This is a genomic window from Paenibacillus sp. FA6 (assembly GCF_051550225.1).
Lineage (GTDB): Bacteria > Bacillota > Bacilli > Paenibacillales > Paenibacillaceae > Paenibacillus_AQ.
This window is the reverse complement of record NZ_CP188820.1, coordinates 4036996-4498368: the sequence shown is the minus strand read 5'-3', so window position 1 is coordinate 4498368 and position 461373 is coordinate 4036996. Positions and strand designations below refer to the sequence as shown.

The following is a 461373-nucleotide window of genomic DNA, read 5'->3' as shown; positions in this document are numbered from 1 at the left end:
CAGATCTCATTGTTACTAAACTAGCAACATGGACTTCTAGTAATGAGTCCGTTGCTTATGTTAACAAAGAAGGAGTAATCTATGCTGAAGGCGTTGGGTCAGCGACGATTACTGGGAAGTATGGGGATAAGAGTGTGACGGTTCAGGTTGATGTTGACGTTCCGCGCCACCTTGACCTTGAGGATAAAGTGGGAATGAGCGTTGGAGATACTAAGACGCTAGAGCTTCATGCTGCTTACGCTGATATAACGGGTAAAACGAATGTGGCGGACAAGGCTGCATGGAGTTCGAGTGATGCGGCTGTAGTATTTGTATCAAACGGTAAGCTTACAGCATATAAAAAGGGTGAAGCGACGGTTAGCGCCATTTATGGTGGAATAACGGTTACGACTAAGGTCAGCGTCGATATTCCTGTTTCAATATCGCTAGATGCTAAAACTATTGATATCAAGAAAGACATTCCTTATCCAGCTAGTCTTATAGCTGTGCATGATACGAAGGACCCTCTTAAAAATATTGTTCTAACAAGTGAAGCAGAATGGAGCACGAGTGATGAGAAAATTGCTGAAGTAGATAGCGATGGACTAATTACAGGTGTTGCAACAGGAACGGCTACGATTACAGCATTGTATGATAAGACGAAGTACACCATGAAGGTAAACGTGGGATTGGTCAAAGAACTCGAAGCAGATACTCAACTTATGGTACTGAGTGCTGGTGAGAGTAAGAATATCGAACTTACGGCAAAGGATTCATCCGGTAATGGTGAAGTACTTACGGGAGCAGATGTGACTTGGAAGTCAAGCAGTCCATCCGTAGCTGCTGTGAAAGAGGGCAAAGTAACAGGTTACACAAAGGGTAAAGCTACAATTACAGCTGAATATGGTGGTCAGAAAGTGACCGTTTCAGTAGAAGTAGATATGGTTCAAAGTATCGAAGCTTCACATCAATCCGTATCATTGAAAACAGTTAGTGCTAGTTCTAAAGAAGAACAAGTCAACATTATCGTGACATTCAGTGATGGTTCAACCAAGGATGTAACGGATTTGGCAGAATGGAAAACGGGTAGTTATAAAATTGCGACAGTGAACAAAGGAAAAGTAACTGCCGCAGCATATGGTAAAACAAAGGTTACAGCTAAATATGCAGGTAAATCCATAAGTATTCCAGTGGATGTCGACATGTTGAAGTATTTACAGACGGATAAAGTGAGTCTGAAAATGACAGTTGGACAGCAGGCTGATATCATCGCGACAGCGACCTTTACCGACGGAAGCGAAGATAATGTATCTAAGGCAGCGCTATGGACTTCATCGAAGATTTTAGCGGTAAGCGTTAAAGATGGCAAAATCAAAGCTAATGGTAAAGGGAAAGCTACGATCACGGTTAGTTATGGCGGTAAGAAAACAAAAGTGGTTATCGTTGTAGAATAATTTTAAATAAATAGCAAAAGAGTGGGTCTCTGTTTAATACAGAGGACCCACTCTTTTTTTTGAAATATAAGAAAGTATAAGTTCCACTTGATACTCTATCATTTACTCCATGCTCTCCACTTCGAATACCGGAATAGATATTAACTCATCCTGAACATAGATATATTCGTACCTACTGAATATACCCGTTACGGAAATGGAACCTTCATAAAAGTCATAGCTTCCTGTAAGTTTTACGTAGCTATCATCCATGATCGCAAAGGCTTCACTGTATCCAGGTTGGATGATCGTCGTACTGAATTTCACCTTGTCATGCATATATAGAATGAGGTCCTCCACGGAAATGTCAATGAAATCTTGCTGCACGCCAACGAATGAATAGCTATCCCCAGAGCGTTGGTATATAGCAACTTGGCTAGGACCCTCTATTGTATCTGGATTATCCACTAGGAGCTGTCCGTTGTCATCCACTTGATAACCATCCGCATGGATCTGGAACAATGTGACCATTTCGTCTGTCCGTACTTCAATGGCGGTAAATAGCGCATTTCTTGAGGTGGATTCTCCTTGAATAAGAATGACTGGGAATGCCTTCGTACTGAGCGAATCTTCGATGAAGATGTCTTGAATATTCCCATCATGCTGGAAGCTATTATTAGATAGTACTTGAACACTCTCATCCTTATTCATTCTTGCGAAGTAAATCGAATTCTGTTCATCCAACGCAAGTACATATACTGAAGCGCCGAAACGTTTGCTTCCGCTACTTATAGAGGTGAATATGCGTGTTGGGTCACTACTCTGTAGGATACGGATCGGATCATGGATGTTCCATGCTAGCTGTGCTTCTTTTACCTCAAGGGTAGTATCCTTGTAATCGGCAAGTCCTTCGTATATAGCAATGGCGTTCTCAAATTCGTTCTTTGATACGTTGCGCTTTGCCGCTTTCATCCATGTGCTTATTTGTTTCGTAATGTAAGGCTCCACGGAGGACTTAAAGTTGGCAACTTGGACGAAAGCATTGTAGCTCTTTGCATGAGTTGCAAATATAGCATAACTTTCATTCGTAGCATCATTCTCCAAGAAGGTTCTCGCCAGAAGATCGGATTGATCCGTAATCCAGTCTGCTTTAATTTGATGGGCATCATAGAGTTTCAACATAGCTAATGACTCATCTAAAAGAGTTTGGTACTCACCACTCGCGGCTATTTGGGCCATTTTGCGATGATCATATACTTTGAATTTGTCGTAAAGTTGAGTCTTCTTCAGATCTGCATCACCAAAGAATGCGTCAGGGATGGTCAAGAGATTCCATTTGAAGGACTCATTACTATACTTCTTGGTATCAAGATTGTGCTCCATTTGTTGATAGAAGACAGTCTTGAAATGTTGGAAATAGGCTGTGAAGTCATCGGAAACTTCATATTTAGCAGAAATCTGGCGATAATAGGGTGCATACGTGTTACCATCCTTCATATAGAGCCCACGAAATACTTCTAAGTCTCTATACACCGTCATGAGTATCTCGAAATCTCCATCATCGCTAGCACGCTTAGCATTTTTATCAATCTCGCTCAGTTTAGAATTAATCTCACTGATCGGTGCTAGCTCAGTCAGTCGCGAGGAAATATCCGGTTCCTTATACTGTATCGATTTGTTCTTGTGTGCTTTATGATACCATTCTTCAGCTCCAATGAGATCCTTGAGAGCGTACAGTCGATCAGCCTCGGTGACTGCAGATATCTTCTGCTGAATGTAATAAAATTTCACACCAATTAGAATCATCATGCCAACGCAACACAATATTAATAGTTTTCGCAGGGTTATCACCCTTATCTTCGTCATAGTCTTATAGCCTCTTTAACTGTATCATTGAAAGTCAGGGTCCCATTCATACAACTCGCTTCGGATACTTGCCACCTCATTAGCTAAATGACCCCATGAGTGGTCTGGATACTGGCGAATCAATCGGTATAACCGTAAGAAGCGGTCTTTCGAAAGTCCACGGGCATAACGTTGAACGAATTCAGGGTAAGTCTCAACATATTTCTTCAATCGAACGGATGCTCCAACGACATTCGTCAGAATTTCAATGCCATGCTCCATTTCAAGTATATATGGCTCATAGGCAAGAATATACCGGATAGAGCTATTCTGAATCAGATCTCTTTTTATTTTGGCGATTTCACCGATATAAGCTGCTAGATCGCTATCGAATTCATCTATCAGTAAAGGTTCAACCGCTAAATCCATATCCTTCCGAAGGATAAAAGATTGAAGTAATACAACTTGCTGCAGACGAATTTTATCGTTATGAACGAGAGTGCTGATTTCCCTTAACATTTCATAAGTTAGGAGTTCATCTTCTTTTAACGCAGCGACCGCTGTCTTACGATTATTTTTCAAATCTTCAAGAATATGAAGCTGCTCTCGTTCGAATAATTTGTCCAGCTCCAAAGGGATTTCACTAGGAAGCGCCTTCCTCTGTATCACCCAAAGCAGAGCGATCAATAGGATAACAGCTCCAGCGCATAGGATCATTTGCCCAAAGTTCTGACTGAAAAAGATGCCAGTCAAACCAATCAGGAGCGCAATCAGTTGTTCATTTCGCATCGTTCGTTTTACACTGGATGTAGCCTTTTGAGTAACCGGAATAAGTTTAGTTTTGCCACACACACGACATTGTTCTTCCCATAGTGCTGTGAAATGCTGGCAATGGCTACATATTCTCAACTTTTCATAGGCGTAACGCGTCTGTATATAGGGTCTAAAAGTAACAGCTCTCTTCTTAGTCATGCTGTTCCCCCTTATGATTGATTAGGGAAAGTAGCTTTTGATCTAATTCATCGTAAGAAGGCGTGTATTTACGGTGTTTAAAGTATATAACTGATTTAGTAGCAACATAAAGAATCAAAACACTTAAACAAACGTATACAATCATATTGGATTCCTTTCATATGTGGATCTGGGGCATTTCGCCTATATTGATTGAACTTTGATGGGTTTAATTATATCATAATGTCATGGTAATGATAGGAAGTAGTCTGTCAAGAAGCATGATATTATGATAACAGGGAATTTTTTTAGTGGAACTTAAGGGTTTCTTAACAACTACTTAAGATTTATCACCTAGAGTTAAAATAGATGAGAAGTCAGTTCTCACAATGATCTCATGATAAAGGGGTATAACTATGTTTCGAAAAAAACAACTCTCACTCCGTGTACTGATTGTCTTATCGTTATTACTGCTTCCGTACTCTTATAGTATACAGGAAGTGACAGCAGCTCAATCGTCCTCACAGATTGATGCCATGCTCGTTGTAGATGCAAGTAACTCGATGAAGAAGAGTGATCCGGATAAAATTGGTAATGAAGCTATGAAGATGTTTATTGATATGCTATCCGTTCAAGGAGACAAGGTTGGAATTATCTCGTATACGGATAAAATACAGCGAGAGAAGGCATTGCTTGAGATTAAGTCAGCCGCTGATAAGGAAGATTTGAAGCAGTTCATTGACGAGTTAGATCGGGGACCTTATACCGACGTCGCTGTAGGTATTAAGGAGGCCGTAAAAGTATTGCTACAGGGGGCAGACCCCACTCATGAACCGATGATTGTACTACTGGCTGATGGTAACAACGATTTCGATAAGGCTAAGGGTCGAACGGAGCAACAGTCTGCACAGGAATTAGAACAAGCGATTGCCGATGCTAATAAGAGTGGTATTCCGGTATATACGATTGGGCTTAACGCTGATGGGAAACTCAATAAGGATGCTCTAGCCGACATATCGAAGAAAACCGGAGGTAAGCCATTCTCCACCAATACGGCTGATGATCTGCCGCAAATATTAAGTGAAATCTTCGCGAGTCACTTGAAGCTTAAGATTGTACCCGTACAGTCTATGACGGGGAACGGAAGCTTTCAAGATGTCATTATCAATGTGCCCAATAACAATGTATTAGAAGCTAATATTTCTATCATGTCAGCCCAACCGGTTGAGGTCAAATTAACGGATCCTACAGGAGCAAGCAAGACGATTCCTGCGAATGATATTCTATATTCCAAATCAAAGAGCTACTCCTTATTGAAGTTACTAACCCCAATGAATGGCGATTGGAAGCTTCAGGTGAAAGGTGTGGCCAAGGATAAGATCGATATTAATCTCGTCTTCAACTACGATGTTGAGCTTGCTATGGATCCTTTTGCAAGCAATACGTATAAGAAGGGTGATAAGATCGATATCGTCTCTTATTTAACAAGTAATGGGCAAAAGTTACAAAATAGCACACTTTATCAGAATATGAATGCTAAGCTAGTTGTTAAGGACATAGATAGTGGAGATACGAAAGAGATACAGATGACCAACACAGGTGATCGTTTCGAGGGAACGTATCAGGTAGCGGATCAGCATGATTATGAAATCATGGTTATTGCAGAGGATAAGAGCCTTTATCGCGAAACGCCTGCCGTGAAGATTAGTGCCAAGCCTGGCGGAGCTACTCCAAGTAAACCAACAGCAACACCCACACCGGAAGCGGGCAAAGATGAGAAGCCTTTTCCGATCCTAGCGGTCGTAGGTGGTGTCATAGCACTTGCTGCAATCCTTGCGGCAGCTTACTTTATTCTAGCCGCTGTGAAGAAGGCCAACCGTGGATTTGTTGGACAGATGGTTATTGAAATTCGAGATGAGAATACTGGTGAGAAGACATATCCACAATATAAGAAATTGAATGGATTTAAAGGGAAAGTTAATCTGCATCAGTTGCTACAGCTTGCGCCCGAACTGAGAGAAACGGAGAAGATCATCTTCGAACCGAGTAAGAATGACTGGTTGTTGTTGAAGAATGGTTCAACCGTAAACATCGAGAAGTCAGGTCGCGTGATGGATGCCAGCAAAGGACTAGACATTAAAGGCGGCGATCGAATCAGCCTTTCCTTACAGAGCGTAGATAAAACGATCATGATCGAGTACCTGGTGTAACTAGCATAATGCTTACGAAGTAGCTTTACTTCGTAAAGCTTTCAGGAGGAAATTTAATGAAGCCAGTAGTTAGAGAGCATATTCAGCAATTGGATGTTTCGTTAGGTGGAGGGATTGTCAGCGATAAGATCCGAGTAGATACGATTGATAATCCAATCCTTATTATTGGGCTTGGCGGTACAGGTATTGACGCATTGCTGCGCTTGAAATACCAAATTAATCGCAGATTTAAGTTGCCGGAAGATCCATCCTCTAAGCGGAAGCGCGATAAGCCAGACAATGTAGAGTTTCTAGCTTTTGAGACGAATGAACAGGATCGTGGTAAGAAATATAAAGGGATTGGGCTCGATCCGATTAATGAGTTCGTGCTCCTCTCCAATGCGGAGATCGGTGGGTTGTTGCAGAATCGAAGTGTGCTTGAACCGTATATTACCGATTGGTTATCCCCTGAGATGAGTATTACGGACGGTATGAACGGCGCTGCTGGTGTTCGCCAAGCGGGTCGATTACTGTTATTCACTAAGATTAATCAAGTCGTGCAAGCGATCGATAAGAAGATTAAGACACTATCTGTAGGCACGAATAAGAAGCTTATGGTGTTCATGCTTACGGGACTATCAGGGGGTACGGGAAGTGGATGCTTCTTGGATATCGCCTATATCGTACGAGGTATTATTGAGCGCGACCATGGTTCGGCAGGAATTGACCGTGTGAATACACTCGGTTATTTGTTTACACCTGATATCAACTTATCCAACAAGAGCCTGAGCGAACATACCCGTGAATATATTAAAAAGAATGGTTATGCCGCACTCAAAGAACTTGATTATTGGATGAATGTGGATAGTCGTGGTGAACGATTCCAGCAACGTTATGGGAATATTCTGACGGTTAATTCGCCACTACCTCCCTTTAATCTATGTCATCTGATCTCAGCAACGAATACCGAAGGTAAGCTACTTGAGAATGCTTATGACTACTGTATGAACGTGACGGCTGAGAACATTACGAACTTTATGGCAAGTGAAGAGAAGGCATCGGGTGAGGAATTCGCCATTCATGACTATATTAGTAATATTCGTACGAACATTGCACAGATGAATAAGATGTACCCAGCGAACTATGAATACAATATTATTGGTGCATCATCCGCCGTGTTACCGATTGAAGAGATGACGACGTACTTGGCATTTCGATTATTCGGCAAGATGGAAAAAATGTTCGAGAAGGCACCAAGCCAGGACGATGTAGAGACATTTGCTCGCAAGCTGGGTATTGATCTTGAAACGATGATGAAGACCTTTGAATCTCGTGTACCTGAGCCGCTTCCAGGGTATGAGAACAGTGAGCGTCTGAGCTATAGCAATGTTGTGAAGAATCAGGTTGTTAATATGGATACAGAGCTGGAACAGAATTTCTTGGCTCGTGCTCGAGAAGAGTATATTAAAGCCAAGAAGCAGCTGCCAGGAGAGATCGTAGGACAGTTCACCGATCAGATTCGTCGTATATTCTTACATCCTGAACAAGGGCCATTCTATGTTTCACGGTTGATCTATACGGAAAAGGGCTTCAGTCTGCTCAAAATGTTACTCTCGTATATTGAGACACTACGTGAGAACCAACATCGTATTCCAAGAGATATTGAAGCAGCAAGCGAACAAGCCAACGAGAGACTTGGGGATGCCAAGAGTGCATTCGTCTCCAGAGATAAGAAGAAGAATATTTATATCGAAGCTAAGATTAATGAATACTGGCTTAAAGCGGATATAGAACGTACAGAGCAGATGATTGAGTTCTATGAAGATCTATATGAATTGTTGAATGGCGAGAATACCCGCATTTATAACGTATATACAGAAATATTGAACGCATTGAATGCTATTTTTGCTAAGAACGGAGAAATTCTGATTCATGGTGACGAGCAGGCCGATCATAAGGGCAACAAGACGTACTATTGGAACCTCGTGAGTGTGCCGGATATTTCGAAAGTTATTGGTAAAATGATGGAGAGTAAAGATGTCGACGATCTTATTCGCGACTTCACACTGGAACTTCTCAATCATTCAAATCAATGGATTAGAGAGCAAGAAGTGGATATCGTTAGCTCCATTTCGGATTTCCTAGGAGATAAATTCGGTGATTTAATTACACAATCAATGGAAGACTTCTTAATTATGAAATTCGGCAGTGATGAGTCTATTGAGAAGCTTGTTGAGCGTAATATCGCAAGTAAGCTGGATGAGGAAGCGGTACCTGTATTCCATTTGAGTAATAGTTCAGGTAACTTGTATTTCCCTTCTTGGGGGTTTGTGTCCGTCCCTGTTGGGGCTTCGAGCATTCTCAAAGGAATCCGTAATTATCAGAATAATTCCGTTGGGAGATCTCATTTCACGGTTAAAGAGAGCCAAGTGAAGAATCGTATTTTCTGGTTGAACACGAAGAACGGGGTACCCTTATTCGTATACACACCTCTTAAAGTGTATGAGGAAAGCTATGAACGAACCATTCTGGATAAAGAGGGCATTGGGCGCCACTTGGTGCAGACGGAAAGTGAGAACTGGACGTACCTTCCTTCACCAATTCCAGAGAAGTCCTGGGGCGATACTTATATGAATACGCGTGTTCAGTCCTATAACGCTCGTGTGCGGGCTGAATTTGCGAAGGCACTTACGCTGAAGGTTATCGTGGAGAAGGACATCAATCAGAACACAAGCAATCGATTTGCTGTTGTGATGACGAAGCCGTTCGATTTGTCTGAATACCTTCGCGGATACGATATGCAACTAGATTCAGCTAAACCGAATCTTGGGGAAGTGAAGCGTGTATTGAACGAGTTGAGACACCTCCTCTCACACGGACTTGAGAAAGTGTCTAGCAAAGATATCTTCGGTAGTATTTCCGAAGATTTGGCGAATGAAAACTTGATTCGTTCACCTGAACTGATTCAACGTGTTCGGGAGGAACTGGCTAAGTATGACATGATTAGCGCAAAGGCTGTTGAACTCGAACAATTGATGAGCCAACACCAGGACGATGAGAAGTGGCTTGATCAATTCATTGAAGCTCTATACACGGACACGATCACGAAGAAAGGTGCGCTCTATGTTTATGACCGCGACCCAGAGGAAGAAGCATGGGAACCTTTTGCTAATCTGATGAAGAGTCAGAATTATGTCGAGTCTGAGGTGTTCGAGCATTTCCGCAGACTGGATGAGAAGAGCAAGAGCACATTGCTACGTAAAGCAGCACGTCGTGGTACGGAGCTTACCGCATCTGAAGATATTTCATCATTGGTAACAAAATTAGATGAGTTGTATGAATTGTTTCTTAATGGTCGGGATCAGTTGGAATATGAGAAGATTGAACTGGCGAATGGAGAAGAAGTGTATCAATTCTACAAGCAGATGCTATCTAAATTAAACGATATTCGTAGAAAGTTGAAATAATGATGAAGGAAATGCTAGAAAAGTTCGCTACGGAGTATGCGATCGCCGAAGAGAAGATGAACGGAAAAGAAGATGATCAGAGCAGCATTCATTATCCGGCGGTGTTCGTGTTTATCGGAGATAAGGTGTCAGAGGCGATTGAACCGATCATGGAAATTCATGATAAGAAGTGGGATAACAGCGCGGGTGTCATGTACATTCATATTGCATCCCAATCTCAAGCTAGCTCTGACTCGCAATCGAGCACAGGAGCTAACGTGGAGGATAAGACTACTCATCCTCGACTTCTACGGTACGAACTACCCGGTCCTGCAGAACCAACATCAAGTGGTGCCAAAAGCTTGCGTAAAGATTTGTATGCAAGGTTCTATGAGAATGACCAGCATTTAATTGAGCTGAATCGGACTCTGAGAAAGGTAAGCCATAACATATCGGATTTCGGTCGAATATATTCCTCATTCGATCGGATCCATCTTTCTTTCATTACGCGGGTCGATGACCCGCTTAATGTGTTCTTACCGGAATTATCACTCTTATCTAAATCCATCTTCAGTCAGTCCTTTAAGTCTGTACAGATGGATTTATACGGGTTGATTAGTGAGAAAGAGGTTGAATCCTTTGGTTATAGTCATTCTGTAGGCGTAGCTTTTCTTCGTGAGCTGGAGCATATGCAGCAGAGTGATTATACTTTCTCGGCGAAACTACATGTCACAGAGGATGGTCTATCCATTCCTGTGACACATTCACCAGCCCCACTATTTGAGCTTGTGTATTTACTTTCGGACAAGAATGAACGAGGGATTTCATCATTCGATGATATGCAGGATAACTACGAGATTATTTGTCACGTCAATCTGTTGAAGAACCGTAAGCAGAAGGATGCGGAGCATCAATCGAGTAACCGTAACTATAACAATATGTCTTTTAAAAGTAATATTAAATCGGATTCAGGTCGGGAAGGGTTCGTATCTGCTGGCTTCTCGAAAGTGAAACGCCCCAATCAGTCGATTGCGCTAACGGTACTGTACCACTTCTATAATCAGATGGTTATTCGCATGAAGAATGGCGTACAGTTGAATAGCAAAGAGAAGCTAGCTTTCTTCGGTATCGATACACAAGCTATATCCAATCGGGTGAAATCAACGATGCCCGACGAGGGCAAGATTGATGAGATGACAGGCATTATGACGCATAAGATGAGTTATCATTCATTGAAACGGTTGTCACTTCGGGAAGCAGAGCATGCGCTTTATGGTGAGGGATGCGAGATTTATTTTCGAGATAATTATATTAGGGAAATTCAAGCACGCTTAGATCATATTCAGATAGGTGATGAGTTATCTCTAGCGGTTAAGAAGCAAATGCTTGATTATCCACAGATTGGATTCTATCAAGTAGCAGCGTGGAGCGATGAGTTAGGGCAATCAGGAAGTGTGCTAGAAGATATACGTGGTACCATTCGACAAACGGCGAAGGAATTAGAATCAGCCAAGTTCGAGCTTGAGCAATGTTACCAAAGTGTTGTGGATGAACAATCTTTCTCGCGTCTGCCTATGATGGATAAGCATAATTTGCGTAGCTTCATTCGATATTTGGTAGATACAGTGTATCGGAGAAAACTTCATATTCTGCAGCTTGAATCAGAACTTAAGCTTCATCAACGGGTTGAGGATGAACTGAGTCGAATGCATCAGCATTATAAGCGACAAGTGGAGCAGATGGAACGATTAGAGGGAACTCTACGTGTAGCGGCATTGGATAGTATCCGTACAGCAGACGATTATATCGGACAGAACATTCTAGAATATTATGAAGTAGTGACTGAGGGTATTGTGCGTGATATTGAGGCGAAGCGGGGTACGGCAGTCTTTTTCGAAGATCGGTATTTAGGTAGCGTGACACAGCTTTTAGAGGCTGGAATGGACCAATTGGTAGCGAAACTCATTCATATCTGTCGCAACAATATACTTACAGCAGAGCCATTTGCTCAGACGTTTGAAGAAGAAATACTACGTCGTGCGAATGTGACTATCGATTATAGTAATAAACAAGTATTATCTAAGGATGATTTATTCAAGAAGTTGTATCACACATTGGAAGATCACGCGGCAATTAATTTACGGTTGTTGGATTACACGCAGGAGCATCGTTACGAGGAGAAGTACTTCTTCGGGGATTCAGAGAGTGAATTTATTCGCTATTCCCTCGATGCTGATGAGACATCACGGATCTACAAATTGGGTTATGTTCATGAGAATCGGAGCAGCGGTGTGGAGAAGTTGAACTTAATGGGTGGTTTCCACATCGAAGATTTAATGTATTATCGCAATGGTAAAATGTACTATGAAACCTACCTGCAGAATGGGTACGAGTTCCATGGCCTAGATCCTAGCGTGCTTCCAGAACTTCAATAAGTGATGTGAATTCCCATTGTGGAAAGGGTGCTTGTAAAAATGCAACGAAAAGTAAGCATGCTCATGCTATTATTTAGCCTGATCGGTGGAGCAATTGGTTTTGTAGCCGGAGAAATTATATTGGGCAACTTAGAGGGAGAACTACCAAGGATTGTCGTTGTAGGTTTATATTGTGGGCTACTAGCCTTCTTTATCGGTCTGTTCTGTCTCATTGCGGAGATGATTAATCCTCGTTTGAGTGGACCCTCTTGGAGACAACGGTATGTAGGTTCTTCATGGAAGTTGCTTGTGCCTGCTACGTTAATTATGCTATTCACATTGGGCCTTTTACTTGAATTCGTATACGGACTGAATATAGGACGCGTGAAGCCAGTTAAAGATATCGTGCTCGTGATCGACAATTCGGGTAGTATGCTTGAGACGGATCCGAATGATGGACGTTATGAGGCTGCTAAGAGTCTTATTGACATCATGGATAATGATAAGCGCGTAGCCGTGATTGAATTCACTCATGAAGCTAGACTGATTCAACCTTTCGTCTCGGTGAAAGACGCTGCGGTGAAACAAGAGGTGTATGCTAAGATAGATAAACTTACTGCCACAGATGGTGGAACAGAAATTGCCTTGGCACTTCAGGAAGCGATGCAACATATTAAGGATCAGACACAAGCTAAACGAGGAACGATGGTTATTCTGCTATCCGACGGGTTCAGTGAGATGGATGTGAACACGGCGTTAGCTGACTATGTACAGCAAGAGATTGTTATTAATACGGTCGGTATGAGTGTTAGCAATTCAGAGGGTGCTGTATTGCTACAGGAAATTGCCAATCGAACGAATGGACAGTATACCGACGTAGATAATGTAGATGATCTGTCCTTCGTATTTCGACATATATATGACAGAATCGGTGATCGTACACTTCTGACAGAGCGAACAGGTCCGACGCAGGATAGCAGTTATTATATGGCTCTACGCATTATTTCATTTATTCTCATTGGAACAGCGATAGGATTATCACTTGGCCTCATATTCGATAACCGTCATCTTGCCAAGAGTTTCGGCATTGGAGGTAGTGTTGGAGGATTGATCGCGGGGTTCGTGCTGGAATTCGGATTGTCAGGACAATCGCCGGAAGATAGTATGATCCGTCTGTTGGCTTGTCTTATCCTGGCAGGCATTATGGCGATCTTTACATGGATCGTGCCGATCAAGGAGAATGGTCTATTGCAAGAAGGTAGACAAAGACCGGGGCATGCAGGTGTCATCGCAGATGGTTCCCATAATCGGAACAAGAACAGTAGTAAGGGATTCTAGTCTTATGGAGGTGAGTGAGAGTTGCAATATTTACATGCGGACTCATCTACTCCAGTCATTCGTGAGTTGGTGCATCAAGTGGATGAAGATCGCTGTATCCTACGCTGGTTGTGGCCAGATGGGATTCAAGCGGTCTACATACACCGAGTAGCATCAGATCAAGAGGTACTGGAGCAGCCAGCAATAGATAGCCTGAAGCTTTACACGCGAGATGAGTATAAAGCTAATAATGGGTATCATGAACGGGCTCAAGGTATTGGTGGATGGGTGTATACGGTGTTTGCTTGTTGGCTCGATAACGATGAGTCGGTTCTCATTCTCCAAGAGGATGGACAGAACCGTAAGGTAGTCAGTACGGGCAGAGCGCGGATTATATATTCCATTAAGCAGAAACAACGTTTATTTCAAAAATATAAAACGATCCAAATGAGGGTGACAACAGAAGTCCCCATTTCCAAAGACGTAATATGCTACGTTAAGAAACAAGGAAGCTACCCATCCAATAAATCAGATGGTACCGTCTATCCATTCGTGCAGCATTTCAACCCGGGTAGAAACGTCCTGCCGGAGATTGAGGTAGGAAAGAACGACTTCATCCGGCTATTCTTTACCGACGGCCCCAAATACGGCCAGCTGTACGAGTTAATGCCGGAGTAACCTGATCGCCCCGGTGGGATCTGATTTTTTAACTTTTAAGAACGTATATAATTCCGAAGGAGTAGTAGCGTATCTCTTCTCAAATGTGAGCCGTTCCACCGTCTGCTTTCGTAGTTGCAGAAATTGCAGTTAATTAGTGGGTAAAGGCGTGATAGAGTGAAATAGCTGCAGAAGCTACATCTAAAAATGGGGAAACGGCGAAAAGTAGAGGTTTGAGAGTAATTAGATGTATGTTCTGCATTTAAAATAGCCAGTGGATGGATAGGCCGGAATTTAGATGTACTTTTTACAACTAAACAAGGAATACCGCCTTGGATAGCAAGCATAGGGTCTCTTCCGCTTCCCCAGCCATTTACCGTAGGAACCTTTTTGTAAAAGGACGGCGTAGCCGTTTCTGTTTAGATATTGACGACGTAAGTTTTGAGAAAGAGTGTTTGCTGAGAATAATGGCTAGAGTAGGAAAGATAGCGAAGAGAACGGAATTGTACTGTAGAAGCGAAGTGATCGCCTACAAGTTTTCCGTAGGAAAACTACTTCGGAAGCATATGCTTTGACATCGGATTTCTACCGTTAAAGGGTTTATACAATCAGGAAATCCGAGGTCAACAGCGATCGTAAGTACAATCCGTTATCGTAGCGGCTACCCTACACCACTGTTCTTAAGCAGCTTTCAGTAAATCTTTAAGGAGGATACTATGGCCATTTTCGATATGTTCAAAAAGAAACCACAGGCAGCACCCAAGCCTTTATTCTATGATATTGTGTGTCCGTTTTGTTTCGAGAAATTCACGCCTGCTGAGGTCGTGTTTCGCGCGGCCCACCATCGTGAAGATGATGAGAACTACGCATTGGGTGAAGATGATGAGCTGAATAGATACCGTGAGCGCTTCGGACTAGATTCGGTTGATGATATAGAAGCCATTATCCATCCCAATGATATTCCAGAAGAACATCGGGTCTATTCAGATCATGTGCTCATTGGACTGAATGATCGCTATGGTGTACTTACCCGTAGAAGACTGTGCCCGAAGTGTCATAATGAGCTACCGGTTACTTCAGGTAAAGTGCCGAGCAATATTATCTCCATCGTTGGTGCATCTCAAGTAGGGAAGTCGGTGTATATGACATCTCTAATCCATACGCTACAAAATACGACAGCAGATAATTTCGATGCAGCTTGTATGCCACTGAATGCGGAGATTAGTCGAAAGTTCCGCACATTATACGAAGAACCGCTATTTGAACGGGGAGATCTGCTAGCTTCGACACAAAAGGAGAAAATGCAAGAACCGTTTATTTTTCAATTTGTATTTAAAGATGAATCGAAGCCGCCACTTACACTCGTGTTCTTTGATGTAGCGGGTGAAGGTATGGTTGATCAGGATTATCTAGGGCTTCATGGCCAGCATATTAAGAATTCATCAGGTATTCTATTCATGGTTGATCCACTGCAGATTCGCTCGATTCGTGAGAAGATTCGTATTAAATTTGGCGATTCCGAAGGCGGATGGGTGTCACAATATGATGAACCGCGCGATGTCGTCTTGACGATGTTCGGTGATTTTATTGCCTATGAAGAGAAGGGCAAAACAGATATTCCGACAGCGGTAGTTCTGACGAAGAGCGATATGCTCCATTCGTTGAAGGATGAAGATGGCGAGTATATTAAGTCGAATAGTAATGTTTTTAATAATATGGTGCATCGTGATTGGCTTAACTTGACGGAATTCGAGAACATCGACGGGGAAATTCGACGGTTTATTGAGAAGGTGGATCGACCGTTCAAGGGAACGATGGATGTGTATTTCTCCAATACAGCCTATTTCGCGGTGTCGGCACTGGGGAGCAATCCGGTTAATCAGAAACTTCAAGGTGTCGCTAGTCCCATTCGGGTGGATGAACCGTTCATTTGGCTACTCTATCAATTAATGTACATTGAGGGGAGAGAGGAATAGTGGAGAACACAACTCCCCAACTTATTCAGCAACAGCTATACACACGCGAGCGGCGCGGGATTTTTCGATCAACGGAAGGGTTTGATACGATCGCAAGATCGAAGGGGCTAGACCATTCTTTTATCAAAAAAATGCTCCATCCTTTCTGCTTCTACGATGCCCCAGCTGAATTGTCCGCACGTGGGGAGAAGGATACGGCTATGTATCCCGAAGCCTTGCATCTCTATCATACGGATAACGATCAGACGATTATTGGACGTAGTGTATATCAATCGGCAGATTTTACGGGGCTTCGAAGTGCCTTTTTTACACATAATTATGTCATTCCTAGCGAGCGTTCAGAAGAGGTTGTTGCGAACTATGCTTCATGGCTTCATGCTGATTTCGTCGATACCTATGATATTGAACAAGGCTTGGATCTACCAGAACTGAATTCGTTACCTATTGGAGTTGGTATCAATTCTAGTAGAACGAATACGGCTACTCTCCTAGCAAGCCTGAATATGGATGAGAAGATGTTCAAGCAACTGTTATTTGCCGTGATGACGGCAGTGACGAGCAAGAAAAAGGTGTATATTTCCCTAGATGTACCTGCGGAACAGATATCGATGGTTGCTAAGCAACTACTTGAAGTACTGTACGGTAGTTTGCCGTATGCTTTTCGCAAAGCGCTTGGATTCTTGACGTATTCGAAAGAGCCTCAGAGTAAAAAAGGGATTCATGTTATGTTCGTAGAGAGAGCTAGTCTGCGTCCAGGGGATCGGAATGTCGAGAAGGACTTTACCTTTGATCTGGTAGCCAAGCGTGTCACGAATGTAGATGTGGACCTCTCGAAACCGTCTTATTTCGATTTCGCATGGAGTAATCTTGATCGTCCAGAGCGTGCAGAGAGCTTCTACCAGTTCGCTGAAGTGATGTTAGCGGATATGGATCATATACGGAAGACGTCTATTTCAAGCTACCATGAGCTGGCGGTATTTTTTCAGATAGAGGAAGGCAACGATGTACTGTTTGAAGACAATAAAAGCACGCTGCTGCGTGGGTTGTTGGATTACTTATCACTTCCAGGTGCGATGTTGAGCAAAGTGCGGTTGAATGATATTTTTCTCGCTCGGTTTGACCAGGAATTTGATCTCATTAAGCAGGGACAGGTGCCAGATCTGGCTATCGTGGAAGCATTCAAGGACTACTATCGTATTTGTGGTAAGAATAATGAAGGCAAAATCGTTACATATCTTATGGTTGCTATTAGTCATGCCTCATCTACGAAACGTAAAGAGGTTGTTACTTCTTTCTATAAGGTGATCGAGAGTAATCCCGAACTTAGTAAAGCATTCTTCGATATGGTATTGAGTAGTGGCTTCTCTAAAGCATTGTTCGAACCTTATATTCTAGAAAAGTTCACTCAAGCGCCGAAAGCCAAGGACGTTATGCAACTGGTTGGGATATGGGGTAAACATCATCCTATCGTGACTCGAGATGTGTATTTCGTTGAACAGGCGAAGTCGCAGTTGTTCGCGAAGCTCCGTAAGGAGTCTGAACCGGTAACTGCTGTGAATGCACTATTGGAGCAACAGCGTAAGCTTGAGAAGGATTGGGAGCAACAACGGCAAGGACAAGGTGCGGTAATAGCTGACTTTACATTAATGGACCAGCTCGCTTATGCAGCGAATCTATTCTTGTTAACAGAACTAGACTTAGATAGATTAACGAAAGATCAACTTTTGAAAATAAAATTTCTGAAAGAACGAAGCGAAGTGAAGACGTGGGCAGCTAAGTTCGATACTCGAATTAGGTCACAGGCAGCGGTGATGTTGGCTGTGTATGCTTGGTTTAGTGACGATCAACCTGATCAGAGTCTATTCGATGGTCTGAGCCCGATGGAGCTGGATCGTGTACAGCAGTTGGGTTGTCAGTGGTTGCAGGATCAGATTATACCTGAGCAATTTGGTCGGTTGGCGTTGGCTTTTTATCAAAGTGGACAAGCTGGTGTCAATTATTCGGGGTTACTGAATTTCATACGAAGACATGGTAAGGATCAGGAAGTTGTCTATCAATTCATTCAATGGTCAGCATCTCAGCGAATGTTCGTGGGAGATCGGGGGCTTATTCCGGCGTATGCTTCAGCGATTATTTCTTATTTTAAAAATATGGATCGAGACGCCTTTAAGAAGAAAGATTTGGTGAAGAAATACTTCGCATCACCGAGTCCGAAGCTTAAACCTGTATATGCGAAAGTGGAGATAGAGTTATCTACGCCATTCGTCAAATTTCTGCGTCGTAATCGTAGACAATTGGCCATCCTTTCGATGTTTGTGGGAGTGATGCTCATTGTTCTGATTGGAGGATTCTATGGGCTCAAGGCAACGGGTATTTTTGATAAGAAACCAGAGGTTGTCCTGAATCCAACGCCACCAGCGGTTGTGGATCCTTCGCCCGAGGTTACTCCGGATGTAGTGGTATATGCGGAACAAGCGGAAGCCATAGATGGTAAAGTTGGGGAAGCACAGCTAGTCTTTCTATTTAAGGATGCTGGCACTTGTGTAGCCTTTGACGCGAGTAGTATGACGCTGGAATTAGCAGATGGAACGGATCCCAAGATCCTGTCTGAGTTGAAACCCGATGTGAAGTGTGAAGCTGTGGTTGAGCCAAATGCTAATGCTGATGCTGAGAATAAGGACAAGACGAATACTAGCGATGTACCTGCTGCAGGAACGGAAACACCTATTAAGGATGCTAGTGGAAGTAAGGATTCTGAGAATGTGAGTGGGGATTCCGGGGAAGCAATGAAGGATTCTGGCATTGTAGGTAAGGATTCTGAGAATGCGGGTAAGATACCTGAGGATGAGACACTTGACGGTAAGACGACACCTGAAGATAAGGGCCAAGAGCCTGGAACAGTAGGGAAAGGCGAGGGTGTGGCCGGAGCGGATACTGGAGCTGGAACGGGGAATGCAACTGGGAAGGAAACAGGGGCAGGAACTGGACCGGGAGATGTAGGGGAATCGGGAGCAGGATTAGGGACTGAGGAGCAGAAGCCTACTCCTCCTATAAACCTGGCGGATTACAAGAGCTCTGTTACTGTGAAACTACCTAAAGTTACTATGGAGATGTTGGTTGGTAGCAGCATTAAGGTCGGTACAGAAACTTTCGAATTGAGCGAGAAGCCTAAGTTGTAAAAAAACATTAGGTCAAGTGCAGAGATTGTAGAATTGTGCGCACAGGCTCCTCATCGTCACACCTCTAAATGCGAGTTCAAAAAGTCGGATTTTCAGCATCGAGAAGATTGGATGAAGGTAGGGAGTGAGGAGCGTAGCGTAGGCAGTATCTACGTGAGCACCGGAAGGACCGGCTGAATTCAATATTCGATGTCGAATGAGCTCCATGGTATACTTCATGATCAAAAGATGACTTTTTGAACAACCTCTCTAAGAAATAATGGCTCACATAGATTCGACAATAAAGGGGAGGATGGGAATATGGAGAAGGCAACATTCGCTGGAGGGTGCTTTTGGTGTATGGTGACACCTTTTGAGGAATTGCCGGGGATTCATGGCATTGTATCGGGTTATACCGGGGGAACAACGGAAAACCCTACCTATGAAGAGATCAAAACCGGAACGACAGGTCACTATGAAGCGGTGCAGATTACATTTGACCCGGATATTTTTCCATATGAAAAGTTGCTTGAGCTATATTGGCCACAAATTGACCCGACGGATGCTGATGGACAGTTTCAGGATAGAGGACCACAGTATCGGACGGCGATCTTCTATCATAATGAAGCGCAACAAGCTGCTGCACTGATCTCTAAGGAGCAAGTAGCTGGAAGTGGTAGATTTACTGGACCAATCGTGACGGAGATTATTCCTGCTGTAACGTTCTATGAAGCAGAGGAATATCACCAAGACTATCATCATAAGAATCCGAAGCATTATAAGGAAGATCGGGAGCAATCAGGGAGAGATCCCTTTATTGCGAAGCATTGGGGACAATAGGCTTGCTGATGCACATCGGATATGATATTTTGGAATACAAGATCTGACATAATAATCAGAAACGATATCGAGAAATGATATCTATGGACTTGCGGAAGTACCGGGAGACAGATTGCTCTAATGAGCGGTCTGTCTTTTTGTGTCTAAAGGTGTTGGTATGTATTCTATATTGTGGAGGAGAATGGAATGGTGGAAGCGAATATATACTTATCAAGTCAATTTATTATGCTAGATTGTGCAAAGAATGGCGATGTGATTGTAAAAATTCCTTATATCCAAGAGTGGATTAAGGCAATTAGAAGTGTTCCTGGTCGGAAATGGAATGAATCGGATAAATGCTGGGTGATTCCAGGGTCTAAATCAGCAATCCTATTACTATGCCACGCATTAAAGGGTATGCCTGTGGAGTTGGGAGATACCAAATTAGGTGAAAGGTTCCCTGATCTATTAGAGCTTCAAACGGGTGATGAGAAGTTAGCATTGCAAAGACTGAGAGATTGCTTGAAGTTGAAGGGGTATAGCATCAAGACTCAAAAGGCTTACATGGGACATGCTGAACGCTATTTACGAACGCTCTCGATTCCGTTAAGAGATGCTGAATTTGAGCATACGCGTGCGTATTTGTTGAAACTGTATGAAGAGTCATGGTCATCTTCTTATGTAAATCAAGCAGTAAGCGCTCTACGTTTCTGGCATGTTACAGTACTTGGTCGTAGTGATTTGAAACAATGGATTAGGCCAAAGCGACAAAAAAAACTTCCCGTAGTTCTTTCTACAGGTGAAGTAGCTAGGATACTAAAGTCCGTGCAACATGTTAAACACCGTACTATACTAGCATTGATCTATTCCTCTGGTATACGAATAGGTGAAGCTGTACGTTTAACCAAGCAGGATATCGACCCTGAGCGAAAAACCATTCATATACGTCAGGGAAAGGGAGGGAAGGATCGATTCACCGTCCTCTCTACTGCAGCTTATACCCTGCTACAGAATTATTTGGAGAAACAACCTATAGTCAAGTACTTGTTCCCAGGAGGAAAAGGTCTCGATCATCACCTCACGGAGCGGTCTGTGCAACATGTGTTTGAGAGGGCTATACGTAAAGCGGGAATATCTAAGCCAGCCACAGTACATACGCTTCGGCACTCTTTTGCGACACACTTATTGGAAAACGGCACGGATCTTCGCTACATTCAAGAACTACTGGGGCACGAAAGCTCTAAGACAACCGAGATCTACACCCATGTCAGCATCAAAGATATCCGTCGCATCCAGAGTCCACTGGATCGAATGACTGACCTTGAGCAATAGCTTCGTCTATCACCCTCGAGAGGAGTCTTAAACGAACTCGTCTATCCAGCCATATAGAGGGGATAAACGAGTTCGTAGATTAGCAGTTAACTGAAACTCCTTGAGAAAAATGTAAAAGGCATAAAAAAGTACTAATTAAGATACTAAAGATGAGTATGGCTTAAAACTAATATAAAAAGTTTCCATACGGAAACAGATTAAATAGTGAAAACCATGAAAATACGATCAACCCATAACCAATATGTGTGTAATCGAAGATGAAGAATAAGGGCTTTCGAAAATATTGTGAAGAAAGGGAAAGGAAAAATGATTTACAAATTTGATGAAGAAAAATATCGGTTTTTAAAGGAAAACCCCCACAAAATAGCTTGGGAAGTTTTTAAAAGAGGTATAAATGATTTTCCGGATTATGCACAATAAACAATCCATATCTTGTGAAATATAGTTCGGATTATTGGTTTTGGAGAAAATTCTTCAACGAATACTTTAAAACTGACATTTGTCATTTTAACTTTATACTTCGCCTTATCAATTCAGTTATGATTACGGGTGAAGAACTTATTGCAACAAATAAAAGCTAACATTTCCAAACTGATAGAACAGTATACAACATATTGAGATTTTGAATATCATTTTTGATGATGAGAAAAAAAGGGAGATTTATACTACTCAACAAGCGGTCAGATAACGAGACTATATAAAATAAACTGAAGGTAGATTGTCGCAACAGTTAGGATTTATTATTACTCAACTTCCGGTTCATTGAGCAAATCTTCCAGTTAGCAAGCGAGTAAACAGGCGAAAACATAACTTTATAGTGGGAGTATGAAATATGAAAAAAATATTATTGGTTTGTATTATGATAATGTTGATACTAGCATCGGCATGTGGAAATGTTGAAATGACATCAAATCCAAATACTTCTAGTGAGCCTAAACATGAAACGGAAGAGTCTATTATTCCAAAAAACACATCCGAATATTGTACTGTAGAACGTATAAATTTGGATAGTGAAACTGAAAAATATTTCTATGGAACTTGGAAAGTTGAGAAGCTTTTAGGATTTGCAAGTTCATATAATGATGCTTCTGAATATCCAACAGGGCAAAAATTTATTGGAGATGAAATTATAATCAAAAAAGACCTTTTTTCATCAAAAGGACTTAAAAACTATAGTGATTACCAATATGAACTAAAAAATCCATTGTATGAGATTACAGCGACATGCTATAACTCTGACTCTTTTTATAGATTATATAAAATAGATATCCCAGACTTAAATATAAATGATGTAGTAAAAGCAATAGATATAAGCGACCCTTCTACAAAACTTAGCATACCTGTAAGTGTAAGTTTTTTTGTTGTTAATAACGATAGGCTTATCTTGTTATCAGAGGCAACTATTTTTGAACTTGAAAAAATTACTGATTAAATGAATTAAGGTTATGTAATAAGTTCTGTGCTAATAGAATAGAAAATATCCAGGAAGGTAAGGATTGGAATGTTTCCCACACGGAAACGAAAATTGAAAAGGTAGAAATGAAGAGCCTATATTTCAAGGAATGTTTCCTATGCGGAAACAGGATTAGCTAGAATCATTAGAGAATTAAGAGAGTTAAAGAAGGAAACACGTAAAAACCGGAACAAGTAATTTCGAAGGGTAAATCGAAGAAGAAGGAGCATCAGTTAACATTGCATTACCACAGCGGTCGCTACGCTCCCTTGGTCACCAGGAAGAAGTTTCGTAGAAGTTAATTCTGGTGACACATCCAACCAGCTAAGTGGCAGAGCCACCCGGACCTACGGTCCTTAAGCCGCTTGGACGTCGGTAATGCCAAACGTTAGGTGAAATCCTGCTAAAGACATATTATTTAAGGAGAACTCAAAGATGGATAAAACAAATATAAAAGTCGAATTTAGTATATTCGGAGATGAGTTTGATCCAGGAATAATAACTGATACTCTATTAATTACTCCAACTAGAACTTGGTTCAAGGGCGATAATATTAGAGGAAATTTATTTCGTAAGGAAACGTGTTGGGAACTTGCCACAGAGTATGAAGAATCATTAGATATAAATGATCAAATAGATGAGATTAAGGAACTTATTAAGAATCAAGAAGACGAAATAGTAAAATTAATTAGACAGAATAAACTAGAATGTAAATTTGATGTTGTTATTAATATTGAGAATAATGTAAAACCAGCAATATATTTAAACAAAGAAATCATAAAATTTCTTCATGATCTTGGGGCAGAAATTGATATTGATCTATGCATTTATAGCTAAGAAATGACGTTAGAAAATTCGCAGAAGAGCAGGACATCACCTAACATCACATTCCAACTGAGGGGCATTCGCCCCTTGGTCGCCGGAGGCATTTCGAGGAAGAGAATTCAGGCGACACATTGATTTCCCTAAGATAAGAGCTATCTAAGGGAAATCAACGTCAGGAATGCACAAACGTTAGCAGAAATCCCTGAATATTGGAAATGGAAATTAAAGGAGGAAGTTTAGGATGATAGGAATTTGGATTATCATTTTAATAGTTATTGGTTATACCCCTATAATTTATAGAATCAACAAACGATTAAAACATATTGAAAGACAATTAGAAACAATAACAAAAAATACATATGGTAATGACTAAGTAGTCGCGAGTTTATATGAGGTTGGGGTAACCCCCGTTGGCACCGCGATACTTTTTTATAATAACGCATATAAAAATTGAGAAATAATTAAAGCCAATGTTAGTCGGAATGGATTAGAATTGTAATAAGATAAATAAAAAGATAATCAAGGGAAATTAACAAAGTAAAGTGCATCTTTAAGGGCAGATTTTAGGCATATCGAAGAAGTCAGGGACATCTGCTAACATTACATTCCTGCGTCGTCGCTGACGCTCCTCGGTCGCCAAGGGGGATATCGGAGAAGTGGAATCAGGCGACACATTCAACTAGCTAAGTCTGACGACCCGTTCCCTTTGGTCACTTAAGCGGCTTGAACGTCAGGAATGCCAAACGTTAGTACGCCAAGAAGTTTGGTTCATCTGACAAGGTGAAAGTCCTTGTGGGGCAAGGTCTAACCAACTCCCCCTATCGAGTGTTGCGCTGACACAGGTAACTGCTAAGTGAAGTGTACACAGAGAACCATGTAGGCCATAAGGAGATGTACCTCCTGAAGCAAATTCAGCCTCGTCAATGCAGTTTGGGAAATCAAACAAAGAACAGACGACAACGTGTTTAACGTCACGGAAGTCCAAGCAAAGGAACCGTAAAAAGAAGACTCGCAATGCGAATCTACTTAGAATGAAAGGTAAGGTTCTGGAGGGTCTGTCGGGGTCCAAGCACGTGGCATGCATGGAGAGATGAGCCAGGAACTTGGGAGGTCCCTAAGAGTTTCTACTCCAAGGAGTAGGTAGGCTGGACAATCGAAAAAGAGGAAAGCTGATGGCGATTAGGGAGTCGGATCTATTCATAGTACTCCGAGATCGGGAGAGCCGATTACATGGGGAAGGGATAGACAAGAATATGAAGCTTGTAAAGGAAACCTATGCCGGACATGTAGGACTGGAACACCGTAGGCAAACCTCACTGCAAGGAATAGCAAGGAAGGCAAGAAGAAATCAGACACACCGATATGGAAACGTTTATGGATTTCTAATGCTGACGTACAAAAGCGAATGTTCTTGAAGAGCCCGGTGCGGTAATTCCGCACGCCGGGATCTGTGCGGGGGACGTCAGGTAACTGGCGTTTCTACCGTGACGATGAAACCGTCCAAGTGCTAAAGTTCAATTTAAGTTGGAGGAGTGTATATTTGAAGAAATACCTGGATAAGCCTTCAATTAATATTGGAATTATTGGCCATCTATTAGTAGTGATTTTTGCTATAATAATTTTCTTTGAACCAACTAATAATTCATTAGTAAGTGAATCAATTTCATAATGCATCGCTCTAAATTTGTTTAGACTTCACCAATTCAAATTCAGCGTGTTTTTAAACTATGCGGCTTGAGATTTTAGTTGCTTGTTCATGCGATCAACTGCTAATTTCATACTTGTAAACCAAAGTTACGAGATTAAAGTGTACTCTCGCTTTGGCTCCCGTTCGATGTCTCACATTGTTTAACTGAAAGAACTCTTTAAGATAGGCATTCACACGCTCAACGGCGGATCTTCGTTTTGCAATGTGTTTCCACGAAGCGCTACCACGGGCTGGAGCAGTATATTTTCTTAAATCCTGCGTAATTTTCATCTTGAATACTTTCTGGCACAATGAATCGTTTGCCAAGGGACAATTTTCGCATTCTTTCGGTCGCACATATTTCAGTGTTTCGTACGTTGGATCGTAGCTATCATATCGGTACGAATGTTCACGCACGCAGGTTGGTGCGAAGTTCACATCGAAACCCTCTAACTCAGCTTCACGCCTTCGGTTATAGGCAATGACCGCATGTGTATTGCTCTTTCGAAGCTCTTGGTAAATAGGCTCGTAATCGTAGCCTGCATCCATCGTTGCATGGTTGAACGAATAGCCAGGAAATTGCGTTTGTAGACCTTTCAGTAATGGAATAGCTGCTTTGCCATCATTCATACTTCCTGATGAGAGCAGTGCTCCGAGAATATATTGACTCTGTGTACCGACTGCAAGATGACCTTTGTAGCCATACCAATTCAAGTTTTTACCTTCGCTATTGTGTTTAACGCCCCACTCGGGCGCAATGGGCATCTGTTGCCTAAGTGTTTCGTAAGACTCCGGCAACTGGTCAGCAATCTTTTTCTCGAAGATGGATTTTTTCTCCTCTAATTGCTGTTGCTGCAGTAACCAAGCTTCACGCTCATGTTTAGCTTTGCGACCACGTTTTTTAGGAGGCGCTGGAATGTCCTCTTTTTCTTCTTTTGTTGGAGCCTGATCTTGTGCTTCAATATGTGTGGCATCGATGGCAATCGTATCGTCCGTAATAAAAGATTCTTCCCGTGCATGCATCACGACTTGTTGGAACATCGCTTCCATAGCAGTGCTTTGGCTTAATTTTCGAATTAACCGCGAGTACGATGCCTCTGAAGGAATAGATTCTGACAATAGAAATCCACAATCTAGACGAAAGAGGATATCCTCACGAAGTCTTTTCACTAGATCCTTAATCGTCGGGATTCGTTCAATGATTCGTGCAAAAAGGGAGTAGATCATGGCTGAATAATTGATGTCGACAGGCGCACCTAAACGTGATCGCTTGATGATGACAGTCAGCGCTGGAGCAAGATCTATCGTTGCAAAAATAACATCAAATCGTTTTTCACGATCCATATGATATAAATCTTGCAGAGAAAACAGGCTCTCATGTCGAATATATGGCATGGGGAGTTCACCTCGTTCTTATCTCATTGGGTTGGTTTTGTCGCTTAACCTATTCGAGATTTGGGGAGGTACTCCTTTTTCTATGCCTAAAACACCTTGTTACTGCAAGGGATTAGATTTATGAAATTGATTCAACTAACCTTCATAATAGATATTGAAGCGCCGTGACCTTGACTTAAGGTCACATCTTCTGAAGCTCCATACAATTGAAGCGAGATTGTGCTTCCTGCATAAAGTTGCACTATCACCGTAGCCGAATAGCTTGATTGAGCATGACCTGAAGGAATGGTAGAAGTCTCTAGTGGTCTATCATCTATGAGCAGACGTGTTCCAATGCTTTTTTCCTCCGTTAAATTAACATGATAGGTAATGTAATAATAGCCAGTTTGTGTAACTGCTATACCGTCCGATAAAGATTTATAGTAAGTTGCATTAAATGAAAAGCCCGGCCAAGGTAGTTTTACTCCATCATAAGTGACAGAAACGACTGTATTTTGCGTAATAGCATTCGCCCAAGGAATAGAGTTACTTCCGGACTCACCTTGTGGGCCTTGCGGTCCTGCTGGTCCTATTGCTCCCGTGTCACCTTTATCTCCCTTAGCTCCTGCTGCACCTGGATCGCCTTTCTCTCCTTTAGCTCCTTGAGGCCCTGTTGCACCTGCTGGCCCTGTTGCACCTGCTGGTCCTATTGCTCCCTTGTCGCCTTTGTCCCCTTTAGCTGCTGCTGCTCCCGTTGCTCCTGTGTCGCCTTTGTCTCCTTTAGCCCCTGCTGCTCCTACTGCTCCCTTGTCGCCTTTGTCTCCTTTAGCTCCTGCAGGTCCAGTTGCCCCTGTAGAGCCTGAAGAACCAGTATCTCCTTTGTCACCTTTGTCTCCTTTGATACCTTGCTCGCCTTGCTCACCCTTTTCACTTGTTGGTTTTTCACCAACAGACTGAGTATTAATATTGACTTGACCCTTATTACTATCCCAAGCTATTTCCAGCCCAAGAGAATTAGCAATCGCACGAAGTGGCAAGTATATACTACCTTGAAAAGATAGAGGCGGTGTATCATTACCTTTGCTATCCTTTAACTGAACCTGTTTGCCATCTACAAAAATAGTAGCATTAGATACTTTTCCTGAAATTGTCGATCCTGCTTTAAGTCCCGTTTCATTATTCAAAGATGCAGCAACCGATGTGGAACTAGTCGTAATGTATACTGCTTGCTCTGCTTGACTCCAGTCCACTTTTAATTCGAGCAGTTGAGATGTAGTACGAAGTGGCAAATATAAAGAATTATTAATAGATATTGAAATGATATCCTGTTTCGCCTTTTTACCATCTACGTAAACTGGTGTATTTGTTACCTTCCCTTGCGTATTTTCTTTTGCTGCTTCAACGGGTAATGCAAACATACTAGAAGCAATCATAATAAACACAAGCAAAACGCTCATTTGCTTTTTAAGCTTTTTATACCCACCTATCCATTCATTTTTCATTTTCATTTCAATTCTCAAAACAATCTTACTCCCCTCGATATACATATTATCTTAAATAGAAGAAAACGATAATCGCTAACATTTCTTCAAAAATAGTTATAACATATTTTTCTATAGTAAAGTGTAACCCAGACTACAAAAACAAATAAAAGAGTAAACTGAATCAATTTCATAATGCATCGCTCTAAATTTGTTTAGACTTCACCAATTCAAATTCAGCGTGTTTTTTAAACTATGCGGCTTGAGATTTTAGTTGCTTGTTCATGCGATCAACTACTAATTTCATACTGTTGTAAACCAAAGTTACGAGATTAAAGTGCAATCTCGCTTTGGCTCCCGTTCGATGTCTCACATTGTTTAACTGAAAGAACTCTTTAAGATAGGCATTCACACGCTCAACGGTGGATCTTCGTTTTGCAATGTGTTTCCACGAAGCGCTACCACGGGCTGGAGCAGTATATTTTCTTAAATCCTGCGTAATTTTCATCTTGAATACTCTCTGGCACAATGAATCGTTTGCCAAGGGACAATTTTCGCATTCTTTCGGGCGCGCATATTTCAGTGTTTCGTACGTTGGATCGTAGCTATCATATCGGTACGAATGTTCACGCACGCAGGTTGATGCGAAGTTCACATCGAAACCCTCTAACTCAGCTTCACGCCTTCGGTTAGGCAATGACCGCATGTGCATTGCTCTTTCGAAGCTCTTGGTAAATAGGCTCGTAATCGTAGCCTGCATCCATCGTTGCATGGTTGAACGAATAGCCAGGAAATTGCGTTTGTAGACCTTTCAGTAATGGAATAGCTGCTTTGCCATCATTCATACTTCCTGATGAGAGCAGTGCTCCGAGAATATATTGACTCTGTGTACCGACTGCAAGATGACCTTTGTAGCCATACCAATTCAAGTTTTTACCTTCGCTATTGTGTTTAACGCCCCACTCGGGTGCAATGGGCATCTGTTGCCTAAGTGTTTCGTAAGACTCCGGCAACTGGTCAGCAATCTTTTTCTCGAAGATGGATTTCTTCACCTCTAATTGCTGTTGCTGCAGTAACCAAGCTTCACGCTCATGTTTAGCTTTGCGACCACGTTTTTTAGGAGGCGCTGGAATGTCCTCTTTTTCCTCTTTTTGTTGGAGCCTGATCTCGTGCTTCAATATGTGTGCATCGATGGCAATCGTATCGTCCGTAATAAAAGATTCTTCCCGTGCATGCATCACGACTTGTTGGAACATCGCTTCCATTGCAGTGCTTTAGCTTAATTTTCGAATTAACCGCGAGTACGATGCCTCTGAAGGAATAGATTCTGACAATAGAAATCTACAATCTAGACGAAAGAGGATATCCTCACGAAGTCTTTCCACTAGATCCTTAATCGTTGGGATTCGTTCAATGATTCGTGCAAAAAGGGAGTAGATCATGGCTGAATAATTGATGTCGACAGGCGCACCTAAACGTGATCGCTTGATGATGACAGACAGCGCTGGAGCAAGATCTATCGTTGCAAAAATAGCATCAAATCGTTTTTCACGATCCATGAGATATAAATCTTGCAGGGAAAACAGGCTCTCATGTCGAATATATGGCATAGGGAGTTCACCTCGTTCTTATCTCATTGGGTTGGTTTTGTCGCTTAACCTATTCGAGATTTGGGGAGGTACTCCTTTTTTTATGCCTAAAATACCTTGTTACTGCAAGGGATTAGATTTATGAAATTGATTCAAGTATATTTGGTTTTTCTATATTAGTTATTTTGTTATGGAGTATAGTCTCCTTTATAAGTATCTATAAATTGCGTATTAAAATAATCATTTTAGAAGAGAGGTATGAAGAAAAGGCCATTAATAAGGAACAATTCATTCATCATAAATTAATGAATAAATTAGGGATAAGAATAAATACTAGCTATCTAATAATTGTGATCATAGGATTCTCTATCTTCCTAATGCTCTTAATAGAAACAATCAGATCATTTTAGATAAAAGTAAAATTAATATTTGAATTAGAAGAATATGGTGAAAAGCAATTCGAGGATGTGACGCCATCATCTAACATAATATTCGCGCTGCGGGCCATTCGGCCCTTGACCTGCCAAAAGTATATTCGAGGAAGAGGATTCAAGCAGATACATCCATTCCCCTAAGATAAGAGCTATTTAAGGGGAATGGACGTCGCGAATACGACAACGTTAGACGACATACTTAATTCATGGAGGTTTTTAAGTGCCAAACCATATGACTTCAATAGGATTCGAAGTTCAATCTAGAGAAGACTTTGAGAGATTAGCAGAATATGCCCTTACTACCGGCAATAGAATTAAAACTAAAAAAGGAATTTATTCATATGCTCAAACGGGCAAGGGAATTGAATTATGGCTTCAAATGAATAAGAGTAATGAAGTTATTGGTTTAAATCCGCATTTTTCCGGTTCATCGAAAATCAAAGTAGGAATAACAAATGAAATCATTACGGATTCAAATTCTATACTTGATGGAACATTTCATGCTTGGGCCGATCCTAAAGATGAATCAGTAGAGTCAGGAAGTTATCCTTTCGTCTTTGATATGCCTAACCGAGCCAACTATGGTGAAGTTCAAGTTCCACAAATCCTTTATATTCAGTTGACCGCATTTGCACATGAACTGAGCGTATATGATGATGAAGACGAGTTTAATAAATCTCAAGATAGTGATCTAAAATTTGCTTCTGAATCATTCATACCTTCAGGTTTATTCGGAAATGAGGAAGCACCAAGTGCTAGAGCAATATTTACTGGCAGAGTAGTAGACACTTCTATTATTACTAATGAACATACTGGAGCTACATTTTATTGGTCACTAGTAAAGACATTAGGTGGGGAGATAGATGTGGTCGCAGATAAACAACTTTTGAGTAAAGAAATTATTCCAGGTGGAGTTATTTCAGGTTCTTTTTGGTTAAGTGCAAAGTTCCTCGATAACCCAGTGTTAAAGGAAAAATCCATGATTCAAAGATTATTTGGAAGATAAGTACGTCATCTAACACAATGTTCATGCTTCGGGGCATTCGCCCCTCGGTCCGGCAGAAGTTAGATGTGGAATCGGGGTGTAATTGGCAGCAGCAGGGAAGCATAATCAGCCGGACACATCCGCACCGACTAAGCGCATCGCGCCCGGCGACTTCGTCGCCTTAAGTCGGTGGGACGTCGTGAACACATCAACGTTAGACGAAATTATTGCTAGATTTTAAAAATAGAAAGAAGAGGTGATTTTGTGAGCAAATACGGAGAAGCGGCTGTGAAAACAGTTCAATACATAAAAGAAAATAAATTAGAAAGTCCAAGAATAGCTTGGGAGGTCATCACGAAAGAGATATTCGGGGAAGGGACTGCATCGCAAAAGAAGGGTTGCCCAAGAACAACATTTTTAGGATTATGTGAGACAGGAATTGTATCAGGCGTACCTATAGGAGCATATACAACATCACAAAAAAACAAAGAATATGGATTGAAAGCATTAGAACTAATTAAGAAGAACCGAGATTTAATACAGGATAAGAAAACCTTGTGGTTAAAAACGATAGGACATGAAAAAAAGGTGCATAATTCACAGATGGATGTAGTAATAGAACTTTGGAAGAATGAAATGGTTGAATAATTTGTAGGTATTTCGAAGATGGCAATAAATCGTCTAACATCACATTCCTACTGCGGGCATTCGCCCTTGATCGCCAGAAGTATTTTCAAGGAGTATACTCAAGCGATACATTCAACCAGCTAAGTCTGACGACCCGTTCCCTTCGGTCACTTAAGCTGCTTGAACGTCAGGAATGCGCAACGTTATCGGAAATTCATACAATATATAAATAATCAGAACTGTTAGAAATAATTGGAGGGAGAATATGAATATAGTTCTCATAGGTATGTCTGGAGCTGGTAAAAGCACTTTAGGTGTTTTGCTTGCAAAAGCTTTAGGAATGGATTACGTGGATTCAGATATTATTATACAACAACATGAAGGTAGGTTGTTACAAGATATCATTGATAATGATGGTATAGAGAAATTTTTGGAGTTAGAAGAAAAAATCGTGTCTGAATTGCAACTAAAAAATTGCATTATATCTACAGGTGGAAGTGTTATATATTCAGATAAAGCTATGAATGTCCTTAAACAGGGTGGACAGATTATTTATTTACATGTCCCATATGAAGAAATTAATAGGAGACTAATAAACATAACAACCAGAGGTATTGTAATAAAGAAAGGAAATAGCCTTAAGAACGTTTACGAGGAAAGAGTTCCTCTATACATTAAGTATAGTGATAAAACTCTTGATTGCTCAAATAAGGATATAGAACGTTGTGTAAGTGAGATTATAGAGAAAATACAAGAAAATCATTGCGATACTATATAATGCTCGCGAAGTATAGGTTTAAGTAACTCGAAGATGGCATGAACATCGTCTAACAAAACATTCCTACTGCGGGCATTCGCCCTTGATCGCCATGAGGGATTTTCAAGGAGATAAATCAGGCGATACATTCAACCAGCTAAGTCTGACGACCCGGACCTACGGTCCTTTAGCTGCTTGAACGTCAGGAATGCACAACGTTATGCGCCATTACCGGTAAATATTAAAGATAATATTTAAGGAGATAATTTATGAAAGGTAAGATACTCTTATTATTTTTTATAACGATAGTGTTTTCAGCTTGTCAAAATATTAGTCAGTCGACTACCTTGAACAGCGAAACTAAATCAATAATGAATTCTGAACTGCCTCCTGATGTAGTGAGTACAGGTAATGGAACAGAATCGAAAGAAATAACTGAAGGTCAATCAGATCCTTCTAATAAAGAAGTGTTATCCATGAGCATTGGGAACTATGATCTGACTGGAGAATTTTATGATGAAATGCTTCGAAATCCTATAGATCATGATTATGAAGTGGAATTTAATGAATTTCAAAATTCCAAAGAGATTATTACAACATTGGGATGGGGGGCGTTGGAAAGCAAATATACAGAGATTTGGGATAAAGAGTTGAATCAAATATATAAAAAGCTTCTTTCTAAGTTGGATAGAGAACCAAGAGAAGCACTAATTGAATCGCAGAAAGAATGGTTACAGTATCACTTAAGGGAAACAAAATTTGTAGAGAAGACATTTATTAATAATGGTTACCTTGGATCACAAGGATCGGTAAGCCTAGGCACGGTTATACGGGAGAGAATTAGGGAAAGAACAATGCAATTATTTGAATATCGATATTTGCTAGATGGTGAAGTTGAGTTTTTATACCAAAGTAATAAATAGAGTTGGAATCTTGAACAAAGGTTTTTAGGTGATGCTTCGAAGACAGTAACGGCGCATAACAAAATATTCTTGCGTCGTCGCTGATGCTCCTCGGTCGCAAAAGGGATTTTCGGAGAAGTGGATTCAGGCGACACATTCAACCGGCTAAGTCGGACGACCCGTTCCCTACGGCCACTTAAGCCGCTTGAACGTTAGGAATGCGCAACGTTATCGGAAATCAGCGCAAAAAATTAAATCATCTAAAAACTTACAGAACTAAGTGAGGATAATTCTATGGATAAGGAAATTAAATCTCTATTTAATCGTGAATCTTAAAGAAAAGAATTAAATGGCTTCAAGAACTTCGGTTTTCTAGGCCATAACGGCACCAAGCAGGTAATTATGGATGGTGTATAATCATATAATTTGGTTCGTTATTGTTTCAACGTGCGAACTTATGATTTTTTATATTAGTTCAATAATATTTTAGAAGACTTACAAAAGGGAGAATTACAATGAAGAAAATACTAACTAGAACAGGTTCATCTATAGCATGTGTCATCCTGTTTATCGTGATAATTACTACTGTTGTTTGCTGGAATGAACTTGGAACTTTGTTTAAGGCAGGGAATTATGATAATGAGGATAATATGGTGGAAACCATAATGGCCAAATCAGCGTCTCCAGGAGTGGCTATGGTATTATCAGAGCAGGGCGAGACAAAATATAAGTTTTACGGATATGCAGATGTTAATAATAATAAGATGGTTACTGAAGAATCGTTGTTTGAATTGGGATCGACTACTAAGGCGTTTACGGCTTTGGCCATAATTTTGTTAGCAGATGAGGGATACTTATCTTACTCAGATTCTATTTCAGATTATATTCCTTGGTTTGAGCCAACCTTTAAGGGTGGGAAGGTTAATATTAGTATTAATCAGTTGCTAGCACATACAAGTGGAATTCCGTCATGGACTATTCGGTTAATTCCAGAAGGTACTACAGGGGATATGCTTGAAAAAACCATACATAATATTTCAGACATTGCATTAGATACACATCCGGGGACAGAATATAATTATGCAACCGTTAATTATGATATTTTAGCGATGATTATTGAGAAAGTTACAGGTAAAAGCTATCAGGATTATGTTACTGAAAATATACTGGTTCCATTAAGAATGACAGACAGTTATTTTTCAACAGGTCAGGAAAAGGAATCTGATAAACTTACCAAAGGATATCGTGTATTCTTTGGAAGAAGCCTAGAATATGATGCCCCTAGATATTATGGTAATATTGCAGCAGGATATTTGGTAACAAATTCAAAGGATTTAGAACGTTGGATTAATGCCCAGATGGGGATAGGCGAGATACCGGATAATCTAATGAATGCTATTCAACAATCTCATGAAGTCGACATAAAAACAGCTGGATATGAAGATAAGAATCAATACTATTCATTCGGATGGAGTATTGATACGAAAAATAGAGTTGTTAGTCATAGTGGAATGAATCCTAATTATTCCTCGCAGGTTATTATTAATTTAGAAAAGCAGCAGGCCATATTTGTTCTGGCTAATTTGAATTCAACTGCATCATCGCTAATTGCTAATAATATATATGAGAATATGAATGGCAATCATATGAATAAATTTAATTATGATGACGAGTATGTATTAATTGATTTGGTATTTTCATTCTTAGTAATAATAGCAGTCGTTATCTTATGTCTTCAAGCAATTAAACTCGTTAGAGGAATAAAACTAAATATTAAAGATGAGAAGACAAGGTTCAGAAAAATAATAGGAAGTAGTATCGGACTTATCTTAAGAATTATGCTTTTGGTATTGGTAATTATCTGGCCTTATCTATTAAACAATAATTATTTAATGATAGGGGTGTGGATGTCGTATTCAGTATATATGTGGATAGGTATTACTGCTATCAATTGCATTTTATCGATTATAATTAATATTAAAAAAATAGGAATAATTAGAAGCAGTTTATAAAAACAATTAGAGGCGAAAAGTTTGGGTACAAGATGAATAGGATAAGCAGGCATTAAGTTTTTATATTAATAATATGAAGAATGATATTCCTTATACTGATCTTGATTTTTCAAATCTTTAAAGAAGAATAGGTATATTTCGAAGAAGGCGCTGACATCCTATAACAATGAATTTTTGCTTCGTCGCTGACGCTCCTTGGTCGCCAAGAGGTATTTCGGAGAAGTGGAATCAGGCGACACATCCAACCGGCTAAGTCTGACGACCCGGTGCTACGCACCTTAAGCCGCTTGAACGTCAGGAATGCGGGTACGTTATAATCGGGGCAAACCCAATATAAAAACTCGAAATCTCATAAAATTATTAAAAGACACTACCAATTTTTAGGGCAAGTGATATCTTTATTTTAAATAAAAATGTATTTCATTAAATTGAAAAAAGATAAAACCAAAAGAACTATTTTTTATGAATGAGGGGAGATGTCGAATGCAAGTAGAAACCCAAAGACTAATCATTCGTGACTTTAATATGGAAGACTGGGTAGATGTACATAAATACGCATCAAATCATGTAGTAACTGAATATACGATTTGGGGACCGAATAGCAAAGCTGAGACAAAAGCATATATAGAGCAGCAAATCACAAAGAAACAATCTATCGACCGAACCGATTATGAATTCGGAGTAATACTTAAAGAGACAAATATATTAATAGGTGGATGTGGAATTTATATCAAAGAAAATAATGCTGAAATAGGCTATTGTTTTAACCCCGAATTTTGGGGTAGTGGTTATGCTACAGAAGCATCAAAAGCAATGTTAATGCTCGGATTTGAAAACTTCAAAGTGCATAGAGTGTTTGCGACATGCCGTCCCGGAAATATAGCATCAGCCAATGTTTTGAGAAGAATCGGTATGAAACAAGAAGGTCATCTAAGGGAACATATGTGGCACAAAGGGAAATTCCATGATTCTTATTTATTTTCAATAATAGAAGATGAGTATTATTGAAAATATCAATAAATATTAAAAAGCTAGAAAATATGAAACATATCAAAAATATATAAGAGGATATCAATTATTTAGGGAAACTCGAAGAAGGTCCCGACAACATACCAACACAGCATTCCTACTGGGGGCATTCGCCCTTGATCGCTAAGAAGGATTTCCAAGGGGGTTATTCTGGCGATACATTCAACCAGCTAAGTCTGACGACCCGTTCCCTTTGGTCACTTAAGCGGCTTGAACGTCAGGAATGCCAAACGTTAGCTGAAAGTCTCGAAGAGAAAAAACATGAAAGGAGAAAGTGTATGACAATAGTTGGGATATTAGGGACGATTCATAATCAAGAACTAAGAGAGAAATATAATAGTACTCTTAACCTCTATAAAGATATTATTCAAGAGTTCGACCCAGATATTATCTGTGGTGAGGTTCATCCACAAAGTTGGATTAAGTACTTAAAAGATAAAAATGAAAAGGGATACTGGGGAGAACCAGCAAGTGAATATTGGGAACTTATTTTTCCATTATGCGAAGAAATGAAAATAGAGTTTGTACCTATTGATTGGTTTGAATTAGACGTTTGGAATAACTTTGATCCATTTGACGATTATCCTGAAGAGAAACGTAAAGAATTTGAAAAGTTTGATGATGATTGGTTTTTAAAGCAAATGAGCACTCATTCCTTTGGAAGGATTCCTTTTAACTCGGATGAATTTGATGAAGTAACTAAACAAAAATATGAATGGCTATATCAGGTCAACCCAAAAGATCAAAACTTGAGATGGGTAATCAGAAATCAAATAATGATACAAAGAGTTAAAAATACATATTTAAAAAATCATGAAAAAAGAATTCTTTGTATTATAGGAGCAGATCACAATTACATCTTCAAAGAAGAATTAATGCAAGAATCTATTAAATTGATATATCCCTTAAGATAATTCGAAGAAGTCGAGACCCCTCAGATAACACTTTTCATTTCTACGTCGTCGATGACGCTCCTTGGTCGCCAAGAGGGTTTTCAGAGAAGCAATTCAATTCAGGCGACACATCCAACCGGCTAGGTCTGACTACCCGGCACTTTGTGCCTTAAGCCGCTTGAACGTCAGAAATGCGGGTACGTTATCCGAAACCTCTGAAATTTTGAATTTAAGAAAACTTACAGAAGAAAATCAATAAAAACCAACAAATAATAAAGTGAAAGGAATGATTATTATAATGAACAAGAAAATAAGAATTATAGTAATCATAATGGCTATCCTAGTAATTACATTAGTAGTAACCCCAATTATTTACGTACAGGTGAACAAAATTATATATGCAGATAGAGTAATTGATTATCTGTTAGAAGAAGAAAATTATACTAGAGAAGAAATAGAATCAGTAGAAGGAGTATGGGGAATAAAATTACCGTCATTTTATGCGGTAGTAACTTTTAAAGATGAACCATATGTTGAATATGTATATTTTGCACATAACGAAGTATTGCAGTTTAGTTATAGATTTACAGCAGAAGGTAAGGAAAAAGGTATTACTAAATCGGATTTGAAACATAATGATCCATTAGAGTAGATAAAATGAAAGATTAAGATAAATAAACAGATCCCGCTGTTTCGATGAGGTCAAAGGCATCGGATAACACCGTGTCTACGCCGCGTCACATTCGCTCCTTGGTCTACCGGTGATATTTCAAGGAAGTGAAATCAGCAGATAACCCTGCACCACCTAACCGCGTCGCGGCCGGGACTGTAGTCCCTTAAGGTGGTGAGGGTTCGTAGATACAAGAACGTTAGGCGAAAGATCGGTAACAAGTAAAAAAACGACAATTGTGAGATTGCACACAGAAGGCGGATTTTAAATGAAAAACATACTAATTGGTAATGGAATTACGATACAATTTGGTGGAAGTGATTACTTGAATTCTAACATTCTGAAAAGAGTAGTGAACAATATTAAAGAAGAAAGTTTTCCGAAGGAAATATATCCAATGGAACTTGAGCAATGGATTCAGTATCTATTTAGTCAATTGAATAATATTCTTGATGGAGTATATGATCTTTATGTCGTGACTGAAAGTGATAACATGGCACTTTCAGATTTTAAACAAAGATACAAAAGTAGAAACTGGTACACAACATTTCATTCTCTTGGATTTGAAGATTATTTTTTTATACATAACTTAGTCTGTATTAAAAATGGTGTTGTAAATCCAGAGAAATATAATACTAGGGAAGCATTAAGAGTATCTCTATTAGATTCTATATACAACTCAGGTAAAATAAATATGATTCACAAAAAGTATCCTCTTGAATTAAGAGATTATTTTCAAGGATATAATAATATATTTACAACAAATTATGATAATAATATTGAAGTTTTTAGTGATAGGGAAGTTAATTATTTACATGGAGCATTTCATATTTTAGATGATGTTTATAACCCAGATAGTTTAAGAAATCAGCTTAGTGATAGACCGCTGGATAGTGGGTTAATTGTGTCGGGGTATGATCATTTGTATTCTAATGCATTGACAACTTACTCAGGGGAAACAAAAGATTCTATTATTAATATGCGAAAGTCAGCGAATATAGCGATTTCAAAATTTGTGGATGGTATGCAAACAAAACCCGAACTTATGTCTGAAATTGAAGAGTGGAAAGAATCAGATAATCAAATTGTTAGGAATATGTATGAATCAATTATGATAAAACTTGAGAATCCGGAAGTGTCTTTTTCAGAATATGATGCTCTTCAAAAGTTTTCTGATATTGAAGGTTCAATCACAATATTGGGTCTTTCGCCTAACAATGATAACCACATATTCAAAGAGATCCTGAACAACCAAAGAATTGATGAAATAATCTACTACTTTTATGATGAGTCTGAGGGAAATAGAGTAAGAAATCTGTTTGGAAATAAAAAAGTAACGAGAAAAGATGTGAAGAAATTTTGGGAGCAGTTCTAAGAAGCTGATCCTACGCCTAACAAGACATTCTTGCTTTGTCGCTATTGCTCCTCGGTCGCCAAGGGAATTTTCAGAGAAGTGTAATCAGGCGACACATTCAACCGGCTAAGTGGCATAGCCACCCGGACCTACGTTCCTTAAGACGTTTGGACGTCAGGAATACCAGGGATTATCTGAAAAATACGTAAAATATATAAAAAGAGGTAACCCAATAAATGACTAATAGGTAAACAAATAAGTAGCGAACAAAATTTATATTAGAGGAGGTCATCAGGATGAACAAGAATAGTGTTTATGAAACAAACGGCTTCTATTGGGATACAAAAGGAAATGATTTTTTAGGAACAATCGTGCTTCCCTTTTATGGAGCATTTGTCTCAGAAGAAAAATGCCAACTTTTTGGCGATGTCTCAGGAAAAAAGATGTTAGAGATAGGCTGTGGAAATGGTCAATCCCTGCAATATCAGGGGGATCGCAAAGCATCTGAACTATGGGGGATGGATATATCAGAAAAACAAATTGAAAAGGCAAAGCAACATTTGACGGCGTGCGGTCTTTCGGCAAAATTGATCTGTTCTCCCATGGAAGAAGAATGTGACATACCCGTAGATTATTTTGACTTTGTTTATTCGATTTACGCCATAGGCTGGACAACCGATCTTGATGGTACCTTTTACCGGATCGCTTCTTACCTAAAAAAAGACGGCGTATTTATTTTCAGTTGGTCTCATCCTATACACAAATGTGTTGTTGAAGAAAATAATAGCTTTGCATTTAACAAGTGCTATTTCGATGAATCTTGGTATTCGGTATCTCCTGATTTTTGTCAAGGCGCGCTAACCTTATCTGACCGTAAACTATCAACCTATATAAATGCGTTGGCTAAAGCAGGGTTTGTTATTGAACAAATGATTGAAGAATCCGACAATGAAATAATGCAATTGCGGGATGAAAACAGTGATTTTGTAAAAAGAGCGAAGATGTTTCCTGTAACCTTCGTTATCAAAGCAAGAAAACTTTAAAATGACTGAAGAGGAATCCCCAAAAATAAGTGAGTTAGTAGCCCGAGGGAGAGCTGACATCAGACAATATATTCACGCATCGGGCGCATACGCCCTCGGTCTGGCAGAAGGATTTAGGGGAAGTAGAGGCATCCGGCCACACCCAGCATTCGCTGGGCGTCGTGAATACGGGAACGTTATAAGAAATCCCCGCAAAACTATTAGAAAGAGGAAACAATCTATGAAGATACTTATCTCTCAGCCAAACCATGAAGGAGATCTTGAACAACTCCAAACTGAACTAGCTTTAGATTATGATTTTGATGCCGTGTTATTTCCTGAGGGTTACATCAAAGATAAAGATAATGTAGCTAGAGCATGTGCGTTAGCAAATAAATATAAGAAGATGATCATTACAGGCTATAGAGATAACAACAAAGATAGAGCATTAATAATTAATCAGTATGGCGAGATCATTTTAGAACGTGCAAAGTCACCCATGAATGTTCGTTTATATACTCCTTCTGCAGTTGAGGTTAATGGTTCTAAGATCGGCTATTTGTTATGTGTGGAATTATTGCAAGGATTACTTGGATTAGAAGAATATGATACAGGTTTAGCTTATATTGCACATCCGATAGGTGTAGGAATGTTCAGTGAGGAACAATTTGATGAGTGGATTTCTGAGGCCAAGAGAATCGCGGTTAAATATAATACGATGATACTGGGTACAAGTCATGCAGATGGTTCATATAGAAACTGTGGTATTTCAATACCAATATCTTATTGTATTGATAGAGTTGGAGAGCCTGTTTTCATTGCTAAGAATGATTTAAGAACAAGGATAATTAACCTGAAAACAAAAGAATATGAATTTATTGCAAGGGCTCTTGTATAGATTATCAAAGTAGGCGGGGACATCTTATAACACAGCATTCCTACTGCGGTCATTCGCCCTTGATCACCAAGAAGGATATCAGAGAAGTTAATTCAGGCGATACATTCAACCAGCTAAGTCTGACGACCCGGACCTGCGTTCCTTAAGCCATTTGGACGTCAGAAATACGCAACGTTAGGTGAAATTACTGTTAATAAAACAATAGAACGGATGAACAATGATGGAATGTTTAGGGTGCAGAATAGCAAACCAATTAGAACCAGAAGTGAATGTAGTGTATGAAGACAAATACTTAGTCTGTGTATTGGATATCGCCCCTTTTAATGATGGGCATCTATTAATATTACCAAAAGAACATTATGTAGATGTTGAAGAGATAGATGAAACGACATTAAGTGCAATTATGAAGGCATCAGCAAGGATGTCAAAGTTACTAAAGAAAGTATTTAAAGCTGAAGGAATAACATTTTGTCAGAATGGTGGTTTGTTCAATGATTTGAAGCATTACCATATGCACGTAATTCCAAGATACATGGGAGATGGATTTAGTTGGTCTGAGCCAAAAGATGAGTTCAAGACAGAGAGAACATTAAGAGAGATAAATTTACTATTACTTAAAGAATTAGAGAGTAACTCAGGAAGACAGTAACATCACCTAACATTGAATTACCACAGCGGTCGCTATGCTCCCTTGGCCGCCAAGAGGAATTTTCGGAGAAGTGAATTCAGGCGACACATCCAACCAGCTAAGTGGCAAAGCTACCCGGACCTACGGTCCTTAAGCCGATTGGACGTCGGTAATACGCCAACGATATAGGACAGGGTCGAATTACAGTAAAAGAAAAAGAGAGTCAGTAGACTCTCAATTTATTGAAGTATGTAATTCATTGAAGAGATAGAGTGCATCTTTAAATCCTTGTAAATAGATGCTTCTTTCAAGAATGGATTGAAGAGAAATTTGCGCATCTTCATAAAGGAAAATGCTATGTTGAAGATGATGTGGAAGGGATTCTTGAATTAGTTTGAAATACTGCTCGCAATCAGAAGATAGTTGTTTGTAGTCTGATTGTGTTTTTGATAGATTACAGTATAGCGACTCTAGGCGACTGCGAATTAAAGGTTCCGCCAAAACTTCTAAGGATTCAATCATGAATAACATACCCCCTCTGGTTAACTCTATAGAGTTATTATATAACCTCTAAGTATCAATTGTAAAGTGAAATAATAACTTCATAAGGTTAAATGGTGGTTTTCCATTGAAGAATATGATGTTCAGAGATAATATAGTGATTATAGGAGGGGAATAGATTTGATAAAATGCAATATAAGAACACTTATGGCCGAGCATCGAATTGATGACATAACAGAGTTAATGACCAGATCAGGATTGAGTCGAAATTCGATTAATAAATTATACAGAGAAGTAAATATAGAGACGACAAAATTAGAAACATTATTTAAACTGTGTGATACATTTGAGTGCAAGCTGTCAGACTTAATAGAATACAAACCTAATAATTAATGATCATAAACATTGAGGGAATAATCAAAGAAGAACCCCGTCGTATAACAATGCATCTACACTGCGGGGCTTTCGCGCCTTGGTTGTCAGCTGTGAAATCATAGAAGAATATTCAGACAACACACGACCCGGCCTAAGATAAAAGCTATCTAAGGCTGGGTCGCGTCGTAGATGCGCGAACGTTATCCGAAAACCTCGAGTCATTATAAAGATCAAAGAAGAAAAATATGAAAAAATGTTTGAATTGTAAGAAAGAGTTCAAGTACACACAAGTATTAAGATCTGTTTTACCTCGGTTTAAGTGGCAACTTGTCTCCTGTAATGACTGTGGAAAGGGTCATAAGATCACCTTTTCTTCTCGATCTGTAGTATCTATTTTGATAACAGCTTTTCCTATCCTATTGGTTCAATATGTTTTCCAAGAACCCTCATTTTTCAGAGATTTATTATGGTTTTCTGCTTGGGTAATAACGATATTAGCAATTTCTCCATACATAATTAAATATAAGGAATAATTATTAACCATATTAAAAGTCTCTATAAATACAAGGGCAGTAAAACAATTGTTTTGAAGATTCGAAGAAGTCGAGGTCATCGGATAACATTACATTTCAGCGTCGTCGCTGACGCTCCTTGGTCGCCAAGAGGGTTATCGAAGAGGTGAATTCAGGCGATATATTCAACCAGCTAGGTCTGAGGACTCGGACCTACGGTCCTTAAGCTGCTTGAACGTTAGGAATGCTAAACGTTAGCTGAAATTGATGTAAACTATTTTTAAAAAATCCAAGGAGCTGTCCATATGGATGTAGAAATTAAAAACACATTAATAGAAAGCTATAATGCAAATGCAGAATTAAGAGATAAGTTTGAGATTCAAAGTTGGAAGCTCAATGAATTAAACCGATTCATTTCCTATTTTAGTAACATAGTTGGTTTAAAACTCCTTGATATTGGTGCAGGTTCCGGTCAACATAGTCAGTATTTAAAGTCAAATGGTTTCGATGTGCTTAGTATTGATATGAGTCCAGAAATGATCAAATCATGTCTCAACAGAGGGTTAAAGGCTCAAGTGATGGATTTTTACTCGTTGAAGTTAGAAGAGACCTCGTTTGATGCAATTTGGTCAATGAACGCATTACTTCATGTTCCTAAGAGAAGGTTGGATATTGTTTTAAATAATATTAAGACTGTATTGAAGCCAGGTGGACTTTTTTACTTAGGTCTATATGGGGGTTATGATAGCGAAGGAGTTTGGGAAGAAGATCCATATAAACCTAACCGATTTTTCTCGTTTTATAAAAATGAAGATATAGAAGTTAAAGTTAAAGAATACTTTGATGTAATGAATTTTGAAGTGGTTCCAATGGTTGGTATGAACACAGACTTTCAATCATTCGTTTTGAGAAAGAGATAAATTCTAATAGTTAATTCAAAAAAGTCATCACATCAGCTAACATTGTATTATCACAGCGATCGCTACGCTCCCTTAGTCATCAGGAGGAAGTATCATAGAGGTTAATTCAGGTGACACATCCAACCAGTTAAGTGGCAGTGCCACCCGGACTTCCGGTCCTTAAGGCGCTTGAACGTCAGGAATGCGCAACGTTATCGGAAATCAGCGTAAAATTAGTAAAAACTAAAAACTATGTATTTATTAGTTTCTTAAAATAGCTTAAATAAATGAAAAAATTAAAAATAGATGGGAGGAGTATAATGGTTAAAAATTTTTATTGTGAACGAGATTTCGTACAACGATCACTTATCTTCGATATGGACGGCACACTTTTTCAAACAGATACGATTTTAGAAATATCACTAGGAGATACTTTTAATCATTTATCTTCTCTAAATCAATGGGATAAAGAAACTCCCATAGAGATATATCGCGAAATAATGGGTGTGCCTTTACCGAAGGTGTGGGAAACTTTGTTGCCAGATCATTCAAAAGAGATACGAGAACTAGCAAATTCTTATTTTATAAAGATTTTAGTAGAGAATATTAGAAATGGTAAAGGTGCTTTATATCCTCATGTAGAGGAAGTTTTTAATTATTTAAAACAGATTAATTGCCCATTATATATAGCAAGTAACGGTTTAACGGAATATTTAATGGCTATTGTGAAGTTCTATAATTTAGATAACTGGATTGTTGAAACATTTAGTATTGAACAAATACAATCATTAGATAAAGCAGATTTAGTTAAGGCTATTATAAAAAAATATAATATTCAAAAGGGAGCAGTTGTCGGAGATCGTCTATCTGATATAAATGCAGCAAAAGAAAATGGTTTAGTAGCTATAGGATGTAATTTTGATTTTGCACGTGATGAAGAACTTTCACAGGCTGACATTGTAATTGATGACTTGATTGAATTGAAATTAATTGTACATCAATTATAAATAGATGCTACTAGTAAGGTGATTAGATTAATATTTATGTATTCCGAGGAAGACGATGACATCCGATAACAACATTTTCTCGCTGCGGACATATGTCCTTGGTTGGAAGAGGAAAGCACATAGAAGAATATTCAGCAACACAGAACCCCACCTGATGAAAGCGAAAGCAAATAGAAGGCGGGGTTCCGTCGTGAACCTAAAGACGTTGTACGCAATTACTGCTATAGATTAAGACCAATGAAAGCGGTGAGTAATTATTGATAAGTTACATGAAGGATATGAGCGATCAATTGAAACGGATATGTTTAGATCTGAGACCCTTATCTTTAATTAATAGAGAAGAATTTGATGAATTTTATTCTTTGTTAAATAAGTATCAACATGAGATAAATAGATTAAATGTTCTGCCCAAAGATTTTGCTTGGGCATTAATTTACACTTCATATTCTATGATAAACCAATGTAATTATACAAAATATACAGATGACTTGATGAATGAGTGGGATAGATATAATAAAGCGATTTTAAGAGTTTTTAAATCAGAGGTTAAAGTTGATTTAGATATTTATTGGATTAATAACAACATATTTAGAAACGAAAATGAAGTTCTTATAATTGATCTCTCTATATTTCTACAACATCTATATAGCTTAATAAAAAATAATGAGATCGCCAAATATAATATAATAATTCAGGTAGCTCTGAATCGTTTTATGACATAAGATTGCGTTAGTAGTTCAGGAAGGCAGTAGTAACAGCGTAAAATATTACATTCCTACTTCGTCGCCGAGGCTCCTCGATCGCTTAGAGGGATATCTAAGAAGTAGATTGAGCGATACATCGAGTCGAATAAGTGGCAACGCCACCCAGACCTACGGTCTTAAGTCGATTAGACGTCAGGAATGCTAAACGTTAGGCGGAATTGCCATTAAGAATACCTTAAGCTGATCTTGAGATAAGTGTATTAAATGCCTAAAGAAAGCATCATTAAGAATGATGCATTTAATTATGGGCTGGATTGGCGACTACATAGGACATCCACCGGACCAATCTTATAACTTAAAGTATTCTGCATTCTTCATAAAAAAGGTGCTGGAAGTTAAGCAGAAATCCCTGCTAACCTCCAGCACTTTTCGCTCTCACTCATTAGTCATTCAAATGATCAGTGGTTTCAGGTTTCATACTAAAAAAGCGCAATGATTCGATCAAGTATGCCAGTAATATCAAGAAATACGATGATAATGACTAATGGAATAATGAACCTCATGATAAAAAACCAAATATTAAATGCAGTAGCCCCTAACCGAGAATGCTGTAATAGTTCCTCTCGCAAAGTACTTTTCTTAATCTTAAGGGGTACGAAAATAGAGATTGAGAAAACGCCTAGTGGCATTAAAATATTACTAACTAAATAATCGGCTGAATCAAATAAATTGTTCGAGAAGATTAAAATATCAGCAAAGACACTATAGGATAATGCAGAGGGAATGCCTACTACCAGAATTAAAATACCAACAATAAAGGCATATTTTTTTCTGCTCTTCTCTTTTCCTTTAACCATCGACGCTACAATGATTTCTAACATAGAAAAAGCCGAAGTTAATGTGGCAAATAAAAACAATGCTAGAAAACCTAATAAGAAAACTTCTCCAAAAATAATTTGATCAAACACAGCAGGCAATACAACAAACAACAAACCAGGTCCTTGAGCGGGTTCTAAACCTAGTGAGAATACAGCTGGGAAGATGGCTAATCCTGCTAATAAAGCAATCAATAAATTCATTGTAACGATTGAAATAGCCGGTTGAATTAAGCTTTCTTTTTTGGAAAGATATGAACTATAAGTAACCATGACGGACACTCCGACACTTAAGGAGAAAAAAGCTTGACCCATCGCGAATAGAACACTTTGAGATGTGATATGTGAGAAATCAGGTGCTAGAAAGAATTTCACACCTTCCATGGCGTTGTCGAGTGTAAGTGAGCGAATGATTAGAACAATGAATAGAACAAATAAAGCGGGCATCAAAATTTTACTTACTTTTTCAATGCCATTTTGAATCCCTTTTGCTACAACCAAGACTGTCATGGTCAAGAATACAAATTGAGCAACAATAACCAAGATAGGATTTCCAATCGTCACGTTAAAGACGGATCTATAATCGGCTCCTGGACTAATGATTCCCCCAAACAAACCTTTAACAAAATAGATAACGATCCAACCACCAATGACACTATAAAAAGACAATAGAAGAAAGCAGGCAAATACCCCTAACTTTCCAATCCAATGCCAATGACTATTCGGAGCTAAACTACGATAAGCACTAATGGCTTCCTTTTGCGTGCTTCTTCCAATAATAAACTCTGCTAATAACAATGGAAAACCCATAAATAAAGAAAACAAGATAAATAGAAGAAAGAATGCCCCTCCCCCACTGATACCCGTAACATAAGGAAGCTTCCATATTGCGCCTACTCCTATAGCTGAACCTGCTGCTGATAAAATAAAACCAATCTTCGATGACCATTGCTCTGTCTCTGTTGTTTGCATGCTAATCAATCCTATCTTTTGTATGATGTTCTCTATAAAAAAAGTGAAAGACAAAAACAGCCACGTCTCTATCTTTAACGATAGGGACGTGGCTGTTCACGCGGTACTACCCTAATTTGGAAACAAACCTTGTTTCCTGCTTGTTAAATAATGATTTAATCCGATTTGTAATCTTTTCTAAAAATGAAATTAACCGAAATCTTTGTAACGAAATTATAGTATGATAGCACTAAGAGGTCAAGCCTGATAAGTCACAGTTTAATATTATATACACCCAAAATCGGCTGATTGAACGTCAAGAACGATATTTTCCTAAAGGGGTGGCTTAAGTGGATATGAAGCTCGAAGAATGGATTGTAGAAGCAGATATGATAAGCATGCAAAAGGCTATGGAATCAGGCTCCATAAGCTCGGAGGATATCGTACGAGAATATTTAGACAGAATACATAAGTACGATTCAGACATTCATTCGATATTAGAAATCAATCCGGATGCGATTCAAATAGCGAGGGATTTAGATCAAGAACGTCAGGAAACAGGAAGTCGAGGGAAGTTACACGGTATTCCTATTCTATTAAAAGACAATTTGGACACAGGCGATAACATGCATACGAGTGCTGGATCAGTAGCTTTAGCTGGATCATTTGCAGCGAAGGATTCATTCGTAGCATCGAAACTTCGGTTAGCAGGTGCGGTTATCCTTGGAAAAGCGAATATGTCCGAATGGTCGAATTTCATGTCCAGTACGATGCCAGCGGGGTACAGCTCACGAGGAGGACTCGTGCTCAATCCATATGGACCAGGCGAGATATTCATTAGTGGTTCGAGTTCTGGATCTGCGGCAGCAGTAGCGTCGAACTTGGCAGCGGCGGCAATAGGAACGGAAACGGCGGGATCTATTGTGGGTCCTGCATGTCAAAGTTTCTTGGTGGGTATCAAACCGACGGTTGGACTCGTTAGCCGAACTGGCGTTATACCTATCTCCGTGAGCCAAGATACACCGGGGCCTATAGCTAGGACTGTTACGGATGCGGCTATTATTTTAGGTGCATTAACTGGAATTGACGACAAAGATCATGCGACACTTTTGAGTGAAGGGCGTTCTTTTGGAGATTATACGGCATTCTTGGATGCTGACTTTTTACGACAAGCAAGAATAGGCATTCCAAGACATTATTATAAGCACTTAGACGAAGAAAGACTGGCTATTATGGAAGCAGCGATTTCAACATTGAAAAATGCAGGTGCCACGATAGTAGATCACGTTAGTCTTCACGTAGAACACAATAATTGGAATAATGATGTTATCTGCTATGAATTTAAAAAAGGTCTCAATCAATATTTATCACAATGTTCTGACTCCGTACCGATTCATTCTTTGCAACAATTAATTGCATATCATGAGAACCATGCCGAAGTTGCTTTGAAATATGGGCAAGACACGCTTATAAGGTCAGAAGAAGTAACGTTGACTGAACAAGAATATCACCAGAAGAAACAAGAATATGATGCGTTAGCGCTTAGTCAGGGAATAGATTATGTGTTAGAACAGCATAGTTTAGACGCATTAATGTTACCTGGAGATGTGGATGGGATGTATATTGCAGCACGATTGGGATACCCCCTGATTACTGTTCCAGCAGGATATTCGTCAACAGGAGTCATTGATTCGGATGGTGATTCGACAAAGGGGCCTTTTGGCGTTGTTTTCTCAGGCAAAGCCTTTAGTGAACCTACTTTAATACGAATAGCATATGGCTTCGAACAAGCGACGAATCATCGTTTCCCACCCCAGCTTGATTAGATTTAATTAACTATGAAATGGGCGAATACAATGATATTGGAGGGAATCGTCGTGGAATTGAATCCAAATAATAAACAGGAAAGTGATTTTCCAAAAGGATTGGCTAAACCAGCGTTGCGCGCACTTGCTAATCATGGTCTCTGGAGATTGGAGCAGGTCGCAAAGCTTAGCGAGATGGAACTTAAGAAACTACATGGCATAGGTCCCAACGCAATGAAACAGCTTCGTCTTGCGTTGGAGGATAAAGGTCTAACGTTCTCTAATGAATAACGAGATAACTCGATACGAACTTGAGGATTAGCTCAAATCTAGCAGAATAAGGCCATCTACGATGAATATCGTCTTTTTTTATCTTTATATGTTGTTTATTGTTATATTTTTTGGAGGAATTTAGATTGTAGAGGTCGAATAAAGTTAGAGGTGATGATTAAATAAACATCAAACAGGGGGGGCCTATGAATAAGGAACTAGCTCCATCAGGAGAAGCCGTTTTTCGTTATGAGGAAAGAAAAGAAGACTTCACTCTCGCGTCTGGAGACGATGAGGCTATTAAGGTGATTTCAGATCATGTGGAGAAATACATAGGGGAAATTGATGGTGTCTATCATGAGATTATATCTGATCTCGTGCATCTAGATATCATTATAGTGAAACCAACGAAAGAAAAGAATTATTATACGTTAGTTACCTGTGGAATGAGTAATTTACCGATGACGGTTCCAGAGGGGGCTGACAACTTCAAATTTGCTGAACTGGTCATCTGTCTTCCTAGTGATTGGAAGATGTCTGATGAAGCATTGAAGCAAGACGAGAATTATTGGCCTATACTGTGGTTGAAGAAACTAGCGAGATTTCCACATGAGTATGGAACATGGCTATACCACGCACATACGATACCTAATGGTGATCCGGCAGAACCGTTCGCTACGAACACAGAGTTGTCCGGAATGATTCTTGGTATTCCTACAACAGTGGATAACGCCAATGATTTCTTCACTTTAGAGATATCTAACGACAAGAGGATACATTTCTTTAGTCTAATTCCGATTTATACGAAAGAGATGGATTTTAAATTGAAAAAGGGAGCTGACGCTCTCACTGAAAAGTTAGAAAAATCCGGAGTAAATGAGCTAGTGGATCTAAAAAGAAAGAGTGTTTGTAAGAGTTCTTTTTGGATTTTTTGAAGAATAGAACATAAGACAATATGAGAAGATAGATTACTTTTAAAAAGGTGATTTGTCTCCTTTTTATATGGGGGAGGATAATGATGGGAATCCAAATTGTTAATCTTGCAGATCAGATGGAATATTATGAAACGGTATGTCAGTGGCTTTGGAAGCAATGGGCTAGTGACAAGCCAATTGAATATGTGAGATACGCCGTATTACATAATTCTCAGACAGACCGTGTGCCAATGACATTCGTAGCGCTAGAAGGAGAGGAAGCTGTAGGGACAGTATCTTTCTGGATGAATGATCTATCTTGTAGACAAGATCTTTATCCTTGGTTGGCATGCTTGTATGTCGCTGAAGAACAGAGAGGTAAGGGCATAGCGAGAGAACTACAGAATCGTGTAATAGAAGAAGCGAAGAAACTAGGATATAACGAATTGTACTTAATTACGACGCATGACAATTACTATGAAAGATTTGGATGGAATTTTATAGAGAGAGCATCGAAGCCAAATGGTGAGTTTACCAAAATATATAGTAAAGATTTAAACTTATTGTGATGTTAGTTAGTCTAGTTCTAGAGGCATAAATTATATCAGAAATCCTAGCTTAGAATAACTTATAAATAGACTGAATTTTCGGTTTAATAAATATTTCGAGAAGGAATGATCATTTGGAAGTACCGATTGGTTATGCTGGTATTGTGTCAGTCACTCTTGGTAATGTAATATACCCAATGCTACTTTGTTTAGGTCTTATATTGTGTATCAAGAAGTCCTTTCGGAGTGGGGTGGTTTTCTTTCTTTTATTACTAGTTAAATGTGGTCTTCCAATAATATTTGGGATCTATATAAGACAGCGTATAGAAGATTTTGATCTTGCAGCCGAGTTAAGTCTTGGTGATTACATTGCGGCGTATACAAACATTACAAATTTAGTAATTAACATTATAGATGTCACAGCGATCCTGATATTACTCTATTGTCTATATGAAAAGGTATATTTAAAACCAATGAGTACGAATAAACAAGATAATTAACAACTCAAAGGCAATATGTATGTAGCTCAGTAATGGCTATGACATCTGATAACACGGAATTAATACCACGGGTATTTGCCCATGATCGCTAAGAACAATCTCGAAGAAGATCCAGACGACACGTTATCGGAAATTATCGGAAGGTTAGGAAAAACCACTGTAAAAAAGAGAGGAAGTGATATTGAATGAAATCGCCAGGAGGTTCAATGGAGCCTGGGGAAGAAATGAAGTAATGGTATAAAAAGGATTAAGTGAATCGAGGATGTCTTTGACATCAAGCTGTCTTAAGCTTCGTGGGTTCGTGAACACACAAACGTTAGGCGACACCCCTCGAAGAAAATCCATAAAAGACAAAGGAGATTTCAATGAATATATATACAATCAGACCTATAGTAGAACAAGACGTACCCTTTCTATGGGATATGTTGTATGAATCCTTATATGTTCCAGAAGGTCAAGAGCCTTTTAGCAGAGAGGTGATGAAAGAGCCCTTCATTTCTAAGTATGTAGATAATTGGGGTAAAGAAGGAGATATGGGTTATATTGCGGTAAATAGCGAGGGTCAGTCTATTGGATCTATAACCATTCGATATTTTAGTGAAGAGAACAAAGGATATGGATATATAAATCCTGATGTGCCCGAACTGGGAATGGCATTAATGCCAGAGTATAGAGGAAAGGGAATTGGAACAGCACTACTAAAAAGGTTGTTTGAAGGAATGAGAGAGATGGAAATTATGAGAATATCATTAAGTGTAGATCCTAATAATTTGGCAGCTGTAAAAGTATATCAACGATTTGGGTTCAAAGAGGTTGGAATGGTAGGTACATCGATAACAATGGTAGCAGACCTATACAGATGTGAGTAATTAACACCAGACGTGCTAATTGAATGACGGGTAGACTGTTTTAATATTTATTTTCATGGCAAACATCTGATTCCGATAAAGGGTTGTTCTTGAACTTCAAGAATCTCATGTGCTGTAAAGTACATATAAATTTCTCTCTCAGAATCCTCCAGATGATGTTTTTTATTGGCTTGCTAAGCCGACTTAGTTTCCTTAAGCCTTTTGACGCCATGAATACCAGAATATTATAAGAAATTCCCGCAAACTATTGAAAAGAGGGAACAATCTATGAAGATCCTTATCTCCCAGCCAAACCATGAAGGAAACCTTGAACAACTCCAAGCTGAACTAGCTTTAGATTATGATTTTAATACAGTGTTATTTCCTGAGGGTTACATCACAGATAACGATAATGTAGCTAGAGCATGTGCGTTAGCAAATAAATATAAGAAGATAATCATTACAGGTTATAGAGATAACAACAAGAAAGATAGAGCATTAATAATTAATCAATATGGAGAGATTATTCTAGAACGTGCAAAGTCACCTATGAATGATCATTTATATACTCCTTCTGCAGTTGAGGTTGATGGGTATAAGATCGGTTATTTGTTATGTGTAGAATTATTGCAAGGATTACTAGGATTAGAAAAATATAATACAAGTTTATCCTATATAGCTCATCCGATAGGTGTAGGGATGTTTAGTGAAGAACAATTTGATGAGTGGATTTCTGAGGCCAAGAGAATCGCAGTTAAATACGATACGATGATACTAGGTGCAAGTCATGCAGATGGTTCTTATAGAAACTGCGGTAGATCTATACCAATAGCATATTGTATTGATAGATCTGGGAAGCCCGTTTTCATTGCTAAAAATGATGTAAGAACAAGGGTAGTTAACCTAGAAACCAAGGGATATGAACTTGTCGCAAGTGGTCATTAAGTCAATCGGATATAGGTGTCGAGTAAAGATTGGAAATTTAATAAATAAAGGAGAATATATGATGCCATTACCTATGGTTCATTTACAGGTAGCCGTTAATTACATGAAACAGCGGGGAATAAAGGATCTGCTAGGGACCTTCTTACTGGGTAACATTGCTCCAGATTCTATACATATGAGGGAAGGTATAACGAAGGAAGATAAACCAAGAACGCATTTTTATCCTAATGAAGAAGGAGATTATTTATTAAAACTCAAGAAACATTACTATACCCTAATGAATGGAAATGAAGATCTTGATTGGAAATGGTTTGTTCGGGGCTATTTCATGCATGTAATTACAGACTATCTTTGGGTCGATGAATTATATTCAACATTTAAAGAACAGAATCAAGAGTTGGGACGCACCAATGATGAGATCAGAACGCTATACTACAAAGAAACGGATCAAGTTGATTTTAATATATATTATGAGAAGGCTTGGACAATAGAAGTATGGGAATTGTTGAAAGAGGCAAGGTCGTATGACTTTAGTGATTTGTTAACTTCAAAAGAAATACTTCTATGGAGAGATAGGACGGATGCATTCTTTAACGATCCATTAAAAGAACCGAAAATCATACCGCAGTTCATAACCAATGACTTAGTAAATGCATTTACAGATAAAGTTGCTAGACAAATAGGAGATGTTTTTGAAAAATGGGAAATAACATATATAAAATTCTAGGGACAATATTCCTGATAGTTAGCGCAGTGCTATATACTACCGAGAGAATTATTGAGCGTCTAGCTACTTCGATAGTTGCAGCAGGATATGCTGCGAACGGGACTGGAACGAGTAGGGTATCAGATTACACTGTTTTTTTGGTAATTTCTTTGTTTGGTTCTTCTTTTTCTTAGGATTTCTCTTATTGGCTTACGGATTCCCCAAGAAAAGTAAATAGAATATGATGAAGAATGGGTATGAGCATTGAATCACATATAAGGGGATAAAGAGATGGAACAAAGGATTAAGGATTTCTTAAATGATCACTATCCGGTTGCTATTCAAAACGTCAAGGCTGTTACTGATGAAATGTATCAATGTATTGGAGGACAGGAGGTGTATTTTGCTAGGGTAACCAATTACAAAACATTAGAAGTCCAACTAGAAGAGGTGAATTGGACCAACTATATGTATCAACATGGTGTTGGAGTGCCTGTCTCCATTTCTTCCATGGAAGGTAACTTTGTAGAGATGATATTGCCTGAGAACATCCTCATTGTACTTTACAAAGCTGCTGCAGGAAGACATCTATTGCGCTCTGAATGGGATGATACGATATTAAAAGAGGTAGGTAGACAAATTGGAAGAATGCATAAAGTAACGTTGGAATATGAAAGGAATCAGCCTTTTGTACATATAGTAGATTGGCATCAACAAGAGGAATATAACTTCGCTAAATACATCCCTCAGCAGGAAACGAAGATCCGTAGCATTGCACAAAAGGTATTATCAGATATAAGGGAAATACCAACAAGTGAATCAACTTATGGTATGGTTCATGGGGATATTTGGTTGGAAAATATAGTAGTTGATAAGGGTAACTTGATAACAATGATTGATTTTCAAGACTGCGAAAGGCATCATCTGGTATATGATATCGTCGTTCCATTGTATTCAGCGCTACATTATTCATATGTTGGAGATGGAAACATCGGGGATTATACACAGTTGATTTTGAAATCATTAATCAGTGGCTATCGAGAAGAAAATGATCTTTCCCCAGAAACTTTACGTGAAATTCCGTTGTTTCTAAAGTTGAAGGAAATATTCGAATATTGCTTAATGCATATGTATTGGGATGCGGAGAATCTAAGTGAGGAACAAGTTCATCTAATGAATCTATATCGCACTAAAATAGAATATGAGTATCCAGTTATAAATAACTTTAATACGATTCACATTTGACGCCGTGAGGCGTCTTTCTTGTTGCCTCAATTTCCATTCAGTGTGATGATTTAACGCTGTTCACATAGCAATATCATTACAAGGTTTTATCGGGAAGAGTTTGTCGAACGAGTTAGCAGCATTTACGATTTAGAAAGGTTATTCCATGCAAAAGTGAATATTTCTATGACTTGCTCGATCAGATTCAAGCGGCTGGTATTTGGTTGAAAAATGTAGTGTTTGATAAGGGTAACTTGATAACAATGATTGACTTTCGAGACTGGGAAAGGCAGCATCTGGTATATGATATCGTCGCTCCGTTGTATTCAGCGGGTGTAAGTGTGATATCCATGTCTAACAAAGGATTGTAGATATAAGGTCAATTACAGTGCCTCGCAAGATTGCGGGCTCTTTTTGCTATATATATTGACGTCTATCACCGAATATTTTGCATAAAAGAAACGATATTAATGCATTTTTATTGATGAACTTATGCCATAGAATAAGATTGAATAAAAATGCTTACTTGATTGGTGGCTGTTCAGTTTCACGATTAGCACGCCTCAACCTGCTTCAGATGCGACTGTAGTGACATATTCTGTTCCTTACTTCGCTATAAGTACGGCATACACACTGAAAGTAGATTCGACGATTGTCAAAGTTGCCAAAAATATTGATTATTCCTTCGCCCAGTTGTTTTATTCCGGTACGGTCACATTCAAAGTAACAGCCAAAGATACAATTACTTCCTACGACATCAGTCCTCATAGTTACGGCATTGAGGCAACGGTAAGCGGCAAGGATCTAACTTTCGAGGGTATCACTCTAAGGGATGGAACAACCTGGAACTTCAGGATTCAGGACGCTACTAACGTCAACATCAAAAATGTGAAGATTATTAATAACGTCAACTGGATCCATGGCGATGACGTCTGCGATGCGAACTCATCACCGGAAGAACCAATGACGGATGTCGTATTCAAGAATTCGGTTGCTTTTACCGAGTCTGCAGGTATCAAGGTAGGTATGCAAGGAAGTGCATCGGTCAGTGATATTTGGTTTAAGAATATTGACGTGATGGTGTGGGCGAAGACCGGATTATGTGTTCTTTGCCCACATACATAGAGAAAGACGGAGGTTATTTTTATGAGCTATTCACCCAAAAATGAACGATATTCCAATATGAAGTATACAAAGTGCGGAAACTCTGGCCTCAAACTACCTGCTATTTCCCTCGGTCTTTGGCAAAATTATGGAGGTGTGAATGCAGTTGAAACTCAACGTGAGATGCTGCGCCGCGCCTTCGATCTTGGGATTACCCACTTTGATCTGGCCAACAATTATGGGCCCCCAGAGGGAACGGCAGAAGAGAATTTAGGAAGAATACTGAAAATGGACTTTGCGGGGTACCGTGATGAATTAATTATATCCACCAAAGCCGGCAATCCAATGTGGGAAGGTCCCTATGGAGACGGAGGATCAAAGAAGCATATGATGGCCAGTCTTGATCAAAGCCTGAAGCGTATGGGACTTGAATACGTTGACATTTACTATTCGCACAGACCTGACCCAGAGACACCTGTGGAAGAAACGATGTATGCACTTGATAGGGCAGTAAGGCAAGGAAAAGCACTTTATGTAGGGCTGTCCAATTACAGTGCCGAGCAGACCCGAGTGGCAGCAGCTACTTTAAAAGATCTGGGTACCACATGTCTAATCCACCAACCCAAGTATAATATGTTCGATAGATGGATAGAAAACGGGCTGCAGGATGTATTGAAGGAGGAAGGAATAGGATCCATAGCATTCTCACCTTTGGCAAAGGGACTGCTAACCAGCCGTTACCTCAACGGAATTCCATCTGATTCTAGGGCTGCGAGTTCCAGTCGGTCGTTGAATGTCCAAGCTATCACAGAGGAGGTCATCTCGAAGATTACTCGCTTGAACGGCATTGCGTTAGAGCGCGATCAAAGCCTTTCTCAGATGGTCATTGCATGGGTGCTTAGAGAAGGACGCGTTACATCTGCGCTAATTGGAGCAAGTAAGGTAAGCCAGATTGAAGACAACGTTGCAGCCCTGAATAATTTGGGTTTCAGCCAGGAAGAACTACTGAGCATTGAGGAAATACTGAAATATACAGAAACATTAGACAAATAGGAGTGAAATCTATGAGTTCAAACAAACATACTGTAGTCATCGTTGGATATGGCGGCATGGGAAGATTTCATGGTCAATTGATCAGCGCAAACCAGCATCTGGAGGTAGCGGGTACGTTTGACCTGCTGGAAGCGCGGCGGGAAGCATCCAGTGAGGCCGGCTTTAAGGCTTATGAGAGCTATGAGGAAGTGCTTGCTGATCCCGCTGTCGAGGTCGTACTGATTGCCACACCTAACGACGTCCATAAAGAAATTGCCATCCGTGCGCTGAAAGCCGGCAAGCATGTCGTCTGTGAGAAGCCGATAGCCATGTCTTCGGCGGAGCTTAAGGAGATGATTGCTGCAGCCGATGAAGCCAGTCGTGTGCTGATGGTCCATCAGAACAGACGCTGGGATGAGGACTTCCGTGTAATCAAGCAAATGTATGAAACAGAAACGATTGGAGCACTGTTCCAGATCGAATCCCGCGTGCACGGAGCGAACGGCATTCCCGGCGACTGGCGGCATGCTGCTAGACTGGGGCGTGCATTTGCTCGACCAGCTGTTGTTCATGATAGACAGTAAAGTGATTAGCGTCTCTAGCACCTTGAGTTATATCCTCGGCAACGAAGTCGATGACGGTTTTGAAGCAGTTCTGCAATTTGAAAATGGCATCAAAGCCATCGTAGAAGTTGGCACGACCAACTTTATCACTTTGCCGAGATGGTATGTGAAGGGAATTGAAGGTTCAGCTGTAATTGAAGACTGGTCCCTGACCGGAAGAATCGTCACCCGCAACAGTGAAAGCGAGCACAGAGAGCCGACTCCGATCCGCGCCGATGTAGGTCTCACTAAGACGATGGCTCCGCCTTCGAAAGGCTCGACGACTACTGAAGTGTTGCCTCCAGCCGCCGAACTGCCGGATGAATTCTACAATAATTTTGTAGCCGTAATTAAAGGCACAGCTGAACCAATCGTAAAGAACGCGGAAGTGCTGCGTGTGCAGAACCTGATCGAAGCAATCTTTGTAGCGGCTGCCAGCAACGAAGTCATTAAAGACTTTGACACTTACGGAGCATAAGAACTAACGAATATTATCGATGGGAGTCGGCACATCAATGAAACTTGGAGTATTTATCGTGCTTTTCGGCGGCCGCAAGCTGGAAACGCGGGTTCACACCGCCTTAGCTGCGGATCAGCCATCGTCTCAAAAAAACTGACGGCGGATTTTTTAATAGCCTCTCAGCACGATTCTGCACCGCTTGCGGGGTTCTGTTAATTTTTTTGTAAGCATTGCAATTTCATGCCCCATTCTACCATAGAAGAAAAAATTCCATAAAAGAGACGATATTAGTACATTTTTCTTCATGTACTTCTGCCTTACAATTAAAACATCATATAATATTGAGTTGCACATTCAATCAAACGCTTACATCATTGAATTTATCGCTGCAGGAGGGAACAAATTGACAAATAGTGAGAAGCTACAGAGAAAAACAAGAATTAAAGAGAATATACCCTTATACACCATGTTGATATTACCACTGTTGTTCTTTCTTATCTTTTGTTATGTGCCGATGTTTGGCATGGTAATTGCCTTTAAAGATTACAGATTTATTGATGGCATTATGGGAAGCGACTGGGTGGGGCTTCTCAATTTCAAGATGATATTTCAACAGCCACAAACCTTAGCAATCATTCGAAATACTTTTGTAATAAGCTTGCTTACCCTGGTGGTATCTTTCCCTTTCCCGATTATTTTAGCCGTTCTTCTAAATGAAGTGAGAACAAAATGGTTTAAAAAAACAACACAAACGATTCTCTATTTGCCACACTTTTTCTCCTGGATTATCGTAGGTGGAATTGTTATTAACATCTTTTCCATTAATCATGGTCCAATCAATTTTATTATTGAAGCCCTTGGCGGGACGCCCTTCCAGTTTATGTTTAATCCTACGTCATGGATGTCAATCTATCTAGGAGCCGGGATATGGAAGGATACAGGATTCAATACCATTATCTACTTGGCTGCACTATCGAGTATAGATCCTACCTATTATGAGGCTGCGGTTGTAGATGGTGCTAACAAGTGGAAGCAGATTACCAAAATCACGATTCCATGTTTGATCCCAGTGATCGTTCTACAGTTTATATTAGCTACGGGTAAGATTATGGAAGTCGGATTTGATCGTATCTATGTGCTCCAAAATGCAATGGTCAGGAACATCTCGGAGGTCGTGTCCACATTTGTTTATGATGTTGGTATTCGTGCTGGGGATTTCAGTATAACTACGGCAATGGGATTATTTGATTCTGTCATCGGCTTGATACTTGTGCTTACGGTCAATCAAATAGCCAAGAAGTCAGATAATGCTTTATTCTAAACAACTAACAAACTAGACATATGAAAGAGAGGACAGGCCTTTGAAAATTTCCGCTGGAGAAAAAACATTTTATACTATTAATAACATCGTGATTTTTATCGTATCGCTTACGTGTCTGCTGCCACTCCTGTATATCGTTGCTACTTCTTTCAGTAGTGGTTCGGCTATTGAATCGGGAAAAGTATATTTATGGCCGGTTGACTTCACACCTGCTGCGTATAAAGTATTGATTGTATCCACGGATTTATTTAAATATTTTAAGAATAGTGTCGTTGTAACCGGGGTTGGGGTTGCACTTAGCATGGTTTTTACGATACTTTGTGCGTATCCCTTATCAAAAAGGAAATTGTTTGGCAGAAAGAAGATAACCTTTTTCGTCGTTTTCACCATGTTGTTTGGTGGTGGCATGATCCCAACGTACCTACTTGTAAAAGAGCTTGGATTGATGAACTCCTATTGGTCCATTTGGTTAACAACGCTGATTAGTCCCTACAATATGTTAATCATGAGGTCTTTCTTCGAGAACATTCCCGAAGAATTAGAAGAATCAGCTCGGATCGACGGTTGTTCCGAATGGCGAATTTTACTTCAGATGTATCTTCCGCTTTCCAAAGCGGTGATTGCTACTTTGTGTCTCTTTTACGGGGTAACGTATTGGAACATGTTCCTGAAAGTGCTGATGTATATCAATGATTCAAAGGATTATACATTACCCGTCCTCATTCAACAAATGGTTTTCCAACTAGAGCAAATAAAACTTGGTACTAATGTAGATTTGGGTGCAGTAGCGGGTTCAAGTCAGGTCATTTCGGAATCCGTTAAGTCCGCTGGTGTTGTTGTATTGATATTGCCCATGCTAATTGTATACCCGTTTCTACAGAAATATTTTGTAAAAGGTGTTATGCTGGGCTCGGTTAAAGGCTAGTGAGACAGGATTGTAAGGGATACGATAACCATTCGTATTCTTCACATACATATCGAAAGCGATTACATTTTCGATTTCGATACTATTTTTTTTTAAGAAAAGGGAGGCAACAAATGTATGAAGAGAAAAGTATTAGGTCTAGTTGCATTATCGCTTATGTTGACCGTTTCTGTTAGTCTCACGGCATGCAGCTCTACGAACAACACTAAGAACAGCGCTACGGACATCTCTACGAAGGGCACGGTAAAACTTACCCCTGACGGCCAAGAAAAAGTAGGTAAAGTTAGCGTTATGGTTTATGACCGGGGACTCATTCCAGCATCAGAAGGTACTTATGATAATAACCGCTGGACCCAATGGATTCAAGAAAATGCACCGTTTGAAGAAGTGAAATTTGTCGTGGTGCCTCGAACAGAAGCTGTGCAGAAAATGAACATGCTGTTTGCTGCCGGAGAAGGACCGGATGTCGTAGCTACCTATGAAGATGTGGGCCCCTTTATTGCCAAAGGGCAAGCATTAGAAATCACAGATGAATTGTTGGCCAAAATGCCCAATTATAAGAAAGTTTTAGATGAAAATCCAGCGCTTCAAAAGCTCACTACGATAGATGGGGTAGTTTACACCGTAGGAACAATATCCCCTATTTCACCTAACCATACTGCCGTCATCCGGGCAGATTGGCTGGAAAAGTTAAATCTTTCTGTGCCGAAGACACCGGAAGAATTACTTGCTGTAGCAAAGGCGTTCACAGAGCAAGATCCTGATGGAAATGGAAAGAATGATACCTATGGAACAACGATGAACTCGGATTCACGAAGAGTGCTTTCTCACATGTTTGGCTTTGGAAATCCAGATAGTTATGAGATTGTGGATGGTAATCTGGTAAATGTATGGGATAAAAGGCAAGATTGGCTTGAGTTTGCGAAACAAATTGTGGATGCAAAGGTTGTAGATGCGGACTTCTTACTTGATAAAGGGGATAAAGCACTTACGGATTTCACCAATGGTAAGGTTGGTATTTTCCTTACAGGAAAATTTGCTCAACTGAATTCACCGACATTTATGAATTTTAAACAGAATAATCCAACTGCTAAACTGGATACATTCGATTTGCCTGTGACAAAGTATGGCTCCTTTACAGGATATGTAAATGGCGGACCATCAATTGTAGGTTTTATTAATTCAGCAACTAAAGATCCTGATGCTGCCGCCAAGTATATTAACTGGCTGACCGATCCTAAAGTATCCGACTATTTGGTGAATGGTCCTGAAGGCGTATATAAAAAGAGGGATGCTGAAGGTACCGTCGTTGTAGTAGATCCGGAGAAGAATAAAATTGAATACGATTATGCAGCAGATTACAGTATCATTAGAACTTTTGATTTAACCGATGAATCGGTTACTCCTTTAGCGAATGAATATTATAACTCGTATCTCAAATCGAGTGATCCTAATTTACAAGAGTTTGGACGTTTGTACTATAAGATGGCGCAAATTGCCAATAATCCTAGCGCCAATGATCCAAGAAAATGGCAACAAACTTTGCCGGCACTTGCCTCTGAATTGCTTTTGCAGGAGACTAATGGATTAAAAGCCGTTGATGATATCCTCTTAAAAGCACTTGCAGAGACAGGCAAGACGGCAGAACAAGCTATTGCAGAAGCGAAAGACGCTTGGCAAAAAGCTGGTGGTGAAAAAGTAGACGCCTACTACAATGAGTATTATGCAGAACATAAAGATCAAATGTTATCACCAGAAGATTTTAAGGGTCTAAAACTCGAACCAGAATTGTTGCCTTCAGCAAAGGAAAACTTTGAAAAACAATAAGAGTGGTTATGTTATATTGTAAGTAGTCAATGAAAAGGGAAATCTTTGTCCAAAGGACAAAGACTTCCCTTTTCAGATACTAACGGCAGAAATGTGGTGAAACCTGTATGTATCGTGTAGTCATCGTGGACGATGAACCGTGGGCTTTGATTGGCATCCGAAAGTTAATCGAGCGCAACGGAAACAAATTTAAAATTATTTGCGAAACAACAGAGCCGCTCAAAGCTTTAGAGGTAATTTGTGAAGAATATCCCGATGTTGTCTTTGCAGATATTCGAATGCCTGACATGACAGGGATTGAGTTGATGCAAAGGACGAGAGCACTGGAAAGGGACGTTGATTTTGTTGTAATCAGCGGATTTGCAGATTTCTCTTATGTGCAGCAAGCACTGCAAGAAGGTGCGATGGACTATCAATTAAAGCCTTTGGATATGGAAAAGGCGCAGGAAATGCTGGATAAACTTTATAAAAAGCTAGAGAACAAACGAAGTACCAATGATTTAAGCCATTACATTTCCTTGCTTGAAGAATACACAGAAATTCAGCTAATTTTGAACTCTCGATTTCGTCATAAACCCTACAAGAGATATCAGGTTGTAACGGTATATTTTAAAAGCGCTGAATATGATGAGGTGGGTTTATTAGAATTAGAAAGTAAAGTACAACTCACAACCTTGAAATTAGGCCCTAAAAAATGTGTGTTTATTATTAATAGTGATGCAGATCAAAGCGGATTAATCTATCGCAGTCTCACTTCCAAAGAGAATATCGTGGACAGAGCAGGGATTAGTTTATCCAGTGATGGGACAAATCATATATCTATGCTTTTAAAAACGTCTGATATCGCGAGTAATGATTGTTTTGTTGATCGTTCAAGGCGAATTTCACAATATAGTAAGGGCAAGAAAAACCTTGTCAAACAATTTGCGGAAGGACTTATTGAAGCACTCGAAAGGGTTCAATACAAGAACTTGAAGGACTTCACATCTGGAATATCGGATTTCTTTACTGTAAACCAATTGGGCATTGAAGATGCCGTGTCTTTATGGAATGAAATTGTCATGCACACATCAAAAGATAATGAAAGCAGTAGTCGAATGATGGACTTTGAGTTTCTGGATTATAGTGAAATGAAGGAAAAATTCATGAATCTGGAAATGCTTTGTGAATATGTTTTTGAACAATTGTCCTACCTGGAACGAGATCAGCTTGGAGATGCAAATACAAAATTTAATGAGCTGCTCCAGTACATCGATAAGCATTTTCATGAAGAACTGTATTTGAAGGATTTGTCCACGAAGTATTTTATTAATGTGAGTTATTGCTGTGAGCTGTTTAAAAAGGTTACGAGTATGACATTTTCCCAGTATATTACTGATTTGCGGATGAAAAAGGCTGTTGAACTACTTCAGAATAGTAACCTGTCTATTGCAGAGGTATGTAAGTGTGTTGGTTATAGTGATTATTTCTATTTTAATAAGGTATTTAAAAGAAATATGGGGTCTACACCTTCCAAATATCGTAAAGCGAGTGGAGATATGAATGCGCTTAATTAGAAATCTGAAGCTGAAACACCAAATATCCCTATTAATCCTGATTGCACTAATTATGATGATCTTGATGCAGAGCATGTACAATGGTTTCTTCAATTCGCTTACGCGGGAACGTGCGGCTCAGTTTGCAGGTAATCATATGGAGCAGGTAGCGCTAAATATAGATACAATTGCAAAAAATGTGGAGAGAGATTCCATTACGGTTAGTTATAGTAAGTACGTACAGGAACTAATGGTCTCGAACAATATTATTCGGAAAATGGAATTAAATGACTATGTCAATGAAATTTTTACGCATACAAGGTCATCCAATCAAAATATTTATAGCATTGTTCTCTTGAGTAATAATGATAAGCAAACTTCAGACTCATTGCATTATAACAATGATATATTGAAAACATTAGAGAAAACATATAATTTTAAAAGTGATGAATTTATAAAACCTATATTTTCTTCGATAGTAAGAGACCGCAGTGATGCATTCTATTATTACTCCTATATTTCACCTATCTTTTCTTCTTTTGACAGTTCTAAAATCGGAAGCTGCATTTTTCTTTTAGATACAAGAGAACTTGAGAAATTAGTGAATACAGCGGAATTAACGAAGAATTCACTCTTGCTAATCCTTGATTCTGACAATCGGGTTATTGTTAGCAATAAAGGGATAAAGGCAGGTGATTTCTACGAAGATGTTTTTTGGCAAGAAGGAATAAGCAGTACCGCCAAAGATGAAATTATGTATGAAGGTGAAAAATCCCTTGTCCAATATAAGAAAATTGAAAGTACGGATTGGAAAATCATCAGTGTTCTTCCTATTGCAGAGCTTACGAGTGATATGAAGCCTATCGTCACCTCAGGTATCTGGTTAGGCGTCATCATGATTATCTTGCTGACGGTTATAGGAAGTGCTTTTATGTATAATACAACTCGTCCGGTCATGCTGATCGTGAGATTTCTATCCAGAGTTGGTGATCGGGACTTAAATTATAGATTAAAGATACCATCCACAAATGAAGTAGGTATTATTGCTACCCATATCAATCAAATGCTAGACAACGTTGAAGAAATGACTCGAAATATCGTTGAGCATCAAACATCTCTGTATGAAGCCGAATTATCCAAAAAGCAAGCGGAATTATCGGCGTTACAAAGCCAAATTAATCCTCACTTCCTTTATAATACGTTGAACTGCTTGAGTAGCATTGGATTAGCTTATGATGTGAGTGAAGTCGTCAGTATATCGTCTGCCATGTCGCGCATATTTCGATATAGCATTAAAGGTCAAGATTTAGTGAGTATTAAGGACGAAATGAGCAGCATTAAAGATTATCTGTTAATCATGGACATCCGGTACAAGGGTAAATTTGAGATCGTAATTGAAATGGAAGAGTCTTTTCTAGAAATGAAATCATTGAAAATGCTTCTTCAACCGATTGTGGAAAATGCGATGTACCATGGCCTGGAGATGAAAGCAGGAGGTGGACGTCTGTCCATTCAGGGTTTTATCTCTGAAGATGGCTATATGCAAATCGATATCGAGGATAATGGGGTAGGGATGACGGAGCATCAATTATTTGAATTACGTAGAGGGATTCGAGAGAACGAAAATATGGAGCTATTGGATACGGACAAACAAAGCATTGGGCTTAGCAATATTAATAAGCGAATCAGGTTACGATTTGGAGCACCGTATGGTTTGGATGTCGTTAGTGAAGCTGGTAAAGGAACGAAAGTAACCGTTAGGCTGCCTATTATCGACCCTACAGGCAAATTGCACCTATTGCTTTGAACTTTGTTAGAAAAGGGAGGACAATCGAACTCATGGATTTATATGTGACGAACAATGAAGAATGTAAAATTAGTATTGAGATATGTTACAACAGTGGCATCATTACGAACAATGCTGCGGGATTGTTACTAGAGGAATGGAGTAATGAGTATCAGATTAGCAACCTCCAGCTAAATTCGGATTCAGTTGAAGGGAATCGCATTCGCATACTCGAGCCAAAAGGTATAGAAGGTAAGGATGATCAGACCTTTGTTATTTCTACAGTCATGGTAGACGGACATTTTCATATGAATCTCTCAGGCACAAGTGAAAAGGCGATCCTCTATGGCATATGCGAAATCCTCGATCAGACCTATATCCTGGATCATGACGTGCGGTTACCCCAATTAAATATGACGAGTACACCGGATGTGAAAAAGAGAGGTGTCGAGCGACATTGGGGTCCGTCCATGACAACACCGGATAGTCTGGAAGAGAACCTTAATCTGATCAAACTTTTAGCAAGAAAAAGAGTTAATCATCTGATGTGGATCGATAGTTGGATTAGTCTGAGCTGGTATCAATTTCTTGATTTTAGGTATTTCCCCGCCCTCCAAAGAGCGGATCAGCAAGGAAAGATTAAGCTCGCGAAGGAGTGCCTTCGTACTATTATTAATGAAGCGAAAAATTGGGGGATGGATTTTTACCTATCCTGCACGGAGTTTAATATCCCCGAAGACCTTTTAGAGCGATGCCCAGATATGTTTTATCAAAACCCGCAAACGGGATTACGCGTGCTGCGGTTAGACAATGAAGATACTTGGCTATTTTATAAAGCTAAAATCAAAGAGGTCATGGAGGATTTCCCTTCACTTTCCGGTATTGAGCTCTGGACAGGAGAGGCCATGGAAATATGGCAATGCTACCGTCCCGACACGGATACAAGGTCTATTGGAGAACTGTTTCTCGAGATGTATGACAAAGCACTTGAAGCGATGGATGAAGCAGGGAGAAGCGATGGGCGGATCATTTGCTCTAGCTTTACCCATCATCCGGAGTGCGAAAAAATATATGAAGATATTCTTGGAAGATTGCCGGAGCGGTGTGATTCACGGAGCAAAATGCAGGTGGAGGATTATTACCGTTTTCACTCTCCGGCGACTCTTCCAGGCAGACTTTCTCCGGGTAGGGAATGGGTCGAATTTGATCTTGGAGGCGAATACCGGGGGGATTGGGCCGGATGGATTACCTGTGCGCTTGCGTTTATACCGGATCGCATGAGGTATTACTACGACAAGGGGATAAGCGGTTTCATGTGCAGGATACGTGGATATGCCATGGGTCCGAACACCACTTTTATTGGAGATTATGCAGTTTTAAAGGGATTACAGTCTATTAAATATGATATCTATTTCAAAACCCTTTGGGACATGAATATCTCACTGGACGATGTATGGCATATGTGTAAGAGAAGAGGCTTCCCCGATCAAATGCTAGAGTTCTTTCAATTATCGGAAAAAGTGGCGGAACAAGCGCACTATGCCAATGAATGCATCGTGAATAATTTCCATTCTTCTTTTATCGGCTCGATTGAAAGGTACGAGTGGCAGTTGGAGTATTGTGACCATCCCTACAATACGACCGGCATGGAAAGAAAGTGGATTTTAGAGCCTAGTGAGAAAAATTTATCACTCATCATAGATGAAAAGGAACAGGCCATTCAGAATGTTCTAAAAATGAGTGACATCTTGGAGCAGTGTAAACAAGAGCTCATTGAAGAGGACTATACTGTTTTAAGAAAATGTATGGACTATCAGATACAGGTCGTTAAAGTGTTTAAAGTGCATACCGAAATGTTCTTTAGGTATCGGTTATTAATGATGACGAAGCTGGAAAACAGGCATAAGCTTCTTGTGGAGTGCATGAGAAGATGTGAAGAAGAAGTAATGCGGCTTCGACTTCATGATGAAGTACAAGCCAAGCATGCGTATGCTTTGATATCCGACATCAAATGGCGTCTGAGTTGTGATATGCAGAAATATTATCATGAGCTATCCTACCATGGTGTTTGTAAGGTAGCTGAGTGAAGATCATTTATATAAAATGAAAGTCATTCCTTGAATGATCTAATTAATATCAAATACATCACTTTTTGGAGGGATAAAAGCAATGAGAAGAATGGGTATTGGTTTGCAGATGCACACTGTGCGCGGGGAATTGGCCAAAGACTTTACCGGAACACTTCGCCGTGTGGCTGAGCTCGGCTATGAAGGGGTAGAATTTGCAGGTTACGGCGGTTTGTCTGCGGAAGTGCTGAGGGATCTGCTGCAAGAATTGAACTTAAAAGCAATCGGCGCTCATGTAAGTCTTACCAAAATGAAAGCTGATTTAAATAAAGAAATTGAATATTTGTGTGCTATTGACGCTCCTTATCTCATTTGCCCGCATATTGCTGCTGAGGATCGCCAAACACCTGAAGCATGGCAAAGCTTGTTCGCTTATTTTGCGGAAGCAGGCCAGCAGGTGAAGGAGAAAGGGCTTCAATTCGCTTATCATAACCATGCGTTTGAATTTGAGATGAAAGTAAATAATCAATACGCATTCGACGCCATTTATGCATCGACTACTCCGGAGGCACTGCAGGTGGAGTTGGATGCAGGCTGGGTTCAATTCGCAGGTTTGGACACACTGCAATACATTGCGAATTATGCAGGCCGACTGCCGCTACTTCATCTGAAAGATTTCAAAGGTGCTGTGGACGGACAAATCAATACGGTTGAGTTAGGTGAAGGCGAGATCGATCTGCACTCTGTCATCCAAGCTGGCTCGGATGCTGGTGTGGAATGGATCATCGTTGAGCAGGATCGTTGCGCGAACCCGCCGCTTGAAAGTGTTGCTACCAGCTACAACTGGCTGAAGCGGAATTATTTATCCGGATTTTAATCAAATACCATAACAAAAGGAGTCTAATTAAACATGAACAAAATTAAGGTAGCGGTTGTGGGCTGTGGAACCATTTCTAAGAAAAGACATATACCGGAATACGCAGCGAATCCGAACGTTGAACTCGTAGGCTTTTGCGATCTGGTTCTTGAGAGAGCCGAAGGTTATGCACAACAGTACGGCGGTAGAGCCTATACAAGCTATGAAGAAATGCTGAAGGTGGAAAAGCCCGATGCAGTTAGCGTATGTACGCCGAACGTGCTGCACGCTCCATGTGCGATTGCAGCAGCGAACGCAGGCGCTCATGTACTTGTGGAAAAACCGATGGCAACGAACGAAGCAGACGCTTTGGCTATGATTGAAGCGGCGAGAAAGAACGGTGTGTTCTTGATGGCGGGTCATAACCAACGTCTGATGCCGCCTCACCAAAAGGCCAAAGAAATTTTGCAATCAGGCAAAATGGGTAAGGTCATTTCCTTCCGTACGTCCTTCGGTCATCCGGGACCTGAACGCTGGAGTGTTGATGGCCGCGACAGCTGGTTCTTCCGCAAGGAAGAAGCCATCATGGGCGCGATGGGCGACCTCGGCGTTCACAAAGCCGATTTGATCCGGTGGCTACTCGACGATGAAGTGGCTGAAGTCGCTGCTTTCGTGAATACGTTGCACAAAGAAGGAACCGATGTAGACGATAATGCGACATGCATATTGCGCATGAAGAGCGGAACGGTCGGCACGTTAGTCGCCAGCTGGACGTATTATAAAGGCGGCGACAACAGTACGGTATTGTGGTGCGAGAATGGCGTTATGCATATCGGTACGCATCCGGTTGATCAAGTTATTGTCGAGCTTCGTGACGGCTCCGTTGAGAAGTATCAGGTCGGTGCGATGGCGACAAACGAGAAGCAAGTGCCTAGCGGCATCATGGACGCATTCGTAGAAAGCATTGTAACGAATACACCACCGAGCATTTCCGGCGAAGAAGGGCTGAAATCGTTAGCGGTCATTCTGGCTGCTTTCGAATCGCAGGATTCGAAAAAGGTTGTTTCTTTGTCCTAATACTTACTTCAAATATTTAATTTCCAACCTTGAACAACCTGGACTTTAGCCAGGAAGAGCTGCTGAGAATTGAAGGAATATTGAAAAAGGGAGATGTATTGTAACTATGATTACTTACACGAAACCGACGTATACTACAACAAGCTCGGATTTTCAATTAAATGTAGACAACACCACTGTTTTTGTTGAAAAGTTTTTGGACTACCATTATGCTCATTTTTCCTACTCGGGTACATCAATACTAACGGTCACGGCAAGCCAGCCAATCACTAGCTATGATATAAGCCCGCATAGTTTGGGGATTACGGGGATAGTAAGTGGGAATCAACTGACGTTTTCTATTGATAGTAATTCGGAAAAGCCATGCTATTTGGTTATACAGATGAATAGCCTGGAGAAGCTAGTTGTTCTGGCAGACCCCTTGGAAAGTCATGCCCCGGCATCCTCCGGGGCAGGTATTTATAATATAATAAACTCACCTTATCGCGCAGACAACACTTGGACGAGCGATGTTACCAGTATAATACAGCAGGCAATTGATGATGCATCTGCCGCAGGCGGAGGAATCGTTTATGTACCTGTAGGTGTATATAAAGTGAAGGATATTCTTTATATCAAGAGCAATGTCACCCTGTACCTGCAGGGTGGGGCAGTCATAAAGTCAAATCCGGACAGAACCCTGTATAGTTCTACTACCAGTAGTGAGGGTAAAATATTTATTGATCCCATGATAAAGATTGACCATGCACCTAATGCTAATATATTGGGGCGCGGTGTACTGGACGCCAGTGGTATCGCGATTATGGATAAGGACAGTGCATCATCAACCTATCTGGGATACAGAAGAAACGTAATTGTAGGTAACTTTTCCAATAACGTAACTATAGAAGGCATCATCATAAAGGACTCAACAACGTGGACTATTAACGGTATTCAAGGTGGGGATGGATTTACGGTAAGAAATGTCAAGATTATCAATCACAAAAATGCAGACCAGTATAAAATTATGAATGATGGTATAGATCTATGTGGAACAAGGAATGCCATAGCAGAAAAGAACTTTGTCATGACCGTAGATGATGCCCTCTGTGCGAAATCAACGATAATTGACTTTGCCATGTATAATATATATTTCAAGAACAATATTGTATTTTCGTCTTGCGCTGGCCTCAAAGTAGGTTTGCAGTCATTGAGCCCTATGTATAATGTATGCTTTGAAGATAACGACGTAGTTCAGGCACGGCGCGGAATAGTAGTAGAAGCAACCTCGGGAAATCAGTTGATGAACGATATACATTTTGTGAATACCAGGGTGGAGAGCTTTGTATTTACTTCCATGGGTAAAAGTATTCCTGTAGAAATAGATGCACAAACAGCACCAATAACGAATGTATATATAGATAGTACTTTATTCGAAAAATTAGCTTTTAACCCAATAAACATCTACGGCTTAAGTAACACGAATGCTGTAACAAATGTTGCATTTACCGAGCTACGAATGTGTGGAGATACCATAACGAATATCTCGGACGGACAAATCATTGAGGGCAGTTATGCATCTGATATAACGGTGACTGCTACTTCAAGCACCTAAGAATCTCAAGTCGATGTGGAATTTCCAGTTCTTCTAATCTCCTTAATAATGATGAATATGATTAAGATTATGCTGCCTTTTAGGCGGCATTTTTCTTTTGAAATCGACGGAGTCCCGAAAAGGGGTGCCAATTATATTACATAAAGGAGACGAAGTTATTACATTTTTCTTACTGAACTTATGCAGTAAAATAACAAGATACAATAGAATTTGGAAGTAGATTCAATACTTCAATACACTTTGTAAGCGCAGTCATCATTCGTATACAAGCGCTTAATCGAAAGGAGTTGTTCGATTTAATCTATGGTGTATGAAACACATTTATAGAGTATTCGTTACAAGATCAATTGCAAGCGTTTACAATTGAACAGGAGGCGAAATAATAATGCAATCTAGTAAAATGAAATTTCGAATCGGAAATGTGCTGGCGAAGATAATTGTTGTTGCTACTCTAATGTTCAGTTTCTCTATTCATATGGCCCAGCCTGTATCCGCTGCGACCACAGTAACTTATCCAACTCCTTCCTACTTCGCTACAAGTACGGCTTACTCTCTGATGGTAGATTCGACAACGGTCAACGTTGCCAAGCATTTTGACTATTCCTTTGCCCAGTTGTCTTATTCCGGTACGGCCACATTCAAAGTGACAGCCAAAGATAACATCACCTCATACAACATCAGTCCCCACAGCTACGGCATCTCGGCAACCGTGAGCGGGAAAGAGCTAACCTTCTCCCTTCCTCAAGCCGGATCGAGATACTTAGTGATCACGGTCAATAACCTAGAGAACCTTGTCATTATGGCTGACCCTGTGGAGAAAGGGGCTCCAGTGCCCAATGGGGGCAGTGTGAAGAGCATTATGGATTATTCGGGCATGGACAATACGGGCGGCAATCTGATGACGTCAAGAATCCAACAAGCCATCAATGATGCGAACGCTCGTAGCGGCGGTGGCACGGTTTATTTTCCTGCAGGTATTTATAAGTTCTCTCAGATTGAGCTCAAGAGTAACGTCACATTATATTTAGCTGCTGGCGCAGTGCTTCGTGGTTCGTCTAATGTAAATGACTACGATTGGAGCGAAACTGTGTTCCGCAAGGCGAATATCCGTATAGTAGGGGCATCTAATGTAGCGATCAAAGGAAGAGGTATGATCGACTCCAATGGCACTACGCTTACAACGGGTGATAGCGGGCCGAACCGTGAGTATATCATCTCCTCTTTAAAGGATGCATCGGGGACCAAACCAAATAATTTAACATTCGAGGGTATTACGCTAAGGGACGGTACAACTTGGAATTTCAGGATTGAAGATTCGCTTAACGTCAAAATCAGTAATGTGAAAATCATAAATAACGTAAACTGGATCCATGGAGATGGCTTTGATATTGTCAATACGTCCCACGCCGTTGTGGATCAATGCTTCGCCTATACCGGCGATGATGTATACGATGCAAAATCATCGACAGAAGAACCGATGACGGATGTCGTATTCAAAAATTCAGTTGCTTATACCGAATCTGCAGGCACTAAGGTAGGTATGCAGGGGCAGGGACATGTCAGTGATATTTGGTTTATCAATATTGACGTGATCCTCGCCTATCGGGGTATCAGTGTCGATCATGACCAAGGGGACGGTGTATGGGAAGATATTCATTTCATCGATATCCGTACGGAAAGGATTCATAATAATGGCACCTCTGGCCAATTCAGGACAGCTCCGATCCTTATTTGGACGGCCAAATATGGCAGTTCGCAGGTAGGTCCTATCAGCAACGTGGAACTGATCGGCGTTACCTTTGAAGACACGCGTGGTTTCAAATCTTATATTCAAGGTCACGACAACTCGAGCAAGGTTTCTAATGTAACTATCCGCGATTTGAAGATGAACGGCGACTACATTACAAGCGCTTCCCAAGGTGCAATTGATATCAATTCGAACACATCCAATATTACGTTTGGCGTATCGCTGCAGACCAACGCACATTACAAAATTAGCGGCAAAAAAGGTGGTAAGCTTGCAGATGTTAATGATAGTTCCACGGCGGATGGCGCAAAGGTCATCCAATGGTCGGATAATGGCGGATTGAATCAACAGTGGCAGCTTGTCGATGCTGGCAACGGATACTATAAGCTGAAAAATAGCAAAAGCGGAAAAGTCATGGAGGTTGAAGGCGGTTCTACAGCCAATGGAGCCAAAGTCATTCAATGGACAGATAATGGCGGGCATAATCAACAATGGCAGGCCATTAACCTTGGTGAGGGATACTATAAACTCATGAACCGTAAAAGTGGTAAGTTATTAGATGTTTACAACGGGTCAACGTCAAACGGAGCTGAACTCATCCAGTATTCAGATAACGGTGGAGACAACCAGAAATGGAAGCTCATTAAGCAGTAGACAAGAAATACAAAAATACAACGAAAGGTTCAAAAAGTAATACCTTCGGGCGCATGTTTTGTTGTCAGCCTTGCGCCCGTCGGGGTTACATAGAAGTGGAAAGAAGGAGTGATTTGAAATGAGAACCTATCGTTTACAGCAGCTGATTAGGCCTTGTTTACAAAGACTTTCTAAAGTCCCTTGGAGAACAACCCTTTATTTTCTTGAATACTTTAGAAAACAGATACGGGTCAGAGTAACCTATACTTCGTGCAATATCTCCTATGGCCAACGCATTGTTGGCCATTAATTCACAAGATTTATTTATTCTGTATTTGACTAAGTACTCTTGAGGGGAGATACCTGAGACACTTTTGAAAACAGTTGAGAGATATTTCCGATCAAGTCCAACAAATTTTGCGATTTCACCAATACTTGTTTTGTTTGAATAATTTCTGTGTATGTAGTCTATTGCCTTTTTTACATATAAATCTTTTGTATATTCAGATTTAACTTCAAAGTTAGAATCTTCAATTAATATGGAGAGAAGCTGGAGTAATAATCCGGTAAACATAATATCACGGCTATGTATCATATTTTTAAGATTTATCATTTTATTTATTATTTCTGCAAATTGGTCATCATAATGATGCGTGAAGATAGGATTTGAATGGTTTAATTGGGCTCGATTTAAATAATTTAAGGCATCAATTCCGTTAAAGCCCCAAAAGGTATATACCCAAGGGTCATGATCGTCAGCTTTATAGTAGGCAATATCATTTGGACATATCAAAAAGCCTTGGCCTTCTGTCAGTGAGTAGGTTTCTTTATTTAATTGAAGGATTCCCTTACCTTTGATAATGTAATGGATAAAATAATGATCCCTCGTTGCTGGACCGTATTTATGACTAATTGGACATGTGTGATAGCCCCAATAATATGGAGTAAGACTTACATTTGAATCTATGTAACTTGAACTATTTACAATAATCATCTCGGGGAGTCTATCCATATTTCTTTTCCTTTCATTAATCTTAATAAAGACATTATACCATCTTTTAATGTTATCTCTCCATTTAAATAAAGTTCATCAAGAGTATAATAAGAGGGAGATGGATGAATTCCATTAATGATCAATTTATATCATATTATATTATATTTTGGATGGGAGTGTTTGATTAGATATGATGAACGACTGGGAAAATCACAGACTGCTGCAGCGAAACCGGCTACCGGCAAGAGCTACATTCATTCCGTTCGGGGATGATGAAAGCGCTCTATGCTATGAAAGGGAGTTATCTCCCTACTATATGTTGTTAAATGGAAATTGGAAGTTTAACTACGCCCCGACTCCTGCTCACGCCCCATCGAGCTTCCACGAGGAAGACTTCGACGCGAGCAATTGGGATGACCTTGCTGTGCCTTCCTGCTGGCAGATGCATGGCTATGGCCGTCCGCATTACTCGAACGTCATCTACCCGTTCCCGGTTGTACCACCGCTTGTTCCGACCGAGAATCCGACTGGCTCCTATCGCCGTGAATTTACGGTTCCGGCCGACTGGAGTGGACAGCGCATTACATTGCATTTTGAAGGCGTAGACAGTGCATTCTTCGTTTGGGTTAACGGACAGGAAGTGGGCTTCAGTAAGGGCAGCCGTATGCCTTCGCAGTTCGATATCACGGATCTTGTCCACGAGGGGACGAATGTCCTTGCGGTTCGCGTCATGCAGTGGTCGGACGGCTCGTATATCGAGGATCAGGACATGTGGTGGCTGAGCGGTATTTTCCGCGACGTGTATTTGACAGCTGCGCCACAAACTCACTTATACGATTATTCGGTTCGGACGCTGCTTGATAGCGACTACCGTGATGCAACTCTCGAGATCAGATTGAACTTGCGCAGCGTGAACGAAGCAGCCCAAGGCGTGCGGATCGAACTGCAGCTACTCGATGCGTGCGGGAGAGCAGTAGAAGGCAGCAATGCGGAGGAAATCATAACTGGCGGTGAACTGACTCAAGAGCACGAGACGATGTTTACGCTTCCGCTTGTCAATCCTAGGAAATGGTCTGCGGAAGACCCGTACTTATACAAGCTGTTGATTCGGGTCATTGGAGATACCACGCAAGTTACGGTAGCGCGTGTTGGTTTCTGCTACATAGAGCTGAAGGGAGGCGTGCTGCTCGTAAACGGGGTGCCGATTATGTTCAAGGGCGTCAACCGACACGATCATCATCCCGACCTTGGACGGACCGTACCGCTTGATTGGATGCGAAAGGACGTGTTGCTGATGAAGCAGCACAATATTAACGCTGTCCGTACATCACATTATCCGAACGATCCGCGCTTCTATGACCTGTGTGACGAATACGGTCTTTACGTTATCGATGAGGCCGATTTGGAGTGCCACGGCTTCCATCGGACAGACAACTCCAATCAATTGAGCGATGACCCAGATTGGGAGGCTGCCTATCTAGACCGGATCGAACGGATGATCGAACGCGACAAGAATCATCCCTCCATCATCCTCTGGTCGCTTGGCAATGAATCGTACTACGGCTGTAATCACGCGGCGATGTATCGCTGGGCCAAGGAGCATGACCCAACACGGCTGGTGCACTATGCGGAAGATAGGGAGGCCGTGACCGCCGACGTATTTAGCACGATGTACAACAGGATTTGGCAGTTGCACGAGCTTGGCCAGCGTGAGGATCTTGACAAGCCCCACATCGTATGCGAATATGCGCATGCAATGGGCAATGGTCCAGGGGGCTTGAAGGAATATTGGGACGTCTTCTATGCCTATAAGCGGTTGCAGGGCGGCTTCGTGTGGGAATGGGTCGATCAAGGCATCCGGCAGTGGACGGCTGACGGTCAGGAGTTCTTCGCCTACGGCGGTGATTTTGATGACCATCCGAACGATTCGAATTTCGTCATCGACGGTCTCGTTAACCCGGATCGTGTGCCATCGGCCGGACTACTGGAGCTTAAGAAGGTGATGGAGCCGGTTGTAATCGAAGGATTGGATTTGCAGACTGGGCAGTTGAAGCTTACGAATCGATACGATTTCCTGCCTCTGGATCATTTGCATCTTGTATGGCATGTAATGGCAGACGGAAAAGTCATATGCTCAGGCAAAAGTGAGCTGCCCGATATCGCACCGGGTTGTACGGGTACCGTGAACATTAACTATACGCTACCGGTTCGATTGCAGCCGGCAACCGATTACTGGTTGAACGTCAACCTCCTGCTTGCGGCTGATACGGCTTGGGCCGAATCAGGCTTCGAGGTTGCGTGGGCCCAGTTTGAACTACCAAATAAATCGGAGCAGAACCCTACCTTTGAACTGTCCGCTTTCGCGCCGTTGTCCGTGACGGAGAACGGCGTGATGCTGGAGGTGCGGGGCGGCGATTTCGAGCTTCAGTTTGACTGTGTTTACGGCGTTATCGCAGGGTGGAGACATGCCGGCGTCCGTCTGCTGGAGGAAGGACCAAGGCTCGATCTGTGGCGCACTCCGACGGACAACGATATGCGACCGATCGGCGACTGGAGGACATCCATCGAAGATGACAGACGAGCGACGGTCGTATGGAAAAAGTCTGGGTTGCACTGGCTGCAGCACCGCGTCATGAACGTGGACTGGAGCGCTAACGGCAGCGGAACGGTCGTGACGGTCACCTGTAGGGTACGTGTGGCACCGCCGATTCTGAAATGGTCGGTCGACACATTGTACACTTACACGATTTATGCCAATGGGGACGTGACGGTCGACGTGAACGGGTCGATCGAGGGAAGTGGCGCTCCGGAGACGCTCCCCCGCATTGGTCTGCAGCTGGCACTACCGAACGATTGTGATCGAGCGCAATGGTACGGCCGCGGCCCAGGCGAAGCATACGCCGACTCGAAGCAGGCCGCAAAGTTCGGATTCTACCAGAAAACCGTGCGCGAGCTGTTCACCGAATACATCGTACCGCAGGAAAACGGTAACCGTGCTGATACACGCTGGCTCGCGATGACGAATGAACAGGGATCGGGTCTGCTGGTGGCAGGTTCGCCGCAGTTCGAGTTTACGGCTCGACGCTATACGAGCGAGGATCTGGAGAAGGCGCGGCATACGTATGAGCTGAAAGAACGCGATCGCGTCTTCCTGCATCTCGACCTTGCGCAGAACGGCATCGGCAGTGCCAGCTGCGGTCCCGGCGTGCTCCCGCAGTATTTGCTGAAGGCGGAGGGCTTCCGCTTCCAGGTCCGCCTCACGCCGATGACCTCTGGGTCGGGTTCGCCTGCACAGCTTGCAAAGCGTGAGCCACAGACCCGCTAACACCCGCAATTTTACAATAGGTTTTTGTGGATTACTACTTTCTTGGGATCGGGAATTTGAATATAAGCAACCCGGTGCTACCGCCAGATCTTCTCACGATCCAAAGCAATGTGATGAAGGTGGTTTAAGATCTTTGGATCAAAGCCATCGTAAGCGGAAGCGACTCTTCTGGTGATACTCTTCCGGTCTGTCTTCGTGCAGACCGGAAGAATTATATCATAGATACAAACGCTTACTTGAGGGGAGGTTGTGCTATTTAATTGATCATGTATGAATCATGTATGAATCATGTTTGAAAGAATTGGTTTTGAGATGAATTGTGAGCGCTTACAATTAAACAGGAGGCGAAATAATAGTGAATTTTAGTAAAGTGAAATTGCGAATCAGAAATGTGCTGATGAAGGTGATCGTTGTTGTTGCTCTAATGTTCAGTTTTTCTATTCACATGGCCCAGCCTGTATCCGCTGCGACCACAGTGACTTATCCAACTCCTTCCTACTTCGCTACAAGTACGGCTTACTCTCTGAAGGTAGATTCGACAACGGTCAACGTTGCCAAGCATTTTGATTATTCCTTTGCCCAGTTGTCTTATTCTGGTATGGCCACATTCAAAGTAACAGCCAAGGATAACATCACCTCCTACAACATCAGTCCCCACAGCTACGGCATCTCGGCAACCGTAAGCGGCAAAGAGCTAACCTTCTCCCTTCCTCAATCCGGATCGAGATACTTAGTGATCACGGTCAATAACTTAGAGAACCTTGTTATTATGGCTGACCCTGTGGAAACTGGGGCTCCAGTGCCCAATGGCGGCAGTGTGAAGAACATTATGGATTATTCGGGCATGGATAATACGGGCGGCAATCTGATGACATCAAGAATCCAACAAGCCATCAATGACGCAAACGCTCGTTCCGGCGACGGCACAGTTTATTTCCCTGCGGGCATTTATAAGATCTCTCAGTTTGAGCTCAAGAGTAATGTCACGCTATATTTAGCTGCGGGCGCTATACTTCGCGGGTCAACGACGTTAAGTGATTATGATTCCTCCGACACCAATTTTAAGCAGTCCAACATCCGTATAGTAGGGGCATCTAATGTTGCTATTAAAGGAAGAGGGATGATCGACTCCAATGGGACTGCGCTTACAACGGGCGAAAGCGGGCCGAATCGTGAGAACATCATCCGTTCTTACAAAAATTAGGAGGGAACGAAGCCGAATGGTCTGACATTCGAAGGTATCACCCTAAGGGACGGAACAACTTGGAACTTTAATATTGAGGAATCTACTAACGTCAAAATCAGCAATGTGAAGATTATAAATAACGTCCATTGGATCCATGGAGATGGCTTCGATCTCGTCAATACGTCCCACGCTGTTGTGGATCAATGCTTCGCTTATACCGGCGATGACGTATTCAATGCGAAATCATCGACGGAAGAACCGATGACGGATGTCGTATACAAAAATTCGGTAGCCTATACCGAGTCTGCAGGTACCAAGGTAGGCGTTGCAGGAAATGCATCAGTCACCGATCTTTGGTTTATCAATATTGATGTGATTCTGGCCTATCGTGGCATTAGTGTGAGTCATGACGAAGGAAATGGTGTTTGGGACGATATTCATTTTATTGATATTCGGACGGAAAGGATTCACAATAACGGAACCTCTGGCCAATTTAGAACGGCTCCGCTCCTCATCTGGACGGCCAAATATGGTAGCTCGCAGGTTGGTCCCATCAGCAATGTGGAAATAATCGGCGCTACCTTTGAGGACACGCGCAATTTCCATTCCATAATTCAAGGTCACGACAGCTCGAGCAAGGTTTCTAATGTAACCATCCGCGATTTGAAGATGAACGGCGACTACATTACAAGCGCTTCCCAAGGTGCAATTGATATCAATTCGAACACATCCAATATTACGTTTGGCGTATCGCTGCAGACCAACGCACATTACAAAATTAGCGGCAAAAAAGGTGGTAAGCTTGCAGATGTTAATGATAGTTCCACGGTGGATGGCGCAAAGGTCATCCAATGGTCGGATAATGGCGGATTGAATCAACAGTGGCAGCTTGTCGATGCTGGCAACGGATACTATAAGCTGAAAAATAGCAAAAGCGGAAAAGTCATGGAGGTTGAAGGCGGTTCTACAGCCAATGGAGCCAAAGTCATTCAATGGACAGATAATGGCGGGCATAATCAACAATGGCAGGCCATTAACCTTGGTGAGGGATACTATAAACTCATGAACCGTAAAAGTGGTAAGTTATTAGATGTTTACAACGGGTCAACGTCAAACGGAGCTGAACTCATCCAGTATTCAGATAACGGTGGAGACAACCAGAAATGGAAGCTCATTAAGCAGTAGACAAGAAATACAAAAATACAACGAAATGTTCAAGAAGTAACACTTTCGGGCGCATGTTTTGTTGTCAGCCTTGCGCCCGTCTGGGTTACATAGAAGTGGAAAGAAGGAGTGATTTGAAATGAGGACTTATCGTTTACAGCAGCTGGCATCGCAAGGACATATTTTGAAAGACATTATACCGGGGGATTACATCAAAAGCTAGTATGAGAACGGGCAGCGGTCACAACACAGTTTTTCCCTCGTCTCTTTCCCCTATACAGAGCTTGGTCGGCTCTATTAATTAACTCTTCTATCGTTTTATCTGTTTGGATTGCTGCGACACCGAATGTCATTGAAGTTGTAAAGGGACGTCCTTTATATTCAAATGACTGTTCACAGATTGCTTGTCGTATCGACTCTCCTATTGCAGATGCTGTTTGCAGATCAGCATTTGGAAGCAGAATTAAGAATTCTTCACCGCCCCATCTTGCGATGCTTCCTTTCATGCCAACAGAATGTTTAATTTTAGCTGCGCATTGTATGAGAACCGAATCACCGCATTCATGTCCGTATTGATCATTGAACGATTTAAAGTTATCAATATCGCCAAGGATGATGCAAAAGGGTTGTCCGCTGAGCTCTTTTTCTCCCCAGGCCATACTCACTTTCTCAATCATGATTCCCCGATTGTATAGACCTGTCAATGAATCGATGCTCGATCTGTTTGCGAGTTCCTCATTAGTAACATGCAACTCCTTGATATAATCGTCAATCTTATTTCGATATATATTTGCTAACCAGGCAAGGATCAGGAAAATGCTACAGCTATTCATAATATTAAACACTTTCATCATCCAAGCTGAAATGATATGTTGATCTGGCTCCGTACAGACATTCAACAGGATATAAATGATAATGATGACAATAAATATAAAGAGTGAGGCTTTTCTATTTTTATTAGAAGAGATAAAAATGGTATACGGTACGGTGAGTAAGTAGTAATGAAATCCAGAGTCCCAACCTATACATATACTTGCCGCAACTGCATGTATAACCAGCTCTAGGACCATAAAAATTCCCCATGCAACAATTGCACCTCTGCGCAGCAGTAGATAGGCTATTAAATATATGATAACACTGCCTATATTGATAATTGCCATGGTTGGAATATCAAGAATAATAAACATCAGAATCCATATCGTATGAAAGAGTATACACGTATATGTTATTGATAGAAACGCAGGCATATCCAGTGCTTCATCGCCCTTACTCATAGTCTTCAATTTGAAAACCCTCATCTCTAATCGTGATGTACTTACATTCATTTATTGCTAGTTCGCTGTTCCCTGCATCAATACCTCCTTGAAACGGATCTAATGGATCTAATCTAATTCATTAAATAGAGTAGGAAGAATGGATCATCACGGCGGACCAATCAGATTACATAAAAGAAACGAAATTATTACATTTTTCCTGATGAACCTATGCAGTACAATAAAAGATGTATTTGATAAAACAGTCCAGATTAAAAATAAACTTTAGAATATTCTGTAAGCGCCATCAAACAAACACTTCAAGGAATTATTTGATGTCATGATTGTCGAATGTCGAAAGAGACATAAAGTGGTATATTCCGGTTTTTAAAATATTATAAAATTGAAAAGGGTGAATAACTTTGATAAATATATTTGACCAAAAGAGTGTTATTAATCTCTACTGTGACAGTTTTGAAGAGGGTTGTATAAAGAAAGCAGTGAATGATCTTACGAAGGATATGGAAAGGGTTGGTAATAAGTCACCTGAAGTTATGCAATATTTACCTACTGATTTCCAACAAGGTATCTATATAGGATCTCTCGAAAATGAGAGGTTTTCAAGGTTTCTCGATAATGTTAGCCTCGACTATAGCAGCATCAGCGGTAAAGGAGAACATTTTCTCATCAAGTCACTTGAAAGCGATCAGGGAATAGTGATTTGTGGTAATGATAAAAGGGGAACCATGTATGGGATATATACGTTCTGTGAAAAGTTCTTGGGAGTTGATCCCCTCTATTATTGGACCGATCATGCGCCTGAGAAAAAAGCCAAGTTGAATCTTGAAGGCATTGATATTATTGAGGGTCCTCAAACTTATAAGATTCGTGGGTGGTTCATGAATGATGAAGATCTTTTCACCGGATGGGAAGGAGGAAAAGTGAAACAGCATGAGAATTATCCGATGCTACGACATCATCCCATCCATTTTGATAAGGTTCTGGAGACGGCGTTAAGAATGAAACAAAATTTAATTATCCCAAGTACATACTTAAATATAGATAATCCAGATGAGGAAGATATTGTACGTCTGATCAGTGAACGGGGTCTTTTTGTATCACAGCACCATCAAGAGCCTATGGGGGTGAGTGCAGATATCTTCGAGAGCTTCTGGAATAAAAGAGGTGAAAGCCTCGTTGCCACTTACATGGTACATCCAGAGAAATATGAAGAAGTATGGACGTATTATGCAAAGAAATATGCAAAATACCCGGATGTTATATGGCAATTGGGACTTAGAGGGAAGGATGACCGTCCAGTCTGGCATGGAAACGACAAAGTCCCTCAAACGATGGAAGGCAGAGGACGATTAATTTCAGATGCCATTGCAAAGCAATATGAGATAATACAACAAGTACTTGGACATAACAACTTTCTTTCTACATCAACTCTATGGATGGAGGGAATGATGTTGCATAACAATGGTGTTCTTGAGTTTCCGAATGACACTATTATTATCAATGCAGATTTTGGACCAACCCAAATGTGGGGCGAAGGCTATGAATCTGTAAAAAGAAAACCAGGTACGTCGTATGGCGTATACTACCATGTAGCCTATTGGAGCTGCGGTCCGCATTTGGTTCAAGGTACTTCACCTGAAAAGATCTATTATAACTACTCCCGAGCGATTGGAAAAGGGGATACTGCTTACTCTATTTTGAATGTAACCAATATAAGAGAGATGGTATTTAATATAAACTGTGTAAAAGAAATTACGTGGAATTTCAAAGAATTCGATGTACAAGACTATCGCCAAAGCTGGGTTGATAATCAGTTTGGCTTAAAAGATACAGAAGAACTATCGAATGTCATTAAAGATTTTTATAGCGCCTACAATGAGCTCGAAAATGAAGTGATTCCCGGACAGATGATTCTTTTGGATGGCATGTGTATAAAAGTAGGAAAGAAACTGTTTGAAATTATTCAGGGCATGGGCTTAAAACCTGAGAAACTACAAAATCAAAGACTCTATCAATTTTCATCACAAGAAGATTTTGTAGCTTATTTTAAAACGGCTTCAATGACTAGCATTGATAAATTTGAAAGGGTCTATATAAAGCTAATTGAGATTTATGACCAGATTTCTGAAGAACGTAAGTCGTTCTATATGAATAACCTGATAGTGCAGTGTGAAATAATATTAGGATTATACAAATGGGTGCACAGCCTGTGCTATGCTGCTGAGGTGAAGCTGAGCTGCGGACAAGAGGAAGTCTTCGAGAAATACAAGCAAGAAGCGTTGTATCACATCAACAAGATACTCCTAGATAGAAAAAAGGCGGAGTCCGGAGAATGGAAGAACTGGTATAGCAATGACAAACTTCTGGACATATTAAAGTACATCGGATACACGGCTGAGCTGCATTGAAAGTTATAGCCAAGGGTTTCTCCGATGGTACGACAAAAGTCTTGTCGCATTAAAATAAAGAAGGAAAAGGAACTAGGCAAATATATGCTTAGTTCCTTTTCCTTCTAAGTCAGCGACCTGAGCATGCAGACTTAGAATCAGTTTCTCCATAATCCCCTCTAAATCCACCAGTAGCCCTGAATACCAGTATTAAACTTTATTATTATATACTCGAAATCTACTATGCCATCATACTCCCAGTCAAGTTGATCTAGCACATCGATGTAAAACAAGTCGTCTCCCCCAATCATCATACGCATAACCCACTAGAGCAATTGCTCATAGATCTAAATAGAATAAGGCAAGCCGAGAAGGTAGGTTATGATCCGAAAATAGGGTAGATATTTTTCTGGTTGCTTCTTTTAAATTCGCTGTATATTCAACCTCATTCACAATCATCCTCTAACGTAGAAGTACACCATCCAATGGTATATTGAATCTGCTTCCTATTGTGTCAATTGTATGGAACTAGTATAAAGTAGTGGACATAAAAAGGAGGACGGCAAAAATAATAATGAAAGGTTGTGTCCAGCTATGGGAACTAAGCAAGGAAGATATAGTGATGAGTTCAAAGCCATGATCGTTGAACTCCATCGTAAAGGGAAAACCGCATCTAAAATTATGAGCGAATATGGTCTAAGTAAAACGGCGTTTTACAAATGGATTAATGAAGGTAAAGAAATTAATGTAGATAATGAACAAATCTCTGTCGTAGAGGTCAAAAAGTTCAAATCTAGAATTAAAGAGCTTGAAGAGGAAAATGAGATCCTAAAAAAAGCTATGACCATATTCGCCAAAAGATAAGCGTTCGTGACGTTGTGGATGTGGTCGTATCCCAGTCTGACAAACATAGCAAAAGTAAATTGTGTAAGGTGCTAGTGATTGGACGTAACAGCTACTATTACTGTACTCAAAAACGTCCTGAAGGTCGATTAAAGCAGGAGAACAACTGGTTAAGACAAGAGATCATTAGGATCTATCACGAACAAGATGGTGTCTATGGAGCGCCTAAAATCAGAGATGAACTTCTTAAGCTACAACTCCCATTTAAAGTGAGTGAGAAACGAGTACAACGGATCATGAGAAGCCTAGGACTTCGGTCTGTGGTAATCAGAAAAAAATAAAAAATGGGTAAGTGACATCATCTATATCCACGTCCTCAATAAGGGTTGGTGCTATTTAGCTTCGATTATGGACTTATCTACAAATAAAATGATTGGTTGGTGTTTCAGTCAAACGATGGATAAAGCTTGTGTGTTATCTGCACTTCATCAAGCGGTATCCACTCAGAAGCCTGCTAAGGGAGTTATCTTCAGATCGAGGCAGTCAATATACGAGTCATGAGTATCGAGAAGAGCTCATCAGATTGGGAATAAGGCAGTCCTTCTCGGCAAGGCTGTCCCTATGATAATGCTCCTATTGAAAGCTTTCACGCTAAATTAAAGAAAGAAATAGTCTATCGAACGATATTTAGATCTTTTGAAAATGCCCAAACAAATAACTTCCAATATATAGAAGGTCGTTATAACCGCAATCGCATTCATTCTGCTATAGGGTATAAAACTCCCCAGCAGATGGAAGATTTCTTGTCCATATCAGCCTAATATAGTCTTTCTTTTTGTGTCCAGTCTATTGACAGAAGTCCACAATGAATAGATATACAATCAGACCTATAACAGAGCAGGACATACCCTTTCTATGGAAGATGTTGTATGAATCCTTATATGTTCGAGAAGGTCAAGAACCTTTTAGCAGAGAAGTGATTAAGGAACCTGTCATTTCTAAGTATGTAGATGATTGGGGTAAAGAAGGAGATATGGGTTATATTGCGGTAAATAGTGAGGGTCATTCTATTGGATCCATAACCATTCGGTATTTTAATGAAGATAATAAGGGATTTGGATATATAAATAATGATATACCAGAACTAGGAATGGCAATAATGCCAGAGTATAGAGGAAGGGGAATTGGAACAGCACTACTAAAAAGGCTGTTTGATGGGATGAAAGAGAGGGGAATTAAGAGAATATCATTAAGTGTAGATCCTAATAATTTGGCAGCTGTGAAACTATATCAACGATTTGGGTTTAAAGAAGTTGGAATGGTAGATACATCGATAACAATGGTAGCGGAGCGAACCGGTGAAAATTAGCCAATCAAATAATCTACATGATCGAGCATGCTTCCCTTGTCTTTAGCTGCAAAATAAAGTTGCCACATGGAAAGTCTGTTGTTCTCCTCAAATCCATACTACGGTTTTAGGGCTAGGTGAGGAGCGTAATAATTCGTGCCGCCAACGGAATAAGAAGTGTAAAAATCTTCAAGTTCTCCCGCATATACGGGCATTCCTGTCACTATAACTTCATAACCATCGAGTAGCACCATGATCTGCTCTGGTGATAACAACATACTATACAACTTAGAACGCCCATAAGAGTATTGAAGATAATTATTGGAATCTGTGATTTTGTAAATTGGAACATAGACAACTCAAGAGCTGAAATTGGTTATGCCCTGTCACGAGAATATTGGGAAAGGGGATATAGGATATTTTGAAGACATGAAGATATATTCAATATTAAAAGAGGATATGGTTTGAGTATTGGTATTATCCCCTTTAATTAGATACCCAAAAAAGACCGCATGTTATCATGGGGGAAAGAGTGAACACCGATATGCGTTAATTCACCTTGGACTGAGGGGTGCTGGCAGCATCAAAAACCTTGAATAGTGTAGGGGCATCAGGATCGGTGTCGTTGGGGCTGCCAGTAGTAGCACCGAGTATGGCAAGGGTATACCCTCGATCATCATCAATATTGTCACAGTAACCGTAGGACTTGGTCCAATCAAGGGAGCCTTGCTCACTTTTGTAGAATAGGGTTGTTAGAATCGTGTAATACTTCACATGATTTGCGGAATTTCAAAGCAGAGAGACCAACAATACTTTTGAACGTTCGTCCGAAATGGGTTAAGTTCTCGAACCCGACACGTTCAGCGATGTCTGAAACCGATAATTTGGACTCCTTTAAGTAGCAACAAGCCTGTTTGACCCGAACGGTATTGACATACTCTATTAAGGTGCAACCCGTTGATTCTTTGAAGGTCCGACTCAGATGAGAGGGGCTCAAGTAGAAACGTTTGGAAATATCATCTAAGGTTAGGCGCTGATCATAATGATGATTAATGTAATGAACAACCTTGGGAATATGCTGATGAAATCGATTTGACGAGAGATGGTGTTGTTGGCAACCACTCTCTATTTTACGTTGTATGAAAATTAATAATTCCGTTAACAGGATTTTAAGGTAAAGGTTCGATTCGGACAACCCGTTCGCTTGCTCAGTGATCATTTTCTCGAAAATATCCTCGATAAAACCCTGTTCCGAGCCTCTTATTCGGATCGTACCTGAGCCGGATTGAAAAGGGGCCAAAGGATGGAAGACGGATTCCTCGGTTAACAAGCTGCGTAGGTACTCTTCCTGAAATAGCAGTGTAACCCTTTCGAAAGTCGAACCATTAGGATTGATTAACTTATGAGCATCGTTCATTCTAATGAGCAGCAATGAACCGCTTACAACTTGATAGGATTGATTCCCGATAAGATAATACAGATCGCCCGAGATTAAGTAGAGAATTTCATAAGCGTCATGATAATGTACTGAAGGAATGCTTGAGTGCGATTTGCTCTCACGGCTGATGTAGAAGGGATCGGATCGATAGAAGTGAATCATAAGCACCTCCAGAAAGTCCTACTATAGGATCGTGACTTTATTGTAACCGATACTAATCGAAAAGTAATCATAAAGTTAAACCGCTTATACTTTTGGTATTGCTATAATAATAATAAATAATAGCAATAAACGTAGAAAATGATTAAATTTGAAAAGAATAATACGAGAAACAATGAGCAAACATGCGCTATATTAATATCATAACGGATCTGATACAAGATTCTAAATCTCTGCAGAAGGGAGAAACGGCTTGTTGATAAGAAAATGTGAGGAATGTGCACCCCAAAAGTTAAAGCGCTTTAATTACATGGGAAGGGGCTGAAATAATGAGATCGAAGAAGAAAAGTAATAATAACTGGAGTAAACTGACACTGATTGTAATGGCCTTCTTGTTGATCTTATGGCCATTACAGGGAGCTACATATGCAGATAGTACAATAGTAAATCCAGCGAATTCGTCTGGAGATATTATAGCCGAGTGGAATTTCGAGAACGAGGGAATGAATGGCTCCCACCCTGCTACTGGGGGTCTATACCAATCGTCCTCAATACTCCAGAATGTAGGCGGAAGTTTCGAGGAATATAAAGAAAAAAATAAAGAAATTAGCTACCAAGGCTGGGACAACGGCGTAGGTAAGAAATATTGGTTGGCGACAGTTTCAACGGCAAGCTATGGGGATATTACGTTGTCTTCCGAACAGAACTCGTCTGGTTCAGGTCCGAACGAGTTTAAGGTGCAGACTAGCACGGATCGTTCCGAGTGGACCGATGTGCCGAACGGCATCGTTAAGATGAATACCTCATCCAGCTACAACTGCATAACGGGTACCTGTAAGCTTGTCAATCTTCCTTTACCGGATGCAGAAGACAAGGATCTGTTGTACATTCGTTGGCTACTCAACTCGAACAGTGCAACCAACTCCAAAGACAATCCATCTGGCATTGGCGGAGGGGGATCTAGTAGAATACGGAATATTAGTGTGACCGGCGTGCCGATCCCTGGCAAAGATCCCGTTCATACAACAATGGATCTGATGCATCTTCCTGGCCAAGGGGTAGAGAAGGTATCAGTAACTGATCCGTTTATGGTCAAATTCAACAAAGGGGTCACTATAGTCGAAGATCAAGCCATTACTGTGATGGATGACCAAGGTCATACGGTTCTCGGCTTAAAGATCGTTGCGGAAGGCGACAAACTGCAGATCGAACATGACGCATTAACATACGGAACAACCTACACGGTTACGATTCCAAAAGCAGCGATTCAAGGCGAAGATGGTGTTCCGCTCGTTAGGGATATTACATGGAGCTTTACAACGCAGGCATCATCATTCATGCCGAAGCTCATTAATATGGCCTTTAATGGTGACCCAAAGACTAGCATCGGATTTGCATGGTATACGGACACCGCGACCGATACAATAGTACAGGTCGTTGAGGCTTCCCAGATTCAAGGAAATGAATTTCCGAAGGATAAGGCAACTGAGTATATTGGTCTTACAGAAAAGATATCTACTTATATGGGTAAGCAAGACAGAAAATCAGGAGATAAAACGACGTTCTTCAATCATAAAGTGACTGCGGATCAATTAAAGCCTGGAACAGATTATAAATTCCGTGTGGGGAACGGCTCTGAATGGAGCTCTGTCGGATCTTTCACGACGGATACGGTCACTCCTCAGTCATACCGGTTTATTGTCGGGTCCGACTCTCAGGCTTCAACTGAATCAGAGTTCGAGCCATGGGCGGATACGTTCAAGAAGGCATACGAACATATCGGTGATCCTAAGTTCCTCGTCAATGCCGGCGATTTGGTCGATAATGGCGATCTAGAAGAGCAATGGCAGTGGATGCTCGGCCTAGCGCAGGAGCATTTGTTGAAAGTTCCGTTTGTTCCAGTATTGGGTGGACACGAGATCACAGACTGGGACGGGGATGAGACAACTCCGAACAATAACTTTTACAATCACTTCAATCTGCCTCGTAAGGTCGTAGATGCTACACACGACGGCTCCGTGTATTCGTTTGAGTACGGAGATGGGCTGTATATGGTCTACAACTCGCAATTTGACGGGAAGATTAATGAGGATGGTAGTAAAGTCGATTGGGACAATGACAAGAAGGAACAATTTTGGAATCAAGTGAAGTGGATGGAGAATACGGTCGCAAAGAGCGATAAGAAGTGGAAATTCGTCATGTTCCACAAATCCCCGTATGCCGCTGGAGATAATTCAGCTCAATATGAGGGCGAGCGTGTTGAATTTTACAAGAAAAATCTGATTCCCGTCTTTGACGAACTTGGAATCGATATGGTATTTGAGGCCCATGATCATATGTATATGAGGTCTTTCCAAATGTACGGTGATAAGGTTATTGATCCGAAGGATTTGGAGAAAGACAGTGAAGGTAACGTCATCAATCCTAAAGGGACGGTTTACCTCATGTCGAATGCATTCGGAAATAAATTTTATTATAAGAATAATCAATATAAGAATGGTGAGGAAACGGGCTGGGAACCTGAAGAAATCATCGGTCCAGACGGACAGCCAATTCCTTACGACGACTACTTCGCGGCGATCGACGAACAGCCGGAGAAGAAAATGTTTACCGATGTGTCTATTTCAGATCAGGTTCTGAAATTTGACGCTATAACGGCAGCCGTCAAGGATGAAGGAAAGGAAGGAAAGGATGGTTATTTAAAAAACGGCTTGTTTGTATACGATCATTACGGAATTAAACGAACAGATGCCAAGCCGGACCGGGTGGAAGGGGCCAAAGTTGAGCTACAAGGCAACAAGGCGGTACTTACCTGGAACGCACCATCGTCCAATAAAGAGCAGGTACGTGGGTTCCGAATATATGAGAAGGATGACAAGATCAGCAAGCATTGGAGCGAATATGTAGCCGTCACTCCAGATACGAAGCAATATAGCGTGACAATTGATAATTTGAATCCGGAAATTCAATACAATCTGAACATCAAATCGGTCGGTGTCAGAGATAATTCGGAAAAGGTAGAAGTCAGCACTCTGAAAGGTCCAACAGAAAATGAACCACCTTCGGCGCCAACTCATTTGGAAGGTAAGGCGGTGTCCCCTTTCCAAATTGACCTGACCTGGAAGGCCTCTGCTGGAATAGAACCAGCGGGTTACCAAGTTTATCGTAATGGCGATCTCGTTGGATCGACTAAGGAAGTATTCTTTAACGATATCGGTTTGATGCCGAATACAGAATATAAGTATACGATAAAAGCAGTTAATGAGAGCAACGTTGAATCGCTTGCGAGTGACGAGATCCGGTTGAAGACGAAGTCCTCGTACACAGGAAAGGAGATTCAAAAACCTTTCCCGCAGCATACTGTCTTCGCGGGTGACTCAATCAAGCCGAATCACCAACCACAGTCGCAAATCGATGCAACGGTGGCTGGCTTGTATGACGAATGGAAGGCAAAGTATTTGAAGAAGAATCCGTATCTTAATGCGACGACACCTTCTCAGTACTATGTATGGTATGCAGATGGAGATTGGTTCGAGAAAGAGCATGACGAAGAACTTAATGTTGATTTTGATTCTATAACCGTTTCAGAAGCCCATGGATATGGTATGTTGATTACCGCTAACATGGCAGGACATGATCCGGAAGCCAAGACTTATTTCGATGGATTGTACCGTTATTTCAGGGCTCATCCGAGCGCCATTAACTCTGATCTGATGGCTTGGAAGCAGGGAGATACCGGCGAGGGTATTGTAGATGTCAACGGCGTTGACTCTGCTACAGATGGGGACATGGATATCGCTTACGCCTTACTGCTTGCAGACAGCCAGTGGGGAAGTAACGGTGAAATCAATTATTTGGCTGAAGCCAAAAAGGTGATCAATGCCATTATGTTAGATGATGTAAATCATTCCGATTGGACGTTGAAATTGGCGGATTGGGTGGATGAAGATGATGCTGAGTACGGTAGCGCGACGCGTCCATCTGACTTTATGCTTCAACACATGAAGGATTTCCGCAACGTGACGGGCGATCGCAATTGGGATCGGGTGATCGACAAAACGTATTCGATCAGCAAGGAACTATACGATAATTTCAGTCCTAATGCTGGACTTCTCCCCGATTTCGTGGTGAAGAAAGATGGTAAATATGTTCCAGCAGAGCCGAATTTTCTGGAATCGGAAACAGATGGCGATTATAGCTACAATTCCTCCCGTACGCCTTGGCGTATCGGTACGGACTATCTCCTGACAGGAGATGACCGGGCGAAGGAGCAATTGAACAAACTTACACAATGGATCCGCAAGCAGACAAAGGATGATCCAAGCCAGATTATGGGGGGATATAAGCTGGATGGTTCAGCGCCATTGGTAGATTACGCGGATACTTCGTTTTCCGCGCCAATCATGGTCGGCTCGATGCTGGACGCAGGCAACCAGACTTGGCTTAACACTTTGTGGGATTACAATGCAGCAATCTCTACGAAGGATGATCTATACTTTGGAAACACGCTACGGTTGCTAAGCATGATAGTCGTATCGGGCAATTGGTGGACGCCGACTATCGTGGACGTCGAGGCTCCGACGGAAGCGACGATTGAAAAGGCGGTAGCTGTATCCGACACAGTCGTTGAGCTTAAATGGACGTCATCCTCCGATAACATGGGGGTTGTAGGATATAAGGTTTATCGTAATGATGCTGTCATTGGTACGAAGATCAATACTGAATATCGGGATAGCGGTTTATCGCCGAATACGAGTTATCGATATTTCGTGGTCGCTTACGATGCGGCCGGTAATATGTCCAAGATTAGCAATATTAGGGTCGTTTCTACGCTTTCCTCTACGGACAGTGGCACATGGAATGGAGGCCCGGGAAGCGGAAGTACTAACAACGGAAGCGGGGGTAAACCTTCAAGCCCAGTTCCTGTTCCAGATGTGCCGAAGAAACCTGAAGTTCGTTCATTCCGCGATGTAGATGCACGTTTCGATTGGGCGAAGACCGCTATTGAGCAACTAGTAGCTAAAGGTATCATCCATGGGACGTCGGATCAAACATTCGAACCTGGGCAAAAAATGAAAAGAGCGGATTTCGTTCTGATCTTGGTAAGAGCTTTTGACTTGAAAGCTGATGCTGGTACCAACTTTAAGGATGTTGCTCCAGGATCCTATTATTATGACGCATTGAGAGTCGCTAAGAAGATAGGACTTGTGACTGGAACTGGAGGAGACCGATTTGATCCTAAATCGCCTGTATCTAGGCAGGAAATGATGGTGCTGTTGACCAGAGCGTTAAAACTGGCAGGCAAATTGAACATCGAAGCGTCTTCTGATCTCAGTGGTTTCTCTGATGCAGCGAAGGTGGCTGAATATGCCAAGGATAGCTTTGCTGTATTGATCAAGGACGGGATCGTTGAAGGTGATGGCAACGCACTTCATCCTGAACAGATGGCGACCAGAGCGGAAGCGGCAGTTCTTGTATATCGTGTTATTCTGAAATATCTTTTATAAAATGATAGAAAGAATCAGGCTAAGCTGAGGCCTCTGAAAAACCTATGTTTTTAATTTTGCGAAATGAATTTCAATAAATAAAGGCGACTTCCCATTCAATTCTGAATGAAAAGTCGCCTTTATTTATGTTCATGGCCCCTTGCATATACATGCAGTGAAACTACTATTCAAGTACGGTAGATTCACTGTGTTTAAATTGCAGCGTTGTAGAAGGTGGAGTAGAGTGACATAATCAAGCTACATATTTTTTCGATGAGGACGTGATGTATTGGGTAGCATGAGAAGAAATTCATTACGTAATAAGCTGAAAGTTGCCTTTTTAGCTGTAATCATCCTTTCTATTCTTATTTCGGGCGGTTTCTCCTATTCCATAGCAACAACCGTTTTAGAGAAAAACGCGCTAAAGCTGACTCAAGATAACGTTGTGAAATCGGCACAAATCGTTGATGAGAAGCTAAATAAGCTATCTCTTATTATGATGACCTTTATGATTAGCCAGCCATTTAAAGAAATGCTGAAGGATGTTAATGCTGGTAACAGCAATAGATACTTTACCCATCTGTCCGAGCTCGATAACGTATTCTCTCAGGCTAGGATTGCTGAACCGTTAATACATTCCATCTATATAACAACGCCAATAGGAGCCTTTTATCCTCTATCCATGAACCTGAACAGGCAGGAAACTTTCTATAATAACATGTTGTATGAGCGAATTGAACAGGAGCAAAGAAACGTCTGGGTGGAGGGGCATGAGGATATGCTGTTCTCGGGAAAGGATCGTGTCATATCTCTGATCATGGAGCCGATATTTGATACGCCGGTCAAAGGGGTGTACATCGTCGTAAACATTCGTGAGGACGGGTTGCGTAAGCTACTAGGTAGCGAATCGGAAGAGGGAGCTGCGCGGTTATTATTGAATGCTGAAGGTGTACCTGTATATGCAGTAAAGAATGCTCTTATTGAGCAGGCTGTGAGCAATGGTTATCTGACAGAGTGGATGACGAATAAATCGACGGAAGGCAATTTGTATGAGCTCAATAATCAGTCTTATCTACTGAATTATGCCAAGCTTGAGATCGCTGATTGGACGATGCTAACCCTTCAATCCAAGGATCACGTGCTGAAGGATATGATCTATGTGAAGTGGATGATACTCTTTATTACTGTATGCGCATTCATGGTTGCTGTACTGATCTCTGGAGCGTTTACCAGCTATTTATTGAAGCCGTTGCAAGGATTACTTAAGGTGATGAAGCGTGTGGAAAGTAATGATCTGTCTGCCCGTTTTGAGAGCGGGAGTGGGAGTTCTAGCGGTGACGAGTTGACGCAGGTGGGTTATCGCTTCAACCGGATGCTCGAGCAGATCGTGGTACTTATCGAAGAGGTGAAAGAGGCAGAGACGAATAAACGCGCTGCGGAGATCAAAGCGCTGTCTGCGCAGATGGACCCCCATTTCTTATACAACACACTTAACACAATTTATTGGAAGCTCAATCTGAATCAGGTGAAAGAGTCGCAAAAGATGGTAGTTTCACTTTCTAGGTTATTTCAGCTTGGACTTAACAATGGGCATGAGATTACAACGCTGGCTAAGGAGTTGGAGCATGTGCGCCAGTATTTGGAGCTTCAGAGCTACTGTTATGTGGACTTGTTTGAATATGATATTCAGATTAAAGACAGCTCTCTACTCCAGATGTCGGTGCCACGAATAGTGCTGCAGCCACTTGTAGAGAATTGCATCCTACACGGATTCCGTGATGCGGAAAATGGTGGTGTAATAACGATAATGATTGAAGAGGATCATGCCCACGAAGAATGGACGATTACAGTCCGGGATAATGGGCAGGGAATGGAAGAAGAGCAGGTTAATGCACACGAGCGCCAGAATTCGGAGCACGGATATGCGATCACTAATCTGATTAGCCGGTTGCAGCTCTATTATGGGGATCAGGCGAGACTGAACATTGAAAGCATATTCGGTAAAGGGACTGCAGTTATCATTTCTTTACCTCTGAAAGGAGAACATCACGATGTATAATCATGAACTGATCAGTCTTTGCATTATCGATGATATTAAAAGCGTGGTTGATGGGTTAACCGCTATAAATTGGGCGGAGCACGGGATCAGGGTAGAGGGAGTCTCAACAAACGGTGTTGACGGTCTAGAATTGATCAGTCGGGTTCAGCCGGATTTGATTATTACGGATATCCGTATGCCCAGAATGGATGGGCTAACGATGGTTCGTTCTATACTCGGACAGAACCAGACGTGTAAGATCATCATTATTAGTGGCTATGCCGATTTCGATTACGCGCAGCAGGCGGTCCAGCTCGGTGCCTTTAATTTTGTTGTTAAGCCCTTTACCGAAGAAGAAATCATGGATGCTGTCCTACAGGCGAAGGAACAAATTATTCAAGAGCGTTCTAAGCTCCTTAGTCTCCGAGAGATGGAGATTAAACTACGGGAGAGCATGCCTGTACTCCGTCAGGAATACTTCGCGCTACTTGTCAGCCACCGAACTCCCTGGGAGCAAGCTGTTAAGCGGTGGGACTTCTTGGGTATTAATCTAGAGCATACTGGATTCGTCGTCTTGTTAATTGAGATAGATAAGTTTCAGGAGCAGATTTCGGATTATTCGGTTCATGAAGTGGAGCTTATTAGGTTCTCTCTTCACAACATTACGGAAGAGACGATTACGGAGCACACGCGTTGTGTTGTCTTCCGTGCAAGACATAATCGATTTCTGGCGGTCATGAATGATTCTAAATTTTTGAATCCTACAGAACTAGCGGAATATGTCTGCAGAAACATTGAGCGATATACTAAATTCACTGTTTCTGTCGGTGTAGGCGGAAGAGTGGAACAGACCAGTGAACTACCCGATTCCTACCGGCAAGCAGACCGTGCGCTGGCGTATCATCTGTTCACAGAGGGCAATACAGCCATTGCTTATGATGAGTTGCCTATGACGGGGAGGCAGGAACCCTTTGCACTTGAATATAAGGATGAATTGCTACTTGCTCTACGTTCAGGTAACAGTCAGCGGGCTGAAGTTATCTTGGCTGATATTTCGGTCTCGTTGCAAGCGATGGTCTCGCATTCTAATCCGGATTATCTGCTTAGCTTGTATGATGAGCTAGCTGCCTCGGCGATCCGTAGCTTTTATGAACTTGTGCCGTTTCCAGATGTTCAGCCGCTCGTCCTGCACTTCAAGACGATTAGGGGAAATGCTGGGCTTCCACTATCTGTTCTGGAGCAACAACTTTTGACGTTATGTAGGGGGGGAGCAGAGCTCGTAAGGGGAAATTCGTTATCAGACGGACAACGGATTATTTATGAGTCGCTCAACTATATCAAAGGACGCTTGTCCCATGATGTAACGGTAACCGAATGCGCAGCGCATGTTCATTTAAGCAATAGCTACTTCTCCAGTCTATTCAAAAAGGTAACGGGGATGACTGTCACGCAGTATGTAACCTCAGAGAAAATCCATAAAGCCAAACGGTTACTGGTGGAAGGTATACCTGTTCAAGAGGTAGCCGCTTCCGTAGGCTATGAGGAACGACGGTATTTCAGTGAAATGTTCAAAAAAATAACAGGAATGACCCCATCCGAATTCAGGGCGGGCTATCATCCGGGTACGACTAATGATAAAAGGCAATAGAATTCTATCCCTGGAGAGTGAGGTTACCTCACTCCTTTCTATTTGTACCTTCCATATAATAAAGGAGTAGGAAACGAAGAAAATACGAATTAAAAGGGGCAAAAGTAATGTGGAAAAAGGTTGGAATATTTAGTTTAAGTCTTACCCTAGCATTTGGATTGATAGGCTGCGGTGAACCTGATAATAAAACAGTAGAAGCGGAAGGTGGAAAGTCTTCGGAACCTGTACAAATTAAATATTGGACCGATGACCGTCACGATCAGGAATATATCAAGGAGCTAATCACGAAATTCAATACGACGAACGAGGATAACATTCAGGTAGAGCTGACTGTGATGTCCGAGAATTACACTCAAAGTGTGGATATTGCCTTCTCCAGTAAACAAGCGCCAGATGTACTGCGATTAAAGAGTGCTAATACCCAAGCCTTTGTGAAAAAGGGATATCTGGCACCGATTGACTCTTATTTGGATGATGCTATGAAGGATAAATTTGCTTCTACATTCATCGATGGAGTTAACCGTTTTGATGACAAGTTGTATTCGTTACCCAATACGGGCCTGACTTTAAGACTTGTGTACAATCAGGACCTATTCGAGAAAGCGGGTATTGATGGTCCACCGGCTTCCCTTCAGGAGATGGTCGATGATGCTAAGAAAATTACAGAGGTTGGCAAGTCAGAGGGTATTTATGGATTTGCTCTGAACTTCAAAAGTCCAAAGCAGGCATTTGACCGTTCCATACGTGAAATTCTCTCGCTTAGTGGGTACCAGGGACTGGGTTATGATTTGAAAACAGGTCGATTCGACTTCGCCCCCTACTCACAAGTTATAGAGTATTTCAAGCAAATGTATGAAGAGGGCAGCATCCTTCCGGGTGCGGAGACATTGGATATCGATCCTCTGCGCGCCCAATTTGCGGCTGGGAAGATCGGAATGTATCTCTCATTCTCTACGGAGCCGGGAGTATATCAGGACCAGTTCCCGATAGAGAACAAATGGTCCGGAGCATTAGCTCCAACAATTGATGGACAGATCAAGGGAACCTCTGAGATCGTTTCTGCGGGGACTTGGCTCGGGATCAGCAATGAATCAGCTAATAAGGAAGCTGCATGGAAGTTTATGGAGTATATGTATGGTGATGAAATTCTAACTACTTATCATGAGAGTGGATTCGGTATTGCTGTAGTACCAAGTATTGTGGAAAAGGCTGAAAACCCAAATATCGCCGGAATGGAAGGATTTCTTATCGGAGAACATGATTCCCTATGGCCTACATCTCCAAGTGTTACACCAGAAGGTGCTGGTTACGCAGATGAGTTCTTCAAATATATGCTTGAAGGCGGGGATTTGCAGAAAATCACTGAAACCCTGAATACACGTTACAATGCAGCTTTGACCAAAGCTGTAGAAAAGGGCGAAGCGAAAGTTACGCCGAACCCGACATTTGATCCAAGCAAACCGCAAGGAGAATAACAGGTCAGGGGCCTCGAGTGAGCGGTTGACGAAGGGCCCCTTTATTGTTCCTAAAAGGTTACATTTGAGCTTAGGAGGATAACACCATGTACAAACGGAGACGGCTAGGAGAGAACTCTTTATTCCTTTTTCCAAGCGTCATTCTTACCCTGGTTCTGGGGATCTACCCATTAATCTGGATGCTGCGCTATATGTTCTATGATTATGCAGGCTATGGCAGTGCCTTGTTTATTGGTCTGGACAATTTCAGACGACTGGCGGGAGATACGTTATTCTGGGAATCGGTCCGCAATACTTTTGTATTCGCCGGAGGCAAGCTACTACTTACAATACCGCTATCTTTACTGCTTGCAGTACTTCTGAATGGCAAGCTACGCGGTCGAAACTTCCTGCGGGGCATTTATTTCATGCCGACAGTGGTAAGTACAGCAGTCATTGCTGTCGTGTTTTATAACATTTTCAATTCATATAACGGAATGATCAATCAACTATTAATGAAATATCATATCATCAGCCAGCCGATTGATTGGCTTGGGCCAAAGTATGCGATGATGACGGTTATTATTGTGGCGGTATGGGGGGCAGTAGGTAACTATATGCTGCTGTTTCTGGCCGGATTGCAGAATATTCCGCAGGATTTGTACGAGAGTGCTTCAATAGATGGAGCGAATGCTGGACAACGATTCTGGTACATTACGATCCCCATGCTTGGTCCGGTCATGCAGATGATTATCATGCTTGCAATTATTGCCTCTCTTAAAGGGTATGAGAGCATTATGGTCATCACCGAGGGTGGGCCGATCGGCAAGACGGAGGTCATGTACTTGTATCTGTATAAGCTACTCTTCCCCGTATCGACAGGCTCGCCTGTAGAGCAGCAGATCGGTTACGGTAGCGCCGTTGGATTTGCCACTGCTATTATCGTTGGAGGAATCACTGCCATTTACTATTATTCAACCAAAAAAATGAACAAGGTATTCTAGGAGGCGAGTCAAGACATGAACGAACAGGTTGGATCTGGGAAAGAATCCGCGCGGGTTGGGAAGGTCTTTGCCCGCACAATAATGTGGCTGTTTCTACTCGCTACGGCTCTGCTTACCTTATTCCCATTGGTAATGACGATCTCGGGCTCCTTGAAAACAGGCGCAGAGATGATGAGTGGTGGCGGCTTATTCCCTAAAGCATGGCAGTTCAGTAACTATGCAGAGGCATGGAAACAGACGAATTTCGCTCGTTATACTTGGAACAGTGCATTTCTAAGCACCACGGTTACGATAGGCACATTGCTAGTAGCAGCAATGGCGGCCTATGTGGTAGACCGAAGGGACTTCCCAGGGAAGTCGTTATATGTAGGAATTCAGGCTTCAACGATGTTTATATCCGTCGGTGCTATTGTGCTACGACCACAATTTGATTTAATGGTTCTTCTGCACTTAAATACAACGCTGTGGGGTGTTATTCTCATCCTGATCAGCGCGCATTCTAGTACCTTTTTTATTCTGATGGGCTTCTTTAAGGCGATTCCAAGAGATTTGGATGAAGCAGCCATGGTAGATGGATCTGGCTTTATCCGCACTTTTTTTAAGATTATTCTGCCTCTTCTCACGCCTGGGCTGGGGGTTGCTGGTCTGTTCGCTTTTCGGCACGCATGGAACGAATATATTTTACCGATGGTCTTTACGATGACGAATCCGAACTTACAGACCCTAACGGTAGGGTTAGCTAATCTTCGTTATGGCTCATCAGCAGCGATGCAGATTCACCTGATGATGGCAGGTGCATGTCTGTCCATCTTGCCTATGCTGATCGTTTATGTTCTGGCAAATAAAACATTCATACAAGTCACAGCGGGGTCGGTTAAAGGGTAAAAGTCACATCATTAGAATACAAACCTATCAAAGGAGAATCTTCCATGAATAAGTTCAATATCGGTCCACTACAATCCAGTCCTCTGATCCAGCGACATCCACATAATCCTGTGTTAGCACCAACGGATGTACCCTATGGTCCGGCGCTTGTGTTTAACGCAGGGGTTACGAAATTTAGAGGGAAGTACGTTATGGTGTTTCGCAATGATTATGGTGATGCAGATAAACAAACGGTATTTGCGCACAGCACGACGAATTTAGGGCTGGCGTTCAGCGATGACGGAATCAAGTGGGATGTTAAGTCTGTTCCATGTTGGACTTGGAACGATGAAGAAGTTATCCGCGTCTATGACCCGAGATTAACTGTTATTGATGATAAATGTTATATATGCTTTGCCGTAGATACGAAGCATGGACTGCGCGGTGGGATTGCGACAACCGAGGACTTCGAGAACTTCGAGGTACTCAGCCTTTCTTTACCGGATAATCGTAATATGGTTCTTTTTCCAGAGAAGATTGGCGGGAAATATGTCCGGTTGGAACGACCTATGCCGGTTTACAGCCGGGGAGGTATCGATCGGTTTGATATGTGGATGAGTGATTCACCGGATCTACGGTATTGGGGAAATTCGCAACTTGTGCTTGCCGTGGAGAATGTCCCTTTTGCCAATGATAAGATTGGTCCCGGTGCTCCTCCAGTGAAGACGAAGCATGGTTGGCTGACCACGTTTCATACCACCGATCTTGATTTCAACCGCGGTAAGAATGGCTGGGAGGACAGTTGGAAGAAGCGCTATACTGCGGGAATTATGCTACTTGATCTAGAGAATCCGAGTCGAGTGATCGGTATGGCGGCATCTCCTCTAATTGCACCTGAGGCATCCTATGAGATTGAGGGTGGTTTCCGCAATCATGTTATATTCCCTGGTGGAATGATCCTTGAGGATTCAGGAGAGGTCAAAATTTACTATGGTGCGGCAGATACCGTTGAGTGCTTGGCGACAGCGCATGTTGATGATTTGATCCGTCTCTGTCTGGAAGGAAAGTAAGTTGTTGCTTGATGAAATCCATTCTATATCACATTGAGGAGGAGAATAACTAATGAGTGAGAACCAAATCACATGGCCTGCGGAGAGCATACCTGTATCACGTGAAGTTGATGTTGTCGTTATAGGTGGTGGTGCCTCCGGTATAGCAGCTGCGATAAGTGCAGCTGAAGGGGGAGCCCGCACGATGCTAATTGAGCAAAGAGGATTCCTTGGTGGGATGGGAACCGTTGCGCTTGTTCCTGCATTCTGTCCATTTACGGATAAGGAGAAGCCGATTATTCGCGGTATCGGCATGAAGCTTATGGAGCGGATGAAGACGGCTTGCAACGATGATTATCGCAAAGAATACGGGGATACCCTAGATTGGGTGCCTATTGACCCAGAGGTGTTGAAGCGGGTATATGACGATGCTGCTATCGAAAGCGGAGTTTCGTTGCTCTATCACACATTTGTCTATGATGTCTTGTTATCGAAAGATAAGAGAAGTATCGAAGGCGTTGTCATTGTGAATAAAACAGGACGATCTTTCGTCCGTTGTAACTATATTATAGACGCCACTGGAGACGGGGATATCGCGGCATTAGCCGGGGTTCCGTTCCAGAAGGGTGGAGAGCAGGGGGAGTTGCAACCGGGAAGTATGTGCTATTTGCTGGCGAATGTAGACAAGCCAAGGTTCAATCAGTTTCTGCAGGAGAGCGGGGATACGGGACAGCTACATGCAACTGTTGAGAAGGCTATGGCTGAGGGAGCTCTTCCCGAGGGGCGGAAGTCCATATCTGGACTCGCATGGGTTAATGACTATTTAGTAGGTGTGAATTTCGGCCATGTCTTTGGGATCGATGGAACGAAGGCGGAAGATTTAACCCGCGGAGCTATTGAAGGCCGCAAGACCGCAGAGCGCCAAGCGCAATTCTTCCGGGCGTATGTACCAGGATTTGAGAATGCACATATGGTGGCGAGCGGAGAGCAAGTAGGTATTCGTGAGACACGGCGGATTCAAGGGGATTACGTGCTTACGGCTGAGGATTTCATGGAGGCACGCTCATTCCCAGATGATATCGCCCGCAACGCCTACTATATTGATATTCATTTGGCGAACAGTAAGAGCAATATGACCTTCACTCATTTACCTCCGGGCGTTTCGCATGGTGTGCCTTACCGGGTTCTTCTACCAGTAGGTATCGATAATCTGTGGGTTGCAGGTCGTTCGGCTTCCTGTGATCGAGTGGTTCAGGGTTCTCTACGGGTGATGCCGAATTGCTTCTCCATGGGTCAAGCATCCGGATCGGCTGCAGCCATGGCGCTTCGTACATCTTCAACATCGCGGGATATTTCTATACCGAAGCTGCAGCAGTTACTACTGGAGCAGGATGTATGGCTTGGAGACAATTTCACTTCTTCAGCTCACATCAGGTCGGAAGAGGGAATTAGCTTGTGAAGTCACTGCCTCTAACTGATGAATGGTTCTTCGGTGCAGTATCACTTGAACATACGGAAGCAGGGATCAAACCTTGGCGTATTCCTTATCAGGATTACGAGCTGTATCCACCGGACGGGATAAACGGTAAGGCAGCCATTTGTGCTGGCGTGCGTCTGCGGTTACGTTCAGATTCGACGATTGTTGCCCTGTCATATACTCCATTGGAGGATCAGGCCACTTTAGATTGTATCGCTGATGGTAAGCTTTACTCGGTGAAGCGTGCTCAGGGAAGTACGGAAGTGGTATTCGAAGGATTACCTGTTGGAATGAAGGAGATTGAGATTTACCTACCGCAAAATATAGGTCTGACTATAAGTGGATTGAAGATTGAAGTGGCATCTCAGTTTGAAGTTTCACCAGATGTACGACCGAAATGGGTAACTTATGGCAGCTCGATTACTCAGTGTGTAGCTGCTTCAAGCCCTTCCCGAACCTGGCCCGCAATCGCTTCGGTGGAGGGCGGATACAATCTGACATGCCTAGGCTATTCAGGTAATTGTCATCTGGAGCCCATGATTGCTCGGCTTATACGAGATTTACCAGCCGATGTCATTACTCTTTGCGTAGGCATCAATGTCTATGGTGCTGCTTCGCTTAGTCCACGTACGTTTAAACCAGCGTTAATTGGAATGTTGGACAATATTCGCGAGAAGCATACAACTACACCGTTGTTTGTGATTTCACCGATCTATGGTTCGGAGCGTGAAGTGGAGGAGAATGAATTAGGCTTCACCTTGCCAATGATGCGGGAGGATATTCGTCAGACCGTTGAATTGCTACAGCAACGTGGAGATCATCATATCTTTTATCGGGATGGTTTAGAATGGTTCGATGGATCTGATGAGGAATATTTATCAGACGGTCTTCATCCGGATGCGGCAGGCTATGAGCTTCTTGGGTCTCGCTTCATGGAGCGGATTATACAGAATAACGGATGAATGGTGATGCAAGTGGTATTTGGCTGATAAGCTGAAGGAAACGACAGCATGATGCTGGAAGAGTTATGATTGGATAGGGGTAAACTCAAAATATAGCAGTCTGCTCACAGGGACTTAATGGGGCCGTCTCTTCGTAGTATTAACTACGGAGAGACGGCCTTTCTTTATAAAGGTATCCTTGTATAAGGGATAGCAGGAATTGCAACTTTGATATGGAACTTATTTAAGAAGAATGAATTGCTAGAAACGTACAGTGAAGAAGTCATTAGAAAGGGATGATCTAGATATGGACTCACCTACAGTTACTATGAAGGGCGTCACGCCACTATTCCGCATATTTGATGTAGAAAAGGCAAAAGAATTTTATATTCAATTTCTAGAATTCACAATAGATTGGGAGCATAGATATGAGGCTGAACTACCTTTGTATATGCAGATTTCTAATGGGGATTGTGTTATTCATTTGACAGAACATCACGGTGATTGTAGCCCAGGGTCTGCCATTAGAGTTGAAGTCGATCATATTAACAATCTCCATACGAAACTGATCTCCAAGAAATATAAGTATGCTCGTCCTGGATTAGAAGACGAGCATAAGGAAATGTGTATTAAAGATCCTTTTGGAAATCAAATAACCTTTTTTGAGAAAGTATCCAAATGATAACTCCACGCCGTTAACACGCAGGCACCAAGGGAGAGAATACTCGCAACCCAAGGAAGATGAATAAGACCTATATTATCGGCTACGAATCCACCGATAGCGGCTCCGATGGCAATTCCGAAGTTAGCTGCTGAGGCATTTAAGGAAGCTGCAAGATCTTTGGCTTTCGGAGAATACCGCGCTGCAAGATCAATCAAATACAGTTGTGTAGTCGTATTTAGAATGTAAGACACCCCGCCGATGAGAAACAGACTTAGTAGTCCTAGCACTGGAAGTGATGCGGTAAGAGAGAAAGATGCAAATATGATCGCTTGTATGATGAATACGAATCGTAGTTTGCCGATGGCATTGCCTGTGGCAACTTTTCCTCCTAGCCAACTACTTACAATCGCAGCAATACCATACACTAAGAGAACGATGCTAACCGACTCTTTAGATATATGCATGATGTCTTCGAGAATGGGAGTAATATACGTATAGATGACGAATATTGCGGATATTCCCAACACAGGAATTAAAAACGCTAAAATGACACGACCATTTTTGAGCAAACCAACTTGATCCTGTAGTGAGATGTTCGTTTTGGTGTAGTGGCGGGGCACATAGATAAAATTCAATATAAATGCAACGAGTCCCAGTATTGCGACAAGGACGAATGCTGCTGGCCATTCAAAGTACTGTCCCACTAAATTTCCGAGGGGAACGCCCAGCACATTTGAGATCGCAAAACCGCTCAGAATATACGATATGGCTTTACCTCTATTCTCAGAGGATATCACATCACTTGATAGGGATATCGCTAATGAAATAGCCACTCCACACATGATGCCCGTTATCATTCGGATGAACAACAAGACCCCAAAAGATGGTGAAACAGCACACAGCAAGTTAAATAAAATAATAAGCACCATTAAGCTTAGAATGGATGAGCGTTTGGGTAATCGACTAACCGCAGTCATTACGATCGGTGCTCCAATAGCATAAGCGATGGCGAAACCTGAAACGAGGCTACCGGCTAAGGCTAGTGTTATCTTTAGACTATTTGCCACATTAGGTAATAACCCTACAATCAAGTACTCCGTTGTTCCGAGCATAAAGGCCATAAATGTAAATGAAAAGATTAAAGCACGTTCTTTAGTTGGATTCATGATGTTTCTCCTAATCGTTATGTGTAGCTAATAAGGTCTATTTCTTGGAAATGACTTACTTCTTTGAGCCAACGTGTAGCAACATAGTTCTGATGCACAGGGTGATCGTTGTAAGTATCATAAGCCTTCTGATTCTCAAAAATCATAGAGAAAGCATAGTCATACTCATTCTTAGAACTAACTTGACGTAATACTTCGAATTGCTGTACACCGGGAATAGTGGATAGCTCTTTGGTACTTTCCTTAAGAAATGCTTCCGCAGCTGGTGTATCCTTTCCCCCGTGTAAACTAAAAGTAACCATATGTTTAATATTACTACTCATTTTCCCATTCCCCTTTTTCTACTTGGTACCTCTCATTATAGCGTATTTTGATTGAATAGATGAAGAGGTGGGAAAAGTCGCGAAGAATAAAGTTTGATAAAGACTAGTTAAATAGGAGGAAAATGGTTGTGAAGGGAGAATATAATATTAAAATCCGATATTGTCTATCAAGAAAGTTGTGATTCTATTTGTCTATTAATCTCATCAAGCATTTCTGTGTACCTATAATCTCATTGTTTATTATTGTGTCCTCAGTATTGCTCGATAAACCGAAGAATATGACCTTCATGGTTATAACGGCTATGATGTTAATACTCAGTTTATCCTTGGATCATAAATTTCCTTGGCTTAAACCTATTCAGTTTATCTTCTTAGGAGCATTCCACTATTTCAGTCAATTAAATTGGTGTGTTTTATTGTATTATATTACGATTATCAACTTAGTTGGACAAAAGATACGGTTTCGGGATACCGCCCCAATTGCGCTATTATTGACCCTTCAGTATTCTATCATACGCCTCACCTATGTCCCCATTTCGACCTACAATATGCTAGTTTCTGCTTTTGATGCCATCTCTTCAATAGTCGTAATCCTCGTATTCCACGTCACCTTACGTATTGAATCTGAGAGAAGAGAATTGACTAAGAGACATGAGTATCTCATCAACTATGACCCAATAACGGGGTTTCATAATTATCTTGGATACATCAAAAAGGTTCAGCACACCATCGATTCGAACAGAGAATTCCTTTTTGTCCTGTTTGATATTAACAATTTTAAATCTCTGAAGGCCGAGGGAACTTCTACTGCTAATGATATCTTAATCAGCTTCTCAATGTCCCTTAAGGAACATTTCCCGACTCATCTGGCTGCATGTCGATATGCGGGAGATCGCTTTTCGCTCCTACTGTCATCCACAGAGAGAATTGACGATCTGCAAATATTCGAGAAATTGGGCTTCCAGGTAACGTTTAGTATCACTCATTCTCCACAGGAAGGTAACACCTTCGAGGAATTGATTCAAATAGGCGAGGAGCGCATATTTCAAATAAGAAGAGACTATTGGGTCAAACGGCAGGAAGAACAATTGCGTTCAGACAAAATGAGGATCGTCGGAGAATTAGCAGCTGGTATGGCACATGAAATACGTAATCCATTAACAGCGATTAAAGGTTTTATCCAACTATCAAGAACAACTGGATATAACATCCAGCCTTGGTATGAAGTTATTATGGGGGAAATCACAAGGGTTGGTGAACTGACTGTAGAATTTTTGCAATTCTCAAAACCGCATGTGAGTAATATGAAGATTGAAATGATGGCGACTTGTATGGAAAGAGTGTATTCATTGTGTGAATCCGAGGCTACATCGTATGGTCACATCATTGAAATGGACGCAACGAATCAGGATATTATGGTGGTGATGGATCGCGATAAGATCATACAGGTATTAATCAATCTGATCCGTAATGCCTTTCAGGCAATGGAAGGACCTGGACATGTACACTTTATACTTAGCAAAGAAAGAGAGATGAGTATAATCCAGATCCGTGATAACGGAACAGGAATCCCAGCGAGTGAACTTCACAAAATATTTGATGCTTTTTATACAACGAAAGAGGAAGGAACCGGTCTCGGTCTCTCGCTATGTCAGAAGATCATCGAAGATCACAATGGGCAGATTACAGTAGAAAGTGAAGTTGGTTCTGGTACGATGTTTACGATTAAATTGCCAATATACGTAAATATAGTAGTCTAAATTCAGCAACATTTCCCCATCCAATTCGTCTTAAATGGCAAGGAGGTGTTGTCGTGTGAAAAAAGGGATAGTAACTGTCTTGGTGTCGATCTTTCTTATATTGATGGCTAGTCCAACAACTGCGTATGCGCTGTCCTGTGTGGAAATGCCAACGGGAGAGCAAGGTTATGAGGAATATGACGGTATCATTATAGGTCAGGTGGAAGATGTAGTTCGTGAGAAAGAGGACAATATCATCAAATTGAAAGTCATCAAGAGCTTTAAAAAGATTGAAGAAGAACAGCTATCGGTGAAGGAAAATGTCACATGGGGATCGTTGAGGGGGCCTAGTGAGATTGGTGAAGAGTACCTTTATTATTTAAGAGAAAGTGATAACGGGTGGGAGAATCCCCTGTGTTCTCCAACGATGAAGGTTGCTGATGCAACGGAAGAGTTTATATTTTTGAAGGATAAAGAGGTTCCTATTCAAAGGGTTTCTGCTCCAACAGAATTGGGCCCTGATGATAAGCCTAGTCAGGCTAGTAAGACCAACGAGTCCATAACGAAGTCTACTTCTACGAATTGGACGGGAATTGTAATCATTGTAGGGTTAGCCGGTGGTGTCCTATTCGTGCTATGGCGTCTGCGAAGTATTCGGAAGTAAAGGTGCTTAATTGTAATTGACGTTCAGAAATTAAACGATTAGAATGCAATTAAAGAATATGCATAGGCTATTTACAACAGGAGTGAATTCCAGTAATGACCACGATTTATGATATTGCTAAGAAGGCGGGGTATTCACCCACCACAGTCTCGAAAGTATTCAATAACTACACAGATGTGAGCGCACAGACTCGTCAGACTATTTTGCAAGTAGCTAAAGAACTTGGTTATTTGCCGAATGCTCATGCACGTACATTGACAACTAAGAAATCTTGGACCATTGGTGTCTTGTTTGTTGAGTCTTCCGGGATCGGTATGCAGCATCCTTTCTTTAGTGCAGTCATCGAAAGTTTTAAGCAAGTGGCGGTATCCAAGGGATATGCGCTGATGTTTATTTCTAAGGATGTTGGAGGGAACAAGAGCGGGTATTTAGAGAATTGTAAGATCAGAGGTGTGGACGGGGTTGTTGTCATTTTATCGGACTATGAAGATCCTTATTTCCAGGAACTTCTCGATAGTGATATCCCGTGCGTTATCTTAGATTATGTAACCTCGCAAGCTCATACCGTGTATTCAGATAACCATGAAGGCAGCCTTCTGGCAGTGGAGTATTTACATTCACTGGGACATCGCAGAATTGCTCATATTTCAGGTGGCATGAATACATTTGCCGGCTCTAATCGTGTGCAGGGATATGAAATGGCAATGGCAAGTCTGGCACTTGAAAGACAAGAGTCTTACATCGTCCACAGCACTTACTATTCCATTGAGAGTGGTTACGCTGCGATGATGGGGCTCTTAGACTTGCCAGATCGACCGACGGCTGTATTTGCAGCTGGAGATCATTTAGCACTGGGGGCTATGAGAGCTGCTAAGGAACGAGGGCTCAGTATTCCAAAAGATCTGTCTATCGTAGGGTTTGATAATATTGAGCTATCTCAGTATATTACTCCCGCCCTAACAACGATTGCACAAGATACAGTGCTTATGGGACATGAGGCGGCAGAAATTCTGATCCGTTCGATAGACGATCCTTCACTTGTTCTAGAATCAGTGGTGTTACCTGTCAACTTGGTCATTAGGGATTCATGTGGCTATGTTACTGACGCAACGTAAGAATCAACAAAGAAACCTATGAAATTCTTTTTTTTAGGATTTTTCGAAACCGGTGTCGTATCGTATGGAATAAGGGAACGTTGATCAATATCATATCTGAATAGGAGTGAATCACCATGTCTAAATACTATTACGAGAACAATACATTTGTTATCGAACAATTTGACCAAGCGAAACCATTCTCAAGCTTCCTTCCAGGAGTAGCGGGATTAAAGGGTATTCCGATGTGGACATTTTATGTTAATCGGGGCCAAGGGGTATGTAGCTTTGGGATCCGAGATAAGAATTCGGCTATTATGGAATTCTCCCCTGCTAGTATCACTTACAAGAACGTTGCAGCTAATGGATTTCGGACATTTATTAAGATACAAGGACAAGATAGTGTCTATGAACCATTTCAAACCGCTCGTCCGGATGCACATGCTTCTCGTGTGATGAGGATTTCTCCGAACGGACTCACCATCGAAGAGACCCATACAGCACATGGACTGAAGACCGTGGTGAATTACTTCAATTTACCGAATGATGATTATGCCGCTTTGGTCCGTCAGGTTGAAATCATCAATATGAGTAAGGAACCTATTCCATTAGAACTGTTAGACGGGATGCCTGAGATTCTTCCATACGGTGTAGAAAGTGGAGGATTCAAAGAGGTAGGTAACCTTCTGCGCAGTTGGATGGAAGTATATAATCTAGAGAATGGCATTCCATTCTATCACGTACGTTCCAGTACTGCGGATGAGGCGCGCGTCAGTGAAGTGACGAGTGGACATTTCTACTTATCATTTACTGGGAAAGGAGAGCGGATCTCCCCGATTGTTGACTTCGAAGTCGTATTTGGTGGCAATACATCACTAATGTACCCAGATAACTTTGCTATTTCTTCGCTCGCTGAGCTTGTGAAACAGCCGCAATATCCGGTCAATAAAGTGCCATGCGGTTTCAGCGGGGTAGCACAGACTATCGCTCCAGGCAAAAGTCTAACCGTGAACACGATCATCGGCCACGTGAATGATATTGAGAGAATTAACGCTAAAGCAGACGCACTATGCTCAGCAGACTATATTTCTCGCAAGAAGGAAGAAGCGAGTAGCTTAGTTGAAGATTTGACGGCAGATATTACAACGCATACGTCATCTGAACTATTTGATGCCTACGCGAAGCAATCCTATATGGACAATTTCCTCCGCGGTGGGTATCCGTTTATTTTTGATAATGAGGGTGAAGGGTTTGTTGTACATTTATACTCACGTAAGCATGGGGATTTAGAGAGGGATTACAATTTCTTTTCATTGGCTCCGGAATATTACTCACAAGGGAATGGGAATTTCCGGGACATGAATCAGAACCGCCGCAATGATGTATTTTTCAATCCTAAAGTAGGTACGTTTAATATCAAAATGTTCTTTAGTCTGATGCAGGCAGACGGTTATAACCCCCTTAGTGTGCAGGGGTGTAGCTTTAAAGTCATTTCAGAGAATAAAAGTAAGCTTACGGAATGGATTAACGATGCTGTGGCAGATCAACATGAGGAATTGATAGCATTATGTAGTGGGAAGTTTACACCAGGAGCCATTATTAATTTCATAGCAGATCATGACGTGCAGCTTCATGTAAGCGAAGAACGTTTGCTCAGCGGAGTGTTGGCTCTTTCGCAGCAGAATATCGAAGCCGGTTTCGGTGAAGGGTTCTGGTCCGATCATTGGACTTACAATATGGACTTGGTGGACGGTTATTTAGATATTTTTCCAGACAAGAAGGAAGATCTTCTCTTTGCAGATGGTACCTATGCCTTTTACGATAGTGCTGCTTATGTTCAACCACGGTCTAAGAAATATGTTGTGATCAATGACCAAGTTAGGCAGTATGATGCGTTAATCGAGGACGAGGAAAAGCTAGAGCATCTTGGACGTACTATGAACGATACGAACTGGTTGCAAACAGAGAACGGCACGGGCAAGGTTTATCAGACAAACCTTTTCAGCAAAATCGTATCATTAGCATTAAATAAGTTTGCTACATTAGATCCATATGGTATGGGTGTGGAGATGGAAGCGAACAAGCCAGGCTGGAATGATGCGATGAATGGACTTCCTGGGTTATTTGGTTCAGGTATGAGTGAGACTTTCGAATTGAAGCGTATGATGATCTTCTTGTTAGAAAGTGCGAAGGAATTCGGCGAGAAGTCGATCTACTTACCCGAAGAAATAGCTGATTTGTTCAATGCTGTTTATCAGACTGTTGAACTCTATCAGGATGGTCAGCTAGATCCATTCACTTACTGGGATGTGGTAGCATCTGTTCGTGAAGCATATCGGGAGCGCATTCGTTTCGGAATTACAGGAGTGGAGCGTAAGATTTCCTTGACAGTGATCGAGGAAGGGTTCTCCGCATTTTTAGTTAAAATAGATGGAGGAATTGCGAGAGCGATAGAACTAGGAGATGGAATAACGCCTACGTATTTCCGTTTTGAAGCTACGGATTTTGAAAGATTGGTAGATGTGAATGGAGAAGCAGACTTGAGTAAAAGTGGGCTTCCAAGAGCAAAAGTGAAAGCTTTCCAGGTGTATGCGTTACCCTATTTCCTTGAGGGTCCAACACGCTGGATGAAGACGTTGAACGATCCACAACAGGTCAAAGATATTTATGACCGGATTAAGAAGACTGGGATGTATGATCAGAAGACACAAATGTATCAAACGTCTGTTAATCTCGATGCAGAAGGTCATGAAATTGGACGTATGCGTGCATTTACATCAGGTTGGTTAGAACGAGAATCTAATTTCCTTCACATGACTTATAAATATTTGTTGGGGCTATTGAAGTCAGGTCTGTATGAGCAGTATTTCGGGGAACTGAAGACATCGCTTGTTCCTTTCTTAGATCCGTCTGTATATGGGCGTAGTACGTTAGAGAACTCATCATTTATTGCGACAGGTGGAAATCCAGATCCTAAAGTGCATGGAAGAGGTTTCGTTGCCAGATTGAGCGGGTCTACAGCGGAGTTCCTCAGTATGTGGAGAATGATGATGGCTGGTAAGAACGTATTCACTGTGAGAGAGGGACAATTAACACTTACCCTTACGCCAGCATTACCAAGTTGGTTATTCGATGAGACAGGGAAGATATCCTTTACATTCCTTGGAAGTACACAAGTGACTTATCACAATTCCCGCCGGGCTGACACCTTCGGTACGAATGCTGCGAAGATAAGTAAGATGAAGCTGGTTAAATGTGACGATAGTGTAGTCGAATACGATGGAGCTGTTATACAGGGAGCGCAAGCACTTGCAGTGCGTAACGGTGAAGTGGCAGCGATAGAAGTCTTCATGGATTAGTATAGTAACAAAAGGGATATAGAATCTTTTCTGTAGGAGAAAAGGTTTCTATATCCCTTTTGTTATTTATTCCACGTCAACTTCATTTCTACGCCCCACATACCATGTGTAAAATGTGTCAGCGAGCTCCACTGGAACGTCGTCAATTCCAGTATGATGTACCGGTTTTGCACGATTGATCATACCAATCGATGCTAGTCCAAGTAGTTGCTGGAGTTTATTGCGGGTTACTTTTATTTCAATGACCTTATCCCTTTTTGAAATGAATAGAGTTGTTTGTAGGCTACCTGTTTTGAATTGAATAAAATTATTGTTCAAAATGTAGCGTGTATTTAAGAAATCAAGCCATCTTGATATACCGATAAATACTAGTAAGGCGACGGATATCATCCACCAAGCTTGCTCCAATTCTAGTACAGGGGGCTTAAAGTATAATAAGACAACTGTTGCAATCATCCAGAACCAACTTGGTTTTAACATACGAATCCAAAGGGACCTTTTAGGAAGACGAGTCATCATCTCTTTCACTTCATATGACGGTAAAATCTCCGAAATCATTTCATACGCACGTTTAACAGGAAGAAATGGATAAAGTGAGCTGATCTCAAGCTTATCATCCCCGAAACTAAGGCCACCTGCGCTAATGAGTTTAACTTCTGCAAGCCCGAATAAGCGTTTCATTATCGATTGTGTAATTTCAATCGCCTGAACTTTATCTTTATAAATCGAAAATGCAGTTTCATCAACGATGCCTCTTGTGATGTAAATTTGATTCTGGTCAGAAGAAATTTCATATTTTCCATACTTAAGATATACACGAATAATTCCTAAAGTGGTGGAAGCGATGACAAGTACAATGATCATTAGCGTAACAATCCACCAAGAATTCAGTATGATCGCCACAAGACCTCCTAATTCCTCTTCCACATTAAAGATTTCATTTATTTTATTATAAAGAGAACCGAGTATTGGAATAAGGATTATAAAGCTGAGTGACGTAAAGGATGCTTTTAAAATATCCCCTCTCGTCGGTTTAAAATGGATGATCCGATTTGAATCTACTTGAGAATAAATCGGATTTGCTTCATTCTGTACAGGGTTTGTCATATACTCCTCAATTTGGTCTGCTTCCATTAGAGAAATAACTTCGAATTCAATAGCAGCGTCCATGCCTGCCATACCCGTTTCCAATCGAATAGAAGTCACTTTGAAAATCCGATGGAATAATGATGTTCGACGGTTTACATTTTGAATTTTAGAAAAAGGAATGGTTCGCTCAGATTTACGGAAAACCCCTTTATAAATATGAAAGGAAGTATCACTTAACTTGTATTTTTGTGTAAACCATTTCAATACAATTGAAACAAGTATGATCCCAATAAATAAAAAGAAAGCGAACTTTCCATATTTAATAAAGGTAGAATTCGAACCAAATTTTATAACGAATAAAAAAACAGCGAAAAAAAATGAACCCTTAACTAGATTCCATAAATAAAAGAGCAAAAGAAGTGGATGATATCGTTTGGTTTGATTCATTACTCCACTTCCTTAATTTTAGCGAAATGGGCAATTCGGTTTTTTAAATTGAGGGCTACTTCTTCAGGAAGTGCAGGAATGGTGTGAGAAGACCCCATCGTCTCAATAGATATGGAGTAAAGTCCATACTTTCTAAATAACGGTCCTTGGTTTGTTGCGACCGATTGAATCTTTGTCATCGGGACCAGTTCATGTTTTTCAACCAAAGCCCCAGATTTTAATTGCAGAAATTCTTCATCCACATCATAGCGCCAGTTTTTATAACGTAAAAGTGGCTTAATGAAAATGGACCAAACTGAGGCGAGTACAACGAGTATCGCAATGCCAATTAGAATCCATCCAATCCAATCTTTCCATGAAAATAAATAGTCCAAGTAGAATAAAAGACCAAGCACGATGAAGCTGATTACATATGTAATAGTTTCACTTATCCTCCATACTATTACCGCGTCTTTGGATAAGCGACTTTCTGGTCCAGGGATTTGAGAATACAATTTATCACTCCTTAACTTAACGATAGAGAATACCACTTTAATTCAATAAAATCCATATCTATTTTAGTTATAGCCCATATCCGAAAAATGAGACCCTAAATACTAAATATGAAGCCTTATGTCGGTGACGGAATACTCGTACTATTAGTAATAGAGATGTAAGGGCTTTCTACAGAGACAGAGAAAATGAAACAGCATGGAGGTAAGGAATGATGGAAATGGAACCTACAATGAATAAAGAACGTCCTTCACAGCAAATCCAGCCAACGAAGCCATCATCTAGACGTATATGGTTGAAGAAATTTTACACTCAAAGGCATCTTCAGACGATGGCTCTACTTGGGGTCGTATGGATGATTATATTTAACTATGTTCCAATGTACGGTCTCATTATTGCTTTTAAAGAATTTGACATCATACGGACGATATCCGAGGCACCTTGGGTGGGGCTAGAGCACTTTAGAGAGTTTCTAGATGATGATGATTTAGTCAATGTGATCAAGAATACATTGGGAATGAGTTTCTTCAAGCTATTAATTGGATTCCCATTACCTATTATATTCGCTCTCTTTCTGAATGAACTGCGGTCCGTCAAGTTCAAGAAATTCGTGCAGACGATATCCTATTTGCCTCACTTTCTCTCATGGGTTGTATTGGGAGGCATTCTAGCAACATGGCTATCCGATGTAGGGATTATTAATAACATATTACTCGCGCTACATTTTATTAAAGAACCAATTACTTATCTGGCTGAACCTAGCTATTTCTGGACCATTATCATCAGTTCGGATATATGGAAGGAGCTAGGATGGTCAGCGATTATCTACCTAGCGGCGATATCAAGTGTATCTCCTGAAATGTATGAAGCAGCAACGATTGATGGTGCGGGACGTTTTCAGAAAATGTGGTATATTACACTACCATCGATTAAAGGTACGATTAGCATTCTATTCATTCTAGCCGTTAGTGGTGTGCTTAACTCTAATTTCGATCAGGTTCTAGTCTTACGTAACTCACTGAATGATAGTGCAAGTAACGTTATTGATTATTATGTATATAAAACGGGATTACTATCGGGTCGGTATTCCTATTCTGCTGCTATTGGATTGATTAAGGCAGTCATTGCAATGATTTTACTACTTGTTGCGAATAAAATAACAAAAAAACTCAACGACACGTCGCTGTTTTAGAAGAAGGAGGCTCATACACATATGTTTACTCTTCAACGCAGAACGAAAGGTGAGGCCCTTTTCGATCTAATCAACACGATCGGTATGCTCCTTATCTGTTTCATCACCTTATACCCCATATGGTATGTCTTGGTCAACGCCTTTAACAATGGTACAGATGCTATGCGCGGTGGTATTTATTGGTGGCCAAGAATGTTTAGTTTTGAGAACTTTCAGGCCGTGTTTGACAGTCCGGGTATTATGACCGCGATGGGTGTTACGGTAGCTAAGACAGCGATTGGAACAGTAGCGCATGTATTCTTTACAGCGATGGTTGCATATGCATTCTCGCGAAGAGGACTCATCGGAGGTAAAGTATATATTCTGATCGGTACTGTGACCCTATTCTTTGGGGGTGGATTGATCCCGACATTCTTATGGATAAGAGATCTCCAATTACTGGATAATTTCCTTGTATATATTATTCCTGTCTTATTCAGTTTCTTCGATCTTATCATCTTCATGACGTTCTTTCGGGAAATTCCCGAAGGGTTGGAGGAAGCCGCTAGAATGGATGGAGCGAACGACTGGTCTATCTTCTTGAGAGTAGTCCTCCCCGTATCTATGCCTGTTCTTGCGACGATTGCCTTATTCCATGGTGTATTTCAGTGGAATGATTACTTCACGGGCATGATTTATATCAACAATATGGATCTGCAACCTATTCAGACGTATTTGTACCGAGTCGTTGCGCAATCAAGTTCTAGTCAAATGATGTCTGCGGTGCAGGGAAGTGCTGGAACCAAAACAGTAACATCCCAATCGATCAAATTGGCGACTATGGTCGTTACAACGCTACCGATTGTGTTCGTATATCCTTTCTTACAGAAGTACTTTGTAAAAGGGATGATGATTGGTTCAATCAAAGGTTAGTCCATCACTTCTAGGTAGTTCCTTTTACCGCCTTCGGGCGGTAAGAGTTGTAATATACACAGTGAGATACTATTAACGAAAAGGGGTAAGACAATGAAAATCAAGTATTGGAAGCGTAGCTTATTATCGCTGGTAGCATTGGTTGTGGTCGTGTCTACAGCGGCTTGTTCTTCAGGGAATAGCAACGTCAGCAGCAACAACGGTAACAAAGCTGCCAACAACAAGGGAGAAGAAACGCCAGCTGTGCAACAATTGACAGCAGACACACCAGGTTGGCAACAAGATACTTCTCCGATTACATTTGATTGGTATCTGAATTTTTCTTGGTTTGCAAATAAATGGGGCGTAGATCCGACGTCACAATATATCACGAAAAAGACAGGTGTGGATATTAACTTTGTCATCCCTGCAGGTAATGAGAATGAGAAGTTGAATACACTCATCGCGTCTGGCGATCTTCCTGATTTCATTACATTAGGTAATGGAGAAGATTCCATTCAAAAGATGATTGACGGTGGATTGGTACTTCCACTTAATGAACTAGCTGATGAATATGATCCATACTTCTTTACGGCATCCGATGCAGCTAAGTTATCATGGTATACAAAGCCTGATGGTAATGTGTATGCATATCCAAACGCATCGTCTTCTCCGAAAGATTATGCTCAATACGGAGATACCTATATCTCTAACCAAACGTTCCTCGTACGTAAAGATATGTACGAAGCGATTGGCAGTCCGGATATGCGTACTCAAGAAGGATTCTTGAAAGCGTTACAATTGGCTAAGGAGAAATACCCTTCGGTCAATGGGCAACCATTGATTCCGCTAGGATTGCATGAATTCGGAGATACCGGTAACGCTTCTCTAGAACATTATATTCAGAACTTGCTATCTATCCCGAAAGCGAAGGACGGTAAGCTTTATGATCGCTCTACGGATCCTGAATATGTGAGTTGGTTGAAAACAATGCGTCAGGCCAACCAAGATGGATTGTTGGCGAAAGATATCTTCATAGATAAGCGTTCTCAGATGGAAGAGAAACTTGCACAGGGTCGTTATTTTGCAATGATCTATCAATGGAAAGATATGGAGGCTCAATTAAATACGCTCTATAATACCGATCCGAATTCGGTCTATATCGCTGTTGATGGGCCAGCTAACTCTAACCTAGATGCACCTACGCTGGACGGCCCTGGTATTTCCGGTTGGACAGTAACCTTGATTTCTAAAAATGTGAAAGACAAAGCACGTGCTATTCGTTTCCTAAGTTACTTGAACAGTGAAGAAGGAAATAAGGACTTATTCCTAGGTGAAAAAGGCTTCAGTTATGATACAATTGATGGTGTTGATCAGTTCTTACCTGAACAATTAGCATTACTAAATAAAGATCGGTCTGCTTTTGATAAAGAGAATGGGTCATCCTTCACGTTCTGGATGCTAATGAATACGAACATCACAGATCAATGGGCACCAAAAGCAGTAGAACCGTTCAAATCTATCCAAGATTGGACAAGAGGGAAGACGGTGAGTGCATCTGAGTTCGAACTACTAAATCCGACAGGGAATTCTCCAGAGGGTATCATTAATTTGAAGCTTGGACAGTTGTTTGGTAAGACGCTACCTAAGCTTCTCATGGCACCATCGGAAGCCGAGTTCGATAAGCTCTGGAATGAGTATCAAGAAAAGCGTAAGAAAGATGGTTTGGATAAAGTGACGGCATTCCAACAAGCGAAGTATGAAGAGAACTTGAGTAAACTACAAGAATTCCTTAAATAAACCTATAAGCATTAGAGCCCCGATATCCATGAAACTATGGGGTCGGGGCTGTTTCAACGAGAATGGGGAGTGTTGGAGATGATGAAGTGGGCACAGAAGTATCTACAATCATGGTTATATTGGTGGGATCGTAGATCGTTACAGAGTCGACTCATATCGGCTTATATTCTTATTATTTTGGTGCCCAGTCTCATTGTGTCTGTCTCTTCCTTTAATGCGATTAATGAAACGTATATTAAAGATACCATTAGTAAGAACGGTAATTTGCTTGAAATGGAGAAGTTACATATTCTGAATCAGATTGAGTCGATGGAGTTGTCGGGTCAACTTGCGGTGTCAGATATAGCTGTTAAAAATTATTTGTCGAGCGAGAGTGAGGCATCGTTAGAGGAACTTGTTGATTTTAATACGACTACATTTCGTAATTTAGTACGAATCCAGTTTAACAACCCCAATATTGAACACCTGCGTTTGTACTCGGCTAGTAAGAATGTGCACGAAATTTGGCCTATTATTTTCCGCGAGGACAGGATTCGGCAAGAACAATGGTATACACAGACATTTGGGCTAGGGGATCAACAGATTTGGTATTTCCAAGACGATGATTTGGATTTCACGAAGAGAGATGTTGATGTCATAGCAGAGAAGAAACCCAAAATTTCTTTACTTCGAGAGATTAATATACCTAAAGGTGTACACTCAGGTATTATTCAAGTGGATATGTTGCTAGCTAAATTCTCACCTAGAACATTCTCAGAAATGCAGGAAGATCAATCACAACTGTTTCTAATTGACGGCGATATGCAAATGTTTACAAGCCAGGATCATTCTCTCCTCGAGGACAATAAGATGATGAATCAGGCTATTCATGATCGTTTTAACTCTCTTCGACAAGGTGAAGTATGGGATACGCAGTATGTTGAGAATGGGAAATCGTTCTTGTTCATTCAAGTTCCTATTGAGCGTTTAGGTGCTAACTTGCTGAATGTTGTCTCTATGGAGGAAGTTCTGAGAGATATATCTGTGATCCGTAACAAAACGATAGGAACAAATATTTTATTTGTTGTGTTATTCACGGTAATAGCGTATGTATTAAACACTATTATTCTGAAAGATTTAGTGAGACTCACGGAAGCGATGAAGAAAGCTCGTCGAGGTGAACTTTACACAGGGGTTATGATTCGTGGGGGTGGGGAGATTGGTGAATTGGCTCACCATTTCAATAAATTGATGCACAAGATCAATGAACTTGTTGCCGTAGCTGTTCGTAAGCAGGCGCTGACCAAAGAGGCAGAGCTACGAACGCTGCACAATCAGATTGATTCCCACTTCCTCTATAATACGTTAGAGAATATTAAAATGCTTGCAGAAATAGAGAACCAGCGTACGATATCCGATGCGTTAACGTCACTCGGTGGGATGATGCGTTATAATTTCAAATGGTCAGGTGAGTATGTCAAATTAAAGGATGAGATTAGACATATTGAGAATTACATTGATGTTATGAATATCCGTTTTGACGAGCCCATTTCATTAATGATGGACATTGCACCCCAATATATAGAACTAGAAGTGTTGAAGATGTCTCTCCAGCCGATCGTGGAGAATTCTGTTAAGCATGGTTGGTATGATACGGGTGGAGAAGCTGCTGACAAAAGAATAGATATCGTAGTTGAGACGGTGGAGGATAATATTTGTATCTCCATTACGGACAATGGGGATGGCATGGGAAGCGATCAGCTCTTAGAATTAAATACAAGAATCCAAGAGGAGCAATTTAATTTTAATACTCAGCATGCATCAGCAAGAGGCAAGCAGGGCGATGTAAAGGCCGTAGTAGGGATTGGGTTGCATAACGTCCATCAGAGGATTCAATTGTTCTATGGTATGGAATATGGATTGGAGATATCAAGTGTAGAAGGTATGTATACGAAGGTACTGATTACATTACCCAGAGTATTATTGACAGGAGGAAGTACCAATGAAACGCACTCTGCTGATCGTAGATGACGAGAAGAATATTCGATATGGGTTGAAGACGATGATTGAACGAGAGTATCCAGATACGTACGATATTGTTATGGCGGGCAATGGCCAGAGTGCATTGGATACTTATCGTAGTACAGCTGTTGATATTATCATCACCGATATACGTATGCCTGTGATGGATGGCATCCGTCTTTTAGAGGAGTTATCTAAGGAGGCAGGAGGTAACGGACCCGTCATTATCATATTAAGTGGTTATGATGATTTCGAATATGCGAAGACCGCGATTAAATATAAGGTGAAGGATTACTTGCTGAAGCCGATTCGTCGCGAGGAATTATTTGATTTACTGAAACGAATTGAGAAGGAATTAATAGAGCAGGAAATGATCAATCAGCAACGGGTCAAGGAAGGTCAGTTATTCCAAAAGGGGATCCGTTCCAGTCGAATTCAGCAATTATTGGTTCACTCGGGCAGCTTATCGGAGGACAGTCTAGAGAAATATAGTGGTGAAATTCAATTCCCCAATTTCAGAACACCATTTACAGTAGCTGTTGTAAACTTTCAATATGAAGATGGATCTAGGATGGCACCAGGTGAAATACACAATTTAGTGGAGCGACTGTCTGGATCATTAGAGGGGGAACTCGAAGTTGTAACTTCGGATTCTGAAGGAAAGTCAGTGTTGATTGGGAGTCCGAAGAGCCTATTTCATGAGCTGTCGAAACAGGCGGAAGCCAAAGGATGGCATGGTTTGCGCATGGGTATTAGCAGTACAGAGGGTCATCACTTAATGGATATCAGAACGTTATATGAGGAAGCTCTTCAGGCATTGCAGTATACCTTTATATATCCTCAATCTTATTTCATTGAATACGAGACGATAGAGGGGAAGCGCAGTTCCTTTCCACTACCCCATGAAGATATCCGTAAATTAGCTAACATGTTAGGTACAGACCGTGAGAAAGAAATGTTGGTTCTGTTAGCTTCTATATTTCAGACGGAACATTTACAATATATGAATATTTCGTATTTGGAACGGGTCAGTAGACTGATGAATGAGCAGGTGTTGGATGAGGTGTTTCTTGTATACGGAGAATCTTCCATAGAAGTGCTTAAGCTATACAAGAAGGTGGGCAATATGTCCAACTTCCACAGCTTTCATGATTATTATCGTAAGTTGGAACACCTACTTATCAGTGTAAATGATTATGTTACGCAGGTTCGATCAGCTTATACGGAGAATGGTGATATGAAAGAGGCGGTCGCTTTTATAGAAGAGTTCTATTCTCGTCCGTTGAACATGGCAAGCGTAAGCAATCATGTGTCTCTAAGTTACTCCTATTTCAGTGAGGCTTTTAAAGCTCACACCGGTGAGAATTTTGTTCTATATTTGAAAAAGGTACGGATTAGGAAAGCCAAGGAACTGCTGTTGAAAAGTGCAGTGAAGCTATCTGTCATAGGCGAATCAGTAGGCTTTGAGAATAGCAAGCAATTCTCCCGTGTGTTTAAAGAACTAGAGGGAGTAACGCCCCAGGAGTATCGAATCAAAGTCCAAGCGGATGAACGATTAAAGGATGTTAATAATTAAGTTCGTGAAACTTATATTTGCAACAAAGCCGAGATGTATATGCCATCTCGGCTTTGTTGTCGTGTATATGCCATTTAATTTTATTCATACACCATATTGTCATCTCTTAGATCTTTGTAAACATTAAAAGATACCGTAGTACCACGATTAGGTGCGCTTGTGATTTGAAGACCTTTGCCAAATAGTCGTTTTAGACGAAGATCTGTATTCAACAATCCGATTCCCGATTGACTGTTAGGCGTTCTTTCTAATAGCCCTTGTAATGCAGCTTCATCTATTCCGATGCCATCGTCTGCAACCGAGATTTCCACATATGTATCATGGTCAGAAATTCGGATCGTCAATTGACCACCTGTTATACGCTTCATAAGGCCATGATGTATAGCATTTTCGACTAATGGCTGAATTGTTAATGATGGAATCATCAGATCTGGGCATTCATCTATCTCCCATATCACACGCAGACGATCACCAAATCGTTCTTTCTCGATCAAAAGATAGGCTTGAACAAGACTTAATTCTTCGTCGATGGGGGCAAGCTCATTGATATTGTCAAATTGAAATTTCCCCCGTAACAAAAGACTAAAGGCATCCAAGACCTTGCGCATTCTTTCTAGATCGATTTCACTGAGAGCAATCACTGTATTCAATGCGTTAAATAAGAAATGCGGCTGGATTTGTGCTTGGAGCCAAGCCGCTTCCATGCGTAATCGCTCATGCATAGATTGTTTAACGCTCGCCAATGCACGGACTCTCGACCTTAGTTCTAAAGCATTCACAGGCTTTGTTACATAATCATTGGCACCTGATAGAAATCCATTCTCAATATCGGCTGGCTGACTTCTAGCTGTGAGCAGGAGTACCGGAAGTTCTGTTATCGAAAATCGCTGACGAATCATCTGAGTTAGTTCATATCCTGACATTTGTGGCATCATGACATCTGAAATCACTAAATCCCATTCTTTTTCATGCAATGTCGCCAATGCCTTTTCACCACTCGTTACTGTAACAATGTCATAATGATCTGATGAAAGAATGCTGTTAATGACTTGTAAATTAATCGGATCATCGTCTACAACGAGTATTCTTGGTTGATCGACAACAAGTTCATGCTGGGCTTCAAGTTGGATTAAAGACTTAGCTGTTGCCAATTTCACAAGATCATCGGGTGCGCTCATCTCATTGTCGATGGGTGCATCAGATATCGGTAAAGTAAAAGTGAATTCTGAACCCGTTCCTAAAATCGAATGAACTTGTATGGTTCCTCCATGCAGTTCAATTAATTGTTTACTAATACTGAGCCCTAACCCAAGCCCACCTTCAATCATTGATTCGCCGTGTCGTCCTTGTTCATAAGGGATGAACACATTTTGACTCGTCTCCTCGTCCATGCCGATTCCTGTATCTGTAATAACGATATGAGCATTGTTCCCCTTCACATATCCCTCGATTGTAATGACACCTTCATTTGTGTATTTCGCCGCATTATGTAGGAGATTGAATAGGACTTGAATCACCCGGTTTTTATCAGCAAATACAGGTGGGTAGTCATCTGGAATATCGTTGTCAAATCGGATGGGTATTCCTTCCGTCATAAAATAAAGCATGTCTATTACACCAGAGATAACGGTTTGAATGGAAAAGGTCTTCAATTGTAGTTTAGGACTGCCTTCCTTTAGACTTGTTACATCGAGTAAATCATTTAACAAGAGTGACATGCGCCGCCCAACGGATAAAACAGTTTCCAAATCGCTTAGACTTTTAGCATTCAATGTCTGCCGTTCTCTCTCAAGCACAGCTTGTGACATATTCAATATGCCGTGAAGCGGATTACGAAGTTCATGAGAGGTGTTGGCAAGAAACTCATCTTTAAATTTATCTGCCTGTTGTAGTTTCATCGCAAATTCCTTCGTATCTAGATGCATTTGGTGATAACGTCTAAACCATACGGCTGCTAAACAAACAATAGATATAATCAAGTCAAAGGGATAATAAATTACTTTTATACCTGTTGCAAGAAAAATGCCCCACCATACAGAATTACTTAGTAATGCTATGATTGCTAAAACTAAAAATACATTTTCATATACCTTTTTAAAAGGCATGCGCAGCAGTGCGAATACGGTGATCATTGCCGAAATGATAACAAACAAAAGATAAAACCTAGGAATCACCATCAGATAGCCCATCGGCAAAATAATAGTCAATAATACAATCACACCGCAAAGTGCAGAGTATGATAGAAAAAACTTGCGCGAAAATGCGACTAATTGAGGCTTCACACATTGAATAAGCGCATAGGACATGATGACCATTACAAAACAAAGATTTCTAAGGGCCATAATATAATTTGTTGGGAACCAGTCCAGTAAGACTTTTTCATCACTTCCTAACAGGGTCATGAGCATCGCACTAATGAGCACGACAGCAAAGTAAAGTAATCGTTTGTCCCTAATTCCTACCAAAAACAAAATACATGAAAAGACTGCATGTACTAAAAAGACGCTAGCTACTAAGAGTTGCAATGCCACAGAAAGCTGCGTTTTTCGGGCAAGGTCGCGTTCTGCACCAAACTTAAAGGAGCGAGCAATGCCACTCGAACGTGGATCTGAAAAGTTTGATACTTGTACAACAACTTCAATTATTTGGCTGTCATTCGTTACAAAAGATGCGGAATACGGGATATTCCACGCTGTATACGCTTGCTCACTTTTTCCCACTTCCCCCGACTTTGCGAGCAATTGTCCATTAATATATAATTCTGACGCACTTCGAACACTTGGAATTCGAATGCCGTAAATCAAATCGTTTTCGGGATTGACAAGAATGCGTAATCGATAAGAGCCAAAACCATACGGACTATGGTCGTCGGGATTCAATACTGGCCCCCAATTTCCCGGAACGTTAAGGAATTTCCGGTTCGTCTCCGTTAGGTGATCACCCTCTACAAGCCATGTATAAGGATGGAACTCCCATTCGCCATCTAACGTAATGGAAGGATTTTCCGAAAAATCCCAGTCCCGTAAATCAAGTTGTCCAGCAACAATTTCAGGTTGATCTGAATCGTCAAATGCCGTTATCCACAATAAACGCAAGCCCGTAAGAACGATGACAAATAGAATTGCAATCGCAAGTACTTTCCATATATATGATGTCTTTCTATCAGTCGACATAATACTCCTTCACCATCTCTCTATGTTAAGGATATCTAATTAAATTGTGTCGTAATTCCTTTAAGAACGCTCGACTTGCAGGCGATAATGCTTGGCTTTTCTTCCAAACAAGATTTAAATTTGCTTCCAATGGTGGGTCTAATGGTACAAATTGAAGCGTTTGATTAGATGATGTATCAATAAGTTGATCTAAACATAAAGCATAACCCAATCCTTCTTCAACCATAATTGCAGCATTAAAAATAAGATTATAGGTTGCAACAATTGGATTCTGATTAATACTTCGGCCAAGCCAACCAGAAAGTTGATTATCAACAATACTTTGACGAGAAACTAGAAGTGGCTGATCGACTATGTCACTTGGGTATATGACATCTTTATGCGCAAGTGGGCTATCGCGTCGCATTAGAATCCCCCAACGATCTTGATAGGGGAGTTTAATGAAATCATATTGATTTTTATCGGCAGGATCGATTAATAATCCAAAGTCGAGTAAGCCGTTTTCTAATCGTTCAGAAACATCATCTGCATTACCACTGTAGAGATGAAAGATAATATTGGGATACTTTGATTGCAGATTATTAAATGTTTTCGCAATAATGCGCATGCCTTCAGTCTCACCACAACCAATTGCAATTTGACCTTGAATATCTCCAGAGGATTCACTTAAATTGTGTTCAGTTCGATCAACTAAATCAATAATTTCTTTCGCTTTTTGAAGTAAAAAGTAACCTGATTCTGTGAGTATAATTTCACGATTACCACGAATAAATAAAGTCGTTTCTAATCGGTCTTCCAATTCTTTGAGCTGGCGAGAAAGAGTTGGTTGTGTTAAATGCAGCGATTCAGCCGCTTTTGAAATATTGCGTTCATTGGCTAAAGCAATAAAATAACGTAAAACTCGTATTTCCATGATAACATCCTTATCTCACACATGCTCAATAGGCATATGAACGTATTTGGTATAGGTATTTGTTTGCTTGATCATATCATTTTATAATTTATATAGAAAATAAAAAATATGTAAAGGTGGTTTTTATAAATGGCGATTAAAGATAAAGTGATTATTATTATGGGTGCATCTAGTGGCATCGGTGAAGCTACTGCAAGACTTTTGGCTAAAGAAGGGGCTAATTTAGTACTGGCAGCTCGTAGAGAGGATAAATTAAAAGATATTACAGCATCTCTTCCTAATGCACAAATTGTTTATAAAAGGGCTGATGTATCAAATTATGATGATGTACAACAAGTCGTTGATTTGGCTATTTCTGAATATGGTAAAGTGGATGTTCTCTTTAATAATGCTGGAATCATGCCTACAGCACCGCTAGTTGAGACAAAACGTGATGAATGGAAAGAAATGCTAGACATTAATGTAATGGGGGTTCTAAATGGAATCGCAGCTGTACTTCCTAAAATGGTTGAACAGAAATCGGGTCATATTATCTCGACTGATTCAGTAGCTGGTCATGTTGTCTACCCAGATTCTGCCGTTTATTGTGGTACAAAGTATGCAGTAAGAGCAATTATGGAAGGATTAAGACAAGAACAACGAGAAAATAATATCAAATCAACAATTATATCACCAGGGGCGGTTCAAACTGAACTATATAAAACAATTAGTGATAAAAAGGTTTCGCTTGAACTCCATGAAGCACAAAAAGAGTGGGGACTATCTGCGGAAGATATCGCTCAAGCAGTTGCTTATGTAATTAATACACCTGAAAGAGTATCAGTTAGTGATATGATTATTCGCCCAACAAAACAAGTAATGTAAATTAGTGGTCAAAAGAAGATAGGGGGTTTTATAAAATGAACATGAATGAATTTATAGAGTTTTGCAAGGAAGGTAATCCGATTTCAGGTGAGGATAAAGAATTACATGGGCTATTAACCCAACGTAGTTATGAAGCCCTGAGAATAACAACGACATTGAATTCGTCCCATCATTCCAGAGAAGAAATAGTAGATATTTTTAGTGAACTAACAGGTAACAAAGTCGATGCTTCTTTTATGTGTTTCCCACCATTTCATACAGACTTCGGAATGAATATTACCATTGGAAAAAATGCATTTTTTAACACAGGGTGTTCATTCCAGGATAGGGGTGGAATTAGTATAGGAGACGGTTCAATGATAGGCATGAATGTCGTGATTGCAACACTTAATCATGGATTAGATTTAGAGACAAGAAACACAACATTTCCCTCTCCAGTAGTAATTGGAAAGAATGTATGGATTGGGTCAAACGCAACAATATTACCTGGTGTGACGATTGGGGACAACTCTGTTGTTGCAGCAGGAGCAGTTGTAACTAAGGATGTCCCAGCAAATACTGTTGTTGCAGGCGTCCCGGCTAAATTTATGAAGAAGATATCATGAATGAAGAATATAGGAACTGCTTTAATTACTTTGGGAATTTTATCCTCCTTATTCTTTTTCATACTTCCTTTTGGTCAAAGAGAATTGTCATCTAATATGGAGGAGGAATCACAAATACTTTCTGAGGATTTAGGGAAGAAAATACGATTAGAATTTGCTGACAAAGAGATTTTGATATTTCTTGAAAACAATAATTCCGCCAAAGCTTTTTATGATAGTCTCCCTTTAGAATTTGAATTCAAAGATTATGCACATACCGAAAAAGTAACAGACTTATTAGAGCCCTTACCTAAGCCAAAAGGTGATTTTGGATATGATCCGAATCTCGGAGATTTTGCCTACTATGCTCCATGGGATGGACTAGTACTTTATTATAAGGATTTCCGATACTCTACTGGGATTATTAAGTTAGGCGAAATTGTCGAAGGGTTAGACAACCTTACAGACATGGAAGGACTAGTCTTGGTATCAAAAGCAACAGTAAGTGGCTTACAAAATAAAAATTGAGGAGAATGTACAATGAGTAAATTGTGGAAGGAACTAAAAGTTGGAAATATGACATTATCGCATCGTTTAGCAATGGCGCCAATGACAAGAAGCCGAGCTTTAGCTGATGGCGTGCCTGGAGAATTAGCTGCGGAATACTATGGACAACGCGCAAGTTTAGGTTTGATTATTAGTGAGGGGGTACAGCCATCAGATGATGGTCAAGGGTATATTAACTCACCTGGAATCTATACAGAAGCACATATTGAAGGATGGAAAAAGATCACTAGTCGTGTTCACGAGGAAGGCGGTCACATTTATATACAACTCATGCATGTTGGACGTATCTCACATCCGGATAATACGCCTCATCACCGTCAACCTGTCGCACCATCGGCTATTGCGCCTGAAGTGAAGATGTTTACCGCTGAAGGGATGAAAGAGGCTCCAACTCCTAGGGCATTCAGCAAAGAGGAGATCAATGAAGTCATCAAAGAATTCCGTACAGCTGCTTCTGCCGCAATAGAAGCAGGAGCTGATGGTGTTGAAATACACGGTGCGAATGGTTATTTGATTCAACAATTTCTAAGTGAAAATTCAAATCAACGAGATGATGAGTATGGCGGTGCGATTGAAAATCGAGCTCGTTTTGCCATTGAAGTAACGAAAGCCGTTGTTGATGAGATTGGTGCAGACAAAACGGGATTTAGAATATCTCCTGGCTCGACATTACATGACATTGAAGAGGGGGAATTTGGCCCTGATGTATATCGCTTCCTTGTTGCTGAATTAGAAAAGTTAGATTTAGCTTATCTTCATGTTATGCACGTTGGGAATGAGCCATTGTTAAAAGAGATTCGTCAGTTATGGTCAAATCCATTACTCGTAAACCGGGCTGGACGTCCACTGGAACAACTTACAACAGATCTCGATAATGATTTAGCAGATGTAGTTCCTGTAGGAGGATGGGCGCTTGCGAATCCAGATTTTGTAGATAGAATAAAGAATAATGCACCACTGAATGAAGCAGAACGTAGTACGTTTTACGGTGGCGGTGCTGAAGGTTATACAGACTATCCATTTTTAACTAAGTAAACAAATTCCTCCCCAATATTACAGCCCCTTTACAATAAGAAGGGCTGTTCTGTTGTAATTATTGTCACAAACTCCCCATGCAAAGTTGCAAGAGAAACATTGTGTATCGTTTCTGCATCGTAATATGTACCATAAAGGAACTTGTAGCAAGTCCAAGAGACAATTAAATGAAAGAAGGAATGTTAATGTATGCAAAATTAAAAAGTGTTGATCTTCATTATGAAGTTTATGGTGAAGGAGTACCTATTTTAATGATTCATGGATTTTCCCCCGATATGAATTTAATGAAAGGATGTATGGAACCTTTTTTCAAAAAGAGTAAGTTGGCATTTAAACGAATATATATTGATTTACCAGGGATGGGAGAAACTAAACATTATCATGATCTTAAAAGTACAGATGATATCTTAAATACAATATTGGAATTTATATCTAATCAACTTAAGGGTGAATCATTTTTAATTGCAGGAGAATCTTACGGTGGTTATCTTACGCGTGGAATCATTACAAAATTAAAGACTCAGATTTTAGGAGTATTTTTAATTTGTCCATTAATTCTGCCAGACCATAGTAAAAGAAGGCTAGCAAATAAGTCGATTATAGAAAAAGATGAGACCTTTTTAGCTACTTTATCAGATGTTGTACTGCAAGATTTCGAGGACAATTGTGTTATTTTAACCAAAGAAACATTTGGTCGGTGGCAGGATGAAATAATAAGTGGTATTAAAATAGCTGATGAATTATTTCTGACTAAAATTAGACGTAACTATTCATTCTCAAGTTGGTTTTCTGAGCCAATTTTTAATAAACCCACAGTGTTTTTACTTGGTCAACAAGATGATGTTGTAGGGTACCATGATGCATTATCGATTAGTTCGAACTATCAGAATTCTACATTTGCTGTTATAAATGGAGCGGGACATAATCTGCAAATAGAAAAGCCAAAATTATTTAATGCCTTCGTATCCGACTGGCTTCACCGTTGTTCGCAACCAGAATAAATATTGATTAATGTTGCTTCCCCTCTTCTTTAAGTGGTGTGAACCATTTTATTAGTTTGTAAACAGCTTTATTGTCAGTCAACAGTTACTTTTTCATGCTTAACTAATCGTGTTAAAGGATTCAGCATTTCGTTACAGTATCTTGTTTTTATAAAGTACCTTATGCACATCATTCACTTGCTAAGATACTCCGCAGATTGCTTCGGGGAGTTTCATTCGTTTTGACAATTCAAGTACCCTATAAAGTAGGCTTTTAAAGTGGCTACTTTATAGGGTACATTTTAAATATAAGTAAGGCTTTTTTCTATCGCTGACAACTATTCATTAATAAGAGTCTCTAACGCTACAGTAATCATGTCATTAAACGTTGTTTGGCGTTCTTCTGCTGTTGTTTCTTCACCAGTAATAACATGGTCACTCACTGTCATAACACTTAAAACGTCGATGTTGTATTTAGCTCCAAGTATATAAAGAGCTGATGTCTCCATATCTACACCTAACACACCGTAATCAGCCAGCTTATGGATCATGGAATCGTCGTCTTCATAGAATGAATCGCCAGTGTAGACATTACCTACATGAACTGTCAAATCGTCACTCTGTTTAGATAAACGATATGCTCTTTCAAGAAGAGTAAAGCTTGCGTTTGGTGCATAATTTATTTGCGGGAAAATGATGTTTTGCATTTTGGAATCATTTGTAGCTGCCATTGCCATGATAATGTCACGGATTTTCACTTCGCGCTTCATAGCTCCGATTGTACCAATGCGAATAATATTTTTCACACCATAATCTTTAATGAGTTCGGTGGCATAAATACTCATGGAAGGAGCACCCATACCAGAAGATTGAATAGAAATCTTCTGCCCTTTATATGTCCCAGTATAACCATACATTCCGCGAACTGTATTATGACACTCAACATTCTCTAAAAAATTATCAGCAATATTTTTAGCGCGAAGTGGATCTCCTGGCATCAATACTTTTTCAGATATTTGACCTTCTTTTGCATTTAAATGGATACTCATAATAACTCCTACCTCCAAATAATTGATATGTTACATTGGTTTTCTACTGATTGTCTGTTTGCTTCTTCAATTGGACTGATGAATAAATCCAGCTTAAAACTAAACCAACTGCAAATGTTAGTAATACTCCTAGGCTGTTACCTTCGAAAATTCCTTTCGCAAACGGGGCAGGGAAGACTCCATTTGTTGTAAAAAGAAGCCCGGTAATCACACTCACAAACCATATAGCTACATTCCCCTTATTCACAGAAATATTTTTATCACCCGAAATGATATCAGGATCATACCCTTGCTTTTTGCGAAGGATAACGTAATCTGCTATGAATACAGCTGTCCAAGCGGCCAAGCCAATACCCACAACCCCTAAGAACATTTGGAAAGAACCTAAGAAGTCACCATTTATGAATAACACATAACACGGAAGCAATACCATGATTGCACCATGGAAAATAATCGATGTTCGTTCTGAAACTTTTATATTTGTAGCTTCTAAAGCATTGCGTCCGGACCGAAGTGAAATAACTGCCGGTGGAATGATTCCGCCCAGTGCTGTAATAAAGTATGGAATAACCATCCATTTAGGCAGTTGTAAAGCTAATGCCGCGATTGGATCCGCTGAACTTACTAGTTCAGGATTCGTTGCATTCATTAAAATACCCAAGAACATGATGACAAATAGTGGTACAGCTGATGCGAACGTTGTTGTCAAGAAAATCGATTTATTCGAAGATTGAGGACTTTGGTAACTAGAGTAATCACTCGCAACCATTGCCCAGCTAAGTGCAGAACCAGCAATAATGATGGAAATAGCAGGCAATACGCCTCCAATCCAGTCTCCATTTGGCATATCCACAAGTGCTGACCAGTCTGTTTGTGGAACTAAAATAACCAATACAACTACTGTTAGTGCGCCAAAAATATAGGTAAATATGGTTTGAACTTTTACAAGTGTTTCTTGGTTTACAAGAGATAATGCCATAATCGCAAGCATAAGACCGATTAACCCGATTATTTGTACCATGGTTGTTACTTCAAATCCAAGTGCAGTAACAATGGCATTAATGGAGAAAATACCAGTAGGAACATTACCGATACTCAGCCAACCAATTAAACAGATCCATGCCAGTACAGCTGGAATCAAGTTTCCTTTTGATCCGAAAGGTGCTCGGGATAACACAAATGTCGGTGCATTTCCTAGCTTTCCTGGTAAACTAAGATATCCGATCAGTGCAAACGATGCCGCCCCTAAGAATGCAGCTATGACTGATTGAACGAAGTTGAGACCATAACTAACAATAATCCCTCCGTAAACCAATCCCATTATACCGATATTCAATGAAAACCATATCCAAAACAATTGCTTAGGTTGTCCAACTCTTTCATTTTCTGGAATCAAATCAGGATGTTGTTGACTCATATCCCTTCGACCTCTTTCTCAAATTTAATGGAATCTATTGTGTGTCTTTTATTAGCTATTTATAAATATTTAATTTTATTTTTGAAAACTGTTGGGGTATATAGAATTTATTGTGCATTAGTGGATAATCTGCATTGCCATAAATACTTTCCAATAGTAAAAAACACTCATTTTGACCAATTAACTTTTCTTTTTGAGTGGATAAATTAACGGTATGTGTATATTTTATTTCAATTTCTCCATGATTCGCATTTACATACACTTCGTTCTCTAGAAAATCCAGTACTTGTTCTTTATTATCTAAATCCAAGGATGAACTTTCCACCGTTTGCATGGACATAAAAGTAAAAGCATAGGCAACTAAATCATTTCCTTTTCTATACAAACGTTCTAAAGCGACTACTTCAGATGAATCTCCATTTAATACTTGTTTCGTATATTCAGTTCCTGATTCCAGTCCGTAATTTATCTCTATTTGATCAAATGTACTTATATGGTATTTATGAATCGGGTTACTTAATTTTTCCAATTGAACAACTTCTTGTTGTTTAAAAAAGGAATCAATCAAAAAGTTTCCTTTTCCGTGTACATTTCTTACTATTCCATCATCTTGCAAAAGTGCCATAGCTTGTCTTAAAGTTGAACGACTAATGCCTAGTTCCCTTGCTAAATCTGGTTCTGAAGGAAGCCTACTGCCTACGGGATATTTTCCTTTTGTAAATTGAAGAAGAAGCTCATCATATACATTTACATAAAGTGGTCTTTTCAATTTATTTGATATACTTTTATTCATTCAGTCACCTTTTATTTTAGTAGTTTTAAGAAAGAATCACCGTTTTCAGGCATTTGAACAGCGAAATTATCTGCTATGGTTGCACCAATATCAGCAAATGTATCATTTTCAGGTAATTTGCCAGAGCCCTTTAATTGTTTCGAATAAGCCAATACGGGAATAAATTCACGTGTATGGTCTGTACCAGGAAAGGTTGGATCATTGCCATGATCAGCCGTAATAATTAATAAATCATCTTCCTGGATTGAATCCAACACTTCATCTAAACGTTTATCAAATTCCTCCAACGCTTTACCATAACCTTCTGGATCACGACGATGTCCGTATAAGGCATCAAAATCGACTAAATTTAAGAAACTTAAACCTGTAAAATCCTTTTTGATGACTTCTAGTAATTTGTCCATACCATCCATATTGCTTTTTGTACGAATGGATTCTGTAACTCCTTCACCATCAAAGATATCATTAATTTTTCCAATGGAAATGACATCATATCCGCCATCCTGTAGACTATTCATAACTGTTTTCCCAAAAGGTTTTAAGGCATAGTCATGACGATTTGCCGTTCTGGTAAAGTTCCCGGGCGTACCAATATACGGTCTCGCAATAATGCGACCAATTAAATAGGTAGGGTCTTTTGTGATATCTCGAACTTTTTGACAAATATCATATAATTCTTCTAATGGGATGATTTCTTCATGAGCTGCAATTTGCAGAACAGGATCCGCTGATGTATAGACAATCAAATCCCCTGTGTTCATTTGATGCTCCCCATATTCATCAATAATGCCGGTTCCGCTTGCAGGTTTATTAGCTACTACTTTACGCCCTGTTATTTCCTCAATTTGTTTAATTAATGGATCAGGAAATCCATTTGGAAACACATTAAATGGTTTATTAATGTTTAAGCCCATAATTTCCCAGTGACCAGTCATCGTATCTTTACCCAATGATTTTTCTTGTAATTTTGTGTAATAGGCAAGTGGGTTATCTGACACAGGTACTCCTAGTATTTCTTCAATATTCGATAGACCTAATTTTGCTAGGTTGGGTAGGTTTAAACCATTCATGTATTCGGCAATATGTTGTAATGTATGTGAGCCAACATCATTAAATTGAGCTGCATCTTTTGCTTCACCAATACCTACTGAATCCATAACAATTAAATGTATACGCTTGAATGTCTTCATGATACTTCTTTCTCCTTTTACTTCGTGCTTTGTGTTAATTTCCAAATTACGATCAACTAAAAGCGAGAATAAAACGATAGCTACTCCGGCTATTTCGGCTCCATTTCGTTTAATATAAGGTGTCTTTTTAAAATATAAGAAAGTATAAGTTTCACTTGATACTCTAATCCTTATATTTCCGCTGAAACGGGTGCTTTAAAGCGATACGAAGTATCGCTAGCATCGAAAGCATAATCTCCTTAAAAAGGACGGCGAAGCCGTTTCTACTTGAAATATAAGAAAGTATAAGTTTTCGTTACTTTTATCTCTTATATTTTTGGACAAACGGTCCTTCTTCGCATAAGCGAAGGACGGCAGAGCCGTTTATCTTTAAGTAGTCATCATCGTATTATTAGCCCTTTAAATTGTAGCTGGGTAGTTGGATTAGACATGTCTATTTTTTATACAAGTTTAAATTATCACATATTTCTATCTGATGCAAGCACTTTCAAATGACTATCTAATTTATACCAATAAATAACTACAACAAGAGAGATTCCTCTTGTACAATGTAAGTTGCCACACAAACATTGACGAAACGAGGAATCTCTCATGAACAAGAATACTGTTTCAAAACTTTCTTTCGGAAGCAGAACTTCAGGCAAATTGGAGTTCAACCATACTGATACAGCCCGAAAATGCACGGTTACCATGGGCAATTTATCATGGCGAACGTTCAGGCATAAAACTACATGTCAGTTTCACAAATGAAACAGCGATGCCCCTTCAAATCATTGAAACAACGCGTTCAAAAATGATGGTCCCATTGGTGTAAATCTTGAAGATAAACGCTTTATCCTTGTTTGTGATCGTGCTTATTTTTCCATCGACAAGCAGTTACTCGTTTAATAATGGATATCATTCAAAACCCAGACGAATATGCCAATAGAAGTTTAGGTGTGAGTGAACCAAATACTGATTGGCCGAAACCTTCATTTTATCGTTAACTTCACAGTTAATCGATTCTGACAATACATTATTAAAACATAATAGAAAGAGGTTAGAAAAGGATAGATTTTACTTTTAAAAATCCCATTCGATTCTATTTTGGAAAAGATTCATTACCTAATTTATCGAAAGAACTATTGAAGGCAAATGCAAAAAAGGCACTTTTAGTTTATGGAGCTAATTCTTTGAAAGAAAGCGGTAATTACGACAAAATTACTGCCAACCTTAAAGAAAGTGGAATTCTATGGTTTGATTTCGGAGGCAATTCACAACCATCACTAGAACGAATTGAAGAAGGAATTAAATTCTGTAAAGAAAATGACATTCAAGCAGTTATTGGTATTGGCGGAGCCACATGTATTGATATGGCTAAAGTGATTGGATACGGTGTGAAAAACGATAATGTCTGGGATGAATTATCTAAACTACATTCGTGGAAGATTATGAGTCTTTGATCGTTGGTGCAATTCCTACTTATCCTTTTGGTGTATCTGAAGCAGATAACTCTGCCGAAGTTGATCATTTAGCAGTTAGTGAACACGGTACTCTCCTAGGGCTTTACCCAGACTTTTCAATTTTAAATCCAGAGTTTTCTTTTACACTTGATGAAAAAAAACACCGCACTTGGAGCGATGGTCACTTATATCCAAGTTAGTGTCAATTATTTAAGTAACAATAGCAGTCCTATTGCAGAAGGTTTTGTTGAAACACTTCTTAAAGTTCTTGTTGAAAGTACAGAACGATTGGTGGAGGATGGTAACGATTATGAAGCAAGAGCTAATGTGATGTAGGCTTCATCAATGTCGACATTTGGTCTCTTGTCTAGTGGGAAAAATAATGGCTGGGCATTTCAAATTTATAGTGATATTGAAATATTACGCAAATGGTTAGACATTCCATACCGTCAAACAATTTTGACGCTGTTCCCTAATTAGTTAGTTCAAATGGCTCACAACCATGAACCGGCTGTTTATAAATAATTTAATAATACATTACTTGATGAGAGTAAAAACTTGATGAGAGTAAAAAAAGGGGATTATTAGAGACAATTATGACGGGTTCTGAAGAGTTGAAACAATTATTTAATCGTTTTGATATCGAGACTGTTATTAAAGTTGATAATAAAGCGCAAAAAATGGAAGAGTTAGAGACGATTTTAAAAGATATGGATTTCGGGTATTCAAAAGTCTTTTTTATTCAACAAACGGGCCATATTATTGAACAAGATTCAACTAAAGCGAAGAAGGTTTTCTTCAATAGGAAGTGCTTCTTATTTATGTATAAAAATATAAAAGGATAGCCTATTAAAGAAGAAAAGAATGTCAACACTATTTCTAATGTTAACATTCTTTTTAAAAAATATCATTTTATAGTTATGCTACTTGTTCATCATTTTCTTTTTCTAATTTTTCATTCTCTTTACGCATTTGTTTAAAGTACCACGCAAATAATAAGATGTATCCTGCTAGGGCTAATACGGAGAAACCTATTAGCTTGATATCCATAGTATTGACGGCTTTACCGAAAAGAATGGCTAACATTTTTTCGATTGGATCAGAGTCGACCGATGAGATCATCGCATCAGAAGATAATCCTGCCGGGAAATTTCCCATTGCTTTCGATGTATCTGTAACAAACTTGGCAATAAGAGAAGCTCCCCATAAAAATAATGGAATAAGAATGGTTCCGATAATAGTCATCCGTACGACTCTGCCTTTAGTAACAACGAGCAGCGCCGGTGCTAATACCGTTAACAATATACCGCCTAATGGCAGGACAGTGTTACCAGGAAGGAAGATAGCGACTACAAGTAAAATAGGTGCCAAGATATTAGCTACCGCCCAAAGTTCAGCCCGAGTAGCTAGAATTGGCCAGTCAATCCCGATCAACAGCTTCCGACCAGCGAATCGTTTGCTCATTTTTTTAGTAATCCCCTCTGATAAAGGGGTAATAGCAGGGCCGAACCAACCGCCAACTAAAGCAAATAGTTGAAGAGCTACCGCCCCTGTAAATGCCAAGATGAAGATTTGTGCAACTGATTGCTGCCCAAGTATACCGATAAAGATCCCTAGGTAAGCACCAATAGCGAAATTGCTGCCCCAGAAGCCAATTCTCTTATTTAATGCTTCCGCATTAAAGTCATATTTGTCGATAAACGGTAAGCATACATCGATAATTTTATTAAATAGCATAACAACTGGCGCAATTAATAAAGATGGATGAGCTGTTGTTGTTACGTTGTTGCGATCATATCCTAACAGCTTGTCAATTGTAGGCTTCATGACATCCGCGTTGATTAGCATTAATGCATAAATAAAAGCAACAAATAACGTAGTCAAAATTAAATTGTCATTTGAATAGTACATCGTTAACAAACCAATAACGGAGAGATTCCAAATATTAAACAAGTCTACGTTAAACGTTGTTGTTTTCTTAGCGATCAGCATGATCGTGTTTACAACAAGACAAATAAAGGAGAAATATAACGTGTAAACCGAACCCCATGTAATAACAGCAAGTGGAGCCCAGCCTAGGTCAGTAACGGATAAAGCGACTCCTGTTGATTCTACAAAGCTCTCTAATGCTGGGGCGAAAGCGGCAGTAAGCAGGGAAATGACAGCTCCCATACCCGTTAGGGCAATGGCCATCCGCAATCCGCCTTCAATTGCCTTAGATATCTTGACACCAACTATTAATGATAAGATCGTAATGATAACAAACATCATTGCCGCTCCGCCTAAATTAATAAAGCCATTGAAAGCTTCGTTTAACTTTTCAATAAACATTAGATTAACCTTCCTTTTGTTCAATTTAAGTAATTTACGTAATCGGTTTCGTAAATCGGATACGAAAAATACTAACAGATATTTTTTCATTATACAATACTGAAATATATGTATCTTTTTATTTGACATTATTTTTAGAAAATGATTTACTTAGTTTAAGTAATCGGTTACGTAAATGAGGGAACTAAATGATAACAATTAAAGATGTGGCTAGAGAAGCCGGTGTTTCTGTCGCTACCATTTCAAGAATTATTAATAATAAAGGTGGGGCTAGTCCAGAAACCATTTCTCACGTCAATAGTATTATCAAGAAATTAAATTATAAACCAAATAAGTTGGCAAAAAGTCTATCCGAAGGGAATTCGAATTTAATTGCACTTCTTGTCCCAACTTTAAGCAATCCGTTTTTTCCTGAATTAGTCAAAGAGATTGAACGTGTTGCAAATGAAAACGCTTTTAATGTTTACTTATGTAATAGTGATGATAATCGATCGAAAGTGGAATATTACTTAGATTCTATGAAGGATAATTATGTTAGCGGGGCAATCATTAATTCGTTACACGTTGATGCAAGCGATCTAGAGGCTTTGGAAAAGAGCGGAATCAAAACGATTACGATTGACCGCGCTAATTTTGAACACCCTTATTCAGCAATTACTGTTGACCATACATTGGGAGCTCAATTAGCTGTCACCCATCTCATTCGAGATGAGCGGTGCAATAATATCGTATTTATAGCGGGCCCAAGAAACGAAAAGAGCGCAATTGATCGCTTAACCGGTTTCACACTTGCGTTAAATGAAGCTAACCATTCAATGAAAACCACTATACGTTATGGAGATTTTGGAACAGAGAGTGGTTATGAGAATGTTAAATCGTTGATTCAAGCAGGGCATTCTTTTGATGGTATTTTTTGTGCAAATGACGCAATGGCCATTGGTGCTATGCGTGCATGTAATGAATTCGGGATTCAAATTCCGAAGCAAGTTAAAATTGTAGGCTACGATAATATAAGTATTGCATCATTTATATATCCGCCTCTTTCTTCGGTGGATCAATGTAAAAGTGAAATTGGCAAGTTAGCGGTTAATGAGTTAATAAATTTAATAAAAGATACAAACTATAAACCAAAGCAATATCGATTAGAACCAAAGCTAGTGATTCGAAATTCGTCTACATTAAATGGAGGAGACTTACATGCATAAATTAGGACCATCGTTAATGTGTGCGGACTTTGGAAACTTAGAACGAGACATCAAAGAATTAGACAAAGCGGGTGTGGATTTTTATCACATCGATATTATGGATGGCAGGTTTGTTCCTAATTTTACAATAGGACCTGATTTCGTAAAAACGGTACGTAATTTGACGCAAACTCCATTAGATGTTCATTTAATGGTTGAGGATCCCGAGAAGCACATTGATTTGTTTGCGGATTGTGGTGTCGAGATGATTTCTGTTCATCAGGAATCAACCCAAAATTTGCACAGCGTACTTATGAAAATAAAGAGCAAAGGTATAAAGGCCGGTGTAGCGATCAACCCAGGCACTTCGATTGAATTTCTTGACTATGTATATGATCTCTTAGATTATATCGTTGTCATGACTGTCAACCCTGGATTTGCTGGTCAAAAATTCATTCCATCGATGTATGAGAAGATAGCCAAAATAAATGAAAAGATAAAAGCGTATAACCGACCTATTGAAATACAAGTAGATGGTAATATCGGAGCAAGTACAATACCAAGTTGTAAGGAAAACGGGGCTGCTATGTATGTTTTGGGAACAAGTGCGGTCTTTAACAGCAATCATTCGCTCGAAGAAAACGTTAAACTGACAAGAACATTATTTAATTAGAAAATGGAGGAAATAAAAGTGAAATATGATGTGGTTGTAGTTGGAAGTATAAATATGGACGTTATTGTGGACACGCCGGCATATCCTGCTTATGGCGATACCGTGTTTTGTAACTCCGTTTCTATGATTCCAGGTGGAAAGGGAGCGAACCAAGCGGTTTCCGTTGCTAAGCTTGGCAAAAAAGTTTGCTTAGTTGGTGCGGTAGGGAATGACAGCTCCGGTAACGAACTCATTAACAACTTAAAATCTAAAGGTGTAGATACTTCCCACATTATTCAGAGTGATAAGGATGGTACGGGGACATTTGTAGTCATTGTTGACAGCACTGGCGAAAATACGATGCTTGGAACAAAAGGGGCTAATGATTCACTATCAACCGCGGATATTGAAAAAGTATTTAACGAAATTGATGCTAAAATTTTATTGATACAAATGGAAACTAGCCAAGAATCGATTATTGCCGCAATGAAGGCTGCAAAAAAGAGAAATATGTATGTCATATTAGATCCTGCACCGGCTGACGGAATTTTTGATGAAGCTTTTAAATATGCTGATTTAGTGACTCCAAATAAACAAGAAACGAAACGAATTACCGGTATAGATGTAACTGACGCAGCTTCGGCTCTAGAAGCTGCGAAAAAATTAAATGAATTAGGAATTCCTGATGTAATTGTGAAAATGGGTGAAAACGGAAGTTTGGTTTACCAAAATGGAAAAGCAACAGTAGTGGACGCCATTAAAGTAAAAGCAGTTGACACAGTCGGCGCAGGAGATTGTTTTGCCGGTGCTGTTGCCAACGCATACTTAGATACAAAAGATTTAGTAGAGGCCGTTAAATTTGCAAGTGTTGCTGCAGGAATTAAAGTGTCACGCAGTGGCGGTCAAGATTCGATCCCAACACTAAGTGAAGTACAAGAATATTTAGTAAAATAATATCTATTAATCTTAGATTAAAGAAAAGCTTGGGTTATATACCCAGGCTCTTTTCTTTGTAATCAAATTTTCTTTGTCGGTGGGGTCCCCAAGCCTGTCATATTAGGAGTTATTCTGCACCATAAGTAAATATAAAAAAGCCGCTTTTTAACAAATGAGTTAAAAGGTGATAAGGAATTTTAGGTGACAATAAGTGTTCCGTTAAAGGGCGCGATCTCGCTATCTCTTTTTATTTGGCTCTGGCAAAATAGAAAAGTGCGAGAGCAGCACGACTTAGATATATTTAAAATCTCATTTGTTCAAATAAATATATCACAAGACACTAAATATTTTTCACATTGTATAGTGTGAAACTATTTGACATCTACTTGTTTGACCTAATCAAAAAGTCAAACAAGACTTATACCATATAAAACGTAAAGTAAAGGAGGTTGACCCATAAATGGGACTTGTATTAATCCTAGGAGAAAAACCATCACAAGCAAAGGCCTACGTCGAAGCTTTTACCATAAAAAGTCGACATAAAATATGGCACAAAGTAAAATGTTTTTACAGGGTGTAGTGATTACGTGGGGCATCGGGCATCTTGCCGAATTAAAAGAACCGAAAGCATATGATCCCCCGATGGAATCGATGGACACTTGGCAGCTTACCGATTTTGCCGGAATGCTATGAGTTTCAAGTGACAAAAGGAAAATATGCGTAGTTTTAGGTCGTGAAGAAGTTGATGCTTTCCGCAGATGCGATTATTGGTTCGTCCGGACAACGTACCGAATCAAAGTTCAAGCGGATGAAAGATTAAAGGGTGTTAATAATTAAGTTCGTGAAATAAACAAAGCCGAGATAGAAACTCTATCTCGGCTTTGTTGTCATATATATTCCATTTGATGAAGGTGGAAAAGTAGCGGCAACTCTGTCAGAATTGTATCTGATGAGATTCACGCCTAATACAGGCTGTTATTCATCATCTTTTGAAGAATCATAAACAATGGTTACTCCAAGGGAACTATAGGTTTCTTCCTTATAATGACCTTGCGAGCAAGATTTAATCATGCACAAGGTAGTATTTTCGATGGATAGCAATTCATTACACTCAGGGCATCTATGTTCAAAAAGGTTCTTAAATAGTTTAAACATAATAACCTCCTAATTCACATGAACTTACTTGGTATTTATTATACCTTTACAATTACCTGTTGTACAGAGGGTAATTAGATTATTATTGCCTAACTCAATGTACTTCACTCTATTGTGTTAGAGAGATAAGGGTGTGACCTGCTTTGGATATTATTTTTTCAATGATTATGATCATTGTTGGCTTTATCGGTTCCTTCTTTTCTGGATTATTGGGCATCGGCGGAGCCATCATTAATTACCCATTACTACTCTTTGTTCCTTCAAGCCTTGGAGTGGCTAATTTTACCGCACAAGAAGTAGCTAGCATAAGTATTTTTCAAGTTTTCTTTGCGTCATTAGCTGGCATTCTTGCTTATAGAAGAAAGAGTTTGAAAAGTAAGGACGCCTCGTTGATTCATAAGGGACTAGTACTAAATATGGGGATTAGTATTTTGCTAGGAAGTCTTATTGGCGGGTATTTTTCACGATTTCTAGTTAGTGATACCATTAACATTATTTATGGCGTACTAGCGATTATTGCTATTGTGCTCATGGTCATTCCGAATAAAGGAACACAACAAGATGATTCTGGCGAAATATCATATAATAGAATCATTGCCATTGTAGCCGCCTTTTCAACCGGAATCGCATCAGGAATTGTTGGCGCAGGTGGAGCCTTCATTCTTATTCCCGTGATGTTAACTGTTTTAAAAATTCCGACAAGAACAACAATTGCTACTTCACTTGCTATCGTATTTATTTCTGCCTTTGGCGGGGTCATCGGGAAAATAACAGGTGGACCCATTCCGATGATACCTACTCTTTTTGCGGTCATAGGAAGTTTATTAGGTGCTCCGCTTGGATCGCGTATTAGTGCGAAAATGAATGTGAAATATTTACGCTATGCTTTGATCATTTTAATTTCATTGACTGCCATTAAAATATGGATGTCTATTTTATAAACTAGGGAAGGGGGGGCTTGTGCCATGAATGACAACCGGGAAGATGAACAACTTACTGATATTCACCCAACGTATCATGAGGCCGAACTAGTACTCGAAGGTTATACGGAAGTGAATAATGGGGTAGGTCAGGCCTATGCCATACCTGTATTGACGGTAGGTTCACAGCGGATTCAAGCTGCTGAAGTCTCGCGGAGCATCAAGCCAGATAGATCCCTTGTACCGGTTATTGGTGGGTATGTAGCTGTGGATACGCTTAGACAAGCAGGGGTCGGTCCGATGGGACGTACCATTCATGGAGCCCTATTAGACAGGCGCTATCAGCTAACGCCATCAGAGGTCATTGCTCGTGGAAGTGAGAGAATGCAGGGGGCATGGAGCCGTATTGTCTTTCCAGATTTGGTATGGCCATGTGGAGGAGATTCCCCCATCTATGAGCATCTACAATTTTTGGCCAAATGGGGCTTGAACGGCGGCGTTAGAGGTGGAGCATTACATCATGCAGAACAATTACAATTGTTTATGAATGATATGGTGAAGAATGATCCGGAAACAAGAATTCTTGTGATAGGTAAGAAGACTTTACTGGACAAGCTGAAAGAGAGTTGGCGTACGCTAGATGCCATGTGGCTTACGGTGGGTGGCAAGGATCAGATCATTCAAGAGATACTTCTGAGCGGAGTGATTATTTCGACGCCAAGTGTCGCTAAGCAGCAGCAGGTGGAGAGGTTGTCTTTTGATATGATTCTCATGCTTGAACCGGACGACCTAACGAAGAGCAGCACGACTCAAATATATAAGCAATTGAAGAAGATGAAGTCACGACTCAAGCTGGCTATTTACTCCGAAGCGGATTATATAGCACAATCTTATGTCTCTACTGCCCATATGAATCTGTTAAAGATTAATGATTATACCGTAGCTCAATACGTCATATATAACCCAAACCAGCCTAGAAAAGAATTGCCACGACCCTACAGAAGGATGGAAAGACCTTCAATAGTTCAGGAGGAATCCGTCTCTCTTCATATAACAGAGATGGAACTAGTGGAAGAGCGTACTGAGAAGGGTATGCCGATTCCCCAGAGGGAGGCGAGCTTCCAACTCGAACCAAGACGGGTGCCGGTTCAAGCCCCTATCTCATCAATAGAGCTTACTCCACTTCAAGGGGTCCTCAGCAAGAATGAACATCGTTTCACCAAGAGGGCTAGACAGCTAGAGGATCAAGTGGGGACGGCGGCTGTATTTGTACCGTTTATGAACTATTGGCCTACTTATGATAGTATGACAGGATCGCAATCTAGGTGGTATTTCTATTGGAGAAGCGAAGTGCGAGAGCAGCGTTACCCCGATAGTAGTCTGTCTTATATTTTTCTCTATGTATATGAGTTGATTAATGGCATTGGTTGGAAGGACCCAAGAGATGGCTATCAACTTATGGTGGATGTATGGTTGGCCTATCGAGAACACCATCCGAAGCTTACGACCTACATGCTAGAATGGATTACGGACTTTACTCTGGTACACCAGATTCCAATTCCCCATCAGGATGTGTTTCAATATGTGCCGAATGAGCTGTCTGGCGACGTACTGGAATTAGAGTTGATGCATAGGTTCAATACTGAACCGTTAGATATTCCGTTCTCTCTGTTAGTACGCTTGGCGGATGTTGATGTGCGTAAGAGTAAGTTTTACATCGGTGGTGGGGATGTACCCCTGAATGAATATGTTCCTAAAGTATTAGCACTTGTCGATGCCTATTTAGCGAAACAACAGGGGCTACGTCTCATTGAAATATTCTATCCAGGGTCACCTGTGGGTAAGGAAAGACCACTCTTCCAGAGCGCAACGTATGATGAGTCACTCTATGGTAGATCGACCGTCGTAAGTGTGACCAAGCTCAGTCAGCATGCCCCCCTCAGAGAGTACATCACCCATTTGATTCGGCTGACGGAGAATAAGCTTCGGGAGCATATGAATTTCAAAGGAAGGCTTCGGGGGATTGAGCTGGAACCGGAGATTGAAACGCTGGTGTCTCGCTACATAGATCGTATGCTGAAGGTAACAACTAGCCCGGAAGCGCTTGGTCCGGTCGTCGTTATTGATGAGGAGAAGCTCGTGCGGATTCAGCGTGATTCGGAGTTCGTTCGAGATATATTGACTGTGAATATAGATGAAGGGGAAGAGCAGGTAGAAGAGCAAGTGAGACTAAGGGTTGCTCAGAATCTCGATAACGAAGTAGAACATGTCCCTGAACAACAAGAGGACTCTTTGCTGCAGCTTAACATAGGAGACGAGGTTGGAGTTGAAAGTATACTTAGCCCCTTAGTGACATGGGATGTCACTGGATTAGCAGAAGAGTGGATACAGTTCGCGGATGCACTGAGCGTAACTCAGTTGGAGGCATTGTATATACTGAAACAAGGACAAGGTCTTTCAGGACTACTGGATATCGCCAATGAAGTGGGAACGATGCCAGAATTGCTACTAGATGACATTAATGAGCTCGCGATGGATACGATAGGTGACTTAGTGATAGATGATGATGGTTTGACGGAAGACTATGTGCCGATGCTGGCTAACTTAAAGAGAAGAGTAAAGAGGTGATTACGATGAGTGAATTGAAAATTCCCAAAAGAATGACGACTGCGCTGGTTAATTCATTAACCGCAGGTGTAGTACCAAGAATCGGACTGGAGCATATCGCTGTAGGGCGCAAATATGAAATTGAAGCCATTCTACGCGATATGGATAATGTCTCCGAAGGTGGAGCCACGTTCAAGCTTATTACTGGACGATATGGAAGCGGTAAGAGCTTTCTGTTACAAATGATCCGAAATTATGCTATGGATCGAGAGTTTGTTGTGGCAGACGCTGATCTATCGCCCGAGCGACGATTGGTTGGAACCAAAGGACAGGGGCTAGCGACGTATCGTGAACTGATGACGAACCTCTCCACACGGACTCGACCAGATGGTGGAGCGCTTGAAGTGATTTTACAGAAATGGATTGCCTCGATTCAGCAGACAGCAATGAAGGAATTGGGTCTTCGACCGAATGATCTTGCTTTGAATCAGGAAGTGGAGCTACGGATATTTGCCATAACAACAGAGATGCAGAACATGGTCCATGGTTTCGACTTCGCCAAGGTATTGGCAGCATATTGGAACAGTTATAAGTTAGCAGATGATGAAGGTAAACAGGCCGCACTTCGCTGGTTACGCGGGGAATATCCGACGAAGACCGAGGCACGTAGATCGATAGATGTCGGAGTTATTATTGACGATAGTAACTGGTACGACTATATGAAGTTATGGTCGGAGTTCGTAGCCCGTATCGGTTACAAAGGCTTATTATTGTTTATTGACGAAGGGGTTAACTTGTACAAAATAACGAACAGCATTTCCCGTCAGAGTAACTATGAGAAGCTGCTCATGATGTTCAATGATACGATGCAAGGTAAAGCAGAGCATCTAGGTATATTCCTGGGTGGAACCCCTCAATTTGTAGAGGACCCACGGCGAGGCTTGTTCAGTTATGAAGCACTTAGATCACGGTTGGTAGAGGGACGGTATGGAGCAGAGGGCTTGAAGAATTACACGGGACCGATGCTCCGTCTGAACATGTTATCTCATGAAGAGATCCTGATTCTATTGCAGAAGCTGAGCAATATTCATGCGATGCACTATAGTTATGAGTCGTCCTTGAACGATCCACAACTCGTACAATTTATGGAGCTTGCGGTCGGTCGATTGGGAGCGGATGAACTACTCACGACACGTGAAATTGTGCGGGATTTCATGGATTTACTCAATACGCTCCATCAGAATCCAGAGAAGACCTTCGAGGATCTGCTTGGTGAAAGACATGTTGCACCCGCTGCGGCTGATCCGGATGAAGTGAATGACTTTCTCGCAGAGTTCGAACTATGAGCGACAACCCATTCTATAGACTAGCTCCGTTTATTCAGGAATTCATATATCGCAAAAGATGGGATGAATTACGTGAAGCACAAGTAGAAGCTTGCCGTGTTCTATTCGATACACCGCATCACCTACTTATTGCTTCGGGGACGGCCTCTGGTAAGACGGAAGCCGTCTTTTTCCCAGCATTGACAGAGCTGCATGAAAGACCATCTAAATCCGTTGGGATTCTGTATATCAGTCCACTTAAGGCGTTGATCAATGATCAATTTGAACGATTAAATGAGCTGCTTCAAGAGGCTGGAATACCGGTATGGCATTGGCATGGGGATGTTCCCCAGGCAGAGAAGACGAAGCTTATGAAGAAACCTTCGGGTGTATTACAGATTACGCCCGAATCTTTGGAAGGGCTTCTGATGAACAGACCGAACGCGATTCCTGCCTTATTCCATGATCTGAGATATATCATTATTGATGAAGTACATGCATTCATGGGATCAGATCGTGGCATTCAAGTGCTATGTCAGCTTGCTAGAATCGAGCGAATGGCCTACTGTACGCCACGAAGAATTGGTTTGTCGGCAACGCTCAGTGACTATGATTCCGCAACGGAATGGATCAGTGCGGGCACAGACAAGATGACAGAGATTGTCTCCCCACAGGGGGGGCGGAAGCTGAAGTTGAGCGTTGAGCACTTCTCGTTTCCCGATGCACGGAATGAAGAAGAAGCCAAGATGTTGGAATATGCGAAGCAAGCTTATCATGACTATATTTACGATCATACACATCATAAGAAGGCGCTAGTATTCACCAATAGCCGTTCAGATGCGGAGTTAATGACGCTAGAATTACGACGGATTGCAGCGAAACGTCATGAACCCGATGTGTTCTATGTGCATCATGGAAGTATATCCGCGATGTTGCGTGAGGAAGCAGAAGCTGCACTTCGTACAGGCTATGGACCTGCCGTTGCGGCAGCAACGTTAACACTTGAGCTAGGCATCGATCTCGGAGAATTGGAACGAGTAGTTCAACTCGGAGCACCTTATAGCAGTTCAAGTTTCGTTCAAAGGCTGGGACGCTCAGGGCGCCGGGGTAACGCCGCGTCTGAAATGCTGTTCGTATGCCCAGAAGAGGAGGATGAAGAAGCACAACTTCCTGCTCGGATGCCGTGGATGCTGCTGCGGGCTATTGCGGTGATTGAGTTATACGTTCGAGAGAGATGGGTCGAGCCCTTAGATGTTCGTCAAATGCCGATGGGTCTGCTCTACCATCAAACGATGAGTGCGCTTAAGAGTTTAGGTGAAGCAGAGCCGGCCGAACTCGCAAGAGCAGTGCTTACATTACCTTCCTTTAAACAAATTAAACCAGACGATTACAAATTACTCCTGAACTATTTACTGCAGACGGATCATATCCAACGGACAGAAATGGGGACCCTCATTATTGGGCTGATGGGTGAGCGAATCGTGAATAACTTCCGCTTCTATGCGGTATTCAAAGACGATGAGGAGCATGTCGTATACAACGGTACGGAAGAAATAGGCTCCATTACGACAGTTCCACCACCAGGTTATTGTTTCACACTGGCAGGTAGGCTCTGGAAAGTAGAAGAAGTAGATACGAAGCATCAAGCCGTGTATGTGAAATCATCACATGGGAAGGTGGATACGCTCTGGCTGGGAGCTGGCGGCGATGTTCACACCCGTGTCTTGCAAAAGATGCGTGACATATTAGCAGATGATGCCATCTACTCCTATTTAGCGCCTAATGCAGTGAATCGGCTCGAGCGAGCTCGCCGTCTTGTAAGAGAAAGCGGAATGTTGCGTAGTTCTGTCATTCCAGCAGGTGGCGATTCCTTCTTCATTATGCCTTGGGTTGGAAGTAAGCAATTCCGTACCTTGGAACGGTTAATTAAGAACAACCTGAAGGATAAGCTGAATCTACGGTCTGTCGTTCCTATGGAGCCGTATTATATGGTAGTAGCGGGTAAAACCAACGCGGAAACTCTTCTTGAACATATCATAGCGGAATCCGCCAGCTGCGAGGACCCCATATCCCTTCTGTCCCCAGATGAAGCGCCGTATTTAGGGAAATACGATGAGTTCATCCCGCCTGAGCTGGTGCGAAGAGCTTTTGCAATAGATGGGTTGGATGTTAAAGGATTGGTTAAGGTATTGAGCTAGTCAGAAATATTCTAATTTAGGCAGCGGATGTAATGAACGATACTCTAAAGGAGATATGCCGAAGTGCGTTCGGAATACCCGGTGAAAATAAGAGTAGCTGGCAAATCCGCAAGTCTCGGCAATATGTTCCAGTGTCAATTCACTGTATCTTATCTGCTCTACAGCAGCTTTGAGGCGGATTTCAATCGCATATTGAATCATCGTTTTTCCGTAATGTTCCTTGAACAGCCTTACTGCTCGGGACAGGCTAAGACCAGCATAGCTGGCAGCTTCTTCGAGTTTGAAGGTAACCGTGGCATGCTCTTCAATGAATCGCTTGAGCTTCAGTGTCGCTGAACCCTTTCGGTCCGTCTGAATATTCTCAGTAATGGCTCTATCAATATATAGACAAAGGCTGCGTAACAGCACATCCTTCAGTTCTTCATCTGCCTCGAGCGAATCGCGTCGTTTCTCCAGCAGAAGGTTGCGCCATAAGCTAATCAGCTGGGCGTCGGTTCCAATTCGGTTAGTTACCGGACGATTCTGCCGTTTCCACCAGGCATCGATCCAGGAACCTTGGCAGAACAAATAGTAGTCTCCGCTAGATAAGCGCCCCTTTGTAGGTGGATCTTTCACGGTTAGTTGGTAATCATCACCTGGTTGAAGCAGAAGCAGATCACCGCCTATCAGGGTGTATACTTTACCACCTGAAATAACTTCACAAGAGCCTTCTGTTTGCAGGCGAAAAAGGTAGTTCTGTAATCCACTCTTCAGATTGTGGTTAAACGATTTATAGTGATATGAGTAATCACAGAGAAGCAAAGATGTGTCCAAAAGAGCTGAACCTCCTAACTGATTTTGAGCAAATAGTTCATGTTTTGCCGATATTGTATATGTTCATTTTAGCCTGAATTGTCCTAGAATGATATAAGAGGGAATTAGGACAAATTTAATTAGATTGAGGTGCTTGTTATCATGAACAAGATTAATATAGGGTTGCAACTATACACTCTCCGTGATGAAACAGCAGTAGATTTCGAAGGAACGCTTCGTAAGGTAGCGGCACTTGGTTATCAAGGTGTTGAATTTGCTGGTTATGGAGATATTCCTGCTGAAGAAATGAAGTCACTTCTTGATGAGTTGGGTCTGAAAGGATTCAGTAGTCATGTTTCTCTTCAAGCTATCCGTGAGGATTTACAGAAAGAGATCAATTACCTGAAAACTATTGGTGCAGAGTTTATGATATGTCCTTATTTAATGCCTGAAGATCGTCCTCAAAGCAGTGAAGAGTGGAGCAAGTTATTCTCCGAACTGCAGGAAATAGGTACTGAAGTAAGCAAGCAAGGATTGACGTTTGGTTATCACAATCATGATTTTGAATTTCATGGTCAAGTTGGAGATCATAACGCATTTGATGCTATGTTCAATCAAACAACATCAGCAGCGGTTCAAGTGGAGATGGACGTGTGTTGGGTACAATTCGCAGGTAAAAATTCGATTGAGTATATTAACAAATATGCAGGCCGTCTACCACTTCTTCATCTAAAAGATTTCAGCACAGATGAGCAGGGACAGATGAAGACGCTGGAATTAGGACAAGGCTCAGTGAATTTGCCGGCTGTTATTGAGGCTTCTACGAAAGCCGGAGTGAAATGGCTGATCGTGGAGCAGGACGTATGTCAGAACCCACCGCTTGAGAGTATAACGAATAGCTATAGCTGGCTCAAACAAAACTATTTAAACTAACTCGAACTATAATACATTCACTCAGAGGAGATTACTAACATGACAAAAATTAAAGTTGCCGTATTCGGCTGTGGTGCCATTGCCGAACGTAGACATATTCCAGAGTACGCAGGTAACGAACAAGTAGAATTAGTTGCTTTTGCCGATCCTATTATCGAGCGTGCGAACAAAATGGCTGAAACTTATGGTGGTAAAGGATATGCGAGCTTCGAGGAATTACTAGCTAATGAAGAAGTAGACGCAGTTAGCGTATGTACACCGAACTACCTGCATGCATCAATGGCTATTGCGGCTGCGAATGCAGGTAAACATGTCTTGGTTGAGAAACCAATGGCTTGTACAACTGAAGAAGGCGAGCAAATGATTGAAGCTGCTCGTAAGAACGGAGTCTACCTGATGGTAGGACACAATCAGCGTTTGATGCCTCCTCACATGAAGGCCAAAGAAATTCTAGACTCGGGTAAGCTTGGTAAAGTGCTTAATTTCCGTACATCATTTGGTCATCCAGGTCCGGAAGGTTGGAGTGTAGATGGTGCAAGCAGCTGGTTCTTCCGCAAAGAAGAAGCAATCATGGGTGCTATGGGCGATCTCGGCGTACACAAATCAGACTTTATTCGTTATTTGTTGAATGATGAAGTAGCTGAAGTAGCTGGTTTTATCGGTACTTTGCACAAAGAAGGTACGGAAGTAGATGATAACGCAACATGCCTTCTACGTATGAGAAGCGGTGCAATCGGAACACTGGTTGCAAGCTGGACACAATACAAAGGTGGAGACAACAGTACTGTGCTGTGGTGTGAGCATGGTGTGATGAAGATTGGTACCGTAGAAGGCGACGAAGTGATCGTGGAACTTACGAATGGTACGGTTGAAACCTACAAAGTTGGCGCTATGTCAACGAATGAGAAACAAGTGCCAAGTGGCGTCATCGATGCGTTTGTGAAATCCATTGTAACAAATACGCCTCCTGCAATCTCTGGAGAAGAAGGTCTGAAATCCTTGCAAGTCATTTTGGCTGCATTCGAATCCCAAAAGACAGGTCAATTTATAAAGCTATAATAAATATCCAATTATTGGTCTTACTTAGGCTATCTATATAGATGGTTTGGATAAATGAGGAACAAAATAACCTACCATATACCCTATTCGGGTGTGGTAGGTTATTTTGTTTGTGCTCATGTAAGAGAAGAGGGGGCTTTTTTGTAAATATAAGAAAGTATAAGTTTCACTTCATACTCTATTTCTTATATTTCGGCAGAAACGGATACCTCAAAGCGATACGAAGTATCGCTAGCATCGGAAGCATAAACTCCTTCAAAAGGACGGCGTAGCCGTTTCCGCTTGATTGGTTAAATAGCATTAAACGGCGCTGTAATCTCGGAATGGATGAATCCATTTCAAGATATTGGAAAGGAATTGACATGGATATAAGGTTACAATGATAGGAAGTTATTTTTAACAGAAGGAGCATTATTAGTGAAGAGCATTCAAAGCCGATTATTATTCATGCTGCTTGTTTTTATTATCCTTCCGTATTTTCTGTCCGTGCTGTTGATATATCGACAAACGAAAGAGAATGTGGAACGACATGAGATTGAGAACAACCATGAACAAATGCAACAGGCGTCCGAAGACCTAGAGCAATACTTTGATGACATCGTTAATCTTCCGTATATTTTATATCGTAATCCCGACTTGTTTATGATTTTCGAAAAAGGCTTTGAGAGCTCTCTTTATTCGAACCGACTTGCAGTGGATAGAAGCATGAGAACCATTTATCTGATGAGGAGCGAAATTCGGCAGATTCGGTTTTACATCGACAAAGAAAAAGACTCTTATACTATATATAATGCCATGATCAGTTCCCGTAAACGACAGCTTGATCTATTGAAACAAACTAATATTCAGAAGTTGATGAACTCTGATTCGAACTTTCTGATCGAACCGCCTCATCGACTTGAAAATTATAATGATACCGCGATTTTGCCCCAATCGGACAAAACGATGGTTTTGACGTTTCATTATAAAATCTTGGATGCTCTATCGAAAGAATTTCTTGGCATCATCACGATAGACATTGACTTGGACAAATTCGCTGAAATTTCTAATCGTTTTATTCGAAAAAATAAAGAAACCGTATTGCTTTCTGATTCCGAAGGTCATGTCATCTACGCAAGTGATCAAGCCTTGATAGGTAAGACCGTTTCAGACGAATTAAAAAAGAAAATCAATGAGTCGACCGTAGGCTCACAAGCCTCAGATGGCAATATTATATTCTCTAGAACGTTATCGGAACCGTTAAATGGGTGGCACTTTGTTAAATTTACCTCAAGTGAAACGTTATTTAAAGATGTGAGAAAAACCACCTACACAAACATCATCGTCGGTATAGTCGTGGTAATTCTAGGCTTGATCATGATAGCTATTATTGCATACAAGATTACTCGTCCGATCACGCTACTTAGCCGAAAAGTGCTGAGTATTGAAAAAGGGAATATGAATGCTCCATTTGACGATAAGAGGGAAGACGAAATCGGCAATCTGGAAAGACATATCAAGGAAATGATGGACCGGATTAATCATCATATCGACCGTGAGTACAAGCTGGAGATTGAGAACAGGACGAACGAGTACCGGGCACTAAAGTCCCAGATCAATCCTCATTTCTTATACAACTCTCTCCAATCCATTGCTGCGGTTGCCTTACTTTCGGAATCACCGAGAGTATACCAATTGGTCATCTCCTTATCCAAAATGATGCGGTACTCCATTCGTGTCGATCAAAAGGCCACGGTTCGGAGTGAGGTAGACTATGTGAAAGCGTATTTGAACCTTCAAGAGGAGCGGTTTCAAACTGATTTAAGTTATTCCATCGATATACCCAAGACCCTTCTAGATATTTCAGTTCCGAGTATGATTCTACAGCCGCTCGTTGAGAACTTCTTTAAACATTGTTATGAAGAGGGTTACGAGCAAGCTTACTTGCATATTTACGGTGAAATTCGAGACGGATATTTGAATCTGATTGTAGAAAATAACGGCTGCAGTATGACAAATGATGAGCTGGCAGCTTTAAAAAATAAAATCTACACGATGGATAGCGAAGAGAAATATCCGGTAGAGCATATTGGATTGAAAAACATTCATGAACGCTTGGTTCTTAATTATGATCCGACATCGGGAATTGAACTGGATTCGATGGAGGGCCAAGGGTTTTCTGTACGACTAGTGATTCTAATCTACCTTAAGGAGGATGGAAGTTATGAAAGTTCTTATCGTGGATGACGAGCCTAATGTAAGAAAAATTATTCGTTTTATGGGACAGTGGGAAAAACACGGAATTACCGATATTTTTGAAGCCAAAAATGGTAAAGAAGCAAAGGCGTTGATTGATCGGGAAAGTCCAGAAATCATCATGACAGATGTGAAGATGCCCCAAAAAAACGGGATTGAGCTGATTGAATGGTTGCATAGCCATTCCTATTCGGGAAAAGTCATTATGATCACAGGGTTTGACGACTATTCTTTCATGCGTAAAGCGATTGAGTACGGCAGCTTCGATTATTTGTTGAAGCCGATCGAAGATGAGATGCTTAATGAAGCCTTAACGCGGGCGGTAGAATCCTGGGAAATGGAGGAGGAAGAACGCCGTAATATAAAGTCGGGCTTCTATGAGGAGGTCAAGAGGTTTCGCTTAAACAGGGAGATGACCTTCGCTTGTAACGGGGAACGATTTGATTTCGAAGAAATTACCTTGTCTCTTCCGCAAGCGGATGCCTACGATCTAACATTGATTTACTTTTATCAAACCCAGCATTCGGATCACTACCTTCAGCTATTGACGGAGGAATTGATTCGTTCCGAGTGGGGAAATGTCTATGCCTTTCAGAACGATCCAAACCTCTGTGTGATACTTTCTATTCATGGTCAATTCTTCCTGATAGAGGAATGGATTACCCAGCAATGTGATGTTCCTATTCGTTTGGTTAGTGGCCTTCCATTGGAATCTTTGGATGAAATCCCGAAATCATTTCAATATGCACAAAGTGCAATGGCTGAACAAAACTTTAGAGCTATACATCGTTTGACGGATTTGGATGATGCTAAGCGCATGAATGACATTGTTACTTTTGTGAATGAACATTATATGGATGAGTTGAGCTTGGACAAGCTGGCAACGCGGTTCTTCCTCAGTCGCGAACATATCTCACGACGATTCAAGCAAGAAATAGGGGTGACCCTATCAAGCTACGTTATCGAATTAAGAATTAATCAAGCTAAACAGTGGTTATGCCAATCGGACGAGAAAATGTATTCGATTGCATTAAAGCTCGGTTATCAGGATGAACATTACTTTTCGAAGTTATTTAAGAAAGTCGTGGGGTTGACACCTCTTGAATATCGGAATGATGAACAAAATAGGTAAATTACAATCTTGAAATAGATAGCTTCATAAAAATGGTGAATGTAAGGGGGGAATCATGAAAACTATGGGTTATCAATGGCTTTTAGCCGGGCTACTTACCTTATCGCTATCTGCTTGCGGGGCGGATAATCTTCCGATAATGGAAACAGACCCCAAAGCTACGGATCGGAAAATCACTTTGGAAGTGCTTAATCCTAAAGTCGAGATTTCCACACAGTTCGAGCAGATGGCGAAGGTATACGAAGAGGGAAATCCTCATGTGAAAATCAATATAGTAACCTATGGCGGAGGGGCAAACTACCTTGCTGAATTAAAAGCGAGATTTGCAGCAAACAAAGGTCCCGATATCTTTCCTAATGGTGGATACGAAGATGCGATAGCCTGGAAGAGGTACTTGGAGGATTTGTCTGATCAGCCGTGGGTGAACAATGTATATGATGCGGCGCTTGAGCCGATGACAATGGACGGAAAAATTTACGGGATGCCTATAAATTTGGAAGGTTACGGATTTATATACAATAAGGATTTATTCGCAAAGGCCGGCATCGATAGACTTCCAAAAACGCTTACCGAATTAAAGATAGCGGCGGAAAAGTTGCAATCCGCAGACATTACCCCCTTTTCGGTCGGGTATTCAGACAGTTGGTTTTTCGTTCTCCTATTGAATATTGTTGTTGCCCAGGAAGAAGACCCGGATGCTTTTATACAGGCATTAAACGACGGGACTGAAACAATCGAAGGGAACAAAAAGTTCGAAGATCTCATTCGTTTGCTGGATCTGACTATTCAATACGGCAATAAAGATTTTCTGACCACCGACTATAATACTGAAGTCACTTTGTTTGCAACCGGTAAAGCAGCGATCCTTAAACAAGGGAATTGGGTTCAATCCAAGATAGATAAGATAACGCCGAATATGAATATCGGTTTTTTGCCTATCCCGATTAATGATGATCCTAGAAACGATGCCTTGGCGGTAGGGGTGTCCAATAACTGGGCTGTGAATAAAGAAATTACGCCGGAGAAAAAGAGAGAAGCAAAGAAATTTCTAAACTGGATGGTTTCTTCAGAACAAGGCAAAACATTTATGAAAGAACAATTCCATTTTATATCAGCATTTAAAAATATAGAGACAGACCAATCAGGACCACTCGTGAAGGATATTATTCGTTACTCCGATGATGAGAAGACATTGTCCTGGAACTGGTTTAAATTCCCTCTTGCGGCAAGAGAAGAGTTCGGAAATGCCATGCATGCTTATGTGGGTAAACAGCTTACTCGCGATCAATTGCTTCAGGAGCTCCAAAAGTCCTGGGAAAAGGCTGAGAACAAATAATGGAATCAATTTAAGCCTATAAATCTATCAATTTGCGACGTGTTCATAATGGTCCGGTTTCTTTAGAATTAAAACTAAGAACGGAACAAACACAATATGAACGTGAAAAGGAGCAAAAGATTTATGATTATCAAAAAGTTTATCAAACAAGCAACAGTATTAACCTTTACGTTTGCTTTATTGGCAGGCGGTGGCTCTCAAGCTTTTGCGAAAGGAAAAGACAAAGTAGATTATAAAGAAAGCTACGACTTTTCCCATATTACACGCTCTGACATGCTGAAGTTACCTAAACAACAGAAGAGTGAACAATTCAAAGTGCCTTCATTCGATGCATCGACGATAAAGAATATTCCTTCCGCAATAAAGGTTGATGAATCGGGCAATCCAATTAAAATGGATGTATGGGATACTTGGCCGCTGCAAAATGCGGATGGAACCGTTGCGAATTATAATGGCTACCATATCGTGTTTGGTTTAGCAGGAGACCCTGACAGAGGATCGGACACGTTTATCTACTTGTTCTATCAAAAAATAGGAGACACATCCATTGATAGCTGGAAAAATGCCGGCAGAGTATTTAAGGATAGTGATAAAAATGTTCCAAATGATACGATTCTTAACAATCAATCAGAGGAATGGTCAGGTTCTGCAACCATGACATCTGATGGAGAAGTTCGCTTATTTTATACAAATCGCCACAGCTGGTCCCCGGATACCGGTTTTTATGGTAAACAAACCTTAACAACGGCTCAAGTCAATGTATCTCAACCAGATAAGGATACGCTGAAAATCGATGGTGTAGAAGATCTCAAATCGATCTATGATGGCAACGACGGCAAGGTTTATCAAAGTGTTGATATCACTGGTTTCAGCAAGGGAGATTATAGCGATAATCATACCTTAAGAGATCCTCACTATGTAGAGGATAAAGGCCGTAAATACCTTGTTTTTGAAGCGAATACAGGTACGGAAACAGGTTATCAAGGAGAAAAGTCCCTTTTTAATAGAGCTTATTATGGTGGTGCAGGCAACGCCTTCTTCCAAGCTGAGAAAAAGAAATTGCTAGGAAGCCCAGACAAAGCATTTGCTGAAATTGCGAATGGTGCACTCGGTATTATTGAATTAAATGATGATTATACTTTCAAAAAAGAATTGAAACCATTAATTGCATCCAATACTGTAACTGATGAAATCGAACGTCCAAACGTATTTAAACTGGATGGAAAATGGTATTTATTTACAAGTTCAAGAGGATCTAAAATGTACATTGATGGAATCGATGATGAAGACATCTACATGCTAGGGTACGTTTCAAATTCTTTGACTGGGCCTTATAAACCATTGAACGGCACAGGACTTGTTCTTCATCAAGATCTTGATCCTAATGATATTACCTGGAACTATGCTCACTTTGCGATTCCGCAAGTGAAAGGAAATAATGTGGTCATCACAAGCTATATGACGAATAGAGGTTACGCTGGAGAGCATGATTCGACTTTTGCACCAAGCTTCGTGATGAACATCAAAGGTTCCAAGACTTCCGTTGTGAAAGATAGCATTCTTGAGCAAGGGCAAATAACGGTGTCAGATAAAAAACCTAATAAACCTAATAAACCTGATAAACCTGATAAACCTGAAAAGCCTAATAAACCGAACAAACCGAACAAACCACATAATTAATAAAAAGAAAGTAAATGCCAATTGGCATTTACTTTCTTTTTATCACATGAAGATGAGTGAAGCAAAAAGAGAGGTATCGACTTGAATAAAAATAAGAAGGCAGTCAAAAGAATCGGTGTATTTATCCTATGTTTAAGCGTTGTGATGACGATAGGATTAGTAGCTTATGCCTTAGAGAAGCACAAGAAGGAGGAAACAATCGTCTCTCATCTTCATCCTATTCCAACCACTCGGGCTAGCTATCATTTCACTACACCCGACAAGTGGAAAAACGATCCTCAGAAGCCGATTTATTTTGATGGGAAATATCATTACTATTATCTCTATAATGGTGATTATCCAAAAGGAAACGGTACAGAATGGCGACATGCAACATCAACGGATTTGGTGCATTGGACAGATGAAGGGATTGCCATTCCTAAATATACGAACCGAAATGGAGATCCATGGTCGGGATCCGTCGTCGTAGACGATACAAATACGGCAGGCTTTGGTAAAGGTGCTATTGTGGCGATTCTGACACAGCCCTCTGCAGATGGCGGGAAGCAGGAACAATATTTATGGTACAGTACGAACAGAGGAAAAACGTTCGAATCCTATTCTGACGTTCCTATTATGCCGAATCCGGGCACAGCGGATTTTAGAGATCCGAAAGTAATTTGGGATGATCAAGCTCATAAATGGGTGATGACGCTTGCGGAAGGAACAAAAATAGGTTTTTACGAGTCTCATAATTTAAAAGATTGGCATTATACAAGCGGATTTCATACAGAAAATATCGGAATTGTAGAATGTCCCGATCTTTATTTGTTGCGAGCGGATGATGGTAAATTGAAATGGGTTCTTGGTGCCAGCGCAAATGGTAAATCGGCAGGGAAACCAAACACCTATGCCTACTGGACTGGAGACTTTAATGGAAAAGAATTTATCCCCGATCAGAATGAACCTCAGTGGTTAGATTATGGCTTTGATTGGTATGGTGCTGTAACGTTTGAAGATGGGAAAGTCAGCGATAAATACAACCATCGTTATGCTTTGGCCTGGATGAATAATTGGGATTACGTCCATAATACGCCAAACCTTAAAGAAGGATTTAATGGAACGGATTCGATAGTTCGTCAAATTAAATTAAAACAAGTAGTGGGTCATACGTATAGTTTGGTATCACAACCTATTGAAGCATTAAATAAATTGATAAGCTCTAAGGATTCCTTAAAACAAATAAAAGTGAATGGTTCCACAACGCTCGATATAACAGGCGATACGTACCAGCTTGACGCTGATATAGCTTGGTCGGACATCAAGAATGTAGGATTAAGGCTTCGAGAATCAAAGGATAAAATCCGCCATGTAGATGTCGGCATTTTTGTAGAAGGTCAATATGCTTATGTTAATAGAGCTTCTATAGGGCAGCCTGACAAGAGTAAGAGATATCTTGAAAGCAAAGCGCCATTTGATGTGAAAAAGAAGAAGGTTCACTTAAAGATCCTTGTTGATAGAACAAGCATTGAAGTTTTTATTGATGATGGGGAAATTGTTTATTCGAATTTGGTTTTCCCAGAATTAAACGATCAAGGAATCACCCTATTTTCTGAAGGAGGCACCGCAATCTTTGAAAATGTTGTGATCAAGCACTTCAACAAAGATTAGAATCAATCTAAATAGTAATGGACCCGTGGGAATGGGTCTATTTTTTGTTTGCGGTAAAATGATGGATTAATGCCATCTGTTTTTTAGATAGCGAAGAAGTAAAGAGTTGGTCGATGTCGAAATTGTCCTGAAGAAGCGTTAGCGTTCACCCTACGATCTGAAAAAATCAAACCTCTTTCCTAAATATCACACCTCCCCATAGGAGAATATACCCCTTATAATGAGTTTGTACACTATAAGGGGGCGAATAAAGTGGCGAAAGTATCCAAAATGTTAAGTCTTGTTCTTACAGCAACATTGGCACTTAGTTTAGCTGCGTGTGGTAGCAGCACCAATGGCAACAAAGGTAATACTGTAAGTCCTGAGAGTGGAAATACGCCAGAGAAGGTTGTTGAAAAGGCGCCAGAGAAAGTCGTCGAAAAGGATATTACGATTACGTTTCAGAATATCTTTCCCGATCCAACCGATCCTAAGAATCATCTGATGAAGAAGCTCGTAGATCAATACCAAACCGAGCATCCCAATGTAAAGATTGAACTTGATTCTCTTAACACGGATCAACAGAAACTGAAGTTGAAGACACAGGCGGCATCGAAAGAGGTTCCTGATATTACAGTCGTTAACCCGGCAGCACAAATGCAGCCTTTTGTAGAAGCGGGATTATTTGCTCCATTGAATGATATGTTGGATCAAAATGGTCTGAAAGGTACTTTCCAAGAAGGATTGTTAGATTGGTATAGCTTTGATAACAACATATACGCTCTTCCAGACGGTAATAATATTGGTGTCGTCTACTACAATACAGAGATCTTCGAGCAAGCAGGTGTAGCTGTGCCGACAACCTTTGAAGAAATGCTTGAAGTCATTAAAGCGCTCAAAGCGAAAGGGATTACACCACTCGCTATTGGCGAAAAGGATTCATGGACGGGTTCCTTCTTGTTTATGAATATGTTGCTTCGTACAAACGGTCCAGGATTCCTGCAAGATGTCATCGATCAGAAGAAGACATTTGAAGATCCTGCCTTCACAGAAGCAGTCGATGCATTCCAAAGCTTAGTTGCAGCAGGAGCATTCCAAGAAGGTGCAACTTCCTTTGACTACAATGCGGGAGAGAACTTATTTAAAACAGGGAAGTCAGCCATGTATTTCATGGGGTCATGGGCAACTGGAGGTATCGAGACATCCTCGGTGAATGGCAAAGTAGGCGTATTCAAATTTCCTACAATCAATGGTAAAGGTGATCCGAATGAGTTCATGCTAGCACCGGGTAGTGCATTCGCGATATCTGCCAATAGCAAGCATTTACAAGAGACGAAGGATTTCTTGAACTTCTTCATGACGAACTTCCCGAAAGAAGCCTTTGAAGCGAAGGGTGCTGTAGGGATTGGTCAGATTGTGGATGGAGACTTTAAGGCGGCGGGTTATTCCGATATGGCTATGGAAGTGCTTGGTCTGTTTAAAGAAGTTAAAGGTGGCGACCTGGCATTTGATAATACGATGAATCCAGGTACAGCACAAGTCCATTTAAACAGTATTCAGAACCTGTTCGTGCAGAAGATAGAATCCGCTGCGGTAGGCAAAGAACATCAAGCGGCCTATGAAGAGAATAATAAATAGAATCGTTTAAGCACATATGAAGGGGACGCTAGTTGTTCCCTTCATATCTATCATGATTACCAGAAGGAGGAGATAGGGTGTGAACGTTCTTAAAGTCTCCCGCCTTACGATTGTCGCGTTTGTAATGCCTTGTTTACTTATTTATTTCGGAATGGTTTTTGTTCCTATTCTCGTATCGTTATATAGTGGTTTATTAGATTGGAATGGTATTAGTGCAGCGACATTTGTAGGGTTGGATAATTTTAAAAGGCTATTTTTCAATGACCCCGTATTCTGGCCTTCCGTGCGGAGAACACTTATGTTTGCTGTCTTTTCGATGGGTGAAATTCCAATTGCGTTGTTCATAGCTATCTTACTTCGAAGATATGTTCGTAAACCGAACTTCCTAGTCTCTAGTTATTTCATGCCCGTTATTTTATCTGTTGTTATTGTCGGTCAGTTGTGGAAAACGATCTACAATCCGGCATCTATGGGCGGTATGTTGAATCAAATGTTGATGATGATTGGGCTTGATTCCTGGGCGAGACCGTGGTTAACCGAACCAGCGGTAGCCATGTACTCTTTATATTTTGTAGCATTGTGGCAGTACTTGGGCTATCATACGCTCATTCAATTTACAGGGATTTCAAATGTTCCGACTGAGATTTACGAAGCAGCACGTCTTGATGGTGCGGAAGGGTTCAAGGCAGATCGTTATATTACGTTACCGATGATTATTCCAATATTTAAAATTTCCATTGTGTTGGCGTTTATTGGATCGCTTCAGGCATTCGATATGGTGATGGTCATGACGGGTGGTGGGCCTGCTCACGCTACGGATGTGATTTCCACACATATGTACAATATGTCGTTCTTGTCTATGAAATACGGATACGGAAGTTCAATTGCTGCATTCCTTGTTGTCGTATGTTTAGCGGCCACATTGATCATCAATTTTATCTTTAATTCTTTAGAGAAACGATTCTCTTAGAAAGGGGAAATCGATATGAATACATCCAAGGTTACGGCTTTACGTTCTGTAACAGTCGCACCCGAGCGCAAACGATTTTCTATTTTGAAAGGAATCGTTATTCTATTCTTATCTGTACTAGTGGTGACGCAAGTTTACCCGTTACTCTGGCTAATTCTATACTCATTCAAAACGAATGAGGAAATTCTATCTGGAAGTTTCTTTGCACTACCGCAATCTCCACAATGGATCAATTACAGCTCTGCCTTTACAAGTGGGAATTATCTTCGCTATTTATGGAATAGCTTCTTCGTCACGTCAGTGACGATGTCCAGTGTTATTATGCTGAGCTCGCTAGCTGCCTTTGCGATAAGTCGTTTCCGTTGGCGTTATGGTCAAGTTGTGCTACTTCTTTTCCTGGTTGGTATGATGATTCCGATGCAAGCGACGTTATTACCGTTAATGATTATTTTTAAAAATATGCACATCCTAAATACTCATTTATCCATCATTCTGCCGTATATTGCCTTCTCCACACCGATTTCTGTATTTATTCTAAACGGCTTCATGAAGACGATTCCGTATGAGATTGAAGAGTCGGCGATCATGGACGGTGCGGGTATATTTCGAGTGTATTGGAATATCATATTGCCGGTTTCAGTTCCACCGATCATGACCGTATGCATTCTAACTTTTATTACGATTTGGAATGAGTACATTCTAGCGGCGACATTTATTTCGGCAGAAAGACTAAAGACATTGCCTTTTGGTGTGAACAGCTTTGTTAGCCAATATTCTGTAAATTATGGAGCCATTGGTGCGTTCTTAGTATTAGGTGCGCTTCCGGTAATTGTGATCTACTTCTTATTAGCAGACAAAATTACACAGGGCATGGTAGCGGGTGCTGTGAAAGGGTAATATTTACTCAGCGGAAGCGGGTATTGTGATAAACTGGAATTAAATCGAGTGAAGGGGGATAATGTGATTGGCTCGAGGGTTCCGTTCTATCCATAGCCGGCTTTTTTTTCTTTTTTTATCATGTATGACCGTTATCCTGATCCTCGTCAGTTTCGTGTACTATACACGTACGTTAGATATTATCCATTCGAAAATCAGTGACATCGCGCAGAAGAATATATCCCAAACAGCCGGTCTGTTTAATCTGATGCTTGAGGGTTATGACAGTCTGACGAAATCACTGAATGGTAATTATGAATTAACTCGATTGCTCCAAGAGACGACTAATAATCCAGCTGTTTCGATTATCAATGAGCGATCGATTACGAATATCATCGGTGCAGCGTACTATTCTCGTAAGGAGATTGCAGCAATTCACATCATTACGAATTCGGGTAAGGTCTATAGTTATGAGCGACAATTTGCAGGTGTCATCGATATCAATTATGCGCAAACGGAATGGTATAGCAAGTTGAAAGCGTCCTCAGGCGATATGATCTGGCTTGGATTCTATAATGGATCACCTATTAATACGATGCAGCAAGATACGGTATTCGTATTTGGTAGACAACTCTATGATCTTACAAATCATAAACCAATAGGAATTATTATTATCGAGATGGATCCGAAGCCTATTACCGAAGCATTAACTAACGTAAGTATTAGTCCGGGTACTCGAGTGTTTATTACGGGATTGAATGATCGTGTGATTGCTAGTAATGCGCAAGAGGAGGATGGATGGCCTGTACTAACTGATCTTCCCAAGCCTTCGAAGGATGACGAGATTATCGTCGATGATCATTCAGATCAATTGATCGTGGCTGCGAAGACTTCCCTTGCGGATTGGACGATTTACGGCATTACACCGAAGAGTGATCTTAGCGCGGAGATCAATCAGACCCGACTGTTTCTTGCCATTGTCGTTCTCGTACTGATTGCTGTGTCCACGGCGTTAGCTTCGCTCGTATCTAGAACGATTGCATCTCCATTGAAGCTACTCATTCGAGAAATGAAGAAAGTCGAATTGGGTAATTTCAGTGGCTCTGTGAACGTGAATTCGTTTGAAGAGATCAATAGCTTAGTATCTTCATTTAATCGAATGGTCCATCGGATGGATGAACTGATTGAGCGCATCAAGTTATCTTCGGTAAGTGAGAAGAATGCTCAGTTACAGGCATTACAATCACAAGTTAACCCGCACTTTTTATATAATACGTTAGATATGATTTATTGGATGTTGGATGAGAAAGGAAATGAAAGGCTAAGTCGAGTCATTCTGTCCCTATCCCAAATGTTTCGGTATAGCAGCGATTGGGAGGAAGCCTCACAAACGACACTTCGCCAAGAGTTGGAGCAGATCCGCCACTATCTGACGATTATTGAGAGTCGTCTAGAGGATCGAGTTCAGACAGAGATTGAGGTGGATGAACAATGGCTTGATGTTATTTTACCGAAAGTAACCATTCAACCAATCATCGAAAATGCTGTGAAATATGGTTTGGAACCATTGGGCATTCCATGTAAGCTGAAGGTAGACGCGGTTCAACATGATCAGGAACTCCATATTAGAATTACGGATTATGGGTTAGGCATGGACGAAGAAACGTTACGTCAGGTTAGAGAGTCCCTACAAATGAACCTGAACCTTGTAAGCAGGCCAGGGAGAGGGATCGGACTGCATAATGTTCACGCTAGAATCAGCATGATGTTTGGAGAAGCCTATGGTATTCGTATTGAGAGTCATAAGGGTGAAGGAACAACTGTTATCGTGGTGATACCGAATCCGTTACAAGGGAGGCACGAAGATGAATATCCTCATCGTAGATGATGAATCTGTCATTAGGGAAGGTATTAAAAGAACGATCCAAAGGGCCTACCCACAGTATGGCATTTATTTGGCTGCTAATCCGGAAGAGGTTGTACAAATATTGCGCAGTCGTCCAATTGAGATCATACTGACGGATATTCTTATGCCAGGAATGACAGGTCTAGAATTAATGAAATTATCTAAACCTAGTTATCCACATATCAAATGGGTCATTATTTCCGCCTATTCTGAATTTGCCTATGCTAAGGAAGCTGTTCGTTTAGGAGCTGTAGATTACCTTCTAAAGCCGATAGGGAAGGATATGCTGTTGGAAATGATCGATAAGCTTGAGGGTAAAATTGGGCGCGAAGCGGAGATTATTAAGGAATCCGAAATGCTGCAGACCAATTTAAAGTTTCTGCGTGAAGCGGTATTTCGGCGTTGGGCGTCTGGCCTGGATATTGGAGGTATGGATATCGCTTCAGTCATCGCTAATCATCCGAAATTTCAACTCATTATGGTGAAGATGGAAAGTGATAAAGTGCTTCATTTAGAGCATTTCATTATTGATAATGTTCTCACCGAATTGATTGCTCAGTATGGCAAGGGGTTCGCCACGAGTTTCGATGCTAAAAGTTTGTTAGGTCTCATCACAATGGATGAATCAAGAAGTATGAGGAATATGCTGGAAGAGCTCCGTATTCATTTGAAAAAGTATTTAAGGGTACCCTTTCAAATATTACACACCGAAGTGATTCATGAGTTCAGTGCCGTTGCTTCAGAAGTACTGCAGATGAATCAGAATGCGATCTCTCATGAATTTGAGTATTATGCAACGGGCGGAAGCCAAGTGATTGAGGTAGCTTTACAATATATTAAAACCTATTATCATACTCCATTATCGCTGGAGAAGGTCGCTTCGATCGTCTATCTGAACCCCGTTTATTTCAGCCAAGTGTTCAAACAAAAGACTGGTTATGGCTTTAAAGAATACGTGATTCAACTGCGTATGGAGCAAGCGAAACAACTTTTACTCCATCCACAGCTCAAGTTGGCAGATATATCGGAGCGTGTAGGGTACCAGGATGTGAAGCATTTTACACAAGTATTTCGTAAAAGCTTCAACATCACACCGACAGGATATAGACATGAACAACGCACTGAAATACGAACGAACGATGGATCTCTTAAATTTCCAAGCATCACGGAGAACGTTTAGGTAACAATTGAACATATACATCAGATAGCTTCATCAGCGACATTATATAATCATAATCGGAGCGATAGGTCTTTACATCTTCAACAGGTTCAAACGTCTTTAATGAATAGGCAGTTCCATCATCAAAGCCAGTACCTGGAACGAACATGACATCGTTATTAAAAAAGGAACCTGTCGGGGAATAATAACGCATCCCAAAAACATTATGATCCGTATTCAAAAGATCGCGTCCGAATGCGGTGAAATGTTCCTTTTCAAGCGATATTCCCATAAGATTGGCCACCGTCGGCAAGATATCCAGCTGTCCGCCTGTAAGCTCAACAACCTGACCCTCCTGTTGATTAGGAACATGAATTAGGAGGGGAATGTTAAACCGACTGATCCGATCATCATAAGGGATACCCAGTTTCGCTGTAATCTCCGCTCCATCTGTCTCCTTCGGGTTAATGCCAAAGTGATCACCATAGGCGACAAGAACGGTATTATCCCAAAGACCATTCTCCTTCAATTGTTCGATAAGTTTACCTAGCACATCATCCGTATAGTTTACGGCCATCAAATAGTTGCCCAATTGTGTTCCTTCCATATCATCGGGGAGTTTTATCTTCCGTTGATCTTTAGGGATGACAAAGGGTGCATGACTAGACGTTGTGACGAACTGCGCATAGAAGGGCTTGTTGTCAGCTGAGACCTCCTTGATCTTCTCCATACCGACACGGTACATCTCCTCATCTGAAGCACCGAAATCATTGAAATAATCATTCTTATAAAAAGGTTTATCATAATAATGATCAAAGCCAAGGGCTGGATACAACAAGTTACGGCTCCAAAATGTCACATCATTAATATGGAACGTTGCCGTATTATATTGTAATTTACGTAGTAACCTCGGAAGACTTGGTAGCTCTCTATTCCCAAAACCAGAAGACATCGCAGTGGTTCCAGTTGGATAGATGGACGTATTGGACATAAATTCGGCATCCGATGTATTCCCTTGTCCAATTTGCTGATAGAAATAGGGGAAGTAATAGCTTTCCTTAGCCAGCTTATTCAGGACAGGTGTAACTTCCTGCTGTTCCAGATTCAAATGGATCGGGAAGTTCTGAAAGGACTCCAATTGCACAACTATGATATTCATACCCTTAGCGGAACCGAAATGTGCAGGTGTTGTAGAATCATTTTCCCGATAAGGATAGGTTGACTGTAAAGCCTTCACTTCTGCTATGGTCTCCTGAAGATTCCCATTGGTAATCAATACATCCTCTCGTTTATTCTTCAGAGCAGCAGCCACTTGGTAATTTAGGAAGCCAAGGTTCTCAGCCTGTACAAGTTCATTATCGATTCCAATGGAGCGGTTAATAATAAGACTTGAGTAACTGATACTTATTACCAAGGTCAGAGCAGTAGCGATTGTCCACTTCAATCTCCCTCTTTTACGATTAAGAGTGGAACTAAATATAGGGCCCATGCTATGCACATACCTACCCCGATGGGGGCGAATGAAGCTTATAAGCGCTAAGATTAGGGCAATGCCTAGATCAATAAAGAATAGAAAATGAATGGGTTTGATCAAAGATTGGATACTAGAACGTATCTGACCCACTTGCCCAAATTCTTTGAGCGTTGTGTACGTAGGTACTGAACCGAAATGAGCCTGATACAACGTAGCTGCAAAGAGCATGATAGAGAACATGATATTAATACTCCAATAGGTGATACGTTTTGCTTTTGTTGGAAGGATGAGTTCCAGTACGCTCATGAACACGAGAACGGAGAACGTATCCGCTAACAGTCCGGCTCCGGTCAGTTCTCTGAAATAGAAATAACGAAGAAGGCATAATTTAGTTATTAATAGTAGGGACATGCTAACCATGATGGGTAGTTTGTTTAATTTTGCGTTCAAAGACATCTTATTTCACTTCTTTTCATTGGCATGGTTGAACCTTCATGATAATAGATTAGTGAGCGATTTCGCAAGTGTATCTCGTTTATGTTTCAGTAATAATTTATTGTGGTCATTAAATTGATGTGTTATCATTTTAGTAACAGTATGAGAAAGGGGAGATGCCTTATGAGCTTCATGAACCAACTTTATCGATTGATATTGATGTTCGGCCTAGCTTTAGTTATGGCACTCTCCTTCCCGGTATCTTCTCATGAAGAATATACGAGTGAAACTTCTCATAATACGATCTCTTCGGAGTTCCGTATGGCTAATCCTCTTATTCGTAAACCCGCTTTACCCCTCTCGAAGACGATGTTTGTCGCCCAATTATTACCGCTTTTATTCTCAGTGTTTATCTTGGAATTCCTTCATGTACCTTCATGTCCCAATCCCTTCAAACGTTGTATCATGTTATTACTGCGTCGCTTATTTCTAAACCCCATTAAGTATACCTCGACCTTTCTGAGCAGAGAAACTTCTCTTGTGCTCTAATTAAACCTTCCCTTTTTGAACAGTCTTCTTTAGTTATCTATAGATTCCTGTAACAAACATCAACCACGTTATTCTTGATCGTTAACAATAGCAATCGATAATGTCTCTTTGTAGACAATTAACTCGGTTCTATTTAAATATATATTCAGAATAAATTGGAGGTAATTAAATAATGAATGTACTCGAAACTGATTTGCCGGGTATCGGAAGAAAGTTCCACATCACGACTCGTGGTGGGGATAAGTTAGTTGTCATTATTCATGATGATGGAAGACGTGAATTATATCACTTTGAATATGATGAACCGGATGACAGTATCTCTATGATTTCAATGGATGATGATGAAGCTCGAATTGTTGCTGCGATTGTTGGTGGAATGACCTATGTTCCTAAAGCTCTTGAGAAAGTGGATATGGCGTTTGATGAACTCATTATTGAATGGTATAAAATTGCCGGCAGCAATAAAGCAGTAGGTAAATCGATTGGTGAACTTGATGTCCGTCAGAATTCTGGAGCTACGATCATCGCTGTTATTGAGAAGAATCATTCGAAGCACGTTAGTCCAGGACCGAATTTCGTGATCCCTACGGATGCTATTTTAGTCGTTGTAGGAGAACGTGAACAACAGAATTTATTCAAGCGAATCTTAATGGACGGAAGTGGTAACATAGATGAATCATCTGGTATTTGAAGTTGGAATGGCAATTGCCTTGATCGCAGCAGGCGGTCTGCTAGCGGCCAAGCTTAAGCTTTCGGTTATACCCTTTTATATATTGATTGGAATGGCTGTGGGACCCCATGCAGTGAACTTTTGGCATATAGATCTTCGGTTCATTGAGAGTGCCTCACTTATCGATTTTATGGGCCGTATCGGTGTGCTATTTCTACTGTTTTATCTAGGTATTGAATTTTCTATCGGACGCTTGATTAAGTCAGGTAAGTCTATTGTGACTGGTGGATCTATATATATCGGCATAAACTTTGTACTGGGTTTGTTACTGGGATGGTTCGCTCAATTTCCAATGGAAGAGATTCTTGTTATTGCAGGGATTACTACGATATCCTCCAGTGCCATTGTCGCAAAAGTACTCATTGATCTAAAACGTACAGCGAATACAGAGACAGAGATGGTACTTGGAATCACGATGTTTGAAGATGTATTTCTTGCAGTATATTTATCGATTCTATCAGGTGTTATTCTAAGTGATTCCTCAAGTGTATGGGGAGTGCTATTGACCGCATCCATAGCGTTAGGATTTATACTATTAATGATTATTCTTGGTCGAAAGGCAGTCCCATTGTTAAATAAGTTGCTCAATATCCGCTCTAATGAACTTTTTGTACTCGTTATTTTTGGTTCATTATTTCTAGTTGCTGGATTTGCAGAAACGATCCATGTGGCGGAAGCTATTGGGGCGTTACTCTTTGGACTTGTCCTCGCAGATACGGTTCACGTGAAACGAATTGAGCGCCTTATTTTACCATTCAGGGACTTTTTCGGAGCTATCTTTTTCTTTAGTTTTGGACTATCTATTGATCCATTTGAGATGTTAGATGCAGTATGGTTATCTCTAGCAGCAGTTCTACTAACGATTATAGGTAACTTAACGTCAGGGGTATTAGCTGGTAGAAAAGCAGGGCTATCCACTAAAGCTTCGTTTAATATTGGATTCACTATTATGGGCCGTGGCGAATTCTCGATTATTATGGCTAATCTAGGGAAGGCTGGCGGCCTTATGCCTATATTGCAACCTTTTACTGCGCTGTATGTATTAATTATGGCCATACTAGGCCCTTTATTATCCAAGGAGTCTAAGCATATCTACAATTTTATGGATAAAATATTCAAATTCAAAGATTCCAAACGTGGTAAGGCTAAGGTGAACCCTAAGTTACCAGAGGAAAGTGGAACATAGATTGATTAAGACTCATACCTGAAATGCTGTCCAAAGCTTTCTGCCGTTATAGGGAAGTCTATACCAGAAGAGGAGGATTCGCACTGAAATTACTAAGAACTTCGCTGAAACCAACAGAGTCATATGAGGTTGGAAGCTTTAAACGGTGGTTTATCCATGTGTTTTTTGTCATTGTAGGAAGTGTATTAGCGTCAGTAGGGTTGGAACTATTTTTAATCCCTAATCAGATTATTGTTGGTGGGGTGACAGGGATTTCCGCGATATTCGCTCATATTACGGAGATGCGGTTAGGTTTATTTCTTTTCTTATTGAATGTGCCCTTTATGGCAATGGCATACAGACATATTCGAAAAGAGTTTGTCGTGTTGACCATACTGGGATTAATCATATTCTCACTGAGCGCAATCCTTTTACATCCTATCCCTGCCTTAATCGAACATCCATTATGGGCTGCTATGGTAGGTGGAGTCTCGTTGGGGCTCGGCATCGGTATCGTCGTTCGGTATGGAGGAACGTTAGATACACTAGAATTGGCTGAACGTTCTATATGGAGAAATGGAGTTCCGGTTTCATTGGATAACAGCATCATGTTTATTAATTGTCTAGTGCTGGCGATTGCAGGTTTTATATTCGGGTGGGATCAAGCGATGTATTCTGTCGTTGCCTACTTGCTAGCATATGAGATGGTGCATTTAAGCATAAGGGGGTTCTCCTTATATCGGACTACGTATGTTCAAAGTACCAGGTATGAAGAAATTAAACTAGCATTGTTGTTACGTCTTAGTCTTTCGAATAGTTCAAAAGATCGGCTGTTTGAAGATGTAAACCATGAGCAGGATGAAAGTAGCCCTGAGGTACGTGATATTAACGGTGTAGCTAAACCATTAGTGTATAAGGTTCATATAGCGGAGAGGGCACAATTTAGAGCTCTCGTGAGGAGTATTGATCCTGATGCGAGCATCACAAGTGATTCGTCTAGCTTTTCGTCCGATAATCGTAGTTAGAAATCCACGGAACTGAAATATTGTACGCCAAAAGGCCGACCGCTATGTTAATTATGCGGTCGGCCTTTACTAGCAATAAGGTAATAATATCAGCCCAATAGTTTAGCCATTCATGACACTGCCACCATTGGCTCCAAGAACCTGCCCGGTATAAATGCTACCATCGTCTGAAGTAAGGAATAGAATGGATCTAGCGATCTCTTGCGGGAATGCTAGTCTATTTAATAACTGGCGCGAATCGTTCTTATCATGGGTCTCCTCAAGAGAGGAGCGAATGTCGGTAAATGTACCTCCAGGTGCGATAGCATTGACTAATACGTATGGGGCTAGTTCTCTAGCAAGCGATTTAGTGAACGCCGTAATGCCACCTTTAGCCGCTGCGTAATGTGCCAGTTCGGCAGCGCCTTGGCCCGCAAGGTCGGATGTAACGTTAATGATTCTGCCGGATTTCTGATCCCACATTCTGCGCGCTGCTTCACGAGAAGTATAGAAGGTACCATACATATGTATTTTGATCATCCGATCCCACTGCTCGTCTGTCATCTCCCTGACCGTTACCGTTTGAGCAATCCCTGCATTATTAACTAGAATATCTAATCTACCGAACAAATTATCGATCGCTGCAAATAAATTTTGTACCTGAACGGGATCGCTAACATCTGCATGAAATATTTCTGCTTGAACTCCGTAAGTTTCTGCTTGATTCTTAACATCCATGGCTTCTTTTTCGTCACCGAAATAGTTAATCATGACATGGATACCAGCCTTGGCAAATTCCAAGACGACTGCCTTACCAATTCCTCTACTTCCACCTGTGACTAAAGCGCATTTGACGTTTGATTCAATAGCCATTGTATAATCTCTCCTTATGATGAAAATGATGAAGTTAATATACCAAATAAGAGAATGAAAAACCATAGCATTTCAATTGTGAATGACATTAGTCCATGTTCGTCAGAATCGAATACTAAATTCACTTCGTTACATCGAAGCGAGGCGTGTTTCTCTTATTTGGAAGTATCCTGAATAAGCTCAATGACTTGATCGATGGTATTCGAATGATCATGTTGAGCCATTGCTGCAACCATTTGAGCCCGTTTAGAGATGAGTACATGAAGAGAGATCATAAATGATTCGTTGGTTAACTCTTCTTCTAATAGAACTTCAGCGTATCCTGCCTTTTTAAAAGATTGAGCATTCAATATTTGGTCTCCACGACTAGCTGCCTTCGATAGCGGGATTAATAGCATTGGTTTGTGGAGCGCTAGAAATTCAAAGATGGAATTAGAGCCTGCTCTTGTTACGACAGTATCTGCTGAGGCCATGACATCTGGCAGTTCATCATGGATATATTCGAATTGTTGATATCCATCCATATGAATAGAAGCATCGACTTGGTCTTTCCCGCAGATATGTACCACTTGGAACTGCTCAAGGAGAAAGGTTAGATTACTACGAATAGTCTCATTGATTTTTTTGGATCCTAAGCTACCGCCCATAACGAGAATGATCGGCTTGCTGTTGGTGAACTGAAGGAAGTTTAGTCCAAGAGTGGTATTGCCAGCTCGCAGCTCATCGCGAATAATAGCTCCAACATAAGTTGCCTTGTCACTCTTGATATGATCTATCGTTTCAGGGAAAGTCACACATACCTTCGTAGCTAGAGGAAGTGCGATTCGATTAGCGAGCCCGGGAGTAAGGTCGGATTCATGGATAATAATAGGAACCTTGTTTAATTTAGCGCCGATCACGACAGGGACAGATACAAATCCACCCTTGGAGAATACTACATCTGGCTTGATTTTTCGTATTAAATGGGTTGCTTCAAACACACCTTTGACGATGCGAAAGGGGTCTTTGAAATTCTCAACACTCATATATCGTCGAAGTTTGCCTGTTGAAATACCATGATAATCGACATGGTCAATGTTCTTGATGAGCTCAGACTCAATACCCTTCATAGAGCCTATATATGAAACATCCCATCCTAAAGCGATAAATCTTGGAATAAGTGCTACATTAACGGTGACATGACCTGCTGATCCGCCACCTGTAAATAAAATACGTTTGGACATATGTTAAACCTCGCATTGTTCTGGTTACTTCCGTAAGCCAGTTATTATAACTCCTACTTATAGAGGGTTTACCTGAACCATCGCTTGCTTGCCACTCAGTTGAATCCCGGTATGCTTGCTGCCCACTTCCGTAAGTTCCTTTAGTAGTCGCTCTAGCAACTCCTTTGCCTTTGGACCTTCTTTACCTTGTATGCGTACAACGAGTACGACTGCTTTTCCTGATTTCAAAAGCTTATGAGCCTGATTCTTCTTCGTATCGTAATCATGGTCTTCAATTTGGGGAGTAAGACGAATCTCTTTTACCTTATCATTCTTCTCAGGCTTGCGATCTTTTTGTTTAGATTGCTGTAGTTCCTGTTTAGCAGCTCCTGCTCCCATTAACCGGCAGGGCGGAGGGCTACTTAAGAGGGAAGTGCAGATCAGATCCACCTTGAGTCTTCTGGCCATAGATAAAGCCTCGGCGGTCGAGACAATGCCTAGGTCTTCACCATGAATCCCGGTTAACTGAACCTCGGAGGCTTTAATTTTTTCGTTCTTAATCATATATAAACACCTGGACTTTCACTTGGGATAATGACCCAATGTTAGCGCGTGGAAGGAGAAATATCAACTATTCTACGCAGGAAATAGGTTGTTATACAACTCCATGAGGTGGGCAATAAAAAAAGAGTTTAGAATTACTTTCACTCAGCCTTGCGTTTCACCAATCCATATGTTACACTGATCTCAGTTAGGAAATATTGATCGCTTTCACGTATTGAAAAGCGGCTTCAAGTTATAATGGAACTCTTTTCAATGTGTGAAACTTTTTTATATGTAAGTGTAAAAAAAGATCAGCATTAAATTAAACTTTTTGGAGGAATTACAAATGCAAACAGGTACAGTAAAATGGTTTAACGCAGACAAGGGTTTCGGTTTCATCGAAGTTGAAGGCGGAAGCGACGTTTTCGTTCACTTCTCAGCTATCACTGGCGACGGGTTCAAAACTTTGGACGAAGGACAACGTGTTCAGTTCAACGTAGTTGAAGGAAACCGTGGACCACAAGCAGAAAACGTAGTAAAACTGTAATACAAACAAGACTGCCCTTAACGTCTGTTAAGGGCGGTTTTTCTATACTTTCAGACATATGACGTTAAGGTATGATCTATCTTGCGGATGCCACTTTTTTTTGGTTAGGTATCCGTCTTTACTTGTTTGGTTTTTTAAAGTCTAATGAGGAGGTTGAGTATGAACTACCGCAAAAAATCGTTAGAGGAAATTCCAGAGGAAAATACTTCAATTTGGGCCTGTACAGATGAGAATTGTAAGGGATGGATGCGTGATAATTTCGCATTTGAACATGAACCGACTTGTCGGTTGTGCAGTTCCCCTATGGTTCGAGATGACAAGATGCTTCCTATACTTAACAATTCCAATGGTGACTTGAAGGCAATCAAGAAGGGCGTTCAAATCGAATAAGCTTAAGTCATATCTAGGGAGAATATTCAGCGTTCCGACGCTGGATGTGAATCATCTGATATGAACGAGCAACAGACCGTAATCCATATGGATTACGGTCTGTTTTGTGTTTGGGATATGGAGAAATATGTCTAGAAGTTATATCTTTTTATTTCTAAGAGCTCTAAGTAAGGCTATGATCGAAATGAATAAGGCTACAATAGATATAACTAGCGTAGTGATATCCATCGCTGAAGTAGAGCTAGTTGAATTTGAACTGGAAGTGTCTGACGTATTAGTAGGCTCTTGATCTACTTCCGATGGTGTGGCAGGTGCTGTTGTGCTGTGATCATGGTCATGTGCTGCGTTGTCATCAGCTTCCTCGGATGATGAAGCCGATGTAATTAAGGTGATGGTATGAGGTAAATCGCTGCCTTCCTCGCCCGTCCATTCTACAATGCTTCCATCTGAATAGTATTGATAAGCGTCCCATGCTATGGATGCATCCTCTTTCGGATTCACGGCTACGAAGTTAAATGTTTGAAATTCTCCGGCTGAGATCCCTTCCCCTGTAGCGGTCCATGTAATGGAGCTAACTTTGCCTGTAGCGTCTTTCTCGGTACTCGTTTGCCAATCTGGTGCAGGTTGATATTGTTTGAAATCTACTTCAGCTGGAATCTTCAGCGATACTTTCGTAGTTGGAATGTCCTTTTCAACGGGTATCTTAATGGTATAAGTTTCCCAAGCACCTGGGGTGGATGTCGTTGGTTTCACGGTGACATGAGCACTTGCGATACCAGCGAATAGCATTGAGCTTGCAACAGCTGAGATGAATAAGATAGATAATTTAGACTTTTTAAACAAGATGGATTCCTTCTTTCGTAATTAGATTGTTGTTGTACTATTTAGTACCCACTCTGATGGTGAAGTCCGTATCCCAACTATCCAGCGATGCTGATAGGATATGGACTTGAATATTCCATCGTCCGGCCATGCTGATTAGATCTTTTGCCATAAATGTAGAATTGGGTTCATAGGGAACGATGATCTCATACTTACCCATGTCCATATCTAGCGAGGTGAGCGTAAGTTTCACTTGTTGAATATTGTGGATCTCTTGACCTTTAGCATCCCGAACATCGATTTCAAACTGATTATTGCCGACAATGTTAGGGCTAATGCGGAGTGATATAACTTCTCCGCTGTCTAAAGAATTCGATACATGGACGGGACCCGGTGTACCTGTAGCTGTAGGTAAATTGGTTAGGATAGCTGCAAGTACAAGTGTAATGACACCAATGCTTAATTCGATCCATACACTACGTCCGACGGGTTTGTTCTTTCTTCCGCGTAGGAAGTTTACTGCTGCAAATACTAGCATAATGAGCACAAGACCACATTTGAGCAACAGTACTTGACCATATGACGTATTAAATAACGAATACAGTGTTGGTACATACTTTAGGCTGGCATAGATGCCACTCAGAATGACGATGGCGACAAGTCCGAATCCCCAACAGGAGAACGTGCGAATAACTCGGGAAATGGTCCCTTTGCGTTCCTCGGTGGAAGTTGGAAGTGAAGCCTCGCCCGGAAGAACAATAGCTAGCGCAAGTAATGAACCGATCCATACGCAAATGGCGGCTAAATGAAGGAAGTTCATTGTTATGGACAGAACCTTCAACTCAGAAGCAGCTGGATGGCCTATGAATGATTTGGATAAGAGAATACCCAGTGCCAGAGACAGAGCTAAGGAATAACCAATGATTCTCAAGCGACTTCCCCCAGATATCCGATGGGCAGCATAGATTACCCCTCCTAGAACAATTGCTAATCCCAATTGGATCAACCATATGAGACCGAAGTTCGTCTGGAACATTTGAGCTAACCATGGGGTTGCCCATAATTCAGTCCACTGAATACGTGCATCAATCGTCGCTTGTAGTGGCAGGCTCAACAGAATACTCACAAGTATACCGCCATAAGTTATCCATAATAACGTACGGCTACGCCTGGGCAATGGTAATGCGCCTTTGGGATTCGCAGGATACATAAAGCGATAGAAGCAGAGGATACCCATGAAGAAGGACATGCTTAAGTATAGTAGCCAGCGAATCGCAATCAAGTCTAATCCAGGAAAGGTGCTTGCGGACTGTGCAGTAGGGACAATAACAGAACTACTACCGTCTCCGACTTGAAAAGGAATACTACCTTCAATACGATGGCCATCCCCTGAAATAACATTCCATTTAACGACATACACGCCATCTGGCAGATTAGGACTGACATTTCCTTCAAGGGTATTCAGTTGGCTATCTGGAATGTAGCTATCATCAAGATCAACGCGTTCCCCAGCTGAATTCGTAACTTGAATATCGTGAAATGCAGGTTGAATGGATTCATTGAACTGGAGCATGATCTTAGCGGGGGACTGACTGATGATCTCGTTCGCAGTGGGTGTCGACTTCTGAAGATACGCATGCGCATAGGTGAGGGTAGGAAATAGAAACAAGCATAGAAATGATAGGACTATTCCAAGCCCAACTACTTTTTGGAGAGTTCTCAATGTGTGTTCACCTTTGACTGTTTAGTATTTTAAAATATAAGAAAGTATAAGTTTCACTTGAATCAATTTCATAATCGCCGATGCAGCTAAATCGAGTTGCGTAATTATGAAATTGATTCTTGATACTCTATTCCTTATATTTCCGCTGAAACGGGTGCCGTCTTTGAAAAGGGACGGCATTGACGTTTCTACTTGTTAATCCTATCATGAGGTTGTTTAAATTGTAATGACTCTAATGGGCTATACGGAATGAAAAAAAAGTGATTGTAGCTCTTATAGATGAATGATATCATTAGCGGCGGGCATGGAAGTCATGTTTATATTTACAATGTCCAATCGAATCTAGGGGTAGAATGATGTGGCATCTTTAAGAACGAATGACACCTATTCTCTGTATAATTTAGCATGGCCAATTATGCTGGAAATGTCTCTACAATTTATGATAGGGACAGTTGATACCATTATGGTCAGTAAAATATCGGATGAAGCTGTTGCAGCAGTAGGGATTTGCAATCAATTTTTTGCTGCTTTGTTTGTATTATTTGCTATGATTAGTGGGGGATCAGGCATATTAGTTGCCCAGAAGCTTGGATCGGGTAATGAGTTAGAAGCTCGCAAGGCGGCGTCGCTGGCTTTTTCATTTAACGTCATGATTGGAATTGCGGTCAGCATAGTTATACATTTCAATACAGATTTAATACTTGCTCTACTGCAGGTACCTTTGGAAATTCGACCTTTGGCACAGCAATATCTTTATATCGTAGGTAGCGGTGCACTTATGATGGCACTTCTTCAAACTTGTAGTACGATTATTCGCAATACAGGTAATACAAAAGCGACGATGATGATTGCTGTAGGAATGAATTTAATTCATATTCTACTTAATTATTTATTTATATTTGGTTCGTTTGGATTCCCAGAAATGGGTATGGTGGGAGTAGGGATCTCAACCGTCCTAAGCAGATCAATTGCGGTAATTATGTTGTTTATGATTTTGTTGAATAGCTTTAGCTCACGTCTAACGTTCGGTGAGTTCGTGAAATGGAATAAGAAGATTGTTAAGGAGATAGCGAAGATCGGTATCCCTCTTTCTTTAAGTGGCGGATCTTATTCGATTACTCAGTTAGTCATTGCCTCATTAATAGGGACGATGGGTGCCATGGAATTAGCGACACGTTCATATCTGTCAACTGTCGAGTCATTTGCCTTTCTATTCGGAATGGCTATAGCGATGGCTGTTCAGATTCGTACTGCGCATCTGTATGGTTCGGGAAAACGTGAAGAAGCGTACTCAGATGCATGGAAAGCTGTCAAATGGGGAGTCTTGCTTGTGGAAGTGAATACGCTAATTCTCGTCATATGCGGTAAATATATATTGGGCTGGTTTACGTCGGACGAGTCGATCATAGCAACGGGTGTATTCTTATTGATCGTTAATATTGTTCTTCAACCGGGTAAAATGATTAACATGACGATGGGTAACGCCCTGAATGCTGTGGGGCAAACACGTTATGTTATGACAACAAGCATCATTTCGATGTGGATTGTATCTGTTGGATTAGCTTATTTATTAGGAATTGTGCTAGAGATGGGACTCTTTGGTGTATATATCGCAATGATTGCAGATGAATATCTGCGTGGAGTTCTGGTGGCCTTAAGATGGAAGAAGAGAAAGGGACATATGAAGGATGTTTCTGTTCAAGCTTCCGAGGGAATAGCATTCTAGGTGCTGAATAGCTGCACTTAGCAAGGACCATGGCGTATCGGGGAGGATATCTAAGACTCAGCCTGGTCAGCGTCTCTACTCAAGCCTTAGCCTGATTTACAAGGGAACAATCATTTTCTGTAAGTTTTCAATAATGTTCATAGTTCTTTATACTTAATGAAGGACTTCATCTGCAAGTTCAAAAACAAGTCAGGAGTGATTTAGTTTATGAACCATGCTATGTTAGAACGTCGTAGTGAGATATTGAAGAGGAATATCCACCAAATGGTCATCCAAGATAACCAAATTGGAATTAGTGATCAGGAAAGTATGATTATGCAACATATGATTAAGGAGCTTCACCAAGCTTCCTACGAGATGAATGCAGCTGATAAAAGTTGAGATGATATGAACCTAAGATAGACTGCAGTATATGTACAATGAATTGAAGCGAATAACTCGTTGCACGGATTCCTTCGTGCAACGGGTTATTTATGTTGAAAGAGAGGAATGTTAGTTGGGTGAATGAGTGACTTTACATACCCTTGGGGGGTACGATATGATAAGAGTAAGGAATAAATATAAGTTATATAGATGAATAGGGGGAAACACCTATGGTAGATCATAAATTAGATGGTTCATTTGAAGAATTAGGCTCATCTGATTCTGAGAAGGCGGTTAACGACTGTCACGCAGACACTCATTCACGGAAGAGTCATCACTCGGTACAGACGAAGAAGCAGCTAGTGACTCGCTTGAATCGTATTGAAGGTCAGATTCGTGGTGTTAAAGGAATGATCGAGAAAGATACGTATTGTGATGATGTTCTGAATCAGATTGCAGCGATTCAATCCGCTATGAATGGCGTGGGTAAGTTACTATTAGAAGGACATATGAAGAGTTGTGTTGTGGAACGTATTGAAGCGGGAGAGCATGATGTTATTGATGAATTATTGATCACAGTCAATAAATTAATGAGATAAGCAACTAAATGGAGGAATTAAAGATGAAGCATGTTACATTGAACGTTGAGGGAATGTCTTGTAATCATTGTTTGAATGCCGTTGAAGGTGCTGTTAAAAGTGTAGGTGCGACAGGTAAAGTAGATTTATCTACTAAGAAAGTAGACGTTGACTTTGATGAGGGTAAGGTCAGCCTAGATACGATCAAAAAAGCTATTGTTGATCAAGGCTACGATGTAGTCTAAGGGTGATTAGTTGGATAGTTAGGAATGATTAAGCGAGGCAGACGGATGGGCAATTCCAATGCTCTCGCATTTTTTTATGGAATCACATACCCTAGTAGGGTATTCGTAAATAGTAAGTGTTAGGAAAGGGGACATGATAATGGAATCATCCAAACATACTGACGAAGAAAAAGCGCAGTTGCAAATAACAGGGATGACATGCTCTGCATGTGCCACTCGAATCGAGAAGGGATTAGCGCGCTTGGAAGGTGTAACGAAGGCAAATGTTAATTTGGCATTGGAGCAAGCTTCGGTAAGCTTTGATCCTAAACGCTTGGATGTAGGGAAGATCGAACAGAAAATAACCGATCTCGGTTATGGTACTGTTAAGGAATCTATGGACTTTGAGATCACAGGCATGACCTGTGCGGCATGTTCTACTCGGATTGAAAAGGGTCTTAACAAAATGGCAGGTGTCTCGCAAGCGAATGTGAATCTTGCTCTAGAGACAGCGCATGTAGAGTACTCCCCGGGGAATGTAAATGTACAAGATATCATTCGGAAAGTAGAACAGCTGGGCTATAAGGCCTCACCGAAAGGAGAAGCAAGAGATACAGCTGAGCTACGAAAAAGCGAAATAAACAGAAAGAAATGGATGTGGATCGTCTCAGGATTGTTATCTCTTCCACTACTGTGGGCTATGGTAGGGCATTTCTCATTTACGGAATGGATTCCTGTTCCGGCATTGTTCATGAATCCATGGTTCCAACTCCTCTTAGCGACACCTGTGCAGTTCATAATTGGTGCACAATTCTACATCGGAGCGTATAAAGCATTACGAAATGGTAGTGCGAATATGGATGTATTGGTAGCGCTGGGTACATCCGCAGCGTATTTCTATAGTCTATATCTTACGATACAGTCGCTTAGTATGGGGGCAATGGAGCACACGGTTGAAATGTATTACGAGACAAGTAGTGTATTAATCACGTTGATTCTGGTAGGGAAATGGTTTGAGGCTCTAGCCAAAGGCCGTTCATCGGAAGCGATTAAGAGCCTGATGGGGCTTCAGGCTAAGACGACACTTGTTGTGCGTAATGGCGAAGAGATGAACATTCCCATGGAAGAAGTTGTCGTTGGAGATGTGATCATCGTTAAACCTGGGGAAAAGGTGCCTGTAGATGGACAAGTCATTGAAGGGATATCTTCTGTGGATGAGTCGATGCTGACGGGTGAAAGTATACCGATAGAGAAGCAAGTTGGAGATAAGGTGATAGGTGCAACCTTGAATAAGAACGGTGTCCTTCACATCAAAGCAACGAAAATAGGTAAAGATACGACCTTGGCACAGATTATTCAGGTTGTGGAAGCTGCACAAGGCTCTAAGGCACCCATTCAACGGATTGCCGATGTGATATCTGGTATCTTTGTTCCAATAGTGGTGGCGATCGCAGTGATTACGTTTCTTGTGTGGTTTTTTTGGGTCGAGCAGGGTCAATTCGCTAGCGCTTTAGAGAAAGCGATCGCAGTACTCGTCATTGCTTGTCCTTGTGCCCTTGGCCTGGCGACGCCAACGTCTATTATGGCGGGATCTGGACGTGCAGCGGAATTTGGCATTCTGTTCAAGGGCGGAGAGCATTTGGAATCTGCACAGGGAATAGAGGTTGTTGTATTAGACAAGACAGGAACGGTTACTAATGGTAAGCCTATATTGACGGATGTTCTTCCTATTGCACCTATAATAGAGAGTTCTCTACTGCGTATGACTGCGGCCGTAGAGAAGCATTCTGAGCACCCCTTGGCGGATGCCATTGTGAGCGGAGCTATAGATCGAAGTAAAGGATTACCACTACCTGTTGCGAAGAAATTTGAGAATATCCCAGGGTATGGTGTCTCGGCATGGGTGGATGGTAGAAAGATGCTTGTTGGCACACGGAAGTTAATGTCTGAGAATGGTGTGGATATAGGTTCAGCCCATGAGGACATGAATCAGCTTGAAGAATCGGGGAAGACGGCAATGCTTGTAGCTATTGATGATAAATATGCAGGTATCGTTGCTGTTGCGGATACGATAAAGGAAACGTCTAAAGAAGCTGTGAATCGGCTGAAGAATATGGGTATTGATGTTGTCATGATTACGGGCGACAACGAGCGCACAGCTAAAGCGATTGCCGCACAGGCGGGGATCTCGACTGTCTTAGCCGAGGTGTTACCGGAAGGTAAAGCGGAGGAAGTGAAGAAGATGCAGCGATCTGGCAAAGTCATCGCGATGGTTGGAGATGGTATTAATGATGCGCCAGCTCTAGCTACTGCCAATATTGGTATGGCAGTAGGTACAGGAACGGATGTGGCCATGGAAGCGGCAGATGTCACTTTGATGCGTGGTGATCTGAATGCTGTAGCAGACGCTATTGTGATGAGTCGAAGAACGATGAGCAATATTAAGCAGAATCTATTCTGGGCGCTAGCCTACAATGCAATAGGTATTCCAATCGCTGCGGCTGGTTTCTTAGCCCCTTGGGTTGCAGGTGCGGCAATGGCCTTCAGTTCTGTCTCGGTTGTGCTTAACGCGCTTCGATTGCAACGAGTGAAGCTATAATAGACTGGCAAATGATAACGAAACTACATTTATAATAAAATAAGGAGCGCTTCTCATGAATGACACAATATCTCAGTTATTGAATCATCGTTCGATCCGAAGATTTACAGATCAGCCAGTTACCGAGGAGCAGTTAAACCTTATCGTTTCTTGCGCACAAATGGCCTCTACATCAAGTAATGTGCAGGCTTATAGCGTTATCGCAGTAACAGAGCCGGAATTAAAGAGGGAACTCGCTACACTTGCGGGGAATCAAGCCTATGTGGAGCAATGTTCTGTATTCCTAGTTTGGTGCGCAGATTTATATCGCCTGCAGCAAGTGACGGCACCACACTTAGTTGATCAACCTTCCTATGAGGATTCTATGGAGAATCTCATTGTTGCCACAACAGATGTGGCACTAGCGGCTCAGAACGCAGCGGTGGCTGCAGAGTCGATGGGGCTTGGAATTGTATATATTGGTGGTGTGCGTAACCATATTGCAGAGGTCTCTGATCTACTTGGTCTACCAGAATTAGTATATCCTGTATTCGGGATGTGTGTTGGATACCCGGATCAAGATACCAGCCTACGACCTCGCTTACCTGTGGATGCAGTGCTCCACAGAAATATATATTCGAAAGAACAGATCGTAGAGCAGGTGAAGGCTTATGATGAAACTACGAAGCAATATATGTTAGAAAGAACAATGGGGAAGAACGATACTCCGTGGTCTAAGACGATGGCTAATCGCTTGGCACAGCCTAATCGGTTGCATATGAAGGAATTTTTGTTGAGTAAAGGGTTTATGAACAAGTAAGCTATGTTTCAGAAAGACGCTGTGCCGTCCTTACAAGAGGGATGGCACAGCGTCTCTGCTTGCTCACTAGCATCTTTTTAGATTCCGTAAAATCGCTGAGTATTGGAGTGGATTATCTTACGGGCTGCATCTACGCTAATATCATGGATTTGACTCCATGTTTCAATCACATCAGAAACCATCCGTGGATGGGTCATTTGTCCAGAGAAGGGTCCTTCAAAGGGCCACGGTCCATCGGTTTCCGCCATGACCTGCTCTTTCGGATAGAGGCGGGCTAATTCTTGAATTTCAGCTTCATATAGAATATCTGGTGTGAAAGATATAAAATAACCGTTATTCGCCATGCGTTCTACAGTATCCGCGGAACCCTTGAACCAGTGGAAATGTGCCCGGGTTACGCCATGCTTTTCAAGTAAGTTGCATGCTGTAATTGCATCTTCATATACGGCATGTAGTATAATGGGCTTATCGTATATGGCGGCGAAAGAAATAAATTGTTCTAGCAAGACAATGTAAGGTGTTTGGTCAAATGATTGTCCAGTTTCCTTCGCTTCTAGCTGTGAATAATAAGGTAACCCCACTTCACCTACAGCGATCATGTCATGATGATGATCCTTCATCCATGATAACAGTTCGGCAACCTCTTCTGATGTTGGGAGCTGCTGCTCGGGATGGAATCCAAAGGCAGGATGAACGAGAGTAGGATGTAATCTTGCAATTTCTAGATTGCGGATGCTGGATTGGAGATTCATGGATACAGCTATAACCCCGCTTACGCCATCATTGGACAACTCTGCAAGGTGTAATGGTTGCTCACCACTATAAGAATCAAGGTGAATATGGGCATCAATGATTGGAGTATATGTTGATATGTTTATAATAAATGACCTCCTATACTAGAATGGTTGTAATCAACCTCAAGTAACATTATTAGAGCGGTATTGAAATGGAGTAGGTCTGTATTTATGACAAATATGATAGATCAAGCGATTGATTGGCTTTTAAATTTCACAGGATTAGAGGGTATTGCTATTATCCTTCTAACGATCATACTGGCGATTATTCAGAACTTTCTAGGTATCTTTCCATTTGCGACATTGATCGTGCTCCACATCTCGATATTAGGAGTTAAGGTTGGATTAATGGCTAGTTGGTTAGTAGGCTCAGTGGCTGCGATCGTTGTTTTTGTTATCTGTAAATATTTCTTTCATGATTGGTTTAACCAAAGATGGGGCAAGAGGCTAAAGCGATATGAAAAGTGGCAGTATGGCTTTGATAAATACGGAGCATGGGCGATTATATTTCTTCGTACTTTACCCATCATGCCCAATAATATTATCGCTTTTATGTCTGCTTTATCACCAATTAAAGTGTCTACGTATACCTGGTCCTCTATTGTAGGCACGCTCTCACATATATGGTTATTCGGCATAATTAGCTCATCGCTCATTTTCCCTGATATGGACTTACGGAAATTGATCGTATCATATGTCATATTTTGCATTGCACTCATTGTGATATTTGTAGTTACCCATCGTAGAAGCTTAAGAAAAATATGTGGAAAGGATAGGGCTGCGAGTGATTCGTAGATCCTATTTTTTTTGCTCTTCTTTCATCAACTGCGACAATTCCCGTTTTAACTTTAGAAAGGTAGGATCATCAGTAAGCTCTTCTCGTCGTGGTCGAGGGAGTGGCACATCTACGACCTGCAATACAGATCCAGGTCGATTTGAGAATACATAAATGCGGTCGGATAGCAGCAAAGCCTCCTCGATATTGTGAGTGATGAATAAGACAGAACGCTGATTCTCTTCCCAAATATTAAGTAGCCAACGCTGCATATCACTTCGCGTCAATGCATCCAACGCACTGAAGGGTTCATCTAGGCATATTAGTTCTTCTGGGCTGAGAAGTGCGCGTAGGAATGCAACTCGCTGTTGCATTCCACCGGATAGCGTGTGAGGATATGCTTGTTCGAATCCGGAGAGACCCACCTTAGCAATCCACTCTCGAGCTTCCTTACGTGCGTCTTTCTTGGATGTACCCTTTATTTCTTGTGCAAGAATGACATTATCTTCAATGGTTCGCCAAGGAAATAGAGCGGGTTGTTGTGGCATGAAGCTAATATGGCCTCGTTCTCCCGTGACTTCGCGTCCATTCATCCATACTTCGCCAGAATCGGGTTGTACTAATCCTCCAATAATATGAAATAGCGTACTTTTACCGCATCCTGAAGGACCGACGAGAGAGACGAATTCTCCTTGTTCTACGGTAAGGGAAACACCATTCAGCACAGATAAATCTTGGCCTTGTTTACCGAAGCTTTTGTTAATATCAGTGACTTTTAAGGCTTGTGATGCTGAATGGACGTTACCACTTAGGATATTGTCTTTCGGTATATAGGATTCCAACATGAGAAACACGTCCTTCATAAGTTAGTAATGGTAGGCTTATTTGTGTTCTTGACGTGGCTTCCAGCGTACTAACCACTTCTCTAGCAGACCTATAATAGCAAACATCATGAGGCTAAGAACAATAATGATGGAGATTGCAACAAACATGCGGTCCGTACGATAGCTAGCTTTTTGTAGCATCATATAATAACCGATACCCTTATCGGAACCGATCCATTCTGCAATGACTGCACCCATCACACTATACGTCGCTGCGATCTTAATTCCTGAGAACAGAGCTGGGAGCGAGTGTGGAAGCTCTAATTTAAAGAAGATTTGCCTCTTACTTGCTCCAATCATACGCATATAGCTAAGCATGGTTGGATCCGTTTGCCTCAGCCCGCCCATCATGGCAATAGCTACTGGGAAGAAGCAGACCAGCGTAATGACGATGAATTTGGGAAGAAGACCGAAGCCGAACCAGATCATCAGTAGTGGAGCAAGCGCGATGGTCGGTACATTCTGACTGAGAATCAGTAGAGGATATAAGGCCGACTTAAGAAAAGGAATCATATGCAATACAATGGCGATAGACAGACCTATTGAGCTACCGATGAGGAACCCAACACCGGTTAACCTCGCTGTTGCTAAAGTATGTTTCCACAATCCGCCCGATTGAGCGGAAGCTTCACGAACAATATCAGTTGGAGAGGGGAGAATCCATTTCTCAATCTCGAAGAAAGACGTACATAGCTGCCATATCATCAATAAGAAGAAGACCGCCACGAAGGGCGGCCAGATTTTGTTCCACCACAATCTCATGGACGATATTTCTCTGTTAACTTATCCATGCTGATCCCTTGTGGATTGTGAGCGATCTTGATCTGAGAAATGACACTTGGACTCCCTGCTTCGACAAGAGCCTTATGCATATCCTTCACAATGTCTAATAACTCGCTAAGTTCGCCTTCCATTGTGGTCTCTAGAGGATGAACCTCATGTTTCACTCCGGATTGTTGGATGACCTCAATTGCGCGATCTACATAAGGAATGGAATCTTCATTTCCAGGTGTCTTTGGAATAACTTGAATGCTCAATAATGTGTTTGCCATATTATATGTTCAATCCTTTCGAATTTGGAGATAATGTTTGCTTATGGTAACTGTGGCAAATACTCATTAGTATATGCCTTTCCAATTTCAATCTGTTTATCCAGAAGGTTATGGCTTAGCATCCAATCTGTATAGCCCTGCCATACTTCTACCTTTTGTTCACCCCAACGAGGGGCATCATCTGTGTAACGTGGGCTAAGCCATTTCTGACTTGCGAGAACAAGATCTTTGTCTAACTCAGGGACTGCTTTACTAAGTATATCAGCAGCCTCTTCTGGTTTGTCAATGGCTAGCTGATAGCCTTTGGCTGTTGCTTTGAGGAAAGCTTTGACTAGCTCAGGATCATCCTTGATCTGCTTCTCGTTCGTTACAATGACAGGTGTGTAGTAGTCTAGTTCTACAGCATAATCTTTAACATATAACATGTCGATTGGATCATTGCGAAGCTCTGCTTCAATACCCGTCCATGCATAGAAGATCCATGCGAAATCGATATCACGCTTAACCGCGGTGAAGAAATCGGCATCGCCCATATTGATCATCTTAACATTCTTAACATCTGCCTTTTCGTTCTCCATGATAGAGCCCATGATGGCTTCTTCTACAGGAGAACCCCAACCTCCATAACTTTTACCTTCAAAGTCCTTAGGTGATTTAATGTTGCGGTCAGCAGGTGCCGCGAAACCGGACGTATTATGTTGAATAACTGCGGCAATAGAGACGAGCGGGACGTCCTGTGTTCTTGCTAGTGTCACACTCTCTTGATAGCTTATACCAAAAGGCACCGCCCCTGAAGCGACCATCGTATCGGCTCCACCAGCACCTGGTTGGACTATCTCAACATTCAGACCTTCATCTTCATAATATCCTTGATCTTTCGCTACATATAGTCCCGTATGATTGGTATTAGGAGTCCAGTCCAAGACAATCTTGACGTCTTGTAGTTTCTTACTAGTCTGTGCATTCTGTTCATTCTTAGTTCCCCCACAACCCGCTATTACGAGTAATAGTAGGCATGTTAAAAGTATCGACAATGTTCTTTTCTTTCTCATTCTGCTCTCTCCTCTGTTGGACTTATTGTTCCATGTCCTATTAGTATTCGACAAAAAAGCGCCCCGTAATCGGGACGCATGTGGGCGCAAGAAAGATATGAATGTAACCATATCGGATACGTTCCTACGCTGGCATTATCCAGATCAGGTATAAGGGTCAGTGTCTTGTGGGACACAATCTCAGCCGGCCAATTCCAGCACCCCTGGTACTTATGTAGTTAAGGCGTTCTACGTCATTATAATCGACTGGGCTAGGGGTGTCCAGCTAGGAATTGTTTAGAGGCTGATTCGTATTCTTTTAAAATATAAGAAAGTATAAGTTTCACTTGAATCAATTTCATAATCGCCGATGCATCTAAATCGATTTGCGTAATTATGAAATTGATTCTTGATACTCTAATCCTTATATTTCCGCTGAAACGGGTGCCTTAAAGTGATACGGAGTATCGCTAGCATCGGAAGCATAAGCTCCTTAAAAAAGGACGGCGAATCCGTTTCTACTTGGATGGGTACAATAAATCATATGCTTTAAGTACATTCAACATGAGGAAGGGGAACACGATCCATAATGGACAACAAGATAATAGAGCAGGATATAACGAAAATTTTAGACCACAATAAGATTTGTTCTCTGGCGACTATTGAAGGTAATAAGCCGAAGCAGAGATATATGATGTTGTATAATGAAGGATTGAGCATTCATTTGGTAAGCGATCGGAGAACACATAAGGTAGAGGAGTTGAAGAATAATCCAAATGTATCATTGCTCATTGGGTATGAAATTGGAGGTACTAAAGAGGTTGTCGTTATGGAAGGGACCTGTTCAATCTGCACGGATGACAATTTGAAGGAAAGATGTTGGAATGATGATTTGAAGGAGTGGTTTGACGGACCAAGGGATCCTAATTATGTCATCCTTGATATTCAACTTGCAGATATTCTGTATACGGATAAGGACGGAAAGCAAAGAAAGTGGATTTCCTAAACGAGAAAGACCCCCAACATCCGAAGAGCCCAGTAAAAAACTTATGAATTTAATTTGTTAAGTTGAATTTAATTTGACAAAGGTGACTTCCATTCAGTTTTTAATGGAAAGTCGCCTTTATTTATGTTCATCCCCCTCTTTCGATACTGCAGTCTAGTAGAAAATGCTGTAAAGTATGGGATATTGGTTCGCCTCAAGGCAGAGTTCTACAAAGTTGATTTACAGTCTATACCAACCTGTTGTAATCTAGGACTACTGAAAGGTAGGCGATAGGATTGGGTTTTCTACAAATGGTTGTTCGTCATTTTATACAATATAAGTTGCTGTGCGGCATCTTTTTATTCGGCTTATTGATTGAAGTTGCCTATGCGGTAGCGTCACCATTGAGTCTTAAGTATTTGGTAGACTTAGCTTTTACCCCCAAGGATTATCAAGCCTTTTTCATCATACTAGGTATTCTGGTCATTGGGGGGGCGCTTAGTATCGTTGCTGGGCTGGGAGGGGATTATGCACTCTCCAAACTAAGCGGTAAGGTGGTCCAGAAACTTCGCATCCAATTGTTTACTCACATGCAGAAGCAATCCTTTCCTTTCTATCAGCGCTACCGAGTGGGTGATCTAGTTACTCGCTTTTCTTCTGATATGTCCTCTATTGAAAATGTTATTTACAGCTCAGTTCCCTTTAGTCTGAAGGAAGGCCTAAGTTTCCTGTTAGGTCTTACCGTATTATTCTCAATAGAGTGGAAACTCACATTGATGATGTTGTTCGGATCGATACTTATGATTGTCGGTCCCAAACTACTGCAGGGACGTGCGGAAGCCTCTAATATCAACTATAAAGAAGCACAAGAGCATTTTGCCAATACAATTGATGAAACAGTCAAGGGATATCAAACGATTAAAATTCTACATCAGCAAGAGCGATTTCGAGAGCGCGCTGAGAAACAAATTCGACAGTTATTTTCATTTGGCTTAAAGATGCATGTTATGAATTCACTCTTAGAAAGACTACCTTTAACAACCTTATTACTATTAAATGGTACAATGATCGGCTTCGGAGGATATTTAATTTTTCAAGATGAGATGACAATCGGTAGCTTTATTGCTTTCTTTACCTTATTTATGAGTGTAGGACAAGCTGGTGTCAACCTGTCATTTATGATCCCGGATATTATTGAATCCAGTATAAGCTTCAAGCGAATAGGTGAAATACTTCATCATCAACCGAGCGTGCCAGAGGCAATGGTACCTGTTGAGCTTCCTTCTCTTACGAGAAATATACAGATGAACAACGTGACCTTTGGGTATACGGAAGGAACCGATCAGTTAAAGGAAGTCAGCCTAAGCATTGCTGCTGGAAGGTATACGGCATTCGTTGGGCCCAGTGGCTCGGGCAAGAGCACCGCGTTACAGCTGTTATCTCGTTTCTATGACCCGAAGGAAGGTACTGTATCCATCGATGATATTGATCTACGACTTGTGAGTGAAGATTCTCTAATGAAGCAGATCGGTATTGTCTCTCAAGACACATTTCTATTTCATACAACGATTAGGGACAATCTTCTGTTAGATAACATTCATGCGACAGAAGAAGAGATGATCGAAGCAGCTAAGTTAGCTAAAATTCATGAAACTATTGTTAGTTGGCCTGAAGGCTACAATACAATGATACATAGTGATGGAGCCTCCCTAACGGGAGGACAGCGTCAGCGAATCTCCATTGCACGAGCGCTTCTCCGTCATCCACGGATACTATTACTCGATGAGGTTACCTCTGCGTTGGATCCAGCGGCGGAGGCGGATATCAATGAATCCATTAAGCAGCTTAAAGCTCACAAAACGATCATTTCGGTTACACACCGACTGTCATCGATTATGGAGGCAGATGATATTTATGTATTCAAGGATGGGCAAGTGACTGAATCAGGTACGCATCATGAACTTATACAACAAGGCGGACTCTATTATCATATGTGGGAGAAGCAGCACGGCTTTATGTTGTCAAAGGACGGACTTCATGCAACGATAGATGTAAATCGTCTGGCAAAATTTCAGTTTTTCCAAGGCTTTTCTCTATCGCTGTTGCAGGATATTTCGTTGCTGTTCTCCACTGAGACTTGCAAAGAAGGAGACACCATCGTACATGAGGGAGAGGGTGGAGATAAGTTTTACATCATCATCCGCGGTAAGTTTGAAATTATGAAAAAAACGATGAAGGCAGAGCATCAACGTGTAGCTACTCTGGCAGACGGGGACCATTTTGGAGAAATTTCCTTATTGAAAGACATACCGCGAACGGCTAGCGTTCGGGCGTTGGAGTCGTCACTCTTATTAACTTTGCGTAGAGAGGCCTTTTTAGAATTGCTCACGAATTACCCACATATTCTTGAATCGATTGAACTTACACTACAGGAGCGGTTATAAACTCCTTTATATACGAAAAAGAGGCATCTTCAGCGCATATAGATTGCGTAAAAGATGCCTTTAAACCAAAATCAGTACTTGCAGATATATTTTACTATAGATCGACCTGGATATGACTCAATCCATTGACGGTATAATCCTTACCGTAAACATTCACATGAGCAGGAACTTCCGTCTCATTCGTGACTGTGACATCGTGCTCGCCAACGGTTACCTTGAGGAGAGCATGGCGGAACATGACTTTGAACGAGAATGACTTCCAATGTCCAGGGTTGAATGGGTTTAAGTGTAGAACACCATTCCGTACACGCAATCCTCCAAATCCATGAACAACAGACATCCAAGTACCGGCCATGCTCGTCGTATGACAACCATCTTCTGTATCATTGTTATAATTGTCCAGATCTAGGCGAGAGGTGCGAAGATACATCTCGTATGCTTTCTCTTTATATCCCAGTTCGCAGGCAAGAATCGAATGTACACAAGGAGATAAGGAAGACTCATGCACGGTAAGGGGCTCGTAGAAGTCGAAATTACGTTTCACTGTATCTAGATCAAATTGATCTCTTAAAGTGAATATTCCTTGCAATACATCAGCTTGCTTAATGTAAACAGAACGAAGGATACGATCCCAAGACCATTGCTGATTCAATGGCAGATTAGACGGATCTAGTTCTTTAACCGGCGTCAGATCTTTATCCAAGAATCCATCCTGCTGTAAGAAAACTTGACGTTCTTCATCATACGGATAGTACATTTTGGCAATGATATCACGCCATTTAGATGTCTCATCTTCCTTGAGCTGTAGTTTTTCAATAAGCTCATTATAAACGGCCGGTTCAGTCTTATGCAGATTGTCCAGTACCTCTAATGTATACGTCATTGTCCATACAGCCATTTTATTGGTATACCAGTTATTGTTAACATTATTCTCGTATTCATTAGGCCCAGTAACACCTAACATCATATATTGGTCTTTGGCAGGAACATAATTGACACGTTCTTCCCAGAACCGTGAAATTTCAGCAAGAACTTCCAGACCATATTGGCCTAGATAAGAAGTATCTCCTGTATAATTGACATAGTTATAAATGGCATAAGTAATGGCTCCGTTACGGTGAATTTCTTCAAAAGTAATTTCCCATTCGTTATGGCACTCTTCCCCGTTCATGGTCACCATAGGATACAAGGCACCTTTACTGAAGCCGAGTTTCTTGGCATTTTCTTTGGCCTTTTCTAAGTGCTTGTAACGGTAGACCAAGAGATTCCGAGCAATGGATTCGTCGGCTGTACTTAGATAGAAGGGTAGACAGTAAGCCTCGGTATCCCAATAAGTACTTCCGCCGTATTTCTCACCCGTAAACCCTTTAGGTCCGATATTGAGCCGATCATCTTCTCCGTTATAAGTCTGATTTAGTTGGAAAATATTGAATCGAATCGCCTGTTGTGCTGCAACATCACCCTCGATAACGATATCACTCTCACTCCATTTTTCAGCCCAAGCAGTAGTATGCTCTTCAAGTAAAACCTGGAATCCGACCTCCATGGCAGATTGAAGAACGTTCCGCGCTACGCCGAGTAATTGATCATTATTATGATCGCGGGAAGTGACATTCGCCACATACTTATATAGGACAATCTGTTCCTTCTCTTGCACATCCAGTTTAAAAGAATGAGCGACATACTTTTCTTTATCGATGGTTTCCGGTGTGACCGTAACAGGAGTACCATTCTTGAGTACTGTGTATGCCATGACAGATGTAACGTGGAAATCAAGCTTCTTTGTTTTGATCGTCAGTGTTGCATCTGCTGCTGTTACTTCTTTGGACACTTCTAACCAGAACTTCTCATCGTAGTTAGAGTCTTTGTTAGACACGTCACCATCAAGATACGGTGTTAAGGAAATAGAACCACTGAAATTCAAAGGTGTTACAGCATATCGGATGGCTCCTATCTCTTTACGTGCAATGCTGGTGAATCGAATAGCTGCAATCTGCACTTCTTTACCATCTGGAAGTTCAGCGATGAAACTTCTTGAGAGCGTTCCTTCCTTCATATTCAGTTCGCGTACGAAATCCTTCACTGTACATACGGCTAGGTCAAGTGCCACTCCATCTATAAGTACATCGATTCCAATCCAATTCGTACAATTTAATACCTTTGCAAAGTATTCAGGATAGCCATTCTTCCACCATCCGACACGTGTTTTATCCGGGTAGTATACGCCGGCCATGTAGCTGCCTTGAAGGGAGGAGCCACTGTATTTCTCTTCGAAATTAGCTCGTTGTCCCATGTATCCGTTCCCAATACTAAATATACTTTCTGATATTTCATGATTCTGTGGATCGAAGCCTTCTTCAATAATGCTCCATGGGTCTAATTGTAAGTATTGCTTCATGCGAATCGTCTCCTTCATAATATTATCGTAAATAGAAACATTCATAATCGTTGTAAAGTTTCGTTCAATCTATATAACTTAGGAATTAGCCATCATTTGCTGTAATTTCTCAACAGACATTTCTTCGAGAGAAGATACGACATATTCTGCTTGAGTGAGTGAGCCTACTGGACCAATACCTATGCTGCGCATTCCTGCACGTAAAGCCGCTTCAATTCCTGCTTCGGCATCTTCAAACACAACACAATGTTCTGGAGCAATTTGTACTTCTTTTGCACCAAGTATGAATACTTCAGGATCGGGTTTAGCATTCGATGTGTGGGTGCCATCAATAATGGCATCGAAGTAAGGAACTAAATTAGCATTGTTCAATATGGTCATAGCATTTTTACTGGCAGAGCCTAAGGCAATTTTAATTCCATGTTGTTTCAATTCTTGAAGAAAGGAGAGTGATCCTGGTAGAATCTCCGAGTCATCCATTTTTGAAATATAGTCAACATACCAGTTGTTTTTCTTGTCAGCGAGTGTAAATTTGGTCTCTTCATCAAGTTGAAGATTACCCACTGCAAGTAAGATATCCAGCGATGCCATACGGCTCACACCTTTTAGTCTTTCATTATCTTCCTCAGTAAATACAAAGCCCAGCTCATCAGCGAGCCGCTTCCAAGCCAAAAAGTGATATTTAGCTGTGTCAACGAGTACGCCATCTAGGTCAAATAAACAGGCTTGAATGGGGTGATTCATAGGTTTCATAAGGTATTCTCCTCCATTGTGCAAACGTTTGTATTTATATTTAAAAATATAATGAAGCAAGACTTTGCCTCATTATATCAGAGTATCCGTGACGAACAAGTATTCAACAACTTCATAACAATATTATAGCAGATATAATATTCCTACATAAGTCCGTTAATTATGTAATCCAGTGACAGATAACATAGAAGATTCTCGAACGACAAGGCGATGAGATATAATATGTCTCTTTTGAAAAATCTTCTCGCCATCCTGTTGAATCGATTGAATTAAGGCTTGAGAAGCGGTATAACCTAGATTATAAATACCGATATCAATACTACTTATGGGTGGTGTAGAGAGTTCAGCTATTGGAATATTATTAAAGCTGACGATGCTTAGATCATCAGGTACTTTGTATCCTAGTTCATGTAAACCACGCAGTACACCGAAGGATACAAGGTCGTCAACCACGACTAAGGCTGTAGGTCGTTGCGGTAAATTCATGAAGAATGACATCGCTCGATATCCACTTTCTTGTAGAAATTCCCCTTCAACAATCCAATCTTTTCGCATCTCAATCCCAGCTTCTTCGAGTGCTCTTTGGTATCCCTTAAGTCGGTCCATAGATACGACATGATTTGGGGGTCCACTAACGAACCCGATTCGTTTATGACCGAAGGAAATCAAATGCTTGGTGGCATCATAAGCAGCCTGAATATTATCATTATCAACGGATAGTAGGTCCGGATATTTATCGCTACGACCAATCAAGACAAAGGGATGATTATTACTGTGTAGAAATTCAACAACAGGATCATCTTTACGTGAATACAGCAGAATAGCACCATCGACTCTTTTCCCATTGATTAGTCGAGAAACAACCTCGATTTCTTCTTGCTCGCTTCCTCCCGAACTAAGTACAACATCATATCCTGAACGATTCGCCTGTGTGACAATACCCCGAACTAATTCCATGAAGAATGAATTCAGGAACAGTTCCTCAGCAGACTTCGGTAGAATAACGCAAATACTATTCGTTGTTTTGGATACAAGGCTTTGAGCCATAATATTGGGGTAATACCCCATTTCATCAAGAATAACCTTTACTTTACGGGAAGTTTCAAGGCTTATTCTAGGGTGATTAGATAGCACTCGTGACACCGTGGAGGGAGATACGCCAGCTTTTCGCGCCACATCTTTAATTGTTACAGACATAATAGCCTCCGATGATACCGTTTGCGTGAATCATTAAATCATACAAACGAAATATTCTTTTTTACAATTGATATCTTAATCTATTGTCTACGGCTTGTAAATAACAAACCTATCATAAATCTATTGACTAAAATGGATCCTCCGTTATTATATACCCATAAAGCGCATGAATGCGTAAATGAAGGAGGAAGACATATTGACAGAGATGACATTAACTAGATATTACAAACGATTTGCTCTCGGAATTATGGGAGCAGCAGTATTCAGTGCGTTGTTAATTGCATGCAATGCTACGGATAAGGTTACTTTAACACAAACAGAACATAATAACCAAAACACCGTATCTACTGCTGATGAACAAAAGAAAGAGACAGCTATTTCACCGAGGATGGATCAAATTGATGAACAACCCTCTACAGTCTACTATGAAGTTTTTGTTCGTTCATTCTATGATTCGGATGGCGATGGTATTGGTGATTTGCGGGGAGTTATAGAGAAACTTGATTATCTAAATGATGGGGATCCTTCTACGACTGACGATTTGGGTGTAGGTGGAATTTGGCTCATGCCGATATTATCTTCACCAAGCTATCACGGATATGATGTGACCGATTATAGAATTGTAAATCCGGACTATGGAACAGTAGAAGATCTGACAACATTGATTGATGAAGCTCATAAACGTGGTATCAAAGTTATTATGGATCTGGTCGTAAACCATACGAGCAAAGAACATCCGTGGTTCAAGGATTCAGCAGAAGGGGAGCGGAGTTCATATCGGGATTGGTACGTGTGGGCTGAAGATCAGAATAGAGAACGAAGTGGTATTAGTGCTGCATCAGGTGACAATCCTTGGTATGAGGCGAATGGTAAACATTATATGGGGATATTTTGGGATGGAATGCCTGATCTGAACTTCGACAATGTTGCTGTACGAACAGAAATGAAGGAGATTGGTCAGTACTGGCTGAAGCTAGGCCTGGATGGGTTTAGATTGGATGCAGCCAAGCATATTTTCGAAGATTTAGTGTCGGATAAAGACAAGGGAACAGAAGCAAAGAATATTGCTTGGTGGCAGGAGTTCCGAAGTAGCATGAATGAGATTAACCCAGAAGCCTACATTGTTGGGGAAGTGTGGGAGAATTCTATCGCTTCAGTGGCGCCTTATTTGGATAAGGCATTTGACTCTGGTTTTAATTTCAGTCTAGCAGAATCTATTATGAATAGTGTGAAAAGTGAACGTGATAACAACTTAGCATTTACACTAGAACGAACATACAAGCTGTTTAGCACGAAATCAGAAGGGAAATTTATTGATGCAATATTCTTGACAAATCATGATCAGAACCGGGTGATGAGTCAGCTAGATGGCAATGTAGATCATACGAAAATGGCGGCCTCGATTCTGTTAACACTACCTGGAAACCCCTTTATATATTACGGTGAAGAGATCGGTATGTTAGGCGCGAAGCCAGATGAGCAAATTCGTGAACCTATGATCTGGTATGAAGATGGAGCGAAAGGGAAGGGACAAACGACGTGGGAAAGGCTTATCTATAATACTGGTGATGATTCACATAGTGTTGAATTACAAATGAAGGATAAGGATTCAGTATGGACCCATTATCGGGAATTGATAACATGGAGAAATGAAATTTCTCCACTACATGATGGAGACATCCAATATTATGACACTGGTAATGCACAAATATTATCCTATGTTCGACGTACACAAGCCGATGTTGCACTGGTTGTGCACAATTTATCAGGTGAAGAGCAAGAAGTAAAGATAGATACGGCACAAGGAGAGAATTTATTTACTGAAATCATAAGAAAAGGCAGTAAAGCCGCTCGTTTTGACAATAATATGCTAGTAATAGCTCCATATTCTACAGTGATAATGAAGTAATACTTAAAGATAGAGAGTAATGATGCGAAATACAAAGATAAAGTAATATATTATGCATGGAATGAGCTAATATGGGCTAATTAACTATATGCAAACGTTTTTACAAAGCTATGTCTATTGTGTATGATAAACCTATAAATAAAGCGCTTACCTCAAATGGATGAAGACAAAGAGTTAAACATTTAAGGATGTAGGCGTTCATTTTTTGACATTTGTGAAATCGTTTGCACAGCATGATAAACATAAAGAAACAATAAAGTAAAAGGTATAGCCATTAGAGAGGGGATTAAAATTGTATGAAAATGAATAAGTTATTGACGTTATTAGCAACCGTTACCTTGGCTTTCTCTATTACTGCTTGTGGATCGAACAGCGCAGCGCCGAGTAATACTGAGCCTGCACCGGCACCAAGCAATACAGTAACGGATACACCTGCACCAGAAGAAGCTGTCGTTGAAGAAGGACTTCAAGCAGAGGATGGCGCTACGTTGATTGTATGGGAGAGTAGAGAAGAAAGAGCCTTTACAGATGAAATTGCCAAGAGATTTACAGAGAAATTCAATATTCCTGTCAAAGTTGAAGAAGTGCCAGCGGTAGATCAAGTTACAAAGTTGACTCAAGATGGTCCTTCTGGATTAGCAGCTGACGTTGTCATGTTCCCGCATGATAACTTGGGAAGAGCGGCAGAAGCGGGTCTATTGTTAACTAATGAAGCATTAGCAGAAGATACAATAGCTAACAATACACCAGCATCAATTCAAGGTGTAACTTTCAATGGTGAACTGTATGGTTACCCAAGAGCAGCTGAAACATATGCTCTCTTCTATAACAAAGAATTATTGCCAGAAGCACCGAAATCATTCGATGATGTTATCGAGTTCAGCAAGACATTCACGGATAAATCGAAGAACAGATTCGGAATTATGTGGGAATCAGGGAACTTGTATTTCAACTATCCATTTATAGCTAGTGGCGGTGGATATGTGTACGGTGATAATGGTACGAATAAAGACGATGTTGGCGTCAATTCGGAAGGTGCACTTGCAGGATTGCAAACATATGTGAGATTAAAGGCGGCGCTTCCAATTAAAACGGGTGATATATCTCCAGATATTAAACGTAGTTTATTTAACTCAGGTGATGTAGCCATGGATATTACGGGTCCTTGGGAACTTGCGGGTTATAAAGAAGCGCTAGGAGATAAGCTTGGAATTGCACCGATTCCAACGATTGATGGTAAGGTAGCTATTTCATTCTCTGGAATCAAGGCATTCTATGTAAACTCCTTTACTCAGTATCCTAATGCTGCACAATTGTTCGCCCAATTCGCGACGAATGAAGAAGCACAACTTCTTCTAAACGAATTAGTTGGTTCTATACCGACTAATAATGCCGCATTGGCATCTGATCAGATTCTTAGTGATCCGTATGTTGCAGGTTTTGCTCAACAAGTTATTAACTCTCAGCCAATGCCTACTATTCCTGAAATGGGGAATGTATGGAGTCCTGTAAATGCGGCCTTCCCAGAAATCTGGGATAACGATAAAGATCCAAAAGAAGCTATGGACAAAGCAGCACAACAAATTAAAGACTTAAATGGTAGTGCAACGAAGTAACAAAGAATGATTACTAGTGGATAGTAAATTGAAGATACCCGTCGCATCATGTGGCGGGTAAATCCTCATTTTGTCTAGAGAGAGGAGAGAGCTTGTGGGCCAATATCGCAAGAAAGCCACGATACTGTCGATTATGAGCATGGGGCTGGGACAAATATATAACCGGCAAATGATCAAAGGTCTTGTATTTTTGCTAATTGAGGCTTACGCGATTGTTTATTTCAATAGCAATCTAGTGAGAGCTTTATGGGGTATCGTATCGCTTGGGGATGCGCCGAGAATGAAGGTCGACGGAAAGTATGTTGCAGGAGACCACTCCATCTTTATTCTAATTCAAAGTTTGATAACATTATTATTCTTAATTGTCTTTGTGATCATTTATGTTATGAATATAAGAGATGCACGTAAAATAGCGTTGAAAAGGGAACAGGGCGAACATGCGAATAGTTTTTTGCAATCAATTCGCTATATTTTAGATTATAAGTTTGCACAAGCCTTTTTGACTTTACCGGCAATGGGTATTTTATTTTTCACGGTTATGCCTATCATTTTTATGGTCATGCTAGCATTTACGAATTACTCTGCTCCAAACCATATCCCGCCTGCTAAGCTTGTGGATTGGGTGGGTTTTGATACATTTAGGGACTTAGTTTCACTCAAGACATGGAGCCACACATTTTATGGCGTTCTGACTTGGACCCTTATTTGGGCAGTACTATCAACGGTAACTACTTATTTTGGCGGTCTACTGGTAGCTCTGCTGATTAACCAAAAAGGGATCAAATTCAAAGGCTTGTGGAGAACGATTCTAATTATTCCTTACGCGATTCCACAGCTTATTTCATTGCTCGTTATGAGAAATATGTTCAATGGTCAATTCGGTCCTGTAAATCAGTATATTCAATATTTCGGTTTAGATGGCCTTCCTTGGTTGACCGACCCGTTCTGGGCAAAGGTTACAGTTATTGTTGTTAATATGTGGGTTGGTATTCCAGTCTCGATGATATTGATTATGGGTGTCTTAACAACGATCCCTCGTGATATGTATGAAGCGGCTGAAGTGGATGGTGCAACGAATTATCAGAAGTTCCGAATCGTTACGATGCCGATGATACTCTTCTCGACAGCACCAATACTCATTACCCAATTCGCTGGAAATATCAATAACTTTAATGCGATTTTCCTACTAACAAGCGGAAATCCAGTCGTGGGCGATTACCAATATGCTGGAGCGACCGATCTACTCGTTACTTGGTTGTACAAGTTAACGTTAGATCAGAATAAATACAATATGGCTTCTGCTGTAGGGATCGTCATTTTCCTAATCCTTGCCTCGTTCTCTATATATAATTACCGTAGAACGAAGTCATTCAAAGAGGAGGATATGATCCAATGAGCAGACGAAAAGCGAAGAATGGTTTCCGTTTGACGTTAAGTTATATTGTTCTGGTTATATTAGCGATCTCTGCCGTGTATCCTGCCTTATGGGTTATCCTTGGTTCACTTCGGCCGGGTAAATCACTGTACAGCAAGACGCTGATTCCTAGTAGTTTAACTTTCGAGCATTACAGGGAATTATTTACATCAAAAAGTTACTTATTTGGTAATTGGTATATGAACACGTTAAAGATATCGATTCTTTCCATGTTAATCGGTATTTTCCTTACACTGTTAACGAGTTATGCAGTTTCACGTTTTCGTTTCCGTGGACGGAAGACGGCGCTTTCTACAATCTTGGTTCTTGGGATGTTTCCAGGATTTATGAGTATGATCGCTATTTATTTACTTCTTAAAGAATTTAATTTGTTAGATACACATCTTGCGTTAATTATTGTGTATGCAGCAGGTGCGCCCCTAGGGGGAACTTTTATTGCCAAAGGATTCTTGGACACAATCCCGCGATCATTGGACGAAGCGGCTAGAATAGATGGAGCGAGTAATTTTAGAATCTTCATTCGAATTATTCTACCACTATCTAGACCGATGCTCACTTATATGGCATTAACGCAATTTGTTGGTCCATGGGTTGACTTTATCTTTGCGAAGATGATCTTACGATCTAAGGAGAAATGGACTGTAGCTGTCGGATTGTATGATATGGTGAGTTCGAACACGAATACTAACTTTACGTTGTTCGCAGCAGGTGCGGTACTTATAGCCGTTCCAATTACGATTCTATTTATGTTCCTTCAGAAGTTTCTTGTAGAGGGTTTAACATCGGGAGCTAGTAAGGGATAACGGTAGTTAGGGTAAGTGATGAATGTTGAAACATAGTTGGTAGTAGAAATTTAACCAGGTACAGTTCTCGCAAGGGTGGAACTGTACCTTTTTGAAAATATAAGGAAGTATAAGTTTCACTTGATACTCTAATCCTTATATTTCCGCTGAAACGGGTGCCGTCCTTGAAAAAGGACGGCAAAGCCGTTTCTACTTGAATGATAAAGGAGAGGGACAATTTTGAAATGGGTACATAGAATACGACCAAGAACAATCGGTATGAAACTATTCATATTGTTATTTGCCGGCATCATAGTATTGTCTGCCGTACTGGGCCTATCATCATATCAATTATCGAAAGAGATTATTAAGGACGAGGTTGCTCAAGCATCCTCACAAGCGATCGTCCAAGCAGCGGGTAAGCTTGATTTCTTATTCACACAATATGAAGCGCTTTCGAAGCAGCTGGCCGTTGATACGGAATTGAAGAGCAACTTGGAGATTATCAATCAGCCTGGAATTGGCACTTTACAGAAGAATGCGATGGAGGGCGAAGTTCGGAATAAATTAAGTTCCATTACAGGGTCGGATAGTAGACTCTTCGCTGTTCGTCTAGTGAAGAAGAACCTAGTTGAAGTGGATTCCTATAAATCAATAGGAGTAGTTGGCGTTCGAACGGATGAGGATATTGAGAGCAAAGTTAAACAGATTATAGAGGCAAAAGGGCAGATCCAATGGTTCCCTACGAGTAAAAAGGGATTCTTTAATATTTATGGAGAACCTACTTTGACTATGGGAAGATTACTACGTAACATCAATCAACCAGAGGCAGAATATATTCTTTTAATCGAAATAAAGGAGAAGGCGCTTGGAGAAATACTGTCGAATCTCAGGATTGGAGAGAGTGGACAAGTGGCAGTATTAACGAATAATAACAAAATTGTTCACACTCAGGATACCAATCTCATAGAAGCTGACTCATTTATTCGATTACAACAAGATGGAGAGAAAAGCGGATCCTTTACAACGGATAATGAGTATGGCGTCGAACAGCTTGTTGTCTATAACACATTGGATACGACGAAATGGGCTTTATTAGGCTATGCACCCCTCAAGGATTTCGTAAAAGGCACGAATCAACTTTTGGTTGTTACATTGATTGTGATTGTGCTAGCCATGGTATTTGCGTTGCTGATCGGTTATTATGTGCTCCGAATAGTCGGCAAGCCCCTTGCAAAGTTATGTCGTCTGATGGAAGAAGGAGAACAAGGAAATCTGCAGGTACGTACAAACTTCAAGAGTCAGGATGAAATAGGACGACTTGGATTCAGCTTTAATCAAATGATGCAGCAGATCGGGTTACTTGTGGAGCAAATGCATCATTCGGCGCAAGAGGTTCTGGAAACAGCGGATGAATTGACTCATGTCTCGAAGAGTACCTCCATAACTGCGGGCGAGATTGCGGCTGCCTCTAATGAGATTGCCTCTGGTACTGGAAGTATGGCAATAGAAGCTGAGAATGAGAATCTGCTAGCTGAACGGATGGTCGGTGAAATTCATAAAGTATCTGCTGCCAACGATGCAATGGAACAGGCGGCGCATCGGGTACAGCAGGTTAGTGAGCAAGGTACGGAGTATATGAATCAGCTTGTTAGCAAAACGGAGAAGATTGTTGGGATGAATCGAAACATTGTGAGGGAAGCGGAAGAATTAAAGAACAGCACGTCTTCTATTCAGAAAATACTGGAACTGATGAGCACGATGACGCAACAAACGAATATACTATCGATCAATGCTTCCATAGAGGCAGCAAGAGCGGGTACAGCAGGGCGTGGCTTCATGGTTGTGGCTGAAGAAATTCGCAAGCTTGCTGATGGATCTAAGCAATCTATTCAGACGGTAGCGGGGATTACGGACGAAATCTTACGAGGTATTGAACATACGGCAACATCATTAAATGAAGTATCACCAGTAATAGATGAGCAAATGGAATCGGTTATGGAGGCATCCCATATTTTTGGAAGTGTGAAGCAGCAAATGGGTGAGTTTCTTCTAGAAATTGATAAATCCTCCATCTTTGTAAAAGAGTTGATCGAAGCCCAACAGCTATTATCTGCGTCCATCACTTCTATAAGTGCAGTTGTCCAAGAGACAAGTGCCTCGACGGAGGAGGTTGCTTCAATGTCCACTCAGCAATATATTGTGAGTGAGAAGTTGGTAGATTTATCGAAGAGGCTTGAAGAAATGTCAGAGACGTTCAATCAAACACTAGTCAAATTTATAACCTAAGTTATCGCTCCGAATAGTATACCTTGTTTTCTATAAGTATGAATTTTGCATTAAGGACTTCTTTTGTACAATCTATTCGTGCGAAAGAAGTCCTTTTTCGTATAATAAAGGCGACTATTCATTCAGAATTGAATGAATAGTCGCCTTTATTTATTAAAATTCATTACACAAAATTAAAAGCATATAACTTCTAGCTTAACCTCAAAGTCAGTGCTTCACTATCTAGCTGAAATCCGCTTGCGATTGTACTCTACAAAGTATTAGCTTATTTGTCTATTTACGTACAGCTTTTAATATCAAACATTCGTAAGGAAGTAATTCTACGTTCATTAATCCTTTATTGATCATATGCGATTTCTTGGTACGGATATCCTCGAATTGGGAATCCTCTAAAGCGATCGTAGTGGATTGAACCTTACTATTATTATTCATGATAATGACAAATTTCTCATTATCATCCTCACGTGCATAAGCCAGTAATGTACTTCCTGCCGCAGGGGAAAGGAATGTAAATGTACCTGTACGAAGTGCACGATGGTTCAGACGAATCGTTATCAATTCCTGATAGAACTTAAATAGATCATGATCCTGTTTAGCGGGATCCCATTCCATGCACTTCCGGCACTCAGGATCATTCCCACCTGTTAGACCTATTTCATCACCATAGTATATACATGGTGTTCCGGTAAAGGTGAATAGGAATGTGACCGTGAGCTTCATTTTGCTCTTATCATCCTTACAAAGTGTAATTAGACGCGCTGTATCATGGCTATCAAGCAAGTTAAATGCAACTTCATTTGCTTGACGAGGATAGTGAGCTATCTGCTTGCCGATGGCGTGTGAGAAACCTTCTGCATCCGTGGAACCTTCTACGAAGAAATCAAGGATTGCATTGGTGGAAGGGTAATTCATGGCCGCATCAAATTGATCGCCTTGTAGCCAATTTGATGCGTCATGCCATATCTCACCTAGTATATAAGCATCTGGCTTCGCTTTCTTAACGGCTTGCCGGAACTCTCTCCAGAATTGATGATCGACCTCATTGGCTACATCAAGCCGCCACCCGTCAATTCCAACTTCTGTAATCCAATATTCAGCCACATGAAGTAGATAGGCTTTGACTTCAGGATTCTCGGTATTAAGCTTGGGCATCAAAGGTTCGAAGGCAAAGGTATCGTATGTTGGAATGCCATTCTCTACTGTAATTGGAAACTTGGAGACATGGAACCAATCACGATAGCGGGACTGTTCCCCATTCTTCTGTACATCGACAAACGGTGCGAACGTTCTGCCAGAATGATTAAATACAGCATCCATTACAACACGTATTCCACGTTCATGACAGATGGACACTAGCTTCTTCAGTAAGTTAATATCACCGAATTGAGGATCAAGCTGTAAATAATCTTCCGTATCGTATTTATGGTTCGTTGTTGCAGTAAACAATGGTGTGAAATAGAGTGCATTGATTCCTAAGTTACTCAGATAGTCAATGTGATCAATAACGCCTTGCAAATCGCCGCCAAAGAAATTGTCTGGTCTTGGTGTTCCGCCCCATGGAAGTGTTCCTACGGGGTTTATGCTAGGATCGCCATTTGCAAATCTTTCCGGAAATATCTGATAGAACACAGCATCCTTGACCCACTCAGGTGTTGTAAATACATCGATTAAATTGATATATGGAAATTCAAAGAGACGATTCGGATCCGCAGGAGGCTCACCCAAGAAAGTGTACTCCGTCATCCATAATTTCTGATCGCCTTCTTGCAATAAGAACCCATATTTTAAGCGGCGGTACGGCGGTATAACTTCACACTCCCAATAATCAAACATTTCATCAGACGACATGATAGTCATAGGTATGTAAGCAACCGTCTGATCCCATGCATATTTGTCACCTGCCATAGCATGAACAGCATCAACGTCATTTCGCTTGGTACGAATTCTAATATGTATGGTGCGCTCATCGTAAGCATAGCACCAGTTTTGTTTCGGACGATGGTAAATAGCTTCTAATAACATGATATTCTCCTCCCATGACTACCAAAAAAGGGCACAACACAAGACTAGAACATAGCCGAGGTTGTACCCAATTAATAAGTGGTAGCATTGCCTATAAATTTTATTGTAATACATTGAACATTAGCGATCAGATAATTTGAATATACCATAAAACTCATTGGCCGTATATTGCTACCCATAGGAAAAGCCTGAAATTGTAATAACTATCTTAAATTATGTCAACAATATGACTGACAAAACGAAGTCATCCTTTTGTTGTTCTAAAGCAATGTACGATCTACCATAGATATATACTGAATTGAATAGGTGAACTAGGCTAATTCGGTAAAAGAAAGTGACTTTATATTTAGGAGGAACCGAATATGGGAGAGGTTAAAGACAAGGCTTCAACCGCGAGCATTCGAGTCGGGGTTCAAAAGTTCGGTCGATTCCTGAGCGGGATGGTTATGCCGAATATCGGCGCGTTCATTGCTTGGGGACTCATTACAGCGATGTTTATACCTACGGGATGGTTTCCGAATGCATACTTAGCAAACCTTGTTGATCCAAGCATTAAATATTTACTTCCGCTGCTGATTGGTTATACGGGCGGTACGATGATACACAAACAGCGTGGTGGAGTCATCGGTGCTTTAATGACAATGGGGGTTATCTTAGGCGCGGACATCCCAATGCTCTTGGGAGCGATGATTTGCGGTCCGCTGGCTGCATGGATACTGAAGCAATTTGATAACGCGGTTGAAGGGAAAATTAAGTCAGGCTTCGAAATGCTTGTTAACAATTTCTCACTCGGCATTATCGGAGCAATTCTGACTTTGATTTCTTACTCTGGTATAGGCCCTCTTATCGGGGGGTTGACCAATGGGCTGACTCTCGGAGTGGAATTTTTGGTTAACCAAAACCTAATTCCGCTGGTGAATATCATCATTGAACCGGCCAAAATTTTATTCCTAAACAATGCGATCAACCACGGTGTGCTCAGTCCGATTGCATTGGATGAAGCAGCCAGAACCGGAAAATCCATTTTATTTATGTTAGAATCCAATCCAGGTCCGGGTATTGGTATCCTGCTCGCTTATATGTTTGCAGGACGCGGTTCAGCGAAGCAATCGGCTCCTGGCGCAGCAATTATCCACTTCTTTGGTGGTATTCATGAGATCTACTTTCCGTACATCCTGATGAAGCCTAAACTTATTCTGGCGGTGATAGCAGGGGGTGTCACAGGGACATTTACATTCTCATTGTTTGGAGCGGGTCTTGTCTCACCACCTTCTCCTGGGAGTATTATCGCTTACTTCATCATGGCACCTAAAGGTGGAATTCTACAGGCGTTAAGCGGCGTTGTGACGGCAGCCATTGTCACGTTTGTTGTCGCAGTTCTGATGCTCAAAACGTCTAAAAAGGATGATGAAGATTCCGAAGATCTGGAACAAGCAACTTCGAAATTGAAAGAAATGAAGGCCGCAGGAGCTCCTGCAGCAGCAAAAGAGGCTGTCAAGGATGCGGGTCTTCAAGCAGTCGTTGATTCTACCAAGTCCAACAACGAAGTGGTTAAACCGGTAGAAGATATTCATAAGATCGTCTTCTCTTGCGATGCAGGTATGGGTTCAAGTGCAATGGGTGCTTCGATCCTGCGCAAAAAGATGAAAGCTGCAGGTTCGGAAATTACAGTCATCAATACAGCAATAAGCGAAATTCCGGATGATGCAGATATCGTCATCACACACAAATCATTGACCGATCGGGCTAAAGCCAAGGCACCGAAGGCGGAGCATATCTCCATTGACAACTTTCTGAAGAGTCCTGAGTATGAAAAACTCGTGGACCGATTCAGCTGATTGTCAATCTCACCACAATAGGCTCTAGCGCTGGCGACTTATCGCCAGCGTTTGAGTCATTATGCTGTTATTAGGGAGGTTGCGAATGAATGTTTCCAGTAGAACTCGTCAAATACTAGAACTGTTACTTCGGAGAAACCGCGATCTTACAACATCAGAAATCGCAGCTGACATTCATGTCAGTTCAAGAACTGTACATCGCGAATTGGTAGCGGTTGAAGATGTATTACGTTCGAGGGGTATTAAGTTAGTGAGGAAATCGGGCACTGGCATCCGTCTGCAGGGTGAGGCGGCGAGGCTAGAGGAGCTACGTCGTACTATCTCCACCTCGGAAGATACCGATTTCTCCCCCGATGAAAGGCAAATATATATATTAATTCTTCTTTTGGAGAACAATGAGCCAGTCAAGCTATTTACGCTGGCTCACGAGTTGAAAGTGACTGTGCCTACTATAGGTAGCGATCTTGATGAACTTACCCGTTGGGTTCAGAAATTTGGTGTAACCCTGATTCGAAGAAGAGGCTATGGCGTCGAACTATCAGGTCAGGAAGAGCGGCTGCGGGAGACGATACGACAGCTAATCAAGCTAAGGCTTGACGATGCAGAGTTGATTAGCTTCCATGATGACGAGCGACCGAATCATCCGCTTGATAGGGAACTATTCGTGATTTCAGGCAAAGCAGAGATGGCGGATATCGAGGGCATCTTATGGAATTGGGAGGAGCATTGGGCCGAACGATTAAGCGAGAATGCCTATACCGATTTGTTGATCCGGATTTCCATTGCACTGCGGCGGATTCGAGCAGGGAAGACTGTTCGCGCTCAATACGAAACGAAGCGGATGGAGAACCGCGTATCACAGGACGAAACCGGGGCACTTGGTCTGACGGAAATGCTGTCCAAGCATATGGGGGCTTCACTACGACCAGCTGAGACGTTATATATACTAGGGCTGTTGGAGTATGCACAGCAAGAAGGTATGATGCTTCTGCCGGGGGATGATTTGGCATTAGCGGAAACGGTACGTTCCCTTATCCTGCATATACAGCAGGTGATGGGAGTAGATTTCAGTGAAGATCTTTCTCTTAGGGAAGGGTTATTTGATCATATGAAAGTCGCTATTCAGAGGTTGCATGATGGCCTGAATATACGCAATCCACTTCTGGATCAGATAAAAAGGGATTATGCCAGATTGTTTGGCATTGTACGCGAAGCGACGAATAGCGTGCTTCCCGAGCTAGATGTACCGAATGAGGAAATAGGATTCCTTGTCATGCACTTCGGGGCGTCGCTGGAGCGACTCAAGCAGCTGCAGCGAGATGTACGCGCCATATTGGTATGTACTAGCGGCATAGGATCCTCCAAGTTGCTGCAGATTCGACTTCAGAAGGAGCTTCCGCAGATCTACATTGTCGACCGGGTTTCATGGTACGAGGCATCCAGAATTTCGGAGGAGACGTACGATCTGATCATTTCTACGATTGATTTACCGCTTGACCCTTGGCAATATATGAAGGTTAGTCCACTCCTCACGTCTGGGGAATCGGAACGATTACGATCATTTATAAGAGAACAGACGCTGGATAGCCTTGGTGCAGGTGTGTCCATAGGTAAGGCAAAGATGACCTCGCAACCCGCATTCGTTTATCTGCAAAGCTTGAATACTACGTTGAATGAGATCGTGCGATTGATCGAACATTTCAAAGTAGTTCAGATCCAAGAGGGAAGCTATGAGCTACCCGAGATATTGGAAGAGGCATGCCGATTCGAGGAAGAGGAAGGCTTCATTACAAGCGCTTCTACTGTCACGAAACAATTGCTTGAACGTGAGCAAAGTGGTAGCCAGATGATTCCCGGCACCGCCCTTGCTCTTTTTCATACCCGGAGTCCTGAAGTTAAACAGTCATCTTTGTCGCTTTATCGACTGGTTGGATCGCTTCCGGTGGCGACGGTACCGCCTTCGCGGCTAAGTCAGTTCTTGCTGATGCTGGCTCCTCAGACGATGTCACGAGAGAGCCTGGAAGTACTGAGCGAGATTAGCGCAATGCTACTTGATAGTGAAATGATTGCACTGCTAGAAGCGGGTGATGAAACAGCGATCCGTAACTATTTAACAGTCAATTTGAAAACATTTTTCAATACAAAAATAGAAAGAGAGTGAAGATGAATGAGTATACTTTCCCCAAATAAAGTGAAATTGAACGCGGTTGTTAACGATAAATACGAGGCGATTCGTATGGCTGGTGAACTGCTAGTACAAGCTGGACACGTGGAGCCAAATTATATCGACAGTATGATTGAACGTGAAGACTCTCTTTCCACATATATGGGTGGTGGTCTTGCTATTCCGCACGGTACAGGCCAATCCAAGGGATCCGTTAAAACTACAGGACTTTCTATTGTGCAGTTTCCTGAAGGTGTGGACTTCGGTGAGGGCGACATTGCACATTTGGTAATCGGAATTGCGGCTATCGGTGATGATCACCTGGACATTCTGACCAACGTTGCGATGATTTGCTCAGATGATGAAAGCATGGAGCGGATTCTGAAAGCTTCGACTCCAGAAGAAATGATCGAAATTTTTGAAAAAGGAATGGAAGAAGAATGAAAGCTGTACATTTCGGAGCAGGTAACATTGGACGTGGTTTTATCGGATTGCTGCTTTCACAATCCGGATACGAGGTCATATTCTCCGATGTGAATCAAACGCTCGTTGCAGAGTTGCAGAAGCGCGGTGAATATACGGTGACGCTAGCTGATGACGACAAAGAGCAACTGCATGTCGAAGGTGTAACCGCGATTGATGGGACGAATCTGGATGCAGTCGTTTCGGCTGTTGCGGAAGCGGACTTGGTCACAACGGCCGTTGGTGTCAATATTCTAAAGCATATCGCTGCTGGGATTGCTCTTGGTATTGAGAAACGGATTGCCGATGGAGCAGGGAAATTGCATATCATCGCCTGTGAAAATACCATTGGTGGTAGCACTCAACTAAAGGAACATGTTTACAGTCATTTAGATGAAGCATCTAAGTTGAAAGCTTCCGAATTTGTGGCGTTTCCAGATGCTGCTGTAGACCGAATCGTGCCAATTCAGCATAATGCTGATCCGCTTGCAGTCATGGTTGAGCCATTCTATGAGTGGGTGGTCGATGCTTCTGCTATGTTTGAAGGCTATAAGCCAATTAAAGGTATCCACTACGTTGATAATCTCATTCCATTTATCGAACGCAAGCTGTTTACGGTCAATACAGGTCACTGTGCTACGGCTTATATCGGCAACTTGAAAGGGTATGAGACGATCCAGCAAGCCATGGCCGATGACAGCGTTGTTGATGAAATAAGGGCGACATTGGGCGAGACAGGAGCTGTTCTTATAGGCCAGTATGGCTTTGACAAAGCAGAGCACGGTAAATACATTGAAACAACCATTAAGCGTTTCCGTAACCCTCATTTGATCGATGAAGTGACACGCGTGGGCCGTTCGCCGATTCGCAAGCTGTCACCGAACGACCGACTTGTTAAGCCAGCTCTGCAAGCGCACGAGATGGGAATTGAGCCGAAACAGCTGGCTTTGGTAATGGCCGCGGCTCTTCGCTACGTCAATGAGGAAGATCCAGAGTCGGTCATTCTTCAACAATCGATTAAGGATCGAGGTATCGGTCCAACGGTCACAGATTACACGTCCATTCCAGAAGGACATCCTGTGTATCATCTCGTGATCGACAGTTACGATCAAATTTCCGCCCCGCGGGCATAATGAATGGATAGAGAGGAGTAAACATCATGACCAATATACTGATGGGTGTCGCTGCTTCCCCCGGAATTGCCATAGCTAAGGCATTCCGGTATGCCAATACAGAACATATACCGCAGAAGCAGACGATTACCAATGTTGAAACCGAAGCTGAACGCTTTCGTCAAGCTGTGGAGAAATCCAAAATCGAGATTGACGAAATTCGTAAGCTCACAGAACAAAGGTTGGGGGCACAAAAAGCTGAAATTTTTGAATCCCATATGTTTCTGCTGGAAGACCCCGATCTTGTTGATGCGTCACTAGATAAAATTGCTGAAGATCAATTAAGTGCCGAATATGCGTTGTATGAGGTGACTACCGGAGTCGTTGAAATGCTCAGAGAAATGGACAATGCTCTGCTCCGCGAGCGAGCGATCGACGTGAAAGATGTATCGGGACGGGTAATGAGTCACCTGATCGATAAGCCGTACGCTACGCTATCCGGTATTACTGAGGAAATAGTCATCATTACAGAAGACTTAACACCTTCGGATACTGCTCAGCTTGATCTAAATTATGTACAGGGCTTTGTAACAGAAGTGGGAAGCCGCACTTCGCATTCTGCCATTATGGCGCGTTCACTGGAAGTTCCGGCTGTTGTCGGTGTAGGAATAGCGGCGGCTTCTATCGCCGATGGTGCAATGCTTATTATCGATGCAACGGAAGGCACTGTTATTGTAGATCCTTCTGAGGAAGAGTTATTAGAATATCGTGAGAAGAAGCAACGTTATGAAGAACGCAGAGTACAGTTGAAACTTTTAGCTGAGCAGCCTTCTGTATCTAAGGATGGACAGCATCTTGAGCTAGCGGCTAATATCGGTAGCATTGAGGATTTGGCGAAGGTACTTGAGAATGGTGCTGATGGCGTTGGTCTATTCCGTACAGAATTTATATATATGGGACGCAGTTCGTTTCCGACTGAAGAAGAACAGTATCAAATATATAAGCATGTTCTTGAAAAAATGAATGGGAAACGTGTTGTCATCCGGACACTGGACATCGGCGGCGACAAAGAGCTTCCTTATCTGGAGTTGCCCAAGGAAAGCAATCCGTTTCTCGGTCTTCGCGCCCTGCGGTTATGTCTGGAGCGTCAGGATCTGTTCCGTACCCAATTGCGTGCCCTGCTACGGGCCAGTACGGCAGGTAAGCTGAACATCATGTTCCCCATGATTGCAGTACTGAGTGAATTGCGTGAGGCGAAGCGTATTCTGGAAGAAGAGCGTGTGAAGCTGCAACAGGAAGGAATCGCTGTGTCCGAAAATATTGAAGTGGGCATGATGATTGAGATTCCAGCTGCTGCGCTGAATGCTGATCATTTCGCCAAGGAAGTTGATTTCTTTAGTATTGGAACGAATGATCTGATTCAGTACACGATGGCGGCGGATCGGATGAATAAATCCGTAGCTTATCTTTATCAGCCTTATCATCCTTCGATCCTTAGACTTGTGAATATGGTCATCAAAGCGGCCGAGAGAGCTGGCAAATGGACCGGCATGTGCGGTGAGATGGCGGGAGAACTAACGGCGATTCCGCTGTTGCTCGGCATGGGACTAAACGAATTCAGCATGAGTGCTGGTTCTGTTCTACCCGCACGTGAGTTGATCGGTCAATTGTCCAAGCGTGAGTGGGCGAATCTCGTAGAAGATGCACTAGTTATGGGAACGCAAGAAGAAGTTAAACAATTCGTAGAACAAAGGAGTCATTTATAATGCTATCGCAAACGTATACTGTTATTCATCCGTCTGGGTTCCATGCTCGTCCAACCAAAATGTTCGTTCAAGCTGCGACTCAGTTTCCTTGCAAAGTTAATTTGATTAAAGGCACAAAAAAGGTCAACGGCAAAAGTTCGCTTAGCATGTTGGCGTTGGGTTTGGCAAAAGGCGACGATGTAACACTGGAAGTCGAGGGTGAACGCGAGGAAGAAGCGCTTCAGGAACTCGGTGGCTTGCTGACGAAGATTTACGAGGAATAAGCTAAATAGATATATTACAATATATCATTATATGAAAAGTAACAATTAACCCGATAATAATGATGAAATGCACCTCTTAGAATAGATTGGAGAAACCTTCAGGTTTAGCTGATAAATTCTAGGGGGTGCATTTTTATATGAGAAACTTTCGCATAGAATTATCCTTCTTTTTCGAACTTTAGTAAGCCTTTTGGAAGAAATACGTCTTCTTGTTGTGCTGTCTTGATAACTCTAGTAATTCCACATGCAACCCCTCAACGAATAGTAGTAATCTTGTATCGAGAGCATTTAAGATGATGTCAGTCACATTTTTGAAAGATAAATTCCTCTTCTCAAGAAGAAATAAGAATTCATCACCATAACGATTTCTCCATTTTTTCGGATATAGCTTTAACAAAATTTTCACGCTAACCCCAACCTTTTAAATCCTAGTGTTGAAACGGTCTGCAGTTCGTGTAATCTCTCTTTTAAGAAATCTCTTCCTAACTCGGTAATACAATAGGGCTGAGTTCTATCATTGGTTGGAACTGCCTCAATTAAGCCCATCTTTTCCATTCTGCTAATGGCTCCATATAAAGTGCCGGGTCCAATACTGACATTATATGAGGTCTTGATATCTTCCATAATGGCGTAACCATGCATATTGTTCTCCGCGACACTAATCAATTCATTCAACAAACCGCCCAACGAATGACGTTGGGCGGTTTGTTTTATTCATAGAGCTATTCTATTCGAGGGGTTCACTCGACTGGGTCAGTTGTTTGTATTCCTTCAGCATAAATATACGCCAACGGACAATCATCCCAAAAGCTAAGATGAAGAATAATGCTCCGGTCTGTGGAATGGTGATGTATTGTTCAATAACTTGGTGCAGGAACATACGAACTGCAAGCATCCCAAGCAAGATAAAGGTGAAGCTTCGGGATTGATCAGCATAGACATGACCATCTGTGATTTTGAAACGAGTGCTACGGATGAGCGGATAAGAGAACACAAACCAACCGATCACAAGTGATATAGCAGCCCACAATAGGGGAATATGCGTAAAGGGTGCAACGAACATAAGAAATCCCGTAGACATACCAAGTGGTGGTATAATAATTTTTCTCATTGTGATAGGTTTGCTGCTTGCTTTGGACCGAATGAATATAGCGAGTAGCGCTATAACAGCAGCTCCCAAAGTTGTTCCAAGCTGAAGAATAGAGGGACTAATATTGATCACTCTGAGAACGCCTCCCTATATTTAGTTGATAACATTTTCGAACTCGCACTATAAGTATGTTTATTATAGCATAAGGATGACTATATTCAATTTGAATCGAAGTGGAAGCTTGACAATCATAACTGTTATGCATATAATTACAGATGATAGGGAGCGATGAAATGAATAGTGAGTTTAATATTGCCGTCCATTGTTTAACCCTTCTTAGCTTAAGGAAAGATCATATGGCTAATAGTGATGTCATTGCTAAGAGTGTATGCACTCATCCAGCACGTGTTCGTAAAGTGCTTGGTTTGCTTCGGAAGCAAGGGTATGTAACGACGAAGGAAGGTGTTGGCGGCGGGTATCTGTTGAATATTGACAGCGCTGAGGTAACCCTTGGAGATCTGTATCGTCTACTTGCTCGTGGCTCGCTACAACCGAGTTGGTGTTCTGGTGGTGGGGAATCACCCTGTGTAGTATCTGAACATATCCAAGAAATTATGGATCGAATTTATAGTGGTGGAGAATCGGCGCTGGAGCGTCATTACGATAAGATCACATTATTAGATGTAACACGAGACATTCAGTCGGCGACTAAATGATGGAATTCATAGTTATGGCTTAGACAAGTCCTGCAAATGAGCAGGGCTATTTTTATGTATACATTAATTCATATTGAATACATAGGAATAATTCACTATATTTAGATCATAATCATTTTATTAGAAAAGGAGGGTGAATCGAATGAAGGAAATCCCAGAAGCCTATGTAAAGGTGAATCAGATCGGTATCGTACTTTGTATTATATTAACAGCTGTGTTTAATCAACCTTATATATTGTTAGCTCTTTGGTTGATTCAGGTTATTGGTCTTCTTAGCGGTAAGAATTTGTTCGTACTGCTGGTTCGACCTTTTCTGAATGTGAAGGGGGCAGCAACGCAGGCAGAGGAATTACAGCGATTTAATAATAAATTAGCTGTTGGATTTCTTACAATATCTCTGCTAGCATTCGTAACTCAGTTGCAGGTGATAGGCTATATTGTTGTTGGGTTGTTATTCGTAGCGGCATTTGTTGCACTATGTGGATACTGCGTTGGATGTACTGTTTACTTCCAGTACAAGCAGTTCAGAGCAAGAAGAAATCAAGCTTAAGTTATTTAGTATCCAAAATAGACAGACCATGGGGGTATTCAGGTCTGTCTATTTCTATTTGTGGATAATGACTTTTCTTAGGAATACATTGCCCTTTGCAAACGCTTTATTGACTCGTTGACAAAGCGGATAACATGGCGGTATATTTATATCGTAATATAAATATAAACTTAATAGTAAATATATTAATAAACAATTAGGAAGGAATGTTGATTATGAGTACAAAACTTCAAGCTAAAATGGTCATTGACAAAGACTTTCAAATTGCACGCGTAGATAATCGTATCTATGGATCATTCATAGAGCATTTAGGGCGGGCAGTCTATGGGGGGATATACGAACCCGAGCATCCACTTGCGAATGAGCAGGGATTCCGTAAAGATGTTATTGAGCTAGTGAAAGAACTTCAAGTGCCGATTATTCGGTATCCAGGCGGAAATATGGTGTCTGCATACAATTGGGAAGATGGCGTAGGACCAAAGGGTGAACGTCCTAAGCGTCTGGAGCTAGCATGGCGTACAATTGAGAATAATCAGGTTGGGACGAACGAATTCATGGACTGGGGAAAAGCAGTAGGTGCGGATGTCATGATGGCTGTGAACCTTGGAACACGTGGTATTGATGCTGCACGTAACTTGCTTGAGTATTGTAACCATCCTAGTGGTACGTACTATAGTGATCTCCGTCGTAAACATGGATATGAGCAGCCTCATCGTATTAAGACATGGTGTCTAGGTAATGAAATGGATGGGCCATGGCAGATTGGGCACAAGACTGCGGAGGAGTATGGTCGTCTAGCTGTCGAGACAGCAAAGGCTATGCGTCTGGTAGACTCATCCATTGAGCTTGTTTCATGCGGTAGCTCTAACACGAGGATGCCGACTTTTCCGGAGTGGGAAGCGACGACGCTGACTCATACATATGATGCAGTGGATTTTGTATCCCTACACCAATATCATGGAAATGCAGAGAATGATTCCGCTAACTATCTTGCAAAAAGTATGGAGACAGACCATTTCATTCGGACGATCATTTCGACATGCGATTATATTAAGGCTAAGAAACGCAGTAAGAAAACGATGAATCTCAGCTTCGATGAGTGGAATGTATGGTACCACTCCAATGAATCGGATCGTAAGATTGACCCGTGGACCGTGGCACCTCCTCAGCTAGAGGATGTTTATAACTTCGAGGATGCCCTATTAGTAGGGAGTATGTTGATTACGTTCCTTAAGTACGCCGATCGTGTCAAGATGGCTTGCCTAGCTCAGCTTGTCAACGTCATTGCACCGATCATGACTGAGAATAATGGTCGTTCTTGGAAACAGACTATATTCTATCCTTATATGCACACTTCCGTATTCGGGCGTGGAATTGCGTTACAAACGATTAACTCATCTCCTAAATATGACAGTAAGGACTACACCGATGTACCTTATTTGGATTCTACTGCTGTATATAATGATGAAGAAGAGAGCGTAACTGTATTTGCGGTAAACCGTCATCTGGAGGAATCGTTGATTCTGAATGCGGATGTTCGTAGCTTCGAGGGTTACAGCATCGTGGAACATATTGTTCTTGAGAATAATGGCGATCTCAAAGCCGTGAATACTGCGGATCATGAAGCTGTTAAACCGCATCATCAAGGTCAATCCAAGCTTGATAATGGTATGCTTGAGGTGGTCTTACCAAAGGCATCGTGGAATGTAATTCGTTTGGCTAAACGTTAATTTCAGTTCATAAATAATTCACACCCTGAAATACTAATGATGAATAGATAATGGGTACAAACAGGCTATTCCTTTATAAAGGAATAGCCTGTTTGTTTGTGTGGAGAGGCATAGGAGGATAAAACTATGCTTCAGTCTGTCGAGCTTCCTGCGTGTAATAGAGCTTGAATAGAATATCTTGATTGTAGTTGCCAAATCCTGTACCGAAGAGTGTGACACCACCAATATGTTGAGCATCGTCAAGGACTGCAATGCGAAAGGCCCATTGCTTGTCTTCGATAGATAACTGATCTAGCTTCACATTGGAGATGAGGTGACCGTCCATGAAGGTACCCTCATGTGTAATTCTAAGGCGCTTTAGTAGACCGTATTGGTTAACAACGCTTGGCCACCATGCAGGTGTATGCTTACCTCGCTTGTCACCGAAGTCACCAGGGCTTGTCCACGAACCAAGGAGAGTATCGTTCAAATAAAAGGAAAGATCAGAAGGCCAATTATCATTCGTAAAGGGGGCCTCAGAGGATAATTCTAGTGAAATCTCGAGCTCTTCTGGTTTTTGACTTGAGAGTAGGAAGTTAGGCACTTTATATTCGATGAAGCCTTGTCCGAACCATAATATTTTGGCGTGAACCCGTTCTGTATCCAAGAAGTAGCGCGGCTCATCAAATTCACCTATGACACGATCTACAGTGGCTAGACCACATGTAGGTACAACATCGAAATCCGTATAGTGCCCTATGGATACTACCGTCTGATGGAATTCACGAGTTTGATCTAGTGGTAATGGCATCTTAATTTCTAATTTATCAGTTGCTAGTGAGCATATCTTCTGCACACCACCTTTACCGGGGACCATACGAGTCGAGATCAACTTAGCTTTTTCCAGCTTTTTAACGTGCATAGTCATAATGGCACTGCTAAGCCCTAGTGCTTCTGCTAACTCACGAATATTCATATGTTGTTTGGCTAATAATTGAATCATATTTAATCTGACCTGACTCGCTAAAGCTTCATAGACAGGTAGGGAGTTCTCCGATATATCCAATTCCATAATAACTTTCAACCTCCATTTATTTAGACGTAATTGATTAACATATATATAAATATTATATACTGATCAGTTGAAAGTTAACAATTACATGTTTTATAATTATTGGATATTCATGACTTGTTTTTTATTTTTAATAAAAAAGGTTTGACACATAGATCTATTCTCATTACAATATGACAATACCATACTAAACAGGTAGGAATAATAAAATAACGTTTCTTACCGTACAGACGGAGGAAATCACTTTCAAGGCTGCAGCCACGGTTTAATGTGACCGGATTGACAGCACTTATAGGTGATGTTCCTCTGTCTATTTTGTGTTCCTGTTTGTGGAAGGTAAAGAAGAATAATGGGAGTGATAATGATGAAGAAGACGTTGAAACCAGGGATAGTAATGGGCCTAATGCTACTGATGACTGTGGTGATAGCAGCATGTGGTAATAATACGACGAAGACAGATAATGCTTCAGCTTCAACTCCAACTACTACGAATACACCGAAGACAGAAGAGGTAGCAAAGCTGAAGGATGTAGAACTTCTGAATGTTTCCTATGATCCAACGCGTGAGTTATACGAAAGTTACAATAAAGCATTTGCCACCTATTGGGAGAAGGAAAAGGGACAGAAGGTTACTATTAAGCAGTCTCATGGTGGTTCAGGGAAACAGAGTAGAGCGGTTATTGATGGATTAGAGGCAGATGTGGTCACTTTAGCATTGGGGTATGACATTGACGCTCTTCAAAAAGACGGTGTAATTAATGAAGGCTGGGAAAGTAAGTTCGAGCTGAATAGTTCACCTTACACTTCGACTATTGTGTTTCTGGTAAAGAAGGGAAACCCAAAGGAAATTAAAGAATGGTCAGATTTAGTTAAGGATGGAGTAGAAGTTATCACACCGAACCCTAAGACTTCAGGCGGAGCACGCTGGAACTACCTTGCTGCATGGGGCTATGCTCTAAGAGAGAATGGCAATGATGAGGCCAAGGCGGAGGAATTCGTCAAGAATCTATTCACGCATGTCCCGGTATTAGACACGGGTGCGCGTGGATCAACAACAACTTTCGTAGAACGTGGAATCGGTGATGTCCTCATTGCCTGGGAGAATGAAGCTATTTTATCGGTAAAAGAACTAGGTCCTGATAAATTTGATATCGTGTATCCTTCAGTGAGTATTCTGGCTGAGCCCCCAGTTGCAGTAGTTGATAAAGTGGTAGATAAACGGGGGACGCGTGAAGTGGCTGAAGCCTATTTGGAATATTTGTACACAGAGGAAGGACAGAGTATTGCCGCGGAGAACTTTTACCGTCCTACGCTCGATAGTGTTAAAGAAAAATTCAAAGACTCATTCCCTAGTATTGAACTATTTACTTTAAAAGATGTGTTCGGTACATGGAAAGAAACCCAGGAGAAGCATTTCAATGACGGAGGAGTATTTGATCAAATATACGTGCCTGGTAAATAGATTGAAACTGATCGACATCAAAAGTCGAAGGTGAGGAAGGAACATAGAAATGAGTCATGTTAAAAGGTTTCAGCGTAAAGTCATTCCCGGATTTGGACTGACTATGGGGTTTAGCGTCTTTTATCTTAGTATGGTGGTGCTTATCCCTTTAGCCGCGCTACTCTTTAACTCTACGGGGCTCACTTGGGATAAATTCTGGCAAGTAGCGACTGATCCTCGTGTATTAGCATCTTATCGAATTAGTTTCACGACTGCGGCAGTAGCTGCACTACTGGATGCTATACTTGGCTTGCTTCTAGCATGGGTATTGGTACGATATCGATTTCCTGGAAAGGCCGTGTTTGATGCCCTAATTGATCTTCCCTTTGCATTGCCTACAGCAGTAGCGGGTGTGTCTCTAACCGCTCTATATTCGCAGAATGGATGGATAGGTTCGTACCTAGAGCCTCTAGGGTTAAAAGTAGCGTTTACTCCCATAGGGATCACTCTAGCTCTGATGTTTATTGGCATTCCCTTCGTGGTTCGTACCGTGCAGCCCGTGCTTGAGGATATGGAAAGAGATGCTGAAGAAGCAGCAGCAACATTGGGTGCGGGACGTTTGCGTACATTCTGCACAGTATTGTTGCCCCATTTGTTACCGCCGCTACTGACTGGCTTTGCTTTAGCTTTTGCACGGGGGATAGGCGAGTACGGTTCAGTCGTATTTATCTCTGGTAATATGCCTATGAGAACGGAAATTGCCCCTCTTCTGATCATGTCAAAGCTTGAGCAATATGATTATGCCGGTGCCACTGCAGTCGCTATACTCTTATTGCTTATTTCGTTCTTCTTATTATTGATGATCAACACATTACAACGCTGGGTGCGTCGGACCTCCCGCTGATCAAGAGAGAAATAGTCATTATTTTGATAAAAGGAGGATGGGACTATGGTGGGAATTGCACCCGTAATCGCTACACCTACTGTAAAAGGGATCACCTCCCCGGCAACAACCGAAGCGGGTTGGGTTAAATGGCTTCTGATTATTTCGGCAGGATTGGTATTAATGTGGTTAATTGTATTGCCACTTATTATGGTGCTAACAGAAGCTTTGAAAAAGGGTTGGTCGGTCTATGCGGCCGCTCTTACGGACCCAGATGCGATGTCTGCTTTAAGGCTGACATTAGTTGTTGCATTGATTACGGTACCATTGAATACCGTGTTTGGAGTAGTTGCTGCATGGGCAGTAACGAAGTTTAAATTTCGTGGCAAAGGACTCTTAATAACGTTGATTGACCTTCCATTTGCTGTTTCGCCTGTTATAGGGGGATTGATCTACGTCTTGGTATTTGGCGCGCATGGCTGGTTCGGACCGTGGCTTAGTGCTCATAATATCAAAGTTATATTTGCTGTACCTGGTATTGTCTTGGCGACACTATTCGTGACTTTTCCCTTTGTTGCTAGAGAACTCATTCCACTCATGGAGGATCAAGGACAACAAGAAGAAGAGGCTGCTGTTACATTGGGTGCTGGGGGATGGACGGTCTTCTTCAAAGTAACGTTGCCTAATATTAAATGGGGACTGCTCTATGGCATTATACTGTGTAATGCTAGAGCAATGGGGGAATTTGGGGCTGTCTCGGTTGTTTCGGGACATATTCGTGGAGAGACCAATACGTTGCCGCTACATGTTGAAATTCTGTACAATGAATATCAATTCTCTGCCTCATTTGCAGTCGCATCATTATTGCTTCTATTAGCCATGGTGACGTTACTATTGAAGGGATGGTTCTCTCGGAAAAACGCCTATTGACAACACTTTTCAGCTCATGGTAAGGTTAATCCATACTAAATGGGTTGGAAAAGAATGATATTAAATTAAAATGAATATAACTAATAAAAGTGTTAGGTTCACTACCCTGAGGAGGAGGCGGCACGATGGCAAAACCACTTCAAATGGATGAGGTATGGTTGGGACGTATTGCGGAGCTCCTAAATGATATGGAATTTGGCTCACTCCAGATCGTAGTGCATGAAGGACAGATCGTACAGATGGAGCGAACGGAACGAAAGCGCTTTGAGAATAAGCCCTTAGGGGTCGTCAAGACTAATTCTGCTCATCGTTCAGGGTCTCGGCATCTTAGAGAATCTAGCTCTATCTAAGGGATACCTAAAGATATGGTTGTAAACAACATCTTAAAGATAATAGCCCCGTTGTCGAAGGCGAAAGCTTCCTAGTTATAGAAGCTTTCGAACGGCAGCGGGGCTGTTTAAGATTGTTCAAGATGATGGGTTCGCAGGGGGCGATCATTCTCCCTTGATTCGTGATTCAACTTCAATGACAAGATCACGACCGGCATAGGGTCGGTCTCTGCGTGTACGTGTTGTGGTAAGGCTGAAGCCTGCCACATAGAGGATCCCTTGTGCAGCAACAATATAAAGTGCTGAATTCAAACCAAATAAATGGAATAAGGTAGCAACAGAGATCAATATATACAGAATCGTATGGACAATAACATTTGTCTTTCGTCGAGTATACATGAACACAAGGTAAAGGGAAGCCGTTGCTACAAGGCAAGAGATAAAGCGGGCCCATGCATTAATGATACCCCAGGGCGAGGAGTCCCAGCTTGGTATTCTGGAAAGAGTATCTGAAAGCTGTAAGCTCCACAATAGAATAGCAACCACTGCCATAAAAGGAAGAGCGGGCTTCAACAATAGCCAGAAGCTAAAGCCCCAGCTCGGACGTTCCCATTTGCGTAAGAGAGTACTTTGTTCCTCAATCCGTCGATTGACCTCACGTACCCAAGTTTTATAAAGCATTGATAAACGAGATAGATCTCGCTCTCTTATGTAAGCATCCATCTGCTCTTGCAGATCGTTTGTAAGTAGTGGTGCTGCCTTACATTCCTCCAGTAGAAATATCAGATGACTTATTTCCTCAGCGCTCGGCTCATCACGCTCCATCATTTCTCCAAGAGGACCCGTTACACGGCTGTACAACAACAAAGACTGTTGTAGTCGATCTAATTGTTCTTTGCCTGCCATTCTTAAATGTAGAGCTGTACGTATATACATCCATATAAATAGAACAATAGCTATACCAGCTGCTATCATGGCTTCAATTGAATTCGAGAAAGTATTAATGATTTCCTTAACCGTAAGGGACAACTTCATTCCCCCTTCATTATTCTATATTTACTATTGCACAAGAACATTGATATTACAAGGAGATGAAGGCTCTAATCTAGGGTCTAGATTCCTAAACCTGTGGTCTATTCCGTGAGCCGGTAATGGCTTCTATTAAAAGCACGATTGCGGTAATCCCGTGCATGAGCCACCCTATAATAGGGATGATACCTACTATGGAGGCAATAACCCCTAATCCATTGCCAATGATAGATCTTCGATCCTTCAAGAGAGAGATAATGGCAGCAATATGCAAGAGCAGTGCGATGCCAAGCGGTAGCCAACCGTGAGAGAGAATGTACGCGCCACCTATAAGTGGAATAGCAAAAAAGGCTTCAAGGGTAAATGTAATCCATTTCAAAAGCTTAGATATATTCGACATTAGTGACACCTTCCTTAGTACAGAATGGACTTCTATATTATATATATAACCTATCCAAGAGTATTTGTGAATATTAGCAACCAATGAAAAGAGGTGTAACCTCGCTCCCAAAGTGGTAAGATAACAGGATGAATCTTAAAATAGATGGCGCATAGTGTGGTCTGATTAATAGTAGGAAGAAGGAATATATGATGAATTCAAAAGTGGTGTTGTTCGGAGCCAATGGGAAAATAGGACAGCTTATTATGAAAGAAGCGCTTGATCGCGGATATGAAGTTACTGCTGTGGTACGAGATCGTACCTTGCTGACAGAGTTATATGAGAATCTACATGTAGTGGAAGGAAATGTGATGGATTGTGATGATGTTACAGCCATTTGTGAAGGGCACCAGGCTGTCATCAGCGCATTTGGTCCTGTACATGGAGAGGAAGAAGGATTAGTAAAAGTGGCTCATTCACTCGTTGAGGGTGTGCGTCGTTCGGGTGTATCCCGACTTCTTGTAGTAGGTGAAGCAGGAAGCCTCAAGGTTGCATCGGGTATCCAGTGGATGAATACGGAAGAATATCCTTTAGAATCTAAACCGTTAGCCATTGCCCATGAACAGGCTTATGAAATATATAGTAACTCTGACGTGGACTGGACGTATTGTAGCCCTCCGGCGCATATTACTTATGGACGTCGCGTCGGTCAATTCAGAATTGGAATGGACATGCTTATACTGGATGAAGGGGATAGAAGTTCTATCTCGGCAGAAGATTATGCTGTAGCGTTGATTGATGAGTTAGAAGATCCTTATTTCGTGCGTGCTCGATTTACAGTGGCATACTAAGGAATTCAGGATTGGCTGCATAATGAGAATCTCAATGCCTAAAGAGCCATCCAACATAGTAGAATAAGGGGAACAACTGAGATGGCCATTTACCATGAATCACTTGTGGTAAATAGCCTTTTTTAGTTCAGGTCGTGATCATCGCACCACCATTGACGTGAATACATTCACCCGTCACATAAGAGGACTCTCTCCCGGCTAGATAAACATAGGCAGGCGCTAACTCATAGGGTTGACCAGCTCTCTTCATAGGTGTATCTGTTCCGAATACCTTCACTTTCTCGGCAGAGTAGCTGGAAGGAATGAGAGGTGTCCAAATCGGTCCGGGTGCAATGGAGTTGACACGAATGCCTTGATCGACTAACGACAGAGCAAGTGAACGAGTGAAAGAGACGATGGCCCCTTTAGTAGAGGAGTAATCGATAAGATCCTTTGCCCCTTGGTAAGCTGTAATAGAGGCCGTATTAATAATGGAGGAGCCTCTTTGAAGATGAGGAAGTGCAGCTTGTGTCATGAAGAAGAATGGGAAAATATTCGTCTGAAATGTATGATACAGTTGATCTTCGGAAATATCAAGGATGCTGTCTTGAGGATATTGGACTCCGTGGTTATTAATAAGAATATCTAGTTTTCCAAATTTACAAATCGTTTCCGCAACGACAGAAGAACAATGTTTCTTAAATCTTAAGTCTGTCTTGATGAGTAGACAGCGGCGACCCAACTGTTCAATTCTTGACTTCGTTTCTTCTGCATCCGAAGTTTCTTCTAAATAAGGGATGACGAGGTCTGCGCCCTCTTTGGCGAAGGCAATAGCCGCAGCTTTTCCGATGCCGCTATCTCCGCCCGTTATGATGGCAACTTTATCTAGTAACTTTCCGCTACCGCAGTATTGAGGGTCTTCACTAATGGGACGTGGATTCATCAGACTTTCAAGCCCCGGTTGACGGTTCTGGTGTTGGGGTGGGAAAGCGATAGGTTGTTCTTTGCACACAGTCTCTTTTCCGAAATAAGGGTAAATAGGGTTCATACTTAGCCTCCTTCATCATGGTATATGTGTATGCAGTAGCCCAGATTGAGGTGAGAGTAATGATTGGAAGTGTAAAGCTGTAGAATATACGAGAATGGGGAGCTTTGAAATGATACTTGAATCAGCCGTTTTACATGTAAAGCCAGGGTTAGCGGAAGACTTTGAATATAACTTCAGACAAGCATCTAAGATTATTTCAAGTATGAGGGGATACATCCATCATGAATTACAGAAATGTATGGAGCAAGACAATAAGTACATTCTGTTAGTACGTTGGGAAACACTAGAGGACCATACGGTTGGATTTAGAGAATCTGCGGAGTATAAGGATTGGAAAAGCCTATTATATCATTTCTATGATCCCTTTCCAGTAGTGGAACATTACGTCGGTATTGATTTAGATTAGTGGTTGAGCTAATCTTTCCTGTCATTCATTTGCATCTGCTTCATATTTGACTTCACGGATAACTTCATATGTAAGATACATAAGAGAAATATGCCATAAGTTATCCTTAGGATAACTTATGGCACAAATCTTCGAAACAATGACATTGTATATTAATTCCATTAACTTAGTGACTATATATCCCCCAAGTTACGAAGGCGACTGTAGTTAATGTTATTTATTTGATGTCCTTCGAGAGGACAAGCTTATCCAATCCTCCCATATAAGGACGCAGTGCCTTGGGAATATAAATCGAGCCATCCGCTAGTTGATGATTCTCCAATAGTGGAATTAGAATACGCGGTGATGCAACGGCTGTATTGTTTAGTGTATGGCAAAATTGTAGCTTCCCGTCGGCATCTCGGTATCTTATATTTGAACGACGAGCCTGGAAATCTAAGATATTGGAAGATGAATGCGTCTCCCCATAGGATTGCCGGCTAGGCATCCATGTCTCGATATCATATTGCTTATACGTTTTTTGCGACATATCCCCTGTACATACCGACATCACCCGATAAGGAAGCTCTAATAATTGAAGAATTTCCTCCGCATGACCTGTAATCTCCTGCAATATTCGCTCCGATACTTCAGCATTATTCTCACAGAGCACGACTTGTTCCACTTTGGCGAACTGATGCACTCGGTATAGACCTCGAACATCTCGCCCTGCTGATCCAATCTCTTTACGGAAGCAGGCCGACATACCAGCAAGCTTGATCGGTTCTGTCACATCAATGATCTCATCGCTATAATACGACACTAACGATACTTCAGAAGTTCCTACTAACCACTTGTCTTCGCCTGTGATCTCAAACGTCTGGTCCTGTCCTGTTGGGAAGAAACCTGTCTTTGTAAGTGCTTCGGGCCGAACCATCACTGGAACGTCCATCGCTGTGAATCCATATGACGTAAGTAGGTCCAATGCCAAACGCTGAACGGCTAGATGTAAATATAGCCCTGCACCTTTGAGGAAATAATTTCGGCTACCTGCAGTCTTCACACCCCGTGGAATATCAATAAGATCATGGAGTTCCCCTAGTTGAACGTGATCTAGTGTCTGAAAGGCAAACGCTGGCACTGTCCCGACTTGTCTGATCTCCACATTGTCGCTATCATCTCTACCGACAGGTGTGTCAGGAGAGACAACGTTAGGCACTAACGTCATCAGTTCTTCACATTGTTGAGTGGCATGAGTCAATTCAGATTCAATAACGGTCAACTGTTTGTTGATTCCTTTTACTTGTTCTTTAAGAGGTTCAGAATCTTGTTGCATTCCTTGTTGCATGGCCGTAGCGACGGCTTGAGTCAGTCGGTTACGATGGGCTCTTAAATCTTCAGTCTGCTTCAATAGATCGCGTCTCTTCTGATCCCAGTTCAGTAAATCGGTGACCGAAAGTTCTATTCTCTTCTGTTCAGCTGTTCGTTGTACCAAGTCCGGATTGTCCCGGATAAATCGGATGTCTAACATGTCTCACGAGCTCCTTTGTCTGAAAAATACACAAAAACGCCCTCATCCTTTGGGACGAGGAGCGTCTGCTCGCGGTGCCACCCAACTTGATCGAATCTGTCTATGACAGTATTCGATCCTCTTCGGTTCCGCGGTAACGGACGGATGCCGGCTAACTTAGGGAGAGGAAATACTTACTCCGGTCGCCAACGCCTCACAGTTGGATGCTGATCAAAGGCGTAATGTCACTGTTCAATTCTTTGTGAATTAGTATAGCGTATCCGAGGAATAAGCGCAATATGCTTTCTGTCATTTAGACCACAATTGATATTTCTTTTGTCTAAAGAAGGAAACCAAATCCATTTTCATACGTTATTGTAAGAGAGGAGGGATTTATTGTGAAGAAAAAGACCAAAGTGATGACGAAGGCAATCATCGCGGGTTCAGTGATACTAACCTGTTCTCTATTATTAATGGCTTCAGGCTGTTCATCAGAAAGTGATGAGGCGGCTGCGATAAAGGTAGGTAAGAGTTTAAAAATGATGCAATACCAGGTCCAAGTTGCTGATATCGAAACGGAGATAGAGGATATATCGAAGGAACAAGAGGCAAAATTGAAGGTACAAGAAGCATACAAGCCATTCTTAACGGAAAAGGGATATATAGCATTTGTAGCCAACAGACAAAGTGGGATAGCTTCACAGTATGCACGTAAGAATAAACTAAATACGCAGGTAAAGAAAATTAAATTTGAAAATATGGAACAAGACAATATGGAAAAGGATACATTCTCTTTTCGCTACAGCATAGACATTGAACTAAGCCCCTCAGAACTGACCTCGTCTCGAGGCCATAGTGTAGTCACCAAAACAGGACATATGACGATCGTGAAAGAGGATAACGAATGGAAAGTACTTAAAGATCTTGACAATGGCTTCTTGGCGGATGAATAACAAGATATATTTATGTATGTGAAAAAAAAGGGGAGGTGGCTTGTAGGCCACTTCCCTTTTCGTTGTATTTAATTGATCATACTTATTACAGATCGTCAAACCCGTTATCGTCGCCCACTTTACCGTAGTTACGAGATTTCGCTTCGAAGAAATCTGTCTTCGTTGAATTCAACGCATCATCGGAGAAAGGCTTAATCCAAGGCATACAGTTCACATCTACACCTTCATAAGCTTTATCCATACCCATTAAAGTAAGACGTTTATTCGCTGTATATTTAATATAATTCTCAAGCTCGTTGAGATCGATACCAGGAATATTACTTAGAGTATAATGCGCCCAATTTGTCTCTAATTGAACAGCCTTATCAATAGTTTTGTACACATAAGCGATGTTTTCTTTCGTGTTAAGCTCTGGGAAGTCAAGAAGAAGCTGCTTAAACACCTCAGCAAAGAAATAACAGTGCTGATTCTCATCACGTTGAATATAAGAGATCATTTGGCTAGTACCCATCATTTTCTGATCGCGAGCCAAGTTATAGAAGAAAGCAAACGTACTATAGAAGAAAATTCCCTCTAAAATCAAATCAGCTACCATAGCGTGGAAGAACGTTTGTGGAGACTGCTCATCCCGGAAGGTTTGATAAATATCTGAAATAAAGCGATTGCGTTCCAGAAGGACTGGATCATGCTTCCAATATTCAAATATTTCCTTCTGTTCCTGATCGGAGACAATAGAAGAAAGTACATACGAATACGATTGATTATGCACAACTTCTTGTTGACCAATAATAGCCGAGATGGCTTCTAATGAAGAATCTGTGAAATATCTCTTAACATCCCCTACAAACATCGTCTGCATGGAATCCAACACAGCAAGAAGTGAAATGTTAATTTTGAAGATGCGTTGCTCTTCAGGATCCAATCTTGCAAATTGTTGTGCATCCTTGGACATAGGAATTTCATCTGCAATCCAGTGATTTAACAATAGGACCTTATATAATTTATACATATGAGGCATACGAATATCGTTCCAGTTCAGAATACCTGAGCATTCGCCCTCGATAATCCGTGTAGATTGGTTTGGTGCCTCAGTATTGAAAATTTGTTGCAATTTCATAATTGTATTACTCCTTTTATAAAAAAATACTTTTATTAATGCACTCCCGCATTTGCGGAGCAAACAGGAAGTTAATTCTGGTTTGTTCTATGCACTCCCGCATTTGCGGAGCAAACAGGACATGTAGCTCGCGAAGTAAGAGCTACTTCACTTCACTCGTAGTGAAGCGGGTCCCCCGTAACGCATTCGCGAAGCGAACAGGGGGGGACGATAAGCGCTCCTAGCACGAAACGATCCTCACACATAAGAGCCCAATCCCCTCACTCCGCCAAAGAGTTTCGGGTGTCCAGAGGGCAGAGCCCTTGGGGCCCTCCCTTGGAAGGGAGGGTTTGGGAGGGATCGAAAGTGGTTTGGAAGGCTTCGAAACTTAGGAACTGCAGCTCTCACATTCATCAATCGTCAACGCCCGGCTACGTACATAGTAAGTTGTTTTCATACCGGAACTCCAAGCATGAAGATGCAGCGATAAGAAATCAGTCGCTTTAATATCAGGGCGAACATACAGATTGAAGCTTTGGCCTTGATCTACATGACGCTGACGGGCAGCGGCCATATTGATGGACCAATGTTGATCTATATTAAACGCTGTTTTATAGAACCAGATCGTCTTATCAGATAGATCCGGTGCTGGGTTAGCAATCTTATAAGTCGTTTTCTCTTCATAAGAAAGCAATTCATACAATGGATCGATGCTGGCTGTGGAGCCGGCGATAATGGAAGTGGAACCATTAGGTGCAATGGCGAACATCCAAGCGTTCCGTACGCCGTTCTGTTGTACATCTTGTTGCAATTCCTGCCACTGTGAAGTCGTTACATATTGACCTTCATGTTGACCATCTGTGTAGCCACGTTGTGTAAAGTATTGACCACTTTCCCAATCAGAGCCCTTAAATTTCGGATAATGACCCTTTTCCTTGGAAAGTTCCATACTAGAACGAACGAGCAGGTAGTTGATTTTCTCATAAAGATTATCGTTATATGTGACGGCCTCATCGGATTCCCAGCGAATACCTTCGAGAGCTAGTAAGTGATGAAGTCCGAAGGTTCCTAAGCCGATGGCGCGATATTGACTATTGGTATATTGAGCTTGAAGCACTTCAATATTATTAATATCGATGACATTATCAAGCATCCGTACTTGAATGGGAACGAGACGATCCAATACACCGGCTGGAACAGCACGAGCCAAGTGAATGGAGTTCAAGTTACAAACGACGAAATCACCAGGAATTTTCGAGATGATAATTCTCGTTTGTCCGTCCTTAGTAACGAGTTCTTCTTTTTCCACAACCGTTGCCGATTGATTCTGCATAATTTCCGTACATAGGTTGGAGGAATACACCATACCATGTGCACTATTCGGGTTAGCCCGGTTTACCGTATCACGGTAGAACATATATGGCGTACCTGTTTCTAGCTGCGACTTCATAACACGCTTCATAATATCGATCGCCGGAACGGTAATACGGGACAATAATGGATGATCAATCGCTTCGGCATATTTATCACTGAAGGAACCTTGACCAAGGGTTTCGTCATAGAAATCTTCAAGTCCAAGTGGACGACCGTTGCTATCTTTCCAGCCCATGACCTTCTTGACTTCATGAGGACAGAATAGATTCCACATTCCGCGATTCTCCACAGCGCTCATGAATAGGTCGGGAATACAAATTCCGTGGAATACGTCATGTGCTCTCATACGCTCATCACCATTATTTAATTTGAGGTCAAGAAACGCGAGAATATCCTTATGGAACACATCGATATAGACTGCGATGGCACCTTTACGAGTACCTAATTGGTCTACGCTGACGGCGGTATTGTTGAGCTGACGGATCCAAGGAATGACACCTGAGCTCGTGTTCTTATGTCCGCGAATATCTGATCCACGTGCTCTTACCTTGCCGAGGTAGACACCAATTCCACCGCCCATTTTACTAAGACGGGCCGTATCGGTGTTAGAGTCGAAGATGCCTTCCAAAGAATCATCAACGGTGTCGATGAAGCAACTTGAGAGCTGTCCGGCAACCTTTTTACCAGCGTTAGACATCGTAGGGGTAGCAGCAGTCATATATAAATTGCTCATAGCCCAATAGGATTCCTTCACAAGCTCCATGCGTCTCTCAGCGGGTTCTTTATGCATAAGGAACATGGCAATGACCATGTAACGTTCCTGTGGAAGCTCCATGATATGTCCATCGAAATCTGTCGTAAGGTAGCGTTCTGTAAGAGTTAAGAGACCAATGTAATCGAATAAAAGATCACGTTTATAATCTATGAGCTCACCGAGTTCTTCGATCTGTTCTTTCGTATAGTATTCAAGTAATTCTTCTCTGTATATACCTTTGTGTATCAAATCCGTGATCAATGGGTAAAGGGCGCCATAAGGCTCATCGGCATACGATTTATAACGGCGGTGATGAGCAGCTTTTTTATATAAAGTAGTTAGTAGAGAACGAGCTGCGGCAAACTTCCAGTTAGGCTCCTCTTTCGTAACTAATTCTAAGGCAGACATTGTAAAGGCATTGCTAACATCTTCTCCTGTGACTTCATCTCGACGGAGCTTGGCTAATACACCGCGGATCAATTGATCCTTATTAAGCATGTCCAATCCTTCAAGAAGGCGATCAGTATAGATGGAGAGACGCTTCTCATCAAAAGCGAGCTGGCGGTTATTCGGTTTTACTACGGAATGTGGCATGAATGTCTTCCTTTCAACATGAGTATTTCAATTTTTGATAATTAAATTTGCAACATTATAGCATCGTTGAAATCTAAACTTGCTTGAATGTCTATAATACGCTGATTTGAACTCCCGCGAAAGGGGAGACTGGTATTCTTTAAAGATTGTACAAAAGGACCATCGATGACGACTTGGCATTTCTGGAGCAGATGGTATTCCGCTGAGTGAACGGAAGCAATGAGATCCTCATATATATAGCCGGTATAGATCCATACGGAGAAGTTAGGAAGAGTTGCCCGAACCTTATCAATGAAATCAGCTGCCTCATCTGCTGAGAAGAAAGGATCCCCCCCAGCTAGCGTCAACCCTTCAAGTAGGGGGTTATTAGCCATTTCAGTAATGATCTCTTGTTGACGTTGTTCCGTAAAAGGTTCTCCGTAGTTGAAGTTCCACGTTGCTGGATTGAAACAACCGGGGCATCGGTGACGACAACCACTAAGAAAGATGACGGCCCGCAGGCCATCACCTTCATTAATGGATTCAGGATAGTAGCCACAAATATTCATCTGTGTTTGACCCGATCGCGTACCTCGGCTTGCTTGGCCGCATTAAAGCGAGTCTGGTAATCACCCGTTAGGTAACCGGTCACTCGACGCAGGCGATACATGGGCACGTCGATTTCCTTTGTTCCACAGTGTGGGCAGGTATCCCCGATAATGCCTTCGTAATGGCAAGCGCTACAACGATCAATAGGATGGTTAATGCTGAAATAGCCAATATTTTGTGATAATGCAAACTGAACTATTTTGAGAAAAGCAGTCTGGTTACTACGCACATTTCCATCTAATTCAATATAAGAGATAGCTCCTGCATTGCACAATTCATGAAAAGGGGCTTCAAGTGAAATCTTCCGCGCAGCTGGCAGGTTATAATACACCGGTACGTGAAAAGAATTAGTGTAGTATTCGCGGTCCGTTACGCCTGGAATGGACCCGAATACTTCTCGATCTTTTTTCGTGAACTTGCCTGACAGACCTTCAGCTGGTGTAGCCATCAACGTGATGTTAAGATCATGTTCTTCACTCTTCAGATCACAGTAGCGACGCATGGAGGAGATGAGTTCCAAGGCTTTGGTATATACTACATCACTTTCAGCGTGATGTTTACCATACATAGCCTTCATGCATTCACCCAGACCGATGAAACCTATGGACAGGCTACCGTGCTTCAAGCATTCTTCTACGGAGTCGTCAGGACCTAGCAGTTCTCCGCCTTCCCAGACCCCTTCACGCATCATAAAGTCCGAGGCTTTGGCAGGTTGGCGAGATTGGATTTTGTAACGGTGTAATAGTCCATCAAGTGCGATATCTAGGAAATGATAGAGATCTTGTTGGAATCCATCCTCATTAGGCTTGATATTGCCATTAACTACACCGTGTTTGATACCCAACTTAACAAGATTAATCGTATTGAAGGATAAGTTACCTTTACCAGACAAACGGTTGCGACCATGTCGATCGGCAAGCACACGAGTACGGCAACCCATCGTAGCGAATTCAGTATTGGGATCTGCTGGATCATAATACTGTAGGTTGAAGGGAGCATCTATGTTGGCGAAATTAGGATACAATCGTTTCGTTGAGCATTCAACCGCCTTCAAGAAAAGATCATAGTTAGGATCCCCTGGCGACTGATTGATACTACGTTTGCATTTGAAGATTTGAATGGGGAATACAGGTGTTTCGCCACATCCAAGCCCGTTCATGGTTGCGCTAAGTAAACTATCAATGATCATTTGACCTTCAAGTGAGGTGCATGTCCCATAATTGATGCTGGTGAATGGAATCTGACCTCCAGCGCGGCTGGACATCGTATTTAGGTTATGGATTAAGCTCTCAGCAGCTTGAAGGCATTCTGACCTAGTTTCTTGCATAGCAAAAGAATAAGAACGTGGATGAGAGTTGGGTAACGATAGGTTACCTAGATGGATGTTACACTCTTCGACCACAGAAGTCTCATTAAAGTAGTGTACCCCTTTTTGAAAATGTTTCGCAAATGACTTGGCGACATATGGAGCTAAATCATGATCCAGTTTGCTCCCGGAAACGCCGCCGTATTGAGAATTTTGCTGACATTGAAATATTATCGCAACTAAGGCCATCGCAGTTGAAATGGATTGTGGTGTGCGAACACTGCCACTTCCTGTACTGAAGCCCCGAGATAGAAGTTTGTCGAATGGAATGAAGATACAATTCGTGCTACCTACCGCGTATTGATCAAGATCATGTACATATAAATCATTATGATCCACGGCAGCCATGAGTTGTTTGGGGATTATGTAATATCTTGCGTACCATTTAGCATATTCACTGCCGAATTTCCCTATTTTCCCTGAAAAGCTTTCCCCATTCAGATTGGCATTCTCACGTAGCATTTCTACATTTAGACTCTCTGTAATATCGTGGCCAAAACCTGATACCTCATGTAGCATCTTTTCTTCCAAGGAGAAGCTACTTCTAGATTCCATAAGTACCATTATTATATTCCACCCTTCCTATTTCACCGTAGGATTTATTGTGTATGTCGAACAGGCAGGTCTCCTGACTTCCCAAGCAAACGGATTCGTGCTCCATATATAGATGGAGTTCGTTTATTCGGCAACTAGCGCCTTCCCATAAGCTTGTGCTCACAGTGGCAATGGCTGTGCCTATTCGACTGCAATATGCAGCTCGATTCTTGGGTTACAGTGGCGGGACCGTGATGGAATTGCACCATACTTCCCTTTTAAGATCCGGATTTGATGTACGAGCCGAATCACCTGTTTTCACTATATTTAGTGGCGCTATATAAATCTAACTCAATATATGGTGTTTGTAAACAAGTATTAATGAAAGATTCTCATGAAAAAATCATGAAAACCCTGCCAAGCCTTCTATGACTTGCGTTTGCGAGAAAGAATAAAATATTTGTGTTATATTTTGCGAAAAGAATGTGAAATGGTTACAATAGATCAAGAAATGTAAGAGGAGGAAATAAACATGGCGATTGCAGAAGTGACAGTCATTCCGATAGGAACGCAAACAACAAGTCTAAGTGCTTATGTTGCGGATATGCAGCGAGTTCTGAAAGATCAGCAGGGAATAACGTATCAATTAACATCGATGAGTACCATCATTGAAGGGCCTCTTGAATTAGTATGGAGTGCTATTGCCGCATTGCATGAATCTCCATTTCTATCGGGGGCAGAGAGAGTCTCTACGTCTGTTAAACTGGATGATCGTCGGGATAAGGCATCCTCTAGTGCACAGAAAATACAGTCGGTTCAAGAAAAATTAAAGTAATCTCAAATCTGCCAAAGAGTGACCATTGTTTTTTGGTAGATTAGAGTTGAAATAATGGTTTTCTGAAGGAAAGATGCTATTTATGCTGGTGTAGCTCAGGGGTGAGCAACACATTCGTAATGCGTAGGCCGGGGGTTCAATTCCCTTCACCAGCATCCTGCAAGACCTTATGTGGCGCGGATTCTCATATTTGAGAATCCGCGCTTCTTTTGCTAGATTAGAAAGTATAATTTTTTTCGTGGAACTTATTGTGTTGAAGTTAATTCGAAAAAGATCGAAACCGGAGGAAAAAGAGGGAAGTCTAACCCCTACTCCAAGAGAAGAAAGATGCATTCCGCCCCTGATAATAACTCTTGTACCAAAGACGCCGACAGGCGTTTTTCTTAATTTAAAACATATTTTTTAAGAGTTTAGTTATAAGCCGTTTCGAATCTTGTTTCTTACCATTTAATAATAGAAGAATATAAAAGAAATTCTTCAAAAAGAATGGGGTGAAGAAGTTGGATGATAAAGATGTAAGAGTGCTTATGATTTTGGATGCCTTTGACATAGGTGGAACAGAGACGCATGTTCTTTCTCTTACAAAAGAATTATTAAAACAAGGAGTATCAGTTTTTGTAGCAGGGGACGCAGGGCCTTTGGAAAATAAATTTAGAATGCTGTCATGTGAAGTCTATAATTATAAAAAAAATAAGGAAGAATTTGTTGAATGGACACGAACCAAAGGAATAAACTTGATCCACGCTCATTTGGAGAGTAGTGCCAGATATGCGGTACAATTATCTCAAAAGTTAAATATTCCGATGATTTATACGATTCACGGAACTTACTACGATAACTCGATATTGCACGAGGCAATCAATAAATGCTCAATTAAACCTACTTTTATTAGTGTCAGTATACCTGTTCAGAAATGGTTGGGAAATAAAGGTATCTATTCGATCCATGTCCCAAATGGGATTGATATGAATGAATTTGCTGTAAAGAAATCAGATCTCAAGGAAAAATTAAATATCCCTGAAAAATCTAGAGTTTTACTGTACGCCAGCAGACTGGAAGATGAGAAATATGAGATATGCAAGCTGTTGTTAAAGGCATGTGAAAATAAATTGCTTAAAGAGTTTCCAGACATGCATCTTCTTATTGCCGGTGACGGTATGAAGACCGAAAAAATAAAAACGCGTATTAACGAAACAATCAAATCAAATCGCATCCAGTATATAGGGAATCGATTGGATATGCCTGATTTGTATTCAATAAGTAATTATGTTGTGGGAACTGGAAGAGTTGCTTTGGAAGCCATATTTTGTGAGCGACCAGTAATAGCTATCGGTGCAGCTGGAACCTTCGGATTGGTAACATTAGATAATTTTGATAAGGCAATGCAGTATTACTTTTGTGATCATAAAATGCTTCTTCCCTTGAACCAAGCTAATATTACAAACGCTGTGAAAGATGCATTGCTCTTGGAAAACCCGAATTTACTTGGTAGCAAAGGGCTGAGACAACAGGCCGAACAAATCTTTGAAATTTCCGTTGTATCCAATGATATATGCAAAATATACAAGAAGAGCATACGAAAGGAGGAGGGCTATGACTTACAATAAGTTAATGATTGTTGCACATCCGGATGATGAAACTATTTTTGGCGGAGCTCAGCTGATACAAGAAAAGGGGTGGAAGGTCATTTGTGTGACAAACGGTGACAACAAGGTAAGATGCAAGGAATTCAAGAAAGTAATGAAAAAGGTAGATGCAGAGTATGAAATATGGAAGTACGAGGACAAATGGGGCGGTGATTTTGACCAGTCTCGTTTAAAGTCAGATTTGGAAGAGGTGTTAGCAAGGCAACCATTCGACAAAGTTGTAACTCATAACCTAGAGGGAGAATATGGTCACACGCAGCATCAAGTTTTATCGAAACTAGTTCATGAATTAATAGAGAAAGATATTTATGTGTTTCATACTTCAGATATAAAATTAGATGACGATATATTAGCGAAGAAAAGAGAAATACTCAAATGCTTTAAGAGTCAAGATATTAAATGGTTGAAGAAATATATTCAGTTTGAAGAAATTAAGAAAGTACGCTAAGGAATGAATTCGATAGAATAATGATATGATTGCCTCCCCCGCCTCAAGTCGAGTACACCACTAGTCCGTGGACTGGTGTTATTAGTTTCCTAATATTGTATGATGAATAAATCAAGATCACTGAATTGGGGGAGTTACTTTATATGCGCGGAAAACATAGGTCAATCATGATGGTGGCAGTCGTTTCGATAATAATACTGGCTGGATGCACCAATAAATTTGAGGATTCGATCTCGGATTGGGCTGAGGAATTAAAGAACGATGGTATTCATAAAGAGATATCGCTCACACAAGAGATAGGTTCTGCATCGGATCTACTGTTGGAAAATGAGGTAGGCAGCATCGAGGTAACAGCGACCACGGATGATCAGATGACGGTGAGCGCAACGTTCTCATTTCCTAATAAGCCATCACGTGAATCCAAATATCAGGAAATTATCGACAATACTGAAATCTCTGTAGTTACACGAGGAGATCAATTGGAGATTACCACACACCCTAAGGGTAACGAGAAGACGGATATGTGGAAGTGGGTAAAGAAGGAATACGGGTTCTCACAATTCAGCATCGATTATAAGGTGGAACTTCCAGATTCAGTGAATCGCTACAAGATCCAAAGTGATGTGGGCAGAATTAAACTCCATAATCTACAGGGGATCTATGATATTCGTAGTGATGTGGGCACGATTTATATCGAAGGTGCTCAAATCCAAGGGGAGTCCAAGATAACGTCAGATGTAGGTAGTCTTCAACTTGGAATTAATCAAATGGATAGCGAGAGCACTCTCATAGCAAAAACGGATGTCGGTAGTATCAAGGCAATACTCGCAGAGACACTTCAATATAGTTTAAAAGTGAGCAGCGATGTCGGTCGAGTCGTTGGAGCGCCCAAAGGGGAAAGTGATATGAATGGCGGTGGACCATTGATAACACTGACCTCCGATGTGGGATCTATTACGGTGGAAAGTCCTTAATCTATTTGAATTAGTTAGGGTCCAGATAGTCATGAAGTTAGGTATAAATTCAGATAAGGTCACCCATTTCGTGGGGGCCTTTTTTGTATTGGAATAATAGGGATATATTAATGTATTTATAAGAAAACGATATATAGGGAGCATCAATGAGCAGGGAGGAGGTATTTGATTTTTTAATCGCTATCATTGGTCTAGACACTCCTTATTTCGCTCTAGGAAGGGGTTGAGTCACCTTTACAGTAGGTTGGGGCGGGTGTATGATTCATAACGAAATACAAATTGTTAATATATTCAATTATTAATTTCGCTGAGTTTTCGCCTTGTGGCGGAGAACGGGGGAACCAAAAGTAGTTACCTTTTTTCGGTGTGAGAGTCGGAAATTGGTAGCTGCAGGGGTGAATCCTGGCAAGGTCAATTCGGTCTTTGCTGGGTAGAGCGACTCTCACGGCTCGAATCCGACAGCTAACCTCGTAAGCATAAATCTGAGAGAGGAATGCGTTATGTAAAGTTTATTGAAAGAATGTCTTGAACGCTGAATTCTGTGTAATTCAGAAACGGGGGAACCAATCGGAGATGTCTGCTGCGTAAACGCCGGACATGTCCATGGGGTGAATTTCTTAAGTACTGTACCAGTGACTTGAGAATAGGGCGACTTCCTCGCCCGAATCCGACAGCTAACCTCGTAAGCGTGCAGGGAGAGGCAGCAAACCGCCTTCTGGCTGGTTCATGAGTTTATTTGGTCATGGACTTACTAAGAAGCTCTGGAAAAGCTACTTTTCACTGAGCTTCTTTTTTGTTGTCTTTAAAAGGTAAGAGAGGACCTAATTAAGGAAGATGTGATCAATTTGGTTGTCTGTATCTTCAGATCTGCCGTCCGTGGTCGTTGGATTCCTAATTGAAAAATAGAATAAGGATCAACCATCAAAAATCTACATGAGAGAGGGGCAATCCCATAATGATGGATGTCTACATGGTCATTACTATAATTGTTGGATTCGGATTATTGTTACTGTTCACGCATTGGTGCGGAACGTTGGTGGATGGAGGGGGAAGGGAACAATGATTGTTGTACTTACATTAACCATACTCATCTTCATTTACCTTATATATGCGTTAGTCAATCCTGAGAAATTCTAGAAACACATATTCATTCAAAGAAATCATCCCTATAAGGAGGATATTAAGCATGGACTTACTGCAAATAGGAATTGTGATTGTTGTACTACTGTTGCTGGTGAAGCCAGTGGGTACTTATATGTTTCATGTATTCTCCAATGAACCCAATCGGACGGATAAGATATTCGGTTCCATCGAAAATGTGATCTTCAAGATCATCGGGTTAAGAAATCGTGACAGTATGAATTGGAAACAGGTTGTACTGAGTTTAATTGCTACGAATGCGGCGTTAGTCGCCATTGGTTACTTGCTTCTACGTTTTCAAGGAATCCTGCCAGGAAATCCAAGTGGTAACGAGAATATGGAAGCATCGCTCGCCCTTAACACAATCATCAGTTTTATGACCAATACCAATCTGCAGCATTACAGCGGCGAGAGTGGTTTGACTTATTTAACGCAAATGGCAATTATTACGATGATGATGTTCACATCGGCAGCGTCAGGAGCTGCGATTGCGGTCGCATTTATTCGCGGGATTACCCGGAGTGGGGAAGGGTTAGGTAACTTTTTTCAGGATTTCACCAAAGCTATTATTCGTATCTACGTACCACTAGCACTTGTTGTTACCATCGTATTGGTTGGCTTAAAAGTACCACAAACGTTCGACCCGACAGCTTCGATAACAACGCTTGAAGGGGTAGCGCAACAAATATCTATGGGTCCGATCGCTTCACTGGAGTCCATTAAACATCTTGGAACAAATGGTGGTGGATTCTTTGGAGTCAACTCGTCTCATCCATTTGAGAATCCAAGTCCACTGACGAATGTTATTGAAATATTAAGTATGTGGACTTTATCAGCATCGCTACCGTATATGTTTGGTCTGTTTGCGAGGAACAAGAAGCAAGGATGGGTCATATTCTCAGCCATGATGATTCTGTTCTTGGTATTTCTAAGCGTCAGTTATATGTCTGAAAATTCCGGAAACCCTGCGATTAATGCGCTAGGTATTGAATCTTCTCAAGGTAGTATGGAAGGAAAAGAGGTTCGGTTCGGCATAGCACAATCGGCATTGTTCTCTACCGTTACAACGGCTGCGACAACGGGATCGGTCAACAACATGCATGACACATTAACACCTCTCGGAGGACTTGCAGCACTTTCTGGAATGATGCTCAACGTCGTATTTGGAGGTAAAGGTGTCGGGTTGGTTAACATGTTGATGTACGCAATATTAGCTGTCTTTATTTGTGGGCTAATGGTTGGGCGGACCCCAGAGTTCTTAGGACGTAAGATTGAGGCCAGGGAAATGAAGTTGATTGCACTTGTTATTCTGGTGCATCCGTTTATTATCTTAGTTCCTACGGCGCTCTCATTCATGACCGCTTCGGGCTATGGTTCAATAAGTAATCCGGGATTCCATGGTTTATCCCAGGTCTTATATGAATACACTTCATCTGCAGCGAACAACGGCTCCGGTTTCGAAGGGCTTGCGGATAATAACGTATTCTGGAACGTATCGACCGGTCTCGTGATGTTCTTTGGACGCTACATGTCGATTATTGCGATGCTTGCAGTAGCGGGTTCACTTAGTGCTAAGAAACCTGTTGCTGAAACGATCGGTACATTCCGTACGGATAATAAGCTATTTATTGGAATATTGCTCGGTGTTGTCCTATTGATCGGGGCGTTGACGTTTCTTCCGGTCATTGTCTTGGGCCCTGTGGCCGAATTTTTAACACTCCATTAGAACGAGGTGCTTGAACGATGAGTAATAACCGCCAAAGCATGTTCAATGGTGAAATAGCCAAACATGCTGTTAAAGAGAGTTTTATCAAATTGAATCCAATGTTTATGATAAAGAATCCCGTGATGTTTGTTGTTGAGGTGGGGACATTGGTTGTACTGATGATGGTTCTATTTCCAAGTTATTTCGGAACCGAAGATCAACTGGGGTTTAATATCACGGTGTTCTTGATATTGTTATTTACGGTCCTATTCGCTAACTTCGCTGAATCGCTAGCAGAAGGACGTGGGAAGGCGCAAGCCGACTCCTTGAAGAAAGGTAAGCAGGAAATTAAAGCTAATAAACGTATAGGCTCGGAGATTAAGGTTGTTAATTCTACGGAGTTACGTAAAGGCGATGTCGTTATTGTCTCAAGGGGAGAGATGATTCCTGGAGATGGTGAAGTTATTGAAGGATTAGCATCAGTGGATGAATCGGCGATCACGGGCGAATCAGCTCCCGTGATCAAGGAAGCTGGGGGTGATTTCAACTCGGTAACCGGTGGAACACGGGTAGTCAGCGATGAAATCATAGTACGGATTACTGCTGATCCAGGCGAATCCTTTATCGACAAGATGATCTCTCTTGTAGAAGGTGCGACCCGTCAGAAGACACCCAATGAAATAGCACTTAATACGTTGCTTACTTGTTTGACGTTAATATTTCTAATCGTAGTGGTGACGTTGGCTCCCATCGCTAAATATTTCGACATTGATCTGCCGATTCCAGTCCTCATTTCATTGTTAGTATGTCTAATACCAACAACGATTGGTGGCTTACTATCCGCCATAGGTATTGCAGGTATGGACCGCGTGACCCAATTCAACGTGTTGGCGATGTCGGGAAAAGCCGTCGAGGCTTCTGGTGATATCAACACGATGATTCTCGATAAGACAGGAACAATCACGTTTGGTAATCGGATGGCAAGTGAATTTATACCTGTAGGTAGAATGTCTAAGAATGAGTTGGGTTATTGGGCGGCGATAAGCTCCTTGAAGGATGAGACGCCTGAGGGGCGATCTGTACTTGAACTTATGAGAAAACTTGATTATACCGTAGAGGATCAACTTGCAGCAGGTGGAGAATTCATTGAATTCAAAGCACAAACGCGAATGAGCGGTATCGATCTGAAAGACGGACGTCATGTACGTAAAGGAGCCGTTGACTCTGTAAGGAAATGGGTTGAATCCCAAGGAGGACTCATTCCTGCAGATTTGGAAGAAAAGGCGAACGTGATTGCTTCTGATGGAGGAACACCGCTTGCAGTTGCAGTAGACGGCGTTATCTATGGATTGATTTATCTAAAGGATACTGTAAAACCGGGCATGAAAGAGCGGTTTGATCAATTAAGACAGATGGGGATCAAAACCATCATGTGTACAGGAGATAATCCTCTGACTGCAGCGACCATTGCTCGTGAAGCAGGCGTTGACAGTTTCATTGCGGAAAGTACACCGGAAGATAAAATCGCAGTTATCCGTCGTGAACAAAACGAAGGTAAACTAGTTGCTATGACAGGTGATGGTACGAATGATGCTCCGGCACTTGCTCAAGCCGATGTAGGCTTAGCCATGAACAGTGGAACGACGGCTGCGAAGGAAGCAGCTAATATGATCGATCTTGATTCGGATCCTTCCAAGATTATTGAGGTTGTTGCTATCGGCAAGCAACTATTAATGACACGTGGGGCGTTAACGACCTTTAGCATTGCGAATGACGTAGCGAAATATTTCGCCATCATACCAGCGATGTTTATGGTCGCTATTCCCGAAATGAATGTGCTGAATGTAATGAATTTAGGTTCACCGCTCTCGGCAATACTCTCAGCACTCATCTTCAACGCTGTCATTATTCCACTGCTCATTCCGCTTGCTATGAAAGGTGTTAAATACAAGCCTATGGGTGCAAGTAAGTTGCTCAGTCGCAATTTGCTTATTTATGGACTTGGTGGAGTTATTGCTCCCTTTGTCGGGATCAAAGCTATTGACCTGTTTGTACACTTATGGATATAAGACCTTGGAATAAGATGGTATGCGTTATATGCCATAGAATACAATCGGGAAAGGCAGGAAACAGCAATGAATAATAAGGAGTCGTCCAAAAAAAATTCAATAATAGGTATCGCTGTGCGTGTCAGTCTTGTGATGATCGTACTGTGCGGAATTATTTATCCCACGGTTAGTACAGGTATAGCACAAGTGATTTTCCCGCAACAAGCGAATGGTAGCATGGTGAAAGATGGAGAAGGTAAGGTGGTTGGTTCCGAGCTCATTGGACAGACGTTTACCAATCCTACAATGTTCCAAGGTCGTGTATCAAGTATTGAGAACCATGGAGCAGGCTCTGGCTCCAACAACTATGCACCGTCTAATCCAGAATTGGTGAAACGTATCAAGGAATCAATGGTTGCTTGGGAAGTGGCTAACCCGGATATTCCTGTACAGCAACTACCGATTGATCTAGTAACGAACTCAGGTTCAGGGCTAGATCCAGATATTTCACCAGCCTCTGCCAAAGCGCAAATCTCACGAATCAGCAATCTGACTGGATTAGATCAGGCTGAGTTGGTCCAATTGGTGGACTACCATACCCAAGAGCGTGACTTGGGTGTGTTCGGGGAGCCGAGAGTCAACGTGTTATTGTTGAACATCGCTTTGGGAGAAATGATCAAATAACGATGGAAACCTTCAAAAGAAAAACCCCAGAAGAAATCCTTATGTCTATTTACCAGTTACATCGAGGACGATTAAAGATTATTATTGGAGCCGTGAGTGGTTCAGGAAAAACGTATCATATGCTAAGGGAAGGGCAACTTCTTAAGGTACAAGGCATAGATGTTGTTATCTGTGCTGTTACCACATCCCAGCGGACTGAAACGGTAGAACAACTTGCAGATCTGGAACGTGTCCCCAGCATTCATTGGACTAAGAATAATATAGAACAGAAGGATTTGAATTTAGACGTTCTGCTGGAGCGGAATCCAGAAGTTATTCTAGTGGACGCGATTGCTCATCGAAATAGACCGAATGCGCGTTTTTTGACAAGACTTGAGGATATTCAATACCTGCTTAGTCAGGGGATTAGTGTTATTACCACGGCAAATGTATACGATCTGGAAGGTGTTGGGGAAGTAGCCAGAAGAATGACCGGGATTGAAGTAGAAGAAACAGTGCCAGCCAATACGCTTGCACTAGCGGATGAAGTTCGACTTATTGATGTAACGCCAGAAACACTATTGAGTCGAATGGCCAGTGGGAAATTTCATCTTAGTCAGGCGGAGACGGATATTGTTTTCAAAAGGGGTAATTTAGCGATACTACGCGAATTGGCTCTTCGTCACGTTGCTGAAGGTGTTAACGATTCATTGGAGAAGCATAACGAGGAGATGGGGCAGTTAGGTCCAACGGGTGCAACTGAGAAGATTCTAGTATCTGCTCAATATCATTGGAATAGTTCAATCTATGTTCGACGTGGGCAACAAATAGCTAAGAGGCTCAATGGGGATCTTTACGTTGTTACCTTTAGGAATACACGGAAGAAAATGAGCAGAGAAGCTGAAACTTTTAAAAGTTCGCTTGTTAAATTAGTTGAAAAAGTGAATGGTAAATTTGAGGAACTTCCTTTCAGCTCTAGAAGGTCACTTCCTAATAACTTAGTTAAGTGTGCTATGGAGCATAGGGTGACCAGGATCGTGTTGGGTCATTCAAAGCAAACGCTTTGGCAGGAATGTTGGCAAGGTTCAATCATCCATGACATTCTAAAAAAGACATGGAACGTGGATGTGTTTGTAATTGCAGATCGAGCAGAGCATGAGGGAGAACGTATTCTACCCACAAAAGTGAAAGGTCCGGAAGAGAGTTCTGTGTATCGGCGTTTAAGTCCTGAAGAGGTTGACCAGCAAATCGAAAGAATCAAACGGGGGCAATTTAAAGTATATATTGGGTCTGCACCTGGTGTCGGTAAAACATATACCATGCTGCGAGAAGGAAATGATCTAGAGCGGTTTGGAACGAATGTGTTGATCGGATTTCTAGAAACGCACGGTCGTAAAGAGACAGGGGATCAGATAGGATCGCTTGGAAAGATCCCAAGAAAAGTCGTGGATTATCGTGGTACGCGTCTAGAGGAAATGGATACTGAGGAAATTATTCGACAGCTACCCGATGTCGTTCTCGTTGATGAACTAGCACATACCAATGTTCCGGGTAGTAAAAATAAGAAAAGGTATGAAGATGTGATTGAGATTCTGAACGCAGGCATTTCGGTAATCACGACCGTAAATATACAGCATTTAGAGAGCCTTAATGATGCCGTTGAACAAATTACGGGTGTTCGAGTTAGGGAAACCGTACCTGATCATATTTTACGCCTAGCGGATGAAGTGCAGTTGATTGATGTAGCACCACAGTCCCTCCAACAAAGGATAAGGGAGGGGAAGGTCTACGCGTTCGATAAGGTCGAGCAATCTTTAGGTAATTTTTTTAAAACAGGTAACTTAATTGCTTTGCGTGAGCTTGCTCTAAGAGAGATCGCAGACGACGTAGATGAACGTTTGGAGGCTTGGGAGCGAACAAGTTCTTTAAGAGGACCTTGGCGGAGGCAAGAAGTGATATACGTATGTGTGGAATTAACAGCTCATGCGGAAAGCTTAATACGAAGAGGATTTCGAATTGCTCATCGTCTCAAAGCAACGTGGTACGTGACCTATGTACAGCTAGTTCATTCAGAACGGACAGAACAAGATGAATTTCGAATTAAGGGGCTAGAAAAGCTAACGGTGCAGTTAGGAGGTCACTTTAACATTCAACAAGCGAGACGTCGCAGTCACATTGCAACGCTGCTAATCACCCAAGCAAACGAGCACAAAGCCACTCAGATTATCGTAGGTCAATCCAAGCTCCGTTTAGTTCAAATGATATGGAAAGGATCTATTGTGAAGCGACTACTGCGTACAGCAAGACATATAGATGTGCTCGTTGTAGCGAGATTTTAAATGTGAGCAGGAGATTATTCTCCTTCTTCATGGATTGCGTATGAAATATTAGGAGGTAATGGGTGGGTTCCTTAGATAAATACGCCTCCCCCCTTTTAAAAAGAGATATATAACAAGAAAAGACCACTGGATACAGGCATGTGTATGCCTTTACCAGTGGTCTCTTTTGAGTATTAAATTTTGGGTTTTACTTTAAAATCCTTTATATTGAGGCTCTTCGTTCTCTAATTGTTGCACGCGCGTTTCTACCTGTTGAACGATTTGTTGCGTTTGTTCAGCCGCACTGGTAAACGTTGTTTTTGCTTCTTGGTTTTCTGTTTCTATTGCGAATTGTTCGAGACTGGCTTGAGCGCCCTTTAAAGAGGCTAGGCATGTTTTTACTTGAGAAGCAACGGTCATCTAAGTTCACCTCTTTTATTTACTCGTATTTTGTTAGAAAGCAACGAACATAATATATCCGTCTTGAGTTGAAGCTATACTTCACATCAGAAAATAAGTTGTATTCGGTTAAAATAAGCTATTTAGGGACACCTTACTTGTATCAACTTTTGGGAGGTAAGTCCATATGCAGGAATGGATGTTAGTTACTGTACGTACGATCTTAACGCTTGTCGTTCTTTTTCTTATGACGAAGCTTCTTGGGAAGAGACAAGTGTCTCAGCTTTCTCTATTTGAATACATAACTGGAATTACGATCGGGAGCCTTGCAGCGACGATACCGATTGAAGTGGATGGCACTTGGCATTTGGGCCTAATATCGATGTTAGTGTGGGTCGCTTGTTCTCTGGGTATCGAATTTATAACGATAAAGAGTAAAAAGGCTAGAGATATTATAGATAGTAAAGGAACAATCCTCATAAAGGACGGTAAAGTCCTCGAGGACAATTTGAAGAAGGAACGACTTACTTTGGATGAATTAATGGAACAACTAAGAAGTAAGAATGTGTTCAGGCTGGCAGATGCCGAATTTGCTGTGATGGAGCCGAGTGGAGAGGTCAACGTTCTATTAGTAAAAGAAAACCAGCCCATTACACCGAGTTCACTGGGCATTACAGTGGCGCCAGAACAAGAGCCACAAGCTGTCATCATGGACGGGAACATTATGGATGAGCCGCTTGCTACGATCGGATTAAACCGAGCATGGTTAGATGTAGAGTTGGAGAAAATAGGTGTGGCAGTCGAGAATATATTTCTTGCTCAGGTTGATTCTTATGGACAGTTATTCGTGGATCTGTTCGATGATCAGATTATTGTACCTAAACCGCAGAACAAGGCAACCTTATATGCGACATTGAAAAAATGTGAAGCTGATTTAGAAATGTTCGGTCTATCTACTAACAATAAGCAGGTAAAGCAAATGTATGAGCAATGCTCAGTTGAACTAGAAAAGGTCATCGACAACGTTAGACCAGTACTCACTCGTTAACGGCTTCATGATCAATTGAATAATGGAGGTAATGTCCATGGCAAACAATAAAAAGAAGAATTTAACGCCAACGCAACAGGAATATCAGGAATTAGCTCTGAAAGTTCAACCGCCAAGACCTATCCTTAAAAATTGTATACGCGCGTTTATTGCAGGTGGAAGCATTTGTCTGATCGGACAAGCGGTTCAGGAAATGTTTGTTCATTGGGCAGGGTTTACCGAGAAGACAGCGGCAGACCCTACGGTTGCTGTCATGATTCTCATATCCGTTATATTGACAAGTCTTGGTGTGTACGACAAAATCGCGCAATGGGCAGGAGCTGGTTCTGCGGTACCCGTTACAGGATTTGCGAACTCGATGGCATCTGCAGCGATTGAGCATCGCAGTGAGGGGATCGTCTTAGGTGTGGGTGGTCAGATGTTTAAACTTGCAGGTCCAGTTATCGTATTCGGTACGGTCGCTGCTTTCGTTGTTGGAATCTTGACATGGTTATTTCAAGGCGGGGGGGGATCATAACATGTTAAAGGGGCATCAAAGTTGGGTGTTTGAGAATAAACCAGTTCTTCTTGGAAAAGCGACGGTTGTGGGACCATTTGAAGGAAGAGGGCCACTTGCTAAGGATTTCGACATTGTCCACGGTGATTCTATGTTGGAGGAAGAGAGTTGGGAAAAAGCTGAGAAAGTGTTGATGGAAGAAGCGGCTAAATTGGCTATTGAGAATGCCGGATTGACGAAGGAACAAGTACAGTTTTACGTTGGTGGTGATTTGATGAATCAGATTATAAGTAGTAGTTTTGCTGCACGAACATTATCGATCCCTTACCTAGGTGTGTTTGGTGCTTGTTCCACATCCATGGAGAGTCTGGCTATCGCTTCGATGATCGTGAATTCTGGATATGCTCAATATGCTCTGGCTGGAACATGTAGTCATAATGCAAGCGTTGAGAAGCAGTTCCGCTACCCGACGGAGTATGGATCGCAGAAACCACCAACGGCTCAATACACCGTGACGGGGGCAGGGGCAGCGATCGTATCGACCACGGGGGATGGACCAGTGGTTACTTCTGCAACGATTGGTAGGGTTATCGATATGGGGATCACAGATCCGTTTAATATGGGAGCGGCTATGGCTCCTGCTGCAGTAGATACGATGGAGGCGCATTTCCGTGATTTGAATATTGAGCCTGGTTACTACGATCTAATCGTAACAGGTGACCTATCGAAGGTAGGCTATGAAATCGCCTGCAAATTGTTAGAGAAGCATAATATCCCAATGCATCAAACGGAGTACAAAGATTGTGGGATGATGATTTATGATTATGATACACAGATGGTTCAATCCGGCGCAAGTGGCTGCGGTTGTTCTGTAGTTGTTACCTATGGACATTTACTTAATCGTATGCGCAGAGGGGAACTCAAGCGGATTCTCGTTGTTGCAACGGGGGCGCTACTTTCCCCGCTTAGCTTCCAACAAGGGGAGAGTATCCCTTGTATCGCCCATGCGGTATCTATCGAAGCCGGGGGGAGTATATCATGATATTTCTATGGGCATTTCTGGTTGGTGGAGCTATATGTGTGTTTGGACAAATTTGTTTCGATGTGTTTAAGCTGGATCCTGCACATACGATGACCTTGCTTGTGGTGATAGGTGCAGTCATGGATGGGTTAGGGTGGTACGAACCGCTTATTAGTTTTGCTGGCGCCGGGGCTTCTGTTCCGATTACGAGTTTTGGTAATGCACTGGTGCATGGAGCGATAACGGAATTGAAGGAGGATGGAGTGATCGGTATTATCACCGGGATATTTAAAGTGACGAGTGCGGGGATATCAGCAGCGATTATTTTCTCCTTCTTAGCCGCTTTATTTGTCAAACCGAAAGGATGACAACTTCCATCCAGTGAACTGCAAAGGTCGTTATGGTGCGAGTTCAATAAGTCAGGTTTGCAGCATATACATTTCTATTAACGCTGTGCTGTGGGGATCATACAGAGTCTCCTCATCACAGCGTTATGAATATGTATGTCCAAATCATGAACCCTTCAAGGTGCATATACTAGTCGCAATTCCTCCTGAAGAAATCGATATGACTGAATAGAAAAAGGTTTCCCATGAAATAAGTAGCCCACCCATTCCAATAACTAGCCCATCGATTAAAAAAATGATGACACCAATATTCAAAACTGTATGTTTAGACAATAGTTTGGCGATGAGATCGGTTCCACCTGTGCTAGCTTCGTATCGAAGCATTAAACCAAGTCCAGTTCCAAGTAGGAATCCCCCGAACATAGAACTTGTGAGAGGCCCTAATTCAATATAATAAAGAAAATGGTATTGAAATGGTAGCAGCAACTCTATGAGTATCGAAGAAATAAGCATGCCAGATAAGCTATTATAAAAAAAGACGCGGTTTTTGAGCCAAGCTATGATGAAGATGGGAATGCTACAAACGATGATAACCAATCCAGTTTTGAAACCAAACATATAATTCATAATTAACGCAATCCCAATAAATCCGCCATCTAATACTTTAAAGGGAATAAGGTAAAAGTCTGTACCGATCGCAATTAACAGACTACCAAATAATATGATCGCAAATTTTCGAAAAGATAACATAGTGGACAGCTCCCTTAATGTGCGAGTTCAAAAGGTGACTTTTTGAACAACCTCTAAAAGGCATGTCTGATTTATATGTTAGTTTTTTCTAATACATGATAATTGAGCTGTATATTTCATGATCTGTGAATAAGTACAGGCAATCACTAGCGTATTAACATCTAATGTATGAAGAGGTGATGATATGCAGAAACGAAGCTCAGACCATGCACAGGGAATTGATATTTCGCATTGGCAGGGAACGATTAACTGGGAACAAGTTCGGGCGGCGGGTAAAGTTTTTGCCTTCATCAAAGCCAGCGAAGGCAGCACAGTGAAGGATAAGCAATTTCTAACTAACGTACAAAAGGCCACGGCAGCGGGCTTGTTGGTCGGGGCGTATCATTTCTCAAGAGCAACTAGTCCAGCAGGTGTGAAGATTGAGGTTGATCATTTTCTCTCAGTGGTATCTCCCGTAACTAATGATATGAAACTACCTTTGGTACTTGATATTGAAACGAAGGAAGCGGGTAGTAAAGCGAATATCGTAAAGACAGTGCGTGCTTGGGTCGAATATTTCAAACAGCGGACAGGCAAGTACCCGATGATATATACATTTCCGAACTTTATAGATACGTCATTAGATGCTTCATTCGGAGATATTAAATTGTGGTATGCCTACTACAATAATGATGGTACCCCAATTAATCGAGGTGGTTGGAAGGATTGGGAGTTCCTGCAGTATTCTAGTTCGGGGAAGGTTAAAGGAATATCAGGCGATGTGGATATGAATGAATATCATGGGTCCGAGAAAGAACTTAGAGACAAGTACGATCCTACAATGGTGACCCCTCCGCCAACAGAAATTGATGGTAAATCCCCGCTGTGGAAAGAAACGGGCCGACAATGGTTGATTGATGAATTAGGAATTTCGGAGGATTGGAAGGCAACGGATGTAGTAGATATTGGCACATTGGGCACAATTCTTAGTAGAGCTATGAACAATAAAGGATAAAGTAAGTGTGGTACCTCTATCGAATAAAGAAGAGGGCCCTCTTTTTTGATGACAACTCACTTCGTAAATCTACGACCTGAGTCGTGAGAGGTTCAGGGTGTGCATCTAGGGTGAATGTATTGTATGATGAATAAATCATACAATAAATCAGAGATAGCTGTGACTACAAAGCGGCTGTGACGTTGGAAAGGAAGTGGAATTATGAAAGGAAATGCGACATTACTGAAAGATGCCACTAAGGTATTAGCACAAACTAGCAGAACATTTATTATACCCATTAGCCACTTAGGAGCTGGACTGCAAGAGGCTGTTACAGCAGGGTACCTTAGTATGAGAGCGATTGACGAGATTGAAGATCATGAGAAGCTAGCTAAAGAAGATAAAGTTTCTCTTTTGCAATCGGTTTCTTCATTGTTGAAGACGAATTATACAGATGATCAATTCGCAGCATTATTCGAACCTTATAAGAAGGAACTTCCTGAAGTGAGTCTGCGACTGACAGATTGGATTAAGCTAGCACCTACACAGACCAAAGAAATGATATGTCGTTACACTTCAATTATGGCTGAAGGAATGGCTATATGGGCATTGAAGAATTGGAACATTCAGAATAAAGAGGATTTAGATGACTATACCTATTATGTTGCTGGGTTAGTTGGGATTATGCTATCTGATTTGTGGACCTTGTACGGAGAAAGTGATGTGAACAAGGAACAAAGTGTCGCTTTTGGACGCGGATTACAATTGGTGAATATTATAAGTAATCGTTCTGAGGATTCCGAGCGTGGTGTGAATTTTCATCCACCAGGATGGAGTTTTGATGAAATGTTAGATTATGCTCGGCAGAACTTGAAGATTGCTGACTCTTATACGAGTCGGATCAAGTTAGATCCTATATATAACTTCTGCAAAATCCCTCTTGCACTTGCCAACGGAACATTGGATGCTATCGTCGCTGGTAAGTCCAAACTTAATCGTATTTCTGTACTCAAAATCGTGAGTGGAGCGATCAGATAAATTTATTCAAGGGCGAATCGTTACACGCGTGTGTATAGGGACAAGTGAAGATAGCGTAAGGACATCGCTATTAAACATTCGAATACATCCGTGGGATACTTCTTTCCCAATGGATGAAGGGTTGTTCGTCCCATGGATGCCATAGTGAGGTTTGGACAACCCCATCCATAGCACGCCGAATGGACCACCCGGATTCAATTGCTTGTTAATAATGGTGAATTCACCATGTGGGGTTTGAGTTAGCATCTTTCCGATTCCTACGGGGAAGCCCCTAATCACACGATTAGAGCCGTCGAGCAAATACAAACTACGATCTGAGAGATCTACAATGATTCGATCATTCGGCATATACCTGATCACTCCTTTGATATAAGGGTATGTGATAGGTGGGTTGGATGTGAACGTGTAGACAAATGAAAAAGCACCCGGAATATTCATTCTAGGTGCTCTGTTAGCTTGCAGCATAACAAGCAATATATTTAACCCCTGTCAACCAAGTTAAGATGGTTACAGTTGGTCCCTTTAGCACAGATGGGTTACAGAATAAATGACTTCCAACACAACAAAAGCCCTACCTCTCTTTTGTCCTTACGGCTCCAATGACCGCGCCAGTGTGAATCAGATACGTCCTTAAAACTCTACTTCATTAGGGTTTGTTAAAATAGAAATTTCAAACTTCATTAGGTGAAGGGTTATTCTTCTTGCGAGGAACGCTATGGGGTTAAATTTCAAATTACAAATTCAATCATAGCACAAATAAATTCAGAAAGCAACCTATTTGTGCTACGGATTATAATAAAGATTACGCCATATCCATTACGAAATAACATTAGAGTTCAATGATCTTTGTAGCAATGTTGTTGTAAAAATCACTGTCATGCTCCACAAAAAGAATGGTTGGTGAGTATTCAAGCAGTAACTCTTCAATTTGCATGCGAGAAATAATATCGATAAAATTAAGCGGTTCATCCCAAATATGCAAATGAACGTTCTCGCAAAGACTTTTTGCAATCAGCACTTTCTTCTTTTGACCGCCGCTAAAATCTGAGATATCCTTTTCAAACTGAACTCTGGAAAAATCAAGTTTTCTTAAAATAGATTTAAAAAGACTTTCATCAATTCCAATGTTTCTAGCGAAGTCCGTTAAATTACCCTGTAAATGTGAGGTGTCCTGTGAAACATAGGATATTTTAAGCTGACTTCCCATTCTGAAGGTGCCAGTATAGTTTATATGATCACCGCAAATAAGTTTGATAATACTTGATTTTCCGGAGCCATTTATACCTGAAAGTGCAATTCGCTCACCTTGCTCAATCGTAAAGCTTATATCTGTGCATACCATCTTCTCACCGTAATAAATCGAGACATGTTCAAGTTCAACAAGTTGGTTTTTATGAAAATGAAGTTGTGAAATCTTTAAGCTGTCAGAGTTTTCAATGTTTTTAAGGAGTATAGACCGTTCATCAATTGCAGATTGCTGTCTCTGCTCAATTGTTTTAGAGCGTTGCATCATTTTAGCAGCTTTGTGACCAATATACCCCTTATCTACCTTAGAGCCAGAATTTCTTGTCCCATTTTTAGTATTCTCTACTTCATGTGACCAGTTTCCTGTTTGTTTAGCAGCATCCGACAAGCGTTTAATATCTTTTTTTAACTTTTCATTCTCTGCAAGCTCGAAGTTATCTTGTCTCTGTTTATTTTTCCACCAATCGGAGAAATGGCCTTTTTGAATGTCTACGTTGGTCTTATTGATTGAAAGTATGTGATCTACGCAGTTATCAAGAAATGATCTGTCGTGAGACACTAGAATAAATCCGCTTTTGGTATTGAGATAATCACTGACAAGTTTTCTTGCACTCATGTCAAGATGATTGGTTGGTTCATCAATTAATAGAAAATGATTCTCCTTAAGAAATAATGTAGCCAACAACACTTTCGTTTGCTCTCCGTTGGACAATGAATTAAAGGGCCGATATAAAACATCCTCAGAAACCTTTAGCAATGAAAGTTCACGGATTAATTTCCAGTGAATATAGTCTGGAACAATGTCATTGATTACATCGAGGGTATTACTTTCTTTATTTTCGACATGGAAAGGGAAATAATCAAAACTGACACTAGCAGAAATATGTCCACTGTATTCGTATTTACCAAGCAATAAGTTGAGAAATGTTGTCTTACCTCTGCCGTTTCTTCCCGTAAATCCTAATTTCCAATCGGTATCGATTTGAAAACTTACATTTTCAAAGATGTTATCGTAACTGCCATCATAGGCAAAAGTCAGGTTTGTAACATTTATTAATGACATAAAATTATCCTCCTGTATACAAAAATAAAAGCTACAAGAAAGTTACCTTCTTGTAGCTCAAATAAATACAGCAAATCCAACCCGCGCTGGGATTAGATATGGATATATCGATTGAGTGAAAAGATATAGTAACTTTCTTGCATATAAATAATAAAACATGCGTAAAATATCGCTTTTATTGTTTTATTATTGTATATAATCAGCAAGAAAAATACATTATCCTTTTCAACTCCATTCATTAAATTAAACGTATCTTATCATATTGATTTTGTAATTTCAATAAATAAAACTGGCTCAAAACCAAAACTTGTGTAAGAGGCCGCTACGATGACGGATTGTCCTTCCGATCGCTGTTGCCCTCCGATTTCTTGATTGTATACCGCTTAGCGGTTGAAATCAGAGGACAAAGGCGAACGCTATCGCTTCTTCAGGACAATTCCATCACCTGCGCTGCTTCGTACTTCTCCACTTCATCCGACCCAATCCCTCTTATTAGTAGCTTAAAACCGTGGAATCAGAAGGAGACAATCTTCCTACTTACTTGTTCAGATGAGTGTCATATTCCTTCGAAAGTGCAGGCTTTTCTTCCGAAACCAATGATATCACTAAGGTACCTGCAATCACGCAGGTATTTAATCATAAGTAGGATAGTTTGTCCCTTTAATAGGCTAAAAGATGTATTACCGCAGGAATCTGGAGTGAATCGATAGATCAAGCAGAAAAAGGATGTACCGTTGCAAGCTTTATACCATACGTTGGGTGCTGTTGGCTCTATAGAACGGTAGTAAGGTGGTTCTTAAGTTACTTCACAACGGATCAAGACCAGTATAAGGTTTAGTTGTGTAGAACTGTAATCGGATCTTATCGAAATAGTCAAGCGTTGATTTTAGTGTTGAGCCATAAAACCGGCTACTATTGCTCTTCTTCCGTGACTAAAGTGTAATTGTCATTCGTAATTGTAAGCAAATCTCGTATACCTGAAGATGCGATGATTTGCTTATCCTTGGTAATAAACAAAGCATCTGTATGCTCTAAGCTCTCAATGAACGCTAGACCCTTCTCAATACCTAATGCGAACAAAGCGGTAGATAACCCATCGGCATCGATGGATTTATCAGTTAAGATAGTGACACTGTTGATATTATTCTCCACTGGAAAGCCTGACTTCGAATCTAGAATATGGTGATAGTGCTTACCGTTCTCCACGAAATAACGTTCATACACACCTGAGGTTACAATCGTCATGTTGTCTACATGAATATTGCCGATAGGGTTTCCGCGAGTTTCATCTGGATCTTGAATACCGATGGTCCATAATTTATCCCCGGGTTTCTTCCCCATAGCAAACACATTTCCTCCAAGGTCAACGATGGCGCTGTTAAACTCTTCGGCTTGTAAATATTCGACAATCTTATCTGCTGCGAAGCCTTTGGCAATAGAGCCAAGATCGAGAGACATTCCTTTTTCAGTGAGATACACTTCACGCTTGTCCGGATAGAGCTCTACGTTCTTATAGTTGCTAAGTTGTATGGCTTCATTGATCTTATCGGTTGGGGGCACTTTGGCACCCTCGTTACCGATATTCCATAATGAGACTAAGGGGCCGATAGCCATATTGAACCGACCTTCAGAGCGTTCGGAATATTCATAAGCCGCGGAGATGACATGGAAGGTATCTTCAGAGACTTGCACAGGCTTCACGCCCGCGTTACGATTAACGTCGGCAACCTCGCTCTTGTCATTACTCCGGTTCATTTGAATCTCAATCGTATCGAGAATATTCTGAATATCATCGAAATTCTTCTCTGTGGTCTTGTCATCATACACTCTTACTTGAACAATCGTATCAAATACATAGAAGGATTTGGATACAGGCTCAATCTTTGAGTTAGAGGATGATTTGGAATTTCCACAACCTGATAAGGCGATCATCAGGCATAACATTAGCAGTAACGGTGCATGTTTGAATGGTTTCATAGTATTCCCTCATTTTCAGCGCATTTTCGAAATGGATTATAACAATAATAACAATGAAAAGAAAGGACTAACATCATGTTTGACAAATAGTATTGAATCAATACGAATAAGACGTTGAAGCTTCTTCAGAAGATAGGTATAATTAGGACGTATACATTGTAAACAATATAAAATATAAGGGAGTTATCCATGAAACGCGGAGACCTACTGATTATTACGATCATTGCTGCTGTGGCTTTATTCTTCCTAGTTCCAAGATGGTTTCCCGGAGATGCTAGTGAAAATAATCACATTAAAAATTTGACGGCTGATATTACTTTGAATGGTAAGCTTTTTAAGACGATCGAGTTGACCAAAGAGGAACAAATCATCGAAATTAAATCAACGCGCGGAACGAATGTCATTAAAGTGCATGATTACGGTGTGGAAATGTATGATACGGACTGCCCAGATAAAGTATGTCAAACCTTTGGATTTATTGACCGACCCAAACAGAGTATCATTTGTTTGCCCCACCGGGTTATGGTTGAAATTAATGGCGTGCAAGATGTAGGAGATGAGCCAGATGTCATTGTCAACTGAGGAATCTACCCGTATGTTGAAAAGAATAGTTATTGTGGCGATTTTTGCTGCAGTAGCTGTTGTTCTTAGTATAGTAGAATCTATTATCCCTGTTAATCTTCAAATTCCAGGTGCCAAATTAGGACTAGCGAACATCATGATTCTGACCTGTTTATACTTTTTAAGAGGTAGAGATGCATTGATGTTGGTTATATTGAAGACTATTATTACAGCTTTTATCTTTGGAACATTCTCCAGTATGCTGTTCAGTCTATTCGGGTCACTATTTAGCTTTATCGTCATGTTCATAGTGATCAAGTTAGGGCGAAATCAAGTCAGTTTAATTGGAGTAAGTGTTATAGGCGGCGTTGGGCATAATTTCGGACAAATCACTGCTGCGTCGATTGTTTTCCAAACATCGAATATTTATTATTATATGCCATTGCTACTGTTGACGGGTCTGGTTACTGGAGTCTTGGTTGGTATTGCAGTTAAATATCTAGTGCCTTCTTTAACAAAACTATCTTTATTTGAGGAATTTCAGGGTGATGGTTTGGGAAGGCGCCAGTATACGGGGGATGAATTTGAACCTGTAACTCTAGAGAATAGAGAATCGATCGCCATGCAGGGACAGAACGCTCCAGCTCTTGAACTTCAGGATGTAACCTATGGATACGCGAAGGATCAGCTCGTTGTAGACGGCATATCTCTGAGCATTCCACAAGGACAATGGGTGACTTTGGTCGGAGCGAATGGTTCTGGTAAATCAACGCTCGTCAAGCTTTTGAATGGACTTCTTCCGAAAAGCGCGGGGTCGATCATGGTGAAAGGAATAGAACTGGAATCAGATACAATCGGGAGAATTAGACAGACGGTAGGAATGGTGTTCCAGAACCCGGATAATCAGTTTGTTGGTACGACGGTTGAAGATGATATTGTTTTTGGACTTGAGGGTCAATGCCTCTCCATAGAAGTGATGGAACAAAGAGTGAAAACCTACGCTGCTAAGTTTGGCATTGCCGAATTGTTGCATAAACACCCAAGTGAGCTATCAGGGGGGCAGAAGCAGCGTGTAGCCATTGCATCTATATTAAGTATGGAGCCGGAAGTAGTTATTTTTGATGAAGCCTCTTCCATGCTAGATGAGAAGACTCGAAATGATCTGATGATTATTTTGTCTGATATGCATAGGAGTGGACAGTATACGATTGTTTCGATTACGCATGATGCGGAGGAGATCGCCGCTTCAGAACGAGTACTCGTATTGCACGAAGGTAAGCTTATTGCGGATAGAACACCAACGGAACTATTTCGGGATGAGTCTATGCTAGAAAAGTGTCATTTGACAGCACCCTTTGCCTTCCAGCTAAGAAATGAGCTGCATAGGCATGGGGTGGACATTCCGATTCCTAGTTGTGAAGAGGAGCTTATAGAGGCGCTATGGCCATTACATTCAAACAAGTAAATTATGAGTATGATGCCAACAGTATGTGGAGTCAAGCCGCCCTTCAAGGGGTGGATTTGCATATAGAGGCAGGTAAGTTAGTAGGTATAGCTGGAGCTACGGGTTCTGGTAAGTCTACTTTGCTACAGATGTTTAATGGAATATTGAAACCAACTTCAGGAACCGTTCAGGTGCTTGATCTTACGATGGTAGCAGGAGAGAAATCTCCAAAGCTTCAGCAATTACGCAAAAGAGTAGGGCTTGTTTTTCAATTTCCTGAACAGCAATTATTTGAAGATACCGTGGAGAAGGATCTATGCTTCGGCCCTATGAACTTCGGATGTAGCTTAGAAGAAGCGAAGGAACGCGCACATGTAGCGATGGAAAGAATGGGTTTAGACCTAGAGTTACTCTCTCGTAATCCATTTCAGTTGAGTGGTGGACAAATGCGCAAGGTAGCGATTGCGTCGGTACTCGCTATGGACCCTGATATATTAGTGCTTGATGAACCAACGGCTACGCTAGATCCGGTTAGTAGGGCAGAACTCATTCAATTATTATATCGTTTGTGCCAAGAGGAAGGTAGAACAGTCATTATTGTCACACACCGGATGGATGAGCTACTTCCTTTTGCAGATCAGTGGATGGTTCTACACGAAGGCAGAACGGTATTTCAGGGGAGCGTACAAGCATTCGTTGCACAAGCGGATGAAATGGAGAAATACGGAATAGCTATTCCACAGTCTATCCGTTATTGGCGTGCGTTGTCCGAGAAGTTTGGATGGAGTGAAGAAGAACCCTGCTTGAGTGCAGAGGCTATGTCCAAAAGGATTGCGCAATCGGTCAACTCAGAGGACGTACAAGGGGAAGAGGGATCGATATGAGCGAGAAATTGCTAATCGGCCGAACCATTGATACAGGATCGTGGGTGCATAGCCTGGATCCTCGTGCGAAGATGATCGCGATGCTTCTATATGTTGTTATGATCATTATGTCTAACACATGGATAGAGATGGTTTGTATGCTTCTGTTCTCGATGGCAGTCATAGCTTCAACACGTATTCATATAAAGTATTATGTTCGAGCTGCTAAGCCACTATGGATATTGATGGTCTTTATATTTATTGTTCAGTGTTTAAAAGTTGTGGATAAGAATGGGATCGTACTCATGAGTATTGGTACATGGAATTTATATCTAGAAGGATTTCGCTTAGGGCTATTTGCCGTCTTAAGGATGGTGTTCCTTGTGTCTTTCACAGCTATCCTAACGTTCACAACGACACCGGGACGGCTTAACCAAGGACTTGAGGGCGTGCTGAAGCCACTTCACTGGATCAAGGTATCTCCTGACCGTCTTACGCTTATGATTAGTATCGCCCTTCGGTTTATTCCGACTATTCTAGAGGAGACGCAGATTATACTCAAGGCCCAAGCCTCAAGAGGGGCAGATTTGAAGGAACTCCCGTGGAAAGAGAAGGGGAAAATGTTGGTTTCTTTGCTTGTACCTGTAACAGTAGGTGCATTTAGAAGGGCGGAGGATCTAGTTCACTCGATGGAATCAAGAGGATTTCGTATAAGAGAGCCACGAACAAAGTATCACCGTTTGATATGGAGGAAGAGAGACACCCTATTTATTAGTTTATTTATCATCATGGTCATTGTTGTTGTATGGATGTCAAGTTCTGCAAGTGGAGATATTTGGACGCTCTAAAAAGTCGTGGAGATGAAAGAAGCATATGAATTATAAAAAGGTGATTTATAAAGGTAAGCAATTTGGCGAACTAGTGATGTTCTCGCATACATTATTTTCACTACCTTTTGCGGTTATTTCAATGGTATGGGCTGCGGGTGGATGGCCCTCTTGGTGGGTTATGATCTGGGGCTTAATTGCGCTGATCGCGGCTCGAAATGGGGCTAATGCCTTCAATAGATTGGCAGACCGTAAGTACGATGAACAGAACCCGCGAACCGCATCAAGACATCTGCCACAGAGATTGTTGCAGACGAGAGAAGTTACTCTTTTTGTTATTATTAATTACTTCATATTTATAGTCGCTGCATCTATGTTGAACCCGCTATGTATGATATTATCCCCTGTAGCGATTCTTCTGATCACAGTGTATTCGTATACGAAACGGTTTACATGGCTGAGTCATCTGTATCTCGGATTTGTGATCGCATCCGCTCCTATAGGAGCATGGTTTGCCGTAACAGGCCAGTTCGCTATTACACCCTTTGTGTTGGGAACGGTTGTCATGCTCTGGATTGCTGGGTTTGATGTTATATATGGAACACAGGATATTGAGTTCGACCGTACTCATGGGTTATGGTCTATTCCTAGCTTCTTCGGTTTGAAGTCAGCGCTTTGGATGGCCAAAGGAATGCATGCCATTATGGTGTTATTGTTATTTAGCCTCTATTTCTTCAGAGATTTGAGTTGGATGTATCTGATCGGATTAGGCGTTGCGGCCATTCTACTCATGGTGGAACATGGCATTATACAACCGAACAAACCAACATTAATGAAAGTTGCCTCGTATCATTTAAATCAAGTCATCAGTATGGTTATAGTGGCTTGCACTTTATTAGATTTCTTTCTAGTCTCTTGATCATATCAGTCGTTAATAAGGCCCCAAATTTATGGATTGAAACTGCGTAGCGCTTGAAATTCGGAAGCATGTGCTTTCGCTTGCCCATAATCTGTTGAAGCAAGCTGCAATGGATAAAAAGCAAAAAATAGCAGGTCAAGGTGGTTTATCCTTGACCTGCTATTTTTTGAGACAGCCCCATTTCAGCAGAGACGGAAATCGCCCTTGAACGAGGACGATATCCGTCTCTGCTTGGAGTGTTTACTTAAAGTGCGTGATTAAACACGCTTATTTATACATGACTGGTTACTTGGTTACTTTTAACTGAATGCTGTTGGATTTGTAGATTACTTCTACTTTGTACTGGCTTGGCAAACCTACGGTTTCAATGGAAGAGAAAGCTCCATCCCGTTCATTAAACGTTATAATTGTGTCTCCATTAACGGGAACATAATTATCCGTAAAATGTAGGCGTAATTTTCCGTTGAGTGTTGCTATTTTATTGATTTTGAGTAGATCAGTTTTGCTGCCGATGTTAAGCTCGAGTGTACCCTTTGCAGATTGTTTATAATTTTCACCGATAATCAGTTGTCCGGCAACATCTTCCCGGAGAGTTCCTCCGTTGTTCGTCACACTTGCTGTTCCGAAAGCCGTCTTCGAATTGCCTTCTAGTGTACCTTCCTCAACCTGTGTACCTCCAGAATACGTATTGTTGCCTTCCAGCTTCAATGCGCCTGTTCCCTTTTTTGTAAGATTCCCGGTGCCGGAAATATCGTTACGCCAGCTATCTAATGCATTGAACCCGCCTTTTTTAGAATCCATGGTCACTGTTACGCTGTTGGCAAAGGCGCCATAACCATCTGCAGCGGCAAAGAGATTAAGCCGTCCCCATCCCTCAGCATCATCAAGCACGGGGTAACCTGAAGGGAGACCCGTAGTAGCTAGCACCCAACGGCGCTGGGTACTGTCAAGGTAAGGAAGACGTGTTTCAAGCAGTACTTCAGCTCCTTTAGGAACGACCATTGGAGAAGTTATGGAGTCAATCTTGCTGAAGCCATATGTTAATCGTTCGGTATAACCTTTTTTGTTCGTGACATAATCGCTGTATAGATCTGTGGATGTACCAGTTTGCGTTAATAGTTCACTGTGAGCTTCCTCATAAGCGGCCTGTTTCAAACTGTTATTGTCTGGATCAGATAGGATAGCGGCGGATACCGCAGTTGCCATGACGCGTCCTCCGATGACATCAAGCGGTGAATGCATCCCGGCAACAATACGATTGTTACCAACCTCTGAAGCGCGAGTTATTAGTTCCTGGTAACGCTCTGGTACGGCATAGGCTAGCGCGAGAGCACTGAGATATGCGGCATTCGTATGACCGCTGGGAAATCCGCCATCTTTACTTGGGTCAGAATTTTGCACAGGAAGGAGGGTCGGAACTACGAGAGAGTTGTCTACCCAACGAAACGGGCGGGGATAATTAAAGTACGCCTTAGCTGGATTCGTCGTGGAATATTCACCGCGTAAAGTATTGACCAGCCCCACCATGTTACCCAGACTAGAATCTGTGCTACCTGCGTTGTTACCTTCGTCACTGTATTTTTGCGTTGTGGCATCTGCTGCGACATCATTGATCGTTGTGGTCGCTTCCGCTTTAGCCCGGTATGTATCAGCATGCGAACCCAGACCGTCGATCACGCTGTAGCTCTGATTTCTACGGTCATCCAAGTATGCTACATCAGCCTCAACGGCAGTGCGGCGAGTATACGTGTTAAACACTTTTAGAATATTGAGATTCAGCACGCTATCGTTCAGCTTGGTACCCGTATCCCAGGTCGACCCCGCAGTCCACAGCTTATTAAATCCGGAAAGTAATCCGATTGTTGGATTTGAATCTACTGTTGAATTATCCGCTTTATTATTTTTATAATGATCTACGAAATATCCCGAAGACGGTGCTGCTGGCAAAGTAACTGTTGTGGGAGTTGTTGCCGCACTTGCGTAACTTCCACCTAGGGAGCTTAGAAGTATGGGTACAGATAGCACGGCAACGGTTACTTGCTTCTTTAATGATTTCATTCTTGAATCATATCCTCTCTAGTTAACAATCTAGATATAAATTATATATCTAGATTGTTAACTAGAGAGGATTCTTTTGTTAATTTTAAAATTAGTGAGAAGAAAGGAGAGGGGATAAGGAAATCGATATATAAATAAGGGGATATATGTATAAATGGCATCAAAAAAACTGGAAGAGTCGCAAAAGTAGGACTTTCCAGTAATTTAGATACATATGTTAATGATCGCGTCCAGCGAAGTAATCGAGCAAGGATTGAAGATCTTGATGTGCGGGAAAAGAGGTTAGTTGGTCAATAATACATTGGGCTTTCTCCAAATAATGATGACTGAGTTGTTCTGTCTGTTCTAGTGCTCCAGAGGAACGAATCGCATCCATAGCATCATTAATCTCTTCTGAAGTAGAAGTGGCATTTATGGATCGTATAGTAGCCGCTAGCTCAGGTCTCTGCAGAGCGTACATGACAGGCAAAGTAACTTGTCCCTGGATCAGGTCGCTGCCAGCCGGTTTACCTAGAAGTTCAGGACTCTGGGTGAAATCAAGTAGATCATCTTGAATCTGAAACGATAACCCAAGGTACTCGCCGAATTGATATAATAGTTCCGCAACTTCAGGTTCAGTCTCTGTAGATAAGGCGCCAACACGTAGACAGGTTGCGATTAACTGAGCAGTCTTATTCCGTGATTTCTCTAAATACTGTTCCAATGTGAAATCATAATTATATCTATGTTCGAGTTGCTCATATTCACCTAGGCAGAGCTGAGCGGTTGCGATCGCTGACAAGTCATGGACATAAAGATTTCTTTGGGAGGAATCTTCAGAGAGAAGTTCGATAATTCGTGCAGACATATAGCTGCCAATATAAACGGCTTCTGATACACCGGTATTGATATGCATAGCGGGTTGCCCCCTGCGCATATCAGATCGATCGATGATATCATCATGGACAAGTGAGGCTGCATGAATAAATTCTGCTGCAGCAGCTAATTGAATCTGTCGATGTCCAGGTGTTGTTGTGCCGAATCTACTTCCTACAATGACCATCAAAGGTCGGATCCTTTTACCACCTGAACGAATAAGTGTAAGGATACTTTTAGATATAATGGAGGAAGAAGGTACATCTTTATCTGATCTGACGATATGCTCAATGGCCCTGTTGATACGAGGTAGATTAATATTTAGAGTCTCATGTAGTTTCATCTTTACCCTACCTGTTCAACGGCTGTACAGTTCGCATGACGTTGAAATTCAATATTTAAGAACTGTTCCAAGCAGGTGGATAACAACTCAACTTCGGAATGTCCCTCAGCCCATTTGATTTGCCATTTCTTGATATGGGGCGCCAGGAATGAGATCAGATCGAATTCTTTATACTGGAGGGCTAGTTGAATATAAAGGCTGTATAAATAATCTCCATCCAACACCTTGCGGGTTAGATTAGGATCAGAATAGTGGCAGTCTTTATGACGGCTTGTGGCAAGCTTCAGCACGGTGTAAAGTGCTAGAAGATGAACTTTGCGCTCATAACCTAGGTCATAACTATTCAATAGTGATTCCACAACCGGCATGTCCGTCCAATCGATGTCCAACGCAATTCCAGCTTTAGGTGAACATTCAGCCTGGAGTAAACGGATGGTTTCATTCATAAGTTGTGTGTGCATATGCTTCACCCCTTGGAATCGGTTTTGTAGTCGTTATTAAAATATAAGAAAGTATAAGTTTCACTCCATACTCATTTTCTTATATTTCGGCAGAGACGGATACCTCAAAGCGATACGAAGTATCGCTAGCATCGGAAGCATAAACTCCTTCAAAATGACGGCGTAGCCGTTTCAGCTTAGTTGTTCAAAACCATTTAGAAATAATTAGAGTAATGTGCGAATAGCACATTACTCTAATTGACTTATCTTAGGAATTTATCAATGTATACTAGCTTCAGTCTGTGAATAAGTACCAACGTCTAACGAGAGGAATTCTCTTCCACTGTTTCTTCAACCATGGTAGTACATAGTAGTCAAGACCGAACACGCTTCCTGAACCACCAATTGTAGCGATAGCTGCGGATACATACCAGAGCATTTCATAAGGTGCCATACCTGAAGTCCAGATCATAACGCCCATACCGATCGTTGCAATGGATGAGAATGCTGTGAATAGACCCAACATAAGAAGTGCACCGAAGGTGATCTCTGCAAGAACCATTGCGATTTGGAATATTTCAGCTAGTACAGTGTAACCTCCATCGGAAGTATAGAAGAATATATCCATAAAGGTATTCATAATGCTAGTAATAAAACCAGGTACAGGTAGTGCGGTTAACGTCTCGCCCGTACTAGCAACGGCTGAAGCAGCAGTTTGAGCATCTACGACCTCAGCAACGTTAGTTACAGCCTCACTCGCAGCTGAAGTGGCATCAGTTACTGGAGATGGAGGGATTAAGAATATCCGTGATGGATCTTCTATAATCTTTCCGATCTTATTCCAACCTTCTTTGAACCACATAAATCCTACGAAGAGACGGAGTGGAACAATCCAGAAATTTGGTGAACGCTTGGAAAAGTGACCACCTAGGAAGCTTCTACGATTCTCTACATGGAAGAATTCATGCATCATGTAGGACCATACTTTATTGAATCCAGCAACAGTAGATAGATAGAATAAGTTAATGAAGTGCTTAGAAAGCATAGCCATGAATCCAGTGAGCATGAACATTTTATTAGGAAGACCTACATTGGCAACGCCATATCGACTACCAATGGAAACCATCGTACCGTGAAAGGCTGGTTTGTATGATTTCTTCGCTGTACCCATCACATCGGCATGAATATTATGTGCAATAAGTGGAGCGGCGTGCTCCGCATTCTCAACCATTTGTGGTACAGGACGCGTTTCGCCTTCTGGAATAAAGAAGATATTATCTCCGACAACATACACATTCTCGTGATCTAAGCTTTGTAATTTATCGTTGGTTTCAATACGTTTGCGACCTTGCTGCTTCACATCCAGTGAACCTACGATATCGGAGCCTTCTACACCAGCTGTCCAAACAATGGTGCTTGCTGCGACTTCCATATCTCCCAGCTTGACAGCTGCAGGATCAACACCTGTAATTTTGGCGTTGGTAATGATCTCAACACCAATTTTGCGTAGATATTTCTCGGATTTAGCGATCAACTTGTCTGGTAGAATGGGTAGAATCTTAGAGGCCATATCTGCGACAACTAAACGAACGTCTTGTTGATCAATATAGAACTCTTTGCATAATTCATCACGGTACTCAGCCATTTCACCGATTAATTCAACACCTGTAAATCCAGCGCCTACAACTACGAAGGAAAGCTTCGTTTTACGGATAATAGGATCACTTTCTCTAGCTGCTTCAGTGAACATATTACGAATTTGTTTCTTCAACCGTACAGCATCTTCATGTGACCATAGCGTAAAGGTATTCTCTTCTGCGCCTGGGATTCCGAAGAAGGTTGGTTTACTACCTGTTCCGATGACTAGATAATCGTAGTCATATGTTGCTGTGTCGGATGATAATTGTTTAGCTTCGAAATCAATGTTCTTGATCTCATCAAGAACGATATCGACTTTTTGATTGGCAAATATTTTCTTGAGATCAATCTTTACCGCGTCTTCAGGTGTACGATTGGCCGCTACTTCATGTAGCTCAGTTAACAGGGTGTGATAGGGATTACGGTCAATTAGCTGAATTTCAACTTCAGTATTCTTCTTGAATTTCTTGGCTAATTTCTTAGCGGTGAGAACACCGCCGTAACCTCCGCCCAAAAGGACAATTTTCTTCAAAATGAAAGTTCACCTCAATGGTTTCTAATGTATTTCAATGACTAATAATACCAAGGATTAATAAAGATTAACAGTTATTAATTGGCACCTTCAAGGGCCTTTTGAGATAATGTGACGAAGTCGGATACGTGGATGGTTACGCCAGAGATGACATCCGTTTTTCCTTCCCCATTCATAGTAATTGCGGCAGGATCTTGTTTCTCAATCAAGAAGTCTTGGGCTGCTTGAGCTTCTTCATGCCATTCAGCTATAGATCCACCATTTGCCTTCATGCCGTATTTACCTTCAATAGAGTTAGCTTGTTTGTCTTCACCGGCTTCATTTACACCACTGAAGAAAGCATTTATGATTTTACCATTTGCGACTGTAAGATCAACAGTACCTTTCCAACCAGAAGCAGGGTCGAATTCGGCAGCTTCAGCATGATATGATCCATCTTTATAAGCGCCTGGTTCAGTAGGGCCAGCATCCAACGCCTGTTTGGCTAAGACGGCCAGGTCATTAACATGAATGGATACGCCTGTAATGGCATCTGTTTTGCCTTCACCATCCAAAGTAATTGCTGCAGGATCTTGTTTCTCAATCAAGAATTGTTCAGCTTTCGCAGCTTGCTCATACCAGTCTGCTTGTGCATTACCTTTTGCCTTCATGCCGTAATTACCAGCTTTATCTAAAGTTTTCTTATCAGGTCCACCTTTAGAACTTACGAAGTTCCAATCAACGGTTGCGATGGCGCCATCTTTCACTGAAAGAACGACATAAGGTTTCCAACCACTGCTCTCATCCAATGTACCTTCAGCATAATAAGCCCCATCTTGATATTTGTCTTGCCCTTCAGTTACTGCTGGCGTAACGGCTTCGTTTGTTGGTTCAGTAGTAGGTGGAGTAGCATCCTTCTCGTTTCCACATGCTGCTAATAATCCGACCAACATCACGCTGCATAGTAGTATCGTCCATTTCTTTTTCATCGTTTAATCCCCCTATTGTTTATTGTGAATTGAATCATATATTTAAAATGTGAACCGTGATAATGACGGGGCACATTCAATAGTTATTTCTTTCAAATGTTATGTCTACGAAAAGAGTAGCATGATAAATGTCTCAACGTATGTGAAATAAATCACTTGTTAATCCTAAGTTATCTTCAATTAGATTTAAATCCTCTTGTTGCTTATAAACTATATCAGGTTATGTGGGATTAGGGAAGAGATGAATTACCAAAATTTAAAATAGTTTTTAAAATAGAAGAAAGTATAAGTTTCACTTGATACTCTATTCCTTGTATTTCCGCTGAAACGGGTGCCTTAAAGTGATACCAAGTATCACTAGCATCGAAAGCATAATCCCTTTGAAAAAGGACGGCACCCGTTTCTGCTCGGTTGACAACGAATTTATCGAAGTTATTTGAGTCGTTTCATTGGTGAATTTATTTGCCGTATAAATAGGATTGACAGATGTTTACTTGAGTGTAGAATGGGGACAAAAGAGAGGAAAATTTTTGATGAAAACTGAATCCTATAAACCATAAAATTATTTCTGCCTGGGATAGATGGATATGAAAAGGAGTGCTTTCCCATACTTACGGCATCTAAGCTAAAACAACGACGGAAATTTTCGTTTCAACGTAGAAATTTATTTATTGCAACAGTGGAAGGAATACCTGCCACGATGTTTCAAACGTTGCTAGGAGGACCTTTTCTTACAGGCTACTTATTGTATCTAGGTGCAGGCTCTAGTGTTATCGGTTTGGTACTTGCAATTACAACGTTAGTCAACGTTTCTCAAGTGTTTATAGCTTTTATGATTCAGAAATTGCAAAGTCGTAAGTGGATGATGATTTTATTCGTTGCGCTTCACAGGTTACTCTGGACCTCTACAGGACTCATTCCTTTCATATTTGATAAAGAGTGGTGGGTACCGGTCTTTATTATTGTTTATACCTCTGCATTTATTGCCAATGCTGTAGGTGGTGTATTATGGGCATCACTTATTAGTGATCTCGTCCCTGCTCGTGTCAGGGGAAGATATTTCGGTATTAGGAATACGTTATTGAATGCGCTTGGCAGTATCATGCTGTTTGTTGGTGGTAAAATACTTGATAGTAATCCTGAAAGCACAGGATTTATGATATTATTTATCCTTATATTTATTTGTGCGATTGCTAATATTGTTACGTTCTGCTTCTATCCAGATCTTCCTTTCGAAAGATCTACGGAGAACAGATTATTACCTATGATGAAAAAGCCGTTTCACGATAAACCATTTATGAGATCAACATTGTTTCTAGCATTATGGCTACTTCTTCAGACGATGGTCGTTCCACTATTTTCTTATGTGATGCTAGATATATTACATATTAATTATCAGACGATCTCACTGCTAACTATCGTTCAGACCATATCTATGATGGCTAGTTTCTATGTGTGGGGTAATCTCAATGCTAAAATCAGCAATAAGACACTATTATTCTGGACACTCCCGATTATAGCTGGATCGTGCATGGTCTGGGGACTGCTTGCGTTTCTGCCTCTGCTATTTGTATTGATGATCTCGCATATTTTATTAGGAGCGGGTGTCGGTGGATTCAACCAATTGGTATTCAACTTTACGATTGGGGATACGCCAAAGAGTGAACGACCTATGTTCATAGCAATGTATGCTGCAATCACGGGCATTACTTCTTTCCTAGGACCGATGATTGGTGGACAAATATTTAATGTGATAAAAGAACTTCCGGATTGGGTTCAACAGTACGGCTTGCAAAGTGTGGTAGGGACGATTATGTTAATTGTAGCGTTGACGTTCGGACGAAAAATTCTTAAAGAGTCATAGACCATAGTGCTCTAAAAACTAAGATTACGCTTACGATGCCAGTTTTTAACGAAGTAGGTAAGCAGCAATGCTCTAAAAACTAAGATTACGCTTACGATGTCAGTTTTTAAAGGAATAGGTAAGCAGCAATGCTCTAAAAACTTTTAGGAGGAAACAATGGGACTTCAGGCTGTTGTATTAGGTGCTACTGGGTTGGTTGGAGGATTCGTAGTTGCAGAATTGCTACAACGGGAAGAATATGATGTGGTAAAGGTGCTTGTCAGGACGCCACTTGATATTCAGCATCCGAAGCTTACGCAGATTGTGGTGGAATGGGATACATTGGATCAATACGATGACGTATTTACGAATGTGAGAGATGTGTATTGTTGTTTAGGAACGACCATTAAGAAGGCTGGATCGCAAGAGCAATTTCGTAAAGTAGATTTTGAATACCCTGTTCATGCGGCTCAATTAGCACATGCGCAGGGTGCTGGTCAGTTTCTGACTGTATCTGCCATGGGAGCTGATCCTTCATCACGTATGTTCTATAATCGGACCAAAGGAGAGGCGGAGCATGCCCTTTCGGCTATTGGAATCCCGACAGTACAATTATTCCGTCCATCCTTGCTCCTAGGGAAGCGTAACGAGAAGCGTTTGGGAGAAGAGGTGGGTGCTAAATTCATGACTACTTTCGATTTTCTCTTTCGTGGAAAGGCTGCCGTTTATCGCGCGATTCCTGCTGAAGTAGTAGCTCGAGCGATGGTGAATATCGCATTGACGGGATTGTCGGGAATTCATATTTACCCTAATGAGGTCATTCATATTGTGGGGTTGGTTTAATAATTGCGTTAGTTATGTGATGTTCGGTTGTTATTGGTTCTGTGCATATGGTATGATATACAGTGGTAAATGGAGTTTAATGTTATAGATAATTGAAATAATAAGTTCCAATTTTATGTAACAAGAGTATAAACCCACCTTTGGAAAGTAAGCTTTAGGTGGGTTTTTTCACATTATAAGTTCGAGTAAGTTAGCATTATTGCAACAAAAATATGTAAGCAATGAAACGACAGGAGACAACGATGAATCAACCGCTATATGGCGTATGGTTAGGCGATGTATTTTTTTGTTTTTCAGGTGAGGTATCTGAGCCGAGGGTGGATGCTTGGAGCCGAGTGGTTAAACAGTTTGAATGGAAGGATGGAACTCGTCCTTTTGCGAATGGAGTGTTACGGCTAGCAGAACTTCGATATCCTTCTGCTACCGTGAACCCTAAAGCAAGCAATAGACGTGGGGAACGACGTCAACTGATGGGCAGGACGTTAGAAGGTCTTGCGCTTTCTCCACAAGATACATTCTTCATGCTTCTTGCTTGGGATGATGAGGTTTGTATAACAAATGGAGTACAGCCTGGTGCTGAAATGAGCTACTGGGTGAGAGTGGCGCATTTCGCATTGGAGTTAATGCTTCGTGGTCGGATCGCACCTGGGACAGCACCGCTCGTTACAACGGGCTCCCGTAGACGTACGAGTGAACAGGTTGTGACCTCTCGTTGGATGCCTAGATTGAAGGGCAAACGAGAAGTAGAACGCTTCTTACAACTGGCTGCTTCGATGCCCCCACTTGCATTTGGTGTTCCCGCATTCTTGGGCTCGGAGACGAAGGAGGAAGCGGGCGCTGCCGTGCTACATTCCTTCTTAAGTGCGATTATTCATACGGGAATCAAAGATGTAATACAGGGATTGGATGCTAAGCTTTCCCGGTATATGGCGAATTACAGAAGGGGTTATTCACCACTTGCTGAATTGTGGTGGGATGGGCTCTTGACGGTAAGTCGCGATATTTCAATTCAAGGATCACCTGGTGAAGTGGGAGAACTAACGAAGGCGGTATCTCTCATTGGAGGCACTTCTATTCCTGTCATTGGAAACGATGAAGAGGAAGAGCATGCTCAGCAGAAGGGACGTCTGAATTTAGGGCTACGGATGGAGCCGAGGATGCTAGCTGATGAACAGCAATGGCATGTATCTTTTTGGGCTGAGATCCAAGATGATTATGGGACGTGGCTGCCTGCAAGCTTTATATGGGGTAGAACTCATTCGGAATTGGAAGTCAGAGGGAGACATTATGAAGCGGTTCAAGAACAATTTCTGATGGCACTGGGTGAAGCTTCTTTCGTATCCGCTGAAATTCGTGATGCATTGAATTTCCCAGCGCCAGAAGGGATGGAGCTTACACCGGAGCAGTTATTCACCTTCGTTCGCGAATCGGTCCCATTGCTAACGGCTGCAGGGGTTAGCGTTCAGCTTCCATCTCGTTGGAGTAAAGACCGTCGGCGTGTAGGTCTAGCGCTTAGAATGGTACAGCCTGAAACGATAGAGAGCAAAGAAGGTGTGCCAGCAGCTTTAGGTATGGAGCACTTAATTTCATTTGAAGTGGAAGCCGCGATTGGTGGAATGACACTAACGCTGGAAGAAATGGCTAAGTTGGCCGAAGCGGATGTTCCATATACGGAATTCCGTGGTGAATGGATTGAAGTGGACCTCAAAGAAATCCGTCAAGTGTTGCGATATATTAAGCGCCACGAGAAAGGCCAGATGGAAATATCCGATTGGATGCACTTAACTGCTGAAGATAGTGATGAGCGGATGTGGAAGGGTCTTACCGTCATGGGAATGCAGACGGTGGGGATGTTATCTTCTCTTCTCGAAGGAACAAGTTCACGGCGTGTGCCAATCAGAGCTGTGCCTGAATCGCTTCACGGCGTGTTGCGTCCATATCAGGAGCGTGGTTATCAATGGCTTGCGGCTATGCGGGATCTTGGATTCGGTGTATGTCTTGCTGATGATATGGGGCTTGGAAAGACCGTTCAGGTTATCACTTGTCTGCTTGAACGGTTGGCTGAGCAGACCCAACCTGTACTGATTGTTTGCCCTACGTCGTTACTGGGGAATTGGCAACGTGAATTGCAACGTTTCGCACCAGATATGTCTATTTATATCCATCACGGGAATAAACGACTACATGGGGAAGAGTTCCTTCAGCAGGTTACACAGCATAATATTATCCTTACAACGTACCATTTATGTGGTAGAGATGGCATAGATTTGGCGCAGGTATTATGGGCAACCATCGTGCTGGATGAAGCGCAATATATTAAGAATTACCGAACGAAGCAAGCTCAAAGTGTCATGAAATTGTCTGCTAAGCATCGAATTGCGATGACTGGTACACCCGTAGAGAATCGCTTGGGAGAATTATGGTCGATTTTTCAATTTCTAAACCCTGGATATTTAGGGACTTCATCTTCATTCCGTCATCGCTATACTGGGGATGTAGATCAGGGTCGATTGCAGGAACTGCATAGACTGGTTGCACCATTCATGCTCCGTAGGCTCAAGAGTGATCCGGATATTGCGAAGGATCTACCTGAGAAGATTGAACTGAAATCTTACTGTACGTTAACCGATGTGCAAGGAGCGATGTATCAGGCTGTTGTCGATCAAATGTTGGTGCAGATTGAACAGCGCACGGGTATTGCGAGGAAGGGCCTAGTGTTATCTTCGCTGACCAAGTTGAAGCAGATTTGCAATCATCCTCAGCTTTTGGGCAAAGAGGAAACTCGGGTAACGAAACAGGAAGCCTCTGGTAAAATGGAGCGTTTGTTAGAGTTGCTTGACAGTATTGAGGAGATTGGCGAATCAGCGCTTATCTTTACTCAATACGTGGCTATGGGTCATTTGCTTGTATCACGTCTAGCTGCAAGATACGGCAAGGCTCCGGCATTCCTACATGGGGGTGTGCTGAAGCAAGAGCGAGATGAAATGGTTCGTAATTTCCAAGAGGGAGAGGGAACTTCGTTCTTTGTACTCTCGTTAAAGGCGGGTGGAGTAGGTCTGAATCTAACCCGTGCTAATCATGTGCTACATTATGATCGCTGGTGGAATCCGGCAGTTGAGAATCAAGCGACTGATCGTGTATTCCGTATTGGACAACATAGGAATGTGCAAGTTCACAAGCTCATCTGCCAAGGTACATTGGAAGAGCGGATTGATGAACTCATCGAGAATAAAAAGTCATTGTCTGAACAAGTGGTAGGTTCGGGTGAGACCTGGCTGACGGAGATGTCAGATACTGATCTGAGGGATCTGATCGCTCTGCAAGGCGAGGACTGGATGTAAGCGGAAGTTCAAAAAGTCATCTTTTGATCACGGATTGTAAGATCGATAACGTGAGAATTGCTATCTCAATAATAATAAAGATGAGGAGAGATGCGGATGACAGATGTAGCGAAAATCTTACTGGATGCGCGTCCGGGCATATTGATAGGGACGTTCGCCAAATCCGATGATGAACAGCCTGAAGATAATAACCACGAGGTGAGGATATCTGTGGAGGTGTGTGCTCCTCAAATTCAAGAGGGGATTCTCTTGGAACTAAGGGAGAATGCGCATGATTTGTACCGTCTTCTCAGCGGTGAGACTCCCTTGTGGCTTCATGATTTACTACCTTCATCAACAAATTTAATGTTGGGAGAAGCGACTTGTCATTGCGGAGATTCGACTTGCCCAAGCTTGTTATCTGTGCGTGAATATGCTTCTCAGCAGTTGGCTGCAGATCCGATGATGAGGTTAACTCTTATGGGATTGCCTCGTAAAGAACTATTGTTAAGTATTTTTGGTACCTGGTCTGCTTCAACTACCTCTCAGACAAAGGAGATAGCCATAGTAGAGGCATCACTCATCGAAGAGAAGGAGAAGATTGGACCCACTCCAGGCGATTGGCTAGCGGAGGCTGCTGAGCAAGGGCGGCTACATGAGCCAGGTCCTCTTTTTAGAGATGTTACGATACACCTTTCACCACCAGAGGATTCGGAGTTACATGCAGATGATTGGACTCCGTTGTTGCAGGGAGTTCCAGGAGTTCAAAAGGCATTGCGAATGATTCTAAAGAAGACAGCCGATACAGCTGAGAAACGTCGTCGGACGTGGTTAAAGGAATAGATTGGACCGTGCATATAAAATTAATGTCGTGTATTATAAATGGTAAAGTTACGTGCGACTGGGATTAGCAATCCATCATATGTAAAAGAAGTTCTACAAAGGAGAATTACAATGAAATCACAGATATGGCAAACGAAGCATTGGATCCGTCTGCTTGCTCCAGTGCTTATATCGTCTAGCATATTTCTTGCGGGTTGTGAATCTGAAACAGGAGGTTCCGCTCAAGGAGAGGGACAAGCATTGCAAGCTCCACCTGCTGGTCAAGGGGACCAGAAGGAAGTTGTAAAGGATGGACAAGCTGTCGATCCGGTCATGGCGAAACGTAATGAAAATGCACTTCAGGCTACAGTTCAAGAAGTGGATGGCCATTCTGTAGTAACGAATCCCGAAGCGATGACGGTGATTGTGAATAAACAACGACGTCTTCCTGAAGGCTACGAGCCAAAGGATCTAGTGGAGCCGAATGTTCCATTCTCTTTCGATGGACCGCATGAGAAACGAATGATGCGTAAAGAAGCGGCGGAAGCTTTAGAAAAGTTATTTGCCAGAGCGGAATCGGAAGGGATTGAACTGCGGGCAGTGTCGGGGTACCGTTCCTATGCTCGCCAGAAGGTGATATATGAAACTAATGTTCGTAATAGGGGAGAGGAAGAAGCTTCTCGCGTTAGTTCTGCGCCAGGCAATAGTGAACATCAGACGGGTCTTACAATAGATGTTTCCAGTCCAAGTGTAGGTAATGCGCTGGAAGAGTCATTTGGACAAACCAGGGAAGGCAAGTGGTTGGCGGAACATGCACCGGAGTATGGCTTCGTTATCCGATACCTGGAAGGCGCGGAGGATAAGACAGGGTATATATATGAACCATGGCATATTCGGTATTTCGGTACTGATCTGGCACCAGGACTTGCTGCCAGTGCACTAACGGTGGAAGAATATTTTGATGAAAGCAATATTAAGCTCTAGTTATTATTAGCGTACTTATAGAATGAAGAGACTGATGCACAAAGAAATAGCAGGCCAAGGTGGTTTATCCTTGGTCTGCTATTTTGTATTTCAACATATAAGAAAGCTATTCGAAATCGCACTCAATGCTCTATTTCTTATATTTCTGTAGATACGGGTTCCATTCTTGAAGAAAAGGGATGGAACCGCCGTTTCTACTTGTTAGTTACGGGTTCCGTCTATTGGGACAAATTTAGATCTGGTGTGATCTGAATCAGAAAGGATCTCCTTCTGAATTCTAAGCATCTTCTGATCAAGAGCATAGGCTGCCTCAGCCGCTTCTTTCAGCTCGATGTGTACATGGGCAGGTACCTGCTTATCGTACTTATAGAATAATATATGTTCCATACTTGCCCAGAAGTCCATCGCCAAGGTACGCATTTGAATCTCAACTTTTATATAGCGGGTTCCCTCCAACTGAATGAGAGGCACGGCTAGAATAATGTGAAGACTCTGATAGCCATTAGATTTGGGGTACTTGATATAATCCTTAACCTCTAGTACACGAATATCACCACGTTGTTGAAAGTGCTCCACTAAGCGATAAATATCTTTGACAAAAGCACATACAATTCTCATACCAGCAATATCGTGGATATGATCCAGCATATTCTCAAGGGTGAGGTCGAAGCCCTTACGTTTCAATTTAGAAAGAATACTCTTAGGTTCCTTGACCCGAACTTTAATATGTTCAATAGGGCTATAACCATCTTGTTGTTCTAGTTCTGACTTGATTAGCTTAATCTTATTCTGTAACTCTTCCAGAGCTAATTGATATAACAGGGGAAGCCTCTTCCACTCATCAAGCTGAAGCAGAAGATCGGTATCTGATTCCCAATTACCTTTATCCTGTTGTTGAATCAGATTCATTAACAGTTGACTTCCTTTTTGTTCTTTCAATGGGTACTCTCCTAAACTTTAGTGCTGAAAACCTAACTTTTTGAACTCGCACTAATTATGATATTTCTATTTTACCTGAAGAATAAGTGGATTTGCAAAAAGACAGACTCTTGCCGACTCACTATATTCTATGCGAGATCTCAAATTTCGGATGTCATCCACTCCATGAACTCTTTCGTCAAGTACGCCTGTGGGCGTTCTTCTTACTTGCTGGAGTTAGCTCTAGGACTAATCACACCAAAGGCTTCGAGCAGGAAGCGAGATGGCTCGACAGCTTTTCCATGGTACTGAAGTGGTGAGGTAATATAAAGTCGCTCCTTAGCCCGAGTTATAGCTACATATGCTAGACGTCGTTCTTCCTCAAGTGCAGCAGCTTTAGCATGTTTGGCATCCATCGTCTGTGGACGAGTGGCCTTCATTTCTTGGGGAAGTTGTTCTTTCAATACGGTACTATGAGGAAGAATTCCCTCGCTTGCACCAATCCAGTAGACTTGGCGGAATTCCATTCCTTTGGCACGATGAATAGTTAGTAGCTGTACCGCTTGACCTGCACCACCATCACGGAGAGCCTCCATTTGCTGATGCCGCAGCGTTAATTCGTCAGCATGAGCTATGAATAGTTCTACCGTATCGAACCGTGTAGCAGCACTCTCAAGCTCATCTAGGCTATCTGTGAGTGTTTCTTTATATTGGGTATGAAGAAGTGGATCGCCAGCCTCTAAGTATTTATCATAGAACAACCTTCTCATTTCCTGAATGGCGTACAGCGGCTTGAGTGATGCCAGTTTCTTGATCAATTTGATCCTTTCCTTGACAGCTACCTGCTGAAAAGGCTGAAGACGATCCCAGTGCGAGAGGTGAATGAGCGGATACTTCTTCGACTGTATCTTCTCTTGTTCTATTAGATAGTTCATACCATCTTCGCGCGGGATATAGAGTGGACCAAGTGTACTCTGATAAGCTTCTTTACAGCGTGGATTCACAGACAATCTCAGATGATCCATCAAGGTTCTGATGATCGTCTGATCATAGAACACCGTGTTACTTCCATATTGGACGAAAGGAATTCCTCGAAGTAATAATTGTTCTAACATAGAGCGACTACTACCTGCGGTTCGATGAAGAATAGCGATTTCGGAGTAGGTGATCTCTCCTAGTCGTACTTGCTCTTCTAAGTGATCCGCAACAAAGGTAGCCTCGTCCTCTACAGTAGCGGGAGAAGCATAGTAAGGGGCGTTACCTTCAGATCCTGCGGCCACAAGTTGCTTGTGACGTCGGAATTCATTGTGTGCGATGAGGGCCGTTCCTAGACCGAGAATTCTAGAATCACTTCGATAGTTGATCGGAAGTGTGATGATTGTAGCATCAGGGTAGACTTGATCGAACTGTAGAACAGATTCCTGCCGTGCACCATTAAAAGAATAGATGGTCTGATCATCATCTCCTACAACCATGAGATTACGTTGTTCAGCGGATAATTTCTGCACGATCTCATATTGGACTGTATTGGTATCCTGAAATTCATCGACCATCAAATAGGTGAATCGCGATTGCAGTTGAGTTAATCGAGAGGGATCATTCAATAATAATGTTGTATGTAACAATATATCGTCGAAATCCCATTGATTACGTCCCTGTTTCCATTCTTCATACGTAAGTAGGATATTTTTGATCTTTTTTTCTTCCTCTGTATTTGAGGGGAGATCGGAAGGCCATTTGCCGCTCATCTTCCATGAGGAAAGTGCGGCTAAGAGCGTTTCTGGCTGATAGGTCTCACCCGCTTTTAGGCGACGGAGTATAATTTTCATAATGGTATGTCTGGTTGAGAAGTCACTAAGTATTTGCTCTTGTTGTCCAGACTGTCGTAATAGAGATAATCCGAACGAGTGGAAGGTACGAGCTTGTACAGACCGTGCTGCAGCGGTTGAAATACAAGGAATGTTGGCAATTCTCTCTTTAATTTCTGATGCCGCTTTACTTGTAAAGGTTACCAATAATATTTGGGAAGCAGGAACACCACGGACGGCGATTAAATATCCTGTTCGTGCGGATAAGACGGTTGTTTTCCCACAACCAGCTCCAGCGAGTGTGAGTAATGGTCCCTGACCGTGACGCACGGCATCAATCTGTGGACCATTGAGAAGAATGCCTTCTTGCTCAAGTGCACGGAAATAGAAAGCATCCTCCATAGGTTGAAGAACGAGCTCTTTACTCGTGGTTGTTGGAGCAGATAGAGTCTGTGGTAAGGGTGTGGAAATAGGCACGCCTGTCGGATGTGACTGATATTTAGTGGTTAATTGTGGCAATTATGTCCTACCTTTCTGAACTGTACAGGATATACCTTTTCACAATCCATATATAAATTTGTTATGATAGAGTCAGATTCACTTATTTTGGTTAAGGAAAGAATCAATAGTTATCATTATAACGCTAATGACCAGGTTAAAGTAAGAGTTCAAAAGATGACCCTTTGAACTTCCTCTAAAAGAAAAATCTTCCTTTTGCCAAGTGTCAAAGCTTAATCCCATTGACTATCATAGGGCTAACTATAGGAATGAAAGCAGAATAATTGCGATTTAATCGAGAAGGAGAATAATTATGGATATTATGAAACGAATCAAAAGTGGGGCGAATCGTGTAACCCAAAAGGCTCAAAACATGGTGGAAATCAATAAAATTAAAGCTCAAATTACTGAAGTTGAAAGAGAAATGGATACTCATTACTTGCAGATGGGTAAAGTATTCTATGTAGGGTATCAAACGGAGGATATGAGTGTGGCTGAGATAGAAATGGTTAAATTGTCAAAAGCTTGTGATACACTGTGGGAAGATGTAGAGGGACTTCGTGGACGTATTGCAGAATTGCAGAACGAAAGGTTATGTGATTGTGGTCATGGTGTGGAACTAAATGTGAACTTCTGTCCACATTGTGGCACAAAGATGTCAGGAAGTGAGCCTAAAAATAGGCAGGAAAAGGTCACTAGCACCGAGAAGCAATCTATACGACCAGAAGAATTGGAAATACTAAACCCTAATTACGCCGATACGAATGAAAATGAAGATCAGGTAGTGGATAAGCAACCTCAGAGTTTAGAGCGCGAACGTAGACAAGTAGAAGAGCTAGAACGTGAGCGTGAGAGACAACTAGAGCTTGATCGTCGAATTCGTTATTGGAAAGGGCAAGATGACGGAGAGTTGAGTGTAAAGGATGAAGGGGAAGCCCCGGAAGAAACATTCAATTGTCAAATCTGTGCGGTTGATTTGCCCTTAGGATCTAAGTGGTGCCCGCGGTGTGGTGCGGAACAGATTTAACAATCTAGCCAAATAATATTTTCGGAAATGGAATACGTTCATGCAGCTTGGGAGGACATAAGAATGGATCAATTATTACATCATCTTCGGAATCTAGGGTTTACGGAGATGGAAGCCAAGGTGATGGTCGAATTGGCAGGGAAAGGTCCTTCATCGGGATATGAGGTGGCCAAAAGGTTGGGTGTATCGCGTTCTAATGTGTATACTACGTTGCAACGGCTGTCCCAGCAGGGATTTCTCCATCATAGTTCTGGGGAGCCGATTCGCTATAGTATGATTACGACGGAAGAACTGACGCACATGATCTCAGGACAAATGCGTGAATCGCTTTCCTTTATCGAGAGTCAAATGCCAAGAATTGAGCCCGAACAGCCGCCTTTCTTTTCTTTAGAGGGAGACCACCATGTCCTAGCAACGCTAGTGCAACGGTTGGAGAGGGCAGAGAGGGAAATTGTCATTGATGTATCGCATGAAGAAGCTACGCTGTTACGTGATGAATTGGAGCGTGCTGAGAGCAGGGGAGTAAAGCTGCTCTGGTCTACAGATGGAGGGGAAACGTCCCTAAGCCGTCATATGTTATGGTCAGGATGGGACTTATCATTTACACAGACATCAGTAAATCTAGGGCGTAAATTCTCATTCGTTATCGATCGGAAGTGGTGTATGCTCGGCATGCGTGGAGAGGACTGTCCAACGAGTGCTATGGTGAGTATTCACCCGGCGATGTCGGAGTTACTGCTTAGCCATTTCACACAGGAGATGGTTCTTTACGAAATGGAGAAAGACATCGGGGATACACTGACAGAACGGTACGGTCTTCATTATGAACAAATTTACAAGAAGTACGTGGGCGTAGACTCACAAGTGGGAAACGAAGATAATAACAATAATAAGGAGGAATGATGACATGCAGGAGTGTCTCGTTCATTTCGAAGTGAAGCACAAAGAAGAAACCAAACAGTTGCGGGGAATTATCTTTCTTGATGAGAACCAACAGCCGGGTGATGAACAGCTTTTGGATATGCTTAAAGATATGAACTACAACGTCGTAATCGCTGATCGTGATACATTGTTATTTAAGTCAGTTGATCCCTCATCAGAATATACTACTATTAGGATTACTGAGTTAGATATGGGGGAAGAACGGTACACTGAGGATAGAGACCTGAAGTCTATTCTTAGCAATCTATTGTAAGAGGAATCTAGTGTTCACATGATTCTAGCATTTTCCTCTTTGTTTAATGATGTGCTATGCGTTATAATGCATAAGTTACATTTCACACTTACATTGCGAGTTCAAAAAGTCAGATTTTCAGCACCGAGAAGATTGGATGAAGCAAGGGAGTGAGGAGCGGAGCGTAGGCAGTACCTACGTGAGCACCTGAAATGTTTCCGAAGGAAACATACCCCGTAAGCATATGCTAGGACCGGCTGAATTCAATCTTCGATGTCGAATACGCCGCTTGCTATACTTCGTGATCAAAAGATGACTTTTTGAACAACCTCTTATATTGTCATATGACTCCGTATAGGTGCAGGAATAGGCCTGCATGTCTCTACCTGATCACCGGAATGATTGGACTACGGGTTAACAATAACTTGCCCTCCCATCCATCTATTCAGAGAACTTGACTGAGAAGCATAGTACGGTAAGGTATGTTTGTTAATCTAAAGCCCTGAATTCCCTGCTGCGAGATAGCTGTGATGAAGGGGCTGTTTTTCGTGGAAATGGGTACCGTCTTGTACAGGCTGGTATCGCTTTGTATATAACCAAAGGGGGATTTAATATGCAATTGCTAAGAAAAAAAGTTATCAACGAAGGTATCGTACTAAGTAATCAAGTCTTGAAGGTCGATTCTTTCTTGAACCATCAGATGGATCCAGTATTGATGAAAGAAGTAGGTAAGGAATTCACACGCAGATTTGCCGATCAGAAAATTACGCGGGTGTTGACCATTGAATCGTCCGGAATCGCACCAGGGATTATGACGGCGCTAGAGTTAGATGTGCCGATGATCTTTGCTCGTAAACAGAAGTCATTGACGCTTAAGCAGGATATCTACGTGGAGAAGGTATTCTCATTCACGAAACAAGAAACTAATGAAATTACAGTCTCCAAGAAATTTATTGATCCTACAGATCGCGTATTGATTATCGATGATTTCCTCGCGAATGGTGAAGCGGCATTTGGGTTAGCTCGGATCGTGGAGCAGGCAGGGGCAAAAGTCGTAGGAATTGGGATCGTCATTGAGAAATCCTTCCAACCAGGGCGTCAACTATTGTTAGAGGCGGGTTATCGTGTTGAATCTCTTGTACGTATTGCTGCGTTAGACAATGGGACTGTGACCTTTGTAGAAGAGGATAATGTAGGAGTAAGATAGTTTACTGTGAACTAGGGGGAAGAAACAGCATATGCAACAGCAAGAACAGGGTCATGAACCTATTTTTCAGAAAAACAGAAATCCAGTCCAGACGTTATCTCTAGGACTTCAGCATGTGTTAGCGATGTATGCGGGTGCAGTTATTGTTCCGCTCATTGTGGCGGGGCAATTGGGTCTCTCAACGGAACAATTAACCTACCTCATCTCTATTGATTTACTTGCTTGTGGTGTGGCGACATTGCTACAGGTATTTGGGAATAGATTTTTCGGGATTGGTCTTCCTGTGATGTTAGGATGTGCCTTTCAAGCTGTATCTCCAATGATCGCGATCGGACAGAGTCATGGCGTGTCTGCCATATACGGTGCGATCATCGCTTCGGGTATATTTGTCATACTATTCTCGGGTTTATTTGGAAAAATGATTGCTTTCTTTCCGCCCGTTGTAACAGGATCAGTCGTGACTATCATTGGTTTGACGCTTATTCCGGTTGCATTAACGGATATAGGAGGCGGACAGGGAGCAGCAGATTTCGGAAGTTCCTTGAATCTGTCTCTAGGCTTCGGTGTGTTATTGTTTATTATTTTGATGAACCGATTTACTAAAGGATTTATACGCTCTATATCTGTTCTAATAGGATTAATCGTGGGTACTGTAGTATCGGGTATGCTAGGTCATGTTGATCTTGCTCCGTTGAGAGAAGCGGGGTGGTTCCAAGCCGTACAGCCCTTCTACTTCGGAAAGCCGACATTTCATGCCTCAGCTATTATTACCATGATCTTGGTAGCTATCGTAAGTGTGGCGGAATCAACGGGCGTGTTCATGGCGCTTAGTAAAATTGTAGGTAAAGAGCTCACCTCGAAGGATCTGAGTCGTGGGTATCGAGCGGAAGGAATCGCTATTGTTGTTGGGGGAATATTCAACTCTTTTCCTTATACAACGTATTCTCAAAATGTAGGGCTCGTACAAATGAGTCGTATTAAGACTAGGGATGTCATCGTTGTTGCAGGTGGAATATTAGTGGTGATCGGCTTCGTACCGAAGATTGCTGCATTAACACAGCTCGTACCAGCTCCTGTGTTGGGCGGGGCGATGGTCGCTTTATTCGGGATGGTTGTCTCGTCAGGAATCCGGATGCTGGGCGATCAAGTAGATCTGAATCGGTATGAGAACTTGTTCATCATTGCTTGTTCTGTAGGTATGGGACTTGGAGTAACCGTAGTGCCAGAAGTATTTACACAGTTGCCGGCCTGGCTTCGTATTCTCGTTGATAATGGTATTGTGGCTGGTAGTGTTACAGCTATTATTATGAATCTTATTTTTAATGGTCTCAAAGGGAATAACGTTGCTCAATCAGAATAATGGCTATCCAATAAAATGATCTTGTGATAGATCAGGGGGGCTGCTCCACTCGTAGATGACAATCAACGAGTGGAACAGCCCCCCCTTGTTTTTGAAAATATAGGATTCTATGAAGTGCTATGCATGTCTTGGGATTATCATTTGTAAGGCGCTAGGGGATACGATGGAATCGTAAGGATGGTTAGGCACATTCTCTGCGACCTGGGCATCGAAGCCAATGGCAAGCGCTGTTAATGTTAGAACTCCTGAAGTCGAGATCAGATCAATAGTCTGAGCTTGCCCTGCGAAAATAACTTCTAACGCGCTTTTTGTATCAAGTGGTATACCAAAACTTCGAGCTGTATCGTTACCTGAACCGGCTGGAATGACGGCTAAGGGTGTACTTTGTTCCATGTTCGGAGCCCATTTCCACTACCGGATTTTTTGTTAATGAGAAATAGATACATCGCTTTTCCTCCAAAGATTGATTATTAATATACTAAAAAATATAAAAAGAAAAAGACAATCATGTGTTCCAACTACTGTAACCGTTGGAGAAGTATGATACAATAGGAATGAGTGATTCAGCTACACTGGTTTTCGGGATATTCGTTTGTCAGATACTCGAGCGGTAATCGAAGAGCTTTCTATCCATCACATAATGCATATTACTCCACGATGTTTTAAGGAAGATCTTTTCGGCATTCTCTTAACCCGAGCTTTTCATTCAGCGATTTGGGAGGGAACAATTATGGCAACTAAAGGTCATAACGAAGTCAAGGAAAGTCTAAGGGAAATGACACGTATTTTCCAGCCTAAGGATCCAAAGAAGTTTGTAAAGGATTACGTCAGGAAATATCATATTATGGGAGGATACGAAGAGGAATTGACCTCTGTGGTAGAGCATGAACTAGGACGGATGAATTCTTCTGCGTTATAACGCAATAATTATTGAATTTTATGAAAGACCCTTATAAACTGTCTTCTGCGGTACTAACCGCGGAATTCGGTTTTTTGTTGTTGGACATGGTTCAGTTTAAGCTTAATTGGTTATGAGAATAACATGTGACAGATATGTTTCGGATGACACAATGTTGGCAAATATAGAAAGAGTAGCATAACAACGTATTTTTCAAGGAGATATTATAAACTACATTCTTGGGCAAAACTCTTTTCATCATATGAAACCGATTACAAACGCTAGTGCTATGCTGTTTTCAAAGATTTGAACAATTTGTGAACTAGGCGCCAATCATTGACAAAGTAGTACCTTAAACTTATATTAAACTAGGTGATACTTTTAATTGACAAATACATATTTTTCGTTGTTTTAAAGGTATTTTTTGTGATCAATGTTTGAAAAAATATATTAAATTGCATAAAAAGTGGGGTAGATTATGATGAAAAGATGGCAGGCCATGAAGAGACTCCTTCCTATGCTAGCAATGTTCACTTTGCTGTTGGCAGGTTGTGGCCGTGAGGACTTGTCGGTGCTGAGACCGCAAGGGCCTGTGGCACAGGGGCAGTACAATTTAATATTGCTGTCCATCTCGATTATGTTCGTTGTATTGATGATTGTTTTTGTGATTTCAGCATTTGTACTCATTAAATTCCGTAGAAAACCGGAACACACAGAAATGCCTGAACAAGTTGAGGGTAATTTCAAGTTGGAAATCATTTGGACCGTTATTCCATTGATATTAGTACTTGTTCTTGCAGTACCTACTGTTAAAGAGGTATTTGCTTTCGGGAATGATCATTCTAATGACAAGGATGCTATACAAGTGAAAGTTACGTCGCATCAGTACTGGTGGGAATTTGAATATCCTCAGTATGGCATTACTACAGCACAAGATTTAATCATTCCAACGAATAAGCATATTGCGTTTGAACTGAAGACAGCAGACGTAATTCACTCATTCTGGGTACCTTCCTTATCAGGGAAACTGGACACTAACCCAGATGGAACGCTTAACAAATTTAGTTTCGTTGCTCCTAATGAAGGAGTGTATCTAGGTAAGTGTGCGGAATTATGTGGACCATCACACGGGTTTATGGAGTTTAAAGTGAAGTCGGTAAGTCAGGAATCCTTTGATCAATGGATTACGGCTATGGAAGCACCGATGGTAGCTTTAGAAGATGAAGCACTTGCAGATACATTTAAGAATCAATGTTTGACATGTCATGCCGTTGGTGATCAAGGAGGTATGTCTGGACCGAATCTTACGGGAATTGGTTCGCGTGAAACGGTTGCGAGTATCTTGTTGAATTCCGAGACGCCTGGGGAATATACGAACACCGTTGAGGACAATTTGAAGGAATGGCTCCATGATCCACAATCAGTGAAGCCAGGAAATAAAATGCCAGCACCGAAAGACTTGGGGCTTACGGATGATGAAATTGATGGTATTGCAGAATACTTAGCCAATTACAAATTAGATTACTAATAACAGCAAGGACTTTAAAGGGGGTACGAACCTTGGCTCACGCTCATAGTGTCAAGCGCTACAAAGGCTTAATGGACTGGTTAACAACTGTTGACCACAAGAAAATCGGTGTCCTATATTTACTTGGCGGGGGATTATTTTTTGGTATTGGTGGTATTGAAGCAATTCTAATTCGACTTCAATTAATTAAGCCGATGAATGATTTGATAGATGCACAAACATTTAATGAATTAATTACAATGCATGGAACAACAATGATCTTTTTAGGTGTCATGCCGATTATATTTGCTCTCATGAATGCTCTTGTTCCACTTCAAATTGGTGCCCGAGATGTGGCATTTCCATTCCTGAATTCTTTAGGTTTCTGGACATTCCTGTTCGGGGGAATCTTATTGAATCTTAGTTGGATTATGGGAGGTGCACCCGATGCGGGTTGGACTTCCTACACGCCGCTGTCTGGTTCGATGTATAGTACCACGCATGGGGTGGACTTCTATACCGTCGGGTTGCAGATTGCAGGGTTAGGTACATTAATTGGGGGTATTAACTTCCTAGCAACTATTATTACGATGAGAGCACCAGGGATGTCGTTTATGCGTATGCCTATGTTTACGTGGACTTCATTCATTACCTCAGCGATGATCTTGTTTGCCTTCCCAGCAATAACAGTTGGTCTTGTACTGTTATCTTTTGACCGGATTCTAGGCGCCAACTTCTTCGATGTTGCGGGTGGTGGGAATCCAATCCTTTGGCAACATATATTCTGGATCTTTGGACACCCAGAAGTGTATATTTTGATTTTACCTGCATTTGGTATTATCTCGGAAATTATACCTACTTTCTCACGTAAACGCCTCTTCGGATATAGTTCCATGGTGTTCGCTACCATCTTAATCGCCTTTTTGGGATTCATGGTATGGGCGCATCATATGTTTACGACAGGGCTTGGACCTGTGGCTAACGCTTTGTTCTCGATATCTACGATGTTAATTGCTGTACCGACAGGGATTAAGATCTTTAACTGGCTGTTCACGATGTGGGGAGGTCAAGTGTCCTTTACGACACCTAACCTATTTGCAATTGGATTTATCCCAACCTTTACAATGGGTGGAGTAACGGGTGTGATGCTTGCATCTGCTCCTGCAGATTATCAATACCACGATACGTATTTCGTCGTAGCCCATTTCCACTATGTTATTGTCGGTGGTATGGTGTTCGGAATATTCGCGGGACTACATTACTGGTGGCCTAAGATGTTCGGACGAATGTTAAATGAGACTCTGGGCAAGTGGACTTTCTGGACCTTTGCAATTGGTTTCCATATGACATTCTTCATCCAGCATTTCCTTGGATTGATTGGGATGCAACGTCGCGTATTTACATATTTACCGAATCAGGGCTTTGATACGATGAATTTAGTCAGTACTATTGGTGCACTCTTAATGGGTGTGGGTGTGATGATATTCCTTGTTAATATTTACCTCACATCTAGAAAACCAAATGGTGTTGCTAATGACCCTTGGGGAGATGGGCGTACATTAGAATGGACGATTCCATCACCTCCACCGGAGTATAACTTTAAACAAATACCGCTTGTGCGGGGTCTCGATGCTTATTGGAAAGAAAAAATGGATGGAAATAAGGAAATGACGCCTGCCGAGCCGGTAGGGCCTATCCATATGCCTTCACCTACCATACTTCCATTTGTGATGTCTCTTGGAATCTTTATCGCAGGACTTGGTTTTATGTTCAGCAATGAGAAATTCTCTAATTCATTTATGAGCTTTATATTTAACAACTGGGTTGTGTGTGGATTAGGGCTTCTCATCACGTTCGGATCTATGTTGCTTCGGTCGCACTTTGATGATGCTGGCTGGCATATTGAACCAGAGGAACTGGAAGAGGAGGGGGTATAAGAATGGCTTCAGCACATGTAGAACAGGTAGAGGACCAATTGCCTCATCATCCTGAGAAGGCAACACTTGAAGGTCGTAACAAAATTCTTGGTTTTTGGCTCTTTCTTGGTGGCGAGGCCGTACTCTTTGGTACTCTCTTCGCTACATTCCTTACACTGCGTAATCAGACCAATGAAGGTCCATCGGGATTTGAACTTTTCAGTTTGCCGCTGACGGGACTTGCAACGTTAATCTTACTATTGAGTAGCTTGACGAGTGTCTTCGCTATTCAGGCTATGCATCGTCATAATGTAACCTCACTGAAGAAGTGGTTAATGCTGACAGTTCTTTTGGGACTTGGATTTCTAATTATTGAAATCTATGAGTTCTATGAGTATATGATGCATAATGATTTCAGTATGACGACAAGTGCATTTAGCTCGGCATTTTACACGTTAGTCGGATTCCACGGTGCTCACGTTATATTCGGAATTTGTTGGATAGGGTTTCTGATTAGACAGTTGTACACCAAAGGATTAACCGTTGTAACGGCACCAAAGGTTTATGTGTCGGCTATGTACTGGCACTTTGTCGATGTAGTATGGGTATTTGTCTTTACGGTCGTTTACTTGCTTGGAAAGGTGGGCTAAAGCATGACTGTGGATGAACAGATCAAGCACAAGGTGGTTAATCGCCGCCCTCGACATGAGGGTCCGCAGAAACATATTGTAGTGTTTATCTTTTCCATTGTGCTGACTCTAATCGCATTTGCAACAGTAGCGGCAGGAGGAGTAAACAAAGCCTTTACGATTACCTTATTGTTGGTAATGGCCATCCTACAGGTTTTTGTTCAAATGGGATATTGGATGCATTTGAAGGATAAAGGACATTTGTTACCGATTGTGTTCATGCTAGGTGGATTCTTCGTAGCAGGGACGGCAGTCATTACAGCAGTATTTTGGATGTGGTGGTAAGATAAGAAGAGGTGGCTTAAGCCACCTCTTTTTTAAAATATAAGAAAGTATAAGTTTCACTTGATACTCTATTCCTTATATTTCCGCTGAAACAGGTGCCGTCTTTGAAAAAAGACGGCATTGCCGTTTCTACTTGAATGGATAAATGTAAAAGAAACACGTTTAAGTTAGGAGGTTATCAGATGCTGGGATTGGAATACTTTAGTTTTGCAGACTTATGGAGCCCATTATTCATGGTGTTCATGCTGCTCATAATAGCTGGTTATTTGCTTGTCGTAGGCCCATTCAGTGAGAAGTTTGCGGAAGGAGAGCCGCCGATCTCATCGGCTAAGAAGACGATGTTTATTACGGGGATATTACTGCTCTATTTAGCTCAGGGTGGCCCAGTAAGCTTATTAGGTCATATGATGTTCACATTCCATATGTTGACGATGGCTCTCTCGTATTTATTGGCACCTCCGTTAATCATCCTCGGTATGCCTACTTGGTTGTGGCGTGCACTATTGAGGGTGAATCCATTTCGGCGGTTAAGTTTTTTGGCTAATCCGATCGTTGCTGCCGTTCTATTTAATGGTTTGTTCTCTTTCTATCATATTCCGGCTATTCATGATTACGTGATGCTACATTTTAACGTTCACCGTTTGTATTATATTGTATTGTTCGTGAGTGCTATGCTCATGTGGTGGACGCTATTAAACCCACTACCGGAGAAGAGAAAAGGTTCAAGTCTTGGTAAAATGGGCTATATCTTTTTGAATATGATATTATTGACTCCAGCATGTGGTTTGATTATCTTCGCGGTCGAGCCTATGTATGCTACATACAGTGACCCGGATATTTGGGCTAAGGCAATGGGGTATTGTATTTCTGGGGATACATCTGCATTGTTGGAGAGTTTCGGGGGGCCTACATTTTTTAACTTGATGAGTCCGCTCGTTGATCAGCAGGTGGGTGCTATTCTGATGAAGTTTATACAGGAGATTACTTTCATTTGTATGCTGGCTTATATATTCTATCATTGGTATAAGAGTGAGAATCGCGAAGAAGATGATGATGTAACTCAAAGAAACCTTTAGGTGTAAGCTTCCGATGCTAGTTTTTCCGAAGTATTGCCTGTATGTAGCTCAAAAAAACTTTTAGGAGGATATTCATGGATTTATATTTCTTGTTACCGACGTTAAGTACTACCTTTATAGTGATCAGTGCAGTATTAGTAGCCATTGGTTGGATTCTAATTATTAAAGGTAAGAAGGAAGCTCATAAGAAGGTTATGATCAGTGGAGCGATAGCTGCGTTATTATTCTTCATTATTTATATGTCACGCACGATATTTGTGGGTAATACCGAATGGGGTGGTCCAGAGAACCTCCGAGTGTATTATCAAATATTCCTAATTATGCATATTATTCTCGCCACCGTTGCGGCTGTTTTCGGGCTTACTACACTTACGCTTGGATTTAAGTCTAAGTTCGCGAAGCACCGCAAATGGGGAAAAGTAACATCAATCATGTGGTTCTTCACAGCGATTACAGGTGCCACGGTATATAGTCTTTTGTATCTTCTGTATCCAGGTGGACATACGAAGCCTGTATGGGAAGTCATCCTCGGGATATAGTACAACAGAATATATGCTTTATAGGTAAGCTAATGATGAGCATGATGAGAGATCCGTATAACTGCGGGTCTTTTTTTGTATGGGAAAAATGTGAAATTAATGGTTGACGTAGGATGTTACACACATTATACTGTGTATATTGATATATACAGTGAGCACAGTGAGCGGACAATGAAGAATAACATTTTTTAAAAGTGAGGCGAAATGGTTGAAGATCTTAATAAGAGATGCTTGGATGATTTTCAAAAAAGATATAAAAATCGAGAAATACATGGTCATCGTTTCATTAATATTCATGGGTTATATAGGTATAATGATTAGCACGCTTATAGCGGGGCAATACGAACATCAGAATGAATTAGATCCATTGGCGGATATGCTACTACTTACACTGATTCCTATGCTAGGCTTTTATTACTCAAAGAAGTCATTTAAATATCTCACAGAGGACTCATACACACAGATGTTGATCTATTTTCGTACGCTGCCGATCTCTCCCCAAGTCATTATGTGTTATAGGTATATTCAGATGTTCATAGCATTGACGATGAATAGTGTGATTGTGTTCAGTATCATATATGGAGTTAACTATCAATTGAGATCGGAAATGTCTATAGGAGCTTATATATGTTTCGCACTAACGTGGATTGGATATGCACTAGTTTTTACAGGGATTTATATTCATCTTGAATTTACAAGTAGTGGTAGGAAGTATTTCTGGTTATCGATGGTGATCATGGGAATGACGTTTATTGTAGGGATTATCATTTGGTTATTAGATGGCAACCTGCTGTTATATACGGTGAGAATGAGCCAAGAGTGGGGGATACTATCGCCAATCATGTGGGGTGCTCTAGTAGTTGGAGTGATAAGCCTGGCTCTATTGGGTAAGTTAACTCTCCGCAGATTACAACACAGAGATCTTCTGTAATTAGTTATATAAGAGTTGAGGAATGAGGTGTGAAAGGTGTGGATACCAATTCAAATTAACGAGAATAGTGCAGAGCCACTATATCATCAGATCGAGACTCAGCTAAGATCGCTTATCATAAATGGTCAGATCGAGGAGAATACACTTTTGCCATCGATCAGGGAATTTGCCAGTTGGCTAAATTGCAGTGTTATCACTATTCGAAGAGTATATCAAGATCTTGAGGGTGAAGGTCTTCTAAGGACGAAGCAAGGAACTGGAACGTTTGTTGCTACGGTAGGAATATCTCAATTGGAAGTATTCAGAAGAGAGTCTGTTGAGGAAGCACTAAGTAAGGCTGTTGATGTTGGGATATCCGTTCAGTGTAGTGAAGAGGAGATGAAGAGGCTATTTTTAGATATAGTAACGCGTAAATATCATCCTGAGCATGGGAAGGAGTAATCGTTAAATGGAGCAGAGCATCGTTAATATGGTTGGTGTTAAAAAGAAGCGAAGAAATAAAATGATAGGTCCACTTCATCTGGCTATTCCACAAGGGTATATCGTTGTTATCGTAGGAGAGAATGGGTCAGGAAAAAGTACGTTGATCAATATGCTGATGCAGACGGTGATACCCGATGAAGGGGATATAACATGGTTCGGGCAGTCGTATCCTAATGGTATTCCACCCGAGATTAAGCAACAAATAGGATATGTGTCAGAGAAATCTAACCTCGAAGAGGACCACCTTACGGCGGAGGAGGTCGCAGCATTTCGTTCATACTGGTACAAAGACTGGGATCATGTGTTGTTCGAGAAATTAATGATAGGTTTTAATATTCCTCGGCACACCAAGCTGACAAAGATGTCTAAGGGAGAAAGACGGAAGTTGGAAATTGCGGTGGCATTGGCGCCGCGTCCTAAGTTACTGCTGCTAGATGAACCTTCTTCGGGGCTTGACCCTTTTGCTTGGAAGAGAATGATTGATGAATTGCAGGATTATATGCAACAAGGTGATACAACGATTCTATTGTCCACCCATATTGTAGATGAGATTAAGAAACTAGCCGATTTCATTATACTAGTACATCAAGGTCAACTCCTCGGTATGGTTGAAAAAGATAGCCTTATGGATAACTGGAAGGAAGTATGGATCCGAAGCGATAGAGCGATGGTAGAAAATTTACCAGGAATTGTTCAAGTTGAGCAGGAACCAGCGAATATATTACGAATGATAACTACAGAGTGTAAGAAATTGGAGAATGTTTTACAAGCTTCAGGTATACAATTGGTGAAGACACGAGGACTGGAGCTTGATGAAATATTAAGTCTATGGATACAAAGAGATGGGGCTGTCATTGCGCAGTCAGAGAGGGGAGTATAATATGGAGGCTTTAAAGTTAGAGAAAGTGTTTAAGAAATTTGGAGAAAAGACGGCAGTGAATGAGTTATCTCTTCAAGTTGGGGAGGGCGAAATCTACGGATTATTAGGGGCCAATGGCGCGGGAAAAACAACGACGATGCGGATGGTTCTAGGACTCATATATCCCGATAATGGAAGTATTCTGTACAATGGGAAAGCGCATAGCAATGAACTTCGACAAATTATGGGCTATTTACCTGAAGAGCGGGGTCTATATCCGAAGATTAAAGTGAGTGAGCAACTCGGTTATTTAGCTCAGCTCCGGGGCATGTCACGCAAGGATGCAGATAAGAGTCTGCGCTATTGGTTGGAACGATTCGAAGTTCCGGACTATTATGATAAAAGAGTTGAAGAATTATCCAAGGGGAATCAACAGAAGATTGGATTCATTGCAGCTGTTGTACATAAGCCTCAGATCCTCATCTTAGATGAGGCATTCAGTGGGTTGGATCCGGTCAATGTGGAGTTGTTGAAATCAACAGTGAAGGAACTTCGCGATCAAGGTACGAGCATATTATTCTCGACTCACCGGATGGAGCATGTAGAGGAACTATGTAGAAATATTACGATTATGGATCGTTCTAATCCGATTATTCAGGGGAGCCTAAAAGAAATTAAAGGTAGATATCCACGTGAACAAGTAGCGCTTGGAACAACGAGTGAGGTATCTGGACTAAAGGATATTCCTGGAGTAAGTCATGTGGAAGTACAAGAGCAAGGGACCTATCTAATCACAATTTCAGATATTTCTGCTGCACAACAGATATTGCAGACAGCGATGCAACAAAGTGTTGTCGAGAAATTTGAATTGAAGGAACCGACACTGAATCAAATCTTTATTAAAGAGGTAGGTGAATCTAATGAATAATATAAGGACTGTCATTGGTTTTACATTTCGTAATAAGGTGAAGACGAAGGCTTTTATCATTACGACATTAGTATTAGCTATCATTATGTCTATTGCGATTAATATTCCGTACTTCATCCAGTTGTTTACGGGCGAAGATTTGAAGGAGCATAAAGAGACTACACGGGTAGGTCTGGTATATGGACAGCAGGCTGAATTGGCTGGACAGCTAGAGAGTTATTGGAAAGCGCAGAATAATGAAGATTTCACATTTGTGAAATATGATACTGCGGACGTGCAAGCTTTGCAGAAGGATATTGAAGAGGGAACCATTGAAGGTTATCTAGAGTTTGCTGAAGATAATACAGTCATATTCCCCGTAGTGAACTATTCTTCTAAGGATGGAGAATATTTAAATCCAGTTGCTCACGCTGATCTTATAGGTGCATTGCAGACTGTAAAAACACAAAGTATTGTGAAGGATTCACTCACAGCTGAACAAGTCGCGGAGTTAGGAATTCCAGTACAGTTTAATACACAAAGTGTCAATCCAGAGACTTCTACTGATGACAAAGCTGTTAAAGAAGACGGACCCGATAAAATGTTGAATTTCGGTCTAGTCTATCTCTTGATCATTCTATTCTTCTTCACCTCTATGACAACTGGGAATATGATTGCTGCCGAAGTAACAACGGAGAAAAGTTCACGGATTATGGAAATTCTAATTACGAGCGTGTCACCGTTGACTCAAATGTTCGGTAAAATTATTGGGATGTTCCTTGTAGGCTTGACCCAGATTGCAATCTTCGGACTGGTGCTCGTAGCGAACGTACTTATGCCGCAAAATAAACAACTAATGGCAGACTTCGATTTGAATCTATCACAGATTAGTCTAGACGTATTGATCTATGGATTCATATTCTATGTGTTAGGATACTTCTTATATGCGGTTTTGTTTGCTGCTGTTGGCTCGATAGTTAGCCGTACAGAGGATCTAGGTCAAGCGGTTATGCCGATCACGATGTTATCACTAGCTGCCTTTTATATCGGAACATTCAGCATTAGTGTTCCTAACTCAATCTTGATGAAAGTATCCTCATTCATTCCGTTCTTCTCACCAACGACGATGATTGTACGGATTGGGATCGGGGAAGTAGCAGCTTGGGAAATATGGATGTCATTACTCGCGTTAATCATATTCATTCTATTCTTCGGTTGGTTATCCGCTAAGATCTATCGTACAGGTGTACTCATGTATGGTAAGCGTCCAACGATGAAAGAGATTCGTAAAGCGATGAAGGCTTATAAGATATAGTGGTGTTTAAGAATCCTTATGTAAACTTTATGGTATATTGACGTTAGCTTTAGGTTATAATGGCATTGAATTTAAAACCCAGTTGCAGCATTTCCTTGCTGCAACTGGGTTTTTCTTTTGAACTGTACTGAATTCAATGGTTATGGAGTAGTTAATTTAGCCCAAATTGCACTTTCTATAATAATGACGTTTCTATGTAAAGTGAGGTTTTTGTTACACAGCAAAGATACATACAGTAGTATTGTTCAATGACATTATAGATAGGGGGGATATCTTGAGGGGATAATCAAAAAAATGATGGAATGAAGATTAATGAAAAATAAAGTTAAAAGCTATCCCAAAAAGCAGCCATCCTAATCATCAATGAAATGAATGTCAGATGAAAATAAAGTATTAAACTCTTCATTAAGCTAACTGGCAGGATATTTTAATAGTTTCTCGAATATTTTATCAGTTGGATAATTTAATAAACTTTATGAATATAATGTTGTCTGAATGATACGCAAATCTTATATGTGAGGGTGATTCTTGTGAAGCAAGGACTTATTGTGTTCTTGAACGGAACTTCAAGTTCCGGAAAGACTAGTATTTCTATGGAACTGAAAAATCAGAAAGAGATTCCTTTTCATCATTTATCCGTAGATGCTTTTTTTGGTAATTACAATGATTTTATTGATAATAATTTTCCGGATATTGAACCTACAAGAGAAGTAGATGATGTTGGAAAAATACTTTTTGATCCCATAGGCTCAGTTTATTATGCAACAATTAAGTTGTTTTCAGAAATGGGTTTAAATGTAATCGTCGATACCGTAATCGACAATGACAAGCGGTTAAATGATTACCTTGATCTATTGTTCGATCATCCAACATTGTTTGTAGGCGTATTATGCTCGAAAGAAGAACTCACAAGAAGAGAGCAAATCAGAGGAGATCGACAGATTGGACTAGCGAATTCCCAATACGACCAAATATATTCCTTTAATGAATATGACCTTAAAGTAAATACTGAAGAGTTGAGTCCAACAGAATGTGCCGAAAAAATACTAGGCTTTATTAAATCCGGTCAGGATTACTCTGCATTTAAGAAATTAATGAAAAGAGAGATTAGTGTTTCATAGGAGGGAATCCATCGGATAACTACATATTCAAGCATTGGAGCTATTGCCCCTCGGTCTACCCGACGGATTTTGGAATTAAGCTAACGGGACACGTTAGTTCAATAAGAACAAGTAAGCAGCCGGTCTTTTGATCGGCTGCTTTTCTTTAAGCTAACGGTGTCGAGGGATAAGAACATCGAGAGAATATCTTGTGACACATCATAGATATAGGAGGACAAGAACTTGATCCTACATGCAGCCTTCATGAAATGGTTCAATAATTGCCCTCTTGAAGTAATTGATTGATTACTGGTTCGGCTGTTAACGATAATCCTGAGATTAAGCGGTTTGTAAACCGAGATGTTGTCACTGGTACTGTAAAGTTTTTCAGTTCAATCTATATATAATTATTTTTTACCTTCATGAAGAATAAATTTGGGTCTCAGAAGAGGAAATAGTTTAGATCAGGCACTCTCTCTCGTACATATGATATACCAATAAACTCCCTCACACCGTCGAGGAGATGACTGCGGTGATGTTATTTTGAAACGAATCAACAAGAAAAAATTGAATATTATACTCAGAAATATTAACCTAATAACCGCAACACTACTGCTCAATGGACAGGTTTCGATCACAGGTGTGTTTATACAAACGGACGGTGCTTTCTCAGTATCCATAGGGGGACCAATAACCGGGGGATTTCGTATTGTAAGCAAATCAGGCTCCAAATCGGAAAATATAACGATAACCATCATAGATTTTGTAATTGCTATATTTTTGATTCTGGATTCACTAAATGTTCAGGGTACCTATTTTACATCTGGACGGTTCAGCATCGTCGTAGGAGGGCCATTGTTCGGGGGAGATAAGACTGAAATAAAGGAAGTAACCCGATTAAATGCTGATTTTAACACCTATGTAAGACGAAAACAAAGGAAAGGTAGATGATCAGGTGTGTCGTCAACAGAAACTCCAACTGAAAAAACTCCGCTGGGAATCGCATTTTTAGTAGGTATCTCCTTAGCTGGATTCATCTTCTTGTTTACCCAACCAAAAGAATCCGATGTGCAGAAGAAAAAATAATGATGAGACTCATGGTATTATCCCCTCATAGTAGACAACGAAAAAAAGGCATCAGGTAAGTTAGACATATACGTTAGATACCTGAGGGGATTTTTAAAATTAAATTCCAAATAGTATCAACAATTTGAATATTAGGGTGGCTTTCTTCAATATATGCTCGTAACTGATCATTGCTATAGCTGTTTCCTGCTCGAACCATCATGGGGATGTCAGGTATACAAAATCATACATATTAGAGGACCTTCGACAAAAAAACTTCGTATTACTAATAGCACAGTGAATAGTCCCAAATCTAAAGTAGTTTCATTAAGCTAACGGGCTTAGGTATAGCGGGAATTATTGGAATTTTGTTCATAGCTATTTTAGTCAGCGTTATTAATCATAATATCAAATTGAATCAAGAGGCTGAATTATTTAAGCCATTGGGTAAAATGGTTACAGTAAACGGACATTCTATGAGCGTATACACGGAAGGCAAGGGTGAAGTCACTTTAGTATTTATGGCAGGAGGAGGAACGGTGTCCCCAACCTTAGATTTCAAAAGCCTATATTCTCGATTAAGTGATGACTATAAAATTGCAGTAGTAGAGAGAGTAGGATATGGTTTCAGTGAAATTGCAGATGTTCCAAGAGACATAGATACCGTTCTGGAAGAAACGAGAAAAGCCTTAAATCTAGCTGGCGAGAACGCTCCATATGTATTATTTCCTCATTCTATGGCTGGATTGGAGGCGCTATATTGGGCACAAAAGTATCCGAATGAAGTTACGGCGATTATAGGATTAGATTCAGCTGTTCCAGCTGCCTATAAAAATGTCCAATTACCAAGCAAGGTTATATTCGACTTGTTTTCACTAGGAGCTAAATGGGGTGTCACACGATTTATTCCCTCTTTTGTCAACGGTGAATCCGCAATTAAAGGGGGGACACTAACGGATCACGAAAAAGATATATATAAAGCAGTGTTCTATAGAAGAACAGAAACAAGACCCATGATAAATGAAATTCAAATTGTTAAAGATAATGCTCAAAAGGTTAATGAAAAACCAGCACCGCAGATTCCTATGTTGTTTTTCACATCGAATGGTGATGGGACGGGAATTGATAAGAAGGAATGGCAACAATATCAAAAAGACTTTCTTGAAAATGTGAATGACAGTCAACAGGTTATGCTAGATAGCGGGCACTATGTCCAAGATTTCAAGTATGAAAATATTGCAATTCAAAGTGAGAAATTTATAAATAACCTTAAGTAAAATGAGTATCATATGATCAAGAAATAAACTTACCGAACCATTTCTTGATGTTACAGTTATTGTCTCATTTATAAACCCTTATAAAACCCTCTCATTTCAAGCAAACCTAGATTTATTAGGTCAAATGGGAGGGTTTTTTATTTACTAGAATCGCCATATTTGAACGACCAATCCAGACAAGTCTTTATACTGTTCAAAGGAAGGCCACATTATTACTGCCACACAGATCCATGGTGGAAGAAGCTTTATATCTGCAATAATATACTATATGATATTTAACTTTTAGATGTAGTATATGAGAACAGCTTGAAGGGAGTTTTCTCATGGACATTGCATCTTTTTTAATATACTGTTTTGTTGTTACTTTTACACCTGGACCTACTAATATCGCTATATTATCCACAGTGCATAATTTTGGGACAAAAAAGGCAATGGAATATACGTATGGAGCAACTATTGCTTTTGGTTTATTACTTATTATTTCTGCTATCTTGAATATGATGCTTATAACGATAATTCCAAAAATTTTAATTGTTATGCAGATCATCGGAAGCGTTTATATGCTCTATCTCGCTTATCAAATTTATAAAATGGATACATCAGAACCAACTGTAAACCAAACTGCCACCTTAATGTCAGGCTTTCTTATGCAGTTTTTAAATCCAAAGGTAGTATTATTTACAATGGCTGTCATTCCTGGATTTATTTTGCCCTACTATACCGCAATGCCAGCGGTGATTATAAGTGTTATAGTTATAACTGTTATTGGATTTTTAGCATTTATTATATGGGTTCTTTTCGGTACAATCTTCAAGAAGTTTTTACAGAATCATAAAAAAGCTGTTAATGTAATCATGGCATTATTTTTAGTTTATGCTGCAATCATGATATGGATGTAGGTAAGTTAATCTTGAGGTGAATGAAGTGGACAAATTTATCTATAAAAAATCGGCAGGTATTACTGCGTTGTCAGCAAGTATTACTGATTTTAAGTATAAAAAGCACTCTCACCAGGAGTATGCAATAGGTGTAACATTGCGTGGTATTCAACATTATAACTTGAATGGCAGTTTACAATTATCATATCAAAATGGTGTTATGCTTTTTAATCCAGAACAGGCACATGACGGAATGGCACATGATGAAGAAGGCCTTGATTATGTTATGCTATATATTGATCCACAATTGCTTCTAGAGGTTATTGAGAAAAAGGATATAGTACGTTTTTCAACCCCTATTGTGTATGATTATAGAATTGAACAAAGAATATTAAGGCTTTCTAATGCAATATTTAGCGAAAAAGATGAGGCTTATTGCAGTGAATTACTCTTATCCCTCACAGATAGCCTTATTCAAACTAATCTTTCTACAGACGATAAGAAAGATAACGCTCTAATCAGAAAAGCAAAGGAAATGCTTCATACCAACTTAGAAAATGTACTTAAACTTGACGAGATATCTAAAGAACTTCATTTATCCAAATTTCAGTTTATCAGATTGTTTAATGCTCATACTGGAATTACACCATACCAATACTTTCTTAACTGCAAGATAGAACGTGCAAAGCAGTTAATCGAAAAAAATGGAGATATTTATTCAGCAGTAGCTGAATGTGGCTTTGTTGATTTAACCCATCTAAATAAACATTTTAAAAGCGTATATGGAACAACAGCATTTGAATATATGTCACATATATATTGAGCAGGAAAATGAAGCGAATGAATGAAAAATTGTCATGTTAACAGCCTATGATTATCCTTCTGCAAAACTTGCAGAAGAAGTAACCAAAGCGCTTTCGATCCCGGTGATTGGTGCTGGATTGGATGTGGAGAATAAACGTTTTCCTGAAGAAAAACATTCTTTTACGATGAAGGAAGAGGAACTAAAAGGACTTTATGGAGATAAGCAATGAAAGTAATTACTACTAAAATGGAAATACCGGCAGCAATAATTTAGCAAACTGAAGGCGCCTCCAAGAGACGAATGGTGCTTCGCGCATGAAGGTAGTGAAGGCGAGGCTAGAATAGATGCAGAAAGTACACTTAATTAGCAGAAAAAGTAGGGAAAGAGAGAATTAGTTGTACAAAGGACAGTTAAAAATGGCGATAACGCTGAAAAGTGGAGTTTCAAGTAATTTAGATGTACTCCATGCAACTAAAGTTAGCTTCAGAGGGATTGGGTTGAATTTAGTTGTACTTATTGCACCTAATAGTGAATGGTGGAGGCGGAAGGTGACTATTGGTGTTGGTGTCGTAGCTCATACCTGCTAGCGATACAATGGATGACTGGCATCGTAAACGTAAACTTCTTCACTATAGGAACTCTTTCACCAAGGATGCCGAAAGGCGTTTTTCTAAGTGTATGTCTGAACTTTGAGCTAACTGAGTATTATTGTCAATTGGTATACATACTGGCACACAAAAAGCATTCATTTCCACTCATGAGGTGGTCTTGAATGTTATTATTGAGAATATGTCTGCGATAGGGCGTTATCCACCAATAAGAAACTTGGATTAGGAGACATGGAAAATGGGAAATAAAAAGTTTATCATTTTCGGATTAATTGCCGTGCTCATTCTATTCGTAATATTTTATAGGGCCCCTTTAAAAGAACGCAAAGAAATGAAATCATTCTATAGTAAGCTGGGAGTTCATTTGCCTAAAGATACAAGTATCTTGTTCAGTGAAAGCTCTTATGGGGCGCTAGGTGATGGTTACCATTTATATATTTATCAGCTTAACTCTAAAGAAGATATGAAGGATTTATTAAGCCAAGTACCATTGAGGAATTGGTTTGAACTACCTTTACCTACAGATGTAAGTGATCCCCTATTGAAAAACATTAGGGGCATTACAAGTCCAGAAATAGCTAGTCTTTTACCGCTTGAAGCAACAAATGGGTATTATACTATGAAAAATAATCGTACTAATGCATTAATTACGAGTAGAGATGTATTTGATTTTAGTTATCATAATGTATTCATTGGAATTGCCGATTTGGAAAATAATAAAATATATATTTTTGAATATAACATGTAATTTTTGAAACTTAAAAAAAGTGGAGATTCGATGTAAATAAAGCCCCCACTCAGTTTGATCAAGTCCGCATCCCAGTCGGTTCTAATCCGGCTGCGGATGCTTTTTGCTTATTACTCGTAAGATTATCCATGGCTACTATTTCACGAGCTCAATAAACTTGCTGGCTGCATTGGAAAGTGGCATGTTGCGCATAATCATGAACCCCACTTGGGAAGGTGGCATCTTGATATCTAATTGAATTTCAAAGAGGGAGCCGTCTTCTAGTTCCTTGGTAATAAACTCTTTCGTGACGTAAGAGATTCCGAGACCTTTGCGCGCCAACTCGATGAGAAGATCGACGCTTCCTACCTCAATCTCAGGTTTGATTTCATAACCGTAGCTGTGAAATAGTTCCGTTATGGCCATCCGCACCCGACTATTACGAGAGAATAGGATGATCGGGTACTGAAGCAATAGGTCGAGTGAAAGGATTTTGCCCTTAAGCTCGGAATAGAGAGGTCCCGCAACAAAGCAATCTTGCAGCTGAATGCCCTTCATCACTTCAATCTGGGAGTCGACGATGGGCAGACGAACGACGCCTAAGTCGATTTTCCCTTCTTTCAAGAATGCGATCGTTTCTGGTGTCGTCCCATGATTCAGATGCAATTTGATACTGGGATGCTTCTGATGATAGCTTTCTAGGTAAGGAAGGATATAATGCTTGAACAACGAATCGCTACCGCCGATCCGTAGCTCGCCGCTGTCCAGATTTTTAAGTGAGGCCATCTTTTCTTCTGCTAAAGAGATTAGGATCTGAGACTTCTCGATGTAAGAATAAAGGGTGATACCTTCAGGGGTTAAGGTAACACCTTTGGAATTACGGTAAAACAAGGTGATGCCGAAACTTTCCTCCAGCTGTTTGATGGCGTGACTGACGCTTGGTTGGGTGATATACAATGATTTGGCGGCTTTAGACAAGCTTCCCGTCTTCGCAGCCCAATAGAAAACCTTGTATAATTCGTAGTTGATCATAGATATGGTCTATAGCTCCTGTAAGATATATTGATTACCTGTATAGGTGATATCTGTATTATAGTGGATTGAAGAAATAGAAACCAGTGCTAACACAGAAGCCCTGCTGGAAGGAGAAGTAAAATGGAGGCTACCACGTTTGTCTTGTTTGGAGCGACAGGAGATCTAGCAAAGAGAAAGATTTACCCTGCTATGTATAATTTGTTTGTCGATCAGAAGTTACCTCAATCCTTCTCCGTAATCGGTCTTGGAAGAAGAGAATTATCCGATAAAGCCTTTCAAGCCAATGTCGAGCAATCTCTCCATATGTTTTCCAGACAAGAAGCGAAAGATCCCGTATTATTGAAAAAATTCTTAAGTGCATTCCGCTATAGTGTACTCAATGTAAGTCATAAAGAAGATTATCAGAAACTACTACAGATGATCGAGCAGCAGGAAGAAGAGCTTCGAATTGCGCCGAATCGCATGTTTTATTTGTCCGTAGGACCTGAATTTTTCGAAACCATTGCAGCTAACATTCATGAAAGTGGGCTTGGTTCCGCGAATGGCTGGAAGCGTCTGGTGATTGAGAAGCCTTTCGGCCATGATTTGCAGTCTGCTCGGGAGTTGAATAACAATCTGAGTAAAGCTTTTACAGAAGATGAGATATTTCGAATCGATCATTATCTCGGCAAGCCGATGGTACAGAAACTTGAAGTTCTGCAGAAGAGTAATCCGGTCCTTAAGGCATTATGGGACAATCGTTACATTGCTAACGTTCAAATAACGGCGAACGAAATCGTTGGTGTTGAAGAAAGAGCTGGCTATTACGATCATGTTGGTGCTGTAAGAGACATGTTCCAGAACCATATGCTGCAATTGCTCATGATGCTGACGATCCACCTCCCGAACAATAGTAGTGTAGACAATGTCCGTTACAAAAAGAAAATGGTGATGGATTCCCTGGAGGTATTACCAAAAGAGAATGTCGGATCCCATGTTGTCCGCGGGCAGTACGGAGCAGGAACGATTCAAGGGAAATCGGTGGTCGGTTATACATCCGAACCCAACATTGCTGTAACCTCAAGAAACGACACATTTATCGCAGCCAAACTACAAATTGACGATTATTTTTGGCGGGGTGTTCCTTTTTACATTCGCACAGGCAAAAGAATGAAGGACAAATCCACGCGAATCGTGATCGAGTTCAAAGAACCGTTAAAGCAGTCCGGGGCAAACGATGATAATACAATGCCTAATCTTCTCGTATTTGAGATCAGTCCCAATGAAGGTATTTTACTTCAATTAAATTCAAGAGACCCTCTGCACAAAGGAGAGTTCAAGCCATTAAATATCAACTTCCATGAGAGTCAAGAGAATGTGCCGGAAGCTTACGAAAATTTGATTTTTGATGCTCTGCACGGAGATTCTACGTTCTTCGCGCATTGGGATGAAGTTGAATTGTCATGGCAATGGGTTCAACCTATCTTAGATGCATACAAAGAGGACATAGTGCCACTTCATCTCTATGCATCTGGCACCTATGGTCCTGCAGAGTCTGATGAGCTGTTGAAGCAGGACGGCTATCATTGGTGGTTCGACGAGAGTACAACGGCAGAGATAAGAACAGAAGTCATGGTGTAATAGGAATTTAAAATATAACTATAAAAAACGGAGGTAATAATTATGAAATTTTTTATCGATACTGCAAATCTGGTAGATATCAAAAAGGCTTATAAAATTGGTGTTTTGTCTGGGGTTACGACAAACCCATCATTGGTTGCCAAAGAAGGCGTGAAATTTGAAGATCGTATCGCTGAGATTCTACGTGAAGTACCTGAGGTTGAATCTGTTTCGGCCGAAGTGACACCTGATGCAGAAACGGCAGAAGATATGATCGCGCAAGCGAATGAACTGATTAAAATCAATAACCATGATAAGAACATCACCATTAAGCTGCCGATGACGTTGGCAGGTTTGGAAGCATGCCGTTACCTGACGAAGAAAGGTGTTAAGACAAACGTAACACTGATCTTCACCGTGAACCAAGCACTATTGGCTGCTCGCGCTGGCGCGACTTATGTCTCCCCATTTCTTGGACGTTTGGATGATATTTCGGAAGATGGCATTCTACTCGTATCGAAAATCGCTGAATTGTTCCGTACGCATAATCTAGATGCACAAATCATCGCGGCGTCTGTCCGTCATCCTGATCATGTGACACGTGTAGCAATGGCTGGCGCGCATATCGCAACCATTCCTTTCTCAGTCATCGAACAAATTTCCAAACATCCTTTAACGGATCAAGGCATGGAGAAATTCGCTGCCGATTGGTCAAAAACAGCGCAACTTTAAGTCACACTTTACTATACAAAGGTCTAAAGGAGAGCTATTCAAATGAAGAAACAACAAATTGGCGTAGTTGGTTTGGCCGTTATGGGTAAAAACCTGGCAATGAATATCGAAAGCAAAGGGTTCTCGGTTTCGGTATATAATCGTTCGGCTGAGAAAACAAAAGAACTATTGGCAGAAGCGCAAGGGAAAGATTTCGTCGGCACGTACAATGTCGAAGAATTCGTTCAATCTCTAGAGACGCCACGTAAAATTCTCATCATGGTCAAAGCGGGTCAACCGACGGATGATACCATTAATCAGCTTGTGCCTTACCTAGATCAAGGAGATATTCTGATCGACGGAGGAAACGCATATTTCCCTGATACGCAGCGTAGAAACAAAGATCTTCAGGCTCAAGGATTCCGATTCATTGGTGCAGGTGTTTCTGGTGGGGAAGAGGGAGCATTGAAAGGCCCTGCAATTATGCCAGGCGGACAGAAAGATGCGTATGAACTAGTAGAGCCGATTTTGACAGCTATTTCGGCCAAGGTGGATGGCGAGCCTTGTTCGACGTATATTGGAGAAGATGGTGCGGGTCATTATGTCAAAATGGTGCATAACGGTATCGAATACGGCGATATGCAGCTCATCGGTGAAGCTTATCATCTTCTCAAGGATGTACTGAACTTAAGTACAAGTGAGCTACATGACATTTTCACAGAATGGAACAATGGTGAGCTAGATAGCTATTTGATTGAGATCACGGCAGATATATTTAAGAAGACAGATCCAGATACAGGAAAACCGATGGTGGATGTCATTCTCGATTCGGCAGGGCAAAAAGGAACTGGCAAATGGACTAGCCAAAGCGCATTGGATTTAGGCGTTCCATTGTCCATCATTACGGAGTCCGTGTTTGCACGGTTTATCTCCGCGATGAAAGAAGAACGTGTAGCAGCAAGCAAACTGCTGAGTGGTCCTGCGGTATCCAGCTATGACGGTGATCCTAAAGAATTCATTGAGGCTGTTCGCAAAGCTTTGTATACGAGCAAAATAGCTTCCTATGCGCAAGGGTTCGCGCAAATGAGAGCTGCTTCTGACGAGTATAGCTGGAATTTGAACTATGGTCGCATTGCGATGATATTCCGCGGAGGATGTATTATCCGTGCAAGATTCCTGCAAAACATTAAGGATGCCTATGATCGGAATCCTGATCTGAACAATCTGCTTTTGGACGAATATTTCAGTCAGATCGTTGATAACTATCAAGAAGCTTGGAGAAAAGTCATAGCGATTGGTATCACTAGAGGAATTCCACTTCCTGCTTTTACTTCTGCGTTAGCCTATTATGATAGCTATCGATCAGCGAGACTACCGGCTAATTTACTGCAAGCACAAAGAGATTATTTCGGAGCACATACGTTCCAACGTCTTGATAAAGAGGGAAGCTTCCATTTCCAATGGATGGACGATAACGAATAATAATACTATATATCTGTCTAAATAATATGATGGATATCACACTCCTTTTGCTGTAAAATAATCCATATTGATTACTAAACACTGACTATTATTGTTAGTGTTTTTGTCTTTTACGAATAGTAGGCAAAGGATGTGCAGTGGGCGGATGAGCAAAGTAATAAGTAGAAGTAAGGGAACGATCTATTGGAAGAATCTAAGTATTGTACTGCTAATTACTTGCATTCCCGTCGCTTTGATAAGTACCGTCTTGTATTATATGGGGACAGATCAAGTCGAGATGGAAGTGAATAAGGCTCATCGGGACCAGCTTGCTCAATCCATTCGGCACATGGAAGATTACTTGACCAATTTGGAGCATACGGTTGTCCGTCTTGCTTTTGATGGCAGCATGGATGAAAGCTTGAACCAGATGGATTTCATTATGGAATTTCAAAAGACGAACGAACTTATGAAATCGCTTACACTTATAAGGGAATCAAATTCCTTAATTGGTAGTGTGGACTTATACTTACGTGATGCTAACAGGCTGATTGGAGATGAGTTCGGATTTCAAACCATTCAGAGCGAAGAAGATCAGAGGCTGTTGAGAAATTATCTAGATAAGGAGCGTTCCATCTATTGGGATTACTCGTTGAGAAAAGCGGGTGTGCCGGATACGTTGTACAAGGGGGTTGTGATCAAGCTTCCGGGTGGTCAAATATATGATGCCTATGGTGCCTTTATTATTTATTTGGATCAGGACAAACTCAATAAGATGGTGCAAGAACTCGTCTCCGGCGAAGGGATTTCCTTTCTGGTTAATGAGAATGGTGAATATTTAACGACACCCCGTAACGATGAGATCACGCTGAATCAGCTGACCTTGGAGGATGCGCTTAGAAGCCGAATTATGAACGAAGATCTACATGATAATACGTTTAAATATAACTGGCAGCACGAAGATTATGCCGTATCGTATGGAGAAATATCAAAGTTCGGTGGGCAATGGACATTTGTATCCGCGACGCCGCTGTCACAAATTGTAGCCCCCGTAACCTCTTTGTCTAGATTGATTCTGTGGATCAGCATATTCGGGATGATGAGCGGCTTATTGCTGTCATGGTTTGCATCTAATAAAATATATGATCCGATCCATCGCTTGAAGCAAATATTCGAATCTTCTAGGAATCACAAGTTCGATGAAAAGGATGAGATTACCTATATTGAGAACCAGTGGAATCAGCACTTGATTAAGGAGCAAGCACTATTGATGAGACTGGAGCAGTCGATTCCGGCGTTGCGAGAAAGCATGTTGCTACAATTTCTACAAGGTAATCTTTATATGCATACGGAAGCAGAACTTATTGAGAAAATGAAACAGCTGGGTTGGGATGTGAAGAACAAACGATTCGCTGTCATGGTCACACAGCTGCATGGTATATCCGAGCTGGGTGAAAGGTTCTCTGAACGGGATTCACAGCTCATTACATTTGCTGCCTCGAACATGATTCTCGAACTATGTACGGAGAAGCTTGATATGGTGCACGTCATTAATTTTCAAGAGTTATCTCTAGGGGTATTCTTCGTTCTAGATAAAACGGATACAAGTGAGGAGATTAAATCTGTCCTGAATAAGCTTGCCCATGATTATATTGCGGCAGTCAATAATATGCTACGAATGAAGCTGACGATTGTTACGAGTAAAATATCCGATACATTCGTTGATATGCCGGATGTTCTGGAGCAGACACGCAAGGCGCTTCGCTTCAGGGATCTGCATACGACGAATCAAATGTTAGATATGAATCAATTTGTGATGGAACATACGAGCCCGAAGCAATTCCCCACTGATTTGGAGCGGGAGATAGTACACGCTATAAGCATAGGGCTTGAGGATGAAGCTGTGCGCTTGATTAGGCTGTTCATGACTGAGCTACAAAGTAATAATAGTACCGAGTTGATGGTGCATCAAGGGATGATGAAGCTGCTCGGTACCATTCATGATACGATTATTAAGCATGATGTGAATTTATACTTGTTGTACGGAGGGGTTCATCTGTATGAGAAATTGATGCTTCTGTCCGAGCACGAACAGATCGTCGAATGGTTCCGAAATGAACTGATCCATCCTTTTATCAGAACATTGTCAATAACCTATGACGGACAACTTCGGGAGATTATCGATAAGTTGCTTGTGCAGATTCAACAGGAAATTCTTATGGACGTATCGTTAGAAAGATATGCCGAACAATTACAGATGAGTTCTTCCAAGCTTAGTAAAGCATTCAGACAGATCCACGGGAGTAATTTTATTGATACGATTATTCGTTTGCGAATTGAGAAGTGCAAGGAACTACTATGTACGACGGATATGAAAATTAATGATATCGCTGAGCTACTGAATTACCAGCCATCCTATCTCATTCGTATATTCAAAAAAAGTGAAGGAATGACACCGGGACAATACCGAGACAAGCATGCATAAGAGCAGCAGATTGGCCTTGATTATACAATAATAGTTGATTGACCTGCGCCCATTATGGGATTGCGGGTTTCTTTTTATTTCCCGATCAAAAAAAGACTACTGCTGGAAATTTGAAAAATGAATAGTGATAAATTGTTACTATTGTGTGTCAGTTTAATCGTGCTTACAGTTAGCGTATGAGTTAGCCGTCGCAACAACCTACTTGCTTAGCGGCGAACGATTGAACATGACGAAAGGAGTAGAAGTCGGATGGAAATGGATATTCAGGCGACGAAGCCTGCAACACCAATTCTTTTGAAACGTAGAAGCAGAACCTCACTCTGGGCTGAGCTTAAGCGGGATAAGTATTTATACCTTCTCATAATGCCGGGAGTACTGTATTTCCTCATATTCAAATATTACCCGATGTGGGGCATCGTCATTGCCTTTCAGGATTTCTCCCCTTATCTAGGGGTGTGGAAAAGTGACTGGATAGGAATGGAGCACTTCGTTAGATTTTTTACAAATCCGAGTTTTTATCTATTATTTCGTAACACGATGATGATTAGTTTATTGAGTCTTGTTTTCTTCTTTCCATTACCAATCGTGTTATCGCTTTCTATGAATGAGGTTAGCAACAAAGTATTTAAACGCGTCATTCAGTCGGTCGTTTATTTACCACATTTTCTATCTTGGGTTATTATCGCAGGAATTACCTTTTTATTGTTATCGCAAACGAATGGGATCATTAATTTAATGTTTGAATTTATGGGCTTGCCGAAGATTGCATTCCTGACTAGCGAGAACTTGTTCTGGGGATTATTGACCGGTCAAAGTATTTGGAAGGAGACGGGTTGGGGAACGATTATATTCCTCGCGGCGATTACAGGTATCGATTCACAGTTATATGAAGCTGCCAAGATTGATGGGGCTAATCGAATTCGCCAAATGTGGCATATCACGCTACCGGGTATCCGTAATGTCATTATTATTTTGTTAATTCTTCGCTTGGGTAACATTATGGATGTTGGTTTCGAGCAGGTATTCCTGATGTCCAATGGTGCTGTCTCGGATGTTGCAGATGTTTTTGAGACGTATGTATATCGTAATGGTATTCAACAAGGCCAATTCAGCTATACAACAGCTGTAGGATTGTTCAAATCGGTCATTGGCTTGACGCTGGTCGTCTGTGCGAATTGGTTGGCCAAACGCTTCGGTGAAGAAGGGGTTTATTAAGTACAAAAGGAGGCTTCCTCATGAAAGAAGGCTTGGGAGACCGATTGTTTAACATAGCTAATATTGTCTTACTGGTTGTTATCGGCTTAGTGACCTTATTTCCATTATATTATGTATTTATCGTTTCTTTCACAGATCCAAGTGAGTATATCGAAAAGAGCGGATTCGTCTTATTTCCAAGCAAGTGGAGCTTTGATTCCTATGAATATTTAATGTCCACCTCGGCATTTATTCGGGCGATGGGCGTGAGTACCTTTCTGGCAACGGTTGGAACCGTGTTGAGTTTGATGGTAACTGCAGCTTTTTCATTTGGTCTCTCTCGCAAAAGATTACGTGGTCGCAGGTTCATGATGATTATGGTATTGTTCACGATCCTGTTCAACCCGGGGATTATCCCATCGTACCTGCTAGTACGTGATGTAGGGTTGATTAACAGTGTGTGGGCATTGATCATTCCGGTAGTGACCAGCGGTTGGTATGTCATCTTGATGAAAAGCTTCTTTGACAGCATTCCAGTCGAGTTAGAGGAAGCTGCCATGATTGATGGTTGCAACGATTTGAGGACTTTCTTCAAGATCATTCTGCCGCTGTCGTCTGCATCGCTAGCCGCCTTCGGGTTATTCTACGCTGTTGCGTACTGGAATACGTTCTTCAGCGCAGTGTTGTACATTACCGATTTCACGAAGGTACCGCTTCAGATTGTGCTACGCAATATGCTGATTGATTCCGATACTGCGGTAGGTGGCGCATCAGCGGTGGAGATGTCATCCGACAGGCAGATGCCAACGCAAACGATTAAGATGGCTGCGGTTGTAATTTCGACGCTCCCGATTCTGATGGTGTATCCGTTTCTGCAAAAGCATTTTGCCAAGGGAGTTATGTTGGGTTCTGTTAAGGGATAACGGCTATTTTAAAAAATAGAAGAGGAGCTAATCGAGTATGAAGAAATTCAATGATTTAGATAGAACTTGGTGTATTGAGAAAATTGAACAAGTACAAATGAAAGGTGAACGACCTAGAGTGGCAGGCTGCAATGCGAGACTCGGAGTGCATGGCAAGGAAGTCAGTTTCCCGTTAGTGCGCATTACTATTGGAGGGATTAGCGGATACAGTTGGTCACGTGTCTCTCGTGAAGAAGCGAAAGCGCTCATCGGGACACCCGTTGGTGAGATCTTTTGTGAGGAGCAGTGGATTCAGAATCGTTTCCAAAGTATTCAATTTCCATTGTTCGAATGGCTGGCGATTGTCAGAGGAATTCCTGTGTATCAGCTGCTAAGTGGTCAGACGGCTCCACTGAATGTAGCTTGTTATGATACATCTTTATATTTCGATGATCTTCATCTTCGCTCTGAGGCGGATGCTGTGAAGTTACTACAGGAGGAGGCGATGCAAGGCTATGATAAAGGGTTTCGCGGGTTTAAAATAAAGGTGGGTCGCGGTGCTATGCATATGGATTTGATAGAGGGAACGAAGCGGGATATTGCTATCGTTAACGGCATCCGCGAAGTGGTCGGTTCCGAATGTAACATCTCAATTGATGCTAATAACGGCTACAATCTGAATCTGACCAAGCATGTGCTGAAGGAAACAAAGCAGTCTAACTTGTTGTGGATTGAAGAAGCTTTCCATGAAGATGATCAGCTGTACCGTAATTTAAAGGCATGGTTGGTTGAGGAGAATATCAATGTGCTGATTACGGATGGTGAAGGTTGGGCGGCGGAACCGATCGTGGAATGGGCGGAGCAGGGCTTGATTGATGCGATTCAGTATGATTTGAAGGACTACGGAATTGTAAATTGGTTAAAGTTGGCGAAGCGGCTAGCGAACAGCAGTGTGAAGGCAGCACCGCATAATTATGGTGGCTTCTATGGGAACTTTGCTTCGGCACAAGTGTATCCGGCTATTGAAGGCTTTATGTTTGTTGAGTGGGATGAGGCACAAATTGCTGGTATAGATACATCTGGCTATACAATCAAGGATGGTAAAATTTCTATACCGTCGACACCAGGATTCGGTCTGCATATTGACGAAGTCAACTACAACAGCAAGGTTCGTGACAACGGCTGGGAAGTATCATGACGCAAGGTCAACATTTGAATGGGGGATGAATTCACTATGAAATTCAATATAGCTAAGCTGTCACACAAAAGGTTGCCTTTGTTTGTAACTACAATGCTTGTACTATCGTTACTTACGGCTGCATGCTCTTCATCTAATTCATCTAATTCGTCAGATTCAACTTCGGGTAAACCAACGGAGATCAGAATTATGGCAGACTACAGCATTGCTCAGCCCCCAGCTCCGGACAATCCGGTTCATCTGGAATTTGAAAAAAGAACGAATACGAAGCTGACAGTTACCTGGGTGGCAAGCGGAGATTACTCGGATCGGGTCAATGTGGCACTATCTGCAGGTGATATGGCTGATTTGATTAAAATTCCGAATATCACAACGCCATTATTCCGCCAAATGGTGAAGCAAGGTGCGTTTTGGGACTTAACGCCTTATGTAGAAAACTATCCGAATCTGATGGCAATGGATGCGAAGATTTGGAACAATACGAAGATCGATGGTAAATCATTTGCGGTTCCGGCCGGACGTCCTATGGATGGTGGCGGCTTTGTCTCGATACGTAAGGATTGGTTAGATAAGCTGGGGCTTAAAATGCCGACCGATATGGATGAGATGTACACTGTTTTGAAAGCGTTTAAAGACAATGCGCCAGACGGCAAAAAGGATACCGTTGGTTATACGATGCGGGATTCACGTGTGATTGAGGAAATATTCACGGGAACTGCAGGTAAATGGAAAGAAAGAGATGGTAAGCTGGTCAATATGACACTGGAGCCGGAGATGAAGGATGCGTTAGTTTATTTGAACAAGTTATACAATGAAGGTTTAATTCCAGAGGACTTCCCAGTCATGAAGGAAAATCAATATTGGGAATTGGCTACAAACGGCAGAGCCGGAGTGACCTCGGAAACACCTGAAGCTCTATTCCGCTATACGATGGATCAATGGAAGAAGAACCCCGAAGTGGAATGGACTCCGATGATTTCCTTGGCGCCTAAAGCCGGAGGGAAGCAATACGTAACGCAAAGCACAGGCTTTAATGGGGTGCTGGCTATCCCGAAAACTGTATCTGAGGAAAAAATGAAAGCTATTCTGAAATTCATTGACTACGGCTCGGGGGGCGAAGGTCTCGACTTGACGTTATATGGTATCGAGGGTGCTCACTATACGGTGGAGGACGGACTGAAAATGGCTAATGACAAAGCGGTTGCAGACAGTGTTGGAACGGCTGCATGGGGGAAAATATTTAGTACCACGGTGCTTGATCTATGGCAGTACGCAGCAGGCATGCCAAGGGAAGTTTATCAACGTAACATGGAAATTGCTGAAGAGAAATCAAAGATTTCAACAGGTGATCCGGCAATCGGTCTCGTATCCGAAACTGACATTAAGCTAGGAGCTGATTACAACAAAAAAATTGCCGATATGAAAGTACAGACGATCATTGGTAAAACGACGTTAGAAGAATGGGATAAATATGTGGATAGCTTGAAGACAGATCCTAACTATACGAAGATTACCGATGAAATCAACGCTGAGTATAGCAAGCGGATGGCACAGAAGTAAGCTGCGGTTATAGTTAAGACACCAATAAGCCCTGATATGATCAGAAGTCTTGATCTATCAGGGCTTATTTTTATTGACTACACAAAAGGCACATTTCAATTGATTGATATAAAGAACGTTTTGTTTATTCTACGTCTTTATTTGTTACATCCTCTTTTGTTATGATGATCGTATAGCTTTGAATGTAACTAATGGACAGAGCGAAAATATTATAATTAGGGGACTCTTAGCGTGAATTTGCAATCATTCTGTAAGGGTATAAGACTTAATCCAGAAGCCAGTCAGTTTTTGTTTGACTTTCAGAGGGATGAAGAATCATATGATAGACACAAACAACAGTTTTACAACGATCGAATGACCTTCTTTGAAACCGTTAAGCAATCTCCAAAGTATCGGCAGCTATTTCTATATTATTATGTAAGATTTGCCGTAGATGCTTATGAAGAATATCAAAGCAGAGGCATCGCAGATCAGATTTATTGGGACACGTTTTCTGACATAGAGATTTGGTGTTCAGACTGTAAACGAAATTTCGGTGAATATGGCATTCAAGAATATGACTGGTTACAAGAGCATGTCCAACTGCGGTTATTCAGATTAGGAAGGTTACAGTTTCAACCACTGACCTTTGATCGCGAGTTAGAGGTAGAGGGAAAAAAGATCTATAAAAACCAAATTGTACTCAATGTACACATTCCTTCGGGGGAGCCGCTAGAACCTCAACAAGTCGAACAGTCTTTTGAACTTGCAAGAGGATTCTTCAGAGGGATTACTCCGCTGTTTATTTGTCATTCCTGGTTAATTTACCCTGAATTAGATGAGATACTAATACAGACATCCAATATTATGCAGTTTCAAAAGAATTTCTTCATATATCAGGTGGATCATGACGTAAGAGAGGCTGAGAAACGGATATTTAATAAGGTGAGTTCCGATCCGTCTGAATACGAGGCCCTTACAACTTTGCAGCGAAGCGCGAAAGCGTATCTGATGGCAGGCAACAAACTGGGTAGCGGTTATGGAATTAAATTATGAAATGATCTGAAATTCTACAGATTCAAGTGCAGCACTAGTTAGCTTTACTTTCCCGAATTTGTGATCTGAGTTATCCAAATGTAATGGCATCCCGCAAAGTAATCCCTGCGTGGATGCTTTTTTTCTTCATAATAAAGTCCCAGAACTATTTAAGTTGCTGCCACGTCTTGCCTATGAATAACAAATCAAGGGTAGGGACTGAAACATAATGAATGACAACACGAAGTTTTTCAGAAATCAACATATGGGGAGTAAATCACCTTTACAATCGATAGGTGGAAAACGCTATATGCCGGGGCTGGATGGGCTCAGGGCTTTGTCGGTACTGGCCGTCATCGGTTATCATCTAAATTTGAAATGGGCTCAGGGTGGGCTGCTGGGCGTAGGGATCTTTTTTGTCATCTCTGGCTATCTCATTACGGACCAAATCATTAACCAATGGGAGCAGTATCGTAGGCTGAGCCTTCTGGACTTCTGGATCAGAAGAGCGCGTAGGCTGCTGCCGGCAATGTTAGGTATGCTGCTGTTCGTGGTTTTGTGGCTCTTATGTGTGGACCATACCAGATTGTTTGGGCTGTGGGGTGATTTTCTGTCTTCATTGTTTTATGTGAATAACTGGTGGCTTATATTCCACAAGGTGTCATACTTCGAGAACTTTGGACCACCTTCACCGATCGGTCATCTTTGGTCGCTTTCCATTGAGGGACAATTTTATATCATATGGCCGCTGGTTCTCGTGATAGGAATAAAAATTGCACCCCAGCGAGGTAAACTCATCGCACTGATCCTTGCTTGTGCTACTGCCTCAGCTTTAGCCATGGCAATGATCTATGTACCGGGGACGGATCCAAGCAGAGTCTATTATGGTACAGATACCCGCGTATTTGCCCTGCTCATCGGAGCGGCCCTTGCCGTGGTATGGCCAAGTCAGAAGCTTCATAATGCTGTCTTTGGAACGGCACGTCATGTGCTTGATATAATTGGGGGACTGGGTCTCTTCATATTAATAGTACAGATCTACCAAACCAACGAGTTTGATGATTCGCTCTACCGGGGTGGTTTTCTGTTATTATCCTTCGTCACTGTGGCAGTTATTGCCGTTCTCGTCCATCCGGCCAGCCGTGTGGGATGGATTATAGGCTGCAAGCCTTTGCGGTGGATCGGAGTCCGTTCTTATAGCTTGTACATTTGGCATTATCCCGTCATTATCCTAACCAGCCCCAGTGTGAATACAGATGGAATCAGTGTTCTTCGCATCATACTTCAGTTGGCAGCTAGCTTTCTCCTAGCGGCATTGTCATACAAGTATGTGGAGGAGCCGCTACGGCGGGGGTCATTCAGAGCGAGGCGGCAAAATAGGATCACGACGCGACGCCGGGGCATCCGGCCTGTTTTCCTGATCGCGATCATCTCGTTGATCCTTATTCCCATCGCCTGCAGCAGTTACCTGTCAAAGAATGAACCTACGCCCTTAGTCGAAGTGGCTGGTTTACAGAATGTACAGCATGAACAAAAAGAGACAGCATCTCAAGATGGTGCAGAAGCAGATCACAGCGCAAAAGAAGGGGATGAAATCGAAAAACCTTCTACACCTCCCGTAGTACATGACACGACTAACTCTGAAGACAAGAAACCAATGTCCGTGGATATCCAATCAGGAAAGGGCATAACTGCCATAGGAGATTCCGTCATTCTGGACGCAGCACCATTTCTGGGGGAAATGCTCCCCGGTGTTGTCGTCGATGGCAAGGTCGGCAGGCAGATGTGGCAGGTGGAGGAGGTAGTTGATCGGCTTAAAGCACAAGGCAGGCTGGGAAACCGGATTATCATTCAGCTGGGAACAAACGGAGCCTTTAATACAAAACAATTACGTAAACTACTTCATTCGCTTAGCGATGCCCAGCAGATTGTTTTGGTCAATACACGCGTTCCAAGAAAATGGCAGGATACCGTAAATGCTAATATCGCAAAAGTTTCCGGCGAGTTCAATAACACAATGATAGTAGACTGGTACTCAGCTAGTGAAGGGAAGGACGATTACTTCTATAGGGATGGCGTACATCTGAAAAGTGAGGGTGCCAAGTATTACGCCTCCATTCTTGCAAAGGCCATGGAGAAATAAAAATGACGGTTATAGTTGAGACACAAAAATCCCTGATATGATCAGAAACCTTGATCTATCAGGGATTTTTGTGTGATTACTATGCAGTTCAGTGACGTATATTCGCGTATTCTGCGCTTTATGTTGACTCCACAAAAGACACATGGTACTTTGAATTGTCAGAGAGGTGGAATATAGAGTATGGCTACATTATTTTTAATTATTATATATTTAGCTTTCATTAGCTTGGGTCTGCCCGACTCGATGTTGGGGTCCGCTTGGCCGATCATGCAATCCGACTACGGGGCTTCATTTGAAACGGCTGGCTTAATTGCCATGGTTATATCAGGAGGTACGATCGTTTCAAGTTTATTTAGCGGAACGATCATTGAACGGCTGGGTACTGGGAAAGTAACATTGATTAGTTGCATGATGACGGCAGGAGCTCTTCTGGGATTCTCTTATTCGCCATCTGTCATCTGGTTACTTCTCTTTGCTGTGCCACTTGGTCTGGGGGCAGGTGCCGTAGACTCAGGATTAAATAGTTATGTGGCTACCCATTACAAAGCGCATCATATGAGTTGGCTACATTGTTTCTGGGGGGTTGGAGCAACATTGGGTCCAATTATTATGTCCCAATATATTGCGAAAGATAATTCTTGGAGAAACGGTTATACTGCTGTTTTTTGGATTCAAATCACATTGGTTGTGCTATTGTTCTTGACGCTACCTTTGTGGAAACGAGTTGCTACGAACAGTCAGAAACATGTAGATGGAGATCAGATAGAGAAGAATGACCTTCATTTTGAGCAAGAGAAGACACTAAAACCATTGCAAATTAAAGGTGTAAAACTAGCACTCGTATCATTCTTGCTGTACTGCGGAGTCGAAGCAACGATGGGCTTATGGGGAAGTAGCTTTCTTGTCAACGTAAAAGAACTACCTGCATCGGTTGCTGCGCAATGGGTATCGATGTATTACGCTGGAATAACAGTTGGAAGGTTAGTAACCGGGTTTATTACGTTTAAAGTCAGTAATCGTACGCTCATTCGAGGCGGGGTATTGTTGGCACTATTCGGGGCGCTCCTGTTGATATTACCGTTTCCCAACATATTCTCTCTTTTTGGTTTTATTATGGTGGGCTTAGGGTGTGCACCGATATTCCCGTGTTTGATCCATGAGACGCCAGCTCGCTATGGGCACAAGCATTCTCAGAAAATTATGGGCTATCAAATAGCTGCAGCCTATACAGGAAGTACCCTTTTTCCGCCGCTTCTAGGCTTGCTAGCTGCTAAGACAACAATAGGTATCTTCCCGTTCTTTGTTGGGGCTTATATTGTGTTGTTACTCGTTTCATCTGAAAAAATAAATGGTATCGTGAAAGCTCGCCTACGAAGTCATGAAAGTATAGGATGAGGATATTTAGAGGAAGTGGAAAGGGAATAATGATACTGTGGAGGTAACTTGCTTTCTTCAATCAGAGCTCAGCTGATTCCTAGGTATGGCCGTGCTTTTACAATTTGTTGGATATTGAATTCTCCTCCAACAAATTGTAAAAGCATCATAATAGGAGATTTCCGACTTTTTTACAACAACTCGATCTGTATTAACGTTATGCAACTTGAAATACAAGACCCATATATAGTATAAATGGTGTACGACATGAAAAGTGGAGTGAAGCCATGAACACGGAGTCGATCAATATTGCTGAAAACGTGTGGCGAAGAGGCACTTATGAAAGCGCTACCATAAATCGTACAGCATTACATTACAATCCAAAGGTATCGTTTCGAGCATGTGGAATGGGTGGAGCAGCACAGCAGCTCGATCCGCCGAATCCGGTCGGAACCGGGGAAGTGACTGCGGTGATTCGCAATCTGTATGATTTGCTGCTGTTTGACAGAATAACGCCGCACTCGGCGGCCGTGGAATTTAGATTGAAGGCGAATGCTATTTTAGCATGAAATATAAATGAGGGGGATAAAGAAATGAAAATTAACACGGAAGCAAGCGATTTGAAGCAAGTCGTTGGACGCGTGGCGGAATACACGTTCGGAATGGACCTGACATGGGATTGGCCTGGCGGAGTCGCCTACTACGGCGTCAGCCGGGCGTTTGAGGTAACGGGCGAGCAAGCTTATTTGGACAGGATGGTTGCCTGGGTAGATGAATATATCGAAGCGGGAGTTCCAGGATGGACGGTCAATACGTGTGCAATGGGGCATATGCTGCTCACTTTATACGAGCAGACGAAGGACGAGAAGTATGCCGAGCTAATTTTCAGCAAGGTCGACTATTTGGAGAATAAAGCACTGCGTTTCAGTGACCAGGTGCTTCAGCATACGGTGTCAGCCAAAAACGATTTTCCGGAACAATGCTGGGCGGATACGCTGTTCATGGCGGCGTATTTCATGCTGCGCGTAGGCATCATGTTCGACAAGAAACATCTCGTTGAAGACGCGCTGCATCAATATTTCTGGCATATTAACTATTTGCAGGACGATAATAATGCGTTGTGGTATCACGGCTATAACCATATCAAGAAGGATCATATGTCCGGCATATATTGGGCACGCGCGAACGCCTGGGCGGCCTATACAATGTCCCGTGCGGCAAAAATACTGCCGGAAGGTTATTTGTATCCTCCAATGATGCATATATGGAGTTCATTACGGGATCAGCTTGCCGCCATCAAGAAATTGCAGAAGGAAGACGGTCTCTGGGGCACCGTGCTCGATTATCCTGGAGCTTACGGCGAAGTGTCGGCTACGGCCGGTATCGCGGCAGCAATGGTCATACAAGGCAATCCGCTGCACGGGAAGTACGTGAAGAAGGCGCTTGACGGCGTTCTGGCGAACATCGCTGACAACGGCCGCGTGCTGAACGTATCGGGCGGTACCGCCGTCATGAACGACATCGCGGGTTACTTCGGCATCGACAGGAAATGGGCCCAGGGCTGGGGGCAGGGGCTGGCGCTCGCGTTCTTGGCTTCGGTCATTGAGAATGAGAAAGAACATTCGGATGAGATTTGATGATGTTCTGTAATGGATAAAGGCCATATTTTCTGCCTTTCTTAATATTGAGCCATAGTACCATCATATCTGAACAGAATTGAAGGGGGATACAATGTTACTAAAAAAGTTCAGAAGTAAAATAGGTGGGATATGGGGACAAAAAGGTGTTTTCTACCGTAATAGTATGATTTCTATTTTACTTGCTGCAAGTATTCCAGGCTTTATTACGGGATTATTTATATACCAAATTGGTGTGAAGTATATGGAAAGGGATTTAAGCGCTTTACATCATCATCAAATGACGGAGAGAATTCGCAATATTGATGATCAACTGAATTATTTGGAATTAAGCCTTTCTAACTGGGCATTTAACCCACGGTTTGGTTTTGGGTTAAGTAATATGGATTTTGTTTATCATTTTCAGGATACGCGGGATATTACTAAGTCACTTAATATTATGGAAGGTTCTCATCCATTAGTGAAAGCGGTAGAGCTATATGTGAAGCGAACTCCGCCAATATTGTTTAAAACGGAATATTATCAAGTTTTTAACGATGAGTTAGTTCATAGCTATGAAGAAATAATAGCCGATAAAAGAACAGTATATTGGGATTATACAAGTGGAGATGAAGCGAAATCACCATTAATGCTTGTACATAAGGTACCCGGTGAGAGTAGCAGCCCTATAGGAGCATTAATCGTAAAATTAAACAGGGAAAAGGTCATCAGTTTATTGCGAACGATGACCCCGTATAATGAAGGAATTACCTTTCTTATGCAAAAAAATGGTAAGACAATACTATCGGACCAAAATCATGAATTAGATTTACAAAGCCACCTTACAGCATTGATTATGCAGCGTGATCAGCAGAATGGAAACTTGGTGTATGAATACAAGGGAGAAAGCTATACAGTTTCCTATGGGATTATAAAAAGAATTGCTGAGGAATGGATTTACGTATCAGCGTCGCCAACATCGGCGATCACTTCACCTGTAGTCACCCTATCTAAATTTATTTTGATAATAAGCGGGGGCAGTCTATTAATTGGCTTGCTATTGTCGTTCATTGTATCAAATCGCATGTATTCGCCTATTGTTAGATTAATCAAATATATTGATCCCGAGCGCCTTAATAGTAAAGGACATAAGGATGAATTCCGCTATATTGAATCGATATGGTCTAATGTTGCTAAACAAAGTTTACAATTTCAGGAGGAAGTTGCATCGGCACAGCCGATGCTGCGGAATAGCTTTCTTATGCAATTGCTGCAAGGTCATCTGCAATCTCTCAGTGAAGAAGATTTACTAAATAGAATGCGGAGCTTGCAATGGACGGTAGATGCACATTCCTACTATTTTATTCACATTTATCTCATTGGGATGGATTCATTAGGCAATCAAATGACATCAAACGATGAGGGGCTTATTACGTTTGCCGCCTATAACATTGCCGATGAGTTAATTTCTGGTCGTTTTAGTCAATGTCATGTTATGAACTTCCATGACTTATCAGTGGGGCTTTTTATTATGGAGCCTACAGGGCATGAAATTCATAATACCCTCGTAGAGTTTTGCACGGAAATGACTGAACTTGTTAATCAACTCTTGAAATTGCAAGTCATTACTACTGCTAGCCGTGAATCAACTGAAATTAAAAAAATGGCAAATATATTTATGGAGCTTGAGAGAGCGGTGAGCTATCGCCAATTCCGCAATCAAAATCAAATGATATTTTTAGAAACATCTCCAACGGATTTTGCTTTAGATGATATCCAATATCCTTTCGAACTTGAGTTAGAAATATTACAAGCTTTACGTGCAGGGGAACAGCATGCTGCCGAACAGCTGTTGCAAAGTTTTATGGAAACCGGTGCAGGGGATCAACAAAGAGAACGTAATGCACAGCAAAACATTTTACAGCTGCTTGGAAGCATCCAACACATGATGATGAAATCTGGTGTTAACCCGGATAAATTATTTCATGGAGAAAATATGTACAGCAAACTTTCACAAATTCGTGATCCGCAGCAAATGCTCAGATGGATGACTAGGAAAGTTGTTCTACCTTATATTGAGGAAAGAGCATCTCGTGCCAATGTGCAGCAGCAGGGTGTTATTAGCGAGGTGTTGAACTTTATTCATCAGCATTTCCATGAAGATATTTCATTAGAGCAATGTGCTGACCAAGTAGGGATGAACTTCTATGCATTAAGCAAACTATTTAAAAATATAACTGGAGTTAACTTTATTGATTATGTAACTGATTTTAGATTAAATAGGGCAAAAGAATTACTTCGTCAGACTCCGATGAAGATCAACGACATTGCAACAGAAGTAGGGTATCAGCAAAGGTATTTTAATCGTATTTTCAAAAAGAAGGTTGGACAAACGCCTAGTGAATATAGAGAATCGACGTATTAACAAAAAAATACCAGTGAATCACAAAAGTGTTCACGCACCGAAAAGCCTTGTAAATCAAGGCTTTTTTTGTGCAAAAAAATATAATTGTTCTGCTACTTAATATTCGAGATACTACAGTCACAAACAAACAAACAAACAAACAAATGGAACGTAGAGGGGGAATCGATAAGTGAAGAACAACATGATAACAGAATCGGTAACGTCTGAAATGGGAGTACCTCAGCTACTTGGTTCTCCGCGCTGGCTACTTCGATTAAAAAGGGATCGCTGGCTTTATCTTCTATTGTTGCCAGGCTTGCTATACTTCTTAGTATTTAAGTATTTGCCAATGTGGGGAGTACTAATTGCCTTTCAAAATTTTCAACCTTATGTTGGTTTTTGGAGCAGCGAATGGATTGGTTTTGAACATTTCAAAATATTTTTTGCAAATCCCGATTTTTTAAGGTTGCTAAAAAATACGTTGATTCTCGCAGTATATGATTTAGTTTTCTTTTTTCCGACACCTATAATAATTGCCCTGCTATTAAATGAAATACGTATTTCGGTATTCAAAAAATGGATACAAACGTTGATTTATATTCCGCATTTTATTTCGATGGTTATTGTAGCAAGTATGACTTATGTGTTCTTGACGACACAGGGTGGAATAATAAATGAAATTATATTTAATTTAACGGGTGGAAAAATTAACTTCTTAGCTGATCCATCATGGTTTAGACCGATGATTATTTTGCAAATTATGTGGAAAGAAACAGGTTGGGGAACGATTATATTTTTAGCTGCACTGGCTGCAGTGGACGTAGAACAATATGAGGCTGCAATTGTGGATGGGGCAACGAGATGGCAGCGACTATGGAATGTAACCATTCCATCTATACTTCCGGTCATTACCATTTTATTAATACTTAGGTTAGGTAACTTTTTAGATAATGGTTTTGAACAAATTTTCTTGATGACAAACTCACTGAATCGAACGGTTGCAGATGTATTTGATACCTATGTTTATTTTGTAGGCATTACGCAAGGCGCATTTAGCTATAGTACAGCAATCGGATTATTCAAATCAGTCATTGGTATTATATTAATTTATGGAAGCAACTGGGTAGCAAAGCGTACGGGACAAGAAGGTCTATATTAACATAAGGAGGTGCATGCTCTATGCTCAATAAGCATGATCAGATTGGCGAACGAGTTTTTGATATTTTTAATTATCTCTTTCTAGCTATATTTGCATTGATTACGCTGCTTCCTTTCATTTATATTGTAGCGGGTTCATTTGCGACAGAAGCAGAATTGGCAGAACGCGACTTTTTCTTATTCCCGAGAGATATCTCAATATCTGCGTATCAATATATCTTTTCTACAAATACCATTTTCCGAAGTATGGGAGTATCAATCTTTATTACGGTTGTAGGAACATTAACTAACTTATTCTTTACATTGACGATGGCATATGCGCTTTCACGTAAAGAATTGATGGGTAGAAACTTTGTTATGAACTTAATCATTTTCTCTATGCTCTTTAGTGGTGGAATGATCCCGTCCTATCTTGTCGTTAAAGAGTTGGGCTTAATAAACAGCTATGCTGCCGTAATTTTACCAGGTGCAATTAGTGCCTTTAATCTTATCGTTATTCGAAACTTCTTTCAAAACTTACCGCCAGGATTGGAAGAGTCGGCCAGAATTGATGGCTGTACAGATGTCGGTGTACTGTGGAAAATTGTTATTCCGCTATCGATGCCGATCATTGCAACCTTTGGTCTATTCTACGCAGTAGGACATTGGAATAATTTCTTCTCAGCACTATTGTATTTGAACGATCATACGAAATGGCCGCTTCAGGTTATGCTTCGCGAAATCGTTATGCTATCGCAACTATCGATTGGAGATATGAGTAATATAGATCCAAACTTTGTTAAGCCGCCCGATCAATCTGTGAAAATGGCAGTAATAATAGTTGGGACATTACCGATTTTACTTGTATATCCGTTCTTGCAGAAGCATTTTGCAAAAGGTGCCTTGCTTGGATCAATCAAAGGTTAGTTTATCGCTTTGCGATATCTAAATATATATATCATTTTTATATTAGAGGGAGGACGTTGTAAAATGACTAAACAGAAGAAGAGGGTTAATGTAGCAAGTATTGTAGTAATGCTCGCATTGGTAAGTTTAATCTTTACAGGCTGTGCGAAGAATACTGGTACGCCAGAGGTGACAGGTACTGCTGCGCCAACTAAGCAAGCCGATGCTAGCACGCCAGATGAGGAAAAGGTATTGCCGCCTCTAAAGTTGGAAATTATGGTGCCTGCATTCAATACAGAATTGCCTGATAGCAATTCCCCGGTCATTAAGGCGTTAGAGGAATATACAAACACAGAAGTTCATATGCAATTTGTACCAAACAGCTCGTACCCTGATAAAGCGAATATTACGTTAGTATCTGGTCAACTTCCCCACTTAATGGTACTTGACCGCAACTCTGCAAGCTATATTAACGCTGCAAGATCAGGGGCTTTCTGGGAAATTGGCTCTTACTTAAAAGACTATCCCAACTTAAGCATGGCAAATGAAATTATTTTGAATAACTCCTCTGTTGATGGAAAAACCTACGGTATTTACCGCGGACGTGTTCTTGGTAGAATGGGAGTGACTGTAAACAGAGATTGGCTTGCAAATGTAGGCATGACCGCACCGACGACAATGGATGAGTTTTATGACATGTTGAAAGCGTTTAAAGAAAATGATCCAGATCAAAATGGTAAAAATGATACTTACGGTATGGTAGTTACGAAATATACGGGACCATGGGATATTATGCAAACTTGGTTTGGCGCACCGAATAAATGGGGTGAAGATGCAAGCGGCCAATTGCTGCCAACACATCTATTCCCTGAATATAGAGAAGCACTGACATTTTTCAAAAAGCTGTACGATGAAGGCCTAGTTAATGAAGACTTTGCTGTTATGGATCCTGCGGCATGGAGTGATCCGGTTATCAGTGGCAAAGCTGGGGTTATTGTAGACGTAGCGGACGTTTCCCGTCGTATTGATAATTCAATGCAAGATAAAGCGAAACGTGATGTTCCTTACACAGATGTATTCCAAGCCCCTGTCGGTCCAAATGGACATCGCGATATGCCAACTTCAGGCTATGCCAATCTCATTGCGATTTCTAAATCATCCGTTAAAACGGAAGATGATTTGAAACGAGTATTGAAATTTTTAGATCAACTTGGTGATCCGGAAATGCAGTTATTGCTTGGTTACGGAATTGAAGGAAGACATTATGAACTAGTTGATGGTCATATTAAAGCATTAACGACTGCAGAAGATACTTCCCTTATAAAGGAAATGGAAAGCTTAAACCAGATTTTAACATTTGTTGGACCGGCAGCACCTACTATTGAAATGACTACGATTAACAAAAAAATTGATGAAGTTCAAGCTGCGAACATATCTATCGTTGTTGGAAATCCGGCAGAGCCATTAATCTCTGAGGTATATGCGAAGCAAGGACAACAGATGGATAATATCATTGCAGATGCTCGTATTCAATATATTGTTGGTCAAATTGATGATGCAGGCTTAGATGCAGCAATTGAGCTGTGGAAAAAGAATGGCGGAAACGAATATATCGCCGAAATTAATGAGCTTTACGCAGCATCTAAATAGTATGAAATAGCATGAAAGAAGCCCTTCAGTACATTTCTTGAAATTTGCTGAAGGGATCATTCTATCTGATGGGGAGCGGTTATAGATGGATACAGAACTAAGTACAGATTATATTGAACTAATACAATTCGATGTTTCAGCAGCAGGACCGCATTGTAAAGTACTTGTTGGCGATTTAGATGGGGATGGAGCTATGGAGCTGCTGTTTGTACAGGCAGATGGCGGCATCGATGATCGCTATGTGCCGCATCAGGTTCAAGCATTGACAGCATATCATTTGAGTGGTGAATTGCTTTGGCAGGTCGGAACACCGACGGAGGATGCTGGTGGTTTAGGTTCGGATTTCCCAGCTCAAATTTATGATTGGGATAGAGATGGCGCAAACGAAGTGCTTTGTGTAATGAATAAGCAATTTCTTGCGCTTGATGGGGCGACTGGGGCAACGAAGCGTGCATTGTCGCTGCCAGGGGATGAGGCGCATGATTGTATTATTATTTGTAATTTACGTGGAACTGAGCACGCTCAAGATATTATATTGAAGGATCGATACCGTACTTTATGGGCAATGGATTATGATTGGAATGTGTTGTGGAGCTATGAAGGTAATCCGGGTCACTACCCTTGGGTATTTGATTTTGATAAAGATGGTAAAGATGATGTTATCGCAGGATATGACGTTCTTACACCCCAAGGGGAGCTAAAATGGTCAACATTACCGCTTGAGGATCATGCGGATTGTGTATGGGTTGGCGATGTACAGGGCCGTGGGGATCAACAAATCGTAATTGGCGGTAGTGTTACTGTCATGTATGACATTGAAGGTAATGAGCTTTGGCGTCATGACGGCTCCATTGAATCTCAGCATATCGCATTAGGCAAATTTAGGGCAGATTTGCCAGGGTTGCAAATAGCGGGATTGGACCGAATTGTTCGTGGAGATACTGGCGGGAAAATGACCGAAACCGGCAAAGACGGTATTTTTCTACTAGACCAAAACGGTCAAGAGATATGGAAGGAAGAGCGTACAACAAACGGATGGCTGACGATTATTGAAACGATGCGTCATTGGGACGATAGTGGTTTAGATTATATTTTGGCATATCGAAGAGGTGGAGGAGTTTTACCAACTTTGTATAATGGTCATATGGAACCAGTAGCTGTTTTCCCTGTAGACGGATATGTTGTCCATGCCGATCTAGTTCAGTCTGGTTTCGAACAAATCGTTATATACAACGCTGAAAAAGCAGCAATTTACAGCTCTGTGCAGATTGATATTAAGGATAATCCTGTTTCGAAAGGGTTGATAGAGAGTAAACGCCTGTACGCATCTACCTTATATCCAGGTGGTGAATATGTATGATACAACAGATTGAAAAGCTGCTTACATTAGTTGGTCAAAAGTATATGGAGGATCAGCGTCCTGCCCCTTATCAATTTCGTGTAACGAACTATACTGGATTTACTAGAGGCAAAGATTTTAGATATGACTTAAATATGATAGAGGCATTACCTGATCTACAAAACAATCAATACGTCTATGCTTGGTCGAAGCTATGGATAGAAGAAGTGCAGGAGCTTCCGTTTAGTCTTAGTTGCTATGGTCCTGCACAAGTATTTCTGAATGGTGAAAGAGTTCATTATGCCAATATTGAGGAAGAGGTTTTTCCTGAACGGCGCAGTTGGTTTCGTTTATCGTTGGCCAAAGGCTGGAATCATTTCGTTCTGCGTTTTATGAAAACAGAAACGGGCTGCGGTGCTAAATTCGGAACGGGCTCCATTAAAGGATTTCCACTGCATTTCATTATGCCGTCCTTAGAGAGGGCGGGGGGCGAAGGATGGATTTTTACGGAAGCTCTAAAAGCGGAGTTGCCATTTATTCCATCTACAGAAAGATCAGAATATCAGGATGGAATACGCTGGTATCCTGATGCAGTATGGCGTGCCGATGAGAATGAGTTGAGCGCAATTGAACGGATATTTACAAATGGTGAGCAGGGTAACTATGCGATTGGTTGGGCAATGATCTCAAGCGAGACTGATAGCGCTGTTCATTTGGCAGGACGTTATAAAGGCGAGCTCCAAATTTTTATTGATGGGCAGCTGAAATTTCAAGCACTGTCTGTTGGTGACGGCGAGCGTGATTTTGAGTTTACTGTTGATATAGCTAAAGGTCGAGCTCATTCTTTAATGATTCAGCTCCAGCATACTGCGGTCGGCTGGGGTTTCAAGTTTAATGATGAGTATTTAAAGCTGAATTGTCCTGTCCACGTTGAAGGAACGTCAGAAAATTGGCTCTATAGCGGTCCTTATCTAACAGTGAATGAAGCGGTACGAGATCAAATGACTGAATTATCTAATCTACATACTACAAAAAACGGATTAGATTATTGGTATATAGATGCGCCTTTTAGCCGAATTCGCCCCTTCGTTGAGACGACTCATTATGGCAAATGGAATTACCCATTAGGTGTAACCTTATATGGATTATTAAGTGCGGGAAAAATATTATCTATTGAATCCTTTGAATCGTATGTGCAAAATCATATTGAACTATGCACGAAATATTATGAGTATGCCAAATGGGATTGTAAGCAGTACGGAGCCCCTGGAATAAATCAGCAAATCGTGCTGATGGACAGTCTGGATGATTGCGGTTCTTTCGGAGCTACTATGCTTTTCACTATGGAAAATAACCCTTTAATAGGAAGTCTATCCGTTGCTGAGCGAATAGCTGGCTTTATTACGGATGAGCAACAGCGGCTTCCAGATGGGACCTTATATCGCTTAAAAGGAAGTACGGACTTTATGCAGCAAACAATGTGGTGTGATGATCTCTACATGAGTGTTCCATTTTTAGTTCGATACTACCGTTATACAAAGGATATCCGATATTTGGATGATGCTGTCCATCAAATTTTGCAGTACCGTCATTACTTATACCGAGAAGAGCTTCAAATTATGCATCATGTTTACGATATGAAATTCAATAAGCAGAACACGGTCTCTTGGGGAAGAGGTAATGGCTGGGTAATATTCTCACTTGCAGAGTTATTAGCGGAATTATCACCGCAGCATGAGAAATATGGCGAGTTGCTTACGATGTTTAGACAATTAAGTCAAGGCTTTCAACAACTTCAAGGGAAAAGGGGAATGTGGCATCAAATCGTTGATGATCATGATTCCTATGAGGAAACTTCCTGTACGGCGATGTTTATTTATGCATTCGCAAGGGGAGTGCAGAATGGCTGGTACGATAACCCTATTCAATATGTTGAAAGTGCATATTATGGATGGAAAGCACTAGCACAATATGCTGTAGATGAAGAGGGAAATATATTGGGTGTATGTAGGGGATCAGGATACTCCTATAATTACGAATACTATAAATATGATCTCCTGCCACGCTTGAATGATACTCATGGAATAGGAATTGTTATGCTCGCAGGTATTGAAATCATTAAACTTCGTAATTGCCGGGGTCCAGAAATGATACAAAAGGTACAGCTCACTGCTAAAAATGCAGGTCAATATTTGGAGATGAGTTTCCAAAGTGCACTTGTCGACGGGCAGTTGAATCTAGAATTTACGGGTGCGGCTCCCAAGATTAATGCGCTGACGATTGCTAAGCAGCAACCGCGCCAAGCAGGCGAACTGCCAACAGTCTACCTTGCTGGTGATTCGACTGTTCAGGCTTATGACTCTTACTGGCAGCCTCAAGCGGGCTGGGGACAAATGCTCCCAATATTTTTTAACAGTGACATCATATTCAAAAATCAGTCGATTGGTGGACGAAGCTCGAAGTCGTTTATCGTAGAGGGACGACTGGATGATATTTTGCGAGTGATTCAGCCAGGTGATTACTTTTTAATTCAATTCGGTCATAATGATGCAACGATTAGCGTTCCTGAACGATATGCATCGCCGGAAGATTACAAGGAATATTTGAAAACTTATATCAACGGAACTAGGCAGCGAGGTGCGGAGCCAATTCTCGTAACGCCAATGGGACGTAGGGATTTTAATTCTACAACAGGTAAATTCAATGTGAGCTTCCCTGCTTATGTAGAAAAAATGAAGGAGCTTGCTTCAGAGCTTGATGTTCTACTGGTCGATCTAAGTACGATGAGTATAGCCTATTATGATACGATTGGACCTGAAGGCTCAAAATCCGTATTTTTACATCTTGAACCAGGTATTTACGGAGCTTTTCCAAATGGATCCGCGGATGATACACATTTTCAGGAATATGGAGCGATTCAGATTGCTAGATTACTAGCTAGTGGTATACAGGAGTTGGATTCACCTTTATCCGCTTTTGTTAAGGAAATAGAATTACCGAAATGACGTTTAGGGAGCAGATATTTATAAAGTTTATCGCAAGCCGGCTTCAGAGCCAGATGATGCCTAAACGATGATTGGTTCTGCAACTATTTTAGTGAAGACGAAATCAGCTCTATGGAGAAGCCGCTTATTAACGTGACATATTCGACATTCTTGTGGATTCAAATATCATTGGTCGTGCTACTTTTCTTGACGCTACCTTTGTGACAAGAGTATTTAATCATGGATGTGATGAATAACAACACAACTCAGACGTAAACAGGGTAGTTCAATGAACTGCCCTATTTGCATTTAAAATATAAGAAAGTATAAGTTTCACTTGATACTCTATTCCTTATATTTCCGCTGAAACGGGTGCCGTTTTGGAAAAAGGACGGCATAGCCGTTTCTACTTGCAGAAGCATCATATATTCGCGAAAACTATCATTTTCTGGTAAAATGATAGAGGTGTTTGTTGTTACATGCAGTTATCATATTAATATATTCCTAGAATAGGAGATGCAAGATGAAACGATTTGCTCAAATCTTACTGTGCTCGATGATCGTCATGGGTGGAACGGTTGTAATGGATAGCAATGCGACTCAGGCAGCGGAAGCAGGAAAGGTTAGTATTGTGCTGGACGGATATCCGCTTCCATTTCCGGTACAACCTAAGGTTATGAATGGGACAACTTTGGTGCCGTTTCGGGCGATATCTGAAGCACTTGGAGTTACAGTAAACTGGGATCAGGCAACACAGCAAATTACGGCATCCAAGCAGGGGGCAGCGGGGACTAAGCAAGTAGTACTTACGATGGGAAGTACGAGTGCCATCGTTGACGGTGTCACTGTAAAGTTGGCTGCTGCTGTGCAAACGCTCAGCGGGAGTACGGTGATTCCGCTGAGCTTCTTCAGTCAGCAATTTGGGGCATCCGTCGCGTGGAATCAAGGGACGAAGACGGTTTCCATTACATCTCCGCGGGAAGAGATATATACGATGGGGTTTTATGCTTTGTCTTCTTTTGACGAACGGTCCTTGATCCCATCCTTCGATTCTGTTGCATTCGGCTGGAGTCGGATTGATACGAACGGACAATTCACCACGGAGGGTAAGGAATACAGATGGCCGAAGGCTGCTGGAGAGGTTACCCCTGAATCTATCATTCAAGAAGCAGAAGGCCAAGGTACAGCACCTTACTTGATGGTGTACTCGGTTGATGGGAACCTTGAACTTACGAAGAACTTAGAAGACAAGTTGCTCCAAGAACAGACGATATCTGGGATTGTAGATACCGCTTCACAAAAAGGATTCAAAGGAATTGTACTCGACCTGGAAGGTCTGGGTTGGAGCGGTGATAAAGCTAAAGCTCGATCAGACTATAATGCATTTATCAAGAATCTATCTATCAAGGCACATCAAGCTAATCTTAAGCTTACTGTCGTTCTTCATCCATTGAATAGCGCTTATTCGGGATATGACTATACCACATTGGCAAGCCTGGCCGACGACGTAATCATTATGGCGTATGCCTACGAACAGGAGAAAAGCCCGGAGCCACTCGGGAAGGTGGATGAAGCCATTATATTGGCTTTGAAAGAAGTGGACAAGGATAAGCTGATTCTCGGTATATCTATGGGGAGTGAAAATGAAAATTCTGTGAACACCAAAGTTGGACTTGCTAAACGCTACGGTCTTAAAGGGATTGCGGTCTGGCGTATCGGACTTATTGGGCAGGCTGCTTGGTCGGAAATGAGTACATCGGTAGAGTTATAGATGATCAAACCTACATTTTTTTACATCTAATTCCGATATGAATATAGAGCTATCTTTCCGTTCATGAGGAATTAACAGAGGTTCTAGAAAGAGAAAAGGAAAAAAAGGGAGTAGAAATGATGTTCAAACGTGTGGAGAACGAACTGGAGTTAGCGCGGTATCATAGCATTTGGACAACGGTCTGGTTAGAGAAAGGTTTTGAACTGGAATTTTCCGAAGAGGTTCTGGAAAGATTCGTGATTGTTACGAGCGATGGAGACTATGTGGGTACCTCTGAAATTAAGCCTTACAGTATCCATGAAAGTATGATCAATGAGGCGGCTCCTTTTGCTACCCATCCGAAATTGATACAGGCAGAAGGCGCAGTAGCTGAAATTGATAAGATGGCGGTTCTCAAATCGTATCGAGGAAATTTTATCGCGGATTTATTGTCAGCAGCTGTTCATTATGGCGAGAAGAATCGGTTGCGTTATTATGTGGCATTACTGGAACCTGTATTTCTGCGAGCACTCCGTATTACGTTTCAGGTACCCTTCGAAAAAATTGGGGGCAAAGTGTTCTACAAGGGTGATCATGTCGTTCCGGTTATTATCGATTTAGAGGAAGTATGCAACAATAAGGAACAATATTCATGGCTAACAAACTCACAAGAGATGAGTCGAATGAGGCAAACAACATGATGTTCTAATTCAATATTATAGCAATGGAAAGGATACATATGGATACAGTGAGGCTTTCGGAACTGGATAAACGTAATCGACTATTTATTAAAATTTCGTGGGGGATGTTGGTGCTTGGCATCATCACAGATCTCGCTATTGGGCTTAATATGCAAATGATACTCATGCTTGCAGGTCTAGGGGGAGTTGCATGTGGAGGGGCAACCTTTATGACTTACCGTCGTATTGGGGTCTCATATATCAAGTATTTTGTAGCTTCTATATTCACCTTAATCGTACTCTTTTTAATTTTATCAGATCCCAACCCTATTATTAGTACATATTTTTTGATCTATGTTAATTTGGCAGTAATGACGCTATATCAGGATCATAAGCCTATCATATTTACAGGTATTCTAGGTGCGGGTGTAAGTACATATCTATTCATGATTCCTTCATTCAAAGAGCAGTTGTTTCCGGGAGATTCCTTAATCTATATTTACATGTATCTTGCATTCGCAACAGCTGCGCTTGCTTTCTCAGCAAGATTTAGTCTAGCTTTGCAGGAGCAGGTAATAGCTGAGCAACAGGAGACACTTACGGCTAAGAATAAGGCGGACGCACTACTGAATAAGCTTAAAGATTCCATTCTGATGTTGAACGAGTTCAGTGATAGACAGAAGGAGAATGTTCACGTTACCGGTGGTATATCCAAAGAGGTGACATTGACCTTCTCCGAAATGGCAGTGGCCATTGAGAAGCAGACGGGCAATGTTATGAATGTAAGCGAGTCGACTCAGATTATTAAAGAAGATGTGAAAGAATTACTAGAGGGAACGACGCAGTTACAACAATATTCTGCGGATAATGCGGATTTGACCGAGCAGAGTAGTACGCAGATGCAGGTCTTATCGGCAGAAGTAGAAAGTGTACGACAAATCATTGAACATACCGTGGAGAATATGAGGCTTCTGAATATGGAGAATGATCGCATTAGCTCCATTGTTGGTACGATTAGCGAGATCTCTGAACAGACCAATCTGCTTGCGCTTAATGCGGCTATTGAAGCTGCACGTGCTGGAGAACATGGTAAAGGGTTCGGGGTTGTTTCGGGGGAGGTTCGTAAGCTGGCAGACAGATCTCGTACAGCAGCGAATGAAATTGATGGCATTCTGTATGGTGTACGCGAGCAAATAAGCGCAGTCGATCTTCAAGTGAAGCAGGGACAGACGGTTGTGACATCGAGCAGTGAGGTATCGCAAGTGGTGCAACAACTGATTCAGCGTATTAATGGAAATAGTGATCGAGTGAAGGAACATTCCAATATCGTCGACCAATCCGCGAACCGGCTTCATAAACGTCAGGTAGGAATAACGGATGATATGTCTAATATTGCTGCTACTACGCAACAGAACATGGCAGCAGTGGAAGAAATGTATGGAAGTATGGAAACGCAGGATCACAAAATAAGTGCTATTGTAGAAGACTACGTAAAGCTGGATCAACTGATAACAGACCTGAAGGAGCTTGTCTCCAAGCATTAAAATACGCAGGAGTTCAACGAGAACAATAAGGGGCTGTCCCATAAGTCATTAAAAATGGCTAGGGACACCCCTTTCTTTATCCTATTAGAAAATATAAGTCTTTTGGAGGACTCTATACATGAAGGTAGCTAGAATAAGATGGAATAGTTGCAGAAATGGTACTTACTCAGAAGAAAAGGCAGGCTGACGGAGAAATAGTTGCAGAAATGGCAGTTAAAACAGGTGAAATAGTGAGAAAAGATGATTTTCCAGTAATTAGATGCCCTTTATGCAACTAAACGTAGTGATAGGGGAATATGGCCGAATTTAAGTGTACTTTATGCATCTGTTGGTGATAGGAGGTGACGGAATTGTCCTGAAGAAGCGGTAGCGCTCGCCTACAAGCTTTCCGCAGGAAAGCTTGTAGATCGTAAGGACAAGCCGGCATCGTAGCGGTATCCTACACCCCTACGCCAATGCTTGTCAGGCACTAGTTATGATATTGATCCTTTTTATAATAAGAACAATAATATAAATGCACTCAGTAGGAAACAGTACCAAGAGAAATATTTGAGTTGACCCCGTTCCATAATTCCCATGAACCATTTCATAGAGAAGTAGGAGGCAACCAGTGAACATATGAAGGCCAGCGAATAGGGAAGAGCTAATGTTCCAATCTCTGGGTCACGTATAAGGTTTGATCCTTCGAGAATCATACTACCTACACTTATAGGGATGTATAGGAAGAATGAGAATTTGAGTGCAGTGGATTGCTTCAGCCCAAGCCCCATACCGGCTACAATGGTTGCTCCAGATCGACTAATTCCAGGAATTAAGGCAACGGCCTGAGCAAGTCCAATAATGACAGCATCTTTCAGTTTGAGTCCAGCCTCATTCTTACGCCCGCGTAAATTACGGATCAACCACAGCGCAATTCCTGTAATCAGGAGGGAGATGGCAATCGTTAGCATTCCTTTGAAGACATCGGAGATCAGATCATTGAACAGATATCCAATCAGTCCAGCAGGAATGGTTGCGAGAATAAGATATAAGATAAAGTGGAAATCCTTTTTATATTGTTCTTCTTTTCCGCTAAGGTATAACCAAGCATGCTTAATCAATTGAATTAAATCGTTCTTGTATATAAGTAGTATGGCTAACAATGATGCAAAGTTGACGAGTACCTCGAATCCTAGTCCTGCGATCTCTAATCCGAAAAGCTTTTGTACGATAATAACGTGAGCGCTGGAGGACACGGGGATCGGTTCGGTAACTCCTTGTACCAGACCTAAGAAGGCATATTTCAGTAGTGTGAAGAAATCGTTCATAATGCAGTGAGCACCTCATTTATGTATATTGTGGAGAAACAGCAGACTATTTGAAAAAAAGTGCGCATTGTACCATAATAAAGTATGGGAGTTACAATTTCAAATCTAAAGTATAAAGTAGCTTGAAGTATGTAATGAATATTTAAGCTATCACTAAGAAGGAGCATGATATGTTACTGAATTTATTGTTGGTTGCATTACTAATAATACTTACGGCTTTTTTCGTCGCTACGGAGTTCGCTATTATCAAGCTTCGCCCTAGTAGAGTGGATCAAATGGTTATGGAAGGCAAAAAGAACGCGGTGGCTGTTCATAAGGTCACTAATAATTTGGATGGCTATTTATCAGCTTGTCAATTGGGTATTACAATCACGGCTCTAGGACTTGGTTGGTTAGGCGAGCCAACAGTAGAGAAGATACTACTCCCGCTGTTCGAACAACTTAGTATTGGTGAAAGTACAGGACATATACTCTCCTTTATTATTGCATTCGTCTTCATAACATTCCTACATGTTGTGTTAGGTGAACTTGCACCGAAGACGCTGGCGATTCAAAAAGCAGAACAAATTGCAGTCCTTACTGCCCCTATCATCATTGTATTCAATAAAATCATGTATCCTTTTATATGGATATTAAATGGTTCAGCAAATGCGTTTGTAAGAATGTTCGGAATTATGCCTGCTAGTGAACATGATGAAGCCCACTCAGAGGAAGAGATTCAGATCATTCTGAGCGAGAGTTATGAAAGTGGAAAAATTAACAAAACGGAATATGGGTATGTTAGCCGGATCTTTGCCTTCGATGATTTGCTAGCTAGAGAAGTTATGGTACCACGTACAGATATGGTGTGCTTAGATATAAATCAGACACTGGAAGAGAATATAGCCATTATCAAAACGGAACAATACACTCGCTTTTTAGTTACTAATGGAAGTAAAGATGATATTATCGGCTTCGTAAACACCAAGAAGTTTTTCCTGAACTACGATAATAACCCTGCTTTTGATTTTAAGTCACTGATTCAACCGGTCCTAACCATTCCGGAGAGTTTACCTGTTAAGACACTTCTTCTAAAGATGCAAGAGCAGCATGTACACATTACCCTATTGTTAGATGAGTATGGTGGAACAGCTGGATTAGTTACGATTGAAGATATTTTAGAGGAAATTGTTGGTGAGATACGAGATGAATTCGATACAGATGAGAGAATGCCAATCGAAATATTAAACGAGAATCATTATTTAGTTGAAGGAAATACAGCTATTGATGATATTACTCTTCAACTTGGAATACACATTGAACATGAAGATATTGATTCTATTGGGGGCTGGTTGTATAGTCAGCAACCGGAACTTGCCAAAGGTATCGAGTGGCAATATGGAGAATGGATCTTCATCATTCGGAAAAAGGATAAGAATCGTATTCGAATAATTGAGATTATTCGTCAGGGTCAGGAGTTAACAGAAATCGATTCATAATTTCATCAACAGGAATTCGCAGGGTGCCTACTTAGGCCACCCTGTTTGTTTTTGATCATCAATTAGAATACATTAAGAAAGAAGAATCTACTCTAGATTAAAGATTGTAATAGGCCCAAATTAATTTTGAAAGCGTTATTAAAGGTATGGATCTAAACTATACTTAGTATTTGTAGGGAACAACGGATCATGCAGAAGCGATCGGAAGGACAACCCGTCATCGTAGAGGTCAACTTGCACGACTGTTTACCAATATAGGGGGGATATGTTTGAGTGATCTGTGTAAAGTGCTGATTGTAGATGATGAATATTTGGTCAGACAGGGAATCAAGCATCTTTTGAACTGGGAAGAAGAGGGGTTTCAAATGGTTGGCGAAGCCGGTAATGGCAGAGAAGCACTTGATATGGTGTCCGTATTAAGACCCCACATCGTAATTACCGATATTGTTATGCCTGTGATGGATGGAGAGGAATTCGCTCGTCAGTTGAAGGCGACATACCCTGAAATTGAAATTATTGTACTTAGTAGTTTCAGTGAATTCGAGTATGTGAAGTCAACTTTTCAGAGTGGTGTTGCTGACTATATATTGAAGCCTACACTTGAAACAGAAGGGCTTCTTCATGTTCTAAGAGCAACGGCAGATAAAATACCATCATTAAAGGGTAGGGGAGAAACTCTTAAGAGCTTCATTCCTACTGTGGATCATATTATGGATAAGCTTATTGCGGGCTATGAGACGGATGTAGATGTAAGCAGTATTCGCGATACATTTCCATATGGTGAATTCTGCTTGCTAGGGTGTCGCTTGGATTACCTATTTAATAAGGATCAGAATGAGATTTCTTCTTATAAGTCCAGTCTGGCAACTGAAATATCACGTTACTTATCATCAGATCAAGTGAGTTATCATATGATCCAGATGGAACCTACGTTATTCGTAGCACTGCTGAATTTTAGGGATACAGAATGGGAGCATGTTATTGATTTACTGAGAACAATGTCCACTGCATTAGGAGAAAAAGTGCCGGAATGTTGTTGGGTTGTAGGAGATAGGTTTCACCATTTGGATCAGTTGGGGAACGAGTACCGTGAATCATTCTTGAAGCAGCTAGATTATGCCTTTTATTTCCCCGATCGAACGATCATTATAGCAAGTGAGCTTCCTGTAGTTCCAAAGATAGATGTGAAGTTTAATTTGAATCATCTCACCGATGAATTGAAGCGCAAACATACGGATACAGCCTTCGAATATTTACAGAATCATGTAGGGATGCTAGCGGGCCAGTATAAGAATGACGTATTCGAATTCAAGTCATTTCTGAGTAATATTATCTTTGTCATCATAACGCTCCTAGATAGTTACGAGATAGATACAGTATTGTTGAATGAGGAGAAATACACATATTTCAGAAAAATGGATGAAGCGAAAGTTGTAAGTGATGCTGTTTCTTTATTGCAGTCTTTTCTAGATAAAGTGCGACAAATGATTGCATCCATGGATAATAAGGACAGTATTCGGGTACAGCAACTACTGGATTATATGCACGAACACTATGCAGAACAACTCACATTGGCAGAGTTGTCCGGGCATTTTCATTTCAATACATCGTATTTATCCAGTTATTTCTCAGCTCATACGAAGGAAGGCTTCAGTGAATATTTAAATAAGATTAGAATTGAGAAAGCGACTGAACTGTTAAATGATGTTAGCATCATGATCTCTGATATTAGTGCTCGAGTAGGGTATTCAGACCATAGTTATTTTTGCAAAGTGTTCAAGAAATTTACGGGGGATGCTCCAAGTGCCTACCGCAGAAAATATAAGAAGCAAGAGAAGTGAAACTTATGAGAACTATAATGGAAAAGATTAGAACCTGGAAACTATTCACCAAAATGTTCATGATCATGGTAGTCAGTATTATCGCTGTCTCAGTAGCTATATCATGGACGATCATTCATATGTCGACAGATTTGTTTATGCAAACATTCAGTATTACGAATACGAAGGTGATCAATCAGATTAAGACGGGATTCGAATCGTATCATGATTCCGTCGTAACTGTCGTAAGCAATGCGAATCAGAGTGGCGCGCTGAAGAACTTCCTGACGGAAGGGGAAACAGATTCACTGAGCACAGCGAAGTCATATTATAAGATGGCGGAGCAGGTGAAGAAACTCCAGTCCAATTTGGACGCTTATGATGTAGGAATCACGATTGCGGGAGTGAACGGTCGAGTATACTCAACCGATCGCTCTTATTTGTCGATGAATGAGAAGGAATTGAAGCAACATCCGCTCACTCTTAATAGTTATAAAGAGCCGAAGCGTCTAATGTATCAAGATTATAAACAACGGATTGGAAATGATGGTAAGCAAGAACCTGTGATTGTTGCAACAAAGGCATTATTAGATCGATCTACAGGTTATATTTATGGAACGATATATATCGCTATGAAGGAGAGGGATTTCGGCCAGGCATTCGAGACTTTCACGAGTTATGGTAATGACGTGTTTATTCTTAATCAAGATGGCGTTATTGTCTCCAGTAATCGACAGGACCGAATCGGTCAACGGAGCGAAGAACTTCTGGATTACGCAGTGCGATTGGATAAGGAGTCTGTAGATTATTTGAATGGAAGTGTGTTAGATAAGGATAGTATCGTGTTAACAGAGTATCTCCCCACGTATGATTTCTATATTGTGAATACGATTGATAAGGAAATCGCCCTTGGGCAAATGATTGATGTCAAGACATTAACCTTTATTTGTATCGTTATTGTTGCTATAGCATTACTGATCGTATTTCTTATTACTAGACAAATAAGTAAATCACTAACGACTCTCGTTCTTCAAATGTCCAACGTGACGCATTACGAATTCAGAAATCATATTACTGTGAGCGGGAGCTATGAAATAAGGGAACTCGGTCAGGCTTTTAATTATATGCTCGATGAGCTTCAAGTTTATGTGGACAAGCTTATGGAAACGCAAAAAGGGCAGAGGAATGCAGAGCTGGCAGCATTACAAAGACAGATTAACCCGCATTTTCTGTACAATACGCTAGCATCAGTCAAAACACTGGTACAGCAAGGTAGTAAAGAGAAGGCGACTGAAACGATTCATTCGTTAATATCTGTATTACAAAACACGATCAGCAATGTTAGTGAAACCATTACGGTAGAGCAAGAACTTGAAATATTGAAGCATTACGTATTTATAAATCATGCTCGTTATGGCGATCGGATCAAGGTGAGCTATTTCATTGCCCCCGAATGTATGGATTACCATGTTCCGAAGTTGATTGTTCAGCCATTCATAGAGAATGCCTTTTTCCATGCTTTTAACGTGAAAAGTAGCGGCTACATTCATGTTTTAGTGTCAAATGACAAACGGGATCTCTGCTGTGAGGTCGTTGATAGTGGCGATGGGATCGCAGGAATTTCTTCTGAGAATGCCTTATTACATTCAAAGAGAAGTCGTCAGTTATTCAGTGGCATAGGGATCAAAAATGTACATGACCGCATCGGACTTTTATATGGAGACGAATATGGAGTCAGCATTCTGAGCAAACTAGGCGAAGGAACAAGAGTAAAAATAAAGTTACCTTTGATCAAAATGTGAAAATAGTACTATAAACTAAATAAAGTACAAATTAGTGAAGTAAGCGATTACAATAAGGCGAAAATATGACAAATGATCATAAAGATTGTACTAACGATCATTTGCTGAGAAAAGTTAAGATAGTTTCATAGGAAGCAAACGCTTTCAGTAATCGTTTTCCAAAAAAAATTCAACGGGGGTTGATGGAATGAAGAAGTTATTTGCGGTTCTTCTTGTAAGCGTAATGATGTTGAGTGCGTGCTCGCCAAAATCCAATGAAACGAACAAGAATGGTGGCGAAGCAGCAGGGAAAAGTAATGAAATAACGGTCTGGGCATGGGATCCAGCCTTTAACATCGCCGCACTTGAAGCCGCGAAGGAAGTATACAGTTCTACCAATCCTGATGTGAAAGTGAATGTTATAGAATATGCACAAAATGATATTATTCAGAAAATGAATACGGGGCTAAACTCTGGTACCACTACTGGACTTCCAAATATCGTTCTGATTGAGGACTATCGTGCTCAGAGTTTCCTTAGTGCTTACCCGGATGCCTTTCATGAATTGACGGGGAAAATAAAACCAGAAGACTTCGCTGATTATAAGCTAGGACCTACAAGTCTGAATGGTAAGCAATATGGTGTTCCTTTTGACTCTGGTGCAACAGGAACTTATTACAGAACAGACTATTTAGAGCAAGCAGGGTATAAGGCTGACGATATGAAGAACCTGAATTGGGATCAATTCATTGAGATTGGTAAAGAAGTTAAAGCTAAAACAGGTAACAAAATGATCACACTGGATCCTAACGATCTAGGAATTATCCGTTCGATGATTCAGTCCGCAGGATCTTGGTATTTGGCTGAAGATGGAACGACACCAGATATTGCTACGAATGCAGCGTTGAAGGAATCCTTCGTGATTTATAAAAAGATGATGGAAGCTGACATTGTAAACATCCACTCTGATTGGAGTCAATTTATTGCAGCTCTAAATAAGGGGACCATCGCGTCGGTTCCAACAGGAAACTGGATTACACCTTCCATTAAGCAAGAAGCTTCACAATCAGGTAAATGGGCGGTAGCTCCATTCCCAACACTTCCAGGTAATAAGGATTCTGTTAATGCCTCTAACCTTGGAGGTAGCTCGTGGTACGTTATGAATGTTCCGGGAGCAGAAACGGCGACAGATTTCCTTGCTACAACATTTGGCAGTAACGTTGAAATGTATCAAAAGCTCCTTAAAGATATCGGCGTTGTAAGTACGTTTAAAGCAGCGGCCACTGGGGATGCCTATGCAAAGCCAGATGAATTCTTCTCAGGGCAACCGATTTACGCAGATTTCGCCGCTTGGACAGAACAAATTCCGAACGTTAATTATGGTATGCACACGTATGCGATTGAAGATATCCTGATTGTAGAAATGCAAAATTATTTGAACGGTAAGGATATTGATAGTGCCCTTAAGGACGCTCAGAGCCAAGCAGATACACAAATTAGATAATGAAATGATGACAGGTTAAACCCAGAGCCTTGAGGTCTGAACGGCTCCGTCTCCTAAATGAAAGAATGGAGGGGATCGGAACAGCCTCAAGGTTTTTATTTCGATATCACATACGAGAGAGGAGTGGGACGTGTATGAAGCAAGCAAAGTCACCATTGAGCTTAGACAGAAGAAATGGCATCACGGGTTGGTCATTTATTCTGATTTCCGTTGTTATGATCAGTACCTTTTATTTCTACCCCATGCTTCAATCGCTCATATTGTCTTTCAAAACAGGTACAGGAGCTAACTTAACGTTCACAGGATTTGATAACTATATTCGACTATTTAGTGATCGGACTTTTATTACAGCCGTCAAGAATACATTTATTTATTTGCTTATCCAAGTGCCTGTGATGATCATTTTGGCAATGATGATTTCAGTTCTTTTAAATGATAGTAAGTTGAAGTTCAGAGGTTTCTTCCGCACAGCGATATTCCTTCCCTGTGTAACATCATTAGTTGCCTACTCGATCATATTCAAATATTTATTTGCAGGTGATGGGCTAGTGAACTCGTTACTCTTGAATATCCATTTGATTAGTCAGCCGATTCAGTGGATCACGGATCCATTCTGGGCGAAGGTGACGATCATTATAGCGATTACTTGGCGCTGGACAGGATACAATATGATCTTCTATTTATCCTCCTTGCAGAACATTGATAATTCCATTTATGAAGCAGCGAGAATAGATGGAGCCAATTCGATTCAACAATTTTTCAAAATTACAGTTCCACTGATGAAGCCCATTATATTGTTCACTTCCATCACATCAACGATTGGTACGCTTCAATTGTTTGATGAAATTGTGAATATTACGAAGGGTGGACCGGGGAATGCAACGATGAGTATTTCCCACTACATTTATAATTTATCCTTCAAATACACGGCGGACTTTGGCTATGCCGCAACTGTATCATATTCCATCGTGATTATGATTATTGTGTTAGCCTTCATTCAGTTTAAGGTGGCAGGTGATAAGAATGGCTAAATTAAAAAGGGTTCTTGTGTATCTATTTCTGAGCATCATTTCTTTCGTCTCGATATTTCCATTTCTATGGATGATTATTAGCTCAACGAATCCATCGGTGGAAGTTACCAAGGGTAGACTCCTTCCCGGGAATTACTTTATGGAAAATTTGAGGAAGCTTATGGACTCAACGGAACTGTTGCAGGCTTTGTATAACTCGGCCGTTATTGCTATCGTGACTACGGTATTAGCATTGGTCATCGCTTCGCTCGCAGGATATGGATTTGAAATATTCAGAAGTAAGACGAGGGATGTCGTGTTCAATATTCTGCTACTCTCTATGATGATTCCATTTGCTGCGCTGATGGTACCATTGTATCGCTTCTTTGCAAATGTATCGCGTTTCGCACCGATGATGGGGATTAATAGCGTGTCTGCGGTTATTCTGCCTACAGTAACGACAGCGTTCCTTATCTTCTTCTTCCGTCAAAGCACGAAGATGTTCCCAAGGGATATGCTTGAGGCAGGTAGAATCGATGGTCTGTCCGAAATTGGGATTTTCTTTAAAATATTTATGCCAACGATGAAAACAACATATGCCGCTGCAGGTATTATTACATTCATGTCCAGTTGGAATAATTACTTGTGGCCGTTAATTGTATTACAGACACCAGAGAAGAAGACGATGCCACTTCTGATCTCGACTCTTGGAGCAGGTTACGCCCCGGATTATGGTGTTATTATGACATCGATTGTGATTGCGACGCTTCCAACGGCGTTAGTATTCTTCCTGTTGCAGAAGCATTTCGTAGCGGGTATGACAGGTTCTGTGAAATAAAATAAACGTATACATCAGAGAGGGGAATTTTTGATGTCATTAAGTGAAAAGTTACCTAACTTAGAATGGTTAACCGACTTAAATACTTATGCTGTAAATCGATTGGCTCCACATTCGGACCATCGATATTATGAAACGATGGAGGAGGCAGAAGCCTTAGGATCGATGCCTCTTCGTTATTCATTAAATGGGGAATGGAAATTCAGTTACACTACACAGCCTGACAGTCGCCCGCAGAATTTCTATCAACTAGATTATAATGATGCGGGCTGGAATCACATCGATGTCCCAGGACATATTCAGCTTCAAGGATACGGGATACCACAGTATGCGAATACGATGTATCCGTGGGACGGTGTTGAAGAATTACGTCCCCCACAAATTCCGCAGAACAGTAATACGGTTGGGAGCTATGTGAAGTATTTTTCAGTTCCCGATCAAATGAAAGACAGACCTGTGATGGTATCATTTCAAGGTGTGGAATCCGCCTTTTATGTGTGGGTCAACGGACATTTTGTCGGCTATAGCGAAGATAGTTTTACCCCGTCAGAATTCGATATCACCCCTTGGTTAGTTGAAGGTGAGAATAAGCTTGCGGTAGAAGTGTATCAGCGTAGTACAGGGAGTTGGCTAGAGGATCAGGATTTCTGGAGATTCTCGGGTATATTCAGAGAGGTATATCTATATACGGTGCCGGATGCTCATGTCCGAGATCTATTTGTTCATACGGGGTTGGAACAGAATTATACCCAAGGGACGTTATCCGTAGAACTTGGTTTTCTTGGTGAGGTGGAAGCATCATTAGAACTAGAATTGAGAGATGCGGATGGAGAACAGATTGTACTTGCTCACTCCACAGTTCAGGGGAGTACGCTTAAACTATCTTTGGATGCCGGGCAAGTTCAGCTATGGAGTGCGGAGAAGCCCTATTTATACACGCTATTTATCCGTGTCTTCGATTCTTCAGGTAGTCTGGTGGAAGTCGTTCCGCAGCGGGTAGGCTTTCGTGTATTTGAGCTTATTGATAAAGTGATGTGTCTGAACGGCAAGCGAATTGCATTTAAGGGCGTCAATCGCCATGAATTTAATGCTAGACGGGGTAGAGCGATCACGCAAGAAGATATGCTGTGGGATATTCGTACATTGAAGCAATATAATATGAATGCTGTACGTACATCCCATTATCCGAATCAGACGGATTGGTATGAATTATGCGACGAATACGGTATTTATGTTATAGATGAAATGAATCTAGAGACACATGGGTCATGGCAGAAGTTAGGCGCAATCGAACCATCATGGGTCATTCCAGGAGATCTGACGGAGTGGCAAGGAATCGTTCTTGATCGTGCTAAGTCCATGGTGGAAAGAGATAAGAATCATCCTTCCATCCTGATCTGGTCCTGTGGTAATGAATCGTATGGTGGCGAAGTGATCTACAATGTCTCTCAATACTTTAGGGAGAGAGATCCTGGCAGATTGGTTCATTATGAAGGGGTATTCAATGATCGTCGTTTCAATGATACGAGTGATATGGAGAGTCGCATGTATGCGAAGCCAGCTGACATTGAGGCGTATTTACTTGATGATCCGCAGAAGCCATTCATAAGTTGCGAGTACATGCATGCGATGGGGAATTCACTTGGAGGCATGCACAAGTATACAGAACTTGAAAGAAAGTATCCGTTGTACCAAGGTGGATTCATCTGGGATTACATCGATCAGGCATTGTTTAAAAAGGATCGCTATGGCAAGGAGTTCCTCGCCTACGGTGGAGACTTCGGGGATCGCCCGACGGATTATAACTTTTGCACGGATGGTATTGTGTATGCTGATCGGACCCTTTCGCCGAAAATGCAAGAGGTCAAGGCATTATATCAGAACTTTAGATTACAACCTGAACTTGAAGGTGTAACGATTGTAAATGAGAGCTTATTCCAGAATGCGAATGATTATAGATTGGAATATAGTCTGAATTATGAGGGAATCGAACTTTATCGCGGAACTATGGAAGTGGATGTAGCCCCACAATCCGAGGAATATGTAGCGCTACCCTATCTTGCAAATTTCGTAGATACAGCGGGTGAATACTACATCAATACGGCACTTGTATTGAAGGAAGATATGGCTTGGGCATCGGATGGATATGAGATTGCATGCGGGCAGACGATATTCCAGCATGGATCGGCAGACAATCAGCAAGAGGCAACAACGGGTAAGCTAAAAGTTATTCATGGCGATGTGAATATTGGTGTCAAAGGAACGGATTTCAATATGCTGTTCTCCAGAGCTCAAGGTAGTCTTGTCTCACTTGTATATTCAGGAAGAGAAATGATCTCTCGTCCTCCGTATCCGCAATATTGGCGTGCGATGACGGATAATGATCGAGGTACAAGCATGGGATACACGCATAGTGGATGGTATGCAGCAAGTCTTATGCCAAGATGTGTCAACGTGGAGACGATCGAGGAAGATCATAGTGTGTTCATAACGTTCACTTACGCAGTTAGTATAAGTGATGATGTGAAAGTTACTGTGATTTACAAGGTAACTCCAGATGGAGCATTGCGAGTGAAGACACGTTATCAAGGTACAGAAGGATTACCAACTTTACCGATCTTTGCTCTTTCTTTCAAAATCCCTACGGATTACAGTCATCTAGATTGGTATGCCATGGGACCAGACGAGAACTATATCGATCGCGTTCATGGAGCTAAGCTTGGGGTATTCCATAATGAGGTATCCGACAACGTATCAGGCTATGTGAAGCCCCAAGAGTCAGGAAACCGCACCGGTGTTAGAAGAGTGAGTATTACAGATGATCTCGGTCATGGTATCCGTATTGATGCAGACGTGCCCGTGGAATGTAATATTTCTCCCTATACAGCATTTGAGCTGGAGCATGCAGCGCATCACTATGAGTTACCACCAGTCTATTACACCGTAGTAACGGTAGCTGGGAGACAGATGGGTGTTGGTGGAGATGATAGCTGGGGTGCTCCGGTCCATGATGAATATTTGATCCCATCTGATGGAGAACTGGAGTTTGAATTTGTGATTAAGGGATTGTAGGCTAAAAAATAACGATGCGCTATCTGGCTTAATCAGCCGGATAGCGCATCGTTATTTTAAGGATTCAATTTTTGAGAAGGGTTACTTCTTTTTCTACTACGAATCCAAAAGAATAGTGCCACAACAATAGCAAAAGCGATGATTGTATAAGCAATATTGGAGTATACATCCATAAACGCGACGAATTTCCCCCAATTATTACCGACAGCGGCGCCCACTAAGACAAGAATGATATTCCATATTAAAGTACCAAACGTAGTATACAGCAGGAAGAGCCCGAATTTCATTTTTGCCATCCCTGCAGGGATGGAGATAAGACTACGGATCAGCGGGATCATTCGACAAAAGAACACGGTCCAGTAACCGTAGCGCTCGAACCAAGCGTCAGCTTTTCGAAGATCCTCTTTCTTCACGCGAAGGAATCGTCCCCAACGATCGATGATCATTTCCAGCCTGTCTACATTGATCAGATAACCCAATCCATATAAAATGACTGCGCCGATAATGGATCCAACCGTTGCCACCACTATGACGCCTGTAACTGTTAAATTCGTATAGGTGGTCATAAATCCACCGAAAGTAAGAATAACTTCTGAAGGAATTGGAGGGAATATATTTTCCAATGTGATAAGTAAAAAGATACCCCAATAACCAAATGCCTCCATAATACTTGTAATCCAATTCTCCAATTTTCATATCCTCCAAATAAATGATTATACCGATGAATACAGGGTGGATTCTATTTCTCTAATGTAAATAGTATAACTGAAAAATCTGCCCATATACAACAAGGGGAAGCCCTAGGGAGCATCTCCAACGATGACAGTGAGGATGGCATGTTGAATGAATTGTATTTATTTAATATGCGTGATATAATAAAACGTTAGCTCATACTATGTAGTTTGGGCATTATTGTGATACGAATTGATGGAGGTAAACAATATAGTGGAGCGTTATCCTTTTGTGCATGATCCTTCCAAGCCTTTTATTCAGCAAGTAGGCGATTGGGTGGCAGACGTATTCTATGAACTATTACCAACAGCGGGCTTCGAAGTACGCGATGAGCAGATATATATGGCGTTTCAGTTAGAACGTGCTTTTTTGGAGAAGAAAGCGATTTTTGCAGAGGCAGGAGTAGGGACTGGGAAGACATTGGTCTATTTGTTATATGCTATTTGTTATGCCCGATATACACGGAAGCCGGCTATTATTGCTTGTGCGGACGAGTCACTAATTGAGCAGTTAGTAAAGCCCGAAGGAGATATTGCCAAGCTGGCACAACATCTTAGCTTAGCGATTGATGCGCGGTTAGGGAAATCCCCAGACCAATATCTGTGTCTTGTGAAGCTAGATGAAGCGAGATTCAAGGACGAGCAGGGGGCACAATGGGAGGATTTGTACGAGAATCTACCTGATTTTGTTCATAACCCCCAACCGATGCAAAAATTCTATGCCTATGGTGATCGGAAGAACTATCCGCATCTGAACGACGAACAATGGCACAAGATTAACTGGGATACATTTCAGGATTGCTTCACTTGTGATATAAGGCATCGTTGTGGACAAACACTTTCTAGAGAATACTACCGTCATTCGTCAGATTTAATCATCTGTTCTCATGATTATTATATGGAGCATGTATGGACATTCGAGGGAAGAAAACGTGAGGGACAGCTTCCGCTATTACCAGATCATTGTGCGGTTGTATTTGATGAAGGACATTTGCTAGAGTCGGCTGCGATGAAGGCACTTGGATATAAGATGAAGCATGTCGTATTCGAAGAGATAATCACCCGCTTGTTAGAGGGGCAAATACGTGAGGCTCTTGCCGTGCTTATAGATGAAGCGACTGATCAATCGGAAATCATGTTTCAATTGTTAGAACAGCGTAGTGAGAGCATCCCTGGTTCTGATCGTAAGCAGATTCATCTGAATGATGAATTGCTGAAGGCGGTTCATCGTTTCCGGAGTATCCTGACTGCGATTGAAGAAGAACTTGTGTTTGAAAGCGAGCTATACACCTTAGATGACTATCAATTGCGGATTGTTGAGGAACATATCGAAATGTTACAGAAGGCCTTACGTCTTTTTGAGAATTCTGAGGCTTTGATCTGTTGGGTGACAGATAGCGAAGATGGACTGACGTTGTCAATTATGCCGAAGAACGTCAAGGAAGTGTTACAGGAACGGGTATTTAGTGTGAATATGCCGATTGTGTTCTCATCCGCTACATTATCGGTTGATGGATCATTTCAATATGTTGCGGATAGTCTAGGGCTGGAACATTACTTATCCTTCTCAGTGAATTCTCCGTATGATTATCCGAATCAGATGCAAGCCTTCGCGCCGAAGTTAGCGCATGGAGGGACTTTTTCTGAGAAAATGGAGATGGCAATTCAACTGCTGGAGCGCACGAAGGGGAAAGCCCTTATCCTGTTCCGGACGCAGGAGGAAGTACAACAGTTCAAACAACAGATTATGCTAGATAAGAGATGTGCGGACATGCCATTTTACTATGAAGGCGATCAGGAGATTAGTTATCTTATCTCGGCTTTTCAAAGTAATGAAGCAAGCGTCCTATGTGCGGTTAGTCTGTGGGAGGGACTTGATGTACCTGGTCCAGCTTTATCCAATGTGATTATATGGTCACTCCCATTTCCTCCTAATGATCCGGTGTTTATGGCGAAGCGAAATGCATCAACGGCTCCATTTGAAGAAGTGGATCTGCCTCATATGTTGCTACGTCTAAGACAAGGTATGGGACGGCTAATTCGATCCCGTGGAGACCACGGTATTATTGCTATTCTATGTGAAGAATTACAGCAGAAAGCTTCCGTACGGGAGCGTGTTCTATCCGTAATGCCAGAAGGTGTTGTGCTACAAGAGACATTATAGATAATAAAGTCATTTGAACGAAGGACCCTCCAAAGACCTTAATCCATCAGAAGTGATGGATTAAGGTCTTTGTGCTAGACCTAAGTATACATAAAACCGTATTTTTAAGTGCGCGAAAGATACTCCAACTCATGAAGGGAGATAGATGAGGATGGAATAGTTACAGAAATGGTACTTAATTAGAAGAAAAGGTAGGGGGAGAGGGAAATTGTTGTAAAAAGGACAGTTAAAAATGGCGATAACGCTGAAAAGTGGAGTTTCCAGTAAATTAGATGTACTCTATGCAACTAAAGTTAGCTTCAGAGAGATTTGGTTGAAATTAGTTGTACTTATTGCACCTAATAGTGATTGGTGGGAGGGAAGGTGATTATTAGTGATGGTGTTGGTATTGCAGCTCATACCTGCTAACGATACAAAGTATCGCTAGCAATGGAAGCATAAACCTTTACTAATAATAATTCAAAGAATTAGTAGCATCGGAGTAAAATACAAAGACAAGGATTAGAAGTACAATAATAATAGCGTAAAGCGCAGTACCCACAATTCCGCATACAAGACCAGCTACCGCCATGCCACGTCCTTCTTCATTTTTGTATTTAAGCTCTTTAAAGGAAAGGCTTGCGAAGATAATAGCTATGATTCCTATAAGGAAACCAATGTATGGAAGGGCAATAGATAATATGCCAAGCACGAGTGCGGTGATGGATTTGCCGTTTGTTTTGACAGGTGGCATCGGTGGTGGATAATTATTATAAGGTCCTTGTATGTCATTGGAAAATTGACTCATATGATGAATCCCCCTCTTATTGTATTTATAACAGGTCTAAGTATACCTGTGTATACCCATAATTACCACGATTTTCTTATAAAGAGGAAACGATCGACAATTACAATTTTTATGAATGTATAGCGAGTGAGATATATATGAAATATGTCGCTTTTTGGTGGAAATATGATTACTATATATATGATCCTATTAATGTCATTGGGGGAATTAGTATGCATACAAACCAATCAGATCAGAACTCTTTATTCGAACAAATGTTTGTTAATGTTCCAACAGGGATTGCAGTAGTGTCAGAGGATGGCCATTGGATTAAAGTGAATTCAAGCTGGTGTGAATTGGTCGGATATTCTATGGAAGAATTAATGTTGTTAGATTTGAAAGAGTTACTGTTCCAGGATGACTGGGAAACACAAGTGGAGAAGCTTCTGAATGGGGTAACCTTATCACACCGCATGGAGAGACGCCATCTCCATAAGAATGGTAGTGTAGTTTGGCTCTCTATTCAACTATCTATATTGAAAGATGAATCTAATCAAGAAGTAACGTGTTATCTGATATATATCACTGATATTTCTAAGACGAAAGAGGTCGAACAACATCTTCTTCAGACTGAAATATTCCTTCAATTAGTTTCTGAGAATACTCAGGATGTTATTTGCTACATTAGACCAGACGGACATTGCTTATATTGTTCTCCTTCTGTTCAAGAGATACTAGGCTACTCTCTAGAGGACATTATGGAGAAGGGTGTAATAGGCTTAATATATACTCAGGATTTGGAACAGTTGAATCCGGAAACGTTGTCGAATAACGACATTCGGGAAATTAGAATTCGTCATCGTAATGGTAAATATCATTGGTTTGAAGTCACATTTAAGTTAAGCCCTAACGAGAATGGAATCTTGAATATACTGACAGTAGGAAGAGATATAACACAACGAAAGAATGCGGATCGTATTATATTGGAATCGCAACGCATTGCTCTAATTGGGTCATGGGAGTGGGATATTGAGAATGAAAGAATGACGTTATCGGAACTGTTGGTGGATATGTATTTTGGCAATGCCAAGGAAGTCATACGTCAATCGTTGGATCTTTATGAACTTGTACAAGAAACTGAGCAGGAACAATTTAAAGTGAGCATTGCAGAAATGTTGCGAGAAGGAAGCGAACTAAGTTTCGAGTCCCGGAACGAATTAATCGATGGAGGGTTTCGATACTTACATATAAGAGGGATCGTTGTATGGGATGAAGATGGACATCCTGTCAGTATGAATGGTACGGTTCAGGATATTACAGATCGGAAAAAAAATGAGTTGAAGCTTCAAGAGACAGTTGAACGATTCACATCCCTTAAGAAATATAACTATGATGCCGTGATTTCAATTGAGCTGGATGGAATGATCATTAGCTCCAATGCTAGATCTGAAGAGCTTACGGGGTATGGTATGAATGAAATGGCAGGACTGTATATATCTGAACTTATAGGGAATGATCATATGCAGAGTATGCTTACCTATTCGATAAGTGATGTGATGATCGAGAACAAGATTGATCATATCGTACATAAGCTAGGGCATCGAGTGGATGTATTGGCGACGATTGCACCTATTATTATAAATGGAGATAATGTGGGGTTCTATATCCTAATCAAGGATATGACGGATCATAAGAGGATACTGATCGAGAAAGAAACCGCGGAAAGTATGAACAAAGCTAAAAGTGAATTTCTAACCATCATGAGTCATGAAATTCGCACTCCCATGAATGGGGTAATTGGTATGGCCGAGCTATTATTAGAGACGACCCAACTTGATGCTCAGCAGAAGGAATATTTAGAGATCATGCGTAAGAGTGGCGATAGTCTTTTAGGGATTATTAATGATATTTTGGATTTCTCCAAAATTGAATCTGGAAAGATTATATTGCAGGAAAAGCCTGTAGATGTGAAAGCGTGTGTTGCAGATACACTAGATCTGCTGTCGGCTATCGCTGAGGAGAAGGGGCTTCAGATTAGGTCCTATGTTCAACCGAACGTGCCAAAGTCATGTATTGGAGATTCGGAGCGACTGAAGCAGGTGTTAATCAATTTGATTGGAAATGCTGTGAAGTTTACATTTTCAGGTGAAATATCTGTTACCGTAGAACGGATATCTCGAAACGACCATGATGTAGAGCTTAAATTTGTTATTAAGGACACAGGAATTGGCATTCCACAGGATAAGGTGGAGAGCTTATTTGAACCGTTTAGCCAAGTTGATCATATCATGAGAGGTAAATATGAAGGATCAGGGCTAGGTCTGTCGATAAGTAAAAGATTAGTAGAATTGATGGGCGGAACGCTTGGTCTAGAAGTTAGCAGTGGAGCGGGTACTACATTTGTATTCACTGTTCATTTAAAAGAAGGTCATGATTCCATGGGAATCCCGGTTAGCCATTCACCTGGAGATGAACATCCTAAGGAACAATCCTCTCTAAGGATTTTAATTGCAGAAGATAATGAAATCAATCAGCTTGTATTGAAAAAAATGCTCGAAAAGCAAGGGCATATGACCAAGATTGTGAGTAACGGGTATGAAGTGATTCAGGCGTTGGCCTATGAACGTTACGATATTATATTTATGGATGTACAAATGCCTGAGATGAATGGATATGAAGTTACTGCGATTATTAAAGGGACAATATCAGCTGAGTTATGTCCGATTATTATTGCTGTCACTGCCAATGCCTTGAAGGGTGATCGCGAGAAGTGCCTGGATGTAGGAATGGATAATTATATAAGTAAACCTATTAAGATTAAAGCCTTAAAGGAAATGATTGAGAACTACTACTAACTTTGCTGAAGAGTATTGTTGATCGTGGATTGAGAGGGGTTTCATATATGACGATACTAACAGTTCATGGACAGAGTCAAGAGGTCGATGCCATTCTTTTCGATAAGGATGGTACGCTGCTGGATTTCATGTCCTTATGGGGACAATGGGCTGAATTTATGACTACACAAATCATGGAGAGGATTCATAGTCTTGGTGTAGTAGCAATAGAGGGATTGGCGTCGAAGATGCTCGGATTGATGCTTGATGCAGATGGAAAAGCGACTTCATACGATATACAGGGGCCGTTGTCCATGGGTTCAGTCTCTGAAACGGAGGGCGCACTCGCTTGGCAACTATATAACGCTGGCCTTCCGTGGAATGAATCGATTCAGCTTATTCGGCAATTTGCTGTGTCTGCTAGTGAGGAGTTGGAGAGGGAACGACCAGTTCTACCCCTTCCAGGGTTGATAGACTTCCTAGGACAATGTAGGGAATATGAACTGCCGTTAGCTGTCGTAACTGCTGATCATGCAGCAGAAGCGTGTAAGCATCTGACTTGGATGGGCGTGGAGGGACACTTCGAGCATATCATTGGAAGTGATATGGTAACTGAAGGCAAGCCTTCACCGGAAATGGTTCAGTTAGCTTGTGTTCGACTTAATGTATTGCCTGAGCGGGTGGCGATGGTCGGCGATACTGCGGGAGACATGCAAGCAGCTAAAGCGGCGGGTGTGGGACTGATTATTGGAATAGGATCATCCGGGACTTTACAGCATGCGGATGTGATGATTTCTTCCTACGATGAAATGATGTTGATAGTTCCTTCGTTGTAATCAAAGAGATGAAATCATCTGTTCGCGTAGTTGGAACAATAACTAAATGGACTTGAATAAAATACGAAGGGGGTGTTCCATAGCGATTATTAAGGGCTTATGGGAAACCCTCTTTTTTGGAATATAAGAAAGTATAAGTTTTTGGATTCCCCTAAGGTCAACTCTTTATGAATTTACAGACACCATACAATTAGTTAAAATCACTTGAAAACAATTGAAATATGAATAAGATGACAACGTTAGCACATAAGACATTCTTCGTCCTCATTGTGTTCCATCGCTACTGTGCTAAGCGCCGAAATATCCCCAAGTAAACCCTAGGCTTCAGGTATTCTCTACAGCTGGCCAAAGGCACTTGAAAAAGTCGTAGAATGTAACCGCGCTAGGAAGATCGTCAAAAGCGATGAGGACTATCAGCAAGATATTTGGTCTAATTAGTTATCTCAAGACGGTACAGGACCGGTAGAAGACCGAACCAGTAGATTTGTAGGCAGAAGAAGCTCTGTGAACGGATATTCCTGATGTTCAGGATGTTCCATCCTCCAGAATAATTGCTCGACGGCTTTGCGACCATAGAGCTTCAAATTCACATCCATCGTGGTGATTGGAGGCGTAGAGACCTGAGATAGATATCCATTATCGAAGCTGATGATAGATATATCTTCCGGTACCCGGTATCCTTGTTTTTGAAGAGTAGAATTCAGAAGGAATCCGAGTCCATCATTGACGCAAAACCATGCGGTAGGCATGTTGTGCTCCAGCGACTTGATGTTATCCAAAATAGAGTCGGCCTCTTCAATCGCATTCTTAATAACCCATGATTCGTGGATCTCCAATCCGAAGTCGCTCATTGCGAGCACATAACCTTCCCACCGTTCGTAGTAGCTCGGTGAAATGGAGGTGTTAGTCATGATCCCGATTCTCCGGTGTCCCAATTCTATCAAGTAACGAACCGCCTCATAAGCGCTGAATCGGTTATTCGTTAAAATACAGTCCGCATGGATGAATGGATGGTGATGATCAATCAGCACCATCGGCTTACCGGTATGTGTAATGGCATTAATGAAATCCGTTGTAATGTGAGACAGCACGAGTACACCGTCAACGGAATTGTCCTGAAGGAAAGAGGGCAGAATTAGATGTTCTTCCGCCTGCATACTGATGGGCTGGATCAGCAGATTACTGCCCCGCTTCACAGTCTCACGTTCGATACTTAAATAAATTTCTCCGAAGAAACTTTTCATGGAAAACGCAAAATCCGAAGCAATCAGCGCGATGGTACCGGGCCGTCTGGATTCGGGCAGCCGCCGTTTACGGCTCTGAGAATATATATACCCCATTTGATGAGCCGTCTCCAGAATAAGCTTTCGTGTGTCCTCACTTACCCCGTCTTTTCCTGATAATGCCTGCGATACGGAATTTTTAGAAATATTTAGCCGTTCAGCAATATCCTGCATCGTTACTTTATCTTTCATATGTACACCCTCTATTGTTATTTTCCTATATTATACGTTTTATGAAAATAGAGAAACTCGTCTATTTCTAAAGATCATTAGACGATGCATGTAAATAATGATCCATGATAATAATACCCTAGAAGCGATATCCTCAATTTGAGGGATCACAATAAATTGTAACGTTACAAGAAGCACAAGTAAAGCACATTTGTTAAAAACAAAATTTATCAATGGAACTTGACATTATGTTTGTAATGTTAAATAATGAAGTTACAATAGCGCTTACAAATATCGAGTAATTACAAATTGTAACGTTACAATACAGGATGATATTACTTATGTAATATTATTTTTTAACTAGACAACGAATAAGGAGGCTTATATTCATTATGAAAAGAAAAATGTGCGGGCTTCTTGCCCTTGTTATGGTTTTCACCATTCTTGCGGCTTGCGGCTCCAAAAAGGAAAATGCAACCACGACAGCAGACGGAGTGACGACCATCGAGTTCTGGGCTGCGAATAATCCAACACAACAAGCTTATTGGGGGGGAATGGCTGATGCCTATGAACAGACAAATTCCAAAGTGAAAATTAATGTCAGTGTCATTAAAGAATCTCCAACCTCAGAGTCCTTCATTCAATCTGCCATTGCAGGTGGAAGTGGACCTACGATTTCTGAGAATATCAACCGTGGTTTTGCAGCACAGTTAGCAAACAGCCAAGCGCTTGTACCACTGGATACGTTGACTGGGTTTAGTGATATCATCACCACACGGAATATGGAGAAAACGATGGAACCTTGGGAGTTTGCCGATGGTCATCAGTATGTACTGCCAATCTACTCCAATGCGATGCTATTCGGCTGGCGTCTCGACCTTCTCAAAGAACTTGGATATAATGAACCGCCGAAAACATATAGCCAAGCTCTCGAGGTAAACAAAAAGCTGAAGGCTAAATACCCGGACAAATATTTTTGGGCTAAAGCCGCCTTGGCAGACCCTACATCTCATCAAAGATGGTTCGATTTCTTCATGCTTTATAATGCTGCATCGGGTGGCAATAAATTTATTGAAGGGGACAAGTTTGTAGCTGATGATACGGCTGGTATTGAAACACTTCAGTTTGTCGATGACTTACGTAAAGATAATGGTGTTCTTGCCCAAACCGTATCTGATCCGTTCGAAACGGGAACCGGCATGTTTATTGATCTGGGACCTTGGACCTTTACGAACTGGGCAGAGAGATTCCCAGAATTGAAATATAACGAAAACTATACTCTTTCGATGCCTCTCGTACCGGATGACATAGATCCGAAAGACTCTAAGACGTTTGCCGATACGAAAGGCTTGGTTATTTACGCTTCTGCTACGAAGGAACAACAACAAGCTGCGATTGATTTTGTTAAATGGGTATATTCCGATCCTAAAAATGATGCGCAATGGTTCGATGAAACAATGCTACCACCAGCTCGTGATGACTTGACTACTAACGATGCTTTTAAAGCGATTTTGGATGAAAATCCGCAACTGATACCCTATGCGGAAAATGTATCGAATGCAATACCTTCAATAGATAGTCCAAAGTATAACGAGTTGCAAACATTTATCGGAACAGAAGCTTGGAACAAAGTAGTTCGAGGTGAAATTGATCCTGCTACTGGATGGGCAAACATGAAGAAAGTGATTGAAGAAGAACTTCAATAAAGGGGACTTCTAAATGAAAGAAAATAATAACCGGTTGGGTTGGCTATTTGCCAGCCCCTACCTTATTTATTCTGCTGTATTTTTTCTTATCCCGTTAGTTTGGTCTTTTTATTTATCATTTACAAACTGGGATCTGATCTCCCCAACATATGATTATGTTGGTTTTGACAATTTCATAAAAGCGTTAAAATCTGCGGGTGTTCATGCTGCATTTTGGAATTCATATAAATTTATGATGATCTTCATTCCACTAGTAGTCGCAATGTCACTGGCGGTTGCTTTACTTGTTCATAGTCTGCCGAAGTTCAAAAGCTTTTTCCTAGTAGGATTTTTTCTACCGTATGTATCATCGGGTGTCGTTACTTCTTTAATTGTCAAAGGTCTTCTGTCTTTCAACAGCCCGTTGAATACCTTTTTACGAAAGATCGGAATTAATATAGATTGGCTCGGAACATCATGGTCGGCTCTTCTTATTGTTGGCTTGATAATGGCTTGGAAATTTACCGGGTACTACGCCTTGATCTTGACGTCAGGCCTGCAGAATATAGAGCAAGAAGTTTATGAAGCAGCAGCGATCGATGGAGTTACTGGAAGCCAACGTTTCTGGAAAATTACGCTGCCACTTCTTTATCCATCACTGTATACGACCCTGATCTTGGCCTTTGGGGTTACATTCGGTATTTTCACCGAGGTGTATCAATTAACTGGCGGTGGACCGAATTACGCGACAAACACATGGCAAATGGAAATTTTCAGCCAAGCGTTTAAAAACCTACAGGCAGGATATGCATCCGCTGTCGCTTTGATCGCTGCTTTAGCCACCTTTATTTCAATCTATATCATTAGAAAACTGCTTGAAAAGTGGGGTGCTCGAAATGGTTGGGAATAAACGAAAAGGCAATTCCAAATTGATTCTGCGCTACATCATAGCAGGAGTTTTTCTTTTGATCATGGTGTACCCTTATTTGTACATGGTACTCAATTCCTTTGCAGATTGGAGTCAGGTGGATCGTAAATTGATTCCTAATTCGTATTCACTAAAATCCTACACATGGTTGTTTTCCGGAGGAGAAACCGGGATGGCACGACCGTGGATGGGGGCATTTCTCAACAGCGTTATTATTTCATTAGCATCCACCGCGCTTATGATGATGTTTGGTATTATGGTCGCTTATGCCCTTTCCAAGCTTAAATGGCGTGGCCGGGATACAATCAATAACTTTCTTCTTTTCCATATGTTTTTTCCAGCGATCATTTTGCTCATTCCGAGCTTTCTGATTATCCAGAAGATTGGATGGTATGACACGTATTGGGCGCTGATTATACCGAAGGGTGTCAGCCTGTGGGCAATCTTTATGTACACCAATTTCTTTAAAGCTGTACCGAACGCATTTATTGAGGCAGCAAGACTGGATGGGGCCAGCGATTTTAAAATTCTGTACAAAATTATGTTGCCGATGTCCAAGGCTATTACCACCGTCATTTTCTTGTTTCTGTTGATGGAACGTTGGACGGAGCTGCTGTGGGATATGATTATGGTGCGGAGCGATAGCATGCTGACGCTAAACGTACTCCTCTCGCAGATGTTTGGTCCTTACGCCACTTATCCGGGACCGCTGTATGCCGGATCTGTACTGTTGTCGCTACCGATTATTATTGTCTTTATTATTTTCGGAAAGAACCTCCAAAAAGGAATGCAGGTCAGCTTGAAGTAGGGCTGCACGAAAGAATGAGAGTCGATTATCAATGGGAGAACGGGACACGGTGTATGAACAACCGTGGTGGAGAATCACTGTTCTTCATGAAATATAAATGCCGATCAGGTGCTCAAGAAGCGTTCATTGTGCTGGATTATGGAGAGTTACATCTTATGCAAAACCACTATTGTTTATAAAGGAGACATAGTCTTGAATCTGAATAAAACGCAAGTGAAGACGTGTGACATGCTGTTGCAGCAATATTTGTTGAAGGATGCTGCCATATCTGGTGCTATCAAGCTGGTGTTTACCGGGGTAGGCGACAAGGACGTGTATAACATTACCTCCCCTTTTGAAGATGAAGGCGAACAAGTGATTGCTGGCAGGGTGGAATCTCGTGACAGCGAACATTCTGAAGTTATCTTTTTCGTAGAAAAAGACGGACAATGGATTCCTCGTCAAGGAGCCCCGATACTGCAGCTTCAGGACCCGTTCCATACAGTTATCGGCACAGAGCACATCATCGGTGGAGTACAGATTTTCCCCCATCCCGAGCAAGAACATGCGCTTATGTGGAGAACTACCTTCTATAAAGGAGATAGCATTTCCAGTCTAAAGCCATTCTTTACAGGGCCGGACGGTATGAAGGACCTTCGGCTGACTGAACTGCCGGATGGAAGTATCGGTGTACTTACACGCCCGCAGGGAGATAAGGGAGGACGCGGTAAAATCGGATTTTTCCAGGTGAAATCTCTGGGTGAACTTACCGTAGAGAATGTTGAGAATGCTCCGCTGCTTGAGAACCAGTTCATTGACGATGAATGGGGTGGTGCTAATGAAGCCCATATTCTGAAGAACGGTCTCATCGGCGTACTTGGTCACATTGCATGCTTCGACAAAGATGGTGACCGACATTACTATCCGATAGCCTTTGCATTGAATCCCAAGACTGGAGATTATTCCGACATTGAGCTGATCGCGGTTCGTGCGAATTTTATACCCGGTCCAGCTAAACGAAGCGATTTGCAGGATGTCGTATTTAGTGGAGGTCTGATCCGGCAGATAGATGGTACGGCTGTACTTTATGCAGGAATAGGCGATGCAGAAGCACATCGTATTACGATTCAGGACCCTTTTATCCAATATGAAAATAATCAATACACTTAAGGAGTTACTCAAATGAATATACAACGATATGCAGAAAATCCGTTAGTTACGCCGAAAGACGTTAAGCCCCACCGCGACGATTTTGAAGTCATCGGTGCGTTTAATGCAGGTATTGCACAGTATAAAGGCGAGACGCTAATGCTTCTCCGAGTGGCGGAGCGGCCGATCAGTAGCGATCCCAGCGTCGTAAAGGCGCCCGTCTACAACGCAAAGTCCGGTGAACTTGAACTGATCGAATTTCGCACAGACGATGACCGCTATGATTATTCTGATCCGCGTGTCATTCGCAATAAAGCGAAGAGTGGAACATTTGAATTTCTTACGTCTATTTCTTATATCCGGATTGCTAGAAGCAAGGACGGACATCATTTTACCGTTGATGAGAAACCGTTCATATACCCGTCCAATGAGCAGGAGACTTTCGGCATTGAAGATCCGCGGGTCACACAGATCGGGGACACCTACTATATTTATTTCTCGGTTGTTTCTCCGGTAGGGATTGGTGAGTCGATGGTATCGACAACGGACTTTGTGAATACGAAGCATCACGGCATGATCTTTGGACCTGATAATAAAGATGTACTTATCTTTCCCGAGAAAGTGAACGGTAAGTACTACGCGCTGCACCGTCCTACGATGAAAAGTATCGGTAATCCTGAAATTTGGATCGCAGAATCCGACAATTTGCTATATTGGGGTAACCACAAGCATCTTCTTGGTCTTCGTGAAGGCATGTGGGACAGTGGCCGTATTGGAGGCGGAGCCGTACCGTTTCGTACAGATAAAGGTTGGTTGGAGTTGTATCATGGGGCAACTGAGGATCACCGGTACTGCATGGGTGCCGTGTTACTCGATTTGAACGATCCGACCAAGGTGATCGCACGTTCTAACAAACCGGTCATGGAACCTGAAGCCGAATACGAAAAGTATGGTTTTTTCGGAGACGTCGTATTCTCCTGCGGTGCGATCGTGGAAGGTGACACGGTGAAGATGTTCTATGGTGTAGCGGATACTTCGATGGCATGTGCGGAGTTAAGCGTACAGGAAATACTGGACAGCCTTGAATATATTGAAGCCGAAGCATAATGATTGAAATTGCATTAAATCAGAAAACACCAAATAGTAGGCCAAGGATAATCACCTTGGCCTACTATTTTTGTGCGCGGGTCTCTTTATTAGTGAAGTAGGTATCTCCGCTGAAGATTAATCTACTTTTGGGACATCGCTTTTGAGGTTAAGGTCTAGATATATCCAGTTTATCTAAGTAAGCCTGCAATGATTGACCGAGAAAGTCTAATCTCGCTAATTCGGTTTCTGACAAACGGTCTTCGTGGTATTTCCCATTGGCGTCAACGGATTTCAGTGAAATATCCCCTGTTTCCTTGAGTATATTGTCGAACTCTATATACTCCACTGCGCTCAATATTTCCTTAGCTTTATCAATGTCTATGAAAATGGAGTTATCAGGGTATGTCCTTGGTGACTTGTGTTCATTTAATTTAGTTAAGAGGGGATCCAGAGCTGTGGTTAACTGCGTATATTTTTCTTGTTCCTCTGCACTTAATTGCCTAGGGTGAAGTAACCCTTCAGAATCTGCGATCTTTAAATTATACTGCCCCATTTCTTTCAATAGAGCCGCAAAGGTCGTGAACTCTTCATCTGTTAGGTTTCGTTTGGCTTCTTGTAGTTTCGCTTCTAACTCGTCATACTTCTGCTGTGTCCCCCCAATATGTGATACATTCTCCTGCGAACCGTATATCGAGTCAGCCAAGTAATAATGTGCAGCATAAGCTCCTGTAGGGACCAATAGTGCAGCAGCTAGAATGCTTGATAAAATCCATTTCTTCATACGTCTTCCTCCTTGTTTCGATGAAATTTGATGAAGCACTCTTTCTTTCAGTTCCGGTGGAGCGATCCATCCTTTGGTTTCTTCTTGGAAAGCTGTTCGCAACTCATCGTCAAGATTCATGCAGGTTCTCCACCTTTCCTATAATAAGAATGTTATTGTTATGTTTCTGACGTAGCTTCTGTAGGGCAGCATGAATGCGGGACTTCACGGTTCCAAGAGGGATCGCTAATATGTCAGCAACTTCTTCTTGGGTATATTCGCTTAAATAATGTAGAATCACGACTTGCTTCAGCTTATACGGAAGACGGCCAACGGCGGCAAGTAATGAATGGTTGGATATTTTATCAACAACCTCAGTGGAGAAGTCATATGCCACGGCATCTTCATGACTTTCGGCCTTTTTGGTGTTACGGAGATGCGTCCATCTCCTTCTTCGATAAGCATGAATTTGTCGCATGACAAGGCCCATTAGCCAAGGACGAAAAGGTCTGCTTACGTCAAATTGGCCAAGAGACTTATGCAATTGAATATAGATTTCTTGAACCACATCATCTACATCGGATCGTTCTCCGACGAGGAAATGAACGGCTTTGTGGACATCCTGAATGGTTGTATCATATAGCTCACCATACGCTTCGTGGCTGCCGGCTAGCGTAAGCGTAATGAGCCTTGTATATTCCTGTGGATTGTTCATCCGTCATTTCCCCCTTCGGCCTTACACTATATATTGGAGAGTAGATAGAATATCGTTCGATTTATTTTGAAATAGGGAAGAACATGGTGTAGTAGAGGCTAGCAGCAATCACATATAACGCACCTGTAATACTGAAGGTAATCGCATATCCCCAATAGTGACCATACGTAGTTATTAAGAAGGATTGAACGGGACCCATCAATGCCCATCCGAGCATAAAGGCAGTTTGCGTCATGGAATTGGCTATCCCACGGTTCGATTCTGATACACGATCAATTAAGACAGTGGATTGAATTGGATTGGCAGCGTTCATTAAAGCTTGTCTGAATAAGAAGCTGATCGCGGCAATCGTCAATATATTCGTGAATCCAGTTAAAAGAAGGAATGGAAGGGATAACAATTGAAAACAGACGATGGCCTTCACAGAACCGATCTTTGCAGCTAAAGTGGGTCCGATTAACATAGAAATGATCGTCATAATCTGTCCAAGTGAGATGAGTACGCCAACGGCACTTAGAGATACAGAGAAGCGATTAGTAAAGTACAAGTTTAAGTAGGGAATAACAAGTCCTGATCCGATACCGATAATAAGTTGGACGAGTGCGAACTGACCAATTAATTTGAAATCCTTGTTCAAAGGTGGAGTGGGAGACTTATGTACAGTCGGAACGGATTCACTTCCCTTAGTAACTTGATCAGCCTTTGAAGATTCAACGATGAACAGTAATGGGATAAATGCAGCAAAAGTAGCAATCCCCCCAGTAGTCAGTACGACTTGCAGACTGGTGATACGACTTATACCGAATACTTGTAGGAAGTCGGCCATCATTCCTCCTCCCATACTGCCCAGCACTTGCGAAGCAAGAACAAGGGCAGAATAATAGCTGAATATTCGCAAGCGTTGCTGTATAGGAATACTTTCAGCTAGAAATGGAATAGCCAACACTTGAAAGATGGAAGCGAATAAGCCTGAAACTACGGCAAATGATAATAGACTGAGCTCGGATTCGAAGAATGATCGACCAATAAAGGCTAATCCGCTAAACATCGCACCGATAATGAGTAGGCGCTTGCGGCTGGTACGGTCTCCGAGCAGGCCTACTGGAATGAACATTAGAGCGGTAGCTAAGGATTGAATACTGATGACTTTTCCATTCATAACATCCCCATAACCAAGATCCTGGATGAATAAATTATATAAGACGGAGAACATACCGTTTCCAATCTGAAATAGTATATTTGCTAGAAAGAATAGTTTGATATTTAGAGATAGATTATTCCATCCCTTGATGACCTGATGTATATAACGCATGGTGTGTTCGTATCCTCCTATATGTTCTAACCAACCTTACTATTCTAACAGGTTTGGTGCGGGTGTGATGTTCTACAATAATTGGAGTTAGTATGCTTCGATGAAAGGATTGTTTTAACGCATAGAAGTAAGCGCTTAATCTCATAGTTGACACTTCTAGATAGGAGTATTAAACTTATGGTTAATACGTTTATTAAAACATAATACAAATATTAATAACTGAAAGTGAGGCTGTACAATGGTCAATCAAATTACGATTCATGCAGATCAACCAACGGGTACAATTAACCGTAACATTTATGGTCATTTCTCCGAGCACTTGGGACGGTGTATTTACGAAGGGTTCTGGGTAGGAGAGGATTCACCTATTCCTAATACTGCTGGGATTCGTAATGACGTGGTTAAGGCTCTAAAACATATTAAGATACCTGTATTACGCTGGCCGGGAGGCTGCTTCGCTGATGAATATCATTGGAAGGATGGCATCGGACCACGTGAGAATCGTAAGCAAATGGTTAATACGCATTGGGGCGGTCTAGTGGAGAATAACCACTTTGGAACACATGAGTTTCTTCTATTATGTGAGATGCTAGAGTGCGAGCCTTATATATCTGGGAATGTGGGTAGTGGCACCGTTCAGGAAATGTCTGAATGGGTGGAGTATATGACCTTTGATGGCGTGTCTCCGATGGCGGAATTGCGCAGTGAGAACGGTCAAGATAAGCCATGGAAAGTTAAATATTTCGGAGTAGGTAATGAGAACTGGGGCTGCGGTGGTAATATGCGTCCTGAATATTATGCTGACCTATACCGCCAATTTCAGACCTATGTCCGTAACTATGGGGACAATAAAATTCACAAAATTGCTTGTGGCCCGAATGTGGATGACTATCAGTGGATGGAAGTCCTGATGGCAAATGCACATCGCCACATGGATGCAATCAGTCTGCATTACTATACTCTCCCTGGAGACTGGGCTAACAAGGGCGCAGCTACAGGATTTGAGGAGTCTGATTGGTTCATCACGTTAAAGAAGGCGTTATGGATGGATGAGTTGATTACGAAACATACAACTATCATGGATCGCCATGATCCTGAGAAGCGTGTAGGACTTATCGTAGATGAGTGGGGCACTTGGTTCGATGTAGAGCCAGGAACGAATCCAGGTTTCTTGTATCAACAGAACACCATTCGTGACGCATTGGTTGCAGGATTGACCTTCCATATTTTCCATGAACACTGTGATCGGGTGGAGATGGCGAATATTGCTCAAGTCGTGAATGTATTGCAATCCGTTATTTTGACAGAAGGCGAGAAAATGATTCTTACACCTACGTACCATGTATTTGATATGTATAAGGTGCATCAAGATGCTGAGCTTCTATATAGCCATACCGTGACCGCGGATTATGAGCTGGATGGCAACAAGATACCGCAAGTGTCTGTATCTGCTTCCAGAGATAAGCAAGGTGTAATCCATATTAGCTTGTGTAACTTGAGTCATCAAGATGGGGCAGATTTGAACATTGATCTGCGTGGATTAACTGGAAGTAACGTGAAAATAAGCGGAACGGAATTAAAGGCTGCAACAATGGATGCTCATAATACATTTGATCAACCTGACAATGTTGCACCATCTGAATTCACTGCATTTAAACAGATTGGAACAGATATTCAAGTGAAGCTTGCTCCAATGTCGGTAACGGTGCTAGAACTGATTGCGGAATGATTGGACAAGACGCTACATGTAAAGGATGCCGTGAAGAGTACAGAGTAACGGATCAGCAAATTGCTCGTATACTCTCTTCAGTTAAATTAACTCCAGAGCAAAGTGTAACCGATGCGGTATATGTCGAACGATTACAGATATGTAGTGGCTGTACCAAGCTAATGAATAATCATACTTGCACGTTATGTGGCTGTATCGTGCCAGTTATAGCGAAGTTTAGAGATAAGAAATGCCCCTATCCAGGGGATGATCGCTGGGCAAGTTGTAGTTAATTTGGTCTACCAATTAGTAGGATGAAGTAGCTTGATTCTAGGAATATGACGAATTTAGTGCTATACGAATTGTACGAAGTCGGATGAGAATCCGGCTTTTTGTATTTGATATTTGAATTAATCACGACTATAATGGTGGGAGAACTAATTAAATGATATAGTTGCATGAAAATTCACACTAATGTATATTATGCATATAAGACAATGACAAATGAATATTGTGGAAATAGGTGCTCTAGTTTATATAGCTTGAGCTTAAAAGGGAAGTTCGGTGTAATACCGACGCGGTCCCGCCACTGTAACAGAGGAGTCGCTGCTAAGTAACCACTGATTTTAGGATCGGGAAGGGGAGCAGATAGATTACGATTCTGGAGCCAGGAGACCTACCTATTTAGACAGCACTGCTTTACCTACGGGAGATAGGAAGGTGTTAAAGATTGCAGCCAAGCTAGGCATATTTGAGGCATCTTTATCCTTTTTATTGAGGAGAGAGATGTCTTTTTTGATATGAAATTTAGTTATAAGGAAATATGAGGAGGAGTTATTTACACATGTTAAAGAATAGTAATCTAGGTTATCCGCGTATTGGAGCTAATAGAGAATGGAAGAAGACACTAGAAGCATACTGGGCAGGCAAGCTTGATGAAACGCAACTAACGAGTCAGTTGGAGAGTATTCGATTGGATCATTTGAAGCTTCAGCAAGAGAAAGGAATTGACCTTATTCCTGTAAATGATTTCTCGTACTATGATCATATACTGGATGCGACAGCAATGTTTGGACTTGTACCCGAACGCTTTCATTATGAAGGAGGCGTTGTTCCGTTCTCTACCTATTACGCTATGGCAAGAGGAGATAAGGGTGCGGCAGCATGTGAAATGACCAAATGGTTTAATACCAATTATCATTATATTGTGCCAGAACTGAATGGGGCAGTCCCAACGCTTACTGAGAACCGCCCACTCAAAGCCTATCAAGAAGCGAAAGAAAAGCTGGGAATCGAAGGGAAACCTGTATTGATTGGATTGTATACTTATTTGAAACTATCCAAAGGTTATGAGCCGGATCAACTAGATGATCTAATAGAGCAATTCCTACCGATCTACACACAAATTGTACAGGAACTAGCACAAGAGGGTGTTCAGTGGCTACAAATTGATGAGCCTATTCTTGTTACATCGATAACGCAAGAGGATCTGGTACGAATTCGTCGTATTTATACAGCCTTGCATGAAGCAGCACCAGAATTGAATGTGATGCTACAAACGTATTTTGAAGCGGTCGATCATTATGAAGAGATTGTTTCACTACCAGTTCAGGGATTCGGGCTTGACCTAGTTCATGGATTAGAACAGAATTTGCAGTCGATTAAGAAGTTCGGATTCCCTGAAGGGAAAACATTGGGTGCCGGTGTGATTGACGGACGTAACATTTGGCGTTCTAATCTTGAAACTCCGCTTCAATTGCTGAAAGAGCTCTCTGAATTTGTATCTTATGATCGTATTATCGTTCAACCATCTTGCAGCCTACTGCATGTTCCGGTGACCACTAAACCAGAAACAGCATTAGATCCTGTGTTACGAGATGCTCTGGCCTATGCGGATGAGAAGTTAGATGAGATTGTTCTTCTTACGCAAGCTGCTAGTGGTAGTCAAGAGGATGTACAAGTAAAGTTAGATTATAGTCGAAAGGCAGTCGAAGCACTTAATGCATCTCAGTCGAGAAATCGTGTTCATGTTCGACAAGCTGCTGCTAATATAGATACACAGCCATCGACAAGAAAGAGTACGTTCGATAAGCGCCACGTTAGCCAACAAGAGAAATGGCAACTTCCATTCTTACCAACGACGACGATTGGTAGCTTCCCACAGTCACCCGAGATCAGAAAGGCACGTCAGAATTGGAGAAAGGGAGAATGGACGAACGAGCAATATGAGAAGTTCATTCAAGAGCAGATTCAAATCTGGGTTAAATTACAAGAAGAGATTGGGATAGATGTATTAGTTCATGGCGAATTTGAAAGAACGGATATGGTTGAATTTTTCGGTGAGAAATTGAATGGGTTCGCATTTACATTGAATGGTTGGGTACAATCCTATGGCTCACGCTGTGTGAAGCCGCCGGTGATTTACGGAGATGTAGAATTCATTGCTCCGATGACTGTGAAAGAAAGTGTGTACGCACAGTCGTTAACAGATAAACCGATGAAGGGTATGTTGACAGGCCCATTGACGATATTGAACTGGTCCTTTGTACGTGATGATCTTCCTCGTAATGAAGTGGCCTTCCAGATTGCTTTGGCATTAAGGGAGGAAGTAGAGGCGTTGGAGAAGGCTGGCATTGAGATGATTCAAGTCGATGAGCCTGCACTTCGTGAAGGACTACCGTTGAAGAGAGAAAAGTGGGATAGCTATCTAGATGATTCCATTCTTGCTTTCCGTCTGTCTACATCTACTGTAAAAGACACAACGCAAATCCATACCCATATGTGCTATTGTGAATTCCACGAGATGATCGATGCGATCCGGGCATTGGATGCCGATGTTATTTCCATTGAAACATCGCGTAGCCATGGTGAACTTATTCATACTTTTGAAGAATCTACGTATGAGCTAGGTATTGGGTTAGGTGTGTATGATATCCATAGCCCGAGAATCCCGCCAGTAGAAGAAATGGTAACGATGATCGATAGAGCACTACAAGTGTTAGATCCATCATTATTCTGGATTAATCCAGACTGTGGCTTGAAGACTCGTGGGTTGGAAGAGACGGTAGAATCTCTGAAACACATGGTTCAGGCGACTGAAATAGCAAGAGAAGCGAGAAGTGTAGCGAAATAAAGGAATAGATAACATGAATGAATAGATGAATAGAATGGGCTTCCCTGTTAGATGGGGGAGTCTATTTCTTCATTCTATTAGAAAATATAAGTTCTTTGGAGGACTCTTAGGCCTATTCTTTATGAGTCTTAAGAGAGTCCATACCATACATGAAGGTCGCTAGAATAAGCTGGAATAGTTGCAGAAATGGTACTTACACAGAAGAAAAGGGTAGGTGACGGAGAAATAGTTGCACAAAGGGCAGTTAAAACAGGGGAAATAGTGAGAATAGATGACTTTCTAGTAATTAGATGCTCTTTCTGCAACTAAACTTAGTGATAGGGGAATATGGCCGAATTTAAGTGTACCTTATGCATCTGTTGGTGATTGGAGGAGACGGTATATTAGGAACTAACTTTTTCGCCAAGGACGCCGGTCGGCGTCTTTCCTAATTCAGAAAATCACACGCAGATTATGAAATATAAGGTAAAATAAACCTAACGGAAATCTAGTGTGTGATGAGCATGAGTATGAGTAGGAGGAGTTCTGATGAGGCCGAAGAAAAGATCGTCACTTAGACTATTTATTGGGAAGCGCTATTTTGTCTATCGAAGATATTTAAAGTGGATGTTCGGTCAAGAAAGATATACAAAGAAGTTCTCCGTAGATCCATTGGAACATTCCATAAGTACACATAACACACCATTGCTAAGAGAGTTGAAGAATGTAGATATGTGGATGCAGCATAACAAAGTGAATAATTTGAAGATTGCCATCAAGCAATTGAATGGAGTTGTCCTTCAGCCTGGAGAGACATTCTCTTATTGGAAGCTAATAGGTAAGCCGACGAAGCGCAAGGGGTATCAAGAGGGAATGGTACTGTTCTATGGAGAGTTCAAAGCGGGTGTAGGTGGTGGACTATGTCAATGCTCGAACCTCATATATTGGATTACGCTCCATACTTCGTTAACGATCACTGAGAGACATCGTCATAGCTATGACGTGTTCCCCGATGCAAGACGGACACAGCCATTCGGTAGTGGAGCAACATGCGCATATAACTATTTAGATCTTCAGATTCGTAATGACACCGAAGTTCCCTATCAGCTATGGCTTCAAATGGATGATAACGATTTGATCGGGGAATGGAGAGCCGTGAAGCCGGAGCCTTGCACGTATGAAGTGTATGAGCGAGACCATCGAATTCTACTTGAGCCATGGGGAGGATATACAAGACATAATATCATTCATCGTAAAAAGTATAATGCTCATAAAGAGTTGATTGACGATCAGTTCGTAACAGAGAATCATGCGATCATGATGTATCAGCCGCTATTGAAGGAACAGAGACGATAGAAATTCCAAGCTTGGAAATAATTGTCCTATCTGTTACTATAATTGTGAATCTAGCGGTTCGACATAATTCTATCAAACCCGGAATTTGGATGGTCCATATTCTTCACAAAGGGGTTTAGTTGAGAGGTTAACATGAGAAGAGAATCGATGATTGGCGTTTTAGCTCGAAACACGAAGCTTGGGAATGAACAACTGTACCAAATTCGCAGAATATTATCCCGTAGTGAGCTATCAATCGTATATATTGTACGGCATTTAGAGACAGGAACGATGAGTGTAATCAAAGAGTTCTTCCCGAGTGCCTTGGCTCGCCGTTCTTCTGATGGTCAGACACTTCAATGTTTGAAATCTTCGCTCTCGCCACAGTTTATGAAGCTCATGGAAGCATTTCAACGGGAGGCTGTGGTGTTACGTGATCTAATGCATCCAGGAATCGTCCGTTATGAGGATTACTTCGAAGACAATGGGACGGCCTATCTAGTCATGGAGCATTGTCGTGGTATTACGCTGGACCGAATTGTGAGAAAGAACCCACAGGGTATGAATGCTGGTTTTCTAAGTACATTCATGCTCCCACTGATAGGAGCGCTGGAGCATATTCATCAACAAGGATATATTCATCGAGATATCAAACCTGCCAATATTATGATAGGGGAGGATGGGGGCGGGAAGTTGATTGATTTCGGGTCTGTTATTCGTTATACAGATACGGATACCGAACGACCGATCTTTACCACGGCCGGATATTCACCTTTAGAATTGTATTCAGATAAGTCTTCGCAAACACCGCTCGCGGATATTTATAGCTTAGCAGCGACGCTATACTTCTGCTACAGCGGATCGGCGCCCGTAGCTGTGCCAACACGGTTATTTGAGGATAAGCTGGAGTCGGTTCGCATCGGAAGAGGGGATATTTCACTGTTTCTATCGCGCATCATTCATTGGGGGCTTGCTCTATCCGCAAATAAGAGATGTAGTTCCCTTCGTTGGTTTAGAATGGCACTACAAGCGGAATACGTATTAAAGAGAAAGACTGTGGTCCGGTTAACGGGTCGTAAACCCACAACCATGCCACACCCCCTTCCTGTAAAGCGGGAATACCAACACTCTGATTAAGCGGAGTGTTGGTTATCGTTCCCTGTATAAATGGTAGTAACGGGTTTAACCGCTTTGTAGCGAAGTTCTAGTTCCGTCTTTCCATCTTCAAAGGTAATATACAATTTATCATTGAATTGAAGGGCTTCTTTTTTGTTTCTAGAAAGCGGCAATTTCCCATGAACCACAGCACAACGTGTATGATGTCTAACGAACAATATCCCGTTCTTACCAGGCTCGAATACAATATGTTCACTCTCTGGAAGGCTCTCATTCACATCAAGGCTTCGAAATAACTGCATCAGAGTGATCTGTCTTCCAGGAAATGACGTAAGCGGCCATGACTTGACTGGAATATCCGTGCCACTGGCTGTATTTAGGAAGTACCCTTCCAGTTTTCCTGCAAATTCCGGCTTTGGTCTTAACCAAAAGTACAGAAGAATGCCGGTGATGAGAATAACAGCTACGGCAGCACTTATGATCTTGTGGAGTGTATATTTGGATTGAATAGAGACGTGAAAGAGAGCAGTCACTGCCCCGCCTTCAAGATCTGTTGCCACGATGGATAGTTCTGATTGTCCCGTACGTTTGGGTGTTAAGGTTAGCGTAGATCCAAGTAATTCTGAAGAAAGCTTGTCCTCAACTGTCCCCTGTAGTGAATAGGTTATGAGATCCTGATTAGGGTCCTGAATATACTGCGCAAGATCCAGTTTTACTTCCCCATCTTCTTTGATAAATTCCAAATCCAAAGACCCTGTTATCTGTGGTGGTAGGTTGGTGATACTCACTTCACTTGATGAGCTCTCACGATAGAAATCGGGTCCGTCGACCATGACCTTCCAAGCATAACCTCCCGAATTCGGAAATGTATAATCGGTTTGAAACCCTTTCCCAGTGTTGGTCATGGGAATGCGTTGTTCCTCATTACTATCTACCTCTTTGACTACCAATTCTGCCTTCAGTGTGGTGTATACCGCATCGTCTTTCAACATCGTTGTTGCTTCAGGTGTTGATAGATAAGCTTCAAACCCTGTGGGTATCCCCTTTATAGGTTTATCATCACTTAACTTGACCTCTGCTTCTAGATTATAACTGCCTAGCAGATTGATCTTGACCCAATCGCCTTGCTGACCTTTGAATTTAAGTACCACCGTCCCTTGTGGCGGATTAGAAATTTTCATTAAGGAATACTTGTCGGATTTGAAAAGTCTAGTGTTCTCAGAGTTGAAATACATTTGTGTTTCTTTCAGTGGATGATCTGAGAGCAGAATAATATTAGCTTCCTCCATGCTTGAATTAGGGAGGTTTACTTTGACTTCTTGTAGATTACCTGTAGCTGTAATGCCCGCGATAGGTACGAGTACGGACCTCATCTCTCTGGCAAAAATCTGATTGAATATTTCAGGAAGATCGTCAGCGCTACTGGTCATGAAAGAAGCACCCCCCGTTTGGGAAGCAATTTGTTCTAATTCGTTCTGGTTCACGGTACCGTCATGATTAAGTCCAATGGTGTATATAGGAAATCCATTCTTGTTCGCTTTGGTGATTGCGGCGGTTACATCTCTAGCAGAATCTTGTTTCGTTCGCCCACCGCTAGTATTTCCGAAACTGGTCTCCCCATCGGATAACAGAATGAGGAAGGGTAGTCTGTCATGCCCTTGAGAAGATGGTTCTGAACTCCCTGTTGCTAGTACATTCGCACCTTTGAGCAGTCCTAGTCCTAAATCGGTATAACCGGATCTTTTTAATTGATTGATTTTCTGCTTTAGTTCCTTCTTCTTCTCCACTACAGCAATGGAGGTGAGTGGTTGTGAGGCGACAATACGGTCATTATAAGCTACGAAACCGACCCGTGTGCGACTCGCCTCACTCATATCCATGAATAGCTGGATAACATCAGCTGATATCCGATCTTTATCACTTGTACTCATAGAATAGCTCGTATCGAGAACGAAAACCGCATCGAAAGCCTTACCACGGGTACCTTTAACGGGTGCCTCTGCGAAGATTGTCGGAGGTACAATAAGTATGAATCCAAAAAACAGGCAAATAGTCCTAGCTAACATTTTCATGTTTCTGTGAAACCACCTTTTTTAGTTACTAGATCGGGTTGTAGATATCCATAAAAGAGACTCGGGAAGCGGGATTAGAAGCATTCATGTTTGGTAAAAAGTAGGACTGTCGGCTCAAGTAGAGTATGGATGCTTTGTAAAATGTTTACACAAGAAACTTTATCGGTATTACTTACTTAATTCATAATAGCTATCCAATAATTAGGACTTTGTATAGATATAAAATACCAATTCATACCTAAAATTAGGACAAAAGTCCCCTGAATAATACTCTAATCCTATATATTGACAATATAGAGCATAATTACTTAAGATAGAACCCATGACACGGGAAATATTGGGAATGCAGTCTTATTTGCTCGAATGAATCACTTTGATTATTTTGAAGAGCAGAAGAGAGTAATCACACTTCTCAAGTCGGAGTAGCGGTAAACGGGGAGAGAGGAACATTCATGGACATTATCAATCAAACGAATCGGACGATGCTTTTTGAGGAAATTAATCCAGAGAAATTAGATCTTGTAACCATCGTAGGGGATGTTAAAGGAATTGACAGCCTGAGCGATGACAAGGTCAAAGAGATCCACCAACACCTCTTGGTGCACAACTTTGATGAATTTCTAGACAAATTCTCACCAATTGTGTATTCATTCTTTAATGCTGCCAATCAGAAAGTGATGTATGCCCTGAAGAAGCCAGAAGGATTAGCAGAAGATTGTATTTCTGAGATCCGCATCGATCAGAATAATGACTTCTTAAAAATGTTATTTACGCTTATCGATACGAAACGCAGTCAGGGTATTACGAATGTCGATTTCAAATTCGAGAATTTACTCGATATGATTTCACCGAAAAAAGTAATGGATGATATTCGCCAAGTGCGTAAGGAAATCCACTACCTCTTCGGACAATATGAGAAGTTAGATGAGGGCGATCCCAAGAAGTTAGACCTTGGAGATAAGCTGAATACCATGTTTGAAGATGCAAGTCAGAATTACAACAATGTCATGGCGATGTTGCCACTTGCCATTGAGGATATTAAGACACGTCTTCTGCTAGGCAACTCTCAAGATGAGAATATGTCTGAAGTGATCCGCATCGGTACCTTGACCATTGGAGACAGTGGTGAATTGAAGATTATCGAGGCGCCGAAGAGTGCAAGCACAGAATTGTTGTTGCTTGATGAGAGTGGAGCCAATGAACTGGTGAATGTCTTTGAAGAAGATTACAACAGTGTTACAGAATCTCCTTCAGGGTATGTCAAGGATCTCGTCGTGCGTACGTTCTGTCCACTTCCGGCTGTGCATGAAGAAGTAGATATCACAACAGAAATCCAGAATTATAATACGTATTTGGAATTTTACAAGACAGCTAAAGATGATTTCGTCAAAACGGTTAAGCCGTTAGTTGAGAAAATCCTGGGCGTCAAGATGTTCTTTGACCAATATTCGATCAAGAATAAAGGGATGTTACCTTCGCTTCTGATTACGAATACGAAGCTTGAGATGATGGTCAAAAGTAGTAATATTCCGAGACTTGAAACATTCCTGAACACGGTGAATTCTAAGAATGAATTCTCGGATACCATCTGGTTCGGTATTGTTCCTTCCATCGAGCTAGAAACGGCAGGTCACGCGAAAGTTAGTCGTGAACGCTTCCGTGGGAATGAGAAAGTCGTTAAGCAGGATGGGAATAACCTTGAATCGCTAACGATGCTTCTTCAAGTCATTAAGGATTACAAAGTACAGTTGTTCTTTAATTTCCAATCTGGAGAAGATACAACATTTAGTAGTATGGCAACAGCGGGCATCGATAAATATATCGACAAATGTGCACCGCTACTTCGTAAGGAATATAGCGAATTTGCCATTCCTTGCGTACCTAACTTTACTATTATTCCGAAAGATAAATCGGGTGTTGTGATTGATAGCCGTATGCTTCAGACGGAGGATGGAGTACAGCTCTCCAAAGAGAAGGAAGATATTCTGAAATTATGGATTGAAGGCGTGTATGTTGGCGCTTCCTATGTGGCAGCGGGGCTTGTAGCTGCTTATCAGTGTCCAGAGTATTTGAAAGAAACCTTTAAGAACGTAAGTAAGGAGTTCCCTGGCGTACGTTATGACATCGAAGCTAGGGACAATAGTCTGCGCTCCGTCACAACGATGGCCAAGGAGATCACTGGTTTCACTAACAACATTAAGGATTCGATTAATCGTAAGAACTTCGGATTTGTATTCTCCTCAGAGAGTGCTCAACTACAGGATAAGGACATCCGTCGGATTACTGTCTATAAGGCGAGAAGTCTTGCTACTTCTGAGGACGGATTCGACTCGATCTATAAAACACTTGTTAGTACCTATGTAGAGCGTATCCTTCGCTTTCAGACAGGTGATTTCAAACATGAGAATATCCTGAAATTCTTCAGCAATAATCCCGGCAGTCAAAAGAGTAAGTGGCTGGGTACGCGAGGGTTTATCAACTCCATTCTTCAAGATGGAGACGATATGACTTATGTGATCGATGAGAAAAATAACCTGTGTCACATTGACTTGATCTTTAACGGCAACGTGAAGAACTTGGAAGTGATGATTACCAAAGCAACGAGCCCAGTCAAAGCATGACGGGTTCACTAAAGCGTATGTTCGGGGCGTTCTTTAATAAGTTCGCCTCTATACATAAATTCTGGAGAGGTTCTAACGCTCTAGACAATAAGTTAGTCAATTTAAAGGAGGAATTATGTATGGGATTTATACTTAAAGTTGAAGGTGCAGAAACGATTGAACTAGGAATGGATAACATCCAAAAGGTCGTTTACGACACAGATACACCGGATGACTCTAACGCAAGATCAACGGATGTAGGTTCAACACTGAGAATTAGTGGTAAAATCATCACCGCAACAGACGGAGACAAAGCAGATGATACATTGAAACTGGCTAATTGGTCACTTGTCCCTGCTGAGAAGGCAGATTGCTACCGTAAAGTCACATTGAAAGTGATTGCGGCGGATCAAGTTGTTCGTGAGGTAAGCTTCCCTAACGCATTTGTGGTGGATTATACCGAAAGATTCGGTGATTCCGAAGGGGTAGGAACATTTGATTTGTACATCAAGCAAAAGAAAGACAAGACAGAATTCGCTAACATTCTAGGCGGATATGCATTCTCGCAATAAGCATGTGCATCATTTGCGGCCTAATTAAGGCTGCAAGATATTGAATTTTAAGAGGCTTCGGCCTCTTAAAATGTTTTTTTCTTTATTGTTCAGACCAGCTATTAGAAATGGAGAAAGCTATACATAAAGGCGGGGATTAAGGTCAGTGACTAACTATTATCATGTTCTCGGTATAGGTCGAGAGGCACAAGCAGCAGAGATTAAACAAGCTTATCGACAATTAGCCAAGCGATATCATCCAGATACCAATCAGGGTAGTGAAGAAGCAACAGAACGATTCAAACAAATTCATGAAGCCTATGAGGTACTGAGTAACGAGTCTTCAAGGCAAGAATACGACGCTAGATCGTCTAGTACGAATAGTCAGCAGTCACAGCAACACAAGAATGCACCAAGTGGGCCCAGTGGTAGGGCGAAGAGTAATCCCGCAGCATTCAATCCCGAACAAATGCGCAAACAGTTTGATCAGTTTTTTGGTTATCAGGGCAAGTCGAAGGAAGAATCATCTCAACCTAAAGATGGACGGAATGGCACCAATCCGCTTGATACTTCTGCCATGTTCGATCGCTATTTCGGTACGAAGAAGAAATAAGTTAAATCATGAATCCCCCTTAAGAGATGGAGGTAACGAATATGAAGGCGAAGAAATCCGTGTGGATTATAGCTATTGATGTGATCATGTACGGCATTGTAGCCGGCATTATTCTTTATACCTTATTACATCCTAAGGATCAAATATTGAAAATTTCAGTCACCGTGGGAGCGGCCTTTTTTGTAGGTGCAATCATATTGCAACGCTTGACTAGAAAGACTTCACGTACAGCAGAAGATTCGGTCGTGAAGCTGATTCTATTAGATGACGATGGAGAACGAATGAAGGAATGGTACATCGAAGGAGAGACATCGTTACTCATTGGAAAGAACAGTCAACGCGGTGAAGTTGATATAGATTTATCAGAATGTGAATATGCGTCACTTATTAGCTCGGAGCATGCGGTTCTGAATCGGGCAGGTGCAAGGTGGTACATTGAGGACATGGAATCAAATAGCGGGACTGGTATTAGACAAGCAGGAAAAAGTACCGCCAGCAAACTTGTTATTGAAGAGCCGCTACAGATTGGAGCGGGAGATTTGATCTATATTGCCAACACGCGATTGCTAGTGAAATAAGCGTATATCCGCGTTGTGGACTAAGACCTATTGGAGGAATGAAGACAAGATGAGCTTGACAAGATGCGCCAACGGACACATGTTCAGCACGCGAAAACACGGTAATACGTGCCCCTACTGCAACATAACGGTAGAGGCAATGCCGAAGGGGGAGCAGAGAAGGCAGGCTTCCGCGGACACAGAAGAGAAGACGATGCCCTATCTAGGAGAAACAGTCGGTATTCACCCCGTTACAGGCTGGCTAGTTTGTATTGAAGGACCTCAATTTGGTCAAGATTATCGGATTATGTCAGAGAAGAATTTCATTGGACGTGCGGAGGAAATGCATATTCGTATTCTTGGAGACAATACCATATCTCGAAGAAATCATGCCGTTATCGTCTACGATCCGAAGAAAAGGAACTTTTATTTACTACCTGGGGATGCCTCAGGACTAGCCTATCATAATAACGAAGCGGTTTATTCGCCTGCAGAGCTGGCGGCATATGACCTAATTCAGTTGGGGAACAGTAAATTCATCTTCCTTCCTCTGTGCGGCGCCCATTTCGAATGGGAAAACAATTGAGGACGTGATGTTAACGATGCAGAAGATTGTAGAGTTAGAGCATTATATCGTTATTCTGTCAGCACTCATCTTATGGATTGTGTTGTACTATGTCCGGCGAATGCTGGTACGACGTCAATCAACAACAACAACTACTGGAATTCATATTGGTAATGGACAAAGTATCGGAAGACGAGAGGAGCAAGATGATTACTTCTCTAGTTCAACCACTTCTGTCGGTACATTCGCAGTCATTGCTGATGGGATTAGTGGCTTGTCGAATGGAAGAATGGCTAGTACGCTCGCTGTGACGGTGTTTAGTAAGGAATTTCTTATGCTAGAGAAAACGGAGGATTTCACTGATTTCTTTGCTAGTGCAGCAACACAGAGTAACAGTGGGATTCTAGCTAATCTAAACGGAAGTAATGGTGGAACGACCTTGGTCGCAGCTGTAGTAACTTCTGGAGTGCTGCATTGGGCAGCGGTGGGAGATAGTATGATCTCGGTATTCCGTGATGGAGAATTCATCCCTATGAATTCCAAGCATACGGTCGAGACATCTTTACTCCGTGAGCAAGTTCTCAGTGGTGAGTTGACCAAAGAGGAAGCTGAGGCAAGTCCTGTGCGTAAGCATTTGGTCAATTATTTGGGGTATGAAGGATTTAGAAATATGGAGATAGGCGAACCATTCTCACTACGCAAACAGGACAAGATTATGCTTGCCAGTGATGGGATATATGATGCTTTAAGCGAAGTAGAGCTTGAACTGATGATGAAGCAGAAGAAGCCAGCGGAAGACATTGCTGATGACATCATCGAACAGGTCGATGCCAAAGGCTTAAGAAATCAGGACAATGCGACAGTTATTATACTAGAAAAGGGCTGGTGATTCCTTGCGGCATCCGCAAATACGGATCGCTAGAGACAAGGGGGGACGCATGAGGAAGGAGAACAGTGATTTCAAGACCGGTTTCGTTTCCGAAGCGGGTTCTTTTATTGATAATAAGGATTATTTCGCTTATATCGAACTTGATGATATGGCTTGTTATGTGATTGCGGATGGAATTGATAACGATCAAGAAGCTCATAGCGCCGAGATGATAGCTAAGATTGTACTAGAGAATTTCATAGAGCATCCAACTATGTCACGGAGGCAACTGCAGCACTCATTGCGTGAAGCGCATGAATGGCTGAAGTTCGAGAGTCGGAGGGTCCGGCTGAAGGCAAGTCTACTCGTGGTCGTAACCAACTATACGAAGATGATATGGGCATCTAGTGGCCACGTGAGGCTATATCACTTTCGTGGGGGCAGGCTCAATCAGAAAAGTAAGGATCAGAGTCTATCCCAGGTTATGGCGGATGATGGATATCTCCCGGATGAGACCGTATCACAGCACGAGGAACGGGGGAATTTACTGAACTATATGGGTAATCCAGACCGTTTCCACCCGTATGTTTCCCCTCGCATTCCACTGTCAGATGGTGATGTATTATTGCTATGCACATCAGGATTATGGGAACAGGTTAATCTTCCCGAAATACTCGATGCGTTGGAGGAAAGTAAAGAACCAGATGCACTGACGGATACGCTGGAAGAGATCCTTCTTAGTAAACAGCAGAGAACGATCAACAATTATACGGCTGTCGCGATCTATACGGATAAGACCTATAAGGAGCCTCCTAAGAATCGTAAGAAATGGATCAAGCGTATTCTGATCGTTATGATGGCTCTTCTATTAACAGGTGGGGGAATTTGGATCTATAAAGTAAGGGAAGCGACCCGTATAGCTGAAGCAGCCGCGAATATGGTGGAATTCGAACGTGACGGAGATGAATATGCGGCGGACGGCGATTATACTAAAGCGCTCAAATCATATAGCGAGGCAAGAAATGCAGCTTCCAAAGTGAAGGATAAAGTTCATGCCAAGCTTATTGGGAGCAAGCAAAAGCTGGCCCGGACCTTAGTAGATGGGGACGAATACTTGAAGGATGGCATCTACGACAAAGCGGTGTCTAGTTATACGAAGGCGCTAGACGATGCGGACCATTGGGAAGCGTTCGATGAAGAGGATATTCAAGCAAGGATTGATCGTACGACCCATTATGAGCGAGTAACGGAAGAGATTAGGCAGGGAGATCTTAAATTTCAGGGACAGGATTACAGTGGTGCGCTTGTTCTGTATAAGAAGGCGAATACATCCGCAATCGAAGTGTCGTACACCACAGCTCAGAAGGATCTACAAGATAAGATGAGTAAGGCTCAGGAGAAGCTGGATGCAGTGCAGACGGAGACCATTAACCTACAGGGTGATAAGTTAGAGCAAAAAGGCGACCGTAGCTTCGATGCTCAGGACTATGCGGGTGCTATAGATGGTTATATGCGGGCGCAGGAGAAGTTTCAGGCCATCGGCAAGCTAGAGAAGGTATTGGCCATGGAGCGTAAGATTGCTAAGGCGGATGAGAAGTTACATCCCGTAGTGCCTGTATCAGCAGCGAATACAGACAATAGTAGCTTAGGAGAACAAGAGATTTCCAATCCCTACGAAGCTGTGACGGAGCCTATTCAACAGGCGGCTACGAAGCAAGCTGTGATAACAACACCTCCAGTAGTAGATGAAAGCACACAGAGTGAGACGGGTGGTACGTCTGATGGTGCAAGCCCGACAAGTTCTACCCCTGATAGCAAGGAGGAGTTGTGATGATGAAGGATATCGTACAAGACCGAATTAGCAAAATGGAGGATTTACAGCAACGTCGTATGCTGAAGAACATGATGACAGGTGTATTCCTGAATCTAGTAGAGTATCAGGATGATTTGAATCGGAAGTTGGAGCGTAGAGTATTCGATGAGATCGAGGGTGATGACGGGAAGCATGATATATTCACTGCTCTATGCCCAAGGGAAGAGTTGGACCCCATTCATGAATTTCTATACCCCATAATCCCTCAGGATGCGGAAGCGCCAGTCATTGATATGAAGCATATCGTCGACGCTCTAGGTCAGAAGGAAGAGGTTATACTGACCACTCTTTTTCTACAGTGCAATTATTCATTAATCAAACAGTTACTGCAAAGCGACAGGGAATTCAAGGGAGTGCTGGTCACCCAAAATGGACGATATACGGTGAAGGTTCGACTGAAGCAGAACAGAACATATCAGGATGAAATTGAGAAGCTGTACCATGTGTTTATTACCAATGGTCTTCCATGGAGAACGATCAATCATCCTTACATACATAAGTTCGTTGATGTCGTGCTGACAGGATGCGATGGTGAATTAGAAGAAACGGAAGAAATCTCAGAAGTGACGGTCCATTTAGAAGAATACGAGTCATATAAACGAGTGAATCTTATACCGCTGTGGAACATTCAGAAGCTAGAGCTGAAGACAGGGGGATTTCCTATTCCAGCGGAAGACCGTGTGAATTATGAACATGTGCTACCGCTACTTAAGACTGGGATTAGGCATGGTTATCTTGTGAATGGAGATCAAGAGGATATCCGTTATATCAAGCGGACGGAAGATGAGATTACAATCGTATCCTCCCGTGACAAATCAGATATATGGCATTTGCTCCAGATCGCAGAACCAGTAGATACGGTGATTGGTAAGCTGGCTTACGACGTTATATCGAACCGTAAGGTGGAAGGATTCATCGGTAAATACAGGCATAAACAGGATCAAAGAGTGCGCTCTAAGGGGGAAATCATTCGTATGATTCACTCCTTTGAAGAATCAAAGATGCTAGAACTGATAGATCACGAATTAGATGAGTCACGTGAGTGTCGTTCCGTCACTTATGAACTGAATTCATTTGTTAGTGATCATGTACGGTCGGAGCAAGGGAAGACGCGCATGATCTTACGCTTTCGGAGCAGTGTGATTCGGGGAGAGAGTCAGTTTATTCTAGAGGATCTAATGAGCTTTCTCGTATCTGAGATTCAGCTAGCTTTCCCTGAATATAAGTGCGAAGGAGAATGGGCTTGAATTATATCTGGGACCTCATTATCCGCGGACAGGAATTAGGAATGGCCAAGAAAGACATCCACTTCCTGCCTGCCAAAGTATACTCGCCATATATGGAGCTTAGTCAAGAGGATTTGAACGCCATGACGGTTGCGCGTGACGTTGAGGTAAATCCGTACTATCGATTTTACGATATTTTTAATGGCATGTTTGATATTAATAATACAGAAGATACAGAACTTCGTGGCGCTTTGTTTGATATATTAATTCATTTCTTAGCTGATATCGATCTAATGCAGGGGATGAACAAGCGGGAGTATTATATTCGCTTCGTACTGCGGGATATCCAAGATGGATTGCTGGGAGAAGTAGTGAAAGCGCATATTTCATTATTCGACCGAGAGGAACAGGAGATCATTGCAGCTAATGTGCTACGACTGTACGACACCGGAGAGGCACTTTATTTGTTGAGAGATACGGTGAGCCGGATGTTCCAACGTTCAACCATATATGCGATCAGTGAGGACAAGGATGAACTTCTGCTCTACATCGGGCAGCGGGAGAATGAAACAGCACGTAACAAACTTCAATTGATTATGGAGCTGCTACTTCCTATCCAGTATAGCGCAGAAGTGTACTGGAACGATCATTTCGGCATTATTGATGAAGATTATACGATGATTCAAGATCGCATCGCACTCTATTGAAATACAGGTCTGCATAGGCGGATAGGATGACTTCACAGATGATCAGTGAGGAGGAAAAGGCATGAAGGGTTATTCCTACAAATTGCATAACGATCTAATAACGAAAGCCTCTGAACGTGGTGTTGTTAAGTATACCCGAGATGAGCTTATGGATATGACCACATTTCAGTTGCGGAATATTTGCTATAAACAAAGACTGGTTGAAGGACTGGGTAATAGCTTAGACCGTGAGGGATTAATCCGCATCATCATGAAGTATCTAAGTGCGGAGGAACGGTTATTCATAGGCCCGATCTGTGAGGGAGGCTTTGATCGAGTTCAAAGTACAATCCGCAAGTATATGCAGCTCCCACTCCAAGGTGACGGAGGTATTCGTGTACCTGCAAGATTGATTCTTTACTCGGGGATGGCCACGGATAAGTCCGATAGCTATCGAGTAACTGCTACAGTACCGCTACCGGAATCCAATGTGTTACTAGTGAATGATCGTATGGAGCTGTGCGGCATTCTTCATCTGCAACAAGATGAAGGGAAGCAGGGACAATATTATCTGACTACAGATCGCGAAACACAGTGGTTGCTTACGTCAAATCGCCACTACAGCCTATTATTCTTGCGTAAACGAGAGTCGGAATATATCTACAATACCTATTATCAGGTGCATGACCAACCTCCAGCTAATATCCAATATTATAAGATCCCCCTCGCAGAACTGGAGATAAGAGAACTAGAAGAGACAGATGCTGTGCTTGCTATTGATTTCGGTACATCGAATACGACAGCGGGTGCCTTTCTATATAACGGTTATGCAGCATCGCCAAGTAGTCTAGATCTGCTGAATGGACAGATTCAGATGGATACCATCAACTATGTTAAGTTCCCAGATACCACGTATAAGGTGACGGATTGGATTGAAGCATTGCCTTCGGTGGTTAGTGTGACGGACTGTTCTGACCCAACCAACATTCAGTATAACTTCGGTTATCAGGCGCTTCGAAGTATGCGTCATAGTAGTTATAGTAGCCGTGCTAGTGTGTTTCACGGGATGAAGCGATGGGTGAACAATTACGCCAAGCTAGAAGAAGTCATGGATACACAAGGGAATATTGCAATGGTATCTAGGAGCGAGATTCTTCGCGCGTATATCCAGTATGTGATAACGAGAGCGGAACAACAATTCAAGTGTAAATTCAGACATTTGCACCTATCTAGCCCTGTGAAGATGAAGACACAGTTCCTAGATATGTTCACTCATATTTTACCGGACTATAAGATTGAGCGAGACAACGCGCTGGATGAAGGAATGGCCGTACTGTATAACACCATTGCCGACGGAATTGAACGGGGAACGTTTGAGGATGGAGAGGAATATAAGGCATTGGTTATCGATTGTGGGGGAGGAACAACGGACTTATCCTCTTGTAACTTCCGAGTGGAAGACGGTCATATGTCTTACCGAATCGATATTAATACGACTTACGAGAATGGGGACACCAATTTTGGTGGCAATAACATCACATACCGCATTATGCAATTCATGAAAATTGTCTTTGCCGACTATTACATGGGTCAACGCAATCTAAGCGATATTGATAAGCTGATCAATATTCCCGCGAATGATCTATTCCGAGAGGTCGATGAACAGGGTGTTGAGCAAATATATAGTGAATTAGAACGAAGGTACCGTGAGGCGGAAGACGTTATCCCAACGGCATTCACCTTATATGAGAATCGTTCACGTGATGAGTATTTACGTGTACGGGGTAACTTTCACTTCTTATGGGAAATTGCTGAACAAATGAAAGAGCAGTTCTTTCGTAGAACGGGGATACTGCGTAATCGATTCCATTCTGAGCACGATGCGCTCGAAGAAAGCGACTTACAGATTACGACGATAGATCGCTGGTTCTTGTCGGTGTCTCGTAATGGAGTGATGAAGGATGAATACGAATTCCCCGATGTCGTGTTCAATATTAAGGAGATCACGCAATTAATCAAAGCGGATATATACGACGTCGTCCGTAAATTCCTCGATGATTTCTATCGTGAAGGGCGCATCAGTGACTATTCCATTATTAAGCTTACGGGTCAGTCCTGTCGTATCGACGTGTTCCGTGAAGCACTGAAAGAATTCGTCCCTGGACGAAGCATTGAATTCCGACAGAAGCCTGTAGAAGGAAGGATACCTGATCTTAAATTATCCTGTCTACGTGGGGCGATTCGGTATTTGCATGCACGTAAATTCGGCAGTATTGAAGTGAGTATCACGAATTATTCGTCTGTTATTCCTTACGCTGTTAGTGCACATACCCATAATCATCAAGAGAAAGAGCTGATCAGTAGCTTGGAACGTAGTAACCGAGTGCTCGGTTCCATCTCACGTCCATTCGATACCGCAGAAATAGAATTCTTCCTCCATGGAAGTGATGGCGGGCTTCGTCAAAGCTACTTATACGTAAATAAAATTACGGATTATCGTCCCATTACGCATCAGGAGATCAATCTGGCTTATGCGGACAAAATCCCACAGGACGACACGGATTCTATCGTCAATGGAGAGACCAAGTGGTTCGTGTTCGCAGATGACAATCATTGGGGGTTCCACGTGCTTCCTATAGCACGGCAGAAGGACGGATTACACCTTGGAAGGAAACAAATATTTGCATTTGAGAGCGATCTGTCCGAATTGGATTTCTTCGATGGATTGAAATAAAGATACCAAGCGGCAGAGGAGGAGCACATTGTTTACACATCTATATCCCCATTTCAATAAAGGTAGAATTCTGAAGACAGAAATGTTGACCAATTTACGAGACTTCCCTCGTGAATTCGTAGATATCCACTATGCGGATTATTCCGATGGTATTGTGACAGGTGCTAATCTCAAAGTCGGTCCTAAGCATCTGATCATCTCACCAGGTATTGTACGGCATGAGGGAAGGCTCTACATATTGAACGAATCCACGGAGATTTCCTATTTGGCTACAGGCAAGGAACTAGCGCTCAAGATCCGTTTCCTCGAAGTGAAGGAAGGCAGTGACCTGACAGTGTACTCTAGCGAAATGGTGCTAGACGAACAAGTAGATTGCAATTCATCTGAGCTGGAACTCGGTCGTTTCAAACTGAAGGAAGGGGCTAGACTCCGTCAGGATTATCAGAACTTCACGGATTTCACGACCGAATACAATACCTTGAATGTGCTGCACACATCCTATGCTGCACATGGGGAGAGTACATTATCCCCATTAATTATGCGCTATTTCGCAGATCAGATGCTTCGTAGTGGCAGTGCGGACCCGCGTGATCTGGTCTTCGCAATGATGTGCGGCAATGAAGGAACCGTGTCACGCAGCATGATTCTGCACTATATCGCCGGTCGTATGGGCATAGCCTACAAGGAATATACCCATGTGCAGATTCACAAGCATCTAGGTCGAATTCTGGATAACGTTCGCAGCGGCGGTAAAGCTCGGGGTAGCTTCTCCATGGGTGGCCCGCAGCGGGTGATTGTGGATTAGGGAGCTAATGTTACTGAATGGAGAGTTCACTCAATTTATTAGTAGGAGGAATAGGCGATGACAGATCAGAAACATTGGGATGAGAATATTATCAATATGATGAATAGGTCAGGTCAGGAAGGTACGCTCAATCGGCAAAGAAAAGTAGATCATGAGACGATTGATTTAACCCAACCCTTTATACAGATTGGTGAAGACATGATTGTATTTGCAGAGCGAAATCTATACGAAAACAAACTGAGTCTGTTCATGCCCCAAACATTTAAGCCAATGTCCCCAGAGATGGCTAACCTGAAATATCCTTCAGGCAGACGCCCTGATCATATTTTTACAAATGTTAACGGAACTGTGAATATGGCTTTTACCTATACGAGTACAGCGGTGAATGAAACGGAGATTGTGGATTTCACGAAAGAGATGGTGAGAATTCTACGCAAAACGCAGAAGTTGCAGCAGTGGTATGGAGATGGTGTGAAAGAATATCAAATCCCCATTGGGTATTGCGAGTTTCTATCTCCTACCATGAATGCGAATGTATATAATCTCATGTTCTTTGTTTCATTGGACGACCGTGCTGTGCTATGCACCTTTAATTGTCTAGATATCGAGATGAAGGACTGGAAGCCAGTAGCCCATCAGATGATGGCTTCAACCAAGATCCAAGGAGGCGAAGACGAATGAGTCAAGCTACGCTGGCCTACCACAACCTCAAAATATCCCCATTTGAACTGGTTAATCTACAAGAGCTAACCATCTCGAAGAAATTGAACGAGCATGCTTATTTACAATTTAAAGGAATCGTATCGGAAGAATTGAAGGATAGCTACGTCCTCATGTGCGATTCGGATACGACGGTTGAATTAAGCCAAATAGACGAAGAAGGAAAAAGTACACCATTGTTCTGCGGCATCGTCCGTAATATTGCGGTACAGGCCATTCGCGGTATTTATTATCTCGAAGTAGAGTGCATATCTCATACGTATGAATTGGATGTGAAGAAGAAGAGTCGTTCTTTTCAGAACAAGAATATGACTTATCCTGAACTACTAAATATGATTGCCTCTGATTATTCAGGTATCGACATTATGGATGAAGCGACAGATGGAGCCACCATTGGTCGGTTTACGATGCAATATATGGAGACAGACTGGGCGTTTCTGAAGCGAATGGCTTCACGCTTGCGGACTATACTTATGCCAGCCTCGGTGTTTGAGCGTCCCAAATTTTATTTCGGTCTGCATGATGCAAATCCCAAAGGAAAGCTGGACGACTTTCACTATCGTGTCGTTAAGAAGCTGGAGCCCTTTCGGGATACGACGGAGAATACAGGGGCTAGCGTCGAGGAGAATGACTACATTTATTACGAGGTTGAAAGTGGTCTTGTTCTGGATCTCGGCAATGCGATTTCGTTCAAGGGGAAGCTCTTGTACGTGTGCGAGGCTCAAACAGAGATGAAAGGTAGCGAGCTAAAGCATCATTACACCCTCAGCACACGAAAAGGCTTACGTGCCAATCCTCTGTACAACGACCCTATTATTGGAGCTTCCATTCAAGGGGAAGTCATAGAAATTCAACGAGATACCGTGAAAGTTCATCTTAATATTGATCCTTCCCAGAACAAAGCAGAAGCGCATTGCTTTCCCTATTCATCCGTGTACACCGCAGAAGGAAATAGCGGCTGGTACTGTATGCCAGAAGTTGGGGATCATGTGAGGGTCTATTTTCCAGGGAACAAAGAAGAAGAAGGCGTGGCCTCAAGCTCTGTTCGTAAGAATTCAGAGGAAGGGGAGACGAACAAACTTAGTAACCCAGATCATAAATACTTCCGTACAGCTGCAGGGAAGGAACTAAAGATGACGCCTGAAGAGATAGTCATTACGGGTAAGGATGGCGAAATATTCATCCGGCTTAGCGAAGGGGGCGGGATCGAGATCAGTAGTACTCAGATGATTAAATTAGTAGCCAAGCAAGACATTGTGATGAATGCGGAGGAGAATATTGTGATCTCCGCTAAGGATAAAATCAGCTTAATCTGTAAAGAAAGTACCATCGTGCTAGATGGAAATACAGATATATCCGGCCTTGAGTTGAAGACGAATTAAGGATCAGAAGTCAGGAGGGGTATTCGTGAGTGAGAAATCTCTTGGAGAACTTACGAACGCGAAAGCACAAATGAAGGACATGGCTAGGGTCCAATTTCGAGAACAGGAAATCAAGAAGAAAAGGCTTGTCCTGTTAGATGAGCTAGAACGAGATTATATTCTGAACCGTGAGGTACTTAAAGATGAGTTCGTGGCATCCATCGCAGCTTGGTGTAAGGAATTATTGGAGCGACAGTCGATTGGGGAGAAAGGGAAGATTGGACATCTAACCTATGCCATGCTCCGAACGGATCTGATGGAGGGAAGGTCTCGCTATCTCGCTGAAGCGACGGATGAGCGCTGGTTCATAGATATGACAGTTCATCGTAGTTTCTATGATGCAACGTGGGCTTTCGCATATTTAGATGGTTGGATCGATGAAATGAAAACACAAATGCATACCTATGCAGGTCAGATAACCTTGATGGATGTGGGACAAGAGTTACTACGAGAAGCTGAATATGTCCATTCGTATGTGGTTGCTCTCATTCGTTATGCCATGCCTTATGCTGCTCAAACCGAAGAATTTATACAATTGGATAAGGAAGAAGTATTTGAGGTACGCGTTGGAGAGTATCTAGACATGAGTGAAGTGGTTTACAAAATAGATACGCGTTCCCGAGAGAATGAACAGGTGAAAGCATGGCTCAATGAGCGAAAGGATACCGCTTATGGTTATGGAGTCTATTCCAATCTAGATTTGGCTGATGAAGATTATGACGGTATGGACTTCCGTTATTCTCGGTTCGAGCGAAGTCATCTCGAGCGGAGCAGTTGGACCGATGCATTATTGGTGGGCGTACGATTTGAACATTGCCGCCTTCGTGAAGCAAACTTTGTAAATAGCTGTATTCATGGTGCTAGCTTTATAGATTCTGATTTACGTGAAGCTAATTTCAGCAATGTGCAGGGAATGCGCGGACAAGCAGATCCGCAACTGTGGGAAATGCCTGGTTTCGAAGAGGTGGATTTCAGTCAATCTAACCTCTCGTATGCTCAATTTAATGAATCCTATCTACGTGGAGCCAATTTTAGCGGAGCGACCTTGATCGGTGTCAATTTCACAAAGTCCAATCTTGAAGGGGCTGATTTCAGAGGAGCCGACCTAACGGATACCGATTTCACAGGTGCCCTTATGCTTGGTGCGATGATCGATGAACAAGATTCAGAGAAATTTTCAGAATCATTGCGGAAGAATCTACATATCTTCCCTACTCATCAGGAGGTGTAACCATGAAGTTGGATTATTTTCGTCTATCGCTGGATCCAAGGATCCCTGATCCTGCTGAACCCGAGGGTCTACGTGACCTTGTTAAGCCAGAGATGTTAACGCTTAGTCATGCACATGAATTACGAGAACTTGAATTACAATTCCCAATCCGCGGAGTCACAGAACCAACATATCCAGATTATCTGGAACGTCCTCTGCCACTGTTGTCGGATCGACTGAAACAACTGATAGAGATCTATTGTCCACGTATGCCTTATGAGCCAATCGGTTTATTGGATGTAAAGCGGTTGAGACACGAGACCTATTGGTTGATGGAACCTCAGCAGAGCGCTTGCTTATCTCAACAGAGTCAATTCCATCCGAATGGTTCTTTGAAGGAACTCGTCATCGATGTTCAGAAGGTCGATGGGCAGATGCTATTTCAAATCGATGGCATACGGGAAACCATCATTGTGGTTCATTTAGCCGTGGCAGAAAGTTTACTGCGGCGGGATTTCCAAGGGATTAAGCTGACTAGAGTGACACAAGAGTTGAACGATGGATAGCACATCCATAGAGGTCAACATGAGAGAGACGGCATCCGCGAACGACGAAGTAAAGGCCGTTCTTTGCTGATGAATCCACCCAGAAGTGAAAGGGGACATGAATGATGAATGTGATCAGAGCACCCAGATCAATCAAAGAATTCACTGTAAATGAAAACGAAGACGGAGCACCAGAAAGTTACGTCGTAGCAGGAGCAATATTGAGCTGCAGCTACGGAACGCAACTCAATCGATTGAAAATACCCATGTGTCATGGTGTGCACTTGAAGGACAAGGCACAACTTAATGTTGCAGACTTTGTGCCAGGGATTCATATTATGCCATTCGGGAATTGTACCTCCCAACTGAATCCGGTCGTTCAGAACGGGCAGTTCGATATTGAAGGCGTGCAGAAAGCCCCCTGCGTACCGCAGATCATATCCCCATGGGTTGCTGGAAAAAGTGATGTCCTGATCGAAGGCGAACCTGCATTGTTGAATAGTTGCACGAATACCTGTGTGTTCGGTGGCTGTATTCGGATTGAAGATGATGGACAGGAGCTTGGAGGGACCTCCTTAGGGGCAACAACTTCCAGCAACGCAATGGAATATTAAGCAAGTTAGCTTGCAGAGGCTAGAGAGGAGGAGAGTATGGGAACTGAAATCCAAGTCAATAAGAATCAAAGATATACGGCAGGATATGGGAACATTCGTCTCGTCTCGCCTTATCCGGTACAGCAGATTCAAACGTTGGATCTGGAGCGGAGGGTGGGTGAACATGCACGATTACAACTGAAGGCGATCATACCAGATGAAGCCAAAGATCACTACATAGAACAAACAGCGAACGAAGAGACGATCATGATTGAAGAAATCGATGAACAAGGCAAACTCGTGCGTATTTTGTTCCAAGGACTGGTACAGACCTTCGCGATTCAAACCGTACGAGGGATTTATCAACTCGAATTAGAAGCCATTTCCTATTCCTCATTATTAGATATCAAGCCAAGGATACGTTCATTTCAGAATCAGGAGATGAAATGTAGTGAGCTCGTGCAAGAGGTGCTCGGTGCTTATCCAGGTTCGGATGTGATCGATAACGCCACGGGAGAGCATCCACTGGGAGGATTTACTCTACAATATAAAGAGACGGATTGGCAGTTTCTAAAGCGGGTAGCTTCGCGATTTGGCGCGGTCGTGATGCCAGAGCTAGCAGCGAATGCACCGAAGTTATGGATGGGACTACCTGAAGGGAAGCTACACACCTTACCGAACCATTTACCATACACCATTCGTCGCAACTTGGGTGCGTTAGAGGAAGCGCTCGGAAGTGGCGCTACGCAAGTAAGCGCTGTGGATTTCACCCAGTATACAGTTGAAAGTAGCCTGTGGTTCAAGCTTGGGGACAACGTCATATTTCAGAACCATGAGCTTACGGTGGCATCTGCAGTCAGCGAATTACGAGATGGGGAACTGCTCCACCAGTATGTACTAAGTCCAGAAGCTGGCATTCGACAAAATGAAATGATCAACACACCACTTGCAGGTGCTTCACTGGAAGGCAAGATCATCAACGTGAAGAAAGACACGGTACGCGTACATCTGAATACCGATGCCACGCAAGAGAAAAGTGAAGCAAGTTGGATACCGTACTCCTCGGTGTATGCATCGAAAGATGGGAGTGGATTCCACTGCATGCCGCAAGAGGGAGACTCCGTGCAGGTGTATTTCCCAAGTGGAAGAGAAGAAGAAGGCATCGCCCAGAGTTCGGTTCGGCGAGGTGGAGGTGGAGCACCCCCATCCCCGAAGATGGACGATCCTAGTACGAAATATTGGGGAACGAATTTCGGAAAGGAAATGAAGTTTGGCGCTTCCGACCTGACCTTGACGGCCACCGAAGGTAGCCTATTCATCTCCTTAGATGATGCGAATGGCATTCTGATCCAAAGTGATACAGGAATATCCATGTCCGGCAAGCAGGATATAGAGCTGACGACGGAGAAAGAATTAACGATAGAAGCACAAAAAGGGTTGTATCTCCTATGTGGTGAGAGCAGTATCGTCATGGATGGGAATAGTGATATCCAGGCCACGGAAGTGAAACTGGAAGGTCAGACGAAATGTGCCGTGTATGTCGAAGATATGGAACCCGAACCGGAAGCACCATTTGTATCCGAAGTGGAGATCGAGGAACCCGAACCTGTGAAGAAGAAAAGTTTCTGGGAGAAAGCGCTAGACGTCACACAAGTCGTACTCGATGTGGCAGGACTCATACCTGGCGTTGGAGAAGTAGCAGATTTACTGAATGCGGGTATATACGTGGCGCGTGGAGATTACACGAATGCAGCCCTATCTGCGGCAGCTGCCATTCCATTCATAGGTTGGGGAGCAGCAGGAGCGAAGGCCGTAAGCCGAGGGATAAGTGCAGTCAAAACAGGCCAGAAAGCATTAAAGGCGACCGATCGAGCTGTAGACACCGCCAAAGCGGTTCGTAAAACCAGTGAAATGGTAACAGATGTGATGAGCAGTGGAAGTATGGGTAAAGTGTTCACCAACGCGCGTAAGATGGCGAATAATCTCGGACTAAGCGAACAAGTGATGAAGCTGAAGAACGTGATGGAAACACTGGCGATGAAGAATCCTAAATTGGCAAAAGTGTTATCCACGTCAACCCATGTGGCGACCCAATACAGTAAGAGTCTGGCGTTGGAACAAGGATTGCAAGCAGGGATGCAGTATGAATTTGTCGGAGACCTTGTTGAGAAACTGGGTGGAGACAAGATGCGTGCTGCGCTGACATGGGTATCCATTGTAGCAGGCTCCAAGCGAAGCGTAGGCGGAGGGAAATCTAAACTCGGCATTACGGATGGTGGAGGAAGCTCTACGGGCGGAGGATCTGGTAAGAAGGATAAGTCGAAGAAAGAGACGGAGAAAATAAAGAAAGATACAGATAAGACCAAGAAGGAAGATACGAGTAAGAAGGATAAGGAAACAACGACAACGAAGAAAGACGATACGAATAAGCTAGCCAAGCCGAAGAGTATAGAGCCGAGCAAGTCGGATAAAGATACATCGACAACGAAGAAGGCTGGGGGTACGGAAGAGTCGGTAGATAAGAGCAAGAATAAAGATCAAGGCAAGAGTGGTAAGGAATCTGGTACTGAGGAGACGGGTAAAGCTACACCTACGAAACCTCCTACTAAAGTAAACTATGGAGATCAATATACTAAAGATGGGCGTAAAAAGGTATTGAAACCAAATGTAGAATACACGACTCCTGAAGGTTATAGTTATCGTACAGATAGTCAAGGGAGGATTATTGACTGTGAAGGCACGCTGAAACTTGATCCAGCAGACCGAAATGAATACGCACAGAAGACGGTAGGAAAAGGAAAAGGTAGATTAGAAGATGATGATGGCGGGCACTTGATAGGGGCTCAGTTTAAAGGATCAAAAAATATTGATAACCTAGTCCCTCAAAATAGCCAGATCAATCGAAGTGGCGGAAAATGGTTTGAAATGGAAACGGAGTGGGCAAATGCACTTAAAGAAGTGCCTCCTAAAAAAGTCGCTGTAAAAATCGAACCGATCTATTCTGGGAATTCATTGAGACCAGATTCATTCAAAGTCACTTATCAAATAGGCAACAAAAGAGCAGTTTCTAAAAGAATATTAAATCAATCGGGAGGTTAATGAAATGGAAAAGAAGATGAATGATTTATATAGAATAATTGCAGAAACTATAAATCAAATGATACCGGTTGAATGGGATGATTTTTATTTTAATGGTGAGGTGGCAAATGGAGAAGGAGGGGTTTTCTTTTTCTTTAAGCCTATAAATGGGGAAGGTTATGTTTATTCTTTAGATATACCAATCAGATATAATATTAATTCGGATGAATATAATCAATTAGAGAATAAATTGTTTAAGGTTACAAATGATCTGAAGAATGTATTTTTAGAAAATGGACAAGAGCCTTGGTTTTCAATAACTATGAAACTTACATCTGAAGGAAAATTAAATATAGAATATGATTATACAAAATGGGGAGAATCAAATTTTGGTCCTTCAGATAGGTTAGAATATTGGGAAAGTAAATACTTAAATAATATTCCGGATGATGAAAGTGATAGAATTAAAATTGAAAAAATGAAGGAATTTGAAGAGAATAATTAAAGGTTAATGTCCATTATATGAATTCATTTTTTACCATTATTGGATATTTAAAATATTTATTCATGGAGCTCCCCTAATTTTGGGTAGCTCCTGTTTTATACATTGATGTATTTAAAATCGAGCTATTCCTTTTTTAAGATTACTACTTAGGGAACGGGTGAAGGTGGCACTGAACCAACTCCGCCAAAGAAAGAACGTAAACCAACCGAGAAATACCAATATCGGAGACCTAAGAATTTTCGTAAGGGAGTTCGAGACGAGGCATGGGATAATGCTAAAGGTGATGATGGTAAGGTAAAAGATCCCGTTAAGAAAACAGAAATGAACAAAGAAGAACCATGGGATATGGGGCATAAACCAGGTTACGAATTTAGAAAGCATCAGATAAGTGCAGCGGAAAGAGAAATCTCAAGAAAACAGTTTTTGGACGAACATAATAATACTGATCACTATAGACCGGAATTGCCTAGCTCGAACAGATCACATGAAGGTGAAGATCCATCTGATTTGTATTACGGACCATAGGAGGAAAGAGAAATGGAAGTAACGAATCAAATGAAAGACATTGCCAAACTCTTGGGAAATATTAATGGTGGGCGTCCTAGAATATCGAGATTTTACGACGATAATAAATTAAACAGTATTGATGTTGTAGTAATGGATAATAAGCCTGATTTACATGAGACTACATTTGCAACAATAGGGTTGTGTAATTATAATATTGGATATTTTGTCGACGGAAAGCCGTTAAGGGTCGAATTTATTGGGGCATGTATAGATGAGTATAATCAGTTCGGCAACATACTAAGCACTTGTGCCTTTAATATTATTAATTCAGATTATTCTTGCTCACCTGGTACAATTTATCCAAATGTTGTGAAGATGTATTACCCTGAATTTACTTTGAAGCATGTAATGTTTGTTAGTCCTTTTTTATGGGATGAAAGCCTCAAACCATTTGATTTTGAGGATAAACATGTATCTTGGTTACAGGCTATACCAATATCGGATGCAGAGTACACTTATGTTGAAGAAAATGGGAATGAAGCATTAGAAAATCTATTTGAGCAGTCAGATGTAGATATATTGGATTTGAATAGAGTCTCAGTTTTATAATGATATTTTATGTCGGGAGGCTGATGGATGAACCACTGCCCAATGCCGAATGAACCTATCATTCAACCAGTAACACACTTAGCCCATGTAATACCGTTACAAAGATTTCTTCAATTCGCTTGTACGCACTGTAATGCTTGAAAAGTATAACCTAAATAACGCTAAAGCGTTACATAAAACAGGTCGATTAAGGTCAGATATAATCATGATTGACCTGTTTTTTGTTATGTTCGCTTTCTTAATGGTCGTGCTGTCCTGCTAAATAGTTGCGAACTAGAGTCGATGGACGGAATCAACATCGTCCTACGACAGGAGCTTCAGCAGGGCGAGAAATTTATGATCCTGATGATTTTGAAATCCCATGATGGGCAGGAGGTATCTATGGTCTATGGAGTACAAGGCTTATAATGAAAATAATGTTAGGGTTACTGTTTCAGATGAACAATTAAATGAGGCCTTACGACAACATGGTGAGGAATTACCTATTGAGATAGTAATTGCTATGGGTGCTTCGCACAATGATATATTTATTCCGAGAATAAATGAAGCACTTTTTCATCGAACACAACGAATAAGAATTAAAGCAATGCACAGCCTCCTAAGTTTACATAATATTGAAAGTGTCTCTATACTCCAGGAAAAGGAAAAGAGGATTTCAGAAGATGACTTTAATACTTCAATAAGTGAAAAGGCGATTCTTCAATCTGTTATTATTCGTCTTGAACATGGTCCTAGTGGTGCTAAAGAGGCTTTTTTCGAAGGAGTAATTCATCCTCTTGTTAAGACAAACTTATTATATAATTATTCTAGTAACATGGTCTTTACATTAGAAGATGTGCAATTTATTATTAATGCGCTAGAAGCATATGTTCAAAAAAGTGAAGCATGGATACTGAAAATGAAAAGGGATGATTACGAAGACGTTATTATTAAAGGTCTAGAGGCACTTTGGAGCGCATCCGAAGAATGCATCTTGTTTAGTATGTTAAATACTGAGTTCAATGAAAAATTGGTTGAGATAGGGTCGCAAATCTTAAAAGTGAAAATTGATTCTTATGCAAAAGAAATCATTGCAATATTTGCAAAAGCTCTTTTACCCCAATATGCCTATGCAATGTTAGAACCTATTATGAATGGACGAGCAAAGGGAGATGTTCGAAAAGAATTAGAAAAGTCACTTCTAATCCTTCGTCAAAAAGAAAAGGAACTGGAGTGATATTATGGCGATGGAACATAAGGCTTATTTATTTGATACGGATGCTTTTAGTGAAGAACTAAGAGAAATCATAATTACTTCTGGTGCAACAATGGATACAGATTCATTAAAGGCGTTTATTATAAAAAATATAGGCAAGGCGCGATCTGTATACACAAGTGAGTTGTTGAATAATGAGTGGGAAAGGGAAATAGAGAATGGCAATGTTCAAGAACTCGCTGATTTTGCAATGACATGTTACTATTCACCCGAAGAGGAATTAGGATTTTCTTATACATGAGATGCATTATTAGAAGTATTAAATATGATGTCTCCTAAATTTAATCCGGATTATTATATTCTTGGTCGTCCACTAGAATCGGGAATGTTTACACTTGATCCAGGTGGGATGGGATTAGGATTTGTTTACGCTGAGGATATTCCTAGCATGTATAATGAATTGATTGATTTAAAACGAAGTTTTGTTGATAATGGTATGCCATCATCACCTGATTTAGTATATCAGATAACGTATCCTGAGTTAATCGAAGCTTATGACGAACTCATAATACTGTATAAAGAAGCAAAAGAAGCGAATTGTGGTTTATTAATGGCTTTTTAAAAGGTTAAGGTTAATTTGTTGAGGCTATGATTGGAGAAAGAAATGTTTGGCATTATAGCCTTAATAACGAAATACCATTAAATTAAAGGTCGATTATGGTCAGATACCACCATAATCGCCTTTTTTGTTATCTTCTTTTTCTCACGTTTTTATCAAATTAATCGCAATAATCTAATTAGTTAAAAAGATAGGTAGGATGCAAGGGCATGAGGGAAAAGGGCCAAGACCATGAGCAGAGGGATTGTGCAGTAAAACATGAAAGAAAGCATAGAAGGCGATAGACCGAGCTGTAGACACCGGGGGAGTAGGAGAGAAGGGGCGTTTTAATCTTGAGAATTTGCTGCAAAATAGAAAAAGGGAGATTTGAAAATGACAATAAATGATGCAGTTTTTGGAGAACTTGAATATGATAATGATTTTAATGGAAATTACCCTTTAATTGAAACAACTGATCAACTTATTGAAAAAATAACTTTAGTCGGAATTGTTGATCTAAATGTTGAGCCTTAGAATTCTTTGATATCGGACTAACGTTTGATTGTACATGGGATATAGAAAATGGATTAGGTCTTCGATTTATAGAAGGAAAGTTAACTAAGGTGGGCTACCAGGATCTTGTGATGTGAATATCGGTATTGATTTTACAGACGCTAATTTAATGGTAGGTCTTTTTGATGAGACGGATTTGCGCAATGCAAGTTTACTTAATATTGATATAGGATTATGTACGATTGAAAGATAGTGCGTCTATAATAAGACTTTACTAAAGGAAGAAAGTTAGAGTTTCGCCACTACTCCGGCCTGTACTGTCGGGCTGTACTAAAGAGAATATAACTAAGCTTCTATCAAGACAGTTATCTAGGAAAAGTATTCATCAATGATGTGTTAGGAGCGTACTTGTTTGGCGTGTCTATCCAATCCTCAAATTTAAAGATATATCTCCGGATGCTAAATTGATCAATTCAGAAATTAAAAATTCTAAAGCATTCATGGTTTTCAGTTTTTGAAAGATCTCAGTAATAACAATCGTATCCTCACGGGTTACACCTGTAGCAAGTATGATACCAACCACGTCGACACTTTCAGTGTACAAATGGGCATGATCAGAGATTTTACGAATCTTCCGGAACCAAAGATAACCTCCGGTAATATACATAGCATGATTGTAATCGACGAGGTAACCCAGAACTATTTCGTAACTTAGATCGTCAGCATCATATGGCCCCAAAACAATACAAATTTGTTCAAGCAAGTAAACCAACGACCTTTCGTTATTCATATAGTGACATACCTCGAAATCCAAAACAAATGATGACCATATACTTTTATTATTGTTTCGTACGCATAAGCGTACGTCATTTAAATGAATTATATCGTACGCTTATAGGTACAGTCAATGACTAAAATGATGATAGTTTGGAGCGTATGAATATGACAAAGAAAGTGCGTGTGACGCTGGCTGATTTGTTACAGCAAAAGGGCATGACCATGAATGAATTGGCTTTAAAGGCTGATGTTCGTCGGGCCGCTATTTCTGAGCTTATTAATGGCAAGAGAGAAAACATCAACTTCCGTCACATTGAACAGATCGCTGAAGTACTTAAGATATCAGATATTAGAGAGATTATTACGCTAGTTGAGGAGGATGATTAGGCTATTCCTTCATATCCACGTATCAGCCAGCTGCATTGATCTGTTCCAAGCAATACATTACAAAACAGAAGAAGGATCTACAGTTCACTTCCTAACTTGAATCAATTAGAAGGTTTACTCCACTTGCAATAAGAGTGGGAGTAAGCCTTTTTTTGCATGAAGAATATTAAAGAGTGGAAGAAAGTATCTCTTAAGTATGATCAGTACGTTACTAAATACAATGGATTATGTAGAAGGTAGCGAAGAGGACGGAATTGTCCTGAAGAAGCGATAGCGTTCGCCTTTGCCATCGGATTTCTACCGTATTAGACGGTATACAATCAAGAAATCTGATGGCAACAGCGATTGTAAGGACAATCCGTCAGCGTAGCGGTCATCCTACACTACTGTCTTTCAAAGTACTAGCAACTAGATTTCAGATATATCGATGAAATCCAGTCCGTTTGATAAGATAACGAACTTGAGCTTAATTAGACAGGTCAATGAGCATGTAAAGTTAGCCATTAGTGGAATTATCCCTGAAAGTAAACTAGATCAATATATTGAACAAATCGATGAGAATGAAAGCATTGAGATATGTGTAACCAACGATAACCGAGAGATGGTCTTATTCAAAGGGATTATTACGAATATAGCAGTTCAAGTAGATAGAAATGTGAGAACAATGACAATCGAAGCGAGTAGTAAGACGTTCCTCATGGATATTAAGAAAGAGAGTCGATCCTTTCAGAATAGCCAACAATCCTATTCCGATGTCTCCTCGACAATCACCAGTTCTTTCCCACAAGCAGACGTAGTCGATGCTGCCTCAAAGGGAGCATCCATTGGAGGGCTGTTGGTTCAGTATCGAGAAACAAGTTGGGAATTCGCCAAGAGACTAGCTTCTCACTTTCATATGCCCTTACTTCCTATAAGTACATTGGACGGGATTAAATACTATGTGGGTCTGTCAGATTCTGGGCAACCGGTTGAACTCAATGAATATAATTATACGATACACAATAACATGAAAGAATATAAACAGATCACCGAGAATAGCGAGGGTCCTTCTATTGGTCAAAATAACTTTCGTTTTGAAGTTACAAGCAATAAGGTGCTAGAGATAGGTTGTTCCGTGAAATTTCGTGATCATAAATTATATGTCTATCGTGCTGAGATAGCGATCGAGAAAGGGATACTCGTAAATCAATATCAACTGCGTGATCGAGAAGGCTTTCAATGTCATAAGCAATATAACAATGCCATCGTTGGTAGCTCTTTATTCGGTAAAATCACTGCGATTGCTAAGGATAAAGTGAAGCTACATCTACAAATAGATGATAGCCACACCTCATCTCAGGCAATGTGGTTCTCTTACTCAACAGTGTACTCATCACCAGATGGAAGTGGCTGGTATTGTATGCCTGAGATAGGAGATGAGGTCCGTCTTTACTTCCCAGATGCGGAAGAGAAGAATGCCTTTGCAGCAAGTTCAGTAGACTTAGACTCTTCAGATACGACCAAAAGAAGTGATCCATCCGTGAAAAGCATTAGTACCAAGTATGGGAAACAAATTGTATTTCAGCCAGGAGCGGTTGAAATTATCGGCAATGGACAGACGTTATTACGATTAACAGACGATGGCGGAATAGAGATCAAGAGTGACAAGAAAATTGTGATTACGGCTGTAGATGATATAGAAATTACAGGCGGAGCCAAGGTTCTGATTCAGGGAGATGAAGGGGTAGATCTTAAGCAGGCGGATACCGTATTAACGATCCAAGATGAAGTCGCGTTGACCGGATCTAAGGTGAATATTCGATGAACTATATGAATAAAGAGGCTGCCATATCCGACTTTTTAGAGAAATTCGTATTTAATCAGTGGATCAATGATGTCATTCTCATTGACGATGTTTACAAGGAACGTCAAGAACAGATTGACCGAAGCCTGTATGAATCCTTCAATGATTTATTGGTGAAGGCAAGCACGTTACATGAACAAGGAGATAAGGGGGAAATTCGTTATATCTATTGTTCTTATTTACGTACAAGTGTAATGGAGAATAAGGCTATGTATAGACTAGATGCCTATGATTCTAAGTGGTACCTGGATTCAACAGAGTGTAGCACAACATGGGAGGCGTCTTTTATGTTTGAGCCCTTGTTTAAGCGTATGGAGATGCTCGAGCAAGAGAAGAAACATTATGCAAGAAAAATTACTTCGATGGATATTGAAGAAGTAAAGCAGATTGAAGGCTATAAATATCACTTGTTAACCAAAGAATTGATCAAAGAACAACTCCCTTTCATCATGGATAAATGTCATTTTAACCATATCATAGATGATTCTGGCCTGATCGTGGCGGTTGGGGAATATCGAGATGAAAGTGAAATGGTCTTTGAATACAACGGTCAAGGCGGGGATTGTGAATAATGGATTACTTCGTATTGAGGCAAGACGAGCGGTATACCCAAATCCCTATGATTGAACAACTCAGAACTCAAATTAACACCAGACATATTCATCTGACGGACGCACACCATATACCTGACACATCGATCTTTTACGTGAAAGCAGATCAAGAAACAACCTATTTAGATTTCCTTGATCGACAGTTAGTGCTGATGTCCAACAATATGAAGCAATTGATAGACTTATATCAGCCCGATTATATCACTAAATTAGTCGTTCTTATTGATAGGACAATGCAGAAACAATCGGAATATTATCTACCGATCTTTAAGGAAATCAGTTGCCTCAGCCCAAATACGGAATTTCATCATGATCATACCACGATAAAAAGACTCGTTCTGCAAGAAAGTCAGATTCAGAATCATCAGATATTTCAAATCAAAGAGAGCGAAAAGCCACTCATTGTCATTCGGCTAGATGTTGCGGAAAGTATATTTCGACGTGGGTTTACAGGTATCTGCTTAGATAGGATTTCTGTTGAATAGAGAGGAGAAGGATAATATGTCTGATCATCCTGCTTATGTCGTAAGAGGTGCATTGATGGAATGTAAAATGGGAACTCATCGTAGGCGCATTAATCTTCCAGAAAGTCATGGTTCTTACGTCAATGACAAACCGATGATGAACGTAGATGACTGCAAACCAGATCATATCCCTTACTTTGGTATATGTAATAGCATGTCTAATCTAAACAGCGCAGTCGTACATCTTATCGCAGAAGATGGATCAATGACAATCTCTGGTAAACCATGTGTACCTACCTTTTTTGGGAAATGGGTGAATGCTAAAGAAGGGACATTAGTAGAAGGGAAAGCAGCACTGACCACAGATTCAGTCATCTTTTGTCAGTGTATGGGTATAGTCAAGTTCCTCAAAGATGGACAGCATGATGATTAGTGAAAGGGGAGGTTGCGATCATGATTACTTACGATAGTGTCGTTGTCCACACGCCATATTCTCTGCAAAAGATTATCGATCTGGACATTACCATGAGGCCTGGGGAACACGCTAAGGTAAGCATGAAAGGCATCGTGGACGATTCATTTCACGTCCAATCGACAACTGGAGCGATGTGGCAGGATGAACTAACGATATATGACAAGATGGATGAGGAACAAATCATCGTCTTTAAAGGTTTAATTACGTCAGTGAAAAGTACGAATGTGAATGGCGTTTATTATGTAGAGATTGAAAGCTTATCCGCGAGTATCCAACTAGATATCCAGAGAAGAAAACGATCCTTCCAGAATAGTTCGATGACCTATGATGCACTACTTAAGAGTATCATGCAAGCATATCCTGAAGCAGATATCTCATGTAACATCGGAGAGGGAATACCTATAGGAGAACCTATTATCCAATATGAAGAGACAGACTGGGAGTTCATCAATCGTCTGGCAAGCCATTTCCAACAATTCGTTACATCGGATTTACAGTATTCGAAGCCCAAATTCTATTTCGGTACACCACCGGGCAAAGAACTGGAGATAACAGAGGATGTACCATATACCGCAGGTAAAGATTTAGTCGCATATCATCGTGCGGGTGGTGCAGAGGCAGGACTACATAACACGGACTTCTTCTATTATGAAATCATAACTGATAAGCAATATAACATTGGTGACATCGTGAATTTCAGAGATAAGCAATTGGTGGTTAGCGAAAAGACGGTACAGTTAGAGGAAATACAGCTGGTATATAGCTACCGCTTGTCACGTCAGAAAGGAATACATCGAAGAATCATACATAATGAACGGCTGTCTGGCGTCTCACTTGAGGGAGAAGTGCTAGATGTTAAGGGAGAGCAAGTCAAGTTACACCTAACGATAGATAAAGATCAAGCTAAGAGTACCGCGCACTGGTTCATATTCGCCCCACCCACAGGGAACGCCATGTACTGTATGCCTCAGATTGGAACGAATGCCACGCTGTACTTTCCAGAAGTCGATGGAAAAGGAGCAATCGTGACGGGGTGTATACGAAAGAATGGAGAAGAATGTGAGAAGTCTGGAGATCCTAACATTAGATATTTCGGAACAGAGCATGGGAGTGAAGCCAAGTTATCTCCAACAGGCATAGATATTGTAAGTGGCTCGAAGGAACCGTTAAAGTTAACTCTAGAAGACGATAACGGTATTACATTAACCAGCCATAAGAAACTATTATTACAAGCAGATAGTGACATCATCATACACAGCCAAAAGCGAGTCGTGATCCAAGCGGAAAGCCAAGTGATGGTAGTAAAAGCTGGGCAGACCAGTGGGATAGCTATAGAGAACGAGTACCATATCCTTGGGGCGCAGGTCATTGCTGAAGGGTCGGATCGAACAAGCTACCCACCTTATGCTGACGAACCACTGATAGGGACCCCACCACCGCAACCCGAGCCTGAGCCCGAGGAGAAACCACCGTTTAGTTGGAAGAAGCTTGCGGGAAATGTACTCGGTGCACTTGCGGTAGTTGCGGTAGTAGTAGCTGTTGCCGTTGTTGTCGTAGCGACAATGGGTGCAGGTGCCGTGGTAATAGGCGCTGTAGCAGCAGGAGCAGCGATAGCGGGTACAGCCGCCGTCGTCAGTCAGGCCGTGTCCGATATTGCCAGAGGAGAAGTCAGCGACTTTGGTGCCTATGGATGGGCTGCCTTACGAGAGTCGACCATAGGGGCAATATCTGGAGCGATATTCGGTCCATTCGGACTAACTAGTGTTGTAGGTGGGAAGATGGCATTGGGAGCAGTAACGAATGCCTTCGAGAGTGTAATCCGTCAGACGATGATTGGAGAAGGCTTTAGCCTGAAGACACTACTTGGCGATGCGACGATAGGAGCCGTAACAGCAGGAATACTGGATTCAAGAATCGTTAAAGGAATCGGTGGGGCAGTAGTAAACAAACTTAGTAGCGTAGCTCCATGGATACAAAAGGGAATAGGCTCGGTTGCGAAACAATTCAGCAAGAGAGTAGATGATCTATCCCAATATGGCAATAAAATAGGTCAGAAATATATGAAGGAAGCCAGAGAGTTGCTTGATGATGTTGCTACGTCGATAAAACAAGCAGGGAACAATCTCGGTGGACCTATACTTGTTCCTGTGGGAGGGAGTCCCAATATTCCTAATAGTAATGTATGGAATAGTACCGTTCCACCTCCATCAGGTCGGCAACAGGACTTCTGGAGTGAGATGGATCAAGGCAAGAAGGAATTGGCTGAGCGGTTGTCGAAGAATGCTGAGAGATTGATTCCAGGAACCCCTGGTAAAGTAACAGGTGGAAGTTCAACGAAATTGGGTAAGAATATGTTTGAGGAAATGGGAGTGGCTAGAACTACAAAGCGTACTCCTTACCAAGCGCAGCATGTTATTCCTGCTGAGTTCAGCGAGCATCCTGTTCTCCAAAAGGTAGGGATGGACATGGATCATGCTTCCAATGGATTTTTCCTTCGCGTTCCAGATGAATACGTGAGCTCAACCTCACGACATCAAGGTTATCATTCAGTTTATAGTGATTTTGTAGAAAGTAAACTAAATAAAATAGATATAAATCAAGAGATTAATATTATTGAAAAACAGCTATTTGAGTTACAACAAAAATTGAGAAAACTTCAAGAAAAGGGACTGCCGCTATATATGAAGGATGACTATTTACAAAAAGAATTAATTAAAATTAAATCCAAAGGCATGGATGATTATCTTCTTAACCGAGCTATCAATAAAGATGAAATTAAGCCAGTATGGCACCGAGGTGGAGGCGCAACAACAGATTTATGGGAAAGGTGGTTTGATAAGTTGTGAAGTACGGAATATATAGTAATTTGGTTGAAGAAGTTATTCAATTCGCTAATTCTATGCAAGTTATTCAAAAGACTGAGAAACCTAAAAATATCGCTATTATTAATCAACATGATGAGGCGAAATGGCTAATTATTAATGAGGTCTTTGGTGAAGATGAATACACCTGGTCTGATATAAGACAGCTTGAAATGGGGAAAGTGAAGGGCAAGTTGTATAAATTAGAGCCTTCCCAAAAGCCTGATGGATTAGATGAAGTGACAGCGATAATAGCAGATGGCCTTAGAAAGCAAATTACCGACGTATACAGCGACTTTTTTGAAAGTGTTGTAGTAGACTTGAGAAACTGTGCATTAAACCGCGCAATCAACGGTGAAGGTGAAAATTTTTATGAACATATTTTTAGAGTTTATAAAGCAGGTGGATTTCCATGTGGATGGGAGGGTGATTATCCTGGGGAAGGAAAGCTTATCGCTTATTTTACCTATTAGAAGGCATGTCTCTCACAAGTAGTAATTTCATATAGTGAGTTTTTAGATAAATTAGCAAATAAGGAATTTGAAAATATTGAGAACGAATTTTTATTGGAATACCTTAACTAAACCAACCAACGATACGCAACAGACCTGAATAATTGATGAATTGAGAAGACATACTCCACTCAAAATGAGTGGGAGTATGTCTTTTTTAGAAGGAAGGTGATGGTTTTAGTTGAAAGAAGCTAGGCAGACGAGTGGGCACTAGGTTTATAGTTGTTGTATCTTGAGTCGGTTTAATTTATTTGTAACTGAGGAAATACCAACTGCAGAGATAGAGGAGGATAGAGGAAGTCCCAAGGTCTTGGGTAAAGGGATTAGTAAAGTCAATGGAGGAATGAAGATAGTAAAGGTACCGGATCCTGCTGGGACAGAGGCGGGACTACATAACACGGACTTCTTCTATTATGACATCATAAGTGATCATCACTATAACATGGGTGACATCGTGAACTTCAGAGATAAACAACTGGTCGTTAGCCAAAAGACAGTACAGTTAGAGGAAATACAGCTGGTATATAGCTATCGCTTGTCTCGCGAGAAAGGAATACAACGAAGAATTATACATAATGAACGGCTGTCTGGCGTCTCACTTGAAGGCGAAGTGCTAGATGTTCAGGGAGAGCAAGTCAAACTACACCTCACGATAGATAAAGATCAATCGAAGGAGACCGCTCACTGATTCATATTCGCTCCACCAACAGGAAATGCCATGTACTGTATGGCCCAAATCGGAACAAGTGCCACACTGTACTGTCCAGAAGCCGATGGAAAAGGCGCGATCGTGACGGGATGTGTACGAACGAATGGAGAAGAATGTGAGAAATCTGGAGAAAATGTCGAGGTCAAAAGACCCTGAGGTAGTGAAGTCTGCTCAGTTAATTGAGGACTTTATTGAAGAGGGTGGTCAGATCAACAAAACTCTTAATAATTTAAGTAAAGAAGGCTTAAATATATGGAAGCGTATGGGCAAGTTTCCTTGATCATTGTAAGTATAAAATAAGATTGAAAACTGATATAAGGAGCTTATTGATATGGATGAAATTGGAGAGTCATATATTAATTATTTTCCGGATGTTTATGCTCGATTTGTTGAAAGAACGGATATGCGTTTAGAGAAATACAGAACAAATGGCTTGCCCAAGAATGTTGGTTTTTACTATACGATGCTGCTTGATAGTTTTATGAATATTGCAATTGGGCAGATCGTTCTTGATAAGGATGTAGTTAAATCAAAGCAATATTTTTATCTGGGTGCTAAAATGCAAGAAGTCATATTTCAAAAATACGACAATAAATTTGATATTTCGATAGATTATGTAAATACCAATAGCTATCGAACATTATTTATGGCATTAATAAGTGATAACCAAGATTTAATTACTTCTCTAGCTACACTCTTCGGTGGTAGAGCTAAAGAAGAAGCAGAAGATGATACCTTTGGGGTACTAGTAGGATATGCTGTCAAGCATATTATATTAAAAGAGTTGGATGAAGCAGAGACATATGTTATAAAACTTCAAGAATTAAATCAAAAGAGTCGGATGCGTCTATATAGGGGTTATGGCATCGTGTTGGATGGAATCATAAAAAAGAATAAGGAATCTGTTCACGATGGTTTGGAATACATGTTGGAGTGTCATAGGAAATTAAAAGATGATTATGGAGATACACCAGAGGAACTTTTAAGTATTCCTGTAATAGGTCTTGTTAAATTGGCTATGAATAGTGGGGTAGAGGTAGAGGTAGAAGTGGATCACATACTCGCACCAAGGGTTATGTTAGAGCAACAGGATATTCAGTATCCTATTGTTGATTTTGTTGACTAATTATTAGGAGGAGGCAAATGGTAAATTCAGCGTTATTAAGATTGGCAGAGAGGTTAGCACAGAATTCAAGCAAGATTGTCGAAGAGGTCAGGTTTGCAATAGAGGAACCTAACAACTATGTCATTAGATTTGAAGAAAAGTTAAAGGAAAGAGGTATTGAAGAACATTTAGAGGAATTACCATGGATTGTGTTAATTGATGCATTGATTGAAGACGAGTTGGCGTATGAAATAGATTGGAAAGAGAGTACCTTGGAAATTACTTATGCAATCGATGATTTATTTGATAGGAAAAAGATAGATTCATTAGATTGGGAATGGATTGAGAATATATCAGACGCGATGCTAACTGGGGAAAAGCTACAGGCTATTGCGGATAAACTCAATGAACGATCTTTATCTCTTGCGTATTTAGACATAGATAGTGACTCCTACATTTTAATTGTAGTACCGAATGTAGAAATTGGTGAACTAAAAGATTTAGCTTTAAAAGCAGGTCATACAATTTCAAGTACTTTTATTTGAAGAGTCTCCTCAAATAAGTCAGTAGATGGATTTATATTCGATTTAAGATTTAAATATAAACTACTGAAAATTACAATAGAATATTGGAGTAATTTGGTAACAATACGCAGTATTTGAAAATTAAGCTTTGAATATATGAATCCTAGATGGCTTAGCTTTGAGGTGTAAATATGAAAGCAAATGAAGTATTTGATAACTTATGTAGTTTAATATCTGAAAAGTATACAGACAGTGGTTGGAAATATTCTAGGTCAGGTCATTGGATGACCAAAAAAGATAAGAGTTTCATGTACAAGGTGTTATTTTATACAAGTTGGAATAATATATCTGATAAAAATGTAGCATTTTATGGTGAATGTGCAATTATCCCATTAAAATCGAAAGATAAAATATTTCATATCAATACTCGTCAATGCAATGTACCAAATGGTCAATTGTATTGGAACATCGCAAATGAAGAAAATTGGGATCAGACAGTTGAAGAATTTACTAGTTGGTTAGACAACGTATTTTTACTTATTGTAGAAAGCTGCATGAATGATCTGAATAACTTCTTGAAACAAGTCGTTATGAGAGGGTTTTATCCTCCAAATGGTTATCTGGTTGATATTAGTTTTGTCTTAACACATGGTTCGCGTAAATTAGCAGAAGAAGCGACCAAAAGGTACTATGCAAGTTTAGACGAGCCCATAAAAAAGAATTTAAAGAAAATTATGAGAGTATGATAAATGGTAATGAGGCCGTAAGTGCATATGGTAATAATATGATGAGGAATTATTCCAATTTTAGAGCTGTACTGGAAAATAAAATAGTTATGACGTTTTAGCACGTAAAATTGTCTAACATCGCTTGCGGTAATTGGTAACCCAGTTATCGCTTTTTATTTTCCGAAATAGCTTTACAACTTAGCGGATGGGAGAAGGTGGTAAGGTAATAAGTGGAGCTAACCATACTAATCCTTTAGTGGATGGCCGATAAATAAAAGATGGGAAGCCTAAAGGGAGACAGGCCCTATCAGGTGGCAAACAACTTGAGTTTGAAAATAATGTCTATATGCCAATGTAGACCTTGATGGAATTCTGCGCGATCCGAATACTGGTGATGTAATAGAATGGAAGCCTGGTCAACCTAGAGAAGATGTAGTTGATTTTGGTCATGAATCAGGAAGTAATTATAATGATATGTTCGAAAAAAACAAAAATCGAGAAATAACGCTTGATGAATTAAAAGAGTTTTAATTTAATCCAGATAACTATAGATTGGAAACGCCTTCGGCTAACAGATGTCATAAGTATAAATAACATTTTAAGTGCAAGTCTGTGGAGTAATTGTAAGCTATACAAGGATTACTACTGCCACTTGGAGGGGAGAAATCCAGATCCCCTACGAGTAGTTATATCGGGTGAGGGCTTTCTATTAAAAGTAATTAAGTTAATAGATAAGAGTGAGAAAGGAGATGAGTTGTTTTGAAAATAACAAATGCATTTGATGCAGTAAGAGATGGAACATATGAAGAGTTTATTGAACACTATAGTGGGGATATTAATCAAATTAATACAAATTTAGGTTTAAATCTATTAAACTTAGCTGTAGTTAACGATAAAAAACCAATTGAAAAAATCAAAATAATAAAGTTCTTAATCTCAGAAGGAATAAATATTAATTTTGAAGATTCGAAAAACAAAAGAAATGCTCTACACACTTTTTATTTTAATGTATTAAGACCTTCACTAGAGTATATGTTAGAAATAACAAAATTAATTTCAGAAGATGGAATAAATATTAATGCACTAGATAAATTTAATGCAATACCTTTAAAGTATGCAATTACAATAACAAAGTTAGCTACTGAGGAAATAAAGCCAATATACAACTATTTACTAGAGCAGGGAGCTGATTATAATAATAAGGATATATTTGATAAATCATGTATTGATTATTCAAAGGAATATTCTTGGAGGAATGACGTCGTAAAGATTATAAAGGAGTTTGAAAATGAAAATAAATAACAGTGAATACGGTGGCTTTTTAGTTTCTAAAAATATTATTTCGGGTTGTCCTATTAGATATTCATTTCGAGAAAAAAGTTCTATACCACAGTTAAACGAGTGGAATCTATATTCTGTAATAGATGATGATTATATTAATAATGCGGAAAACTTTACAATTCTAAGTGCTGAATCTATTTTTGGTATATCCCCTATAATTTCGGAGTTTTTTGATGCCCCATACGGAACTGATATATGTTGGTTATATGAAGAGGGAGTACACACAGGATTTTATGACTTAATTTCAGAAAACGAAGTCACTCTTGGTGAAATTCTGAGAAACACGTAAGATATAAGAAAGCGTCAACCTTTCCTACCTTCGGTAGAAGAAAATTAACAAATAACAAAATAGAACGAATGATTGAGCCTATAATGTGTTAGTTAAGAGAGACTCAGTTATATAATATTCTAACCAGATATATATAAGACACTATCTATTTGTAAGGTCAGCAGGAATCATTCAACCAATAACAAATGTAACACCTCTAAAAAGATTTCCTCAATTCGCTTGTAGGTACAGTAATCCTTGAAAAGTACAACCTAAATAACGCAATAGAGTTACTCCGAACAGGACAATTATGGTCAGATACAACCATGATTGCCCTGTTTTCTGTTGTGTTCATTTTCTCATACGTTAATCAAAATGAACGCAACTTTAGAAGTGGATAAAGTGATAGATACGTGTCAGGAGGTCTTTCCTATTTCCATGAATAACCCGACAAGAAGGAGTACTGGTGGAGGGAAAAGCAGCGCTGACCACAAAATCAGTAATTTTTTTGAATTCCTTTTCAAACTCAAGAATGCCTTATACAAATGGTAGCAAAGAGGACGGAATTGTCCTGAAGAAGCGATAGCGTTCGCCTTTGCCATCGGATTTCTACCGTATTAGACGGTATACAACCAAGAAATCTGATGGCAACAGCGATTGTAAGGACAATCCGTCAGCGGAGCGGTCATCCTACACTACAGTCTTTCAAAGTACTATCGAACCCTTCCCGGATGTAACCGATACTGACTCGGACTGACACCATAGTAGGTGCTGAAATGCCTCGTAAAAGGATGGATGGAGAGATAGCCTAGTTTCTCGGAAATCGCTGTAATGCTTAAATCGCTCTCTAACAGTAGATGCGTGGCACGTTTCATAATTAATTTATGTTGATAGGCTTTGGGTGTATGGCCCGTCTCACGTAAGAACAACTCGTGAAAATAGGTGCGCTTCAATCCACAGAATTGACTCCAGGACTCGACGGATTCACGACGTTCTGGGTGATCATTCAAATGAGCGAGCAGTCGAACAATACGATAGTCCGTAGGCTGGTGCGTGTGGATCGTATTATACCAATTCAGAACCCAAGCATACAGCAAGCTATTCGCTGCTTCATTGTGATAGAAGCGGGATTCACTGTATGTGTTCGCGATCGTGATGAACAGATCATAGAGCATCGGATGGGGCTGCAAAGAGAATAGGCTCGGTAAAGAATCAAGCTCATCACAAGGAAATGTGGTGGCTAATGTGTCAGCTTGGAACTGATCCGGAGCAGGGGCGAAGGAGCGATTCACCGACAACGGCTGAACCGATTCCCATAAATCGCAATACAAATTGTAGGAAGATAAAGGTTGTTGTGATGAGATGTGGAAGGCATGTGCTTGACCGGGTCGGAGAAATACGAGTGTTCTTTTATCAATAGGATAGCGTCTCCCATCAACCTCCATCTGCCCAGGTCCATCGGTGAACAGATGAAAGGCATATACGTTGCAGGTACGCAGGCGCTCGTTGGAGCTCCCATCATACAGGTACGTCATAGAATCACCAACATAAGGTGTAATTTCGGACAGTTGTTTCAATTACGTTCCTTCTTTCTATGGTTAATCAGTGAAAATTACCGGATAAATCGTTAAATGAATGGATGCTTGATCAAATACGATATTCTGCACCAATGATACAATGAATTATAAATTTAGTAAAAGGAAACTTGTTGTATAAGCGGACAAAGGAACAACCTTGGAATAGGGCAACTTTGAAGTGCAGAGGAGAATAGAGATGGGGAACTGGATAGGAAGTACGTTTCGTAAGTTGCACTTAGATTATCATCAACCGGCTTGGATGGAAGGAGTAGCGAGCGCTTTTACAGAAGAAGAGGCACGTAAGCAGGCTGCCATGTTTAAGGATACGGGTATTGAAGCGGTGGAGTTTTTTGCGTATGACCATTATGGTCACGCTTTCTATCCTTCAGAGATCGCTCCGGTGCATCCTAACTTGAAGAGTGATTATACCGGTCTTATGTCTCGTGCATTAAAAGAAGTCGGGATACGCACCATCCTTTATTTGAATGCATTTACAACGATACATTTACATACAACACATCCTGAGTGGATGCGCCGTAATGAAGATGGAACGATGCCTAGAGGTGCTTGGTTACAACATGATGCTTCGCATATATGCATTGCAACGGGGTATTTGAAGGATTACTTTTTTCCGTTGTTGCAGGAAGCGGTGCGCCGTCATGAGCCGGATGGGATATGGATCGATGCTGGAAGTTGGATGGTGGAGTACCCTTGTTATTGTCAAAGTTGCCATGAACGTTATGCGGCGGATACCGGATATGAGCTACCAACAGGCCCGATGCCGGATGCAGGAGTAGAGCTCGATCATCCGGATTGGATACGGTGGCGGTTGTGGCGACGCGGGTTGATAGCCCCTTACGTAAAGGATTTAGTCCATACGATCAAAGAGATTTCTCCGGAGACCTTAGTTGCTGAGAATAACCTAGGGAAGTATTTCTACGGTGTACCAAAAATGGAACAAGGTCAATTCGTAAAATGGTTAACGCCACGGGAATTGGGCTTGGATTGGTTATCTTGTGATCCAGTCCATTTCGGTGCGAATCATGAGATGATCTTTAGCCGTGAGGGTCGGTATCAGGCGACAACAGGACTCCCATTTGATTATATGAATGAACGATTTCATGGTTGGGGCGAATGGCAAATACGTTCCCACACGGATTGGAAATTGGAGATGGCAACCATTCTTGCTGTAGGAGCTCGCGGTTTCTTCGCGGATCAACCTTACCCTGACGGCACGCTAGAGCCGACCGTGTACCGCGACCTTGAGAAAGTCAATGCGTTCGTTAAAGAACGAGAGGCTTTCACACTTGACGCACAGCCCGTACCTGAGGTTGCTGTTCTCGCTAGTCTTCCATCTAACGTGCTAGGGCCTACAGCCGGAGCGGAGTGGGGACGGGATAAACACTGGGGAGCTTTGCCGAAATACCGTACTGACCGAGTCGACGGGGCATCGTTATGGTTAACGGAAGCGGGCATTCAGCATCTCATTTATGACGAAGAGACGCTTCGCAATCAATTGGATCGTCAATCGTTGGTCATTATTCCAGACCAATGTCTATTGGAAGAGGCAACGATTACTGCGCTCGAACGCTATGTGGAAGCCGGCGGACAGCTTATTGTAACGGGACGTTCGGGGTTGTGGAATGAGCAAGGGGAGCGTCGAACGGCAGATCCATTCGCGAAGTTATTAGGATTAGTGCGTAAAGGCGAGTTGCCTGCCCCACTCCATTACTGGCGGGCAGATTCAAAGTTGGATGCACAGATGGAGTATGGGCAGATCAAATTGCAGGCTTGGGGTACAGCACTGGATATCTCGCTGGATCATGCTGAATCCTTAGCGGACCTGCTCGAACCTGTAGAGACGGTATGGCGCAACGGGGGAAGAGAACGGTCGGATTGGCAGCATTACACAACGGTTGGTGCAGCACCAGCGGGGACTGCGGTTGCAGCATCTGCGGTAACACTTCACTCGTATGGTCAAGGCCAAGCGATGTATATGAACGGCGACCTATTTGCTTTGTATTATCTGGAGGGACACAGACTCATTCGTGAGTGGCTAACCGTTTGTCTAAATGTGATGCACCCTGTTGCTGCGAGAACAATCCAGGTGCGCAAACCCCTGCATGTGGAGATGAACATGATGGAACGGACAACGGAGGCAGGACAAGAAACGATTGTTCACTTCTTGAATTACTTTGCTCAGAAGAGACCGGGATACGTGATTCATAACGAAGAGGTGCCTCCGATCTATGACTTAGAGTTTCGAGTACGTATGGACAAGAAGCCAATTCGAATTGTTCTACAACCAGAAGGTACGGAACTGAAATGGGATTGGGACGGAGAGCACGTGAAAGTCCATATTCCATGCTTGGAACTTCATGCCATCGTTCAGATTCAAGGATAGTGCCATAAAGGAGGAAGTCGCATGAGGTTTGTAGATAAGGTTGTGATTGTCACCGGCGGCGGTTCCGGAATCGGCGAAGTTAGTGCGGAACGGTTCGCTGAAGAGGGTGCGCTTGTTGTGATCGCAGATTGGAATGAAGCCGAGGCACAACGAGTAGCGATTAAATTGAACGCAAATTATCCACGGACAGAGGGGACGATACGCGCAATTGCAATTCAGACAGATGTCTCTAAGGATGACGATGTCGCGAACCTAATGAGCACAACAATGCAAGCCTTCGGACGAATCGACGTGTTATTCAATAATGCAGCTGTCATTCTACCCAAGTATTTGGAGGAGATTGAGGAATCTGATTTTGATCGCGTAATAGATGTTAATTTAAAAGGGGTCTACTTGACGGTGAAGCATGCTATTGCGCATTTAAGGCAAACCCGTGGGTCGATTGTCAATATGGCATCCCTGAATGGTCTCATTGGCCAACGCCAAAATCCGGTCTACGCTGCAAGCAAAGGCGGCATCATTGCGATGAGTAAGTCGCTCGCGCTAGATTATGCATCCGACGGTGTGCGCGTGAATTGCGTCTGCCCTGCGGGAGTTAAGACGCCATTGCTTGAGACTTGGACTGAGCAGCAAGCCGATCCCAAGGCAACCGAGCAAGCATTAAATGATATGCATGCGTTAGGACGGCCTGCGTCATCGGAAGAAGTTGCACAGTCTGTATTATTTTTAGCTTCAGAACATGCCTCATTCATAACAGGTGTTGCTTTGCCTGTTGAAGGCGGAGCTTCGTTAGGATATTGAAATACCCAATCACATTTAAGAGGGAGTGTGCAGTATGAGTAAATTCAAACTATGGTATAAACAGCCTGCTTTACGATGGTCAGAGGGAGTTCCACTTGGAAATGGAAGAATCGGTGCAGTTATCTATGGGGGGACGGATAAAGAGACATGGAGCATGACGGAGGTAACCTATTGGTCGGGGAAATCAGAAGATCTTGTAAGTCCATCGAAGGGGAAGGTTGACCTTGAAGAGATGAGGAAGCATTTCTTCGCGGGAGACTATGCGACGGGGGACAAGCTTGCGAAGCAGTCGCTGCAACAAGTGAAACAGAACTTCGGAACAAACCTATCGCTTTGTGATATCAAGTTCCAGTATGCACCTGTAGGTGATTCAGAACAATTCGTCCGTGAATTAGAGCTAGATCAGGCGATTTCACACGTATCGTACAAGGTGAATGGCAATACAATTACGCGTGAAGTATTCGCTACACATGCGGATGAGCTTGTTGCTTCCCGCATATGGGGAGAACTTCCGGGTTCCGTTTCCTTCACGCTTGGAATCGAGGGGCGTACGGAATCCTTCATAACTGAGACGTTGAACAACGATACGTTAAAGTTCAGGGGTCAGGCTACGGAGGATGTCCACAGTGACGGAACATGCGGCGTAAAGAGCGAAGGTCTCGTGAAAGTGGTAACTTCCGGCGGAACCCTCCGAGTTGAAGCAGGGCAGTTGGTTGTATCTAATGCCGATGAAGCATGGATCTACTTCGCGGTGAATACAGACTATAGAAGAGAAGATGCTTGGGCAGAAGAGTGTGAGCGTCAAGTAGAGCAAGCGATAGCCAAGGGTTATGCGCAACTCAGAGAAGATCATATTGTGGATTACCGCGAACTTTATGCGCGTGTTGAGGTGGATTTGGGTACGTCCGCACAGTCTAGTCTACCTACGGATGAGAGAGTGCAGTTGTTCAAGAAGGGACAAACCGAAGATCCTGATTTGTTTGCACTATTCTATCAATACGGCAGATATTTGACGATTGCAGGTTCACGAGCGGATTCTCCATTGCCGCTAAACTTACAGGGTATATGGAATGATGGTGAGGCCTGTCGTATGGGGTGGAGTTGCGATTACCATTTGGATGTCAACACGGAAATGAATTATTATGCTACGGAAATATCCAATTTAGGGGAGTGCCATCTTCCATTAATGCGCTACATTGAGGAACTCTCGCATGCGGGACGTTCTACGGCGCGTGATTTCTATGGAAGCGAAGGCTGGGTTGCGCATGTATTCTCGAATGCATGGGGATTCACGGATCCAGGATGGGAGACGTCTTGGGGACTTAACGTGACTGGTGGGTTATGGATTGCTACACACTTAATGGAGCATTACGACTATAACCAAGATCGAGAATTCCTGGAACAACAAGCATATCCTGTGTTAAAAGAGGCAGCTACCTTCTTCCTAGATTATATGACGATTCATCCGACTTACGGTTGGTTGGTTACAGGACCTTCGACTTCACCGGAGAATCATTTCTATCCAAGTGATAAGACTCAAGGTGCTCAGCAATTATCGATGGGATCGACCTTAGACCAAGTGCTGGTCCGAGATCTGTTTAACTTTTGCTTGAAATCAGCACAATTACTAGAGATAGACATTGAATTGCAGAAGCAGTTAACAGAAGCGATAGCGATCTTGCCTCCGTTACAGATTGGTAAGAAGGGGCAGTTGCAAGAGTGGTTAGAGGATTATGAGGAAGCACAGCCTGAGCACCGGCATTTGTCGCATCTGTTCGCATTATATCCTAGCAATCAAATAACGCCACAAGGAACGCCAGAGTTGAGCGCTGCCTCAAGAGTTACCTTAGAGAACCGAATGCAGGAAGATGAACTAGAGGATATTGAATTTACAGCAGCTCTATTTGGGCTCAATTTCGCTAGATTGCATGATGGAGAGCGTGCATACAAGCATATCGCGCATTTGATCGGTGAATTATGCTTTGACAATTTATTAACGTACTCCAAACCAGGGATCGCAGGTGCGGAGACGAACATCTTCGTCATTGATGGCAACTATGGTGGGACTGCGGCGATTGCAGAAATGCTATTACAGAGTCATGCTGGGGAGATTCATCTGTTGCCTGCACTTCCAGAGGCTTGGTCTACGGGATCGCTGAAGGGGCTGCGAGCGAAAGGAAATGTTGAAGTGGATGTGACTTGGGAGAACAACCAATTGGTAGAAGCAACAATCTATACGTATACCCAAGGTAGTATATCCGTACGTTTCGGACATGACAACGTATCGATGGAGGTAGAAGTAGGCGGTGTGTACTGCTTGAATAGTCAGTTACAAGTTGTACAAATCTAACAGAAGATCCATACAAAGGAAGGACAACTACAGCAATGAAGGGGAGCTGTGGTTGTCTTTCCTTTGTGACTAGAGTATTTTGATGAGAGGATTTGAAAACGCTACCATATAGATAGGGAGATGGGTTGCTTGTGCCTCGATATTCGGGAATATTTCGGAAGTTTTTAATTTCATATCTATTTATTCTGATTATACCTAGTCTAGCAGGATATGTGTCATATCGTACGTCTATTGCGGTTACGCAATCGATGTCGATTGAGAACAGTGTTACGGAGCTTCAGAAGAGCCAAGAAACACTAGAGCGAAGAATGGCTGAAGTGGTAAGTTTCACGAGGCAGTTGGCATTAAATCAAGATTTAAATGTGCTCATGAGTGAAGAAGTCGTTAAAGGGAAGATGAATGTTTATGGGATGTGGGATCTCATGAAGCAGGTCACTCCTTTTAGTCAAACCAATGACTTCTTGCAGAACTACTTCATTTATTTTAGCAACTACAATGTGATTCTATCTAAAGGATCTACGTATCGCCCTAAATACTACTACGAAGTCTCACATTTTAAGAATATGTCTTGGGAGGAATGGGAGGAGCTATTGAACAAGACGCATAGAAGTGTGATTCTACCGCTTCAACCCGTGACAAGTGATGGGAAAGAATACGCGGCGATCTCCTATATGCAATCGTTGCCGTTAGATAGTTTTAGCGGATCATCTCCGGCTACCGTCGTGGTTATGATTGACGAGAAGAACATTTCAAATCTTCTCTCAGGTTGGACGGAACGCTATGGGGGCTGGACTTACATCCGTGATGCTGAAGGAAATCCAATAAGCTTACAAGGTATCAGCCAATCGGAAGTGAAAGAGATATCATCTGATCCTACATTTCTACAGGAGGAACAAAGCCAATATTATAAGGATGATCTGGTCATCACGATGCAGTCCAAGACCAATGGTTGGGTGTACCAGGCAGGGATCCCCAAAAAGGTTATCATGGAGAATGCGAACAAAATTAAGTATATTTCGTGGTTCGTTACCGGTATTGCTCTGCTTCTCGGGTTAATTGCAGGTCTCTTATTGTCATATCGGAATAGCGCACCGCTTCATAAGCTACTCACGGTGATGAAGGAGCAGTTCGCTAAAGACGGCGTCCCTGTTCGCAATGAGTATGATTTCTTGCACGGCAATATCTCACAGATGATGATGAAGAATAAACGACTCGAGACGGAGCTTACCCGTCAGCTTCCTCTGATTCGGGATGGATTTCTAAAACGATTAATCATGGGTGAATTTCAAACGGTAGACGAGATTGTAGCCGCGGCAACTCAAGCTAATACGTTATTCCCATCGAATATGGGATATGTAGCGGTTCTCCAAATCAATGGATATACAGGCATGGACAGTGTAGAAGTATTAAATGAATTGCATGCCGCAAGATTGATTCTAACGCAGATGTTAGACAATCGGAAGGAATCCATTCTATTGACGGATGTTGGTTCGGATCGCATAGTGATGATTTATATGAATCCAGATGACGAAGTGATTGGAGATATGGGACGCTCGAGAATGGAACAAGTTGCAGATCATCTCTTTCAGATGGCCTACAGTGAATACAAACTCAAAATTAGCGTAGCGGTCGGGGACTCGTTCTCTACCATTCAAGATATCACACATTCCTATGAGCAAGCGAAGCAGACCTTAGAATATGCGATTCTTAACAATCGGGACTATATCGTATGGTTTAGTGATTCGAAAGTCGAGAGTGGAAGCTATTACTATCCGATGGATATCGAGCAGAGATTAATCAGTACTATACGGGCTGGAGATGATCAAGAAGCGAAAAGAATCGTCAAATCCATTATGGACAAAAATATCGATAACCAGCATTTATCCGTTGAGATGAAGCTTCAATTGGTCAGTGAGATACGAGGAACGCTCATCAAACTGATCAATCAAAAAGTCTTCGCAGAATCGGCTTCTTTCGATGAACTTCACCAGCAAATTATGAGTATTCAACCAACGAATGAGATGGCCTCTATTAAAAACGAGATCGAACAGATCATCCAAGATTTATGTCGTGTCATTATGCGGAAGAAGAACCACAATCATACAAGAATGATCGAGCAGATCAAGACCTATATCTCTTCGAATTTCGCTGATCAAGAATTGAACTTGTACCGGATAGCCGAACAGGTCGAACGACCTGAGAAATATATATCGCAAATATTTAAAGATGTCACGGGAACGAATGTCTCGGATTACTTGGAGCAAGTTCGGATGGAAGTGGCTGTGCTCTTATTGACTCAAAAAGATTACTCCGTAGATGAGATATCATCGCGTACTGGATACAACAGTTCGCACTCCTTCCGCAGAGCATTCAAACGAGTGATGGGCGTCTCCCCAAGCTCCTATCGGCAATCCATGTAGTTCGTACCTCCCAACTGCTCGAGGCAGTTGGGATTTTTGTATTCTTTTCGGAGAAGTGTCCCTTAAAAATCGGGACATCTGTACGCAAAAAAACCTATTGTACCTATCCGGATGTTCGCCGTTACTACTACAATGAATCGTATAGAAAGCGCTACCAAACATCATGGACTACAATGCCGAGGGGGGGATTCGTGTGGAACTTGCAAGAAAGAGTTTTAGAAAGCATTGGCAATTATATCTGATCGTAATTCCACCAATACTGTTTTTTCTTATCTTCAAATATTATCCGATTTTGAATGCCGCGCTTGCTTTTAAAGATTATAACGTGACGAAGGGAATATGGGGCAGCCCGTGGATTGGTTTCAAGAACTTTGAATTGTTTTTTGAGAATCCGATGTTCTGGACACTCGTGAAGAACACGATTTATATCAGCTTATATCAATTGGTCATTGGATTTCCTATTCCAATTTTACTCGCATTAGCACTGAATGAAGTACGGAGTGCAAGGTTTAAGAAGTTGGTCCAGATGGTGACGTTCGCACCGTACTTTATTTCCACAGTCGTTATGGTGTCGATGATTATGTTGTTCTTGGCGCCGCGGTTAGGCTTCTTCAATACAGCTTTGAATGCTCTAGGCTTGGATTCGATTAACTTTCTAGGGGAGTCTAGCATGTTCCGATCCATTTTTGTCTGGTCGGATGTCTGGCAGTCGACAGGTTATGCTGCTGTCATTTATTTAGCTGCCCTTGCGGGAATTGATCCTGTACTTTATGAGGCTGCGAAGGTTGATGGAGCTTCTCGTATTCAGAAAATTATTCACGTAGATTTACCAGGTCTCCTGCCCACGATCACGATTATCCTGATTCTGAACGTTGGGAATATCATGGGATTGGGTTTCGAGAAGATTTATCTGTTGCAGAATCCTCTGAATACAGTAACGTCAGAAATTATTTCCACCTATGTCTATAAGGTCGGTTTACTTAACGCCAATTATAGCTTTGCGACTGCGGTAGGATTGTTCAATTCGTTGATCAATTTATGTTTGTTGGTCTTCGTTAATTCGCTAGCCAAACGTGTTTCGAATAATAGTATTTGGTAGATTAGGGGGTGCTCACATGACTTCAACGAAATATACGATTAAAAATTCGGCCGGCGATCGAGTGTTTATGGGAGCGATCTACGTGGTACTGACACTTGTACTCGTCGTCGTCTTGTATCCACTCATTTATATCTTGAGTAGTTCGATCAGCAGTCCTGCGGCGGTATCGTCTGGGAAGGTCTGGTTGTGGCCTGTTGATATTTCATTCAAGGGCTATACAACACTATTTCAGGATCCGCAGATTATGGTAGGATATGCGAATTCGCTGTTCTATACTTTTGCAGGGACGCTCATTAGTGTAACGCTGACCATTATGATTGCCTATCCATTGTCCCGCAAAACCTTTTATGGCAGAAGTATCATCATGATGATCATTACATTCACTATGCTGTTCGGCGGGGGATTGATTCCAACCTACTTGGTTGTTAAACAGATGGGCATGATCGATACACGCTGGGCGCTACTCATTCCGAATGCTATCTGGGTATGGCAAGTCATTATTGCGAGATCCTTCTTTCAAAGCTCCATTCCAGATGAATTGGTTGAGGCTAGTGAATTAGATGGTTGTCGTGATCTACGCTTCATGTGGAGTGTGGTGATTCCACTGTCCAAACCGATTATTGCAGTACTATTCTTGATGTATGCGGTCGGACAATGGAATGCATACTTTGATGCGCTTATCTATCTGAAGTCAGATCGCTTATTCCCACTGCAACTGATTCTTCGAAGCATTATTATTCTTAACAACGGATCAGGTGCGGTCGATGCGATGCAGATGGTTGAGAAGCAGCAAATGGCTGATTTGTTGAAATATTCATTGATTGTTGTAGCAACATTACCTGTGCTATGTATTTATCCTTTCGTACAGCGCTATTTCGTACAAGGGATGCTGGTCGGTTCTGTCAAAGGCTGATTGTTGCATCGAGGCATAGGATTCACAATATATCATTACAAAGGAGAGGTTAAATGTGAAAAAGAGAGTTGTTAGTTTATTGAGTCTAGTTATGGTTGTGAGTTTGTTGCTTGCTGCATGTGGGCAAAAGAATGAGGGGGCTAATGCGGGTACTTCCGCGGATCCAAGTCAAGCAGGAGGAGAGAATCCAGTAGAAATCAGTGTCTTTGCCCAGCAAGAATCGGGAATTGACTTGAACACCAATGGTTTCTCGAAATTGCTAGAAAGTAAATTCAATGCGAAGTTCAACTGGCAGATCATTCCGACGGATGGTGCAAAAGAAAAACGTCAAATCTCACTTGCTAGCGGTGATTATCCGGATTCTTATATGTTGACAGGCTATATCGATCAATTCTCGCAAGCTGATGTTTTAAAATATGGGAAGCAAGGGGTGATCATCCCATTAAATGATTTGATCGACCAATATGGTCCGAACATCAAAGCGGCAATTGAATCGAACGAGTCCTTACGAAGCTTCGTGACTGCCCCAGATGGTAATATCTATGGTCTAGTCGCGTATAGCGAATGTTTCCACTGCTCCTACCCGAACAAAATGTGGTTGAATACCAAGTGGCTTGAAGAGCTCAAGCTGGATATGCCTACAACGACGGATGAGTTCAAAAAAGTACTGGAAGCATTCAAAAATAACGATCCGAACGGCAACGGCAAAGCCGATGAAGTACCGCTTAGTGGTTCTACAGAGGACTTCGGCGTTCGTATCATTCCATACTTAATGAATGGGTTCATCTATGATGACGATAACAATTACTTGCAACTCACGAACGAGAAAGTCGATACAGTGGCGAATAAGCCAGAATGGAAAGATGGGCTTACCTACATCAAGTCTCTGTACGATGAGGGACTAATCGATTCCGGAGCCTTTACGCAAAATGCGGAAGCATTCAAGAAAATTGGGGATAATGCTGACGCTGAAATCCTTGGGGCTGGTGCGGGCATGCATCCAGCGATCTTCGTGACGGAGCGTACCCAGAATTATAATCCATTGCCGCCGTTAACGGGTCCGAATGCTTCATATGCAACGCATAATGGTAGCGGGATTGCACCAGGTGCAAAATTCGTCATTACGAATAAAGCTAGTAAAGAAGCTCAAATTGCTTTGATTAAAATGGTTGACTTCATGTTCACGGCAGAAGGACAAACGATTGGCTTAGCAGGTCAAGAAGGTGAAGGTTGGAGAAAGCCGGAAGCGGGCGAGGAAGCGCTAGGTCAAGGTGTAACACCGGAAGTCGCTTCCATTACGTATGAGGAAGGAAAAGGGCCAAAGAACTATGCATGGAGCGGTATGGGGCATTTCTACATGACGAGAGAATATCGGGACAGCTATGTTTCTGCGAAAGATATTTATTCACCAGATGGCTATGAACGCAGATTATATGATGCGACATTATTATATGAAGGTAATGAGCCGAAGGAATTGTTCCCGTACTGGGCGGTCTGGATGGACCCAACGGAGACGGATGAGGCGAGCATGCTGCAGACCAATATTAAGAGCTATATTGAACAAAATACGCTTCAATTTGTTACTGGTAACAAAGATCTGGATAAGGATTGGGATAGTTATGTGAAGGGGCTGGATCAATTAAAAGTCAGCCGTTATCTCGAAATTATGCAGAAGGCCTATGATACAACGTTCAACAAATAAAAGATAACTGTCCGCTCCCACGTGTGAAGTGGGAGCGAATGTTGTTTCAACGACTAAGGTGAAGTAAGGGGAGGTTGTCCTTTTGAATACATGGGAACAAGCACGTAAGCATGCACTAACGTATGTTCGGCCGGCTGTAAGTTTTTTTGAAGGTGCTTTATTAGGTAATGGAGGTTTAGGGGCTGTCGTGACGACACGTCCGGACGCGGTAGTCATTCATTTCGGTCATAACAATGTCTGGGATATTCGAATTGCAGAGAACAATCAAGATGAAATTGGTACGTTTGAACAAATATTTGCACGACTGAAGGAGATCCCAGAGCATTATGAATCGCTTAGCGATGAGCCGTGGTACCGTGATTATGTCAAGGTCACAAGTGAGAATTATAGTTATCCATTCCCTCGTCCGATGCCGTGCGGTTCGTTACTGCTAGGATTTGACCGGAGAACGACGGAGGTACTTGGACATACATTACATATCCAACAGGGTCTATGTGAGATAGATTTCCTCGTGGAAGGAGAAAGAAGAACGCTGCAAGTGTTTGTGGATCAGGAAGAAGATCGTCTGCATCTGGCTATGAAGGATAGTGATTCGTCTGCGTCCACGGCGAATATTTTCCATCGGGTGAAGCTGATTCCAGATCCGCAGACGCCAATGGAATTGCCAACCCTACAGGGATCCGTGGATTCGGGGAACAAGCAGTTGTCTTTCCGTCAGACTCTTTCGCATTCCTGTAACGAAGAGGAGATGCGACATGGACATCCGGAGGATCGTGCATTTCGACTATCAGCACGTATATCACAACATATTTCCATGGAAGAGGGTGCGCACGACTTAGAGGCTAGATTAGGTTTAGAACCCGGATTCGTAATTTCGGTGGAGTTGAATGAGGGGATGAACACGGAAGTTCCGCAGGTGTCTAAGCTCATCGATTCTCCTACGCAAATGATTTTTGCTGAACGATTCGATATAGCAGAGGCGTCATGGAAAGTATTCTGGTCTCGTTCTGGTGTGGCATTAGCGGATCAGTTCTTGGAAGAAGTCTGGTACCGGAACTTATATTTCTTTAACTGTTCGGTGAAGCCAGAAGCAACATGTCCGGGGCTGTTCGCGAATTGGAGCTACGGCAAGATCGGTGCAGAATGGCATGGCGATTATCATATGAATTATAATACGCAACAACCGTTCTGGCTCTGCTTTTCTAGTAATCATGTCGATAAGCATCTTGCTTATGTTAATATGGTTGATCATGTTTTGCCGGTCAGTCAGAAATGGGCGAAGGAATATTACGGGCTGCGTGGAGCATATTATCCGCATTCAGCCTATCCCGTAAAGATGAACATGATGCCTTATCCTGTGCCTCACTGGGGCTGGGAAGTGTGCGAGACGCCTTGGACGGTGCAAAGTCTCTGGTGGCATTATCGATACACGATGGATCGTACATTTTTGAAAGACCGTGCCTATGGACCGATGAAAGAAGCTGTGCTATTTATGGTGGACTATATGCAACGTCCGGATGCGTACGGAGAGGGATGGGACGATGATCGATATCATATTTATCCGACGGTCGTTCCCGAGTTGTACGAACTTACCCCTGGGTTTGCGAAGAACAAGGATTGCATCGTCGATTTAACTTTGACGAAGTTCTTGTTCCACGCATTTAAACAAGCGTGTACTGACTTAGAGTGTCATGAAGAGGAGCGGGAACTGCTGGAAGAGGTCAGAGTTATTCTCGATAAGTTCCCGGACTATCCGACAGCGGAATCGAAGCGAGGAACAGTATTTATTTCCGTCGAAGGAGAGGATCCCGAAGTTGTATACAATGTGCCGAACGGGATTTCAACCGTATTTCCTGGCGAAGAGCACGGATTACATTCTACTCCCGAGTTGTATGAGATTGCGGTAAATTCCTATCGTAATCATCGCAATGAGGGTGGCAATGAGCTCGTATTCTATCATATGGCAGGAGCAAGGTTAGGTCAGCTGGATCTAGGACGATTCAAACGTCAAATTGCTTATTGTATGCTTCCGAACGGAACATGTACGGATAAATTATTAGAGTCTGGCGGAAGATACGCCGATACTACGGACTTTGATTATATGGGTCCGATGGGTATTTGGTTTGAGAATTTTGCTCTACCGGCTGTAGTGAATGAATGCTTGATGCAGAGTTATAATGGGATTATTCGCTTGTTTCCAAACTGGTCTGTGGAGGAGGAGGCAGAATTCTCCACGCTTCGTGCCGTAGGGGGATTTCTCGTCAGTGCACGAGCATCAGCTGGGGAAATCGAGTGGATGGAGGTTTATAGCGAAGCGGGCTCACAGCTTCAATTCTATAACCCTTGGAGTAATGGTGTGAAATGTATTCGGGGACAAGAAGAACTCATGCTAAATGGTAGCGTAATTACGGTGGATACGGTTGTTGGAGAGACGATTCGCTTGGTAAATGCTTAGGTATACATTTAAGCGCATCTACCTGTATGGGTCGAAGTCACTTACCGTTATGTATAGGAAGGAGATGTACAGATGGAGATTCACAGGGAAAAGCGACTTCAAATGCGCAGGGGGTTGCCCCATTTTCAAAGAAAAATGCTTGATCATGAACCTATCGTTGCATTTCTCGGAGGTTCGATTACGGAAGGTGCTGGGGCTTCAGACGCGGATGTAACGAGCTGGAGAGCATTGACGGAGAAATACTTGAAGGAACGGCTTGGCGAAGATCGGGCTACATGCATCAATGCAGGTGTCGGCGGTACGAATTCTACTTTTGGAGCGCACAGATTGCAAGAACATGTATTGCAAAAAGGAGCGATTGATTTATTATTCGTTGAATTCAGTGTGAACGATGATACCGATCGAGATGAATCCATTCGTGGGATGGAGGGGATCGTTCGGCAATGTCAAAGGTTATCCCCACACACGGATATTTGTTTTCTCTATACAGCTGCAGATAAGAATTTATCAGGGGCTGTTCCTTTTAACATTGCTGTTCATGAAGAGGTAGCGAGCTATTATGACATTCCTTCTATAAGTTTTGCTGCGGAGATATATGATTTGATTCGTACTGGTCATACGCGTTGGGAAGCGTTGTCTTCAGATGGAATACATCCGAATGATGAAGGGCATGCGCTGTATGCAGATTATGTTACAGCTTTCCTTGAAGGAATTGAGCCTGGGAATGACGTCGCCAAGAACCGAACCATACCCAAACTGCCTCCGATGATAGAATCGAACTATGCTTTTGCGACAATGAGAGATGCTAGAGAAGTTGAGAGTTTCGAGGGCTTTCAAATCAGTCAATTAGAGGCTGAACCGTTGATGAATTGGAGATTTGATACCGAGCATCTTCTCACCTCCGCAGCAGAAGCATCATTGAGATTCACGGTGGATGGACAAAGCGCTGGCATCTGTATATTATGTGGACCCGATACGGGCATATTCGAATATGCCCTAGACGATGGAGCATTCCAACCGGTGAATTTGTTCGATGATTGGTGCACGATGGCTTATCGTCCCGTGATACTGATGTTTCCGATACAGAAGGAGCGCAAGAACATTACCATTACCATAAGAAATACGAGTCGTAAGGATGATCGAAGCACAGGTACAGGTCTTCGGATTATGAAGTTGTTTTTAAATTAATGAATATCGAATATTGTAAGAAAAAAAGGAGTGATCCGCAGGTCTATGATAGACCTCGAATCACTCCTACTTGTTGTCCTGATTTAACCCTTAATGGAGCCCATCATCATCCCTTTAACAAAATACTTCTGAACGAACGGATAGACAAACACGATAGGAAGTGTTGCTACCATCGTAACCGCCATACGAATACTTTCGCTGGATACGGGAACACGCGTATTACCCTGCGACAGCTGTTGTGCATCCGACATCATGCCTGCGGTTTGGAATTGATTCAATATTTTAACCATAAAGGCTTGTAACGTTTTTAACTCTGGCTTGTAGGTATAAATATAGGAGTCATACCAGGAGTTCCAGTGCCCGATAGCAAGGAATAGTCCAATGGTGGCGAGAACAGGAATACACAGCGGCATGATAATGCGGAAGAAGATTGCCAAGTCATTGGCCCCGTCAATTTTGGCGGATTCTTCAATCTCGCCTGGAAGCTGCTCAATAAAGGTGCGAACCAGAATCATTAAGAATACACCGATCATGCCTGGGAAAATGAACACCCAGAAGGAATCGATTAATCCAAGAGATTTGATAACCATATACGTAGGAATAAGTCCGCCACCAAAATACATAGTAAATACAAAGAAGAGTGAGAAGAATCTCCAACCTAGTAAATTGCGTTTACTGAGTGAGAAGGCGAGCATAGATATACAGAAAATGGATAACGATGTACCGATTACGGTACGTAATAAGGTTACGCGAATTGCGCTCCAAATTTCTGGATTGCGAAAGATCGTTATATAACTATCAAAGGTAATATCACGAGGCCAGAAGAATAATCCACCCCGAAGGGTATCGGTAGCATCGTTTAATGAAATGATGAGAATATTCCAGAACGGATAGAATGTGACAATAAAGATGACGGATAGAAAGAGATATAACGACGCATCAAAGATGTATTCCGCAATACTTTTTTTGCTTTTCATACATGACCCTCCTTGTTGACTAGAATAATGATTGTCCGTTAACTCTTTTGGCTGTGAAATTAACAATGCAGACGATGATGAAGGCTACAACTGAACTGAACATCCCTACAGCAGAAGCATATGAGAACATCCCGTTCTGAATACCGTAGCGGAATGAATACGTCGATAGTACGTCAGAATATTCTTTAGTCAGCTCATTACCCAGCAAGAAATGCTGGTCAAATCCGGCATTTAATATTCCGCCCAAAGCAAGAATGAGCAGGATAACGATCGTTGGTTTGAGGTGAGGAAGTGTAATATAACGGATTTGCTTGAAGCGATTGGCTCCATCTACTTTTGCAGCTTCGTAGAGTTCAGGATTAATCGCTGAAATGGCTGCCAAGTACATGATGGAGCTGTACCCCATATCTTTCCACGTGTTGCCGATGGCCACAATCCACCAGAAGTACTTCCCGTTCTGTAAGAATAAGATGCTCTCATCAGTAAGATGTAAAAATTTAAGGATTGCATTGATTGCACCATCAGATGATAGTAGGGTTACGATAATATTCGCAGCAATGACCCAAGAGATAAAGTAAGGTAAGTAAGACGCGGTCTGTACGGTCTTCTTGAACCCTAAGTTCTTAATCTCGTTGATTGCGATCGCGATAATAATCGGCATGGGGAATGAGAAGCATAAGGTGATTATCGTGGATGCCAGTGTATTCCGCATGACGATTAGAAAGTCACCGTTCGTAAAGAAATATCTAAACCATTCCAACCCTACAAATTCACTGTGAATCAAGGTTGTCCAGAATCCACCAAGGGTGGGTTGGTAATTGACAAAGGACATATACAAACCCACCATGGGCGTATATGCAAATAAAATAGCCCAAATTAATGCAGGCAGCATCATGAGGAAAAGATACTTTTGCTCTTTAAAGACCGTCCAGAGCTTACGTCGAGGAAGCTTTAACTCGCGTCCATCGTGTACGTTCATGTTAGATTGCATATGTGACACCTCGCAGTTCATGTGATATCAAAATTATAAGACTTTGAAAAAACATATGTCGATATGACAATGTTCCGAATGATGCTTGAAAATAACTTTCATTTCGTAAAGGGTTCAGAAACCTAGGATAACAACGGTATAATAGGTTGAACGAGACGGATAAGGAGTGATTATCATATATAGCATATTTCTAGTGGATGATGAAGAGATTGAATTAGAGATGATGCGCGACATTATTCGTTGGGAAGAGATGGGGATTTATGTGGTGGGGACGGCAGTCAACGGCAAGGACGCTTTGGAGAAAATACAAGTGATCCAACCCGACATCGTTCTCACGGATATTCAGATGCCGATGATGAATGGAATCGAATTAGCCAAGCAAGTGACGGCACAGTTTGATTGGATAAAGATTGTCTTTCTAACCGGACATGATGAATTTACTTATGTGAAAACAGCCTTGAACGTAGGCGCAGTAGGTTATTTGTTGAAACCGCTGGATCTTGATGAGATCGCTGGTGTGATGATAAAGGTCAAAGAAAAGTGTGAAGAGGTTCGTCTCAAAAATACATCGATACGAGTGACGAAGTCGAATATATTTAAGGAATTGATCTACGAGAAGAATAAGACAAGAAAAGAAAATCTAATCGAAAGCTTCCATCGATTGGAGCGAAGAACGGAACCAACGCAATACACCATGGTGCTCATCCGTATTGACGACCATGTAGAGGAGCGGGAGATGTTTATTGAAGATGCATTGAACCAACTCCGTGTATTCACGGGTCAATTCTGTAATGAATATCAGATCGATTGGAATGATGTGTCGCTTCGCGAAGGTGAAATGGCGATTCTGATAGACGCGACCCAAGAAGGTATCAATCGATCATTCTGGATCGAAATAGGTCAAGCGTATCAACAATCATTGCCTTTTACAGTGACACTGGCTGTGAGTGAGAGGTACGATGTACTTCAGGACATTCATCTGCTATATGATCATTCGAAGAAAGTATTAGAGGAACTTTTTTATAGCGGATTTGGCGAAGTGATCTTCGCAGGGGATATCCAAGCGAATTTCGATAGTGATCAGATACCCCCATTTCCAGAGAGTGAATTATTCGAAGCTGTCAAGAAATTGGAAGAAGAACACGTCTTTCTGGTGGTACATGAGTATTTCATGCGACTAAACCTACTTCGCATACGGAAAAAGTATATTTATGATTGGGCGTTGGATGTCATAGACCGTCTTCAGGATCAAATTGGTAATCAGAATACAGAGATGGGTTCAGCGGGAACGCGCGGGGAACTATTTCATTCTATTTATGATTGCAATACGATCCAAGAAATTGAAGAAGTTGTTGTACAAATCTTGACACATATGATCGATTCGATGAAAGACCGATTTACGGATCGAAACGAAAAATTGGTGCATCAAATAAAATCAATTATTCAGCATACGTACCATGAACAAATTACTATTACGGGTTTATCGAGCCAAGTCTACCTGTCTCCGAATTATATGAGATCGATCTTTAAAGAAAAAACAGGCGTGACAATTCATGAATATTTAACCAAAATTCGCTTGGAGAAAGCAAAAAAGATGCTAGGTGATGCTTCACTAAAGGTGCAAGACATTGCACAAAAGGTAGGTTATGAGAGTACATCATATTTTATCTCTCTATTTCTAAAGAGCCAAGGGGTAACTCCGAATGAATATCGAAAAAACCAATAGTAAATTGAGATTTTGGCGAGTATTAGTGCATAAGTCAAAATGGATTACAAACTTAAAGCTTCGAAATAAGTTTATTTTAATTTTTCTAATATCCATTATTCCGTTTTTCGGTCTAATTTATTATTCTTACACCTCTACGAGGGATCAAATTACTGAACAGACCTATGCAAGCTTGAGCGGTACCTTGAATCAGATCAATACAAATATTGAAAATAGGTTGGATTACTATCATCAGTTGTCGAATATTCTCTATATGAATTCACAGCTTCGAAATTATCTGTCGAATAATTATGAGCAGGCATTCTTTTATCTAGATGCCTTTGAATATATTAATCGAACATTCACTGAGATGCTCACACTTAACACGAATGTTCAGGGTATCACGATTTATACGGATAATAAGACGCTATATTCGGATGGAGAATATATCCGATATACAGAAGAGCTGCCTGTCGCCTTAAGACAACTTGCGATTGAGGCAGCTGGAGATACCGTGTATGCACAGACAGATCAGGGTACGATTACGTTGGTTCGATCACTCAGTTACTTCAGTCTGACGCATCCTTATGGCATATTGGTTATTCAGATCAGCGATGCTGAAGTCTATTCTCTTATTGAGAAAGAGAATAATAATAAAAGTGTATATATCATTGATCAGAACGGTAGGGTGATCACGTCTATCGATAATAACTTATCGTCCCAGAACCTATACGATACCTTCCCTATTCAGGAGGAACTCAAGTCTAACTTTGGGAAGTTCGACAAGCAGGTGAATGGTGAAGATAGATTTTTTACGTATAAGAAGCTGAATAATGGTTGGAAGACCGTCATTACGGTGCCGTATGATGAACTATTAGCGAATACGAACAAAGCCACAACACGAATTCTCTGGATTTCGATGATTGCATTAGCGGCTTCGATGTTACTTATCTATGTGACGACGAAGGTGATTACTAAACGGATCGAGAAGCTCCTCTTCCACATTCGGAAGGTGGAACGAGGGGATTTTCAAGTTTCCGTAGAGCCCATGGGACACGATGAGATCGGACAACTGTCATTCGCTTTTAATAAAATGGCGTCTGAAATTCAGGATTTGATTGAGGATGTCTATGTGAAAGAAATATCCATGAAGGAAGCGGAATTGACAACGTTGCAGGCTCAGATCAATCCGCATTTCTTGTATAATACGCTGGCCTCCATCTCCTCATTAGCGCTGAAGGAAGGCGGCACGCAAGTGTATCAAATGGTGAATCACTTAGCTAAATATTATCGAATTTCATTGAATAAAGGTAAACGTATCATTCTGGTGAATCAAGAGATTCTATTGGTGAAGAACTATATTTCCATTCAGGAGATTCGGTTCCGAGGGATGTTGCACATGCATTATGATCTAGATGAGGAAATGTTTAAATATTCGACAATCAAATTGATTCTTCAACCATTTATCGAGAACTGTATTAATCATGCGATATGTGATGAATCAGGGATTAACATTATTGTGAAGCTTCGTGCGGATGGCGAAGATATTGTGTTCCAAATTATTGATGATGGTGCCGGAATGTCTCAAGGAAATGTGGAGAATGCCTTTTTGAATGCAAATAATCTATCCGGCTACGGGATCAAAAATGTGAATGATCGTATCCAACTCATGTATGGAGAGCAATACGGTGTGGATGTATTTAGTCGGATCGGAATTGGGACTTCCGTTACCTTACGAATCCCCAAACGGTATAGCTAAGAAGTACAGTAACCTTCAGGTAAACCTATTTCCTTAGCCTTCAGGAAATAGGCTTTTCTAATTGTATTCACTATGAAAGACGTTTTCCACTATGAATAATAACATTGCGATATAGATTATTGGATCAAAGGTTTTTACAATAAAGTTAGATACAACGCACGACCATTATTGCTAACTTTAGAGAGGGGTTAAGGTATGAAGAAGTTAAATTTAGTTATTACGGCGACATTAGTTCTGACCTTGCTAGCTGGGTGCGGCGCTAAAACAACTTCAAATGAATCCTCACCAGGCAGTACATCGGAGACATCGAATGAGAGCTCTCCAATTAAATTAACGTGGTTCGATAAGAATACGGGGGATGCTTTCACTAACCCGGTTGCTCTAGAAATCACGAAGAAAACTGGGATCACCGTAGAGATTCAGCAACCGACAGGAAATCCATTAGAGAAATTGAATCTGATGCTAGCGAGCAGTGATTTACCTGATGTTCTCATGCTAGATCGTGGAAGCGATATCATGAACAAATATATTGCATCAGGGGCTGTTATTCCATTAAATGATCTGATTGATGAGTATGGTCCAAACATTAAGAAGATGTACGGTGATACATTGCAAAAGACGAGACATACGGATGGGAAAAATTATTACTTAGCGAACTGGTATGGTCTTGAGAAATATCCGGTATTCGGGTTCTTGATGCGTATGGATATCATGAAAGAACTGGATGTAGGCGAAAAAGTGAATAACGGCGAGCCCTTCACCGCACAAGAGTTCGAAGATTTGCTTGTGAAATTCAAAGAAAAATATCCGACAATTGATGGCAAACCTTCTATTGCGATGACACTCAATGGGGAAGATATTGGGAGTGCGCAATGGACATTTAAAGGGATGTTCGGGATGAAGACGTATTATGAAGAGAATGACGAACTGAAGAAAGATATTCGAGATCCTCGATATTTAGAAATGATGAAATACATCAACTCATTGTATAACAAAGGACTTATGGATAAAGAGTGGGCAACACTCAAAACAAAACAGTATGAACAAAAAGTTGCAGCAGGCAACGTTTTTGCGACAGGGAATGCAGTATGGAACGTGGGTGCGCCTAATACTTTGTTGAAGGCAGATGCTCCTGAAGGTTCGAACGTAGAAGAAAGACAGCTATATCAATATAAAGTACTTGCACCTGGAATTTCTGCTGATCAAACAACTTATGGTCCGAAGAGCTCCTTAGGCTGGGATGGCGTAACGATCTCTAAGACGAATAAAGACCCTGTACGTACCATCAAAATGTTGGATTTCTTAGCGAGTGAAGAAGGTCAGTATTTAATGATGTGGGGAATTGAAGGTAAGGACTGGGATATGGTAGACGGTAAACACGTACCGCGCCAAGAAGTATTAGATGGGTTCACGAAAGACTGGGATGCCACTGCCAAAGCGACTGGTATTCGTAAATGGACATGGATGATCAAGAATGGCCCTGGATCTGACGGTACGCCGTATGACTTGATCGGACGTTACAAAACCGATCCTACAACAGATTTAGCAATTAAGAATCTAGCAGATACAGCTTACGATACAGCGCCATACGATAACCTAGGACCTGCTGGGGGTACATCTGAAGCGATCATGGAACAAAAGGTTAACGAAATCGTGAACAAATATTACTTGAAAATGGCCCTAGCACCTTCGGAACAACAAGTAACAGAAATGTACAATCAAATGATCAAGGAATCAGATGCAGCAGGCCTTCCTAAGCTAGAAAAACTCTATAACGAGAACTATAAACAACGTCTGGAATTGTGGAAATAAAACAAACAAGTAGGTGATTACATTGATAATACAATATAACAAGCAACATCGAGTCTTCGCCATACAAACGAAGCAAACGTCCTATGTATTTGGTTTAAATGAGAAAGGAAGCCTCCAGCATCTGTATTGGGGAGCTTCCATGGAACTGGAAGATTGCCTTCCACTGCTCCGTTCTTGGTCGCATAGCTCTTTCGATGCGGAAGTAGAGCGAGAAATGGAAGAGTACAGCTTCTGGGGGGATCTTGTCTATACCGAACCGTCTCTCAAGGTAACGATGCACGACGGTGTGCGGGACCTATCCATGAAGTATGTAGAGCATCGCATCACGGAGCAAGAGGGACAAGAAACGCTAGTCATTACGTTACAAGATGAGGCATATCCGTTAGAAACACAATTATCTTATAAAGTGATTCCCGAGTTTGACTTGATCGTGCGCTCTGCGACAATCGTGAATACGGGTACACATGATGTCATCTTAGAAAATGTGCAATCGGCAGCGTGGCCTATTCCATATTTACAAGATTATCGATTGACGCATGTGACCGGGAAATGGTCGGGCGAATTCCAACTTCGTAATACCGTATTATCCGAAGGGAAGAAAGTGCTGGAATCCAGAAGAGGATTCACAGACGGCCATGCGAACCCTTGGTTCGCGATCGATAATGGATATGCTACTGAAGAGAGTGGAAATGTATGGTTCGGTGCTCTAGCTTGGAGTGGTAACTGGAAGATTACAGCGGAGAAGACGGCATTCAATCAAGTGAAAGTTACCGGTGGAATCAACGACTTTGATAGTGAATGGACATTAGGAGCAGGTGAAAGCTTCGAAACACCTGAGTTTGTTGGAGGCTACACTGCGGGTGGATTTGGAGACATGAGTCGCCATCTTCATCAATACCAATACGATTATGTTATTCCGAATCAAGAAGCAAGAAAGGTACTTTATAATTCATGGGAAGCTACTTACTTCGATGTGAATGCGAAAGATCAGATGGCGTTAGCTGAACGTGCTGCTAAATTGGGCGTAGAGCTATTCGTTGTTGATGATGGTTGGTTCGGGGGACGAAATCATGATCGGGCAGGTCTAGGCGACTGGATCGTGAATGAGGAGAAGTTCCCGAATGGCTTGAACGAATTAATTAATAAAGTACATGATCTTGGGATGGAGTTCGGGATTTGGGTAGAGCCGGAATCGGTTAACCCAGATAGTGACTTGTATCGTCAGCACCCGGATTGGGTCTATCATTTCCCTACACGCGGACGGACAGAATTACGCAATCAACTATTGCTGAATATATCTAAGCCGGAAGTGAAGAACTATATTCTTGAATTCATGATTGATCTCTTATCGAAGCATGATATTACATTTATTAAATGGGATATGAACCGGACTGTTACACAACCGGGAATGAAAGATCACCCGTTGAATCGCCAGAAGGAAGTTTGGATTCGACATGCCCAGACCTTATATGAAATATGGGCTGAACTTCGGGAACGATTCCCGCATGTTGCATTTGAGACTTGCGCAGGCGGTGGTTCACGGATTGACTTAGGTATTCTTCGTTATGCAGATCAGACGTGGCCGAGCGACAATACGGATGCATTTGACCGTCTAAGTATTCAAGAAGGATTCTCTTATGTCTATGCACCGAAGATGATGACCTGTTGGGTAACGGAAGCTGTCAGCGGGATGAACAAACGTGTTACTTCCTTGAAATATCGCTTCCATAGCGCAATGATGGGGACGCTTGGGATTGGATCGAACTTGAATGAATGGAGCGACGAGTTGATTGAAGAGTCAGCAGGCTTCGTTCAACAGTATAAAGAGATCCGTCCATTGGTGCAGTATGGTCAGCAATACCGTCTAGATGCACTGAAGCGGCAAGGGGTTATGGCGGTGCAGTATGTGAATAAGGAAGCATCGGAGACCGTAGTATTCGCCTTCCTTCACTCGCAACACTTAGGTGAACCGCTCCCGCGTCTACGTTTGCAGGGATTAGACCCGAATAAGACGTATATGATCAAGGAGCTTTCAGAAGCATGGACAGGAAAGGCCTTGATGAATATTGGGGTTGAACTGCCATTGCGTGGCGATTTCGATAGTCTAATGTGCCACATTCAAGAACAAGAATAAGCGAGCAAGTAGAAATGCCTCCGGCGTCCTTATAAGGATGCCAGAGGCATTTCTGTGAGAAGTGTAAGAATAGAGGGGAGTCAGCCCTTCCGCGTATTGCGATACTCGGAAGGGGACTTCCCCATTATTTTTTTGAAGAGGCGTGAGAAGTAGTAAGGATCTTGAAATCCCAGGTGAATGCTGATTTCCTTGATGCTCTGATTCGTTAGGTCAAGATGCTGGCAGGCTAGTTGTATCTTGAGTCGCAAGTAGTAATCGATCGGGGAGTAGCCAGTCGTTTTTTTAAATACATGCGTATAATGCGGAACCGATAGATTCGCTTGGTCCGCTAATTGTTGTAGGGAGATATTCATCTCTAAGTGTTCGGTCATGAACTGGAGCGACAGTTCAATATCGTGTTTCTTCTCCTGATTCCATGCCACATTAGGCTGTTGTTGGGAGAATCGAATGAGGGCTGCGAGATGGCAAGCCAATTGTGAGACGTAAATAATGCGGTTTAACGAGTATCCTTTCTGCAGGATATCATAACATTCATGGAAGAGCTCGATAACTTGGGCTGATTTCTCAACGGAAACAAGCGTAGGCGTTGCGTGTTGATCGATGTCTTCAAAGAAGGAAGCTGCGTTCTCTCCTTTCATATGAAACCAATAGATAGTCCATGGATGCGTCTCCGAAGAGGCGTATTCATGGGGCATATGTGCAGGAATCACCATTACGGAACCTTTCTGCATGATCTGTCTCTTATGACCATTGAGGCTAACCCAGCCTTCACCTGCAATACAGTACATGACGATATGGGCAGCACTACCCGTGGGACGTTCCCGATAGTGATGAAGCGCATGGGGAAAGAAGCCAATATCTGTTATATACAGCGAACGGATGAGCGGATGAGTAGCGTATTCAGCGATGATATGTTCTGGAAGAACGATTAACTTTTGCGACATGAAGCCGTCTGTTTTCTTTATATGATCCATAACCATACTATGATAGCTGGGAGAAGCCTTGTCAAATGAGAAATGCGAGATAAATCATCAGATAATCCATCATGATCATTACATCGTCAATGGAGATTCGAGTTGTAAATCCGTAAGATAAGGATATAGCAAATACATCTTGGATCTGAAAGGATGAGTTATGTTGACACAACAAACAGAAGTGAAAGTATGGGAAGAAACGATTGAAATACCTACGTATGAAGTGGGTGAACCAGACAAGAATCCGATGTTCTTGGAGAAACGGGTCTATCAAGGTAGTTCAGGTCGTGTCTATCCACATCCGGTTATCGATAAAATTTCTGATGATAAGGTTATGAAACCTTATCAAATGGTGTTCTTAGAGAATGAATATGTTCAAATTCAAATGATGCCGCAAATCGGTGGGCGGATTTATCGAGCGATTGATAAGACGAATAACTATGATTTCGTATACCACAATCAAGTCATCAAACCGGCATTAGTAGGTCTAATAGGACCATGGATTTCTGGTGGGATTGAGTTTAACTGGCCACAGCATCACCGTCCGAATACGTATGGACCTGTCGAGTACAGCATCGAAGCCAATGATGATGGCAGTAAAACGGTATGGGTGGGCGAGATCGATCGGATGTATGGTACGAAAGTAACGACAGGCTTCACTTTATTTCCAGGCAAAGCTTATTTAGAAGTTCATGCACAAATGTATAACCGTACTTCGGAGCCTCAGACGTTCCTATGGTGGGCGAATCCTGCGTTGGCTGCCAATGATCATAGCCAATCGGTATTTCCTCCAGATGTCCATGCCGTATTCGATCACGGGAAACGAGATGTGTCCAAATTCCCGATTGCAACTGGAACGTACTACAAGATGGACTACTCAGAAGGCGTCGATATTTCGAAATACAATAATATTCCTGTACCGACATCCTATATGGCCTATCATTCAGATTATAATTTTATTGGCGGCTATGATAATAATGTCCAGGCAGGTCTTCTGCATATTGCGAACAAACATGTCTCCCCGGGTAAGAAGCAATGGACATGGGGGCATGGGGAATTTGGTCAAGCATGGGATCGCAATCTGACGGATGAAGATGGACCTTACATCGAGTTAATGACAGGTGTCTATACAGATAACCAACCGGATTTCACATGGCTTCAACCGTATGAAGAGAAGAGCTTCAAGCAATATTTCATGCCGTACAAGCAAGTGGGTATGGTGAAGAATGCTTCTATTGATGCAGCTGTGAATCTAGAAGTTACGGGTCAGCAAGCTACAGTGCATGTCTATGCAACTTCGGTATTCGAGAATGCGCATGTCATTCTTAAAAGTGCTCGTCAAACGTATCTTGACAAGACATTAACCATTTCTCCTGTCGATACATTCTCGATTGAACTTACGATCGATAACATTGATCTAGAAGAAGATTTAATGCTGGTGGTCTTAACGGCAAGCGGTAGGGAGCTGATCTCGTATCAGCCGAGACCGAAGAAGATTGAACAAACACCAGATCCAGCGAAAGCGATTGATGCACCGGAAGAATTGAAGAATACAGAAGCATTGTATTTGGCGGGTCTTCATCTTGAGCAATACCGTCATGCAACGTATGAGCCGGATGCTTATTATCTGGAAGGACTGAAACGCGACCCGGACGATATTCGTCTGAATAATGCTTACGGATTACTTTTGCTGCGTAGAGGGTTGTTGGAACAAAGTGAAGTGTATTTCAGAAAAGCGATTGAGACAATGACTCGTCACAATGCAAGACCTTATGACAGTGAGCCATACTACAACTTGGGGAAAGCATTGAAATGGCAAGGTCGTCTGGAAGAAGCGTTCGCAACATTCTACAAAGCCGTCTGGTCTGCAGCATGGCAAGCTACTGGATACTATGCGCTCGCACAAATTGCTAGTGAGAAGCAGGAATATGAAGAAGCACTTGAATTGATCGACCGTTCTCTTACGATGCAACAACGAAATTACAAAGCGCGTAATCTGAAGAGTGTCATTCTGAGAAAGCTAGATCGTCTAGCAGAAGCAGAGCAGCTTACACAGGAAACGACACGTTTAGATCCGATGGAATTCGGTTCAAGAAATGAATTGATCTACATCTACGAGCAATCTGGCAATCGAGAACAAGCCGATCAAGCGAAGCAAGCGTTAGTGAACCTGATGCGCGATGATGCGCACAACTATATTGCGCTTGCACAAGATTACGCAGAAACTGGACAGTATGTAGAGGCATTGGATGTATTAGGTCGCATTGCGGAACGTACAAGCGGCAACGTGTATCCGATGATTCATTATTATCAAGGGTACTACAACATGAAATGTCATGATGATGTAGCGTGCGATTCGTATTATCATCTTGCGGAAGATGCGAATCCTTCGTATTGCTTCCCGAACTCAATTCAGGATTATATCGTATTGAAGCATGTGACATCTACACATGAGAACGATTCGAAGGCACCTTATTATCTTGGTAACTTGTTATTTGATAAGAAACGACATAGCGAAGCGGTATCCTATTGGGAGAAATCTGTGGCGTTGAATGATACGTTTGCAACGGTACATCGTAACTTGGCTTTAGCCTATTTCAATAAACAGCATAATCCAGATGCAGCGCATGAGGCACTAGAGAAGGCATTTACTCTAAATACATTAGACGCTCGAGTATTCTATGAGTTGGATCAACTGTACAAGAAACTTAATTACTCGTCGGAACAACGTTTAGCAACTTTGGAACAGCATAAGGAATTAGTGATCACCCGTGATGACTTGTACTTGGAGTATATTACTTTGCACAACGCTTTGAACCGTCATGAAGAAGCGATTGCGTTGATTATGAATCGTCACTTCCATCCGTGGGAAGGTGGCGAAGGTAAAGTGCCAGCACAATACGTGTTAGCGCGTGTCGAATGGGCTAAGATACTCCTTCAGGAAGGTCAAGCGAAGGAAGCGATCGAGCAATTGCTCGCGGCGAAGCAATATCCGTTGAATATCAATGAAGGGAAATTACCTGGAGCCCAAGAGAATAACATCAACTATTATTTAGGTCTGGCTCATCAACAACTTGGGGAACAAGAACAAGCGACGGCATACTTTACTAAGGCTTCCCAAGGGTTAGATGAACCGACAAGTGCGATGTATTATAATGACCAACCGCCGCACATGATTTTCTATCAAGGTGTCGCATTACGTCAATTGGGTGATGAGAAAGCGGCTCGCAGCCGATTTAACAAGCTTGTGGACTACGGAGAAGGACATATTTTCTTGAGTCAAAAAATTGATTATTTCGCGGTATCCTTGCCAGACTTCCTCGTATTTGATGAGGACTTAAATAAGAAGAATCATATTCATTGTCATTATATGATGGGACTTGGACATTTGGGTCTTGGACATCCTGCCGAAGCGGTGAAGAACTTCCAGCTGGCGCTTGAACTTGAGCCGAACCATCAAGGGGCGACGATCCATTTGAAGCTCGCATTTTAGGGCGTCTCCTAGCATGATTTATTCTCAAGAATGCAGTCAATCTGTGTTCTTGAGAATTTTTTATATTTTACATTAGAGTGCGAGTTCAAAAGGTGACCTTTTGAACAACCACCTAGAGAAAGGGGAAGACAGCCATGTTGCATTGGGAACAACATCAGATGGACGATCAAGAGGTATGGACAGGCACGAACTCGATGATACAACTAACGATTGCACCTCAATTAGGAAGTAAGGTCATTTCACTTAAAAATCTAAAGACTGGAAGGGAATGGTTATCTAGAACGGATCAGCCCCTTGGTAACAAAGGGTATGCGAGTTCGTTCGCAGATAATGACGGTAGCGGCTGGGATGAGATGTTCCCAACGATTAATGCCTGCCATTATCCAACATTTCCTTGGCAAGGTGTGGAATTACCTGATCATGGAGAGGTGTGGTCGATTCCTTGGCATGTCATAGTACATGAAGGGCAGCTCAGTAGTGACGTATATGGGGTGAGAATGCCGTATCATCTGAAGAAGTCCTATTCTTTCACGAAAGAACAACGATTACGGATTGATTATTCCGTTCAGAATCTCAGTTCATTTCCCTTCTCTTTCTTATGGGCGGCACATCCGTTGTTTCAAGTCGAAGAAGGTATGGAAATCATCGTGCCTCGTGAACTAGATACGATTGTTGTCTCTTATTCACAAGATGGCCGGCTTGGCCAAATGGGGGACATCCAGAAGTGGCCGATCCCCTTTGCTGACCAAGGGCAGACGCGGTTGAACCTTGTTGAAGCCGCTGCGGCACGAACGGCAGAAAAGTATTATTTTCAAGGAGAGTTACCAGAAGGCAAGGCATCACTCTACGATCCAGTTACAGAAGAGCAGTTGACGATTATTTTTCCGAAAGAAAAGGTACCTTATTTATCGATCTGGGCTAATGCTGGGGGATATCAGGGGCAGTATCACGTGGCAATCGAACCAGCTACTGGCTTCTTAGATGATCTGTCCTATGCGATGGAGCACAAGGCTGTTGCTGTTGTAGAAGCTCAGGGTACGTACGATTGGTTCATAGAAATCGAGCTGTCTACAGCAAAGAAGATACGTCACTTCCCGTCATAGATTGGAACATTGTTGTATAGAAAGCGCTTTATTGAGTCTCTTATAATAGTAGCAAGCTGCGAATAAATATTAATTGTGCAGCACTGCAGATTAAGATACGCAATGACAAGGAGGCAAAATGTATGAAAGTAAATCATGAAAATGTCGTGAGCGTGAATGTGGAGTCTCAGTCGCTTCTTCACGTGGATAATGGTCTAGTGCACATCGAAGTGAATCTGGAAAAAGGCGAGTATGCTTGTACCGATCGAAATTCGTTCGCGTTGAAAGAGATACGCAGCGCATTTCGATGGAAGGGTCGGGAATATCATACGGGGATGCATGATCACCATGTTATGAGAGAACAACCTGAGGAAATCCAAGATCATTTCGGAAAAGGATTACATGTCGTTATTTTGCACGAATCGTCCAAATTTCCTAATGTAGAGCAGCATTTTTATATGTACGAGAACACCTCGTTCTTTTTGACCCAGGTTGTTGTGATTTATGATGAAGAAACGAAGGTAAACCGCATTGCGGTTATCAATACGAATACATTGTTATTGGAACGAGATGTGCAGTCGGAAGATGAGCTTCATGTACTGCGGGTTCCTTATGATAATGACAAGTGGGTGCGTTATGTTGCGAAGCCGTTGCCGTTAGAAACCGAAAGCTATGAAGTTACAGCTTTGTATCATCCTCATAGTCGGAGCGGATTCATCTTGGGATCCATCTCGCATGATGTATGGAAAACAGGTATTCGGATTAAAGGCGAGCAGGCAGGGAAATTGGATGAGCTTGAATTGTACGGTGGCGCAACGAGCTTCATGACGCGCGATTCTCAACCGCATGGTTATGTGACAGGAATTCGTATTGAATCACCACTCGTGTTTGTAGGATTCTACGAAGATTATCGGGCAGGGCTTGAAGCATACGGATGGGCGAATACTCGCATTGCTGCTGCGTTGAGCTGGGATGGTGGTGCTCCGTTTGGCTGGAATAGTTGGTCTGCTGCGATGAGCGAATTGAGTTATGAACTATATACCTCGACGAGTGATTTCTTGAAGAAGGAAGCACAGTCGCTTGGTTTTCAGAATGAAGATACGCTATACATCAATTTTGACGCTTTCTGGGACAATCTAACGTCTGACGAGATGAAGGATGCACTGAAGAGCGTGCGGAAGAATGGTCACAAGCCGGGTACGTATTGGACACCATTTGCTTTCTGGGGAAGCCCTGCACAGATTACGGAAGCGGTCGAAGGTACGAACGGTAAATATACGTACAGCGACATTCTACTGCGGGATGCTGATGGGGAGATTCTACCCGATATTGCTGGAGGACTAGCGATCGATCCAACACATCCGGGAACGCTTGAGCGAATCGACTGGTTCACGAGCCAAATGATCTTGCAAGGCTTTGAATACATTAAATTGGATTTCATGGCGCATGGTGCGCTTGAAGGAAGGCATTATGATCCTAATATAACGACGGGAATTGCCGCTTATAACTATGGGCTATCTTATTTATCGAATAAGTTATCCCCGGAAGCGGTGGGAAGACCCGTATTTATTAACTTATCCATTGCACCGTTGTTCCCATATGCCTATGCGCATAGCCGTAGAATTTCTTGTGACGTGTTCGGGACGATTGAGGATACAGAGTATCTATTAAACTCCTTGACGCATGGCTGGTGGATGAACAATACGTTGTATCGCTTCAACGATCCGGATCATTCCGTATTGTACAAGAGCTTCAATCAGGACTCCACAACGCGGAATGAAGGGCGAAGCCGTCTGAGCGCTTCCGTCATTGCGGGGACGGTTCTACTGTTGGGTGATGATTTCGGTAATGAGGAAGCGGCTTGGCGTGCGAAAGCTTGGCTATCGAATCAGAATATTATGGATGTTGCCCGCCTGGGACAGACGTTCCGACCGATTGAAGGGAATTTTGGCGACAAGGGTGCAGATGCATTCGTACTGATCCCTGCTGGCCAAAATACTGTCGCTTATCTCTCTGTATTTAATTTGAATGGGAAGCAGTCTGCTCGGAAAGTGGTATCTCTAGAACGTGCTGGACTTGATCCTGCGCAGCAATACAGCGTATCTGACCTGTGGGAAGGCACGAACAGCGAGGTTGTGAAGGAACTTACGGTAGAGTTGGAACCAGCGGAATCCAAGATTTTTAAACTGAACATAAATAGCAACTAAAAGGGGGGAAAGTTCTGTGTATATCCGACAACGTAGCATCCGGAAATCTTTCATCATACTGTTGTGTTGTGTAGTGATTTGGCCATTGTTAGGAAATTCTATGGCTTCTGCCGCAGAGCAGTCATCTGCAAAGGTTGGAGCACAATCGAGTTCATTAGCTTATGAAGCTGAAGCATTAATCAATAAGTTATCGGGGAACGCCGGAATTTCGGAATGCGATAGCTGCTCAGGCGGACAAAAGGTGGGTAACGTGTACGGTGGTTCAACGTTACAGTTTAACGGAATTACAGCGGATCGTGAAGGTGTCTATAACTTAAAGATCTCTTATATTTCAGGAGATTCGCGGTCAGCTACCATCTCTGTGAATGGAGAGGAGGGGGAACAGATTAACTTCCCCAAAACAGTGGACTGGAATACGGTTGGTTCCTATGAACAGCAAGTGTACCTGAAAAAGGGAAGCAACACGATATTAATGGATGATCAAGGCAGCTATTCTCCCGACTTCGACAAAATCGAGTTACATTTTGAATCGGACGGTGAAGTTGGATCAGGTCATGATGGTAACATCGGAGATCTCGGTAAACAAGTACAGGTTACTCGGTATGGAACGATTACGCTGACAGAGTACAAGAAAGGCTTTAAGATTTCCAATCCATCATATGAACTGTTGTACAATACTTCTACTGGCTTATCACAGTACAATTGGGGAAAGAAAACAGTTGCGAAAGGGATATACAGTGAGATAGGGCTTGACCGGGTCGTGGCGAGCAAGGACTATAATCGGCATGTATTCAGCAAGAAAGACTTAGTTTCCTTTAGTGATGCGACAGGTAAAGGGATCAAGATAACTGTTCGTAATGAGGAAAAAGGACTACCGACGCTTAGCCAAATCTATTATATCTATAAGGACGGGCCTTATTTACTGACAGAGACCGTTGCTTCACAGTCTTCAGCCTTTGCGTCTGCTGACATTGCACCGATTGTTATGGAGGCAAAAGGCGGCATCGATCTTGGAAGCTATGGCGATAATCGGGTGCTCGTTACTCCATTCGATAACGATGCCTGGTCGAGATATCAAGCGAAAACAATGAATACGCGACTTAATAACGACAATTATGTCAGTTCCGAGATGACGGCAATTTACGATAATACAAGCCGCAACGGACTAGTCGTGGGTTCGGTGACCCATGATACCTGGAAGACAGGTATATATTGGAGCGGTTCGGATAATAAACTGAACAAGTTACGTGTGTACGGAGGGTTCACTTCATCGACTTCTACGCATGACAGTATTTCTCATGGGGCAGTGAAGGGCAATAAGATTAGTTCACCCAAAATCTTTGTTGGATTCTACAAGGATTACCGGGATGGACTAGAGGGATACGGGGAAGTGAACGCGGCGATCAAACCACCGCTATCCTTCGGTAAAAAGATCCCGAAGGGCGTCCCGGTCGGTTGGAATAGCTGGGGAGCACTTGAGAGCGATGTTACCTTTGATAAAGTGGCAGCGGTCTCAGATTATTTCAAGAAGAACTTGCAGAACAAGTCCTTTGATAATGACGGAGCTGTGTACATTAATTTGGACTCCTATTGGGATAACTTGACGGATCAGGAGTTGACCGATCTTGTGAAGCTGATTAACAATAACGGACAAAAGGCAGGGATATACTATTCGCCGTTCGTGTATTGGGGAGACAATCTGGAACAGATCGTTGAGGGAACGGATAGCAAGTACACCTATGGTGATATTGTTCTCCGGAATCAACAAGGTGCAATCCTGCCGACGTTGGATGGTGCCTATGCGGTGGATCCCACGCATCCTGGGGTAAAGCAACGGATGGACTATTACATGAATCGTTTTAAAAAAGAAGGCTTCGAATATATCAAGGTAGATTTCCTTAGCCATGGGGCTTTGGAGGGCAAGCACTATGATACGAAAGTTCAGACGGGAATCCAAGCTTATAATAAGGGCATGGCTGATTTGAATAAAGTGTTGGACGGCACTATGTTCATCAGTGCTTCCATTGCGCCCCTCTTCCCAAGCCAATATGCACACAGCCGGCGGATTTCATGCGACATCGACGGAAGTCTCCATAGCACGGAATACCAGCTTAACAACCTGACTTACGGGTGGTGGCAGAACGGGACAATTTATCATTATACCGATCCAGATTATATGACCTTAACCAAAGGTGGTTCTCTTGAGGGGGCACAATCCCGGGTCAACGCGGCAGTCATTTCGGGAACCGTCTATTTAAATTCCGATGACGTGTCCGATGAGATGGCTCAGGAATACATGGAACGCCTGTTAACGAATCCACAAGTGAATGCACTTGCTGTCAAAGGCAAGGCATTTAGAGCTATAGAAGGCAATACGGGTACGAAAGCGGCAGATGTATTCATGCTCGAGGATAAGGGAGTATATTACCTTGCTGTCTTCAACTATACCCAGGAGCCTGTAGAGCGACTAATCGATCTGGAACGGGCTGGGATAACAAGTAAAGGAGTGTCATCCTACAAAGTAACAGACATGTGGACGGGTCAAACGAATGTTGAGGAAAGTTCCTTGAAAGTATCTCTAAAGGGAGCCGAATCTAAGCTATATAAGCTTGAGCCTACGCGTGGGTTGATACCTAATACTAAGAACTAATTTTGTGATATGCACTATTCGTTTTCTCCAACCCCGAATGTTATACTGGAAATTAAGGAAGCCAACAGGGGAAGGAAGAATAGGAATGGAACAGCATTTTCAGATAGAACAACTTAAAAAATTCAGGCACGACATCACCCTATTCATGCTCACTTACAAATTCGCATTGGAAGAGATGGAGACTAAGGTTAATATATTGAAGGAAGAATTTCAGACCTTACATGATTATAGTCCAATTGAACATACCAATTCGCGTCTGAAGTCACCAGAGAGCATTATGAATAAGATGTTTCGCAAGAGCAATGATATGAATTTTTCAAGTATAAAGGATAATATTAAAGATATCGCGGGTCTTCGGATAACTTGTTCTTTTATTTCAGACATATATCGTGTTAGTGAAATGCTTCAGAATCAGAAAGATCTGACTACTCTTGAAGTGAAAGATTATATTAAAAATCCTAAACCAAACGGTTATCGAAGTCTTCATTTATTGATTGAAGTCCCTGTATTTTTGTCTGATCGGCAGGAGAATGTCTGTGTCGAGGTTCAGATTCGGACCATTGCGATGGACTTCTGGGCAAGTCTGGAGCATAAAATCTTCTATAAATATAACCAATCTGTTCCAGAGAGGCTTCTCATGGAGTTGAAGAATGCTGCAGAATCAGCGAACGCTTTAGATCTTCAGATGGAGCGGCTTCATCATGAAATTAAGGAAATCAAAGATGCTAATCCAGAAGATTCCTTAGCAGAGCTTAGTCAGTTTATGATTAACAATCAACAATTTACGATTCCCTCAAGTTTACAGAAGTTTCTTACCGAGGGTCGTTAAGTATTACATTATTATTTATTTTTTTGTGTCCAACACAGCAAATAGGTCCTCACTTTCCATTGAAGGAAGGCGAGGACCTATTTGCTGTGAAGATGATGGAGTAGCAGTCTACTTCTCTGTAATTTTGATGTCTGTAATCTGGATCGTTTCCGTAGGGAAATCCCCAACAGTGACAGGTGTAGCAGCAATATCCAACACAACGTCCATACCGCTCGTTATTTTACCAAAGATGGTGTAGTTCGGTTGCATGTCAAGTGATAAGCTGTCTTCACCGGTACAGATGAAGAATTGGCTACCATTTGTATTCGGTCCAGCATTAGCCATAGCTACGATACCAGGCTCATATTTATAAGTTGTCTTCTCATCTTCGAATTGATAACCTGGACCACCTGTCCCAGTACCACTCGGATCGCCACCTTGAATCATAAAGGATTCAATAATACGGTGGAAAATAACATCATTATAAAATCCTTGTCTAGCTAAAAACACAAAGTTGTTCACTGTGAGTGGTGCATCTTTTGCGAACAATTCAAATGTGAAGGTACCTTTTGAAGTTGTCATTTCGGCTTCATAAGATTTGGTAGTGTCAATTTCCATCTCTGGAGGGCTACTCCAGCTCTTCGTGGCTGGCTGTTCTTCAGGCACTTGCTCTTCAGGCGCTTGCCCTTCTGTTTGTGCCGGCGTCTTCTCTGTCGGTTGACTAGCAGCTGAATCTCCTCTAGGCTCGTTGTTGTTACCACAACCTGCTAGTAAGATTGCAGTCGTAATCAAGGTGATTAGTGGCATGAATACATATTTCTTGTTCATAATACTTGTCCCACTCCTTTATAGAGGTAATTCAAAAAGTCACTTTTTGAACTCGCACTTATAACAAATCTTGTTTTATCATATCCAACATTCAGACAAAAATCTAGTTTACTTATTATCAGCTTAACTGGAACTTCCAAATATTGAAACTAATCTGGGTTTGAAACGTTTATTAAATGACGGATAATTATTCATTGTCGGACTTGAGGACTCAGAATCGAGGATACGCTCATGTTTCAGGATTTGAATACGCGCCTGGCTAATGTAAAGGAAAAGGGACGCAGTCACTTGAAATGGGAAAAGAGACTTGAAGGTCTAAAGTCTGAACTGTCCAACATGGTGGCTGAAGAACTGAAGTGGGAACAGAGGCTTAATGACGAGGTGCAAGATGTGGAAAGGCTGACAAGTATGAGCCTTGCTAATCTCATTTATAGCATCATTGGAAAGAAGGAAGAGAAGCTGAAGCGAGAACAGCTTGAAGTAATAGAAGCTAAAGTGAAGTACGACGAAGCTCTTCGCGCAGTGAAGGACATAACCATCCAAATACAACATGTTCAGCAAGAGCTCTCCGCGCTCAGAGGGTGGAGAATCGAATATGACGAAATCATGAAAGTTAAGGAAGAACATATGCTGCGAGGCAATCGAGAACTTATGGAACTTATGAATGAACAAGCTGATCTGACGGTAACATTGAAGGAGTTAAAGGAAGCTATTCAAGCAGGAAATTTAGTGGTGAATAGCTTGGAAAGTGCTATGGATGCACTCAAGACGGCTGGTAACTGGGGCACTTATGACTTGCTTGGTGGGGGAATGATATCGACACATTTAAAGCATAGCAATATTGATAAGGCAATGGGCTATGTACATGATGCTCAGAGCGAATTAGGTGCTTTCGCGAGAGAGTTGAAGGACGTACAGATGTCTCTTTCTGTTGAAATAGAGATTGGGGATTTCCTTAAATTCTCGGACTACTTCTTCGATGGTTTTATCTCCGATTGGATGGTACAAGGTAGGATTAATGATACTTTAACGCAAGTGGAGAACAAGATGGATGCTGTTGAGAAACTGATTAATCTATTGGCTAATCTATTGGCTAATCAATTTGCTTCATTAGAGTCGGACTTAGCCGCTAGTAAGAGTCAATATACGAGAATGATTGAACAAGCAGAATAGTAGTGAACGTATAGCAGCGCCGTCCATTCGAGGATGGCGCTGCTATCTGTTTATCTATGACCAATGATGGTAATTCTGCGTAATCCGTTTCAATAACTGCAGAAATATTTCAATTTGGGTCTGTTAGACTGGAACTAATGCGTTTACAATGGATGGAGAAAATAAATAGGGCTAGTTATTAATCAGCAAGGTGGGAATCTGCGCATGCCTAGATATAATTTGTTTAAGAAGATTCTAATGATGATTCTAATGATGTTAATACCTATTGTAGGTTTGTATTTCTATTCGAATCAGACGACGACAGGCGTCCTAAGATCAGAATTGAATAAATCCAATGAGAGTCAGTTGACGTTCTTTCAGAGTCAGGTAAATATGAATTTCGAACGGCTATCATTATTACCCAATCAATTGATCCATGATCCGGATATATCGAGTTTTCGTGATATTTATTTGAACGAGCCTTATCTTAATCTGGATGCGATCACTCTCGTGAAGCGAATTCAGGAAAAGTTAAGCCTTCAGCAAAGTTCTTTGAATTGGAAGAGTGAATTGTTAATCTATTCACTTTCGTTAAGTCGGGTGGTCTCACTTAATGATGTGAAGCAGTATGATATTGCTGATCTAAAAGAACGGATCTCCCCTGAATGGCAAGTCACTCGGCTAGAGGAGGGTGAGGAAGAGCATTTTCAATTCTCAATGTTTACGGTTGCTCCTTACTCGACGTTCACTCATCCAGAAGATGCTAACCTCATCATCGAGATTAGGTTCAGCAGTCGGAGTCTCGAAGAGATGCTTGATAAATTTAAAAGTGATGGTCGCCGTGATCCATTCTACTATAAGAAGGATGTGGGTGTCATTTATAACCGTACATCCGATCATGACCTGGCTGGACTGCTCATTCAAGAATTGGAGGAATCTGATTTCCAACAAGACACAGAGCACCGGAAGGTGGAGCTAGACGGGGAGAGTTACATGGTCAACATTGTGTTATCCAAGACGACAGGGTGGTATTTGATTGATTATATGCCGTTGTCAGATATCATGCATCCGATTGAGCAGTCTAACCGTTTATTTTATTTGGCAATCGGAGCTTTACTCTTAATGAGTTCTGTATCATCTTACTTGTTATATGCACAGGTTCAGGTGCCCATTAAGAAGCTTGTACATAGCTTCCAGCTCTTGAAGAATGGCGATTATTCGGTTCGAATGGTTCCGCGAGGGAAGAGTGAGTTTAGCTTCGTATTTACTAGGTTTAATTCTATGGTAGCTCAGATTCAGGAACTATTCGAGAACGTGTATATGGAGAAGATCCATGTGCGGGAGGCTCGATTGAAGCAGTTGCAATCACAGATTAATCCACATTTCTTCTACAATTGTTTCTCTTTTATTTCCAGTATGGCTAAGCTCAAGAACTACCAAGCTGTTGTGGCCATGTCCCAAAACTTATCTAACTATTATCGATATACGACTCGTCAGGAGCGGGACTTGATTCCCTTAATGGAGGAAATGGATTTCGTGACGAACTATTTAGAAATACAAAAGATGAGAATGAGTCGTCTTGATTACTCGATTGATCTGCCAAGGGAGCTTGAACAATTGGATATTCCTTTACTTGTTATTCAGCCTCTCGTAGAGAATGCTGTCATTCATGGGATTGAAACGAATGCCGGACCGGGTGTAGTGAGAATCACGGGAGAGATCGATCAACGCGGAATAACTCTCATTGTGGAGGATAATGGGAGGGGAATGAAGGCACAGGAGTTATTGTCTCTCCAATATAAGCTTACACAGCCGGTAGAAGAAGAGATGGGCTATGGACTATGGAATGTGCAACAAAGAATGCAGCTTAGGTATGGGGAAGGTTCAGGTCTGACATTATCGAATTCAGAGCTAGGTGGACTGAAGGCTGTATTGCATTGGCGTGGTCCAGATGAAGCGGACAGACCTAACGAGACGTAAAGCGATCTTAATACATACTATGAATTGGAGGGTGGATATATCATGATTGAGTTACTCTTGGTTGATGATGAGTCTTACGTAACTGAGAGTATAGCTCAGACCATCAATTGGAGTGAGATGGGGGTTAGTCAAGTGTATCAAGCTAGCTCCGCAGCGGAGGCATTACAGGTGCTGGAGGAGCAAGCGGTAGATATCGTTGTAACTGACATTCGGATGCCTGAAATGGACGGGCTGCAACTCGTTGAACTTATTGCACAACGTTGGAAGGATATTCGTTGTATTTTACTAACAGGTCATTCTGACTTTCAATATGCCAAAAAAGCAATTCAACTACAAGCATTTGATTATATATTGAAGCCTGTCAATGACGACGAATTTATAGCGAGTGTGTTAAGTGCAATTGAGTCTCTACAAGACGAATGGGAGCAAGCCGAGCGATATCAGCAATTGTTGTATGATCGGAAATCTGATTTCACGGTATTGAAAGCCAATCTTATGCATGATTTGCTACTCGGTCGGACGTTATCACATAAGATCATTCGTAACAAATGCTTACAATATGAAATTCCACTTCGGGTAGACGAGCCTGCGATGATGATGCTTATTCCTTTACCGCAAACGTTCGCAGGAATGGATCACCATTCCATCTCACTTATGGAATATGCGATTGGCAACATAGCGGAGGAAGTATTCATTGAGCATTATCATATATGGCATTGTAAATCCCCTCATGATTGCTTGATTATTATAGCAGCAGCGAAGGAATCTCTTCATGAGAGTTCTAGGGGGAAACTGACAGAGCTTGTCCAAATTCTTCAGAGAAATGTTAGTAATTATTTGAAGGGGGACATATCCATCGTATTGTCAGAGTGGTTCGAATTTCCTACGGGCATAACTGCGGCATACCGAGCGGGATTAAGTGCTATATTCACAGCAGGGACCCATGGTTCTCACAGTTTGTTGTTTCTCGAGGATCCTTCCCATAATAGGGATTCAGTTATCAAATCTATTGAGATGTTGTACAAACCTCCGACACTTATTCATTTACTGGAATCTAAGCAATGGGGGGCTGCACAAGATAAAATAGACAGTGTATTCCGGGATATGGAGCAGGTTTCTTTTATGAGAGAGCATTTGTATGAAGTATTCCTGTCCGTAACAAATGCATTCTTATATATCGCGCATAAGCATGGTGTGTTCATGCACCAAATTGATCATTCTGGATTCGATTTATTCATCGATCAGAGGATTGTTCATTCACTGGATACACTTAGAAGTTGGTCAACTGAAATGATGGACAAGCTGAAGAAAGAGTTATATACCAATGACAAATATACGAATAGCTATATTATTAAACAGGTACATGAAATAGTATCTATTGATATGGGACAGGACACATCGGTTAAGATGATTGCGGACAAAGTATTCCTCCATCCAGTATATCTATCGAAGATCTACAAGTCTGAGACAGGGGAAAGCTTGAGTGATTATATCATTCGAATGCGTATGGAGCGTGCATTATATCTTTTGAAGAATAGCAATATGAAGATTTATGAGATTACGAGTGAACTTGGTTATCAGAACCCTCAATATTTCAGCAAAATATTCAAAAAGCACTATGGAGTGACACCTCATGAATATCGTGAACATTAACGTAAAGCTTAGACGAAGTTAATTAGGTTGTTAAAGGTGCAGAAATCTTAAGTTCGTGACATAGGCTGATGGCAGATAGCCCCCTATAATTAATGTTGTACTCATAAACTTTTCATTAAGAAATATAAGGGGGATGAAGGATGAAGATATTCTCAAAAAAAGGGTTATTGCTGTCGCTCTGTATGATGATGGTGATAGCCATTGTAGCAGGATGTTCGGGTAATAAGAATGTGGAAGAACAAGTTACTGCAGTTAAAGAAACCGCAGCTAATGAAACAGCAACTACTGAGAGCGCATACAAAGATAAATACGATACACCCGTAACCTTAACTACAGTGTGGGGAGTAGATCCAGAACTTAGATTTAAGAATGGTGAGACGATTGAGAACAATGTAGCGACCAAATGGGCTAAAGATACACTTGGTATTGAGATTAAGTCACTGTGGTCTGTGACGGATACGAATGGTGCATTTGCAACAAAAATGAGACTTTCGATGGCATCAGGACAAAAGATGCCAGATGTTGTAACGATTGGTGACGAGCAACTTGCTCAAGACTTGATTGATTCAGGCTTGTTCAGGGAAGTGGGATCCCTCTTTGAACAATATGCCTCAGATGCATGGAAGCAAGCGGTTGAGATTGACAATCATGTATGGGACCCATACATCCGCGATGGTAGTAAGATGGGGATTCCAGTGTTGGACTATGCATACAATCATGATTATTTACTTTGGATTCGTCAGGACTGGCTAGATAAATTAGGATTGGGAGCTCCGAAGACGTTAGATGAATTAGAGACCGTTATGGAGGCGTTTAAGAACAATAATCCGGATGGACTTGCTCCAAAGGAAGTTATACCGCTTAGTATTGGCTTCAAAAATTCATTGAACACATGGATGGCTGATCCGTCTTGGATATTCGGGGCATACGGTACCATGCCGCAACAATGGAATATGGGCGCAGATGGTAAGCTTGAATATGGTTCTATTAACTCAGGTAGTAAACAAGCGTTACAGAAAATAAATGACTGGTTCACGAAAGGCTACATTCCTAAAGAAGCAGCGTTATGGGACGAGAATAAAGCATCTGAACCTGCTGTTGCAGGGACAGCGGGAATTATTCCAGGACCTTATTGGATGAGTGGATGGCCACTGTTGGATACAGCGAAGAATGTGGAGGGTGCTGTGTGGAAGCCGATCGGAATCCCTACGGGTTCTGATGGTGTTGCAGGACGACATGGAACTCATTTCACGAATGGTGTCGTGTTGATTAACAAGGATATGAAGAACCCAGAAATCTTATTTACTTATCAGAACTATATGTTTAACAACTTAGCTGATCCTGAAGTAGGCAGTGAGTTTGATAATGGTCTGTTTAAAGGTTATGACTATGATATGGATGCCAATGGTAAAGAGCTTCACTTGGATGATATTCCAGGTGGTTATGTGAATAGTATTCGTTATTTGCTCGTTCGCGACGGAGCACGTATTCCAGATGCGCAGATGAAGGCATTATTGAATCTAGCCAACGGTGGGGAACCTAAGACTAGACTTGAACTAGAAGTGAAGAATAATTATGGACCAGAGACACCTGCGGCAGCTAAAGTTCTGTTAGAACAGGATGAAATATCGATGAAGAACATGTTTACAGGTCCGACGACGACTACAATGAAGTCTAAGATGGACTATTTGAACAAAATTGAGAGCCAAGCTTTTAATGAAATTATTTATGGTGACAAGCCGTTAGATTCTTTCGACAAGTTTGTTGAGACATGGAAGGCCTCAGGTGGCGATCAAATTACACAAGAAGTGAACGATTGGTACAATACCGTGAAATAAATAGAGTGAAGTAGCATCCCAGACCACTATTGAGTGGTTCTGGGATGTTTGTGCTGGGGACATAACTACGGATGCGAAAGAGGTTGAATTCGTACCATTTATATTGCTTTTGTTAGCTACTCTTACGAAAAATCGATTGATATAATTTCGATATCAAGACATACAACACTAGAAACAAGTAAGGGGCGATCCTATGAGAACTTTAAAGAAAAGCTGGCAATTTCATCTGATGATATTGCCTTCGCTTATATTCCTCATCATCTTTAACTTTATTCCGATGGGCGGCATCGTTATGGCGTTTCAGAATTACAAGCCGTGGCTCGGAATATTAGGGTCTGATTGGGTGGGATTAGATAACTTCCGCTACTTATTCGAAAGACAAGACAGCGTTCAGGTGATATGGAATACACTTATTATTGCCGTGCTCAAGTTGATATTTAACCTAGGGGTTCCTTTTGTATTCTCAATATTGCTTAATGAGCTTCGAAAGATGTATTTCAAACGATTCGTACAAACACTAGTCTACCTTCCCCATTTCTTATCCTGGGTCATTCTGGGTGGGATATTACTTGATATTCTTTCCACGGATGGAGGAATCGTCAATCGGGTGCTGGTCGCTGTATTCGGAATCGAACCAATCTTCTTTCTCGGTAATGGAGACTGGTTCAGATTTACCGTTATCGTATCGGATATTTGGAAGGAATTTGGATTTGGAACGGTGGTGTTCCTAGCAGCCTTGGCTAATATTAATCCATCTCTCTATGAAGCAGCGGGAATGGATGGGGCTAGTCGGTTAAGACAAACGCTACATATAACGGTTCCTTCCATGATTCCCATCGCCATAGTTGTGGGTACTTTAGCTCTTGGGAATGTGCTGAATGCTGGATTCGACCAGATTTTCAACTTATATAATTCCTTGGTCTACGAAAAGGGTGACATTATAGATACATTTGTGTATCGGACAGCGATCTTAAATGGGGAGATGGGATTCGGAACAGCGATTGGTCTCTTCAAGTCTGTGATCAGTATGATCTTGATTCTAATTTCATATCGCTTAGCTTATAAATGGGCAAACTATAGAATTTTCTAGTGAAGGGAGAGGGCATTGATGTATCACAAAACATTATCATACCGTGCATTTAATATTATAAATATTTGCTTCATGATCATTGTTGCATTGTTATGTATTATTCCACTTGTTCATGTATTAGCGGTATCTTTTAGCTCAAAGGCAGCAGCAGATGCTAACTTGGTTGGATTATGGCCGATTGATTTCACGATAGAATCTTATAAAAAGACGATGGCTAACCCGATCTTCTTACATTCCATATGGGTATCCATTCAAAGAACAGTTATTGGAACAGGATTAACGCTTCTGCTGTCCTTTCTTGCCGCGTATCCACTATCTAAGGAGAATTCTGCATTCAAAGGAAGAACGGTATACTCTTGGTTATTTGTATTTACAATGATCTTCAGCGGGGGGCTCGTTCCATTCTACATGGTCATTCAGAAGATCGGACTGATGGATTCCTTCTGGGTTCTCGTACTTCCAGGTGCAGTCAATGTGTATCTCACGATTCTACTCCTTAACTTTTTCCGAGGTGTACCTAAGGAACTAGAAGAGGCTGCTTTAATTGACGGAGCAGGACATTTCCGCGTTATGTTCAGTATCTATTTACCTGTTTCTTTGCCGGCGATTGCAACACTTGCACTTTTCAGTATGGTGACTCAATGGAACTCATGGTTCGATGGACTACTATATATTAATAATGCGAAGGATTATCCGCTGGCTACCTTTTTGCAGACAGTTATTATTCAAAGAGATATGAGCTCCATGAGTATTAATCCGAAGGAAATGGAGTTGATCTCTACCAAAACGGTTAAATCAGCACAAATTTTCATCGGGGCTTTACCCATTCTACTGGTGTATCCATTCTTGCAGAAATACTTCGCGTCCGGGCTCGTGATGGGTTCGGTCAAGGAATAGTTATACACATCATTCAGACTTGATAAGGGAGTGGATTAAGCGTGAATTCGTTATTTATTAAAGGAATGGATATTTCGTTTCTCGATGAGATTGAGCAAAGTGGAGGACAGTTTTATGATGGAAATACTCTAATGGACGGTTTGGAACTCTTTCAGCATAAGGGTACGAATTCTATAAGGCTTCGAATCTGGAATAATCCATCAGGTGGTTACTGTAATTTAGAGAGAACGCTAGCGCTGGCTAAGCGAATCAAGGATAAGGGCTTACATTTCCTGTTAGATTTCCATTACTCTGATGAATGGGCAGATCCAGCGCATCAGACTAAGCCAAAGGCTTGGGAAGGGTTAGGGTTACAAGAACTTAATGTGGCAGTCTATCGATATACAGCAGAAGTGTTGTTGGCACTGAAGGAACAAGGTACATTACCGGATATGGTACAGATTGGTAATGAAATAACGCCTGGAATGTTATGGGATGAGGGGAAAGTGGATGGCGAATGGGATCGTGATGAGCAATGGGAAATATTCACGAGACTCGTTAAATCAGGTATCCGAGCAGCAAGAGATGTTTATCCCGAGGTCCAGATTATGATTCATATCGATCGTGGTGGAGATGCAGTGGCTAGCCAATACTTCTATGATCGATTCCAGCAATATGGTGTGGAGTATGACATCATTGGTCTTTCATTCTACCCGTGGTGGCATGGGACATTGGATGACCTTCGTCTCAATCTTGAGGGGCTTGCGAACAAGTATGACAAGGATATCATCGTTGTTGAGATCGCATATCCATGGACATTAGATGCACCAGAGGGCTTTCCGTTAATCGTAAATGATGAGGCACAATTGCATCCTGGTTATCCCGCTACTAAAGACGGGCAAGCCCAGTATATACGTGATATTGTACAGTTAATTAGAGAGGTGCCCTGCGGGAAAGGTAAAGGGTTCTACTATTGGGAACCTTGCTGGACGCCTAATAAGGCAGAGTGGTCCGTGGGCCATGCTAACAATTGGTCTAATTTGACACTTGTTGATTATGGTGGGCGGGTATTACCAGCATTAGAGTACTTGAAATAAAAGGGGGAGAGAGAGTACTCTAGCCAGGCTGAGCTTGATTTAACTCTATAAGTAGCATCATCCAATAATATTGACCTGTTGAGAAAAGCTCAACGGGTCTTTCGTTTTTAAAAAGGCTATGTTAATCTTTTTATAATCCGATCTAGAAGAGGAGGAGACATTATGACGGGATTTAAGAACAGAGTGCAACGGTATCTCTATGACTATCTGACGTTAAAGAGAAGAATCATCATTATTTTCTTGTCTAGCTCATTGATTCCCTTTATTACTATTGTTCTGATATCCTACTTCACCATCTACTCTATACTTACGAATAAGATCCAAACGGGCATTCAGAACAATCTAAGACAAGTGGAGCTTTCTTTGGAGAATTCGATCAATAATTTAAATCATGTGTCGCAACAACTTGCATTTGGTGGAATCATCGGCAATAAGCTCGATGAATTTCTGTCTACTGACGAGCCTTTTGAACGTTCAACAATG

General features: G+C 41.6%; 377 protein-coding genes, 1 tRNA gene, 7 pseudogenes and 6 riboswitches (2 of these 391 cut by a window edge). Of the genes and pseudogenes, 304 read left to right on the top strand and 81 right to left on the bottom strand.

What is annotated here, in order from left to right; genetic code table 11:
* Nucleotides 1-1433: the 3' portion of an Ig-like domain-containing protein gene (locus ACP8HI_RS20565; RefSeq protein ID WP_438348023.1), read on the top strand. The gene continues 943 nt to the left of window position 1, outside the view; only the last 1433 of its 2376 coding nucleotides appear in the window; the start codon falls outside the window, past its left edge; the stop codon is at nt 1431-1433.
* A 102-nt stretch (nt 1434-1535) separates the two neighbouring features.
* Here the strand turns inward: ACP8HI_RS20565 and ACP8HI_RS20560 are convergent, their stop codons facing one another.
* Nucleotides 1536-3221: a hypothetical protein gene (locus ACP8HI_RS20560; protein ID WP_438348022.1), complete on the bottom strand. Its 1686-nt coding sequence runs from the start codon at nt 3219-3221 to the stop codon at nt 1536-1538.
* Nucleotides 3222-3302: 81 nt separating this feature from the next.
* Nucleotides 3303-4229: a hypothetical protein gene (locus ACP8HI_RS20555; protein WP_438348021.1), complete on the bottom strand. Its 927-nt coding sequence runs from the start codon at nt 4227-4229 to the stop codon at nt 3303-3305.
* 395 nt (nt 4230-4624) lie between these two features.
* On the opposite strand from ACP8HI_RS20555, the gene ACP8HI_RS20550 reads away from it, so the two are divergent.
* The 13 genes from ACP8HI_RS20550 to ACP8HI_RS20490 all read left to right on the top strand — a co-directional run bounded on the left by ACP8HI_RS20550 (nt 4625) and on the right by ACP8HI_RS20490 (nt 25209).
* Nucleotides 4625-6418: a vWA domain-containing protein gene (locus ACP8HI_RS20550; RefSeq protein WP_438348020.1), complete on the top strand. Its 1794-nt coding sequence runs from the start codon at nt 4625-4627 to the stop codon at nt 6416-6418.
* A 56-nt stretch (nt 6419-6474) separates the two neighbouring features.
* Nucleotides 6475-9864 carry a tubulin-like doman-containing protein gene (locus tag ACP8HI_RS20545; RefSeq protein ID WP_438348019.1) on the top strand — a complete coding sequence of 1130 codons (3390 nt, stop codon included), beginning with the start codon at nt 6475-6477 and terminating at the stop codon, nt 9862-9864.
* A 2-nt stretch (nt 9865-9866) separates the two neighbouring features.
* Nucleotides 9867-12278: a transcription initiation factor TFIID gene (locus ACP8HI_RS20540; protein ID WP_438351923.1), complete on the top strand. Its 2412-nt coding sequence runs from the start codon at nt 9867-9869 to the stop codon at nt 12276-12278.
* A 39-nt stretch (nt 12279-12317) separates the two neighbouring features.
* Nucleotides 12318-13595, top strand: coding sequence for a vWA domain-containing protein (locus tag ACP8HI_RS20535; RefSeq protein ID WP_438348018.1), 1278 nt, complete (start codon nt 12318-12320; stop codon nt 13593-13595).
* A gap of 21 nt (nt 13596-13616) precedes the next feature.
* Complete coding sequence (locus ACP8HI_RS20530) at nt 13617-14252, top strand: beta-mannanase (protein WP_438348017.1); 636 nt, start codon at nt 13617-13619, stop codon at nt 14250-14252.
* A 695-nt stretch (nt 14253-14947) separates the two neighbouring features.
* On the top strand, nt 14948-16207 hold the full coding sequence (locus ACP8HI_RS20525) for a TRAFAC clade GTPase domain-containing protein (RefSeq protein ID WP_438348016.1): 1260 nt from the start codon (nt 14948-14950) through the stop codon (nt 16205-16207).
* On the top strand, nt 16207-19386 hold the full coding sequence (locus tag ACP8HI_RS20520) for a glycosyltransferase (protein ID WP_438348015.1): 3180 nt from the start codon (nt 16207-16209) through the stop codon (nt 19384-19386). Before ACP8HI_RS20525 ends, ACP8HI_RS20520 begins: the two co-directional genes overlap by 1 nt.
* A gap of 300 nt (nt 19387-19686) precedes the next feature.
* Nucleotides 19687-20205 (top strand): peptide-methionine (S)-S-oxide reductase MsrA, encoded by a 519-nt coding sequence (gene msrA / locus ACP8HI_RS20515; protein ID WP_438348014.1) that lies wholly within the window; start codon nt 19687-19689, stop codon nt 20203-20205.
* Between the two features lie 186 nt (nt 20206-20391).
* Nucleotides 20392-21516 carry a tyrosine-type recombinase/integrase gene (locus ACP8HI_RS20510; RefSeq protein ID WP_438348013.1) on the top strand — a complete coding sequence of 375 codons (1125 nt, stop codon included), beginning with the start codon at nt 20392-20394 and terminating at the stop codon, nt 21514-21516.
* 285 nt (nt 21517-21801) lie between these two features.
* On the top strand, nt 21802-21936 hold the full coding sequence (locus tag ACP8HI_RS20505) for a hypothetical protein (RefSeq protein ID WP_438348012.1): 135 nt from the start codon (nt 21802-21804) through the stop codon (nt 21934-21936).
* A gap of 412 nt (nt 21937-22348) precedes the next feature.
* Nucleotides 22349-22948, top strand: coding sequence for a hypothetical protein (locus ACP8HI_RS20500; RefSeq protein ID WP_438348011.1), 600 nt, complete (start codon nt 22349-22351; stop codon nt 22946-22948).
* Between the two features lie 456 nt (nt 22949-23404).
* Nucleotides 23405-23806 (top strand): DUF4279 domain-containing protein, encoded by a 402-nt coding sequence (locus ACP8HI_RS20495; RefSeq protein WP_438348010.1) that lies wholly within the window; start codon nt 23405-23407, stop codon nt 23804-23806.
* Between the two features lie 1160 nt (nt 23807-24966).
* Nucleotides 24967-25209 (top strand): hypothetical protein, encoded by a 243-nt coding sequence (locus ACP8HI_RS20490; protein ID WP_438348009.1) that lies wholly within the window; start codon nt 24967-24969, stop codon nt 25207-25209.
* Between the two features lie 310 nt (nt 25210-25519).
* Here ACP8HI_RS20490 and ACP8HI_RS20485 read toward each other — a convergent pair.
* The 3 genes and pseudogenes from ACP8HI_RS20485 to ACP8HI_RS20475 all read right to left on the bottom strand — a co-directional run bounded on the left by ACP8HI_RS20485 (nt 25520) and on the right by ACP8HI_RS20475 (nt 29946).
* Nucleotides 25520-26876 (bottom strand): annotated as a pseudogene (locus ACP8HI_RS20485) (transposase).
* A 131-nt stretch (nt 26877-27007) separates the two neighbouring features.
* Nucleotides 27008-28363: a BclA C-terminal domain-containing protein gene (locus tag ACP8HI_RS20480; protein ID WP_438348008.1), complete on the bottom strand. Its 1356-nt coding sequence runs from the start codon at nt 28361-28363 to the stop codon at nt 27008-27010.
* 226 nt (nt 28364-28589) lie between these two features.
* A pseudogene (locus tag ACP8HI_RS20475) lies at nt 28590-29946 on the bottom strand (transposase).
* 633 nt (nt 29947-30579) lie between these two features.
* Between ACP8HI_RS20475 and ACP8HI_RS20470 the strand changes: the two are divergent.
* From ACP8HI_RS20470 to ACP8HI_RS20415, 12 genes are all read left to right on the top strand, one after another.
* Entirely contained in the window at nt 30580-31365 is a 786-nt protein-coding gene (locus ACP8HI_RS20470) for a hypothetical protein (RefSeq protein WP_438348007.1), read from the top strand.
* Nucleotides 31366-31608: 243 nt separating this feature from the next.
* Entirely contained in the window at nt 31609-31992 is a 384-nt protein-coding gene (locus ACP8HI_RS20465) for a DUF6979 family protein (protein WP_438348006.1), read from the top strand.
* A 244-nt stretch (nt 31993-32236) separates the two neighbouring features.
* Nucleotides 32237-32749 (top strand): shikimate kinase, encoded by a 513-nt coding sequence (locus tag ACP8HI_RS20460; protein ID WP_438348005.1) that lies wholly within the window; start codon nt 32237-32239, stop codon nt 32747-32749.
* A gap of 248 nt (nt 32750-32997) precedes the next feature.
* Nucleotides 32998-33651, top strand: a complete 654-nt coding sequence (locus ACP8HI_RS20455) for a lysozyme inhibitor LprI family protein (protein ID WP_438348004.1) — start codon at nt 32998-33000, stop codon at nt 33649-33651.
* 494 nt (nt 33652-34145) lie between these two features.
* The gene (locus ACP8HI_RS20450; protein ID WP_438348003.1) at nt 34146-35642 is read left to right on the top strand and encodes a serine hydrolase domain-containing protein; all 1497 of its coding nucleotides are present in this window, start codon (nt 34146-34148) and stop codon (nt 35640-35642) included.
* A gap of 483 nt (nt 35643-36125) precedes the next feature.
* Complete coding sequence (locus ACP8HI_RS20445; RefSeq protein ID WP_438348002.1) at nt 36126-36650, top strand: GNAT family N-acetyltransferase; 525 nt, start codon at nt 36126-36128, stop codon at nt 36648-36650.
* Nucleotides 36651-36787: 137 nt separating this feature from the next.
* Complete coding sequence (locus tag ACP8HI_RS20440; protein WP_438348001.1) at nt 36788-37585, top strand: hypothetical protein; 798 nt, start codon at nt 36788-36790, stop codon at nt 37583-37585.
* Nucleotides 37586-37850: 265 nt separating this feature from the next.
* A complete protein-coding gene (locus ACP8HI_RS20435) occupies nt 37851-38216 on the top strand; it encodes a DUF3139 domain-containing protein (RefSeq protein WP_438351922.1) in 366 nt (121 codons plus the stop codon).
* A gap of 286 nt (nt 38217-38502) precedes the next feature.
* The gene (locus ACP8HI_RS20430; protein WP_438348000.1) at nt 38503-39609 is read left to right on the top strand and encodes a hypothetical protein; all 1107 of its coding nucleotides are present in this window, start codon (nt 38503-38505) and stop codon (nt 39607-39609) included.
* A gap of 275 nt (nt 39610-39884) precedes the next feature.
* Nucleotides 39885-40631, top strand: a complete 747-nt coding sequence (locus ACP8HI_RS20425) for a class I SAM-dependent methyltransferase (RefSeq protein ID WP_438347999.1) — start codon at nt 39885-39887, stop codon at nt 40629-40631.
* Nucleotide 40632: 1 nt separating this feature from the next.
* Nucleotides 40633-41508 (top strand): hypothetical protein, encoded by an 876-nt coding sequence (locus ACP8HI_RS20420; RefSeq protein ID WP_438347998.1) that lies wholly within the window; start codon nt 40633-40635, stop codon nt 41506-41508.
* A 220-nt stretch (nt 41509-41728) separates the two neighbouring features.
* Nucleotides 41729-42157: an HIT family protein gene (locus ACP8HI_RS20415; protein WP_438351921.1), complete on the top strand. Its 429-nt coding sequence runs from the start codon at nt 41729-41731 to the stop codon at nt 42155-42157.
* 213 nt (nt 42158-42370) lie between these two features.
* Here ACP8HI_RS20415 and ACP8HI_RS20410 read toward each other — a convergent pair whose 3' ends face one another.
* Complete coding sequence (locus ACP8HI_RS20410) at nt 42371-42658, bottom strand: hypothetical protein (protein WP_438347997.1); 288 nt, start codon at nt 42656-42658, stop codon at nt 42371-42373.
* A gap of 153 nt (nt 42659-42811) precedes the next feature.
* On the opposite strand from ACP8HI_RS20410, the gene ACP8HI_RS20405 reads away from it, so the two are divergent.
* From ACP8HI_RS20405 to ACP8HI_RS20385, 5 genes are all read left to right on the top strand, one after another.
* A complete protein-coding gene (locus ACP8HI_RS20405) occupies nt 42812-43030 on the top strand; it encodes a helix-turn-helix domain-containing protein (RefSeq protein ID WP_438351920.1) in 219 nt (72 codons plus the stop codon).
* Between the two features lie 227 nt (nt 43031-43257).
* Nucleotides 43258-43545, top strand: a complete 288-nt coding sequence (locus ACP8HI_RS20400) for a TIGR04104 family putative zinc finger protein (protein WP_438347996.1) — start codon at nt 43258-43260, stop codon at nt 43543-43545.
* Nucleotides 43546-43829: 284 nt separating this feature from the next.
* On the top strand, nt 43830-44444 hold the full coding sequence (locus tag ACP8HI_RS20395) for a class I SAM-dependent methyltransferase (protein WP_438347995.1): 615 nt from the start codon (nt 43830-43832) through the stop codon (nt 44442-44444).
* Between the two features lie 299 nt (nt 44445-44743).
* The gene (locus ACP8HI_RS20390) at nt 44744-45430 is read left to right on the top strand and encodes an HAD hydrolase-like protein (protein ID WP_438347994.1); all 687 of its coding nucleotides are present in this window, start codon (nt 44744-44746) and stop codon (nt 45428-45430) included.
* A 269-nt stretch (nt 45431-45699) separates the two neighbouring features.
* Nucleotides 45700-46152, top strand: a complete 453-nt coding sequence (locus ACP8HI_RS20385; protein WP_438347993.1) for a hypothetical protein — start codon at nt 45700-45702, stop codon at nt 46150-46152.
* A gap of 461 nt (nt 46153-46613) precedes the next feature.
* On the opposite strand, the gene ACP8HI_RS20380 is transcribed toward ACP8HI_RS20385, so the two are convergent.
* On the bottom strand, nt 46614-47981 hold the full coding sequence (locus ACP8HI_RS20380; protein WP_438347992.1) for a sodium-dependent transporter: 1368 nt from the start codon (nt 47979-47981) through the stop codon (nt 46614-46616).
* 335 nt (nt 47982-48316) lie between these two features.
* Between ACP8HI_RS20380 and ACP8HI_RS20375 the strand changes: the two genes are divergently transcribed.
* The 22 genes and pseudogenes from ACP8HI_RS20375 to ACP8HI_RS20270 all read left to right on the top strand — a co-directional run bounded on the left by ACP8HI_RS20375 (nt 48317) and on the right by ACP8HI_RS20270 (nt 74306).
* Nucleotides 48317-49786, top strand: coding sequence for an amidase family protein (locus ACP8HI_RS20375; RefSeq protein WP_438351919.1), 1470 nt, complete (start codon nt 48317-48319; stop codon nt 49784-49786).
* Nucleotides 49787-49837: 51 nt separating this feature from the next.
* Nucleotides 49838-50056, top strand: a complete 219-nt coding sequence (locus ACP8HI_RS20370; RefSeq protein ID WP_438347991.1) for a DNA-binding protein — start codon at nt 49838-49840, stop codon at nt 50054-50056.
* A gap of 185 nt (nt 50057-50241) precedes the next feature.
* Nucleotides 50242-50970 carry a suppressor of fused domain protein gene (locus ACP8HI_RS20365; protein WP_438347990.1) on the top strand — a complete coding sequence of 243 codons (729 nt, stop codon included), beginning with the start codon at nt 50242-50244 and terminating at the stop codon, nt 50968-50970.
* A gap of 80 nt (nt 50971-51050) precedes the next feature.
* Nucleotides 51051-51518 (top strand): GNAT family N-acetyltransferase, encoded by a 468-nt coding sequence (locus ACP8HI_RS20360; protein WP_438347989.1) that lies wholly within the window; start codon nt 51051-51053, stop codon nt 51516-51518.
* Nucleotides 51519-52362: 844 nt separating this feature from the next.
* Complete coding sequence (locus tag ACP8HI_RS20355) at nt 52363-52866, top strand: GNAT family N-acetyltransferase (RefSeq protein ID WP_438347988.1); 504 nt, start codon at nt 52363-52365, stop codon at nt 52864-52866.
* 267 nt (nt 52867-53133) lie between these two features.
* Nucleotides 53134-53790: a hypothetical protein gene (locus tag ACP8HI_RS20350; protein WP_438347987.1), complete on the top strand. Its 657-nt coding sequence runs from the start codon at nt 53134-53136 to the stop codon at nt 53788-53790.
* A 58-nt stretch (nt 53791-53848) separates the two neighbouring features.
* A complete protein-coding gene (locus tag ACP8HI_RS20345) occupies nt 53849-54517 on the top strand; it encodes a hypothetical protein (RefSeq protein WP_438347986.1) in 669 nt (222 codons plus the stop codon).
* 270 nt (nt 54518-54787) lie between these two features.
* The gene (locus tag ACP8HI_RS20340; RefSeq protein ID WP_438347985.1) at nt 54788-55741 is read left to right on the top strand and encodes a phosphotransferase enzyme family protein; all 954 of its coding nucleotides are present in this window, start codon (nt 54788-54790) and stop codon (nt 55739-55741) included.
* Nucleotides 55742-55911: 170 nt separating this feature from the next.
* Nucleotides 55912-56091 carry a hypothetical protein gene (locus ACP8HI_RS20335; RefSeq protein WP_438347984.1) on the top strand — a complete coding sequence of 60 codons (180 nt, stop codon included), beginning with the start codon at nt 55912-55914 and terminating at the stop codon, nt 56089-56091.
* A 217-nt stretch (nt 56092-56308) separates the two neighbouring features.
* A complete protein-coding gene (locus ACP8HI_RS20330; RefSeq protein ID WP_438347983.1) occupies nt 56309-56845 on the top strand; it encodes a hypothetical protein in 537 nt (178 codons plus the stop codon).
* A gap of 21 nt (nt 56846-56866) precedes the next feature.
* Nucleotides 56867-57877: an L-glyceraldehyde 3-phosphate reductase gene (gene mgrA / locus ACP8HI_RS20325; RefSeq protein ID WP_438347982.1), complete on the top strand. Its 1011-nt coding sequence runs from the start codon at nt 56867-56869 to the stop codon at nt 57875-57877.
* Between the two features lie 11 nt (nt 57878-57888).
* Nucleotides 57889-58936 (top strand): annotated as a pseudogene (locus tag ACP8HI_RS20320) (Gfo/Idh/MocA family oxidoreductase).
* Nucleotides 58937-59321: 385 nt separating this feature from the next.
* The gene (locus ACP8HI_RS20315; protein WP_438347981.1) at nt 59322-60239 is read left to right on the top strand and encodes an ABC transporter permease; all 918 of its coding nucleotides are present in this window, start codon (nt 59322-59324) and stop codon (nt 60237-60239) included.
* Nucleotides 60240-60279: 40 nt separating this feature from the next.
* Nucleotides 60280-61164, top strand: coding sequence for a carbohydrate ABC transporter permease (locus tag ACP8HI_RS20310; protein ID WP_438347980.1), 885 nt, complete (start codon nt 60280-60282; stop codon nt 61162-61164).
* Between the two features lie 117 nt (nt 61165-61281).
* Nucleotides 61282-62991, top strand: a complete 1710-nt coding sequence (locus ACP8HI_RS20305) for a hypothetical protein (protein WP_438347979.1) — start codon at nt 61282-61284, stop codon at nt 62989-62991.
* A gap of 107 nt (nt 62992-63098) precedes the next feature.
* Entirely contained in the window at nt 63099-64547 is a 1449-nt protein-coding gene (locus ACP8HI_RS20300; RefSeq protein WP_438347978.1) for a response regulator transcription factor, read from the top strand.
* Nucleotides 64534-66333 carry a sensor histidine kinase gene (locus ACP8HI_RS20295; protein ID WP_438347977.1) on the top strand — a complete coding sequence of 600 codons (1800 nt, stop codon included), beginning with the start codon at nt 64534-64536 and terminating at the stop codon, nt 66331-66333. The genes ACP8HI_RS20300 and ACP8HI_RS20295 overlap by 14 nt, the downstream gene beginning before the upstream one ends.
* Before the next feature lie 32 nt (nt 66334-66365).
* Nucleotides 66366-68399 carry a hypothetical protein gene (locus tag ACP8HI_RS20290; RefSeq protein WP_438347976.1) on the top strand — a complete coding sequence of 678 codons (2034 nt, stop codon included), beginning with the start codon at nt 66366-66368 and terminating at the stop codon, nt 68397-68399.
* A gap of 82 nt (nt 68400-68481) precedes the next feature.
* A complete protein-coding gene (locus ACP8HI_RS20285; protein ID WP_438347975.1) occupies nt 68482-69255 on the top strand; it encodes a sugar phosphate isomerase/epimerase family protein in 774 nt (257 codons plus the stop codon).
* Between the two features lie 33 nt (nt 69256-69288).
* Nucleotides 69289-70311 (top strand): Gfo/Idh/MocA family protein, encoded by a 1023-nt coding sequence (locus tag ACP8HI_RS20280; RefSeq protein WP_438347974.1) that lies wholly within the window; start codon nt 69289-69291, stop codon nt 70309-70311.
* A gap of 106 nt (nt 70312-70417) precedes the next feature.
* Nucleotides 70418-71905 carry a hypothetical protein gene (locus ACP8HI_RS20275; RefSeq protein ID WP_438347973.1) on the top strand — a complete coding sequence of 496 codons (1488 nt, stop codon included), beginning with the start codon at nt 70418-70420 and terminating at the stop codon, nt 71903-71905.
* 385 nt (nt 71906-72290) lie between these two features.
* Nucleotides 72291-74306, top strand: a complete 2016-nt coding sequence (locus tag ACP8HI_RS20270; RefSeq protein WP_438347972.1) for an RICIN domain-containing protein — start codon at nt 72291-72293, stop codon at nt 74304-74306.
* A 157-nt stretch (nt 74307-74463) separates the two neighbouring features.
* Here the strand turns inward: ACP8HI_RS20270 and ACP8HI_RS20265 are convergent, their stop codons facing one another.
* On the bottom strand, nt 74464-75279 hold the full coding sequence (locus ACP8HI_RS20265; RefSeq protein WP_438347971.1) for an AraC family transcriptional regulator: 816 nt from the start codon (nt 75277-75279) through the stop codon (nt 74464-74466).
* A gap of 190 nt (nt 75280-75469) precedes the next feature.
* Here ACP8HI_RS20265 and ACP8HI_RS20260 point away from each other — a divergent pair, with 190 nt between their 5' ends.
* The 3 genes from ACP8HI_RS20260 (at nt 75470) to ACP8HI_RS20250 (ending at nt 80975) form a co-directional block, all read left to right on the top strand.
* A complete protein-coding gene (locus ACP8HI_RS20260; RefSeq protein ID WP_438347970.1) occupies nt 75470-78604 on the top strand; it encodes a glycoside hydrolase family 2 TIM barrel-domain containing protein in 3135 nt (1044 codons plus the stop codon).
* Nucleotides 78605-78959: 355 nt separating this feature from the next.
* Nucleotides 78960-79808 carry a glycosyl hydrolase family 28-related protein gene (locus tag ACP8HI_RS20255; RefSeq protein ID WP_438347969.1) on the top strand — a complete coding sequence of 283 codons (849 nt, stop codon included), beginning with the start codon at nt 78960-78962 and terminating at the stop codon, nt 79806-79808.
* Between the two features lie 21 nt (nt 79809-79829).
* Nucleotides 79830-80975 (top strand): RICIN domain-containing protein, encoded by a 1146-nt coding sequence (locus ACP8HI_RS20250; protein ID WP_438351918.1) that lies wholly within the window; start codon nt 79830-79832, stop codon nt 80973-80975.
* Between the two features lie 191 nt (nt 80976-81166).
* On the opposite strand, the gene ACP8HI_RS20245 is transcribed toward ACP8HI_RS20250, so the two are convergent.
* Nucleotides 81167-82228: a GGDEF domain-containing protein gene (locus ACP8HI_RS20245; protein ID WP_438347968.1), complete on the bottom strand. Its 1062-nt coding sequence runs from the start codon at nt 82226-82228 to the stop codon at nt 81167-81169.
* Between the two features lie 401 nt (nt 82229-82629).
* Between ACP8HI_RS20245 and ACP8HI_RS20240 the strand changes: the two genes are divergently transcribed.
* Complete coding sequence (locus ACP8HI_RS20240; protein WP_438347967.1) at nt 82630-84636, top strand: glycosyl hydrolase 115 family protein; 2007 nt, start codon at nt 82630-82632, stop codon at nt 84634-84636.
* 158 nt (nt 84637-84794) lie between these two features.
* Here the strand turns inward: ACP8HI_RS20240 and ACP8HI_RS20235 are convergent, their stop codons facing one another.
* On the bottom strand, nt 84795-84929 hold the full coding sequence (locus ACP8HI_RS20235) for a hypothetical protein (protein WP_438347966.1): 135 nt from the start codon (nt 84927-84929) through the stop codon (nt 84795-84797).
* Between the two features lie 280 nt (nt 84930-85209).
* Between ACP8HI_RS20235 and ACP8HI_RS20230 the strand changes: the two genes are divergently transcribed.
* The 5 genes and pseudogenes from ACP8HI_RS20230 to ACP8HI_RS20210 all read left to right on the top strand — a co-directional run bounded on the left by ACP8HI_RS20230 (nt 85210) and on the right by ACP8HI_RS20210 (nt 86827).
* Entirely contained in the window at nt 85210-85479 is a 270-nt protein-coding gene (locus ACP8HI_RS20230) for a transposase (RefSeq protein ID WP_438347965.1), read from the top strand.
* Nucleotides 85480-85493: 14 nt separating this feature from the next.
* The gene (locus ACP8HI_RS20225) at nt 85494-85799 is read left to right on the top strand and encodes an IS3 family transposase (RefSeq protein ID WP_438347964.1); all 306 of its coding nucleotides are present in this window, start codon (nt 85494-85496) and stop codon (nt 85797-85799) included.
* Nucleotides 85800-85815: 16 nt separating this feature from the next.
* Nucleotides 85816-86019, top strand: coding sequence for a DDE-type integrase/transposase/recombinase (locus tag ACP8HI_RS20220; RefSeq protein ID WP_438351917.1), 204 nt, complete (start codon nt 85816-85818; stop codon nt 86017-86019).
* A 53-nt stretch (nt 86020-86072) separates the two neighbouring features.
* Nucleotides 86073-86279, top strand: a pseudogene (locus ACP8HI_RS20215) (integrase core domain-containing protein); the annotation flags it as partial.
* A gap of 44 nt (nt 86280-86323) precedes the next feature.
* Nucleotides 86324-86827, top strand: coding sequence for a GNAT family N-acetyltransferase (locus tag ACP8HI_RS20210; protein ID WP_438347963.1), 504 nt, complete (start codon nt 86324-86326; stop codon nt 86825-86827).
* 98 nt (nt 86828-86925) lie between these two features.
* Here ACP8HI_RS20210 and ACP8HI_RS20205 read toward each other — a convergent pair whose 3' ends face one another.
* From ACP8HI_RS20205 to ACP8HI_RS20195, 3 genes are all read right to left on the bottom strand, one after another.
* Entirely contained in the window at nt 86926-87093 is a 168-nt protein-coding gene (locus ACP8HI_RS20205; RefSeq protein WP_438347962.1) for a hypothetical protein, read from the bottom strand.
* Between the two features lie 262 nt (nt 87094-87355).
* Entirely contained in the window at nt 87356-87580 is a 225-nt protein-coding gene (locus tag ACP8HI_RS20200; RefSeq protein ID WP_438347961.1) for a chitosanase, read from the bottom strand.
* The gene (locus tag ACP8HI_RS20195) at nt 87537-88406 is read right to left on the bottom strand and encodes a helix-turn-helix domain-containing protein (protein ID WP_438347960.1); all 870 of its coding nucleotides are present in this window, start codon (nt 88404-88406) and stop codon (nt 87537-87539) included. Before ACP8HI_RS20195 ends, ACP8HI_RS20200 begins: the two co-directional genes overlap by 44 nt.
* Nucleotides 88407-88732: 326 nt before the next feature.
* Here ACP8HI_RS20195 and ACP8HI_RS20190 point away from each other — a divergent pair, with 326 nt between their 5' ends.
* The 10 genes from ACP8HI_RS20190 to ACP8HI_RS20145 all read left to right on the top strand — a co-directional run bounded on the left by ACP8HI_RS20190 (nt 88733) and on the right by ACP8HI_RS20145 (nt 105046).
* Nucleotides 88733-93910, top strand: coding sequence for a glycosyl hydrolase family 8 (locus ACP8HI_RS20190; protein WP_438347959.1), 5178 nt, complete (start codon nt 88733-88735; stop codon nt 93908-93910).
* A gap of 277 nt (nt 93911-94187) precedes the next feature.
* Nucleotides 94188-95948, top strand: coding sequence for a sensor histidine kinase (locus tag ACP8HI_RS20185; protein WP_438347958.1), 1761 nt, complete (start codon nt 94188-94190; stop codon nt 95946-95948).
* Complete coding sequence (locus tag ACP8HI_RS20180) at nt 95941-97575, top strand: response regulator (RefSeq protein ID WP_438347957.1); 1635 nt, start codon at nt 95941-95943, stop codon at nt 97573-97575. Before ACP8HI_RS20185 ends, ACP8HI_RS20180 begins: the two co-directional genes overlap by 8 nt.
* Nucleotides 97576-97682: 107 nt before the next feature.
* Entirely contained in the window at nt 97683-99050 is a 1368-nt protein-coding gene (locus ACP8HI_RS20175) for an ABC transporter substrate-binding protein (RefSeq protein ID WP_438347956.1), read from the top strand.
* 86 nt (nt 99051-99136) lie between these two features.
* Entirely contained in the window at nt 99137-100033 is an 897-nt protein-coding gene (locus tag ACP8HI_RS20170) for a carbohydrate ABC transporter permease (RefSeq protein WP_438347955.1), read from the top strand.
* A gap of 15 nt (nt 100034-100048) precedes the next feature.
* Nucleotides 100049-100918, top strand: coding sequence for a carbohydrate ABC transporter permease (locus ACP8HI_RS20165; RefSeq protein ID WP_438347954.1), 870 nt, complete (start codon nt 100049-100051; stop codon nt 100916-100918).
* Between the two features lie 44 nt (nt 100919-100962).
* Nucleotides 100963-101967, top strand: coding sequence for a glycoside hydrolase family 130 protein (locus tag ACP8HI_RS20160; protein WP_438347953.1), 1005 nt, complete (start codon nt 100963-100965; stop codon nt 101965-101967).
* Between the two features lie 52 nt (nt 101968-102019).
* Nucleotides 102020-103405 (top strand): FAD-dependent oxidoreductase, encoded by a 1386-nt coding sequence (locus ACP8HI_RS20155; RefSeq protein WP_438347952.1) that lies wholly within the window; start codon nt 102020-102022, stop codon nt 103403-103405.
* Nucleotides 103402-104385: an SGNH/GDSL hydrolase family protein gene (locus ACP8HI_RS20150; protein ID WP_438347951.1), complete on the top strand. Its 984-nt coding sequence runs from the start codon at nt 103402-103404 to the stop codon at nt 104383-104385. The genes ACP8HI_RS20155 and ACP8HI_RS20150 overlap by 4 nt, the downstream gene beginning before the upstream one ends.
* Before the next feature lie 307 nt (nt 104386-104692).
* Nucleotides 104693-105046, top strand: a complete 354-nt coding sequence (locus ACP8HI_RS20145) for a glyoxalase superfamily protein (protein WP_438351916.1) — start codon at nt 104693-104695, stop codon at nt 105044-105046.
* On the opposite strand, the gene ACP8HI_RS20140 is transcribed toward ACP8HI_RS20145, so the two are convergent.
* Nucleotides 105013-106194, bottom strand: coding sequence for an MFS transporter (locus tag ACP8HI_RS20140; protein WP_438347950.1), 1182 nt, complete (start codon nt 106192-106194; stop codon nt 105013-105015). The two genes, ACP8HI_RS20145 and ACP8HI_RS20140, sit on opposite strands and share 34 nt — an antisense overlap.
* Nucleotides 106195-106211: 17 nt before the next feature.
* Nucleotides 106212-106517: a Dabb family protein gene (locus ACP8HI_RS20135; RefSeq protein ID WP_438347949.1), complete on the bottom strand. Its 306-nt coding sequence runs from the start codon at nt 106515-106517 to the stop codon at nt 106212-106214.
* Between the two features lie 245 nt (nt 106518-106762).
* Between ACP8HI_RS20135 and ACP8HI_RS20130 the strand changes: the two genes are divergently transcribed.
* The 4 genes from ACP8HI_RS20130 to ACP8HI_RS20115 all read left to right on the top strand — a co-directional run bounded on the left by ACP8HI_RS20130 (nt 106763) and on the right by ACP8HI_RS20115 (nt 113373).
* Nucleotides 106763-108277 (top strand): ATP-binding protein, encoded by a 1515-nt coding sequence (locus ACP8HI_RS20130; RefSeq protein WP_438347948.1) that lies wholly within the window; start codon nt 106763-106765, stop codon nt 108275-108277.
* A 55-nt stretch (nt 108278-108332) separates the two neighbouring features.
* Entirely contained in the window at nt 108333-108920 is a 588-nt protein-coding gene (locus ACP8HI_RS20125; protein ID WP_438347947.1) for a hypothetical protein, read from the top strand.
* A gap of 95 nt (nt 108921-109015) precedes the next feature.
* Complete coding sequence (locus ACP8HI_RS20120) at nt 109016-110035, top strand: LacI family DNA-binding transcriptional regulator (RefSeq protein ID WP_438347946.1); 1020 nt, start codon at nt 109016-109018, stop codon at nt 110033-110035.
* Between the two features lie 116 nt (nt 110036-110151).
* Complete coding sequence (locus tag ACP8HI_RS20115; RefSeq protein WP_438347945.1) at nt 110152-113373, top strand: cellobiose phosphorylase; 3222 nt, start codon at nt 110152-110154, stop codon at nt 113371-113373.
* Between the two features lie 66 nt (nt 113374-113439).
* On the opposite strand, the gene ACP8HI_RS20110 is transcribed toward ACP8HI_RS20115, so the two are convergent.
* Together ACP8HI_RS20110 and ACP8HI_RS20105 are read right to left on the bottom strand one after the other, a co-directional pair.
* Nucleotides 113440-114909: a PH domain-containing protein gene (locus tag ACP8HI_RS20110; protein WP_438347944.1), complete on the bottom strand. Its 1470-nt coding sequence runs from the start codon at nt 114907-114909 to the stop codon at nt 113440-113442.
* Nucleotides 114909-115403, bottom strand: a complete 495-nt coding sequence (locus ACP8HI_RS20105) for a PH domain-containing protein (protein WP_438347943.1) — start codon at nt 115401-115403, stop codon at nt 114909-114911. Before ACP8HI_RS20105 ends, ACP8HI_RS20110 begins: the two co-directional genes overlap by 1 nt.
* 230 nt (nt 115404-115633) lie before the next feature.
* On the opposite strand from ACP8HI_RS20105, the gene ACP8HI_RS20100 reads away from it, so the two are divergent.
* The 5 genes from ACP8HI_RS20100 (at nt 115634) to ACP8HI_RS20080 (ending at nt 122861) form a co-directional block, all read left to right on the top strand.
* Entirely contained in the window at nt 115634-116593 is a 960-nt protein-coding gene (locus ACP8HI_RS20100) for an ABC transporter permease (RefSeq protein WP_438351915.1), read from the top strand.
* A gap of 21 nt (nt 116594-116614) precedes the next feature.
* Entirely contained in the window at nt 116615-117505 is an 891-nt protein-coding gene (locus ACP8HI_RS20095) for a carbohydrate ABC transporter permease (protein ID WP_438347942.1), read from the top strand.
* Between the two features lie 93 nt (nt 117506-117598).
* Nucleotides 117599-119284, top strand: a complete 1686-nt coding sequence (locus ACP8HI_RS20090; protein ID WP_438347941.1) for an extracellular solute-binding protein — start codon at nt 117599-117601, stop codon at nt 119282-119284.
* 78 nt (nt 119285-119362) lie between these two features.
* A complete protein-coding gene (locus ACP8HI_RS20085; RefSeq protein WP_438347940.1) occupies nt 119363-121294 on the top strand; it encodes a sensor histidine kinase in 1932 nt (643 codons plus the stop codon).
* Nucleotides 121266-122861, top strand: a complete 1596-nt coding sequence (locus ACP8HI_RS20080; RefSeq protein ID WP_438347939.1) for a response regulator — start codon at nt 121266-121268, stop codon at nt 122859-122861. Before ACP8HI_RS20085 ends, ACP8HI_RS20080 begins: the two co-directional genes overlap by 29 nt.
* Nucleotides 122862-122941: 80 nt before the next feature.
* On the opposite strand, the gene ACP8HI_RS20075 is transcribed toward ACP8HI_RS20080, so the two are convergent.
* Complete coding sequence (locus tag ACP8HI_RS20075; RefSeq protein ID WP_438347938.1) at nt 122942-126034, bottom strand: ATP-binding protein; 3093 nt, start codon at nt 126032-126034, stop codon at nt 122942-122944.
* A 25-nt stretch (nt 126035-126059) separates the two neighbouring features.
* Complete coding sequence (locus ACP8HI_RS20070; protein ID WP_438347937.1) at nt 126060-126947, bottom strand: LysR family transcriptional regulator; 888 nt, start codon at nt 126945-126947, stop codon at nt 126060-126062.
* A gap of 129 nt (nt 126948-127076) precedes the next feature.
* Between ACP8HI_RS20070 and ACP8HI_RS20065 the strand changes: the two genes are divergently transcribed.
* From ACP8HI_RS20065 to ACP8HI_RS20045, 5 genes are all read left to right on the top strand, one after another.
* Nucleotides 127077-127811 (top strand): SDR family oxidoreductase, encoded by a 735-nt coding sequence (locus tag ACP8HI_RS20065; RefSeq protein ID WP_438347936.1) that lies wholly within the window; start codon nt 127077-127079, stop codon nt 127809-127811.
* A gap of 35 nt (nt 127812-127846) precedes the next feature.
* The gene (locus ACP8HI_RS20060; protein ID WP_438347935.1) at nt 127847-128416 is read left to right on the top strand and encodes a sugar O-acetyltransferase; all 570 of its coding nucleotides are present in this window, start codon (nt 127847-127849) and stop codon (nt 128414-128416) included.
* Entirely contained in the window at nt 128417-128923 is a 507-nt protein-coding gene (locus tag ACP8HI_RS20055) for a cyclophilin-like fold protein (RefSeq protein ID WP_438347934.1), read from the top strand.
* A 12-nt stretch (nt 128924-128935) separates the two neighbouring features.
* Nucleotides 128936-129997, top strand: coding sequence for an alkene reductase (locus tag ACP8HI_RS20050; protein ID WP_438347933.1), 1062 nt, complete (start codon nt 128936-128938; stop codon nt 129995-129997).
* A gap of 167 nt (nt 129998-130164) precedes the next feature.
* On the top strand, nt 130165-130998 hold the full coding sequence (locus tag ACP8HI_RS20045; RefSeq protein ID WP_438347932.1) for an alpha/beta fold hydrolase: 834 nt from the start codon (nt 130165-130167) through the stop codon (nt 130996-130998).
* A gap of 317 nt (nt 130999-131315) precedes the next feature.
* Here the strand turns inward: ACP8HI_RS20045 and deoD are convergent, their stop codons facing one another.
* From deoD to deoB, 4 genes are read right to left on the bottom strand one after another with little or no spacing between them, the layout of a single operon-like run.
* Nucleotides 131316-132026, bottom strand: a complete 711-nt coding sequence (deoD, locus tag ACP8HI_RS20040) for a purine-nucleoside phosphorylase (RefSeq protein WP_438347931.1) — start codon at nt 132024-132026, stop codon at nt 131316-131318.
* Between the two features lie 43 nt (nt 132027-132069).
* Nucleotides 132070-133443 carry a purine-cytosine permease family protein gene (locus tag ACP8HI_RS20035; protein ID WP_438347930.1) on the bottom strand — a complete coding sequence of 458 codons (1374 nt, stop codon included), beginning with the start codon at nt 133441-133443 and terminating at the stop codon, nt 132070-132072.
* A gap of 55 nt (nt 133444-133498) precedes the next feature.
* A complete protein-coding gene (locus ACP8HI_RS20030) occupies nt 133499-134236 on the bottom strand; it encodes a GntR family transcriptional regulator (RefSeq protein WP_438347929.1) in 738 nt (245 codons plus the stop codon).
* An 11-nt stretch (nt 134237-134247) separates the two neighbouring features.
* Nucleotides 134248-135429: a phosphopentomutase gene (deoB, locus tag ACP8HI_RS20025; RefSeq protein ID WP_438351914.1), complete on the bottom strand. Its 1182-nt coding sequence runs from the start codon at nt 135427-135429 to the stop codon at nt 134248-134250.
* 1046 nt (nt 135430-136475) lie between these two features.
* Between deoB and ACP8HI_RS20020 the strand changes: the two genes are divergently transcribed.
* The 3 genes from ACP8HI_RS20020 (at nt 136476) to ACP8HI_RS20010 (ending at nt 137713) form a co-directional block, all read left to right on the top strand.
* Nucleotides 136476-136868, top strand: coding sequence for an iron-containing alcohol dehydrogenase (locus ACP8HI_RS20020; protein ID WP_438351913.1), 393 nt, complete (start codon nt 136476-136478; stop codon nt 136866-136868).
* 150 nt (nt 136869-137018) lie between these two features.
* Nucleotides 137019-137204, top strand: a complete 186-nt coding sequence (locus tag ACP8HI_RS20015) for a hypothetical protein (RefSeq protein ID WP_438347928.1) — start codon at nt 137019-137021, stop codon at nt 137202-137204.
* 260 nt (nt 137205-137464) lie between these two features.
* Nucleotides 137465-137713 (top strand): hypothetical protein, encoded by a 249-nt coding sequence (locus tag ACP8HI_RS20010; RefSeq protein ID WP_438347927.1) that lies wholly within the window; start codon nt 137465-137467, stop codon nt 137711-137713.
* A 73-nt stretch (nt 137714-137786) separates the two neighbouring features.
* On the opposite strand, the gene ACP8HI_RS20005 is transcribed toward ACP8HI_RS20010, so the two are convergent.
* Nucleotides 137787-139199, bottom strand: coding sequence for a PTS transporter subunit IIC (locus ACP8HI_RS20005; RefSeq protein ID WP_438347926.1), 1413 nt, complete (start codon nt 139197-139199; stop codon nt 137787-137789).
* 188 nt (nt 139200-139387) lie between these two features.
* Here ACP8HI_RS20005 and ACP8HI_RS20000 point away from each other — a divergent pair, with 188 nt between their 5' ends.
* The 4 genes from ACP8HI_RS20000 to ACP8HI_RS19985 all read left to right on the top strand — a co-directional run bounded on the left by ACP8HI_RS20000 (nt 139388) and on the right by ACP8HI_RS19985 (nt 142664).
* Nucleotides 139388-140404: a LacI family DNA-binding transcriptional regulator gene (locus ACP8HI_RS20000; RefSeq protein WP_438347925.1), complete on the top strand. Its 1017-nt coding sequence runs from the start codon at nt 139388-139390 to the stop codon at nt 140402-140404.
* Nucleotides 140397-141056, top strand: a complete 660-nt coding sequence (gene rpe, locus ACP8HI_RS19995) for a ribulose-phosphate 3-epimerase (protein WP_438347924.1) — start codon at nt 140397-140399, stop codon at nt 141054-141056. Before ACP8HI_RS20000 ends, rpe begins: the two co-directional genes overlap by 8 nt.
* An 18-nt stretch (nt 141057-141074) precedes the next feature.
* Complete coding sequence (gene rbsK, locus ACP8HI_RS19990; protein WP_438347923.1) at nt 141075-141989, top strand: ribokinase; 915 nt, start codon at nt 141075-141077, stop codon at nt 141987-141989.
* Between the two features lie 528 nt (nt 141990-142517).
* Entirely contained in the window at nt 142518-142664 is a 147-nt protein-coding gene (locus ACP8HI_RS19985) for a hypothetical protein (RefSeq protein ID WP_438347922.1), read from the top strand.
* A 282-nt stretch (nt 142665-142946) separates the two neighbouring features.
* Here the strand turns inward: ACP8HI_RS19985 and ACP8HI_RS19980 are convergent, their stop codons facing one another.
* On the bottom strand, nt 142947-143126 hold the full coding sequence (locus ACP8HI_RS19980; RefSeq protein WP_438347921.1) for a hypothetical protein: 180 nt from the start codon (nt 143124-143126) through the stop codon (nt 142947-142949).
* Nucleotides 143127-143269: 143 nt separating this feature from the next.
* On the opposite strand from ACP8HI_RS19980, the gene ACP8HI_RS19975 reads away from it, so the two are divergent.
* Genes ACP8HI_RS19975 through ACP8HI_RS19960 form a run of 4 tightly spaced genes read left to right on the top strand, consistent with a single transcriptional unit; the run spans nt 143270 to nt 150176 of the window.
* The gene (locus ACP8HI_RS19975; protein WP_438347920.1) at nt 143270-144067 is read left to right on the top strand and encodes a sulfite exporter TauE/SafE family protein; all 798 of its coding nucleotides are present in this window, start codon (nt 143270-143272) and stop codon (nt 144065-144067) included.
* Between the two features lie 24 nt (nt 144068-144091).
* Nucleotides 144092-146674: a TerB N-terminal domain-containing protein gene (locus ACP8HI_RS19970; protein ID WP_438347919.1), complete on the top strand. Its 2583-nt coding sequence runs from the start codon at nt 144092-144094 to the stop codon at nt 146672-146674.
* A 5-nt stretch (nt 146675-146679) separates the two neighbouring features.
* Nucleotides 146680-147999 carry an ATP-binding protein gene (locus tag ACP8HI_RS19965; RefSeq protein WP_438347918.1) on the top strand — a complete coding sequence of 440 codons (1320 nt, stop codon included), beginning with the start codon at nt 146680-146682 and terminating at the stop codon, nt 147997-147999.
* Complete coding sequence (locus tag ACP8HI_RS19960) at nt 147996-150176, top strand: DEAD/DEAH box helicase (RefSeq protein ID WP_438347917.1); 2181 nt, start codon at nt 147996-147998, stop codon at nt 150174-150176. Before ACP8HI_RS19965 ends, ACP8HI_RS19960 begins: the two co-directional genes overlap by 4 nt.
* Here the strand turns inward: ACP8HI_RS19960 and ACP8HI_RS19955 are convergent, their stop codons facing one another.
* Nucleotides 150177-150989, bottom strand: coding sequence for an AraC family transcriptional regulator (locus ACP8HI_RS19955; RefSeq protein WP_438347916.1), 813 nt, complete (start codon nt 150987-150989; stop codon nt 150177-150179).
* A 141-nt stretch (nt 150990-151130) separates the two neighbouring features.
* Between ACP8HI_RS19955 and ACP8HI_RS19950 the strand changes: the two genes are divergently transcribed.
* From ACP8HI_RS19950 to ACP8HI_RS19895, 12 genes are all read left to right on the top strand, one after another.
* Nucleotides 151131-151901: a sugar phosphate isomerase/epimerase family protein gene (locus tag ACP8HI_RS19950; protein ID WP_438347915.1), complete on the top strand. Its 771-nt coding sequence runs from the start codon at nt 151131-151133 to the stop codon at nt 151899-151901.
* Nucleotides 151902-151940: 39 nt separating this feature from the next.
* Nucleotides 151941-152960 carry a Gfo/Idh/MocA family protein gene (locus tag ACP8HI_RS19945; protein ID WP_438347914.1) on the top strand — a complete coding sequence of 340 codons (1020 nt, stop codon included), beginning with the start codon at nt 151941-151943 and terminating at the stop codon, nt 152958-152960.
* Between the two features lie 417 nt (nt 152961-153377).
* A complete protein-coding gene (locus ACP8HI_RS19940) occupies nt 153378-155186 on the top strand; it encodes a cache domain-containing sensor histidine kinase (protein ID WP_438347913.1) in 1809 nt (602 codons plus the stop codon).
* Nucleotides 155164-156327 (top strand): response regulator transcription factor, encoded by a 1164-nt coding sequence (locus tag ACP8HI_RS19935; RefSeq protein ID WP_438347912.1) that lies wholly within the window; start codon nt 155164-155166, stop codon nt 156325-156327. The genes ACP8HI_RS19940 and ACP8HI_RS19935 overlap by 23 nt, the downstream gene beginning before the upstream one ends.
* Before the next feature lie 55 nt (nt 156328-156382).
* A complete protein-coding gene (locus tag ACP8HI_RS19930) occupies nt 156383-157663 on the top strand; it encodes an ABC transporter substrate-binding protein (protein ID WP_438347911.1) in 1281 nt (426 codons plus the stop codon).
* A gap of 123 nt (nt 157664-157786) precedes the next feature.
* Entirely contained in the window at nt 157787-159343 is a 1557-nt protein-coding gene (locus ACP8HI_RS19925) for a glycoside hydrolase family 68 protein (protein WP_438347910.1), read from the top strand.
* A 144-nt stretch (nt 159344-159487) separates the two neighbouring features.
* A complete protein-coding gene (locus tag ACP8HI_RS19920) occupies nt 159488-160993 on the top strand; it encodes a glycoside hydrolase family 32 protein (protein WP_438351912.1) in 1506 nt (501 codons plus the stop codon).
* A 252-nt stretch (nt 160994-161245) separates the two neighbouring features.
* Complete coding sequence (locus ACP8HI_RS19915; RefSeq protein WP_438347909.1) at nt 161246-162610, top strand: extracellular solute-binding protein; 1365 nt, start codon at nt 161246-161248, stop codon at nt 162608-162610.
* 79 nt (nt 162611-162689) lie between these two features.
* On the top strand, nt 162690-163580 hold the full coding sequence (locus ACP8HI_RS19910) for a carbohydrate ABC transporter permease (RefSeq protein WP_438347908.1): 891 nt from the start codon (nt 162690-162692) through the stop codon (nt 163578-163580).
* 15 nt (nt 163581-163595) lie between these two features.
* The gene (locus ACP8HI_RS19905; RefSeq protein ID WP_438347907.1) at nt 163596-164477 is read left to right on the top strand and encodes a carbohydrate ABC transporter permease; all 882 of its coding nucleotides are present in this window, start codon (nt 163596-163598) and stop codon (nt 164475-164477) included.
* Between the two features lie 154 nt (nt 164478-164631).
* Entirely contained in the window at nt 164632-166344 is a 1713-nt protein-coding gene (locus ACP8HI_RS19900) for a sensor histidine kinase (RefSeq protein WP_438347906.1), read from the top strand.
* Nucleotides 166322-167542 (top strand): response regulator transcription factor, encoded by a 1221-nt coding sequence (locus ACP8HI_RS19895; RefSeq protein ID WP_438347905.1) that lies wholly within the window; start codon nt 166322-166324, stop codon nt 167540-167542. The genes ACP8HI_RS19900 and ACP8HI_RS19895 overlap by 23 nt, the downstream gene beginning before the upstream one ends.
* On the opposite strand, the gene ACP8HI_RS19890 is transcribed toward ACP8HI_RS19895, so the two are convergent.
* A complete protein-coding gene (locus tag ACP8HI_RS19890; RefSeq protein ID WP_438347904.1) occupies nt 167526-169451 on the bottom strand; it encodes an LTA synthase family protein in 1926 nt (641 codons plus the stop codon). The two genes, ACP8HI_RS19895 and ACP8HI_RS19890, sit on opposite strands and share 17 nt — an antisense overlap.
* 162 nt (nt 169452-169613) lie before the next feature.
* Here ACP8HI_RS19890 and ACP8HI_RS19885 point away from each other — a divergent pair, with 162 nt between their 5' ends.
* The 4 genes from ACP8HI_RS19885 to ACP8HI_RS19870 all read left to right on the top strand — a co-directional run bounded on the left by ACP8HI_RS19885 (nt 169614) and on the right by ACP8HI_RS19870 (nt 172899).
* Nucleotides 169614-169979 (top strand): hypothetical protein, encoded by a 366-nt coding sequence (locus ACP8HI_RS19885; RefSeq protein WP_438347903.1) that lies wholly within the window; start codon nt 169614-169616, stop codon nt 169977-169979.
* Nucleotides 169980-170151: 172 nt separating this feature from the next.
* Nucleotides 170152-170670, top strand: coding sequence for a cation:proton antiporter regulatory subunit (locus ACP8HI_RS19880; protein WP_438347902.1), 519 nt, complete (start codon nt 170152-170154; stop codon nt 170668-170670).
* Complete coding sequence (locus tag ACP8HI_RS19875) at nt 170651-171895, top strand: cation:proton antiporter (RefSeq protein WP_438347901.1); 1245 nt, start codon at nt 170651-170653, stop codon at nt 171893-171895. Before ACP8HI_RS19880 ends, ACP8HI_RS19875 begins: the two co-directional genes overlap by 20 nt.
* Before the next feature lie 23 nt (nt 171896-171918).
* Nucleotides 171919-172899 (top strand): YitT family protein, encoded by a 981-nt coding sequence (locus tag ACP8HI_RS19870; protein WP_438347900.1) that lies wholly within the window; start codon nt 171919-171921, stop codon nt 172897-172899.
* Between the two features lie 102 nt (nt 172900-173001).
* Here the strand turns inward: ACP8HI_RS19870 and ACP8HI_RS19865 are convergent, their stop codons facing one another.
* The 3 genes from ACP8HI_RS19865 to infC form a co-directional block, all read right to left on the bottom strand.
* The gene (locus ACP8HI_RS19865) at nt 173002-173751 is read right to left on the bottom strand and encodes an SDR family NAD(P)-dependent oxidoreductase (protein WP_438347899.1); all 750 of its coding nucleotides are present in this window, start codon (nt 173749-173751) and stop codon (nt 173002-173004) included.
* A 155-nt stretch (nt 173752-173906) separates the two neighbouring features.
* Nucleotides 173907-174974 carry an undecaprenyldiphospho-muramoylpentapeptide beta-N-acetylglucosaminyltransferase gene (locus tag ACP8HI_RS19860; protein WP_438347898.1) on the bottom strand — a complete coding sequence of 356 codons (1068 nt, stop codon included), beginning with the start codon at nt 174972-174974 and terminating at the stop codon, nt 173907-173909.
* Nucleotides 174975-175031: 57 nt separating this feature from the next.
* On the bottom strand, nt 175032-175517 hold the full coding sequence (gene infC / locus ACP8HI_RS19855; RefSeq protein ID WP_438347897.1) for a translation initiation factor IF-3: 486 nt from the start codon (nt 175515-175517) through the stop codon (nt 175032-175034).
* A gap of 325 nt (nt 175518-175842) precedes the next feature.
* Here infC and ACP8HI_RS19850 point away from each other — a divergent pair, with 325 nt between their 5' ends.
* Both ACP8HI_RS19850 and ACP8HI_RS19845 read left to right on the top strand, forming a co-directional pair.
* Nucleotides 175843-176043, top strand: a complete 201-nt coding sequence (locus ACP8HI_RS19850; RefSeq protein WP_036651712.1) for a cold-shock protein — start codon at nt 175843-175845, stop codon at nt 176041-176043.
* A 159-nt stretch (nt 176044-176202) separates the two neighbouring features.
* Entirely contained in the window at nt 176203-176433 is a 231-nt protein-coding gene (locus ACP8HI_RS19845) for a cold-shock protein (RefSeq protein WP_438347896.1), read from the top strand.
* A gap of 138 nt (nt 176434-176571) precedes the next feature.
* Here ACP8HI_RS19845 and ACP8HI_RS19840 read toward each other — a convergent pair whose 3' ends face one another.
* Nucleotides 176572-177276 carry a YcnI family copper-binding membrane protein gene (locus ACP8HI_RS19840; RefSeq protein ID WP_438347895.1) on the bottom strand — a complete coding sequence of 235 codons (705 nt, stop codon included), beginning with the start codon at nt 177274-177276 and terminating at the stop codon, nt 176572-176574.
* Between the two features lie 37 nt (nt 177277-177313).
* A complete protein-coding gene (locus ACP8HI_RS19835) occupies nt 177314-178978 on the bottom strand; it encodes a copper resistance CopC/CopD family protein (RefSeq protein WP_438347894.1) in 1665 nt (554 codons plus the stop codon).
* Nucleotides 178979-179336: 358 nt separating this feature from the next.
* On the opposite strand from ACP8HI_RS19835, the gene ACP8HI_RS19830 reads away from it, so the two are divergent.
* The 6 genes from ACP8HI_RS19830 to nfsA all read left to right on the top strand — a co-directional run bounded on the left by ACP8HI_RS19830 (nt 179337) and on the right by nfsA (nt 185267).
* The gene (locus tag ACP8HI_RS19830; RefSeq protein ID WP_438347893.1) at nt 179337-180704 is read left to right on the top strand and encodes an MATE family efflux transporter; all 1368 of its coding nucleotides are present in this window, start codon (nt 179337-179339) and stop codon (nt 180702-180704) included.
* Between the two features lie 207 nt (nt 180705-180911).
* The gene (locus tag ACP8HI_RS19825) at nt 180912-181085 is read left to right on the top strand and encodes a hypothetical protein (protein ID WP_438347892.1); all 174 of its coding nucleotides are present in this window, start codon (nt 180912-180914) and stop codon (nt 181083-181085) included.
* 212 nt (nt 181086-181297) lie between these two features.
* Nucleotides 181298-181666, top strand: a complete 369-nt coding sequence (locus tag ACP8HI_RS19820) for a metal-sensitive transcriptional regulator (RefSeq protein WP_438347891.1) — start codon at nt 181298-181300, stop codon at nt 181664-181666.
* A gap of 23 nt (nt 181667-181689) precedes the next feature.
* Nucleotides 181690-181890, top strand: coding sequence for a copper ion binding protein (locus tag ACP8HI_RS19815; RefSeq protein ID WP_438347890.1), 201 nt, complete (start codon nt 181690-181692; stop codon nt 181888-181890).
* Between the two features lie 139 nt (nt 181891-182029).
* On the top strand, nt 182030-184468 hold the full coding sequence (locus ACP8HI_RS19810) for a heavy metal translocating P-type ATPase (protein WP_438347889.1): 2439 nt from the start codon (nt 182030-182032) through the stop codon (nt 184466-184468).
* Nucleotides 184469-184523: 55 nt separating this feature from the next.
* Nucleotides 184524-185267 carry an oxygen-insensitive NADPH nitroreductase gene (gene nfsA, locus ACP8HI_RS19805; RefSeq protein ID WP_438347888.1) on the top strand — a complete coding sequence of 248 codons (744 nt, stop codon included), beginning with the start codon at nt 184524-184526 and terminating at the stop codon, nt 185265-185267.
* 77 nt (nt 185268-185344) lie between these two features.
* On the opposite strand, the gene ACP8HI_RS19800 is transcribed toward nfsA, so the two are convergent.
* A complete protein-coding gene (locus ACP8HI_RS19800) occupies nt 185345-186145 on the bottom strand; it encodes a TatD family hydrolase (protein WP_438351911.1) in 801 nt (266 codons plus the stop codon).
* Nucleotides 186146-186232: 87 nt separating this feature from the next.
* Between ACP8HI_RS19800 and ACP8HI_RS19795 the strand changes: the two genes are divergently transcribed.
* A complete protein-coding gene (locus tag ACP8HI_RS19795; protein ID WP_438347887.1) occupies nt 186233-186856 on the top strand; it encodes a TVP38/TMEM64 family protein in 624 nt (207 codons plus the stop codon).
* 3 nt (nt 186857-186859) lie between these two features.
* On the opposite strand, the gene ACP8HI_RS19790 is transcribed toward ACP8HI_RS19795, so the two are convergent.
* From ACP8HI_RS19790 to ACP8HI_RS19775, 4 genes are read right to left on the bottom strand one after another with little or no spacing between them, the layout of a single operon-like run.
* The gene (locus ACP8HI_RS19790) at nt 186860-187681 is read right to left on the bottom strand and encodes an ABC transporter ATP-binding protein (RefSeq protein WP_438347886.1); all 822 of its coding nucleotides are present in this window, start codon (nt 187679-187681) and stop codon (nt 186860-186862) included.
* 36 nt (nt 187682-187717) lie between these two features.
* Nucleotides 187718-188482, bottom strand: coding sequence for an ABC transporter permease (locus ACP8HI_RS19785; protein WP_438347885.1), 765 nt, complete (start codon nt 188480-188482; stop codon nt 187718-187720).
* The gene (locus tag ACP8HI_RS19780) at nt 188479-188772 is read right to left on the bottom strand and encodes a thiamine-binding protein (RefSeq protein WP_438347884.1); all 294 of its coding nucleotides are present in this window, start codon (nt 188770-188772) and stop codon (nt 188479-188481) included. The genes ACP8HI_RS19785 and ACP8HI_RS19780 overlap by 4 nt, the downstream gene beginning before the upstream one ends.
* A gap of 41 nt (nt 188773-188813) precedes the next feature.
* Nucleotides 188814-189824 carry an ABC transporter substrate-binding protein gene (locus ACP8HI_RS19775; protein ID WP_438347883.1) on the bottom strand — a complete coding sequence of 337 codons (1011 nt, stop codon included), beginning with the start codon at nt 189822-189824 and terminating at the stop codon, nt 188814-188816.
* A 104-nt stretch (nt 189825-189928) separates the two neighbouring features.
* Nucleotides 189929-190039: riboswitch (TPP riboswitch) on the bottom strand.
* Nucleotides 190040-190392: 353 nt separating this feature from the next.
* On the opposite strand from ACP8HI_RS19775, the gene ACP8HI_RS19770 reads away from it, so the two are divergent.
* The gene (locus ACP8HI_RS19770) at nt 190393-190809 is read left to right on the top strand and encodes a pyridoxamine 5'-phosphate oxidase family protein (RefSeq protein ID WP_438347882.1); all 417 of its coding nucleotides are present in this window, start codon (nt 190393-190395) and stop codon (nt 190807-190809) included.
* A 275-nt stretch (nt 190810-191084) separates the two neighbouring features.
* The gene (locus ACP8HI_RS19765) at nt 191085-193232 is read left to right on the top strand and encodes an ABC transporter transmembrane domain-containing protein (protein ID WP_438347881.1); all 2148 of its coding nucleotides are present in this window, start codon (nt 191085-191087) and stop codon (nt 193230-193232) included.
* Between the two features lie 94 nt (nt 193233-193326).
* Here the strand turns inward: ACP8HI_RS19765 and ACP8HI_RS19760 are convergent, their stop codons facing one another.
* From ACP8HI_RS19760 to ACP8HI_RS19750, 3 genes are all read right to left on the bottom strand, one after another.
* The gene (locus ACP8HI_RS19760) at nt 193327-195630 is read right to left on the bottom strand and encodes a glycoside hydrolase family 65 protein (RefSeq protein WP_438347880.1); all 2304 of its coding nucleotides are present in this window, start codon (nt 195628-195630) and stop codon (nt 193327-193329) included.
* A gap of 78 nt (nt 195631-195708) precedes the next feature.
* Nucleotides 195709-196383: a beta-phosphoglucomutase gene (gene pgmB / locus ACP8HI_RS19755; RefSeq protein ID WP_438347879.1), complete on the bottom strand. Its 675-nt coding sequence runs from the start codon at nt 196381-196383 to the stop codon at nt 195709-195711.
* Between the two features lie 156 nt (nt 196384-196539).
* Entirely contained in the window at nt 196540-197580 is a 1041-nt protein-coding gene (locus ACP8HI_RS19750) for a LacI family DNA-binding transcriptional regulator (protein ID WP_438347878.1), read from the bottom strand.
* Between the two features lie 205 nt (nt 197581-197785).
* Here ACP8HI_RS19750 and ACP8HI_RS19745 point away from each other — a divergent pair, with 205 nt between their 5' ends.
* From ACP8HI_RS19745 to ACP8HI_RS19725, 5 genes are all read left to right on the top strand, one after another.
* A complete protein-coding gene (locus tag ACP8HI_RS19745; RefSeq protein WP_438351910.1) occupies nt 197786-199489 on the top strand; it encodes an alpha-amylase family glycosyl hydrolase in 1704 nt (567 codons plus the stop codon).
* Between the two features lie 296 nt (nt 199490-199785).
* Nucleotides 199786-201105 (top strand): sugar ABC transporter substrate-binding protein, encoded by a 1320-nt coding sequence (locus tag ACP8HI_RS19740; RefSeq protein ID WP_438347877.1) that lies wholly within the window; start codon nt 199786-199788, stop codon nt 201103-201105.
* A 94-nt stretch (nt 201106-201199) separates the two neighbouring features.
* Nucleotides 201200-202501, top strand: a complete 1302-nt coding sequence (locus tag ACP8HI_RS19735) for an ABC transporter permease subunit (RefSeq protein ID WP_438347876.1) — start codon at nt 201200-201202, stop codon at nt 202499-202501.
* Nucleotides 202498-203343: a sugar ABC transporter permease gene (locus ACP8HI_RS19730; RefSeq protein WP_438347875.1), complete on the top strand. Its 846-nt coding sequence runs from the start codon at nt 202498-202500 to the stop codon at nt 203341-203343. The genes ACP8HI_RS19735 and ACP8HI_RS19730 overlap by 4 nt, the downstream gene beginning before the upstream one ends.
* 258 nt (nt 203344-203601) lie before the next feature.
* A complete protein-coding gene (locus ACP8HI_RS19725; RefSeq protein WP_438347874.1) occupies nt 203602-205611 on the top strand; it encodes a methyl-accepting chemotaxis protein in 2010 nt (669 codons plus the stop codon).
* Between the two features lie 273 nt (nt 205612-205884).
* On the opposite strand, the gene ACP8HI_RS19720 is transcribed toward ACP8HI_RS19725, so the two are convergent.
* Complete coding sequence (locus ACP8HI_RS19720; protein ID WP_438347873.1) at nt 205885-207633, bottom strand: alpha-glycosidase; 1749 nt, start codon at nt 207631-207633, stop codon at nt 205885-205887.
* A 362-nt stretch (nt 207634-207995) separates the two neighbouring features.
* On the opposite strand from ACP8HI_RS19720, the gene ACP8HI_RS19715 reads away from it, so the two are divergent.
* The 6 genes from ACP8HI_RS19715 to ACP8HI_RS19690 all read left to right on the top strand — a co-directional run bounded on the left by ACP8HI_RS19715 (nt 207996) and on the right by ACP8HI_RS19690 (nt 215238).
* Nucleotides 207996-209471, top strand: a complete 1476-nt coding sequence (locus tag ACP8HI_RS19715) for a PTS mannitol transporter subunit IICB (RefSeq protein WP_438347872.1) — start codon at nt 207996-207998, stop codon at nt 209469-209471.
* Between the two features lie 85 nt (nt 209472-209556).
* A complete protein-coding gene (locus tag ACP8HI_RS19710) occupies nt 209557-211632 on the top strand; it encodes a BglG family transcription antiterminator (RefSeq protein WP_438347871.1) in 2076 nt (691 codons plus the stop codon).
* A 6-nt stretch (nt 211633-211638) separates the two neighbouring features.
* On the top strand, nt 211639-212079 hold the full coding sequence (locus tag ACP8HI_RS19705; RefSeq protein ID WP_438347870.1) for a PTS sugar transporter subunit IIA: 441 nt from the start codon (nt 211639-211641) through the stop codon (nt 212077-212079).
* Nucleotides 212076-213230 carry a mannitol-1-phosphate 5-dehydrogenase gene (locus ACP8HI_RS19700; protein WP_438347869.1) on the top strand — a complete coding sequence of 385 codons (1155 nt, stop codon included), beginning with the start codon at nt 212076-212078 and terminating at the stop codon, nt 213228-213230. Before ACP8HI_RS19705 ends, ACP8HI_RS19700 begins: the two co-directional genes overlap by 4 nt.
* A 26-nt stretch (nt 213231-213256) precedes the next feature.
* Nucleotides 213257-214975 carry a phosphoenolpyruvate--protein phosphotransferase gene (ptsP, locus tag ACP8HI_RS19695; RefSeq protein ID WP_438347868.1) on the top strand — a complete coding sequence of 573 codons (1719 nt, stop codon included), beginning with the start codon at nt 213257-213259 and terminating at the stop codon, nt 214973-214975.
* Complete coding sequence (locus tag ACP8HI_RS19690) at nt 214975-215238, top strand: HPr family phosphocarrier protein (protein WP_438347867.1); 264 nt, start codon at nt 214975-214977, stop codon at nt 215236-215238. Before ptsP ends, ACP8HI_RS19690 begins: the two co-directional genes overlap by 1 nt.
* Nucleotides 215239-215416: 178 nt before the next feature.
* Here ACP8HI_RS19690 and ACP8HI_RS19685 read toward each other — a convergent pair whose 3' ends face one another.
* Genes ACP8HI_RS19685 through ACP8HI_RS19675 form a run of 3 tightly spaced genes read right to left on the bottom strand, consistent with a single transcriptional unit; the run spans nt 215417 to nt 216460 of the window.
* Nucleotides 215417-215644, bottom strand: coding sequence for a hypothetical protein (locus ACP8HI_RS19685; RefSeq protein WP_438347866.1), 228 nt, complete (start codon nt 215642-215644; stop codon nt 215417-215419).
* Nucleotides 215641-215913, bottom strand: coding sequence for a PadR family transcriptional regulator (locus ACP8HI_RS19680; RefSeq protein ID WP_438347865.1), 273 nt, complete (start codon nt 215911-215913; stop codon nt 215641-215643). Before ACP8HI_RS19680 ends, ACP8HI_RS19685 begins: the two co-directional genes overlap by 4 nt.
* A 52-nt stretch (nt 215914-215965) precedes the next feature.
* Complete coding sequence (locus ACP8HI_RS19675; RefSeq protein WP_438347864.1) at nt 215966-216460, bottom strand: CcdC family protein; 495 nt, start codon at nt 216458-216460, stop codon at nt 215966-215968.
* Nucleotides 216461-216621: 161 nt separating this feature from the next.
* On the opposite strand from ACP8HI_RS19675, the gene ACP8HI_RS19670 reads away from it, so the two are divergent.
* The 3 genes from ACP8HI_RS19670 to ACP8HI_RS19660 all read left to right on the top strand — a co-directional run bounded on the left by ACP8HI_RS19670 (nt 216622) and on the right by ACP8HI_RS19660 (nt 219324).
* Complete coding sequence (locus tag ACP8HI_RS19670) at nt 216622-217044, top strand: Rrf2 family transcriptional regulator (RefSeq protein ID WP_438347863.1); 423 nt, start codon at nt 216622-216624, stop codon at nt 217042-217044.
* Between the two features lie 142 nt (nt 217045-217186).
* Entirely contained in the window at nt 217187-217594 is a 408-nt protein-coding gene (locus ACP8HI_RS19665; RefSeq protein WP_438347862.1) for a DUF4395 domain-containing protein, read from the top strand.
* Between the two features lie 215 nt (nt 217595-217809).
* Nucleotides 217810-219324, top strand: a complete 1515-nt coding sequence (locus ACP8HI_RS19660; RefSeq protein WP_438347861.1) for an alpha-N-arabinofuranosidase — start codon at nt 217810-217812, stop codon at nt 219322-219324.
* A gap of 124 nt (nt 219325-219448) precedes the next feature.
* Here the strand turns inward: ACP8HI_RS19660 and ACP8HI_RS19655 are convergent, their stop codons facing one another.
* On the bottom strand, nt 219449-220375 hold the full coding sequence (locus tag ACP8HI_RS19655) for an ArsR/SmtB family transcription factor (RefSeq protein WP_438347860.1): 927 nt from the start codon (nt 220373-220375) through the stop codon (nt 219449-219451).
* Nucleotides 220376-220739: 364 nt separating this feature from the next.
* Here ACP8HI_RS19655 and ACP8HI_RS19650 point away from each other — a divergent pair, with 364 nt between their 5' ends.
* The 4 genes from ACP8HI_RS19650 to ACP8HI_RS19635 all read left to right on the top strand — a co-directional run bounded on the left by ACP8HI_RS19650 (nt 220740) and on the right by ACP8HI_RS19635 (nt 223979).
* Nucleotides 220740-221837, top strand: coding sequence for a sulfate ABC transporter substrate-binding protein (locus ACP8HI_RS19650; RefSeq protein ID WP_438351909.1), 1098 nt, complete (start codon nt 220740-220742; stop codon nt 221835-221837).
* A 49-nt stretch (nt 221838-221886) separates the two neighbouring features.
* Entirely contained in the window at nt 221887-222720 is an 834-nt protein-coding gene (gene cysT, locus ACP8HI_RS19645; protein WP_438347859.1) for a sulfate ABC transporter permease subunit CysT, read from the top strand.
* A 45-nt stretch (nt 222721-222765) separates the two neighbouring features.
* Nucleotides 222766-223629, top strand: coding sequence for a sulfate ABC transporter permease subunit CysW (cysW, locus tag ACP8HI_RS19640; protein WP_438347858.1), 864 nt, complete (start codon nt 222766-222768; stop codon nt 223627-223629).
* A gap of 125 nt (nt 223630-223754) precedes the next feature.
* On the top strand, nt 223755-223979 hold the full coding sequence (locus tag ACP8HI_RS19635; protein WP_438347857.1) for a YezD family protein: 225 nt from the start codon (nt 223755-223757) through the stop codon (nt 223977-223979).
* Nucleotides 223980-224123: 144 nt separating this feature from the next.
* On the opposite strand, the gene ACP8HI_RS19630 is transcribed toward ACP8HI_RS19635, so the two are convergent.
* Nucleotides 224124-224987, bottom strand: coding sequence for a hypothetical protein (locus ACP8HI_RS19630; RefSeq protein WP_438347856.1), 864 nt, complete (start codon nt 224985-224987; stop codon nt 224124-224126).
* A gap of 91 nt (nt 224988-225078) precedes the next feature.
* Nucleotides 225079-225387: a hypothetical protein gene (locus ACP8HI_RS19625; RefSeq protein ID WP_438347855.1), complete on the bottom strand. Its 309-nt coding sequence runs from the start codon at nt 225385-225387 to the stop codon at nt 225079-225081.
* A 188-nt stretch (nt 225388-225575) separates the two neighbouring features.
* Here ACP8HI_RS19625 and ACP8HI_RS19620 point away from each other — a divergent pair, with 188 nt between their 5' ends.
* Nucleotides 225576-226217, top strand: coding sequence for an NAD(P)-dependent oxidoreductase (locus ACP8HI_RS19620; RefSeq protein WP_438347854.1), 642 nt, complete (start codon nt 225576-225578; stop codon nt 226215-226217).
* A gap of 127 nt (nt 226218-226344) precedes the next feature.
* Here the strand turns inward: ACP8HI_RS19620 and ACP8HI_RS19615 are convergent, their stop codons facing one another.
* A complete protein-coding gene (locus ACP8HI_RS19615) occupies nt 226345-227244 on the bottom strand; it encodes an SDR family oxidoreductase (RefSeq protein ID WP_438347853.1) in 900 nt (299 codons plus the stop codon).
* Nucleotides 227245-227353: 109 nt separating this feature from the next.
* Between ACP8HI_RS19615 and ACP8HI_RS19610 the strand changes: the two genes are divergently transcribed.
* Nucleotides 227354-227650, top strand: a complete 297-nt coding sequence (locus ACP8HI_RS19610) for an antibiotic biosynthesis monooxygenase family protein (RefSeq protein WP_438347852.1) — start codon at nt 227354-227356, stop codon at nt 227648-227650.
* A 217-nt stretch (nt 227651-227867) separates the two neighbouring features.
* Here the strand turns inward: ACP8HI_RS19610 and serS are convergent, their stop codons facing one another.
* A complete protein-coding gene (gene serS, locus ACP8HI_RS19605) occupies nt 227868-229160 on the bottom strand; it encodes a serine--tRNA ligase (protein WP_438347851.1) in 1293 nt (430 codons plus the stop codon).
* 377 nt (nt 229161-229537) lie between these two features.
* On the opposite strand from serS, the gene ACP8HI_RS19600 reads away from it, so the two are divergent.
* Nucleotides 229538-230092, top strand: coding sequence for a hypothetical protein (locus ACP8HI_RS19600; protein ID WP_438347850.1), 555 nt, complete (start codon nt 229538-229540; stop codon nt 230090-230092).
* An 85-nt stretch (nt 230093-230177) separates the two neighbouring features.
* Here the strand turns inward: ACP8HI_RS19600 and ACP8HI_RS19595 are convergent, their stop codons facing one another.
* The 4 genes from ACP8HI_RS19595 to ACP8HI_RS19580 form a co-directional block, all read right to left on the bottom strand.
* Nucleotides 230178-231209 carry a ribonucleotide-diphosphate reductase subunit beta gene (locus ACP8HI_RS19595; protein WP_438347849.1) on the bottom strand — a complete coding sequence of 344 codons (1032 nt, stop codon included), beginning with the start codon at nt 231207-231209 and terminating at the stop codon, nt 230178-230180.
* Nucleotides 231210-231576: 367 nt separating this feature from the next.
* Nucleotides 231577-233910, bottom strand: a complete 2334-nt coding sequence (locus tag ACP8HI_RS19590; RefSeq protein WP_438347848.1) for a ribonucleoside-diphosphate reductase subunit alpha — start codon at nt 233908-233910, stop codon at nt 231577-231579.
* Between the two features lie 41 nt (nt 233911-233951).
* Nucleotides 233952-234458 carry an anaerobic ribonucleoside-triphosphate reductase activating protein gene (nrdG, locus tag ACP8HI_RS19585; protein ID WP_438347847.1) on the bottom strand — a complete coding sequence of 169 codons (507 nt, stop codon included), beginning with the start codon at nt 234456-234458 and terminating at the stop codon, nt 233952-233954.
* Nucleotides 234455-236419, bottom strand: coding sequence for an anaerobic ribonucleoside triphosphate reductase (locus ACP8HI_RS19580; RefSeq protein WP_438347846.1), 1965 nt, complete (start codon nt 236417-236419; stop codon nt 234455-234457). The genes nrdG and ACP8HI_RS19580 overlap by 4 nt, the downstream gene beginning before the upstream one ends.
* A 46-nt stretch (nt 236420-236465) precedes the next feature.
* Nucleotides 236466-236729: riboswitch (cobalamin riboswitch) on the bottom strand.
* A gap of 201 nt (nt 236730-236930) precedes the next feature.
* Here ACP8HI_RS19580 and ACP8HI_RS19575 point away from each other — a divergent pair.
* The 10 genes from ACP8HI_RS19575 (at nt 236931) to ACP8HI_RS19530 (ending at nt 248196) form a co-directional block, all read left to right on the top strand.
* Complete coding sequence (locus ACP8HI_RS19575; RefSeq protein ID WP_438347845.1) at nt 236931-237233, top strand: MTH1187 family thiamine-binding protein; 303 nt, start codon at nt 236931-236933, stop codon at nt 237231-237233.
* An 84-nt stretch (nt 237234-237317) separates the two neighbouring features.
* Nucleotides 237318-237388 (top strand) — tRNA-Thr (locus ACP8HI_RS19570).
* Between the two features lie 345 nt (nt 237389-237733).
* Nucleotides 237734-238840: a glycosyltransferase gene (locus tag ACP8HI_RS19565; RefSeq protein ID WP_438347844.1), complete on the top strand. Its 1107-nt coding sequence runs from the start codon at nt 237734-237736 to the stop codon at nt 238838-238840.
* Nucleotides 238827-239327 carry a PIG-L deacetylase family protein gene (locus ACP8HI_RS19560; RefSeq protein WP_438347843.1) on the top strand — a complete coding sequence of 167 codons (501 nt, stop codon included), beginning with the start codon at nt 238827-238829 and terminating at the stop codon, nt 239325-239327. The genes ACP8HI_RS19565 and ACP8HI_RS19560 overlap by 14 nt, the downstream gene beginning before the upstream one ends.
* 143 nt (nt 239328-239470) lie before the next feature.
* On the top strand, nt 239471-240301 hold the full coding sequence (locus ACP8HI_RS19555; protein WP_438347842.1) for a hypothetical protein: 831 nt from the start codon (nt 239471-239473) through the stop codon (nt 240299-240301).
* A gap of 295 nt (nt 240302-240596) precedes the next feature.
* Nucleotides 240597-240793, top strand: a riboswitch (cyclic di-AMP (ydaO/yuaA leader).
* A 28-nt stretch (nt 240794-240821) separates the two neighbouring features.
* Nucleotides 240822-241006: riboswitch (cyclic di-AMP (ydaO/yuaA leader) on the top strand.
* A gap of 354 nt (nt 241007-241360) precedes the next feature.
* Entirely contained in the window at nt 241361-241438 is a 78-nt protein-coding gene (kdpF, locus tag ACP8HI_RS19550) for a K(+)-transporting ATPase subunit F (RefSeq protein ID WP_438351908.1), read from the top strand.
* Between the two features lie 49 nt (nt 241439-241487).
* A complete protein-coding gene (kdpA, locus tag ACP8HI_RS19545) occupies nt 241488-243167 on the top strand; it encodes a potassium-transporting ATPase subunit KdpA (RefSeq protein WP_438347841.1) in 1680 nt (559 codons plus the stop codon).
* 17 nt (nt 243168-243184) lie between these two features.
* On the top strand, nt 243185-245215 hold the full coding sequence (gene kdpB / locus ACP8HI_RS19540) for a potassium-transporting ATPase subunit KdpB (protein ID WP_438347840.1): 2031 nt from the start codon (nt 243185-243187) through the stop codon (nt 245213-245215).
* A gap of 66 nt (nt 245216-245281) precedes the next feature.
* Nucleotides 245282-245878 (top strand): potassium-transporting ATPase subunit KdpC, encoded by a 597-nt coding sequence (gene kdpC / locus ACP8HI_RS19535; RefSeq protein WP_438347839.1) that lies wholly within the window; start codon nt 245282-245284, stop codon nt 245876-245878.
* A 2-nt stretch (nt 245879-245880) separates the two neighbouring features.
* Nucleotides 245881-248196 (top strand): universal stress protein, encoded by a 2316-nt coding sequence (locus ACP8HI_RS19530; RefSeq protein WP_438347838.1) that lies wholly within the window; start codon nt 245881-245883, stop codon nt 248194-248196.
* A gap of 192 nt (nt 248197-248388) precedes the next feature.
* Here ACP8HI_RS19530 and ACP8HI_RS19525 read toward each other — a convergent pair whose 3' ends face one another.
* Nucleotides 248389-248595, bottom strand: a complete 207-nt coding sequence (locus ACP8HI_RS19525; RefSeq protein ID WP_438347837.1) for a DUF1657 domain-containing protein — start codon at nt 248593-248595, stop codon at nt 248389-248391.
* 166 nt (nt 248596-248761) lie between these two features.
* Here ACP8HI_RS19525 and ACP8HI_RS19520 point away from each other — a divergent pair, with 166 nt between their 5' ends.
* Genes ACP8HI_RS19520 through spoVAE form a run of 4 tightly spaced genes read left to right on the top strand, consistent with a single transcriptional unit; the run spans nt 248762 to nt 251507 of the window.
* Entirely contained in the window at nt 248762-249622 is an 861-nt protein-coding gene (locus ACP8HI_RS19520; RefSeq protein ID WP_438347836.1) for a DUF421 domain-containing protein, read from the top strand.
* A gap of 37 nt (nt 249623-249659) precedes the next feature.
* Complete coding sequence (gene spoVAC / locus ACP8HI_RS19515) at nt 249660-250139, top strand: stage V sporulation protein AC (RefSeq protein ID WP_438347835.1); 480 nt, start codon at nt 249660-249662, stop codon at nt 250137-250139.
* Between the two features lies 1 nt (nt 250140).
* Nucleotides 250141-251160 carry a stage V sporulation protein AD gene (spoVAD, locus tag ACP8HI_RS19510; protein WP_438347834.1) on the top strand — a complete coding sequence of 340 codons (1020 nt, stop codon included), beginning with the start codon at nt 250141-250143 and terminating at the stop codon, nt 251158-251160.
* On the top strand, nt 251157-251507 hold the full coding sequence (gene spoVAE / locus ACP8HI_RS19505) for a stage V sporulation protein AE (RefSeq protein ID WP_438347833.1): 351 nt from the start codon (nt 251157-251159) through the stop codon (nt 251505-251507). Before spoVAD ends, spoVAE begins: the two co-directional genes overlap by 4 nt.
* A 144-nt stretch (nt 251508-251651) precedes the next feature.
* Here spoVAE and ACP8HI_RS19500 read toward each other — a convergent pair whose 3' ends face one another.
* Entirely contained in the window at nt 251652-252236 is a 585-nt protein-coding gene (locus ACP8HI_RS19500; protein WP_438347832.1) for a YitT family protein, read from the bottom strand.
* A gap of 184 nt (nt 252237-252420) precedes the next feature.
* Here ACP8HI_RS19500 and ACP8HI_RS19495 point away from each other — a divergent pair, with 184 nt between their 5' ends.
* Both ACP8HI_RS19495 and ACP8HI_RS19490 read left to right on the top strand, forming a co-directional pair.
* Entirely contained in the window at nt 252421-253230 is an 810-nt protein-coding gene (locus tag ACP8HI_RS19495; RefSeq protein ID WP_438347831.1) for a glycoside hydrolase family 25 protein, read from the top strand.
* A gap of 201 nt (nt 253231-253431) precedes the next feature.
* Nucleotides 253432-254247 (top strand): squalene/phytoene synthase family protein, encoded by an 816-nt coding sequence (locus ACP8HI_RS19490; protein WP_438347830.1) that lies wholly within the window; start codon nt 253432-253434, stop codon nt 254245-254247.
* Nucleotides 254248-254253: 6 nt separating this feature from the next.
* Here ACP8HI_RS19490 and ACP8HI_RS19485 read toward each other — a convergent pair whose 3' ends face one another.
* The 3 genes from ACP8HI_RS19485 to ACP8HI_RS19475 all read right to left on the bottom strand — a co-directional run bounded on the left by ACP8HI_RS19485 (nt 254254) and on the right by ACP8HI_RS19475 (nt 258532).
* Nucleotides 254254-254595: a L,D-transpeptidase gene (locus ACP8HI_RS19485; protein ID WP_438351907.1), complete on the bottom strand. Its 342-nt coding sequence runs from the start codon at nt 254593-254595 to the stop codon at nt 254254-254256.
* Nucleotides 254596-255076: 481 nt separating this feature from the next.
* Complete coding sequence (locus tag ACP8HI_RS19480; RefSeq protein WP_438347829.1) at nt 255077-256555, bottom strand: Lsa family ABC-F type ribosomal protection protein; 1479 nt, start codon at nt 256553-256555, stop codon at nt 255077-255079.
* Between the two features lie 912 nt (nt 256556-257467).
* Nucleotides 257468-258532: an FAD:protein FMN transferase gene (locus ACP8HI_RS19475; protein ID WP_438347828.1), complete on the bottom strand. Its 1065-nt coding sequence runs from the start codon at nt 258530-258532 to the stop codon at nt 257468-257470.
* 189 nt (nt 258533-258721) lie between these two features.
* Between ACP8HI_RS19475 and ACP8HI_RS19470 the strand changes: the two genes are divergently transcribed.
* The 5 genes from ACP8HI_RS19470 to ACP8HI_RS19450 are packed head-to-tail and all read left to right on the top strand — an operon-like array spanning nt 258722 to nt 263146.
* Nucleotides 258722-259114, top strand: a complete 393-nt coding sequence (locus tag ACP8HI_RS19470; protein WP_438347827.1) for a NusG domain II-containing protein — start codon at nt 258722-258724, stop codon at nt 259112-259114.
* Complete coding sequence (locus ACP8HI_RS19465) at nt 259098-260558, top strand: energy-coupling factor transporter ATPase (protein WP_438347826.1); 1461 nt, start codon at nt 259098-259100, stop codon at nt 260556-260558. The genes ACP8HI_RS19470 and ACP8HI_RS19465 overlap by 17 nt, the downstream gene beginning before the upstream one ends.
* Complete coding sequence (locus ACP8HI_RS19460) at nt 260534-261421, top strand: energy-coupling factor transporter ATPase (protein ID WP_438347825.1); 888 nt, start codon at nt 260534-260536, stop codon at nt 261419-261421. The genes ACP8HI_RS19465 and ACP8HI_RS19460 overlap by 25 nt, the downstream gene beginning before the upstream one ends.
* Entirely contained in the window at nt 261418-262248 is an 831-nt protein-coding gene (locus tag ACP8HI_RS19455; protein ID WP_438347824.1) for an energy-coupling factor transporter transmembrane component T family protein, read from the top strand. The genes ACP8HI_RS19460 and ACP8HI_RS19455 overlap by 4 nt, the downstream gene beginning before the upstream one ends.
* Before the next feature lie 25 nt (nt 262249-262273).
* Complete coding sequence (locus ACP8HI_RS19450; protein WP_438347823.1) at nt 262274-263146, top strand: UbiA-like polyprenyltransferase; 873 nt, start codon at nt 262274-262276, stop codon at nt 263144-263146.
* A 285-nt stretch (nt 263147-263431) separates the two neighbouring features.
* Here the strand turns inward: ACP8HI_RS19450 and ACP8HI_RS19445 are convergent, their stop codons facing one another.
* From ACP8HI_RS19445 to ACP8HI_RS19425, 5 genes are all read right to left on the bottom strand, one after another.
* Entirely contained in the window at nt 263432-265204 is a 1773-nt protein-coding gene (locus ACP8HI_RS19445) for a phosphatase PAP2 family protein (protein WP_438347822.1), read from the bottom strand.
* 217 nt (nt 265205-265421) lie between these two features.
* The gene (locus ACP8HI_RS19440; RefSeq protein WP_438347821.1) at nt 265422-266402 is read right to left on the bottom strand and encodes a polyprenyl synthetase family protein; all 981 of its coding nucleotides are present in this window, start codon (nt 266400-266402) and stop codon (nt 265422-265424) included.
* Nucleotides 266403-266404: 2 nt separating this feature from the next.
* Nucleotides 266405-266848 carry a hypothetical protein gene (locus ACP8HI_RS19435; RefSeq protein ID WP_438347820.1) on the bottom strand — a complete coding sequence of 148 codons (444 nt, stop codon included), beginning with the start codon at nt 266846-266848 and terminating at the stop codon, nt 266405-266407.
* A gap of 289 nt (nt 266849-267137) precedes the next feature.
* Nucleotides 267138-269012, bottom strand: coding sequence for an FAD-dependent oxidoreductase (locus ACP8HI_RS19430; RefSeq protein ID WP_438347819.1), 1875 nt, complete (start codon nt 269010-269012; stop codon nt 267138-267140).
* A 77-nt stretch (nt 269013-269089) separates the two neighbouring features.
* Nucleotides 269090-269980, bottom strand: coding sequence for an FMN-binding protein (locus ACP8HI_RS19425; RefSeq protein ID WP_438347818.1), 891 nt, complete (start codon nt 269978-269980; stop codon nt 269090-269092).
* 700 nt (nt 269981-270680) lie between these two features.
* Here ACP8HI_RS19425 and ACP8HI_RS19420 point away from each other — a divergent pair.
* From ACP8HI_RS19420 to ACP8HI_RS19400, 5 genes are all read left to right on the top strand, one after another.
* Nucleotides 270681-271844: an MFS transporter gene (locus tag ACP8HI_RS19420; RefSeq protein ID WP_438347817.1), complete on the top strand. Its 1164-nt coding sequence runs from the start codon at nt 270681-270683 to the stop codon at nt 271842-271844.
* 156 nt (nt 271845-272000) lie between these two features.
* Entirely contained in the window at nt 272001-272666 is a 666-nt protein-coding gene (locus ACP8HI_RS19415; RefSeq protein ID WP_438347816.1) for an oxidoreductase, read from the top strand.
* A 242-nt stretch (nt 272667-272908) separates the two neighbouring features.
* Nucleotides 272909-276007: a DEAD/DEAH box helicase gene (locus ACP8HI_RS19410; RefSeq protein WP_438347815.1), complete on the top strand. Its 3099-nt coding sequence runs from the start codon at nt 272909-272911 to the stop codon at nt 276005-276007.
* Nucleotides 276008-276103: 96 nt separating this feature from the next.
* Nucleotides 276104-276829 (top strand): hypothetical protein, encoded by a 726-nt coding sequence (locus tag ACP8HI_RS19405; protein ID WP_438347814.1) that lies wholly within the window; start codon nt 276104-276106, stop codon nt 276827-276829.
* A gap of 111 nt (nt 276830-276940) precedes the next feature.
* The gene (locus tag ACP8HI_RS19400) at nt 276941-277792 is read left to right on the top strand and encodes a M15 family metallopeptidase (protein ID WP_438347813.1); all 852 of its coding nucleotides are present in this window, start codon (nt 276941-276943) and stop codon (nt 277790-277792) included.
* 201 nt (nt 277793-277993) lie between these two features.
* Here ACP8HI_RS19400 and ACP8HI_RS19395 read toward each other — a convergent pair whose 3' ends face one another.
* Together ACP8HI_RS19395 and ACP8HI_RS19390 are read right to left on the bottom strand one after the other, a co-directional pair.
* Complete coding sequence (locus tag ACP8HI_RS19395; RefSeq protein WP_438351906.1) at nt 277994-278701, bottom strand: GTP pyrophosphokinase; 708 nt, start codon at nt 278699-278701, stop codon at nt 277994-277996.
* A 233-nt stretch (nt 278702-278934) separates the two neighbouring features.
* Nucleotides 278935-281037: an ATP-dependent helicase gene (locus tag ACP8HI_RS19390; protein ID WP_438347812.1), complete on the bottom strand. Its 2103-nt coding sequence runs from the start codon at nt 281035-281037 to the stop codon at nt 278935-278937.
* 292 nt (nt 281038-281329) lie between these two features.
* Here ACP8HI_RS19390 and ACP8HI_RS19385 point away from each other — a divergent pair, with 292 nt between their 5' ends.
* The 5 genes from ACP8HI_RS19385 to ACP8HI_RS19365 all read left to right on the top strand — a co-directional run bounded on the left by ACP8HI_RS19385 (nt 281330) and on the right by ACP8HI_RS19365 (nt 285784).
* A complete protein-coding gene (locus tag ACP8HI_RS19385; protein ID WP_438347811.1) occupies nt 281330-282043 on the top strand; it encodes a zinc ribbon domain-containing protein in 714 nt (237 codons plus the stop codon).
* 63 nt (nt 282044-282106) lie between these two features.
* Nucleotides 282107-282946 (top strand): TrmB family transcriptional regulator, encoded by an 840-nt coding sequence (locus tag ACP8HI_RS19380; RefSeq protein WP_438347810.1) that lies wholly within the window; start codon nt 282107-282109, stop codon nt 282944-282946.
* A 4-nt stretch (nt 282947-282950) separates the two neighbouring features.
* Nucleotides 282951-283238 carry a hypothetical protein gene (locus tag ACP8HI_RS19375; RefSeq protein WP_438347809.1) on the top strand — a complete coding sequence of 96 codons (288 nt, stop codon included), beginning with the start codon at nt 282951-282953 and terminating at the stop codon, nt 283236-283238.
* A gap of 309 nt (nt 283239-283547) precedes the next feature.
* Nucleotides 283548-283647, top strand: a riboswitch (purine riboswitch).
* 183 nt (nt 283648-283830) lie between these two features.
* The gene (locus ACP8HI_RS19370) at nt 283831-284424 is read left to right on the top strand and encodes a xanthine phosphoribosyltransferase (RefSeq protein ID WP_438347808.1); all 594 of its coding nucleotides are present in this window, start codon (nt 283831-283833) and stop codon (nt 284422-284424) included.
* A gap of 31 nt (nt 284425-284455) precedes the next feature.
* Entirely contained in the window at nt 284456-285784 is a 1329-nt protein-coding gene (locus tag ACP8HI_RS19365; protein ID WP_438347807.1) for a nucleobase:cation symporter-2 family protein, read from the top strand.
* A gap of 117 nt (nt 285785-285901) precedes the next feature.
* Here ACP8HI_RS19365 and ACP8HI_RS19360 read toward each other — a convergent pair whose 3' ends face one another.
* Nucleotides 285902-286177: a diacylglycerol/lipid kinase family protein gene (locus tag ACP8HI_RS19360; protein ID WP_438347806.1), complete on the bottom strand. Its 276-nt coding sequence runs from the start codon at nt 286175-286177 to the stop codon at nt 285902-285904.
* A 337-nt stretch (nt 286178-286514) separates the two neighbouring features.
* Here ACP8HI_RS19360 and ACP8HI_RS19355 point away from each other — a divergent pair, with 337 nt between their 5' ends.
* From ACP8HI_RS19355 to ACP8HI_RS19260, 20 genes are all read left to right on the top strand, one after another.
* The gene (locus tag ACP8HI_RS19355) at nt 286515-286703 is read left to right on the top strand and encodes a hypothetical protein (RefSeq protein WP_438347805.1); all 189 of its coding nucleotides are present in this window, start codon (nt 286515-286517) and stop codon (nt 286701-286703) included.
* 457 nt (nt 286704-287160) lie between these two features.
* Entirely contained in the window at nt 287161-288210 is a 1050-nt protein-coding gene (gene coxB, locus ACP8HI_RS19350) for a cytochrome c oxidase subunit II (protein WP_438347804.1), read from the top strand.
* 71 nt (nt 288211-288281) lie between these two features.
* Nucleotides 288282-290126, top strand: a complete 1845-nt coding sequence (ctaD, locus tag ACP8HI_RS19345; protein WP_438351905.1) for a cytochrome c oxidase subunit I — start codon at nt 288282-288284, stop codon at nt 290124-290126.
* A gap of 2 nt (nt 290127-290128) precedes the next feature.
* Nucleotides 290129-290755: a cytochrome c oxidase subunit 3 gene (locus ACP8HI_RS19340; protein WP_438347803.1), complete on the top strand. Its 627-nt coding sequence runs from the start codon at nt 290129-290131 to the stop codon at nt 290753-290755.
* Between the two features lie 3 nt (nt 290756-290758).
* A complete protein-coding gene (locus tag ACP8HI_RS19335) occupies nt 290759-291079 on the top strand; it encodes a cytochrome C oxidase subunit IV family protein (protein WP_438347802.1) in 321 nt (106 codons plus the stop codon).
* Nucleotides 291080-291261: 182 nt separating this feature from the next.
* Nucleotides 291262-292155, top strand: a complete 894-nt coding sequence (gene ctaG / locus ACP8HI_RS19330; RefSeq protein ID WP_438347801.1) for a cytochrome c oxidase assembly factor CtaG — start codon at nt 291262-291264, stop codon at nt 292153-292155.
* A 74-nt stretch (nt 292156-292229) separates the two neighbouring features.
* Entirely contained in the window at nt 292230-292694 is a 465-nt protein-coding gene (locus ACP8HI_RS19325; protein ID WP_438347800.1) for a DUF420 domain-containing protein, read from the top strand.
* A 235-nt stretch (nt 292695-292929) separates the two neighbouring features.
* The gene (locus ACP8HI_RS19320; RefSeq protein WP_438347799.1) at nt 292930-293625 is read left to right on the top strand and encodes a hypothetical protein; all 696 of its coding nucleotides are present in this window, start codon (nt 292930-292932) and stop codon (nt 293623-293625) included.
* Between the two features lie 36 nt (nt 293626-293661).
* Nucleotides 293662-294066 (top strand): GntR family transcriptional regulator, encoded by a 405-nt coding sequence (locus ACP8HI_RS19315; protein ID WP_438347798.1) that lies wholly within the window; start codon nt 293662-293664, stop codon nt 294064-294066.
* Nucleotides 294067-294073: 7 nt separating this feature from the next.
* A complete protein-coding gene (locus ACP8HI_RS19310; RefSeq protein ID WP_438347797.1) occupies nt 294074-294988 on the top strand; it encodes an ATP-binding cassette domain-containing protein in 915 nt (304 codons plus the stop codon).
* Between the two features lies 1 nt (nt 294989).
* Complete coding sequence (locus ACP8HI_RS19305; protein WP_438347796.1) at nt 294990-295895, top strand: ABC transporter ATP-binding protein; 906 nt, start codon at nt 294990-294992, stop codon at nt 295893-295895.
* Nucleotides 295888-297189: an ABC transporter permease gene (locus ACP8HI_RS19300; protein WP_438347795.1), complete on the top strand. Its 1302-nt coding sequence runs from the start codon at nt 295888-295890 to the stop codon at nt 297187-297189. The genes ACP8HI_RS19305 and ACP8HI_RS19300 overlap by 8 nt, the downstream gene beginning before the upstream one ends.
* A 530-nt stretch (nt 297190-297719) precedes the next feature.
* On the top strand, nt 297720-298310 hold the full coding sequence (locus tag ACP8HI_RS19295) for a chloramphenicol phosphotransferase CPT family protein (protein WP_068597101.1): 591 nt from the start codon (nt 297720-297722) through the stop codon (nt 298308-298310).
* A 546-nt stretch (nt 298311-298856) separates the two neighbouring features.
* Nucleotides 298857-299240: a hypothetical protein gene (locus ACP8HI_RS19290; RefSeq protein WP_438347794.1), complete on the top strand. Its 384-nt coding sequence runs from the start codon at nt 298857-298859 to the stop codon at nt 299238-299240.
* Nucleotides 299241-299767: 527 nt separating this feature from the next.
* Entirely contained in the window at nt 299768-300631 is an 864-nt protein-coding gene (locus ACP8HI_RS19285; RefSeq protein WP_438347793.1) for an alpha/beta hydrolase, read from the top strand.
* A 323-nt stretch (nt 300632-300954) separates the two neighbouring features.
* Nucleotides 300955-301530, top strand: a complete 576-nt coding sequence (locus ACP8HI_RS19280; RefSeq protein WP_438347792.1) for a LysE family translocator — start codon at nt 300955-300957, stop codon at nt 301528-301530.
* Between the two features lie 25 nt (nt 301531-301555).
* Nucleotides 301556-302332: an AraC family ligand binding domain-containing protein gene (locus ACP8HI_RS19275; protein WP_438351904.1), complete on the top strand. Its 777-nt coding sequence runs from the start codon at nt 301556-301558 to the stop codon at nt 302330-302332.
* A gap of 34 nt (nt 302333-302366) precedes the next feature.
* Nucleotides 302367-302543, top strand: coding sequence for a hypothetical protein (locus ACP8HI_RS19270; RefSeq protein ID WP_438347791.1), 177 nt, complete (start codon nt 302367-302369; stop codon nt 302541-302543).
* Nucleotides 302544-302730: 187 nt separating this feature from the next.
* Nucleotides 302731-302901 (top strand): hypothetical protein, encoded by a 171-nt coding sequence (locus ACP8HI_RS19265; RefSeq protein ID WP_438347790.1) that lies wholly within the window; start codon nt 302731-302733, stop codon nt 302899-302901.
* A 259-nt stretch (nt 302902-303160) separates the two neighbouring features.
* On the top strand, nt 303161-303670 hold the full coding sequence (locus tag ACP8HI_RS19260) for a hypothetical protein (protein ID WP_438347789.1): 510 nt from the start codon (nt 303161-303163) through the stop codon (nt 303668-303670).
* 135 nt (nt 303671-303805) lie between these two features.
* Here ACP8HI_RS19260 and ACP8HI_RS19255 read toward each other — a convergent pair whose 3' ends face one another.
* Nucleotides 303806-304681, bottom strand: a complete 876-nt coding sequence (locus tag ACP8HI_RS19255) for a LysR family transcriptional regulator (RefSeq protein WP_438347788.1) — start codon at nt 304679-304681, stop codon at nt 303806-303808.
* Nucleotides 304682-304804: 123 nt separating this feature from the next.
* Between ACP8HI_RS19255 and zwf the strand changes: the two genes are divergently transcribed.
* The 22 genes from zwf to ACP8HI_RS19145 all read left to right on the top strand — a co-directional run bounded on the left by zwf (nt 304805) and on the right by ACP8HI_RS19145 (nt 336335).
* Entirely contained in the window at nt 304805-306304 is a 1500-nt protein-coding gene (gene zwf, locus ACP8HI_RS19250) for a glucose-6-phosphate dehydrogenase (RefSeq protein WP_438347787.1), read from the top strand.
* A gap of 42 nt (nt 306305-306346) precedes the next feature.
* On the top strand, nt 306347-307015 hold the full coding sequence (gene fsa / locus ACP8HI_RS19245) for a fructose-6-phosphate aldolase (protein WP_438347786.1): 669 nt from the start codon (nt 306347-306349) through the stop codon (nt 307013-307015).
* Between the two features lie 42 nt (nt 307016-307057).
* Complete coding sequence (gene gndA, locus ACP8HI_RS19240) at nt 307058-308476, top strand: NADP-dependent phosphogluconate dehydrogenase (RefSeq protein ID WP_438347785.1); 1419 nt, start codon at nt 307058-307060, stop codon at nt 308474-308476.
* Between the two features lie 145 nt (nt 308477-308621).
* Nucleotides 308622-310940 (top strand): AraC family transcriptional regulator, encoded by a 2319-nt coding sequence (locus tag ACP8HI_RS19235; RefSeq protein WP_438347784.1) that lies wholly within the window; start codon nt 308622-308624, stop codon nt 310938-310940.
* Between the two features lie 249 nt (nt 310941-311189).
* Nucleotides 311190-312155 carry an ABC transporter permease gene (locus ACP8HI_RS19230; RefSeq protein WP_438347783.1) on the top strand — a complete coding sequence of 322 codons (966 nt, stop codon included), beginning with the start codon at nt 311190-311192 and terminating at the stop codon, nt 312153-312155.
* Between the two features lie 20 nt (nt 312156-312175).
* A complete protein-coding gene (locus ACP8HI_RS19225; RefSeq protein ID WP_438347782.1) occupies nt 312176-313057 on the top strand; it encodes a carbohydrate ABC transporter permease in 882 nt (293 codons plus the stop codon).
* Nucleotides 313058-313094: 37 nt separating this feature from the next.
* A complete protein-coding gene (locus tag ACP8HI_RS19220) occupies nt 313095-314234 on the top strand; it encodes an enolase C-terminal domain-like protein (RefSeq protein WP_438347781.1) in 1140 nt (379 codons plus the stop codon).
* 36 nt (nt 314235-314270) lie between these two features.
* On the top strand, nt 314271-315794 hold the full coding sequence (locus ACP8HI_RS19215) for an extracellular solute-binding protein (RefSeq protein WP_438347780.1): 1524 nt from the start codon (nt 314271-314273) through the stop codon (nt 315792-315794).
* A gap of 231 nt (nt 315795-316025) precedes the next feature.
* Nucleotides 316026-316829, top strand: a complete 804-nt coding sequence (locus tag ACP8HI_RS19210) for an acyltransferase domain-containing protein (protein WP_438347779.1) — start codon at nt 316026-316028, stop codon at nt 316827-316829.
* Nucleotides 316830-317037: 208 nt separating this feature from the next.
* Entirely contained in the window at nt 317038-318951 is a 1914-nt protein-coding gene (locus tag ACP8HI_RS19205; protein WP_438347778.1) for an acyltransferase family protein, read from the top strand.
* A gap of 180 nt (nt 318952-319131) precedes the next feature.
* Nucleotides 319132-320346, top strand: coding sequence for an MFS transporter (locus tag ACP8HI_RS19200; protein ID WP_438347777.1), 1215 nt, complete (start codon nt 319132-319134; stop codon nt 320344-320346).
* Nucleotides 320347-320612: 266 nt separating this feature from the next.
* Entirely contained in the window at nt 320613-320894 is a 282-nt protein-coding gene (locus ACP8HI_RS19195; RefSeq protein WP_438347776.1) for a hypothetical protein, read from the top strand.
* 24 nt (nt 320895-320918) lie between these two features.
* Nucleotides 320919-321962: a glycoside hydrolase family 88/105 protein gene (locus ACP8HI_RS19190; protein ID WP_438347775.1), complete on the top strand. Its 1044-nt coding sequence runs from the start codon at nt 320919-320921 to the stop codon at nt 321960-321962.
* 94 nt (nt 321963-322056) lie between these two features.
* Complete coding sequence (locus ACP8HI_RS19185; RefSeq protein ID WP_438347774.1) at nt 322057-324366, top strand: AraC family transcriptional regulator; 2310 nt, start codon at nt 322057-322059, stop codon at nt 324364-324366.
* Nucleotides 324367-324574: 208 nt separating this feature from the next.
* Nucleotides 324575-325504, top strand: coding sequence for an ABC transporter permease (locus ACP8HI_RS19180; protein WP_438351903.1), 930 nt, complete (start codon nt 324575-324577; stop codon nt 325502-325504).
* Nucleotides 325505-325524: 20 nt separating this feature from the next.
* A complete protein-coding gene (locus tag ACP8HI_RS19175) occupies nt 325525-326409 on the top strand; it encodes a carbohydrate ABC transporter permease (protein ID WP_438347773.1) in 885 nt (294 codons plus the stop codon).
* 63 nt (nt 326410-326472) lie between these two features.
* Nucleotides 326473-328038, top strand: a complete 1566-nt coding sequence (locus tag ACP8HI_RS19170) for an extracellular solute-binding protein (protein WP_438347772.1) — start codon at nt 326473-326475, stop codon at nt 328036-328038.
* Nucleotides 328039-328123: 85 nt separating this feature from the next.
* The gene (locus ACP8HI_RS19165; protein WP_438347771.1) at nt 328124-329398 is read left to right on the top strand and encodes a hypothetical protein; all 1275 of its coding nucleotides are present in this window, start codon (nt 328124-328126) and stop codon (nt 329396-329398) included.
* Nucleotides 329395-332382, top strand: coding sequence for a glycoside hydrolase family 88 protein (locus ACP8HI_RS19160; protein WP_438347770.1), 2988 nt, complete (start codon nt 329395-329397; stop codon nt 332380-332382). Before ACP8HI_RS19165 ends, ACP8HI_RS19160 begins: the two co-directional genes overlap by 4 nt.
* 535 nt (nt 332383-332917) lie before the next feature.
* Complete coding sequence (locus ACP8HI_RS19155) at nt 332918-334132, top strand: stalk domain-containing protein (protein WP_438351902.1); 1215 nt, start codon at nt 332918-332920, stop codon at nt 334130-334132.
* Nucleotides 334133-334248: 116 nt separating this feature from the next.
* Nucleotides 334249-334812 carry a GNAT family N-acetyltransferase gene (locus ACP8HI_RS19150; protein WP_438347769.1) on the top strand — a complete coding sequence of 188 codons (564 nt, stop codon included), beginning with the start codon at nt 334249-334251 and terminating at the stop codon, nt 334810-334812.
* Nucleotides 334813-334850: 38 nt separating this feature from the next.
* Nucleotides 334851-336335 carry a methyl-accepting chemotaxis protein gene (locus ACP8HI_RS19145; protein ID WP_438347768.1) on the top strand — a complete coding sequence of 495 codons (1485 nt, stop codon included), beginning with the start codon at nt 334851-334853 and terminating at the stop codon, nt 336333-336335.
* A 491-nt stretch (nt 336336-336826) separates the two neighbouring features.
* On the opposite strand, the gene ACP8HI_RS19140 is transcribed toward ACP8HI_RS19145, so the two are convergent.
* On the bottom strand, nt 336827-337642 hold the full coding sequence (locus ACP8HI_RS19140) for an undecaprenyl-diphosphate phosphatase (protein WP_438347767.1): 816 nt from the start codon (nt 337640-337642) through the stop codon (nt 336827-336829).
* A gap of 170 nt (nt 337643-337812) precedes the next feature.
* Between ACP8HI_RS19140 and ACP8HI_RS19135 the strand changes: the two genes are divergently transcribed.
* From ACP8HI_RS19135 to ACP8HI_RS19105, 7 genes are all read left to right on the top strand, one after another.
* A complete protein-coding gene (locus ACP8HI_RS19135) occupies nt 337813-339120 on the top strand; it encodes a hemolysin family protein (RefSeq protein ID WP_438347766.1) in 1308 nt (435 codons plus the stop codon).
* A gap of 269 nt (nt 339121-339389) precedes the next feature.
* Nucleotides 339390-340961, top strand: a complete 1572-nt coding sequence (locus tag ACP8HI_RS19130) for a response regulator transcription factor (protein WP_438347765.1) — start codon at nt 339390-339392, stop codon at nt 340959-340961.
* Nucleotides 340962-340966: 5 nt separating this feature from the next.
* On the top strand, nt 340967-342742 hold the full coding sequence (locus ACP8HI_RS19125) for a cache domain-containing sensor histidine kinase (protein WP_438347764.1): 1776 nt from the start codon (nt 340967-340969) through the stop codon (nt 342740-342742).
* A gap of 187 nt (nt 342743-342929) precedes the next feature.
* Complete coding sequence (locus tag ACP8HI_RS19120; protein WP_438347763.1) at nt 342930-344225, top strand: ABC transporter substrate-binding protein; 1296 nt, start codon at nt 342930-342932, stop codon at nt 344223-344225.
* A gap of 134 nt (nt 344226-344359) precedes the next feature.
* A complete protein-coding gene (locus ACP8HI_RS19115) occupies nt 344360-345256 on the top strand; it encodes a carbohydrate ABC transporter permease (protein WP_438347762.1) in 897 nt (298 codons plus the stop codon).
* Nucleotides 345249-346073, top strand: a complete 825-nt coding sequence (locus tag ACP8HI_RS19110; RefSeq protein ID WP_438347761.1) for a carbohydrate ABC transporter permease — start codon at nt 345249-345251, stop codon at nt 346071-346073. The genes ACP8HI_RS19115 and ACP8HI_RS19110 overlap by 8 nt, the downstream gene beginning before the upstream one ends.
* 33 nt (nt 346074-346106) lie before the next feature.
* On the top strand, nt 346107-349145 hold the full coding sequence (locus ACP8HI_RS19105) for a glycoside hydrolase family 2 TIM barrel-domain containing protein (RefSeq protein ID WP_438347760.1): 3039 nt from the start codon (nt 346107-346109) through the stop codon (nt 349143-349145).
* A gap of 56 nt (nt 349146-349201) precedes the next feature.
* On the opposite strand, the gene ACP8HI_RS19100 is transcribed toward ACP8HI_RS19105, so the two are convergent.
* Nucleotides 349202-349834: a DedA family protein gene (locus ACP8HI_RS19100; RefSeq protein WP_438347759.1), complete on the bottom strand. Its 633-nt coding sequence runs from the start codon at nt 349832-349834 to the stop codon at nt 349202-349204.
* 256 nt (nt 349835-350090) lie between these two features.
* Here ACP8HI_RS19100 and ACP8HI_RS19095 point away from each other — a divergent pair, with 256 nt between their 5' ends.
* Both ACP8HI_RS19095 and ACP8HI_RS19090 read left to right on the top strand, forming a co-directional pair.
* Nucleotides 350091-352040, top strand: a complete 1950-nt coding sequence (locus tag ACP8HI_RS19095) for an ATP-dependent DNA helicase (protein ID WP_438351901.1) — start codon at nt 350091-350093, stop codon at nt 352038-352040.
* 232 nt (nt 352041-352272) lie between these two features.
* On the top strand, nt 352273-352407 hold the full coding sequence (locus ACP8HI_RS19090; RefSeq protein ID WP_438347758.1) for a hypothetical protein: 135 nt from the start codon (nt 352273-352275) through the stop codon (nt 352405-352407).
* Between the two features lie 81 nt (nt 352408-352488).
* Here ACP8HI_RS19090 and ACP8HI_RS19085 read toward each other — a convergent pair whose 3' ends face one another.
* Nucleotides 352489-352827: a DUF4190 domain-containing protein gene (locus ACP8HI_RS19085; protein ID WP_438347757.1), complete on the bottom strand. Its 339-nt coding sequence runs from the start codon at nt 352825-352827 to the stop codon at nt 352489-352491.
* Between the two features lie 212 nt (nt 352828-353039).
* Here ACP8HI_RS19085 and ACP8HI_RS19080 point away from each other — a divergent pair, with 212 nt between their 5' ends.
* Together ACP8HI_RS19080 and ACP8HI_RS19075 are read left to right on the top strand one after the other, a co-directional pair.
* Complete coding sequence (locus ACP8HI_RS19080) at nt 353040-355661, top strand: PAS domain S-box protein (protein ID WP_438347756.1); 2622 nt, start codon at nt 353040-353042, stop codon at nt 355659-355661.
* A 47-nt stretch (nt 355662-355708) separates the two neighbouring features.
* Nucleotides 355709-356476: an HAD family hydrolase gene (locus tag ACP8HI_RS19075; protein ID WP_438347755.1), complete on the top strand. Its 768-nt coding sequence runs from the start codon at nt 355709-355711 to the stop codon at nt 356474-356476.
* A 443-nt stretch (nt 356477-356919) separates the two neighbouring features.
* Here ACP8HI_RS19075 and ACP8HI_RS19070 read toward each other — a convergent pair whose 3' ends face one another.
* Nucleotides 356920-357951, bottom strand: a complete 1032-nt coding sequence (locus ACP8HI_RS19070; RefSeq protein ID WP_438347754.1) for a LacI family DNA-binding transcriptional regulator — start codon at nt 357949-357951, stop codon at nt 356920-356922.
* A 371-nt stretch (nt 357952-358322) separates the two neighbouring features.
* On the opposite strand from ACP8HI_RS19070, the gene ACP8HI_RS19065 reads away from it, so the two are divergent.
* From ACP8HI_RS19065 to ACP8HI_RS19040, 6 genes are read left to right on the top strand one after another with little or no spacing between them, the layout of a single operon-like run.
* Nucleotides 358323-359636, top strand: coding sequence for an ABC transporter substrate-binding protein (locus ACP8HI_RS19065; protein WP_438347753.1), 1314 nt, complete (start codon nt 358323-358325; stop codon nt 359634-359636).
* A 13-nt stretch (nt 359637-359649) separates the two neighbouring features.
* Nucleotides 359650-360525, top strand: a complete 876-nt coding sequence (locus ACP8HI_RS19060; RefSeq protein WP_438347752.1) for a carbohydrate ABC transporter permease — start codon at nt 359650-359652, stop codon at nt 360523-360525.
* Nucleotides 360512-361351 carry a carbohydrate ABC transporter permease gene (locus tag ACP8HI_RS19055; protein WP_438347751.1) on the top strand — a complete coding sequence of 280 codons (840 nt, stop codon included), beginning with the start codon at nt 360512-360514 and terminating at the stop codon, nt 361349-361351. Before ACP8HI_RS19060 ends, ACP8HI_RS19055 begins: the two co-directional genes overlap by 14 nt.
* A gap of 14 nt (nt 361352-361365) precedes the next feature.
* Nucleotides 361366-361530, top strand: coding sequence for a hypothetical protein (locus tag ACP8HI_RS19050; RefSeq protein ID WP_438347750.1), 165 nt, complete (start codon nt 361366-361368; stop codon nt 361528-361530).
* A 13-nt stretch (nt 361531-361543) separates the two neighbouring features.
* The gene (locus ACP8HI_RS19045; RefSeq protein WP_438347749.1) at nt 361544-362500 is read left to right on the top strand and encodes an MTP-1 family protein; all 957 of its coding nucleotides are present in this window, start codon (nt 361544-361546) and stop codon (nt 362498-362500) included.
* A 12-nt stretch (nt 362501-362512) separates the two neighbouring features.
* Nucleotides 362513-363586 (top strand): BtaManbiosPhlase, encoded by a 1074-nt coding sequence (locus ACP8HI_RS19040; protein ID WP_438347748.1) that lies wholly within the window; start codon nt 362513-362515, stop codon nt 363584-363586.
* 148 nt (nt 363587-363734) lie between these two features.
* Here ACP8HI_RS19040 and ACP8HI_RS19035 read toward each other — a convergent pair whose 3' ends face one another.
* The 3 genes from ACP8HI_RS19035 to ACP8HI_RS19025 all read right to left on the bottom strand — a co-directional run bounded on the left by ACP8HI_RS19035 (nt 363735) and on the right by ACP8HI_RS19025 (nt 366355).
* Nucleotides 363735-364469, bottom strand: a complete 735-nt coding sequence (locus tag ACP8HI_RS19035) for a DUF3600 domain-containing protein (RefSeq protein WP_438347747.1) — start codon at nt 364467-364469, stop codon at nt 363735-363737.
* A complete protein-coding gene (locus ACP8HI_RS19030; protein ID WP_438347746.1) occupies nt 364459-365043 on the bottom strand; it encodes a sigma-70 family RNA polymerase sigma factor in 585 nt (194 codons plus the stop codon). Before ACP8HI_RS19030 ends, ACP8HI_RS19035 begins: the two co-directional genes overlap by 11 nt.
* A 61-nt stretch (nt 365044-365104) precedes the next feature.
* Entirely contained in the window at nt 365105-366355 is a 1251-nt protein-coding gene (locus tag ACP8HI_RS19025; RefSeq protein WP_438347745.1) for an MFS transporter, read from the bottom strand.
* A 238-nt stretch (nt 366356-366593) separates the two neighbouring features.
* Here ACP8HI_RS19025 and ACP8HI_RS19020 point away from each other — a divergent pair, with 238 nt between their 5' ends.
* The 5 genes from ACP8HI_RS19020 to ACP8HI_RS19000 all read left to right on the top strand — a co-directional run bounded on the left by ACP8HI_RS19020 (nt 366594) and on the right by ACP8HI_RS19000 (nt 373647).
* Nucleotides 366594-368084 carry an alpha-N-arabinofuranosidase gene (locus ACP8HI_RS19020; protein WP_438347744.1) on the top strand — a complete coding sequence of 497 codons (1491 nt, stop codon included), beginning with the start codon at nt 366594-366596 and terminating at the stop codon, nt 368082-368084.
* On the top strand, nt 368081-368356 hold the full coding sequence (locus ACP8HI_RS19015) for a DUF6171 family protein (protein WP_438347743.1): 276 nt from the start codon (nt 368081-368083) through the stop codon (nt 368354-368356). The genes ACP8HI_RS19020 and ACP8HI_RS19015 overlap by 4 nt, the downstream gene beginning before the upstream one ends.
* Nucleotides 368357-368567: 211 nt before the next feature.
* Nucleotides 368568-368761: riboswitch (cobalamin riboswitch) on the top strand.
* 146 nt (nt 368762-368907) lie between these two features.
* Nucleotides 368908-371196 carry a 5-methyltetrahydropteroyltriglutamate--homocysteine S-methyltransferase gene (metE, locus tag ACP8HI_RS19010; protein WP_438347742.1) on the top strand — a complete coding sequence of 763 codons (2289 nt, stop codon included), beginning with the start codon at nt 368908-368910 and terminating at the stop codon, nt 371194-371196.
* Nucleotides 371197-371724: 528 nt separating this feature from the next.
* Nucleotides 371725-372531 (top strand): VanW family protein, encoded by an 807-nt coding sequence (locus tag ACP8HI_RS19005; RefSeq protein ID WP_438347741.1) that lies wholly within the window; start codon nt 371725-371727, stop codon nt 372529-372531.
* 132 nt (nt 372532-372663) lie between these two features.
* Nucleotides 372664-373647 (top strand): serine/threonine protein kinase, encoded by a 984-nt coding sequence (locus ACP8HI_RS19000; RefSeq protein ID WP_438347740.1) that lies wholly within the window; start codon nt 372664-372666, stop codon nt 373645-373647.
* On the opposite strand, the gene ACP8HI_RS18995 is transcribed toward ACP8HI_RS19000, so the two are convergent.
* Nucleotides 373644-375698: a vWA domain-containing protein gene (locus tag ACP8HI_RS18995; RefSeq protein WP_438347739.1), complete on the bottom strand. Its 2055-nt coding sequence runs from the start codon at nt 375696-375698 to the stop codon at nt 373644-373646. The two genes, ACP8HI_RS19000 and ACP8HI_RS18995, sit on opposite strands and share 4 nt — an antisense overlap.
* Nucleotides 375699-376150: 452 nt before the next feature.
* Between ACP8HI_RS18995 and ACP8HI_RS18990 the strand changes: the two genes are divergently transcribed.
* The 24 genes and pseudogenes from ACP8HI_RS18990 to ACP8HI_RS18875 form a co-directional block, all read left to right on the top strand.
* Nucleotides 376151-378319 (top strand): transcriptional regulator, encoded by a 2169-nt coding sequence (locus ACP8HI_RS18990; RefSeq protein ID WP_438347738.1) that lies wholly within the window; start codon nt 376151-376153, stop codon nt 378317-378319.
* Nucleotides 378320-378438: 119 nt separating this feature from the next.
* The gene (locus ACP8HI_RS18985) at nt 378439-378870 is read left to right on the top strand and encodes a membrane-associated protease 1 (RefSeq protein WP_438347737.1); all 432 of its coding nucleotides are present in this window, start codon (nt 378439-378441) and stop codon (nt 378868-378870) included.
* A gap of 145 nt (nt 378871-379015) precedes the next feature.
* A complete protein-coding gene (locus ACP8HI_RS18980; RefSeq protein ID WP_438347736.1) occupies nt 379016-379462 on the top strand; it encodes a DnaJ domain-containing protein in 447 nt (148 codons plus the stop codon).
* Nucleotides 379463-379503: 41 nt separating this feature from the next.
* Nucleotides 379504-380040 carry an FHA domain-containing protein gene (locus ACP8HI_RS18975; protein ID WP_438347735.1) on the top strand — a complete coding sequence of 179 codons (537 nt, stop codon included), beginning with the start codon at nt 379504-379506 and terminating at the stop codon, nt 380038-380040.
* Between the two features lie 49 nt (nt 380041-380089).
* On the top strand, nt 380090-380605 hold the full coding sequence (locus ACP8HI_RS18970) for an FHA domain-containing protein (protein ID WP_438347734.1): 516 nt from the start codon (nt 380090-380092) through the stop codon (nt 380603-380605).
* A 16-nt stretch (nt 380606-380621) separates the two neighbouring features.
* Nucleotides 380622-381473, top strand: coding sequence for a PP2C family protein-serine/threonine phosphatase (locus ACP8HI_RS18965; RefSeq protein ID WP_438347733.1), 852 nt, complete (start codon nt 380622-380624; stop codon nt 381471-381473).
* A 49-nt stretch (nt 381474-381522) separates the two neighbouring features.
* Entirely contained in the window at nt 381523-383283 is a 1761-nt protein-coding gene (locus ACP8HI_RS18960) for a serine/threonine protein phosphatase (protein ID WP_438347732.1), read from the top strand.
* A gap of 2 nt (nt 383284-383285) precedes the next feature.
* On the top strand, nt 383286-384572 hold the full coding sequence (locus ACP8HI_RS18955; protein WP_438351900.1) for a normocyte-binding protein: 1287 nt from the start codon (nt 383286-383288) through the stop codon (nt 384570-384572).
* Nucleotides 384563-385258, top strand: coding sequence for an iron-dependent peroxidase (locus ACP8HI_RS18950; RefSeq protein ID WP_438347731.1), 696 nt, complete (start codon nt 384563-384565; stop codon nt 385256-385258). Before ACP8HI_RS18955 ends, ACP8HI_RS18950 begins: the two co-directional genes overlap by 10 nt.
* A gap of 61 nt (nt 385259-385319) precedes the next feature.
* Nucleotides 385320-387971 (top strand): molecular chaperone, encoded by a 2652-nt coding sequence (locus ACP8HI_RS18945; protein WP_438347730.1) that lies wholly within the window; start codon nt 385320-385322, stop codon nt 387969-387971.
* A gap of 28 nt (nt 387972-387999) precedes the next feature.
* Entirely contained in the window at nt 388000-388776 is a 777-nt protein-coding gene (locus tag ACP8HI_RS18940; RefSeq protein WP_438347729.1) for a DNA and RNA helicase, read from the top strand.
* 57 nt (nt 388777-388833) lie between these two features.
* A complete protein-coding gene (locus ACP8HI_RS18935) occupies nt 388834-389457 on the top strand; it encodes a hypothetical protein (RefSeq protein ID WP_438347728.1) in 624 nt (207 codons plus the stop codon).
* Nucleotides 389454-390878, top strand: a complete 1425-nt coding sequence (locus ACP8HI_RS18930; protein WP_438347727.1) for a hypothetical protein — start codon at nt 389454-389456, stop codon at nt 390876-390878. Before ACP8HI_RS18935 ends, ACP8HI_RS18930 begins: the two co-directional genes overlap by 4 nt.
* 25 nt (nt 390879-390903) lie before the next feature.
* Nucleotides 390904-392148 (top strand): pentapeptide repeat-containing protein, encoded by a 1245-nt coding sequence (locus ACP8HI_RS18925; RefSeq protein ID WP_438347726.1) that lies wholly within the window; start codon nt 390904-390906, stop codon nt 392146-392148.
* A gap of 2 nt (nt 392149-392150) precedes the next feature.
* Nucleotides 392151-392693 (top strand): serine protease, encoded by a 543-nt coding sequence (locus ACP8HI_RS18920; RefSeq protein WP_438347725.1) that lies wholly within the window; start codon nt 392151-392153, stop codon nt 392691-392693.
* Nucleotides 392694-392797: 104 nt separating this feature from the next.
* On the top strand, nt 392798-393286 hold the full coding sequence (locus ACP8HI_RS18915; RefSeq protein ID WP_438351899.1) for a DUF4280 domain-containing protein: 489 nt from the start codon (nt 392798-392800) through the stop codon (nt 393284-393286).
* Nucleotides 393287-393322: 36 nt separating this feature from the next.
* Nucleotides 393323-396364, top strand: a complete 3042-nt coding sequence (locus ACP8HI_RS18910) for a DNA/RNA non-specific endonuclease (RefSeq protein WP_438347724.1) — start codon at nt 393323-393325, stop codon at nt 396362-396364.
* A 4-nt stretch (nt 396365-396368) separates the two neighbouring features.
* Complete coding sequence (locus ACP8HI_RS18905) at nt 396369-396848, top strand: immunity protein YezG family protein (protein WP_438347723.1); 480 nt, start codon at nt 396369-396371, stop codon at nt 396846-396848.
* A 297-nt stretch (nt 396849-397145) separates the two neighbouring features.
* Nucleotides 397146-397373: pseudogene (locus tag ACP8HI_RS18900) on the top strand (HNH/ENDO VII family nuclease); the annotation flags it as partial.
* A 12-nt stretch (nt 397374-397385) separates the two neighbouring features.
* On the top strand, nt 397386-397964 hold the full coding sequence (locus ACP8HI_RS18895; protein WP_438347722.1) for a suppressor of fused domain protein: 579 nt from the start codon (nt 397386-397388) through the stop codon (nt 397962-397964).
* Between the two features lie 388 nt (nt 397965-398352).
* Entirely contained in the window at nt 398353-399180 is an 828-nt protein-coding gene (locus ACP8HI_RS18890; RefSeq protein ID WP_438347721.1) for a hypothetical protein, read from the top strand.
* Between the two features lie 4 nt (nt 399181-399184).
* On the top strand, nt 399185-399460 hold the full coding sequence (locus tag ACP8HI_RS18885; protein ID WP_438347720.1) for a hypothetical protein: 276 nt from the start codon (nt 399185-399187) through the stop codon (nt 399458-399460).
* A gap of 24 nt (nt 399461-399484) precedes the next feature.
* On the top strand, nt 399485-399781 hold the full coding sequence (locus ACP8HI_RS18880; protein ID WP_438347719.1) for a hypothetical protein: 297 nt from the start codon (nt 399485-399487) through the stop codon (nt 399779-399781).
* Between the two features lie 396 nt (nt 399782-400177).
* A pseudogene (locus ACP8HI_RS18875) lies at nt 400178-400407 on the top strand (DUF6985 domain-containing protein); the annotation flags it as partial.
* Between the two features lie 284 nt (nt 400408-400691).
* On the opposite strand, the gene ACP8HI_RS18870 reads toward ACP8HI_RS18875, so the two are convergent.
* On the bottom strand, nt 400692-401060 hold the full coding sequence (locus ACP8HI_RS18870; RefSeq protein ID WP_438347718.1) for a hypothetical protein: 369 nt from the start codon (nt 401058-401060) through the stop codon (nt 400692-400694).
* A 152-nt stretch (nt 401061-401212) separates the two neighbouring features.
* Here ACP8HI_RS18870 and ACP8HI_RS18865 point away from each other — a divergent pair, with 152 nt between their 5' ends.
* The 14 genes and pseudogenes from ACP8HI_RS18865 (at nt 401213) to ACP8HI_RS18800 (ending at nt 412896) form a co-directional block, all read left to right on the top strand.
* Nucleotides 401213-401434, top strand: coding sequence for a helix-turn-helix domain-containing protein (locus ACP8HI_RS18865; RefSeq protein WP_438347717.1), 222 nt, complete (start codon nt 401213-401215; stop codon nt 401432-401434).
* A gap of 460 nt (nt 401435-401894) precedes the next feature.
* Nucleotides 401895-403238: a phage tail protein gene (locus tag ACP8HI_RS18860; protein ID WP_438347716.1), complete on the top strand. Its 1344-nt coding sequence runs from the start codon at nt 401895-401897 to the stop codon at nt 403236-403238.
* On the top strand, nt 403235-403849 hold the full coding sequence (locus tag ACP8HI_RS18855) for a hypothetical protein (RefSeq protein WP_438347715.1): 615 nt from the start codon (nt 403235-403237) through the stop codon (nt 403847-403849). Before ACP8HI_RS18860 ends, ACP8HI_RS18855 begins: the two co-directional genes overlap by 4 nt.
* The gene (locus ACP8HI_RS18850) at nt 403849-404373 is read left to right on the top strand and encodes a hypothetical protein (RefSeq protein ID WP_438347714.1); all 525 of its coding nucleotides are present in this window, start codon (nt 403849-403851) and stop codon (nt 404371-404373) included. The genes ACP8HI_RS18855 and ACP8HI_RS18850 overlap by 1 nt, the downstream gene beginning before the upstream one ends.
* A 16-nt stretch (nt 404374-404389) precedes the next feature.
* On the top strand, nt 404390-404785 hold the full coding sequence (locus ACP8HI_RS18845) for a DUF4280 domain-containing protein (protein WP_438347713.1): 396 nt from the start codon (nt 404390-404392) through the stop codon (nt 404783-404785).
* 20 nt (nt 404786-404805) lie between these two features.
* The gene (locus tag ACP8HI_RS18840) at nt 404806-407673 is read left to right on the top strand and encodes an AHH domain-containing protein (RefSeq protein ID WP_438347712.1); all 2868 of its coding nucleotides are present in this window, start codon (nt 404806-404808) and stop codon (nt 407671-407673) included.
* Nucleotides 407670-408161, top strand: coding sequence for a hypothetical protein (locus tag ACP8HI_RS18835; RefSeq protein ID WP_438347711.1), 492 nt, complete (start codon nt 407670-407672; stop codon nt 408159-408161). Before ACP8HI_RS18840 ends, ACP8HI_RS18835 begins: the two co-directional genes overlap by 4 nt.
* A gap of 271 nt (nt 408162-408432) precedes the next feature.
* Entirely contained in the window at nt 408433-408888 is a 456-nt protein-coding gene (locus ACP8HI_RS18830) for a hypothetical protein (protein ID WP_438347710.1), read from the top strand.
* Nucleotides 408889-409042: 154 nt separating this feature from the next.
* Complete coding sequence (locus ACP8HI_RS18825) at nt 409043-409189, top strand: hypothetical protein (RefSeq protein ID WP_438347709.1); 147 nt, start codon at nt 409043-409045, stop codon at nt 409187-409189.
* Nucleotides 409190-409240: 51 nt separating this feature from the next.
* Entirely contained in the window at nt 409241-410035 is a 795-nt protein-coding gene (locus ACP8HI_RS18820) for a hypothetical protein (protein ID WP_438347708.1), read from the top strand.
* A 17-nt stretch (nt 410036-410052) separates the two neighbouring features.
* Nucleotides 410053-410559 (top strand): DUF6630 family protein, encoded by a 507-nt coding sequence (locus tag ACP8HI_RS18815; protein WP_438347707.1) that lies wholly within the window; start codon nt 410053-410055, stop codon nt 410557-410559.
* Nucleotides 410560-410729: 170 nt separating this feature from the next.
* Nucleotides 410730-411385, top strand: a pseudogene (locus tag ACP8HI_RS18810) (hypothetical protein).
* 640 nt (nt 411386-412025) lie between these two features.
* A complete protein-coding gene (locus ACP8HI_RS18805; protein WP_438347706.1) occupies nt 412026-412568 on the top strand; it encodes an ankyrin repeat domain-containing protein in 543 nt (180 codons plus the stop codon).
* Nucleotides 412555-412896 carry an immunity protein Imm33 domain-containing protein gene (locus tag ACP8HI_RS18800; protein ID WP_438347705.1) on the top strand — a complete coding sequence of 114 codons (342 nt, stop codon included), beginning with the start codon at nt 412555-412557 and terminating at the stop codon, nt 412894-412896. The genes ACP8HI_RS18805 and ACP8HI_RS18800 overlap by 14 nt, the downstream gene beginning before the upstream one ends.
* A 692-nt stretch (nt 412897-413588) precedes the next feature.
* Here the strand turns inward: ACP8HI_RS18800 and ACP8HI_RS18795 are convergent.
* Entirely contained in the window at nt 413589-414452 is an 864-nt protein-coding gene (locus ACP8HI_RS18795; protein WP_438347704.1) for a helix-turn-helix domain-containing protein, read from the bottom strand.
* A gap of 196 nt (nt 414453-414648) precedes the next feature.
* On the opposite strand from ACP8HI_RS18795, the gene ACP8HI_RS18790 reads away from it, so the two are divergent.
* From ACP8HI_RS18790 to ACP8HI_RS18750, 9 genes are all read left to right on the top strand, one after another.
* Nucleotides 414649-416856 (top strand): beta-galactosidase trimerization domain-containing protein, encoded by a 2208-nt coding sequence (locus ACP8HI_RS18790; protein ID WP_438347703.1) that lies wholly within the window; start codon nt 414649-414651, stop codon nt 416854-416856.
* A gap of 21 nt (nt 416857-416877) precedes the next feature.
* Nucleotides 416878-417657, top strand: coding sequence for an SDR family NAD(P)-dependent oxidoreductase (locus ACP8HI_RS18785; RefSeq protein WP_438347702.1), 780 nt, complete (start codon nt 416878-416880; stop codon nt 417655-417657).
* 34 nt (nt 417658-417691) lie between these two features.
* Nucleotides 417692-420007, top strand: coding sequence for a glycoside hydrolase family 95 protein (locus ACP8HI_RS18780; RefSeq protein ID WP_438347701.1), 2316 nt, complete (start codon nt 417692-417694; stop codon nt 420005-420007).
* A gap of 131 nt (nt 420008-420138) precedes the next feature.
* Nucleotides 420139-422427 (top strand): helix-turn-helix domain-containing protein, encoded by a 2289-nt coding sequence (locus ACP8HI_RS18775; RefSeq protein WP_438347700.1) that lies wholly within the window; start codon nt 420139-420141, stop codon nt 422425-422427.
* A 163-nt stretch (nt 422428-422590) separates the two neighbouring features.
* Nucleotides 422591-423526, top strand: a complete 936-nt coding sequence (locus tag ACP8HI_RS18770; protein WP_438347699.1) for an ABC transporter permease — start codon at nt 422591-422593, stop codon at nt 423524-423526.
* A gap of 16 nt (nt 423527-423542) precedes the next feature.
* Nucleotides 423543-424439, top strand: coding sequence for a carbohydrate ABC transporter permease (locus tag ACP8HI_RS18765; RefSeq protein ID WP_438347698.1), 897 nt, complete (start codon nt 423543-423545; stop codon nt 424437-424439).
* A gap of 55 nt (nt 424440-424494) precedes the next feature.
* A complete protein-coding gene (locus ACP8HI_RS18760) occupies nt 424495-426141 on the top strand; it encodes an extracellular solute-binding protein (RefSeq protein WP_438347697.1) in 1647 nt (548 codons plus the stop codon).
* Nucleotides 426142-426223: 82 nt separating this feature from the next.
* On the top strand, nt 426224-428596 hold the full coding sequence (locus ACP8HI_RS18755; RefSeq protein WP_438347696.1) for a glycosyl hydrolase family 95 catalytic domain-containing protein: 2373 nt from the start codon (nt 426224-426226) through the stop codon (nt 428594-428596).
* A 72-nt stretch (nt 428597-428668) separates the two neighbouring features.
* On the top strand, nt 428669-429784 hold the full coding sequence (locus ACP8HI_RS18750) for an SGNH/GDSL hydrolase family protein (RefSeq protein ID WP_438347695.1): 1116 nt from the start codon (nt 428669-428671) through the stop codon (nt 429782-429784).
* An 83-nt stretch (nt 429785-429867) separates the two neighbouring features.
* On the opposite strand, the gene ACP8HI_RS18745 is transcribed toward ACP8HI_RS18750, so the two are convergent.
* On the bottom strand, nt 429868-430761 hold the full coding sequence (locus ACP8HI_RS18745) for a carbohydrate ABC transporter permease (protein ID WP_438347694.1): 894 nt from the start codon (nt 430759-430761) through the stop codon (nt 429868-429870).
* 19 nt (nt 430762-430780) lie between these two features.
* Nucleotides 430781-431752: an ABC transporter permease gene (locus tag ACP8HI_RS18740; protein WP_438347693.1), complete on the bottom strand. Its 972-nt coding sequence runs from the start codon at nt 431750-431752 to the stop codon at nt 430781-430783.
* 166 nt (nt 431753-431918) lie between these two features.
* Between ACP8HI_RS18740 and ACP8HI_RS18735 the strand changes: the two genes are divergently transcribed.
* The 4 genes from ACP8HI_RS18735 to ACP8HI_RS18720 all read left to right on the top strand — a co-directional run bounded on the left by ACP8HI_RS18735 (nt 431919) and on the right by ACP8HI_RS18720 (nt 439162).
* The gene (locus ACP8HI_RS18735; RefSeq protein ID WP_438347692.1) at nt 431919-433478 is read left to right on the top strand and encodes a response regulator transcription factor; all 1560 of its coding nucleotides are present in this window, start codon (nt 431919-431921) and stop codon (nt 433476-433478) included.
* Entirely contained in the window at nt 433456-435216 is a 1761-nt protein-coding gene (locus ACP8HI_RS18730; RefSeq protein WP_438347691.1) for a cache domain-containing sensor histidine kinase, read from the top strand. Before ACP8HI_RS18735 ends, ACP8HI_RS18730 begins: the two co-directional genes overlap by 23 nt.
* Before the next feature lie 195 nt (nt 435217-435411).
* Complete coding sequence (locus ACP8HI_RS18725; protein WP_438347690.1) at nt 435412-437028, top strand: ABC transporter substrate-binding protein; 1617 nt, start codon at nt 435412-435414, stop codon at nt 437026-437028.
* A gap of 22 nt (nt 437029-437050) precedes the next feature.
* Nucleotides 437051-439162: an alpha-galactosidase gene (locus ACP8HI_RS18720; RefSeq protein WP_438351898.1), complete on the top strand. Its 2112-nt coding sequence runs from the start codon at nt 437051-437053 to the stop codon at nt 439160-439162.
* 80 nt (nt 439163-439242) lie between these two features.
* Here the strand turns inward: ACP8HI_RS18720 and ACP8HI_RS18715 are convergent, their stop codons facing one another.
* Nucleotides 439243-440136: an AraC family transcriptional regulator gene (locus ACP8HI_RS18715; protein ID WP_438347689.1), complete on the bottom strand. Its 894-nt coding sequence runs from the start codon at nt 440134-440136 to the stop codon at nt 439243-439245.
* A 160-nt stretch (nt 440137-440296) separates the two neighbouring features.
* Here ACP8HI_RS18715 and ACP8HI_RS18710 point away from each other — a divergent pair, with 160 nt between their 5' ends.
* The 5 genes from ACP8HI_RS18710 to ACP8HI_RS18690 all read left to right on the top strand — a co-directional run bounded on the left by ACP8HI_RS18710 (nt 440297) and on the right by ACP8HI_RS18690 (nt 450397).
* Nucleotides 440297-443629, top strand: coding sequence for a DUF5107 domain-containing protein (locus ACP8HI_RS18710; RefSeq protein WP_438347688.1), 3333 nt, complete (start codon nt 440297-440299; stop codon nt 443627-443629).
* Nucleotides 443630-443763: 134 nt separating this feature from the next.
* Complete coding sequence (locus ACP8HI_RS18705; protein ID WP_438347687.1) at nt 443764-444732, top strand: hypothetical protein; 969 nt, start codon at nt 443764-443766, stop codon at nt 444730-444732.
* A 122-nt stretch (nt 444733-444854) separates the two neighbouring features.
* Nucleotides 444855-446918: an alpha-galactosidase gene (locus ACP8HI_RS18700; RefSeq protein WP_438347686.1), complete on the top strand. Its 2064-nt coding sequence runs from the start codon at nt 444855-444857 to the stop codon at nt 446916-446918.
* 16 nt (nt 446919-446934) lie between these two features.
* Entirely contained in the window at nt 446935-449568 is a 2634-nt protein-coding gene (locus ACP8HI_RS18695; protein ID WP_438347685.1) for a carbohydrate-binding protein, read from the top strand.
* An 85-nt stretch (nt 449569-449653) separates the two neighbouring features.
* Nucleotides 449654-450397 (top strand): GTP pyrophosphokinase, encoded by a 744-nt coding sequence (locus ACP8HI_RS18690; protein ID WP_438347684.1) that lies wholly within the window; start codon nt 449654-449656, stop codon nt 450395-450397.
* Nucleotides 450398-450505: 108 nt separating this feature from the next.
* Here ACP8HI_RS18690 and ACP8HI_RS18685 read toward each other — a convergent pair whose 3' ends face one another.
* On the bottom strand, nt 450506-451204 hold the full coding sequence (locus tag ACP8HI_RS18685; protein WP_438347683.1) for a peptidylprolyl isomerase: 699 nt from the start codon (nt 451202-451204) through the stop codon (nt 450506-450508).
* A gap of 231 nt (nt 451205-451435) precedes the next feature.
* On the opposite strand from ACP8HI_RS18685, the gene ACP8HI_RS18680 reads away from it, so the two are divergent.
* The 8 genes from ACP8HI_RS18680 to ACP8HI_RS18645 form a co-directional block, all read left to right on the top strand.
* Nucleotides 451436-452377, top strand: coding sequence for a hypothetical protein (locus ACP8HI_RS18680; RefSeq protein ID WP_438347682.1), 942 nt, complete (start codon nt 451436-451438; stop codon nt 452375-452377).
* 204 nt (nt 452378-452581) lie between these two features.
* Nucleotides 452582-454336, top strand: a complete 1755-nt coding sequence (locus ACP8HI_RS18675) for a sensor histidine kinase (protein WP_438347681.1) — start codon at nt 452582-452584, stop codon at nt 454334-454336.
* A gap of 42 nt (nt 454337-454378) precedes the next feature.
* The gene (locus ACP8HI_RS18670) at nt 454379-455989 is read left to right on the top strand and encodes a response regulator transcription factor (protein WP_438347680.1); all 1611 of its coding nucleotides are present in this window, start codon (nt 454379-454381) and stop codon (nt 455987-455989) included.
* Nucleotides 455990-456129: 140 nt separating this feature from the next.
* Nucleotides 456130-457827, top strand: a complete 1698-nt coding sequence (locus tag ACP8HI_RS18665) for a sugar ABC transporter (protein ID WP_438347679.1) — start codon at nt 456130-456132, stop codon at nt 457825-457827.
* 193 nt (nt 457828-458020) lie between these two features.
* The gene (locus ACP8HI_RS18660) at nt 458021-458917 is read left to right on the top strand and encodes an ABC transporter permease (protein WP_438347678.1); all 897 of its coding nucleotides are present in this window, start codon (nt 458021-458023) and stop codon (nt 458915-458917) included.
* Between the two features lie 18 nt (nt 458918-458935).
* A complete protein-coding gene (locus ACP8HI_RS18655) occupies nt 458936-459814 on the top strand; it encodes a carbohydrate ABC transporter permease (protein ID WP_438347677.1) in 879 nt (292 codons plus the stop codon).
* Nucleotides 459815-459855: 41 nt separating this feature from the next.
* Complete coding sequence (locus ACP8HI_RS18650) at nt 459856-460890, top strand: glycoside hydrolase family 53 protein (RefSeq protein ID WP_438347676.1); 1035 nt, start codon at nt 459856-459858, stop codon at nt 460888-460890.
* 162 nt (nt 460891-461052) lie between these two features.
* A protein-coding gene (locus ACP8HI_RS18645) for a sensor histidine kinase (protein WP_438347675.1) crosses the window boundary here: on the top strand, nt 461053-461373 show its beginning. The gene runs 1428 nt beyond the window's last position; the window shows 321 of its 1749 coding nt (coding positions 1-321); the start codon lies at nt 461053-461055; its stop codon lies off the right edge, out of view.

Coding starts and splice junctions, on each gene's coding strand:
- ACP8HI_RS20560 (WP_438348022.1), bottom strand. CDS start 3,221: ATGATGATTCTAATTGGTGTGAAATTTTATTACATTCAGCAGAAGATA.
- ACP8HI_RS20555 (WP_438348021.1), bottom strand. CDS start 4,229: ATGACTAAGAAGAGAGCTGTTACTTTTAGACCCTATATACAGACGCGT.
- ACP8HI_RS20550 (WP_438348020.1), top strand. CDS start 4,625: ATGTTTCGAAAAAAACAACTCTCACTCCGTGTACTGATTGTCTTATCG.
- ACP8HI_RS20545 (WP_438348019.1), top strand. CDS start 6,475: ATGAAGCCAGTAGTTAGAGAGCATATTCAGCAATTGGATGTTTCGTTA.
- ACP8HI_RS20540 (WP_438351923.1), top strand. CDS start 9,867: ATGAAGGAAATGCTAGAAAAGTTCGCTACGGAGTATGCGATCGCCGAA.
- ACP8HI_RS20535 (WP_438348018.1), top strand. CDS start 12,318: ATGCAACGAAAAGTAAGCATGCTCATGCTATTATTTAGCCTGATCGGT.
- ACP8HI_RS20525 (WP_438348016.1), top strand. CDS start 14,948: ATGGCCATTTTCGATATGTTCAAAAAGAAACCACAGGCAGCACCCAAG.
- msrA (WP_438348014.1), top strand. CDS start 19,687: ATGGAGAAGGCAACATTCGCTGGAGGGTGCTTTTGGTGTATGGTGACA.
- ACP8HI_RS20510 (WP_438348013.1), top strand. CDS start 20,392: ATGGTGGAAGCGAATATATACTTATCAAGTCAATTTATTATGCTAGAT.
- ACP8HI_RS20500 (WP_438348011.1), top strand. CDS start 22,349: ATGAAAAAAATATTATTGGTTTGTATTATGATAATGTTGATACTAGCA.
- ACP8HI_RS20495 (WP_438348010.1), top strand. CDS start 23,405: ATGGATAAAACAAATATAAAAGTCGAATTTAGTATATTCGGAGATGAG.
- ACP8HI_RS20490 (WP_438348009.1), top strand. CDS start 24,967: ATGGCGATTAGGGAGTCGGATCTATTCATAGTACTCCGAGATCGGGAG.
- ACP8HI_RS20480 (WP_438348008.1), bottom strand. CDS start 28,363: ATGAAAATGAAAAATGAATGGATAGGTGGGTATAAAAAGCTTAAAAAG.
- ACP8HI_RS20460 (WP_438348005.1), top strand. CDS start 32,237: ATGAATATAGTTCTCATAGGTATGTCTGGAGCTGGTAAAAGCACTTTA.
- ACP8HI_RS20455 (WP_438348004.1), top strand. CDS start 32,998: ATGAAAGGTAAGATACTCTTATTATTTTTTATAACGATAGTGTTTTCA.
- ACP8HI_RS20450 (WP_438348003.1), top strand. CDS start 34,146: ATGAAGAAAATACTAACTAGAACAGGTTCATCTATAGCATGTGTCATC.
- ACP8HI_RS20445 (WP_438348002.1), top strand. CDS start 36,126: ATGCAAGTAGAAACCCAAAGACTAATCATTCGTGACTTTAATATGGAA.
- ACP8HI_RS20435 (WP_438351922.1), top strand. CDS start 37,851: ATGATTATTATAATGAACAAGAAAATAAGAATTATAGTAATCATAATG.
- ACP8HI_RS20430 (WP_438348000.1), top strand. CDS start 38,503: ATGAAAAACATACTAATTGGTAATGGAATTACGATACAATTTGGTGGA.
- ACP8HI_RS20425 (WP_438347999.1), top strand. CDS start 39,885: ATGAACAAGAATAGTGTTTATGAAACAAACGGCTTCTATTGGGATACA.
- ACP8HI_RS20420 (WP_438347998.1), top strand. CDS start 40,633: ATGACTGAAGAGGAATCCCCAAAAATAAGTGAGTTAGTAGCCCGAGGG.
- ACP8HI_RS20415 (WP_438351921.1), top strand. CDS start 41,729: ATGGAATGTTTAGGGTGCAGAATAGCAAACCAATTAGAACCAGAAGTG.
- ACP8HI_RS20410 (WP_438347997.1), bottom strand. CDS start 42,658: ATGATTGAATCCTTAGAAGTTTTGGCGGAACCTTTAATTCGCAGTCGC.
- ACP8HI_RS20400 (WP_438347996.1), top strand. CDS start 43,258: ATGAAAAAATGTTTGAATTGTAAGAAAGAGTTCAAGTACACACAAGTA.
- ACP8HI_RS20395 (WP_438347995.1), top strand. CDS start 43,830: ATGGATGTAGAAATTAAAAACACATTAATAGAAAGCTATAATGCAAAT.
- ACP8HI_RS20390 (WP_438347994.1), top strand. CDS start 44,744: ATGGTTAAAAATTTTTATTGTGAACGAGATTTCGTACAACGATCACTT.
- ACP8HI_RS20385 (WP_438347993.1), top strand. CDS start 45,700: ATGAAGGATATGAGCGATCAATTGAAACGGATATGTTTAGATCTGAGA.
- ACP8HI_RS20380 (WP_438347992.1), bottom strand. CDS start 47,981: ATGCAAACAACAGAGACAGAGCAATGGTCATCGAAGATTGGTTTTATT.
- ACP8HI_RS20375 (WP_438351919.1), top strand. CDS start 48,317: ATGAAGCTCGAAGAATGGATTGTAGAAGCAGATATGATAAGCATGCAA.
- ACP8HI_RS20365 (WP_438347990.1), top strand. CDS start 50,242: ATGAATAAGGAACTAGCTCCATCAGGAGAAGCCGTTTTTCGTTATGAG.
- ACP8HI_RS20360 (WP_438347989.1), top strand. CDS start 51,051: ATGATGGGAATCCAAATTGTTAATCTTGCAGATCAGATGGAATATTAT.
- ACP8HI_RS20355 (WP_438347988.1), top strand. CDS start 52,363: ATGAATATATATACAATCAGACCTATAGTAGAACAAGACGTACCCTTT.
- ACP8HI_RS20350 (WP_438347987.1), top strand. CDS start 53,134: ATGAAGATCCTTATCTCCCAGCCAAACCATGAAGGAAACCTTGAACAA.
- ACP8HI_RS20345 (WP_438347986.1), top strand. CDS start 53,849: ATGATGCCATTACCTATGGTTCATTTACAGGTAGCCGTTAATTACATG.
- ACP8HI_RS20340 (WP_438347985.1), top strand. CDS start 54,788: ATGGAACAAAGGATTAAGGATTTCTTAAATGATCACTATCCGGTTGCT.
- mgrA (WP_438347982.1), top strand. CDS start 56,867: ATGAGCTATTCACCCAAAAATGAACGATATTCCAATATGAAGTATACA.
- ACP8HI_RS20305 (WP_438347979.1), top strand. CDS start 61,282: ATGAAGAGAAAAGTATTAGGTCTAGTTGCATTATCGCTTATGTTGACC.
- ACP8HI_RS20300 (WP_438347978.1), top strand. CDS start 63,099: ATGTATCGTGTAGTCATCGTGGACGATGAACCGTGGGCTTTGATTGGC.
- ACP8HI_RS20295 (WP_438347977.1), top strand. CDS start 64,534: ATGCGCTTAATTAGAAATCTGAAGCTGAAACACCAAATATCCCTATTA.
- ACP8HI_RS20290 (WP_438347976.1), top strand. CDS start 66,366: ATGGATTTATATGTGACGAACAATGAAGAATGTAAAATTAGTATTGAG.
- ACP8HI_RS20285 (WP_438347975.1), top strand. CDS start 68,482: ATGAGAAGAATGGGTATTGGTTTGCAGATGCACACTGTGCGCGGGGAA.
- ACP8HI_RS20280 (WP_438347974.1), top strand. CDS start 69,289: ATGAACAAAATTAAGGTAGCGGTTGTGGGCTGTGGAACCATTTCTAAG.
- ACP8HI_RS20275 (WP_438347973.1), top strand. CDS start 70,418: ATGATTACTTACACGAAACCGACGTATACTACAACAAGCTCGGATTTT.
- ACP8HI_RS20270 (WP_438347972.1), top strand. CDS start 72,291: ATGCAATCTAGTAAAATGAAATTTCGAATCGGAAATGTGCTGGCGAAG.
- ACP8HI_RS20265 (WP_438347971.1), bottom strand. CDS start 75,279: ATGATTATTGTAAATAGTTCAAGTTACATAGATTCAAATGTAAGTCTT.
- ACP8HI_RS20260 (WP_438347970.1), top strand. CDS start 75,470: ATGATGAACGACTGGGAAAATCACAGACTGCTGCAGCGAAACCGGCTA.
- ACP8HI_RS20245 (WP_438347968.1), bottom strand. CDS start 82,228: ATGAGTAAGGGCGATGAAGCACTGGATATGCCTGCGTTTCTATCAATA.
- ACP8HI_RS20235 (WP_438347966.1), bottom strand. CDS start 84,929: ATGATGATTGGGGGAGACGACTTGTTTTACATCGATGTGCTAGATCAA.
- ACP8HI_RS20230 (WP_438347965.1), top strand. CDS start 85,210: ATGGGAACTAAGCAAGGAAGATATAGTGATGAGTTCAAAGCCATGATC.
- ACP8HI_RS20210 (WP_438347963.1), top strand. CDS start 86,324: ATGAATAGATATACAATCAGACCTATAACAGAGCAGGACATACCCTTT.
- ACP8HI_RS20195 (WP_438347960.1), bottom strand. CDS start 88,406: ATGATTCACTTCTATCGATCCGATCCCTTCTACATCAGCCGTGAGAGC.
- ACP8HI_RS20190 (WP_438347959.1), top strand. CDS start 88,733: ATGAGATCGAAGAAGAAAAGTAATAATAACTGGAGTAAACTGACACTG.
- ACP8HI_RS20185 (WP_438347958.1), top strand. CDS start 94,188: ATGAGAAGAAATTCATTACGTAATAAGCTGAAAGTTGCCTTTTTAGCT.
- ACP8HI_RS20180 (WP_438347957.1), top strand. CDS start 95,941: ATGTATAATCATGAACTGATCAGTCTTTGCATTATCGATGATATTAAA.
- ACP8HI_RS20175 (WP_438347956.1), top strand. CDS start 97,683: ATGTGGAAAAAGGTTGGAATATTTAGTTTAAGTCTTACCCTAGCATTT.
- ACP8HI_RS20170 (WP_438347955.1), top strand. CDS start 99,137: ATGTACAAACGGAGACGGCTAGGAGAGAACTCTTTATTCCTTTTTCCA.
- ACP8HI_RS20165 (WP_438347954.1), top strand. CDS start 100,049: ATGAACGAACAGGTTGGATCTGGGAAAGAATCCGCGCGGGTTGGGAAG.
- ACP8HI_RS20160 (WP_438347953.1), top strand. CDS start 100,963: ATGAATAAGTTCAATATCGGTCCACTACAATCCAGTCCTCTGATCCAG.
- ACP8HI_RS20155 (WP_438347952.1), top strand. CDS start 102,020: ATGAGTGAGAACCAAATCACATGGCCTGCGGAGAGCATACCTGTATCA.
- ACP8HI_RS20145 (WP_438351916.1), top strand. CDS start 104,693: ATGAAGGGCGTCACGCCACTATTCCGCATATTTGATGTAGAAAAGGCA.
- ACP8HI_RS20140 (WP_438347950.1), bottom strand. CDS start 106,194: ATGAATCCAACTAAAGAACGTGCTTTAATCTTTTCATTTACATTTATG.
- ACP8HI_RS20135 (WP_438347949.1), bottom strand. CDS start 106,517: ATGAGTAGTAATATTAAACATATGGTTACTTTTAGTTTACACGGGGGA.
- ACP8HI_RS20120 (WP_438347946.1), top strand. CDS start 109,016: ATGACCACGATTTATGATATTGCTAAGAAGGCGGGGTATTCACCCACC.
- ACP8HI_RS20115 (WP_438347945.1), top strand. CDS start 110,152: ATGTCTAAATACTATTACGAGAACAATACATTTGTTATCGAACAATTT.
- ACP8HI_RS20110 (WP_438347944.1), bottom strand. CDS start 114,909: ATGAATCAAACCAAACGATATCATCCACTTCTTTTGCTCTTTTATTTA.
- ACP8HI_RS20100 (WP_438351915.1), top strand. CDS start 115,634: ATGAATAAAGAACGTCCTTCACAGCAAATCCAGCCAACGAAGCCATCA.
- ACP8HI_RS20095 (WP_438347942.1), top strand. CDS start 116,615: ATGTTTACTCTTCAACGCAGAACGAAAGGTGAGGCCCTTTTCGATCTA.
- ACP8HI_RS20090 (WP_438347941.1), top strand. CDS start 117,599: ATGAAAATCAAGTATTGGAAGCGTAGCTTATTATCGCTGGTAGCATTG.
- ACP8HI_RS20085 (WP_438347940.1), top strand. CDS start 119,363: ATGATGAAGTGGGCACAGAAGTATCTACAATCATGGTTATATTGGTGG.
- ACP8HI_RS20080 (WP_438347939.1), top strand. CDS start 121,266: ATGAAACGCACTCTGCTGATCGTAGATGACGAGAAGAATATTCGATAT.
- ACP8HI_RS20075 (WP_438347938.1), bottom strand. CDS start 126,034: ATGTCGACTGATAGAAAGACATCATATATATGGAAAGTACTTGCGATT.
- ACP8HI_RS20070 (WP_438347937.1), bottom strand. CDS start 126,947: ATGGAAATACGAGTTTTACGTTATTTTATTGCTTTAGCCAATGAACGC.
- ACP8HI_RS20065 (WP_438347936.1), top strand. CDS start 127,077: ATGGCGATTAAAGATAAAGTGATTATTATTATGGGTGCATCTAGTGGC.
- ACP8HI_RS20060 (WP_438347935.1), top strand. CDS start 127,847: ATGAACATGAATGAATTTATAGAGTTTTGCAAGGAAGGTAATCCGATT.
- ACP8HI_RS20055 (WP_438347934.1), top strand. CDS start 128,417: ATGAAGAATATAGGAACTGCTTTAATTACTTTGGGAATTTTATCCTCC.
- ACP8HI_RS20050 (WP_438347933.1), top strand. CDS start 128,936: ATGAGTAAATTGTGGAAGGAACTAAAAGTTGGAAATATGACATTATCG.
- ACP8HI_RS20045 (WP_438347932.1), top strand. CDS start 130,165: ATGAAAGAAGGAATGTTAATGTATGCAAAATTAAAAAGTGTTGATCTT.
- deoD (WP_438347931.1), bottom strand. CDS start 132,026: ATGAGTATCCATTTAAATGCAAAAGAAGGTCAAATATCTGAAAAAGTA.
- ACP8HI_RS20035 (WP_438347930.1), bottom strand. CDS start 133,443: ATGAGTCAACAACATCCTGATTTGATTCCAGAAAATGAAAGAGTTGGA.
- ACP8HI_RS20030 (WP_438347929.1), bottom strand. CDS start 134,236: ATGAATAAAAGTATATCAAATAAATTGAAAAGACCACTTTATGTAAAT.
- ACP8HI_RS20015 (WP_438347928.1), top strand. CDS start 137,019: ATGAAAAAAAACACCGCACTTGGAGCGATGGTCACTTATATCCAAGTT.
- ACP8HI_RS20010 (WP_438347927.1), top strand. CDS start 137,465: ATGACGGGTTCTGAAGAGTTGAAACAATTATTTAATCGTTTTGATATC.
- ACP8HI_RS20005 (WP_438347926.1), bottom strand. CDS start 139,199: ATGTTTATTGAAAAGTTAAACGAAGCTTTCAATGGCTTTATTAATTTA.
- ACP8HI_RS20000 (WP_438347925.1), top strand. CDS start 139,388: ATGATAACAATTAAAGATGTGGCTAGAGAAGCCGGTGTTTCTGTCGCT.
- rpe (WP_438347924.1), top strand. CDS start 140,397: ATGCATAAATTAGGACCATCGTTAATGTGTGCGGACTTTGGAAACTTA.
- ACP8HI_RS19985 (WP_438347922.1), top strand. CDS start 142,518: ATGGCACAAAGTAAAATGTTTTTACAGGGTGTAGTGATTACGTGGGGC.
- ACP8HI_RS19980 (WP_438347921.1), bottom strand. CDS start 143,126: ATGTTTAAACTATTTAAGAACCTTTTTGAACATAGATGCCCTGAGTGT.
- ACP8HI_RS19970 (WP_438347919.1), top strand. CDS start 144,092: ATGAATGACAACCGGGAAGATGAACAACTTACTGATATTCACCCAACG.
- ACP8HI_RS19965 (WP_438347918.1), top strand. CDS start 146,680: ATGAGTGAATTGAAAATTCCCAAAAGAATGACGACTGCGCTGGTTAAT.
- ACP8HI_RS19960 (WP_438347917.1), top strand. CDS start 147,996: ATGAGCGACAACCCATTCTATAGACTAGCTCCGTTTATTCAGGAATTC.
- ACP8HI_RS19950 (WP_438347915.1), top strand. CDS start 151,131: ATGAACAAGATTAATATAGGGTTGCAACTATACACTCTCCGTGATGAA.
- ACP8HI_RS19945 (WP_438347914.1), top strand. CDS start 151,941: ATGACAAAAATTAAAGTTGCCGTATTCGGCTGTGGTGCCATTGCCGAA.
- ACP8HI_RS19935 (WP_438347912.1), top strand. CDS start 155,164: ATGAAAGTTCTTATCGTGGATGACGAGCCTAATGTAAGAAAAATTATT.
- ACP8HI_RS19930 (WP_438347911.1), top strand. CDS start 156,383: ATGAAAACTATGGGTTATCAATGGCTTTTAGCCGGGCTACTTACCTTA.
- ACP8HI_RS19925 (WP_438347910.1), top strand. CDS start 157,787: ATGATTATCAAAAAGTTTATCAAACAAGCAACAGTATTAACCTTTACG.
- ACP8HI_RS19920 (WP_438351912.1), top strand. CDS start 159,488: ATGACGATAGGATTAGTAGCTTATGCCTTAGAGAAGCACAAGAAGGAG.
- ACP8HI_RS19905 (WP_438347907.1), top strand. CDS start 163,596: ATGAATACATCCAAGGTTACGGCTTTACGTTCTGTAACAGTCGCACCC.
- ACP8HI_RS19895 (WP_438347905.1), top strand. CDS start 166,322: ATGAATATCCTCATCGTAGATGATGAATCTGTCATTAGGGAAGGTATT.
- ACP8HI_RS19890 (WP_438347904.1), bottom strand. CDS start 169,451: ATGTCTTTGAACGCAAAATTAAACAAACTACCCATCATGGTTAGCATG.
- ACP8HI_RS19885 (WP_438347903.1), top strand. CDS start 169,614: ATGAGCTTCATGAACCAACTTTATCGATTGATATTGATGTTCGGCCTA.
- ACP8HI_RS19880 (WP_438347902.1), top strand. CDS start 170,152: ATGAATGTACTCGAAACTGATTTGCCGGGTATCGGAAGAAAGTTCCAC.
- ACP8HI_RS19875 (WP_438347901.1), top strand. CDS start 170,651: ATGAATCATCTGGTATTTGAAGTTGGAATGGCAATTGCCTTGATCGCA.
- ACP8HI_RS19870 (WP_438347900.1), top strand. CDS start 171,919: ATGCTGTCCAAAGCTTTCTGCCGTTATAGGGAAGTCTATACCAGAAGA.
- ACP8HI_RS19865 (WP_438347899.1), bottom strand. CDS start 173,751: ATGGCTATTGAATCAAACGTCAAATGCGCTTTAGTCACAGGTGGAAGT.
- ACP8HI_RS19860 (WP_438347898.1), bottom strand. CDS start 174,974: ATGTCCAAACGTATTTTATTTACAGGTGGCGGATCAGCAGGTCATGTC.
- infC (WP_438347897.1), bottom strand. CDS start 175,517: ATGATTAAGAACGAAAAAATTAAAGCCTCCGAGGTTCAGTTAACCGGG.
- ACP8HI_RS19850 (WP_036651712.1), top strand. CDS start 175,843: ATGCAAACAGGTACAGTAAAATGGTTTAACGCAGACAAGGGTTTCGGT.
- ACP8HI_RS19845 (WP_438347896.1), top strand. CDS start 176,203: ATGAACTACCGCAAAAAATCGTTAGAGGAAATTCCAGAGGAAAATACT.
- ACP8HI_RS19825 (WP_438347892.1), top strand. CDS start 180,912: ATGAACCATGCTATGTTAGAACGTCGTAGTGAGATATTGAAGAGGAAT.
- ACP8HI_RS19820 (WP_438347891.1), top strand. CDS start 181,298: ATGGTAGATCATAAATTAGATGGTTCATTTGAAGAATTAGGCTCATCT.
- ACP8HI_RS19815 (WP_438347890.1), top strand. CDS start 181,690: ATGAAGCATGTTACATTGAACGTTGAGGGAATGTCTTGTAATCATTGT.
- ACP8HI_RS19810 (WP_438347889.1), top strand. CDS start 182,030: ATGGAATCATCCAAACATACTGACGAAGAAAAAGCGCAGTTGCAAATA.
- nfsA (WP_438347888.1), top strand. CDS start 184,524: ATGAATGACACAATATCTCAGTTATTGAATCATCGTTCGATCCGAAGA.
- ACP8HI_RS19795 (WP_438347887.1), top strand. CDS start 186,233: ATGACAAATATGATAGATCAAGCGATTGATTGGCTTTTAAATTTCACA.
- ACP8HI_RS19790 (WP_438347886.1), bottom strand. CDS start 187,681: ATGTTGGAATCCTATATACCGAAAGACAATATCCTAAGTGGTAACGTC.
- ACP8HI_RS19785 (WP_438347885.1), bottom strand. CDS start 188,482: ATGAGATTGTGGTGGAACAAAATCTGGCCGCCCTTCGTGGCGGTCTTC.
- ACP8HI_RS19780 (WP_438347884.1), bottom strand. CDS start 188,772: ATGGCAAACACATTATTGAGCATTCAAGTTATTCCAAAGACACCTGGA.
- ACP8HI_RS19775 (WP_438347883.1), bottom strand. CDS start 189,824: ATGAGAAAGAAAAGAACATTGTCGATACTTTTAACATGCCTACTATTA.
- ACP8HI_RS19770 (WP_438347882.1), top strand. CDS start 190,393: ATGGACAACAAGATAATAGAGCAGGATATAACGAAAATTTTAGACCAC.
- ACP8HI_RS19760 (WP_438347880.1), bottom strand. CDS start 195,630: ATGAAGCAATACTTACAATTAGACCCATGGAGCATTATTGAAGAAGGC.
- pgmB (WP_438347879.1), bottom strand. CDS start 196,383: ATGAAACCTATGAATCACCCCATTCAAGCCTGTTTATTTGACCTAGAT.
- ACP8HI_RS19750 (WP_438347878.1), bottom strand. CDS start 197,580: ATGTCTGTAACAATTAAAGATGTGGCGCGAAAAGCTGGCGTATCTCCC.
- ACP8HI_RS19745 (WP_438351910.1), top strand. CDS start 197,786: ATGACATTAACTAGATATTACAAACGATTTGCTCTCGGAATTATGGGA.
- ACP8HI_RS19740 (WP_438347877.1), top strand. CDS start 199,786: ATGAAAATGAATAAGTTATTGACGTTATTAGCAACCGTTACCTTGGCT.
- ACP8HI_RS19730 (WP_438347875.1), top strand. CDS start 202,498: ATGAGCAGACGAAAAGCGAAGAATGGTTTCCGTTTGACGTTAAGTTAT.
- ACP8HI_RS19725 (WP_438347874.1), top strand. CDS start 203,602: ATGAAACTATTCATATTGTTATTTGCCGGCATCATAGTATTGTCTGCC.
- ACP8HI_RS19720 (WP_438347873.1), bottom strand. CDS start 207,633: ATGTTATTAGAAGCTATTTACCATCGTCCGAAACAAAACTGGTGCTAT.
- ACP8HI_RS19715 (WP_438347872.1), top strand. CDS start 207,996: ATGGGAGAGGTTAAAGACAAGGCTTCAACCGCGAGCATTCGAGTCGGG.
- ACP8HI_RS19710 (WP_438347871.1), top strand. CDS start 209,557: ATGAATGTTTCCAGTAGAACTCGTCAAATACTAGAACTGTTACTTCGG.
- ACP8HI_RS19705 (WP_438347870.1), top strand. CDS start 211,639: ATGAGTATACTTTCCCCAAATAAAGTGAAATTGAACGCGGTTGTTAAC.
- ACP8HI_RS19700 (WP_438347869.1), top strand. CDS start 212,076: ATGAAAGCTGTACATTTCGGAGCAGGTAACATTGGACGTGGTTTTATC.
- ptsP (WP_438347868.1), top strand. CDS start 213,257: ATGACCAATATACTGATGGGTGTCGCTGCTTCCCCCGGAATTGCCATA.
- ACP8HI_RS19690 (WP_438347867.1), top strand. CDS start 214,975: ATGCTATCGCAAACGTATACTGTTATTCATCCGTCTGGGTTCCATGCT.
- ACP8HI_RS19670 (WP_438347863.1), top strand. CDS start 216,622: ATGAATAGTGAGTTTAATATTGCCGTCCATTGTTTAACCCTTCTTAGC.
- ACP8HI_RS19665 (WP_438347862.1), top strand. CDS start 217,187: ATGAAGGAAATCCCAGAAGCCTATGTAAAGGTGAATCAGATCGGTATC.
- ACP8HI_RS19660 (WP_438347861.1), top strand. CDS start 217,810: ATGAGTACAAAACTTCAAGCTAAAATGGTCATTGACAAAGACTTTCAA.
- ACP8HI_RS19655 (WP_438347860.1), bottom strand. CDS start 220,375: ATGGAATTGGATATATCGGAGAACTCCCTACCTGTCTATGAAGCTTTA.
- ACP8HI_RS19650 (WP_438351909.1), top strand. CDS start 220,740: ATGAAGAAGACGTTGAAACCAGGGATAGTAATGGGCCTAATGCTACTG.
- cysT (WP_438347859.1), top strand. CDS start 221,887: ATGAGTCATGTTAAAAGGTTTCAGCGTAAAGTCATTCCCGGATTTGGA.
- cysW (WP_438347858.1), top strand. CDS start 222,766: ATGGTGGGAATTGCACCCGTAATCGCTACACCTACTGTAAAAGGGATC.
- ACP8HI_RS19635 (WP_438347857.1), top strand. CDS start 223,755: ATGGCAAAACCACTTCAAATGGATGAGGTATGGTTGGGACGTATTGCG.
- ACP8HI_RS19625 (WP_438347855.1), bottom strand. CDS start 225,387: ATGTCGAATATATCTAAGCTTTTGAAATGGATTACATTTACCCTTGAA.
- ACP8HI_RS19620 (WP_438347854.1), top strand. CDS start 225,576: ATGATGAATTCAAAAGTGGTGTTGTTCGGAGCCAATGGGAAAATAGGA.
- ACP8HI_RS19615 (WP_438347853.1), bottom strand. CDS start 227,244: ATGAACCCTATTTACCCTTATTTCGGAAAAGAGACTGTGTGCAAAGAA.
- ACP8HI_RS19610 (WP_438347852.1), top strand. CDS start 227,354: ATGATACTTGAATCAGCCGTTTTACATGTAAAGCCAGGGTTAGCGGAA.
- serS (WP_438347851.1), bottom strand. CDS start 229,160: ATGTTAGACATCCGATTTATCCGGGACAATCCGGACTTGGTACAACGA.
- ACP8HI_RS19595 (WP_438347849.1), bottom strand. CDS start 231,209: ATGAAATTGCAACAAATTTTCAATACTGAGGCACCAAACCAATCTACA.
- ACP8HI_RS19590 (WP_438347848.1), bottom strand. CDS start 233,910: ATGCCACATTCCGTAGTAAAACCGAATAACCGCCAGCTCGCTTTTGAT.
- nrdG (WP_438347847.1), bottom strand. CDS start 234,458: ATGAATATTTGTGGCTACTATCCTGAATCCATTAATGAAGGTGATGGC.
- ACP8HI_RS19580 (WP_438347846.1), bottom strand. CDS start 236,419: ATGGAATCTAGAAGTAGCTTCTCCTTGGAAGAAAAGATGCTACATGAG.
- ACP8HI_RS19575 (WP_438347845.1), top strand. CDS start 236,931: ATGGCGATTGCAGAAGTGACAGTCATTCCGATAGGAACGCAAACAACA.
- ACP8HI_RS19560 (WP_438347843.1), top strand. CDS start 238,827: ATGACTTACAATAAGTTAATGATTGTTGCACATCCGGATGATGAAACT.
- ACP8HI_RS19555 (WP_438347842.1), top strand. CDS start 239,471: ATGCGCGGAAAACATAGGTCAATCATGATGGTGGCAGTCGTTTCGATA.
- kdpF (WP_438351908.1), top strand. CDS start 241,361: ATGATTGTTGTACTTACATTAACCATACTCATCTTCATTTACCTTATA.
- kdpA (WP_438347841.1), top strand. CDS start 241,488: ATGGACTTACTGCAAATAGGAATTGTGATTGTTGTACTACTGTTGCTG.
- kdpB (WP_438347840.1), top strand. CDS start 243,185: ATGAGTAATAACCGCCAAAGCATGTTCAATGGTGAAATAGCCAAACAT.
- kdpC (WP_438347839.1), top strand. CDS start 245,282: ATGAATAATAAGGAGTCGTCCAAAAAAAATTCAATAATAGGTATCGCT.
- ACP8HI_RS19530 (WP_438347838.1), top strand. CDS start 245,881: ATGGAAACCTTCAAAAGAAAAACCCCAGAAGAAATCCTTATGTCTATT.
- ACP8HI_RS19525 (WP_438347837.1), bottom strand. CDS start 248,595: ATGACCGTTGCTTCTCAAGTAAAAACATGCCTAGCCTCTTTAAAGGGC.
- ACP8HI_RS19520 (WP_438347836.1), top strand. CDS start 248,762: ATGCAGGAATGGATGTTAGTTACTGTACGTACGATCTTAACGCTTGTC.
- spoVAC (WP_438347835.1), top strand. CDS start 249,660: ATGGCAAACAATAAAAAGAAGAATTTAACGCCAACGCAACAGGAATAT.
- spoVAD (WP_438347834.1), top strand. CDS start 250,141: ATGTTAAAGGGGCATCAAAGTTGGGTGTTTGAGAATAAACCAGTTCTT.
- spoVAE (WP_438347833.1), top strand. CDS start 251,157: ATGATATTTCTATGGGCATTTCTGGTTGGTGGAGCTATATGTGTGTTT.
- ACP8HI_RS19500 (WP_438347832.1), bottom strand. CDS start 252,236: ATGTTATCTTTTCGAAAATTTGCGATCATATTATTTGGTAGTCTGTTA.
- ACP8HI_RS19495 (WP_438347831.1), top strand. CDS start 252,421: ATGCAGAAACGAAGCTCAGACCATGCACAGGGAATTGATATTTCGCAT.
- ACP8HI_RS19490 (WP_438347830.1), top strand. CDS start 253,432: ATGAAAGGAAATGCGACATTACTGAAAGATGCCACTAAGGTATTAGCA.
- ACP8HI_RS19485 (WP_438351907.1), bottom strand. CDS start 254,595: ATGCCGAATGATCGAATCATTGTAGATCTCTCAGATCGTAGTTTGTAT.
- ACP8HI_RS19480 (WP_438347829.1), bottom strand. CDS start 256,555: ATGTCATTAATAAATGTTACAAACCTGACTTTTGCCTATGATGGCAGT.
- ACP8HI_RS19475 (WP_438347828.1), bottom strand. CDS start 258,532: ATGAAACCATTCAAACATGCACCGTTACTGCTAATGTTATGCCTGATG.
- ACP8HI_RS19470 (WP_438347827.1), top strand. CDS start 258,722: ATGAAACGCGGAGACCTACTGATTATTACGATCATTGCTGCTGTGGCT.
- ACP8HI_RS19465 (WP_438347826.1), top strand. CDS start 259,098: ATGTCATTGTCAACTGAGGAATCTACCCGTATGTTGAAAAGAATAGTT.
- ACP8HI_RS19460 (WP_438347825.1), top strand. CDS start 260,534: ATGGCCATTACATTCAAACAAGTAAATTATGAGTATGATGCCAACAGT.
- ACP8HI_RS19455 (WP_438347824.1), top strand. CDS start 261,418: ATGAGCGAGAAATTGCTAATCGGCCGAACCATTGATACAGGATCGTGG.
- ACP8HI_RS19450 (WP_438347823.1), top strand. CDS start 262,274: ATGAATTATAAAAAGGTGATTTATAAAGGTAAGCAATTTGGCGAACTA.
- ACP8HI_RS19445 (WP_438347822.1), bottom strand. CDS start 265,204: ATGAAATCATTAAAGAAGCAAGTAACCGTTGCCGTGCTATCTGTACCC.
- ACP8HI_RS19440 (WP_438347821.1), bottom strand. CDS start 266,402: ATGAAACTACATGAGACTCTAAATATTAATCTACCTCGTATCAACAGG.
- ACP8HI_RS19435 (WP_438347820.1), bottom strand. CDS start 266,848: ATGAATGAAACCATCCGTTTACTCCAGGCTGAATGTTCACCTAAAGCT.
- ACP8HI_RS19425 (WP_438347818.1), bottom strand. CDS start 269,980: ATGAAAAAGAAATGGACGATACTACTATGCAGCGTGATGTTGGTCGGA.
- ACP8HI_RS19420 (WP_438347817.1), top strand. CDS start 270,681: ATGTTTCAAACGTTGCTAGGAGGACCTTTTCTTACAGGCTACTTATTG.
- ACP8HI_RS19415 (WP_438347816.1), top strand. CDS start 272,001: ATGGGACTTCAGGCTGTTGTATTAGGTGCTACTGGGTTGGTTGGAGGA.
- ACP8HI_RS19410 (WP_438347815.1), top strand. CDS start 272,909: ATGAATCAACCGCTATATGGCGTATGGTTAGGCGATGTATTTTTTTGT.
- ACP8HI_RS19405 (WP_438347814.1), top strand. CDS start 276,104: ATGACAGATGTAGCGAAAATCTTACTGGATGCGCGTCCGGGCATATTG.
- ACP8HI_RS19400 (WP_438347813.1), top strand. CDS start 276,941: ATGAAATCACAGATATGGCAAACGAAGCATTGGATCCGTCTGCTTGCT.
- ACP8HI_RS19395 (WP_438351906.1), bottom strand. CDS start 278,701: ATGAATCTGATTCAACAACAGGATAAAGGTAATTGGGAATCAGATACC.
- ACP8HI_RS19385 (WP_438347811.1), top strand. CDS start 281,330: ATGGATATTATGAAACGAATCAAAAGTGGGGCGAATCGTGTAACCCAA.
- ACP8HI_RS19380 (WP_438347810.1), top strand. CDS start 282,107: ATGGATCAATTATTACATCATCTTCGGAATCTAGGGTTTACGGAGATG.
- ACP8HI_RS19375 (WP_438347809.1), top strand. CDS start 282,951: ATGCAGGAGTGTCTCGTTCATTTCGAAGTGAAGCACAAAGAAGAAACC.
- ACP8HI_RS19370 (WP_438347808.1), top strand. CDS start 283,831: ATGCAATTGCTAAGAAAAAAAGTTATCAACGAAGGTATCGTACTAAGT.
- ACP8HI_RS19365 (WP_438347807.1), top strand. CDS start 284,456: ATGCAACAGCAAGAACAGGGTCATGAACCTATTTTTCAGAAAAACAGA.
- ACP8HI_RS19360 (WP_438347806.1), bottom strand. CDS start 286,177: ATGGAACAAAGTACACCCTTAGCCGTCATTCCAGCCGGTTCAGGTAAC.
- ACP8HI_RS19355 (WP_438347805.1), top strand. CDS start 286,515: ATGGCAACTAAAGGTCATAACGAAGTCAAGGAAAGTCTAAGGGAAATG.
- coxB (WP_438347804.1), top strand. CDS start 287,161: ATGATGAAAAGATGGCAGGCCATGAAGAGACTCCTTCCTATGCTAGCA.
- ctaD (WP_438351905.1), top strand. CDS start 288,282: ATGGACTGGTTAACAACTGTTGACCACAAGAAAATCGGTGTCCTATAT.
- ACP8HI_RS19340 (WP_438347803.1), top strand. CDS start 290,129: ATGGCTTCAGCACATGTAGAACAGGTAGAGGACCAATTGCCTCATCAT.
- ACP8HI_RS19335 (WP_438347802.1), top strand. CDS start 290,759: ATGACTGTGGATGAACAGATCAAGCACAAGGTGGTTAATCGCCGCCCT.
- ctaG (WP_438347801.1), top strand. CDS start 291,262: ATGCTGGGATTGGAATACTTTAGTTTTGCAGACTTATGGAGCCCATTA.
- ACP8HI_RS19325 (WP_438347800.1), top strand. CDS start 292,230: ATGGATTTATATTTCTTGTTACCGACGTTAAGTACTACCTTTATAGTG.
- ACP8HI_RS19320 (WP_438347799.1), top strand. CDS start 292,930: ATGATTTTCAAAAAAGATATAAAAATCGAGAAATACATGGTCATCGTT.
- ACP8HI_RS19310 (WP_438347797.1), top strand. CDS start 294,074: ATGGAGCAGAGCATCGTTAATATGGTTGGTGTTAAAAAGAAGCGAAGA.
- ACP8HI_RS19305 (WP_438347796.1), top strand. CDS start 294,990: ATGGAGGCTTTAAAGTTAGAGAAAGTGTTTAAGAAATTTGGAGAAAAG.
- ACP8HI_RS19300 (WP_438347795.1), top strand. CDS start 295,888: ATGAATAATATAAGGACTGTCATTGGTTTTACATTTCGTAATAAGGTG.
- ACP8HI_RS19280 (WP_438347792.1), top strand. CDS start 300,955: ATGGACATTGCATCTTTTTTAATATACTGTTTTGTTGTTACTTTTACA.
- ACP8HI_RS19270 (WP_438347791.1), top strand. CDS start 302,367: ATGTTAACAGCCTATGATTATCCTTCTGCAAAACTTGCAGAAGAAGTA.
- ACP8HI_RS19265 (WP_438347790.1), top strand. CDS start 302,731: ATGGCGATAACGCTGAAAAGTGGAGTTTCAAGTAATTTAGATGTACTC.
- ACP8HI_RS19260 (WP_438347789.1), top strand. CDS start 303,161: ATGGGAAATAAAAAGTTTATCATTTTCGGATTAATTGCCGTGCTCATT.
- ACP8HI_RS19255 (WP_438347788.1), bottom strand. CDS start 304,681: ATGATCAACTACGAATTATACAAGGTTTTCTATTGGGCTGCGAAGACG.
- zwf (WP_438347787.1), top strand. CDS start 304,805: ATGGAGGCTACCACGTTTGTCTTGTTTGGAGCGACAGGAGATCTAGCA.
- fsa (WP_438347786.1), top strand. CDS start 306,347: ATGAAATTTTTTATCGATACTGCAAATCTGGTAGATATCAAAAAGGCT.
- gndA (WP_438347785.1), top strand. CDS start 307,058: ATGAAGAAACAACAAATTGGCGTAGTTGGTTTGGCCGTTATGGGTAAA.
- ACP8HI_RS19235 (WP_438347784.1), top strand. CDS start 308,622: ATGAGCAAAGTAATAAGTAGAAGTAAGGGAACGATCTATTGGAAGAAT.
- ACP8HI_RS19230 (WP_438347783.1), top strand. CDS start 311,190: ATGGAAATGGATATTCAGGCGACGAAGCCTGCAACACCAATTCTTTTG.
- ACP8HI_RS19225 (WP_438347782.1), top strand. CDS start 312,176: ATGAAAGAAGGCTTGGGAGACCGATTGTTTAACATAGCTAATATTGTC.
- ACP8HI_RS19220 (WP_438347781.1), top strand. CDS start 313,095: ATGAAGAAATTCAATGATTTAGATAGAACTTGGTGTATTGAGAAAATT.
- ACP8HI_RS19215 (WP_438347780.1), top strand. CDS start 314,271: ATGAAATTCAATATAGCTAAGCTGTCACACAAAAGGTTGCCTTTGTTT.
- ACP8HI_RS19205 (WP_438347778.1), top strand. CDS start 317,038: ATGAATGACAACACGAAGTTTTTCAGAAATCAACATATGGGGAGTAAA.
- ACP8HI_RS19200 (WP_438347777.1), top strand. CDS start 319,132: ATGGCTACATTATTTTTAATTATTATATATTTAGCTTTCATTAGCTTG.
- ACP8HI_RS19195 (WP_438347776.1), top strand. CDS start 320,613: ATGAACACGGAGTCGATCAATATTGCTGAAAACGTGTGGCGAAGAGGC.
- ACP8HI_RS19190 (WP_438347775.1), top strand. CDS start 320,919: ATGAAAATTAACACGGAAGCAAGCGATTTGAAGCAAGTCGTTGGACGC.
- ACP8HI_RS19185 (WP_438347774.1), top strand. CDS start 322,057: ATGTTACTAAAAAAGTTCAGAAGTAAAATAGGTGGGATATGGGGACAA.
- ACP8HI_RS19180 (WP_438351903.1), top strand. CDS start 324,575: ATGGGAGTACCTCAGCTACTTGGTTCTCCGCGCTGGCTACTTCGATTA.
- ACP8HI_RS19175 (WP_438347773.1), top strand. CDS start 325,525: ATGCTCAATAAGCATGATCAGATTGGCGAACGAGTTTTTGATATTTTT.
- ACP8HI_RS19170 (WP_438347772.1), top strand. CDS start 326,473: ATGACTAAACAGAAGAAGAGGGTTAATGTAGCAAGTATTGTAGTAATG.
- ACP8HI_RS19165 (WP_438347771.1), top strand. CDS start 328,124: ATGGATACAGAACTAAGTACAGATTATATTGAACTAATACAATTCGAT.
- ACP8HI_RS19160 (WP_438347770.1), top strand. CDS start 329,395: ATGATACAACAGATTGAAAAGCTGCTTACATTAGTTGGTCAAAAGTAT.
- ACP8HI_RS19155 (WP_438351902.1), top strand. CDS start 332,918: ATGATCGTCATGGGTGGAACGGTTGTAATGGATAGCAATGCGACTCAG.
- ACP8HI_RS19150 (WP_438347769.1), top strand. CDS start 334,249: ATGATGTTCAAACGTGTGGAGAACGAACTGGAGTTAGCGCGGTATCAT.
- ACP8HI_RS19145 (WP_438347768.1), top strand. CDS start 334,851: ATGGATACAGTGAGGCTTTCGGAACTGGATAAACGTAATCGACTATTT.
- ACP8HI_RS19140 (WP_438347767.1), bottom strand. CDS start 337,642: ATGAACGATTTCTTCACACTACTGAAATATGCCTTCTTAGGTCTGGTA.
- ACP8HI_RS19135 (WP_438347766.1), top strand. CDS start 337,813: ATGTTACTGAATTTATTGTTGGTTGCATTACTAATAATACTTACGGCT.
- ACP8HI_RS19125 (WP_438347764.1), top strand. CDS start 340,967: ATGAGAACTATAATGGAAAAGATTAGAACCTGGAAACTATTCACCAAA.
- ACP8HI_RS19120 (WP_438347763.1), top strand. CDS start 342,930: ATGAAGAAGTTATTTGCGGTTCTTCTTGTAAGCGTAATGATGTTGAGT.
- ACP8HI_RS19115 (WP_438347762.1), top strand. CDS start 344,360: ATGAAGCAAGCAAAGTCACCATTGAGCTTAGACAGAAGAAATGGCATC.
- ACP8HI_RS19110 (WP_438347761.1), top strand. CDS start 345,249: ATGGCTAAATTAAAAAGGGTTCTTGTGTATCTATTTCTGAGCATCATT.
- ACP8HI_RS19105 (WP_438347760.1), top strand. CDS start 346,107: ATGTCATTAAGTGAAAAGTTACCTAACTTAGAATGGTTAACCGACTTA.
- ACP8HI_RS19090 (WP_438347758.1), top strand. CDS start 352,273: ATGGCGATAACGCTGAAAAGTGGAGTTTCCAGTAAATTAGATGTACTC.
- ACP8HI_RS19085 (WP_438347757.1), bottom strand. CDS start 352,827: ATGAGTCAATTTTCCAATGACATACAAGGACCTTATAATAATTATCCA.
- ACP8HI_RS19080 (WP_438347756.1), top strand. CDS start 353,040: ATGCATACAAACCAATCAGATCAGAACTCTTTATTCGAACAAATGTTT.
- ACP8HI_RS19075 (WP_438347755.1), top strand. CDS start 355,709: ATGACGATACTAACAGTTCATGGACAGAGTCAAGAGGTCGATGCCATT.
- ACP8HI_RS19070 (WP_438347754.1), bottom strand. CDS start 357,951: ATGAAAGATAAAGTAACGATGCAGGATATTGCTGAACGGCTAAATATT.
- ACP8HI_RS19065 (WP_438347753.1), top strand. CDS start 358,323: ATGAAAAGAAAAATGTGCGGGCTTCTTGCCCTTGTTATGGTTTTCACC.
- ACP8HI_RS19060 (WP_438347752.1), top strand. CDS start 359,650: ATGAAAGAAAATAATAACCGGTTGGGTTGGCTATTTGCCAGCCCCTAC.
- ACP8HI_RS19055 (WP_438347751.1), top strand. CDS start 360,512: ATGGTTGGGAATAAACGAAAAGGCAATTCCAAATTGATTCTGCGCTAC.
- ACP8HI_RS19050 (WP_438347750.1), top strand. CDS start 361,366: ATGAGAGTCGATTATCAATGGGAGAACGGGACACGGTGTATGAACAAC.
- ACP8HI_RS19040 (WP_438347748.1), top strand. CDS start 362,513: ATGAATATACAACGATATGCAGAAAATCCGTTAGTTACGCCGAAAGAC.
- ACP8HI_RS19035 (WP_438347747.1), bottom strand. CDS start 364,469: ATGAATCTTGACGATGAGTTGCGAACAGCTTTCCAAGAAGAAACCAAA.
- ACP8HI_RS19030 (WP_438347746.1), bottom strand. CDS start 365,043: ATGAACAATCCACAGGAATATACAAGGCTCATTACGCTTACGCTAGCC.
- ACP8HI_RS19025 (WP_438347745.1), bottom strand. CDS start 366,355: ATGCGTTATATACATCAGGTCATCAAGGGATGGAATAATCTATCTCTA.
- ACP8HI_RS19020 (WP_438347744.1), top strand. CDS start 366,594: ATGGTCAATCAAATTACGATTCATGCAGATCAACCAACGGGTACAATT.
- ACP8HI_RS19015 (WP_438347743.1), top strand. CDS start 368,081: ATGATTGGACAAGACGCTACATGTAAAGGATGCCGTGAAGAGTACAGA.
- metE (WP_438347742.1), top strand. CDS start 368,908: ATGTTAAAGAATAGTAATCTAGGTTATCCGCGTATTGGAGCTAATAGA.
- ACP8HI_RS19005 (WP_438347741.1), top strand. CDS start 371,725: ATGAGGCCGAAGAAAAGATCGTCACTTAGACTATTTATTGGGAAGCGC.
- ACP8HI_RS19000 (WP_438347740.1), top strand. CDS start 372,664: ATGAGAAGAGAATCGATGATTGGCGTTTTAGCTCGAAACACGAAGCTT.
- ACP8HI_RS18995 (WP_438347739.1), bottom strand. CDS start 375,698: ATGAAAATGTTAGCTAGGACTATTTGCCTGTTTTTTGGATTCATACTT.
- ACP8HI_RS18990 (WP_438347738.1), top strand. CDS start 376,151: ATGGACATTATCAATCAAACGAATCGGACGATGCTTTTTGAGGAAATT.
- ACP8HI_RS18985 (WP_438347737.1), top strand. CDS start 378,439: ATGGGATTTATACTTAAAGTTGAAGGTGCAGAAACGATTGAACTAGGA.
- ACP8HI_RS18975 (WP_438347735.1), top strand. CDS start 379,504: ATGAAGGCGAAGAAATCCGTGTGGATTATAGCTATTGATGTGATCATG.
- ACP8HI_RS18970 (WP_438347734.1), top strand. CDS start 380,090: ATGAGCTTGACAAGATGCGCCAACGGACACATGTTCAGCACGCGAAAA.
- ACP8HI_RS18965 (WP_438347733.1), top strand. CDS start 380,622: ATGCAGAAGATTGTAGAGTTAGAGCATTATATCGTTATTCTGTCAGCA.
- ACP8HI_RS18960 (WP_438347732.1), top strand. CDS start 381,523: ATGAGGAAGGAGAACAGTGATTTCAAGACCGGTTTCGTTTCCGAAGCG.
- ACP8HI_RS18955 (WP_438351900.1), top strand. CDS start 383,286: ATGAAGGATATCGTACAAGACCGAATTAGCAAAATGGAGGATTTACAG.
- ACP8HI_RS18950 (WP_438347731.1), top strand. CDS start 384,563: ATGGGCTTGAATTATATCTGGGACCTCATTATCCGCGGACAGGAATTA.
- ACP8HI_RS18945 (WP_438347730.1), top strand. CDS start 385,320: ATGAAGGGTTATTCCTACAAATTGCATAACGATCTAATAACGAAAGCC.
- ACP8HI_RS18935 (WP_438347728.1), top strand. CDS start 388,834: ATGACAGATCAGAAACATTGGGATGAGAATATTATCAATATGATGAAT.
- ACP8HI_RS18930 (WP_438347727.1), top strand. CDS start 389,454: ATGAGTCAAGCTACGCTGGCCTACCACAACCTCAAAATATCCCCATTT.
- ACP8HI_RS18920 (WP_438347725.1), top strand. CDS start 392,151: ATGAAGTTGGATTATTTTCGTCTATCGCTGGATCCAAGGATCCCTGAT.
- ACP8HI_RS18915 (WP_438351899.1), top strand. CDS start 392,798: ATGAATGTGATCAGAGCACCCAGATCAATCAAAGAATTCACTGTAAAT.
- ACP8HI_RS18910 (WP_438347724.1), top strand. CDS start 393,323: ATGGGAACTGAAATCCAAGTCAATAAGAATCAAAGATATACGGCAGGA.
- ACP8HI_RS18905 (WP_438347723.1), top strand. CDS start 396,369: ATGGAAAAGAAGATGAATGATTTATATAGAATAATTGCAGAAACTATA.
- ACP8HI_RS18895 (WP_438347722.1), top strand. CDS start 397,386: ATGGAAGTAACGAATCAAATGAAAGACATTGCCAAACTCTTGGGAAAT.
- ACP8HI_RS18890 (WP_438347721.1), top strand. CDS start 398,353: ATGGAGTACAAGGCTTATAATGAAAATAATGTTAGGGTTACTGTTTCA.
- ACP8HI_RS18885 (WP_438347720.1), top strand. CDS start 399,185: ATGGCGATGGAACATAAGGCTTATTTATTTGATACGGATGCTTTTAGT.
- ACP8HI_RS18880 (WP_438347719.1), top strand. CDS start 399,485: ATGATGTCTCCTAAATTTAATCCGGATTATTATATTCTTGGTCGTCCA.
- ACP8HI_RS18870 (WP_438347718.1), bottom strand. CDS start 401,060: ATGAATAACGAAAGGTCGTTGGTTTACTTGCTTGAACAAATTTGTATT.
- ACP8HI_RS18865 (WP_438347717.1), top strand. CDS start 401,213: ATGACAAAGAAAGTGCGTGTGACGCTGGCTGATTTGTTACAGCAAAAG.
- ACP8HI_RS18855 (WP_438347715.1), top strand. CDS start 403,235: ATGAACTATATGAATAAAGAGGCTGCCATATCCGACTTTTTAGAGAAA.
- ACP8HI_RS18850 (WP_438347714.1), top strand. CDS start 403,849: ATGGATTACTTCGTATTGAGGCAAGACGAGCGGTATACCCAAATCCCT.
- ACP8HI_RS18845 (WP_438347713.1), top strand. CDS start 404,390: ATGTCTGATCATCCTGCTTATGTCGTAAGAGGTGCATTGATGGAATGT.
- ACP8HI_RS18840 (WP_438347712.1), top strand. CDS start 404,806: ATGATTACTTACGATAGTGTCGTTGTCCACACGCCATATTCTCTGCAA.
- ACP8HI_RS18825 (WP_438347709.1), top strand. CDS start 409,043: ATGTCGAGGTCAAAAGACCCTGAGGTAGTGAAGTCTGCTCAGTTAATT.
- ACP8HI_RS18820 (WP_438347708.1), top strand. CDS start 409,241: ATGGATGAAATTGGAGAGTCATATATTAATTATTTTCCGGATGTTTAT.
- ACP8HI_RS18815 (WP_438347707.1), top strand. CDS start 410,053: ATGGTAAATTCAGCGTTATTAAGATTGGCAGAGAGGTTAGCACAGAAT.
- ACP8HI_RS18800 (WP_438347705.1), top strand. CDS start 412,555: ATGAAAATAAATAACAGTGAATACGGTGGCTTTTTAGTTTCTAAAAAT.
- ACP8HI_RS18790 (WP_438347703.1), top strand. CDS start 414,649: ATGGGGAACTGGATAGGAAGTACGTTTCGTAAGTTGCACTTAGATTAT.
- ACP8HI_RS18785 (WP_438347702.1), top strand. CDS start 416,878: ATGAGGTTTGTAGATAAGGTTGTGATTGTCACCGGCGGCGGTTCCGGA.
- ACP8HI_RS18780 (WP_438347701.1), top strand. CDS start 417,692: ATGAGTAAATTCAAACTATGGTATAAACAGCCTGCTTTACGATGGTCA.
- ACP8HI_RS18770 (WP_438347699.1), top strand. CDS start 422,591: ATGGACTACAATGCCGAGGGGGGGATTCGTGTGGAACTTGCAAGAAAG.
- ACP8HI_RS18765 (WP_438347698.1), top strand. CDS start 423,543: ATGACTTCAACGAAATATACGATTAAAAATTCGGCCGGCGATCGAGTG.
- ACP8HI_RS18750 (WP_438347695.1), top strand. CDS start 428,669: ATGGAGATTCACAGGGAAAAGCGACTTCAAATGCGCAGGGGGTTGCCC.
- ACP8HI_RS18745 (WP_438347694.1), bottom strand. CDS start 430,761: ATGAAAAGCAAAAAAAGTATTGCGGAATACATCTTTGATGCGTCGTTA.
- ACP8HI_RS18740 (WP_438347693.1), bottom strand. CDS start 431,752: ATGCAATCTAACATGAACGTACACGATGGACGCGAGTTAAAGCTTCCT.
- ACP8HI_RS18730 (WP_438347691.1), top strand. CDS start 433,456: ATGAATATCGAAAAAACCAATAGTAAATTGAGATTTTGGCGAGTATTA.
- ACP8HI_RS18725 (WP_438347690.1), top strand. CDS start 435,412: ATGAAGAAGTTAAATTTAGTTATTACGGCGACATTAGTTCTGACCTTG.
- ACP8HI_RS18715 (WP_438347689.1), bottom strand. CDS start 440,136: ATGGATCATATAAAGAAAACAGACGGCTTCATGTCGCAAAAGTTAATC.
- ACP8HI_RS18710 (WP_438347688.1), top strand. CDS start 440,297: ATGTTGACACAACAAACAGAAGTGAAAGTATGGGAAGAAACGATTGAA.
- ACP8HI_RS18705 (WP_438347687.1), top strand. CDS start 443,764: ATGTTGCATTGGGAACAACATCAGATGGACGATCAAGAGGTATGGACA.
- ACP8HI_RS18700 (WP_438347686.1), top strand. CDS start 444,855: ATGAAAGTAAATCATGAAAATGTCGTGAGCGTGAATGTGGAGTCTCAG.
- ACP8HI_RS18690 (WP_438347684.1), top strand. CDS start 449,654: ATGGAACAGCATTTTCAGATAGAACAACTTAAAAAATTCAGGCACGAC.
- ACP8HI_RS18685 (WP_438347683.1), bottom strand. CDS start 451,204: ATGAACAAGAAATATGTATTCATGCCACTAATCACCTTGATTACGACT.
- ACP8HI_RS18680 (WP_438347682.1), top strand. CDS start 451,436: ATGTTTCAGGATTTGAATACGCGCCTGGCTAATGTAAAGGAAAAGGGA.
- ACP8HI_RS18675 (WP_438347681.1), top strand. CDS start 452,582: ATGCCTAGATATAATTTGTTTAAGAAGATTCTAATGATGATTCTAATG.
- ACP8HI_RS18670 (WP_438347680.1), top strand. CDS start 454,379: ATGATTGAGTTACTCTTGGTTGATGATGAGTCTTACGTAACTGAGAGT.
- ACP8HI_RS18665 (WP_438347679.1), top strand. CDS start 456,130: ATGAAGATATTCTCAAAAAAAGGGTTATTGCTGTCGCTCTGTATGATG.
- ACP8HI_RS18660 (WP_438347678.1), top strand. CDS start 458,021: ATGAGAACTTTAAAGAAAAGCTGGCAATTTCATCTGATGATATTGCCT.
- ACP8HI_RS18655 (WP_438347677.1), top strand. CDS start 458,936: ATGTATCACAAAACATTATCATACCGTGCATTTAATATTATAAATATT.